The organism is Nibrella saemangeumensis (genome assembly GCF_039541915.1).
Lineage (GTDB): Bacteria > Bacteroidota > Bacteroidia > Cytophagales > Spirosomataceae > Nibrella > Nibrella saemangeumensis.
This window is the reverse complement of record NZ_BAABHD010000005.1, coordinates 173014-572331: the sequence shown is the minus strand read 5'-3', so window position 1 is coordinate 572331 and position 399318 is coordinate 173014. Positions and strand designations below refer to the sequence as shown.

At 51.7% G+C, this 399318-nt stretch carries 348 protein-coding genes and 3 tRNA genes (1 of these 351 only partly in view); 149 read left to right on the top strand and 202 right to left on the bottom strand.

Annotation, left to right across the window (positions count from 1 at the left end; genetic code table 11):
* The first annotated feature begins 25 nt into the window (after positions 1 to 25).
* On the top strand, positions 26 to 5305 hold the full coding sequence (locus ABD949_RS04350; protein ID WP_345240950.1) for a carbohydrate-binding protein: 5280 nt from the start codon (positions 26 to 28) through the stop codon (positions 5303 to 5305).
* 471 nt (positions 5306 to 5776) lie between these two features.
* Positions 5777 to 11041: a carbohydrate-binding protein gene (locus ABD949_RS04345; protein WP_345240948.1), complete on the top strand. Its 5265-nt coding sequence runs from the start codon at positions 5777 to 5779 to the stop codon at positions 11039 to 11041.
* 88 nt (positions 11042 to 11129) lie between these two features.
* On the opposite strand, the gene ABD949_RS04340 is transcribed toward ABD949_RS04345, so the two are convergent.
* The 9 genes from ABD949_RS04340 to ABD949_RS04300 all read right to left on the bottom strand — a co-directional run bounded on the left by ABD949_RS04340 (position 11130) and on the right by ABD949_RS04300 (position 20845).
* Positions 11130 to 11912: a glycosyltransferase family A protein gene (locus tag ABD949_RS04340; RefSeq protein WP_345240946.1), complete on the bottom strand. Its 783-nt coding sequence runs from the start codon at positions 11910 to 11912 to the stop codon at positions 11130 to 11132.
* 38 nt (positions 11913 to 11950) lie between these two features.
* The gene (locus tag ABD949_RS04335) at positions 11951 to 12808 is read right to left on the bottom strand and encodes a glycosyltransferase family 2 protein (protein ID WP_345240943.1); all 858 of its coding nucleotides are present in this window, start codon (positions 12806 to 12808) and stop codon (positions 11951 to 11953) included.
* A gap of 6 nt (positions 12809 to 12814) precedes the next feature.
* On the bottom strand, positions 12815 to 13549 hold the full coding sequence (locus ABD949_RS04330; RefSeq protein ID WP_345240941.1) for a class I SAM-dependent methyltransferase: 735 nt from the start codon (positions 13547 to 13549) through the stop codon (positions 12815 to 12817).
* A gap of 75 nt (positions 13550 to 13624) precedes the next feature.
* Positions 13625 to 15061, bottom strand: a complete 1437-nt coding sequence (locus ABD949_RS04325; protein WP_345240939.1) for an MOP flippase family protein — start codon at positions 15059 to 15061, stop codon at positions 13625 to 13627.
* 46 nt (positions 15062 to 15107) lie between these two features.
* Positions 15108 to 16034 (bottom strand): hypothetical protein, encoded by a 927-nt coding sequence (locus tag ABD949_RS04320; protein ID WP_345240938.1) that lies wholly within the window; start codon positions 16032 to 16034, stop codon positions 15108 to 15110.
* Between the two features lie 87 nt (positions 16035 to 16121).
* Entirely contained in the window at positions 16122 to 16910 is a 789-nt protein-coding gene (locus ABD949_RS04315) for a glycosyltransferase family 2 protein (protein ID WP_345240936.1), read from the bottom strand.
* 55 nt (positions 16911 to 16965) lie between these two features.
* Positions 16966 to 17751, bottom strand: coding sequence for an FkbM family methyltransferase (locus ABD949_RS04310; RefSeq protein WP_345240934.1), 786 nt, complete (start codon positions 17749 to 17751; stop codon positions 16966 to 16968).
* An 83-nt stretch (positions 17752 to 17834) separates the two neighbouring features.
* Positions 17835 to 20030: a GumC family protein gene (locus tag ABD949_RS04305; protein WP_345240932.1), complete on the bottom strand. Its 2196-nt coding sequence runs from the start codon at positions 20028 to 20030 to the stop codon at positions 17835 to 17837.
* Between the two features lie 8 nt (positions 20031 to 20038).
* Complete coding sequence (locus tag ABD949_RS04300) at positions 20039 to 20845, bottom strand: TolC family protein (protein WP_345240930.1); 807 nt, start codon at positions 20843 to 20845, stop codon at positions 20039 to 20041.
* Positions 20846 to 21065: 220 nt separating this feature from the next.
* Between ABD949_RS04300 and ABD949_RS04295 the strand changes: the two genes are divergently transcribed.
* On the top strand, positions 21066 to 21740 hold the full coding sequence (locus ABD949_RS04295; RefSeq protein WP_345240928.1) for an acyltransferase: 675 nt from the start codon (positions 21066 to 21068) through the stop codon (positions 21738 to 21740).
* Here the strand turns inward: ABD949_RS04295 and ABD949_RS04290 are convergent.
* The 8 genes from ABD949_RS04290 to ABD949_RS04255 all read right to left on the bottom strand — a co-directional run bounded on the left by ABD949_RS04290 (position 21694) and on the right by ABD949_RS04255 (position 32780).
* Positions 21694 to 22905: a glycosyltransferase gene (locus ABD949_RS04290; RefSeq protein ID WP_345240926.1), complete on the bottom strand. Its 1212-nt coding sequence runs from the start codon at positions 22903 to 22905 to the stop codon at positions 21694 to 21696. The two genes, ABD949_RS04295 and ABD949_RS04290, sit on opposite strands and share 47 nt — an antisense overlap.
* Positions 22892 to 24391 carry an O-antigen ligase family protein gene (locus ABD949_RS04285; RefSeq protein ID WP_345240924.1) on the bottom strand — a complete coding sequence of 500 codons (1500 nt, stop codon included), beginning with the start codon at positions 24389 to 24391 and terminating at the stop codon, positions 22892 to 22894. Before ABD949_RS04285 ends, ABD949_RS04290 begins: the two co-directional genes overlap by 14 nt.
* 53 nt (positions 24392 to 24444) lie before the next feature.
* On the bottom strand, positions 24445 to 25677 hold the full coding sequence (locus ABD949_RS04280; protein WP_345240922.1) for a glycosyltransferase family 2 protein: 1233 nt from the start codon (positions 25675 to 25677) through the stop codon (positions 24445 to 24447).
* A 26-nt stretch (positions 25678 to 25703) separates the two neighbouring features.
* The gene (locus ABD949_RS04275; protein ID WP_345240920.1) at positions 25704 to 26627 is read right to left on the bottom strand and encodes a glycosyltransferase family 2 protein; all 924 of its coding nucleotides are present in this window, start codon (positions 26625 to 26627) and stop codon (positions 25704 to 25706) included.
* The gene (locus ABD949_RS04270) at positions 26606 to 27808 is read right to left on the bottom strand and encodes a sugar transferase (protein ID WP_345240918.1); all 1203 of its coding nucleotides are present in this window, start codon (positions 27806 to 27808) and stop codon (positions 26606 to 26608) included. The genes ABD949_RS04275 and ABD949_RS04270 overlap by 22 nt, the downstream gene beginning before the upstream one ends.
* 111 nt (positions 27809 to 27919) lie before the next feature.
* The gene (locus tag ABD949_RS04265; RefSeq protein WP_345240916.1) at positions 27920 to 28426 is read right to left on the bottom strand and encodes a response regulator transcription factor; all 507 of its coding nucleotides are present in this window, start codon (positions 28424 to 28426) and stop codon (positions 27920 to 27922) included.
* 474 nt (positions 28427 to 28900) lie between these two features.
* Positions 28901 to 30217 (bottom strand): T9SS type B sorting domain-containing protein, encoded by a 1317-nt coding sequence (locus ABD949_RS04260; RefSeq protein WP_345240914.1) that lies wholly within the window; start codon positions 30215 to 30217, stop codon positions 28901 to 28903.
* 265 nt (positions 30218 to 30482) lie between these two features.
* Entirely contained in the window at positions 30483 to 32780 is a 2298-nt protein-coding gene (locus tag ABD949_RS04255; RefSeq protein WP_345240913.1) for a T9SS type A sorting domain-containing protein, read from the bottom strand.
* A gap of 206 nt (positions 32781 to 32986) precedes the next feature.
* On the opposite strand from ABD949_RS04255, the gene ABD949_RS04250 reads away from it, so the two are divergent.
* Positions 32987 to 34189 (top strand): glycosyltransferase family 2 protein, encoded by a 1203-nt coding sequence (locus ABD949_RS04250; protein ID WP_345240911.1) that lies wholly within the window; start codon positions 32987 to 32989, stop codon positions 34187 to 34189.
* A gap of 69 nt (positions 34190 to 34258) precedes the next feature.
* Positions 34259 to 34489, top strand: coding sequence for a hypothetical protein (locus tag ABD949_RS04245; protein ID WP_345240909.1), 231 nt, complete (start codon positions 34259 to 34261; stop codon positions 34487 to 34489).
* A gap of 93 nt (positions 34490 to 34582) precedes the next feature.
* On the opposite strand, the gene ABD949_RS04240 is transcribed toward ABD949_RS04245, so the two are convergent.
* Positions 34583 to 36376, bottom strand: coding sequence for a S9 family peptidase (locus ABD949_RS04240; protein ID WP_345240907.1), 1794 nt, complete (start codon positions 36374 to 36376; stop codon positions 34583 to 34585).
* Between the two features lie 412 nt (positions 36377 to 36788).
* Here ABD949_RS04240 and typA point away from each other — a divergent pair, with 412 nt between their 5' ends.
* Positions 36789 to 38603, top strand: coding sequence for a translational GTPase TypA (gene typA, locus ABD949_RS04235; RefSeq protein ID WP_345240905.1), 1815 nt, complete (start codon positions 36789 to 36791; stop codon positions 38601 to 38603).
* 76 nt (positions 38604 to 38679) lie between these two features.
* Here typA and ABD949_RS04230 read toward each other — a convergent pair whose 3' ends face one another.
* The 7 genes from ABD949_RS04230 to ABD949_RS04200 form a co-directional block, all read right to left on the bottom strand.
* Complete coding sequence (locus tag ABD949_RS04230; RefSeq protein ID WP_345240903.1) at positions 38680 to 39264, bottom strand: hypothetical protein; 585 nt, start codon at positions 39262 to 39264, stop codon at positions 38680 to 38682.
* A 4-nt stretch (positions 39265 to 39268) separates the two neighbouring features.
* Positions 39269 to 40564 (bottom strand): LVIVD repeat-containing protein, encoded by a 1296-nt coding sequence (locus ABD949_RS04225; protein ID WP_345240901.1) that lies wholly within the window; start codon positions 40562 to 40564, stop codon positions 39269 to 39271.
* 239 nt (positions 40565 to 40803) lie between these two features.
* Positions 40804 to 41583, bottom strand: a complete 780-nt coding sequence (locus ABD949_RS04220; protein ID WP_345240899.1) for an META domain-containing protein — start codon at positions 41581 to 41583, stop codon at positions 40804 to 40806.
* A gap of 12 nt (positions 41584 to 41595) precedes the next feature.
* Positions 41596 to 42831 (bottom strand): serpin family protein, encoded by a 1236-nt coding sequence (locus ABD949_RS04215; RefSeq protein WP_345240897.1) that lies wholly within the window; start codon positions 42829 to 42831, stop codon positions 41596 to 41598.
* A 48-nt stretch (positions 42832 to 42879) separates the two neighbouring features.
* The gene (locus ABD949_RS04210; protein ID WP_345240895.1) at positions 42880 to 44121 is read right to left on the bottom strand and encodes a serpin family protein; all 1242 of its coding nucleotides are present in this window, start codon (positions 44119 to 44121) and stop codon (positions 42880 to 42882) included.
* 24 nt (positions 44122 to 44145) lie between these two features.
* Positions 44146 to 45726: a hypothetical protein gene (locus tag ABD949_RS04205; RefSeq protein WP_345240893.1), complete on the bottom strand. Its 1581-nt coding sequence runs from the start codon at positions 45724 to 45726 to the stop codon at positions 44146 to 44148.
* Complete coding sequence (locus ABD949_RS04200) at positions 45713 to 46264, bottom strand: RNA polymerase sigma factor (protein ID WP_345240891.1); 552 nt, start codon at positions 46262 to 46264, stop codon at positions 45713 to 45715. Before ABD949_RS04200 ends, ABD949_RS04205 begins: the two co-directional genes overlap by 14 nt.
* A gap of 185 nt (positions 46265 to 46449) precedes the next feature.
* Between ABD949_RS04200 and ABD949_RS04195 the strand changes: the two genes are divergently transcribed.
* Both ABD949_RS04195 and ABD949_RS04190 read left to right on the top strand, forming a co-directional pair.
* A complete protein-coding gene (locus ABD949_RS04195; RefSeq protein ID WP_345240889.1) occupies positions 46450 to 47379 on the top strand; it encodes a sugar phosphate isomerase/epimerase family protein in 930 nt (309 codons plus the stop codon).
* 62 nt (positions 47380 to 47441) lie between these two features.
* Complete coding sequence (locus tag ABD949_RS04190) at positions 47442 to 50390, top strand: PVC-type heme-binding CxxCH protein (RefSeq protein WP_345240887.1); 2949 nt, start codon at positions 47442 to 47444, stop codon at positions 50388 to 50390.
* Between the two features lie 44 nt (positions 50391 to 50434).
* Here the strand turns inward: ABD949_RS04190 and ABD949_RS04185 are convergent, their stop codons facing one another.
* The 8 genes from ABD949_RS04185 to ABD949_RS04150 form a co-directional block, all read right to left on the bottom strand.
* Positions 50435 to 51211: a hypothetical protein gene (locus ABD949_RS04185; protein WP_345240884.1), complete on the bottom strand. Its 777-nt coding sequence runs from the start codon at positions 51209 to 51211 to the stop codon at positions 50435 to 50437.
* A gap of 291 nt (positions 51212 to 51502) precedes the next feature.
* A complete protein-coding gene (locus ABD949_RS04180; RefSeq protein WP_345240882.1) occupies positions 51503 to 51835 on the bottom strand; it encodes a phage holin family protein in 333 nt (110 codons plus the stop codon).
* Positions 51836 to 51919: 84 nt separating this feature from the next.
* Positions 51920 to 52525: a bifunctional phosphoribosyl-AMP cyclohydrolase/phosphoribosyl-ATP diphosphatase HisIE gene (hisIE, locus tag ABD949_RS04175; protein ID WP_345240880.1), complete on the bottom strand. Its 606-nt coding sequence runs from the start codon at positions 52523 to 52525 to the stop codon at positions 51920 to 51922.
* 8 nt (positions 52526 to 52533) lie between these two features.
* Entirely contained in the window at positions 52534 to 53295 is a 762-nt protein-coding gene (gene hisF / locus ABD949_RS04170) for an imidazole glycerol phosphate synthase subunit HisF (protein ID WP_345240878.1), read from the bottom strand.
* 14 nt (positions 53296 to 53309) lie between these two features.
* Entirely contained in the window at positions 53310 to 53975 is a 666-nt protein-coding gene (locus tag ABD949_RS04165; RefSeq protein WP_345240876.1) for a hypothetical protein, read from the bottom strand.
* 1 nt (position 53976) lies between these two features.
* A complete protein-coding gene (gene hisA, locus ABD949_RS04160) occupies positions 53977 to 54696 on the bottom strand; it encodes a 1-(5-phosphoribosyl)-5-[(5-phosphoribosylamino)methylideneamino]imidazole-4-carboxamide isomerase (RefSeq protein ID WP_345240874.1) in 720 nt (239 codons plus the stop codon).
* A gap of 10 nt (positions 54697 to 54706) precedes the next feature.
* Entirely contained in the window at positions 54707 to 55294 is a 588-nt protein-coding gene (gene hisH, locus ABD949_RS04155) for an imidazole glycerol phosphate synthase subunit HisH (RefSeq protein ID WP_345240872.1), read from the bottom strand.
* Between the two features lie 186 nt (positions 55295 to 55480).
* Positions 55481 to 56392 carry a DUF72 domain-containing protein gene (locus ABD949_RS04150; protein ID WP_345240871.1) on the bottom strand — a complete coding sequence of 304 codons (912 nt, stop codon included), beginning with the start codon at positions 56390 to 56392 and terminating at the stop codon, positions 55481 to 55483.
* A 112-nt stretch (positions 56393 to 56504) separates the two neighbouring features.
* Between ABD949_RS04150 and ABD949_RS04145 the strand changes: the two genes are divergently transcribed.
* Together ABD949_RS04145 and ABD949_RS04140 are read left to right on the top strand one after the other, a co-directional pair.
* Positions 56505 to 59144 carry a valine--tRNA ligase gene (locus tag ABD949_RS04145; protein WP_345240869.1) on the top strand — a complete coding sequence of 880 codons (2640 nt, stop codon included), beginning with the start codon at positions 56505 to 56507 and terminating at the stop codon, positions 59142 to 59144.
* 172 nt (positions 59145 to 59316) lie between these two features.
* Complete coding sequence (locus ABD949_RS04140) at positions 59317 to 59835, top strand: D-glycero-alpha-D-manno-heptose-1,7-bisphosphate 7-phosphatase (RefSeq protein ID WP_345240867.1); 519 nt, start codon at positions 59317 to 59319, stop codon at positions 59833 to 59835.
* Between the two features lie 176 nt (positions 59836 to 60011).
* Here the strand turns inward: ABD949_RS04140 and ABD949_RS04135 are convergent, their stop codons facing one another.
* Entirely contained in the window at positions 60012 to 61532 is a 1521-nt protein-coding gene (locus tag ABD949_RS04135) for a type III PLP-dependent enzyme domain-containing protein (protein ID WP_345240864.1), read from the bottom strand.
* A gap of 235 nt (positions 61533 to 61767) precedes the next feature.
* On the opposite strand from ABD949_RS04135, the gene ABD949_RS04130 reads away from it, so the two are divergent.
* The 3 genes from ABD949_RS04130 (at position 61768) to ABD949_RS04120 (ending at position 65350) form a co-directional block, all read left to right on the top strand.
* Entirely contained in the window at positions 61768 to 63135 is a 1368-nt protein-coding gene (locus tag ABD949_RS04130) for a UDP-N-acetylmuramate--L-alanine ligase (protein WP_345240862.1), read from the top strand.
* Between the two features lie 19 nt (positions 63136 to 63154).
* Positions 63155 to 63709, top strand: coding sequence for an LOG family protein (locus tag ABD949_RS04125; protein ID WP_345240860.1), 555 nt, complete (start codon positions 63155 to 63157; stop codon positions 63707 to 63709).
* 66 nt (positions 63710 to 63775) lie between these two features.
* The gene (locus tag ABD949_RS04120; RefSeq protein ID WP_345240858.1) at positions 63776 to 65350 is read left to right on the top strand and encodes an OmpA family protein; all 1575 of its coding nucleotides are present in this window, start codon (positions 63776 to 63778) and stop codon (positions 65348 to 65350) included.
* 146 nt (positions 65351 to 65496) lie between these two features.
* On the opposite strand, the gene ABD949_RS04115 is transcribed toward ABD949_RS04120, so the two are convergent.
* Positions 65497 to 66258, bottom strand: a complete 762-nt coding sequence (locus tag ABD949_RS04115) for a hypothetical protein (protein WP_345240856.1) — start codon at positions 66256 to 66258, stop codon at positions 65497 to 65499.
* 203 nt (positions 66259 to 66461) lie between these two features.
* Between ABD949_RS04115 and ABD949_RS04110 the strand changes: the two genes are divergently transcribed.
* The 3 genes from ABD949_RS04110 (at position 66462) to ABD949_RS04100 (ending at position 71358) form a co-directional block, all read left to right on the top strand.
* On the top strand, positions 66462 to 69500 hold the full coding sequence (locus tag ABD949_RS04110; RefSeq protein ID WP_345240854.1) for a WD40/YVTN/BNR-like repeat-containing protein: 3039 nt from the start codon (positions 66462 to 66464) through the stop codon (positions 69498 to 69500).
* A gap of 112 nt (positions 69501 to 69612) precedes the next feature.
* On the top strand, positions 69613 to 70836 hold the full coding sequence (locus ABD949_RS04105; RefSeq protein ID WP_345240852.1) for a serine hydrolase domain-containing protein: 1224 nt from the start codon (positions 69613 to 69615) through the stop codon (positions 70834 to 70836).
* Between the two features lie 81 nt (positions 70837 to 70917).
* Complete coding sequence (locus tag ABD949_RS04100) at positions 70918 to 71358, top strand: hypothetical protein (protein WP_345240851.1); 441 nt, start codon at positions 70918 to 70920, stop codon at positions 71356 to 71358.
* 57 nt (positions 71359 to 71415) lie between these two features.
* Here ABD949_RS04100 and ABD949_RS04095 read toward each other — a convergent pair whose 3' ends face one another.
* On the bottom strand, positions 71416 to 72351 hold the full coding sequence (locus ABD949_RS04095; protein ID WP_345240849.1) for a hypothetical protein: 936 nt from the start codon (positions 72349 to 72351) through the stop codon (positions 71416 to 71418).
* Between the two features lie 298 nt (positions 72352 to 72649).
* Between ABD949_RS04095 and ABD949_RS04090 the strand changes: the two genes are divergently transcribed.
* On the top strand, positions 72650 to 73462 hold the full coding sequence (locus ABD949_RS04090; RefSeq protein ID WP_345240847.1) for an Fpg/Nei family DNA glycosylase: 813 nt from the start codon (positions 72650 to 72652) through the stop codon (positions 73460 to 73462).
* A 146-nt stretch (positions 73463 to 73608) separates the two neighbouring features.
* Positions 73609 to 74736, top strand: a complete 1128-nt coding sequence (locus ABD949_RS04085) for a DmpA family aminopeptidase (RefSeq protein ID WP_345240844.1) — start codon at positions 73609 to 73611, stop codon at positions 74734 to 74736.
* Positions 74737 to 74746: 10 nt separating this feature from the next.
* On the opposite strand, the gene ABD949_RS04080 is transcribed toward ABD949_RS04085, so the two are convergent.
* The 3 genes from ABD949_RS04080 to ABD949_RS04070 all read right to left on the bottom strand — a co-directional run bounded on the left by ABD949_RS04080 (position 74747) and on the right by ABD949_RS04070 (position 78009).
* Positions 74747 to 76147 carry an Nramp family divalent metal transporter gene (locus ABD949_RS04080; RefSeq protein WP_345240842.1) on the bottom strand — a complete coding sequence of 467 codons (1401 nt, stop codon included), beginning with the start codon at positions 76145 to 76147 and terminating at the stop codon, positions 74747 to 74749.
* A gap of 99 nt (positions 76148 to 76246) precedes the next feature.
* Positions 76247 to 77161 (bottom strand): tRNA (adenosine(37)-N6)-dimethylallyltransferase MiaA, encoded by a 915-nt coding sequence (miaA, locus tag ABD949_RS04075; protein ID WP_345240840.1) that lies wholly within the window; start codon positions 77159 to 77161, stop codon positions 76247 to 76249.
* Positions 77158 to 78009 carry a PDDEXK family nuclease gene (locus ABD949_RS04070; RefSeq protein WP_345240838.1) on the bottom strand — a complete coding sequence of 284 codons (852 nt, stop codon included), beginning with the start codon at positions 78007 to 78009 and terminating at the stop codon, positions 77158 to 77160. The genes miaA and ABD949_RS04070 overlap by 4 nt, the downstream gene beginning before the upstream one ends.
* A gap of 143 nt (positions 78010 to 78152) precedes the next feature.
* Between ABD949_RS04070 and ABD949_RS04065 the strand changes: the two genes are divergently transcribed.
* On the top strand, positions 78153 to 78998 hold the full coding sequence (locus tag ABD949_RS04065) for an ion transporter (RefSeq protein ID WP_345240836.1): 846 nt from the start codon (positions 78153 to 78155) through the stop codon (positions 78996 to 78998).
* A gap of 8 nt (positions 78999 to 79006) precedes the next feature.
* Here ABD949_RS04065 and ABD949_RS04060 read toward each other — a convergent pair whose 3' ends face one another.
* A complete protein-coding gene (locus ABD949_RS04060; RefSeq protein WP_345240834.1) occupies positions 79007 to 79441 on the bottom strand; it encodes a nucleoside deaminase in 435 nt (144 codons plus the stop codon).
* Positions 79442 to 79578: 137 nt separating this feature from the next.
* Here ABD949_RS04060 and ABD949_RS04055 point away from each other — a divergent pair, with 137 nt between their 5' ends.
* Positions 79579 to 82812 (top strand): PQQ-dependent sugar dehydrogenase, encoded by a 3234-nt coding sequence (locus ABD949_RS04055; RefSeq protein ID WP_345240832.1) that lies wholly within the window; start codon positions 79579 to 79581, stop codon positions 82810 to 82812.
* On the opposite strand, the gene ABD949_RS04050 is transcribed toward ABD949_RS04055, so the two are convergent.
* From ABD949_RS04050 to lipB, 8 genes are all read right to left on the bottom strand, one after another.
* Entirely contained in the window at positions 82775 to 83707 is a 933-nt protein-coding gene (locus tag ABD949_RS04050) for an SDR family oxidoreductase (RefSeq protein ID WP_345240830.1), read from the bottom strand. The two genes, ABD949_RS04055 and ABD949_RS04050, sit on opposite strands and share 38 nt — an antisense overlap.
* A gap of 109 nt (positions 83708 to 83816) precedes the next feature.
* Positions 83817 to 84878, bottom strand: a complete 1062-nt coding sequence (locus ABD949_RS04045) for an MlaD family protein (RefSeq protein WP_345240828.1) — start codon at positions 84876 to 84878, stop codon at positions 83817 to 83819.
* A gap of 2 nt (positions 84879 to 84880) precedes the next feature.
* Positions 84881 to 85660, bottom strand: a complete 780-nt coding sequence (locus ABD949_RS04040) for an ABC transporter ATP-binding protein (protein ID WP_345240826.1) — start codon at positions 85658 to 85660, stop codon at positions 84881 to 84883.
* A 2-nt stretch (positions 85661 to 85662) separates the two neighbouring features.
* On the bottom strand, positions 85663 to 86400 hold the full coding sequence (locus ABD949_RS04035) for an MlaE family ABC transporter permease (protein ID WP_425576725.1): 738 nt from the start codon (positions 86398 to 86400) through the stop codon (positions 85663 to 85665).
* Between the two features lie 294 nt (positions 86401 to 86694).
* The gene (gene rnr / locus ABD949_RS04030) at positions 86695 to 89073 is read right to left on the bottom strand and encodes a ribonuclease R (RefSeq protein ID WP_345240822.1); all 2379 of its coding nucleotides are present in this window, start codon (positions 89071 to 89073) and stop codon (positions 86695 to 86697) included.
* A 27-nt stretch (positions 89074 to 89100) separates the two neighbouring features.
* Positions 89101 to 89838 carry a 3'-5' exonuclease gene (locus ABD949_RS04025; protein ID WP_345240820.1) on the bottom strand — a complete coding sequence of 246 codons (738 nt, stop codon included), beginning with the start codon at positions 89836 to 89838 and terminating at the stop codon, positions 89101 to 89103.
* Between the two features lie 24 nt (positions 89839 to 89862).
* Positions 89863 to 90267, bottom strand: coding sequence for a hypothetical protein (locus ABD949_RS04020; protein ID WP_345240818.1), 405 nt, complete (start codon positions 90265 to 90267; stop codon positions 89863 to 89865).
* 76 nt (positions 90268 to 90343) lie between these two features.
* Complete coding sequence (gene lipB, locus ABD949_RS04015; RefSeq protein ID WP_345240817.1) at positions 90344 to 91084, bottom strand: lipoyl(octanoyl) transferase LipB; 741 nt, start codon at positions 91082 to 91084, stop codon at positions 90344 to 90346.
* 149 nt (positions 91085 to 91233) lie between these two features.
* On the opposite strand from lipB, the gene ABD949_RS04010 reads away from it, so the two are divergent.
* Positions 91234 to 91587 (top strand): YraN family protein, encoded by a 354-nt coding sequence (locus tag ABD949_RS04010; RefSeq protein WP_345240815.1) that lies wholly within the window; start codon positions 91234 to 91236, stop codon positions 91585 to 91587.
* Here the strand turns inward: ABD949_RS04010 and ABD949_RS04005 are convergent.
* Positions 91559 to 92038: a hypothetical protein gene (locus tag ABD949_RS04005; RefSeq protein WP_345240813.1), complete on the bottom strand. Its 480-nt coding sequence runs from the start codon at positions 92036 to 92038 to the stop codon at positions 91559 to 91561. The genes ABD949_RS04010 and ABD949_RS04005 overlap by 29 nt on opposite strands.
* A gap of 192 nt (positions 92039 to 92230) precedes the next feature.
* On the opposite strand from ABD949_RS04005, the gene ABD949_RS04000 reads away from it, so the two are divergent.
* Positions 92231 to 93790 (top strand): S41 family peptidase, encoded by a 1560-nt coding sequence (locus tag ABD949_RS04000; protein WP_345240811.1) that lies wholly within the window; start codon positions 92231 to 92233, stop codon positions 93788 to 93790.
* 28 nt (positions 93791 to 93818) lie between these two features.
* Here the strand turns inward: ABD949_RS04000 and ABD949_RS03995 are convergent, their stop codons facing one another.
* The 11 genes from ABD949_RS03995 to ilvD all read right to left on the bottom strand — a co-directional run bounded on the left by ABD949_RS03995 (position 93819) and on the right by ilvD (position 104121).
* Positions 93819 to 94958 carry a 2-isopropylmalate synthase gene (locus ABD949_RS03995; RefSeq protein ID WP_345240809.1) on the bottom strand — a complete coding sequence of 380 codons (1140 nt, stop codon included), beginning with the start codon at positions 94956 to 94958 and terminating at the stop codon, positions 93819 to 93821.
* Positions 94959 to 94968: 10 nt separating this feature from the next.
* The gene (locus ABD949_RS03990) at positions 94969 to 95250 is read right to left on the bottom strand and encodes a HepT-like ribonuclease domain-containing protein (RefSeq protein WP_345240806.1); all 282 of its coding nucleotides are present in this window, start codon (positions 95248 to 95250) and stop codon (positions 94969 to 94971) included.
* A 128-nt stretch (positions 95251 to 95378) separates the two neighbouring features.
* The gene (locus ABD949_RS03985) at positions 95379 to 95681 is read right to left on the bottom strand and encodes a nucleotidyltransferase family protein (RefSeq protein ID WP_345240804.1); all 303 of its coding nucleotides are present in this window, start codon (positions 95679 to 95681) and stop codon (positions 95379 to 95381) included.
* 9 nt (positions 95682 to 95690) lie between these two features.
* Entirely contained in the window at positions 95691 to 96761 is a 1071-nt protein-coding gene (gene leuB / locus ABD949_RS03980) for a 3-isopropylmalate dehydrogenase (RefSeq protein ID WP_345240802.1), read from the bottom strand.
* Between the two features lie 172 nt (positions 96762 to 96933).
* A complete protein-coding gene (locus tag ABD949_RS03975) occupies positions 96934 to 97320 on the bottom strand; it encodes a DUF5615 family PIN-like protein (RefSeq protein WP_345240800.1) in 387 nt (128 codons plus the stop codon).
* On the bottom strand, positions 97320 to 97553 hold the full coding sequence (locus ABD949_RS03970; RefSeq protein WP_345240799.1) for a DUF433 domain-containing protein: 234 nt from the start codon (positions 97551 to 97553) through the stop codon (positions 97320 to 97322). The genes ABD949_RS03975 and ABD949_RS03970 overlap by 1 nt, the downstream gene beginning before the upstream one ends.
* An 11-nt stretch (positions 97554 to 97564) precedes the next feature.
* A complete protein-coding gene (gene ilvA, locus ABD949_RS03965; RefSeq protein ID WP_345240798.1) occupies positions 97565 to 98860 on the bottom strand; it encodes a threonine ammonia-lyase in 1296 nt (431 codons plus the stop codon).
* Between the two features lie 128 nt (positions 98861 to 98988).
* Entirely contained in the window at positions 98989 to 100032 is a 1044-nt protein-coding gene (gene ilvC, locus ABD949_RS03960; protein ID WP_345240796.1) for a ketol-acid reductoisomerase, read from the bottom strand.
* Between the two features lie 41 nt (positions 100033 to 100073).
* Entirely contained in the window at positions 100074 to 100607 is a 534-nt protein-coding gene (gene ilvN, locus ABD949_RS03955; RefSeq protein WP_345240795.1) for an acetolactate synthase small subunit, read from the bottom strand.
* Positions 100607 to 102352, bottom strand: coding sequence for a biosynthetic-type acetolactate synthase large subunit (ilvB, locus tag ABD949_RS03950; RefSeq protein ID WP_345240794.1), 1746 nt, complete (start codon positions 102350 to 102352; stop codon positions 100607 to 100609). The genes ilvN and ilvB overlap by 1 nt, the downstream gene beginning before the upstream one ends.
* A gap of 65 nt (positions 102353 to 102417) precedes the next feature.
* Complete coding sequence (gene ilvD / locus ABD949_RS03945) at positions 102418 to 104121, bottom strand: dihydroxy-acid dehydratase (protein ID WP_345240792.1); 1704 nt, start codon at positions 104119 to 104121, stop codon at positions 102418 to 102420.
* A 158-nt stretch (positions 104122 to 104279) separates the two neighbouring features.
* Here ilvD and murQ point away from each other — a divergent pair, with 158 nt between their 5' ends.
* Positions 104280 to 105098 carry an N-acetylmuramic acid 6-phosphate etherase gene (gene murQ, locus ABD949_RS03940; protein ID WP_345240791.1) on the top strand — a complete coding sequence of 273 codons (819 nt, stop codon included), beginning with the start codon at positions 104280 to 104282 and terminating at the stop codon, positions 105096 to 105098.
* Between the two features lie 18 nt (positions 105099 to 105116).
* Positions 105117 to 106130 carry a zinc-binding dehydrogenase gene (locus tag ABD949_RS03935; RefSeq protein WP_345240788.1) on the top strand — a complete coding sequence of 338 codons (1014 nt, stop codon included), beginning with the start codon at positions 105117 to 105119 and terminating at the stop codon, positions 106128 to 106130.
* Between the two features lie 18 nt (positions 106131 to 106148).
* On the opposite strand, the gene ABD949_RS03930 is transcribed toward ABD949_RS03935, so the two are convergent.
* Complete coding sequence (locus ABD949_RS03930; protein ID WP_345240786.1) at positions 106149 to 106976, bottom strand: sensor histidine kinase; 828 nt, start codon at positions 106974 to 106976, stop codon at positions 106149 to 106151.
* A 324-nt stretch (positions 106977 to 107300) separates the two neighbouring features.
* Between ABD949_RS03930 and ABD949_RS03925 the strand changes: the two genes are divergently transcribed.
* Genes ABD949_RS03925 through bioA form a run of 3 tightly spaced genes read left to right on the top strand, consistent with a single transcriptional unit; the run spans position 107301 to position 110366 of the window.
* Complete coding sequence (locus ABD949_RS03925) at positions 107301 to 108479, top strand: aminotransferase class I/II-fold pyridoxal phosphate-dependent enzyme (protein ID WP_345240784.1); 1179 nt, start codon at positions 107301 to 107303, stop codon at positions 108477 to 108479.
* Positions 108476 to 109117 carry a dethiobiotin synthase gene (gene bioD / locus ABD949_RS03920; protein WP_345240782.1) on the top strand — a complete coding sequence of 214 codons (642 nt, stop codon included), beginning with the start codon at positions 108476 to 108478 and terminating at the stop codon, positions 109115 to 109117. Before ABD949_RS03925 ends, bioD begins: the two co-directional genes overlap by 4 nt.
* Positions 109074 to 110366, top strand: coding sequence for an adenosylmethionine--8-amino-7-oxononanoate transaminase (gene bioA / locus ABD949_RS03915; protein ID WP_425576722.1), 1293 nt, complete (start codon positions 109074 to 109076; stop codon positions 110364 to 110366). Before bioD ends, bioA begins: the two co-directional genes overlap by 44 nt.
* Before the next feature lie 52 nt (positions 110367 to 110418).
* On the opposite strand, the gene ABD949_RS03910 is transcribed toward bioA, so the two are convergent.
* Entirely contained in the window at positions 110419 to 111072 is a 654-nt protein-coding gene (locus tag ABD949_RS03910) for an AlbA family DNA-binding domain-containing protein (protein WP_345240780.1), read from the bottom strand.
* Between the two features lie 197 nt (positions 111073 to 111269).
* On the opposite strand from ABD949_RS03910, the gene ABD949_RS03905 reads away from it, so the two are divergent.
* The gene (locus ABD949_RS03905) at positions 111270 to 111752 is read left to right on the top strand and encodes a sterol desaturase family protein (RefSeq protein ID WP_345240778.1); all 483 of its coding nucleotides are present in this window, start codon (positions 111270 to 111272) and stop codon (positions 111750 to 111752) included.
* Positions 111749 to 113428, top strand: coding sequence for a glycerol-3-phosphate dehydrogenase/oxidase (locus tag ABD949_RS03900; RefSeq protein ID WP_345240776.1), 1680 nt, complete (start codon positions 111749 to 111751; stop codon positions 113426 to 113428). The genes ABD949_RS03905 and ABD949_RS03900 overlap by 4 nt, the downstream gene beginning before the upstream one ends.
* 38 nt (positions 113429 to 113466) lie before the next feature.
* Here the strand turns inward: ABD949_RS03900 and ABD949_RS03895 are convergent, their stop codons facing one another.
* Complete coding sequence (locus ABD949_RS03895) at positions 113467 to 113688, bottom strand: DUF2795 domain-containing protein (RefSeq protein ID WP_009284883.1); 222 nt, start codon at positions 113686 to 113688, stop codon at positions 113467 to 113469.
* A 184-nt stretch (positions 113689 to 113872) separates the two neighbouring features.
* Here ABD949_RS03895 and ABD949_RS03890 point away from each other — a divergent pair, with 184 nt between their 5' ends.
* Positions 113873 to 114619, top strand: a complete 747-nt coding sequence (locus ABD949_RS03890) for a copper homeostasis protein CutC (protein ID WP_345240745.1) — start codon at positions 113873 to 113875, stop codon at positions 114617 to 114619.
* A 39-nt stretch (positions 114620 to 114658) separates the two neighbouring features.
* On the opposite strand, the gene ABD949_RS03885 is transcribed toward ABD949_RS03890, so the two are convergent.
* Both ABD949_RS03885 and purU read right to left on the bottom strand, forming a co-directional pair.
* Positions 114659 to 116254: a sodium/sugar symporter gene (locus ABD949_RS03885; protein WP_345240743.1), complete on the bottom strand. Its 1596-nt coding sequence runs from the start codon at positions 116252 to 116254 to the stop codon at positions 114659 to 114661.
* Between the two features lie 214 nt (positions 116255 to 116468).
* Positions 116469 to 117308, bottom strand: a complete 840-nt coding sequence (gene purU, locus ABD949_RS03880) for a formyltetrahydrofolate deformylase (RefSeq protein ID WP_345240741.1) — start codon at positions 117306 to 117308, stop codon at positions 116469 to 116471.
* Between the two features lie 88 nt (positions 117309 to 117396).
* On the opposite strand from purU, the gene ABD949_RS03875 reads away from it, so the two are divergent.
* The 6 genes from ABD949_RS03875 to ABD949_RS03850 all read left to right on the top strand — a co-directional run bounded on the left by ABD949_RS03875 (position 117397) and on the right by ABD949_RS03850 (position 123031).
* Positions 117397 to 118365, top strand: a complete 969-nt coding sequence (locus tag ABD949_RS03875) for an isoaspartyl peptidase/L-asparaginase family protein (RefSeq protein ID WP_345240739.1) — start codon at positions 117397 to 117399, stop codon at positions 118363 to 118365.
* A 56-nt stretch (positions 118366 to 118421) separates the two neighbouring features.
* A complete protein-coding gene (locus ABD949_RS03870) occupies positions 118422 to 120236 on the top strand; it encodes a glycosyltransferase (RefSeq protein WP_345240737.1) in 1815 nt (604 codons plus the stop codon).
* A gap of 156 nt (positions 120237 to 120392) precedes the next feature.
* Positions 120393 to 120893, top strand: a complete 501-nt coding sequence (locus ABD949_RS03865; protein ID WP_345240735.1) for a Panacea domain-containing protein — start codon at positions 120393 to 120395, stop codon at positions 120891 to 120893.
* Positions 120880 to 121242, top strand: a complete 363-nt coding sequence (locus tag ABD949_RS03860) for a hypothetical protein (protein WP_345240733.1) — start codon at positions 120880 to 120882, stop codon at positions 121240 to 121242. The genes ABD949_RS03865 and ABD949_RS03860 overlap by 14 nt, the downstream gene beginning before the upstream one ends.
* 52 nt (positions 121243 to 121294) lie before the next feature.
* Positions 121295 to 122413 (top strand): M48 family metallopeptidase, encoded by a 1119-nt coding sequence (locus ABD949_RS03855; protein ID WP_345240731.1) that lies wholly within the window; start codon positions 121295 to 121297, stop codon positions 122411 to 122413.
* A 48-nt stretch (positions 122414 to 122461) separates the two neighbouring features.
* Positions 122462 to 123031 (top strand): hypothetical protein, encoded by a 570-nt coding sequence (locus tag ABD949_RS03850; protein ID WP_345240730.1) that lies wholly within the window; start codon positions 122462 to 122464, stop codon positions 123029 to 123031.
* Positions 123032 to 123034: 3 nt separating this feature from the next.
* Here the strand turns inward: ABD949_RS03850 and ABD949_RS03845 are convergent, their stop codons facing one another.
* Positions 123035 to 125194, bottom strand: a complete 2160-nt coding sequence (locus ABD949_RS03845) for a TonB-dependent receptor (protein ID WP_345240729.1) — start codon at positions 125192 to 125194, stop codon at positions 123035 to 123037.
* An 88-nt stretch (positions 125195 to 125282) separates the two neighbouring features.
* The gene (locus ABD949_RS03840; protein ID WP_345240728.1) at positions 125283 to 125663 is read right to left on the bottom strand and encodes a MerC domain-containing protein; all 381 of its coding nucleotides are present in this window, start codon (positions 125661 to 125663) and stop codon (positions 125283 to 125285) included.
* Between the two features lie 219 nt (positions 125664 to 125882).
* Between ABD949_RS03840 and ABD949_RS03835 the strand changes: the two genes are divergently transcribed.
* On the top strand, positions 125883 to 126455 hold the full coding sequence (locus ABD949_RS03835; protein WP_345240726.1) for a hypothetical protein: 573 nt from the start codon (positions 125883 to 125885) through the stop codon (positions 126453 to 126455).
* 66 nt (positions 126456 to 126521) lie between these two features.
* Here ABD949_RS03835 and ABD949_RS03830 read toward each other — a convergent pair whose 3' ends face one another.
* Complete coding sequence (locus ABD949_RS03830; RefSeq protein ID WP_345240724.1) at positions 126522 to 127412, bottom strand: geranylgeranylglycerol-phosphate geranylgeranyltransferase; 891 nt, start codon at positions 127410 to 127412, stop codon at positions 126522 to 126524.
* A gap of 155 nt (positions 127413 to 127567) precedes the next feature.
* Here ABD949_RS03830 and bshA point away from each other — a divergent pair, with 155 nt between their 5' ends.
* The 6 genes from bshA to ABD949_RS03800 all read left to right on the top strand — a co-directional run bounded on the left by bshA (position 127568) and on the right by ABD949_RS03800 (position 133362).
* Positions 127568 to 128722: an N-acetyl-alpha-D-glucosaminyl L-malate synthase BshA gene (gene bshA / locus ABD949_RS03825; protein ID WP_345240722.1), complete on the top strand. Its 1155-nt coding sequence runs from the start codon at positions 127568 to 127570 to the stop codon at positions 128720 to 128722.
* Between the two features lie 56 nt (positions 128723 to 128778).
* The gene (locus ABD949_RS03820) at positions 128779 to 130116 is read left to right on the top strand and encodes an NAD(P)/FAD-dependent oxidoreductase (RefSeq protein ID WP_345240720.1); all 1338 of its coding nucleotides are present in this window, start codon (positions 128779 to 128781) and stop codon (positions 130114 to 130116) included.
* A gap of 137 nt (positions 130117 to 130253) precedes the next feature.
* Positions 130254 to 130904 (top strand): sterol desaturase family protein, encoded by a 651-nt coding sequence (locus ABD949_RS03815; RefSeq protein ID WP_345240718.1) that lies wholly within the window; start codon positions 130254 to 130256, stop codon positions 130902 to 130904.
* A 239-nt stretch (positions 130905 to 131143) separates the two neighbouring features.
* Complete coding sequence (locus tag ABD949_RS03810; protein WP_345240717.1) at positions 131144 to 131635, top strand: hypothetical protein; 492 nt, start codon at positions 131144 to 131146, stop codon at positions 131633 to 131635.
* A gap of 40 nt (positions 131636 to 131675) precedes the next feature.
* Positions 131676 to 132662, top strand: coding sequence for a c-type cytochrome (locus ABD949_RS03805; RefSeq protein ID WP_345240716.1), 987 nt, complete (start codon positions 131676 to 131678; stop codon positions 132660 to 132662).
* Positions 132663 to 132669: 7 nt separating this feature from the next.
* Positions 132670 to 133362, top strand: coding sequence for a VOC family protein (locus ABD949_RS03800; protein ID WP_345240714.1), 693 nt, complete (start codon positions 132670 to 132672; stop codon positions 133360 to 133362).
* Between the two features lie 100 nt (positions 133363 to 133462).
* Here the strand turns inward: ABD949_RS03800 and ABD949_RS03795 are convergent, their stop codons facing one another.
* From ABD949_RS03795 to hemA, 8 genes are all read right to left on the bottom strand, one after another.
* Positions 133463 to 135121, bottom strand: coding sequence for a hypothetical protein (locus tag ABD949_RS03795; RefSeq protein WP_345240711.1), 1659 nt, complete (start codon positions 135119 to 135121; stop codon positions 133463 to 133465).
* 73 nt (positions 135122 to 135194) lie between these two features.
* Positions 135195 to 135728, bottom strand: coding sequence for an NADH-quinone oxidoreductase subunit C (locus ABD949_RS03790; protein ID WP_345240709.1), 534 nt, complete (start codon positions 135726 to 135728; stop codon positions 135195 to 135197).
* A complete protein-coding gene (locus tag ABD949_RS03785; protein WP_345240707.1) occupies positions 135694 to 136275 on the bottom strand; it encodes an NADH-quinone oxidoreductase subunit B in 582 nt (193 codons plus the stop codon). The genes ABD949_RS03790 and ABD949_RS03785 overlap by 35 nt, the downstream gene beginning before the upstream one ends.
* 96 nt (positions 136276 to 136371) lie before the next feature.
* Entirely contained in the window at positions 136372 to 136836 is a 465-nt protein-coding gene (locus ABD949_RS03780; protein ID WP_345240705.1) for an NADH-quinone oxidoreductase subunit A, read from the bottom strand.
* Between the two features lie 5 nt (positions 136837 to 136841).
* Complete coding sequence (locus ABD949_RS03775; RefSeq protein ID WP_345240703.1) at positions 136842 to 137450, bottom strand: porin family protein; 609 nt, start codon at positions 137448 to 137450, stop codon at positions 136842 to 136844.
* A gap of 128 nt (positions 137451 to 137578) precedes the next feature.
* Entirely contained in the window at positions 137579 to 138133 is a 555-nt protein-coding gene (locus ABD949_RS03770) for a YqgE/AlgH family protein (RefSeq protein ID WP_345240701.1), read from the bottom strand.
* A gap of 89 nt (positions 138134 to 138222) precedes the next feature.
* Entirely contained in the window at positions 138223 to 138843 is a 621-nt protein-coding gene (locus ABD949_RS03765) for a DUF4230 domain-containing protein (RefSeq protein WP_345240699.1), read from the bottom strand.
* A 114-nt stretch (positions 138844 to 138957) separates the two neighbouring features.
* Positions 138958 to 140241, bottom strand: a complete 1284-nt coding sequence (gene hemA, locus ABD949_RS03760; RefSeq protein WP_345240697.1) for a glutamyl-tRNA reductase — start codon at positions 140239 to 140241, stop codon at positions 138958 to 138960.
* Positions 140242 to 140449: 208 nt separating this feature from the next.
* On the opposite strand from hemA, the gene ABD949_RS03755 reads away from it, so the two are divergent.
* Positions 140450 to 141637 carry a sensor histidine kinase gene (locus ABD949_RS03755; RefSeq protein WP_345240695.1) on the top strand — a complete coding sequence of 396 codons (1188 nt, stop codon included), beginning with the start codon at positions 140450 to 140452 and terminating at the stop codon, positions 141635 to 141637.
* A 50-nt stretch (positions 141638 to 141687) separates the two neighbouring features.
* On the opposite strand, the gene ABD949_RS03750 is transcribed toward ABD949_RS03755, so the two are convergent.
* Positions 141688 to 142230: a hypothetical protein gene (locus ABD949_RS03750; protein ID WP_345240693.1), complete on the bottom strand. Its 543-nt coding sequence runs from the start codon at positions 142228 to 142230 to the stop codon at positions 141688 to 141690.
* A 43-nt stretch (positions 142231 to 142273) separates the two neighbouring features.
* Here ABD949_RS03750 and ABD949_RS03745 point away from each other — a divergent pair, with 43 nt between their 5' ends.
* Positions 142274 to 143374: a LuxE/PaaK family acyltransferase gene (locus ABD949_RS03745; protein ID WP_345240691.1), complete on the top strand. Its 1101-nt coding sequence runs from the start codon at positions 142274 to 142276 to the stop codon at positions 143372 to 143374.
* On the opposite strand, the gene ABD949_RS03740 is transcribed toward ABD949_RS03745, so the two are convergent.
* Positions 143371 to 144534 (bottom strand): sigma-54-dependent transcriptional regulator, encoded by a 1164-nt coding sequence (locus ABD949_RS03740; protein ID WP_345240688.1) that lies wholly within the window; start codon positions 144532 to 144534, stop codon positions 143371 to 143373. The genes ABD949_RS03745 and ABD949_RS03740 overlap by 4 nt on opposite strands.
* Before the next feature lie 360 nt (positions 144535 to 144894).
* Here ABD949_RS03740 and ABD949_RS03735 point away from each other — a divergent pair, with 360 nt between their 5' ends.
* Together ABD949_RS03735 and ABD949_RS03730 are read left to right on the top strand one after the other, a co-directional pair.
* The gene (locus ABD949_RS03735) at positions 144895 to 148074 is read left to right on the top strand and encodes a SusC/RagA family TonB-linked outer membrane protein (RefSeq protein ID WP_345240686.1); all 3180 of its coding nucleotides are present in this window, start codon (positions 144895 to 144897) and stop codon (positions 148072 to 148074) included.
* A gap of 23 nt (positions 148075 to 148097) precedes the next feature.
* Complete coding sequence (locus tag ABD949_RS03730) at positions 148098 to 149633, top strand: SusD/RagB family nutrient-binding outer membrane lipoprotein (RefSeq protein ID WP_345240684.1); 1536 nt, start codon at positions 148098 to 148100, stop codon at positions 149631 to 149633.
* A 71-nt stretch (positions 149634 to 149704) separates the two neighbouring features.
* Here ABD949_RS03730 and ABD949_RS03725 read toward each other — a convergent pair whose 3' ends face one another.
* Entirely contained in the window at positions 149705 to 150094 is a 390-nt protein-coding gene (locus tag ABD949_RS03725; RefSeq protein WP_345240682.1) for a hypothetical protein, read from the bottom strand.
* A gap of 28 nt (positions 150095 to 150122) precedes the next feature.
* Positions 150123 to 150725, bottom strand: a complete 603-nt coding sequence (locus ABD949_RS03720) for an RNA polymerase sigma factor (RefSeq protein ID WP_345240679.1) — start codon at positions 150723 to 150725, stop codon at positions 150123 to 150125.
* Between the two features lie 243 nt (positions 150726 to 150968).
* Here ABD949_RS03720 and ABD949_RS03715 point away from each other — a divergent pair, with 243 nt between their 5' ends.
* Positions 150969 to 152360: a vanadium-dependent haloperoxidase gene (locus ABD949_RS03715; protein WP_345240677.1), complete on the top strand. Its 1392-nt coding sequence runs from the start codon at positions 150969 to 150971 to the stop codon at positions 152358 to 152360.
* A 3-nt stretch (positions 152361 to 152363) separates the two neighbouring features.
* On the opposite strand, the gene egtD is transcribed toward ABD949_RS03715, so the two are convergent.
* The 5 genes from egtD to ABD949_RS03690 all read right to left on the bottom strand — a co-directional run bounded on the left by egtD (position 152364) and on the right by ABD949_RS03690 (position 158020).
* Positions 152364 to 153437, bottom strand: coding sequence for an L-histidine N(alpha)-methyltransferase (gene egtD, locus ABD949_RS03710; protein ID WP_345240675.1), 1074 nt, complete (start codon positions 153435 to 153437; stop codon positions 152364 to 152366).
* Positions 153401 to 154603: an ergothioneine biosynthesis protein EgtB gene (gene egtB, locus ABD949_RS03705; RefSeq protein WP_345240673.1), complete on the bottom strand. Its 1203-nt coding sequence runs from the start codon at positions 154601 to 154603 to the stop codon at positions 153401 to 153403. The genes egtD and egtB overlap by 37 nt, the downstream gene beginning before the upstream one ends.
* 5 nt (positions 154604 to 154608) lie before the next feature.
* Complete coding sequence (locus ABD949_RS03700) at positions 154609 to 154881, bottom strand: UBP-type zinc finger domain-containing protein (protein WP_345240671.1); 273 nt, start codon at positions 154879 to 154881, stop codon at positions 154609 to 154611.
* An 18-nt stretch (positions 154882 to 154899) separates the two neighbouring features.
* Positions 154900 to 156561 (bottom strand): FAD-dependent oxidoreductase, encoded by a 1662-nt coding sequence (locus ABD949_RS03695; RefSeq protein WP_345240669.1) that lies wholly within the window; start codon positions 156559 to 156561, stop codon positions 154900 to 154902.
* A 79-nt stretch (positions 156562 to 156640) separates the two neighbouring features.
* Positions 156641 to 158020, bottom strand: coding sequence for an ATP-binding protein (locus ABD949_RS03690; RefSeq protein WP_345240667.1), 1380 nt, complete (start codon positions 158018 to 158020; stop codon positions 156641 to 156643).
* 252 nt (positions 158021 to 158272) lie between these two features.
* Between ABD949_RS03690 and ABD949_RS03685 the strand changes: the two genes are divergently transcribed.
* From ABD949_RS03685 to ABD949_RS03670, 4 genes are all read left to right on the top strand, one after another.
* Positions 158273 to 158863, top strand: coding sequence for a gluconate 2-dehydrogenase subunit 3 family protein (locus ABD949_RS03685; protein WP_345240665.1), 591 nt, complete (start codon positions 158273 to 158275; stop codon positions 158861 to 158863).
* Positions 158864 to 158961: 98 nt separating this feature from the next.
* A complete protein-coding gene (locus ABD949_RS03680; RefSeq protein WP_345240663.1) occupies positions 158962 to 160680 on the top strand; it encodes an FAD-dependent oxidoreductase in 1719 nt (572 codons plus the stop codon).
* A gap of 194 nt (positions 160681 to 160874) precedes the next feature.
* Positions 160875 to 161678, top strand: coding sequence for a hypothetical protein (locus tag ABD949_RS03675; RefSeq protein ID WP_345240661.1), 804 nt, complete (start codon positions 160875 to 160877; stop codon positions 161676 to 161678).
* A 168-nt stretch (positions 161679 to 161846) separates the two neighbouring features.
* Positions 161847 to 165068 (top strand): cyclic nucleotide-binding domain-containing protein, encoded by a 3222-nt coding sequence (locus tag ABD949_RS03670; RefSeq protein ID WP_345240659.1) that lies wholly within the window; start codon positions 161847 to 161849, stop codon positions 165066 to 165068.
* Here the strand turns inward: ABD949_RS03670 and ABD949_RS03665 are convergent.
* The 6 genes from ABD949_RS03665 to ABD949_RS03640 all read right to left on the bottom strand — a co-directional run bounded on the left by ABD949_RS03665 (position 165049) and on the right by ABD949_RS03640 (position 170112).
* The gene (locus ABD949_RS03665; protein ID WP_345240657.1) at positions 165049 to 165642 is read right to left on the bottom strand and encodes an HD domain-containing protein; all 594 of its coding nucleotides are present in this window, start codon (positions 165640 to 165642) and stop codon (positions 165049 to 165051) included. The two genes, ABD949_RS03670 and ABD949_RS03665, sit on opposite strands and share 20 nt — an antisense overlap.
* A 603-nt stretch (positions 165643 to 166245) precedes the next feature.
* A complete protein-coding gene (locus ABD949_RS03660) occupies positions 166246 to 166674 on the bottom strand; it encodes a group I truncated hemoglobin (RefSeq protein ID WP_345240654.1) in 429 nt (142 codons plus the stop codon).
* A 144-nt stretch (positions 166675 to 166818) separates the two neighbouring features.
* Positions 166819 to 168039, bottom strand: a complete 1221-nt coding sequence (locus ABD949_RS03655) for a DUF748 domain-containing protein (protein WP_345240652.1) — start codon at positions 168037 to 168039, stop codon at positions 166819 to 166821.
* A gap of 132 nt (positions 168040 to 168171) precedes the next feature.
* Entirely contained in the window at positions 168172 to 168519 is a 348-nt protein-coding gene (locus ABD949_RS03650; protein WP_345240650.1) for a hypothetical protein, read from the bottom strand.
* 18 nt (positions 168520 to 168537) lie between these two features.
* Positions 168538 to 169329, bottom strand: coding sequence for a PD-(D/E)XK nuclease-like domain-containing protein (locus ABD949_RS03645; protein ID WP_345240648.1), 792 nt, complete (start codon positions 169327 to 169329; stop codon positions 168538 to 168540).
* A 141-nt stretch (positions 169330 to 169470) separates the two neighbouring features.
* Positions 169471 to 170112 (bottom strand): hypothetical protein, encoded by a 642-nt coding sequence (locus tag ABD949_RS03640; protein WP_345240647.1) that lies wholly within the window; start codon positions 170110 to 170112, stop codon positions 169471 to 169473.
* 175 nt (positions 170113 to 170287) lie between these two features.
* On the opposite strand from ABD949_RS03640, the gene ABD949_RS03635 reads away from it, so the two are divergent.
* The 7 genes from ABD949_RS03635 to ABD949_RS03605 all read left to right on the top strand — a co-directional run bounded on the left by ABD949_RS03635 (position 170288) and on the right by ABD949_RS03605 (position 176031).
* A complete protein-coding gene (locus ABD949_RS03635) occupies positions 170288 to 170674 on the top strand; it encodes a helix-turn-helix domain-containing protein (RefSeq protein ID WP_345240646.1) in 387 nt (128 codons plus the stop codon).
* An 84-nt stretch (positions 170675 to 170758) separates the two neighbouring features.
* Complete coding sequence (locus ABD949_RS03630; protein WP_345240644.1) at positions 170759 to 171241, top strand: hypothetical protein; 483 nt, start codon at positions 170759 to 170761, stop codon at positions 171239 to 171241.
* 123 nt (positions 171242 to 171364) lie between these two features.
* The gene (locus ABD949_RS03625) at positions 171365 to 172360 is read left to right on the top strand and encodes a mevalonate kinase family protein (protein ID WP_345240642.1); all 996 of its coding nucleotides are present in this window, start codon (positions 171365 to 171367) and stop codon (positions 172358 to 172360) included.
* 107 nt (positions 172361 to 172467) lie between these two features.
* The gene (gene galU / locus ABD949_RS03620) at positions 172468 to 173337 is read left to right on the top strand and encodes a UTP--glucose-1-phosphate uridylyltransferase GalU (protein WP_345240640.1); all 870 of its coding nucleotides are present in this window, start codon (positions 172468 to 172470) and stop codon (positions 173335 to 173337) included.
* Positions 173338 to 173397: 60 nt separating this feature from the next.
* Positions 173398 to 174120, top strand: a complete 723-nt coding sequence (locus ABD949_RS03615; protein ID WP_345240638.1) for a 3-keto-disaccharide hydrolase — start codon at positions 173398 to 173400, stop codon at positions 174118 to 174120.
* Positions 174121 to 174199: 79 nt separating this feature from the next.
* Positions 174200 to 175060: a hydroxypyruvate isomerase family protein gene (locus ABD949_RS03610; RefSeq protein ID WP_345240636.1), complete on the top strand. Its 861-nt coding sequence runs from the start codon at positions 174200 to 174202 to the stop codon at positions 175058 to 175060.
* Between the two features lie 86 nt (positions 175061 to 175146).
* Positions 175147 to 176031, top strand: coding sequence for a hydroxypyruvate isomerase family protein (locus ABD949_RS03605; RefSeq protein WP_345240634.1), 885 nt, complete (start codon positions 175147 to 175149; stop codon positions 176029 to 176031).
* Between the two features lie 73 nt (positions 176032 to 176104).
* Here ABD949_RS03605 and ABD949_RS03600 read toward each other — a convergent pair whose 3' ends face one another.
* Positions 176105 to 177829 carry a GMC oxidoreductase gene (locus tag ABD949_RS03600; protein WP_345240632.1) on the bottom strand — a complete coding sequence of 575 codons (1725 nt, stop codon included), beginning with the start codon at positions 177827 to 177829 and terminating at the stop codon, positions 176105 to 176107.
* Between the two features lie 143 nt (positions 177830 to 177972).
* Positions 177973 to 178854, bottom strand: a complete 882-nt coding sequence (locus ABD949_RS03595; RefSeq protein WP_345240630.1) for a hypothetical protein — start codon at positions 178852 to 178854, stop codon at positions 177973 to 177975.
* 164 nt (positions 178855 to 179018) lie between these two features.
* Here ABD949_RS03595 and ABD949_RS03590 point away from each other — a divergent pair, with 164 nt between their 5' ends.
* The gene (locus ABD949_RS03590) at positions 179019 to 180368 is read left to right on the top strand and encodes an APC family permease (RefSeq protein WP_345240628.1); all 1350 of its coding nucleotides are present in this window, start codon (positions 179019 to 179021) and stop codon (positions 180366 to 180368) included.
* Positions 180369 to 180380: 12 nt separating this feature from the next.
* Positions 180381 to 182222, top strand: a complete 1842-nt coding sequence (locus tag ABD949_RS03585) for a hypothetical protein (RefSeq protein WP_345240626.1) — start codon at positions 180381 to 180383, stop codon at positions 182220 to 182222.
* Here ABD949_RS03585 and ABD949_RS03580 read toward each other — a convergent pair.
* The 3 genes from ABD949_RS03580 to ABD949_RS03570 all read right to left on the bottom strand — a co-directional run bounded on the left by ABD949_RS03580 (position 182207) and on the right by ABD949_RS03570 (position 188339).
* Positions 182207 to 182971, bottom strand: a complete 765-nt coding sequence (locus ABD949_RS03580) for a class I SAM-dependent methyltransferase (protein ID WP_345240624.1) — start codon at positions 182969 to 182971, stop codon at positions 182207 to 182209. The genes ABD949_RS03585 and ABD949_RS03580 overlap by 16 nt on opposite strands.
* Positions 182972 to 183099: 128 nt before the next feature.
* Positions 183100 to 187155, bottom strand: coding sequence for an AAA domain-containing protein (locus ABD949_RS03575; protein ID WP_345240621.1), 4056 nt, complete (start codon positions 187153 to 187155; stop codon positions 183100 to 183102).
* Positions 187156 to 187256: 101 nt separating this feature from the next.
* Positions 187257 to 188339 (bottom strand): TerC/Alx family metal homeostasis membrane protein, encoded by a 1083-nt coding sequence (locus ABD949_RS03570; protein WP_345240619.1) that lies wholly within the window; start codon positions 188337 to 188339, stop codon positions 187257 to 187259.
* Positions 188340 to 188485: 146 nt separating this feature from the next.
* Between ABD949_RS03570 and ABD949_RS03565 the strand changes: the two genes are divergently transcribed.
* Positions 188486 to 189226, top strand: a complete 741-nt coding sequence (locus ABD949_RS03565) for a glycosyltransferase family 2 protein (protein WP_345240617.1) — start codon at positions 188486 to 188488, stop codon at positions 189224 to 189226.
* Here ABD949_RS03565 and ABD949_RS03560 read toward each other — a convergent pair.
* A complete protein-coding gene (locus ABD949_RS03560) occupies positions 189186 to 190367 on the bottom strand; it encodes a type III polyketide synthase (protein ID WP_345240615.1) in 1182 nt (393 codons plus the stop codon). The genes ABD949_RS03565 and ABD949_RS03560 overlap by 41 nt on opposite strands.
* Before the next feature lie 92 nt (positions 190368 to 190459).
* On the opposite strand from ABD949_RS03560, the gene ABD949_RS03555 reads away from it, so the two are divergent.
* The 6 genes from ABD949_RS03555 (at position 190460) to ABD949_RS03535 (ending at position 195302) form a co-directional block, all read left to right on the top strand.
* Positions 190460 to 191323 (top strand): UbiA family prenyltransferase, encoded by an 864-nt coding sequence (locus ABD949_RS03555; RefSeq protein WP_345240613.1) that lies wholly within the window; start codon positions 190460 to 190462, stop codon positions 191321 to 191323.
* Positions 191324 to 191422: 99 nt separating this feature from the next.
* Positions 191423 to 191498 (top strand) — tRNA-Gly (locus ABD949_RS03550).
* Positions 191499 to 191554: 56 nt separating this feature from the next.
* Positions 191555 to 191641, top strand: a tRNA-Leu gene (locus ABD949_RS03545).
* A 179-nt stretch (positions 191642 to 191820) separates the two neighbouring features.
* The gene (locus tag ABD949_RS30765) at positions 191821 to 192000 is read left to right on the top strand and encodes a tyrosine-type recombinase/integrase (RefSeq protein WP_425576721.1); all 180 of its coding nucleotides are present in this window, start codon (positions 191821 to 191823) and stop codon (positions 191998 to 192000) included.
* A 473-nt stretch (positions 192001 to 192473) separates the two neighbouring features.
* Positions 192474 to 193991 carry a DNA primase family protein gene (locus ABD949_RS03540; protein ID WP_345240611.1) on the top strand — a complete coding sequence of 506 codons (1518 nt, stop codon included), beginning with the start codon at positions 192474 to 192476 and terminating at the stop codon, positions 193989 to 193991.
* Between the two features lie 150 nt (positions 193992 to 194141).
* The gene (locus tag ABD949_RS03535; protein ID WP_345240610.1) at positions 194142 to 195302 is read left to right on the top strand and encodes a DUF6371 domain-containing protein; all 1161 of its coding nucleotides are present in this window, start codon (positions 194142 to 194144) and stop codon (positions 195300 to 195302) included.
* Between the two features lie 576 nt (positions 195303 to 195878).
* On the opposite strand, the gene ABD949_RS03530 is transcribed toward ABD949_RS03535, so the two are convergent.
* From ABD949_RS03530 to ABD949_RS03500, 7 genes are all read right to left on the bottom strand, one after another.
* Entirely contained in the window at positions 195879 to 197747 is a 1869-nt protein-coding gene (locus ABD949_RS03530) for an NERD domain-containing protein (RefSeq protein WP_345240609.1), read from the bottom strand.
* A gap of 304 nt (positions 197748 to 198051) precedes the next feature.
* Positions 198052 to 198765 carry an FRG domain-containing protein gene (locus tag ABD949_RS03525; RefSeq protein WP_345240607.1) on the bottom strand — a complete coding sequence of 238 codons (714 nt, stop codon included), beginning with the start codon at positions 198763 to 198765 and terminating at the stop codon, positions 198052 to 198054.
* 161 nt (positions 198766 to 198926) lie between these two features.
* The gene (locus tag ABD949_RS03520; RefSeq protein WP_345240605.1) at positions 198927 to 199451 is read right to left on the bottom strand and encodes a hypothetical protein; all 525 of its coding nucleotides are present in this window, start codon (positions 199449 to 199451) and stop codon (positions 198927 to 198929) included.
* 658 nt (positions 199452 to 200109) lie between these two features.
* Positions 200110 to 200778: a hypothetical protein gene (locus tag ABD949_RS03515; protein WP_345240603.1), complete on the bottom strand. Its 669-nt coding sequence runs from the start codon at positions 200776 to 200778 to the stop codon at positions 200110 to 200112.
* Positions 200779 to 200816: 38 nt separating this feature from the next.
* Positions 200817 to 201503, bottom strand: a complete 687-nt coding sequence (locus tag ABD949_RS03510) for an endonuclease/exonuclease/phosphatase family protein (RefSeq protein ID WP_345240601.1) — start codon at positions 201501 to 201503, stop codon at positions 200817 to 200819.
* 434 nt (positions 201504 to 201937) lie between these two features.
* Complete coding sequence (locus ABD949_RS03505) at positions 201938 to 202852, bottom strand: hypothetical protein (protein WP_345240599.1); 915 nt, start codon at positions 202850 to 202852, stop codon at positions 201938 to 201940.
* Positions 202853 to 202901: 49 nt separating this feature from the next.
* Positions 202902 to 203609 carry a hypothetical protein gene (locus tag ABD949_RS03500; protein WP_345240597.1) on the bottom strand — a complete coding sequence of 236 codons (708 nt, stop codon included), beginning with the start codon at positions 203607 to 203609 and terminating at the stop codon, positions 202902 to 202904.
* 274 nt (positions 203610 to 203883) lie between these two features.
* On the opposite strand from ABD949_RS03500, the gene ABD949_RS03495 reads away from it, so the two are divergent.
* The 5 genes from ABD949_RS03495 (at position 203884) to ABD949_RS03475 (ending at position 206181) form a co-directional block, all read left to right on the top strand.
* Positions 203884 to 204042: a hypothetical protein gene (locus ABD949_RS03495; protein WP_345240595.1), complete on the top strand. Its 159-nt coding sequence runs from the start codon at positions 203884 to 203886 to the stop codon at positions 204040 to 204042.
* A 65-nt stretch (positions 204043 to 204107) separates the two neighbouring features.
* A complete protein-coding gene (locus ABD949_RS03490) occupies positions 204108 to 204392 on the top strand; it encodes a hypothetical protein (protein WP_345240594.1) in 285 nt (94 codons plus the stop codon).
* A 359-nt stretch (positions 204393 to 204751) separates the two neighbouring features.
* Positions 204752 to 205075 (top strand): hypothetical protein, encoded by a 324-nt coding sequence (locus ABD949_RS03485; protein ID WP_345240593.1) that lies wholly within the window; start codon positions 204752 to 204754, stop codon positions 205073 to 205075.
* Between the two features lie 106 nt (positions 205076 to 205181).
* Positions 205182 to 205691, top strand: coding sequence for a hypothetical protein (locus tag ABD949_RS03480; protein ID WP_345240592.1), 510 nt, complete (start codon positions 205182 to 205184; stop codon positions 205689 to 205691).
* Between the two features lie 37 nt (positions 205692 to 205728).
* Positions 205729 to 206181 carry a very short patch repair endonuclease gene (locus ABD949_RS03475; RefSeq protein ID WP_345240590.1) on the top strand — a complete coding sequence of 151 codons (453 nt, stop codon included), beginning with the start codon at positions 205729 to 205731 and terminating at the stop codon, positions 206179 to 206181.
* A gap of 14 nt (positions 206182 to 206195) precedes the next feature.
* On the opposite strand, the gene ABD949_RS03470 is transcribed toward ABD949_RS03475, so the two are convergent.
* From ABD949_RS03470 to dcm, 3 genes are all read right to left on the bottom strand, one after another.
* On the bottom strand, positions 206196 to 207509 hold the full coding sequence (locus tag ABD949_RS03470) for an MvaI/BcnI family restriction endonuclease (RefSeq protein ID WP_345240587.1): 1314 nt from the start codon (positions 207507 to 207509) through the stop codon (positions 206196 to 206198).
* Between the two features lie 48 nt (positions 207510 to 207557).
* Positions 207558 to 208016, bottom strand: coding sequence for a hypothetical protein (locus tag ABD949_RS03465; protein WP_345240585.1), 459 nt, complete (start codon positions 208014 to 208016; stop codon positions 207558 to 207560).
* Positions 208017 to 208598: 582 nt separating this feature from the next.
* Complete coding sequence (dcm, locus tag ABD949_RS03460; protein WP_345240583.1) at positions 208599 to 209798, bottom strand: DNA (cytosine-5-)-methyltransferase; 1200 nt, start codon at positions 209796 to 209798, stop codon at positions 208599 to 208601.
* Positions 209799 to 210190: 392 nt separating this feature from the next.
* Here dcm and ABD949_RS03455 point away from each other — a divergent pair, with 392 nt between their 5' ends.
* On the top strand, positions 210191 to 211114 hold the full coding sequence (locus tag ABD949_RS03455) for a hypothetical protein (protein WP_345240580.1): 924 nt from the start codon (positions 210191 to 210193) through the stop codon (positions 211112 to 211114).
* 420 nt (positions 211115 to 211534) lie between these two features.
* On the opposite strand, the gene ABD949_RS03450 is transcribed toward ABD949_RS03455, so the two are convergent.
* The 4 genes from ABD949_RS03450 to ABD949_RS03435 form a co-directional block, all read right to left on the bottom strand.
* Positions 211535 to 212215: a hypothetical protein gene (locus ABD949_RS03450; RefSeq protein ID WP_345240578.1), complete on the bottom strand. Its 681-nt coding sequence runs from the start codon at positions 212213 to 212215 to the stop codon at positions 211535 to 211537.
* Complete coding sequence (locus ABD949_RS03445; RefSeq protein WP_345240576.1) at positions 212209 to 213114, bottom strand: hypothetical protein; 906 nt, start codon at positions 213112 to 213114, stop codon at positions 212209 to 212211. The genes ABD949_RS03450 and ABD949_RS03445 overlap by 7 nt, the downstream gene beginning before the upstream one ends.
* Before the next feature lie 262 nt (positions 213115 to 213376).
* Entirely contained in the window at positions 213377 to 214726 is a 1350-nt protein-coding gene (locus ABD949_RS03440) for a protein NO VEIN domain-containing protein (protein WP_345240574.1), read from the bottom strand.
* A gap of 560 nt (positions 214727 to 215286) precedes the next feature.
* On the bottom strand, positions 215287 to 215442 hold the full coding sequence (locus ABD949_RS03435; RefSeq protein ID WP_345240572.1) for a hypothetical protein: 156 nt from the start codon (positions 215440 to 215442) through the stop codon (positions 215287 to 215289).
* A 359-nt stretch (positions 215443 to 215801) separates the two neighbouring features.
* On the opposite strand from ABD949_RS03435, the gene ABD949_RS03430 reads away from it, so the two are divergent.
* The 3 genes from ABD949_RS03430 (at position 215802) to ABD949_RS03420 (ending at position 220491) form a co-directional block, all read left to right on the top strand.
* Positions 215802 to 216251 carry a hypothetical protein gene (locus ABD949_RS03430; RefSeq protein WP_345240570.1) on the top strand — a complete coding sequence of 150 codons (450 nt, stop codon included), beginning with the start codon at positions 215802 to 215804 and terminating at the stop codon, positions 216249 to 216251.
* A 606-nt stretch (positions 216252 to 216857) separates the two neighbouring features.
* Positions 216858 to 219167, top strand: a complete 2310-nt coding sequence (locus ABD949_RS03425; RefSeq protein WP_345240568.1) for an McrB family protein — start codon at positions 216858 to 216860, stop codon at positions 219165 to 219167.
* Complete coding sequence (locus ABD949_RS03420; protein ID WP_345240566.1) at positions 219154 to 220491, top strand: McrC family protein; 1338 nt, start codon at positions 219154 to 219156, stop codon at positions 220489 to 220491. The genes ABD949_RS03425 and ABD949_RS03420 overlap by 14 nt, the downstream gene beginning before the upstream one ends.
* A gap of 768 nt (positions 220492 to 221259) precedes the next feature.
* Here ABD949_RS03420 and ABD949_RS03415 read toward each other — a convergent pair.
* The 5 genes from ABD949_RS03415 to ABD949_RS03395 form a co-directional block, all read right to left on the bottom strand.
* Positions 221260 to 221919, bottom strand: a complete 660-nt coding sequence (locus ABD949_RS03415; protein ID WP_345240564.1) for a DUF4145 domain-containing protein — start codon at positions 221917 to 221919, stop codon at positions 221260 to 221262.
* A gap of 75 nt (positions 221920 to 221994) precedes the next feature.
* A complete protein-coding gene (locus tag ABD949_RS03410; protein ID WP_345240562.1) occupies positions 221995 to 222645 on the bottom strand; it encodes a hypothetical protein in 651 nt (216 codons plus the stop codon).
* Between the two features lie 151 nt (positions 222646 to 222796).
* Positions 222797 to 223834: a hypothetical protein gene (locus ABD949_RS03405; protein WP_345240560.1), complete on the bottom strand. Its 1038-nt coding sequence runs from the start codon at positions 223832 to 223834 to the stop codon at positions 222797 to 222799.
* A gap of 734 nt (positions 223835 to 224568) precedes the next feature.
* Complete coding sequence (locus ABD949_RS03400; RefSeq protein ID WP_345240559.1) at positions 224569 to 225123, bottom strand: toll/interleukin-1 receptor domain-containing protein; 555 nt, start codon at positions 225121 to 225123, stop codon at positions 224569 to 224571.
* A gap of 321 nt (positions 225124 to 225444) precedes the next feature.
* Positions 225445 to 226701 carry a tyrosine-type recombinase/integrase gene (locus ABD949_RS03395; RefSeq protein ID WP_345240556.1) on the bottom strand — a complete coding sequence of 419 codons (1257 nt, stop codon included), beginning with the start codon at positions 226699 to 226701 and terminating at the stop codon, positions 225445 to 225447.
* A gap of 180 nt (positions 226702 to 226881) precedes the next feature.
* On the opposite strand from ABD949_RS03395, the gene ABD949_RS03390 reads away from it, so the two are divergent.
* Positions 226882 to 226968, top strand: a tRNA-Leu gene (locus tag ABD949_RS03390).
* Between the two features lie 82 nt (positions 226969 to 227050).
* On the opposite strand, the gene ABD949_RS03385 is transcribed toward ABD949_RS03390, so the two are convergent.
* Both ABD949_RS03385 and ABD949_RS03380 read right to left on the bottom strand, forming a co-directional pair.
* Positions 227051 to 227398 carry a hypothetical protein gene (locus ABD949_RS03385; protein ID WP_345240554.1) on the bottom strand — a complete coding sequence of 116 codons (348 nt, stop codon included), beginning with the start codon at positions 227396 to 227398 and terminating at the stop codon, positions 227051 to 227053.
* 1 nt (position 227399) lies between these two features.
* A complete protein-coding gene (locus ABD949_RS03380) occupies positions 227400 to 228353 on the bottom strand; it encodes a hypothetical protein (RefSeq protein ID WP_345240551.1) in 954 nt (317 codons plus the stop codon).
* Positions 228354 to 228561: 208 nt separating this feature from the next.
* On the opposite strand from ABD949_RS03380, the gene ABD949_RS03375 reads away from it, so the two are divergent.
* Entirely contained in the window at positions 228562 to 228771 is a 210-nt protein-coding gene (locus ABD949_RS03375; protein WP_345240549.1) for a hypothetical protein, read from the top strand.
* Positions 228772 to 228788: 17 nt separating this feature from the next.
* The gene (locus ABD949_RS03370) at positions 228789 to 229601 is read left to right on the top strand and encodes a hypothetical protein (protein ID WP_345240547.1); all 813 of its coding nucleotides are present in this window, start codon (positions 228789 to 228791) and stop codon (positions 229599 to 229601) included.
* Between the two features lie 27 nt (positions 229602 to 229628).
* Here the strand turns inward: ABD949_RS03370 and ABD949_RS03365 are convergent, their stop codons facing one another.
* A complete protein-coding gene (locus ABD949_RS03365) occupies positions 229629 to 230465 on the bottom strand; it encodes a polysaccharide deacetylase family protein (RefSeq protein WP_345240545.1) in 837 nt (278 codons plus the stop codon).
* Positions 230466 to 230653: 188 nt separating this feature from the next.
* Here ABD949_RS03365 and ABD949_RS03360 point away from each other — a divergent pair, with 188 nt between their 5' ends.
* The 4 genes from ABD949_RS03360 (at position 230654) to ABD949_RS03345 (ending at position 234153) form a co-directional block, all read left to right on the top strand.
* Positions 230654 to 230908 carry a hypothetical protein gene (locus tag ABD949_RS03360; RefSeq protein WP_345240543.1) on the top strand — a complete coding sequence of 85 codons (255 nt, stop codon included), beginning with the start codon at positions 230654 to 230656 and terminating at the stop codon, positions 230906 to 230908.
* A 186-nt stretch (positions 230909 to 231094) separates the two neighbouring features.
* Positions 231095 to 231721 (top strand): sensor histidine kinase, encoded by a 627-nt coding sequence (locus ABD949_RS03355; RefSeq protein ID WP_345240541.1) that lies wholly within the window; start codon positions 231095 to 231097, stop codon positions 231719 to 231721.
* 101 nt (positions 231722 to 231822) lie between these two features.
* On the top strand, positions 231823 to 233394 hold the full coding sequence (locus ABD949_RS03350; protein ID WP_345240539.1) for a sensor histidine kinase: 1572 nt from the start codon (positions 231823 to 231825) through the stop codon (positions 233392 to 233394).
* A 3-nt stretch (positions 233395 to 233397) separates the two neighbouring features.
* Positions 233398 to 234153 (top strand): LytR/AlgR family response regulator transcription factor, encoded by a 756-nt coding sequence (locus tag ABD949_RS03345; protein ID WP_345240537.1) that lies wholly within the window; start codon positions 233398 to 233400, stop codon positions 234151 to 234153.
* A 150-nt stretch (positions 234154 to 234303) separates the two neighbouring features.
* Here ABD949_RS03345 and ABD949_RS03340 read toward each other — a convergent pair whose 3' ends face one another.
* On the bottom strand, positions 234304 to 234840 hold the full coding sequence (locus tag ABD949_RS03340) for a T9SS type A sorting domain-containing protein (RefSeq protein ID WP_345240536.1): 537 nt from the start codon (positions 234838 to 234840) through the stop codon (positions 234304 to 234306).
* Between the two features lie 771 nt (positions 234841 to 235611).
* Between ABD949_RS03340 and ABD949_RS03335 the strand changes: the two genes are divergently transcribed.
* On the top strand, positions 235612 to 236097 hold the full coding sequence (locus ABD949_RS03335) for a GAF domain-containing protein (protein ID WP_345240534.1): 486 nt from the start codon (positions 235612 to 235614) through the stop codon (positions 236095 to 236097).
* A gap of 95 nt (positions 236098 to 236192) precedes the next feature.
* On the opposite strand, the gene mnmC2 is transcribed toward ABD949_RS03335, so the two are convergent.
* Positions 236193 to 236870: a tRNA (5-methylaminomethyl-2-thiouridine)(34)-methyltransferase MnmC2 gene (gene mnmC2, locus ABD949_RS03330; protein WP_345240533.1), complete on the bottom strand. Its 678-nt coding sequence runs from the start codon at positions 236868 to 236870 to the stop codon at positions 236193 to 236195.
* A 44-nt stretch (positions 236871 to 236914) separates the two neighbouring features.
* Here mnmC2 and ABD949_RS03325 point away from each other — a divergent pair, with 44 nt between their 5' ends.
* Positions 236915 to 237388, top strand: coding sequence for a DUF4293 domain-containing protein (locus ABD949_RS03325; RefSeq protein ID WP_345240532.1), 474 nt, complete (start codon positions 236915 to 236917; stop codon positions 237386 to 237388).
* An 86-nt stretch (positions 237389 to 237474) separates the two neighbouring features.
* On the opposite strand, the gene ABD949_RS03320 is transcribed toward ABD949_RS03325, so the two are convergent.
* Positions 237475 to 238446 (bottom strand): KpsF/GutQ family sugar-phosphate isomerase, encoded by a 972-nt coding sequence (locus tag ABD949_RS03320; RefSeq protein ID WP_345240529.1) that lies wholly within the window; start codon positions 238444 to 238446, stop codon positions 237475 to 237477.
* 105 nt (positions 238447 to 238551) lie between these two features.
* On the opposite strand from ABD949_RS03320, the gene recQ reads away from it, so the two are divergent.
* The 5 genes from recQ (at position 238552) to nagB (ending at position 245981) form a co-directional block, all read left to right on the top strand.
* Positions 238552 to 240759 (top strand): DNA helicase RecQ, encoded by a 2208-nt coding sequence (gene recQ / locus ABD949_RS03315; RefSeq protein WP_345240527.1) that lies wholly within the window; start codon positions 238552 to 238554, stop codon positions 240757 to 240759.
* The gene (gene purD / locus ABD949_RS03310; protein WP_345240525.1) at positions 240759 to 242048 is read left to right on the top strand and encodes a phosphoribosylamine--glycine ligase; all 1290 of its coding nucleotides are present in this window, start codon (positions 240759 to 240761) and stop codon (positions 242046 to 242048) included. The genes recQ and purD overlap by 1 nt, the downstream gene beginning before the upstream one ends.
* A gap of 215 nt (positions 242049 to 242263) precedes the next feature.
* Positions 242264 to 243349: a PSP1 domain-containing protein gene (locus tag ABD949_RS03305; RefSeq protein WP_345240523.1), complete on the top strand. Its 1086-nt coding sequence runs from the start codon at positions 242264 to 242266 to the stop codon at positions 243347 to 243349.
* A 77-nt stretch (positions 243350 to 243426) separates the two neighbouring features.
* Positions 243427 to 243906 (top strand): gliding motility lipoprotein GldH, encoded by a 480-nt coding sequence (locus ABD949_RS03300; RefSeq protein ID WP_345240521.1) that lies wholly within the window; start codon positions 243427 to 243429, stop codon positions 243904 to 243906.
* 101 nt (positions 243907 to 244007) lie between these two features.
* A complete protein-coding gene (gene nagB / locus ABD949_RS03295) occupies positions 244008 to 245981 on the top strand; it encodes a glucosamine-6-phosphate deaminase (RefSeq protein WP_345240519.1) in 1974 nt (657 codons plus the stop codon).
* A gap of 50 nt (positions 245982 to 246031) precedes the next feature.
* On the opposite strand, the gene ABD949_RS03290 is transcribed toward nagB, so the two are convergent.
* Positions 246032 to 247096 carry a nucleoside hydrolase gene (locus ABD949_RS03290; RefSeq protein WP_345240517.1) on the bottom strand — a complete coding sequence of 355 codons (1065 nt, stop codon included), beginning with the start codon at positions 247094 to 247096 and terminating at the stop codon, positions 246032 to 246034.
* Between the two features lie 90 nt (positions 247097 to 247186).
* On the opposite strand from ABD949_RS03290, the gene ABD949_RS03285 reads away from it, so the two are divergent.
* The 3 genes from ABD949_RS03285 (at position 247187) to ABD949_RS03275 (ending at position 252657) form a co-directional block, all read left to right on the top strand.
* Complete coding sequence (locus ABD949_RS03285; RefSeq protein ID WP_425576720.1) at positions 247187 to 248374, top strand: acyltransferase family protein; 1188 nt, start codon at positions 247187 to 247189, stop codon at positions 248372 to 248374.
* 97 nt (positions 248375 to 248471) lie between these two features.
* A complete protein-coding gene (locus ABD949_RS03280; RefSeq protein ID WP_345240516.1) occupies positions 248472 to 251333 on the top strand; it encodes a M16 family metallopeptidase in 2862 nt (953 codons plus the stop codon).
* Positions 251334 to 251664: 331 nt separating this feature from the next.
* Entirely contained in the window at positions 251665 to 252657 is a 993-nt protein-coding gene (locus ABD949_RS03275) for a c-type cytochrome (RefSeq protein ID WP_345240514.1), read from the top strand.
* Positions 252658 to 252687: 30 nt separating this feature from the next.
* Here the strand turns inward: ABD949_RS03275 and ABD949_RS03270 are convergent, their stop codons facing one another.
* Positions 252688 to 254442 carry a hypothetical protein gene (locus tag ABD949_RS03270; RefSeq protein WP_345240513.1) on the bottom strand — a complete coding sequence of 585 codons (1755 nt, stop codon included), beginning with the start codon at positions 254440 to 254442 and terminating at the stop codon, positions 252688 to 252690.
* Between the two features lie 141 nt (positions 254443 to 254583).
* Here ABD949_RS03270 and ABD949_RS03265 point away from each other — a divergent pair, with 141 nt between their 5' ends.
* A complete protein-coding gene (locus ABD949_RS03265) occupies positions 254584 to 255633 on the top strand; it encodes a 2Fe-2S iron-sulfur cluster-binding protein (RefSeq protein ID WP_345240511.1) in 1050 nt (349 codons plus the stop codon).
* Here ABD949_RS03265 and ABD949_RS03260 read toward each other — a convergent pair.
* The gene (locus ABD949_RS03260) at positions 255597 to 258812 is read right to left on the bottom strand and encodes a sensor histidine kinase (RefSeq protein ID WP_345240509.1); all 3216 of its coding nucleotides are present in this window, start codon (positions 258810 to 258812) and stop codon (positions 255597 to 255599) included. The genes ABD949_RS03265 and ABD949_RS03260 overlap by 37 nt on opposite strands.
* A 181-nt stretch (positions 258813 to 258993) precedes the next feature.
* Here ABD949_RS03260 and ABD949_RS03255 point away from each other — a divergent pair, with 181 nt between their 5' ends.
* Positions 258994 to 261099 carry a prolyl oligopeptidase family serine peptidase gene (locus tag ABD949_RS03255; RefSeq protein ID WP_425576724.1) on the top strand — a complete coding sequence of 702 codons (2106 nt, stop codon included), beginning with the start codon at positions 258994 to 258996 and terminating at the stop codon, positions 261097 to 261099.
* An 88-nt stretch (positions 261100 to 261187) separates the two neighbouring features.
* On the opposite strand, the gene ABD949_RS03250 is transcribed toward ABD949_RS03255, so the two are convergent.
* Positions 261188 to 261703, bottom strand: a complete 516-nt coding sequence (locus ABD949_RS03250; RefSeq protein ID WP_345240505.1) for a hypothetical protein — start codon at positions 261701 to 261703, stop codon at positions 261188 to 261190.
* Between the two features lie 401 nt (positions 261704 to 262104).
* Here ABD949_RS03250 and ABD949_RS03245 point away from each other — a divergent pair, with 401 nt between their 5' ends.
* Complete coding sequence (locus ABD949_RS03245; RefSeq protein WP_345240503.1) at positions 262105 to 262365, top strand: hypothetical protein; 261 nt, start codon at positions 262105 to 262107, stop codon at positions 262363 to 262365.
* A gap of 146 nt (positions 262366 to 262511) precedes the next feature.
* Here the strand turns inward: ABD949_RS03245 and msrA are convergent, their stop codons facing one another.
* The gene (gene msrA / locus ABD949_RS03240) at positions 262512 to 263111 is read right to left on the bottom strand and encodes a peptide-methionine (S)-S-oxide reductase MsrA (RefSeq protein WP_345240501.1); all 600 of its coding nucleotides are present in this window, start codon (positions 263109 to 263111) and stop codon (positions 262512 to 262514) included.
* Between the two features lie 192 nt (positions 263112 to 263303).
* Between msrA and ABD949_RS03235 the strand changes: the two genes are divergently transcribed.
* The gene (locus tag ABD949_RS03235) at positions 263304 to 264224 is read left to right on the top strand and encodes a PPK2 family polyphosphate kinase (RefSeq protein WP_345240499.1); all 921 of its coding nucleotides are present in this window, start codon (positions 263304 to 263306) and stop codon (positions 264222 to 264224) included.
* A 96-nt stretch (positions 264225 to 264320) separates the two neighbouring features.
* On the top strand, positions 264321 to 265214 hold the full coding sequence (locus ABD949_RS03230; RefSeq protein ID WP_345240497.1) for a PPK2 family polyphosphate kinase: 894 nt from the start codon (positions 264321 to 264323) through the stop codon (positions 265212 to 265214).
* 37 nt (positions 265215 to 265251) lie between these two features.
* On the opposite strand, the gene ABD949_RS03225 is transcribed toward ABD949_RS03230, so the two are convergent.
* From ABD949_RS03225 to ABD949_RS03215, 3 genes are all read right to left on the bottom strand, one after another.
* Positions 265252 to 266454 carry an amine oxidase gene (locus ABD949_RS03225; RefSeq protein ID WP_345240494.1) on the bottom strand — a complete coding sequence of 401 codons (1203 nt, stop codon included), beginning with the start codon at positions 266452 to 266454 and terminating at the stop codon, positions 265252 to 265254.
* Positions 266455 to 266679: 225 nt separating this feature from the next.
* Entirely contained in the window at positions 266680 to 267543 is an 864-nt protein-coding gene (locus ABD949_RS03220) for a TraB/GumN family protein (protein WP_345240492.1), read from the bottom strand.
* A complete protein-coding gene (locus ABD949_RS03215; protein ID WP_345240490.1) occupies positions 267540 to 267962 on the bottom strand; it encodes an ABA4-like family protein in 423 nt (140 codons plus the stop codon). The genes ABD949_RS03220 and ABD949_RS03215 overlap by 4 nt, the downstream gene beginning before the upstream one ends.
* A gap of 105 nt (positions 267963 to 268067) precedes the next feature.
* Between ABD949_RS03215 and ABD949_RS03210 the strand changes: the two genes are divergently transcribed.
* Positions 268068 to 269741: a GMC family oxidoreductase gene (locus ABD949_RS03210; RefSeq protein WP_345240488.1), complete on the top strand. Its 1674-nt coding sequence runs from the start codon at positions 268068 to 268070 to the stop codon at positions 269739 to 269741.
* On the opposite strand, the gene ABD949_RS03205 is transcribed toward ABD949_RS03210, so the two are convergent.
* The 4 genes from ABD949_RS03205 to ABD949_RS03190 form a co-directional block, all read right to left on the bottom strand.
* On the bottom strand, positions 269695 to 270810 hold the full coding sequence (locus tag ABD949_RS03205; protein ID WP_345240486.1) for an alginate O-acetyltransferase AlgX-related protein: 1116 nt from the start codon (positions 270808 to 270810) through the stop codon (positions 269695 to 269697). The genes ABD949_RS03210 and ABD949_RS03205 overlap by 47 nt on opposite strands.
* A gap of 30 nt (positions 270811 to 270840) precedes the next feature.
* Positions 270841 to 272283 carry an MBOAT family O-acyltransferase gene (locus tag ABD949_RS03200; protein ID WP_345240484.1) on the bottom strand — a complete coding sequence of 481 codons (1443 nt, stop codon included), beginning with the start codon at positions 272281 to 272283 and terminating at the stop codon, positions 270841 to 270843.
* Positions 272284 to 272424: 141 nt separating this feature from the next.
* Positions 272425 to 273066, bottom strand: a complete 642-nt coding sequence (locus ABD949_RS03195; RefSeq protein ID WP_345240482.1) for a hypothetical protein — start codon at positions 273064 to 273066, stop codon at positions 272425 to 272427.
* A gap of 126 nt (positions 273067 to 273192) precedes the next feature.
* Positions 273193 to 273822: an MgtC/SapB family protein gene (locus tag ABD949_RS03190; protein WP_345240480.1), complete on the bottom strand. Its 630-nt coding sequence runs from the start codon at positions 273820 to 273822 to the stop codon at positions 273193 to 273195.
* A 131-nt stretch (positions 273823 to 273953) separates the two neighbouring features.
* On the opposite strand from ABD949_RS03190, the gene uvrA reads away from it, so the two are divergent.
* The 5 genes from uvrA to ABD949_RS03165 all read left to right on the top strand — a co-directional run bounded on the left by uvrA (position 273954) and on the right by ABD949_RS03165 (position 280549).
* Entirely contained in the window at positions 273954 to 276848 is a 2895-nt protein-coding gene (gene uvrA / locus ABD949_RS03185; protein WP_345240478.1) for an excinuclease ABC subunit UvrA, read from the top strand.
* An 88-nt stretch (positions 276849 to 276936) separates the two neighbouring features.
* Positions 276937 to 277506, top strand: coding sequence for a Uma2 family endonuclease (locus tag ABD949_RS03180; protein WP_345240476.1), 570 nt, complete (start codon positions 276937 to 276939; stop codon positions 277504 to 277506).
* 102 nt (positions 277507 to 277608) lie between these two features.
* Positions 277609 to 278625 carry a bifunctional heptose 7-phosphate kinase/heptose 1-phosphate adenyltransferase gene (locus ABD949_RS03175; RefSeq protein ID WP_345240474.1) on the top strand — a complete coding sequence of 339 codons (1017 nt, stop codon included), beginning with the start codon at positions 277609 to 277611 and terminating at the stop codon, positions 278623 to 278625.
* The gene (locus ABD949_RS03170) at positions 278625 to 280067 is read left to right on the top strand and encodes a glycoside hydrolase 5 family protein (RefSeq protein ID WP_345240472.1); all 1443 of its coding nucleotides are present in this window, start codon (positions 278625 to 278627) and stop codon (positions 280065 to 280067) included. Before ABD949_RS03175 ends, ABD949_RS03170 begins: the two co-directional genes overlap by 1 nt.
* Positions 280068 to 280099: 32 nt before the next feature.
* On the top strand, positions 280100 to 280549 hold the full coding sequence (locus ABD949_RS03165) for a GNAT family N-acetyltransferase (protein WP_345240470.1): 450 nt from the start codon (positions 280100 to 280102) through the stop codon (positions 280547 to 280549).
* 3 nt (positions 280550 to 280552) lie between these two features.
* Here ABD949_RS03165 and hemE read toward each other — a convergent pair whose 3' ends face one another.
* Positions 280553 to 281578, bottom strand: coding sequence for a uroporphyrinogen decarboxylase (hemE, locus tag ABD949_RS03160; RefSeq protein WP_345240469.1), 1026 nt, complete (start codon positions 281576 to 281578; stop codon positions 280553 to 280555).
* An 87-nt stretch (positions 281579 to 281665) separates the two neighbouring features.
* Here hemE and ABD949_RS03155 point away from each other — a divergent pair, with 87 nt between their 5' ends.
* Together ABD949_RS03155 and ABD949_RS03150 are read left to right on the top strand one after the other, a co-directional pair.
* A complete protein-coding gene (locus ABD949_RS03155; RefSeq protein WP_345240467.1) occupies positions 281666 to 282748 on the top strand; it encodes a glycosyltransferase family 4 protein in 1083 nt (360 codons plus the stop codon).
* Positions 282749 to 282802: 54 nt separating this feature from the next.
* Positions 282803 to 284644, top strand: a complete 1842-nt coding sequence (locus tag ABD949_RS03150) for an ABC transporter ATP-binding protein (RefSeq protein ID WP_345240465.1) — start codon at positions 282803 to 282805, stop codon at positions 284642 to 284644.
* A 45-nt stretch (positions 284645 to 284689) separates the two neighbouring features.
* On the opposite strand, the gene ABD949_RS03145 is transcribed toward ABD949_RS03150, so the two are convergent.
* Positions 284690 to 285364: a DUF4369 domain-containing protein gene (locus ABD949_RS03145; RefSeq protein WP_345240463.1), complete on the bottom strand. Its 675-nt coding sequence runs from the start codon at positions 285362 to 285364 to the stop codon at positions 284690 to 284692.
* Positions 285365 to 285899: 535 nt separating this feature from the next.
* On the opposite strand from ABD949_RS03145, the gene ABD949_RS03140 reads away from it, so the two are divergent.
* The 3 genes from ABD949_RS03140 to carB all read left to right on the top strand — a co-directional run bounded on the left by ABD949_RS03140 (position 285900) and on the right by carB (position 290490).
* Positions 285900 to 286622, top strand: coding sequence for a ferritin-like domain-containing protein (locus ABD949_RS03140; RefSeq protein WP_345240461.1), 723 nt, complete (start codon positions 285900 to 285902; stop codon positions 286620 to 286622).
* Between the two features lie 12 nt (positions 286623 to 286634).
* On the top strand, positions 286635 to 287393 hold the full coding sequence (locus ABD949_RS03135) for a ferritin-like domain-containing protein (RefSeq protein WP_345240459.1): 759 nt from the start codon (positions 286635 to 286637) through the stop codon (positions 287391 to 287393).
* Positions 287394 to 287628: 235 nt separating this feature from the next.
* Positions 287629 to 290490: a carbamoyl-phosphate synthase large subunit gene (gene carB / locus ABD949_RS03130; protein ID WP_345240457.1), complete on the top strand. Its 2862-nt coding sequence runs from the start codon at positions 287629 to 287631 to the stop codon at positions 290488 to 290490.
* A 36-nt stretch (positions 290491 to 290526) separates the two neighbouring features.
* On the opposite strand, the gene ABD949_RS03125 is transcribed toward carB, so the two are convergent.
* The 3 genes from ABD949_RS03125 to ABD949_RS03115 all read right to left on the bottom strand — a co-directional run bounded on the left by ABD949_RS03125 (position 290527) and on the right by ABD949_RS03115 (position 294798).
* Entirely contained in the window at positions 290527 to 292041 is a 1515-nt protein-coding gene (locus tag ABD949_RS03125; RefSeq protein ID WP_345240455.1) for an amidase, read from the bottom strand.
* 47 nt (positions 292042 to 292088) lie between these two features.
* On the bottom strand, positions 292089 to 293237 hold the full coding sequence (locus ABD949_RS03120) for a glycoside hydrolase family 130 protein (protein WP_345240454.1): 1149 nt from the start codon (positions 293235 to 293237) through the stop codon (positions 292089 to 292091).
* Positions 293238 to 293331: 94 nt separating this feature from the next.
* On the bottom strand, positions 293332 to 294798 hold the full coding sequence (locus ABD949_RS03115) for a M61 family metallopeptidase (protein WP_345240966.1): 1467 nt from the start codon (positions 294796 to 294798) through the stop codon (positions 293332 to 293334).
* 208 nt (positions 294799 to 295006) lie between these two features.
* Between ABD949_RS03115 and rpmH the strand changes: the two genes are divergently transcribed.
* From rpmH to tsaB, 4 genes are all read left to right on the top strand, one after another.
* On the top strand, positions 295007 to 295174 hold the full coding sequence (rpmH, locus tag ABD949_RS03110) for a 50S ribosomal protein L34 (protein ID WP_345240453.1): 168 nt from the start codon (positions 295007 to 295009) through the stop codon (positions 295172 to 295174).
* 103 nt (positions 295175 to 295277) lie between these two features.
* Positions 295278 to 295667, top strand: a complete 390-nt coding sequence (gene rnpA, locus ABD949_RS03105) for a ribonuclease P protein component (RefSeq protein WP_345240449.1) — start codon at positions 295278 to 295280, stop codon at positions 295665 to 295667.
* A gap of 59 nt (positions 295668 to 295726) precedes the next feature.
* Positions 295727 to 297385, top strand: coding sequence for a S41 family peptidase (locus ABD949_RS03100; protein WP_345240447.1), 1659 nt, complete (start codon positions 295727 to 295729; stop codon positions 297383 to 297385).
* A gap of 74 nt (positions 297386 to 297459) precedes the next feature.
* Complete coding sequence (gene tsaB / locus ABD949_RS03095) at positions 297460 to 298152, top strand: tRNA (adenosine(37)-N6)-threonylcarbamoyltransferase complex dimerization subunit type 1 TsaB (RefSeq protein WP_345240445.1); 693 nt, start codon at positions 297460 to 297462, stop codon at positions 298150 to 298152.
* An 11-nt stretch (positions 298153 to 298163) separates the two neighbouring features.
* On the opposite strand, the gene ABD949_RS03090 is transcribed toward tsaB, so the two are convergent.
* On the bottom strand, positions 298164 to 299453 hold the full coding sequence (locus tag ABD949_RS03090; RefSeq protein ID WP_345240444.1) for a DUF1593 domain-containing protein: 1290 nt from the start codon (positions 299451 to 299453) through the stop codon (positions 298164 to 298166).
* A 169-nt stretch (positions 299454 to 299622) separates the two neighbouring features.
* Here ABD949_RS03090 and ABD949_RS03085 point away from each other — a divergent pair, with 169 nt between their 5' ends.
* On the top strand, positions 299623 to 300135 hold the full coding sequence (locus tag ABD949_RS03085; RefSeq protein WP_345240442.1) for a DUF2480 family protein: 513 nt from the start codon (positions 299623 to 299625) through the stop codon (positions 300133 to 300135).
* Here the strand turns inward: ABD949_RS03085 and ABD949_RS03080 are convergent, their stop codons facing one another.
* From ABD949_RS03080 to ABD949_RS03065, 4 genes are read right to left on the bottom strand one after another with little or no spacing between them, the layout of a single operon-like run.
* Complete coding sequence (locus ABD949_RS03080) at positions 300136 to 300711, bottom strand: ribonuclease HII (protein ID WP_345240441.1); 576 nt, start codon at positions 300709 to 300711, stop codon at positions 300136 to 300138. It abuts the gene before it with no gap.
* 4 nt (positions 300712 to 300715) lie between these two features.
* Entirely contained in the window at positions 300716 to 301735 is a 1020-nt protein-coding gene (locus ABD949_RS03075) for a VWA domain-containing protein (protein WP_345240439.1), read from the bottom strand.
* Between the two features lie 3 nt (positions 301736 to 301738).
* Complete coding sequence (locus ABD949_RS03070) at positions 301739 to 302749, bottom strand: hypothetical protein (protein WP_345240437.1); 1011 nt, start codon at positions 302747 to 302749, stop codon at positions 301739 to 301741.
* A 49-nt stretch (positions 302750 to 302798) separates the two neighbouring features.
* Positions 302799 to 303665 (bottom strand): DUF58 domain-containing protein, encoded by an 867-nt coding sequence (locus tag ABD949_RS03065; protein WP_345240435.1) that lies wholly within the window; start codon positions 303663 to 303665, stop codon positions 302799 to 302801.
* A gap of 72 nt (positions 303666 to 303737) precedes the next feature.
* On the opposite strand from ABD949_RS03065, the gene ABD949_RS03060 reads away from it, so the two are divergent.
* Together ABD949_RS03060 and ABD949_RS03055 are read left to right on the top strand one after the other, a co-directional pair.
* Positions 303738 to 304109: a DUF4296 domain-containing protein gene (locus ABD949_RS03060; RefSeq protein WP_345240434.1), complete on the top strand. Its 372-nt coding sequence runs from the start codon at positions 303738 to 303740 to the stop codon at positions 304107 to 304109.
* A gap of 130 nt (positions 304110 to 304239) precedes the next feature.
* Positions 304240 to 305013, top strand: coding sequence for a polyprenol monophosphomannose synthase (locus tag ABD949_RS03055; protein WP_345240432.1), 774 nt, complete (start codon positions 304240 to 304242; stop codon positions 305011 to 305013).
* A gap of 23 nt (positions 305014 to 305036) precedes the next feature.
* Here ABD949_RS03055 and ABD949_RS03050 read toward each other — a convergent pair whose 3' ends face one another.
* From ABD949_RS03050 to ABD949_RS03040, 3 genes are read right to left on the bottom strand one after another with little or no spacing between them, the layout of a single operon-like run.
* On the bottom strand, positions 305037 to 305945 hold the full coding sequence (locus tag ABD949_RS03050; RefSeq protein ID WP_345240431.1) for an SDR family oxidoreductase: 909 nt from the start codon (positions 305943 to 305945) through the stop codon (positions 305037 to 305039).
* Between the two features lie 37 nt (positions 305946 to 305982).
* Complete coding sequence (locus ABD949_RS03045) at positions 305983 to 306669, bottom strand: peptidylprolyl isomerase (protein ID WP_345240430.1); 687 nt, start codon at positions 306667 to 306669, stop codon at positions 305983 to 305985.
* Between the two features lie 27 nt (positions 306670 to 306696).
* On the bottom strand, positions 306697 to 307323 hold the full coding sequence (locus ABD949_RS03040; protein ID WP_345240428.1) for an ABC transporter ATP-binding protein: 627 nt from the start codon (positions 307321 to 307323) through the stop codon (positions 306697 to 306699).
* 105 nt (positions 307324 to 307428) lie between these two features.
* Here ABD949_RS03040 and purN point away from each other — a divergent pair, with 105 nt between their 5' ends.
* Both purN and ABD949_RS03030 read left to right on the top strand, forming a co-directional pair.
* The gene (purN, locus tag ABD949_RS03035; protein ID WP_345240426.1) at positions 307429 to 308022 is read left to right on the top strand and encodes a phosphoribosylglycinamide formyltransferase; all 594 of its coding nucleotides are present in this window, start codon (positions 307429 to 307431) and stop codon (positions 308020 to 308022) included.
* Between the two features lie 23 nt (positions 308023 to 308045).
* Entirely contained in the window at positions 308046 to 308414 is a 369-nt protein-coding gene (locus tag ABD949_RS03030; RefSeq protein ID WP_345240424.1) for a hypothetical protein, read from the top strand.
* A gap of 54 nt (positions 308415 to 308468) precedes the next feature.
* Here the strand turns inward: ABD949_RS03030 and ABD949_RS03025 are convergent, their stop codons facing one another.
* The 14 genes from ABD949_RS03025 to ABD949_RS02960 form a co-directional block, all read right to left on the bottom strand.
* On the bottom strand, positions 308469 to 308702 hold the full coding sequence (locus ABD949_RS03025; RefSeq protein WP_345240422.1) for a DUF4834 domain-containing protein: 234 nt from the start codon (positions 308700 to 308702) through the stop codon (positions 308469 to 308471).
* Between the two features lie 87 nt (positions 308703 to 308789).
* Complete coding sequence (locus ABD949_RS03020) at positions 308790 to 310307, bottom strand: M28 family peptidase (protein WP_345240420.1); 1518 nt, start codon at positions 310305 to 310307, stop codon at positions 308790 to 308792.
* 50 nt (positions 310308 to 310357) lie between these two features.
* A complete protein-coding gene (locus tag ABD949_RS03015; protein ID WP_345240418.1) occupies positions 310358 to 311092 on the bottom strand; it encodes a DUF6503 family protein in 735 nt (244 codons plus the stop codon).
* A 6-nt stretch (positions 311093 to 311098) separates the two neighbouring features.
* Positions 311099 to 312583 carry a sulfatase family protein gene (locus ABD949_RS03010; RefSeq protein ID WP_345240416.1) on the bottom strand — a complete coding sequence of 495 codons (1485 nt, stop codon included), beginning with the start codon at positions 312581 to 312583 and terminating at the stop codon, positions 311099 to 311101.
* 94 nt (positions 312584 to 312677) lie between these two features.
* On the bottom strand, positions 312678 to 314849 hold the full coding sequence (locus ABD949_RS03005) for a 3-hydroxyacyl-CoA dehydrogenase NAD-binding domain-containing protein (RefSeq protein ID WP_345240414.1): 2172 nt from the start codon (positions 314847 to 314849) through the stop codon (positions 312678 to 312680).
* Positions 314850 to 314853: 4 nt separating this feature from the next.
* Positions 314854 to 316062, bottom strand: coding sequence for an acetyl-CoA C-acetyltransferase (locus ABD949_RS03000; protein WP_345240412.1), 1209 nt, complete (start codon positions 316060 to 316062; stop codon positions 314854 to 314856).
* Positions 316063 to 316172: 110 nt separating this feature from the next.
* A complete protein-coding gene (locus ABD949_RS02995; RefSeq protein ID WP_345240410.1) occupies positions 316173 to 318113 on the bottom strand; it encodes a polysaccharide biosynthesis protein in 1941 nt (646 codons plus the stop codon).
* A gap of 150 nt (positions 318114 to 318263) precedes the next feature.
* Positions 318264 to 319172 carry a TIGR01777 family oxidoreductase gene (locus tag ABD949_RS02990; RefSeq protein WP_345240408.1) on the bottom strand — a complete coding sequence of 303 codons (909 nt, stop codon included), beginning with the start codon at positions 319170 to 319172 and terminating at the stop codon, positions 318264 to 318266.
* A 54-nt stretch (positions 319173 to 319226) separates the two neighbouring features.
* Positions 319227 to 319781, bottom strand: coding sequence for a hypothetical protein (locus ABD949_RS02985; RefSeq protein WP_345240406.1), 555 nt, complete (start codon positions 319779 to 319781; stop codon positions 319227 to 319229).
* Positions 319782 to 319891: 110 nt separating this feature from the next.
* Positions 319892 to 320794: a 30S ribosomal protein S6--L-glutamate ligase gene (rimK, locus tag ABD949_RS02980; RefSeq protein WP_345240404.1), complete on the bottom strand. Its 903-nt coding sequence runs from the start codon at positions 320792 to 320794 to the stop codon at positions 319892 to 319894.
* Between the two features lie 28 nt (positions 320795 to 320822).
* Positions 320823 to 321362: an ATP-dependent zinc protease family protein gene (locus ABD949_RS02975; RefSeq protein WP_345240402.1), complete on the bottom strand. Its 540-nt coding sequence runs from the start codon at positions 321360 to 321362 to the stop codon at positions 320823 to 320825.
* The gene (holB, locus tag ABD949_RS02970) at positions 321359 to 322477 is read right to left on the bottom strand and encodes a DNA polymerase III subunit delta' (protein WP_345240399.1); all 1119 of its coding nucleotides are present in this window, start codon (positions 322475 to 322477) and stop codon (positions 321359 to 321361) included. Before holB ends, ABD949_RS02975 begins: the two co-directional genes overlap by 4 nt.
* A 33-nt stretch (positions 322478 to 322510) precedes the next feature.
* Positions 322511 to 323725 carry a putative sugar nucleotidyl transferase gene (locus ABD949_RS02965; protein ID WP_345240397.1) on the bottom strand — a complete coding sequence of 405 codons (1215 nt, stop codon included), beginning with the start codon at positions 323723 to 323725 and terminating at the stop codon, positions 322511 to 322513.
* A gap of 169 nt (positions 323726 to 323894) precedes the next feature.
* Complete coding sequence (locus ABD949_RS02960; protein ID WP_345240395.1) at positions 323895 to 324134, bottom strand: type B 50S ribosomal protein L31; 240 nt, start codon at positions 324132 to 324134, stop codon at positions 323895 to 323897.
* A gap of 482 nt (positions 324135 to 324616) precedes the next feature.
* Here ABD949_RS02960 and ABD949_RS02955 point away from each other — a divergent pair, with 482 nt between their 5' ends.
* The 5 genes from ABD949_RS02955 (at position 324617) to ABD949_RS02935 (ending at position 329357) form a co-directional block, all read left to right on the top strand.
* Complete coding sequence (locus ABD949_RS02955; RefSeq protein WP_345240393.1) at positions 324617 to 327094, top strand: ribonucleoside-diphosphate reductase subunit alpha; 2478 nt, start codon at positions 324617 to 324619, stop codon at positions 327092 to 327094.
* A gap of 92 nt (positions 327095 to 327186) precedes the next feature.
* Positions 327187 to 327714, top strand: coding sequence for a hypothetical protein (locus ABD949_RS02950; RefSeq protein ID WP_345240391.1), 528 nt, complete (start codon positions 327187 to 327189; stop codon positions 327712 to 327714).
* A gap of 22 nt (positions 327715 to 327736) precedes the next feature.
* Positions 327737 to 328732, top strand: coding sequence for a hypothetical protein (locus tag ABD949_RS02945; RefSeq protein WP_345240389.1), 996 nt, complete (start codon positions 327737 to 327739; stop codon positions 328730 to 328732).
* Between the two features lie 37 nt (positions 328733 to 328769).
* Positions 328770 to 329123 carry a UPF0175 family protein gene (locus tag ABD949_RS02940; RefSeq protein WP_345240388.1) on the top strand — a complete coding sequence of 118 codons (354 nt, stop codon included), beginning with the start codon at positions 328770 to 328772 and terminating at the stop codon, positions 329121 to 329123.
* Between the two features lie 18 nt (positions 329124 to 329141).
* On the top strand, positions 329142 to 329357 hold the full coding sequence (locus ABD949_RS02935; protein WP_345240387.1) for a DUF433 domain-containing protein: 216 nt from the start codon (positions 329142 to 329144) through the stop codon (positions 329355 to 329357).
* A 7-nt stretch (positions 329358 to 329364) separates the two neighbouring features.
* On the opposite strand, the gene ABD949_RS30760 is transcribed toward ABD949_RS02935, so the two are convergent.
* The 8 genes from ABD949_RS30760 to ABD949_RS02900 form a co-directional block, all read right to left on the bottom strand.
* On the bottom strand, positions 329365 to 329637 hold the full coding sequence (locus ABD949_RS30760; protein ID WP_425576719.1) for a ParE family toxin-like protein: 273 nt from the start codon (positions 329635 to 329637) through the stop codon (positions 329365 to 329367).
* A complete protein-coding gene (locus ABD949_RS02930) occupies positions 329637 to 329834 on the bottom strand; it encodes a hypothetical protein (protein ID WP_345240386.1) in 198 nt (65 codons plus the stop codon). Before ABD949_RS02930 ends, ABD949_RS30760 begins: the two co-directional genes overlap by 1 nt.
* 42 nt (positions 329835 to 329876) lie before the next feature.
* Positions 329877 to 331040, bottom strand: a complete 1164-nt coding sequence (locus ABD949_RS02925) for an amidohydrolase family protein (RefSeq protein ID WP_345240384.1) — start codon at positions 331038 to 331040, stop codon at positions 329877 to 329879.
* Positions 331041 to 331142: 102 nt separating this feature from the next.
* Positions 331143 to 333143: a sialate O-acetylesterase gene (locus ABD949_RS02920; protein ID WP_345240383.1), complete on the bottom strand. Its 2001-nt coding sequence runs from the start codon at positions 333141 to 333143 to the stop codon at positions 331143 to 331145.
* 125 nt (positions 333144 to 333268) lie between these two features.
* Positions 333269 to 335362 (bottom strand): BatA domain-containing protein, encoded by a 2094-nt coding sequence (locus ABD949_RS02915; RefSeq protein WP_345240382.1) that lies wholly within the window; start codon positions 335360 to 335362, stop codon positions 333269 to 333271.
* A 204-nt stretch (positions 335363 to 335566) separates the two neighbouring features.
* Entirely contained in the window at positions 335567 to 339043 is a 3477-nt protein-coding gene (gene infB, locus ABD949_RS02910) for a translation initiation factor IF-2 (RefSeq protein WP_345240380.1), read from the bottom strand.
* A 94-nt stretch (positions 339044 to 339137) separates the two neighbouring features.
* Positions 339138 to 340382, bottom strand: a complete 1245-nt coding sequence (gene nusA / locus ABD949_RS02905) for a transcription termination factor NusA (protein ID WP_345240378.1) — start codon at positions 340380 to 340382, stop codon at positions 339138 to 339140.
* A 95-nt stretch (positions 340383 to 340477) separates the two neighbouring features.
* Positions 340478 to 340972: a ribosome maturation factor RimP gene (locus tag ABD949_RS02900; RefSeq protein WP_345240376.1), complete on the bottom strand. Its 495-nt coding sequence runs from the start codon at positions 340970 to 340972 to the stop codon at positions 340478 to 340480.
* Positions 340973 to 341164: 192 nt separating this feature from the next.
* Here ABD949_RS02900 and ABD949_RS02895 point away from each other — a divergent pair, with 192 nt between their 5' ends.
* Positions 341165 to 342283: an endonuclease/exonuclease/phosphatase family protein gene (locus ABD949_RS02895; RefSeq protein ID WP_345240374.1), complete on the top strand. Its 1119-nt coding sequence runs from the start codon at positions 341165 to 341167 to the stop codon at positions 342281 to 342283.
* A gap of 32 nt (positions 342284 to 342315) precedes the next feature.
* Here the strand turns inward: ABD949_RS02895 and ABD949_RS02890 are convergent, their stop codons facing one another.
* Genes ABD949_RS02890 through ABD949_RS02880 form a run of 3 tightly spaced genes read right to left on the bottom strand, consistent with a single transcriptional unit; the run spans position 342316 to position 344998 of the window.
* The gene (locus tag ABD949_RS02890) at positions 342316 to 343149 is read right to left on the bottom strand and encodes a phosphogluconate dehydrogenase C-terminal domain-containing protein (protein WP_345240372.1); all 834 of its coding nucleotides are present in this window, start codon (positions 343147 to 343149) and stop codon (positions 342316 to 342318) included.
* Positions 343146 to 343988, bottom strand: a complete 843-nt coding sequence (locus ABD949_RS02885; RefSeq protein ID WP_345240370.1) for a sugar phosphate isomerase/epimerase family protein — start codon at positions 343986 to 343988, stop codon at positions 343146 to 343148. The genes ABD949_RS02890 and ABD949_RS02885 overlap by 4 nt, the downstream gene beginning before the upstream one ends.
* On the bottom strand, positions 343985 to 344998 hold the full coding sequence (locus ABD949_RS02880) for a GntR family transcriptional regulator (protein ID WP_345240368.1): 1014 nt from the start codon (positions 344996 to 344998) through the stop codon (positions 343985 to 343987). Before ABD949_RS02880 ends, ABD949_RS02885 begins: the two co-directional genes overlap by 4 nt.
* Before the next feature lie 151 nt (positions 344999 to 345149).
* Between ABD949_RS02880 and ABD949_RS02875 the strand changes: the two genes are divergently transcribed.
* From ABD949_RS02875 to ABD949_RS02855, 5 genes are read left to right on the top strand one after another with little or no spacing between them, the layout of a single operon-like run.
* A complete protein-coding gene (locus ABD949_RS02875) occupies positions 345150 to 346190 on the top strand; it encodes a Gfo/Idh/MocA family protein (protein ID WP_345240366.1) in 1041 nt (346 codons plus the stop codon).
* Positions 346187 to 347668 carry a sugar ABC transporter ATP-binding protein gene (locus ABD949_RS02870; RefSeq protein WP_345240364.1) on the top strand — a complete coding sequence of 494 codons (1482 nt, stop codon included), beginning with the start codon at positions 346187 to 346189 and terminating at the stop codon, positions 347666 to 347668. Before ABD949_RS02875 ends, ABD949_RS02870 begins: the two co-directional genes overlap by 4 nt.
* 20 nt (positions 347669 to 347688) lie before the next feature.
* A complete protein-coding gene (locus tag ABD949_RS02865; protein WP_345240362.1) occupies positions 347689 to 348696 on the top strand; it encodes an ABC transporter permease in 1008 nt (335 codons plus the stop codon).
* A 15-nt stretch (positions 348697 to 348711) separates the two neighbouring features.
* The gene (locus ABD949_RS02860; RefSeq protein WP_345240360.1) at positions 348712 to 349734 is read left to right on the top strand and encodes a substrate-binding domain-containing protein; all 1023 of its coding nucleotides are present in this window, start codon (positions 348712 to 348714) and stop codon (positions 349732 to 349734) included.
* 40 nt (positions 349735 to 349774) lie between these two features.
* The gene (locus ABD949_RS02855; RefSeq protein WP_345240358.1) at positions 349775 to 351610 is read left to right on the top strand and encodes a D-apionate lactonase family protein; all 1836 of its coding nucleotides are present in this window, start codon (positions 349775 to 349777) and stop codon (positions 351608 to 351610) included.
* Here the strand turns inward: ABD949_RS02855 and ABD949_RS02850 are convergent.
* Complete coding sequence (locus ABD949_RS02850; protein ID WP_345240356.1) at positions 351594 to 352004, bottom strand: molybdenum cofactor biosynthesis protein MoaE; 411 nt, start codon at positions 352002 to 352004, stop codon at positions 351594 to 351596. The two genes, ABD949_RS02855 and ABD949_RS02850, sit on opposite strands and share 17 nt — an antisense overlap.
* A gap of 7 nt (positions 352005 to 352011) precedes the next feature.
* The gene (gene moaD / locus ABD949_RS02845; protein WP_345240354.1) at positions 352012 to 352260 is read right to left on the bottom strand and encodes a molybdopterin converting factor subunit 1; all 249 of its coding nucleotides are present in this window, start codon (positions 352258 to 352260) and stop codon (positions 352012 to 352014) included.
* A gap of 211 nt (positions 352261 to 352471) precedes the next feature.
* Here moaD and ABD949_RS02840 point away from each other — a divergent pair, with 211 nt between their 5' ends.
* The gene (locus ABD949_RS02840; RefSeq protein WP_345240352.1) at positions 352472 to 352651 is read left to right on the top strand and encodes a hypothetical protein; all 180 of its coding nucleotides are present in this window, start codon (positions 352472 to 352474) and stop codon (positions 352649 to 352651) included.
* Positions 352652 to 352712: 61 nt separating this feature from the next.
* Here ABD949_RS02840 and ABD949_RS02835 read toward each other — a convergent pair whose 3' ends face one another.
* The 4 genes from ABD949_RS02835 to ABD949_RS02820 form a co-directional block, all read right to left on the bottom strand.
* Positions 352713 to 352901: a hypothetical protein gene (locus tag ABD949_RS02835; protein ID WP_345240350.1), complete on the bottom strand. Its 189-nt coding sequence runs from the start codon at positions 352899 to 352901 to the stop codon at positions 352713 to 352715.
* A 97-nt stretch (positions 352902 to 352998) separates the two neighbouring features.
* The gene (locus tag ABD949_RS02830; RefSeq protein WP_345240348.1) at positions 352999 to 355455 is read right to left on the bottom strand and encodes a S9 family peptidase; all 2457 of its coding nucleotides are present in this window, start codon (positions 355453 to 355455) and stop codon (positions 352999 to 353001) included.
* A 149-nt stretch (positions 355456 to 355604) separates the two neighbouring features.
* Positions 355605 to 357194: a hypothetical protein gene (locus ABD949_RS02825; protein ID WP_345240346.1), complete on the bottom strand. Its 1590-nt coding sequence runs from the start codon at positions 357192 to 357194 to the stop codon at positions 355605 to 355607.
* Entirely contained in the window at positions 357181 to 357792 is a 612-nt protein-coding gene (locus tag ABD949_RS02820) for an RNA polymerase sigma factor (protein WP_345240344.1), read from the bottom strand. The genes ABD949_RS02825 and ABD949_RS02820 overlap by 14 nt, the downstream gene beginning before the upstream one ends.
* A 214-nt stretch (positions 357793 to 358006) precedes the next feature.
* Here ABD949_RS02820 and ABD949_RS02815 point away from each other — a divergent pair, with 214 nt between their 5' ends.
* The 3 genes from ABD949_RS02815 to ABD949_RS02805 all read left to right on the top strand — a co-directional run bounded on the left by ABD949_RS02815 (position 358007) and on the right by ABD949_RS02805 (position 360266).
* On the top strand, positions 358007 to 358798 hold the full coding sequence (locus ABD949_RS02815; protein WP_345240342.1) for an SGNH/GDSL hydrolase family protein: 792 nt from the start codon (positions 358007 to 358009) through the stop codon (positions 358796 to 358798).
* Positions 358799 to 358841: 43 nt separating this feature from the next.
* Positions 358842 to 359669 (top strand): PepSY-like domain-containing protein, encoded by an 828-nt coding sequence (locus tag ABD949_RS02810; RefSeq protein ID WP_345240340.1) that lies wholly within the window; start codon positions 358842 to 358844, stop codon positions 359667 to 359669.
* A 180-nt stretch (positions 359670 to 359849) separates the two neighbouring features.
* The gene (locus ABD949_RS02805; RefSeq protein WP_345240338.1) at positions 359850 to 360266 is read left to right on the top strand and encodes a Rieske 2Fe-2S domain-containing protein; all 417 of its coding nucleotides are present in this window, start codon (positions 359850 to 359852) and stop codon (positions 360264 to 360266) included.
* A gap of 65 nt (positions 360267 to 360331) precedes the next feature.
* On the opposite strand, the gene ABD949_RS02800 is transcribed toward ABD949_RS02805, so the two are convergent.
* From ABD949_RS02800 to ABD949_RS02790, 3 genes are all read right to left on the bottom strand, one after another.
* Complete coding sequence (locus ABD949_RS02800; RefSeq protein ID WP_345240335.1) at positions 360332 to 360802, bottom strand: heme-binding domain-containing protein; 471 nt, start codon at positions 360800 to 360802, stop codon at positions 360332 to 360334.
* 107 nt (positions 360803 to 360909) lie between these two features.
* Complete coding sequence (locus ABD949_RS02795) at positions 360910 to 361656, bottom strand: LytR/AlgR family response regulator transcription factor (protein ID WP_345240333.1); 747 nt, start codon at positions 361654 to 361656, stop codon at positions 360910 to 360912.
* Complete coding sequence (locus tag ABD949_RS02790; protein WP_345240331.1) at positions 361653 to 362720, bottom strand: sensor histidine kinase; 1068 nt, start codon at positions 362718 to 362720, stop codon at positions 361653 to 361655. The genes ABD949_RS02795 and ABD949_RS02790 overlap by 4 nt, the downstream gene beginning before the upstream one ends.
* Before the next feature lie 703 nt (positions 362721 to 363423).
* On the opposite strand from ABD949_RS02790, the gene ABD949_RS02785 reads away from it, so the two are divergent.
* Together ABD949_RS02785 and ABD949_RS02780 are read left to right on the top strand one after the other, a co-directional pair.
* Positions 363424 to 366102, top strand: a complete 2679-nt coding sequence (locus ABD949_RS02785; RefSeq protein WP_345240329.1) for a TonB-dependent receptor — start codon at positions 363424 to 363426, stop codon at positions 366100 to 366102.
* Positions 366103 to 366159: 57 nt separating this feature from the next.
* A complete protein-coding gene (locus ABD949_RS02780; RefSeq protein WP_345240327.1) occupies positions 366160 to 366849 on the top strand; it encodes a YceI family protein in 690 nt (229 codons plus the stop codon).
* Between the two features lie 58 nt (positions 366850 to 366907).
* On the opposite strand, the gene ABD949_RS02775 is transcribed toward ABD949_RS02780, so the two are convergent.
* Complete coding sequence (locus ABD949_RS02775; protein ID WP_345240325.1) at positions 366908 to 367720, bottom strand: lysophospholipid acyltransferase family protein; 813 nt, start codon at positions 367718 to 367720, stop codon at positions 366908 to 366910.
* A 341-nt stretch (positions 367721 to 368061) separates the two neighbouring features.
* On the opposite strand from ABD949_RS02775, the gene ABD949_RS02770 reads away from it, so the two are divergent.
* Positions 368062 to 368754 carry a porin family protein gene (locus tag ABD949_RS02770; protein WP_345240323.1) on the top strand — a complete coding sequence of 231 codons (693 nt, stop codon included), beginning with the start codon at positions 368062 to 368064 and terminating at the stop codon, positions 368752 to 368754.
* Positions 368755 to 368955: 201 nt separating this feature from the next.
* On the opposite strand, the gene ABD949_RS02765 is transcribed toward ABD949_RS02770, so the two are convergent.
* A complete protein-coding gene (locus tag ABD949_RS02765) occupies positions 368956 to 371136 on the bottom strand; it encodes a protein-disulfide reductase DsbD family protein (RefSeq protein WP_345240321.1) in 2181 nt (726 codons plus the stop codon).
* A gap of 158 nt (positions 371137 to 371294) precedes the next feature.
* Entirely contained in the window at positions 371295 to 372128 is an 834-nt protein-coding gene (locus ABD949_RS02760; protein ID WP_345240319.1) for a phytanoyl-CoA dioxygenase family protein, read from the bottom strand.
* 159 nt (positions 372129 to 372287) lie between these two features.
* Here ABD949_RS02760 and ABD949_RS02755 point away from each other — a divergent pair, with 159 nt between their 5' ends.
* From ABD949_RS02755 to ABD949_RS02740, 4 genes are all read left to right on the top strand, one after another.
* Entirely contained in the window at positions 372288 to 373142 is an 855-nt protein-coding gene (locus ABD949_RS02755) for an AraC family transcriptional regulator (RefSeq protein WP_345240317.1), read from the top strand.
* Positions 373143 to 373233: 91 nt separating this feature from the next.
* On the top strand, positions 373234 to 374526 hold the full coding sequence (locus ABD949_RS02750) for a serine hydroxymethyltransferase (RefSeq protein ID WP_345240315.1): 1293 nt from the start codon (positions 373234 to 373236) through the stop codon (positions 374524 to 374526).
* Between the two features lie 113 nt (positions 374527 to 374639).
* The gene (gene tatC, locus ABD949_RS02745; RefSeq protein WP_345240313.1) at positions 374640 to 375509 is read left to right on the top strand and encodes a twin-arginine translocase subunit TatC; all 870 of its coding nucleotides are present in this window, start codon (positions 374640 to 374642) and stop codon (positions 375507 to 375509) included.
* A 2-nt stretch (positions 375510 to 375511) separates the two neighbouring features.
* On the top strand, positions 375512 to 375730 hold the full coding sequence (locus tag ABD949_RS02740; RefSeq protein ID WP_345240311.1) for a hypothetical protein: 219 nt from the start codon (positions 375512 to 375514) through the stop codon (positions 375728 to 375730).
* Between the two features lie 85 nt (positions 375731 to 375815).
* Here the strand turns inward: ABD949_RS02740 and ABD949_RS02735 are convergent, their stop codons facing one another.
* Positions 375816 to 377273 (bottom strand): M20 family peptidase, encoded by a 1458-nt coding sequence (locus ABD949_RS02735; RefSeq protein WP_345240309.1) that lies wholly within the window; start codon positions 377271 to 377273, stop codon positions 375816 to 375818.
* Between the two features lie 24 nt (positions 377274 to 377297).
* Positions 377298 to 378644, bottom strand: coding sequence for a DUF58 domain-containing protein (locus ABD949_RS02730; RefSeq protein WP_345240307.1), 1347 nt, complete (start codon positions 378642 to 378644; stop codon positions 377298 to 377300).
* Positions 378645 to 378868: 224 nt separating this feature from the next.
* On the opposite strand from ABD949_RS02730, the gene ABD949_RS02725 reads away from it, so the two are divergent.
* Entirely contained in the window at positions 378869 to 380431 is a 1563-nt protein-coding gene (locus ABD949_RS02725; RefSeq protein WP_345240305.1) for an MBOAT family O-acyltransferase, read from the top strand.
* 6 nt (positions 380432 to 380437) lie between these two features.
* Here the strand turns inward: ABD949_RS02725 and ABD949_RS02720 are convergent, their stop codons facing one another.
* The 9 genes from ABD949_RS02720 to prmC form a co-directional block, all read right to left on the bottom strand.
* Positions 380438 to 380887 (bottom strand): pyridoxamine 5'-phosphate oxidase family protein, encoded by a 450-nt coding sequence (locus ABD949_RS02720; RefSeq protein WP_345240303.1) that lies wholly within the window; start codon positions 380885 to 380887, stop codon positions 380438 to 380440.
* Positions 380888 to 380909: 22 nt separating this feature from the next.
* Entirely contained in the window at positions 380910 to 381233 is a 324-nt protein-coding gene (locus tag ABD949_RS02715; RefSeq protein ID WP_345240301.1) for a thioredoxin family protein, read from the bottom strand.
* A gap of 73 nt (positions 381234 to 381306) precedes the next feature.
* The gene (locus ABD949_RS02710) at positions 381307 to 383811 is read right to left on the bottom strand and encodes a cation-translocating P-type ATPase (protein WP_345240299.1); all 2505 of its coding nucleotides are present in this window, start codon (positions 383809 to 383811) and stop codon (positions 381307 to 381309) included.
* 1 nt (position 383812) lies between these two features.
* On the bottom strand, positions 383813 to 384802 hold the full coding sequence (locus ABD949_RS02705; protein ID WP_345240297.1) for an MlaD family protein: 990 nt from the start codon (positions 384800 to 384802) through the stop codon (positions 383813 to 383815).
* Between the two features lie 18 nt (positions 384803 to 384820).
* Complete coding sequence (locus ABD949_RS02700; RefSeq protein ID WP_345240295.1) at positions 384821 to 385606, bottom strand: ABC transporter ATP-binding protein; 786 nt, start codon at positions 385604 to 385606, stop codon at positions 384821 to 384823.
* The gene (locus ABD949_RS02695) at positions 385606 to 386376 is read right to left on the bottom strand and encodes an MlaE family ABC transporter permease (RefSeq protein WP_345240293.1); all 771 of its coding nucleotides are present in this window, start codon (positions 386374 to 386376) and stop codon (positions 385606 to 385608) included. Before ABD949_RS02695 ends, ABD949_RS02700 begins: the two co-directional genes overlap by 1 nt.
* Before the next feature lies 1 nt (position 386377).
* Positions 386378 to 386872 (bottom strand): DUF1003 domain-containing protein, encoded by a 495-nt coding sequence (locus ABD949_RS02690; protein ID WP_345240291.1) that lies wholly within the window; start codon positions 386870 to 386872, stop codon positions 386378 to 386380.
* Positions 386873 to 386994: 122 nt separating this feature from the next.
* On the bottom strand, positions 386995 to 387969 hold the full coding sequence (locus tag ABD949_RS02685; RefSeq protein ID WP_345240289.1) for an AAA family ATPase: 975 nt from the start codon (positions 387967 to 387969) through the stop codon (positions 386995 to 386997).
* A gap of 60 nt (positions 387970 to 388029) precedes the next feature.
* The gene (gene prmC / locus ABD949_RS02680; RefSeq protein ID WP_345240287.1) at positions 388030 to 388878 is read right to left on the bottom strand and encodes a peptide chain release factor N(5)-glutamine methyltransferase; all 849 of its coding nucleotides are present in this window, start codon (positions 388876 to 388878) and stop codon (positions 388030 to 388032) included.
* 129 nt (positions 388879 to 389007) lie between these two features.
* Between prmC and ribD the strand changes: the two genes are divergently transcribed.
* Positions 389008 to 390054, top strand: coding sequence for a bifunctional diaminohydroxyphosphoribosylaminopyrimidine deaminase/5-amino-6-(5-phosphoribosylamino)uracil reductase RibD (gene ribD, locus ABD949_RS02675; protein WP_345240285.1), 1047 nt, complete (start codon positions 389008 to 389010; stop codon positions 390052 to 390054).
* A gap of 15 nt (positions 390055 to 390069) precedes the next feature.
* On the opposite strand, the gene ABD949_RS02670 is transcribed toward ribD, so the two are convergent.
* Positions 390070 to 391053, bottom strand: coding sequence for an alcohol dehydrogenase catalytic domain-containing protein (locus ABD949_RS02670; protein WP_345240283.1), 984 nt, complete (start codon positions 391051 to 391053; stop codon positions 390070 to 390072).
* A 114-nt stretch (positions 391054 to 391167) separates the two neighbouring features.
* Here ABD949_RS02670 and ABD949_RS02665 point away from each other — a divergent pair, with 114 nt between their 5' ends.
* Complete coding sequence (locus tag ABD949_RS02665) at positions 391168 to 391674, top strand: GNAT family N-acetyltransferase (RefSeq protein ID WP_345240281.1); 507 nt, start codon at positions 391168 to 391170, stop codon at positions 391672 to 391674.
* Positions 391675 to 391801: 127 nt separating this feature from the next.
* Here the strand turns inward: ABD949_RS02665 and nagA are convergent, their stop codons facing one another.
* From nagA to ABD949_RS02645, 4 genes are all read right to left on the bottom strand, one after another.
* The gene (gene nagA / locus ABD949_RS02660) at positions 391802 to 392929 is read right to left on the bottom strand and encodes an N-acetylglucosamine-6-phosphate deacetylase (RefSeq protein WP_345240279.1); all 1128 of its coding nucleotides are present in this window, start codon (positions 392927 to 392929) and stop codon (positions 391802 to 391804) included.
* A 5-nt stretch (positions 392930 to 392934) separates the two neighbouring features.
* Entirely contained in the window at positions 392935 to 393678 is a 744-nt protein-coding gene (locus ABD949_RS02655; RefSeq protein WP_345240278.1) for a shikimate dehydrogenase family protein, read from the bottom strand.
* A 91-nt stretch (positions 393679 to 393769) separates the two neighbouring features.
* Entirely contained in the window at positions 393770 to 394423 is a 654-nt protein-coding gene (locus ABD949_RS02650) for a DedA family protein (RefSeq protein WP_345240276.1), read from the bottom strand.
* A gap of 81 nt (positions 394424 to 394504) precedes the next feature.
* Positions 394505 to 395272: a phosphosulfolactate synthase gene (locus ABD949_RS02645; protein WP_345240274.1), complete on the bottom strand. Its 768-nt coding sequence runs from the start codon at positions 395270 to 395272 to the stop codon at positions 394505 to 394507.
* A 132-nt stretch (positions 395273 to 395404) separates the two neighbouring features.
* Here ABD949_RS02645 and ABD949_RS02640 point away from each other — a divergent pair, with 132 nt between their 5' ends.
* Entirely contained in the window at positions 395405 to 395860 is a 456-nt protein-coding gene (locus ABD949_RS02640) for a PaaI family thioesterase (RefSeq protein ID WP_345240272.1), read from the top strand.
* Positions 395861 to 395887: 27 nt separating this feature from the next.
* Here the strand turns inward: ABD949_RS02640 and ABD949_RS02635 are convergent, their stop codons facing one another.
* The gene (locus ABD949_RS02635) at positions 395888 to 396214 is read right to left on the bottom strand and encodes an integrase core domain-containing protein (RefSeq protein ID WP_345240270.1); all 327 of its coding nucleotides are present in this window, start codon (positions 396212 to 396214) and stop codon (positions 395888 to 395890) included.
* Complete coding sequence (locus ABD949_RS02630) at positions 396211 to 396810, bottom strand: hypothetical protein (protein WP_345240268.1); 600 nt, start codon at positions 396808 to 396810, stop codon at positions 396211 to 396213. The genes ABD949_RS02635 and ABD949_RS02630 overlap by 4 nt, the downstream gene beginning before the upstream one ends.
* A 239-nt stretch (positions 396811 to 397049) precedes the next feature.
* Here ABD949_RS02630 and rplU point away from each other — a divergent pair, with 239 nt between their 5' ends.
* From rplU to ABD949_RS02610, 4 genes are all read left to right on the top strand, one after another.
* Positions 397050 to 397361 carry a 50S ribosomal protein L21 gene (gene rplU, locus ABD949_RS02625; protein ID WP_345240266.1) on the top strand — a complete coding sequence of 104 codons (312 nt, stop codon included), beginning with the start codon at positions 397050 to 397052 and terminating at the stop codon, positions 397359 to 397361.
* An 85-nt stretch (positions 397362 to 397446) separates the two neighbouring features.
* On the top strand, positions 397447 to 397746 hold the full coding sequence (gene rpmA, locus ABD949_RS02620; protein ID WP_345240264.1) for a 50S ribosomal protein L27: 300 nt from the start codon (positions 397447 to 397449) through the stop codon (positions 397744 to 397746).
* Between the two features lie 199 nt (positions 397747 to 397945).
* Positions 397946 to 398548, top strand: a complete 603-nt coding sequence (locus tag ABD949_RS02615; RefSeq protein ID WP_345240263.1) for a NifU family protein — start codon at positions 397946 to 397948, stop codon at positions 398546 to 398548.
* A 105-nt stretch (positions 398549 to 398653) separates the two neighbouring features.
* Positions 398654 to 399318: the beginning of a DUF5723 family protein gene (locus ABD949_RS02610; protein WP_345240261.1), read on the top strand. The gene runs 748 nt beyond the window's last position; the window shows 665 of its 1413 coding nt (coding positions 1–665); its start codon is at positions 398654 to 398656; its stop codon lies beyond the right edge, outside the window.

Sequence of the window (399318 nt, the reverse complement as noted above, 5' to 3'; positions counted from 1 at the left end):
CAGCTCTAACCCGGCTGTGGTCAGTGTGAGCAACAGCACGGGCAAGTGGCTGGCCACTATTGTATCGGCCGGTACGGCCAACATCACCGCTTCACAGGCGGCCAGCCCCAGCTACCGGGCAGCTACCGATGTAGTGCAGGCTCAGGTGGTGAAGGCGGCACCTATAAATGGATACAAGCCCCTTCCCGGTAAGATAGAGGCAGAGAGTTATGATGCCATACAGGGCGTTGCCCTGGACGGTTCAACGGACACAGGGGGTGGACAATATGTAGGCTGGCTGGACCCAAATGACTGGATGGATTATAATGTTACTGTAGCCTCTACCGGTACATATACGTTCCGGGTGCGTGTAGCTGGACAAGGTGGGCGCATGGAATTGCGAACAGCTACAGGTCAGGTAATAAAGGCTGTTGATATTCCGGCTACAGGGGGCTGGCAAACCTGGCTCACAACCAGTATACCAATATCGTTATCAGGAGGAAGTCAGACAATACGTATTCATATAGTTCAGGGAGGCTGGAATCTCAACTGGTTTGAAGTAGCGACTCCTGATAGCTACCCTGAGCCGATCCAATCTGTCATTACCTTCGGTGCTTTAGCCGATAAGACCGTAGGCGATGCGGCCTTTGAACTGGTAGCCACCAGTAACAACACTGATACACCGATTACCTTTAGTTCATCCAATTCGGGCGTAGTATCGGTGAGCAACAGCACCGGCAAGTGGATGGCCACGGTGGTGGCCGCGGGTACCGCCAATATCACGGCTTCGCAGGCAGGCAGCACCAACTACAAGCCGGCGGCTGATGTGGTGCGGGTTCAAACGGTTAACCCCGCTACGGCGTATAGGCCTCTACCCGGAAAAATCGAAGCTGAAAGCTTTGATGCGATGCAGGGTATAGCCGCCGAGAGCACTGCTGATGAAGGCGGTGGCCAGAATGTAGGTTGGACCGATGCCGGTGACTGGCTGGATTACCATGTTAATGTAGCGTCGACAAATAACTATATTCTCCGGTTGAGGGTAGCGGGTTTTGGCGGACAAATTCAGTTCCGGACGGCTAATGGCGTTGTCATTAAAACGGTTGATTTGCCGACAACGGGAGGCTGGCAAGCCTGGACGACAATAAACACAGGAATTTCGCTGTCGGCGGGGAACCAGACCCTGCGAATCCATATCAGTCAGAGTGGATTCAACCTGAACTGGTTTGAGGTGGTTAATGAGGGTAGTGTGCAATCGGTCATTCAATTTGGAGCCCTGGCGGAGAGAACCGCTGGAGAGCCACCATTTACCTTAGTAGCTACCAGTAATAATACGGAGACGCCCATTACGTTTAGTTCTTCCAATCAGGCGGTGGTTTCTGTTGCCAATTCGAATGGTCAGTGGCGGGCAACACCGCTGGCGGCCGGAACCGCCACTATCACCGCTTCACAAGCCGGTAACGCAACCTTCAAGGCGGCTACCGATGTGGTACAGACCCAGGTGGTGAAGCCGGCTCCTGAGCTTATTCAGTCTGTCATTACTTTTAATGCCCTACCGGAGAAGGCCGCAGGGGATCCTCCCTACGCCCTGGTAGCAAGCAGCAATAATCCGGAAACACCGATTACGTTTTCCTCTTCGAATCCGGGTGTTGTCTCTGTATCCAACGCCAGCGGCAGTTGGATAGCAACACCCGTAGCCATGGGTACCGCTACCATTACTGCTTCACAAGCTGGTAACGGCAAGTACAGAGCAGCTGCGGACGTGATGCAAACTCAGGTGGTGAAGGCTGGTCAGGCTAAACCCATACCGGGCCGGATTGAAGCTGAACGTTACGATGCGATGCAGGGTATTCTGACGGAAAATACTGGAGATGTTGCCGGCGGAGGGCAGAATGTGGGCTGGACCGATGCCAATGACTGGCTGGATTACAATGTCAACGTGGCGGCAACGGGCACCTACACACTTAATATCCGGGCGGCTGGCTACGGGGGACGAATTGAATTCAGGACGGCTACCGGAGAAGTGTTGAAGGCTATTGACATGCCCATCACCGAAAACTGGCAAACCTACACGACGCTGACGACCACTATTTCCCTGAATGCCGGTACCCAGATTGTCCGCATTTTCTCGGTTGCCGGACTTTGGAATCTTAACTGGTTTGAAATCTACAATCCGGCCAATACGCCGGGGGCAACGCAGGCGGTGATCAGTTTCAATGCGCTTCCTGCAAAAAATGCTGGTGAAGCAGCTTATGAACTAACAGCTACCAGTACTAATCTGGAAATGCCTATCACCTACACCTCTTCGAATCCGGCGGTAGTTTCCCTGTCGTACTCAGGCGTGACCTGGAAAGCTACCCCCCTTACGGCCGGTACGGCTGTTATTACAGCTTCACAGGCTGGCAATACAAAGTACACCGCGGCTGCCAGCATAGCCCAAACTCAGGTAGTAAATCCCAACCCTACATCGTTCAAACCGATTCCCGGCCGGGTCGAGGCCGAACGTTATGATGCAATGCAGGGTATTACGCTGTCACCCACAACGGATGCCGGCGGGGGACTTCTCGTCGGATGGATTGACCCAAATGACTGGATTGATTATAACATTGAGGTAGCTTCAGCAGCTACATACACATTCCGGATGCGGGTAGCGGGTTTTGGCGGACAAATTCAGCTGCGCAAGGTTAGCGGTGAGGTTATAAATACAATCGATATACCTGCTACTGGTGGCTGGGAGACCTGGACGACATTCGGTACGCCGGTGTCTCTGCCCGCTGGTCGGCAGATCCTACGCATTCATGCCGTAAGTGGTCAGTGGAACTTCAACTGGTTCGAAGCCGTAACCGAAGGCACTCCCTCGGCTAACCTGGAATCAGTTATTACGTTCAATCCGCTGCCGGTTAAAACAATAGGGGACGTGCCTTTTGATCTGACGGCTACCAGCACCAATCCTGAAACTCCAATTACCTATTTTTCGTCGAATGAAGGAGTAATATCGGTGTCAAACAGTAGCGGCAATTGGATGGCCACCGTGGTCGGTGTGGGTACTGCTCAGATTACTGCTTCGCAGGCTGGAAACATCCGCTACAAGCCGGCTGCCGATGTGATGCAGACTCAGGTCGTGAACAATCCGGCCCCTCCGGCAGGGCAAAAGATTCCGGTGAGTGCCCACCGCTGGTATCAGCTTAACAGTACGACCAATACGTTAGCCGGATTTTTTGACGGCAATACCGATGTGGGCGTGCAGGTGCAGGGGACTAAGGTAGTAGATAATTACGAGGCCTATTATCCGCTGCTCGATGGGGAGGAGATCACCCTGTCGGCCATTAAGTTCTTCGACGGTTACGGCTATGATCCGGGTAAACCTGTAACGCTGTCCATCATCGATGCACAATGGAACCGCATACCGGTGGCTACGTTTACTGGTGTAACTTATGGCTGGACCGGACCGGACCCCAATAAACTGACAGTTTTTGACCTGAACACGCCCATCAGTGGTGCCCGGTATCTGGTGCTGAACATGTGGAACCTGTACCCGACGGAGATTGAGTTCTACGGCATCTACAAAGCGCCCACCAATCCGCCCACACCAGCTCCGGCCAAGCCTGTGCGGCTCAAGGATATGTTTGGTGTCAACGTCTACGAGTGGAACTTTCAGGATGGGAATACACCCTGGCAGATCAACGAAGCCAAAATGGGTGTGATCAAAAATTTCACCGGCATTCGCCATTACATGGACTGGGAACGCATAGAGACCAATGAAGGCTTTTACACCTTTAACCCGACGCAGAGCGGAGGTTGGCACTACGACGCCATCTACGAGCGCTGCAAAGCCGAAGGCATTGAAGTGCTGGCTGACCTGAAGACCCTGCCCGGCTGGTTGCTCGATACCTATCCGGATGGACAACGAAATCCGACTGGGGTACCAGTGCGTTACGGCAAAGACTATGCTGATCCCCGCTCTTATATTGAGCAGGCCAAAGTGGGCTTTCAGTACATCGCCCGCTATGGCAGCAATCCCAACGTAGATCCTAGCCTGTTGAAATTAGCCAATGGTAATACGCTCAAAATAGGCATGGGCGTGGTCAAGTACATTGAGTGCGACAATGAGCGGGACAAGTGGTGGGAAGGCCGGCCTGCCTACCAGACCGCCCGCGAATATGCCGCCAACCTGTCGGCCTTCTACGATGGTCACAAAAACAGCATGGGACCAGCCGTGGGTGTTAAAAATGCTGACCCCTCCGTGCAGGTGGTCATCGCCGGTATCTGCACCAGCAAAGATTACGTGAAGGGCATGATCGACTGGTGCAAAGAGCACCGGGGCTACCGGGCTGACGGCAGCGTGAATGTCTGCTGGGATGTGATCAACTACCACTACTATACCTTTAGCAGCGTTGACAGTCGGGGCTCTGCTCCGGAACTTTCCCCGGCGGGACAAGATGCCAAAGGCTATGTGCAGGTGGCTCATGAGCAGCTCAGAGGCATGCCGGTGTGGATTACCGAAGCCGGCTACGATGTTCATCAGGGTAGCCCGCTCAAGGCGATTCCCATCGGCAGCAAATCAGCTCTGGAGACGCAGGCCGACTGGATCCTGCGCACGGCCCTGCTCTACGCCCGCAATGGCATCGACAAGCTGTTCTTCTACCAACTCTACGATGACAACAGCAACTCGGCCAGTCAGTATGCCTCGTCAGGCCTGGCCAATGAGGGTAGCTTCAGTCGTCGTCCGGCGGCTGATTACCTCTATCAGGTCAACAAGCTGTTTGGGGAGTACCGCTACCAGCAGACCTTGTCGAGTGATCCTTTAGTGGACCGCTACAGCTACAATGGGCAGTCGCTGTACGTGTTGATGATCCCTGATGAGAAAGGCCGTACCGGAGAGTACACGCTGGATCTGGGTAATGCAGCAAGTGCGACCATCTACAAGCCCAAGGTAGGCAGTGATGCCATGGAGGTGCAGCAGGTACAGACCCAGGGGGGAAAGCTGAAGGTAGCCGTCACCGAAACACCTGTGTTTGTCATGTCGGGCCTTCCGCCCGCCCGGGTGGGTGTGGCGCAGGAAACAAGTGCTTTAAGTACTCTGCAGGTGTACCCCAACCCAACGGTAGGGCAGGTAAATATCAGTTTCCAGAATGATCAGCAGACACCAGTGCAGATACGGGTGCTGGATGCGGCTTTGGGTCGGGTCTATAGGCAGGTTAGCGCAGAAAAGCTTACTCCTGGCTTTAATACCAGTATTGATGTATCTGCTTTACCAACCGGGCTCTACATTGTGGAAGTAAGCCAGGGAGTGCATAAAGTATTCCGGAAAATTGTTAAAGTGCAGTAGTATTTTTGAATCTTTAAGAATTGAGAAGGCTGTGGTAGATCCGTGGCCTTCTCTGTTTTTATGCTACTGTTGTAACCGTTGAAGACTTGGTTATAAATAATTAAAACAAGCTTAAAGCAGGTACATATGTCTTTTTATGTGTTGTGAGCTTGGATGTGAACCCATACATTTGCCAAATTTTGTTATTTAACGGTAAAAAAATAGCCAATGTATTCACAGTGGCTAACTGTTTTATAGCCTATTCGTTTTGCCCCTTTTTACAACAGATCATATTACCTGCACGTAGCTTATTAATTCATGTTCTTTATGATGAGACCTTTATTAACCAGTCTTCTGGTTTTAGGTACTTTTTTCTTCTTTATCCAACAGGAAGCATACAGCACACCGAGCGATAACAAACGGAATGCTGCAACGGGATCGAAATTTTCATCTTCAATTAAAATTGGGCGAGCTCCCTTTACAGGCGCTTTGTTGAATAGACCCTTACCGGGCCGTATCGAAGCCGAAGCCTATGACATGATGCACGGCATCGGCACCGAAGGGACGGCAGATACCGGCGGAGGGCAGAATGTGGGCTGGACCGACGCCGGAGATTGGGTGGACTATAAGGTTGATGTTGTAGCGGGGGTATATACGCTGAATCTACGGGTAGCCGGCTCTGGCGGACAGGTGCAGTTGCAAACAGCCTCCGGCAACGTACTGACCACCGTTAAATTGCCAACAACGGGTGGCTGGCAAACCTGGACCACCGTCAGCACTACAGTATCATTGCCGGCCGGTAGCCAGACCCTGCGGCTTTACATCGTCAACGGCGGCTGGAACCTCAACTGGTTTGAGGTAGTGGCCGGATCAAATCCGCCAGCTGTTTCAGGCAGGTCGCTGCCGGGTCGCATCGAGGCCGAAAATTATGAGGCTATGCAGGGAGTCGGCAATGAAGGGACCTCTGATTCGGGTGGTGGACAGAATGTAGGCTGGACCGACACCGGCGACTGGATGGACTATGCCGTTGATGTGGCAGCGGCTGGTAGCTACACGTTAAACCTAAGGGTAGCGGGTTTTGGCGGACAGGTGCAACTGCGTACGGCTTCCGGTCAGATGCTGGCTACCGTAGACATGCCTACGACCGGCGGCTGGCAAACCTGGGCAACTATTAGCAAAGAGATATCTCTATCGGCTGGTAGTCAGACGCTGCGGCTTTATATCGTCAACGGTGGCTGGAATATTAACTGGTTTGAAGTAGTGAGCGGGGGCAATCCTGCTGCCTCGCTTGAATCGGTCATCACGTTCGTTCCGCTTTCCGAGAGAAAAACCGGCGATGCTGCTTTTGAATTGACAGCCAGCAGTACCAATACGGAAATGCCGATTACCTTCCGGTCGTCTAACGACGGCATTGTTGCCGTTTCCAACGCTAGCGGGAAGTGGATGGCTACGGTAGTCGGGGCCGGTACGGCCACCATCACTGCATCGCAGGCGGGCAATACCCGGTATAAGCCGGCTGCCGATGCTATACAGACGCAGGTGATCAGGGGCCCGGCTCCTAAAGCACTGCCGGGACGCATCGAAGCTGAACACTACAGCGCCATGCAGGGGATTGGCGTGCAGGGAACAGAAGATACCGGCGGGGGGCAGAATGTGGGTTGGACCGATGCCGGCGACTGGATGGATTATTATGTGGATGTCGCTGCCGCCGTAAATTATACCCTGAATGTACGGGTGGCAGGTTTTGGCGGACAGATACAGCTACGCACCGCTACCGGTGAGGTGCTGAAAACTATTTCCCTGCCTAACACGGGCGGCTGGCAAACCTGGACCACCATTAGCACTCCGGTTGCGCTGAAGGCAGGTAGCCAGACCCTGCGCCTTGAGGTGGTCAGTGGGAACTGGAACATCAACTGGTTTGAGGTGACCGGGGGTGGGAGCCCGTCGGCTTCGCAGGAATCGGTGATCAGCTTTGGGGCTCTGCCGGGCCGAACTGTCGGCGGTGCCGCTTTTGAGCTGGTGGCTTCCAGTACTAATCCTGAAATACCCATAAGGTTTTCTTCGTCTAATCCGGGTATCGTATCGGTCTCTAACGTCAGTGGTACCTGGAAGGCAACGCCCTTAGCAGTTGGTACGGCGAGTATTATTGCTTCTCAGGCTGGTAATAACACGTATAAGCCAGCGGTTGATGTCGCGCAGGCGCAGGTAGTCGGTCAAACGGCGGCCAAACCCCTGCCGGGCCGGATTGAAGCGGAGCATTATGATGCCATGCAGGGCATCTTAACCGAGAATACCGGGGATGCCGGTGGAGGGCAGAACGTGGGTTGGGTAGATTCGAATGACTGGATGGAGTACCGGGTCAATGTGGCAGCTGCGGGTACCTATACCTTCAGCGTGCGGGGGTCCGGGTATGGCGGACGCATTCAGTTGCAGACCGGAGCGGGTGAGATACTGAAAATTATCGACATGCCCGACACTGGCGGCTGGCAAACCTGGACCACACTTAGCACAACCCTAACGTTGAAGGCAGGAGAACAAACCCTTCGAATCTTCTGCGTTAATCCTAACTGGAACCTTAACTGGTTTGAAGTGGTCAATCCGCAGGCACCGTCGGCTACCCTGGAATCGATTATCTCCTTTGTCCCACTGGCGGATAAGACTGTAGGTGAGGCTTCTTTTATCTTGACGGCTACAAGTAGCAATACCGAGATGCCCATTACCTATACCTCCTCCAACCCAGCGGTGGTATCGGTTGCCTTTTCCAGCGGAAGTTGGCGGGCAACTCCCCTGACTGCCGGAACGGCCAACATTACGGCTTCGCAGGAGGGAAACAGCCGGTACAAACCCGCAACTAGTGTCGTACGGGTCCAGACGGTAAAACCCGCACCAGGTTCGTTTAAGCCGCTGCCGGGACGCATTGAAGCCGAAAGTTTTGATGCCATGCAGGGCATTGCTACCGAAAATACGGGAGATGCGGGGGGCGGTCAGAACATCGGCTGGATTGATACAGGAGACTGGTTCGACTATAATGTTAACGTTGCTGCTGCCGGCACATATACTTTTAACATGCGGGTAGCCGGGTTTGGCGGACAGGCCCAGCTCAGAACGGTTTCGGGTGAGGTATTAAAAACCATTGATCTGCCTGTTACCGGCGGCTGGCAAACCTGGACTACTACCAGTACCACCGTCAATCTGCCGGCGGGTAACCAGACGCTGCGGTTGTATGTAACGGCCAGTATGTGGAATTTTAACTGGTTTGAGGCTGCCAACGAAGGAACGGGTCCGGCCTGGCAGGAGTCGGTGATTACCTTCGCGCCTTTGCCAAATAAAGCCATTGGGGATGTACCGTTTGCCCTGGGAGCCACCAGCACCAATAGAGAAACCCCTATTACCTACGTTTCTTCCAATCCGGGAGTGATCTCCGTCTCTAACAGCAGCGGCAAATGGATAGCCACGGTCGTTGGCATAGGAACGGCTACCATTACGGCTTCGCAGGCCGGCAATATTCACTTTAAACCGGCTGCCGCTGTAACGCAGACCCAGGTGGTAAGCAATCCGGCTGCACCAAGTAACGGCCAAAAAATACCGATTGACGCTCAGCGCTGGTACCAGCTTAACACAAACACCAATACGCTGGCCGGGTTCTTCGATGGTAACGCGGATGTAGGCGTTCAGATCCAGGGTAGTAAAGTGGTGGATAATTACGAAGCGTACTACCCGCTGCTCGATGGGGAGGAGATCACCCTGTCGGCCATTAAGTTCTTCGACGGCTACGGCTATGATCCGGGTAAGCCTATGACCCTGTCCATCATCGACGCGCAATGGAACCGTATTCCGGTAGCTACGTTTACCGGTGTGACCTACGGCTGGACGGGACCTGATCCCAACCAGGTGACTACGTTCGATTTGAAGACTCCTATTCATAATGCCCGGTATCTGGTGCTGAACATGTGGAACCTGTACCCGACGGAGATTGAGTTCTACGGCACCTACAAAGCGCCCACCAATCCGCCTACGCCGGCTCCGGCCAAACCCGTGCGGCTCAAGGATATGTTTGGTGTCAACGTCTACGAGTGGAACTTTCAGGATGGGAATACACCCTGGCAGCTTAGTGAGCCGAAACTAAATGTGATCAAGAATTTCACCGGCGTTCGCCACTACATGGACTGGGATCGGATCGAGCCGTCAGAGGGAGTCTACACCTTTAACCCGACGCAAAGTGGCGGCTGGAACTTCGATGCCATCTACGAGCGCTGCAAAGCCGAAGGCATTGAGGTGCTGGCTGACCTGAAGACTCTGCCCGGCTGGCTGGTAAATACCTACCCGGATGGGCAGAAAAATCCTTTGGGTGTACCGGTACGCTACGGCAAAGACTATGCTGATCCCCGCTCTTATATTGAGCAGGCCAAAGTGGGCTTTCAGTACATCGCCCGCTATGGCAGCAATCCCAACGTAGACCGCAGCTTGCTGAAGGTTGCAGGGAGTAATACCCTGAAAGTGGGTATGGGCGTGGTCAAGTACATTGAGTGCGACAATGAGCGGGACAAGTGGTGGGAAGGCCGGCCTGCCTACCAGACCGCCCGCGAATATGCCGCCAACCTGTCGGCCTTCTACGACGGCCACAAAAACAGCATGGGACCAGCCGTGGGTGTTAAAAATGCTGATCCCTCCGTGCAGGTGGTCATCGCCGGTATCTGCACCAGCAAAGATTACGTGAAGGGTATGATCGACTGGTGCAAAGAGCACCGGGGCTACCGGGCTGACGGCAGCGTGAATGTCTGCTGGGATGTGATCAACTACCACTACTATACCTTTAGCAGCGTTGACAGTCGGGGCTCTGCTCCGGAACTTTCCCCGGCGGGACAAGATGCCAAAGGCTATGTGCAGGTGGCTCATGAGCAGCTCAGAGGCATGCCGGTGTGGATTACCGAAGCCGGCTACGATGTTCATCAGAGCAGCCCGCTTAAAGCGATTCCTATCGGCAGCAAATCAGCTCTGGAGACGCAGGCTGACTGGATCCTGCGCACGGCCCTGCTCTACGCCCGCAATGGCATCGACAAGCTGTTCTTCTACCAACTCTACGATGACAACAGCAACTCGGCCAGTCAGTATGCCTCGTCAGGCCTGGCCAATGAGGGTAGCTTCAGTCGTCGTCCGGCGGCTGATTACCTCTATCAGGTCAACAAGCTGTTTGGGGAGTACCGCTACCAGCAGACCTTGTCGAGTGATCCTTTAGTGGACCGCTACAGCTACAATGGGCAGTCGCTGTACGTGTTGATGATCCCTGATGAGAAAGGCCGTACCGGAGAGTACACGCTGGATCTGGGTAATGCAGCGAGTGGGACTATCTACAAGCCAAAGGCGGGCAGTGATGCCATGGAGGTGCAGCAGGTACAGACCCAAGGGGGTAAGGTGAAGGTAGCTGTCACGGAGACACCGGTATTTGTCATGTCGGGCCTTCCGCCCGCTCGGGTGGGGGCCACGCAGGAATCGAGTGGTTTAAGCGCTGTACAGGTGTACCCCAACCCAACAGCAGCCCAGGTCAATATCAGTTTCCAGAATGAGCAGCAGACTGAGGTGCAGATACGGGTGCTGGATGCGGCTTTGGGCCGTATTTCCCAGCAAGTTAGCGTTGCCAAGACCGCAACGGCTTTCAGTACGAGCCTGAATATCGCTTCGCTGCCGGCTGGCCTCTACCTTGTGGAGGTAAAACAGGGGGCTGAGCGGGTTACCCGCAAAGTACTAAAGGTGAACTAAGGCTGTCTTTAAAAGCTTGAAAAGCCCGGCAGGCTGGTAATTTCTCCAGCCTGCCGGGCTTTTTGCCTGATGGGAATTCGGGTAAAAGCTAGCGCAGCCGCATAAAGTGGATATCGTAGTTGTAACGGATCTGGCGGTATATGTCCCGCACCAGCGAAATAGCCGGGTGATTGCTCTGCGTCCATTTGCTGCGGGTCATGGTACTGGGCTCGGCCTCGTTGTTGCGCTGGAAGAACAGGTTCTGGTAATCGTTGTAAAACAAGCCCTTCCCTTTATTCTGAATAAACGAGATGCACATTTGGTACTCGGTCCGGTCTCCTTTGAGTCCTTCGGCATACCGGCCGAATTTTTGGAAAAAGGTACTCCGTCTGAGGTGCGGATGGTCGCTGTAAAAGTAAATCTTCTTGTAATTGGCCGACCAGGGGGAAATCTGCATCTCAGAAAACCCCTTACCTACGGGTTTCAGGTATGGGTAAGGGAAGTAAGCGTAAAACCGGACAATATCCAGCTCCGGATTGGTCTGCATGAACTCCAGCGCGGTCTGGAAATGGACCGCAAAGTTGGCCGCCGGCTCAAAGTCCTCCTGCACGTATAGGGTGTATGGCGTCCGGACGGCGTCCTGTCCTTTATTCAAATTGTTGCCCAAACCCTTGTTCTTAGGGGTTGTAACCAGCCGGAAGGGAATTACGGTTTGCAGTTGCTTTACCCGGTTCAGGTGTTCGGGCCGGCTGCCGTCATCCGAAACCACAATGTCTTCAAACGAGCAGTTCAGTTTCTGGTAGCTCCTCAGCAGGTGTTCGAGCGAGCCGCTCCGGTTATAGTGGGTGACCAGCAGGGTAACACCGGCAAAATGATTCAACTGCGTATTCATGAGGTGCGTACAGTTTTTCCATTGAGTTATGTCTATGCTTACAGCGATGTCGGGCGGAGGCTCAGACGCAATTGACGAAGCTCCTTCTGCACCCGTTTGCTGAAGGCTCTCAGCACGCCACCGTCTTTCACCAGCAGCCGGTCGCTCGACCATACCCTGGCGTTGTGCGTTACCCGCTTCAGTTTTCCTTTGGCCTGCAGGGTCATGGCCATCCAGCCGTCTTCGCTGGCTTCGTCGTTGTTATCGTTGGTAAAGCCGCGCTTAAAGTTGGTGTTGAAGCCGCCAACCTCCAGCGCATCCTGCCGCCGGAACGCAAAGTTGAAGCCCATGACATTCACGCATTCCCACCCTTTCCAGCGTCGCCATGCAAACACTACACTGGCGGCCGTTTCGTGCAGCAGCAGCGCCCAGCGCGGGTTTACGGCACTCGGTAGAAAAGAATACGTGCCATATGTACAGACAATAGCCGGGTTGGCCAGTGGCTTCACCAGCGCATCGAGCCAGCCAGGTGGATACATACAGTCGCAGTCGGCGTTTACCACATAGCGGCCTTTGGCAGCCTCCAGACCCGCCTGCCGCGCAAAGCCGATCCCCTGCTGCGTAACCAGCACCGAGCGTACCCCACAGGCATCCAGCAGGGCTTGGGTCTGGTCCCTGGAGTTGTTGTTGGCGATAATGAGTTCCGTACGGTAGCGGGTTTGCTGACCGGCCAGTGACGAGAGCAGATTCAGAATCTTCTTTTCTTCGTTATACGCCGGCACTACAATCGATACCTCCGGGTCATCTACCCTAAACTGCGCTAACCGGGTACGCAGGTCATCAGTCAGCGCGGGGTCGGGTTGCTCCGGCGAGTAACTGAAGCGATGCCGGGCAAGCCACGCAGGTACTAGTTCCATAGGCGTTCAGGCTCGCTTGAGGACCTTCGACCGGAAGACATTCTTAGAAATATCCCAGCAGGCGCTGGCCGTGTCGCGGACTTCCTGCCACATGGTTTTCTTCGGAAAGAACTCATCCGCCCATTGCAGCTTCCACTGGCCGCTAAAGTACTTCAGGATTTCCGGGTCGGTCGGGTTCACCACAAATTCAAAATCGTCCTGCCACTCAATCCGGATCGTCATCAGATTGGGGTGAGTGCGTTCCACAATTTTGAAGCCGATGGAGTGCTTCGGCAGGTAATCCTGCACCAGCTCCATCATATTGTAGGTCACGGAAAAATTGACCTTTGTTTTATCGACTAGGTACAGCACGTTCTGGTGCTCATGCAGCAGCCATTTATGCGATTCTTTGGCAAACAGGTATTCGCCCAGCAGCGAAGGCGTTTCAATCAAGCCGCGCCTGGCTACGCGGAACTGCTCTTTCAAAAAACGGACAGGGTCCTCTACGTGCTCCAGTACCTGGCAGCAGATAACGTAGTCGAATTCCTTGTCTTTAAACGGCAGGTTTTCGCCGTCGGCTTCCATAAACTGCTGTCCCCGCAGCACCTTTATATCCCCGTTTCGGTGGTAATTGGAGTCAATAAACTTATCAACCACAACATTAGAGCGGGGGTGCGGATTATGCCCTCCGCCTACTTCAAGTACCCGATCCCGAGAGCCAATAGCCAGATCGAACCGGCTTTTAGGATTCCTGAGTTTCATAACGATATTATCAAAGAGTAAAAATCAAAAATGATGAAAAAGTCCTTTATTGTCTATTTATTGCGGGAATCCTTATCAAAAGGAACCGCGCAGATTCTTCAGCTCCGCCAGTGAGTATTTATAGCGCAGCGTTAGCAGTGAATACACCATGCCGCCAATGGCAATCTGGGTAATGGTGTTGAACAGACCGTCGTACCCGACCGTGTTTTTATAGATGGCAATGGCCAGCACCATCAGCAGGCAGAATGTAACGGTTTTCAGTGAGTTCTCATAGAATTGTTTGAAGAAGTTGCCGATCAGCGAATACGCTACCGTCAGGTTCAGCGAGAACGTAATGAAGGTCGCGATCAGATACGCCAGGGCAATGTAAGTCACGTGTCCCTGCTGTCCCAGGAAATACACCAGCGGGGTTTTGATAAGCAGCACGACTACGTTGATGTAAAAGAGCAGATTGGGCTTGCCTTTTGAATACACCAGCAGAAAAATAGGGTGGCTCAAACAGTTGAAAATACTGACAAAGACAAAGATCTTGATCAGCGGAAAGGTTTCTTCCCAACCGGGTCCGTAGATCAGCGGAATAACGCTCTCGGCCGTGATGAATAAACCGGCCAGCAGGGGCAGGTTAAAGTAGCATAACACATCCAGGATTTTGATGTAGGCCCTGCGCAGATCCGAATCGCTGTCTTTCATTTTGGCCACAATGGGCGAAGCCACCTGAAGAATGATGGGATTCAGTTTGTTGATGGGGAAAACGGCCAGTTGGTACGCAACCGTATAAAAGCCAAGGGCCTTCACGCCCAGCAGATTCCCGATCAACAGATTATCCAGGTTGCTCTGTACATAATAGACCACCCCTTCCCCGATATTGAAGATACCAAACCGCAGGTGCTCCCGGATGATAGAGAACTTGAAATAGAGCCTGGGAAAAAACAGCTTCCGGCCGAAAAATACCTGCAGCGATGTCCGTAGGACCTGGGTCGTTAGGCCACCAAATACCAGGGAATATTCCTCGAAACCCCTATAGGCCAGGGTAATGGTTAGGGCTGTTCCCGTAACGCTGCTTGCTATTTCGGTGATCGTGATCTCCTTAAACTTCAGTTCTTTTTGCAGAAGAGACGAGTAAATCTGCCCGAAATACATGATCAGGAAGACCGAAGAGGAAATTTTTATAACGTGGTCGAGCCGGGGTTCATGGTAAAACTGTACAACCAGCGGGGCGCTGAAGAAAATAATAAAGAAGAAAAGGACGCCCAGCAAAATATTGACCAAATATAACGTAGACAGTACCTGCTTGTCGTTCTCCTGTTTATAAATAATGGAGGTGGTGAAACCCAGGTTGGCAAATAAGGCAAAGAAATTAATAATCAGCGTACTTACGCTGATTAGTCCGAATACCGCCGGATCTAAAAGCCGGGCAAGCACGGCAATTTGCAGGAACTGAAGTCCCGTTGCAATCCCGGTCGAGATTGTGGTCCACTTCGTGCCGATAATTGCCTTTTTGGTGTTACTCATTCTCACTAAGCTGGTATACAAGCCGGGGATATAACCCGGCTAAGCGTTAAAATTCTTCCGACAAATAGCTAAAGACATCGTCGGGTGTCTTTGCGTGCAAAATCAGGGCGTTCGACAGTCTCGGAAAGTAGTTGGTATATTCATCGAAAACGCTCTCCAGTCCTCCGTTCGACAAAATGATGTTCTTACCACCGAAATAGCTGGCTAGGGCTGCCGTGCCCCCGTGTACCGATACAAATCGGTCGCAGTTGGCGTACACCATCAATTGGAGGTGATTGAAGCTGTTAACTTTCGATTTAAACTTTGTAAACAGATCGTTCAGCAGGATAACCTCCGGATGTGCTCTTTGCAGCCAGGGGTACTCGTTAAGGTCAAGAATCTCGCTATTGTCCTGAACAATGTGGTTGGGCAGCGGCCGGTTATAAATAATCTGGTATTTATGTTTGTTCAGGTTGATAATCCGGTCCAGCGTCGGAATGTCCAGAAAATTTGTTGGTTCCTGGTTCCACTCAATATTGTATTTGTTGGCAATGATCAGAATGGGTTTATCAAAAACAAATAAAGTATTTTTATACTGCTCCTTCAGGGGCGGTGCAATCCACTTTTTGAACGTCTTCTTGATGCTGTGGTTTATGTTCGGAAAGTTGTAGTTGTTATACGTAAAATCCCACCGTCTTTCGGCGTACCGTTCTTCATGGTCAGGGCTGAAAAAATACAGCTCGTTGGTGCCTTTGCAGGAAATGGTTTTTTCTAACGTTCCGTTCAGGTAATGCCAGTAGGCAAATGGCAGCACATGGGTAATTTCGTTCTGAAACTCCCCCTGGTAATCGATTACTTTATAATGCTTTTTGATAAAGTAATCGCGCAGCAAATACCGGACCTGATATAGCCTGTTGAAGTAGTTGTCCCGGAGAAAATACCGATACTCCCGTTTTACCTGCCGGTAATTCAGGGCAACGTAAACAGACAACATTTTTAACACTATACCTTTCATTCAACTACTACTTAATATGTTTTTCGGGTTGAGTCTTGTCACTTTAAAGCCATTATGAAATTGTGGTTATTCCATAAAGATTAGCTGAGAGCTGTTTTTGACGAACCGGTATTTGAGGTAAAACCACCTCAGGAACAACACTACCGGTTGTTTACTTTGCCGCCAGTTGGGCCGGTAACTAGCCGTACTTGGCTCTACGCTTGAGTTGCTATGGTCAAACAGCGTGGTGTATTCATCAAAGAATAAACCCTGTCCTTTCTTCCGCAGGAACCTCAGGCTCATTTGCAATTCCGTGACATCTACATTTTTCCCTTCGACATAGCGCCCAAATTTTTTCAGGAAGTTACTCCGTCTGAGGTGCGGATGGTCGCTGTAACAGTAAAATTTGAGATGGTTGGCGTAAAATGGATTCTGCTTAAAGGTCATTTTAGAAAATCCTTTGCCATACGGTTTCAGGTAGGGGTATTTCAGGTACCCGTAAAACCGGATGATATCAAGGCTGTCATCCTCCCTTATAAACTGCAATGCGTTCTGAAAGTGTTGCGGAAAATCATCCTTCGGGACAAAATCCTCCTGTACATATAGGGTATACGCTGTTTTGACGGCGTCCTGCCCCTTGTTGATGTTATTACCCAGGCCCCGGTTTTCAGGAGCGGTAATCAACCGAAAGGCGTAGCGTTGCTGAAGCTCCTTTAGGGCATTCAGGTGTTCGGGTTTACTGCAGTCGTCAGAGACAACGATGTCTTCAAACCGGCAGTGCTGTTGAGCAAATCGTTCCAGAAGTCGTTCCAGAGAGCCGCTCCGGTTGTAATGGGTAATCAATAAAGTTACGTCTTCAAAGAAGTAGCTTTTCATACTCGTATCTGGCGGGAATGGTTATGGGATAGTTTTGTACTGTACTCAGTATCAATTACAATAATTGGGTATTCAATAATTCATCGTTCAGAATGATGGTGTTTTCTCCTTTCTGTAAAAACGTGTATGTTTTAAAAGCTTCATGGATTGCGTTAAAGAATGTCTGGCCACATCCAGGCAGCATAAAGTCGTGTAGTTCAATAACGATCATTTTGGTTCTGGGCAGCCAATTCATATAGTTCTCGCTAAATAGCTGTTTCTCTGCTGTTTCAATATCAAGTTTCAGCAAATCGATGGTGTTAAGCTGAAACTCAGTTACAATACTGTCAATCGTTACGGTTTCGGTTACGTCAGCCCGTTGCCGGTTATCCGTATCGGTAAGTTCTTCAATTACAATGCCCCATTTGCCCCGGTTGTATTTATCGACGGCTCTGGTAAATACCTGTCTGGGCCACAGACCAGCATGCTTGACAAATACATTTTGGTACCGGCTGGTATTGGCCGTCAGTAACCTGAAGTTGTCGCTATCCGGTTCAATACTGACTACGGTGGCATCTGGAAACCGATTCTTGAAATAAATGGTTGCCAGACCAATATTGGCTCCTCCATCGATGATAAACGTCGGTGTAAACCGAAAGTCTAAATTGTATTCATCAAATAAGAAGATCTGTTCAAACGTTGGTACGTCCGAGGTATCCGGTCGTAACGCAATCGGGTGTTTAACCGTCGGAATACTCACGTTGAAACACCTGCCCGTTTTTACTTTGTATGCTGCGGTCATGCCGCTCACCAGACCAAATTCCCGAGTATATCGGCTTATGGTTCGTAAGGTACCTGCCATTGAAGTTTTCCTTAAATGACTTCTGCTGCCTGTCTACTTACGTACATAATTCAGCCGTTCCCTACTAAGGACGGGCTGTCCGTTTACCCCTGTTCCGGCGACAGGAATTTGCGCCGGAAGTTGAGGAGCCGCCTGGTTTGATTCAGGCTTATCACTGCATCTTCCTGATTTGGATCTTCGATATAATCATCTTCTACCTTGTTCAATACGGTCAGTATCGGGTGCGATGCAATTTTCTTATACATTTCCAGCAGTTGCCGTTCCGTGCGAGCCCAAACCAGGTTAGCATCCACAACGAGCAACGATACGTAGCTCTTGTTAAGCAGGTTTACCGGGATAGGACTGCTGGTTAAGGAAGGCAGCTCCAGAATAATCAGATCATACGAGGCTGCATCAAAGTTTTCCTGTTCGTCGATCAGGTACCTCAGATCATTGATATTCATAAAGTTCGGGCGCAGCATATAGGGAAGAAACGTCACCCCGTTTTGCTCGGCTACTTTCTGCGGACTGGTATAATCCGGGTAGCAGTAGGCTACGCGCTGACCGGCTTCACCGTACAGGCGGGCCAGCCCACTGGCGATCCAGGTTTTGCCTTGCCGGGAACGTACGCTGAACAAGGTAATCACCGGCGGGTGAGGTTTTGCTGTGGCCTGCACAATCTCGATGTTAATCGCACTACAGAGCTGCTCAAACATGCTGATGACGGCCCGGTTTGCCTTGGCGTCGGGAGCGCCCATCTTGATCAGGGGGAACAGGGCGGTTACCGGCCGGCCAATAATCATTTCGGCCTGCTCCGGCGAGCTGATGCGCCGGTCGAGCAGGAAACGAATGGCCGTAATGAGCAGGGCCAGGAAAAGGCCGATACCAATTGCCAGCGCCAGAAACAGCCAGCGCTTCGAGCCTTTGGCCGTTGGGAAGTCAGGCGCGTCAAGTACGGTTAGGGCTCCGTCGATGGAGATGTCTTTGCGGTGAGTCAGGGCCTGATTCAGACTTTGCGTGGCCGTGAGGTATTCCTTTTCGGCTACACTCAGGTCCCGGTTGAGCTGGCGGAGCTGAGAGGCAAGCGGGCTATACTCCTCCGTTTTAGCCTCGTATTCGCCCAGACGCTTTTTGTAAAGTTCCAGTCGGGCCGCCGATTCTTCGAACGCAAGTACCTTGGTCAACCATTCATTGAGGATAGTTTCCTGCGGAATGGCGTCCTGCGAGTCACCGGCCATGTAATACTTGCGGGCGGTTGACTTCAGTTCTTCAGATGCCCGGTCTACGTTAGCCTGTAAGTTGGCCACTACGCCTTCGGTGCTGCCGTACGCCTTGGCATTGATGAGTTTATTTTCGGCTTCGGTTAATTCCGTCTGCTTTTTCTTGAGTTCATCACTGGCGGCCAGCAGGTCACCGCGCTGCCCCATACGGCGGTTAAGCGCATCCATGGCTGCCTTAGCCGCTTTGTTGCGCATGAGTTCCTGGTTGTACTCGCTGGTCAGCGTTTCGCGGGATTGCGTTACATTTTTCGCGTCTTCGTCAAAGTTCAGCACTTTGTGCTTCACGCTGAACGACTGGAGACTCTGTTCGGCTTCTGCCAGCCGCTGTTTGGCCTTCTGGGTCTCCCCTTCGTAGTAATCCACTACCGACGTAGCCTCAGTGGTTTTTAAGGCCGTATAACGGGTATTTAAAATTTTGATGGCCAGATTAAGTGTTTGCTGCGCTACGGCCGGATCGTCGGCTTCATACTCCATAATCAGCATATCGCTTAGTTTTTTACGCGTACCTTTCAGCTTCCCGCTGAGCCGGTCAATGGAGTAATATGACGTGGATTTATTCAGCAGGCTTTTGATCGGGTTGTCCACTTCAGCCCTCGACAGGCTGTCGACTTTGTGGTAGGTATAGTCGGCGCTACCCCCGGCCAGCAGCGAGAAGTACAACTCAGATGGAATGGCTTTCTGGAGCTTCTGAAAGCCTGGGGCCGCCAGCACCATGCTGTCTGGTTGCTGCAGCTGCAGGTGCTGGGTAAGCAGACTAACGGCAATCTGATGCAGCGTCTCTTTGGAGTTCAGCGTCGTCAGCAGGTTATCAAACGCATTGTCGACGTTCGTGTATGTATTTTTCTGATCCGAAAGCAAGGTGTATCCTGAGGCCAGACCGGTATACAGCGTAGCCTGCGATTGATATACTTTCGGTTCGTTACGGGTAAAGAAAAACACAGTAATCAGCGTAACACCCGGTAGTATCAGAAACCAAAGGGCATTTTGCTTGAGAATACGTAAAAAAAGATGTGGTGTCATGCCAGAAATTAATTTCGTTTTAGCTGGTAAAGAGGTACCCCTACCAACGCTTCCAGTTGATACGCGAATTTCAGAAACTCGCCTTTCGCCATCTCTACGGCGGCTTTAATCTCGGTATGACGATTGCTGTTAACGGCCATGGCTTCCGGGGTGATCCGGCCCAGCTGAAGCTCTGCCTCGGCAATGCGGTAAGCCGTCAGCGACGTCTGTTCGTCGGCGATCCGGAGTTTCAATACCCGTTGGGCCGTCAGCAGGTCCTGGTACAGGTTGATCAGTTCGCGTTTCAGTTGCAACTCAACGGATTCCCGCTGGTGAATGGCCGCCTTGTAATTCGATTGCGCTTGGTTGATCAGTTGCCGGCGGCCTAGTACGTCATACAGGTTTACGTTCAGACCAACACCGGCCCGGTAGCCATTGGCAATCTGCCCGATCTGATCACCACCATAAGCCGTCGTGGAGAATATAGCCTGGTTCCCAACCGAGTAGTTGACAAAACCGGTGGCATTTTCCAGGATCTTCAGTTTCGATAACCGGTATACCTGATCCAGGGAGTTGACCTGCTCGTTGCCTATCTTCACCATCGGAGAATAGGTAATGGCCAGCGTATATAAATCCTCGAACGGCATTAACTGGGTAGCTATGTCTTCCTGCAGCAGCAGCGTATCATTGGGAATAATGCTCATCTTGCCGGACGGGGCTGTTCGGTGGATACCCGGCCTTTGTCCGTAACCCCCATAAGCCAGCAGCAGTCCAACGCAAATAAGCATCAGACGGGAGCAGACCGGACGTAAAAAAATAGTAATGTTGTGTGTCATTGTTAAAACGCAACTAAAAGGTGGTTGTCGTTCGGTATAGCTTTCGGGGATTTTTTCCAGTCAGGCCGGCATTACCCGAAAACTATATGAACATACTCGATACATCCTGTTTTTGTTATAGGCACATACGTTCAAGTATAACAACCGGTCTATATCAAATTTAAACATTAACTTGGTTCTTATACTTTTACAGTGGCAAAGAACTTAGCAAATACCCGTTATGTTATTTTCCGGCTCCATTAAACGCTACCTTTCCGACAATCCATCCCTAAAACAGGTTGTCCACCGGCTGCTGATTCCCCGGCATGAAGCCCGTCCGCGCCGTTGGGTAAGCTGGTTTGTCAACCCGTTTATTCATCGCCGGCACCGGACTTCCACCATTCGGTCGAGCTGCCGGCTCGACGTATTGCCCTTTAACCCCTTCGCCCTGGGTGCTTATAGCGTTATCGAAGACTTCACGGTCGTCAATAACGGCGTTGGGGCGGTAACGATTGGCGATAACTGCACCGTTGGTATTGGCTCAGTCGTGATTGGCCCGGTTACCATCGGCTCCGACGTGATCATCGCCCAGCACGTTGTTCTGTCGGGCCTGAACCACTCCTACGAAGACATCCAAACGCCCATTCACCGGCAGCCGGTTACTACCCGGCCTATTGTCATCGAAGACGAATGCTGGCTCGGGGCGAATGCCGTTATTACAGCCGGAGTGACCATTGGTCGGCATTCAGTGGTGGCCGGCGGCAGTGTGGTTACCCGCGATGTGCCCCCATACTCGGTGGTGGGGGGCAACCCTGCCCGTGTGCTCAAGCAGTACGACGAAGCCACCAAACAGTGGATGAAGCCCGGTGCTACACCGGCTGCTCCTGTGCCCACGCGGCTGGAAGCTGCCGAATAACCGCTTCAAATTCCCTGGCCCGCTCCTCCCACGAATTAGCGCGGGCCATGTCGACCCGCTGCTGCACCCGCTGCGTACTGGTGTCGGCCAGCGCCCTTTGCAGTGCCTGCGCGAATCGTTCCGGCGTATCGGCCAGTTCTACGACCCCTTCGAAGTCATCCAGTAGCGAGAACGGGGTAGAGACTACAGGTAGCCCGGCCGCCAAGTATTCATTTATCTTCAACGGATATATCGTATACGTATGTTCGTTACACACGTACGGAATCATGGCGGCATTCAATTTCGCCAGTAGGGGCGGCAACTCAGCCGGGCGATGGGGCGGAGTAAACTGCACGTTCAGATACCCCGACAGCCGCTCCCGCACCTGTGCTTCAACGACCTCGCCGATGAACTGAAAATCAGTTTCCGGCATCGTTCGCACGCAGAACTCAACCAGGTCAATATTGATCCGGCTGTCTGACATACCTAAATAACCAACAACCGGACGTCCGGCTGGCTGCAGCGGAATCAGCTGCTGTGCCTGGTTGAATAAGGCAAAATTTACCCCGTTTTTGACGCAGAACGCATTCGGCTGCAGTGCCGATTTTGCCCGGCGTAATGTTTCCGAGGTGGTGACGACCGCATCGACCTTACGCAGATACTGTTGCTCATAGCGCGATCCATGCCGGTTCATCCAGGCTTCGGCGGTAATTTCGTCGAAGCAGTAGTAGAGCGTTGCGCATTCATTGAGCTGGCCGATCATGGGCAGGCCCAGCACCGGATGAAATGCGTTGACCACGAGGGGCCGCTGCATATTCAGCCGGCGCATAACCTGCCGGATGCCGCTGACCAGCCGATTAATGTTCCACTGAATAAACCAATCGTGTGCATCGGCCGACATCCAGTTGATCGGCAGGATAGCCGGCGGTACCCAGATGTATGCTTCTCCGCCGTTGTCCAGCGTTTTGCGGGTGAGCGGATCGCGCAGATTGACCATCTCCCGAAGTGGGACGTTCGGCTGCCGGCCCAGCACGCCCATCACACCGTCTTTGAGCGTATACGGATAGTCGACGTATAATACTCGATGACGGGTAGACAACTCGGTCATGAGTTGCACAATAGCCTTCTGAAAGTTTCCCTGCCAGGGGGTCTGGCTAATGCATATGATACTGTCAAACTGCTTCATAGTGCGGACGGCGCGTTACGGCAACTTCATTGGTTCCTTCTTTCTGACGAGGCTTTTCCCATCGGTCGCAGGTAGTAAACAGCATGGTATAGGTAAACAACAGCGAACAGGTAGGCAATTGGCCCATGGTGTGCCCGGAATATCCCATGAGGGCGATACCCGCAAACACCGCGATGAACGAACTCATGGTCTTAATCAGCCATGGGTCTTTCAGCCGCCAGATCTTATAGGTGCCTATCAGGCCAATCAGTAAAATCATCAGGATGTAAAAGGAGACACCTACAACACCGGTTTCAATCCAGAGTTCTACATACCAGCTGTCGGGCGGAATCTGGGCGGCAAAGTGATCCGGCGAGTATCGCGTACCGGCATCCCCCGAGGTGCCGATTCCAGCCCCGAAAGGAAGATCTTTGAGGTAGTTGGCCAGCTTCTTCTGGTTTTCGAGCCGGAGCAGGAATGACGGGTCCTCCATCGGCTTCAGCGCCGTCCGGATGCGGTAGATTTCGTAGTTGGCGTTGCCGACGTAGGTAAACATCAGCAGAAACAGCAGCGGGGCGGCTATGCAAATTCCGACGGCTATTTTTATGAAGTCGCGTCGCATGATCAGGTAAACCGGAAAGCCCGCCAGCAGCACAAAGAGCGCCCCGCGTGTACCCGACAGGGCAAACCCCCAGAAGAACACCAGCGCCAGAAACAGAAAAAACAGCTTTCGCCAGAGCTTCTTCTGCTCGATAACCTGAATGAGACACACCAGCGTAACACTTGTCATTTCGGCTCCGAACAGGGCGGCATCGGAGTAAAACGAAAAACAACGCAAACGGCCAAACAGCAGGTGCGTATGGTAGCCGACGCTATAGAGCCATGCGCTCTCCGTCTCGGTTAAGCCCAGATACTGCTGCTTATACGCCCACATGGCCGCAAAAAAGGACCAGGTCAGCCAGGTACCCAGCAGGATTTTGATGTCGAGCCGGGTGATGGGTAGCACCAGTATCGCAAAGGCTACGAACAGCCAGTAAAGCGAAAAGGCCCGTACGTGTACGTACCAGGCTACCCGGTTAGGTGCTTCGGGGTTGAATAGTTCCAGAAAATTATAGCCGAACCAGAGCAGGAGCACGTAAAACACCGGATGGCGCAGGCGGCTCCAGTTCATCCGTTTTCCATTCAGCAGGATACCCACAACCGTCAGTATCAGAATGCCATCGAGTGAAGTGCCTACCGGCGCATCAATGGTGAAGAAACGGGTAAGGCAGGGTACCAGAAAGCTTAGTTGAACGAACAGGTAAAGCCCAATTTTCGGCTCCAGCAGCACGCCTATTAGAAGTAAAGCAGCCACCGGAACCAGCACCACCAATACAGAACCCACCACCCCACGGGTAGCAATGAGGTATCCAGCCACCAGGGCAGCCAGGGTGCCTACCAGGTAATACAACCAGGGTCGCTTCTGCTGATAAAAAGATTCCGGTAATAAGCTTATATGATCAAACATGCTTTAAACCAGGGCCAAACAGACGTTCAGAAACCCTTTTATAATCCATTCGTTTACTGCGCCCGCTGGGCTTTTTCCCAAACACCCGAGATGTTCCCCTGGCAATAGCGGGCAAATCCCAGGAGCACACACCAGTTCATAAACACAAAGTAGAAAGGCACAAACGCAACTTTCCAGCGGGTTTGCCGGCTTTCCAGGATGTAGCCGGTATAGGCCATCAGGTAAAAACTGGTCTGCAACAGGAGGATCGCCCACCAGAAGGAAACGGTGGCCGGATCAGTCCCAAACGTGTACTGCTGAATGAGGATGACTACGTTCAGCAGCAGCAGCAGAGGCAGGCAGAACGGTGTAACCGCCCAGCGCAACACCCGGTGCGACACGTACTGAAAGCTCAGCCAGCCATACTTGAAAAAGTTGAGCAGGTATGCCAGCCGATATATTGACTGGAACCCACCGGTAGCAATCCGGACCTTGCGCTTCATTTCTTCCCGGACTGAGTGCGACGGCCGCTCCAGCGCGTAGGCATTAGGTTCATACTCAACCCGGTACCCCCGGCCCGCTATTCGCAGCGAAATCATGAAATCGTCGAGCAGGGTATCCGACTCCACGGGTTCGTACAGGTCGGTGCGGATGGCGAACAATTCGCCGGCTGCGCCGACAATAGTGTGCAGTTCAGCATCCAGCCGTTTCAGGAAGGACTCGTAGCGCCAGTACAGCCCTTCGCCACTGCCGGCTGCCGATTCGCTGGCGTGAGTACTGATCCTCTTTTCGCCAGTTACGGCCCCAACGTTTTCGACCTCAAACCGCTTCATCAGCCGGCTTACCGCCTGGGTATTGAGTTGCGTATTGGCGTCGGTGAAGATGGTGATGGGCGTTTTTACCTGCTTCATCACATTGTTCATGGCCTCAATCTTACCCAGCCGGCGGCTGCCGGATATAATGGTCAGGTTGGGAATCGTGGCTTGCATCCGCTCCAGGTATTCGGCAGATCCATCGGTTGAGCCTTCAATCACGAATAGCAGATGCAGATGCTCGGCCGGATAGTCCTGGTCGAGGCAGTTCTGTAGTTTGGCCGGTAAGTACGCGAGTTCGTTGTATGCTGGTACGACTACGGTCACATCTAACGGGGTACCCGGCTGTATTACCGGACGCTGAGGCACCATATTAAGCCGACGGCGGGTTTTGACCAGTATCCAGGCTACCAGCCCATATCCCAAATAGGTATAGAAAACCAGCAGGGTCAGAAAGAAGAAGAGAAAACAGGTGAACGCGTATAAACTATTCATGGTGTTGTACGGTGTCAGTTAACAGGCTAAACCGCCGATACACTCGACGAGGTCAGATTCCACCAAACACCTTTAGCAAATGCTTTGGCGTGGGCAAACCGTCCGGTCGACAGGTAGGTTAGCATATGTTTGGGCAGGACGCACCCGGTAAAAAACAGATAAAAGACCGTGCGCTGCAGAGCCGAACAATGCCGGCGCATGTACAGGATACGGTTACGGGTCAGGTAGTAGGTCTTCAGCGGATTTTGCCGCCCCACCGAGACAGACTCTTTATGCAGAATCAGCGCCGAGGCCTGGTAGTAGATCAGATAACCGGCATTCTTAATCCGTTGCGACCAGTCCAGCTCCTCGTAATACAGGAAGAAGCGTTCGGCAAACCGTCCCACTTGCTCCACCACCGACCGGCGCACCATCATGGCGCAACCGTGGGCAAAGTGCGTCAGGGACGGCTGGTCGAAGCGTCCGTTATCCGGTTGCCGTTCCCCAACGGGTGTTGCGGTGCCGGTATACATATTCATGGGGCTGTAGCCGGCGTACTGCACCAGATCCGGCTGATCGAAGAACCGGATCTTGGGACAGGTAACACCGATTTTCGGATCTTCTGCAAATGGCTGAAGCAGGTCTTCCAGCAGGGTTGGCGTCAGTTCCGTATCGTTGTTGACGATAAAGAAATAGTCGCCGTTAGCCTCCTGCATACCGAGGTTGTTTCCGCCGGTGAACCCCAGGTTGCGTTCGCTCCGGATAATGCGGAGATTAGGATAGTCCGGCTCACTGATTACGGTCGTCAGCACCTGCTGAGACGCATTATCGACGACCAGAATCTCATAGTTTGGATACGTCAGATGCCGGGCCGATTCCAGAAACTGCCGCGTTGTCTCGGCCTGATTGTAATTGATCGTAATGATCGACACGAGGGGAACTGTCGCCTTTACACGTTCTCTTTCTGCCATAAGCTAAAAAAGGTCTTGTAAATGATCGACATATCGGTCCAGAAGGAGAACGTCTCGGCGTACCGGATGTCCAGCCTGATCCGCTCTTCCTCCGACATCGGGCCCTGGCCTTTAGCCCGTTTGGTTACCTGCCACAGCCCGGTGAGGCCGGCTGGTCCCGAAAACCGCTTAACGTATTCATCGGTCGTCAGCTTTTCCGCTTCATACAGCGGCAGGGGGCGGTTACCCACCAGCGACATATCGCCGACGAGAATATTGTAAAGCTGCGGTAGTTCGTCAATACTGCTATTGCGCAGAAACCGGCCGAGCCGCGTTACCCGCGGGTCGTTGTTGAACTTCAGGAATGTAGCAGACTCCTTCTGCCGGTGCAGGTACTCGTACTCACAGACCATGCGGTCCTGGTCGAAGAGTATCCGCTGGCAGGTGGTGCCAACCAACCGGCAACTGTCGCACAAATGCTGAATCCGTCCGCTGCCTGTTTGTCTAGTCTCAGGGTTTCTCTTGCCGTTGCTGTAAATATTCTGATCGGCCAGGCTCCTGATCAGCTTATCGGCTTTGGGTTGCATGGTACGAAACTTAAACATGTTGAACACATGAAAGTTGGTACCTACCCGCCGGGAACTGTACAGGACGGGGCCCCTTGAGTCCAGCCGGATTAGCAGCGCCACCAGCAGCAGGACCGGTGACAGGAGCAGCAGCGCTACCAGCGAAACGGTAATATCGATCAGACGCTTCCACCAGGGGAGCTTAAACAGAACAGAGCCCGATAAGAAGTGGTGGTTGGCCAGGAAAGGTGGTAACTGCAACGACAAAAAATACATGATTTTTTCCCTGATGGCTTCGTCGTTGTCGTTGACCAGCAACACATCGGTAGCCCCCGAGCGGATAGCGTTCTGTAATAAACCGGAGCTCAGATAATTACTGGTAATTAGAAAAGGCGTATGCGAAAACGCTGCCTGGTTGCGGATGTTGGCAATCAGGTCAAATGCACCGTTTTTTTCGCCGGCAATGATCATGTCTACCTTATGCCCTTCACGCAGCCATTGGGTGGCCTCGTGTGCCTGCCGGAAATGAACCACTGAACAGGCTGAATTGACCAGTCTGGCTATCTGAAAAAATACCCCATCGTCGTCTTCCACCACTAGAATATAGGGTGTAGGATCACGATCTACGGTATTCATAGGTTGATACAGGGTAAAGTTATCCATACGGAGACGTTACAAAACCAATAGCGCTGTTTCTGTTACCAGGCGGTTACTGCCTGAACGCAGAAAACACCTGGTAGCTTAAGGTTATGCTCCTACCGTAGTAGAGTAGCCACGAAGGATAGACGACAAACGGGAGCGGAGTACGTTAAGTTTTCCAAACTCCTTATCAAAATGCTCAGGTACAGTTGGAGTTTCAGCCTGGAATACCTGCGTTTTGGTCCGCCGTAACATGGCGTGCAGTTTGGCTTTTACTTCGAGTGGGTTGAAGGGCTTGGTGATGCAGCCGTCGGCTCCCTCTTCCAGGCAGGTAATGCGGGTATCGCTCTCGGTAGAACCGGACAGAATCAGGATGGGGATATGGCGTAGCAGCATACTGGTTCGGATCAGTTTGACCAGCTTCAGGCCGCTAAAATGGGTCAATTCTAATTCGCTGATGATGAAATCAAACTGGTTGCCTCCCACCAGAAGGCGCACCGCTTCATTTCCGGTTGCAGCTACAGTTATGTTAAAATCTGTTTTGAGAGTCTGCTCCAGAACGCTGGCCAGGTGCAAATTCTCTTCAACTAAAAGTAAATTAAATTTCGATTTCATAACGAGGTTGAGTTGGAAAATATTAAGCCATGAGAAACGCTGCACGGCGTATACGTACGGAGTGCCGGTCTCCAGAGGAGATCGTATAACGGAGCAGCATTGATGAACGTAACAGCATTGTAGAAAGCTTTGTTTGGCGAAACTTGTTAAATGCTATTTTCTCTATTCAGCATACAACGACTAACTTAAGTCGGTTATCAGTACCGGCTATTGGTTTCTGGCGGCCGGCACACGATCTGTTCTGCCTGATAGAGAACTGTAACGTTAATAATATACGTAGCTCATAGGGTATTGCTGGTCGGGTGGTTAACCACCTGGCCGGCAATAGGACCACTATGCCTGCAAAACATATGTAAAGGGTCCAATACTACCACAAACAAAAGTTTTATACAATATCAAATTAATAAACTGAGGTAGCGGTTTTAAATCCGGACCTCCTGCTCAGCGTTTCTAAATGTCTGGGTATTAGCTCTCCTAGCGTAGTAGCAGAATATGGCCCTGCTGGGTTACTTTACGCAATGGACATTCGGCTGCGGCCCTTGAACGGCCCTGTAGGTTTTTAAAATCAGTTATTTCGTAATTAACCTCCCACGTATAATCTCCCGGCGGACAAGGCCGGTCCAGGTAATTACCGTCCCATTTCTGATCCATGGTCGCGGTTGCAAAAACTACGCTTCCCCACCGGTTGTAAATCTTCAGGTCGACGGGTACGCTTTGGCTGACATAGATATCAAATGTATCGTTTACCCGGTCATCATTGGGCGTAAAGACCGTGGGCACGTACATATCGAGGTACGTGGTTAAGACGCAGGCACAGGTGGTAACAGTCAGGGCTGTGGAGACGGCCCGGCACTGCGAATTCCGGATGTTCTCGGCTTCGGCACTGACCAGACGGTAATACTTTTTCTGGGGAATAGTAGTGTTGACGGTATATACGGGCGTATTGGCTCCGGCAATATCGGTCCAGGCCTTGCCGTCTTTGCTTTCCTGCCACTGGAAAGAAGGATTGGAGTAGCCGGATCCGAGCGAAGAGTTGATCACCAGTTCACTATTGCTGCACAGCACCGTATCGGCAGCCGACCCTACACCAAAGCTGGCCTGAAGCAGGGGGCCGCAGGGTCTGAACTGAATGTCATCCAGCGCCAGGTCGTTGCCGCAGCCACCGATTTCATTGTTGACCAGTCGCAGCACCACACTCGATGTACCGGAGGGCAAGGTAAACAGCGCGGCAAACCGCTTCCAGGCCGCTGATCCGGTGCGTTCGATAGTGCCGGTATCGATCGCTTTGATGAGGGTGCCATCTGTCGTCTCAATGCGCATGGTGATATTTGGATCGACCTGCCTTAATACACAGGGGACCGACGGGGTCCGGAGGCTCATCAGGTTGACAATCCAGACCGAGAACTCAAAGGTGGTTCCTCCGCAAAGCCCCGTGACCTGCTGCTTATAAAATTCGCCGGCTCCGTGTGAGGCATTTACGACAAGCATATTGCCGTCTTTGTCGCCAGGAGTGTGGTCTTCGGTAAGCCGGTGCCAGGTTCCGTAAAAACAAGCCGGGTTTACCGCACTGGCCAGTGTGTATTCACCATCGTTGGCGCAGTTGGTAGAGACATATTTATACGTGGTTTGCTCGGCCGTTAGCGCCCCAAGCCGACCGGCACCAAAGGTTTGATTAACAATGGGGTCGCCGAGGGAGCCATTGCAGGATTGCGCATGGCTGTCAATCGGGTACCCCAGGAGTATACAGCATACGAAAACAAAAGTCTTCCATAAAACTTTACCGTCATTCATAGTATGGATGCGTTGAGAAGTTGAGTAGGCCTGACGTCAGACGAGCCGTGCCTTCCTACTGGAAACTATTGGCTGTACGTACTGGATACATATACACTTGGGCGGCCATTTGTTTAAACCAGAAGTCTTCACCGGGGCAAGATAGTAAAAGTCCTAATTGACAAACAGGCGTATAGGCCGAACCGGGGCCATAATCTGTTGCAATCTTATCTACTGGTCGGCCCGGTTTTCTCACTAGGCGTCTGACCCGGCATCGAAGAAGTTGCTAAGGCTGCTTTACTATTTTTTGTACTATCTTTTCCGACCCCTGGGTAATCTCCAGTAAATAAACCCCGGCCGGCAGCGTCGACATATCAAGAGTGCCCGACAGAACAGGAGATGTTTTTGGAAAACTCGCCTGTCGGTGCAGCCGGCCCAGACTGGAGTCGTAGATATGAACCTTAACGGGCTCGCGGCTGGCATTATTCAGCACCAGCGACAACGCGTGCGTAACTGGATTTGGAAAGACCTGGAGCGATTTGAGCGTCAGGTCGGCCTTGTCTTCCGGTACGGGTACCACAAAAACGGGGGTTTCGGTGACTGTAATCTTTAGTTTTCCCTGTTGCGTACGAACCTCCTGCTCTTCCAGGGCGTCGCTGCCTGCTTTGGGCCTGTAGATCCGGGCACGGCCGGCGTTTCCCAGATTCAGCAGGTATGGCTCGGTATGGCCTTTTTCCTCCGGGACCACCAGCATGTACATCGACTGGCCGCTGTGTTCGTACCGATCTACAAGAGGTGTATTCCAGATTGTCTGCTGATACCGATACTCCCCAAATTGTCGGTCGACCTGGTACAGGTAATCGGCAGCAGGCCGCCGACGCAGCGTCGCTTCGTCGGCCAATCCCGATGTGGCGTATTGTCCACCTGATTGATTGTCGTCATAAAGCTGGTAGAAGAAAAGCTTATCGATGCCGGAGCGGGCATATAGCAGGGCCGTGCGCAGAATCCAGTCGGCATGGGATACCAGTGCCGGTTTGCCGCCGATGGGAATGGCCTTGAGCGGGCTGCTCTGGTGAACATCATAGCCGGCTTCGGTAATCCACACCGGCATACCCTTAAGTTGTTCGTGGGCCAGTTGCACATACCCTCTGGCATCGGCGGCTGCCCGTGATACTTCCGGAGCCGAGCCGCGTTTTGCCTGCTCGTTGAAGATGTAATAATGGTAGTTAACCACATCCCAGCAGACATTCACGCTGCCGTCAGGTCGGTAACCCCGGTGCTCTTTGCACCAGTCGATCATCCCCCGCACATAATCCTTACTGGTGCAGATACCCGCGATGACCACCTGCACCGAAGGGTCGGCGTTTTTGACGCCTACACCCGGTCCCATGGTATTTTGGTGGCCATCATAAAAAGCCGACAGGTTAGCGGCATATTCGCGGGCCGTCTGATAGGCCCGGCGGCCTTCCCACCACTTATCCCGCTCATTATCGCACTCAATGTACCTGACTACGCCCATGCCCACTTTAACTTCATTGTTGTTACCCAGCGTCAGCAGGCTGGGGTTTACGTTGGGATTGCTGCCGTAGCGGGCGATATACTGGAAGCCCACTTTAGCCTGCTCGATGTAAGAGCGGGGATCGGCAAAGTCTTTGCCGTAGCGCACTGGCACATTATCAGCATCGCGCTGGTCGGGGGGGTAAGTATTCATCAGCCATTGTGGTATCGTTTTCAGACAGGCCAGCACGGTGACGCCTTCCGCTTTGCAGCGCTCGTAGATGGCATCGTAATGCCAGCCACCGCTCTGGGTCGGACTAAAGGCGTACCGGCCTTCAATGGTTTCAATGCGGTCCCAATCCATGTAATGCCGGATACCCGTAAAATTTCTCACTACCTGCACTTTGGCTTCGTTGAGTTGCCAGGGTGTATCCCCATTCTGGAAATTCCACTCGTAGACGTTCACGCCGAACATATCCCCCAGCTTCACCGGTTTAACCGGAGCGGGTGTAGGCTGGTTAGCGGGTGCCTTATACGTACCGTATAGTTCGATTTCGGTCGGGTACGTGTCCCACAGGTTCAGCACCAGGTAACGGGCACCACTGATGGGTGTTTTCAGGTCAATGGTATTCGGTTGTTCGGGGTTAGAACCAACCCAGCCGTAGGCGCTCCCTGTGAACGAAGCGACGGGGATACGCTGCCATTGCGCATCGATGATCGACAGCGTCAGAGGCTTTTTAGGATCACTGCTCCCTTCGCCCGATACATTGTTGCTGAAAAATTTAACGGCGGTGAGGGTAATCTCCTCACCATCCTGAAGCGGATAATAGGCCTCGTAATTTTCCAGTATGCGGGTTCCTCTAATTTCAAGGCCCGAATCAGTGCGCCCATCGAAGAAAGCCTCCAGACTGTTGGTATTGGTGTTAAGCTGATACCAGCGTCTGAAATCAACCGGGATCTTGTTCGTCGCCGTCTGCGTTGCGGTGGGGGAATACCACCCTGCTATGTTGGTATATGCCACAAAGGAAGCTGCCAGGAGCAGCAGACCCGGCACGACTTTCCCTAGAGCGAGGTATAGATTAGCCATAGCATCTCGTTTGCATTCGGCAGAATCAGGTGACCGCAAAATAGAATTGGACGCAATTCGCTGGCAAGTTCGGCCAGATTGCTTCGATCATCAATATCTTTGATAAGTTATCCCGGCAACCGGCCATAATCTTATTAACCAACACCCTTCCCAAAAGGAAGAGGTAGTTTATGGCCCGGAATGCCTTCAATTGACCTTGCTCGCTAATGATCAATAGTTTACTGGCCTATTTCATTCTGCTGCCCATCGGCAGCTATCTGCTGTTCAATGTTCTTTACCTGCTTAGTCTGGCAGTGGCCGGTCGCCTGAAAACCAGAACCGATATTCCGGCTGGTCGGCAGCCGGTCCGTTTCCGGCGCATCGCCGTGCTGATTCCGGCCTATAAGGAAGATACCGTTATTATTGACTCCGTTCAGGCTAATCTCCGGCAGCAGTATCCGTCGGACGCTTATGACATCTACGTTATTGCTGATTCCTTCAAACCGGAAACGCTGGAAACGCTGAGGCACTACCCGGTACAGGTGCTGGAGGTGCAGTTTGAACAATCTACCGTTCAGAAATCACTGACGCAGGCGCTGAATCTGCTACCTGAAAACCGGTATGAGGTGGTGGTGGTATCAGATGCCGACAATCACATGGCTCCCGACTTTTTGCAGCAGGTAAATCTGGCGTTCGATAGCGGCTGGCGGGCGGTGCAGGGGCATCGGGTAGCCAAGAATACCAATACTGGGGTTGCCGTGTTCGATGCCATGAATGAGGAGGTGAATAATCATTTGTTTCGGGCGGGGCAGCGGGCGCTGGGGTTATCGGCTTCGCTGATTGGCTCCGGTATGGCGTTTGAACCCGAAAGGATGAAGCGGGCCATGACCCGGTTGCGGACGGTTGGGGGCTATGACAAAGAACTGGAAATGCTGCTCATGCTGGAAGGAATCAAAATTGCTTATCTGCCTAAGGCTTATATATACGATGAGAAGGTGCAGAACCTGGAGGTTTTTGAGCGGCAGCGCACCCGCTGGATTGCGGCCCAGATTCAGTTCCTGAAGTTCTATTACCCGACCGGTATCCGGCAACTGCTGCAAGGTCGCTGGGATGCCGCCAATGGTTTCATTAAAGCGCTGATACTACCCCGGACACTGCTGCTGGCTACGCTATGCTTTGGGGTGCTGGTAGGGCTGGTCACCGGATTTCAGGCTGTTCTGCTTGGTATGGGTAGTCTGTTAGGAATTCTGGCCGTAACGCTGCTGATCTCCATACCGGGCTATCTGTGGGAAAAACTCTCCTTCCGCGATGTGTTTACGTTTCCCCGGCTGGTTTTCCGCATGATCTGTTCGCTGCTGAAATTCAAAACGGCCGAAAAGAAATTTATTCATACCCCACACGGAGAGACGGTTATCAGTAAAAATGGGTAAATTGTTGGCGGGTTGCTGGTACCAATTCTCCAGAAAAATCGTTTAGAGTCTATACAGCATAGGACGGTTATGAAAAAGAAAGCTATAGGGTTACTGGTTGTCGCATTACTGGTGCAATTGGAGGCACCAGTACAAGCGGCAGCATCGGCTGCCGCAGCGTCGATCGCTACTGAAAAGAAAGTCGAGCAGGCTTCTGGCATATTTAAAAAGAAACGTAAAGGCTACCGGGCCAAAAAAGGCGGCTTATTTGGTACCGGTCTGTTCCGGAAGAAAAGCCCCTGCGGCTGCCCGAATCATTAAATATTGTTTCTAGTTCCAAGTTTCAGGTATCATGTCAACTCATGAAGGCTAACATGGAACCTGAAACTTGGAACTTTAGATCTGAAACAGACCTTATCTCGACGCTGTCTGCGCGCCGATCAGGTATTTATCCAGGAAGTCTTTGATGGCTTTATTCGCGGTAATCTCGTTGTCCTTGTTGACGAAACCGTGGCCTTCGTTCGGGAAGACGATATACTCCACCGGAACCCCATTTTTCTTTACGCCCGCTACAATCTCGTCTGATTCTACTTTAAGTACCCGTGGGTCATTGGCTCCCTGAATCACCAGCAACGGCTTTTTGATTTTGTGGGTGAAAAACAGCGGTGATTTATTGTACAAGGCAGTTGAGTCAGTGGCCGGATTCCCAAGTTCCTTAAACATAGCTTCTCGTTGCGGTCCCCACCAGGCCGGCATACTATTGAGGGTACGCAGCCAGTTGGCCACGCCAAAAATATCAACGCCTACGGCAAATTCATCCGGCGTAAACGCCAGACCCGCCAGCGTCATGTAACCGCCGTAGCTCCCGCCCATGATGCCGATCTTAGCGGGATCGACATAACCCGTTGCCGTCAGGAACTTCTTGGATTCTACGCAGTCGCGCAGGTCTGCATCGCCGTGCTTCCGGTCGTCGGCGGCATAAAACGTCTTGCCGTATCCTGAGCTGCCCCGGTTGTTGACGGCCAGAATGACGTAGCCATGATTGACCAAATACTGGACCAAAGGTGAATAATTCAGCCGGGTTTGTCCACCGGGGCCACCGTGAATAAGCAACATAGCCGCCCTTTTTTCGCCCGTAGAAATATCCTTTGGCTTATACAACAGGGCAGGGATCTCCAGGCCGTCAAACGATTTGTACCGAATCACTTCACCCGATACGAGGTCCTCCTGGTTAATTTCCGGATTCAGCGTTTTAATCAACGATGTCATCTTCCCGGTCTTAAAGTCGTAGGAATACAGCGCGGTGGGCTCTTTGGAACTGTTTACGTAAAACAGCATTCGGGTTTCGCTATCGGCAATGTTTACGCCCGTAAGATCACCGCCGGGGAGAGCCGGTAATTTTACCGAACCACCCGTTTGCGTGTCTATTAGTTTTAAATCGGTGCGGGCATCTTTGTTAATGTAGACTACGCGGTATTTACCGGACCGGGATAATCCGACTCCGTTTATATCCCAGTCGGCCTTGTCTACTATATCAGCCTTGCCCGTTGCCAGGTCGTATGCCTTGGTGTAACTGAATTCGCTGCCTTCGTCGGTTGATATAAGCAGTTTCCGGCTGTCCTTGGTAAACTCACCTGGATGGTTGGCAATTTCGCCCTGGTGCTCTGTGAGTAGTTTCGTTTGCTTTGTTTTCGTGTCGTAGAGGTAAACGTCGCTGTTCGTGGTGGTGCTGGGCTTCGCCAACGCGATGTACCGGCGGTCGGGCGAGACATCACCGGGGAAAAACCCGCCGGGGTTCTCAAAAATCATATTGGGTGTAAGAGTTGCAAGCGGCATTTCATAAACATCAAAAGCCGCTTTGTTTCGTTCGTTGCTGTTATAAAAGAAGCTCTTTTTATCGTGGCTCAGACCGGCAAACTGATACTTGGCTTTTGCGTTAGGAGTCAGGTCTTTGGTCGTCCCGTCGGTGTTGCGGATAAAGATGTGGGTTAATTCGTTACCGCCCTGGTCGCTGGAATACAGGATCCGGCCATCCGGCAGGTAGCCGAGCGAGAAAATGGCATTGTCTTTTGAGAAGGTAAGCTGTTTAGGAGTGCCGCCCGAAAATGGCAATTCGTATAGGTTAAACACGCCACTTTGGTTGCTATGAAAAACCACCGTTTGCTCATTAGGCGAGAAATCGGCTCCACCAATCCGAATGGTTTTCATGAACTGTTCAATGGTGTACTTTTTGGGAGGATTCTGAGGTGGGTTTCCGTGTGTGTACAGTACGGTGCAGGCTAGCAGTATGAATAGTAATAACCTGAGAACAAATGAGATAGCTTTCATGGTTTTTAGGATTTGTGAGGAAAGAAAGGTACGGTTTTTTGCAGAGGAAAAGCAAAATCAGTTTGTAAACGGTGCCTTTGTATACTGGTATTCAATATTTAAATTGTACTATGTAGAGAGTAGATGGCTTTAACTATAATTTAACACAGCTATAACTTGTAAAAATCTGTGTTTCAGCGTAAAATTTCGTACCTTTGCACCCTGATTGTCTGATTTAGACTTTAGTGAGTCAACCTTATTTCAAAAAATCCTGTTAATCAGATAGTATCAGAATAATCAAGGTTAAGACTATATGCAATCAATCCGCAACATAGCCATTATTGCGCACGTTGACCACGGCAAAACTACGCTGGTCGATAAAATTATCCATGCCTCAAAAATCTTTCGGGAAAATCAGGAATTTGGTGACCTGATTCTCGACAATAACGATTTGGAGCGGGAGCGGGGTATTACCATTGTTTCGAAAAACGTGTCCGTCCGTTACAAGGATGTGAAAATTAATATCATCGATACACCGGGCCACTCCGATTTCGGCGGTGAGGTAGAACGTGTATTGAAAATGGCCGATGGCGTATTGCTGCTCGTCGATGCCTTTGAAGGCCCCATGCCGCAGACCCGCTTTGTACTGAGCAAGGCCCTGCAATTGGGCCTGAAGCCGGTGTTGGTGGTAAACAAGGTAGACAAAGAAAACTGCCGTCCCGACGAGGTACATGAGCAGGTCTTTGATCTGATGTTCAACCTCGGCGCTACCGAAGACCAGCTTGACTTCGTAACCGTATTTGGTTCCTCGAAGCAGGGCTGGATGGGTCCTGACTGGAAAAATCCAACCGATAACATCACGTTCCTGCTCGACACGATTGTCGATCATATTCCACCTGCGCCGGTTAATGAAGGTGAGCCGCAGATGCAGATTACCTCGCTTGACTTTTCGTCCTTCGTCGGCCGGATTGCCATTGGTCGGGTGCATCGCGGTACCCTGCGCGAAGGGGGTAATATGGCACTGGTAAAAAGCGACGGTTCCATCAAAAAAGTCCGTATTAAAGAACTGCAGGTATTCGAAGGCCTCGGTAAAGTTAAAGTGGCTGAGGTAAACTCGGGCGACATTTGTGCCGTAACCGGTCTGGAAGATTTTGAAATTGGCGACACGCTGACCGATATAGACAATCCGGAAGCGCTGACCCGTATTTCGGTGGATGAGCCGACGATGAACATGTTGTTTACCATTAACAACTCACCGTTCTTCGGCAAGGAAGGTAAATTCGTTACCTCGCGTCACCTGCGCGACCGGTTGTACAAAGAAATTGAAAAGAACCTGGCCCTGCGCGTCGAGAATACCGATAGCGAAGACCGCTTCCTGGTCTATGGCCGGGGTATTCTGCACTTGTCTATTCTGATCGAGACCATGCGTCGCGAAGGCTACGAACTACAGGTTGGTCAGCCGCAGGTGTTGTTCAAAGAGGATGAAGATGGCCAGAAGCTGGAGCCGATTGAAACGCTGGTGGTAGACGTACCAGAAGAAACAGCCGGTAAGGTAATTGAACTGGCTACGCAGAAGAAAGGCGAACTGCTGATTATGGAGCCGAAGGGAGACCTGCAGCACCTGGAGTTTGAGATTCCGTCGCGGGGTCTGATTGGCTTGCGTTCCAACGTACTGACGGCTACCTTCGGGGAGGCCATCATGAGCCACCGGTTCAAAAAGTACGATTACTACCGCGGTACGATTGCCGAGCGTATCAATGGATCCCTGATTTCAATGGGTAACGGACCGACCACGGCCTACGCCATCGATAAACTACAGGACCGTGGTGTATTCTTTGTCGATCCGGGCGAAGAGGTGTACACCGGTCAGGTGATTGGTGAGCACAGCCGGCAAAATGATATTGTCGTGAATGTTCAGACCGCCAAGAAACTGACCAATATGCGGGCATCCGGTTCTGACGATAACGTCCGGATTGCGCCGAAGATCAGTTTCTCACTGGAAGAAGCTATGGAGTACATTCAGAAAGACGAATACCTGGAGGTTACGCCGAAATCAATTCGGATGCGGAAGATTTACCTCGATGAGAACGAGCGTAAGCGGATGCAGAACAAGTTTGAAATGGCGTAAATGTGCCATGAACAGATATAGAAAAGTCCCGGCGCAAACCGGGACTTTTTCGTTTTCAGGTTGTATGGTGTGGAAATTAAAAACTAACGCCTACCCGGAACGCAATCCGATTATAAACGCGGTGTTCCTCCCGGCGGATGTCGTTAAAACCAATAGGCTTCTGCACATCAGCCTCCTGCCGCTTATAGCTCAATGACATTATAAAAGCTGTGTTACCCGGCCGGCCCATTTTGAGGCCAATGCCCGGACTAATCATCAAGCCGCCTTTGGTTTCGTAGCCGGTAGAGCCCTTATGCAGCCAGGCAAACCCGTAGCCCGCATCGGCACTGGTAAATACCCGCACGTTTTTGCGGGGATGCCGGGCGAGGTCGTAGCGAATACCGGCGCTGACGGGCATCAGGAGCGCGGCCGTGTACCAGTCGATGCCAACGGTGCTGCCCACCGCTAGTTGATGGGTTAACTGAACGCCGTTGAAGGTCTGCGCCGTAAAGTTGAGCCGATTTGCAACTACCTCAGCCGTACTGGGACCAAACGCAACCCGGCCAAATAATCCGCCTATTTCGGTATAATTAACGAAGGGCCGCTTGATTACCGGCTTCTGTGCCCATGCACTACTTCCCAGCAGCAATAGCATCAGCGAAAAATAGATCTGCTTTTTCATAAGCCTAGCCAATAGAAGGACGCCGTACCGGAATCTTGCTCAATAAGCGCAAGCTACGCGGATTGCTGTAGTCGAACTGGTAAAAACCCTCTTTGCCAATCAGCAGCAGCGATTTACTCAGTGGAATTACATCGTAAGCGTCCAGATCCTTGATGTACTGCAGTAGGTTCTTGTCGATGTTCAGCGGATCGCTGACGTTGAAACTCTTCAGCCCATACGCCCCTTCGCAGATAAACAGATTCGGAAAGTCGACGCCCAGCCCGTGCGGGTTCTTCATGGGGTAGCTCTTAATCAGACGCGGGTTCATCAGATTCGACACGTCAACTACATCGAGCTGGTTCGTAAAACCGGCGCACGTATTCCCGGAGCGCAGCGTCACGTAGGCGGTATTCTCATGAACCACCACCGGATCACACACGCGGGCGTGCTGGAACACCGACAGGCGCTCGGGCTTCTCCGGATTGCTGTTGTCATAGATATGCATACCGGTATTGGAGCCGATAAACAGCTTGTCCTTGTAGGGAAAGATGGTTTCAATACCCCAGCCCATGTTGATCTTCCGGCCGATCTTCGGCTCAGCCGGATTCTTGATATCGAACAACTGCATGTCTGACTGGCTGACGGTATACAGGTAGTTGTCGTACAAGGCGAAGCGGGCCATTGACCCGGCCGTACCGTTGGTTGCCTGACCGGGGTTAGCGGATGGTGACGCACTCTGGAAGTTGGCGCGTGTGTCCATCATGGCCAAACCCCACCAGGGGTTCACGTTGCCACCCTCTTCGCAGTTGGTTTTAACCCGCTCCGTGACGTAGTCAACCTTCTGGTCATTGATGAGATTCTGAGCGGCATTGTAATACCACCAGCCCCCTTCAAACTGTCCACTCGGGAAGACACCCTCTACCCGGTTGACGGGCTTGATATTCTTCGGGTCACTAATGTCGAACGCCACCAGATCCAGATAGCTGTCGGCGTACAGAATGTTGTTGCGGATAGCAATGTCGCCGTTGCCCGGTATGCGGATAAACGACACCATTTTAGGGTCCGACGGATTGCTGTTGTCAATGACATGAATACCCTCTTTAATCTCGTTGATGTAGAGGTACTGATCTTTCGTATAAATCTTGCCGGGATTGACCAGTGTTCGGGGAGCCTCGGCAATGACGCCCTGACGAACCTGCGCTAAGGTAAACGAGATAGGTGTATACCGGCGGAAGGTGCGGGTTTCCTCGCAATTATCGGTGCAGCCGGTTGTTAGCCACAGCAGCGGGAGCAGGGCAAAAAAGTAAAGCTGTCGTTTCATGGGTCTGGATTGTGTGTTTGCTTTAAAGACCCCGATGCTGGCGAAACCGTTGGAACAATCCACAAAAAAATTGCCCGGCAGCAGGGCCACCGGGCAATTGGTCTTACACAAAAAGTCAGCAATTACCACCTTACTTTGGTTGACTGGTTTATTGGTTAATTCGTTGACAGGTATGAGGACAACTGTGTATCAAAAAACTGCCGACAACCAGTAAACCAGTTAACCAATGAACCACTCAACTATTTAACTTTCTCATATTCGTAAATACCGCCGTCGGCAATGGTGGCTTCGGCAGGTCCACGTTCGTACAGGAACAAACGGCCGTCTTTGATCTCGTAAGGCTGAGCCTCCTGCGTAGCCGGGAACAGAATAGCGTTCTTGTATGCCGTTTGGGTCGGATTATTTCCGCTGTAAACCAGTCGGGTCTCTATCTCTTTGTCATTACGGAAGCGTTTGTAGGTGCCATCGGCGTAAAACTCCAGCGTTTCGGTATAGCCGGCTTTCTCTGGGGTAGACGTAGTCTGCGTAAACCCGTAAGTCACTTTTACCCACTTCCAGCGTCCTATCAGTTGCGGGTCACTGGCCTGGCGCTCATAAACGAGTCGCTCGGATCCTGCGTAAAGTGTCAGCCGGTTACCCGATAATTGATACCGGTTAACTGCTTTTAGTTTATTGAAATAGCTTTGCTCAAACTGCATGGCCTCGGCGGAGCCGCCCCGCTTGGTTGCTCCAATTGTCTCCAGGGCAACAGCATCGCTGCCGCTCACCGTCAGCGAAGAGAAATAGTAGTTTACAGAAGACAGACCATTGATCCGGTAGCGATTGTTGCCGCCCTGGCTGGAGTCAGGTGTGATGTCCATGGTAACGGTATAGCTGGAAGCAGGTTCGATTAACCGCCAATGGCCTATCAATTGATTCACTCCTGACGTTTTAAATTCACTCTCCGGCTCAACAACGGGGTCGCAGGCGGTAAAGGTCATGGCCAATAGGGCCAGCATTGTCATCATTACGGTTTTCATTGTTGTTATTCTTTACATGTGTGGATTGGAAATTTTGCCCATAAAAAGCACTGTGCCGGATGTCTTCTCGTGGATAATTACCACAAATGGCCGGTTGCAGATCGCACTCGGTGGAAGGCTCTCAACCATCCCAACCGTTGTAACAGCGGCAGCCTCGGTACCTTTCTCGTCAACAGCTACAAAGGTGTTCTGCTTCACAAAGTCTATAAACAGCCCTCCGTTGCGGTTCATTTTCGTGAAGGTAGCCGCACCGGTGAAGGCTGTTGGCATACCCATACTCTTAAGTATATCGTTGAGCTTACTCTCGTATTCCAGGGTAAATTTTGGCAGACCTATAGCTATCGGTCCCGCGGTCATATCCTTTTGTAACTGACTCCATTCGCTGGCTGAGACGGATTTTAAGACAGCATCAGCGGTGATGTTCTCCTGCGGCAGCAAAACAGTCATGGCAAACTGCCCATTGCCGTATGGCAATTCAAATGCTGTATAAGCAGGGTGGAATGTCCGCCGGAATTCTGCAGTCGTCCGCATCATTTTCACCATTTTCTGGCCACTCTCCGGCAGGAGGAACGGCATATCTACCGTTTTGCCGGGGTCAAACGGAATCTTCCAGTCCCCTTTAAAATACAGCGCATTCATCAGAAACATGACGCTGTTTGGCGGAACCTGGTCCAGAACCTTTTTAATACGGCCATTAGTCTGCTGGTCGGCCCAGCCGTTGATCCGGTCCTTAGCTGTAGCGCTGCCGAAATCGAGTCCGGCTATTTCGGCTTTAAAGGTCTCGCGCAGCACATCCTGGAACGTCTGCTCGACCGAATACCCCTGTCGATACCAGACTGAGTTGGCCAGCCCCAGCGTGACCCTGGAGTCTGCTTTGGGCAGGTTTTCCAACAGGTAGGTATAGGTCTGGTTGGCTTCGGCCAGTGTTTGGGCATCCAGTTTCAGGGTCTTTTGAATCTCCTGGGCGGTTGCTCCGTCGGCACCATTCAGGACCATACCTAACGCCATGTGCAGGCTCAACGGAGATATAAAGACATTTTTCGCCGGACCTTCCGCTTCATTAACGCGTTTAAAAACCTCAAAAGCGAAGTCAGTGGTTTGGCCGGCGAACGTAGCTGGTACCTGCATAACCCGGTTAGGAACAGGCTCGGTCATCAGGTTCCGTTGACAGCTTAAACCGACCAAGGCCGCAATGCCCAGAAATAGGCCGATAAGAATGCCGGTTCGTGAAAAGGTCGAAGCCTTCATAAGGTTATTTTACCCCCAACCCTTTGGACGGGTTGGGGGAAGGCAGTATTACAAATTCGTCTGCGGATTCACAATCTTACCCATAAACAGCACTGTGTTGGACGTCTTCTCATGAATGACGAACACAAACGGACGGTCACAGATGTACGAGGGTGGCATGGAGGTCACCGAGATACCTCCGGTGGTGACGGCGGCAGCTTCGGTGCCCTTTTCGTCGACAGCCACAAACGTGTTCTGCTTTACAAAACTTAGGTACAAATCGCCGTTGCGGTTAATTTTGGTGAAATCAGCTGCGTCGGTGAAGGCGGTAGGCATTCCTAATGCCGTCAGGGTATTCTTTAGCTGAATTTCGTAGCTCAACGTAAATTTGGGCAGACCAATGTCGATTTTGCCTTCAGCCATGTCTTTCTGCAACTGCGTCCACTCTCCGGCGTTGATGCTGTTCAGCACGGCGTCGGCGGAGGTGTTCTGGCTGGGCAGAAGTACCGTCATCGCAAACTGGCCGTTACCATACGGCAGTTCAAACGCGGCATAAGTCGGTTTGAACGCCCGACGAAGTTCCGTGTTCAGGCGCATCATCTTCACGGTCTTCTCCTGACCTGATGGCAGCCGGAACGGCATATCGACTGTATTCTTCTGGTCGAACTGGGTCTTCCAATCCCCTTTGAAGTACAGCGCGTTCATCAGGAACATCACATGATCCCGGCGGATTTCGTCGATCACCTTCGGGATGCGGCCGTTGGTCTGCTGGCTGGCCCAGTTGTTGATGCGGTCTTTGGCAGCATCGTTATCGAAGTCCAGTCCGGTAACTTCGGCCTTAAAGCTTTCCTTCAGCACATCCTGAAACGATTTCTCTACCTGGAAACCGTTGCGGTACCAGACCGAGTTGGCCAGCCCCAACGTGACCCTGGAGTCTGCTTTGGGCAGGTTTTCCAGTAGGTAGGTATAGGTCTGGTTGGCTTCGGCCAGTGTTTGGGCATCCAGTTTCAGGGTCTTTTGAATCTCCTGGGCCGTCTGTCCATTGGCACCGTTCATAATCATGCCCAGCGCCATGTGCAGGCTAAGCGGTGATACAAATACGTTTTTGTCTGCGCCTTCTTCCTGATTCACCCGCTTAAAGAAGCCGAAAGCAAAATCAGTGGTCTGACTGGCAAATGGAGCCGACACCCGCAGCGTCTTGCCAGGCTCGGGTTGCGGATTATTATTCGCCGAATCCTTACAGCTCACAGCCATACTGAGCATGGCGGCTGCGGTGAGAACACCGGTTGTTGAGATTAACTGCTTATTCATGGTATGGAAAGACATTGGTTAAATTTAAAAATGATAATTCACGCCAAAACTCATCCCCATTGTTTGCGGCCGGGTTTGCAACTCAATTGAGGGCTGCGTACCCGACTGGAGCGCCCGCTGATAGACGCCCGCCATACTCGCCGACCAGCGCCGGGTAGGTCGGTAGCGGAGCCGCATACCAGCTACACCGGATAGGGTCACCGGCTTATAGAACCCATCATTGGCCTTGACCGACAGATTATCGCCCACGTCGTTTCGCACAAACCAGTTGGCCAGCATACCACCCAGCAGCGCGATTCCCAGTGGCTTGTTCGGCCGGAGTTGGTATCCCACCTGCACCGGCACCTGCACAAACCGATAATCGTTGCTGACGGATTGAAGCGTACCGGCATCGTACAGGTTCTGGTTCGACAAGTACGTGATGCCTCCCCGGTCGTTCTGCACATTAGCATTACCGGGAGCATTTTTTACAGCCTCGGCAAAGAAGTTGTTCGTAGATCGCATCATCGGGTTGCCGGATGCGGTGGCAACCGAAACCAGTACCGGGCTGGCTACCGTTGACCGACCTGCCAGATAGGCGACACCCGTTTCGACCGACCAGTGATCAGTGAGCTGCAAACCAGTGCCGGCCTGATAAGCCATTGACAAATCAGACCGACTCTGAACAGATGGTGTGGACTTGGTATTCTGGTTGGCAAGTCCCGGTGCCATGGCATAATTGGCCATGGGTACACTGGAACGGACCGATACAGCAGGATTGAAGGACGACGGCATCACACTCACTGACGCCCACATTTCCCGCTGATTCTTTTTTATTTCTGCTTCTGGTAAAGCATCAGCGTCCGGAGCCCGGAACCAGACCATCCGCTGCGTTTCGCGAAGCCCTGACTGTAAACCATGGCCTTGCATCTCCTGTACCGGATACCCCGAAAGTGGTCGCTCATTCGGCGGCATCTGGCTTGGTATTGGTAATGAAGCATTGCCCGGTACTAATGTATTAGTCGAAGGGATTAAGGCATTGCCAGGTACTGACATCGCAGCCGGACTGGCCGATAAAGCAATTTGCTCCGTTGCCATCAACTCGTCAGCGGTAGCGGGAATGGCGGTTTTGCTCTGCTGCCGGTTACGAATTCGCTCTTTGGCCAACGGGTCATACGTCCGGGCGTAGTGCGGGTGATTCCAGTCGTCGGGCGGTGAAACCTCCTGGCTGGATGAACCACGCTTGAGGTCTCCCGCCAACGACTGTTCGGCCCCCCCGGCCACTACAGATTCGGTCGTACTGGTTGTATTGTTTTCGGCAGCAGGTGTTTGCTGCTGAGCGGCTGCCTCCGGCCTACGTTCAGATTGCTGCCGGGCTACATCGGTGCCAGTCGGTGAGTCTGTGCGCATCAGCCACCAACCAACCAGCAGTAACGCCACGGCTGCGGCAACGCCCGACGCCCACGGCATATACTGCCGCCAGAGGGGCACGATGCCTGCGCGGTCATCGTCCTCGTCGAGCCGACGCTCGATGGCATCCCACACCCGCGGTGGGGGCGTTTCGGATGCCTCCTCGAAGGCTTTCCGCCAGCGGTCGTCTGGTGTATGTTGATTAGACGGATTCATCTCGTACTCGTTGTTCGTTTTGTAACTTTTGCTGCAACAGGAATCGGGCTCTGGAAAACTGGGATTTTGAGGTACCTTCTGAAATGTCGAGCATCTCAGCGATTTCCGGGTGGCTGTAGCCTTCGATGGCGTACAGGTTAAATACCGTCCGGCACCCCGGTGGTAGCTCCTGAATCAGTTGCAGTAAGTATTGGTAGTTCAGCGTGGGCAGACTGGTATCAGCCTGCGACAGCGTTGACGCTACCTCCTCCACATCGGTTGTGTGCTCCCAGGGCTTCTGCTTGCGGATATGCTTCAACGCAGTGTTGATCACAATCCGCTTCAGCCAGACCTCCAGCGGAGATTCGAACCGAAACGAGTCTATATGCCGGAAGATTTTGACGAATGCGTCCTGCAACACATCCTCGGCATCGTCGGCGTCTTTGGTATAGCGTTTACAGACGACAAAGAGCTTGCCGGCAAACCGCTCATAGAGCTGTCGCTGCATAGCACGGTTCTGCTTGCGGCACCCTTCGACTAATGCTCGTTCATCCAGCATATCAACGTTGACATCTAAAAGACCCTAACCCTTTGGCAACGGTTGGAATAGACATAAAAATTTTTAATTGTTTTTCTAGATATTTACCAATCAGGATGCCTTTTTACTATTCTGTCATAAAAAATGGACAATTATAGCTTTATTATCGTTCCTGACCTTTACTTCCTTTAGTAATCGGTAACACCATGAACCGACGAGACGCCCTGAAACAAACCCTGACCGGCTTGGTCACCTGCCTGGCAGGCACGACATATGCATCGGCTAATTTCCTGAAAAATAGCGGCTCTTTCAACCTGCCAGCTACTGGAGTGTCTTCCCGACTGACTGCCGTACCCCCGATGGCCGTACCCCGGTTTTACATTGGAGCGTGCGACTGGTCGATTGGCAAATCAAGCGATGTAGCCGCCTTTGACGTTGCAAAACAAATTGGCCTAGACGGATTACAAGTGAGTATGGGTTCAGCGGCCAATAATATGCATCTGCGGCAGAAGGAGGTGCAGGAGGCATACAGAGCGGCCGCCAAACGCACCGGCGTTCAGATTGGCGGACTGGCGCTGGGCGAACTCAACAACGTACCCTACAAATCAGACCCCAAAGCTGAAGAATGGGTGCAGGATAGCATCGATGTAGCCAAAGCATTAAGGGTAAAAAACATTCTCCTGGCATTCTTTAGTGCAGGGGACCTTCGCAACGACCCGCAGGGTACCAAAGTGGTTGTGGAGCGGTTGAAGGTGGTAGCGCCCAAAGCCGAGAAAGCGGGTGTGATTCTGGGTATTGAGTCGTGGCTGTCGGCACCCGAGCATATGGCTATTATTGATGCTGTCGGTTCGCCCGCTGTAAAGGTCTACTACGATGTCTGCAACTCGACCGACCGTGGGTACGACATCTTTTCCGAGATGCGCCAGTTGGGTAGTAAGCAGATTTGTGAGATTCACCTCAAGGAAAACGGCGCGTTGCTAGGCAAAGGCAATGTTGATATGCAGAAGGTCCGACATGTACTGGATGAAATTGGCTACCGCGGCTGGCTGCATATGGAAGGCGCTATTCCGAAGGGACAGCCCATGCTCGAAAGCTACCAGGAAAACAACCGCTACGTCCGTTCCATATTTAGTTAGTACAACGGACCGGGTCGCCGGCGCGATTGTAATCCGTTTTTTTATCAATCCTTCTGAATCCTATGCTCTCCCTAACCCGACTTCCCCTTCTGCAATATACCCGCCCCGGCATGGCGTTGCTACTGGGCGGTGGCCTATTCCTGTTGAACCAAACCGGTGGACTATCACCGCGTCCGGAGCCGCAGCAATCCGCTATCGGTATCACTGCACCGGAACAATCAAAAGCTGTATTCGCCGATGATCCCAACAAGCTATACCTGCCGGATGATCTGGAGGCTACCCTCTGGGCGGAAGGGCCAATGTTTTACAACCCCACCAACATCGACGTTGATGCTCGTGGCCGGGTGTGGGTAACGGAGGCTGTCAACTACCGCGATTTCAACAACAAGCCCAATACCCGACTGAACCACCCCGAAGGTGAGCGGGTGATGATTCTGGAAGACACCAACGGCGACGGCAAAGCCGATAAGTCGACAGTGTTTGTGCAGGACAAAGACATCGTTTCTCCGCTGGGTATTGCCGTTATCGGCAACAAAGTGATTGTTTCCTGCGCCCCGAATCTGGTGGTGTTCACCGACGAAAACGGCGACGATAAACCCGACAAAAAAGAAATCCTGCTGACGGGCTTCGGCGGACTGGACCACGACCATTCGCTGCACGCGCTGGTAGTCGGTCCAGATGGTAAGTGGTACTTCAACACCGGTAATGCCGGTCCGCACGTGGTGACCGATAAAAGCGGCTGGACCTTACGGTCGGGCAGTCTTTATACTGGTGGTACGCCCTATAACAAGATTAACAAGGGCAACATGGTCAGCGACGATGGCCGGATATGGATCGGCGGACTGGCGTTGCGCATCAACCCCGACGGTACCGGACTGAAGGTAATGGGCCACAATTTCCGGAACAACTACGAACTCGGCTTGGACTCCTTTGGCAATATGTGGCAGAACGACAACGACGACCAGGTGGTGGCGTGTCGGACAAGCTGGCTCATGGAAGGGGCGAATGCCGGGTATTTCAGCCTGGATGGGACCCGCTACTGGCAGGGCGACCAGCGGCCGGGGCAGACTATACCCATTGCCCACTGGCACCAGGAGGACCCTGGCGTCATGCCCTCCGGTGATATTACCGGAGCCGGCTCGCCGACAGGTGTTGTCTTCTACGAAGGCGATGAATTGGGACCGAAGTATCGGGGCATGCTGCTTAGCGCCGAAGCGGGTCGGAACGTAATCTTCAGCTACAAACCCGAGCCGCAGGGTGCCGGCTATCGGCTGCCCCGCGTTGATTTTATAAGCACCTTTCCGGCAGTCGATGAAAATTACAAATGGAATCAGGTTGATAACGACTCGCGCAAGTGGTTCCGCCCCAGTGACGTGGCCGTGGGCACCGACGGTTCCTTATACATTGCGGACTGGTATGACCCCATTGTGGGCGGCCACCAGATGCACGACTCAAAAGGTTACGGACGCATTTTCCGCATTACGCCGAAGGGCAAAAGCCTGAAAACGCCCAAAATCGACCTGCGAAGTACCAAAGGGCAAATAGCTGCCTTGCAAAATCCAGCCGTCAATGTACGGGCGTTGGGTTTTGAAGTACTGAAGGCACAAGGCGAAAAGGCCATTAAGCCCGTAAAGAACTTGCTGACCGCCGAAAATCCGTACCACCGGGCGCGGGCGGTCTACCTGCTGGCGAACCTGGGCAACAAAGGCATTGCCGAGGTGAAAACGCTGCTGCGCTCCGATGACGCGGATATTCGCATTGCAGCGCTGCGCGCGCTACGCCAGGTGGAACAGAATGTGATGCCGGAGTTGCAACAACTTGCCGGTGACCCTTCTCCGTCCGTTCGTCGGGAGGTGGCCATTGCCCTGCGCGATGTTCCGTTTGACCAATGCAAAGACCTGCTGCTGAACCTGGTCAGCGGCTACGATGGACAGGACCGCTGGTACCTGGATGCCCTCGGTCAGGCGGCCGATAATAAGGAGGAAGCGCTCTTTGTCGCCCTAAAGCCAACCCTACCCGCTGACCCGGTGCAATGGGACCAGCGTACCGCTAATCTGATTTGGGAACTGCATCCTGCTTCGGCAGTTGGGTTGTTTAAACAACGGGCTGCTGCTCCAACGCTCACCGCCGATGCGCGTAAGCAGTCTATTGTCGCGCTTGGCTTCATTAAGGATATTGCGGCCGCCCAGGCCATGGTCGACCTGACAAAGCTGGAGGATAAAACCATAGCCGACCAGGCCAACTATTGGGTGAACTTCCGGCGCGGCAACGATTGGGCGACGCTGCTCAACTGGGATGAGGTTCTACCCCCTAAATTATCAGCTAATGAGCAGAAGATGTTAACCCTGCGCCAGAAACTGCTGGATGAATACACTACGGAACAGGACAAAACCAAAGTAGCCCTCGACATGGCCCGCGACCCGGACGGCGGCAAAGTGCTGGTCGGCCTGGCCGCCGACAAAAAGCTGCCAGATTCGGTGAAGAAAGCGGTGGGGGAAGTGATTTTCCAGAACGCCGATCAGTCGGTGCGGACCATGGCCGGCGATTACTTCACCCGCCCCGGCGCAACGGCATCCCTTTCGCTAAACAAGGTAACGGCGCTAACCGGTAGCGCTACCGCCGGGCAAGCCATCTTCAAAAACACCTGCTCGACCTGCCATCGCCACGGGCAGCAGGGTAAAGACATAGGTCCGGAGCTGACCAAGATTCACCAGAAGTTTGATAAAAATGGTTTGCTGGATGCCATTGTGAATCCCAGTGCCGGCTTAGCCTTTGGCTACGAGCCCTGGCTGATTACCACCAAAACCGGGCAGACCTACTACGGTTTCTTGTTGAGCGATGGGCAGCAGGCGGTCGTTATGAAAGATGCCGCCGGGCAAAAGCTCACAATTCCAACGGCTTCTATTACCTCGCGCAAACAATACAGCACAAGCCTCATGCCCGATGCCGTGTCGCTGGGCCTGAACGAGCAGCAACTGGCCGATTTAACGGCCTATTTGTTGCAGCAGTAATGTACTCGTATGTACCTTGCATCAGAAGGGGGCAAGGTACATGCTTACTTCGTCAGCGTATTCCCAATCGCCCGCCAGTCAATCTTCTGTACAATCTCATTGGCTACCTCAATCGGCCCCTTAATCGTAATCACCAGATTCTCCACCAGATTACCCCCTTTAGTAAATGAGTAGTGATACATCTTGTTGCTGCGACTATCGGCGCTAAGGTTATTTTTCCAGTTACCCAGCAGAATGACTGTTTCCGGACGAGGTGTAATGCCGTTCTTATCTCGCTTTAGCTGTACCTGCAAGGCTAGCGGCACACCGTTAATGGTAATGGTTTTGTAGGAGCTAACGAACCGATTACTAACGGGTTCCTCCAGCCGGTAATTGCCGGCGTTCATCTCCACATCAATGTCAATCGTTGATTCGGCTAATTGCTGCGCCCGGCTGGGATCAGCCTCCCGGTAGACGGAGTCTGTGCTGAGGACAAGTGAACGGGGTTGCCGAGTAAGTGTGTCGGGCTGAGAGGCAGCGTTATTCAGGCGAGTCTGGCGGGCCTGGGCGGTGCCGGCGCGTTCAAGTGTCAGATTATAGCGGTCACCGCAAACGTGGAAGAGCCGACCGAACTCATTGCTTAGCTCCAGATTATCCAGCGAATGGCGCTCATCGAAAATACGCCAGTTACCGGGGGGCATATTATTTTTAAACTGCTGCTGCAGCGTGTTTACTACGTTCACGTAGGAGGCTTTCTGCTCCAGGGTAGCCGGATGGCACTGGGCAAAGCTGCCTGGTGAAGCAAAAAGTAAGGAAAAAGAGAAAAGAAGGATATGTTTCATGGTCGATCTGTGATGTGAATTATATGAATGAACAGGCCGACCTATAAAAAGTTACGGAAAGACAACTATTATCCCGTCTTCCGCTACTCGTTCGCCGGAGCGTATAGCGCCCTCGATGTAGCCGTTCCAGATGTCGGCCGTTTCGGTGCCGGCTCAGTGTATGGCCAATTGGCTCCTTCAATGATTGACAAACGCTGGGCTACATACCCGGAACCGGCACAGCGGCATAGCTACAAAAAAAGTCAGGCTCACCCAAGCCTGACTGCACGTGCAACACCCAATAGGTACTTATTAAACAATGGCATCAATAGCCCAGGTCACAATGGCGACCAGAATACTGAATAGAAGGGCAGAAATAAAACCGTTCACGGCAAAACCGCCGATTAAGGCATCCGTCAGGTAAACCATGAGTACGTTGATGACTAAATAGAAAAGTCCCAACGTCAATATGGTAATGGGAATCGTCAGGATAACCAGAATTGGTTTGACTATGGCATTGAGCAAGCCAAGAACAACGGCCACAATCAGTGCCGTTACAAAGCTATCAACCGACACCCCGGGAATGATATACGCAGCAATCAGCACCGCTACGGCACTGACCAACAGCCTAAGAATTAAGCCCATACTGGTTAGAGGTTTTTGTGTTCTGAAAGAAACGAAAGCTGCTTCATATTTCAAACCTCTATAACTGGTATTTGTTTGGCTACCTTATTTTACGTGCCGCTGTTGCAGGACGGCAATGATCTCATCAAGACTTATATTCTTATGCTCCAGCAAGACCAGGAAGTGAAACAGCAGGTCGGCGGCTTCGCCTTTAAACAGGTCATCGTTGGTATCTTTGGCTTCAATCACCAGTTCTACCGCTTCTTCACCTACCTTTTGGGCTATCTTGTTAACCCCCCGGCCAAATAGTTTTGAGGTGTAAGAGCTTTCCGACGGGTTCTGTTTCCGGTCGTGGATGATACTCTGCAGGTAGTTCAGAAACTGACCATGTCCCTGATTGACTTCGTCAAAGCAGGTATCGGCTCCGGTATGACAGGTGGGGCCGGCCGGATGGGCTTTAATCAGCAGTGTATCACCGTCGCAGTCGATGAGAATCTCACGGACGTGCAGGAAATTATTGGACGTTTCGCCCTTGGTCCAGAGCCGTTGCTTGCTGCGGCTATAGAAGGTGACGACCCCCTCGGCCTTTGTTTTCTCGTAAGCCTCCTGATTCATGTAGCCCAGCATCAGCACTTTGCCGGTTTGTGAATCCTGGATGACAGCTGGTATTAAGCCATCGGGTGATTTATGAAAGTCAATCGTTGTGTTCATAGCTGTTATTAATCCGTCATCCGCATTTCAATACCCCGGCTTTGCAGGTATCGCTTTAAGGCCGGAATTTCAATTTCTTTAAAGTGAAAGATACTGGCCGCCAGTCCGGCATCGGCCTTGCCGTCGGTGAACACATCGACAAAGTGCTCCATCGAACCGGCTCCGCCTGAGGCAATAACCGGGATATTGGCTGAACCGGAAATCTGCGCCGTTAGCTCGACGGCGAATCCGTTTTTGGTACCATCGGTATCCATCGAGGTCAGCAGGATTTCGCCCGCGCCCCGGTCTTCTACTTCTCTGGCCCAGGCGATGGTACGGAGTTCAGTAGGTTTGCGGCCGCCATGCGTGTGTACGATATGCTCTCCGTTGACATAGCGGGTATCAATCGCCACTACAATACACTGACTGCCAAACTCCAGCGCCAGTTCATCCACCAGCGCCGGATTCCGCACTGCCGATGAGTTTATCGAAATCTTATCGGCCCCCGCATTCAGCAGCGCCGACACATCCGCCTTAGACGAAATGCCACCGCCAACGGTGAACGGAATATTCACCGTATGCGCTACCTTCCGGACTAGTTCAATGAGCGTTTTGCGGTCTTCAACGGTGGCGGTGATGTCCAGAAATACCAGTTCGTCAGCACCCTGTTCTGCATAGATTGCGCCCAGCTCGACCGGGTCACCGGCATCCCGCAGGTTTATAAAATTAGTGCCTTTAACGGTTCGGCCGTCTTTGATGTCAAGGCAGGGAATAATTCGTTTGGTTAACATAAAGGTAGGTACAATTAATAGCGAAGTGGGTCATCGCCAAATACTCCTTTAATTTTAAACAGTATAACTGCTATTTTCTGCAGCTCATCAACCTCCGGTCTGGCTTTGGCATAAGACAAAGGGTTACTATATGAGTAAGTGTGGAAATAGTCTTTTCCCAGTACTTCAACTATGTAGCCTACTCCGTCTCCCATAATAAGATGAGAGCCTTGTGCCTTCTGGGCTGTCACAACTACAGTACTATCGCTGTTTACCTTTACACGACTGCTATAATCACGTGGTTTCTGCTTCGGGAATATCTTCTCACGAATCTGGTCTTTGTCAGGTAAGGTTAAGAGGTCGAGTTGCACCATCTCCTGCCAAAAAGGTTCGTCCGGCTGTTGTTTGGGCTTACTACGTGTGAAACCTTTGAAGATTTGCTTGTTCCAGGACATGGTATACTTCATCAGCTTAACATTTTTACGCTTCTTGTCAATCACGTAAAGCTTCTGCGCATCACCGTAAGCGAGGGCAACTTTCTCCCAAACCCGTACCTGATATTCACCCTGCTTCAGTTTTGACTGTCGAATGTTTAATTGCTGGGCCAGTCGGCTAAAGCGCTCTGTGTGAACAGAGTCAACAGCAGCCCAGACAGGCAGATTACACAACAGCAAAAGTAGGATGAGGATGCGCTTCACCATGTTAAGCAACGAAGGTACTCAATTCCTTCAGCGATACCCTGCCTTCGTAAATCGCTTTGCCGACGATGACGCCGAACAAGCCCATATCAGCCAATGTTTCTATATCCTGCATGTTGCTGACGCCACCGCTGGCGATAATGTTCAGTTTTGGAGAGCGTTCCTGCAGGTTGCGGTAGAGGTCGAAGGAAGGGCCTTGCAGTAGTCCATCTTTAGCGACATCGGTACTAATTACATACTTTACACCCTTCTCCACATACTTTTCCACAAAGTCGTACACCCACACCTCCGTGGCTTCCTGCCAGCCGCTAACGGCAATCTTCTCGTTGTGCGCGTCGGCCCCCAGAATAATGGCTTCCGAGCCGTAGTGGCTCAGCCAACTTTCAAACACATCGGGCTGCTTCACCGCAATGCTGCCGCCTGTTACCTGTTTGGCGCCACACTCGAATACCACTCGCAGGTCGTCGTCGGATTGTACACCGCCCCCGAAGTCGATGTGCAAGCTGGTTTTGCCGGCAATCAGTTCCAGTACCTTCCAATTGACTACTCGTTTTTCTTTCGCCCCGTCGAGGTCGACCAGGTGCAGGCGGGTCAGGCCGGCGTCTTCAAACTGCTGCGCTACTTCCAGCGGCCGGGCGTTGTATTCTTTCTTCTGGTTGTAGTCGCCCTGCGTCAGCCGGACGGCCTTGCCTTCAATAATGTCTATAGCGGGTATGATATACATTGTGTGTCGCTTACAACTTCAAAAAATTCTCCAGAATCCGCTGCCCCACATTGCCACTGATTTCGCAGTGAAACTGAGCCGCATAAAAGTTGTCTTTGTGCAGCATAGCGCTAAATGGGCGGATGTACTCGCACTCGGCGATAGTATAGTCGCAAACATCAGCCGCGTAGCTGTGGACAAAATACATATATGCCTGCTCCGGCAGCCCAGTCGTAAGCGGCCCACGTAGGTTACTGATGCTGTTCCAGCCCATGTGCGGCACCTTATAGCCCGGTGTGGCCGGGAAGCGCCGGACATCAATATCGAAGATACCCATGCAGGTGGTGTTATTCTCCTCGGAGTAGCGGCACATGAGCTGCATACCCACGCAGGTACCCAGTACCGGCTGCTTCAGCGATGGAATCAGCTTATTCAGTCCACGTTCGCGGAGGTACGCCATAGCGGTGCTGGCTTCGCCCACGCCGGGGAAAATAACCTTGTCCGCCGAACGGATTTCGGCTTCGTCGTCGGTGAGCAGGTAGCTGGCCCCCAGCCGGTCCAGCGCGTACATCACGGATTGGACGTTACCAGCGTTGTATTTGATGATGACTGTTTTCATAGCAAAAAAGCCCGGCTCATCGACAGAACCGGGCTTTGTGGGTATCGGAAAATAATTTCGTTCAATACGGATCACAAAAACAAAAGCACCGCTCTGTCCTTACTGGCAGACGTGATGATGGTGCTGATGAAATGTGGTTGCTAAAATCATGAAGCAAAGGTAGCGGATGCCATTGTTAGATGCAAACTAAAACAAACTCCCCTGCACCACCTTCGGCTGCAAGGTTGGCTCTTTGAGATTCAGACCGCAATGCTCGTTTAGCTGCCGGACCCAGTGGAGTACCAGTTCCGGGGTGGTATCATTTTCGGCTCCGCCGTGGATAAACAGGTAAGCCGTTTGCAGGCCACGGTCAAACCAGGTTTTCAGGCGCTGTACCCAGGCATCGGCGCGGGAGAAGTCGGTGGGGTGACCATCGTTGGCGATGAAGCGGAGTACCAGCACCGGGCTCGATACGCTCATGTGCAGGACGTCGCGCCGGCCGGCTACGTCGGTCATCACCACGTCCCGGCGCAGGGCGTGTAAACCTTCCAGCGTTCGTTGCCAGGTATCGGCTTTGCGAAACCAGTCGGGGTGGCGGAACTCGACGGCTACTTCCAGGTCATCAGGCAGGCTTCTCAGATACCGCTCCAGGACCGGCCATTTATCCGGGCCGAAGGCGGGGGGCAGTTGCAGAAAGGTGGTGCCTAAGAACTCTTCCAGCCCCAGTACGGCATCGATGAATTCTTCCGTTAACGCTTCGGAGCCGACCAGCATGCGCTCGTGGCTGATGACCTGCGGGAACTTCGGGCAGTAGACAAACCCCTCGACGGCATCGCGCTTCCACTTGTCAATCATGGCCGCCGTTGGAATCTGGTAATGCGTCAGGTTCAGCTCAATGGTGTTGAACTGACGGGTGTAGTGCTGCAGAAAATCCTTTTCCTTCGCCTGCGAGGGGTAAATCTTGCCGACGTAGTTTTTATTCGCCCAGATGGGGCCACCAATATATACTTCCGGGTGCGACGTCGGCTCAATTGTATCCCAAACCTTCAGGTTGAATGGATTTCCGGGAGGCAGCCTGAAATCGACCGTATCAAGGTTATTGACTTTTCCAAATTCCATGGGGGTGTAAGGGTGAAGTGTCTTGTTAAAACTACGAAAAAAGGCTTTCGTTTTCGTGCCCGTTCTGAATTAACTAATTTTGTGGCACTTTACTGAGTGAGGATAGCTGAGCATGATTTCGAAGACGTATAATCCGAAAGACATTGAAGAAAAGTGGTACCAGTATTGGCTGGATAAGCAGTTCTTCAAATCGACGCCCGATGAGCGTGAGCCGTATACCATTGTGATACCGCCACCAAACGTCACGGGTGTTCTTCATATGGGTCACATGCTGAACAACACGATTCAGGATGTGCTGATCCGGAAAGCCCGGATGGAAGGCAAAAACGCCTGCTGGGTACCCGGTACCGACCACGCGTCTATCGCGACCGAGGCTAAAGTGGTGGCTATGCTGAAAGAGCAGGGCATCAGCAAAAAAGACATCGGCCGGGAGAAGTTTATCGAACATGCCTGGGAATGGACGCATAAATACGGCGGCATTATCCTGCAGCAACTCCGCAAACTCGGCGCTTCCTGCGACTGGGACCGGACCCGCTTTACCATGGAGCCGGCCTTGTACGATGCCGTTATTGAGGTATTCGTTGACCTGTACAATAAGGGCCAGATTTACCGGGGTGTCCGGATGGTGAACTGGGACCCCCAGGGCCGTACCGCCGTTTCCGACGAAGAGGTAATTACCAAGGAAGTTCAGCAGAAGCTCAGCTATATCCATTACCCAATAAAGGGGCAGGAGGGGGAATTTGTGACCATCGCTACGGTTCGGCCTGAGACCATTATGGCCGATACCGCCATCTGCGTGAACCCCAACGACGAGCGGTACAAGCACCTGCACGGCAAAAAAGCGTTGATTCCACTGATAAACCGGGAGATACCCATCATCACCGATGAGTATGTAACCATGGATTTCGGAACGGGCTGTCTGAAAGTAACGCCCGCTCACGACCCGAATGACTATGAGCTCGGCGTGAAGCACAACCTGCCGGTTATCGATATCCTGAACGAAGATGGTACCCTTAATGAGCAGGCGCAAATCTTCGTGGGTATGGACCGCTTTGCCGCCCGCAAGGCAGTTTTGAAGGAGCTGGAAGAGAAAGGCTTCCTCGTTAAGACAGAAGAGTACAAGTCGAACGTGGGCTTCTCAGAGCGGACCAATGAGGTGATTGAGCCGAAGCTCTCGCTGCAGTGGTTCCTGAAGATGAAGGACCTCTCGAAGCCCGCGCTCGACAACGTCATGAACGACACCATTCAACTGCATCCAGCCAAGTTCAAGAATATGTACCGGTCGTGGATGGAGAACGTGCATGACTGGTGCATCAGCCGTCAGTTGTGGTGGGGGCACCGGATTCCGGCTTTCTACATGAAAGACGGCACCATCATCGTGGCCAAAAACAAACGGGAAGCTTTGCGGAAAGTTCAGCACGAGCGGCTGCTGTTTGCCATGACCGAGGCTGACCTGACGCAGGACGAAGACGTTCTGGATACCTGGTTCTCGTCGTGGTTGTGGCCCATGTCGGTATTCGACGGGTTCAAAGACCCGAACAACGCCGATATTAACTACTATTACCCGACAAATACGCTCATTACGGCACCCGAAATTCTGTTCTTCTGGGTGGCCCGGATGATTATAGCCGGTTACGAGTACAAAGGCCGGGAGCCGTTCCAGGATGTGTACCTGACGGGTATCGTTCGCGATAAACAGGGCCGGAAGATGTCAAAATCCCTCGGTAACTCTCCCGACCCGCTCGACCTGATTGAGCAGTACGGTGCCGACGGCGTGCGGACAGGTATGCTGTTCAGCTCCCCGGCGGGTAACGACCTGCTATTCGACGAAAAGCTGGTTGAGCAAGGCCGTAACTTCTGCAATAAAATCTGGAATGCATTTCGCTTGGTAAAAGGCTGGCAGGTAACCGACCAACCAGTAAACAGTGGTAACGAGTTAGCCATCCGCTGGTTCGAGGCAAAGCTGAGCCAGACGATAACCGACCTGCAGGACCACTTCAGCAAATTCCGGATGTCGGATGCGTTGCAGACGGTCTATAAACTTATCTGGGACGATTTCTGCTCACAGTACCTGGAGATGATTAAGCCGGGATTTGAGCAGCCTGACGCGGCCCGACCCATCGACCGGGCAACCTTCGATGCCACCATTGATTTCTTCGAGCGGCTGATGAAGCTGACGCATCCGTTTATGCCGTTCATTACCGAAGAAATCTGGCAGGACATTCGTCCCCGGCAGGAAGGCGAAAGTATCTGCGTCGCCGATTACCCCAAAGCAGGCTCGGTCGATACGCAGGTGCTGGCAGACTTTGAACTGTTGTTTGAGCTGGTATCGGGTATTCGGAACATCCGCAACAGCAAGCAGATTGCCCCGAAGACGGAACTGCCGCTAGCCATCCGGACCGAATCGCCGGACCGCTTCCGACCACTGGAAAGCCTGGTTCAGAAGCTGGCGAATGTGTCGGAGATTCGATACGTCAGCGACAAGGCAGACGGCATGTCATTTGTCATCAAAGGCGATGAGTTTTACATCAACATTGCCGGTGAGATTGACGTAGAGCAGGAGCGGGCTAACCTGGAAAAAGAACTGGAATACACCAAAGGCTTCCGCGACTCGGTTGTAAAAAAGCTCTCGAATGAAAAGTTTGTCTTCAATGCCAAGCCAGATGTGGTGGAACGGGAACGGCAGAAACTTGCCGATGCCGAAGCAAAAATCAAGACGCTGGAAGAGAGTTTGTTAGCGCTTTCGCGATAAGACAAAAGGTCTCGGTTACCTCAAAAAAGCCGGTATTGCTGCCGGCTTTTTTGTTAATAAATTATAAAATCTACGATCGTATGCTAATTTAATTTATAAAAATTAGCAGAAAAGTATTATTCTTGAGCAAAGTTTACAGAGGCTCACTCACACCGTTGAAAATTTTCCAAAGATGAAAAAGGCTATTTTCCTGGACCGGGATGGCGTTTTAAATGAAGACCGGGTGGATTACGTCTACCGAACCGAAGACATGGTAATTCCGGATGGCGTTGCCGAAGGGCTGCAACTGCTGAAGGAAGCCGGTTATTTACTGATTGTAGTTACTAACCAGGCGGGTATTGCCAAAGGGATATATACCCGCGACGATGTGATGCGCTGCCACCAGTACATCCAGACGAAGTGCGGCAACGTGCTGGACGATATCTACTACTGTCCGCACCACCCAGATTATACATCACGTTCGCTGGCTCGCAAGCCCGAGTCGCTGCTGCTGGAGAAGGCCATTGCCAAATACAATATCGATGTGAGTGGCTCCTGGATGTTCGGTGATGCCCTGCGCGACATTCAGGCGGGTCGGCGGGTTGGTGTCCGCACGGTACACATCACCCACAACATACCACAGCCACCGGTAGGCGACGGTCATGCCGCCAGCCTACTGGAGGCATCTCAGTTTGTATTAAGCGTTGTGTGATACAGCGCGTTCTGTTTGGTGGTAAGCGCTGTCGTAGGCAGGGCAGGCACCCCGGCGGGCGCATGAACTAAGCGATAGCAGGGAGATGACACCGCAAAAGATAAGTAGCTTCTTCATGTTCAAAATATAAAAATACCGTTAATAGACAGACTAACTGTCTATTAACGGTAAAGATACTAATTTTCTTCTTTCACTAATTCAACTTCCGGCTCACTTTCTTTTTCAGCGGTCAGTGCGGCTTCGGCATCAGCTGCCGCTTCGGCGTCAGCAGCATCCTTTTCGGTAGGTGCCGGCTCGTCAGATGGGTTGAAACCCAGGATACGCAGCATTACGTCGCTGTTCTGTTCCGGCGCAAACAGGCGGGTTTTGATGTTCCCGTTCTCGTCTTTCTCTACAATTACATGCTGCGGAGCCGGAATCAGGCAGTGCTGAATGCCACCGTAACCACCCAGCGATTCCTGATACGCGCCCGTATGGAACAGACCCACATACTGGTCCTCCATATCCATATCAAAAATGGGCAGATACAAGTCAGCGCTGTGCGCTTCTGTATTGTAGAAATCGTGCGAGTCGCAGGTCAGGCCGCCAAGGTTTACCTTTTGGTACGGGTTGTCCCAGTTATTAACCGCCAGCATAATATACTTCTGCCCTAAGCCCCACGAATCGGGAAGCTGCGTGATAAACGAGCCGTCGATCATGTACCAGAGCTCTTTGTCGTTCTGCAACTTCTGGTCGATTACCTTGTAGATTACCGCACCGCTTTCACCCACCGTGTAGCTGCCGAACTCCGTGAAGATATGCGGCACCGGCACGTTGTTCTTGTTGCAGATCCACTGGATACTCTCGACAATCTGGTCGATCATTGCCTGGTAATCGTACGCAAACTGGAACGAGGTCTGAATCGGCAGTCCACCGCCAATATCAATTGAGTCGAGGTCCGGGCAGAGCTTCCGCAGTTCGCAGTACTTATACATGAAGCGGCTCAGTTCACTCCAGTAATACGCGCTGTCTTTGATGCCCGTATTGATGAAGAAGTGCAGCATCTTCAGCTTAAACTTCTCATTGGTAGCAATCTTCGTCTTATACAGCTCATTGATGTCGCTGTAGCGGATACCTAAGCGGGAGGTATAAAAAGCGAAATTTGGTTCCTCATCCGTGGCAATGCGGATACCGAGGTTTACCGTTTCGGCTTCAATATTCTCATACGCGTCAATCTCACCCAGGTGGTCGAGCACCGGGATACAGTTGGTAAACCCGTCGTCAATCAACTCCCGGATGTATTGCGTATAAAGCGGGCGCTTATAGCCGTTGCAGATGATATAGGTGCTCTTGCTCACCTTACCCAGCTTGTACAACTCCCGGATAATGGGAATATCATACGCCGAGGAGCTCTCCAGGTGAATATTATTCTTCAGGGCTTCTTCCAGCACAAACCGGAAATGGGAGGACTTGGTACAATAACAGTACGTATACGTTCCCTTGTAGTTATACCGCTTTATCGCATTCTTGAAAAGCAGGTGGGCGTGTTCAATGTGCTCAGTGATCTTCGGCAGATACGTCAGTTTGAGCGGTGTACCGTACTGTTTGATAATGTCCATCAACGGAACATTGTTGAACAGCAATTCATTGTTTTCGACGTGAAACTCCAGTGTTGGAAATTCAAAGGTCTGTTCAATCAGGTCTGTGTAAGTCTTCATCCCTTCGTCCGGCGCATAAAACGTGTTTTGTTGGTCAAAAAAAAGTGTGCGAAGTTGGCACAAAATACAATGTCATGCAACTGAACATCATACCCAAGTTACACAACGCAAAACAGCGGGTTTTTGATTCTGAATACCCATAAATTTTACCGCTCCGGCGGATTATGGTCCGGGTTTCGGCAAACCGAAAAGATACTGTAATTTTGAATCCATTTCCGACCAGACAAATCAGCGAATGAAGCCAAAGGCTATTCATTTTATTTCAATTGGCGGCAGCGCCATGCATAATTTGGCGATTGCTCTTCACCAGCAGGGGTATCACATCACCGGTTCCGACGACGAAATTTACGAGCCCTCCCGCACCCGCTTGCAGCAGTATGGCCTGATGCCGGAGCAGGACGGGTGGTTTCCAGAAAAAATCCATAGCGAACTGAATACCGTCATCCTGGGGATGCACGCCCGTCGCGATAACCCCGAACTGGTTAGGGCGCAGGAATTGGGCCTGCCGGTATATTCCTATCCAGAATTTATTTTTGAGGAAAGTCAGCAGAAGCAGCGGGTAGTCATTGCGGGCAGTCACGGCAAGACGACCATTACGGCCATGATTCTGCACGTACTGAAGTACTTCAACCGCAACTTCGATTATCTGGTTGGCGCACAGATTGAAGGCTTTGACACCATGGTGCGGCTCACTGAAGACGCTCCGCTCATCGTAATCGAAGGGGATGAATATGCCTCTTCGCCCATCGACCCCCGGCCGAAGTTCATGCACTACCAGCCGCATATTGCGCTTATCAGCGGCATTGCCTGGGACCACGTTAATATTTATCCAACCTACGAAGAATACGTCGACCAGTTTGAATTGCTGGCCGAAGCAATGCCCAAAGCGGGTACGCTGATATTCGACGAGACCGACGATATGCTGGACGTTATCGGGCTAAAGGAGCGCCCGGATGTGCAGAGCGTACCGTATGTAGCGCACCCGCACCGCATTCTGCACGGGCAGACGGTCCTTATCAGCAAAACCGGGAAAGATATTCCGGTGCTGGTGTTCGGCGAGCATAATATGAAGAACATCAGTGGAGCGATGGAGGTCTGCGACCGGCTCGGCGTAACCAGCGAGATGTTCTACGAAGCCATCCAAAGCTTCAAAGGCGCTGCCCGCCGGCTGGAGAAAGTGGCCGAAAACAATGGTCGGGTACTCTACCGCGATTTTGCTCATGCTCCTTCCAAGGTAGAAGCTACCACGCAGGCGGTGAAAGAGCAGTATCCCGACCGCAAGCTGCTGGCCGCTGTGGAACTGCATACCTTTAGCAGCCTAAACAAAAACTTTCTGAGTCAGTACAAAAACCGGCTCGATGCGGCCGATGTCGCGGCTGTGTACTTCAATGAGCACACCTTACAGCAGAAGCGGCTGGAACCAATCTCCGCCGATGACGTCAAAGCCGCCTTTGACCGGCCGGACCTGAAGGTATTTACCGATACGGCCGCGCTAGAAGACTTCCTGCTGACCCAGCGGCAGGCGGCAAACGTATTTTTGCTAATGAGTTCCGGTACCTACGGCGGCCTGGATATTCAGAAAGTAGCAAAAGAGTTGGTGTAGTATTATTTGTTGTGTTCTTATGCAAAGTATAGTCGTTTACTGCGGTTCCAACCCCGGAACCAACATGAAATACAGAGAAGTCGCCGTTGAACTTGGGCAGAAGCTGGCGGCTCGCAAAATCCGCCTGATTTACGGGGGCGGCAATCTGGGCCTGATGGGCACCGTGGCCGATGCCGTATTGACGGCTGGTGGGCAGGTGACGGGCGTTATTCCCAATTTCCTGGCCCAGTTGGAGGTGGCCCACAATACCCTAACCGAATTGCATTTTGTTGAGACCATGCATGAGCGGAAGTTCAAAATGGTGCAGCTCTCCAAGGGCGTCATTGCGCTGCCCGGTGGCTACGGTACCCTCGATGAGCTGTTCGAAATTCTGGCGTGGCGGCAGCTAAAGCTGTACCAGGGTCCCATTGCCGTCCTGAACGTAAACGGTTTCTACGACCTGATGCTGAAGCAGCTCGACCGGATGGTGGAAGAAGGTTTTCTGAAGCCGGAAAATCGAGCGCTGCTTATTGTGGCCGATACCATTGATGAGATTCTGTCGGAGTTTGAAGCCTTTTGGGAGGAGGTTATATAAACGACTGAAAGTAGACTAACAATGTCGTATCTTCGTTTCTTGTAAAACCACCTGAGAGTTAAGCGAATGAAACGTAAAGGCGCTATTCTGATAGGTCTTTTCTTTACCGTAATCAGCAGTTCCATTGCCCAGCAGAACACCCCGGCCAAAGCCGAAAATCTGGGAGGGCAGGTCAATACAGAGTACAACGAAATCAACCCTGTTATTTCTCCCGATGGCCGCACCCTTTATTTTGCCCGCATCAGTCACCCGCAAAATACCCACGGTGCCAAAGGCAGTCAGGACATCTGGTACTCCGAAATTCAGCCCAATGGTCAGTGGGGAACCGCCCGGCGCATGGGTTTTCCGCTGAACAAAGATGAGTACAACAGTGCCTATAGCATCACCCCCGATGGCAATACTATGCTGATCAAAGGGGCCTACAATAACGGCAATTACGAAACCAGAGGCTTTTCTATCAGCAAACGTACCGCTAATGGCTGGTCAGTCCCACAGAAACTGGTGATTCCCGGTTACGAAAAAATGAGCCAGGGACAGTTCGACTGCGGTTTTATGTCGGCCGATGGCAAGGTGTTGATTATGGCCTTCAGCGAAAAGAAGAACAGCAAGGAGGATGATGTTTATGTGAGTTTCCGGCAGAAAGACGGCTCGTGGAGCAAGCCGATGAACCTGGGCCCGGAGGTCAATTCCAAATTCACCGAGACCACGCCTTTTCTGGCTTCCGACGGGGCCACGCTGTACTTCTCCAGCGACCGTGAAGGCGGCCTTGGCAGCAATGATATATACGTAACCAAGCGGGTTGATAAAACCTGGAAGCGGTGGTCGAAGCCGGTAAACCTCGGACCGGCCATCAACACCGAGGGCTACGACGCTTACTATTCCGTAGCCGCTTCCGGTGAATACGCTTACATGACCACGTTCAAAAACACGATGGGTAAGGGTGATGTGGTCCGGGTTAAACTGATGGATATGAACCAGCCGGATACGCAGGCACCCAAGGAGACCCTCCCTGACCCGGTGGTGCTGATTAGCGGTAAGGTCATCGACCAGAAAACCGGCAAACCTGTAGAAGCCCGGATCGTGTACGAAACCCTGCCCGACGGGGCCGAAGCCGGTGAAGCCATCTCCAACCCGCTTACCGGCGAATACAAAATTGTACTGCCCTACGGTAAGAAGTACAGCATGCGGGCCATCGCCAAAGACTTCATCGCCGAAGGTGACAACATTGACCTGACCGAAACCAAGGGCTACCAGGAAATTAAAGGCAAAGAGCTGAAATTAGTGCCTATTGAGGTGGGGCGCTCCGTTCGCCTGAACAACATCTTCTTTGACGTTAACAAGGCTGAACTACGGCCTGAATCCTTCCCCGAGCTCGACCGCGTCGTAGTCACCCTGAACGAGAACCCGAAGATGACCATTGAACTGGGCGGTCATACCGATAACACCGGCTCCGACGAGTCAAACCTGAAACTCTCGCAGGACCGCGCCGATTCTGTTCGTGAATACATCATCGGCAAAGGCATTGAGCCCGACCGCGTCGGCAGCAAAGGCTACGGCGAAAGCAAACCCGTTGCCACCAACGACTCCGACGAAGGCCGCCAGCAAAACCGGCGGGTGGAGTTTATTATTGTGAAGAAATAATCTTCATTTGACAGTATGCAGTTCTCAGTAGGCAGAAATGAAAAAAGCTCCTCTAGCAAGGGGAGCTTTTCTTGTATGCTTGTGTCCTAAATACTTGGCCTTGCCAATTAGCTACTACTGCTCACTGCCAACTGAAGACTGCTCACTCAATCCAAACCCGGCCGCTTAAACTCCCGTGCCTCCGGGAAAAGCGCTTCTACTTCCCGGCGTAGGGCGTAGAGAATAGCCAGCATATCCAGCACATCGTCGATTTTGTCGGGGTAGAAGGTGATAACCGTTTCCCAGGCAGTCATTGACTGGTCGATACTGACCAATACCAGCTTGGCTTTGCCGTTGTAATAATTCAGCAGGTGGCTGTCGGTGGTGGGTTCCGTCAGGATGCGTAAAGCCGATGTAGTTTTAACCGGTATCAGGGTCCGGTACCAGCGGATGACTTCGTAAGCGTCTTTCAGGCCGTTGAGCAGTATGACGGCCTCCTCATCAGACCGAATGGCTAATCTCACCTCCTGAAGCTGCTGTTGGCCGGCTTCTTCCAGCAGGCTTTTTTCATCTTTCAACCAATTGCCGGTCAGCACCAGGTAGCGATTCGCCAGGATCGATACCGGATGTTGCCGGGCTTGCTGCCGCCGGAAGGCAGCCTGGGCCTCAAGCGCCTGTTTCTCCGCTTCGGTGGATTCATGACCGCCTACAGCCTCTTTCTCCTGCTGAAGTTTGCCCAGGTACTGCTTTGTCAGGTTCAGGGCCTCCGTAAGCTGTTGCATCAGGGACGCGTTTGGGTCGGCGTTTTTTGTATCTTCGTCTGCTTTTTTCTGGAGGAAACTCTGGCAGCGCTGCGTGAACAGACAACGCTCACACCACGAGTTGCAGTAATTGTATATTCCGGGGATTACGTCAGTTTGCGCGTTCATAGGTGGTTACGGTAAATTGTGCAATAACGTTCTGTAAATATAACGAAGGTGCCCAGTCTATTCTGTTTAAAATGCAATTAAATTTGATTTTATTCGGTGCTTCGGTACTCAGAATAATCTCTGTTCTTGGACAAGATGAATACTTGTTCAACTATTTTTGTAAGTTCATTCATCCATTCTGAAAAGCAAGTTATTCGTTCTACATGAGACAATTAACCCTTGCAGTGGCCGCCCTGGCCCTGGTATTCATCGTATCTCCTGCTGTTGTTGCCCAGAAAAAAGTAAAGAAAAGCACGACCACACCGGCTCCCATTTCGGCCACTGGAACTCCGGAACGAATGGCCGGGGTACAGCAACGCCAAAGGCTGGCCGATGCTTCGCTGGTGAAGAATATACCGTTCCGGTCGGTGGGTCCTACGGTCATGAGCGGCCGGGTGGTCGACGTAGATGTCAACCCCGATAACCCAATGCAGTTTTATGTGGCTTATGCCAGTGGTGGTCTGTGGCGCACGGATAACAATGGCATCTCCTTTACGCCCCTGTTTGACAACGAAGCCGTGATGACCATCGGCGCTATTGCCGTCGACTGGAAAAACAACACCATCTGGGTTGGTACGGGCGAATCAAACGCCAGCCGGTCGTCGTACTCCGGCGTAGGTATCTACAAGAGTGCCGACGGCGGTAAGAGCTGGCAGCACCTGGGCCTGGCCGATAGCCACCACATTGGCCGCATTGTGCTGCATCCGAGCAATGCCAATACTGCCTGGGTGGCGGCTGTCGGTCATCTCTACACGCCGAATTCGGAGCGGGGTATTTACAAGACGACCGATGGCGGCAAGACCTGGGCCAAGACGCTGTACATCGACGATAAAACCGGCGCTATCGACGTAGACATAGACCCGGTCAACCCGCAGGTGCTGTACGCCAGCCTGTGGCATAAAGAGCGCCGGGCCTGGAATTTTGTGGAAGGAGGCAAAACGTCCGGTATCTACAAGAGTACCGATGGCGGTACTACCTGGAAGCTCATCACGGGCGGTAGCAGCGGCTTCCCGCAGGATGAGAACAGTGGTCGGATTGGTCTGAGCATCTTTCCCAAAAGTCCAAATACTATCTATGCCATTCTGGATAACCAGACACCTCGTCCTAAAAAAGAACAGAAGAACGACCCCCGTAAGCTAACCAAAGACCAGCTTCGGGTGATGTCGAAAGAAGATTTTCTGAAGGCGGAAGACGCCGTATTGACGGAGTACCTCGATGAGCAGAATTTCCCGGAAAAGTACACGGCCAAATCGCTGAAAGAGCTGGTACAGGTCGATAAAATCAAGCCGGTTGCCGTGCTGGAATACACTGACGATGCCAATTCACGGATTATCAACACCGATGTCATTGGGGCCGAAGTGTATCGTTCCGACGATGCCGGGCAATCCTGGCGCAAGGTCAATGCCGATTACCTCGACGGGCTGTATAACACCTATGGGTATTATTTCGGGAATGTCTGGATTGCGCCCGATAATGCCGATAAGATTGTCATTGCGGGAGTGCCGGTGATCCGGTCGGAAGATGGCGGAAAGACCTACAAGGGCATGGATAACGGCAACGTTCATGCCGACCACCATGCGCTGTGGATTAATCCAAAGAATAACAATCACATGATTCTGGGCAATGATGGGGGTGTAAACATTACCTACGACAACGGCAAAACCTGGTTCAAAGCCAATACGCCGGCGGTGGCCCAATATTATGCTATCACGGTGGATATGGCCAAGCCGTACAACGTCTACGGCGGCTTACAGGACAACGGCGTCTGGTTCGGGCCAAGCAACTACAAGGCGACGTACGACTGGTTCGATGGCGGGCAGTATCCGTATAAGCGCCTGCTCGGGGGCGACGGTATGCAGGTGCAGGTCGACTGGCGGGATAACAATACCGTTTACACCGGCTTTCAGTTCGGCAATTACTTCCGGATCAATAAGCAGACCGGTGAGATGAAGCGGCTGACGGTGCCGCAGGAGGTGGGAGAGGCTAAGCTGCGCTGGAACTGGCAGGCACCTATTCTGCTGTCGCGGCACAACCAGGATGTGGTGTACTTCGGCTCCAACCGTTTCCACCGCAGCATGAACCGGGGCGATGAGTTCAAGACCCTCTCGGGTGACCTGACCAAGGGGCTCAAAACCGGCGATGTGTCGTTTGGTACCCTTACCACTATTGATGAATCACCCCTGAAATTTGGCTTACTCTACACCGGCAGCGACGATGGCCTGGTGCATGTGTCAAAAGACGGCGGCTATACCTGGACCCGCATCTCCGACAAACTGCCGCAGGACCTGTGGGTAAGCCGCGTTACGGCCTCGGCCCATGACGAAGGTACCGTGTACGTTTCACTCAACGGCTACCGCGACGACCATTTCAACGCCTATGTCTTCCGCTCTACAGACTATGGCCAGACCTGGCAGCCCATTGGTACCGATTTGCCGATGGAGCCGGTCAACGTGGTGAAAGAAGACCCGAAAAATGCAAACATTCTGTACGTTGGCACCGACCATGGCGTATATGCCTCGCTGAACAAAGGGCAATCATTTATGCACTTGGCTAGCGGTATGCCCGCTGTTGCCGTACACGACCTGGTGGTACATCCCCGCGACAACGACCTGATTGTGGGTACCCACGGCCGGTCGCTGTACATCGGAAGCGTCGAGCAACTCCAGCAAATAACGGATACGCTTACAAACAAGCCGATTCATATTTTTGCCCTGAAGCCGGCCACCTATAGTCCGAATTGGGGCCGGATGTACAATAAATACGAAGAGGCCCCGGAGTATAAATTCGAGTTGCCGTTCTACGTAAAAACGGCCGGCAAAACAACCGTCCGCCTGACGACCGATAAAGGACTAACGCTGAAAACCCTCACCGACGATAGCGAAGCCGGCCTGAACTACCTGACCTACGACTATTCGGTAGACGCATCGGCGGCAGACGCCTATCAAAAGTACCTGAACGATACCCGCAAAAAGGATGAGAAAGAGGTAGAGCTGAAGCCGGCTGATGATAAAAAGGTGTACCTGCGTCCGGGAAAATACAAGTTTGTGTTTGAAACACCCTCGGGCACCAAAGCCGAGAAAGTGTGGGAACTGAAAGCGCCTGAACGTCGGAGTCGCCGGGCCATCACCTCACCTAACGCCTATGCTTCGCCCGGTGAATTTGAAGAGTGGATGGAGGAGTTGGGTGTAGAAGAGACGAAGTGACAAAAAGGGTACAGGATAAATTTTTGTTTTAACCCGGCCATTGTCGGGTTAAAACATTTAGAATTGGACCTTTATTTGCTTTAGGTCATATGAAAGTCCGGCTGCCTATGCCATGAGAAAAATTTTACCTCTTTATTTTCTGCTATTTGCTGTTTTCTGGAGCGCCCGGGCCGAGGTGATTCAGGTAAAACCCACAGTCAAAACGTTTCAGGAACTTAGTCAGACGCGGTGGCCGGGGCAGGGTGCGGACGTTACCATAGGCGGAGATACCCCGGAGAAATTTGCGCCCAGGAAAAGACTGCTGCCTACCTCTAACCAACTTCGATCGGTGCTGGACAAGCGGCTTGACGATGCCGTTACCCGATTTGTGCAGGAGCAGGGCAATGTTATTGGCCTTTGTATTGGAGTACTGCGCCACGACAGTGTTTTTGTGTATGGCTATGGCGAAACCGCAAAAGGCAACCAAAAGCTGCCAGACGGTAAAACAGTGTACGAGATTGGCTCCGTAAGTAAAACGTTTACCGCTGCGCTGCTGGCCGATGCGGTAAAGCAGCGTAAAATAAAACTGAATGCTCCGGTAAATCAGTACCTGCCTGATTCCATTCCGGTTTTACAGAAGGAAGGGGTACCTATAACACCGACGATGTTGTCGAACCATACATCAGGCCTACCCCGGCTACCGGGTAACCTGTTTAGCGGCTCCATCAATCTTATCAACCCTTATAAACATTATGGTCACCAGGATCTTTTTTCCTGGCTGAAAAAGGCACAGCTTTTGCGGCAGCCCGGCACTCAGTACGAATACTCAAACCTGGCGGTCGGCATGCTGGGCGTTATTCTGGAGCGGGTAAACGAAATGCCCTTCGAAAAACTGTTGAAAAGCCGGATTACACAGCCGCTGGGTATGCAGCACACGACGATAACCCTGGCTAATGCGGAGCGGCCATTGCTGGCTCTGGGGTATAACGACCGGGGTGAACCGGCGTCGGGCTGGGACTTTCTGGCACTGGCAGGAGCCGGCGGAATTCGTTCGACGGTGAACGACATGCTTATTTATCTGAACGCTCAGCTAGGCAAAGGACCTAAGCCGGTCACTAAAGCAATAGCGCTGACCCATAAGGCTACTTATAACCGCGAAGGCCGGGTAGTTGGGTTAGGCTGGCATATGGCCACCGGCGCAAGCCAGGGATGGCAGTGGCACAACGGCAAAACAGGTGGCTATTCCAGTTTCGCCGGGTTTCGTAAAGACCGGAAAACGGCTATAGTCATCCTGGCTAACTCCCTGACCGATCTGGATAAGCTGGGCATTGAGCTGGTAAACGTAGTGGGCCATTAGCCGGTAAATTTTTTGTACCTTACAACCCTGTAAACGAAAAAAGGGTCTTATTCCCAGGAGTTTACATTTAACGGCCTCATTATGAAAAACAGGCTTCTACTGTTCGCCTTCACCGGGCTGCTGGCTGCGTGCCGGCAGGAGATTGAGCCGGAATCCGTTACCCTGGCAGACCGGCTGTCGGGAACGTACCAGACCAACAGTTTTCTGGATGTTCTTTGCATTGCGCTGCCGCCGGACAAAATGCCCGTAGCGGATCTGAAAGTTGAATCGGATAGTGAAGTGACGCTGACGGTGCGCCGGTTCTTTCCCGTTGCCGACACGCAAACGCTGCGTAAGGTTAAACTACAACCTCTGGCCGACCATAGTGTCCGGCTCCTGTACCAGAGCGAGGAAATTGGTACCTACCAGACCGACAGGGTTTTTACCAACAGTGGCATGGAAACCCAGGGAAATGTGCTGCGGATTTCCCGAGCTGCCGGTGACCCACAAACGAGCCTATATTTTACCGGGTATCAGCGGTAAACAGGAACGGCGCAACACCTTTGGGTGCCGCGCCGTTCTTTATTAAAATCAGCCTGCTTATTTGATAGCAAATTCGCCGTTACCGATCTTGAAACCTTCAGAGTACAATTCAACCGTGTACTTGCCCGGCTTGTAAGGAATACCGCGGGTATACAGCAGTTCAACGCTCTGGTTGTTGTTGGTGTAATTCACGGTTTGCTTCGTCGTATAGACCGTTTCATTACCATTTACCGAGAAGGTGCCTGAGCCATTAGCCATATCGGAAACCACGGCACCATCAGGATCAAGAACCCGGACATATACCTCTTTCGGCTCCTCTCTGGTCAGCGGGTTGTCCAGCAGAGTGTACATGAACTTCAGCTTATCCACCCGACGGGCCTTAAAGCTTTCGCCTTCACGAACTTTACCACGGGGATTGACCGCATAAACACGAACGTTCTGGGCTTTCAGCGCCGAAGCACGGGTCACCTTTTCAGACAGTTCTTTGTTGACGGTAGAAATTGTGGCTACCGTATCACGCAGACTCTGCTTCTCTGTCTTCAGGGTTGTGTTTTCCTGGTTCAGGGTTTCGTTATTGGTAACCAGGGTTACGTTTTCACGCTGCAGACCGGCAATCATAGTATCTCTCTCGGCAAGGAATTTTTCGTATTCCTTGATCTTGGCTTCGTATTTAGCAATAGATACCCGCTGACCCCGCCGTATAGCGGCTTTATCAGCTTCCAGTTGCTCTTTTACTTTGAGCAGTTCGCTTACGTCACCACCCAGTTTTTGAACTTCAGCAATCTTGGCATCCAGCGCCGTAGAGATAGAATCCAACTTTACCCGCGTGGTCGATAATTCTTCAACACGTTGAGAGATCGTTACCTCCTGATTTTCGGCTACCTTCTTCTGGTCGAAGTACAGGTAGCTTGTAATACCGGCCAGACCCGTCATGATAATCAGAGCGGCCAGCAATGCGCCATTAGCTTTCGACTTTGGCTGATTGTTTTCCATAAAAATTTAAATTAACAGTTAAACATACACGAAAAGGGTTGTGTAAAGTTTGCTGCATTCAGAGAAGGGGGATTGGTTGGTTAAGAAATATTGAACGAATGATGGAAGAGGAACGTACTCGCAAAACATAAAGCTTTAACGGCCTCTTTACCATATTATTGTGTCTGCAACTGGTGCAGTAGGAAAATGTTTTTCATGCCATAAAAGTTTCTTTTTAGTCGAATTTAATGCTGATAAACAGATTCTTAGCCAAAGAAATGGTGGTGAAATCTGCCTTTAACGCCATTAAACCAAGATTATGCCGGAATTACCCGAAGTTGAAATTTACCGCCAGTACCTGGAAACTTCTGCGCTGCATCAGCCCATTGAATCGGTTGAGGTGGAGGACCACAAACTGCTCACCACCGATTTTACAACCCTGCACGAAGGGATCGTTGGCCGCTCGTTTACGGGTACACACCGGGTCGGCAAAAACCTGTTCGTGTTCACCGATGATCCCAGCGTCATTCTGCACATGCACTTCGGCATGACCGGTGATCTGGCCTATTATCACTCGTCGGTAGACCGCCCCCGTCACGCCCGAATCGTGTTCCATTTTCGCAATGGCTTTAACCTCGGCTTTATCTGTCCCCGCAAGTTTGAGCGTATCGGACTAATCGACAGCATAGATACGCACTTGAAACGAAAGAAGATCGGTCCGGATGGGTTGGCCATCACACTTTCTGAGCTAACGGCCCGAATTCGCCGTCGCAAGTCGCTCATCAAGCCCGTGCTGATGGATCAGAGTACCGTAGCCGGACTGGGCAACTGGATCGTTGATGAGGTCCTGTTTCAGGCATGCATCCACCCCGAGCGACCGACAGCCAGCTTATCTGACGACGAAATGGCACGGCTGCACGATTCCGTCCGGCTGGTACTGGAAACGGCCATCCGCCACGAAGCTACGTACCGGGACTTTCCTGTCGGTTTTCTGATTCATGTGCGCCAGTGGGATGATTCTCCTTACGATGATGTAGAGGCCCATAAATTCTGTCCCCGCTGCGGCACCCGCATTGACAAAAAAGAAGTCGGCGGGCGGACTACCTACTTCTGCCCGAAGGAGCAGATTTAGTACCTCGGGAGGTGATTTCGGGTGTCGCAGACAAAAACCGGAGTAAATACTACGCCGGACGATTGTATTCCGGTTTCAGGAAATGAGTATATTCATAAACGGTTACTTGCTAATCAAAAGCCGGAATGTAATTCCGGGGTACACACATGACCCGCTATCTGCTTTCTGGCCTGTTACTAATCACGTTTGCCCATACCGCCTTGGCCCAAACTATTAAACGCCCCCGCGACTACGGTATTAAAATTGGTGTGTTGCCAACCGGTAAGCTCAACGCCATTACCGATGTGCCGGGGGTAAAAGTTGGTCAGGTCACGCTTAGGCAGGGGGATAACGTTCGCACGGGTGTGACGGCTATTCTTCCGCACGACGGCAACCTGTTTCAGCAGAAATGCCCGGCCGCTATCTATATCGGCAATGGGTTCGGTAAACTGGCCGGCTACAGCCAGGTAGACGAATTAGGGACCCTGGAAACACCTATTGTGCTGACAAATACACTCAGCGTTCCTACGGCCGCCGACGCGCTGATCGACTACACCCTGCGGCAACCGGGCAATGAACAGGTGCGGTCGGTAAATGCCGTAGTGGGCGAAACAAACGATGGGTACCTTAACGATATTCGCGGCCGGCATGTAACCAGACTGCATGTGCTGGATGCGTTGCAGAAGGCTGCCACCGGACCCATCGAAGAGGGTAACACCGGTGCCGGTACAGGAACGGTCTGTTTTGGCTTCAAAGGGGGTATTGGTACAGCTTCACGAAAACTGCCGGCCACGTTAGGTGGGTATACGGTAGGCGTGCTGGTGCAAACCAACTTCGGTGGGGTCCTGCAGATTGACGGCGTGCCGGTAGGCGAGGAGTTAGGAAAGTATTCATTCAAGGAAACGCTCGACCGCTCCGGCGACGGTTCCTGCATGATGGTGGTGCTGACAGACGCCCCACTGGACGCCCGAAACCTGAACCGACTCGCTAAACGAGCCTTTCTGGGTATGGCGAAAACCGGCGGTATTGCCGCTAACGGTAGCGGAGATTACGTGATCGCCGTATCCACTGCCTACCGGATTCCGCACGAGTCGAAGAGCCCGATTGATGAGCTGAAGCTGCTTCGGAACGACAATATTTCCCCTTTATTTATGGCCGCTATTGAAGCAACCGAAGAAGCCATCATTAACTCCCTGTTTGCGGCTCAGACGCTGAAAGGGGATCAGGGACGTGTTGTGGAAGCGCTACCCGTTGATAAAGTGCTGGAAATTATGAAGCGTTATAGCCGAAAGTAACCAACAGGTTTTACAACACTTGCCAGATGCCGTAAGCCCCCACGCCCAGAATAGACAGTACGCTGATCCAGAAGCATACATCGTAGAAGCGCGTTGGCTTCAGGCTGGCCGGCAACTGGTGATACCGGAATTGCCAGGCTGCCCAGACCACCACAATCAGCAGCACCGACGTCGCAGCTCCACCCAACAGAATCATTAATACCGGCACCTGCAAAAACAGGAATGAAATACACCACAGCGCCGGGAACACCCAGGCCAGCACGGCAATAACGCGCTTCCGTTCGGGGGGTGTGCTAAAGCGTACCCAGCCAAACTGCCCGAAGGCATCGCCAAAAATACGCGCCCAACTGGCGTTGGCGGTAAAGAGTGTCGAGTAGAGCACAAAAAAAGCCCCAATCATAAAAATGACCTTGGCCTCTGGTCCTAACGTAGCCGTAAACAGTCGGGAGAGCGCTTCAATCATGCCATAGCCGTCGGGTACCTGGCCCTGCTCATGCAACAGCGAAGCGCCGAGCAGGTAGAAGGCAGCCGTTACGGTGGTATAGACAACCATGGAGCACAGCGCATCGAGGTACATCACCCGTATCCAGCCTTTGGCGCGTTCGGCCCAGGCGGGTGAGTTATCGTTGGGGCCAACATAGGCGGCATAGCCTTTCTCAATGCACCAGTAATTGTAGTACATGATTTCGTCGCCCCCTACGCCGGTAATGCCGAATGCGCCCAGGGCTACGCCCACGGCTGCGGGCGGCAGCGAAAAGCGTAAGCCTTCGGTCAACTGGGCCGATGTAATGGCGTAGTCAGTTTGCTGCAGCATGAGCAGCGACAGCAGAATAAGGGCGGTGAATACCATAATCATCAGCAGGGCACCTTTCTCCACCCATTTATAATAGCCCTTATAAATCAGCAGGGCCGCCGAGATCGCCGATAAAGCGGCCCAGATACCCGTAGGGAGCACCGGAAAACTCATGTGCAGCACAATGGCGACGCCCCCGACAATGCCGCCAACCTGGAGCACCTTCAGCCCCTGTAGTGATAGCCACAGCCAGAGGGTCCAGTGTGTACCCTTAATACGGAGGCCCGGTAGCCGGTTCAGTGCCTGCATGGTGGGTATACCGGTGTAGATAGCGTTTTTACCGAACTCCAGTTGCAGCGTTACTTTCATAAAGCAACTAATCAGAATAACCCAGAGTGTAACGAAGCCGGCTTTAGCCCCCAAAGCCGTTGTGGCTACCAACTCGCCTGAACCAACAATAGCCGCCGATAGAATAAACCCTGGCCCCAGGTGCCGCAACTGCCCGGCCAGGGTGGTGGGAGCTGATTTTATCAGCTCCAGCGATGGGCGGTAAGGGTCCGGCGCAGCGGTAGCAACTACCACTGGCGATTCCGGGTTAGGAGGGTTTAGGTTTTCCATGGGTTTAGGAACCTTCAATCAGGTAAATAGCTTACCTGTTAAAGCCAAAATAGACCCGTTGATACTCTCTTCACGTTTGGAAGAGAAGCATACAATGGGTTAAACAGTTGTCAGAATTTCCTCCGTCAGAGTTTCTGCTGGTGCTAATCCATCCAGCCAGTGAATCGGTATGCCATCGCGTTCCATTTTGCGGAAGAAGGTCATCTGGCGCTTGGCAAACTGGTGAATGGCAGTTTCCAGTCGCTTTACCATGGTGTCATAGTCAAGATGGCCCTCCAGGTAATTGGTAATGAATTTATACTCCAGGCCGTAGAAAACCAGCTTTTCGGTAGGTATGCCGCGTTCCAGCAATCGCTGCACCTCTTCAATCATACCATGCCGAAGCCGTTCGTGCAAGCGCCGGGTAATTCGCTGCCGGCGTAACTCGACCGGCAGGTCAATGCCGAATACCGTGTAATTGGGATGGGAGGGCATTGGTGTTATTTCGGTCAGGCTGTTCTCGTTCAGATACCGATTGATCTCTATCGCCCGGATTAGCCGCTTGCGGGTAGAGGTATCGGCCACGGTGGTGTAAGCCGAAGCCGTCTGCTCAAAGAGCTGTAGCAGCTCTCCATCTGACTTTTGGTCCAGTTCTGCCCTGAAACGAGGGTCAATTGGAATGGCTGTAAACTGGTGGCCTTTCAACACGGCTTCGATGTATAGCCCGGTACCTCCGCAGAGGATGGGTACCCGGCCACGGTCCAGAATTTGGGGCAGAACCTGGTAGAAATCCTGCTGGTACTGATATACATTATAGTCGCTGCCGGCGTCGGTTACATTGATGAGGTGGTAGGGGATTGTTTCGTCGCCAATCCGGTATTCGGCCAGGTCCTTGCCGGTACCGATGTCCATGTCGCGGTACACCTGCCGGGAGTCGGCGCTGATGATCTCACCACCCAGTCGGTGGGCTACCTGGGCGGCCAGCCGGGTTTTGCCGCTGGCGGTAGGACCAAGAATGACGATAAGCCTGTTCATATCAGCAGCTTCACAAACTTAATACTCCCCGAATTGTAAACCGGCAGTAGTCGGTGCGTCGACACTTCATGCGGTAACCGGTGCGGATAATAGCGCTCCATTTTCTCCGGATTTAGCCAGAATTGCTGCGGCTCGGTTAGTATCAGCCGGGTAAACCCGAGCTTTTCGTAACTCCTGCCGTCAGACCAGTCGCGGTCGGCATAGGTCATAATGTCGTCCGGCCGGTGTTCATTGATAAAGCCTTTCAGCAACTTATCCAGTCCACCCACTACGGTACAGTTCAGCCGGTTGGCAAATCGCACCAGTTCAACCGAGCGGTATAGTTTACCGTCCCGTTCAATACGGCGCGGCAGGCTGAACGTGGCCAGTGCCACCAGTAGTTCGGACTCATTGGCTGGTATTTGCTCCTGGAACTCCGGGGACAATACCCGGAAGTACCGCTGGGGCAGGTACAGCCCGTACCTGTATTTCGACAAAGTAACCGCCTGCAAGTGGCTCATTTCTAAAAACTGGGTTGCCAATGGGCGGTCCACGCGCCTGATTTGGGTGAGCCTTGCCGGTATACGTTCCGATAATCCGACCATTGCATTCAAACGGGAAAGCACGATAGCCGGTTTCTGCCGCCATATATCCTCCCAGATATGAATTACCTGCTTATTTTCTGTGGCTAGTGTTTCCGAAAACTGCTGAAAGAAAAAATGAGGGTTGTACTGCTGGCCGAACTGGTGATAAGTATTTAGCCCGATCAGATGAAGCAGCGTATTTCTATTAGCTATCTGCACAAGCGGGAAAGGAGTCGTCTTTCCAACCTCAACGGGTGAGGTCGTGATATGACGCTGGTGCAGCATAGAAAGTAGTTGGTCTGAAAACAACGTCTATTTTATTTAAACCAGAGGCAAAGCTAAAACAGCTTGTTTATATTCACGTTTCCCAGTATCCATCCGCTGATAGTTTAGCCAATCGACATTTTTACAAACGAGCCTGTTCGCCTATGAAATCGAAACAAAATCGTGAATTGCCCCCTGAACAAAAGGGCGATCGGGCCTGGCAACGATGGCTTCACGAGATTATTTATGAAAACGATACACCGGGGGGAAGGGCCTTTGACATTACCCTGATCTGGGCCATTCTGTTGAGCATTGGGGTAGTTATCATAGACAGCGTTGAGTCTTTTTCCCTGCGCTATGGTGAATGGCTATACAGGGCTGAGTGGTTGTTTACCATTCTGTTTACCCTGGAATATGTTCTCCGGCTCATCAGCATTCGCAAGCCGCTGGCTTATGTCTTTAGTTTCATGGGCATAGTAGACCTGTTTGCTATACTCCCGACATACTTCAGCCTTTTTCTATCAGGAGCGCCATATTTGCTGGTGGTTCGGGCGCTGCGGCTGCTGCGTATTTTTCGCATCCTGAAAATGTGGCATTTTATTGCCGAAGGCCGCGTTATCACACAGGCCCTCTACCGCAGCTACATCAAGATCAGTGTCTTTATGCTGGTTATCCTTATTCTGGTTACCATCATGGGGTCTGTTATGTACCTGATCGAGGGTGGCGAAAACGGATTTGACAACATCCCAACCAGTATTTATTGGGCCATTGTAACCCTCACTACGGTTGGTTATGGCGATATTTCGCCGGTAACGCCTTTGGGACGGCTGTTTGCGGCTTTTATCATGCTGTGCGGCTACGGTATCATTGCCGTTCCGACCGGTATTGTCACTACCGAATTTATGTCGGCTGTTCAGAAAGGAACCTCACCTGAAAGCTGTCCCAACTGCGGCCGCGAAGGCCACGATAACGACGCTACCTACTGTAAATATTGTGGTACACATCTATAAACAGCTTGTTATAATTCGCCAATATCCTCGTTCCAGACCTCCGGCTTCTGAGCTATAAACTGGTTCATCATCTCCACGCACTCCGGCAGGTCGAGATCGATTACTTCCACGCCATGCTGCTCCATAAATTCGCGGGCACCGGCAAACGTGCGCGATTCGGCCACAATCACTTTAGGGATTTTGAACTGCACAATGGTGCCGGCGCACATATAGCATGGCATCAGGGTGGAGTAGATAACGGTATTCCGAAAGGAGCCGACCCGCCCGGCATTGTTGAGGCAGTCCATTTCGCCGTGCAGAATGGGGTTGTCTTCCTGTACGCGTTTGTTGTGGCCGGAGGCAACCAGTTTACCGTCTTTTACCAGCGCCGAGCCGATCGGAATACCGCCTTCGTCGAGGCTCTTGCGGGCCTGCCGGATGGCCTCTTGCATAAATTCGTCCATAGAAGTAGCAGATGTCAGGGTGGCAATCTATAGAATAGCCGCTAACTGGTCAAACAAAAAGTAAAATTATGAGGATTATGCTTTTACAGAAGGCCACGCTATGTGGCAAAACCCAAACTGATAGAGGCTTTTTAGATATGTTTAAGATAGAGAACCGGGTATCTGCCCTCGCTACCTCAACCCTCAGCGGATTACTGTTGCTGGTGTTACTCGGGTGGAATAGCCGCAAAGAAGATAAATTGCTTGTGTTCTTCCGGAATACCGTCAATCAGTCTCCGGCTACGGCTGCGGCCCGGTCATTTATGGCGTTGGCGCAGAAAAATAATATTGATGTCGATACAACGTCGAATACAGCCTATATTTCGGAGGACTCGCTGAAGAACTATCGGGCAGTAGTATTGCTGGGTACCTCACCTGATGTGCTGGATACCTGGCAGCAGAACGACTTTGAACGATTTGTGCAAGCGGGTGGCGGTCTGGTGGTTATCAACGCCGGTGGCTTTACCAACTACCAATGGCCGTGGTTTAACCAAATGTTTGGGCCGGATAAGGCCAAGCAGACCGATGGCGGATGGACCAGCCAGTATGACGGTGGCCGCGTATACTACACCAGTGCGGGCGGAACCGCCGAAAGCTTTACCAACGACAGCTACGCTAGCCGCTTGTTGGAAGGCATCAAATTTGCCATGACCGGCCGTGAGTTAAACTATAAGAATGCCCGTACGTCGCGTACTCCCGAAGAAAACCGCTTTGCCATTTCAGTGCTGGACTCATTTATGGACGAGCCTATTGAAATGGAGGTAATGAATGATGGACGGGTAATGTACGTAGAGCGCAAAGGAGCTATTAAGCTGTATAGCCCGGCCACCAAAGCCACTAAGACCATTAACAAACTGCCGGTACATATCACCGGTAACTACGAGGATGGTCTGCTCGGGATGGAACTGGACCCGAAGTTTGAGGATAACCACTATGTGTACCTGTACTATTCGCCGGTGGGCGATAAGCCGGTGCAGAACCTGTCGCGGTTTGTCTTTAACGGCGACAGCCTGCTTCTCAAATCGGAGAAGATTGTGATGCAGGTGCCGGTGCAACGCGAAACCTGCTGCCACTCGGCGGGTAACGTATACTTCGGACCGGATGGTAATCTGTACCTCTCCACCGGCGACAATACCAGCTCTAAAGAGTCTGACGGCTTTACGCCTATCGACGAACGGCCGGGTCGTGGTCCGTTCGATGCACAGAAGTCATCGGGTAATACGCACGACCTGCGGGGCAAGATTCTGCGGATAAAAGTGCAGCCGGATGGTTCGTATACCATACCTGACGGTAATCTGTTCCCGAAAGATGGTTCGCAGGGGCGGCCTGAAATCTACGTAATGGGAGCCCGAAATCCGTACCGCATCTGGGTCGATAAGCGGGGCTTTCTGTACTGGGGTGATGTAGGCCCAGACGGTGGACAGGCCAACGAGCGCGGACCCAAGAGCCAGGATGAGTGGAACCAGGCACGCAGGCCCGGTAACTTCGGCTGGCCTTATTTTGTCGGCAATAACAAAGCTTACGCCGATTTCGATTTCGCCACCAATAAGGTTGGAACTGTATTCAATCCTGAGCGGCCTGTCAACGAATCACCGAACAATACTGGCTCCAAAGTGCTACCGCCCGCCCAGAAGGCCATGATCTGGTATCCATATGAAAAGTCGGAAGAGTTTCCGATGCTGGGAACCGGCTCTCGAAGCGCCATGGCCGGACCGTTCTACTACGCCGGCGACTATCCGGCCAAGTCTACGGTCAAATTCCCCAGGTACTACGACAACAAGATGTTTATCTACGAGTGGGCGCGGAACTGGATAAAAGTGCTGACGTTTACCGAGGGGGGTGACCTAAAACAAATCGAATCGTTCCTGCCGAACACGTTTGTTTCTAAGCCAATCGACATGAAGTTTGGACGCGATGGAGCTATGTACATTCTGGCTTACGGCGCTAACTACTTTGCCCGGAATCCGGATTCGCAACTGCTGCGGATTGAGTATTCCGAAGGGAACCGTCGCCCGGTGGCTAAAATTGTCGCTTCCAAAACGGTCGGAGCTTCCCCAATGACGGTGAAACTATCGGCCAAAGAGTCGTTTGACTACGACCGGGGCGATAAGCTGACCTACCAGTGGGGGTCGGGCAATGGGCAACAATCGGCTGCTTTGGAGCCTACGTTTACCTACAGCAAGCCGGGCGTGTATCGCATGAAGCTCACCGTGACTGATGCTGAAGGCCAGAAGGCGACTACTGAGCAGGAGATAAAAGTAGGCAACGAAACCCCCGAGGTAAACATTGCTGTCAAAGGAAACCGCACCTTTTACTTCGACAAAACACCACTGGCTTATACGGTAACGGTGAAGGACAAAGAAGATGGCAGCCTGAACAAAGGCATTCTGCCGAAGCAGGTAAAGTTTGCCGTAGACTATCTGGCCGAAGGAAAAGACCTGGCGCTGCTGGCGTCGAACAGCCAGGCTGCAGGCGATGTGTCGGCTAAATACCTGCAGGGTAGAGAGTTGGTCAACAACAGTGATTGCAAGGCCTGCCATTCGATGAACACCAAGTCCATAGGCCCAACCTGGATGGAGGTAGCCAAGCGCTACAAGGGCACCAACGAAAACGCAGTGGCCATGCTGTCCAAAAAGATTATTATGGGTGGCAATGGGAACTGGGGCAAAAACATGATGTCGGCGCACCCGCAGCATACCGAACAGGAAGCCAGCGATATGGTGCGGTATATTCTGTCACTGGCGGATGAAACCAGGAGCTTACCGTTACAGGGAACGTACACGTTTAAGGAGCATACCAACACCGATAAAGAGCCGGGCAATTATGTAGTAACGGCCAGTTATACCGATAAAGGCAACCCGGTTACCGGGCCACTCACCGGCCGTAAGATGTATGTGCTGCGTCACCCGAAGGTACAGGCCGAAAGTTATGAGTTCTCAAACAAAGTAGACATTAAACACCAGGACGGCAGCAGCCAGACCTGGGTGGGTGACATCAAAGATGGCTCCTACATCGGCTTCAAAAGCATCGATCTGAACGGCATCAGTCAATTAGCGTTCCAGGTAGCGGCACCGGCACGGGGTGGACAAATTGAGGTCAGGAGTAACTCACCCTCGGGTAAACTGCTCGGTACGGCTACGGTGACCCCTGCGGCCGGCGCTAACCGGCGGGAGTTGCAATGGCAGACCGTGTCGGCGGCCATTAGTAACCCCGGCGCGCCGGCAGATTTGTACGTTGTTTTCCGGAACGCCGAGGCCAAAACGGCTAACCTGATGGTCCTTGACTGGATTCTGTTCAGCCGCGAACCGGTGACGCAGTCGATGGGGAAGTAGCGGGCGACTTATGGTTTGCCACCTGCTCCTGAACAAACTCCTCAATGGTGGTTAGCTTCAGGGGGAAGTCTTTCAGGGTCTCGCTCATGTCCATGGTTGCATCGATTTCGTCCATGGCGGCACTCATCTCCATAATCCGGCCAATGCCGGGGTGGAAGGGTCTTATAACTCTGGACAGAACCCTCAGGGTACCTCGTGACATATGCCCGATTCTGGGGGTTACACCTGCCAGACGACCGTAGAGGTTAGCTACTTCGTTTTTGGTAGGGTTGGTCGGTCCGCCTATATCAATAATTCGATTATGCGCTTTGGGGTCATTTAACGAAATGGTAATCAAACGGGCAATGTCGCGGACAGAGACAAAGTTTGTGGGATTGTTGCCTTGCCCGAATATGGTGGTCTTACCTTTTACCAAAATATCTTTGCCCATTAGGGTATGGGCATGCAGTTCCATAAAGGCTGATGGACGCAGAATGGTGTAGGTCATCCCGCTATGAATGAGGTATTGTTCAATCTGGTATTTGATGCGATCAAAATCGAAGGGGTGATCGGGGCCTGCTCCTTGAATGGAGGTATAGATGAAATGGCGAACGCCGGCTTCTTTTGCCGCATCAATCAAGGTACGGTGCCCGGCATCATCCACGTTTTCTGAGCGGTATTTACCCCGGCCCATCAGGCTGTGAGCGGCTGCCAGGACAACCTCTGCACCCTGGCAGGCTTTGGCTACCGAGGCCGGGTCAGTTAGGTCACCCTGTACAATTTCGGCTCCCAACTGCTGCAGATCAGCGGCTTTTTCGGGGTTGCGCACCATGGCACGTACCGATCGGCCTGCTGCCAGTAGTTGCAGGGCGGCCTCGTGTCCGAGTACCCCGGTGGCTCCAACAATAAGTATCATAAAAATAGAGGTTTAGGGAATTATGCTAAGGTAAGCATAACCACCTAAACCTCTATTACCTTACGCTAAATCGCTGATGGCCTTAGTGTCGACCATGAACGGCAGCTGATTATTTCTGCACGCCCGTTGTATCCACGTTTTGCTGCACGGCCGTCTGGGTAGCGGGTCGGGTGCGGTTTTTCTCCTGTTCCTTAGCCTCCTCTTTCGCTCTTTTCTTAAAGAAACCTCTTAGCAGAAAGTTATGCTGGAGCGCTTCCATGTTTTCATCCAGCTTTTGCGTGCTGCTCTCCAGATTCCGCAGCGTACCTTTCAGGTTGCGTGCCGTCGCTTCGTCGCTGATGAGTACTCCCAGGGGGGAATTGGGATTGTCTATTTTCCGGCTGACCTTCTCACTGGTCTGCTCCAGGTTATTGGCCATGGAAACTGCCGTTGAGGAGGCCTGCTGAAGGCTATTGGCCGATGTTCGCAGGCGTGCCATAATAATAGTATCGGTTACCAGTTCATTAGCCAGACTGCCTTTATTATTTAATTTGGCGGCATACTGATTTAATGAGCCGGAGACCTGAGCTGCGTTGTTCGAAGTCCGCTGGAGGTTCGCTACGGTAGCCCGCACATTATCAGCCAGCACTGAATCCATTAATATTGCCCCTACAGTGCCTTTTCCCTGCTTAATACGATTCATCAGGGTCGTGAAGTCAGTTGTTACTTTCAACAGATTGACGTTGTTTTCCTGTAAGGTTTCCATGATCTGGTCGGCGCTGAGGGCAGCTTCTGTCTGAAGTTTGTCCCCATCTTCAACGGTTGGGAAACGGGTGGTGCCGCCCACCAGCATGACCAATTTATTGCCGATAAAGCCTTCCGAGCTAATGGTCGCTTTGGCGTCTTTCCGGATGAAATGGGCTGATTTTTCTTCGATGTTCATGCCCACTTCCACCTGCGAGTTACCGATAAACCGCAGGGTTCTGACTGTGCCGATTTTTACGCCGGAGAACCAGACGTTGTTACCTACCTTCAAACCCGCCACATCATCAAACGTGGCGGTGACCTGAATATTTTTGGTGAATCGCTTCTGTTGTCCACCCAGGACAAGTATGCCCACTACCAATATGGCGATGCCGAGAATGACAAAGATCCCGACTGTTACTGCTCGTTTATTATCTGATGCGCTCATCTCTATGTCACAAAGTTGTAATTGTAAAAAGCCTGTACCCGCTCGTCGTCGTTTGACTCAAATACTTCTTCAAAGGTACCCTGCCGCTCAAACCGGCCGTCGAGCAGCATAGCCACCCGGTTACCCACCATTTTGGCGCAGGTAAGGTCGTGGGTAATAACAATGGAGGTGCTATGGTGTTTTTCCTGCACCTCGTTTATCAGGTTGTTTATGTCAACGGAGGTAATGGGGTCGAGACCGGCCGTTGGTTCATCATACAGCATGATTTCAGGCTTCAGGATTAGCGTCCGGGCAATGCCAATCCGCTTCCGCTGGCCACCCGATAATTCAGACGGCATCTGGTTAATGGTCTGACTTAGTCCGACATCTTCCAGGGCTTCTTCAACGGCATGATTGATGTCCTGCCGGCTGAGATTCCGAACGTTGCGCACCAGCGGAAATTCCAGGTTCTCCCGGATGGTCATACTGTCGTACAGAGCGCTGTTCTGAAATGAGAATCCTACTTTCAGCCTGAGCTGGTCAAGTTCTTTTGTCGACAACCGGGCCACGTCCTGCCCCAGTACCGTTACCGTGCCCGCATCCGGCATCAGCAGACCGGCAATAATTTTAATCAATACCGACTTGCCTGTCCCCGAACGTCCCAGCACGACCAGGTTTTCGCCCCTGAATACATCCAGGTCAACCCCGCGCAGGACGTGCAGATCACCGAAAGATTTGGTTAACCCCCGGATGCTGATAACGGCTTCCTGTTTATTGATATGTGTGTTCGCCTTTTCTTCCATAATTACATGGACCGTATGGCGTTTACAATCTGAAGCGATAACAACTCCTCAATAAATACCAGGAACATCGATGTTACCACCGACGCGTTGGCTGCCTTACCCACACCTTCTGTTCCTTTTGACGAATTGTAGCCCTTGTAGCAGCCGACCATCCCGATGGTGAACCCGAACACAAAGGCTTTGATGATGGAAGCAAACACATCCAGAAAGGTAATTGCCCCAAAAACCTGTTCGACATACGAGGCAAAACTGGTTTGCTCATTCTGGTTTACATTAATATAAGCTCCCATCAAGGCGACGAACATGGTATACAGCGTCAGCGTAGGAATCATGAAGGTTGTAGCCAGTACCCGGCTAACGACCAGGAATTTGTATGGATTTGTGGCCGAAACCTCCATCGCATCAATCTGTTCCGTTACTTTCATCGACCCCAGCTCGGCCCCCATGTTGGAGCCTACCCGGCCGGCCGCAATCAGCGCTGTTACCAGCGGAGCCAGGGCCCGCACAATGGCAATAGCAATCAGCGCGGGCAGCCACGAAACGGCCCCGAACTCCGCCAGTGACGGACGAGACTGGTTGGTAAATACAATGCCGGTAATAAAACCCGTTAGCGAAATCAGCGGCAGCGATTGAACCCCTACCTCATAACATTGCTTAACAATTTCTTTGAACTCATAGGGGGGGACGAAGACCTCCCGGAAGAACCGGACGATGAACTGAAACACTTCGTTCATCTCCATAAACAGATTATCCAGCCGTCGGGATAAAACGTATTTCCGGGGTTCAGCCTCGTCGGTTTTTATATGGTTAGTATCCATTCAGATTGCTGTATTGTAGCTTTAGCGTGTCCTGACTCCTCTAGTACTCAGGTATTCCAGCTACCAGATTATATCAGTACATGACAGACAATCCTATTAACTCAAATTGTTATGACAGGGTTAATTTTATTAGGGAAACCTTACCAAAGAGTGAAAGAGCGAAAGAATGAAAGAGCGATTAGCTTCGCCAACTTTTCACTCTTCCGCTCTTTGATTTCAGGCTCGCTGCTGCTTGCGGCCTCCGCGCCGGTTCTCACCTTTGGCGGCTGTACCTTCTTTGCGCCGGCCGCTGCCGCTGCTGTCCCGCGAGCGCTTCGACTGGCCGTTGCTGTTGTCGCTGCCGCGACGGCTTTTACGGCCCCGTTCTGAGCCGGGCAGCAGGTGCTTGGCGTGGTCATCGACCAGCCAGAAGTCAATGCTCCGGCGGCCGAGATTGGTTTCTTTGACTTTTACCGTTATGGCATCGCCGAAGGTATAGAACTTCTTGGTGCGACGGCCTACCAGGCGGTAATTGTCTTTGTCGAACTCGTAGAAGTCGTCGGTCAGGTCGTTCATACGCACCAGGCCCTCGCAGCTATTCTCGGTAATTTCCACGAAAATGCCGAAGTCGGTGACGCCGGAGATGATCCCTTCAAACGTGCGGGTCGGGTCCATGCGGCTCATAAACTCCACCTGCTTGTACTTGATCGACGCCCGCTCGGCTTCGGTAGCCATCCGCTCACGCTCCGACGAGTGCTTCGATTTGGCTTCGTATTCCTCCCGGTCGGCCGACTTGCCCTTATCGAGGTAATGCTGCAGCAGCCGGTGCGCCATCATGTCCGGGTAGCGCCGGATGGGTGACGTAAAGTGCGAATACCGCTTGAACGCCAGACCAAAATGGCCGATGTCTTCGGTGCTGTACCGCGCCTTCGCCATTGTCCGTACCGCCAGTTGTTGCAGCATATTCTGCTCCGGTTTGCCCTCCAGGTTCTCAATCATGTTGTTGAGGGAACTCGACAGGTGCGCTTCATCAACTTTAATCTTGTAACCAAAGCGTTTGACAAACTCGGCAAATACCTGAAGCCTGGCTTCGTCGGGACCTTCGTGTACCCGGTACACCATGGTATTTGGTTCGGTGCCTTTGGAAAGGCCGTGGACAAATTCAGCCACCTGCTTATTGGCCAGCAGCATGAATTCTTCAATGAGCTTATGGGCGTCCTGCCGTATTTTCGGGTGTACCGACAGCGGCACGCCGTTTTCGTCCAGCTTAAACCGCACCTCCACCGTTTCAAAGTTGATGGCGCCCTTGCTGAAACGCTCGTCGCGTAATTTAAGCGCCAGGCTGTTCAGCAACTGTAACTCTTCCACATAGTCGCCAACACCCATATCCATAATTTCCTGCGCTTCTTCATAGGCGAACCGCCGGTCGGAGTGGATAATCGTGCGGCCAAACCATTCTTTAACAATTTTAGCCTCCGGCGTCAACTCAAACACAGCCGAAAAGGTTAGCTTATCTTCGTGCGGACGCAGTGAACACAGGTTGTTCGATAGCTTCTCGGGCAGCATCGGCACCACACGGTCTACCAGGTAGACGGAGGTGGCCCGCTTGTAGGCTTCCTCTTCCAGCAGAGTACCCGGCCGTACGTAGTGAGTTACGTCGGCGATGTGTACCCCAATTTCGTAGTTGCCGTTCTCCAGCATCTGCACCGACAGCGCATCGTCGAAGTCCTTGGCATCAACCGGGTCAATGGTAAACGTGGTTACCTCGCGGAAATCCCGGCGCCTGGCCAGGTCTTTCTTACTGATTTTGGTCGGAATGGCCTCGGCCTCCTTCTCAATTGCTTCGGGGAAGGTGATGGGCAGGCCAAACTCCGCCAGAATGGCGTGCATCTCGGTATTATTCTGACCAGCAGGGCCTAATACCGTAATAACCTCGCCCTCGAAGCGGTTCTTCCGCTCATCCGGAAATTTGGTGAGCCGTACAATGACCTTGTCGCCATCTTTAGCCCCACCCAGTTTCTCCTTCGCAATGTGAATATCTTCGTACAGCTTTTTGCTGTCGGGTACCACAAAGCCATAGGTTGCCCAAACCTGAATACGACCTACTACCTCGGTGCGACCCCGGTCGACAATCTCCGTTACGCGGCCTTCGACACGGCGGCCCCGGTTGCCCGAGTCGCTGAAGGTCATCACCCGCACGCGGTCACCGTCAATCGCGCCGGCCAATTCTTCGGTCGGTACATAGATGTCTGTCTCCCGGTCACCATCAGGGGTTATCACAAAGGCAAACTTCTGATTGACATGGTCAACGACGCCTTCAATGGTACCAGCTTCTTCGTTGGCCTGATAGCTGCCGTTTTCAAGGCGGGTGAGACGTCCCTCCTCCACCAGTTCGCCAATGAGGCCGTGGATGATGAGTTTCATCTTGCGGTCGCCTACGTCGAAATGCTCCAGCACGTCGGCCTGCGTGAATGAATCTTTGTTGTTAATCTCAAAAAATGCCGCTACATCGGCCTTCAGTTCGTCCAGAAACTTGTTTGCGGACTGCAACGAGGAGTTCTCGCGGTGGGATTTCGGACTATGTTTTTCTCTTGGTTTATTTCTATTGTTTCTCATGGTATATGCCTGACTTTTCAGGCTTCATCAATCTGTGTAAATGATGTGGTTTTCTTCTAATAAAGGCGCTCCGGTCATGCGCAGGTAAACCTGCGTCAGCATAACAATGGAGTCCTGCGTGTACTGGCGGATACGATTCATGTCGTTTTCACCGTAGTACACTAAATTGACTTGCTCTTCGGTCAGGTCGAGCGGTTTGGCCGGTACGTCCAGAATGGCCGCCAGCAGGTCGAGCGGCACAAAATGGCTCCGCTCACCAAAGCGCCAGTTTTCGAGGGTGTCCTGGTGCGGCACTTCCCACGGTTTGCGCCCCGACAGTTGCAGGGTCTGCGGCAGCTTAAAGCCGTGAACCATCATCCGGCGGCACAGGAACGGGTAGTCAAACTCTTTGCCGTTGTGGGCGCACAGCACCAAATCGTTCGGTGAGTACCGATTGATAATATGGATAAACTCTCGCAGCAGCGAAAGTTCATTATCATGGTCGAGGATTTTTACTTTAAGGTGAAGCTGCTCTTCGTCGTTCCAGTATAGTCCACCGATGCCGACGCAGACAATCCGGCCAAATTCGGCATAGTATGAGGCCCGGCGGTCGTACCATTCGGCCGGACTCATCCCTTCATCGTCGCGGTAATACCGGATCTTCTGCTCCCACTGCTGCTGCAGACGCGGGTGAACCTGATCGAAGGACGCTTCGGCGGCTACAGTCTTTACATCAATGAACAGCAGATTTTTAAACTTTTTCTTAACACTGGCGGAAGCTTGCATAGGGTTTAGGATAGAGTGACACGGTTACTCGTGCAAAATCCCCTCCAATCCTAACGCTGCGACCCGTACCAGGTTTTGCTCGGTGATGCTGTCCGGGACGAATATAAATTTTTTGTCGAAGATCTGGTTACCTATAAAGTAACTCACCCAATATTCATTATTCAGGTGGAACACATCGGGCATAATTGTCTCTATAATTTGATGCTCGCCGGGTTGCAACTCCGTAAAATAATGCCGCAGGGTAGAGGTCTTTTGCTGCTGGTCTTCCTGATAACCATAGCCTTTGGATGTGACAAAGACATTGGTAATTTTAACGTTGTTCTGATTAATCAGGAACACCCGCCAATCATATTCGTTGATATCGTTCAATTGCCGGGCTACGACTACCTGTACGCCCTCAACCGGCAAAAAATTGATGTCTTTCTTCATTCAATAGCATGTATGCTGAGGTATACTATTGTTCTAATTCAACGTCCCTCAGTTAAGTTTAGTCAACAGTAAACGCTTAAACGGCTTCGGCTTTTATGGCCTCTACCAAACTCATCTCAAACAAATCAGCCAGGTGCCGGCGGACCCGGCCCGCTACCTCCTGTAACGCTATTTCACGGCCGAGTTCCTGCGCCAGTGAGGTAACGGCTTTATCGCTGATGCCGCAGGGCACAATATGATCAAAATAGCTCAGGTCGGTATTTACGTTTAACGCAAAGCCGTGCATAGTTACCCAGCGACTGGCTTTTACACCCATCGCGCAGATTTTGCGCGGATTTTGCTGCTGGTCGTAATCCAGCCAGACACCCGTCAGGCCCGGAATGCGTCCGGCGTCAAGACCATAATCGGCTAAAGTCCGGATAATGGCCTCTTCCAGTAGACGCATATACCGGTGAATATCCGTGAAAAAGTTATCCAGATCCAGAATTGGGTAGCCCACCAGCTGCCCCGGCCCGTGGTAGGTAATATCACCACCTCGATTAATTTTATAATAGGTAGCGCCGATGGCCCGCAGAAAATTGTCATTGGCCAGCAGGTGACTTTCCTTACCGCTTTTGCCCAGCGTGTACACATGCGGGTGCTCACAGAACAGCAGGTAGTTGGGAGTTGGTTGCTGCTGGTTGTCCGCTACCCCCCGATTGTCCAGTTTCTTCGCCACTATCTCGGCAAACAACTGTTCCTGATAGTTCCAGGCAGTCTGGTAATCAATTCTGCCTAACTCCTGAACCTGAACTTGTTTATTACAGCAAACATTCATTTCTCTACGGCGAAACCATTAGCCGCTCATACCGGGAGCAACTGCTCTGATAACACAAAGAATAAGGGTATTCGTTCGGGTTTTGACATATGGCGGGAATTAAGATGCCTGTGCAGGTAACGGGAATTACCTACAAACGTCTAAACTACATGGCAGAACATAACGAAACCGGCAAGCAGGGCGAGGAGGAAGCCGCCCGCTACCTGCAACAGAAAGGCTATGAGGTGGTATACCGTAACTTCCGCTACCAGCACGCAGAAATTGACCTCATTGCCAGAAAAGGCAAGCTTATGGTTTTTGCGGAAGTAAAAACCCGCCGGAACCTGAGCTTTGGTAATCCTGAAGAGTTTGTCTCTTCAACCAAAGCCCGGTTGGTCATGCGGGTAGCTGAACATTATATCTTCACCAAAGATTGGCGTTACGATGTACGCTTTGACGTAATTGCCATCACGTTAAAAGACGATGAGGTGCTGGTCAAGCATATTGAGGATGCTTTTTGGTAGTATTTGTCGACAGGTCCGGCAATTCAATCGTCTCCAGCAGTTGCTCTTCCAGCATATCGGCCCAAGCTCTGAGGTACGTTACCACGTCGTTGCGCTGGTTGTGGCGCAGAAACCGCTTTTCGAGCGGGAAGCGGGCCAGCACCTGCTTATTTGATAACTTCTCCAGATTTTTGAGGTCCTCAAGCGACAGACCGGCGTTCACCATTTCGCTTATGACCAGGTCAATCGGCATCCGGCTGGTGGGGCAGTAGTCCTGTACCTGCTCATTCCAATCGCCGTAGCGCTGCATGGCATAGGCGTGAATCTGGTCTTTAGTCAACTTCGTCAACTCCTGGGCCAGGTTACCGCAGTTGCAGCCGCCCATATGGCCCCACTGGTAAGGGGCCCCTTCGCTGAGTTTGCGCGCCGTCCGACGCAGCGCGTCAATTAATTCAGGATTCGGTCGTGCCATAATTCATTAGTTTTAGGTATTCCGGCGTTATATAATCAGATTCTCATCCAGGTCATAACCGGTACCCTCATTTTATGGTTTGTACAAAGGATAATACGTTACCTACTCAACGGTTCGTCTATTGCTTTTGTTTCTCGTTGAAAAAGAGGTACTTTAGGGTATAGAAATATAGTTGTTTTTTAGCAGAAACGCATGCGGTTATTTACGTTGCTGATGGTCTTAGCTGTCTGCACGGCCTTTCGGTTTACCGTACAGCAAAGCGGTAGTGGCTATGACCCGTATCGGTTGTATACGGTCGAGCAACTTCGGCAGGATTTTGGTGTGCTGCGAAAAACCCTGGAAGACCGGCATCCAAGCATTTACCGGTACTCGTCCCGCGAGGAGATGAACCGGCATTTCGACGACGTATACCGCCAGCTGAACCGCCCCATGACTGAAACGGCGTTCGGCGATCTGCTCCGGCCGCTCATTGTACAAATCCGGTGCGGCCACACCGACCTACAGGAGTCCCTTTCCTATCGTCGCTGGCGCAGCAAGCCTAAGCCGGAGTGGCTGCCGTTTGAAATGGTTCTTGCCAACAACCGGCTGTACATCGGCCGCAACCGCAGTACCGATTCGACGCTGGTGCCGGGAACCGAGGTGGTGAAGCTTGGCAATTATCCGGTGTCGGAGGTGGTTACCTTTGCCAAAAACCGCTGGCCTTCGGACGGGTACAACGAGACGTTCAAAGACTACTTTCTGGAACTGTATTTTCTGGAAGAAATCTACTGGAAGCATTTCGACGGCCGGTCGCCCTGGACACTCACCGTGCGGGATACCACCGGCTGCGAGCGGATAACAACTATCCAGCGACGGCCTAGAATAAATGGTACTGACTTAAATCCGGTACCGTTTAACGCGAATGTATCAACCGAAAAAATTGATAGATTCACGAAAGCAATGCGGAAAATACGAAAGAGTGGACCGCAGAAACTAGACCATGATGAGGTTAAGTTACAATTGATGCGCTCGTTGCATTTTCCGGCCAGCGACTCCTCCGTGGCTATTCTGATCATCAACGGATTTAGCTACGAGAAGCACGAGTCGTTCCACCGCGATGTCTTTCGCACCTTAAAGCAAGCCCGCACCCGCAGCCTGATTATAGACCTGCGCCAGAACATGGGCGGTAACGCCGAAATCGGTGCCGACCTGATGGCCTACCTCGTCGACTCCACCTTCCGGCAGGTTGATCGTGCCGAGTGCCGGGTACGAAAGCCGAATGCCTGGGCCTATTTCGACCGGAAAGAAAAGCGACTCCTGCGGCAGAATTTTCGCTATCTGGGCAAGGGTAATGACCGGTACTTATTTGGAAAATCGAATGTAGGCTGGATGGAGCCTGTCAATGAATATACCTTTAAAGGGAACGTATACGTGCTGACCAGCGGCCGTACGTTCTCGGCAGCCTCTATTTTTGCGGCCAGCCTTAAAGCACAGCGGCCAGTTAAGCTAATCGGGCAGGAGACGGGCGGGGGAGAAGCCGGCTGCAACGGTGGTATCATCCAGACGCTAACCCTACCCAATACGAGGCTTAGGGTGCGTTTCCCGATTTTCTGGATTGCCACAGCCACACGCCAGCCGGACCGAGGGCGAGGAGTCATGCCCGATATTCCGGTCACCTACGGCGTCTGGGACCGAATTCGCCAGCGCGACCTGGAGGTAGAACGGGCGCTGAAGCTCGCCGTTGAAGACCAGGGCGCTACCGTACGAAAATAAAAAAGCCGGCTATTAACCGACTTTTCGCTTATCGAACCAATTCCATCAGATCTTTATCATTTACCTCTTTCCGCACATCGGCCAGGTCGAGAAAGCGTCTGTAAATACCGTCGAGCGTTGGCTTGTCGTATTTGTAGCCTAACAGTTCCAGCCGGTGTTTCAGAGCGTGGCGGCCGCTGCGGGCCGTCAGCACAATGGATGATTTGGGTACGCCAACCTCATGCGGGTTCATGATTTCGTAGGTGTCGGCATGCTTCAGGAAGCCGTCCTGGTGAATACCCGACGAGTGCGCAAACGCATTGCGGCCAACAATAGCTTTGTTCGCCTGCACCGGCATCCGCATCATCTGAGACACCAACTGGCTGACCGGGAACAGACGGGTGCTATCCACACCCGTTACAAACCCCAAGTCTTTATGCACTTTCATCGCCATGACTATTTCTTCCAGCGATGTATTACCAGCTCTTTCGCCAATGCCATTGATAGTCACCTCCACCTGCCGGGCACCATTCATGATACCAGCCAACGAGTTAGCGGTAGCCAGCCCGAGGTCATTATGGCAGTGAATCGAGATAATGGCTTTGTCGACATTCGGCACGTGGTCGTAAATGTATTTTATCCTTTCGCCATACTGTTGGGGCAGGCAGTAGCCGGTTGTATCCGGAATATTCACGACTGTGGCACCGGCGGCAATCACACTCTCTACCAACCGGGCCAGGAACTCCAGGTCGGCGCGGCCGGCATCTTCGGCGTAAAACTCCACGTCATCCACCAGGTTGCGGGCGTGTCTGACGGCATCAACGGCCTGTTCCAGAATCTTCTCGCGGGTACTGTTGAATTTATTCCGGATATGGATGTCCGAGGAGCCGATACCGGTATGAATACGACCACGTTTAGCTAGTTTCAGCGCGTCAGCGGCTGCGTCGATATCGGCCTTAACGGCACGGGATAGTGCACAGACCGTCGGTTCGGTTACGGCTTTGGAAATTTCGACCACCGACCGGAAGTCGCCCGGACTAGACACGGGAAAGCCGGCTTCAATGATATCAACCCCCAGGCGCTCCAGTTCCCTGGCCACTACAACCTTTTCTTCGGTAGTTAACTGGCAGCCTGGCACTTGTTCGCCATCGCGCAGGGTTGTGTCGAAAATATAAACTCGCTGGCTCATAATCGTAGCGTTAGTCGTTCAGTTTGTCTTTAAGATAAGTCAGGTGACGGTAGTGATAGGAATTCAGGGCTTCTTCCATTTGTATCCTATCAAATGACACCCGTTCAAGCATTCTGATTAGCGTTTCTTTTAAAGGAGTTAGTTGATTTTGGACCACATCAAATGTTCTTTCCGGGTCAACTCCCCGATAGTCGTGGGCCAAATAATTACGCATTGCAATTATTCGCTGCCAAGGCACATCTGGAAATTCTGCTCTAAGTGCATCATCCAGCTTTTTAGCCTCTTCGCCCATTACCTGCGAAGATGAATAGTTGCATTGTAGTTTATCTGGTCCTGATATTCTACGAATTGTAAATGGTCAGTTAAGCCGTCGGTATACACTCTGCATTTCTCAATCAGTTAATGTATGTCAGATTACGGCTATTGTACATAGATTAAATCCTTGCGCATCTCATACGCTATAAGAGGGTTAATCCACCTTGCATTTACTAAATCAATACGCTTAATTTTGAGAATACCCTTTAAATATTCTTCAAGGTCCATTACCTGAAATAACCCTAATAAAGTCCCTTCCTGCATCTCATAGAATAAGTCAAGGTCACTCTCTTCCGATTGCTCGTTGCGTGCGTAACTACCAAAAACTCCAAGTCGATCAATACCATATTTCGACTTGAGAAGGGGGAGCTGTGTATGCAAGGTTTTCAAAAGGTCTTCCTTACTCATGGTGTATTTTTAAAGGCAGGCTAGCAGCTGTTCACCCATGGCCTGCGTTCCCAGTACCTTGTCGGCTGGGGTGTTGGCATCGGCAATATCGCGGGTGCGGTAGCCGGCTTTCAACACCTGGTCAACGGCACTTACTACGGCTTCAGCTTCTTCTTTTAAACCAAAGGAGATGTCGAGCATTAAAGCCGCCGACAGTACCGAGGCCAGCGGATTAGCTACGCCCTTGCCGGTAATATCGTGGGCTGACCCGTGAATCGGCTCGTACAGACCCGTTGAATCCCCGACCGACGCCGACGCTAACATACCCATGGAACCGGCAATCTGCGAAGCCTCATCGGTCAGGATATCGCCGAACAGGTTACCCGTTACCACCACGTCGAACCGGCGTGGGTCTTTGATGAGCAGCATAGCTGCCGCGTCAATAAACTGGTGTTCCACTTCCACTTCCGGGTAGCGTTTAGCGACCTCCTGAACGACTTCGCGCCATAATCTGGACGACTCCAGTACGTTGGCTTTATCGACGGAGCAAACCTTCTTCCGACGCGTCATGGCGGCATCAAATGCTTTTACCGCAATGCGCTCAATCTCGTAGCGGCTGTAAATCATCGTGTCATAGGCGGTGCTTCCTTCATCTTTGCGACCTCTTTCGCCAAAATACACATCGCCTGTCAGTTCACGGAAAAACAGGATGTCGGCTCCCTGCAGAAATTCCGGTTTGATGCTTGATGCCTGAAGCAGCTCATCAAACAGTTTGATGGGACGCAGGTTCGCGTAAAGACCCAGAGCTTTCCGAATGCCCAGCAGCCCCTGCTCCGGACGAACCTTAGCCGACGGGTCATTGTCGTATTTTGGGTGGCCAACTGCGCCGAACAGGATAGCGTCCGAGGCTTTTGACTTCTCAATGGTTTCCTCCGGCAGCGGATTGCCCGTCGCTTCAATGGCTACGTGGCCAATTAAGGCTTCATCATACGTGAACTCGTGACCAAACTTTTCGGCAATGCGATTCAGGACCTGTTTGCCAACGGCTGTCACTTCCTGACCAATGCCGTCGCCGGCTATAACAACGATGTGTTTCTTCATTTTTCGATTGAGTGATTGAGTGAAGGAGTGATTGAGTGGAAATGTCCCCCAACTACTTATTCGCTCAATGCTATGCGTGGGTTAATTCTAATAGAATAATTTCTTCTTTCAAGCTGATGAAGTAGTTGACTGTCTGCTTTGCGTTAAACAGTATCACAAGTTTATCCATGACTCACTTTGCGTAGTTACGCATTCTGATTTGTATGGTATCCCCTGTTTTTTCGGCTACTATCACAAAAGGGGTATCGACCACTAATTCAGTATTACTTACTGCTTCTAAAGTTGGTAAATGTAGTCTCCCAAGCAGATGGCCCGGCCAAAGGCGAATTATACCAATGAACGGTTTCTTATGGACAAATGCCAGTTTACCAAAATCGCTGTCCTGAGTAAGAATTACTCTTAACTCCTGATAGGCCCATTCCAACACTTTCACGTCAGATGCGCCAGTCAAACCAGCTTGTTCAACACTTACAACATCACAACCTCTCTCAAGCAAGTAGTCAAGCAAAACAGGGCTAATATTCTCATCAGATAGCAGCCTTAAATCGTTTAATTGCATCAGGCTACAGACTTGACCTCAATCACTATTTCATCGCGAAGTACAGATACTGCATATAAAACAGCCTCCTGTACAGCCTCTGGTGATAACTTAGGAAACTCTTGCACAATGTCAGTTATAGAAGCACCATTGGCTATTGTTTCAAGTATTAGTTCAACACTTATGCGAGTGCCTTTAATGCAAGGTTTGCCTCCAAGAATTTCCGGGTCGGAATGAATATGTTTTAACTTCATAAGGCAAAAAACTATATCAAAAACTCAAACAAATCCGGCTTGTCGTTCAGGTACTCGAACTGAAGCTTTAGGCTACGCATCCGGTCCAGCAGCGGCTCAAAATCACTTTTGTGCTTTAGCTCAATGCCTACTAAGGCCGGTCCGCGCTCGCGGTTTGTTTTCTTCGAGTACTCAAACAATGTAATGTCATCCGTTGGACCAAGTACGTCGTTCAGGAACTCGCGGAAGGCACCGGCCCGCTGTGGGAAGCGAACAATGAAGTAGTGCTTCAATCCTTCGTACAGCAGCGAACGCTCCTTGATTTCTTCGGTCCGCGTAATGTCGTTATTACCACCACCAACCAGACACACGACGTTTTTGCCTTTGATCTCCTCTTTCAGGAAATCCAGTGCGGCAATCGTCAGAGCACCGGCTGGTTCGGCTACTATGGCCTCTTCGTTGTACAGTTGCAGGATAGTGGTACAGACTTTGCCTTCCGGAATCAGCACAACTTTTTCCAGATACCGGCGGCAAACCTCAAACGTTAGCTCACCAACCCGCTTGACGGCGGCACCATCCACAAACTTGTCAATCTCATCCAGCGTCACCACGTGGCCGGTCTCCAGCGCTACCTGCATAGACGGTGAGCCGAGCGGTTCTACACCAATCAGTTTGGTCTTCGGGCTTAACTGCCGGAAGATAGTTGAGACCCCCGACGCCAGACCGCCACCGCCGATGGCCATCAGCAGATAATCAATCTTAAAATCAGCATCTTTGAATATCTCCAGGCCTACCGTACCTTGTCCTTCTATCACCTGAAGGTCGTCGAAGGGGTGAACAAAGGTGCTGTCCTGGGTATTTACGTATTCAATGGCGGCATGGTAGGCGTCATCGTAGGTGTCGCCAATCAGCACCACCTCCACGTATTCCTTACCGAACATCCGTACCTGACGCACCTTCTGGGCGGGTGTTGTTGTCGGCATAAAGATGGTGCCTTTTACCCCCATTTTGCGGCAGGCATACGCCAAACCCTGCGCGTGGTTACCCGCACTGGCACAGACTACCCCCTTGTCCAGGGCTTCTTTCGGCAGGCTGCACATTTTGTTGTACGCCCCCCGGATTTTATACGATCGTACAACCTGTAAGTCCTCCCGCTTCAGAAAGACATTGGCACCATATTTTTCCGACAGATGCAGGTTTTCCTGCAATGGCGTATGCGTAGCGACACCACGCAACCGTTCGGCCGCCAGGTAGATATTGTCTACTTCCGGAAAAGGAATCTGCTTGTCTGTCTCTACCACCGTACCTGTGCTCATTTTGCTTTTCATTCACTACGTCGATGAAGGTTTGTTTCCGTAAAGTTACAAAATCTTCATCCCCCTTTTAAGAAGGGAACCTATCCGAAAACAGGTTGTGTGGGAAGGTATCAGGAGCTTACCTGATACCTTCCTTTATATTAGCTCCGCTCCGGACGCAGACTACGGACCGCGGTACCTGCCTTCCACATTTCCGATTCGCGAAGTTCTTTCAGTTCTTCTTCCAGCTTCTCCCGGTAATCAGACTGCGAATTGCGGGTAATAGAAATTTCCGCCTGCTCACCTGATTTTACCGAGTTGTATAGTCTCTCGAATACGGGCTTGGTCGCATCGCGGAAAGGCTTCCACCAGTCCAAAGCACCCCGCTGAGCAGTAGTGGAGCAGTTGGCGTACATCCAGTCCATACCGTTTTCGGCTACCAGGGGCATCAGCGACTGTGTTAACTCTTCAACCGTTTCGTTGAACGCTTCAGATGGTGAGTGGCCGTTGGCGCGTAGCACTTCGTACTGAGCGGCAAAGATGCCTTGAATCGCACCCATCAGCGTACCGCGCTCACCGGTCAGGTCTGAGGTAACTTCTTTGTAAAAATCAGTCTCGAACAGGTAGCCTGAGCCAACCCCGATACCCATAGCGATACACTTCTCACGAGCGTGGCCGGAAGCATCCTGATAAATAGCGAAGCTAGAGTTCAAGCCCTTCCCCTCTACAAACAAACGGCGGAGACTAGTCCCTGAACCTTTGGGCGCTACCAGGAATACGTCTACATCAGCCGGCGGTATAATGCCTGTCTTTTCTTTATAGGTTACACCGAAGCCGTGTGAGAAGTAGAGTGATTTACCGGGTTTCAGGTAGCTTTTAACAGTTGGCCACAATTCAATCTGGGCGGCATCTGATAGCAGGAAGCAAATAATGGTGCCCCGCTCCAGCGCTTCTTCAATTTCAAAAAGCGTTTCACCGGGTACCCAGCCGTCCTGAACGGCCTTATCGTATGTTTTGCCTTTACGCTGGCCTACAATGACGTTAAAGCCGTTGTCGCGCATGTTGAGCGACTGACCCGGACCCTGAACGCCGTAGCCGATCACGGCAATTACTTCGTCTTTGAGTACTTCTCTGGCTTTTTCAAGAGGGAATTCTTCGCGGGTCACTACGTTTTCTTCTACACCGCCGAAGTTGATTGTTGCCATGATTGACTGGATTTTGTGATTATTAAGGTGGTTACTATAATTTACAGGTAATATTCCCATTCCACGTCGGGCAGGTACTCGACCAGCCCTTTCTCTGTCTTCCCGACGGCTACGCGGCCCGAGCGCACAAACTCAAGGATGCCGTGCGGTTTGATGTAGTTGAAAAAGTCGAAAATCTCTTTTTCCGACCCCCCTTTCTCAATGACGACATAGTCGAGCCCCCAGTACTTCACCCAGGCTTTGTACTCTTTATTGATGGTCTCAATATCGAGCGGTTTGGCTCCCAGCGGAGTGGCTATTTTGTAGAGGGCAATTTCGTTGTAGACGATGTCCTCGTTCAGGTAGCCAAAAACGGCCAAAACTTCCACTATCTTCCGAATCTGCCGGACGAGTTTCTCGACAGCCTCCCGCGACTCATGCTTAATGACGATAGTAAACCGCGAAATGCCCTTCCGCTCCGTCTCGGACACGGTCAGGCTCTCGATGTTGATGCGCCGACGGGTAAAGATGATGGTAATCCGGTTGAGGAGACCGATGGTATTCTCGGTGAATATGCAAATGGTGTACGTGTTCATTACTCTAGTCGTATATCGGCTACGCTGGCACCGGCCGGCACCATGGGGAATACGTTTTCTTCTTTCTCCACAATGATTTCAAGCAGATAAGGCTTGTCGGACAACAGTAGGGTATCCAGCGATGCCGACAGTTCTTCGCGGTGGTTGCAGGTATGGCCGTCAACACCAAAGCCTTTGCCAATGGTAATGAAGTCCGGGTTCTGCAACTCCACAAACGAGTACCGGCGTTCGAAGAATAGCTGCTGCCACTGCCGCACCATGCCCAGGTAATTGTTGTTGAGAATGATAATTTTAACGGGCAGCTTATTCTGCGCAATCGTACCCAGTTCCTGAATGGTCATCTGAAAGCAGCCGTCACCAATAATGGCGATAACCTCGCGGCTCGGGTCACCTACCTTGGCACCAAAGGCTGCGGGCAGGGCGTAACCCATAGTTCCCAGGCCACCGGAGGTAATCATGCTGTGCGGCCGTTTGAACTCGTAAAAGTTGGAGGCCATCATCTGGTGCTGTCCCACATCGGCTACCAGCACCGCTTCGCCGTTGGTCTTTTTTGACAGCAGGTGAATGACCTCGGCCATTTTAATTTTTTCGGTAGATGGGGCCAGCGCTCGTTGATTTACTTTTTCGTCTTCAATCAGGTCGTACTTCCGGAATTCGTTGCGCCAGGCTGAGTGGTCGTTCTGATTAACCAGAGGCAGCAGGCGGATTAAGGCTTCTTTGGCATCACCGATAACCGGTGCGTCGGCTTTTTTGATTTTGTCAATCTCCGACGGGTCAATTTCGATGTGAACAATTTTCGCCTGTTTGGCAAAGCGGGATGCATCGCCCGTTACCCGGTCGTCGAAGCGCATACCGACGGCGATTATCAGGTCGCAGTGGTCGGTCATGACGTTGGAGCCGTAGCTGCCGTGCATGCCCAGCCAGCCGGTATGCAGCGGGTGGTCAGACGCGAACGAGGACTGCCCCAGCAGGGTGGTTGCTACCGGTATACCCGTCTTTTCGACAAAGGTTTTCAGTTCTTTCTCTGCTTTGGCAATCAGAACGCCGTGGCCGGCAAACAGGTACGGGCGCTTGGCTTTGTTAATCAGCTCGGCCGCTTTCTCTAACTGCTCCTGCTTCGGAACCAGTCGTGGACGGTAGCTGATAATACGCTGACAACGCTCATACCGGAACGGCTTCGTCATCAGTTCCTGCTGCGCATTTTTGGTAATATCAATTACCACTGGACCGGGACGGCCGCTTTGGGCTATATAAAATGCTTTTGAAACAATTTCCGGAATTTCATCGGCGCTGGTAATCTGATAATTCCACTTGGTAATGGGCATTGTCACGCCGATGACGTCCGTCTCCTGAAAGGCATCGGTGCCCAACAGTTTCTTACCCACCTGACCGATGAGACACACCATCGGCGTAGAGTCAATTAAGGCATCGGCGATACCGGTCACCAGGTTGGTAGCACCGGGGCCGGAGGTAACCAGACAAACGCCGGCCCGACCGGTGATGCGGGCAAAGCCTTCGGCCGCGTGGGCGGCTCCCTGCTCGTGACGCACCAGAATGTGGTTGATACGGTCCTGGTAGTCGTACAGCGCGTCGTAAACGGGCATGATAGCACCACCGGGGTAGCCGAATATGGTTTCAACGCCTTCTTCTACCAGCGCCTGCATCAGGGCTTCCGCGCCGGTAAAGGTCTTTAGTAGTTCCGAGGCTGGTTTATTGTCGAGTAATGCGCTGGCGGTTGGTTCCATGGCACAAAAGCGTTTACTTTCTTCAGGTTGTTAGTTTGTTGTTACTGTTAGTTTAGGGCTATCGATTACTCATCTGTCACACAGCCCTCGCTGGCCGACGATACCAGCTTGATGTACTTCCGCAAGACGCCCTTTTCAGCAGCCGGCGGTGGTGCTATCCAGCCCCGGCGACGCTCGGCCAGTTCTTCATCAGAAACGTGCAGGTGCAATACATTGTTGATGGCGTCGATAGTAATGCGGTCACCGTCGCGGACGAGCGCCAGGTTGCCGCCTTCGTGTGCTTCGGGCGTGATGTGGCCGACTACAAAGCCGTGGGTTCCGCCGGAAAAACGGCCGTCGGTAATCAGGGCTACCTTGTCGCCTAAGCCTGCTCCCATAATAGCGGAGGTAGGCTTCAGCATCTCGGGCATACCGGGACCACCTTTTGGGCCTTCGTAGCGGATGACGCAGACGTGGCCGGGTTTAATTTCACCCTTTTGCACAAATTCGATGAGTTGTTCCTCCTTCTCGCAAACTTTGGCTATGCCCTCAAACTTCTCGCCTTCTTTGCCGGTGATTTTGGCCACCCCACCCTGTTGGGCCAGATTTCCGTACAGAATCTGAATATGCCCGGTCTTCTTGATCGGGTTCGACACGGGGCGGATAATCGACTGCGTTTCGAAGTTGAGGTCTGGTGTGTCTGCCAGATTCTCCGCTACTGTTTTGCCGGTTACGGTCATGCAGTGACCATGAATGAGTCCCTGACCGTAGAGGTATTTCGTGACTGACGGCACCCCACCAATGGCCAGCATGTCTTCCATATAGTATTTGCCACTGGGCTTCAGGTCGGCCATATACGGAGTACGGTCACTAATGGCCTGAACATCTTCCAGCGTCAGCGAAACGCCCACCGATTTTGCAATAGCCAGGTAGTGCAGCACCGCGTTGGTTGAGCCCCCTAAAGCCATTACAATCGTCAGCGCGTTTTCAATAGCTTCCCTGGTCATGATGTCGCGGGGCAGCAGATTCAGCTTCAGCAGGTTCAGCATGGCCGCGCCAATTTTGCGGCATTCTTCCTGTTTGCCTTCGTGCGTAGCGGGGAACGTAGAGCTGAACGGCAGGCTCATGCCCATGGCTTCAATGGACGAGGCCATGGTGTTAGCGGTATACATACCACCGCAGGCACCCGCGCCCGGTATTGAGTTCTGAATGACTCCCTTATAATCTTCGTCGCTGATGGTACCGGCTACTTTGCGGCCGTACGCTTCAAACGCCGAAACAATATCTAATTTCTGGCCTTTGTAGCTGCCGGAACGAATGGTACCGCCGTACACCATAATAGCGGGGCGGTTCAACCGGCCGATGGCCATCATCGCACCCGGCATATTCTTGTCGCAACCTACTACGGCAATGACCCCATCGTACCACTGCGCACTTACTACCGTTTCAATGGAGTCGGCAATAAGGTCGCGGGAGGGTAAGGAGTATGACATACCGTCGTTACCATTTGTCATCCCATCAGAAACACCGATCGTATTGAATACAAGACCCACCAGCCCGGTATCGTTTATACCTTTTTTTACGTAAGCAGCTAACCCATTCAGGTGAATGTTACAGGGATTTCCGTCGTACCCGGCGCTGGCGATCCCAATTTGGGGTTTTGCCATATCATCTTCGTTCAGCCCGATGCCGTACAACATGGCCTGGGCGGCTGGATTACTGACCTCCTGCGTTAAGGTAGAACTATAACGGTTAAGTTTAACGGTGGAATCTGCTGTGGCCTGCGACATAAATACGGATTTTAATACTAACAGCGAAATTTCGCTAAAAGCGTAATTGCACTTCAAAGAAAAACCCTATCCAGCGGATATGCAAGAATTACCTGATTAATTATTGCTAAAAACTAAAGCCTGTTAACTTTGGCCTGCATTCATACTGGCGCTAGTTCATGATTACAGAAACATCTTCTTACTACAACGACCTGGAAAAAATGTCGGTCCAGGAGCTACTGACCAACATTAACAAGGAAGATAAAACGGTTCCGCTCGCTGTAGAGAAAGCAATTCCACAACTGGAAGCGCTTGTTCATCAGATAGTCCGGCGCATGAAGGAGGGCGGACGGCTCTTCTACATAGGAGCTGGTACCAGCGGGCGTTTAGGGATTGTCGATGCCTCGGAGTGCCCGCCTACCTACGGGGTTTCACCGGATATGGTCATTGGACTGATTGCTGGTGGGGATAAAGCCATTCGCAGTGCAGTAGAACATGCCGAAGATGACCCTGAGCAGGCCTGGAAAGATCTTCAGCAACATCATATCGACAAGTTGGACACCCTGATTGGCATTGCGGCATCGGGCCGGACTCCCTATGTCATCGGTGGTCTGCAGAAAGCCCGGGCCGAAGGCATCCTGACCGGCTGTGTCGTATGTAACCCCGATTCTCCTGTGGCCCGGGCGGCTGAATTTCCCGTCGAGGTAGTGGTTGGGCCCGAATTTGTTACCGGCAGCACCCGTATGAAATCCGGTACGGCGCAGAAACTGGTGCTGAACATGTTATCTACCTCCGTCATGATTCGGCTCGGTCGTGTAAAGGGCAACAAAATGGTAGATATGCAACTAACTAATAATAAGCTGAAACAGCGGGCCGTTCGTATGGTCGTCAGCGAGTTGGGGGTAAGCCAGGAAGAGGCCGCCGAGCTGCTGCAGCAATTCGGCACCGTGCGGGCAGCCATTGAACACGGACGTGGCCAGGGTTCTTCCGGTGAATAACGTAACTAGATTCTGCTTATGAACGCTATTGTGTTGCGCGATGTGCGCCAGCCGGTCGAACTAATCGAGATGCCCCATCGGAAGGCCGGGCCAGGCGAAGTCGTTGTTCAGCTAAAAGCCGCAGCGCTGAATCACCGGGATGTTTACGTACAGCAGGGTCTGTACCCTGGCATTAAGCTGCCAGTTATTTTAGGGTCTGACGGGGCGGGGGTAGTGACGGAGGTAGGCGAAGGGGTAAATTCACAATGGCTGGGGAAGGCGGTCGTAATCAATCCTGGTCTCAATTGGGGCAGTAACGCAAAATTTTACAGTCCTGACTTCCGAATCCTGGGAATGCCGGATGACGGTACGTTCGCCGAGTATATCCGCATCAACGCTCAATACATTTATCCAAAGCCGGACTATCTATCCTTCGAGGAGGCCTCCACTATACCTTTAGGGGGCGTTACAGCCTGGCGGGCACTGATGACCCGAGGTCGTTTGCAGGCAGGCGACCGGGTGTTGATAACCGGTATTGGCGGTGGGGTAGCGCTGCTGGCAATGCAAATTGCCGTAGCGGCTGGTGCAGAGGTTTGGGTAACTTCAGGTTCGGAGGAGAAACTACAGCGAGCCGTAACGCTGGGGGCTAAGGGCGGGGTTGATTATAAGGAACCTGACTGGGCCAAAACCCTACTGGCAAAAACGGGTGGAGGCAAGGCTGGCTATTTTGATGTAATTATTGACAGCGCCGGCGGGCCGGGTTTTGCCAAACTGCTGGAAGTAGCGGCTTCGGGTGGCCGGATCGTTATATATGGTGGTACAACTGGCAACCTGACCGATCTGCTTGCTCCGCGTATCTTTTTTAAGCACCTGGATATTTTGGGGTCCACCATGGGTACGGGCGAAGAGTTTGCTGCCATGCTTCAGTTTGTCGAAGCCCATCAGCTAAAGCCGGTCATCGACACGGTATATCCGCTGGCGGAAACAGAGGCTGCCTTACGGAAGATGGCATCCGGGGCGCAGTTTGGTAAACTTGTTCTGTCTATCCCCTAATCTGACAAGGAGGTCAAATTAGCTAGCCTGCAGGTCGAGCGGTAGTTCGATGATAAACTCAGTATACTTGTCTGGTTCAGACTCGACAGTTAGTTTGCCTTTATGCAGGGTAGTAATAATTGCACGACTCAGCGACAGCCCCAGACCCGTTCCTTCACCAGTTGGCTTAGTCGTAAAAAAAGGAGTAAATAACTGCTGTTTTACGCGATCGGGCATACCTATTCCGTTATCATGGACCCGGATCTCAACGCATGCGGGTATTCGTCGCGTACTTACGGTAATCTCTGGTATGTAATCGCTGAGGCTCTTCTTTTTCTCATTAACGGCATAGCAGGCATTATTGATCAGGTTCAGGATAACCCGGCTGAAGGCTTCAGGGGCGATTACTACAGACCCCACGCTGGGGTCGAGCTGAAAGCGTAAGGCAACATTAAACTCTTTGTCAATACCCCGCACACCCTGGTAGGCAAGTTTAGTGAATTCTTCTACTAACTGATTCAGCTCTGCTGGTGCCAGATGTGCTATATCGGAACGAGTCTGCGCCAGCATAGTCTGAATAATGCGTTCAGCTCTGCCACCGTTGTCGTGAATTCGGGTTATATTTTCCTGTAGTATGCCAATCAGATAATTCAGCTCCTCGACATCATCGGCTTTAGGCGAGGCCTCCAATTGACCAACAATGTCTTTCATTTCGTCCAGCAGTTCGATGGACAGCTTGGAGAAGTTTAAAATAAAGTTTAGCGGATTCTTAATTTCATGCATAATACCAGCCGTAAGCTGACCGATGCTGGCCAACTGCTCCAGGTGGATTACTTTCTGCTTTAGATCTTCTAACTCCTGGCTCATTCTTTAGGAATATCGGGAGATACAATGGTTAACGATCAGTTTGCTGGATGGCTGAATGAATCTATATGAAGCGAGGGTAAGACTCAACCGAGCCTAATACAGATCGCAGGTGCTGATTGACGCACAATATAGGAATGGAAGCGGCACTAGCTAGAGATTTTCTGGTATAAATTTTTCATTTTCAAAATAGTAAGAACTTTCTCGGAGCGATTTATGGCTAAATATAAACAAGGAGGGGGAGTTATCCACATTCGAATGTGGATAACTCCCCCTCCTTGTTTATCAGGCGTGTCTAGTACACCGAAATAGGATTACCATGTACCTTTGTCGCCGAAGCATCTGAAGGGACTGGTGAAAACAGTTATTACAAAGCTGGAACACAAAATAAACGAACGCCGGTCGGCTGGGCTATTGCGCACCCTGAAGCAGACGGACGATTTAACTGATTTCTGCTCCAACGATTATCTGGGCTTTGCCCGCTCTGCTGAGCTGAAGCAACTGATTCGGGAAGCGGAGGGTAACTGTCCCATTGGCTATACCGGCGCTACCGGCTCCCGGCTGCTGGCGGGCAATACCCGCCTGGCTGAGGAGGTCGAATCGCAGATTGCCGCGTTCCACCGGGCCGAATCCGCTTTACTTTTCAATTCAGGATATGACGCTAATCTGGGATTGATGGCCTGCATCGCTGGCCGGGAGGACACATTAATTACCGATGAACTCATTCATGCGAGCATGATTGACGGGGCCCGGCTCAGTTACGCTACCCGCTACCGCTTTCGGCATAACGATCTCGCCGATCTGGAAAGCATATTAACCAAAGTGCAGGGGCAAACCTACGTGGCTGTTGAGTCGGTGTATTCTATGGATGGCGATTTGGCTCCCCTAATTGAGTTGGCAGATTTATGTGACCGATACGGGGCTGCTCTGCTGGTTGACGATGCGCATGCAACTGGTATTTACGGACCCAACGGGGAAGGCCAGGTAGTGGCATTGGGCCTGGAGGATCGAATACTTGCCCGTATCCATACATACGGAAAGGCGCTGGGAGTACACGGAGCCGCTATTGTCGGTCCGGCAGTCCTGTCGGATTACCTCACCAACTTCGCCCGTTCGTTCATCTACACCACCGCTTTGCCTCCGCATAGCTACCTCGCCATCCGGGCAGCCTATGCCCACCTGCAATGTTGCCCGGAGACTCGTACTCAACTACACAACCGCGTCGCCTGCTTCCGGCAAAAAGCCGCTGAATATCTACCCGAGGCAAGCTGGACCGATAGCCGCAGCCCCATTCAATGCCTGATCGTACCGGGCAACGAAGCTGCCCGGCAGGTAGCCGATGCCGCTCAGCAGGCCGGTTTTGATGTGCGGGCGATTCTGTCGCCCACCGTTCCGGCCGGGCAGGAGCGATTACGTCTTTGTATCCATTCGTTTAATACCGCTGATGAAATAGACCGGCTGCTGGCGGTTCTCCAGAAATCATTAGCCGGTGTACCTACCCTATGAAACCGCAAAAGCAACACCTTATCGTCGCGGGAATCAGTACCGAGATTGGAAAAACCGTAGCGTCAGCCGTGCTTGTCGAGGCCTTGCAGGCCGACTACTGGAAGCCGGTGCAATCCGGCAGTCTGGACGATTCAGATACCCGAACCGTTCAGCAACTGATCAGTAACCCGGTATCGCAATTTCACCCGGAAGCGTACCGGCTCACGCAGCCGTTGTCGCCCCACGCAGCTGCAGCCATCGACGGCGTTGAGATTTCGTTGGAAAATATAACACTTCCTGAAACCGATAACCACCTGATTATCGAACTGGCCGGTGGGCTGATGGTACCCCTGAACAACCGGGATCTGAACATCGATCTGGTACAACGCTGGGGGCTGCCGGTCGTGCTGGTATCCCGCAACTACCTCGGCAGTATCAATCACACCTTATTGTCGGTAGAAGCCTGCCGGAGCCGGCAGATTCCGCTGCTGGGCCTTATCTTCAACGGCCCGGCTACTCCGGCTACAGAATCGTTTATCCTGAGTTACACGGGTCTTCCTTGCCTGGGCCGAATCGAGCAGGAGGAGACATTAACCAAAGCCATTATTTCCCACTATGCAAAACAGTTTACTCGCCTTGCCGACGCTGTCGGAGCGTGACCGGGCCGTCATCTGGCATCCGTTTACCCAGATGCAGACAGCTCCCTTACCAATATCGATTCTCCGGGGCGAAGGGGCGGTGTTGTACGACGAAACAGGTAATGAGTATATCGACGCCATCTCGTCGTGGTGGGTTAACCTGCACGGTCACGCGCATCCTTATATAGCAGAACGAGTAGCCCAGCAGCTTCGCACACTGGAACATGTCATCTTCGCCGGTTTTACCCATAAGCCAGCTGTTGAGCTGGCTGAGCGTCTGTTGCCTATCCTGCCTGGAAATCAGGCTAAAATCTTCTACTCCGATAATGGCTCAACAGCGGTGGAAGTAGCCCTTAAAATGGCTTTTCAGTACTGGCATAATATAGGCCAGCCACGCACCAGAGTCATTGCGCTGGAAGACGCCTATCATGGCGATACCTTTGGAGCTATGGCTGTTGGCGGCCGGAGTGCCTTTACGGCTCCGTTCGTACCGTTCCTATTCGATGTGGACTACATTCCGGCACCTGTGCCGGGTCGGGAAGATGAAGCACTGGCTAAACTGGAGGCACTGCTGGATGAGACTGTGGCGGCTTTTATCTTCGAACCGCTGGTACAGGGTGCAGGGGGCATGGTGATGTACCAGCCTGGGGTATTAGACAAACTGATGCAACTAGCCCGAAACGCCGGCGCTTTGCTGATTGCCGATGAAGTTATGACGGGTTTTGGGCGAACTGGCCGTCTGTTTGCCTCGCATTACCTTACGGAGCAGCCCGACCTGATGTGCCTGTCGAAAGGTCTAACCGGCGGTACTATGGCGCTCGGGGTAACTACCTGCACGAATGCTATCTACGAAGCTTTTTTGTCAGACGATAAGTTCAAAACCCTTTTCCACGGACATTCCTTCACGGCCAATCCCTTGGCTTGCACAGCCGCGCTCGCCAGTCTGGACTTAACGTTGTCCGAAGAAACACAGGCTAACATCCAGCGTATTGCCGACCGGCACGAGCGTTTTAGCCAGGTGCTTCAGGGTTATAGTACCGTGAAGGCTATTCGCCAGCACGGTACTATTCTGGCATTTGACCTGGACGCTGGCGGTCAAACCTCGTACTTCAACAACATCCGGGATGTAGTGTATAACTTCCTGCTGGATCGGGGGGTGCTGATGCGGCCTTTGGGTAATGTCCTTTATATGCTACCGCCCTACTGCATCACCGACGAGCAGTTGACGTACGTGTATGAGCAGGTGGAGGCACTGCTGAAAACGCTATAAACGTGAAGGCCAGCCGTTGAACGGCTGGCCTTCACGTTTATGATTTATCCGGTCAGCATTCAGCTCTGGAGGTGTACCGGTCCATCATCTCGTTGGGGTGAACCTGTAAGACATTGGCCAGTACCAGCAGCACAAGCGTTCGCGATGCAATTTTGCGGGAAATGCCGGCAACGGAGGCAAACAGATCAACGGTAATGCTGTTGTGTTCGCCCAAATGCTTCATCAGTTTCTGCTCTTTATCGCCGTAACTGAAGCGGATGTTCCGGGAGGCTTTTTCTCCTTTCAGAATTTCACGGACCTCTTTGCTGGCCTGAATCGATTTATCATCTACCCGCACGTAGGCTTTTTTGATTTCCTGATTGGTGGGATCTGGGATTACGTAGTGCGGACGGTTTTCGCTGCGGGGCACATGAATCACCAGCACATCGCGTTCGCAGGCCAGTGTTACACGGTCAATGGTGTAGTCAATAGCCGGATAGCAGTATTTCTCAATTGCCCGCGTCAGCAGATACTCGTCTTCGTCGGCGTACTTGAGGCCCTGAATCGTCTTGTCGTCGCCGATGCCAATCAGGAGCGTACCCCCATCTGTATTAGCGAAAGCGACCACCTCCCGTATGATTCGCTCGGGATGATTCGATTTTAATTTAAATTCGAGGTTGCTGCCCTCTCCCTGTCTCACCAGGTCTCTGAGCGCCCTATAGTCCATGTTTGACCTACCCACAGGTTGAGTATTGATCACGTTTAAATATACGGGTCTCCGGGTAATAAACAAGCGGGGGGCGGAGCTATTTTTTTAACAAATTGTAAATTGTTATTTTTAAGTCACCAACCCGCCAACCTTTCTTTTATCCAATCTGTTAATACACGGAAACTCTCGCCGTTTGTTACTTATATAACACAAAAATGCTGCTAAACGTTGCCTTAGTTCTCGGTACATTTCTCTTCATGGAAGGTGTGGCCTGGTTTACCCATAAGTATATCATGCATGGCTTTATGTGGCGTTGGCACCATTCGCACCACAACCACCATAAAGGTTTTCTGGAGGTAAACGATCTCTTCAGTGTGCTGTTCAGTTTTGTGGCGGCCGGGTTGGTAATCGTCGGCCAGCAGGTTCCATCGCTGTGGTTTCTGACCTGGATTGGCATTGGGGTGACGGTGTACGGTATCTGTTACTTTATTTTTCACGATATAATTGTCCACCGGCGAATTAAAATCAAATTCACCGCTCGTAATCCTTATTTGCAGCGGATCATCCGGGCGCATTACGTCCACCACCGGGTTCACGACCGGGAAGGGGCTGAAGCATTCGGCTTTTTATACGCAACCAAAAAATTCGACCACGCCGACAAACGGACCCCGGTCGATCATTCCTCTGCTACCTCATGAATCGCAATGCCAGCCTGCACCGGTTACGTTCCGAAGACTTTGATATTTGTATAATTGGCGGAGGAGCGACCGGCGCCGGCTGTGCCCTTGATGCGGCCACCCGCGGCTTTCGTACCGCCCTGATTGAGCAGGACGATTTCGCGGCTGCTACGTCGGGTACCTCTACCAAGCTGGTGCATGGTGGGGTGCGGTATCTGGAGCAGGCCTTCAAAAATTTTGATCACCGGCAACTGTCACTGGTTCGGAAGGCCCTGCACGAGCGTCGGACCCTGCTTCAGATTGCTCCGCACCTGGTACACCCGTTGGCGCTGCTAACCCCCTGCTTCGATCTGTTCGAGGGTCTTTATTATACCATTGGGTTAAAGCTGTACGATTTGCTGGCCGGAAGCCGCCGGATCAAGCCGAGCGAATGGCTTTCCAAAGAAGAAACGCTGAACCGCTTCCCGGCATTCGACGGCCATCGGCTGCATAGTGCGGTTCTGTATTACGATGGTCAGTTTGATGATGTCCGGCTGAATCTGGCGCTGGTTCAGACGGCGGCTGCCCACGGAGCAGCCGTTGCCAATCATCTGCGGGCCGAGCAGTTTGATGCCGCCCCAAACGGACAACTGAACGCGGTGACGGTAAGAGACCGGCTGACGGGTGAGGTATTTGTGATCCGGGCGAAGGTGTTCATCAACGCAACCGGTACCAATGCAGATACGTTGCGCAGGGTGGCTCAGGCAAACCAGCGCCCCCGGATGCAGGCCAGCAAAGGGGCCCACGTAGTGTTACCGGCCAACGCCATTGCGCAGGGGGAGGCTGCCCTGCTGGTGCCGAAAACGAAAGACGGCCGGGTGCTGTTTGCCATTCCCTGGCGTGGTCACTGGCTGATCGGTACCACGGATACGCCGGCCGATCCATACGAAACACCTTACCTCCAGCCCGATGAAGCCGATTACCTGCTGGAGCACGTCAATAAGTTCCTGAAAGAGCCCGTCACGCTGGGGCAGGTCACTGGTGGTTTTGCCGGACTGCGTCCGCTGCTCCAGCCTGACCAAAACGCCACCCTACAGAAAACGGAAACTCGCAACGTAGTACGAGACCATGAAGTAGAAGTAGATCCTCAGTCGAAACTGGTGAGTATAATGGGGGGGAAATGGACCACCTACCGGTTGATGGCGGAAGAGACCATTGACACCTGCGGGCAACTGCTTGGTCAAGCGTTACCCTGCCGGACCGAAACCATCCCCCTGATCGGAAGCGAAGCGTTTACAGAATCCTTTGGTAATACCTTCACCAGGAAAGAATCCAACCTGCCGGGCAAGGTAGCGGCTCATTTGGTAGATACCTATGGGGTACGGGCCGAAGCGCTGGCAACTTTATGTGCGGCTGAACCTGAACTGACCGAAGGGCTGGTTGATGCCCATCCGTTTATCAGGGCAGAGGTTGTGTATGCGGTGCGGGAGGAAATGGCCCAAACGATGCCTGATATGCTCCTGCGCCGGATTCGGCTGGGGCTGGTCGATTGGCTGGCTACCCTGGAGGTATTACCGGTGGTCGCAGACCTGATGGCTCGTGAACTGGGCTGGACAGCCGCAGAGAAGCAGCAGGAAGAGAGCCGCTTCCGCGCGCATATGGAGGAGGTAATCGGGCAGGCGGGGTTGTCGGCTCCCACCGAAATAAATAAAGCGTAGCCACAGGCTACGCTTCTTCGTATACTGCCTTTTACTGTTTAATACTCGTCTTCGTTGAAGAAGAAATCATCTTTGGTGGGGTAATCGGGCCAGATTTCTTCGATACTTTCATACGGTTGCCCGTCATCTTCCAGCTCCTGCAGGTTTTCTACAACCTCAAGGGGAGCGCCTGAGCGAATTGAGTAGTCAATTAATTCATCTTTAGTAGCTGGCCAGGGGGCGTCTTCCAGGTACGATGCAAGTTCAAGTGTCCAGTACATATTTTTGCTGTTTTTATAACTGATGCTGATTTAGAGGGTGCAAAAGTAAAAAAAAATGATTGCTGAAAGCTTTTTGCCTACATTCTTTTAAAGCGGATATAGGCTGAAGTTATTGCCAATAACCAAACGGCTGTTCATTTGTTTGATTTGCTAATAATAGATTTATTTTTTGAACGACGAAAGAATGGTTGTTGAAATTTGTGCGTATTCTCTGGAGTCGTGTCTGGTTGCTCAGCGTGCCGGAGCCGGCCGGGTTGAACTCTGTAGCAGCCTAAGTGAAGGGGGCCTCACGCCAAGCGCCGGACTGATTCAACTGGCTTGCCGGCAGCTGAGCATCGACCTGTACGTAATGATTCGGCCAAGAGGGGGCGACTTTCTGTATTCGGATACGGAATTTGCCGTTATGCAGGCGGACATTGACATGGCTAAATCGCTGGGAGCAGACGGTATAGTGCTGGGCTTATTAAAAGCCGATGGTACCGTTGATGAGGAACGCACCCGGCAATTGGTAGAACTGGCCCAACCTTTACCGGTCACATTTCACCGGGCCTTCGATATGACCCGCGACGCCGGTGAGGCACTGGAAGCGGTTATCCGGGCCGGAGCCGTTACTATTTTAACGTCTGGTCAGCAGCCATCCGCCGGGCAGGGTATAGAGCAGCTCCGTCAGTTGGTTCACCAGGGCAGTGGCCGCATCAATATCATGGCGGGTGCCGGCGTAAATCGCCAAAACGTAGGCTTGCTCATTGAAGCAGGAGTGCAGGCCGTGCATTTAAGCGGCAAAACCAGCCTGGAGAGTCCGATGACTTTTCGCCGGGCAGGGCTTAGTATGGCTTCTGCGGTGCTGGGCGAATATGAGCGTATCGAGTCGGATGAAGCGATTGTCAGGACCATTGTAGAGGCCACTAAACAACAAAGCCCCACCAGATAGATGGCAGGGCTTTGTGTAAGCAGTGGTCTGTTTACCGGATTACCAGAAGTAAGCGTACAGGAAGGTCAGGATAACTACGATCACCCCGGCACCGAAGGCAAAACTACCGGACGTGCGGAACATAGAGGCATCAATATCCAAGCCTTTCGTACTGGGCTGGGCCAGACTCACCGCGATCATAACGGCCACGCAAATCATAAACACAATTCCCATCCGATCCAGGAATGGAATGCCAGGTGCCAGGAAATGTAAGGCAACGGCTAGTAAAAAGCCACCAACAATAGCGATCAGGGCGGCCATTGAGTTGGTCTTTTTCCAGAAAAAACCCATAACGAAGGCGGCAAAAACCCCCGGCGATACCAGACCGGTCATTTCCTGAATAAACTGAAAGCCTCCCTTTTTGTCGATACCCAGGTACGGTGAGATAACAATAGCGAGAATCATGGAAACAATTACCGCCATACGGCCAATGCGTACCTGCTTGCGTTCACTTGCGTTTGGGTCGATGAATTTATTATAAATATCGAGGGTAAAGATTGTTGAAATACTGTTGGCTTTACCGGCCAGTGACGCTACCACTGCAGCGGTAAGGGCGGCAAACGAAAGTCCTTTCAAACCGGTCGGGAGCAGGTTCAGCAGAACCGGATAGGCATTGTCGGGGTTAAGTTCACCGGCCGACGTCATTTCCTGCTGAAAGAGGCCCTGCTGGTAGAGCGTATAAGCCGCGATACCCGGCAAAATCACAATAACCGGCATCAGCAGCTTCAGGAATGCGGCAAACAGAATACCTTCCCGGGCCGTTTTCAGGTCGGCACCCAAGGCACGCTGCGTAATGTACTGATTACAGCCCCAATAATTCAGGTTAACAATCCACATGCCGCCAATGAGTACAGACAAACCCGGTAAGGACATATAATAGGGCTGATCTTTCGTAAAAATCATGTCGAAATGGTCGGGTACCTTCTCCAGCATCAGACCAAAACCTCTGCCTACTCCCTGGGTACCGAATTGATTTGATACAAGTTCCAGGGCCAGGTACGTAGTGGCCAATCCACCAAGAATCAGGAAGAAGACCTGAATAACATCTGTATAGCCAATGACCTTCATACCGCCAATGGTGATAATGATGGCAAAGACGGCCAGGCCTATCATACAGAGCGTGAAATTCAAACCGGATATAGTGCTGATGGCCAGCGCACCCAGGTAGAGGATGGAAGTCAGGTTCACCACGATGTACAGAAACAGCCAGAATACCGCCATGATGGTACTCACGGTGTTATTATACCGCTTTGTGAGGAACTGTGGCATCGTGAAGATGTGATTCTTCAGATAAATAGGCATAAAAAAAACGCCGACGACAATCAGCGTTGCGGCTGCCATCCATTCGTAAGTGGCGATAGCCAGACCCATCGAAAAGCCGTTGCCCGAAGCACCAATAAATTGTTCGGCGGAGATATTTGAGGCTATTAGCGAAGACCCAATGGCCCACCAGGTGAGGGCACCTTCTGCCAGGAAGAAGTCAGTTGAGGTAGTTTCTCTGGTTTTTTTTCTCTGGTAAATCCAATAACCGTACGAGGCTACAATAATAAAATAAATAAAAAAGACTGCGTAATCGAGGGTTTGAAGCTTTTGCATGATGCCTGCAGCAGGAGTAAACTAGAGTTAATCGCAATTTTAAAGCGGAAATATACTATATTCCTTAGTAAAAGCCGGTCCTCCTGGGTTACAGAAAAACATAGTTTGGTTTTGGAGGGTGTTTGCAAAACCCGTTAAATAGTATAGTTCAGACAGTTGAGTAGGTTTGTTATTCTTAATCTATCTGGCAGGCAGCAGGAGCAGCCCCAGTAGCTTATAACACTATAGACCGGTTGCCGTGGATGAAAACGCGGTCGTTGAAGACCAGCTTCAGCGCTTGTGATAAGACCAGCTTCTCCACGTCTTTGCCTTCTGTCGCCATATCGGCTGCCGTGTGCCGATGGTCAACTTCCTTCACGTTTTGCGCAATAATTGGCCCTTCGTCGAGATCGTTGTTGACGAAGTGGGCCGTTGCGCCAATGATCTTAACGCCCCGCTCATACGCCTGCCGGTACGGGTTGGCTCCGATAAAAGCCGGTAAAAAGGAGTGATGAATGTTGACGATCCGGTTGGGATAGTGCTTTACAAACTCGGCCGTCAGTACGCGCATGTATTTGGCCAGAACCAGGTATTCCGGCTCATAAATTGCCAACGTGCGCAGCATGGCTTCTTCGTGTTCTTCGCGGGTCTTGTGCTCGTGGGAGATGTAATGGAATGGAATGCCAAATTTACTGACTAGCGGCTGCAACACATTGTAGTTGCTGATAACGGCCAGAATATCGGCATCCAGTTCGTTAAAGGCATAGCGGATCAGGAGTTCGGCCAGGCAGTGGTGCTCTTTGGTCACAAAGACCACGATGTTCTTTTTCTTCTTCGGGTTGATGCGCAACGTAATGCCCGGCGGCAGCGTTGTCTGTAACTCGTTTAGCAAAGCCTCATTGTCAAAGTTGCCCTCAAATTCCGTTCGCATGAAAAATTGCCGGGAGGGGCTTACATACTCGTCGTTGCGGATGATGTTCAGTCCGTGGCGGAACAGAACACCGGTTACGTGGTAAATTAAGCCTTTGTTGTCGGGTCCATCCATCAACAAAATATGCTTACTCGTATCAGCCATTGGTCAGAAGCGTGGGATGCAATAAATCGGGTAAAAGTAGTAAAAGCAATCGGTTAATTTCTTTTCTTTAGGCCGTAACCCAATCCCTATGCTGAATCGCCGACGCTTTATCTCATTAAGTGCGCTGGCCGGCTGGATGCCTTCTGCGCTTCAATCGGCCCCCGCATCTGTTAACAATCCTGAATCTGCTGCTGGTTACCCGCTCGTTATCTCTACCTGGAAGCAGATTAAGGCCAACGAAGCCGCTATCGCTGTACTGAAAAAAGGGGGCCGGGCGCTGGATGCCGTCGAAGCGGGTGTTCGCATTCCTGAAGCGGATACCAGTGATACCAGCGTCGGTTATGGCGGCTTACCCGACCGGGACGGCCGCGTTACGCTGGATGCCTGCATAATGGACGAAAAGGGTAATGCCGGTTCGGTCACTTTTCTGGAACACATTATGCACCCAATCTCGGTTGCCAGGGCGGTCATGGATAAGACCCCGCATGTGATGCTGAGCGGTGAGGGTGCCTTGCAATTTGCGCTGGCTCAAGGGTTCAAAAAACAGGACCTGCTAACACCCCACGCCCGGAAAGAGTGGCAGGAGTGGCTCAAGACGGCTCAGTACAAACCGATCATCAATATCGAACGTCATGATACAATCGGGATGCTGGCTATTGACAGCCAGGGCAATCTGTCCGGAGCGTGTACGACCAGCGGGTTGGCCTTTAAGATGCACGGCCGGGTGGGTGATTCGCCCATTATCGGCGCCGGTCTTTTTATCGATAATGAGATTGGCGGGGCGGTAGCAACAGGGTTAGGAGAGGCTGTGATGAAAACCTGCGGAGCCTTTCTGGTAGTCGAACTGATGCGACAGGGACGTACCCCACAGGAGGCATGTCTGGAGGCAGCCCGGCGCATTACCAGCAAACAGAACTATAAAGAATTTCAGGTTGGGTACCTCGCTATCAATAAAAAAGGCGAACATGGTGCGTATAGTATACAGCCCGACTTTAATTATACCTTATACCAGAACGGACGTAACCGAGTGATAGAATCAGCTTCTTTTGTAAAGTAGCCTTTGTATCTTAGCCGCTGATTACGTCCGGTTATCGTTTAAAAAGCCAAACAGTCTTGGAATCAGTATTCTCTACATCGAAGCGTAAACTATTGCTGGAGTTAGCCTGGGAGGTTTGTAACCAGGTGGGCGGTATCTATACCGTTATTCGTTCGAAGGTGCCGGCCATGGTCGAAAAATGGGGTGACGACTATGTTTGCCTTGGTCCCTATTTCCCCCAGCGGGCTGCTGCCGAATATGAACCCATTACTGAGCCGGACGAAACAGAAATCGGGCAAACGGTCCGGAAAATGCGGCAGATGGGTTACGCAGTAGAGTATGGTTACTGGCTGGTAACCGGCCGGCCCAAGATTGTGCTGTTCCATTTGGAAAGCTTTATTCCGCAACTTAACCAGATCAAACATGATCTCTGGGAGCGGCATCAGCTATCAACGTTGGGTGTCGAAGAACTGGTGAATCAGGTAATTGCTTTCGGCGAAGCGGCCCGCGTTTTTATTAAACTGCTGGCCGATGACCACGCCCGGCGGGTCGACCTGGTTGCGCACTTCCACGAATGGATGGCCAGCACAGGCCTGCCGGATCTGCGTCGGGAGAATGTTAAAGTAGCGACGGTCTTTACCACCCACGCCACCATGCTGGGGCGTTACCTGGCCCAGAACGAAGAGGGCTTTTACGGTAAGTTACCCTTTTTCGACTGGCAGCGCGAAGCCCGACACTATGGCATTGAAACGCAGGCGACCATCGAACGGCTGGCGGCTCAGCAAGCGCACGTGTTTACAACCGTCAGCGACGTAACCGCCCGTGAGTGTGAGGTCTTTCTCGGCCGCAACCCCGACCTGATTCTGCCGAATGGCCTTAACATTATGCGTTTCACGGCGGTGCACGAGTTTCAGAACCTGCACGTGAAGTATAAGGCCAAGATTCACGAGTTTGTGATGGGCCATTTCTTCCAGACCTACTCCTTTGACCTGGAAAAAACGCTTTATTTCTTTACCTCCGGCCGGTTTGAATTCAGCAACAAAGGCTACGACCTGACGCTCGAAGCCCTGGCCCGGTTGAACTGGCGTATGCGGGAGGCTAATATGGATACAACGGTCGTCATGTTTATGGTGACCAAGCAGCCCTATCACTCCATCAATCCCGATGTCCTCCATTCCCGCGCGCTGCTCGAAGAAATTCAGGAGACCTGTGAGGCTATTGAGCAGCAGGTGGGCGAGCGCCTGTTTGAGGCCGCAGCCTCCAGCTCCGACATCGCCATGCCGGATCTGAACAGCTTTGTTGACGAGTACTGGCGGCTCCGGCTCCGGCGGACCATACAGAGCTGGAAAACCAAACAACTGCCCCGGTTTGTCACCCACGACCTGGTGCAGGAAGACGCCATGACGCGTTTCATCCGGCAGGCTAAACTGGTGAACAATGAGTTTGACCGGGTCAAGATTGTTTATCACCCCGATTTTATCGCGTCTACCAATCCGCTGTTTGGTCTGGATTACGGCCAGTTTGTGCGGGGCTGCCACCTGGGTGTCTTTCCAAGCTATTACGAACCGTGGGGTTATACCCCGCTGGAGTGCGTGGTGCGTGGTATCCCGACCGTCACCAGCGATCAGTCCGGTTTCGGTGACTTTATCATGCAGATCATGCGGGATTACGAAAACCGGGGTATCTATGTGGTGAACCGCCGGACGCAGTCCTTCAACGAAGCGGCCGACCAACTGGCCAACATTCTGTTCCGGTTCGTCCGGATGTCGCAGCGCGACCGGATTGCCCAGCGCAACCGTGTCGAGAGCATTGCCGAAGTTTTTGACTGGACCAACCTCCGCTCTTACTACGATACCGCCCACGACCTCGCGTTGAAGCGCAGAAAGCCATAATGCGTCTGGAGCATTACGAAAAGGTGCCGGAATCATCTCCCGGCACCTTTTTTGGTGCCGTACGGGTCGGCTTAAACCGTGGTATCGAACCGTATATAATTGTATCTTTGATTATTGATTTTCAGTAAACAACAATACCGAAAGGTACCCCTGATCATGTATTCGGCTTTGGTTATCGCCAGTCAGTTCATCAATAAAGGCATTGCCGAAGGAAAGCCCGTGACCCCGATGAAGTTGCAGAAACTCATCTACTTGGCGCACGGACTGCACCTGGCCCGGCACGAAAAACCCCTCATCAAAGAGCCGGTGGAGGCCTGGACTTACGGGCCGGTTATTCCCGATATTTACTATCGATTTAAAAAATGGGGTAACAACCCAATTACAAAATCTGTAAAGATCGGCTTCTGGGAAGACGATCGTTTTGTTGATGAGGGCGACGTGCTCGACCGGCAGGCGCAGGATACCCTCAACATGGCGTGGGACATTACCAAAGACTTTAACGCCATTCAGCTCTCCAACTGGACCCATACCGAAGGCTCGCCCTGGTACCAGGCCGTCAGTAAAACCGAAAGCGGGGTTGCCGAGTACGAACCGATCGACAACGACCTGATTAAAGCATACTTCACCGAAATCATCAGAACCAATGTCGGAGAGTGAGGAGAAAGCCAAAGAAGTATTTAAGCGTCTCATCGAGTCCTCCTCCGCCGATCCCCGCAGTAGCAGCCTCTCGCAGGGTGAGTTTAACCAGTATGATCAGGAGGAACGGAAAGCCCGATTGGAGAGCTTTGTACAGGACATTCGCGAGCGGAAGAAGTTTGCCCAGTGGATTTTCTGGATGGTTGTGGGTTGGCTGGTGGTGATTCTGGGCATCATTATTGCCGAAGGACTCGGTTACCTGAACATACCCGAAGCCGTTACGCTGGGCCTGATTGGCTCTACAACCGTAAATGTGACGGCTTTTTTTGTTATTGTGACGAAATATCTCTTCCCCGGAAAGTCGCAGTAAGTCAGTTTGTCGTTATCCTGTAAATTCCGGTCTCAATGATTACCAACAAACCATGTCCGTAGTACAGGCTGCCTATTTCGACGGAACGTTACCGCAGGCCCATCCGGCGGAGGTTTATTTGGATACTGACGTGATCCGGATTACGTACCCGAACGCCGAAGGGTTTTCGCAGACCGATGCCTGGCTGGTTCAAAAGACCCGTTTGGCAGACTGGAGTCCCACCGGTAAGACCCGGCTGCAGTATGGTTCCTTTCCGCACCAGTACCTCGACTTTGAGACTGTCGATTACCAGTCGGTGGTGCAGCCCCGCTATGCCGGACAGCCGCCCACGCGGGTGGGTAAACGCTTATGGATTCAGGAAAAAGGATTCCAGGCGATACTGGTCATTGTATTGTTACTGATTGGACTCGGCTGGAGTGTATACCGGTATGGCTTATCGGCCCTGGCTTCCCAGGTTGTAGAACTGATACCTCCGGCTCAGGAGCAGGCGTTGGGTAATGCCTTATATAAGCAGGTGGTTACCGGTGAGCGGTTGCCGATTGATTCGGCCCGGACGCGACTCGTCAATGCGTATTGGCAGGCCGTAGCGGTGCCTGCCCGCTTTCCCATTACCATAACCGTAGTAAAGCACAAGGAGGTGAATGCCTTTGCTATCCCCGGCGGGCATATTGTTGTGTACGATAGTTTATTGAACCGGATGACCCGTCACGAGCAGCTGGCGGCTCTGCTGGCCCACGAAACAGGCCATATCGAATACCGTCATTCTCTGCAACAACTCACCCAAACAGTAGCTTCCTATGCTATGCTATCCCTACTGTTCGGGGACGTGACCGGCCTGATGGCGGTGTTGGTTGACAACGCCCACTACCTGACCTCGCTGTCTTACTCCCGCGACAAGGAAGACCAGGCCGACGCCTTTGCCGTTGAGGCCCTCGCCCGGCAGGGTATCAACCCGCAGGGCGTTGTCTGGATGCTGGAGGTATTACCTCAGGAGGGCGCATCGCTAACTTCCGCTTTGTCTACTCACCCCGAAACGGCCGGGCGTATTGCAGCCGCCAGAGAGCGGGTGCAAAAAGTTACGATAGAGGTAACCGGCGCAGAGGATACACGCCAATTGAACAGCTTATGGCAGCGGATCACGGATCAACGCAGAGCTTTATCATCTTATTAGCGGTGCGTATGCATGGGAGCTATTAAAAAACTTTTTCTGCTTTTGGGAATGCTGAGTATAGTTACCGACCTGCAAGCTCAGGAGAGGGGTACGGGTTGGAGCTATAAGGTAACGATTCCGCCCAGTCGGCGGGCAGCCGACTTGTACCGGGTAAAAATTACAACCCTGGCCGGACGGCGTGTCGTTGGCTATCTGTATGACCTGAATAATTCACAGGTACTTTATACCAGAGACAATCCCAACAAAGAGAACCTGATTAACGTAATGGTGCTGGATATAAGGCTGGCCCGGCGGGTCAGCTTGTACCCGCAATCAGGCTGGTTTGCCGGGCCATTGGAAGGAGCCGTTATCGGAGGTATCGGGTTAGGCTATCTGGCGTTTCAATCTATACAGAAGTCTCCTCCTCGTAGCCCGGTTGCCTATGGACTGAACCTGGTTCTGGCGGTTGGCGGTGGAGCCGGTCTGGGAGCGGTGGCAGGGTCAGGCATTCAGCAACTTACGGCGCGCCCGCTCTTCCGGTCGGTTGTCCAGGAGGGAAAAATAAATGAACTGATGGAACAACTACGGCCGTATTCATACCGGTATCAGACCGAGGTAATAGAGCGGATACCGGAGTAGAACTCACAGAAATAGCTTAATACCGCCGTTGATAATTCGTCCGTCAGTGGGAGCCCAGATTTCGCGGACAAACGTTGGCTGCAGGCGTGTACCGGTTACCAGCGTCTGGTACCGGGATAGCCGTACATCGGTGAAGTTCTCGAAGTTAATGTACAGGCTGAGGTGTTTCCACCGCTTCTCAGTCATAAAACCCATTACCCAGTATGGTTGGGTGGGCAGGCCATCTTCCAACTCCTGACGGCCTGTATAGTACAACTCATAACCAGCCCGGAAACTGCCCTCTACTTCGTACATCAGAACGAACCCGGCGCGGTGGCGGGCCGTCAGCGGGATGGGACGATCCAGGTTGTCATAGTGTCGTTTTGTATCGATCAGCGTGTAAAACGTGTACAGGCGAAAGTCGTTGTAGGTAAGTTTCAGATTGGTTTCAAATCCCCGACTGTCGACGTGGCCGTTGGCATTGCGGTAGGTGTACGTAACGCGATTGTCGCTCAGACGCAGCACCAGTGGACTGTTGATACGGGTGTAGAAAAACAGGTGGTTGAACGATAAGATAAGATCTTCCGCTAACTCGGTACTATAGTTTACATCCCAGTTCAGGCCCTGCGATGTTTCGGCACTGGTCTGGCGAGGATCAATCGGTCTTATGCTCTGATAAAGTCGCTGTTCGGCCTCCTCCGTAAATACGGTAGGCGATTTGTAGCCCAGGCCTCCGCCCAGGCGGGAGGTTAACCGCTCGTTCAGGCGTAGGAGTATGGAGAGCCGGGGCAGCAAAAACGTGCCGTAGGTGGCCTGGTGGTCAACGCGCAGGCCGGATTCGGCGGTCAGGTGTTCCGTAGCTTTCCAGGTATTCTGCACAAAAGCTCCCACGGTATTCAGCGTATAGGTACGGTTCAGGGGGCTGTTTGCAGGGGTATTTTCCCGAAATGTATCGGTCCAGAGGTTCAGGCCGGCCACCCACTCCATGCGATCGCCGTACCGGTTCAAACCCAGTTCGCTGAAACTCGCCCGCTGCCGCCCGCCAAACCGAAAATCGGGTGTGGTAACAACACGGTCGAAAAAGGTAATGCTGTTCTTCGCGTATACCGACAGGTTGTTCGTAAAGCGATGGGAAAACATTAACTGGGTTGTATACCGGTCGGAGCGGTTTCGTTCGGTATAGTAGCCATCGAGTTTTTGGCGAATAGCCGGAATATCTCCGCCCAGCCGGGTTTCGGTTGCAGCCGTGACACCCACACTGGCATTGGTACGCTCGCTCAGGTAGAAGAAAACCCGCGGGTTAATGTTCAGGCGTTCGGACTTCGGAATATCCGAAAAACCATCCCGGTTGGGGTCGTAGGCCCGTTGGGTATTGTGAGATAAGAACAGGGTAACGCCTACCTGCTTCCATTTTTCAGCGTAAAAGCTATTCAGGTCCAGACCACCAGCGCTGGTGCCGTTTACCATCAGCGAGGCCTCGCGTTCGTTGGTTGGCTCTTTTGTAATCAGGTTCACGATACCGGCAATAGCGCCACCACCGTACAGCGTGGAACTGCTGCCTTTGATGATTTCGGCCTGCTTCAGATCGAGCGGGGGAATTTGCATGACACTCAGGCCCGACGAGAAACCAGCGTACAGCGGCAGGCCATTTTGCAGCAGTTGGGTGTAGCGCCCGTCGAGGCCCTGAATCCGGAAGGTCATATTGGCGGAGGTAGCGGAGGTCTGCTGCACCTGGATGCCGGGTGTTTCTTTCAGCAGCATTGAAATATTCGACGCATTCATGTCCGATTTTTCGGTCAGCTCTTCAGCCGAGATCACCTCAATGCGAGTGGGTTCGTCGGCAATGCTGCGGCTGCTGCGCGTTGAGGTTACCACAACTTCCTCCAGCTCTTCGGTTTCAGGTTCCAACAGCACCACCAGCGTATCGGGTGCCGGTATCGTTACCGACCGGGAGACCTTCCGATAGCCCAACGCCGAAAATCGAACCGTGTAACGGCCTGCGGGAAGCGGTCCTAAAACAGCACGGCCCAATGAATCGGTAAGGGTACCTGCCGTGCCCAATTGCACAGCAGCACCGGTTAGAGGGCGGTTTCGTCCCGCATTACGGACGGATAGATGGAAAGTAGACTGGCTAAGAGCCGGTAAGGTAATGAGGATTACAAGAAACGTATACAGCGCCTGCATAGACCACAAAGCTACGGTCTGGCAGCATGCAACAGGTTATCAAAACCAACTATTCAGAGCAGAATGTGCAAAATACGTATAAATGGCACTAGTGGCTGTGAGCCGTGCGGTTGTAACGGATGTTGTATAGGTGGGAGAGAACCAGACCGGCAGAAGCTGCGTAGGCTACATATTCAAAAACAGGATTGACATCCTCCAGCAGCAGGGCAAGCGTAAATAAACCCAGGAAAAACCACAGGCTGGTTTTTATAAAGGAAGAGGTATTATGCCGCGTAGCATGATAAACAGCGGCTATATTGATGCCGATAAACAAATAGTCCAGACTCAGATAACCCGCCCTTACGCTCTCATTGGCTACCAGGGTAGAGGTCATCAGCAGGACCGGCGTTGCCAGACAGTGCAGAATGCACAGTACAGAACCGGTAATACCAACATAATCTGCTTTTCTGGAAAATAAGTCGATCTTCATAATTCGCGGGTTTCGGCACCGGCGATGAGCAGCCTATAATTCCCTCATCGGATAACCTTAGTACATAAACCTGATTCTGTCTGCAAAGATAAAACACTGCTTAGGAGACAAACCAACTTTTTTGCAATAATGTTGCATAATTTTTTGCAACGTTGTTGCAGTCGGGTAATTTTGTCCCGGTTTTACATCTAAAACTGTTCAACACTAACCTGTAAGCGCATGAGTAAGCTAAGAAATCGATGGATGGGCCTGTTACTGGCCGGAGGGCTGGGGCTATTTATAACGGGCTGTGATAGGGCGAATGAGCCGGAGCCGGCCGATGAGAATGAACTCATTACAACGGTCAGCCTGAAATTTACGCAGCAGGGCAGCGCCACCACGCAGACATTTACGTTCCGGGATACTGATGGTGACGGCGGTCAGGTGCCCAGCCGGTTCGACAACATCAGCCTGAAAGCGAACACGACCTATACGCTGACGATTGATCTGCTGGATGAAAGTAAGTCGCCGGCAACAAACCTGACCAGCGAAATTCAGGAAAAGAAAGACGAGCATTTGTTGGTGTACACCGCCAATCCGGCCTCTCTGCTGACGTATACGTATGGTGATGTTGATGGCCGTAATTTTCCGATTGGGCTTGCCGGAACCGCCCGCACAGGAGCCGCCGGTACCGGCAAGCTGACCGTGCGACTGCGGCATCAGCCACCCGTAAACGGAGTTGCGGTGAAAAACGGCACAGTGGCACCGGGCAGCGACGATATCAACATTGACTTTAACCTGACAGTGCAATAGCAGTAGGCAGATTACAGTAGGCAGTGGGCAATCTTCCTGTTTCTGCCTGCTGTAATCTGCCTACTGCTATTGCACCACCCACACCATACTAACGACCCCCATCAGCATAATCAGTTTGCAGAGACTGCTGAGGTAATTGAAATCGCGTTTGGTGTCGGCGAGGACCAGCCGGTACACCAGCCAGCCGATGGGAATAAGCAGAATCATAAAAATCCACGCCAGCCGAAGGTTATCGAGCGAATCGGCGATGAGAAAAAGCGTGGTGATAAACAGGGCGATGATACCGTACAGGAGGTATTTGGTCCGGCGGATACCCCAGACAATTGGCAGCGTCCGGCAGCCGTAGCGGGCGTCACCTTTTACGTCCTCCATATCCTTGATAATCTCCCGCACCAGCGAAATACAGAACGAGAACGCTGCGTAAATAAGAAGTAAATCGCTGTTCCGACGGTAATAGACGGCCAGCACGATTAGCGAAAGTGCCGTCAGAAACGCTACAATTAAATTACCGACAAACGGCTGCCGCTTAAAATAAGCCGAATAAAACCACAGCAGCGTAACCGACAGCACATCGACTACAAACACCCACCGGCTGAGGTACAAGCCGATCAGACAGCCGATGATATTGAGCACCTGATGCGCACCCATAGCCATCCGACGTTTCATGTAACGACCGATGATAACCCGCTCCGGCTTATTAACAATGTCGATCTTAACGTCGAAATAATCATTGATAACGTATCCGGCGGCTGCGATGCAGACGGTGGAAAGCGAGAGCAGAAATAAAGCGGGATCAAGCAGCAACCGGGGCCATTGCGTAGAGGGTGAACCGATTTCCGGACCAACCAGGCATACCCTTGCCAGGTACTGCGTACCGACAACGATCAGCAGGTTTTGCACCCGGATGAGCCGTAAGAATCCCAGAATAAAGGCTGATAGAGGAAGTTTTTGTACCATAGCTGCTGGTGCCGGAATGGTTGTACCAAAGATACAAGATTTTTAGGCGGACGGCGATTTTTACCGCGTAACAAATACTTTACGGTCCACCGGGAGAACTTTCATCTATTTTTTTGTTATGAGACCAGCCGCTATCGCTAAGGCGGCTTGTATCTATGAGAATCGGCATTGTTTGCTACCCGACTTTCGGGGGGAGTGGCGTGGTCGCCACCGAGTTAGGAAAGGCGTTGTCCAAGAATGGTCATCAAATTCATTTTATTACCTACCAACAGCCTCCAAGGCTCGATTTTTTCAACGAGAACGTTTTTTACCATGAAGTAAATATACCCTCATACCCCCTGTTTCAGTTTCCGCCCTATGAGTCGGCGCTGGCCAGTGAAATGGTGAATGTAGTGCTGAACGAGAACGTCGACCTGCTGCATGTACACTATGCGATTCCGCACGCATCGGCCGCTTACATGGCCAAAATGATTCTGCGGGCGCAGGGGCGTACGGTGCCGGTGGTCACTACGCTGCACGGAACGGACATTACACTGGTGGGTAAAGATGCCTCGTATGAGCCGGTTGTGACGTTCAGTATCAATGAGTCAGACGGGGTTACGGCTGTTTCTGAGGACCTTCGGCGCGATACCTTCCGACATTTTGCCATCAAGCGCGACATTGAGGTAATTCCCAATTTTATAGACCTGTCCCGGTTCCAGCGTCAGCAGAAGGAGCATTTCAAAAAAGCCATCTGCCCCAACGGAGAGAAATTGATCGTGCATACCTCCAACTTCCGGCGGGTCAAACGTATTGACGATGCCGTTATGACCTTCTATAAAGTTCAGAAGCAGATACCGGCCAAGATGCTGCTTGTGGGCGACGGTCCTGAGCGCGCCCGGATCGAGAAGCTCTGCCGAGATCTGGGAATCTACGAAGATGTCCGGTTTCTGGGTAAGCTCGATGCCGTTGAAGAAGTCTTGTCAGTGGCGGATTTGTTCCTGATGCCGTCGGAGAATGAGAGTTTTGGTCTGGCTGGTCTGGAGGCTCTGGCCTGCGAGGTTCCCCTGATTACCTCCGACGCAGGTGGTTTACCGGAACTGAATATACACGGCGTAACGGGTTTTCTGAGCCCCGTTGGCGATGTAAACGATATGGTCAAAAACGCGCTCTTTATCCTCGAAGACGAGAACCTGCCGACGTTCAAAAAGAACGCGCTGGAGCGGGCCAAAGAGTTTGAATTATCGAAAATATTACCGCTCTACGAGGCCTATTACGAACGCGTAGTGCAGGAAACGAAAGCGAAAGCCCAGGACGCGCTGGTTTCCTGAACTAAACAATCCGGGGTAAGTGGATTGTTTATCATGTGAATCAAAATGGAAACAACATGAATCCGAACATTCCTCGTACAGACCGTAAGCGCGTGGTGATTATCGGCGCGGGCTTCGGGGGGCTGCATCTGGCCCGGAGGCTGTCTCGCCGGAACGAGTTCCAGATTGTTCTGATCGATAAATATAACTTCCACCAGTTTCAGCCACTGTATTACCAGGTGGCCACGGCCGGACTGGATGCTTCGTCTATTCTTTTTCCGCTGCGAAAGGTTTTTCAGACTTGTAAGAACGTCCACATCCGTGTTACCGAAGCCACTCAGATTCATACCGATACCCAGGTGGTTGATACCGGCCTGGGGCCCATCGAATACGACTACCTGGTGCTGGCTACCGGAGCTGATACGAATTTTTTCGGCATGAAAAACATTCAGGAGCGGGCGTTGCCGATGAAGTCCGTTGCCGAAGCCATTGCGCTACGTAACCGGGTGCTGCAAAATCTGGAGGATGCGCTGAGCGTCACAACAGATGATGAAAAGCAGGGATTAATGAACATTGTGGTCGTAGGTGGAGGCCCTACAGGTGTGGAGCTGTGCGGCACCTTCGCCGAAATGAAAAAGACGGTACTCCCCCGCGACTATCCCGAGTTGAATTTTAACATTATGCAAATTTACCTGATCGAATCTGGTGCCGAGCTGCTGGGGCCAATGTCGGTTGAGTCACAGGTAAAATCGCAGGAATATCTGGAGGGGTTAGGCGTTAATGTTATGCTGAAGACCCGGGTTACCGATTTCGACGGTCAGCACGTATTCATGAACGACGGCTCGAAACTGCGAACCAACAACCTGGTCTGGGCCGCCGGCGTAAAAGCCAGTCCGCTCAACGGCCTGCCCGAAGCGGTAGTCGGCCGGGGCGGACGGGTCACCGTAAACCGCTTCAACCAGGTAGAAGGCCTCAGCAATGTCTATGCTATCGGCGACGTAGCCATGATGGCCGAAGAGGACTGGCCGAACGGGCACCCGCAGACCGCTACTCCTGCCATTCAACAGGGAAAGCACCTCGCTAAGAACCTCACCCATCTGGTGAAAGGAGAACCGCTGGAGGAGTTCCGGTTCCGTGACTTAGGTACCATGGCGACCATTGGCCGGGGATTGGCCGTGGTGGATCTGCCGAAGGCTAAGTTTCAGGGTTATTTTGCCTGGCTTACCTGGTTATTTGTTCATCTGGTCAATATTATTGGCGTAAAGAACCGCCTGCTGATCTTAATCAACTGGATGTGGGGGTATTTCAGTTATGACCAGTCACTGCGGCTGATTATTAAACCAAAACTGCCCAAAGCAAATTTTGAAGCCGCGAAGCAAAAAATAGAAGATCAACTGGTTGTCGAAAAAACGTAACAAGTTGGTTTGCTTCTCGTTTATTCATCTGAAAACTGGATCATTTCCTGGTTTCATAAAGTAAACACGCGTTTTAATCAATTGAACGTATTTTAAAATCCACTATTTTCGCACCAATCACCGAATGATTCAACTGTATGCAAGGAGAAGCTGAAAAAGTGAAGTCGGCCCAGGCCAGGCCTGGTCATGCAAGGCCAAAGAATAGCGGTACCCGCCCATTATTTGATAATCCGATTCTGGAAGCGCTTTCCCGTACGCACATTGCGGTACCTATATCAATGTGGATGGTATCGGCCGTTGTGCTGATGTGGTACGCGTTTACCTACACGGATTTGTCGGCTTACGTCATTGCCGCGCTGTTTACATCCGGGTGGTTTGTCTTTACGCTGTTTGAATATGTACTGCATCGTTACCTGTACCACCTGGAGCCTACCACACCCCGGCGGGCTAAGATTCAGTACACCTTTCATGGCGTGCATCATGAGTATCCGAAAGACAAGTCCCGGCTGGCCTTGCCGCCAGCCCTCGGTGTGGTGATATGGGTTGTATTTTTCGGACTGTTTACCACATTGATGGGTGAATCTGCCTACGCATTTTATCCAGGTTTTCTGGTAGGCTATTCGGGGTATTTGCTGGTGCATTACATTGTCCATGCTTATACGCCACCGAAGAATATGTTTAAGTGGCTTTGGATTAACCACAGTGTTCACCACTACAAAGACCCGCACAGCAACTATGGCGTGTCATCGCCGATCTGGGACCATGTCTTCGGTACATACATGAAGTAACTTCCGGCTATTGCCGTTTCATTACCCGCCGGCGCGGATACCTCCATCAGGAGCGTGTCCGCGCCGGTCGCTTTTCAGGCAGGTTGAACCGGTCGATTTGCCAGTTCAACCTGCCTTTTTACCACTTGACTTATCTGTTGATTGAGAAGCAACAATGAATAAGCCAACTTTGACTCAACAAACGGCGGCACAAAAGCTTATTCCGTTTCTATCCACACTACAACCACAACAAATACACCATGAAACGCTTCGCGTATTTGCTGGCACTGCCCCTCGGGCTGGGCCTGCTCCTCGGAATGGTAGCCTTCAGAACAGCTACATCTACAGTTGCTCCTTCTTTTGTCAGCAAAGCCTGGACGGTACAGTCGGTTAAACTCGACACACCGGTTGATTTTAACGGAGACGGCCAGCCCGATAGTGAGCTGCTGTCGTTCATGAGCGCCTGTGAAAAAGACGACGCGCTGATTTTTGAAGCCAACAGTAACCTGATTACTGACAAAGGGTCGCTGCGTTGCCGTCCTGATGAACCGCATAAAGAACTGACTGCCCATTGGATCTACGATCCGGAAACCCAGGTTATTAGTCTGGTGGATCTGAAGAACGACAGTGAGATGGAGCAATGGCAGGTGTTGGAAAGCACTGCCGGTACCCTGAAAATTCGGTTTGACATCCTGCCCTCAGACGGTCAGACATCATTAAAAGCCACCATGACCCTTCAGGCCGTCCGTTAAGGCATTATCCACCATTTACTATATCCACACTATTCTATTCATGAAACGTAAATTAATTCGCATCGGATTATTTGTTGTCGGCGGAGTCGCCGTTATCGCCCTGTGTGTTCTGGCGTTTATCCAACTGGGGTTACCCAACGTGGGGCCTGCTCCCGAATTAAAGGTAGAGGGAACAAAGGCCCAGATTGAGCGGGGGCGCTATCTGGCCAATAATGTAGCGGTTTGTATGGATTGCCATTCGACCCGTGACTGGAGCAAATTCTCCGGACCGCTTACACCCGGTACGCTGGGTAGAGGTGGCGATAAGTTTGGCCACGAGATCGGCTTACCCGGCGAAATATACGCCAAGAACATTACGCCGGCTGCCATTGGCAACTGGACCGACGGCGAGTTGTACCGGGCCATTACCACCGGTGTTGACCGGAACGGTGAGCCGCTCTTCCCCATTATGCCGTATCATTCCTTCGGGAAAATGGATACCGAGGACGTGAAATCCATTATCGCTTACCTCCGCACGATTCCGGCTGTTGAGGCTGCGCATCCGAAGCGCCAGCTTGATTTTCCGCTGAACGTTATTGTGCGTACCATGCCGGCAGCGGCTGAGCCTGTAACCCGGCCTGACACAACCGATCAGCTCGCCTACGGAAAGTACCTGGTGCTGGCAGCGAGTTGCCAGGATTGCCATACGGCCTCGGAAGATAAGGCTTTGGCTGGTGGTCGGGAGTTTAAGATACCTGCTGGTACACTCCAGACCGCGAACCTGACACCCGATAAGGAAACCGGTTTGGGTAACTGGACCGAAGAGCAGTTTTTGCAGCGCTTTAAAGCCTATAATGATCCACAGAATATTCCGGTCACGGGGATGAAGGACTATAACTCAATTATGCCGTGGACCATGTATGCCGGTATGAAGGATAGCGATCTGAAAGCGATCTATGCCTACCTGCGGTCCGTTAAGCCTATGCGTAACCAGGTAGTGAAGTTTAAGCCGGCGTCTGATTCCGGCGTGCAGGTAGCGCAAAAGTAACATGGCCATGAAGATCAAATCTGTATATCTCGAGACCAACGATATAGCCGGTACGGTAGCCTTTTACGGCGGCCGGTTGGGGTTACCCATCGTAGATCTGATGGCGAAATCGGTAACGTTTCAGGTGGGCTGGTCACAACTGCACTTCAGAGTCAATACCCAGACGCAACCGTTTTACCACTTGGCGTTCCTGATTCCATCCAACCAGATGCAGGAGGCCTTTGCCTGGCTCTCGAAGCGGACGGGTGTACTGCCCTTTACGGATGGCCGGAAGATTGCTCATTTTGAGAATTGGAACGCGCATGCGTTCTACTTCCTAGATAACCACGGTACAATCCTAGAGTTTATTGCCAGACATGAGCTCAACAATGTTTCGTATAAGTCATTCAACTCGTCATCCATTCTGAGCATCAACGAAGTAGGGGTACCTGTCGATTCGGTGAGTGAAGCAGGTGAGTTTCTGCTGGCCAATTACGCCATTCCCTACTTTGCCGAAGGCCCCCGGATGCCGGACTTTGTGGTGATGGGCGAGTCGGAAGGACTGCTGATCGTGCCCAGGGCGGGTCGTGGTTGGTGGCCTACGATGCGTCCCGCCGAGAAACACCCGATTCGTATTCAACTGGAACACCACGGAAAACCCATAGAATTACGTTTCCACGAAGAAATACAGGTGAAACGTCCACTAGCGGTTGCCTGGTGAAAAGGAAGGAAAAGAAGTAACACTACCTGAACAAAAGCCCCGCAGGAAAGCCTATTTCAACAGCAGGTCATTCGGGCGGGGCTTATTGATGCTCTATACCCTATAGCAGCTTTTGTAACTGCGTTACCAGCTTGTCGAACTCCTGCGGATCAATGGCGCTGCGCCGTTGCCGCTTTCCAGCCCGGTCAAAAACGGTAATATAGTCGGTACCAAGCTGGGAAATACCCTCGCTCCACTGTTCGGCGGAGAGGTACAGGTGGTCACCTTTGAGGTTGCGCTTGACAATGAATTCCTGCCAGAGTGTTGGATCAACGTCCGGTGCCGCTATGTACAGCAGCGATAATTCGCGGGGGCTGAACACATCCCGCAGCCGTTGGGCTGCCAGGGCTACCTGCTGACTACTCTCCACGGATGGCGACCAGATCAGCGCATAGACTACTTTACCGGCGTTGTTTTTCAACAGCTTACTAAATAACTGCGAGCCGGGTGTAGTCCGGTTTCGGGTGGCAAAAATACCCGGTGCAATTTCGTTCAGACCACTCAGCGAGTCGCCGGTAGCGAGCCGTCCGGCCGCTTCCCGGATCAGCAGACTATCTTTTGTTTCCCGGTAATAAACATCGCTTAGGGAAGGACCGAGGTAGGCATCTTTAATCTGAGGGCGTATGTGGCCGTAAAAAAGCTGGGCATCGGTCAGCGTCAGGGTAGGGAGGGCGCTGACCAGCGCGTAGCCCCGCAGGTAATCGACCGAGGGGGTGTCGAAGCGGTTCTGGCTTTGGCGGATCAGGGCTTCGTAGGTCATCAGGCGCTGAAACAGATCGGCGCTGCGCTCTACCAGTGAATTGACAAACCGAAGGTCCTGGGGTTTGATAGCACCGGCCGAGCCGATGTTCCGCAGGCGCTGCCGTTCCGATTCGGTCAGGTTTTTACCGTAACGTTCGACCAGCGAGGCCAGCGTTGGCACCGGTAAACTGCGCCCGGCCTGGTTGGAACCTGTGATTACTGAGCTGTTCAGGGTTTGAACCGCATATTGGCTGAAACGCTCCATGGCCGTAGCGCGGGCAACGGTGAGCAGCCGGTCGTCGGCGGGACGGAGTGAGTCATTCAACGCAGCAGGTAATTCGGTACCTTCGGCCATGGCCTGCTCGTACTGGAACGTAGCGGCATCGTAGCGGGCAACAGACGTAAGCCAGCGACTCAGCAGCGGAAGCACTCTCTGATTGGCCGCAAATGCCCGTAGCGGCTCGGTAAAGGTCTCAACCAGATAGCGGTGAACGCCGGCCGGGGTGCGCCCCTGCGCCTGACGTGTCAGCCTGGTCCAGTCCGGCTTTTTCCGATTCTGGGCTTCATACGCTCTGTAGCGGGCATACTGCTGATTGACCTGGGCATTTACCCCACCAAAGCGAAACGGCACCTCGGCTACATACAGCGAATCGGCGTTGAGATCAATACTAAGTGTGCCCGGTGCGGCCAGAAAGCCGGTGGTAATTGTATTGAAGTTAAAGGTTAATTCCTCCTGCGGATAAATGAGCGGTACCTTCACCCGAAACCGGCCTTCGGCATCCAGGGGAGCCGGATGAGCTATTTCCTGACTGGCCTGTAAAATGTTGGTGCGGGTAATCAGCACCTGGGGCGACCGGCGGTAGAGCTGAGGGGTCAGGTTCCGGATACGACCCGTTACCGTCACCGAATCCGTCTGGGCGACAATGGCAGGTGAAATAAACAGGAAAATATATAGTAAAGCGCAGTGAAGAAGGCGCATAGGCGTATAAGATTAAAAGCTTACTGGCGAATATAGACAGTAAACCGAAACTTCGCTGCTTTGGTTGACTTCGCTACTTAGGGAGTTCGTTGCCAATACCCGGCGGATCAATGGGTGGTTGGGTACGAATGCCGTGGTAGCGCTCCGGATCTGTGTAATCTCGGCGGAGTGGGTGTCCTTCCCAGTCAGTGGGCATCAGAATGCGCCGGAGGTCGGGATGACCGGTAAACCGGATACCGACCAAGTCGAACGCTTCGCGCTCGTGCCAGTCGGCGGTGCGCCAGACAGCGGTTACGCTCGGTACTGAAGGCAGGGGTTCCTGGTCGGTATTGCGCGGCACAACAACCTTCAGCATCAGATCATGGCCGTAGGGAATGGACGTAAGGTTATACACAACGTCCATAGTACCGACTGCTGGACCATTGTCAATGGCGGAAATACAGGCGAGCAGGTCAAAAAACAGCCGTTCGTCATGTTTCAGGAACTGGCATATGTCGGCAATACGCTCCGCCGGTACGACCAGATAAGGCTGTGGGTTCTGGGTAATGGCGGTTGCCAGTTCACCGAACCGTTCACTGATGCGTTGTTGTATTTCCTGAAATGGCATTGGTCGGAACAGGTATTTCTTTTGAAACGTTATCGGAATCTTTCTGCGCTTCCAGCGGAGTAGTACCCGTTAGGGGCTTTTCTTTCCGGATTTTCTCCTGAAGCTTGATTACGCCATCGATCAGCGCTTCCGGGCGGGGCGGACAGCCGGGCACATACACATCAACCGGAATAATTTTGTCAACGCCTTTCACCACATGATACCCGTGCTGCCAGTAAGGCCCACCGCAGTTGGCGCAGGAGCCCATTGAGATCACGTAACGGGGCTCCGGCATCTGCTCGTACAGGCGCCGGATCCGGTCGGCCATCTTGTAGGTAACCGTTCCCGATACAATCATGATGTCGGACTGTCGGGGCGATGGTCGCGGAAAAATACCAAATCGCTCGAGGTCGTAATTCGACGCGAACGTTTGCATCATCTCAATGGCGCAGCAAGCCAGACCGAAGCTCAGCGGCCAGAGCGACGACTCCCGCGACCAGTTCAGCAATTCTTCTGAACTGAGCAGAATAAAGCCTGCATCGCCGGTTTTAGTGTTGGGTGAATTCATGGTCGTTTGATCAGCACAATGCCGTCAACAGGCTAACGGGGATGGTGGAAAAATCGTTTCCGCAATGTTTCAGTCAGCAGAGGGCTGGCTTGAACATTACTTATACCGTTCATTCACGCTGTCATACAGACTTTTAGGGACAGGGCTCTCTATATGCGGAATTTGGGGTTCAGGCTTCACCCAGTCGAGATAGCCTTTTGCCCAGGCATAAGCCAGGCCCAGAGCCAGCAGAACAACAAACAGGACTGCTTCGGCCAGGGCGAACCAGCCCCACAGGCCGTTGGTCTCGTTGATCAGCGTGGCCTGCCCAAAGACGGTTGCCCACGGAAACAGGAAAACCAGTTCTACTTCAAACAGCACGAAGATAATGGCTACCACATAAAACCGGATGTTGAACTGCACATTCGCGTTGCCGACCGGCTCTTCGCCCGACTCGTAGGTACTCAGCTTTTCGACGTTCGGGCGGTTAGGTCGGAGCAACCGGCTGATAAACATAATCAGCACGAAGAACGCCAGCGCGGCTATGATGAACAGCAGGATAATGCCGAAGTCGGAGAGCATGGTCACTACTTTTTCTTCATCCGGTAGAAATTGTACACAATAGAGGCCTGTAGCGCCTGGTTGCGGAAGGTGGCCAGCGGATTGCCGGAGACATCATTAAGCCCGTGAATGTAGCGTACCTGAAGGCTGAATTTTTCCAGCATATCCAGAAAATCGTAGTGCGCACCAACCACAATACCCAGGTCATTCCGGCTGCCGGGACCATTGGTTCGGGGCGTATTCAAGGCGTAACTGAACTCCGGCCCGGCCTGCAGGATAATGCCGGGGGTAGGAATCCAGCCAATTAGTAGCGGAACGCTCACGTAGTTATAGTTGTTCCGAGTTGTTTCCCGGTTGGTACTGCCCAGCCGGATCACCTGAAACGTACCACCCTTAACGGCGTATAGCACTTCGGGCTGCAGCACAAAGCGGTTCAGCCGTAACTGATACATGGCTCCAAACTGGTAGTCAATCTTGTTTTTAGGAATGTTAGGGGTAATTCCCGATACCGATGTGCGCGTTAGCGCCGGACCTGCCTTGATGCCAAAATGGCCGGGCGCGTAATCACTTTGAGCCTGCGTCAGCAGGGGAACAGCAAACAGGAACCAAAACAGAACTATTGGATATCTACGCATACATAAGAAAAGAAGGCAGCGTCAACCACCTTCCTGCTATTCAATAACGAGTCAACTAGGTAAAGCGCCGGCTGGTGCTTGTGGCCGGGCCGTGACAAAATTGGCAAAAAGTGCAATGCTACCCAAATCTAATTCAGCCGGGGATCCACCGGGTAGTTGGAAATAGCCTTAAATTCTCCGCCCATCCGTTTCAGAAGGCCCCGCCAGAACTGGTCGGCTGGGGTGTCAAACAGAAAATCAGCGTCGGCCTGGGTAACAAACCAGGATTTTTCGGATAACTCACCGTCCAGCTGACCCCCACTCCAGCCCGAATAGCCTACAAAAAACCGGATGTCGCCTTCCGTGAGCGTTCCCAGGTTCACCGCCTGCTTTACCTGCTCAAAATCACCACTCCAGTACAGTCCATCCTGCACCCGAATGGCGTTGTCGATCAGATCCGGCCGACGGTGAATGTAATGCAGGGTGTTTTGCTGAACCGGCCCCCCCACATGAAGCGGTAACTCCGCATACACATCTTCCAGCACATCGCCTAGTGTCAGGTTGGTGATTTGGTTGAGAACCAGCCCGAAAGAACCTTCCTGGCTGTGTTCGCAGATAAGCACGACGCTGCGCTCAAAATTGGGGTCGCCCAGGTAAGGCTCGGCAATCAGGATACTTCCTTTCGTAATTGTCTGCGTATTCATATAGGCCCGGTTGAGATGGGTATCGTAGCCATATTACGAAAAACGTCCGGTACAGGTTTATTTTCCGGGCAAAAACTTACCCAAAGCGTCTACTGGAGCGTGCGGGCCGGGCCATCGGGCGGCTGGTACCGGATGACCACCTTTTTGCCGGCTACCTGTTCCAGCAGCGGGCGAAGCATCTTCTCGGCGTTTTGCTGCGTTTGGGCCAGAATGCCACTGTTCAGCGCCGATTGCCGGATCTGCCGTTCGGCCCGCTGGTAGGCCGCATTCACCAGTTGCGACTCGTCCAGAAAGGCAAAGCGGGTGGTATATACCCGTGAGCGCTCGTGGTTGATCCTCCAGGTGCATAGCTCCGGCTGGGGTAGCCAGACCACCAGACTGTCACCTTCCGGCTCAATGTCGGTAGCTTTTACCTGGGTCAGGTCGACACAGCCGACGGCTTCGCCTTCGATAATCAGGACTGCCTGGGCGTCCGGGAGCCAATCTTTCACCTGTTCGTGCTCCACAATATCTTTGAACGTGTACTTCACCAGTTCCAGTTTCCCCAGTGCCGTTACCTCTTTCAGCACGACGCTGTGCAGCGTCTTCTCCTCTTTTCTGAACCGGCTGAACCAATCGCGGTGCCGGACCTGCTCCCAGAGGGAAATCAGGCCAATTACCAGCAGAACAACCAGAAAAACGCGGACTATTGTGTTCGTGAAACGAATCATGCGGACGATAACCGTTTCAGGTATAACGAAAAGAAGCGGTCATTCCTCATAACCGGCTCAAAACAAAAATCCCGAACCGCTAGGGCTCGGGATTGGCGTAGTATTGATCATAGGCTAGTAAGTCCGGTTGGGGTCGTGGGCCGGCTGTTGCTCCAGATTAAACAAGTCGTTCAGCACATCAATCAGCGTTTCGGCCTCACCGCGCTTGCAGGCGGCTTTCAGTTGCAGAACGGGCAGCTTAATCACCTTCTGCATAATACCCCTGGTAATTTTATCGATCTTCTCGGTCTCATCGGCCGACAGATGCTTCATGTGCCGGGCAATTTCTTCCTTACGGATCTGTTCCAGCGCATTCTTTAACTTATTGATGGTTGGGGATACCACCATCTCCTTCGACCAGTCGCCGAACTCAACAACCGACTGCGAAATGATAGCTTCAACCTGCGGAATGGCGGCCATCCGCCGGTTCAGCGCTTCGTCGGCGCGGTTGCGGATATGGTCAATGTTGTACACCAGCACGCCCGGAATCTGCTCTACGGCGGTATCTACGCTGCGGGGTACCGACAGGTCAATAAAATATTTGTAGGTAAGTACGTTCAGATCGTGCAGCAGAGCGGGTGTAATCAGGGGCTCATCGCGCAGCACGGAACAGATAATGACATCGGCTTTACGAATCTCTTCGGTGAGATTGTCGAAGTCGGCAACGGCAAAACCGTGTTTGGTCGCCAGCGTTTCGGCCTTAGACCGGGTGCGGTTGATCAGCGTAATGCGGGTCAGGTCACGGTCGGCCAGGTTCTTGCAGACATCGGTACCAATTTCGCCCAGACCAACCACCAGCACCGCCGGGTTAGCGTTGTTGCCAACCAGTTCGTCGATGAGTTCAACGGCGGCATACGAGGATGATGCAGCTCCGTCGCGAAACGAGGTTTCCTGAGCGACGCGCTTGTTGGTAAAGAAAACCGTGTGCATCAGCCGATGCAAAAACGGTCCGGCCAGATCCAGATCGGCCGACCACTGGTAGGCCTGCTTTACCTGGTTTGGAATCTGCATATCGCCCACCACCTGCGAGTGCAGGCCCACGCACACCTCAAACAGGTGCCGGACGGCCTCGTGGTGAACGGCAAAAAACTGAAAATAGGGCAGGTAGCTGTCGGTATCGGTCAGGCCCTTCTCGATTAATAACAGCCGGGTAACCTCCGTATTGAGGTCCTGTCCGGAGGTATAATAGATCTCCGTTCGGTTACAGGTCGATATAATCAAAAGGTCCGTAAGGCCGAAAAAGTCGCGCAGCCGATGCATGAGCCTTTTGGCTTCTTCTTCGTTAAGTGCAATTAGCTCCCGAATATTCAGCGGTGCTGTTTTGTGGGAAAGGCTAATTGATTTAAAGCTGTCGAACATACCTACGAATCACAAGTAATCACAAAATTAGTGCACAAATTCCGGATGAAAAACAAGATGATGCAGTATACTACTATTTAGAATCTGTTTAAACAACAATTGAGTATCCGGCTTCCGTCCTATTTCCCTAAATGAACAATAATTTAGCGACAGACGTTCGATTAAAGGTTTTTCGTTACACGTTCATACCGGCACAGTTTCCGACTATATGCTGAAATCCTTTGATATATACAATCAGAATAACATTTTAAAGATAATTGTTGCGCTTAACCTGCTTTTGGTCGGTACGGGATCGTTGCTTTATACCAACCGCCTGATTGATAAACTGGAGGAGCGGGAGCAGCGCTATGTGCAGTTATACGCTAAAGGGCTGGCGCACGTCATTCAATCTAATAATACAGAGGATCTCACTTTTGTGATGCAGGAGATTCTTGACGTTAATAATACAATTCCGGCCATTTATATCGATCCTACTAACGAACCGGCTCAATACCGGAATATAGAAGTGCCAAAGGAACTGGTGGGTGAAGAGAAGCGTCAGTTCCTCCGGCAGAAAGTGGCTGAGATGCGCCTGGAACACTACCCGGTGTTGGTGGAACTGGGGAATGGTGAACGAGGCCTTATTTATTACAGCAACTCGCTCCTGCTGAAGCAACTCAAGTATTTTCCGTATGCGCTGCTACTCATTCTCACTGCCCTGGGCGTACTGGCGTACCTGGCGTTTAGTTCGTCGCGCCGGGCCGAGCAGAACCGGGTCTGGGTAGGACTGGCCAAAGAAACTGCCCACCAGTTGGGAACGCCTATTTCGTCGCTGATGGCCTGGGTTGAGTACATGCGCTCTGACCCGGACCAGTACGATGCCTCCATCACCGAGGAAATAGAGAAAGATATTCAGCGGCTGACAACCATCACCGGGCGTTTCTCAAGCATCGGATCGGTGCCGACGCTGAAGGAGGAGAACCTGACAGAGGTGATCTGCCAGTTTGCGGGTTATCTGGAGAAGCGAATATCTACTAAAGTTCGGATGAGCGTAGCCAGTCAGGTGCCGGCCAGTCAGATGGTACTCATCAACCGGTTGTTGTTTGAATGGGTTATCGAGAATATTTGTAAAAACGCTGTAGATGCCATGAGTGGGGTTGGTGAGCTACGGCTTAACGTTTTGCCCCTGCCGAACCAGGAAGTGGCCATTGATATCAGCGATACCGGGAAAGGCATTCCAAAGTCAAGCCAGCATAAGGTGTTTACTCCCGGGTATAGCACCAAAAAGCGGGGCTGGGGGCTAGGGCTTACGCTGGCCAAGCGAATTGTGGAAGAGTACCACAACGGCCGGTTGTTTGTCAAACACTCGGAGCCCGGCAAAGGGACCACCTTCCGGATTGTGCTGAATCAGGCGTAAAAAAGCCCTCCCGAAAAACCAGAAGGGCGCTTCAATAGGTAGTAGGCTGCTTACCGGCCGCTGAGCGGTACATGTATAGTATCTGATTCGGCAACGTTACTGACCCGCATGGCCCGGTCGCGAATCCGGATCTGAAACTTAACGGGTGTCATTCTGAAGTTACGCTGGTAGGCAAAAATCTGGCTGAAATCCAGCGTGCCTTCGATCGCTCCGCGCTGCCCTTCCCGGGTCAGGCGGGGGAAAAATAGTTTGTTAAGAACGGCAAGGTCCAACTCCTCGTATTTGCCTTCTACCAGTTGAAAAGTCTTGATCTCGTAATTACCCCAGGCTTCCCGGCCGAAAGTCCGGTTGATACGGGCGGTATCCCGGATATCTTCGCCCAGGTCACCGCTGCCGTCCTGAAACCCGATGGTCACGATAACCGAATCCCGACGGGGTTGACCGACGCCCCCACCGGCAGCCAGGGTAAATTTAGAGAGTTGTTTAAACGAGATTTCGGGCGTGTCGCTGTAATTGGGCTCATTGAAGCAGGCCGAGACCATTAGGGCCAGCCCCAGGAGAAATACACTATGTTGAATTAGTTGCCGTCGCATGGTGTTGTACGCGTAAAGTAAAGACAAATTAGCTGATTTTTGCTTGCAAACCTCATTTCACTATACATCTGAAGTGGCTGCGCTGCGCGAAACGCTGCGCCAGCGGATACTACACTTGCTGACGTCCGATTCGGCACCAGCTGATTTTGGGCCGCTGGCGCTGGACATCTTCCGCTATCAGGCTACCTATAATGCTGTTTATCGTACATTTATAAACTACCTGAACATTCGTCCGGATTCGGTACCGGACCTGCAGCACGTTCCGTTTCTGCCCATCAGTTTTTTCAAGAATCATACCGTCCGGACCGGCACTGCCCCCGCAACGCTGACCTTTGCCAGCAGCGGCACCACCGGAAGTCAGACCAGCCGGCACCTGGTTGCGGACCCCGACCTGTATGACCAGGTGAGCCGGCAGCTTTTTGAGCAGCAATATGGTCCGCTCAACCAGTTTCATATCTTGGCCCTGCTACCGTCTTACCTTGAACGAAATAACTCGTCACTTGTGTATATGGTTCAGCGATTTATGCAAGCTACCGGTTCAGACCAGTCGGGATTTTTCCTGAACGACCTCGATGCGCTTACCAGCCGGCTTCAATACCTGATTGAGCATCCGGATGGCCGCAACATCCTCCTGGTCGGCGTGACGTTCGGTCTGCTCGACTGGGCCGAGTCTGGCCGGGATCTGGCGTTCTTGGGGCGGCACCCCAACCTGGTTATTATGGAAACGGGTGGTATGAAAGGCCGGCGGCAGGAACTGCTGCGGGAAGAGGTGCATGAGATCTTAACGCAGCGGCTGGGAATGCCGGCGATCCATTCGGAATATGGCATGACCGAACTGCTATCGCAGGCGTATTCTACCGGCCAGGGAGTTTTCCGGACTTCTGCCACCTTGCGTATATTCCTGAGGGATATTAATGATCCGTTTCATTTGTACCGGGCCGGCCAGACCAGCGAGCGTCGCACCGGGGGCATCAATGTCGTGGACCTCGCCAATCTGGATTCGTGCGCGTTTATTGAGACGCAGGATCTGGGTCAGTACGCAGGGCCTGAAACCAAAGCGCCCGACAACCCCGAAGCGTACTTCAGGGTGATCGGGCGCTTCGACAATTCCGATATAAGAGGCTGTAATCTGATGGTCGTTTAGAGACCTAAGTTTGTGTAGAATTGTACGTCATCCAGGGTGATTTTATCGCCACACATAATCATTAACCGCTCCACTACATTACGCAATTCGCGCACATTGCCGCTCCACGAGAGCTTTTTCAGGTGATCCATGGCCGCTTTGTCCATCCGGCTGACGGGCGCTCCGTACTCAGTAGCCAGATCATTCAGAAACTTATTGATCAGCAGGGGTATATCATCCCGGCGTTCAGCCAGCGATGGTACCGCCAGCACAATCACGCTCAGTCGGTGGTAGAGGTCTTCGCGGAAGTTGCCGTTCTGAATCTCCTTACGCAGGTCTTTGTTGGTAGCGGCAATAACCCGTACGTTGATCTTAATGTCTTTGTCGCCACCAACGCGGATAATCTTACTTTCCTGCAGCGCCCGCAGCACTTTCGCCTGGGCGGATAAGCTCATATCGCCAATTTCGTCGAGGAATAGTGTTCCCCCGTTGGCTTGTTCAAACTTACCGATACGGCGGCCGGTTGCGCCGGTAAAAGCCCCTTTTTCGTGACCGAACAGTTCACTTTCAATGAGTTCGCCCGGAATTGCGGCACAGTTTACTTCGACTAACGGCATGGTGGCCCGGCTGCTGCGCTCGTGAATCTGCTTGGCGACCAGCTCTTTTCCGGAGCCGTTGGCACCGGTTATCAGGATCCGGGCTTCAGTGACTGCCACACGCGAGATCGCATCCCGTAGCCGGCATATCAGCGGAGACTGACCGACAATATCGCTGCTTTGGAGCGTCTGATTTTTTACCAGCCGGGTCTGCTGAACCGACTTTGACCGGTCGAGCGCGTTCCGAACAGCACCCAGAAGCCGGTTCAAATCGGGTGGTTTCGTTACAAAGTCAAACGCCCCACGTTTGGTTGCCTCAACGGCATTCTCTACGTTGCCAAATGCCGAAATCATCACAAACTGGGTTTCTTTACCGGCTTCGCCTGCTTTAAGCAGCACGTCAAGGCCATTCATTTTGGGCATTTTGATGTCACAAAGTGCCACATCATAACTGGATTTGATAATCATATCCAGTCCTTCTTCACCGTCTTTGGCTTCGTCTACCTCATAACCCTCATACTCCAGAATGTCACGCAGGGCACCCCGGATGCTCTTCTCGTCATCAACGATAATAAGTTTGGCCATACTGATTTGAAACTAATTTGGATGCTACGATGGGTAGCACAGGAGAAAATCGTTGGAAGTTAACAGATTCCTGTAAATTCCCGTATACTGCAACCTAACGTTTTTTCAGGATCAACAAAGGTTACCTGCTGATTATGCGAAATCAGACAGGCCAGGGCAGCTCCTGTAGCCGCCTTGTTTCCCTATTCTTATCATATGGTTCAATGTCAATGGTGTTAATGGGAGAATAACTTGAAAGGCTTGCTAAAAATAATCAAAACGAACCTTGATTAGTACCAAATAATAAGTAATATTGGTAACACAATAGGATTTGCCTATTGCGACTTATCAACTATCTGTTTCAAAATCTACAACCTACTTATGCGAAATTCTACCTGTGTTAGCTTTGTGCTAACGCTTCTGCTTGGCTTTACGCTCTTGGCAGGAGCTCAGGCGCAGGACCGGCGGATTACCGGCCGGATACTCTCCGGAAAAGATCAGACCCCTGTTGCCGGAGCTACTATTTTGATCAAAAACTCCACGTTGGGTACTACCTCCGATGCCAACGGCAATTTTACCCTGAATGTAGCGCCTAATGCTACCCTAGTCATTAGCTCTATCGGTTTTACCGGACGGGAGGTGCCCGTCGGCAATATGACCCAGTTCAACATCACGCTGGAAGAGGGCTCCCAAAGCATCGATGAAGTTGTTGTAACAGCGCTTGGTATTCGGAAAGAAGCGAAAAAGCTCGGGTATGCCACCGCCAATGTGAATCCGGAGCAGATTACTACCAACCGGACGGTTAACTTCGTAAATGCCCTGCAGGGAAAGATTGCCGGGGTAAATATTTCCAGCCTGGGTACGGGCGCGGCCGGTACCAGTAAGATCCGGATTCGCGGGCAATCCTCGTTCTCGGGCCAGAACAATCCGCTTATTGTGGTCAACGGGGTACCTATTGATAACACGAACTTCGGCCAGAACAACGGGAATGCCGGTAGTGATAACTCCGTTGGCAGCCGTGACCGCAATTACTCCGACGGGGGCGATGGTCTGTCGTCCATCAATCCCGATGATATTGAGGGGATGACCGTGCTGAAAGGAGGAACGGCTGCGGCCCTTTACGGCTCGCGGGCTAAAGACGGTGTAATCATGATCACGACCAAAACCAAAGGTACCGGTCAGGGAATTGGGGTTACGTATAACACCAACTTCACCGTCGATCAGCCGCTCGATTTCACAGACTTCCAATACGAATACGGCCAAGGTGAGTATGGGGCGCGGCCTACGGCGGCTAATCCGACTTCGGGCGTCTGGAGCTTTGGTGAGCGGTTCCAGCCGGGTATGACCCAGGTGCTGTTCGGCGGGGTAACGGTGCCCTATGAGCCGGTGCGCAACCGCATCAACAAATTCTACCGAACCGGGTCTACCTGGACCAATTCTGTTTCCGTATCGTCGGGCGGTGATAAGGGAGGCTTCAACTTGTCAGTTTCCAATACCGATAACAAAGGTATTGTCCGTAACAACAGCTACAATCGGAAAACGATCAACCTGGGTTTCAGCTACAATATCTCGCCGAAGCTGAATGTGTCGGGTACCATGAATTACTCCAACGAAGATAACCGGAACCCGCCCCAGATAGCCCAGCAGGACAACAGTACGCCGACCGTGATTTATACGCTGGCTAACTCCATGCCCCTGGAAGTGCTGGAAGCGAATCAGATCAACCCGGCCACCGGTAACGAATTTATCTGGTCGCGTTTCCAGAACCGGACCAATCCGTACTTCGTACTGAGCCGGAAGTTTGAGAATATCCGCCGGGATCGCCTGTTTGGTAACTTGACGGCCCGCTATAATTTCACCGACTGGCTCTATGTGCAGGGCCGGGTTGGGCAGGATTTCTGGTCGCGGGATCAGGACTATAATTTCCCGACAGGACAGGCGTCACTGGCAGCGGCTCCGGCCGGTTTTGTAAACGGGGCCTATGTGCAGGAGGCCCGCCGGTTCCGCGAGCTTAATACAGACTTCCTGATTGGAGCCAACCGCACGTTTGGGGTATTTGGCATTGATCTGACTCTGGGTGGTAACCAACTGTACCGCCGGAGTGATCTGAACAGTGTACAGGCCACCGATTTTATTGTGCGTGACCTGTATACCCCACAGAATGGCCGGGTAAAAGATCCTTTCTTTAGTCTTAGCGAACGGAAAGTTAACTCACTGTACGGAGCTGCCGAGTTCTCGTTTAACGATTACCTGTTCCTGGGCGTAACGGCGCGGAATGACTGGTTTTCGACGCTGTCGCCGGCTAACCGCAGCATCCTCTACCCGTCGGTGACCGGTAGCTTTGTATTCTCTCAGGCATTTGACGTCATGCCGGCCTGGCTGAATTTCGGAAAGCTACGGGCCGCTTATGCGGAAGTGGGAAGTGATGGTGACGTAGGACCTTACTCCAATAACCTGTTCTACAGCGTAGGGGCCAACCTGTTCCCCAACCCGGCCGGACAAGGTCAGCCGGTGGGTAATATTAACACAGGTACCGTACCGAGTGCGAACCTGAAACCCAGCCGGACGGCCGAGACCGAAGTAGGTCTGGAACTGCGGATGTTTAACCGGCGGGTAGGGCTCGACCTGGCCTTGTACAACAAGATTACCAGCGACCAGATTGTAGCCGCGCAGACGTCCGATGCATCGGGCTATACCAACACGCTGATCAACAGCGGACAGAGCCGGAACCGGGGTATTGAGCTATTGCTGAACCTGACTCCCATTCAGATGACCAACTTCCAGTGGGATGTTACGCTGAATGGTTCGTATAATGAAACGAAACTGCTGCGCCTGCTGACCGACACCCCCGGTGAGCAGATCAAAGTCGGTGATGGTATCTATGTCGGCGAACTGCGCCACGTGGTGGGTATGCCGCTGGCTCAGCTGTACACGTTCGGCTACGCACGGGATGCGCAGGGTCGTATTATTCACGACGGCAGTGGGATACCCAACCGGACAGCAGCGCCCATCTCGTTCGGCTCGGCACTACCAAAATACGTAGGCGGTATTACCAACTCCTTTACCTATCGGGGCATCAGCCTGTCGGTGCTGATCGATTTCAAATTAGGTGGCAAGATGATCTCGGGTACCAACCTGAACGTGTTCCGCCACGGTCTGCATAAAGAAAGCCTGGTCGGACGGGGTGAATCCGATAATAAAATGGTTGGCGTGGGTGTGAACGAACGCGGTGAGCCCAACGCGGTTCGGGCGTTTGTGCAGGACTACTACTCGGTGGGCCGCTCCAGAAGTCTGGGTGAGCAGGTAATCTATGATGCCGGCTACTGGAAGCTCCGTCAGATTACGCTCAGCTACGATTTCACCCGCTTCCTGCCCCGCAACTTCTTTATCAAGGGTGCCCGGTTAAGCGCAGTTTCCAACAACGTAGCCATTTTGAAAAAGTGGGTACCTAACCTCGATCCGGAGCAGTTCGGCTTCAGCTCGGATAACCTGGTAGGTCTGGAGTCGACGGGCCTGCCGACTACCCGCAGCACCGGTATCAACCTGAACATCCGATTCTAATATCAAAACGCATCAATCCTTTTATGAAAAAAATAACATTAACGCTCGGTCTGGTTGCGCTGCTCAGTTGCATGAGTAGTTGCGATAAAGGGTTCGACGAGTTGAATATCAACCCCACGGCTGCCACTTCACTCAATCCTGTTTTTCTTCTTAACAATGCCCTGCTCACTACAACCTTTCCGGGCTCTAACCTGGTTTTTGAAGGAGCTATTGTGCAGCAGATGTTTTCGCCTAACTCCGGGGTGTTGGCCGGTGGAAACTTCAACGTGGATAACCGGGGCCCCGCTGGACCAAATGCCGGTTTGTGGCAGCGTTACTACCGCAACGTGACCCGGTTGCTGGTGGATGTCATGGCGAAGACCAAAGACGATCAGACCCGGTCTAACCTGTATAATATGGCCCGCATCTGGAAAGCCTATGTGTATATGGTGCTCACCGACACCTACGGCGATATCCCTTACCGGGAGGCTGGCCTGGGCTACCTGAGCGGTAATGTTTCGCCCAAGTATGACTCGCAGCAGAGTATTTACGACGATCTGATCAAAGAACTCACCGAAGCCGGCACCGCCCTGGATGCTACCAAGCCTACCGAAGCGGGCGAGGTTTTATACGGAGGAAGTGTCGATAAATGGAAGCGTCTGGCCAACTCTTTGTTGTTGCGGGTCGGCATGCGGCTGGTAAAAGTTAATCCAGCCGTGGCTGAGGCTACGGTAAAAAAAGCGGCATCGGCACCTGGTGGCCTGATGCGAAACAACGCCGACAATGCAGTGATCCGGAGCAACGCCAACTATCAGAACCCGGTGGGGGTTACGCTGAACTCGACCGAGGCTGCCAACTTTTACCTGACGGCCAACTTTGTCGACTACCTGAAGTCGACCTCCGACCCGCGACTAGCTTCCATTGCGGCCCGCTACGTAGGTGCCAAGAGCGGGGCTGAGCAAACGGCTGCCCGGATCAACCGTGATCCGGCCGTGCAAATCGGTATGCCTCTCGGATTCGACAACGGTACTATCCCGGCCCGCGCTTTAGCCGACAATCTGGCGAGTTTCTATGATTACTCACAGTTAGACCGGACCCGGATGGGCCGGCTCGATGCTCCGGTGTATTTTGTGACGCATGCTCAGACGCAGCTCTTACTGGCCGAAGCGGCTCAGCGGGGATGGGTTACCGGTAACGCTGCCGATTATTACACGGAGGGTGTACGGGGGCATATGCAGCAGCTGAGTGAGTACGAAGGGGCAGCCGTACCGGCTGCGGCTATCACGGAGTACCTGCAAAAAAATCCGTATGATCCGGCGCGCGGTCTGGAGTTGATTAACACCCAATACTGGATTGCCTCGTTTCTGAACTTTCCGGAGGCTTTTGCTAATTTCCGGCGCAGCGGCTTTCCCCGGCTGACCCCGAACCCATACCCCGGCAGGGAGATAAAAGGCAGCTTTATTAACCGCCTGACCTATCCGGACTCTGAGATCGCGGTGAACCAGGCTAATCTGAACGAAGCCATTACCCGGCAGGGGCCTGATAATCTCGACAGCCGCGTGTGGTGGGATAAGCAGTAACCTACTTCAACTGTTTCAGGTTTCAGGTTCCAGGTTGTAGCCGCTCGGCTGGAACCTGGAACCTGAACCATTTATATCGCTGTCGTTCTCGGCTCTTCCTGCTGCGGATCAGTTTGTTGCCGACGGCCGTAATGTCCACGGCCGCAACGAGACTCCCACTGTTGGCGCATTTGTTGGCGCTGTTCGGGTGTCAGTTTCTCCCAGCGTTCGGCCATGCGCTGCCGCCAGTAACCATGCCGCATACGGCCGTAGCCTCCCCAACCTCCTCCCCGGAAGCCGCCGAAAAGAATACGCGACAGCACCAGCAGACCTAATGCCTGCCAGAAGGTGATGGCTGATACGTCTACGATGGTGGGTAACAAGGCGTTCCATAAGCTCATTATGACAAAGCCGGCCAGGGTAACAAAGAGCAGGGCAAAGGCGAAAAAGCGCAGTCCCCGCCGTATCCAGAATCGTTTCATTTTGTGCTGGTTAGTTCGTTTTAACTATTCAATCATTCAGTAATTCCTCATAGATGTCCCGCAGTCGCCCCCGAAGATGCAGCACCGCATAGTGTTTGCGCGACAGCAGCGTATTCACAGGTACGTTCAGATCGGCCGCGATGGTTTTAAAGGATTGTCCCTCCAGTTCATGACGGACAAAGATCTCCCGCTGATCGGCGGGGAGTTCAGCCAGCGCTTCGGCCAGGGCATCCAGAAAGGTGTCACGCCATAAGGCTTCTTCGGGGCCGCTTGCCGCTAAGACCAGCCAATCGGTCAGCAACTGACTGTCATCGGTCCCGTCTGTCTTAGCTGGGGACGTCTGGTTAAGGGACAGTGTTTTGGGACGTCGATACCAATCGTTGATCTTGTTCCGGGCTATGGTAAACAGCCACGAGGCTACCCGCTCAATCGGCTTAGTCAGTCGGTAGGCTTCCGTCAGTTCATAAAATACATCCTGTAGCACATCCTCGGCTGCATCAGGGTCTGGCATTCGCCGACGGATAAAGTCCCGCAGCCTGCTCCGCTCCCGACGCACGACAGCGCTGATCTGCTGATCCTGCTCTTCTGTTGTGTTGATTGAAACCGGTATGGTCGTTGCTGCGATTGTCATCTGGTTAATGGGCAGGAATAGCCTGCCTTTCAGAGGTATAGTCGCAGAGAGAAAGAAAATATTTTACGGAAAGTGCCGGAAATGGAGCAGAAAAGGATGAAGTGTAGAAAAAGGGAGATGGAGGGAAAGGCGGAGGGGGTGAAAGGCGAACGGAATAAACGGGGAAGGGAAGAAAAGCAGGGCTTGTGTGGACATTCAGGGGTAGAGTCACTAACTTGCTTTTGCCTTAAAAGGTATTAAATCATGACTATCCACACCCATAAAAAGGCCTTCCTTTTGGCAGGACTTATAGCAACCGGCTTGCTTGCTGGTTGTCGTCAGTCGCCGGAGCCGGAAATTGACCCGACAGCGTTTAAGCCCGAGGGAATTGCGCTGAACACATTACCTGCCGATGTTGCCATCCGGTGGGCCGATATGGCCCTGCGCATTACGACCCGGACGCCCGGCAATTCGCCTACTTATGCCTCGCGGGCCTTTGGTTATCTGGGGTTGACAATGTATGAAACAACCGTTTTTGGGAACCATGACGCCCGAACGTTGGTTGGGCAGCTCAACGGTCTGAAGCGGCTGCCTTATCCCCAATCCGGTAAAACCTACGATTGGGTACTCAGCCTGAATGCCGGTCAGGCTTATCTTCTGAAGCAGTTATACGAACACACATCCGTTTTCAACCAGCGCTCGGTTGACTCGCTGGAACAGGTAGTAAGGCGGGAGCGGATAGATGACGTAGATGCCGAAACGGTAACCCGGTCAGAGGAGTACGGTAGGTCTGTCGCGCGGGCAATCTATGAATGGTCGGCGAGCGACGGCGGGCATCAGGGCTATATCAATAGTTTTCCAATGGATTATAAATTGCCCGGCGTACCGGGCACCTGGCTGCCACCCTCCGACGGGCAAGTGGCCATACCACGGGCCCTTCATCCACACTGGGGTCGTAACCGCACCTTTGTGCCGGCCAATAGTCGGATGCCTATGGCCCGGCCGGTGGCTTATTCTACAAACCCACAATCGGCGTATTATGCCCTCTATAAAGCGGTGTATGATAAAAACAAGCAGCTGACGCAGGAGGAAAAAGAGATTGCACTCTGGTGGGCCGACGATCCGAGCGAAACCTTCACCCCACCCGGCCACTCTTTTAATCTGGCCAATATCACCGTCAAAACAGCTCAGCCGGGTTTAGCAAAAGCGGCAGAGACCTACGCTAGAGTGGGCATGTCTGTGGCCGATGCGTTTATTATCTGCTGGAAGTGCAAATTTACGTTTCATAACGAGCGGCCTTCTACGTTTGTGCGTGCCAACATTGATCCCAGGTGGTTTCCGTTCTGGCCGGAGCCGCCCTTTCCCGGCTTTTCGTCAGGGCACGCTACCCAGTCAGCCGCAACGGCCACGGTGCTGACAGACCTCTACGGCCTGCGGTTTGCCTTGACAGACAGTTCACATGTGGGGCGGCATGAGGATCTGGTCCGTAACGTTTCCTACAAGCCCCGGAGGTTTAACTCTTTCTGGGAAACGGCCGAAGAATCTGCATGGTCCCGGTTTCTGGGTGGAATTCACACACAACAGGATAACGAGGCCGGCTTGTCGGAAGGCCGGAAGATTGGCGCTAACATCAACCAGTTGGTCTGGAAGAAGTGACGCTTATTTTTCAAATAATACGTCGGCGAAGTAGCCTTTGCAATCGGTGAACCAGCCGGTTATCGAAAAGTTGGTAGCCCGCGCCAACTGCTCAATATCGGTGCGGGTAAATTTGCGGGAAATTTCGGTATGGATAATTTCTCCGTACCGGAACGGCACCACCATATCCAGCGCACCAATGGTTATGGTCTGGTCTTTCTGGCTGACCAGGTAGCTACGGGCTTCGCCATTCTCAGGGTTGTAAACCTCGTAATGGTCAAATGCCGACAAGTCAAAGTTGGCGTCGAGTTCGCGGTTGATGCGCCGGAGCAGGTTCAGGTTAAATGCTTTGGTCAGGCCCTGGCGGTCGTTGTAGGCTGCGTGAATAACGGCCGGGTGCTTCTGAAGGTCAAAGCCCGTCAGTACCAGATCGCCGGGGCGCAGCCGGCTATTGATCTGACTGTAAAAGTCGTTGGCCTCCTGGCGGGAGAAATTGCCAATGTTTGAGCCTAAAAACAGCACTACCAGTCGAGGTGGGCTTGCCTGCGCATCGGAGTCGGCCGATAACCGGCCGAGGGCGTTAAAATAATCATCATGCTGCGGATCAACCCGTAAATCAGGCCACTGCCGCCGAATGTCGGCCGTTAAGCCATCCAGTGCCGATTGGGAAATATCAATAGGGGCGTAGGTGAAGTCTGCTTTTTTTTCCTGGAAATAGCTCAGCAGAATCTTGGTTTTCAAGCCATCGCCGGCTCCGAGTTCTACCAGTTCAAACGGCCGGTTGCCGGCGGTAAACAATTGCAGCAGGTCATCTTTGTTGGTATCCAGGATTTCATACTCGGAGCGGGTCAGGTAGTATTCCGGCGAGTGCATAATTTCCTGAAACAACCGGCTTCCCTCGGCATCATAGAAGAAGCGCGATGACAGCCGCTTTGGTGTCTTCACTAATCCGGTACGTACTTCCTGGATTAAGTCCTCCAGTCCATCTGCCTGTTCCTGTTCACCTCCCTGAACCCTGTCAGCTGTCTTCTGAGAACTGCTTTCTGATGACTGACTACTCTCTATTGCAATACCAGCCGAATCCCTTTGAATTGCCATTGTTTATCAGGTTGGAAAAAGTTGCGGTAAGTTGGGCGGGAATGACCTGCAGGGGTAGCAATCGAAGCTCCGCGCAGCACCATCTGGCCACTCATAAACTTACCGTTGTATTCGCCCACGGCCCCTTCTGCCGTCGTAAAGCCAGGGTAAGGAAGGTACGCCGAATTGGTCCATTCCCAACGCACTCCCCACGGTAATGATCCGGTAACCGCAGCCGCTTCCCACTCAAATTCGGTGGGTAACCGCAGGCCCCGCCAGCGGGCGTAGGCATCGGCTTCGTAGTGGCTGATGTGGCAGACCGGCAGGGCTGGGTCAACGTTTTTAAGGCCATCAAAGGTGTACTGATGCCATTGACCGTCAATTTTATGCCAGTACAGGGGGGCTTGTTGCTGGTGGGCATTTACCCACGCCCAGCCGTCGGATAGCCAATATTTAAAATTTCGATAACCACCGGCTTCGATAAAGGCCAGGTACTCGCCGTTGGTAACCAGCTGCCCGGCCAGCGTTGTTTCGGTTAGGTATACTTTGTGAACGCCCAGTTCATTGTCGAAACAGAATGACTGCCTGTTGTGCCCGGCGTCCCGGAATCCGATGGTATAGATTCCTTCCGCTAGTGTAACGGGGCTGCCTAGCTGATAATCAGGCGTCAGTTCGTCGATCGGCATGTCAATAGCCGGGAACAGGGGGTTATGGCCCAGAATATATTTGATATCAGTAATCAGTAGCTCCTGATGCTGCTGCTCGTGATGAAGCCCCAGTTCAATAAGCGCGTGGTGCTCGGGTGTCAGGTCAGCCTGCTCAAAAAAGCGGTTCAGGTGGTTGTCGACATAAGCCCGGTAGCGGTATACCTCGGCTACCGTCGGGCGGGTCATATTGCCCCGGTCGGCCCTAAACACCCGTTTGCCAACGGTTTCGTAGTAGCTGTTAAAAACAAAGCTGAAGTCGTCGTGGAAAATCTGGTAATCCGGCAGGTGTGGTACCAACACAAACGTCTCCCAGAACCAGGTTGTATGGCCCAGGTGCCATTTGGGCGGACTTACGTCGATAACGGGCTGGACAACGTAGTCCTCGGTTTCCAGTCCGCGACAGATGGATTCCGAATGTGCCCGGATGCGTTGGTATTGTTCCGCCAATAAAGCAGCAACTGAATTCCTCTCTATTATCATATTTCTTAGTAGGCAACGATCTGCTCATCTACGTAGCACCAGACCCACCGTTCGTCCGGCTCGGCTGACGCGATAACCGGATGTCCTGTAGCTAAAAAATGCCGGGTAGCATGCGTATTAGGCGACGAATCGCAGCAGAGCGTGATGCCACAGGTCTGGCAGGTACGCAGGTGTACCCAGCGGTCTCCGGTCTTCGTACATTCTTCACAAACATAGGCGTCAGAAAGCCTGACTTCCGTCAGATCGCTCAAATGACTACATATATTTCGTTTTAACATACTGTATAGGGCTAAGGTTTAGGTCTCGGCCAGGTATTTGTGTACAAAGCTTACCGCCATAGCGCCCTCACCCACGGCGGAGGCTACGCGGTTCATGGCTCCGGCGCGTACATCGCCGGCCGCAAAAATACCGGGACTGCAGGTCTCCAGGGAAAAGGGATCCCGGTCGATTTTCCAGGCTCGTTTAAACGCATCATATCGGGTCAGGCCACGCCCGGTTTCAATAAACCCTTTATCGTCTTTGATGATGTTGAGCTGAATCCAGTCGGTAAGGGGTTTGGCACCGATGAAGATAAACAACGCAGCAGCCGGCACGGTGCGCTGTTCCTGGGTATTCATATCTTCCAGTACCAGGCATTCCAGTTTGGTGTCTCCTTTGGCTTCGGCCACTTCGGTGCAGGGCAGAATTTTAATATTGGGTGTCTGCTCAATCTGTTCGATCAGGTATTGAGACATCGTTTCCGAGAGGTCAGGCCGGCGAATTATGATAAACACTTCCGACGCGGTGCGCGACAGATACATGGCCCCCTGGCCGGCCGAGTTGCCCCCTCCAACCACAAAAACCGGCTGTCCTCTAAACGCGTACGCTTCAGTGGTAGCCGCTCCGTAGTATACCCCGGCCCCGGTAAACTTATCAAGCCCGGGCTTATCGAGCTTGTGGTAAGAAACACCAGTGCTGAGCACGATACTTTTGGCAACCACTTCGCTGTCGTCCGACATCCGGATGTGTTTGTACTGTCCGGCGGATTTGATCTCGACCACCTCCTGCGGGGCCAGAAACTCGACCCCGAAGCGTTGCGCCTGCGTAATCGCCCGGCGTGTCAGTTCGGCCCCGCTCAGCCCCGACGGAAACCCCAGGTAGTTCTCGATGCGGGAACTGGTACCCGCCTGCCCGCCCGGAGCCCGCTTGTCGATCAGGATCGTACGGAGACCCTCGGAGCCACCGTATACGGCGGCCGCCAGCCCGGCCGGACCCGCCCCAATAATAGCCAGGTCATAAATGCTTTCTGATGCTTTCGGTTTCAGACCCAGTTTTTCGCCTAAACCCTGAATTGTCGGGCGGGTCAATACGGTTCCGTCTTCCAGTAGTACAACCGGCAGATCTTTTCGGTCAATGTGGTGCAACTCAATCAACTCCTGTGCCTGGGGATTCCCTTCTATGTCAAGCCACTGGTACGGGAAGAGGTTAGCGGCCAGAAAATCCTTCAGGTCGTGCGATTGGGGAGAGTACTGGTAGCCAATGAGCCGCAGACCATCAAAACCAGGGCGGTGGTGAGCCTGCCAGTCATCGAGCAATTCATTAAGGACAGGAAAGAGCTTTTCTTCGGGTGGGTCCCAGGGTTTGCTGATGTAGTAATCGAGCTGCACTTCGTTGATAGCCCGTACGGCAGCTTCAATGTCTGAATAGGCCGTCAGCAGCGCCCGTTTGGCATTTGGATAAATTTGCCGGGCCTGGTTCAGAAAGTCAACGCCCGACATGGACGGCATTCGCTGATCGGAGAGGAACAGGGCTACTTCCTCGTTTTTTTTCTTCAGCTCAGCCAGCGATGTAAGCGCTTCCTGTGTAGACGTAGTCGCCAGAATCCGATACTGTTTGCGGTATTGTTGTCGCAGATCGCGCTGAATCGCCTGCAACACCTGCTGGTCATCGTCGATGGAAAATATTATGGGTAGTTTCATGGTAAGTATGAGGTTTGACGTCTGAGGTTCCAGGTTTCATTTGGGTCAGGCAACTTATCAACCTGAAACCTGGAACTTGCTATTGTATAGGTAAGCAAACAAAAAATTCGGTGCAGCCGGGATCAGAGTTCACCCGAATACTGCCATTGTGGTGGCGGATAATGCCCTGCACAATATCGAGCCCCAGACCGGTGCCCTGTCCTACGCCTTTTGTCGTAAAGAAAGGATCGAATATTTTATCCCTGATGTCGGCTGGGATGCCGGGACCGTTGTCGGCTACGCGGGTCAGCACAAATTCCCGGTCTTTTTCGCTGCTGATCTCCAGCCGGCCGCCATCGGCCATAGCGTCGATGGCGTTGTCAATCAGGTTAGTCCAGATCTGGTTCAGTTCACCGGACCAGCCATTAATTTCCGGCAGGTCATCCGGGATTTTTACGTCAACCTCTATGTGTTTCGATTTAAGCTTGTGATTCAGCAGGATTAAGGTGCTATGGATGCCTTCGGCCAGCCGGACAGGTTCTTTGCCTGATCCCCGGTCCATGTGTGAGTAGGACTTAATGGCACCCACCAGGCCTGAGATACGTTTCGAAGCGTCGGCAATATCAATAACCAGCTTCTCGGTAACCAAATTGCTGACTACCCAGCCGATAACGGCGGGCAGGCTTTCCTCGTTTATCCGCTCAGTCAGATCATCAAGGTCATTCGTGTCGAAGCCGAACTCGGCCAGCGGTTCAGCCAGTTCAAATGAGTCAGGTACATCGTGATCGTCAAGCCAGTCAACCAGTTCATCTTCCCGGCCGCTGCGTTCGAGCATCGACAGGGCCGCCGTTTTCTGGCCCAGGTGACGGAACATGATCTCATTGATGGCTTCGCTCTCGGTTTCGGTCAGGTGAACGGCCAGGACGGCCTTGAACCGTTCCGGTGTTGCATTCATGTGCTCCTGCAGGGCATCGGCACTGCGCACAACAGCCGCCACGGGGTTGTTAAGCTCATGGGCTAAGCCCGCCGACAGACGCCCCAGCGACGCCAGCTTTTCGTTCTGTTGGGTCTGGCGGGTAAAGTCCCGTACCCGCGTGGTCATCTGGTGAACCAGCGTTTCGGTCAGCTCGTAACATTCTCTAACCAGTGTGCGCAGCTGATTGCGGTGAACGGCCAGAAACCGCACATCACCCATGGCGCACCAGCGGCTAATAGCGCTTTTCAGGCGGGAAAAGGGGAGTACGCCGGTAACGGTATGGGCTTCAAATATGAGTTCATCACCGGCATTACCCATGGCGTTGTCGACCCGAACTCTGCCTTCCAGCAGAAAGATCAGATGATCGACAGGATCACCGGGCATCCGGATGACCGAGTTATCCGGGAAAGACTGTTCTTCGGAGTGGTCGATTACCCATTGGAGCTGTTCATCTGGTACAGCTTCCAGCGAAGGAAATTGGCGTAGTGAGGCTAAGAGGTCCATAGACAAGGACGGTGGATTGGCAATTGTGCAAAAGTGCTGAACAAGATAGTATATTATCGGCAATCCTGAGGGGGTAGCCGGCAGTCAACCCTTTTTTCTCTATTTAAAGGCAAAGGGAAGCGTGCTCCTTGTCGGCCCAATAGATTTGGCTTTCGTCATTCTTCACCCAAAAATCTTATTTCAAAAACTTTAGTTTATATATTTGTATTCTGCAATAGCGTTTATTATTAAACATATTACTAACCTATTCACATGAACAGACGAGACGCCCTCTTACGGGTGGCCACGCTGGTGGGAGCGACGGTATCGCTGCCGGCGCTGGCCGATACGCTCGAGGCTTCTGCCGCTGCCCGTGCCGTTAGTGGCAAGCCCCTGCTGTTTACGGCCGACCAGGATGCAATGGTTGCCGAAATGGCCGAGGTCATCATCCCAACGACCAGCACACCCGGTGCCAAGGCCGCCAAGGTGAACGAAGTAATCGACATCATACTGAAGGATTGTTACCGCGAACCCGAACAGAAGCGTTTTCTGGAGGGGCTGGTCACGACCAACAAAGTCAGCAGGGATGCGTACAACAAAACATTTGTGGAGTGCGACAACGCGCAACGGATTGACGTCATGAAAAAGCTGGAGACGCAGGCCAAGCAGGAGCGCCAGCAAATGATGCAGGGCCCGGCCGACAAGCGGTATACCCCGTTCTTTTTTATGCTGAAAGACCTGACCCTGATGGGCTACTTTACGTCCGAAATCGGGGCAACGCAGGCGCTGGCCTACGTACCCGTTCCCGGCCGTTTCGAAGGCTGCGTTCCCCTGAAACCCGGTCAAAAAGCGTGGGCTATCTAATACTCGTTTAACGTTTGAGGTTGAAGGTTTGACGCAGTTCTGCTGGAGCGGCTCTGAACCTTATCTCAGATTTTAAACGTCTCAAACTAACCTATCGAATGAATCTCAATATTAAAGCACAACAAGCGAATACCTACGATGCCATTGTTGTAGGTTCGGGTATATCGGGCGGCTGGGCAGCTAAAGAACTGACGCAGAAGGGCCTGAAGGTGTTACTGCTGGATCGTGGTGAAGACATCGAGCACGTGTCCGGCTACAAAACGGCTATGACCAATCCGTGGGAGTTTCCGCACCGCGGACGGCCTACCGTACAAACGGCCGAAGAACAGGCGGTTCAGGCCCGGACGGGATACACCATCTCGGAGTCAAGCGCGTACCTGTTCGTCAACGATAAAGATAATCCTTATCTGGAAGATAAGCGCTTTGACTGGATGCGGGGCTACCACAAGGGTGGCCGGTCACTGATGTGGGGCCGTCAGGTGTACCGCTGGAGTGACCTGGACTTTGAAGCCAACGCCAAAGAAGGCATCGCTATTGACTGGCCGATCCGGTATAAAGACGTACAGCCTTGGTATGATTATGTAGAGCGGTTTATCGGCGTAAGCGGTGCCAAAGAAAACCTGCCGCATTTGCCGGACAGCATCTTCCAGCCGGCGATGGACATGTACTGTCTTGAAAAGCACATCAAAGGCTCTGTCGAGAAAAAGTGGCCTGAGCGGAGGTGGACTATCGGGCGTGTAGCGCACCTGACCAAGCCGACCGCCGAGCAGACGGCCCTAGGCCGGGCTTCGTGCCAGTACCGGAACCTCTGTGTTCGGGGGTGTCCGTACGGTGCTTACTTCAGCTCGCAGGCGGCTACGCTGCCGGTAGCGCAGAAAACCGGCCGGCTTACGTTCCGCCCTTACTCTTTCGTTACCTCACTGATTTACGACGAAAAGAAACAGAAAGCGACCGGCGTTCGGGTTATCGACGAGAAGACCAGCCAGGAACTGACGTTTAACGCCCGGATCATCTTCCTGTGTGCGTCGTCAATGGCCTCTACCTACATTATGCTAAACTCAACCTCTAACCGTTTCCCGAATGGTTTGGGTAATGACAGTGGCGAACTGGGTCATAACATTATGGATCACCACTTCCGGGTAGGTGCCTCGGGCGAGTATCCCGGCTTTGAGGATCAGTATTACTACGGTCGCCGGGCCAATGGCGTCTATGTGCCGCGCTATCGGAACCTGCCCGGCCAGCAGAAGCGTGACTACCTGCGGGGCTTTGGCTACCAGGGCTCGGCCAGCCGCATGAACTGGGGCCGTGGCTATGGTATGGAGGGCTTCGGGGCCGATTTCAAAGAGCAACTGACCAAGCCGGGCCCGTGGACCATGGGTCTGACCGGCTTTGGTGAGTGTTTGCCTTACCATGAGAACAAAGTTGTTCTCGACAGTTCGAAGAAGGACAAGTGGGGCCAGCCGGTGCTGCGTTTTGATGCCGAGTATAAGGACAATGAAATGCGTATGCGGAAAGACATGGGTACTGATGCCGCTGAGATGCTGGAGGCTGCCGGTCTGAAGAACGTTCGTATTAATGATGCCGGCTCCTGGCCAGGCCTGGGTATTCACGAAATGGGTACTGCCCGTATGGGTAACGACCCGAAGACGTCGGTGCTGAACAAGTTCAACCAGGTGCACACTGTGAAGAACGTCTTTAATACCGACGGTGCCTGTATGACTTCGGCCAACTGCGTGAACCCGTCGCTGACTTATATGGCACTGACAGCCCGGGCTGCCAATTATGCCGTGCAGGAGATGAAGAAGCAGAACCTGTAGAAAATAACCGACAAATTTGTTCAGGAAAGCACCGCATATTGTGGTGCTTTCCTGTTTTTGAGGGACAAAACAGGTTTAAACCACTTAAATCATATCTGAATACGCTGGTCCCACTCCCTCACTAAGACAAACATATCCTGATCTTCATAGTCTTTCTTTTAGTATACTAATTTTATAGATCAACTGGTGAACTAATGAAGAAAATGGTTATGTGGGGAGTGATGCTGGCAGCCAGCTGGTCCCTGAGTGTTAAAGCGCAGACGACGAATACGACAAATTCGACCACGAATTCGTCAACTACGACTGGTACGTATCCGACTCAGCCTCAGAACAAGGCAAATACGAATACCAGTACAACAACGACAACTACGACAACCCAAAGCGGGACAAATCAGTCGGGAACTACTCAATCTGGTACAAACCAGTCGGGAACCGTGAACCAGACGGGTACTTATCCACCAACAGGAACCACCCAGTCGGGCACTACATCTGGTTCGCAAATGAATACCCAGGGAACGACGGGTACAGGTACGAACGCGGGCACTTACCAAGGTCAGCAGGGAACCAACCAGTCGGGTACATACTCAAATCAAACGGGTACCACAAACCAGACAGGTACGTATCCGACCCAGCAGGACACCAATCAAACTGGCAACAATACGGGTACCGGAACAACTTCCGGCACGTATCAGGGACAGCAGGGGACGAATCAGACCGGTACCAATACCTCCGGCACTACGTCTGGCAGTGGTACCTACTCAACTCAGCAGGATCAGAACACCAGCGGGGGCACCAGGCAGCGGAACCAGCGCAACCGCCGGAGTTCGACTGACCGGACTACCAGCGATATGGATGATGCCAATACCCGCCGGAGCGACGAAATGCGCAGCGACCGGGCGAAGGAGCGGTCACGTAATGTAGAGAATCGGGCCAACAAAAAACGCCCTGGCCGTTCTATGGACAAGAGCGGTACCATGCGCCGGGATTCCATCCGGTAACAGAGGATACAACTTAAAGGAAAAGCAGGTATGTCTTATCGGATATACCTGCTTTTTTGCTGGTAGCCAGCCGTTAACGCCATGTGAAATCGGTATAAGCTCGCTGATTGCTTTTTAATTTGGCCCAAAAAGTTGTAAACTTGACGATTGCAACCTAGTCTGAATCGCATGTTGGCCAAGAATTGGTATCGTTCCTTAGGCATACGTCCGCACGAAGTTCGCACGGTAGGGTTATTTTTTCTGCACCACTTTCTGCTGGGGATCGGTACAATACTAGTTTATGTATCAGCCAATGTTATTTTGTTGGAGCACCATCCCGAAACCAGTTTGCCGCTGGGGTATGGGGTAGCCGCCCTGTTTACCATCCTCGTTGGTAAGGTGTATAATTACTACGAGCATCATTGGTCGCTACAGCGGCTGGCCGTGCGGGTGCTGGCGGCAGTAGGCGTCCTGACGCTGCTGACTATTATTCTGGTTGAAGTGGGTAACTCCGTGGCATTGGCCATCGCCATCATGGTGGGTTACCGGGTTATTTACCTTCTTACCAACCTGGAATTCTGGGGTGTCTCAGCGGTTGTGTTCGATGTGCGGCAGGGTAAGCGGCTGTTCAGCGTGATCAGCTCCGGCGATATGCCCGCCAAGGCCATTGGTGCCGTACTGGCTGCGTTGGTACACAGCCATGCCGATCTTGAAGTGCTGCTGTCGGGTGCGCTGGTGGCTTACCTGATCGCCCTGTTTGTTTTATACCGGACGTTCCGGTCGCATTCGCTTTCTTCACACAAGCGGCAGTATTGGCGACGACGGGTCCAACCCTCGCTTATTCACCAGCTCTTCGGTGGCAACCAGCTCATTTATGCCATGTGCCTGAGCCTGGTGACAGTAGCGGTAGTGGCAACCGGTATCGAGTACGCGTTTTTCATCAACGTAAAACATAAATGGCATAACCAGGAGGAGCTCTTTAAAAATGTGGGTCTGGTGCTGTCGCTGACCTATCTGGTTGCCATGCTGGTAAAGTTACTGGCCTCTCGCCCGGCGCTGGAGCGACTTGGTATCCGGTGGTTGTTGCAATTGCTGCCGATAGTCTCGCTGGCTGCGCTTTTCTCCTATGTGTTTGTGGCCGGACAGGAACTGGGGGCTACCGGTCAGCTCGTTTACTTCTGTGGCTTATACCTGTTGTTTGAGGTGATTCGCCGGGCGTTGTTTGACCCGGTGTTTCTGGTGCTGTTCCAGCCGCTTACCCCCCGACAGCGCCTGCACGGCCATACCCTGGCTAAGAGTGTGTATGAGCCCCTGGGTACGGCCCTGGCGAGTGCCCTGCTGCTGGCCGGTAATGCCTGGACTTCCATTGGCGATTGGTTGCCGTTTATCTGGATGTCGCTGGTGGCTATCGGCGGAATTTTTCTGGTACGGCGGACTTACCGGCAATACCTGCACGAACTGAACGATGCGCTGGGGCATCGGTTTATGACGGATGAGCCGCTCGCTTTCCCGGCCGAAGCCTTGAGCATGGTCGTTAAAAACCTGCGGAGCAACCGCCCGGCTGAAGTTATAACGGCCATTAACTGGCTACAGCTATACCAGCCAGAAACGCTTGGCCGACGGTTGCCCGAACTGCTTGACCATACTGAACCACGCGTTCAGGAACGGGCGCTCGAAGCGGTGGTGGCCTTATCGGTGCCGGTGGATGCTGTTTTTCTGGCCGATCTGGCGGAGAGATCAACGGACCCACATACCCGCGAAACGGCCGCCCGCCTGGCCTGTCGCCAAAAGGATACACAGACCGATATCCGCAGCCGCCTGCTGGAGCATTCAGATCTTTCTATCCGCAAAGGTGCCCTGCTGGGTACTTTTGAATACAATCCGGCCGATACCCGGTTAGTAGACAACCTGGGACAGTTAGGAAAATCAGCGGATATTGGGGAGCGGCTCGTGGCGCTTGATTTAGCACCGGTTATAAAATGGCCCGATTCCACCGCTTTTGTGGAAGGCAGTTTACAGCACACAAATGCTCAGGTTGTAACCGCGGCCACACGGGCCGCGGGCAGACTGGGTGGTGAGGTATTGGTAAACCGGCTGATTACGATGCTGGCTGACAAAGCGCACGGAAAACAGGCGGCTATAGCGCTTGGAGACATTGGGCCGTCGGTCCTTCCCCTAATTACCCAACTACTGAGCGAAGGTACCGATACGGCGGTGCTGGTCCGGCTGGCGTCTGTCGGTGAACGGATGAATGTGCCGGAAAGCCGGCGCTTGCTGGTGAATCTGGCCCGGCAGCACAATCTGTTGGTGCGGTCGGCCGCGCTGCGCGCCCTGACCAAATTGCCGGCCGACCTGGCCGAGGCTGATGTGTTTGAACAGATTCTGGAAGATGAGTGGCAACTGGCCCAGCGGCTGCTGCATGGCAGCCAGCAGGAGCCGGGGCTGGCTACCTGCCTGCGGTATGAACTGCAGTGGCTTCAGCAGCGCGTTTTCGGGTTGCTAACGCAGTTGTACGATGCTGATACCATAAGCCGGGTTCGGACCGGTGTGACGCACGAAATCCGGGAGCGCCGGGCCAATGCGCTCGAAGTACTCGAAAATTCGGTACCCCGCCGGGTGTATCTGTGCCTGCAGGCCCTGGTTGACGAATTGCCGCTGACCGAGCGAATCCGGCTGATTGACGCGCAATTGGAACCCTACCCGGTTAAGGAGCCGATTCTGGAGTATATCATCCGGCAGGGCGAATATACCTTTACCGACTGGACCATCAGTGTAGCGTTGCGTCGCTGGGTGGCTGACTCTGCTTCGTCGGATTGGATTTATGGGTACCTCAACCACCCGGTTCAATTGCTGCGCGAGAGTGCTGAGTTACTCCTGCAACCGAATGCCCAGGCTTCTGTTACGGCGACGGGGAAATCCCTCAAACCCAATACGTACATGAAAACAACCGAAACGTCTACCAGTATTTCGCATATCGAGCGGGTAATTGTGTTAAAGAACACCCGCTTGTTTGCCGACACGCCCGAGAATGTGCTGAGCAGCATTGCACCCATTATGCGGGAAGTCACGTTTCTGGAAGGGCAGGAAATTTTTCAAAAGGGGCAATTAGGGACCTGCATGTATATCATCCACGATGGTGAGATCGGCATTTACGACGGTTATCAGGCGCTGGCCCATATGAGCAAGGGCGATTTTTTCGGCGAACTGGCTTTGCTTGATGCCGAGCCCCGTTCGGCTACGGCTGTGGCTACGACCGATGTAACGCTGCTGCGGGTTGATCAGGATGATTTTTATGATCTGATGGAGGAGCGGAGTGAGGTGTTACGAAACATTATGCGAATGCTGTGTCGCCGGATCAGGCATCTCAACGAACAGGTTCGCAGCGCTCCGGTTACCCCGGCTGGGCATTGACCAGGGTACGCAGCTTATCCAGATGAGCCTGTTTGCCGGCTTGCCGCCAGGCAATAGCCGTAGGGGTCCAGTACCGGTGCGAATTCAGGAACCGAACCTGAATCTGATTCCAGGTATCTTCATCTGCCACCATATTACGAGCCCGCAGTTCATCAAACAGGGAGCGGGCAATGGGCTCAAAATCATTGCGCCCCAGGTAATCCAGATCCGCATCGCAGATAATCTGTTCCAGGTGCGTTTGCGGACACTGAGGGACCCGGGTGGCCATAATCATCCCGCAGATCTGGTCGATCTGGCCAGTTGTATACCCGAACTCCGGCAGCAGTTGCCTGACCAGACGGCAGCCTTCTTCTTCGTGGCCCTGATACGTATCAAGAAAGCCTGCGTCATGGTATAGCGCGGCCGTACGCAACAGAGCCAGGGCTTCTTCATCGGTAACACCTTCTGCTTCCGCCAGTTTCATCGCAACATCTACAACATCACGTACGTGGTGAATGCCGTGGTAGTAGAGTGTGCCAGAGAGATTCTGCTCCAGCGTCTTCAGAATATAAGCCTCAGCGGTATCCGGATTCATAATTTTTCGGCTTTGGCTTAATGTTAAAAAATATATTTGATAAAGCCTAAAAATATGCCTGACAGTTACTTCCTTGGTTACCCAACTGATGCATATGCCAGGACTGGCTACTACCTTATAAGGCGCAGTACCAGAAGCATAAGAGAGAGCGGTGAAGAGAAAACGTTGCGATTGGCGTGGAGGTCGGTAGCCCTGATTGACCTCCACGCCTTTGCTTTTGTTTAGTTACGTATCGCGTACGGGTAGCAGTACTAATGAATGGGTTGGTAAGTAGGGTTACAAATAATTCGGCTGATTTTTATGTATGCCTATTTGAATGGATTATAAAATGAATAGTAGTTATTTACCTGAGCTACTAAAAACTAGAAATGAATAATTACAGGATTTTGCCACATAGCTTATACTTTGTATTGAAAAAGTAGGCAAAAGAAGAATATATGCTTAAAACTTTTGATTTAACGGTAAGTATTATTTTTATGTTACAGTAACTTAAATTGTACATAGTTGGGCAGAACACAGACAAATTTTAACCATAAGGCATAAAAAAAACAGGCTGATTGGAAATTTCCGTGATCAGCCTGTTTACTAGAGATATACCAAAAACTACGCGGCTTTTTGTTCTTCCACGGGGCCTTCCTGAAAAGGCTTTACCACAATAGATTCTTTGGTACTGTTCACAATAGCTTTCAGTTCGTCCTGCTCGGGCTGAGGCACTGAGAACTTGTCCAGCGTTTGCTGAAAATCGTCCATGAAACACGCCCATTCTTCTTCGGTAATCATCAGGTGGCGGTGGGAGTCACCCATTGATCGACCCGAGTACACCTGAGGGCCGCCCGTTGCCCAGCCTACCATTTCGGTTACCAGGTATTTGAATCCGGCCGGCGATACCCGGTGATGGGCATCATCTACGCGGGGGTTAGCGTTCAAGCGAGGGTCAACCATAATTCGATCAATAAAGTCATCTACTACGGTAGCGATGTTGTAGATACCGCCCAGACGGTCATACAACGAGGGTTTGTCGTTTGGTTGCATTGTGTTTAGAAATAGAGGGGCGAAAAGGTTTTACAAAACCAAAGTCGTAAAAATTTCTAAATCCTGCAACCCCAAGTCGCTGATTCAGTAACAACAGAAAACTTGTCCAGGAGGCTGTTTTGCTTTAGGGCCGCGCCCATGCTTTTATTTGAACAGTCCCAGGCCCTTACCTTCTTTCCGGCGCTTTTCCCGTTCTTTTTTACGCTCCTCCCGCTTCTGCTGGCGGGCCTCTTTTCGTTCTTCGCGTCGCTCTTTGCGTTCAGCTTTTCGCTCCTCGCGTTTTTCCTTACGCGCTTCCCTATACTTCTCGATGGTTTCTTTTACGGAAAGCGTATGGTCAAATTCTGCCCGGAACGCTTCCACGTACGCATTCTGCAAAACTCCGATCAGAATGGGCCACGTTTCAGTACCCGCGCTCTCGACCGTACCGCTGATCGGAACGCGGGTAGCGATCTGGTCTTTTTTCTGATTTTCCAGTATTTCTGAAGCACCTTCTGCCAAGAGCTCGGTGAAGAACCGGCCCACCGTACGCTTCTCACCTTCTTTCCATTTAAAGATCTTCATGTTTTTGGTGAGGGGCTTAAAGTAACCCTGCATCTTACCATCGGTCATGGCCATTTCGCTGACCACACTCACTGTGCCCGCTTCAAAATCCAGATTGGCGTAGGAGCGGACTACCTTATTGAGTTTTACCAGTTGAAGGTTGTCCAGCTTCAGGTTATAATTGAAGTCCGGAACCTGCTTCAGCAAGTTCATATCAGCGTTGAAATTCATGGTACCACCCCAACCGGGTACATCGGCGGAGGCTGTTACCGGCGAAGGTAGTTTGGCGTTCTTATCCTCCACATTGCGGATGTTTCGGATTTCCATATCCATGTTTTTCAGCGTCAGACCGGTATTGGTCGCACTAAAAAGATTGACCAGCTCAATATCGCCATTATAGGCCGCAAAGCGGTTGATTTCGATAGGCAACAGTTCCCGCACCACCTCGGTCCAGTCGACTTCCTTACCGGTCTGGCTGGCTTCTTCGTTTTCGCTGAAGGAGAAGTTGAGTTCAGGATCGTATGCTTCAATCTCACCGACTAATCGACCCTTAAACAGCGACTGCCATTCAACAGACAGATCCGTCTTGGGAATATACAGGAATGGCTCTTTCACCTTACCATTTACCTTCCGGATGTTCAGGTTATCAATCTGGTAGGCACCCCGGATCAGCCAGATATCCACATCGTCGATATGACCGGTATAGTCGCCCATATCGGCCAGCACTTTATTGACGTAACGCAACACAATGAAAGGGAGCAGCAGCCGGGCAATAATGATCAGCACGACTACACCGATAATAATTTTTACGGAACGCTTCACAGTTTTTCTTTAACAGTTGAGTAAAACCTATATAAAACCTAAAACTTAGTCTGTGGTTAGAAACCAGTAAAAAAGCCTCCTGAACGGGGAGGCTTTTTTACTGGTACTGTTTCAAATGCTGGCTGGATACGTTTAGTCCAGCCAGATTACTTTTTCGTAAGCGATCTCATAGTCGAGTTCCTGCAGCGGTACCAGTTCGGCAAAGCGTCCAGCTTCGTCTACCCGCACGGCATGCCAGAGGCCGGTAGCGTCGCGCATCAGCAGTCGGTATCCGTACAGCGGGTGGTAGGTATCGCCGTCGGTGCGGTGGTCCCAGCCGGTTTGCAGTTCAATGGCGAAGGCAATCCGGCTCAGGGCTTCGTCCATCTGGCACACCAGGCTGCTGTCGCTGCTCAGGTCTTCAATCCAGAGGACCAGCCCATCGGTGCCCCAGTCAAACTGGAGCGTAGTGGGTGTTAATGTCATCACAAAAGCATTCATAGGGTTGAGTTTACGTAATCAGGAAGCCAGTCCGCTGCTGACCGGCCACAAATCCGGCTGCACCGGCTGCTCTTCTTTCCATTTTCGCAGCCAGAACCGGTATTTCTTCCGGCCATAATCAACAAAATTCGGAATCGAAGTGGCATCAACGGCGAACAACCGGTGCGGCCGTTGCTTCTGCACACCAATAAAAATGAATCTGAACCGCCGGGTATCGATCCACTCCGGCAGATCGGCGTAGCGGAGGCTGTCCAGGTAAAATGCGGCCTGACGGTCGTAATCGTAATCGTAGCAGGTCTGCAGAAACTGCGCCTGAGTTCGGGCCGAGGTCGTTTTAAAGTCCAGAATCAGCGCGTTCCGGCGCTTTGGACTAGTATAAACCACGTCGAGTCGGGCTTTACAGGCTATTCCGCTCATCGGATCGGTAAAGAGCACCACCCGCTCACGCTCCGACTTGCGCAGGTACCGTTGGCAAAAGGCATCCTGCCGGATGGTGTGCATCAACTGCTGCAGTTTGGCTTTATCGTTGCCATTGAGCATTGGCTTACCGACCAGTCCCGATTCAGTCAGGTCGGGTAACAGTTGCTCCAGCACCGTGCCAATGGTTTCAGGCTCCAGCAGGTGGCTGTGAAAGGCTCTTCCGAATGCACGGGCCTTTTCCGGAAAAAAACGCGCCGATGGCACCGACCAGTACCCCAGATGCTCTTCTTTCAGCCGGGTGAGGTCGGAGTTGGATACGCGGGCAATTGACCGGTAGTCAGTCAGGCCGGTGGCCAGCTCCGGTTTATCAATGGTTAGTTGGCTAATCATAACGGTGAAAAAAAGTGTATACCGTTTGCGCAGTCCGCCAAAGCGGAGTTAAAGTAGTTTGACCAGGCCGGGAGGTTTGCCCGCGTCAGCTGACAAACGCCCCAGTCGGCAAACGCCCGCTTTGGCAGACCGCCTGAACGTTTACTCACCCGCCGTCAGCAATTCCGGCTCATCGGCTGCGTGGGCAAAGGGATTATAGTAATTAAGAGCGGTTTTGATGTTGGCGATGTCGGTCAGCGTCTCCTGGCGGAAGATCTTATGGTCCTGCGCAAACTGCTTCAGTTCGGCAGTGCGCTCGGTATCGCCGAGGGTATACGAGAACGTAGCGATGTAATACACGCCCTTTGGCTGGATCTTGGTATTTTCTTTTTTCTCGGCTACGGCCGTGATGACCACGTCGGCCAGCGTGAGGTCGTCGTAGTAAAGCGGCTCAATCAGCCGGAAAATATTATCAACCGAGTAGCCGTGGAACAACACCGCCGATACACAGTTTTTCTGGTCGAGGAAAAAGATCTCCGCCCAGTTTTTGGTACCCATGTTCAGGATGTTGTCCGTGAAGATCCGCCAGGCCAGCGGCTGGAAGGTAAGCGTCCGGCCGATCTTTTCGGTACCGTTGATGTTGAACACACCTTCCTTGGCATCGAAGCGGTACTGACGGGGGTGTCCTTCGAGGTATTTGTATTTATTAACCACCTCGCCCGTGACCTCGTGAATTTTTTGGTACGGTTTCAACATCAAACCGCTTTGATTTGTCTCGGTTGTGTTATTCTTTTGCATGTTCATTAGTATTTGTTGTTTACTGTTCGAGCAGGGGGCCCATATTGCGGTCCCTTTTGCCTTTTACAGGGGTTCGTTTAACAGGTAAATATACATAAAACCGTGTAAATTTTAAACGACTTTTTCCGAAAAATTCCCTTAAAACTTACACATATTTATGTAAAATTGACGCCTTTCACGCATGACCATCGAAAACCGCCTGCAACAGCTCATCGATGCCCTGGACATCAGCGTTCTGGAGTTTGCCCGTAAGCTGGGCGAGCGCCGGGGCGAAAAAATTTATCATATTCTGCACGGCCGGATGAAGCCTCGCTTTGATACGTTGCAAAAGATTCTGATAGTCTTTCCGCAGGTTAACGGCGATTGGCTGCTTCGGGGCGAAGGCCTGATGTTCCGCACGCTAAACCCTTCTCCTTCGGCCGCCATTACCACCGAAGAGCGGCTGCGGAACATGGAGTTTCTATTGTTTCAGCTTAACGAACGCATGGCGCTGCTGCAACAGACCAACGACCAGCTTCGGGAGGAGGTGGCGGAGTTGAAAGAGCAGGTGACTGCGAAAGCCGGTTAAGCTCTGTAACGGCCTGTTCCCAGAACCGCCGGCTGAAACAACGCCCGCTTGTTTCGGGTTATATTGAAAAATCCTTAATACGTTATGGGAAACAAGACATCAGCGTTCGACCCGGAAGAGGTTGATCCTAAATTTTATTCAAATGATCCCTATCAGCACGGTACGTCGGACTACGGCCGCGTGACTGAAGGGACTAATGTAGAGACGTTTAATTCGGTGTCCGGTATGGACCAGGATATAGAGAATACAGAGTTGATCGCTGGTCTGCGGGAACGGAATATGGGCGAAGGTCATCCGGCAACCCCCAAAGGTGAAAGCCTGAATACTGATCAGGAGTGGGAGGTGAATCCGGAGGCTGTTAATCAGGGCAGCCACGCAAATCCCCAAATGATGAGCGACGAAGCGAATCGTAAACTGGAACAGATACCCGATAATCCGTCGGATGAGGCTTTGTTCCATCGCCACGATGCCACGTATCTGGAGCAGAGCGATAATCCTAACACCGATTATGACCCGCATAATGTGGGGTATGACAACCAGCCAGGCAAACGGGATATAAAGGAATAAACCACTTCAGCGGCCGGAACCAGGAGTTCCGGCCGCTTCTTTTTGGGCTGACCGACCGGTATATAACTACCTAACCTATTTTCTTTGTAAACTTGCCGGCTCGTACACCAACCCTGTTGTCCCTTGATTATTGAATCCCGTGCCTACGCCAGGGCGGGCCTGATGGGCAATCCGTCCGACGGCTTCTTCGGCAAAACCATTTCCATCTCCGTTCGTAACTTCGGTGCGTCTGTAAAGCTTTATCCGTCGCCCGAGCTTCATATCGAACCGCAGCCGCAGGATACCAATGTGTTTCGCAGCATCTTCCACCTGCGTGATGCGGTCAGCACCCTGGGCTACCACGGTGGCGTACCGCTGCTGAAAGCCGCCATCAAGAAGTTTCTGGAGTATTGCGAACGCGAGCAGATCAAACTACCCAACAAGAACTTTTCAATCCGGTATGCCACCTCTATACCCCGGCAGGTCGGGCTGTCGGGCTCCAGCGCCATTATCGTTGCCGCTTTCCGGGCGCTGATGCGCTTTTACGACGTAGAGATTCCCCTACCCACCTTGCCAAACCTCGTTTTGGCGACGGAAACCGAGGAACTCGGTATTGCGGCCGGTTTGCAGGACCGGGTGATTCAGTGCTACGAGGGCTGCGTATATATGGATTTTGATCGGGCGCTGATGGAGCGTCAGGGCCACGGCTTCTACGAATCGCTCGATCCGCGATTACTGCCCAAGCTTTACATCGCCTACAAAACGGAATTGGGTAAGCAGTCGGGCAAGATACATAACGATGTTCGGTCGCGGTGGTTACAGGGCGAAGAGCTTGTCGTAAACACCCTGCACCATATTGCCGATGTCGCCTGTCAGGGCCGCGAAGCCCTGCTGCAGCAGGATCTGGAAGCCCTGAACAGTCTGGTCAACCGCAACTTTGATCTTCGCTGTCAGATTTACAATATTAGCGAGAGCAATATGGCGCTCATCCGGGCCGCCCGCGCCTGCGGAGCGTCGGCCTCGTTTACCGGCTCCGGCGGCTCTATCATCGGCATCTACCGCGACGACGCCATGCTGAACCGACTCTTCATCGAACTTAAAAAGTTGAACGCCCGCGTGATTAAGCCGTATGTAATTTAATGTTGAATGAGAGAATGATTGAGTGATAGAATAAATGGGTCATCAGGTTAATTTATTCGCTTTATCATTCAGCAATTCAATCATTCAACAACTCTATTATTTCTTATATGATCAAGAAAGCCGTTATTCCCGCTGCCGGATTAGGTACGCGGTTTTTGCCCGCCACGAAGGCGCAGCCCAAAGAAATGCTACCGATAATCGACATGCCGACCATTCAGTATGTAGTGCAGGAGGCCGTCGATTCGGGCATTGAAGACATTCTCATCATCTCCGGAAAAGGGAAGCGGGCCATCGAAGACCACTTCGATCGCAATCACGAACTGGAGGCCCGATTGGTAGAAAAAGAAGATCGATCGCTTTATGATGAAATGCGCCGGCTGTCGGATCTGGCCAATATTCATTTTGTGCGCCAGAAAGAGCTGAATGGGTTGGGAGACGCCATCAGTTACGCCCGTCATCATGTCGGCAATGAACCGTTTGCGGTTTTACTGGGGGATACCATTATGGATTCGGTAATTCCGGTAACGCAGCAGCTGATTGACACCTATGAGCAATACGGTGGGTCGGTGATTGCGGTGGAAGAAGTGCCGGCCGATAAAGTAAACCGGTACGGGATCATAGGCGGTAAATCGCTGAGCGATCGGATTCTGGAACTGGATACCCTGGTAGAGAAGCCGGCTATCAGCGAAGCGCCTTCTAACCTGGCTATTGCCGGGCGGTATGTACTGTCGCCGGAGATTTTCTCGGCCATTGAGCAGACCGGCATGGGCAAGAACAACGAGATTCAGCTGACTGATGCCCTGCGGCTGCTGCTGAAGCGAGAGTGCATCTATGCCCACCATATCGAAGGCAAGCGGCACGACATCGGCAACAAACTCGACTTTCTGAAAACGACCGTGGAGTTTGCGTTGAAGCGGCCCGAGTTTGCCGAGCCGTTCCGGAAGTTCCTGAAAGAGATATTACAGGACAAAAGTTAGACGTTTTATCGTTATTTTTGAGTAAATGTTTTTTGCAATAACCTTAATGACCTCATACCTATGCGTTTTTTTCGATTGACAGCCGCTGGGCTGCTTGCTTTATCCCTCACGCTTAACCTGTCTCCCGCCGATGCTACAGCCAACCCGGCTAAGCCCAAAAAAGGCAAGTGGGAGAAAATCTTTGATGGTAAAACCCTGAGCGGTTGGCACAATTACCTGAAGCCCGGGCAACCCGTGTCGGATAAGTGGAAGGTTGAAGACGGCACTCTTACCCTGACTGCGGGCAGAGCCGGTGATATCGTTACTGACAAAGAGTACGGTGATTTCGAACTGGAGATCGAGTGGAAGATTGCCGAAAAGGGCAACAGCGGTATTATGTATCACGTCAAGGAGGATCCCCAATATAAGACCTCCTACGCTACCGGCCCCGAAATGCAGGTGCTGGATAACGAACGCCACCCCGACGCTAAGATGGGACGTAACAACAACCGCACCGCTGGCTCGCTCTACGACATGCTACCACCGACCGATCCGTCGGCTTACAAACCAGCCGGTGAGTGGAACAAAGCCAGATTGGTTGTAAAAGACGGCAAAGCCGAGCACTACCTGAACGGTAAGAAAATTGTGGAATACCCCACCAGCGGCCCCGAGTGGGATAAAATGGTGAGCGAAAGCAAGTTCAAAGGCTGGGAAGGCTTCCACAAGTACAGCACCGGCCGCATTGCCCTGCAAGACCACGGCGATCGTGTCTGGTACCGCAACATCCGGATTCGCGAGTTATAATTCTGTTCCAGGTTCAACGTTTCAGGTTCGGAATTGCCCAACCTGAAGCGTGGAACCTGAAATACTAAACCCTTAAAAAATGTCTACCCGCCGATCCGCCCTAAAAACTCTGACCGGGACTGCCCTGACGCTGTCGCTAACCGAGACGCTGGCTGCTCAGGCCGCTGCTGCTCCGGCCCTGAAAGGTAACATCAACCACTCGGCCTGCCGGTGGTGTTACAGCAAAATTCCGCTCGAAGAGCTTTGTAAAGCCGCGAAGGAAATCGGCCTGAAAGCGCTTGACCTGACCGGCCCTGCGGAATGGCCCGTACTGAAAAAGTACGACCTGACCTGTTCCATGGCGCAGGGTGCCGGCAAAGGCATCGAGAACGGGTTCAATAACCCGGCCCTGCACGACGAGCTGATTGCCAGCTACGAAGCCATCTTCCCCAAGCTGAAAGAGGCCGGCCTGACCAACGTGATCTGCTTCTCGGGCAACCGCCGGGGTATGGCCGACGAGCAGGGACTGGAGAACTGTGCCAAAGGTCTGAAACGACTGATGAGCAGCGCCGAAAAGCATGGCGTGGTGATGATCATGGAGCTGCTCAACAGCAAGGTCAACCACAAAGACTATATGTGCGATCATACCGCCTGGGGTGCCGAACTCTGCCGGCGTGTGGGTTCGGAGAGCTTCAAGCTGCTGTACGATATCTACCATATGCAGATCATGGAGGGCGATATCATTCGCACGCTCAAAGAAAACAGCAAATACATCGGCCACTACCACACGGGCGGCAATCCCGGCCGTAACGAGATCGACGAAACGCAGGAAATCTACTATCCGGCCGTGATGAAAGCCATTCTGGACACCGGCTACAAAGGGTTTGTTGCCCAGGAATTCATCCCCAAGCGCGACCCCCTCACCTCGCTGAAGCAGGGGGTGTTGATTTGTGATGTTTAAATTGTTTCAGGTTCCAAGTTTCATGTGTGGGAAATTAACAAGCAGCATGAACAGACAACCTGAAACCTGAAACTTGAAACAGTAAAATGTCTTCCTCCCGCCGAACGGCACTTAAAAAACTAGCCGGTACTGCACTGACCGCAGCCGCCTTTGAATCCATCGCTATGGGCATGGACACGCCGATGAAACTTAAAGGCAATATCCGGCATTCGGTGAGCCGCTGGTGTTACTCAAGCATTCCCTTTGAGGAACTGGTGCAGATCAGCAAGAGCCTGGGTATTGAGTCGGTGGAACTGACCGGCCCCGAGGAGTGGAAGGTGCTGAACAAATACGGCATGACCTCGGCCATGGGCTGGACGGATTGGCCCAAAGGTACCGGCCTGACCAGCTTCTTCAACAATCCGAAGAACCACGATACGCTGGTCGACCTGTACACCAATCTGATTCCGCAGGCGGCCAATGCCGGGGTGCGTAACCTGATCTGCTTTTCGGGAAACCGCAACGGCCTGGGCGATTACCAGGGTCTGCTCAACAGCCAGAAGGTGCTGAAACGGATCATGCCTATTGCCGAGAAGAATAACGTGCTGCTGACGATGGAACTGCTCAGTTCCCGCGACAGTCACCCCGACTACCAGGCCGACAACGTGGAGTGGGGCGCGGTACTGTGCGAAATGGTAGGTTCACCCAACTTCAAGCTGCTTTACGACATCTTCCATATGCAGAGCATGTCGGGCGACCATATCCGCAACATCCGTCGCTACCACCAGTACATCAGCCATTACCATACCGGCGGGCATCCGGGCCGGCACGAGATCGACGAGACGCAGGAGATCTATTACCCGGCCATCGTGAAAGCCATTATAGCGACCGGCTACAAAGGCTTCATCGGTCAGGAGTTTGTGCCTACGGCTAAAGACAAAGCCGGTATGGTGGAGTCGCTGAAGAAGTCGGTGCTGATTTGTGATGTGTAGTCAATAGTGGTTAGTCGATAGTTGTTGGTCGCTAATTGCGGATTCTACTAACGGCTATTGACTAACCACTTACTTACAACTCTCCCTTCTTCAGCGTCTTCACCGCATAGTCTGCCGCCCGCGCGGTTAAGGCCATATACGTGAGGGAGGGGTTCTGGCAGGCGGAGGAGGTCATGCTGGCCCCATCGGTGACGAAGACGTTCTTTACCGCGTGCATCTGGTTCCACTGGTTCAGCACGGATGTTTTAGGGTCTCGGCCCATGCGGCAGGTGCCCATTTCGTGAATGGCCAGACCCGGCGGCTGGTGGTTGTCGACAGCGGCTGTTACCGTGATGCCTGCGGCTTCCATCATCGCTTTGCCTTGCTCAATGGCGTCTTTCGTCATCTTATCTTCGTTGTCGCCCCACTGGCAGTCGATATCGAGCGTAGGCATGCCCCACTGGTCTTTCTTGTCGTGGTTCAGCCGGACGTGGTTCTCGTAGCGCGGCAGCATTTCGCCCATAGCGGTCATGCCAAAGGTCCAGATTCCGGGCTTCGTAATCTCTTCTTTGAATTCAGCGCCGAAGCCGTCCATGCCAACACCCCGGCCCCAGGTCTGGCGGCTCCCTCCGCAGGCATAGGCATAGCCCCGGACAAAATCAGTTTGTTTGTCGTTGAGCACATTACGGAACCGGGGCACGTACGTACCCGTTGGTCGGCGGCCGTAATAATATATATCGTTGTACTCCTTCCCTTCGTAAATACCCGACAGGCGGCCCCGGTAGTTGTGATCCATCAGATAGTGGCCCAGAGCTCCGCTGTCGTTACCCAGCCCATTGGGGAAGCGGCTGGAGGTCGAATTGAGCAACAGCATGGTAGAGTTTAACGTGGCGGCATTCACGAAAATTACTTTGGCGAAGAACTCGGTGGCCTTTTTGGTATTGGTATCAATGACCCGTACGCCCGTTGCCCGTTGTCTTTTCTCATCGTAGATGATGGAGTGGACCACCGAGAAAGGCCGGATAGTCAGGCGACCGGTTTTGGCGGCAGCAGGCAAGGTGGCCGAATTACTGCTGAAGTAAGCGCCGTACAGGCACCCACGGGCGCACCAGTTGCGCGCCTGGCAGTCGGCACGGCCAAGTTCCTGATGAATTTTCTGCGCTTTGCTCAGATTGGCCGTGCGGCTGATGATCAGGTGCCGGTTGGGAAACTGCTTCTTCCAGGCATCGCGGACGTGTTTTTCAATGCAGTACATCTCGAAGGGGGGCAAAAACTCGCCGTCGGGCAGCGTGGACAGCCCATCTTTGTTGCCACTGATACCCGCAAACCGCTCAACATAGCTGTACCACGGAGCCAGGTCGTCGTACCGGATCGGCCAGTCGATGCCGATGCCGTCTTTCTGATTATCCTCAAAATTAAAAGGTGCCCAGCGCTGGGTCCAGCGTGCCCACAGCAGCGACTTGCCGCCTACCTGGTAGCCCCGAATCCAGTCGAACGGCTTCACCTGCGTGTACGGATGATCTTCGTCGCGGATAAAGAAGTGACCGGAGTATTCGTTGAAGGCGTAGTCAACTTTCCGTTGGGTGGGCGCTTTTTCAAGTTCGGTTACCGGATACCGGCCCCGGTGGTGCATCTCCCACGGGCTCGACATGGTCGTGGGGTAGTCGGTAACGTGTTCGATGGGGCGGCCCCGCTCCAGTACCAGGGTGCGCAGGCCTTTTTGCGTCAGTTCTTTGGCGGCCCAGCCTCCGCTGATACCTGAGCCAATGACAATGGCGTCGTAGGTATTTTGAGCAGTTGCTTTCAGGTTAAGGTTCATCGGGCAAGGTAAATTTTCACCAATTTACGCAAAACCAGGTAATCTGCCGCTGGATTCAGACAGGGTTTAGCCCACAAAAAACCTCTCACCGCTACATATAGAGCAATGAGAGGCTTTTCTGTGTATCAGGAAGAGTACCGCTGCTAATTACCGCTGGGTCCTTTCGCATTCCCGCTGCCGCTGGCAGGGCTGCCTTTGGCGGTTCCCTGACCCGTGTTGCTGATGCGCTGGTTGGTATTGCCGCCTGCGCGGGCATTTGTCTGCGTACCCCGATCGCCCGGCCGCTGGTTTACTTTGTTAACATCGGTAACCGAACCGGGCTGTTGTCCCTGTGGCTTTACATTGACCCGCGACGTGCTGGCTCCACCCGGGCCCGATTCGGATGTGGTCATGGTTTGGCTGCGTTGTCCGCCACCATTTCCGGTATTCGCCTGATCAGGACCAGTCAGGTTATCGGCCTCGCCGGCCTCGCTTCTAACGCCCTCAACGGAACCAGGGCGCTGGGAGCCGGTCTGACCCGAAGTCGATAACGTAGAGGTAGTGCGGTTAGGTTGCTGCCGTACCGTAATTTTAGTGTTGGTCCCCGGTGCTCCTCCCGGTGTAGGAACACTGGAACTGCCTTCCGACGAGCTACCCTGCGTCCGGACGCGTGGTCCCAGCGCCGGCAGTTGGTTGACCCAGCGGGGTTCGCGTTCAGTGCTGGCACTAGCTTCGGCCGACCGGGTTGGCATATTGTCGCTCGGCGCTACAATCACGTATTCGGAGCCAATGGCTGAAGTGGGTGCGGTAGGTGAGTAAAAGCTATTTCCGCTTCGACTGACCGTGTTACCTTCCATTTTTCCGTTTCCCCGCCGGGTATCTCCGCTGCCGGTCCGCTGCAGCCCTTCACTTGAACTGGTCTGGCTTTTTGGGTTAGCGGCTTTGGTGGTGACGCCGGAAGTTGTTTTCTGCGATTGTGTCTGCGCTATCGATTCGGCCGCCAGCACCATAGACAGGGCCAGTCCGCCGATCAGTATCTTTTTCATAACATGATGTATTTACAAAATCAGTCCAATGTTACCTAATCAACCTTAATCGATAGGCTTTGTTTGTAAAATTAGCCTGGAGAAAGGGGGGGCGGAGATGCGCTGCTGCCGGAACTTTTCATACATTGGCAGCATTTGCCAATAAACCAAAAGCTGCCGTACGCTTGGAAAACGCTACCGCTCCTGATTCACAGACGCTTCCCCACCGGCTCAACTTACTGCAAGGAACCGCCCTGAACATGATTGATATGGTCGGGATCGGACCGTTTGTGGTATTGCCGCTGGTCATCCAGACCATTGGCGGGCCGGAGTTCATCTATGCCTGGGTACTCGGTGCCCTGATCTCGTTTATCGATGCTTTTGTCTGGGCCGAACTGGGCGCGGCCTTTCCCCAAGCCGGCGGCAGCTACAACTTTCTGAAAATCGCTTATGGTGAAAAACGCTGGGGCCGATTGTTCTCCTTCCTGTTTGTCTGGCAAACACTGATTCAGGCTCCGCTGGTGGTCGCATCCGGGTCTATTGGCTTTGCGCAGTATGCTTCCTACCTCTTCCCGCTCGACGACTGGCAGCGTCGGTTGGTGTCCGGTGGGGTGGTCATTGTCATTGTCCTGCTGCTGTACCGGCGTATCGAAACCATTGGGCGCATTAGCCTGCTGCTCTGGGCCTGCGTGCTGACCACGATGGGCTGGATCATTGTCGGCGGCCTCAGCAACGCTACCCGACCGGTGCTGGAGGTGGTTCAGGCCGCCGGGCCGGTAACGACCGGGCTATTTGGGGCAGGGCTCGGAGCCGCTTCGGTCAAAACGATTTATTGTTACCTGGGCTATTACAACGTTTGCCATTTGGGCTCAGAGATTCAGAACCCAAAGCGCAACATCCCCATCAGTATGTTTATTTCCATCGTCGGGATTGCCGCGCTGTACCTGCTAATGAACGTGAGTGTAGTCAGTGTGATTCCCTGGCAGGAGGTGCAGCAGAGTAAATTTATTGTGAGTACGTTTGTGGAGCGGCTATACGGCCCCGAAGCGGCCCAGATGGCTACCTGGCTGGTACTGGTGGTCGCGTTTTCATCCCTGTTTGCCGTGCTGCTCGGGTATTCGCGGGTACCCTACGCGGCTGCCGCCGACGGTCAGTTCTTTTCTGTCTTCGCCCGTTTGCATCCTACCCGCCACTTTCCGCACCGCTCGCTGCTCTTCCTGGGGGCCCTGGCGTTTGTGTTCAGTCTGCTATTCCGGCTGTCAGACGTCATTACGGCCATTCTGGCGATGCGCATTGTGGTGCAGTTCATCGGTCAGGCCGTTGGGCTGCTGATTTTGCACCGGAACCGGCCCCGCTCCAGTTTTCCGTTTCGGATGCCGCTGTACCCGTTGCCGGTTGTGCTGGCAATTATCATCTGGGCGTTTATTTTTGTCTCCACCGGCTGGTCCTTTATGCTATCGGGGCTGACGGTTACGACTCTGGGCATCGTGGCCTTTTTGATTTTGGCGAGAGTCAAACGCCAGTGGCCGTTCTAAGCAAACCCCTCTATGCGGCTTTCTTTCTGGATTGTTATTTTCCTGTTGGCGACAGCCCTTTACGGCCTGTTGGTTATAAAAGATTTTCAGACCCCCATTACCGGCTGGGGCGACACTGATGTTTGGGAATATTACGGCTACTACGTTGCCAACAATCTGTCCTTTACACCCTTGCCAGTGCTCGATCTGGTCAATAACCAGCTGGCGTATCCGCACGGCACCAACCAGGCTTTGCAGGATTGGGCGGTGGAGCGGGAGCTGTTTTACGCGCTTTTTTACCTGCTAACGGGTACGACCGGGCCGTATCTGCAGGTTTATCTGTTACTCTCGGCATTGGTTACGGTTTTTGGCGTATTCTGGCTGCTGAAACCCGTAACGGGTGACTCAAAGGCGGGTCTGGCTGCGCTGGTGCTGGCGTTTTGTAATTTTTACGCCATTCACAAATACCCCGGCCATCTGGCGTTTACTGCCATGCACTGGACCACGCTCGGTTTAGTGACGGACTGGTTACTGGTACGTCGGGTGTGGCTGATGCAGCCGCTTACGCTGCGTTTTCTATTACTGAAAGCCTTGTTGCTGGCGCTGGTGCTGGGGCTGAACCTGGGCTATGTAGCCGGCTATGCGCTGTCGTCGTTTACCCTGGCTGCGTTGTTTTGCGTCGGAGTCTACATCAGCCGGATACGCCGGGTGTCGCTTCCAGAGTACTTCAGGCTTGATTTGTTTGTTCATCGATGGCAGCATATAGCCCTGCTTGGCGGTATACTTGGAGCGGCCTGCCTGTATCTGCCGCTGGTCCTGCAGATTGCTGCGGCCGCTAAAAGCCTGCAGTCGGCCGATTTGCCGATGGGTGCCTTCTGGGATAACCCATTCCGGCTACTACTGCCGCTATTGCCGGGAGTCAGTCCGTACCATATCGATTACCAACCTTGGCTGCGTGATCATACGGAGGGGTTGGGGCCAACCAGTCCGGGGCTATTTCTGGTCCTGCTCAGCCTCATCGGGTTTTTCCAGGCACGGAACAAAGCCGTCTACCTGCCGCTGCTGCTGCTGATGGCCATGTGCCTGTTGTTCCATACTACCCGTATACCGACGCTCCGGGTTTTTCCCTGGTTTCTGTTTACACGAGTATCGTCCCGCGCTACACTCATCTACCCGATTATTTTGACCCTGCTGGCTTTATCGGTAGACTGGAAACGGTTGCCGCTCCTGCTGCTCAGTCTGGTTGTAACGCTGGCCCTGGCAGAAACAATTACTTCTTACCAGTTTCATACGCTCTACTACCAACCCGTAAAGCTGGACCGGAATTTTTACGCCTATATGAATACAGTAAAGCAGACCCCTGGCGAGGCCGTACTCGACTGGCCATTCTGCACGCTGGGCGACAATGGTATAGGCGAAGATCTTTGCCCGTTCTTCTACCAGACGTCCGGCACGTTTGCCCTGCGCCGGTTTCACGACAAGAAGGTTATCGGCTTTTTTCTGGGTCGATTGCACCCCTCGCAGGTTGCGCCCTTTCAGCGTGCGAACTGGCCTTGTCTGTTTGTGCCAGATGATACGGATATGTTCAAATCGACCCGGCAGCGCCGGTGCCTTACCGAGGCCGAAATGCAGTTCTTCGCCGATTTTTTTACTTACAACGACTTCAGCGGTATCAACCTCTACCCGGATCTGCTGGCTCCTGGCTGTGAAGAGGCCTTTTACCGGCGGTTTGGCCGGCCGGTGGCTGAAACCAATATCGCTATGTCCAGCCGGATGGTGTTTATTCCCAAGCCCGATTCGCTGCGGGCACGACTGAATCCGGCACTGGGTAAACGCATCCGGTTTGCCTGTCCGGACGATCAGGCGGGCCGCTGATACACCACAAATACCGAACTGCCGAAGGGGGCTTTTGAGAAAACCTGTTCTTCGGCCCGCACCAGGCCGTACAGCAGTCCGTTGACACCATCGCCGGGATAGCCCACATCGGAGTGCAGGTTTTGCAGTTGCAGGATGTTTAGCCGCAAGGCCAGCAGTTGCGCTTTGCGGTACGACCAGATAAGCGGAGCCAGCAGAAAACTCCAGTAGGTGCCGTACCGAAGCGACATGTTTACCGCCTTACCGAAGCCTTTAAACTCGTCCAGTGTGAACCGTCGGGGTATTTTCAGGACAATCGAGTGAACGCCCTCAAAGGCCTTCAGGGCATTGTTATTGGTAATGAGCAGACCACCTGGTTTTAACCGGTTCCGGAACTCCGTCAGAATGTGCCGGATTTCGTCGTCGGAGAAATAGCAGAGTACGTCGTTACAGATAATCACATCGAATGGCTCAGGTGGCAGCGTACCTACATCGCGCAGATCCAGTTGGCCGACGTTTAGACCACGGGAGCGGGTGAAAGCAACAGCATCTTCCGACAGATCAAGGCCTCGCAGGTTCCGGTAGCCGTTATGCTGCAGGAACGATAGCATGCCGCCTGTTCCGCAGCCCGCATCCAGAATCCGGAGCTCCCGGCTGTCCCCAAACTGCCGCTGAATCTGCCGCATTACCTTCCCGTGCAGAATCCGGTACCACCACAGCCGGGACTCCACCCGGAACATTGCTTCGTATTCTTCGTGTAAACCAATCATGTTTCTAGTTTCAACCGGGCGGCCGTCGGACTGCCGAAGCGGTGCTGTTTCAGGTTCCAGGTTAGTTGATAGTCTATTAGGCTAAAACCGCCGGGCGGCCGCGTTGAAACCTGGAACTTGAAACAAATTTAGATCTTTCCCCGCCAGTACTCCCGACTATAAATCCGCCGGTGCGGCCAGTGTTTGGCGCGAAGGGCGAAGGGGGTGTAGGCGTGGGCATCTTTGGGACTTTGCTGGTAATACTGGTCGTCGTCGGTCAGCAGGAGCGATTTGTAGTTTTTTCCATCCTTAACAGTCAGGTCAGCAAACGGTAGCTCCGGCCGCCAGTCGGGGTGGCGGGTAGTAAGTTTATCTTTCAACAGCGCACCGGAGCGAAGCGTATCGGTGGGGCGGGGCTGCGGACGAAACTGCCCTTCGGCTACCTGGCGGGCGTAAGCCAGGTAAGCTTTCAGGAGTTTTGGCCCTTCGTTGGTGGTTTGTTCTACATTTAACTGCTCGGGCCAGAGGCTGGTCACAATATAAATGCGCTCTCGTGCCCGCGTGATGGCCACGTTCAGTCGGTTTTCGCCACCGACTGCGTTCAGGCTGCCAAACTGCATGGCCAGCCGTCCCGACTCATCCGGCGCATACCCCAGCGAGAAGACGATAATGTCCCGCTCGTCGCCCTGCACATTTTCGATGTTTTTTACGAAGGTTACCTCGCTGGTCAGCTCCTTGTCGAAGGTAGCCAGGGGAAGGTTCCTGAGTTCACCGGCGGCCATTGGGTTCTGGCGGTCCACTTCCGGATGGAAATAGCCATCCAGCCGCTCCTGAATCAACTGCTGCTGCGCGTAATTAAACGTAACGATGCCGACCGATTTACCCGGCTGCTCCACGGCGAGCTGTTCGAGTAACTGCAGTACCTTTTCGGCTTCAACAGGATTGGTATTCTGTTGCCAGGTTCCGTTTACCTTCAGGTAGTGGATGGCCGGTTCGTGCCGGTTTACGTCGTGGCAGTCGGGCAGCAGCGTCAGGCGATTGCGGTAAAAATACTGATTCGAGAAGGTGATGAGGTCCAGCGAGCGGCTGCGGTAATGGCCCGTCAGCGACACCTGCGGGAGGTACTGGGCTGCCAGATCGAGCAGGGATTCTACTTCCAGCACGACCGGGGTTTCGTCATTGGTTTCCTCTTCAAACCGGATGCGGTAAAGATCGCTGGGCCGGAGTTGCTGCTTATCGCCAGTCACCACTACCTGATTCCCCCGGAACATAGCCGGCAGGCCGCTTTCGGCAAAGCATTGCGAAGCCTCATCGAAAATAACCAGGTCGAACAGTCCTTCCTGAAGCGGAAACATCGCCGACACCGATTCGGGTGACGCCATCCAGCAAGGTACCAGTTTAAAGATTTCGTCGGCGTACTGCTCCATCAGCTTCCGCACGGGCCAGATGTTACGCCGTTTGGTGGTCTGGTGCAGCAATTCGCGGTAGGTGACCTGGTTGTTCAGCCGGTTAAAGGTCAGGTTTTTATGAGTCTGTTCTCGTAATTTAACAAGCAGCATATCCCGGCTGAGGGCCTGCTTTTTGCGCATACTATCCTGCAGGTCGTGTTCAATCTGCTCGTTTTTCAGCGACGACACTCCCCGCAGCATCGGGTACTTTGTTTCAATGTGTTCGATCCAGGCCAGGCGGAGGGCGTTCTGAAACAGCGTGGCTACCTGCTCCGGTGTTCCGGCTTCAGCCCCATTTTCAGCAGGAGCAGCAGGGGGTAGCGCATCATACAGCCGGTCAACGATGGTTTGCTCCTCATCGCTGAAGTTTTCCCAGGCTTTATCCGTATCGACAAGTAAATCAAAGTCGTCGTGGAGCGTATGCCGCAGCCGTTCGGCATAATCCCGATCACGCCAGGCTTTTTCGATCTGCCCGTCCGTTAGGTAGGTCTGCCAGTCGGCTTGTTGCTGAAGTACCTGAAATGCCAAGGGTGACAGCGCCCGTATGGTTTTGGTGAACGACTGAAAACTCTCCCAGACCGCCGGTGGCAAATAGCTAGTGGCAGACAGGTGCCGGAGCTGTTCGGCGGCTTCGCTGGCGCGGCAGAGCAACCGCAGGCTATCGGGCTCGTCGGGCAGGGCCGGCGAAAGCGTCAGCAGCGGCCTGGTCTGCTGACGGACCGATTCCAGTTGCATACGCTTCTCAACTTTATGGGTAAGTGTATCCAGATCGTCAGCCGAAACCGTTAGGGCATTGGCGGCTGTTACCTGCCGCAGTTGTTCTTTGCCATGCCCACGCAACTGCCACCAGTTCCACGAGACCCAGGAATTTCGGGCCTGTCGGGCTTCGTCGAGCAGGCTGCGGAAGGCTGGAAGTTCGTCCGGCGGCAGCGTCGTTTCCGGACCGGGAGTATCCAGCGCTTCGATCCAACTGCTGGCCAGCTTCTCCAACTGCTGTTTGGCAGTAGTCCGGGCCGGATGCGTCGGGTGATCGATAAAGAAACGAACGATACGCCAGATCCGCTCGGCCTCCGGTCCGTCGAGCAACGCAATCACCGCAGCCAGTTGGTCGGCCTGGCTGTGCCAATGCTGCCACTCGGTCAGCGTCAGCGTTCGGCCGATTAAGTGATTGGTTTGCTGATTACTGGTCTGGGCTGTTTCTGGTATAGCACGGATCACTTCTTCCGCTGCCGACAGGGCTGATGCCGGGAACTGGCTAAAGGATACCCGTTCGGCAAACAGGTGCTCGGCAGGGAGCCGCTGCCGATAGGTGGTATATTCCGTCAGCTTACGCAGAAAGTTGTTCAGCGTATCAAATCTGAACTGCGCATAATAATCTTTCAGCGGTATGGTGGGTGCGTTGGGGCTACTGGTCAGGTATAATTCCTTTACTGATAAACCACAGTCGCGGGTATCGAAAAGTGCCTCCTTAAAGGCCTGTAACTCGGCCGTTAACTGATCTATTTTTCGACTTTCAGCGTCAAAGTCGCGCTCCATCACCACGGCATCGAGGCTGTAGTTCTGTCGCTTGTAGGTATCTACCAGGTCAATCTGAGTGGCAATCTGGCTGTAGAGTGGTTTGCGGTCGTTCTGAAAGTCATGGATCAGGGCCACAAACGGCTCCATGCCTACCTGTCGCAGGCGGTTGTAGACCACATCCAGCGCGGCCCGTTTCTGGCAAACCAACAGCACCCGTCTGCCTTGGGCGGCACCGTCGGCCATCAGGTTGGCGATAAGCTGCGATTTACCCGTACCGGGAGGACCCTGCACCACCAGCGACTGCCCGGCTTTTACAGCCCGCACGGCGGCTTCCTGCGACCCGTCCATCGGCAGCGGAGTCCGCATATGTTCTTCACGGATCTGATTACGGGGTACCGATTTTGGCGCGGTAAACGGGATGCCGGCTCCGTTTCGCGTACCACTGTCAGGTCCCTGGCTTCGGCCGGCGCGGGCAATCAGTCGATCGTAATCCGGAGCCAGGAACGATCCCGCCTGTGGAAAGATGCCCAGCACAGCCTCCGGATACAGCTTCAATTCGCCCGTTCGCTCCTGCGCATCCAGGTTCTTTAGCGACTGCTTATCAAACGGCAGGAGTTTATTTTCAAAAAGCTCTTGGTTGAAGTTGATCTCCAGCGGACTGGCTTTCAGCCATTCGTACAGCTGAATCCGAAATGCCAGCGCGTCGTGGGGGAAATCGGTAAAATCTTTTTCGAGGTATTCGTCCGGAATAGAGACCTTGTTGAAATGGGCGTAGGCCAGAAAAATAGTGGAGTTGATAATGGCGATCTCGTCACCCCGGCGGGTAAGCTGCCATTGTTTGTCTTCCTGCTCCAGATGAACCGGAAAAAACAGCAGCGGGCCGTGTACCACTGTGCCATCCATCAGTTTCCCCCGGACAAACGGGTAGCCTACGTACAGATCCCAGGTGCCGCGTTCTTCCTCAATAAATTGCTCTGTCCGGGCAATCCGCCGAAGCTTCCGGCTGACCTCATTGACCCGCTGGTTTCGGCTGTCGAGTACATCGCAAATGGGAATCGCCGGCCGCTGGGCAATGAGTTGGGTAATCAGATCGAAAGAGGGACGGTTGAGCAGAAAGTCGGTTTCGTGCAGGTCCAGAAACTGCTCGGCGGGCAAACTGGTCAGCAGTAAGGATCGGTTCCGGCTGCTGAGGTTAGTCAGCCGTTTGCGGTAAACTTTCAGGATGTCGGGCGTGAACATGGCAGGGCAATATACCACCAAAAACAACACACGGATGCAGGAGGTTTACGTTAGTATGTAAATCTCTGCATCCGTGTATTCATGTTCTATCCAACGGCTCGTCAGACCCTGATTTCCTCGTCTTTCTCTACCATTTCCTTCTCCGGAATCAGCCAGGAAGCCAGAATACTTACCCCCAGAATCGTCAGGATAATGTACAGTGAGTAGACCGTTTCAAAGCCAATTTTGTCCAGATAGGAGTGAGCCAGCATCTTCAGACCGATAAACGTCAGCAGCGCGGCCAAACCTACCTTCAGAAAACGGAACTGGCTCATGATGCTCGACAGGAAGAAGAACATCGACCGCAGCCCCATAATGGCAAACACATTGGAGAAAAAGACGATGTACGGGTCTTTGGTGATCGAGAAGATCGCCGGGATCGAGTCGACTGCAAAGACCAGGTCGGTAAAGGCCACGACCACCACCACAATAAACAGGGGGGTGACAAATAGCTTCCCGTCGGTTTTGCGCCGGACAAAAAAGTGGTCGATCACGTTCCGGCGGTACACGTTCAGGTACTTGGCCGTAATCTTCACCACCGGGTGGTTTTTGGGCTCAATTTTCTCGTCCTCGTCTTTCTGGAAGAACAGGTTGACACCGGTATACACCAGAAACGCCCCGAAGATGTAGATGATCCAGTCGAAACGCTGCAGCAGGGCCGAGCCGACAAAAATAAATACAAACCGGAGGACGATGGCCCCCAGAATTCCCCAGACAAGAATCTTTTTGTAAAACCGCTCCCGGACGCCAAACGACGCGAAAATCATGATAAACACGAAGATGTTGTCGGCCGACAGCGAGTACTCGACCAGATAACCGGTGATGTATTCCAGCGCCATATTGTTCTGGAACCGCGCCAAACTGGCCTCAAAATTACCGGCGACCAGGTCAACCTGGGGGGCGTAGAGGTTTCGGATCTCTTCGAGCCGGGCCATTGTATCGATGCCGTGGATCAGGTATCCGTACTGTTTTATAAAAAAATAAAAAGCGATCGATAACGCTACCCAGATGGCGCTCCAGATCCCCGCTTCTTTAAAACTAACAATGTGGCTTTTTTGCCGGGTCAGCAGACCAAGGTCCAGTGCCATTACAAACAGCACAAAAGCGGCAAATGCCAGAAAAAATAAGGTTTCGCTATCCAGCATGTTTCTAATAAATTACTAATAAGAGAACGCCGGTTGATAAAAGAAAGTTGACGTTCAGGCGCAAAAAACGGCGCAATATCGGCAAAGGAATTTGTTCCTGCTCAGGAAATGTTGGCGTATTGCGTTTCGCTCCTTAGTTTCGCGCCATGTTTAATGGTAAAAAAGTGATTGTGGTGATGCCGGCTTACCGGGCAGCACTAACGCTGGAGCGTACCTACCGTGAAATTCCGCTTGATCTGGTTGATGATGTAATTCTGGTGGATGATGCCAGTCCCGATAATACCGTGGAGGTGGCCCGCCAACTGGGTATCCGGCATGTGATCCGCCACGACCGCAACAAAGGATATGGCGGTAATCAGAAAACCTGCTACCGCAAGGCGCTTGAATTAGGGGGCGATATTGTAGTGATGCTCCACCCCGACTATCAGTACACGCCGATGCTGCTGCCGGCCATGGTCTCGATCATCGGCAACGACTTGTATCCGGTGGTGTTCGCGTCGAGAATCCTGGGCAAGGGCGCGCTGAAGGGCGGAATGCCCATGTACAAATATATTGCCAATCGCTTTTTGACGTTCACGCAGAACCTGCTGATGAACCAGAAGCTGTCGGAATACCATACCGGCTACCGGGCCTTCTCCGGGGAGGTGCTCCGGAAGCTGGATTTCACCCACAACTCCGACGACTTCATCTTCGACAACGAGATGATTGCCCAGATCTTCTACAAGGGATTTGAGATTGGCGAAGTAACCTGCCCCACCAAGTATTTTGAAGAAGCCTCGTCTATCAACTTCCGACGGAGCAGCATCTACGGCCTGGGCGTGCTGAAAGTTTCGCTCTACTATATGCTTACGAAACTGGGACTGATGCGCTGGAAGCTGCTGCAGTGACCCGCTCCGGCTGCGTCATATTCATCTCCAGAATCATCGACTCCAGCGTGAGGCCGGGTCCGAAGGCACAGCTCAGAATGTTGGGCTGCGCGTCGGCCGTGCCCTGGGTCAGCACTTCACGCCAGATCGCCGTCAGCACAAACAACACCGTGGCCGATGACATATTACCGTATTGCCGCAACACTTCGTAGGCGTAGCGGTTCTGCTCCGGTTCGAGGCCCAGTTGCTGCTCAATCACCTCCAGAATTCGCCGGCCGCCCGGATGCAGGGCATAATACCCGATGTCGCCGATGGTGAGGCCGCTTTTTTCCAGCAACCGCGACATCAGCTTACCGATACCGTTGCGGATTACCGCGGGTACCTCCTGCGTCAGCGTCATTTCAAAGCCGTGGTCGTTGACGTGCCAGGCCATTTCGTCTTTTCCCTCCGGCAGCAAATCGCAGTAAAACGTTCGCATCCGCAGGGATCGTTCCGCTCTGGGTTGCGCTTCTACCAGCACGGCGGCTGCGCCATCGGCAAAGAGGGCGTTGGAGAGCAGATGGTCGGTTTCCGACCGTTTCTGAAAATGAAGCGTGCAGAGCTCAATGGATACCACCAGCACTTTGGCGTCTGGGTCGGCCCGTACAATGGCATCGGCGGTCTTCAGGCCGTTGAACGCTCCGTAGCAACCCATAAAGTTGATTGCCAGCCGTTGGGTGGTCGAGGGCAGATCAATTGCTTCCAGGATTTCGATATCCGGACCGGGATTGGCCAGGCCGGTACAACTTACCACAATCAGGTGGGTAATTTGCCGGAGTTCGAACTCCGGATAATCGGCCAGGCAGTTGCGAATGGCCTTGACCGCCAGGGGTGTGGCTTCCGTACGATAAATAGCCATGCGCTGACCCACCGTTGGGAAAGGTTCCAGGCCGGGCGTATTCGGATAAAATGTAAATTTACCTAAGCGCAGTCCATAGTCAGGTAGCACCGAGTGGCGCTGCTCAATGCGGGTCTGGCGGTAAATGGTTTGTAGGCGCCGTTGTTCGCGCTCATCAAACTGCAGCGCGTCGGCCATAAACTCGGCGATTTTAGACTGCGGTATGGCATAGGCCGGTACGGCAGTGCCCAATGCGTTGATATAACTGCTATGCTGATTTGGCATATCGGAACGTCGCTCAAAGGTATTGGGGGTATAACTATCAGTTGTATGATAATGTTGGTGGTCTTATGGTAACACAGGAAAAAAGCAGACGTATGACCGCCCGAGCGGTCTGGTTGCATCTGCGGGTACCGTTCTCGTTCTTTCTGCTGCCCGTCTTCTGGTTTGCCTTAAGCCAGTCCCCTCAGTCGGACACCGGCCGGGCCCTGGCGGTAGTGCTCATCATCCACCTGCTGCTTTACCCGGCCAGCAACGCCTACAACAGCTATTATGATAAAGACGAGGGCAGCATCGGTATTCTGGAAGCGCCCCCGCCCGTCGACCGGACGCTGTTTTACGTCGCCTGGGGACTCGACCTTATTGCGCTGGTGCTGGGCGCGTTCATCGGCTGGCCGTTTGTGCTGTACCTGCTCGTTTACGGGGCCATCTCTAAAGCCTACAGCAACGACCGCATCCGGCTCAAAAAGTATCCGGTTATCAGCTGGCTGGTGGTGGGCTTCTTTCAGGGCGGCTTTACCTACCTGATGACCTACCAGGCCATTAACGACCTGCCGCTGTGGGCCCTGACTGAACCCAGGCCGCTGCTGGCAGGCCTGCTCTGCACACTGAACCTGCTGGCGATTTATCCTATTACCCAGGTGTACCAGCACGACGAAGACAGCCGCCGGGGCGACCTGACCATGAGCCGGCTGCTGGGCATCCGGGGCACGTTTGTCTGCGCCATTGCGATGTTTGGCCTGTCGGTAACAGGCTATTACTTCTATTTCGAGGGTGGCTCACCATTTTATATGCTGCTGGGTTACCTGCTGCCGGCGGCCGGTTTCTTTCTGTTCTGGTACTGGCAGGTCTACCACGATACGGGCAAGGCCAACTTCCGCTCGGCCATGCGGATGACCCTGTTGGCGGGTTTGGGCCTGAACGCTTTTTTTCTGACATTGCTGCTGCTAAACCGTTCGTAGCCAGTGCGGAGCACATGTTCTGGCGTGGTTTTCTAAATTTTTTCGGCAAAACCACTTGACAAATGGCGGAGATGCCTTAATTTTGCATCACCAAACAACGCGAAAGTAGCTCAGCTGGTAGAGCGCGACCTTGCCAAGGTCGAGGTCGCGGGTTCGAACCCCGTCTTTCGCTCCAGAAAAAGGCACCGACCCCGGTGCTTTTTTTGTAGAGTGCGGATTTTACCAATCCGAGCCGGGATGGCGGAATAGGTAGACGCGCAGGACTTAAAATCCTGTGATCCGTAAAAGGTCGTGCGGGTTCGATTCCCGCTCCCGGTACTTTTAAAAGGCTGTAATTCGCTGTTTATCAGTGCGTTATGGCCTTTTTTGTTTGTGTTTAGTGAAACTATAGTGAAACAGGATTTTGCCTGTTGCTCAAGAAATTTACGTAGAAAAAAGCAAATTATCAACCGGCTCTTCTTACCTGTTTCTGCCACAGGGACAGGCATATTACGCCGGTGCAGATAGAGAACCGATTATGCAAGCTGAACCGGCAAATTAATAACGACCTGAAGGAGATTGGCCGAAAGAAAAAAATTAACCTGCCGTTAACGACCTATGTGGCTCGACACTCCTTCGCCACAACGCTAAAAAAGAGCGGTACGCCAATAGCAGTCATTAGCCAGTTGATGGCATGACAGGGAGCAGACTACCCGCATTTATCTGGACAGCTTTGAGAATGAAGTGTTGGATGATGCACTGAATGCTTTTCTGTAACGCTGTATGCCGTGTAGTGCCACATTTAATGTAAAACCCTCTTAATAACCCATTACAATTTTTCTATCCGCTTTGGGTCGCTAAAGAGGACCCTATCATACTTTAATATAGAGAGGCCGCCAACAAAGCGGCCTTTTTCAATATCCAAATTAGTTAAATGAATAATAGTTAAATGTATATTATTTATTTGGCTAATCTGTGATTTACTTAATTAAAATTTGGTTAAGGGCTTGTGTTTACCAAAAACGTGCTATACCTTTGAGCTGTTAAATCAAAAAAGAAGGTCAAAACTAATTATAGAATATATCAAAATTAGAATGTATAGTCCACGGAGAGACTGATAACTATTTAAGTAAGTATTTTAATAAATTAGTAACAAAAGGTAAGTTAAAGAATGACAGTAAAAAACAAAGTAGTTCATACTAATAATGAGGTTAACCAACCTCAGCAGCAACCAACAACCAATCTTTCAGATGCAGAAACATCCAACGCAACTGAAATTCCACCAAGCATAGAGGTGAAAACGGAAGAAACCACGGGGCTGGTGCTGAGGGATCCAGCCGAACTTCTGGATAGCATGCTGGAACAGGTTGGCCTCAAGGACTTTAAGCAAGCCCTGACCAAGGATAAAGAACAGCTCAAAGACAAGCATCAGCAGATTATTGTAGTGGAAACGATTATGGAGATTGCTGACCATAATAAATGGGGGCTTTGCAAGCAAAACGCCTTCCTATACATCTACAATGGAGCGTATTGGCAGGTAGTTGAGGAACATGTAATTCGGACTTTTTTAAAGAAAGCCGCCGAGAAAATGGGCGTTGATAAGTACGATGCCAGATATTTTGTTTTTGGTGACCAGCTTGTTAAGCAATTCAGTGACCAAGGCTACTTACCGGCTCCAAAAGGACGTACCGATTGTATTCTCATTAATCTGCTTAACGGAACCTTTGAGATTACCAGTGAGGGTCAGCGACTACGGTCGCATGACAGCGGCGACTTTCTGACCTATCAATTACCTTTTTCTTATGATCCCAGTGCAAAGGCACCCCAATGGCAGCAGTTTTTGGATAAAGTACTACCCGACAAAGAGTGCCAGAAAGTACTCGCTGAATTTATCGGGTATCTCTTTGTTAGCGCATCCCTGCTCAAACTGGAGAAGGCACTGCTTCTATTCGGTAGTGGAGCCAATGGTAAGTCCGTCTTTTTTGAGGTGATTATGGCACTACTCGGACCGGAGAACGTCAGTAATTATTCTTTGAACAGTTTAACCAACGACCCGGCTTATCACCGTGCCCACTTAGCTAATAAAATACTCAATTATGCAAGTGAGATCAACGGTAGACTGGAGGCCAGCATTTTCAAGCAGTTAGTTTCGGGTGAACCGGTAGAGGCAAGATTGCCTTATGGGCAGCCCTTTATCATGCACCGGTATGCCAAACTAATTTTCAACACCAATGAGCTACCTACCGATGTGGAGCATACGAATGCGTTCTTTCGCCGATTTTTGATTGTGCCGTTCTCAGTAACCATTCCGGAAGCGGAGCAGGATAAGGAATTAGCGACTAAAATCATTGAGTCGGAACTCTCCGGAGTATTTAATTGGGTACTGGATGGATTAAACCGCCTTCTCCAGCAGAAGAAGTTCACGGACTGCAAAGCCATTCTTCAGCAGCTGGAAAGCTACAAACGGGAGTCTGACAGTGTACATCTGTTTTTGAACGAGAACGAATACACACCTGACCCATGTGATTTGCGTCCCTTGAAAGACCTCTACCATGAATACAGGGGGTTCTGTGTGGATGAGGGATACAAACCGGTGAGTTCCAAAAACTTTAAAAAACGACTGGAGAACATCGGAATAACGATCGAGAAGAAGTCTATTGGACTAAGCGTTTATATCCGGAAATTTTAAAATCCCCTTCTGTTAAAAAACATCTTTTCTGAACGTCACTTTTGTCACTTTCGTCATGGTCTCTCCTGATTATCGGAGCTGCATTATGACGGAAGTGACGGAAATGACGCAACTAAAAACAATTTTTTAAACAATAATTATATAAAGAACATGAGCAACAAAAAGGATTACCGCTACCAGTTCGAGAAAAAAGGTAGCCAACATAACTGTCCCGAATGTGGCGAGAAAAAGGAATACACCCGGTATGTAGATACCTACACGGGCGAGTTACTGCCTGAAGAATACGGCCGTTGCAACCAAGAGGATAAATGCGGTTATTTCATAAGCCCCTACCATAAAGACTCGTCAGGTACAAGCTATTCCGATAGAGTGTGGGCAAAAAGCCAAATACCAAGTAGGTTCTTTGCAAAAGCTTACGGGTTAAAGGATGAAGGTTACAATTATGATGACACGCTCCATCTTTTAAAAAAGTATGATGAACTGAGTTTTTCCCAAGCTGTCGATGTTGTTGACTATGTATACAAAATCGGAAAGGGGTCACTGAAGGTATATGAAGAACCTTCAAGCCCATCGACTCAACTCACAATACCTGAAGAGGTATACCGGCAAACACTAAAATCCTACTTCCGGAACAATTTTGCCTTATTGTTGAACCATCTGTTTGGTGATGAAAAGAAGATGGAACTGATAGAACGCTTTCAAGTAGGTACCTTAGATGAATGGCCTAAGAGTGATGAGCGGGGTGGCACAATCTTCTGGATTATCGATGAACATGAAAATGTAAGAGGTGGGCAGTTGAAGTTGTTTAGTAGAGACGGGCATACTAAAGAAAATAGTTGGATACATACATCTTTAATTCATCAGTACACTAAACGATTGAAACTCATACCTAATTGGTTGTACGAGTATGCTCATGAAAACGACAACAAATGGCCTGTTCCTTTCGGTCTTCATCAGCTAGCTACCGAACCACATGACAAGCCAGTGGCTATAGTAGAAGCTTGCAAGACAGCAGTAATATGTACCGGCTATCTACCGGAGTACATCTGGATGGCAGTAGGTGGGTTAAGCTTTTTGAATGCCGAACGATTAACCCCTTTGAAGCACCGGGATATTACCCTCTTCCCGGATGCGAGCAAAGGCGGAAGTACCTTTCGCAAGTGGAGCCAGAAGGCAGAAGAGCTGAATAAATTAGGTTTCCGGGTAACGGTTGACAACCGCGTTGAGAAGCAGGCCACCTATGACCAGAAAGTACAAGGATGCGATCTGGCGGATTTGTTAATTGGGCCAAAACCGATAAAGTTGTGGTAAGCTGTTAAATAAAGAGAAAGCCGATCAAATTAGTGATCGGCTTTTTTGTTTTTAGGTGATAAAGTAGTAAAATCACTCTAGCAATTTGAATGTCAAGAGGATAAGGTTATGCGGCAGAGATGCAGCGATTAACGTGCTACGTAGACAAAGGGTATTTACTGTTTTTTCAGTGGGTAAAGCTAACTTCTTATTTGAGCAGAGACGAACTGGGTTGGTATCAAAAAAAGTACTTTACCTTCTTATTAAAAAGAAGCTTTATTTTGCGCAATATAATTTGGACAATTAGCTGAATTTTAGCTTTTCAAATACCCGTTTTTCGTGTTCGGCGCTAATCCGACCGCCTTCTGTAGCTCTTCCATCATGCTCTACCCGACATGCGTTTAATTGCTGGAAGTAGTCTCAAGGGAAGGTCCAAAGATTAAGTAAGGTAAAGCCGGTTGTCCAACGATCAATGGCTTTGCGTTAGGCGGGTTGCGGAGCACAAAACTGTTTGCCAGCACTGAACTTGAATAGAAGCACTTAGCTCCTAATTTACACGGTACAAGCGATTGCGGCTAACAGATGTTAGCGCGATATTTATTGTTCGTTCCATTTTTTAGGGAATCTGTCTCCAAATGTATCGTAACGCTTATTCGCGTTCAAAATAATTACATTTTCTCTTGTTCTCGTCAAAGCAGTGTAAACAATAGCATCTAATTTTTTATTGCTCTCTAGGGCTCGTTCAGGAATATACAGAACAATATTTAAGAGTTCCCATCCTTTAAAACTATGAATAGTTGACATCTTCAATCTACTGTCACCCATCCAAAATGCCTTTTTGTGAGGATGGAATCTTGCTTCTGTATCTTCTTCAAAAACATGATTGACCTCAATTTTTTTGTCTCGAAACATTTGAACCGCTTCTTTGCCTAATCTGTGACTTGGTAAAAGAATTACCATATCAGAAGGGCTGTAACCTTCTTTCTTAAGCCTTAAAAAGGCGTTAAGAATATAGTATTGCCATTCTTCTTCTGAAATATTTAGCCAAATAATATGGTGTGAATGAACTAATACAGGGTTATCTTCGAACTTTCCAACTTTTAGTTCCTGATTTAGTTCAAATATTTCACTGAATTCATTTGACATAACAGCGACTTTTTTTGGGAGTCTGAATGTTATGGTTAAATCAATATAAGGTTCACTAAATTTTTCAAGCCCCGCTCTTGTAACACGTTTGTCTAACCAGTCAAGTTCTCTATCAAATATGTTCTGTCTTTTGTCGCACACGATTAATGCTTCATCTCTATTGGAAAGAAAATATTTATCAAGCATTGAATACCATTCGTAGTGATAATCTTGTCCTTCATCAATTAGTATTGCGTCGTACTTTTGATACCTTTTCCCTCGGATTGCTTGAATTACAGCGTTTGGAACAGTAGCTTTAAAGAAATATTCTAAAGCTTTTTCAAATGCTTGTTGGTCTCTGTATTCCTTTCTTTCAGGTGATTTTGGCCATTTTTGCTCGAATTCATTTAGCTTATCCTTACAAAAACCGTGAAAATGTGTAAAAGTAAATTTATCCCATCTAAAAGCGAAAGGTGAACGAGCAACCATATCTTTCACATAATGCCAAAGTGTTATGTTGAATGATATAATTAAAACATTGTAGCCTTGGGACGCTAGTTTCCCTGCCCTGTAAGCAAGTGCTTGTGTCTTTCCACTGCCTGCAACGCCACGAACCCGGTAATGTCCACTTTTAGGCTCAGCAACCTTAAATTGATTGCCACGAAGTTTTAAAATAGTTCCTTGTTCTATACTATGGAAAGGTGGTATTAACCAAAACAAAATATCTTCATTCCAGTTTCTATTCCAATAATAACTACTACTCGTATTAACGTCTGGAACAATTTCATTTAAACGATTTTCTACAAGGCTGTCATAACCGAAAAATGGAAAATATTTGAAGTCTTTTATTTTTGATCCCAATTTTCCTCTGCATATATCTGTTTTGGCTTTGTGAAAATAAATACCTGTTTTTATAAGTCCATAATTTTTTTCATCTCGGTCAATAGCTTCACCTATGTTAGGTACTAATTGCCCTATTAATTTTTCTTTGTAATATTGAACTTGGTCAATTGGACTTTTTTTTTGGTATGAACCACATCCGTCATTAACAAAAAGTTCTCCTTTTTCATATTTATACATGTCTAAATTCCAGTCCTTGACTTCATAAATTACAATTCCAACTTGTGGATTAAAAATAACTATGTCCGGTCTTGTGCCATTTAAAAATGGTTGTGCAAATATTAGCCAACCTTGGTATTGCTTTAGTCCTTGTTCATTTTTCCAGTTTGGGTCTTTTGGTAAGAAGGCATCAAGGTATTTAATTAAGGCTTTTTCGCCAGCAGTCAACGGGTTGTTCTGCTCTTCTAATTGTTGCCAAGTTGGGTATAATCTATTTTCCATTGATAATGTGTCGCTATGAGACGGCTTCTATGTACATGGTTTCCTGTTGTAGTAGCAATTATTGTTGATAAGGTTGAAACTACAGCCGATAAGTAATTAGCAATAGAAGATAACAACCAAGCGCCAGTTTTGTGAATTTCGCCCCTAGAACCGCTGCTGTAAAAAGTTACTGATGTCGATGTTTACTATTGCTATTGATTTGCGTTCTATCTGCCGATTAGTGATTTACTGCTAAAAGCTTGCACTTTGCCCAATTATATGCGCTAATGCATGGTTGACTATAGCTTTTTGAAACAATTAGCCTCTATACCTTTATCTCATTTTTGTACTTCCAGTTGAGATGAAGGCATAACCCATTGATGTCAGGGTATACAGTTCGACTATTAACTCCCAACATCGAAAGGCGTTTTAAAATGTCTTCTTTTGTTGATGCTGGCACTTCTACTTCTAAAAGCAGGGACTTCATTCTCTTATGCGTCGATAAGGTTACAAATTTCTGAGATTTTTCCGAAAATCGATGGGCTGTAAACCAGCCTGATTGAGCTACAATTCTTTCATTATTAAGTGTCGGTCTATAAATTTTCGTTCTGTCGTTAGCAAATGGAGATTTATTTTTTGCTAAATCAACAAGCATACCATCGTTAGCAGATAACAAATAAACAAACGAACTTTGGTTCATAAAATATTCATTTGAGGTAGCAAACCACAGTGCCACCAAAGGATTGCTACTCCAATCAAGTAATCTAGTTTTTAAGCCAAAGTGTTGTGCTAAAACCAACCATTCCCAATCATTTCGTGGAATTCTTTTAATAAGAAGAGGAGAACGACGCTTTAGGTCTTCGAGCATTTTGATTTCAACTTCCGTAGTGTCAAATTGGGGATTTTGTCGCGCAATTGATGGAAGTAAGGAAGAGTTATTGCTTTGCCCTCTGAATAAATTTATGGTAAATCCCTTCTGAATGGTTTCTTCAACCTGCTGTAAGTAATCTTGGAAAGACTTTATTTGAATTTTCTGCATTGAGAGATGAAGTTGAAGGTTGTAGCTAACGCTAAAGTGTTTATGAAGTTGTGGCATTTGAAAAACGTCAGTTTCAATTAACCACAAAAGCAAAATAGCGATTTAAAGTTGAATGCTTAACGTCTAGCCAAAATTTTATAACACACGGTTAGCAGCCGTATTTATTGCTGGGTCATGTCAAACGTTAACGAAAATGCGCTTGCAATAGGTCCGCTTCTCCTATTAAAAACCTTATACAAGTTTATATCGTCATTATCTTTGACTATGTATCCTTCTTTACAAGTTATCAGTTGGTCGGCAATGTAGTCCTCAAGTCGCCATCCACCTTCATTTGCCACTTCATTAAATGGTGCATCTAAAGTATATTTCAACTCTCCAAAACTTGGACTATAACCTTTATTTTCACTGTCAAATTTCTTGAAGAGAGTGACAGTAAGCAATACTCTTGCCCCAACACTGAAAGAAGTATAATTAATGTCTGCTGTCAAGGGCATTTCAATCGATTGCGGCACTCTGCATGGGTTGTAGAATAAATAATGAATTGGGATTGTTGTTTCTTTTTCATACTCTTTAATTGCTTCCCATTGTTCATCCTTAACGCTTACTGCACTATATCTTGATGCGTCTGTAAAATTTACTGTTCTTGGCTTTAATATTTCTTTATACAGCTCATCATTTTCATACAATCTGCCAAACCCTTTAATATAATTCTTCTCACTATCCTCCTCTTCGGTTAAAAGTTCGTTCGCATAAAGTCTTTTAGATTGAAGGAGCGATATTTTAAACTTAACAGTCTTGCCATTTTCTCTGAAAATAATGAGTATTCCGATATCAGCAATCTCCCAGTTTGCTCAATGCCTCATCCCGCCTAAGTAATGTGTATCAAATCTTATTATCCAATTCTTTTCAACTTTTAGTGGTGCGGCATAGTTTGATAGATGTTCGATAAACGTAAAGTCCAATGAAGTTTCCCATGTCATTGGGTGTTTAGAAAGTTTTATATTTTCAAGTTATAATCTCTGAACACTTGTCTAACAAATTCTTTAATGCTTTCTGGTATTGTCATAATAATATGGCTGCTAACACTTTAATACATAAAAGCTTTGTCGTACTTCTTGTATTTATTTGCACTACTTATGTCTCACTAGGCCGTAACAAATATTGGGGTTCGTTATACTACTTGGAGTAACACCTCGACCAGCAGCATAGAAGCCAAATCGGCAGAACAGCTACTATCGCTCCACTAGCGGCAGACTCTCGACCCGCATGGAGTAGATTGGTTAAGATGAACCTGCAAATGAATGGAAAGGTAATTGTTCATTTTGACGAACTCAAGTTAATTCATCACTGCCCAAAAGAAAAAGCATTACCCTCGATTTCAGCAAACCAGAATGAGCCATATTGTAACCATTTTAGTGTATATTGTTTCTTAAGTTCAATTTCGACTGGCTTACCGCCAATAGGTGTCATCAGACGACCGGGATAAATAATTGTTCCATCAGATATATCATAGTCCCAACATTTACCTTTCTTACTTTTTGGATAAATCAGGCTTTCCATATCCGTCATTATTAATGAAATGCCAGCTTTAGTCTGATTACTTTCGATGTATCGTTCTAAAATGGCAAAGTCTTCATACACATCTTTTCTGAATATATCGGTTGCCCCACGTTTCCCACCAGTTGTAGAGTAAGTTTTATAACATTTAAGTTCGATTGCTATAGGGTACAATAGGTCGCTGTACTGACCTGTTACAAGAATGTCAATTTCACACAAAGAGCCATCAACCAAGCGACTTTCTTCCAATTCAAGCGTTACAGCCTCTTTCTCATCAAATACAATCAGTGACAGTATCTGCTGAAGGATATAGGCGTACTGGAGTTGCATGGAAGCTTCTTTGTTGATGCTGATTAAACGACCACCTACTTTCTTGGCAAATAGTGACCATGCGAGTGATACTGCGGACCTGATGCGGTCAGGCAGTCTTTCAGCTTCAATACTTAGATAATTCACGGGAGTGATGGAGTAGGCTACAAAAGGCTAATAGGCAATCAAAGGTAAATATCTATCTCTGCGAGCATAGGGGCATGGTCGGAGAAGTTTCTATCTAACTCCTCAAAAGAGTACCATACATTTTTGACACAAGAGGCTAGAGGTTGGGTCGTATATATGTGGTCAGGACGTGACCTGCCTTTTCCTTGTCTGAAAGACCATACCTCTTCTTTATTGTCACGTTTCCAAATATCAATCCAACCAGCTTTATACGCCTTTTGCATTCTCTTGGAACAGTATTGTGGGACTCTGCCTGTTGCACCGCAGTTGAAGTCTCCGGTTGCCAAAATTGAGTGGCTATCTGAGTCGTTAACGAGGTCAACAAGAAATTCAAAAAATAAATTAGATAAAGTTTTGGTAGCGCAGAATGTGCCTACAACAGTAACATCACCAATGCTAATTGCAGTAACATGCTGATGTAGGCCTTCCGGTATCTTAACTGAACTAACAACTTCTCCTTGGCGACTTGCTATAAGTACGCCATTATGGCTTTTCATAATGCTTCGGTTAAAACTTTGGTACGTCAAGCCTAAATTGCATAAATTTTGTAAAATATACTCTCCACTACTATTATATCTAAATTCGGTTATAACGGCTATATCGGGGTTGTGCTTTGAAATTGCACTACATATTGAAGTTAAATGCTTTCTACCTCCATGTCTGATGTTCCAATTTAAAAGCTTCATATATCAACTTGTTTGCTGTAACCAACAATTTATAAAATGCTGCGTTTTTTGTATTAAAGGCTAAACTTTTTATTAAAATTATTACAGATGGTTTAGTCAACCTTCCAGCAGTTTAAACTGTACCCTCATATTCACCAGAATGTTTCCTAATATTAGGTAATAAAACCAAAGTTCCACAATGATTTACCTGTCCGACACAGGCTTCAACAAAAATGTTTTTCCAAGCGTCATTTTCGGCACTTTCATCATTTTTCAATTAGGCTTTCTTGCGCTATTATTTAGATAAATGATGAAAAAGATGATTGGAAAAACTTTTTCTGTGAGTTTAAGAAGTTTGCTGTGATACTAGAAACTGCAAATGTAAAGGCTGAAACTCCAGCTTACACAGTTCATAGGCATTTCCTACCCTTCATGTGAAAGAAGAAGCTTTACATCTATTCTATATTTGTAGAGTCTACTCTGTTTAACTCACTGACAACCTGTGTAAGGTTTATTTTTCTTATATATCCTTCACTTTGCTTATTCTTTTTGTTGATAAAAACTATATATACAAAATTGTCTGACTCTGATATACTTGTAGCTACTTCACCTTTTACCATGTAGGCATTTCGTATACTTGCCTCATTTGGACGGTTATGAAAATACGCTCTATCGGCTACAACTTTCCAAGTCTTTTCCTCAGTTGTAATTACAGACTCGTCAATTGGATATGATTTTACGTCTGAGCTATCTTCATAAACAATGTTTGGGTTTTTTAACTCAAGAGGGTACTCACTTGAATTTTCATTAATGTCTTCTGTTTTATCCTGAATATTACTAGATGGTGTATAGGGGACATACTTTTCAACGACCTTTACTCCATCAGCAAAGTAAGAGAGAATAAGGCTGTCCTCAGTTAGTTCCTCGATATGGAGCCTGTCTTCTGCTGTATTGTCAAATTTAAAAATCAAGAATTCTTTATCTTCTGTAATTTGCCAATTACCTTGTGCTAAGGGAAGTTTATAAATAAGGTTAAATTTACCTGTCCCCCCTGTCCCGATAAAATCAAGAATTAGTAAGTCTGGTAGTCCAGACCGACTCTTATCCATTGCAGTAACTAATTGAGTAACAAGTAAACCTATATTTAAATCATAGTGGTCTTTAACCCGGTTTATTATAGTTTTAGAAGTCTCTTCTGTACTAATCCACTTTCTTGACAGCAGTTGATCGTAATTCTTTCCCTTATTGATAACATTAAGTATTCTGCTTTTAGCTTTGTATATTTTAGAGCTTTCAAACATAAACAAGTAACCAAAAAGTAAACCCAACAGTAAACAGATAGGGGCAAGCATGTTTTTAGCTATATCCATAAAAAATTAATTTTGGTTATTATTCATTAAATTTTTTATTGCTAAAGCTTTACTCTCCTGTTTGGGTTTTATTTAAAAAGGTTTTTCTGATAAAACCTGTTTGGCCGTTTTGTTCATTTTCATCAAGTTTAACTTCAATAAAATATTTTGTTTCACGTATGGAATTAAAACCTTTATCTTTTTCTGCTATCCTGATAACTTGAGAATTTATATTTGGCCGGGAGTATACTTCTGTTCTGTCAGTAACTTTCCATTCATAATTACTGACCTGCTTATTAATATTGTCGAAGTAACCCTTTTTAATTATTACCATAATTAGAATCCCTATTACAAACAACAATATTGGTGTAGTAACTGTAGTGTAGTTTGTTTTAGGTATAATGCTTTGTTCTCCGCTGGTTCCTGTTTTATAATTATTTTCATTGCTTTCAGATACAATATTATCAGCTAGATTTGAGGCTACACTCAAGGGGCCTGATTGAAGAGTTGCCAACATTAACATTTTAGCATTGTACTTTTTTACTCCACTTACTGCCCAAATTATGCAGACTATCCAATGAAGGATAAACCATGTTATAGTTAAAATGGGATTTGCTTTAAAAAACAATATAGGTCCTATAATGAGGGGAGAGAAGGTCATTAGAAATCCTCCAGTTATTGTGGCGTAAAATAATCCAATGGGACCGAACAGAAGTGTCAAAAGGATTGCTACACCAACACTTTTTGTTGAGGTAACTACGACTAAAGGTGAATTCATTAAAGCACAGGTTAAGGTGAAACTGATATTCTTAAGGCAATCAATTTACATTCGTTAGGCATATATGCTCAAAAGTTTTTATTTAACGGAAAGCTTTTCTTTTGCCTAAAAATAATTACAATTAATATTTCATAGTTTGTTTATTATTAGGCCTTTACTAACATCGATGCTGAGTTTTATGCAAAAAATTCAAATTTTATAAAAATTCTCTTCAATTATTTGTTACGTAACGTAACAATCTGTATATTTATCCTGTTAATCAAATATATCAAACATGAACGCAGGATTTATCAACAAGATCAACATGCAGGTAAAGCAGATCAAAGATTACTTGAGAATCAACGATGGTAAGCTCACGGAGGAGCAAATCAACGAAGCCCTCGAAGCCTTAAGCGAACTACTTGACATCCTTGAAATACTGGAAGCAAGCTAAAGAGAAGGGGAGAGGGGCCTTGTGCCCCTCTCTACGGTGTCTCATAATTTAAAATATAACGAGTCATGAATCAGGAGAATAACATAAACGAAGAACACCAGCGGCTGATGGCTGAGACCCGTCAGCTCATTGAGGAGGCCCGAAGCTACTTAGTGAGTCAGGGGAAAACAATTGACCTGACTAAGTGGGTAACCATTAAGGAGTATGTAAAGCGTCACAAGCTGGAATCAACCAATGTGGTGTCCAACTGGATAAAGCGGGGCATTATCCCGCCCGATGACATACGCGACATTCCGGAGCTGAACAACCTCCGGCTGATTCGGGACCGGGTGTATAAGGAGAATAAGTAGTACCTTTGCGCACATCACATCCTGCATGTGATTATTTGATTAACATGCAAAAGCCTGCTGTTGCTTGATGGCAGGCTTTTTTGTGCCGTTTACCTTTGCCGCAAAATATACCTTCGAACTGCTGAATCTTGATCTAGCCTTCTGGTTTTTAGACGGTCATATGCAGGTAAAGTTAGAAAAGGGGGTAGGGGTAAAAACTACATATGAATTTTTGGGTCCCCTTTTTGGTTTTGTCCTTTTTTGATTTTGCTGACTACAGCAGGTTAAAATTGATTTCAAGAACTTATGATAGGCATTTGTCCTTCGTAATTTTGGTTAGTCCCAGAAGAATTCTGTACGGCTCAGACGGATAAACCAAGTTGGTTGCCTTTGTTGGTCATTTTGGTTATCTTCAAATTGGATGCAGATTGGTGCAAACTGAGTCACCAAAAGATACAAAAGTAGACGGAGAACAGATGACTGGTCCACTTATAAAGACTTATAAAATAATAATTGTACGTGAAGCTGGGCCAGATCCGGTTACTGGTGAAGTGCTGGGGTACGCAGAGGAACACATAACTGTTGATGCTACCAGTCGGCAGGCGGCGTATGAGTTGGCTCAGATGCTTGACACTCTTAAGTTCAGAGGGCAGGTACGGCGCACAATTATAGATGGCGAAGAGCACTTTGATGAAAGGTACTAATGTGGCAGACTTACAATAATCAATACCATTGAGTACTCTATTGAGAGTTTTAAACATTAATTTGCCCTAGTAAAGACAGGCCCGAACTGCCAGACACATCACAGATATGGAAGATTCTCAGGAGGCACTTAAGAATTTAGATTTAAAAGGTATACCTACTTCACAAATTGCTGCCGAAGTAGGGAATCAGGTTAATGAACTGATTTTTGATTATTATGACAGGCGGAGTGATATTATACAAGCACTCCCCCCAACTATTAAATTAATTTATTATATCAGCGAATTAGAGTCTGCAATTGACAGGGATAGTTTATTAGCTATCTTCTACAATTACAATAGGGTAGAAGTTGATCGTTTTCAGGCTGCTATAGCAGAAACAGGTCATAACGAGTTTCTTTTCCTTTTCAAGTCAGCGCGTGCTTTTGCGGAAGTAAAATATACATTGGATAACAGTATTGCCTTGGTAACAAAGTATCCTGATGCTGATCTGGAGGAGCTGTACGGACCTGAAGTGGTTACTAAGCTAGAATCAATAGAAGAGGAAATAAGTACGTTAAGATATAAAGGAGTGTATTGGGAGAGGATATACGCTATTTATGAGAGGGATATTTTATAGCTCAAAAGTTTGAGCCATATTCCAACTTATTGACAATATGGCTGATGTACATACACCTGAGCAGCGCAGTTTTAATATGTCCCGCATCCGGGGGAAAGATACAAAGCCGGAAATGATTGTCCGGCAGTTCCTGCATAAAAACGGCTTCCGGTACAGGATTCATGTGAAAGATTTACCGGGCAAACCTGATATCGTAATGCCTAAATACCGGACTGTTATTTTCATACATGGATGTTTCTGGCATGGCCATGAAGGATGCCGCTATTTCATTATTCCGAAAACCCGTACTGAATGGTGGACTAACAAGATAATGACCAGCCGCCGTAAGGATCAGGAAAACACACAATCACTTCGGAATGCGGGATGGAATGTAGTTACCATATTTGAATGCGAGTTACGCCCTCTTCTCCGCGAAAAGAGTCTGAAAAACCTATTGCTTTACCTCAGGGCACCATCTGCTGACTCACTGGATTTTAACGATCATGAGTGAGCTATGGCCATTTGCTAAAGTGCGTTTAAGTCTGCAATTTCGTTTATCCGGTAAAGATTGACCAGATTACCTGACTTAATCCTGAACTGACTTCTCCGTTTGGTTGTGGGACGAGCAGAGGAAGCATTTTCCATTTTTATTCCCGGATCGTAGTAAATATTACCATTTGACATTTCTCTAAGGAATAGTTGAAAGTCTGTGCCAATGCCAAGAATAACGGAAGACCCATAACTGTATCGTCTGACAGGAGACGTCTCAGATAAAGCTGGTACATAACAGGCTTGATTATGCTTGCGGGTCCAGTGTTTCAGCATGGATGAGAATGACCATGTAGCAGCTTCATGACCTGAAGGATCAACCAGTGCAATGTATCCGTTTGTATTTCTGATCTTACCTGTTGAATTATCAAAGCCAATCAGTTCCATACGTAACTGTGTGGTGGCATGACGGATACCTGATACATGAATACCGCCAAAATTAATACGGTCTGGCCTGCCCATTTTGTCAGCGTATCCATATTGTCTGAGAAAATGTTCAAGGCCCTGACTTACGTAAACTCCCCCTGTTGGTTCGGGTGTCATTAGCGTAATGACCTCACTACGGAACCGATCCGGGTTCTTTACACCGAATTGCTTTATCTCCCATCCTAAGAAATCCGGTTCCGAGTATCCGTTCGGGGTTATTCCCAGTTCCGCTTCCAGAGTGTATCCACCGCAGTTGGATGATTCACAAGGGACAACTGTGCCTGTTGAGTCCAGCCTTCTTGAGCGGATCCAGCCAAGATCATGAATACGTTTCAGCTCACGCAGTAAGCGGTTACGATTATTATCAGCTGCCAGATGTATAACTCTGAAAACTCCGTAGGTGTCGGTAACTAATCGGGAGAATTCGGCGGCCAGAGCAGAAGCTGGGGAGGTTACGTAACCCAGAACTCTTCCATCAGTAGTTACCCCTAGAAACAGAAGCCTTCCTGCAATTCGTGCTGTCCCCTTCATCAGATCGGAAGGTGCTTGTGTGCACCCAAGAAGAAAGCCTGAGAATCTGACTTCTGGGTATTTCGGATACAGAATCAACTGGGCGTTTGGGGCAATGGCCAAAGTACCTGTTTCTGTAATCCATGCAAACCTGACTGTGGCTTTGAAGCGTTCACGGGTCCAATCTTCGGGAGACTCCGCCTGTATATCGGATGCAGGAAATACATTTAAGATTTCAAAACTTCCACCGAGGTAAACCTGATTTTTTGAATTGTCATTCTCCGCCAATACTTTAACATAAATCCTCTGACAGCCGTGAGCTGCGTATACCCTACTAAGATTTTCTAAGTTCACAGTTCGTACTTCGCTGGTTTAACATCTTTATATCTGATCTGCCAAATATCAAACTACAGCATTAAGGAATTGGGGAAGCAGGCTTTCTTTATCACCCAGCATCTTTAGAAAGTGAAACCTGTTTTCAGGAATTTCATAAAACGATAGTTCGTCTGATCCGCTGATACTGGTACGCGCTGGGGCCTTACTTTCGCTAAGTGTCAATATTTCGTTCTGGTACCGTGTTCCTATCCATTGGGACTTTTCCCGGTATTTCGGAAGTGTTATAAGGTCTATAGCTGGTATTTTGTAGTCATTGACTGGCTTCTTCAGAATGATATGAATTACTGGTATACCGGCCCTCTCCAGAGCTAAAAATAATTTTACCAGACCTGTGTTCAACCCGTAGGTGCCATTTTGAGTAGGATATTTCTGTTTTACCTCAAAAGCTACAAGCCTACCTTCAAAGGTTACAAAACAATCAATATCCCATAAGGAATTATTACCTGCCCAGCAGTTTACGAACATGCGTTCAATAGTTGATCTGTACAACATTCCCATGCTTTCCAGATAACTAGAGGCCTGCTCCAGCCTTTGCGGATTTCGTTCCGTAATTTTAGGGATACTGACTGAGGTTAATTTTCTAGGGTACTCTGTTCCTGAACGACTAAAATCGATCGACGTACCATCATATACGGAATAATAGTATTTGCGGACACTGTGGTTGAACCAGATAACAAAACACCTGAAACCAGCTCTAAGGAAGTTGCTCAGAACTGTATAGTCGAAGGACTGTATGTCACTCGGATCAGTAAGAAATTTGCTAACGGAGAAACCTGAAGCAGATCGGTTATCAATATGAAACCAATAGCCGGTTGTGTACTGTTCAAATCGCCCGTGTATGAACTCAGAATGGAACAGAGACTCAATTGCCAAGCCTTCTATACGGGCATGTTTGTCTCTGGACAGGATCCGTCTGAGGTGGTTTGGATCAGAAAGGTTATAACTGTCAATTATTCTACAGGGGTCAGCGGAAGTTTCCCGGAGCGCCAAAATTGTATAAAATTATATGGTAGTCTAATAACAGCTACCTGTTTTGCAAAATCAGATTCACACAAAGTATTCTATAATTTTAGTACCCACCGCCCGCATCAGTGGCATGACAACGGAATTACCGAACTGCTTATAGGCCTGAGTATCAGCTACAGGAATGACAAAATTTTCAGGGAGGCCTTGCAGGCGGGCACACTCGCGGGGAGTTAATCGACGGGGATTAGAACCCTCCTGAGGTATTAATATTTCGGACCCATCTTTATAGTAACGGGCGCTGAGGGTACGGGAAATACCATTTAGCGGAGTCATGCCGAACCCGAATCCATTTCCCTTCTGCCGGTGCTTGAGAGCATATTGCTGTAGATAATCCCACAGGCCATTCGTAAGGGTATACTTTGCCGGAGGATCTTCTTCAAGTATTTCACCAATCGCATGGGTAGGAGGGGGAAGAACCGGAAAGTCGAAGAAATCCATGAAACCAAAGTCTGCTTCCCGAAAGCCTACTATAATAATCCGCTCCCGGTGCTGAGGAACGAAGTGCTTCCCGTTCAGTACCTCAGCAAATACATTATAGCCCAACTCCCGAAGGGTACCTTGAATAACCCGGAATGTATTCCCTTTATCGTGAGACTTGAGGTTTTTCACGTTCTCCAGCATGAAAGCTTTTGGTTGCTTTGTCTCAATAATTCGGGCAACGTCGAAAAACAGAGTACCCTGTGTTTCATCTTTGAACCCATGTTCCCGGCCTAAGCTATTCTTTTTTGACACTCCGGCTATAGAGAAAGGCTGGCATGGGAACCCGGCTAGAAGAATATCGTGGTCTGGGATAGAAGCAGCGTCTATTTTTGTAATGTCCCCAAAGGGGAGCTCCCCAAAATTTGCTTCGTAGGTCCGCTGGGCTGAGGAGTTCCATTCCGACGTAAACACACATTTACCCCCAAGACTCTGGAATGCCATCCTTAGCCCGCCAATTCCGGCAAACAGATCAATAAAATTAAATCGGGGTACTTCTACCGGGGGAAACGGTATATCCCATTCAATAACTGTATCACCTGAAATGTATTCAGAATCAGGGAGGTTATCTCTGATGAACCGGAGCGCATCTTCTCTGTAGTAGTCAGCGGCAGGCGTGTTCAGGTTCTGAATATAGTGAGTAAAGCTGTCTATGCCAGCTTTCAATTTACTTTTTGGATTATCTAACCCCAGTACACTGCGTAGCTGGGAGTATTTAACAACGGTTGGTGCCTCAACGTTCATGTGAATGCGGGTATGCTGGCGAATATAAACCCTTACCCGAAGAATTCAAAAAAGGCGAACACCATAAGTAGTAGTTCTTTAAGGCAACAAATGAAGAACCATGAACGAACCTTATTGTAAGCTAATGCAGATTAGCCGGTTGCAGTAAAGTTAGATGGTTTCAGATATAGTATACTGATTGGCGTTATATTTACAATATGAACAAAGCTCCCGTATACCATATAATCAACCTTGAGGACCCGGTGTCATACGTCATTTGTGGAGGTCTTGAAGCGAACAGAATGTAAACGCCGTTGTAACCGGAATGACTGGGAAGTTGCTTACGTGACCCGGACTATTAAATAGACTAAATTTCTGATCTGACCAATATGCCAAGCCTCAGTTTGGGATGTATGAGAGCCTATCTCTCCTCAAGCATCAGTAGCATTAATGAAAATAAAATAAATGGTATGTTAGCAGAGATAGACCTTCGCCGGACTCTTCAAGGCTTAGGTTTCGGAGACAGAATCTCACAAGGAGGCTGGATACTTCGAAATGTAGGGGAAGGGGATTTTGGCCATTCGACAATAGTTCTGTTTCCTCAAACCATTACACCTATGGTGGATTTTCCTGTTGGCAGGGTGCTTGAAGAGCCATCAATATCGCTGCATACCATCTGCGCAACAATGCATCAGATTGGTGTCCATAGCTATTTCTGTGTTCCTTCTATTCATATTAATGAAGACCCATCAACTGTTATATGGCATGCAAAACAGTTAGGCATTCCCAATCCTATACCATATACCCCATTAACAGGCTTAATAAAAACATTTTCTCACAGAGGAAGACGCTATAACTTTCTACGCTATAAGACAAATGCAAACCTCATTCCTAATAGTAATGTACCTGAGGAGTTTACTAAAGAGCACTTAAGGGTTACATTTCAGAATCGCTTTATGAGTGAAATTTCAGACATAGACGGTATATTATGGGGTCAGCAGTACACTTATCCAATTGAGATAAAAGAAAAGACGGTGGCCGAAGACGATAAAATAGGAAAATATTTTGGTATAGATGTTGGCCCATTTGTGAAACTTGCCTTTTATGCTGCAAAAAAAGGTAATCTTCATTCTCTGTTTTTTGTTCGTGAAATAAATAATACCACACAGAGAAAGCTGGTAAGGTGGTGGTTTGTTACGTTTGAAAGGCTTGCCCAGTATGCCTCGTGGGTCCCCTCTGGTGGAGGGAAAAGTATGACAGGGGGCAGCAGCACCGTTGTTAAAGTGCCAAAAAGTGAGTTTACAGAGTTAAGTGCAATATCGCTCTCACATCTCTAACCCATTTCTCACAGCTAAGAAGCTGTTTGAGTTAGTGATAAACACGTTTCGTTTGATGTTTCGTCGGATGTGAGCAATCCAAATGAAAATCTGGATCGAACGGAGCGTTCGTTCATAGTCCTAGGCTAAGCGTCGGTTGTTGCCCCGCCAGCAGTTCTGGCTTTGGCAGAGCGCCTTAGCATGGGCGGCATAACGCTAAAGTCAAGATTAGAGTAAATTATATTCTAAAATTTAAAATGTAAGTCGTTGATTAGAGAGGAGTGAATTAGGCTGTAATTCTATAACTACTGTAACAATAGCCCTTTAACCGCTCAGTGGGTAGAGAATATTACAGAATAGCGCTCTCATCTATAATGTTTACTATTGCTGATGCTGCGTTGGGTTATCCGCCATAACGCCAACCATATGTAAGCGGCAATTCTATTTAATTTCAGTGTTTGTTCTACCCCAAATATTATACTCAGCTTTCGTAATTAATTCTTTCACTTTTTCAGGAGAAATCATAATTGGGTTACTCTCATAATAAAGTTCGTTTTTACTTGACCCTACTACGTTTGGTGAATGGTTTTCTTTATGATTAAATGTAAAAACAAAAGTTACAGTTAAATTGGACTCGTCGAATAGAACAGTATTAGAGTGGAATGTATCTTTCGGAATAATGTATTTTTCATTCTTTTTTATAATTCTTTCTTCTTTTTTTTTAACTAATAAAAAATTGTTAGTCCTTGCTAAGATTCGAATATTTTTATCTATACTGTAGGAAGTAGTAAACATACAATAATCACTTGTATCAGTTGTGGACTGTACTACGTATAAAAAGTCTTTAATTTCTCCGCAAAGCACCCAACTACATAAGTCATAAAAATGATCATGAATGTATAAGTCTTGTTTTACTGGGTAATTTGGCTCCCAAATATGTAGCCGTATTTGATGTTCATCATTATGATAAAGTCGGCAATAATAAAAACCCAATGGATGCAAAAAGAAATCGTTTATCCATTTATCATGATAAGTTATCAAGTCAAAAATATCCTTTACAACGTTCAAAACCTCTGTCATCGACTTATTTTGATTTACACGGTCTAGTAAGCTTCCTACCATGAAGCAAAAGGGTTTTCAGGTGTTTTGAATTTATTAAAAATATTATCTAATAAATCTGCGCATATTGTGTCTTGTGGAAACATTGAGCTTAGACATTTTTGAATTTCTTGTATAGTTGGCGCTTCGACACTTGAAAAAGTATAGTCAAGACTTTGACTTTGCCTACTTACTTGTTGAAATTCTTCGGAATAATGCTTGTACATAAAGGAATCTTTTTCCAAAATAATTGAAGGAATTGTAGGGTCTTCCCGTGTAATAACCGCCAATGAATTTGATATATCCATTCGTGACAAAGTGAAAAAGTCTTTAACCTTAATTGAAATATTTAGAAATTGGTTATGCTTTTTATAGTACAATGCCGTTATTATTGTTGCTAAAATTTCCGACTGCGCTTCCAATATAGTCCATTTGGCTCGCTTATTAGGCGATTCAACACTTAGTCTAAAATCTATATATTTATTAAGCAAAGATATGTTAAATGGATGAAGGACAATTATATTTATATATATAGTTTTTCGTTCTTTTAACGCGTGTTCAGATAACTTTGGAATTGTATCTGACTTAGTATATCTCCCTAAACCACCGTTAAATAACCAGCTATCTGTTGTTTTTCTGGAATTTGATAAATATTTTTCTATTTCAGATCTTGATTCAGTAAACTCTATTTGCTTTTTCTTTTCGTCAGCTATTATCCAAAATAAAAAATATCCAACGATTACGGCAGTAAATACTGAAGTAATAAATTTATCAATGAATGACTCAATATTTACGTTAGCTGCGTTAGAAATTGCCTCTATTGGAAGTACACCATATCGAATTACGAGCAATAATAAAATTAAAATTGAGATTGTAAATAGAAACCTTCTCCTACCCGGCTTTGATGAAAAAATTTTGTCCATTGCTTAAGCTTACTTGTCTTTTCTCTTTTAAAATAAGGCTGTTCGAACTACCGCTAACGGAGAGGGTATTGCTGAAGGCGGGGAGTTTTGGCAATACCACTCAATAGCATTGCCACTTTTGAATTACTTGCTTCAGCCATATAGCATTACGTCAGCCCCGCTTTCAGCAATACCTTGTTATCCGCTGCTACCCTGCTGCTTGTCGGAAGTTATTCAGATTCAGGTTCTCTGAAAAGACGTTTAAAGTAATGTAAATCTATTGCTAATTTGTCAAGGTTAAAAATACTCTACCTTCTTTCAGAACTTCTATTTTCAAAAGGTATGGAACAACTCGTTTGTTCAAAAGTGCAGCAAGTAAGTTGTCAATACAAACAGCGTTCATCTCTCCATCAACATCAAAAATTCTGTATAACTGATACAAATCCTTATGTTCTAAAAAGTGATTCCATTCGTTAGATGTTAGGTAAAAAGTAGGTTTGTCTTTCGCTGTGCCTTTACATTCTATCAATTGCACTAATTTTCCATTCTCGTCCCAAAGTTCAAAGTCATGATGACTAAAGCTTTCTCCTGCTTGATTTAACCATTTCACTTTACTTGCTCCATGTTTGTCGCAAAGCATTTTGTAAAGAAATGATTCGCTGCGTTGCCGTATGTTTTCACTGTATTCAGTGTCAATAGTCAGAGTAGTTGAGTTAATTCCAGTTTCAAGTAATGCGTCAACCCTCAAACGCTCCTTTAATAATGAAAATTCGGAAAGAAGGTTTTGGGTATTTAAAATCTGTTCTTTGATTTTATTTTCTAATTCATCAAGTTGTGAAACTGCCCCCTTCTTACTTTCTTGCTTTATGTTTTTGATTTTTTCTTCAACTGTTTCAACTACCTTTTGTGGTTGAATTTGTAACTGGAGTTTCTCCTTATTTTTCAGTTGTGGTTCCAGTTGAAAATTATTTTCAATTGTTTGAATGTTTTGAATAGTGTTTTGAAGAACTACTGTTTTTAACGGTGCTAAAACCTTTCTTACCTCACCATTTGTAAATGATTTTGACTTGATATTGTAATAACCTCCTGTCGCAATTTCTTTAGACTTTTTCTCTGATTCACCGTCTTGATCAATACCGACGATGAATATCTTACATGGAATGCCTTCCAATTCTAATGCTTGTTTTGCAGCTAATCTGTAATCACCAGTTCCGTTTTCTTCTCCGTCAGTCAGAAGTATTATTTTTCTATCACTATTCGGATAATTTATCAAATCAGAAATCGCTGCGTTTATTGCTGCGGTAATTGGAGTTCCGCCGAAAGGTGGGTCTTGAAGAGAAGATACTACAGATAAAATTTTTTGTTTGTCAAAATTACCTTGATAAATAATAGGAGTGAAAATTGCTTCAACTTTCTTTCCGTCAACTATTTTGCTGTTGTTTCTAAATGTCCGAATAATTATTTGAGTTGCGTAATCAATAGTCGGAATAATTTCATCAGCCATGACTTTTTTGATTAAAGTCATTCGTGTAAGTCCATCAACTAAGTATTTGTTTTCATGCTGTGGGTCGCCTTTCATGTAACCCATGCTTCCTGATTCGTCAATAAGTATTTCGATTATTGTGTCAGTCATTTCTTAAAGTTAGTTTATTGTTAGCACCAACGCCATGTGGTGGCGGATCACTCCTAAATAAATGAAAGATTTGTCGTATTTCTTCCATGTGTTTGTATAATACCGGCAAGGCATTGAACTTTTAGGTCGTATAACTTATACTTCGATAACCTAATTAGAAAACGCGGGGTTGTCAGGCAATGGCTTATCAAACAAAGAAGCGGTGGCGGCTGTCCTTTATCAAGCATTGCTGGCTGAACTTACAATGACTATTGCACTTAAAGACCGCTACCAGCCGAAAGGTACCACAGACCTGAAAGTAGGAAAAGGTAATTAAAAATAATCAATAGGCAACAATAGTTTCGAGCAAGCGGTAAGGGCAGGCTTGACCCGGCAGAACAAGGCAAAACAGACTTGCCCACATCCTAATACCCTTTTGGACTTTTAGAATTGGCTGTCTAGATGGTTAATCATTTGATTTTGAGGCGGTATGGGTTATGAAAAGATCAGCTATAAGGGAATTAGGGGCCCATCAGTGGTTTATTCCTTTTTTGATTTTGATTCCTACAGTAGATAGAAAGCTATTTCCGCAGCATGGGTTTGCCAAGGCTATTTTTTACCCTATGACCTCCGCAAAAAATCTTTTCCCCAAGCATCACTTTCGTCACTTTCATCATTCTTTCTGCTTTTCTACCTACATTTTCTGGAGAAGTGATAATGATGACGAAAGTGATCATTTTAAAAAACTTTTTCAGGTGGATGCTTGACTCCACTTTAGCTCCTCAAGAAGAAGGTTCTCACCAATGGTAATGAATACTTTCCTAAGTTTGGGCCTAGGGCAAACTTATTAAAAAGAGGGTAAGATGAAGGCAGGGAATATAGGTGAAAACATACATAATAATTTACGGGTCCCATATTTGGTTTATTCCTTTTTTGATTTTCAAATCCTACTTAGACTGTATCAGAGCCATAATGCTTACTTGCTTTACTGCTCTCCTATTTAATAATAAAATTTAACAAATTAAATAAGAAGCAGTCACTTTAACTTATTTAAGCTTTAACCGTTATACTTTTATACATTATAAAATACTTACATATGGACAAGGCTGAATGGTATAAACATTTGTTTAATAGAATTGATGTGGCTATTGAAAACCTATACTTTTTTGAGGCTGCATTCATCGCCTATGGAATTATTGAGGACAGGTTAACTTCCATGCTAAGACAACTAGAGTTGGACGAAAAGTATGGAGTAGGAAAGAAGATTAATGCTATAGTCAAAGAAAAGTCTACAGCTTTAGAGGCAGCTTTTGGGCTAAAAGGCTGGGACGGAGGAAAATATACTTCACTTGGCCTACTTGGAGAGGTTTTAAAGTGGGGAGAATTATATAGAAACCCTTTACAGCATATACTTGGAGATCCAAGGCATTACCATGCAACGTTTGGTGGATTTCACATCCAGAACACTAAAGATCTCGCTGTAGAAGGGAGGTTAGTAGCAAGAAACCTTAGTTCGGCTGTAATGAGATTTAAAAAAATGTCATAGAAAAATCATGGTAAATCAAGGTAAATGATATACTCTTAACGCTGTTTCTTCATTTGTAAAACTCATATGAACATATTAAACTTTGATGTTCATCCTAATCAAAGTTGCTTCGGCACCGCAATGTGCCGACTCTTAAACGGAGTTTTATGATACTAGCCAAGCGGAGTCATTCAATACGTTGGCTTTATTCAACTCACTCAGGTTTACACCATCAGGTAACCCCATGCTCATACTGCTTTTAGTGGTCAACTACTGAGCCATGACGAAAGTGACAAAAATGACTGTCAGAAAAACATTTTATTTCTGTACTACATGCTATAAGTTTTAATCAGTCCTACAATTCAAAATTAGGTTTCCATATTTGGTTTATTCCTGTTCTAATTTTGAAGCCCGTTCTGAGTGCTTGTAAATTTGGCCAACCCCCAGCATTGGCTGTACAGTAATCAGAAGCAGGGCAGGATACTCATTTTTAACCTTTTGCTGACACGGGAGTTAGGACACGTCAGTTAAGGCAGCAAAAAGCTCCGGGTAAGAATTACCGCTTAATCAACAATTTTCTTTAATCTAGCTTCTGTTTGTACTTTACTGCTTTTCCCTGATAGAAATATGCCTATTGCTGATTACCACCGTCAGATTTTCGATTTTCTGGAGAAATACCGACAAGCACACCCCGATGAAAACATAACTTATGCTCTCCGGGAAAAAGAGCACCGCGAGCGTCCCAGAACTGAATTCCTGTTCACGGGAGATTCGGATCGCTATATTTTCGTAGGAATGTATGCTCCTCACAACGGTAGAAAAAAGACCAGAAGCATTGGTATACAATTCGAGTATAATAAGCAACAAGACCAGATCAAACGTGTTTGCCTGTCGATTGCCTTTGATGACCCGGATTTAACTGCCTGCTGGCCGGTCTATGAAGAGATTATTCAGCAGCTGGGGTCACGTTTATTTACGGAGTCTAGACCAAAACGGTTCAAATATTATTATGATCTTCCGGATTGGCGGGAAAGCCTGCTGCACTTTCTTTCCAATGAAAAGCCGGTGATTGATGAGATTATTCGAAGGCATGGAGAGGAATATACCTTCTTTATTTCGGAAAATAGTCTTGAGCGTAATCTGGCATATATTACAGAAAATGGTACTGGTAAGATACAGGGTAGATCTACTCTGGAGATACCATATAAATCCAGATATTACTGGAAGTATGACTCGGAACTTCTGAATGAGTTTTTGCCAAAATCAGGAACAAAAACGATAATAGGTTTCCCCATTAGCCATACTTATCCGGGGTCCCTTAAACCGTTTAACTCACTGAAAGAACTGGAACTTCATCTGGGCGACTCCAAAAATAAATTCGCCAACCTTCGGAATTCCCTTTATTTCAGAGATGCTTTGAATGGTGATGTGGTGTTTGCAAGCAGAGGCCGTAACGAAATTACGGCTATTGGGGTATTTACGGATAATTACCAATTTCGGTCAAACGAACCGATCCCACATATCAGACCAGTGGAATGGTTAGCAGATCAAGCATGGACATATACATCCAATCTATTTCCGGACCAGCCTACGTTATTTGCACCAGACAAGTTCGCGTATACTAACGTTGGGCCTCAGATTCTTCAACAATACGTTGAAAAGTATCCACAATACCTCCCCCTCTTCAAGCAACGGGGTCTTGTGGAAGAAGGTGTTATAGACGAACTACAGACCGCTCCAATGACCCCCGCACCGATTTACCCCAAAAATATTATTCTTTACGGCCCACCGGGTACCGGCAAGACATACAGCACTGTTGATCTCGCTGTTCAGATTGTAGATGGCGTAAGAGGTAAAAGTCATCAGGATAGCAAAACCCGTTTCGATGTCCTACTCGGCGATCAGATCGAGTTCATCACTTTCCACCAGAACTATACGTATGAAGATTTCGTGGTGGGTATAAAACCCGATCTGGATGATACTGGTTCGGGGCTTCGGTTTAGTCGGCACGAGGGTATTTTTTATCGGATTGCCAAACGAGCTGGACAGAACTTTCAGGCCAGCGGGTCAAACAGCTCTATGTTGAATTTACGGCCTTTTGAAGAGGTGCTGGAAGAACTAATTCAACCGCTTGTCGATCATAATCAACCTGTACCTATTCCTATGCCATCAGGTATCTCCTATACGCTGATAAGGATTGAGGGTCAAAGGATTCGTATTAAGAAATCCGGAGGGGATGAAGGACATATGCTTACAATTCCTACTTTGAGAGACCTGTATGAGGGTACAGTAGAGATGCAGTCTGGTGGTATGCGAACTTACTATGGCCCAATCATAACTCTGTTACAAGAACGCGGAAAACTTGATGGTAGCCGGAGTACGGTATTACCTAAAAACTACGTACTGGTTATTGACGAAGTAAACCGCGCCAATATGTCACGCGTGTTTGGCGAACTGATCACGCTGCTGGAGGAAGACAAACGGTTAGGAGCTGAAAACGAGATTCGGTTAACACTGCCTTCCGGTGAACAGTTCGCAGTGCCGCCCAATCTCTATATCATAGGTACCATGAATACGGCCGATAAATCGTTGGCCTTGCTGGATATTGCCCTTCGCCGTCGGTTTGAGTTCATTGGCAAGTATCCCCAGTACGATATACCCGGTATGGATCAAGCTGTAGCAATTCTACTGCAAAAGCTGAATGAAGCTATCCATAAGCATAAACAGTCGGCGGATTTCCTGATTGGTCATGCTTACTTCATCGGCAAGCAGAATGGTCAGCTCAAATCAGTCTTTCAGAATCGGGTGATTCCCCTATTGATGGAGTACTTCAGCGGCAGGACAGATCTGGTGGCATCCTTATTAGCTGAATCAGGTATTCCTACCCGAAAGAACGAGTACACCTTCCAACTGGAAGTTACCCATGACGAGCTATAGATTGATTGAACATCAAACGGCTGGTCAGCCCCTGCCACCGGATTTCGATGTGGCGGGGCTACAACAGTATCTGAATGGAGTTTGGCAAAGTCGCTTTGTTTTTAATGAAGGACCAGAGGACCAAGCTAAGTCTTTGCACCAGCCGTTTGTGACATTTGAATATGCCGGAAAGGAATGTGGTCCCCGGTTGAAAGCTGGTAAATACATTGGCTTTATCCGGTACGAAGGGATCACCATTGAAATTCTGCCCAAGCTGTTTAACGTAGATCAGGCTGATGAGGCTTTTCGGCACCTGCTATGGTGGCTTCATTATTGCCGTAACATCCGGTTTCCCTTTACTGATCTCCTGAGTGATGCGGAGCGGGTAGATGACTTTCCGGAAGCGTTAATTGGCTACTTCGCTCGTGATGCCTATTCGCTGGTCACAACACAGCCTTACCATCAGTATGAGGAAACAACCGAAGTGCTTCCTTACCTGCGGGGTCGGCTAAACACACAGGAATACATTCGGGAAAGCCTAAGTCGGGGTTATTGGCAGCAGCTTGTTTGCGACCACGAACCGTTTTTGTACAACAACCGGTTAAACCAGATCATCAAATATGTTACCCGTCGGTTAAGCGGATTATGCCGGTTTCCTGATACCTACCGCTGGCTGGAGAAAATTCTGTTTGCCCTTGATGAAGTGGATGATGTACCGGTAAACGCCCGTGATTGTGACAGGATTCACCTGAGCCGTTTTTACGCTGAATATGAGATTTGTCTGGATATGTGCCGTTTTTTTCTGGCGGACAGTTACCTCAACCGACAAGAAGCACACCAACGGCATTTCTGTTTTCTTCTGCCAATGGAATACGTCTTTGAGGACTTTATAGCCGGAGTAAGCCAGATGCACTTCAGCGACAGGTTTATCGTCCAATCACAGGCCAAGGACTGGCTGACGGATCAACGGGTTTTCCAAATCAGAAACGACCTGCTGCTGACTCAACGGAATACCCGAAAACAAATGATTGTGGACACCAAATACAAACGAAGAGATCAAAGCTCAAACGATGCTAAACAAGGCATCAGCCAGACGGACCTGTACCAGATGGTCAGCTATTCGCTACGCCGAGCAACTGATCAGGTGTTACTGCTGTACCCCTGTGCCTATGGAAAGGTACCTTCTCCACCGGCCAGATTTACGGTAAGTTCAGATCTGCTAAACATAAAGGCTCTTAACTTGCGGGCAGTGGAAATAGATATTACCGGCAACAGCCGGGAGGAGATGATTCACCAAGTCAAGCAACAGTTGAATACAGCGTTTATGAGCCAAAACACCGATTAGCAGGCGAGCCGTAGATTGGGGCAGAAGACTTTTAAATACGTAGTTATAACTCTAGTCGGGGAGCTAAATACTGAATACATGTAGTAGTAGAATTACAAAAAAGTCAGATAGTCCGACACTGACTTCAACAAAAAAGTTTTTTACATGCATCATTTTCGTCACTTTTGTCATTTTTCACTTTCTGCTTCCCACGAGTCACTGTCTACATAAATGATGATAATGACGAAAGTGATCCTTCCAAAAAAATTTATATCTGTGCAGGTTAGAACTTACTGTTAGTATCTAAGGAGAGGTAGGGGGTATAGCGTAATGGTGAAATATGAAAATAAGGGTCCCATATTTGGTTATTTCCTTTTTTGAATCGAAAGCATGAAGGTTTAAAGGAAACTCACCTCAAAGTGATAAAGTTTAATTTATAGTAATTACGATTGCTGGCGCAGACTTTTTTTTTCACAACACATGAAGATAGTGAGGTAGAGTATTTGTCAGTGGTTCTATTTACAGGGTGGAAGGAGGCAGTTTTTACTTATTTATGAGATTAAGCGCAAAATAACTACTGTGATAATTCACTCAATAAGCTTCTTTGTTCGCTCTCACTTAACTATATACGAGAGTAATATAGCGAATAGAAAAATCACCTTTGCATTGACCTCTTAGCTAAAGTGAAAGCGGGTTCTACAGTGGGAGGGCACAAAACTCGCTTATTTGTTACATTAAGAATGTGGCAATCTCAAGAGGCAAGCTAAAAGCTCTTGCAACAGGAAAATGTCAATCAGGCATTTCGTCAGAGAATGACTCAGTTAACACTTCTGCTTCAATCCAATGAAGGGTTAAGTCGATAAGCTTCTTAAGGTCAGCTATATTCTTGCCTTCCCATTTTCTAATATAGTGCGTCTCATCATTTCCTAACCATACTGCGCGTTTAGCTACTGACTTTATCCTATCATCACTAACATAATCACCTATACATGGAGCAAGCAGCTTTTTTTCTATTTTATCTTTTTCGGTTGGATGCTTTTTTATCGCATAATCTTTTATCAAGAATTCTAAAGCCTTTCTATATCCTACACCACAAATCTCAGTAAGGCCCTGTTGTTCGGCAGCGTAGGCTTCATTATATATTTTTATAAAGCCTGAAGAAATTTTTGCAATTTCATCAGAAAAATCTCGCCCTCGAAGTTTACCTACAGTTGTTAGAAATTCATACTCTGTAAATTGGTTCCCTAGTGAGCGGTAGTAAGCAATAAATGATTCACGGCAGTCCTTGTCTGGACAATTCATCAAAACTGCCCATCTTTGGTTATAAAGAAATCCATATAAAGGCGTTGGCCTGATAGATTTATGGCAATAGGGACATCTATCTGGCAATTCTGTTAAATAAAATTGTACATTATGAGAATCATTGCTGCCCTGAACTGAAATTTTCATAATAGTATTTTAAAGTTAATCTATAATTCTAAATGACCGAATTAGCTAGCTGTCTTCTAAAGTATAAATTTTTGATTACCACCAGCCAAACACTTTAGCCAAACCAACAATTAAGGCACTTAATCCACCAACAATCACTGAAATGTACTTAATCTTATCCCAAGCACTGTGCTCTGACTTTTTGATCGACTTTTCGCTGTGTTGGGATTGTTGTGTAACTGTGTTTATTGGAGATGACTTACTTAAATTGTGTCCTTGAGTCACATCTGAGTTATTGTTGCCGATTACTACATTGCCTCCGATAATTATTGAATCGTAGCGCGACTGGCTACTATGATCCCAAATCTCTTTCCATCTATCAAAACCACCTAAGTCAAAAGCTTTTTGTCCTTCTTCCGTTACCTCAAAAGAGTCTTTACTAACGGCCTTGAGTAATCCATAACGCTTTGCTTTCTGAATAGCCTGTTGATAATCCTTTGGAGTAGACCTAGTAGGTGTTATCCATCGCTCTTGTCCGTCCTTTAAGATTTGATTTATTAGTTCAGACTCTCTGTCTATGGTGGGTTGGCTTTCACTATCATCTTCTTTAATATAGCACTTGGTACTATCCCTTTTAATCATGCGAATAGCATGGTCTCTATCGTATAGCCCTAATTCTTTGTGCTCACCTGTATCTTCTATCCAAATCAAAGTAACAGGGTCACCTTCATCGAGGACTTTCCACAATCTTCTCAAATTCTGATATTCAGGTGAGGTTTCCCAAGTATGTCTTGAAACATCTCTTAATTTCCTCTGTTTGCTTGTGCTGAATTTTCATCATAACATTCTACTACTTCATTATTGTTCAACGAGCTTCCCACGTCTACTGCCTAAATCTTCATGGCTTTGCCTTATAAAATTCATCTTCTGCTTCAACTAATGGCCTATACCATTCCCACATTTCATGTAAATGTCTAAAACTTTGTGGTACAGGGTTGCCCTCTTGAAATGCTTCACTAGGAGTAAGTGGCATTGCCCAATGGTGATAACTCTCGACACTTCTTCGGGGGTGGTTAGCAAGAGAGCTCTCAAAGAAATTATTTCCGTAGCCGTAATGATGCGAATGTATAAACGTTTTCCAAGATTTTCTGACTTCAGCTTGTGGACGAATATCTATTAATTCAAACTCCTCCATGTTTCTTCGCTCTGGTGTACCCCAAGCCTTTTGTAGAAGCTCTATTGCTTCAACATCAGTAATAGGAGCACTATAGCCAAAGATAGTTACACGTTCGGCTACATTGAGCCTATTTGCAAGCCCGTCCCATTGGCCTTTAATGTATGGATCAGAATTGTAGTCTTTATTATCAACCGGATAGAGAAGTTTAATCGGTAGAAATTCATTATAAGTGTTCTTTGAAAAATAGCCTACTGGCCCAGCTCTCCCTTCTTCTGCGTCATATCCTAATGCCACCGTTCCATGTAGAAAAAGAATTCCGGGGCTATCAACAAGCTCACTATTTCTAACATATGCTTGATATAGAAATGGATCCCAGTTAAAAGTGGCAATTACATCCTTTCCACGTCTAAGTGATAAGACCAAATAATCATATATAGTCGGTTCATCAGGTAATTCCAGTTCTTTAAAGTAATTGTAAATTCGCAATTCAATCTCCGTTGTAGCCCAAGAATACTTTCCTTGTTTACATAAACTACTGTAAAGCTTCTCAAAGTCTTCCTTAAAAGCTCTTATATCTTCCGGTAGCTCTTTGACAATATCTTGTAACCCTACTATATCGACAATATTTCTCATTAGAGGAAGTTTCTTGCCGTTCTTTTCAGGGTTCCTAAGAGTAGAGGCATAAGATGCTCCGGCTCCTAATATAACTACATGTGTTCCATTCCCATGAACCTTGATGATTTCTTCTTCCCTCGTCATCAGTTAGTTTGCTGTTTGTAATTATACTGCGATAAATGGTTTTGTTTTCTTAAGGGTTCTATATCTAGCTGGTAGATAGATCTTTAAGTCAAAATTAGTCGAACCCGCGTGTTAGTTTAAATTCGATTAATAGTATACATCGATACTCTGGTCGCGGAAGATTGCATGCAGCTCTTTATTGGACAAAAACTAAAATCGCAATTTAGTGAAAAAAGCTCCGGTGCTTTTTAACCGGAGCTTTTTTATTGAGTCAGTATCTAGTAGTATTAGTCGTTCTGCGCTTACTAACTGATAGTATCCTCAATGTCTTTATGATAACGTTCTGCCTTAATCGCCACAGGTGGGGCATGGTTGTCTTTTTCTCCTATGTCACTCGATACCGGGTTATCTGGACTCGGCTCTGGGACTATTACGGCGGTTGAGCGCGTTTTTTTGATTTCCTGCCATGGGCAGGTTGGACACGGCTTGGTTAGTGCCATATTCTCCTTCCGATTCTGAACAGCAAACGGGTTATTGTCGCATTGGTAGTTAGCGAGTGAATCCATCTCTGATGCGTGTACCATACCTACCGTATCCACCTGAGCCGACCAGTTCACCGCCTTCTGATTATTAACTACCTAAATCCAGCTCTACCAATAGAAGAATGTCTAAGCTGGAAGATGACGAAAGTGACAAAAATGACGCTTTAAAAACACTTTATTTCTTGAGGCAATTTAGTTGATGTTATTCAAACCTTAGATTTCAGTGCCATCCACAGGTGTCCGAGAAGATGGAGGTTTCTGTAGCAGTTCATCTACAAAAGCTCCTAATCTGATTTGGGCTAGTCCTATATCCTCCTGAAAGTCAACTGCTTTAAAGTAGTTCGAGCTGTTTAATGAGTAGTCAGCAAGTTGCCTATGTAGCAAAGCAGGGTCGGAGCTATCCATTAGACAGCAAATTATAGGTCTTTGGTGTACCATTACCCAATCAACCTCTGCATACACCCAAGGATTACCGATACTGTTCTTTGAGAGAACAAGAATGAATTTATTACAATAATGAAGGGCTGCTTGTACAAGCTGTATATATTCTTCTCTGCCACCAAATCCTTTGTTCTGAAAGAAAATGCCATCGTTAAAACGGTCACTAAGCACCTGTATGATGTTTCGTTGAATAAAAATACTATCAATGCCACTGTGGCTTATGAAAACTCCGCCAGTTAAGATACGGCGAGCATGAGGGAATCTCTGGTCTACTCTCTCAGGTGCAAAGCTCACATTTTGTAGGTAAAACAGCGGGTCTAACTGCATACAGCCAAAGGGAATCGGGATAGTACCGAGCCCTTAATTTAGACGTCTGTGCTTATACAGCAATAAGAAAATGACGAAAGTGACAAAAATGACTGTCAGAAAAACATTTTATTTTGTTGCAGTGGAGCGGTTGACACCTTTCCAATTCCACTACTTCTGCAATCACCAAAAATGTTTTGCAACCTCAATAAAAAAACCACTCAACATTGCTGCTAAGTGGCTGGTAATCAATGCGGACCTGTAGGGATTCGAACCAAAGACTTCCTGCTAATAAAACCTATGAGGCGTAAGGTAGGTGTTGGAGGTTTTAGATGCTGAGGTTTATTCATCCGGAAAGATGGTTACCATTGCTTTCGTCATGGCGTTCTCGTCCTTCTGAGCGAAGTACTGTTCTGTTATAGCGAGTCGGGTATGACCCAGAAGCTTCGAGATGTCATAAAGACTGGCCTTCTGGCGACCGATGTCGGCAAATGAGTGTCGGGCTGTATGGAAGGAAACTTTCTTATCTATCTGGGCTAATTCGCATATCTTTTTGAGGTATTTGTTAATGAGGGCGTTCTTACATGAAATCTCAATTTTCAGGGTGCGTTCGTCACTCAAGTCCCTACCAGTATTGAGGATGGGAAAAACGAAAGCACTTTGACCATTCTGTTTCGGATACCGATAATGGTTCAAAATCTCAATGGCACGCTTTGGCAACCGCACCGTATGGTATTTACCCGTCTTCTGCATGTCGTAACTGACGTAAATGCTTCCATCTGGTTTTTCAAGAATATTTTTCCAAGACATACAGGCTACATCGCTGAAACGGATACCCGCTGAGTAGAAGGCAAACATCCAATAGTTCCGAGTGTGCCATAGTAGTGAGTGAGTAGGAAGGTTAACCTTTGCAAACTGCTCTACTTCCTCTTCCGTCAGTCGTAGCTTATTAGGTTTACCCTCTTTTATTCGGTATATTCTGAAGGGGTTGATGTCGTAGCTTACAATCTGATGCCGTACTGCGTGATTGAAAATGGCTTTTAACTTAGACAGATTGATGTCAACTGTAGTATCGTTGTTCTTATACTCCCGACGGAGATGAACTTCAAATCGGCTGACAAAATCAAGGTTGAGATTAGAAAACAGTAGTTCTTCTTTTCCGGTAAACGCCTTAACCTTGTTCAGTATGCTAGTTGTGCTCTTTATCGTGTTAAACGGTTTTCCTTTCAGATAGCAGTTGTAGGCATAGTCAAAGAGTTCAGGTTCTTGGCGTGTGACTTTCTCCCCCCGGAGAGTTTTAATCAAATCCTCCGATGTCAGGTTAGGTATATCCTGTTGAAAGCGATTAACCTGAGATAGTATCTCCTGTAGTCTTGTGTTCTTCTGAATGTAGTTGCTGTCCTTTCTTTTAACCTCTTCGCGTTTGGCATCCCAGTGCTCAATTTTGACGGTGAGTCCAGTAAATATCCTTTTCAGGCGTCGATTTTCGGTTATCCGAAGCAGGATAGCGTAATCGCCGTTGCGCTTTGGTTGATTCCCTAACTCCAGTCGAAACGAGATGCCGGAGTGAATAGGAGAGAAGCTTACTAGTGCTTTCATGGCTCGTTATCAGCCACTTCGCAGCTCGGTAAACAGCAGATTTTAGTGAAACATTAGTGAAACAAAGGACTTTTTTCTGATTCTGACCCACCGCGCTGAGGTAACGAGTGAATAGAACGGAAATTAGCTTCTGTTTAAGAATGCGTCTAAATGTCTTATAGACAGCCTTTTATGGACTAAGCCGGGATGGCGGAATAGGTAGACGCGCAGGACTTAAAATCCTGTGATCCGTAAAAGGTCGTGCGGGTTCGATTCCCGCTCCCGGTATCTAATCAGAAGCTGTAACTCAGTAAGGGTTACAGCTTTTTTGTTCCAGGTAGCCAATCTTACAATAAACGGGCTTTCACCATCATACCAAACCCAGGGCGGCTGCCTGGCCGCCGACGCTCACCAAAAACTCAACAACCTTCGATACCTGTTCAAGCCGTTTGGCCAGACCTTCGAGACTGGCGGTGGTTTGTTGGATCTGGCTGGTTAGCTTTTTCAGTTCGTCGTTGTGCTGGTTGATGGTGGCGGCCATCTGGTTGATGTCGTCGACGACGATCTGGAAATTGAGCTGTGACAACTCCCGCTGAGTAGCCTGGATGGTCCGGAAGTTCGGGTCGTTGTTTGGCGTCGAGCCCAGCAGTACCGTTATGTCGATCAGCACGTCCGTAATCAGGTCGCGTGCCTTTAGCGCAAAGGGATTGTTGGTCATTTTAGTGGGTGGCTGGACGGGTGAGTTTCTCGTGTTGTGCCTCCAGCGCGGTCAGGTCTTCGTACAAATTCTGCACATCGGCAATTCGATCGTGCCAGGGACGCTTCTGCTGAATGTCCTTCAACACACTTTCGTGGGCTTTGTACACATTACCCATTGCCTGAGCGGTTTTGGTCAGCAGCTTGTCAAACGCAGCCGACCGTTCGATCAGCGTCCGCATATCTTTGTTGATCTGGTAGGTGTAGTAATTGCGGGCGGCCTGGCCACCTGCGTCTTCATGTACTTTTTGTAGCAGGGTGGTATGGGAGGCCGCCATTAACCGCTTTTGCTGCTGCCACCGGTTCTCCAGGTCTGTAAACGCCCGCTGACTGTCCTGGTTGAGTAGTTTGATCAGTTCCTCACCCTTCGCCATATAGTTGCGGAGTGCCGCAGCCTGTTTGTGGTTGATGTAGCGCCGGCCAGCCAGCGAGATGGCATCGGCGGCTAATTTCCCAAATCCGATGGGCAGCGCGGTAGTCGGCTGGTGGGTTTTGTTATAGAAGGTGACGGCATTATCAACGGATTTGCCAAAGAGTTCGGCGTTTTTACCGAAGACGCCAGGCAGGTCGGCCGACGACAAGGCCTCCAGGGCTTTGGCGTACTGCCGTAGTATATTGATGGCATCATCTACCCGCTGCGAGTTTTGGTTACCCTGCTCAAATGTAGCGAAGGTATTGACCAGGTCCGTATGGATATTGGTCACGACCGGCTGGTTCACCGGAATGAGCAGTGTAGCCACTTCATAATTAAGCGCAACATACGTTCTGGCAACTTCGCTGGGGTATTGGGTGTACGCCTGGGTGAGTTTAGCGTAGTTCGCCACGGATTTGCGCTGGGAGTCGGTTAAGGCCGCACAACCGGCTAATTCGATTAGCAGACACAGAAGCAGTGAATGGCCTGAAAGTTTTCTGCACATAGTGGTAACCCGGTATGTCGATGGTTGCCAAAGTTAACAAGTAATAGTATAATTTTTTTTGGGGCCGGTGTTGTTTACCCGGCGGGTGAATTATACGACTAAGGGTAAATAACCGGTGCCTAACAGTGTAACCGTTTGCTAATAAGCTATACCGTTTTTCGGCAGCCAGCGTTTCTTTTGTGTTATCCATACCTTTATTCTGAAGATTATGAAAAAGTTGCATAGAGAAGTACTGCGCTGGGTGCTGATCGGTATCTTCGCGGGTTGTTTGTTTATTATCCAGCACGTTACGTTTGCCCACCATATATTGCCCGATCAGTCAGTTGCCCCGGTAGTTTCCTCAATAACGGATCTGGGCAAGCTGTTGTCGGTGCTGGCGACGTTAAGCCTGCTGGGACTTTTCTCGATGAAAAGTTAGTGGCCGCTTGAATTCTAATGATTGATATCGCTTCCGGCATTGCGCTGACTAGTTTGTTAGCCGTAGCCTTGTATGCCCTGTATCAGTACTGGCACGGTCGGCAGCTCAGGTGTTTGTTTCTGTTGCTATTTAGTGGTCTGGGCGCCTGGCAGATCCTGATGCCGGTGCTGGTATACGGGCAGGGATGGGCACCCACCTACCGGCTCTATGTTCCGGATGCCGATCTGCTGGTCTATGTGGCCTATAGTCTGCTCGTTTTCCGGTTGTCTGTGAGTGTTGGCGGCACCAGCCGCGTAAGCTGGTGGTTTTACGGCGTTCTGCTGCTCTATGCCGGCTTTAATCTGGCGGTACTGCTAAGCCGGCAATTGGCACCGGCCCTCTACTTCGATTATGTCAGGCACCTGTTCGCTTACGTCATCGTCCCCTACCGCTTACCGGCAGCGGTATTCCTGGTTTTGCATTACCCGTTCTCGTTCATCGCGTCCACAACCCTGCTGCTACTGAGTTTGCTGGTGGTAGTCGGCCGGAGCCGAAACGTCCTGAGAGGGTATCTGCTGAAGCTGGTTACGGTCCTGCTGCTGGCCATTCATGGTCCGCTGCTCTATTCGGCCTGGACCACCGGGCTTCCGGCTGCGGACGCCATGCCGGAACCCTCGGCCGACCGGCCCACCAGTCGGGCGGGTCTGGATTACGTCTATCTGCAGATTGACGAGGATGTCGCGGCTGCCGTACTGCACCTCGTCTGGTCTTTGCAGGGTATAGGCTTCGGGCTGGTAGTACACAGGCAAAACCGTCAAAGCCGCCGAAAAGTCAGCGCGCCGGCGGCCTGACACCCAGCAACGGCTCCTTCCTTTTGTCTAACGTCTACTGTCCGGCGTTTTTTTCTGAATATAGGCGGCTACCGTGCCGATGGGGGCCAGCCAAACGCCGTTGGCCGGGTTATTCGCATACTCGCATAGCTGCTTCAGCATGGCAACACGGGTGGTTTGATTGCCGGACTCACCAATCTCGTGGCCGGCCAGCACTACCCAGTGGCCGGCTTCTCTGGCTTTCTCCAGAACGGCCAGGATCTGCCCAAAGTCTTTACCGTCCATCTCCATGCCATATAGCTGGGCCATGTCACAAAAGGCAGGGTCGTTCGGCCCTTCGTCGAGCCAGCCCCGGCCCGCCCGGAACAGGTCGGCTACAATGGGTACGTAGCTTTTGGTGTCGCGGCCCCGCCCAACAAAGGTTTGTCCGCACGGATAGGCATATACCTCCGGCTTCACGCCCAGCAAAGCCTGCACCTGCTTATTGGCGTCCAGGAGTTCGCTGCGCATCTGATCCAGGGTATAATGCTCCAGCGCCTTCTGCCGCGCCCAGGGAAAATTGCCGCTGCACGGGTGGGCGACAGAGTGATTGCCGATTTCGTGCCCGCTAGCCACGGCTTTTTTCCAGCCGTCGAGCCGCTGCTTTACGGCGTCCGGTACAACAAAGAAGGTGGCCTTAACTCCGTACTGGTCCAGCAGCGGAGTGCCTACATCGACATTACTCAGCCGGGCATCGTCAAAACTGAGGCTGACGGCTACCCGTTTGCCATCCGGCCAGGTATACGGTGCTGATGATTGGGCAAAGAGGGGCATTCCCCAGCTGGTAAAGCTTGCCAGGAGCAGGAGTCGGTAGCACAGAGCAGGAAGGACACAGGACGTTTTCATACACTTTTTGGTCGGGACATTGAGATGGGAGTCCCTAAGTAACAAAAAATAGCGTAACCTTCGGAATCAATTGAGCGGCTGGTTTACCCGTTTCCTCCCCCTTTTTTGCCAATTCATCGTTTTTTAGTTTCGTCCGGCTCCGGTTAGCTATACCTTTGACCTATAATCCACACGAACCAGTAAAGATTATGAAAACAATCATGGTAATCGCGCTGATGATCATCGGTAAACTGACGGGAGGACAAAGTCTGACAATGGGATTGTCAACCCAGATGGAGTCTGTCATTGCTCTGAAAAGTGCCGCTGCCTGCAAACCATCGTTGTTCAGTAACCGGGGCTTTATCCCGCATTCAAACCGCCACTCCTGCCAGCGGGCCGATGCCCATAAGCAAACCCTGGTAGGCAAAGGCATCCGGCTGGTGCTGGGCGATGTAAAAAGCTAACCATTGCATTACTACACTACTATCCACACATAAACCTTACAGAGACCGGGGCCAGCACCCCGGTTTTTTGTTTGTATACCTTGGTGGTTCGTCGCTCCTTTTCCCGGTTCTTCGGTTGAAAAGGCGGTTTCGGCAGACTTTATTTCGGTGGCGGAGTCATCCGGCGTAGCTTGCATAGGAAAACATGTGAAGCTCCGGTCGATGAACCCCATACCGTCCTTACCCAGTCATCACTATCAGGCGCAGTTTACGGCGCTGAAAGACCAGATAAGTCCCCATTTTCTGTTCAATAGCCTCAGCGTGCTGTCCGCGCTGGTGCGCAGAGACCCGGACCTGGCGGAGCAGTTCATTGACCAGCTGGCCAGGGTATACCGCTACCTGCTCGAACACCGGGACACTGAGCGCGTAACGCTGGAAGAGGAACTTGACTTTGCCCGCTCGTACGCCTTTCTGCTCGAAGTGCGCTTTGGGCGTAGGTTTAAAGTGAATATCCCGACGGCACCTGCCTGGCAGCATTACACGCTGCTGCCGTTTACGCTGCAATTACTCATCGAGAACGCGATCCGGCATAACCGCATGTCGGCTGCCGACCCGCTGGTGATCGATATCTGCCTCTGTGCGCTGGAACAGGGCTCCTGCCTGTCGGTGTGTAATAACCGCCAGATTCGCAGCCGGCCCGACGGTGGCAGGGGGCACGGCCTGGCCGGCATTCAGCACCGGTACGCGCAGCTGACCGGCCGGCTGGTACAGGTGCTGCCCGAAGCCGATTGTTTTACGGTGAACATTCCGTTGTCGGGCCAGGATACCCTCTGAAGTAAACAAACAGCCTGAAAACAGCACAACCAAGCAGGCAAATGAGGTATCTTTACTGGGTGAGAGAAGCGAACTCACCACCGTAACAGCGAATTACTTGTATGCCAGCCATATCTTATGATGTTTCCATGCCTTTAGACTCAGCGCTACAGTCGCAGCTCACCAACTTTCGGGCGCTCATTGAGCACAGTTCGGATGTAATTATCATCTCCGACAAAGACGGTATTGAGCGATACGTCAGTCCGTCGGTGGTGAGGGTGCTGGGTTATCAGCCCGAGGAGTTGTTGTCGCGCAGCCAATACCTGCTGCACCACCCCGACGACCGCGATCGGGTACGCAAAACGTTTTTTGATTTTGTTACTAGTTGCTGCGCCACGCCGATCGTGTTTTCGTTCCGGTTCCTGCACAAGAACGGTACCTGGCGCTGGATTGAGGCTACGGCTTCCAACCAGCTGGAGAACCCGCTTATTCAGGGTATTATCCTGAACTTCCGGGACATTTCGGATCGCAAAGAGCTGGAAGCCCAGATTGAGCGCAATGCCGAACGGTTCCGGGCTATGATTGCCAACATTGCGGATTTTATTCAGATTTTTGATAAAAACGGCAAGCTGCTGTTTACCAGCAAACCTACCATTTACCCGGTCGAGGTAATTAATCAATCCGATGAGTTACTCTGGTGGGTTCATCCCGAAGACAGACCCCGCGTTACCGAAGCCTTCCATAAAATTGTTTCCGGCGAAATTCCGGAAGTAAAGGCTGAATACCGGACCATTGATGAAAACGGCGTAATGCGTTACGTGGAGACATACGCGTCGAACCAGTTTGATAACGAGGCCGTTGGTGGGTTGTTAACTAATATCCGGGATATAACCGAGCGTAAGGAGTTTGAGGAGGTCCTGCGGCAGGCTAAAGAGAAAGCCGAAACCGATGCCCGTGAGATAGAGCGCAGCAACCTCGAAATCCGGTTGAAAAACCGCGAACTGAAAAAGCTGAACGACGAAAAGAACGAGCTGATGCAGATGGTGACGCATGATCTGAAGAATCCGCTCTACAACCTTCAGCACGAAGCCCGGTCGATTCTGGCCAATCCCGACGAAGCGGTACAGCACACGGCGCAGGTCTTGCGGTGTGCCGATAAAATGCTCAGCCTGATCACTAACTTCCTGAGTATTCACTCGATTGAATCGGGCAGGATTCTGATGCATTTTGAACCGGTGGACCTGCTGGAGCAAATCAACCGGGTGGTGCAGCTCTACGAAGAAGCCCTGCGGCAGAAGCGGCTATCGGTTACCATAAACTGGCCCGGAGGACCAACGGCTATCCGGACAGACGAAAACGCGGTATCGCAGGTACTGGATAATCTGGTCTCCAACGCTATCAAGTACTCGCCGGTTGGGGCGAGTGTCAGCATCGACGTAACGCGGGCTGAAGAGTCGCTGATTATCCGGGTGCAGGATGAAGGCACCGGTATACCGCTGGACGAGGCTGATAAGCTTTTTCGCAAATTTTCGCGCCTGTCGACCCGGCCCACGGCGGGCGAAAGTTCCAACGGGCTGGGGCTGGCGATTGCCAAAAAATTAGTGCATCTGTTACAAGGTGATATCTGGTATGAAAACCATGCCGGCAAGGGGGCCACGTTTGCCTTCGAACTGCCGGTCAATCCTTCTGCTTAAGTTATGAACGTTATCATCATTGAAGACGAAGACCTGACCGCCGACCGGCTCCGGGGTCTGCTGCGGAAATACGACCCCGAGATCAATGTGCTGGCGCAGTTACCGTCGGTGCAGGACACGGTGCAGTGGCTGAAAACCCATAAGGAGCCGGACCTGATTTTTATGGATATTCACCTGGAGGATGACCTGTGCTTCCGGATTTTCGAGCAAGTCTCCCTGTCGGTGCCGGTCATCTTTACCACGGCCTTTGACGAATACATGATCAAAGCCTTTCGGGTCAATAGTATTGACTACCTGCTGAAGCCGGTCAGCTTTGAGGGACTGTCGGCGGCCATGCAGAAGTACCAGTCCATGAAGCGGCAGTTTTCGCAGACCGACCTGGATGCGCTGCGGCAGGTAATTGGCCGGCCGCAGCAGGAGTACAAAAGCCGGTTCCTGATTACCGTCGGTACCCGGCTGCGTACCATTGAAACGTCGGAGGTAGCGTATTTCTACAGCGAGGAGAAGATTACGTTTCTGGTGACGAAAGACAACCAGCGGCTACCCATTGATTATAGCCTGGACAAACTGACGAGTATGCTGAATCCGGCTGACTTCTTCCGGGCCAACCGCCAGTTCCTGATCGCCATGTCGTGCATCAGAAACATTCATACGTACTCCAGCAGCAAGCTAAAGCTCGAACTCCAGCCCGACCCGCGCGAAGAGGTATTTATCAGTAAGGAAAAGGTAAGCACCTTCAAAGACTGGCTGGATGCGTAAGCCGGCCTGAGCTCCCGCTCGTCCGCGTTTGTAACGCGAGACGGGCGAGAAGTGCGTTTGTAACGCACGGCGTTGGACGTCAAAATCGCATTACAAATGCGAACCTCGCCCGACTCGCGTTACAAACGCGGACGAGCAGGCCCCGGCCGTTTACTGGGCGAAAAACTTCAGCCGCTTTAGGCCGGTTTCGGAATCAATGGAGATCAGGTAAACACCCGGCACCAGCGGAGACGCCGGCCGGATCACCCACTCGGTATCGGCGAGGTGAATGGCCTGGGCCGACACGGGCTGACCGGAGAGGTTGTGCAGCTTCATGCCTTTGGCGTCAATGGCGTTGAGCAGCACCCGAATATCACCATTCTCCGCTGACTGATAGGCCAGCATAGCTTCCTGATCGGCATTGACCACGACCGAGATAACTTTAGAAAGGTCGGTGGTACCGTCTTTGTCAATCTGCCGCAGGCGGTAGTAGTTGGCGCCGGGGAAAGGATGCTTATCAACAAAGGTGTACCGGTTACGGTTTTCGGTATCACCCACTGACTTTACAGGATCGCCCACCGGAATAAACTCTTTTAAATCCCGACTGCGCTCCACCACAAACCGGTCGGCATTACGTTCCCAGGCCGTTTCCCAGAAAAGCTGAACCGAGTTGCCAAAGGCTTTGCCACTGAAGTGGGTGAGTTCCACGGGAAGAACTACAGTAGAGCAGTCAGGCCGTCTAGCTGCTGTGTAAAAAGCATAACCATTAATTACATTGGAACCATTCCAAGGCGCACGATAAGTCTCATCACATATAGTTCCTGTTCCGATAATAAGTTCTGAATTAGCACTGCCACTAATTAATTCTCCACCTGGAGCAACTTCTACATATGAGTTATTATCTTTTAATATTAAGTCCGTATTTTGATTCCAAGCAAGTTTTGCACTTCCGTTTACTACTATTCTAACTTGTCCATTAATGGTTACATCTTTATCAATCTCAACCCAACCGGTGTTTATAATTATAGTTCCAACAAAATCCAAACCTGGAGGTGGGGCACTACCAAGTGAACCGCTGGGGCCTGAACAACTCCAAGCATCTCTATTAGACCATAGAACAGGGTTTTGTTTTTCAGTTCCACCAGTTTGAAGAATACAGGTTGCTTGACTATATCCTCTCATGCTACTACTCAAAAGCAGAGTAAATAGTATCAACTTGATATATAAAAAGTAATTATTTCTCATATTCAAAATTTCCGTTTGTACGCCTACCTGATCTATAAATATAATAGCCCGTCCTAATACTTTTTTAATAAAGCAAAATAAAACAATAAACGGATACCTTTCCTAATCCATCATAAGTTTTTTGTATCCGGTTCGGGTTGGGTCAATGGGCACAATTTAGCGGCTATTTTTGTTACCGGATGGTTAGCACAGCCCCGCGTTCACGGGCAGCATCACTTTAGTCTATTGTAACCTATGGCAGAAACGCTCATTCTCCCTCAAACTACCAACCGCAGAGAGATTTACGAAACCTTATTACCCCAGATTGCTGCTCTCATTGAAGGCGAAACCGACCTGACGGCCAATCTGGCCAACATTACGGCGGCTCTCAAGGAAGCGTTCGGGTTTTTCTGGGTAGGTTTTTACCTCAAAAAAGAAGGGCAACTGGTGCTGGGGCCGTTTCAGGGACCCATTGCCTGCACCCGTATCAACTTCGATAAGGGCGTTTGTGGCGCTGCCTACACCCGCAGGGAAACCATTCTGGTACCCGATGTCGAGCAGTTCCCCGGCCATATCGCCTGTAGTTCCCTGTCCAAATCAGAAGTGGTTGTACCCATCTTCGATCGCAACGGCGAGGTAGCGATGGTGCTGGACGTAGACAGCGACAAGCTCAACGACTTCAGCGAGGTTGATGTGGCTGGGCTGGAGCGGGTGGCGAGGCTGGTTACTGCTTTCCTGTAATCTGGTGAGATTTGCAAAATATCTGAATGATTGAATGTTAGAATGATTGAATAATCGGCACACTCAACAATTCTATTATTCAATCATTCAACAGGTCACTTAAGCACCGCCCGCAGCACCTCCCGCTTCCTCGCCGGGCCGGGGTGTTTCTCAACGGAAAATCCGGCTGCTTTCAGGTTGCGTTGCACATAGCCTTTCGAGCAGTAGGTGACCAGCAGGCCGCCGGGGCGTAGCAGGGCGGCTATTTGTTTGAAGATGTCCTCCGTCCACAATTCCGGCTGGGCTTCGGGCGCAAAGGCATCGTAATAGACCAGGTGAAAGCGACCGGGTAGGGTGTCGCCGGTGGCTATATCCTGCAGGAGGCCCTGCCGTTTGGTGAGCGTAAAGTAAGAGTGAATCTCCGTCAGCCCGTCCCAGGGTGCTTCGTGTAGTAGCGAGAGGTAATTAGTGCCCAGCAGGGTGTCAAAATTAAGTTGCTGCGCGTCGGCCATCGGCAGCGGGTAAGCCTCCACGGCGGTGTAGAATACGGGTCGCTGCCGGGTTCCGGCTTCGCGGGCGGTGAGCAGGGCGTTCAGGCCGGTGCCGAAGCCCATTTCAAAGACGAACAGATCGTCGTCGAACCGCCGGAACGCTTCCTCCAGCCCCAGTTCAATAAACACCCGCTGCGATTCCTGCCACGCGCCAAAAATGGAGTGGTAATGCTGCGCAAACACCGGATGGTACACCGAATGCGACCCATCGGCCGTGACCACGATTCGACTGTCTGTTTTCATATTCCTCGCTTTTGGGTTATCTTCGCACCCGAAAACAGCTTACCATGATTCAACGCATTCAAACCATATTTTTGTTTCTGATTGTGCTCGCAATGGGCGCATTTTTGTCGTTTCCCATCTGGGATAAGGTTGGCACCCGCTCCACCGAAACCGCGCAGTTAAGCGCTCTGCAGTACTCCTACCAGCAGGGTATCACCACCTACATTACCCCGATGTGGTACCTGGCCGGTTTGGCCGGGCTCGTTGCCGTCATTGCCCTGATTGCCATCTTCCGGTACCGCAACCGCCTGCAACAGATGGGGCTCTGCGCTGTCAACGCCCTCCTGATGACCGGTATGATGGCCATTGTGCTGTACACCACGCTCTACAAGGGCAAGACCTATGGCCTGACCGAGGACCAGGGCAATTACCACACCGGTTTCTACGCCCTCATTGCGGCCCTGATCTTCAATATGCTCGCCAACCGCTTCATCCGCCGGGATGAGAAGCTGGTAAGGGATTCCGATCGGTTCCGGTAGGAATGGTTGAATGATTGAGTGATTGAATTATAGAATGATTGAATGAGTTGCCGCGCTTATATTCAATCATTCAATCACTCATCAATTCAAACCAGCCCCTCCTTCAGCAAATCGTGCAGATGCACAAACCCCTTTATCCGTCGTTCATCGGCCACAATTAACTGGGTGATGTTACGCTCCTGCATGATCTGTAAGGCCGTGACGGCATAGTCGTCGGGACAGACGCAAACGGGGGAGGGCGTCATGATGTCGTGGGCGCAGAGGTGGGCGTACTGCTCGTGCTGGTTCAGCATCCGGCGCAGGTCGCCGTCGGTAATGATGCCCGCCAGTAAATTTTCCTCATCAACTACGGCGGTCGCGCCCAGCCGTTTGGAGGTCATTTCCAGGATAACTTCGTGTATAGTCGCCCGTGCAGGAACCTGTGGCACTTGGTTGTGCGGGTAAATATCGCTAACTTTCAGGTACAGCTTTTTGCCGAGGGAGCCACCGGGGTGGTATCGGGCAAAGTCCTGACGGGTAAACCCACGGGCTTCGAGCAGGCTTACGGCCAGGGCATCGCCCAGCGCCAGTGCTACGGTGGTGCTGGTGGTAGGAGCCAGGTTCAGCGGGTCGGCTTCACGTTCGCAGTAGCCATGCAGCACAAAGTCGGCGTGCCGGGCCAGGTAGGAGCTGGTATCGCTGACCAGCGCGATGAGCCGGACACCGGCGCGACGTAGTAGCGGTAATAACACCTTGATCTCTGCGGTATTACCACTCTTGGAAAGGCAGATGACCACATCGTCGGTCTGGATCATGCCGAGGTCGCCGTGGATAGCGTCGGCTGCGTGCATAAACAGGGCCGGGGTGCCGGTGGAGTTGAGCGTCGCCACGATTTTCTGGCCGATCAGCGCACTTTTGCCGACGCCGGTAACGACGACCCGGCCGGTCGTTTTCAGGATGGCTTCGACACAGGCGTCGAACTGTTCATCGATCAGGTCGACGGCGGCCCGGATGGCTTCCGCTTCGGCCATCATTACCTGGCGGGCAATTAACTGAGGATTTTTTTTTATTACTTTCAACGGAGAATTCGCTTTGGCGAAAGGTTTGCGTTGTAAATTCGCTAACTTTAATTTAGCAAAGATACAGTCAACAGAGATTTTAGTAACCTTCTGTACGAATATAGAATGATGCAGGTAGACCAAGTGGTACACGTTACCCTGAAGGAGCGGCTAAAAGAAATTTTTGGGTATAGTCAGTTCAGAGGAGATCAGGAAGCCATTATCAATAGTATTCTGGCCAGTCGGAACACCTTTGTTATTATGCCGACAGGGGCCGGTAAGTCCCTTTGTTATCAGTTGCCGGCGCTGGTAACCCACGGTACGGCCGTGGTGATTTCGCCCCTGATTGCCCTGATGAAAAATCAGGTAGATCAGCTCAATGCCTTTGGTATCAATGCCCAGTTCCTGAACTCGACATTGACCAAGGCCGAGATGAACAAGGTGAAAAAAGACACCCTGAACGGCACGCTGAAGCTGCTGTACATTGCGCCCGAATCGCTGACCAAAGAGGAAAACCTTGATTTTCTGAAGCGGGCGAACATTTCGTTCGTGGCCATCGACGAGGCCCACTGTATCTCGGAATGGGGGCACGACTTCCGGCCGGAGTACCGCAAAATCCGGGGTATTGTCGACAACATTGGTGACCTGCCCGTCATTGCGCTGACGGCCACGGCCACGCCGAAAGTACAGCAGGATATTCAGAAGAACCTGCAGATGGAGAACGCCGACATCTTCAAGACGTCGTTCAACCGGAAGAATCTGTACTATGAGGTAAAGCCGAAGATCGACGCCAAAAAGCAGCTCATTAAGTACATCAAGAACAACAAGGGCAAATCGGGGATTGTGTACTGCCTGAGCCGGAAGACGGTGGAGGAGATCGCCGAAGTGCTCAATGTCAACGATATTAAGGCTCTGCCGTACCATGCCGGTCTGGACCCCGCTACCCGGATGGCCAACCAGGATGCGTTCCTGAACGAAGAGGCCGACGTGATCGTGGCCACCATTGCTTTCGGGATGGGGATCGATAAGCCGGATGTGCGGTTTGTGATCCACTATGACGCGCCGAAGTCGCTGGAAGGCTACTATCAGGAAACCGGCCGGGCCGGCCGCGACGGACTGGAGGGCAACTGTATCATGTTCTACAGCTACGACGATATTGTCAAGTTGGAGAAATTCAACAAAGATAAGTCGGTTACGGAGCGGGATAACGCCAGACACCTGCTCACCGAAATGGTGTCGTACGCCAACCTGGGTACGTGCCGGCGCCGGCAGTTGCTGAGTTATTTCGGCGAGTACATGGAGAAGGACTGCGGGTTCTGCGACAACTGCCTTAAACCGACCGAACGGTTTAAGGTGCAGGATGAAGTGGTCCTGGCCTTGCGGGCGGTAGAGCAAACCGACGAACGCTTCGATGCCAGCCATATTGCCGATCTGCTGACCGCCACCGACAATCAGTACGTTACCAGCTATGAGCACAACAAACTGGATGTATACGGTAAAGGCCGCGAATACAACGAGAGCGTCGATTACTGGTGTTCGGTACTTCGCCAGTTAACGATACTGGGCTACATTGATAAGGATGTCGACAACTATGGGGTGTTGAAGGTTTCCGAAAAAGGCAAACGCTATATCGAAGACCCGTACCCGGTAACGCTGTCGAAAGACCACAATTACGACCAGCAGATTGCCGATGGTGAAGAAGAAGGCGATAAGGATATGGCCCCGACCACGGGCAGCGCCTACGACGAAGAACTGCTGGGTCTGCTGAAAGCGCTGCGGAAAAAGGTAGCTAAGGAAAAAGGACTGCCACCGTACGTTATTTTCCAGGACCCGTCGCTGGAAGAAATGGCGACCACCTACCCCTGCACCCGTGAAGAGATGGCTCAGATCAACGGGGTGGGCATGGGTAAGGTGCAGAAATTCGGCCGGCCGTTCATCGACCTGATCTCCAAATACGTTGAGGAAAACGATATCGAAACGGCGAAAGACGTCGTTGTTAAATCAACTGTTAATAAGTCGAAGGTCAAGATTTACATCATCCAGCAGATCGACCGGAAAGTCGATCTGGAGGAAATTGCCGAGTCGAAAGACCTGTCGATGGACGATCTGGTCGAAGAAATCGAGCATATCTGTTACTCCGGTACCCGCCTGAATCTGGATTATTACATCAATCAGATCATGGACGGCGACCGGCAGGATGAGATTTACGATTATTTCATGTCGGCCGAAACCGACAATATTGCCGTAGCCATGCGCGAGTTCGGCGGTGACGATTTCACCGAGCAGGAACTGCGCCTGATGCGGATCAAATTCTTATCGGAAGTAGCGAATTAATGAACATACTCGTATTGGGTTCGGGGGGCAGAGAACATGCCTTTGCGTGGAAACTGGCTCAGAGTCCGCTTTGTGATAGCTTGTTTGTGGCGCCGGGTAATGCCGGTACGGCGCAGGTCGCCACCAATCTGCCAATCGGCTACAATGATTTTGATGGCATAGCCGGTGCTATTCGCCGGTATCAGATTGATCTGCTGCTCGTTGGCCCGGAAGAACCGCTGGTCAAAGGGGTGGTGAATTACCTCCGTAGTCAGCCCGATCTGAGCGCCCTGCGCATTATTGGCCCCGATCAGCAGGGCGCGCAACTGGAGGGCAGCAAAGACTTCTCCAAGCAATTCATGGTCAGGTACGGTATCCCGACGGCCTCGTCGCAGACGTTCACGGCCGACACCCTGGCTAAAGGATTGGCGTACCTGGAGAGCCACTCACTGCCGGTTGTCCTGAAAGCAGATGGACTCGCGGCCGGCAAAGGGGTAATCATTGCCAACACCGTTCAGGAGGCCAGGGACACGCTGCGCGATATGCTGACGGCGCAGAAATTCGGCGAAGCCGGTAACAAGGTGGTTATCGAGCAGTTTTTACGAGGAATCGAGTTATCTGTTTTTGTGCTGACCGATGGCGTCAATTACAAAATCCTGCCCGAGGCTAAAGACTACAAGCGCATCGGCGAAGAGGATACGGGGCCTAATACCGGGGGGATGGGCGCGGTTTCGCCGGTAACGTTTGCTAACAGAAAATACCTGCAAAAAGTAGAAGACAAGGTCGTCAAGCCCACGCTGCTGGGCCTGCAGCAGGAAGGCATCCGGTATCAGGGCTTCATCTTTATTGGCCTGATGAACGTGAAAGACGAACCCGTCGTTATTGAGTATAATGCCCGGATGGGTGACCCCGAAACGGAAGTGGTGCTGCCGCGTATCCAGAATGATCTGGTGGAACTGCTGACCGCCACCGCCGATGGTGAACTCGACAGAGTAGAGCTACAGGTATCGCCCCAGACCGCCGTCACGACGGTGCTGGTGTCGGGTGGTTACCCGGACGCCTACGAGAAGGGCAAAGTGATTACGGAATTGGACAAGCTGGAGCAGGTAACCGCCTTCCATGCCGGTACAGCCCCCGGCCCCAATGGCCATGTGCTGACCAATGGCGGGCGCGTACTGGCCCTTACCGCTTTGACTAACTCCCTGGAAAACGCCGTTCGGAAGTCGCAGGAAGCGGCCCGGACGGTGCAATTTGATGGTAAGTATTACCGGAAAGATATCGGGCTTGACCTGATCCGGTATCAGGACTAGTTTGACGTTTGTAGTTTGAACAGGGCCGCCCGGCTGTCCGAGGTGAGCGTTTTTGCTTAAGAGCCTTTCAACTTCAAACCTCAAACTTTAAACTAAACAGAAACATGGCTTGCAAATCCTGTACGACTGGTGGATGCGGAACCCGGACAGCCAGTAACGGCACGGCAACAGCCGGCTGTGGCAGCGGGGGATGCGGGACCGGCGGATGCAACAAAATGAATACGTTCGACTGGCTGAGTCACATGGATGTTCCGGTGGCACAGCGGTTCGACGTGGTGGAAGTGAAATTTAAAGGTGGCCGGAAAGAATATTACCGGAACGTCCACCAACTGAACCTGACGACCGGCGACTTTGTGGTGGTCGAGATGCAGTCAGGGTACCATATGGGTTCAGTGTCCATGCAGGGCGAACTGGTGCGGTTGCAGCTTCGGAAGAAGAACCTCCAGGCCACCGACGACATGAAGGTAATTCACCGGATTGCGACGCCTAAAGACCTGGAAAAGCATGAGCAGACCATCGCCCGCGACCTGCCAACGATGTACCGGGCTAGGGAGATCGTCAGGGATCTGAACCTGAACATGAAACTGTCGGATGTGGAATACCAGTCTGACAACACGAAGGCGACGTTTTACTACTCGTCGGAAGAGCGCGTTGATTTCCGGGAACTGATCAAGCTGCTGGCGGCTGAGTTTAAGATCCGCGTGGAGATGCGGCAGATCAGTCTGCGGCAGGAGGCCGGTCGGCTCGGGGGTATCGGATCCTGCGGCCGCGAACTGTGCTGCTCGACCTGGCTGACGGATTTTAAGAACATTACAACGTCGGCAGCCCGGTACCAGAACCTGTCGCTGAATCCGGCCAAACTGTCGGGGCAGTGCGGTCGGTTGAAGTGCTGCCTGAACTACGAGCTGGAGACCTACATTGATGCGCTGCGGGATATACCGACGGTTGAAAAGCCGTTGCAGACGCAGAAAGGAAATGCCTATCTCCAGAAAACCGACATTTTCCGTAAGATTATGTGGTTTGGATACAGCACGGAAAGTACCTGGCACCCACTGCCGATTACGCGTGTGCTGGAAATTATCGAACTCAACAAGCGCGGAGTCGTTCCGGAGTCGTTCGAGGTGCTGACACCCGTTGCGGAAAAGAAAGAGCCGGTTGGACTGGCCGCCCTCAACAGCGACCTGGACCGTCTGGATAAGAAGTACGCGGCTGCCAAGCCGAAAAAGAAAAAGAAGAAGTCGAAAGGAAAAGCCGCCGGGCCAGCCAATGGAACGCCGGCCGCTCAACCGGCCAAAGGGTAATAACAGAAACCGCCATGTCTTTCGAAGGGATGGCGGTTTTTTGTAGAGTCCTTGTAATTTTGCAGAAAGATACGTGTATGAAAACGAAGGGACTCTGGCTGGTCGTGCTGCTGGCACTGACAGGGTGCGACAAGAATACAGTTTACAAAGAGTATGCTGACATTAAGGGTGGACAGTGGTATGTAAAAGAGACCCCCTCGTTTACCTTTACCATTACGGATACGGCCCAGGCCTACAATATCTACTACAATCTGCGCAACAGCATTTCGTACCCTTATTACAACCTGTATCTGACGCGTTACCTGACCGATGCCAGCGGTACGCTGATCGAGTCGCGGCTGGATGAACTGATTCTGATGGACCCAAAAACGGGCAAACCCCGGGGCGATGGCTTAGGCGATATCTTTGATCATAAAGTGTTGATCAAGCGAAACTACCGGTTTCCGCATTCGGGAGACTATACCATGCGTATCAGTCAGTATATGCGGCAGAACCCGTTGCCCGATGTGCTGAGCGTTGGTATTACGATTGAAAAAGCCACGGCGGCTCCGGAGTAGGTCCTTTTCATTGCCCTTACGCTGAGATTTCATATAAACGCTGCGGTAGGTTACCTGAAAATTCTCAACTTTACTATATACATCATTTTCCGCCTTATCTCATGACTACTGAACCTTCCCGGTTGGACAGCCCTGTTTCGGAGGGACTGACCAACCGCGTAGCTGGCGAACCGGTACAGGCCGCCATTACGTATGAAAAAATACCAACACACATCTACGCTGATGCCAAAGATGCGTCCCGCGCTGTAGCCCGTGAAATTGCCGATCTGATCCGGGAAAAGCAGGGGGCGGGTAAACCCTGTGTGCTGGGTCTGGCGACCGGCTCTTCACCGAAAACCGTATACGCCGAACTGGTACGGATGCACCGCGAAGAGGGCCTGAGTTTTCGCAACGTAGTTACCTTTAACCTGGACGAATACTACCCGATGGAACCGGACTCGCTGCAGAGCTATGTCCTGTTTATGAAGGAGCAGTTGTTCGACCATGTCGATATTCCGGAGGGAAATTACAATTTACCGGACGGCACCGTCCGGCCTGAAAAAGTGGCCGATTTCTGCCGTGCCTACGAATCCAAAATTGAGTCGTATGGCGGGCTGGATTTTCAGCTGCTGGGTATTGGGGGTAATGGTCATATCGGTTTCAACGAACCGGGTTCGCTGATCAATTCGCATACCCGCCTGATGATGCTTGACCACTCTACGCGGGCGGCCGCGTCGATGGATTTTGGCAGCCTCGCCCGTACACCCCGCAAGGCGATTACAATGGGGGTAGCCTCTATTCTGGCGGCCCGGCGCGTAGTGCTGCTGGCATGGGGTGAGCGCAAAGCACCAGTTATCCGGAGCGCTGTGGAAGGTACCGTAACCGAACATAATCCGGCATCGTACCTGCAAACCCACCCGAATGCGCTGTTTGTCATTGATGAAGCCGCAGCCTCGGAACTGACCCGGATGAAAACGCCGTGGCTGGTCGACCAGGTGGTGTGGGACAACAAGATGATCAAGAAGGCGGTAACCCACCTGTCGCTGACGCTGGGTAAACCGATCCTGAAACTAACCGACCGCGACTACAACGACAACGGGGTAAGTGACCTGCTGGCGCAGTATGGCCAGGCCTACGACATCAACATCGACGTCTTCAACCAGCTGCAGCACACCATCACCGGCTGGCCGGGCGGTAAGCCGAACGCCGACGATACCAACCGGCCGGAGCGGGCCTTGCCGGCGCAGAAGCGCTGCCTGATTTTCAGTCCGCACCCCGACGACGACATTATCTCAATGGGCGGGACCTTCCAGCGCGTGGTCGATCAGGGTCATGAGGTACACGTTGCCTATCAAACTTCTGGGAACATCGCCGTAGCCGACGATGAAGCGCTGCGCTTCGCCGATTATGTGGTCGATTTCAACGAGAAATTTGGGATTGACAGCCCCGAGGCCAACCGGATTTTCCGGGATGCAGCTGCGTTCCTGCGTACCAAAAAGGACAGTGAGATGGATACGGCCGATGTGCGGTACATCAAAGGACTGATTCGGAAGGGTGAGGCAAAATCGACCTGCCGTTTTGTAGGCATTCCGGTGGAGAACGCGCACTTCCTCAATATGCCGTTCTATGAGACCGGTAAGGTAGAGAAGAAGCCTCTGAGTGAGGACGACATTAAGGTGGTGATGAATCTGATTGAGGAGGTAAAACCGCACCAGATCTATGCCGCCGGTGACCTGGCCGATCCGCACGGTACCCATAAAGTCTGCCTGGACGCCATCATTGAAGCCGTTCGTCGTCTCAAACATAAGAACTTCATGAAAGACTGCTGGGTATGGCTGTACCGGGGCGCCTGGGCGGAGTGGGATATTCACGAGATCGAAATGGCCGTGCCGATGTCGCCTGACCAGGTGATGCGTAAGCGGCTGGGTATCTTCAAGCACCAGTCGCAGAAAGACGGTGTCGTGTACCAGGGTACCGATTCCCGCGAGTTCTGGCAACGGGCCGAAGAGCGCAACCGGGCTACCGCCGGCCTTTACAATCGCCTGGGTCTCGCTGAGTATGAAGCCATGGAGGCCTTTGTGCGGTGGAAATTCTAGGTAACCGTTTATACATGCTATGAGGAAAGGCCCGATACCAATCGGGCCTTTTACTTAACAGTAAGAACAGGAATTATAGCAGGCTGGAAATTACCTTTTAGCGATTGCAGCATGAGCTCTTTATAGGCGGGTTGTACGCCATAACAGTAGGTGACTTTTCGGATTGATGCATACTGGTAAGAAGCCTGCAGGAAAGGTTTCCGGTGGTGAATGAGCCGATGGAGTTTCCAATCATCAGGCAACTGCTCGATGCTAACCGGAATATCGTTGAAATAAAGAAGGTAGCCGGGGTCTGTCAGCCACGCGGCTGTTACCGCATCAAAAGGAATAAAGCCTTTACGGGAGCCCAGTGCTATTTTCCACAGCTTCTGCCATTGTCTTAACTGCTGGTACAGCCATCGATCTGTTTGATCTGAACTTTCCTGCAGAAAATGAATGTCCTGGTTATCTACGTAAATAGTTGAAGAAGCTTCATAACCAGCAAGAACAAGGGGTATTTGGGTATTTAAAATTAGTTGAAAAGCTTTTGGGTCGCGTTCGAAATTAATGTCGGGGAGATTGATTCTGCCCTTGGCCGGGTTAAGAAGCCGGCCCGGTTGCCGGCCTCCGCAGAACACTATTTCCTTAATTTGATACTGGAGCTCCGGATAGAGCATTAAGACAGTAGCTATATTGGTAGCCGACCCCAAAATAAGTATGGAAAGCTGCTCTTTTCGTAGCGCTTCGGCTAGTGCTTTTATGGCATCGGTTTCTTTTCCCAGCAATTTGCTGCTGGTTGCTCCTTTGTAGATGGGGATGGTTTTACCGCATCGTTGTAAAAGCTTTTCGGTGATCCGGTAGCCATGGTTAATATTCAGGACGAAGCTTATTCCCCTGATAGCCACCTTATCTGATCGTACGGCCTGGATAATAGCCAGCCCATCGTCGACATCACGGCCGAAACGCCCGAGGTGTATATCGGTATCGATCCAGATAGCTGCCGGCTGAGCAGTAGCTAGTCCAGGTAAGAGGAGCAGAGCCACCACCGCTGCTATCAAAAAAATTTTCATACGGTAAGCGGAAGGATGATAACAAGGTACGCGTAAACGCAATTGAGACAGATAACTTTTGAGCATTCGGTAAACGGGTAAGCACGTGAGGACATCAATAGCGGATGTCAGACTTTTTGCCAGAAAAGAGTAGCTTTGATTTTTCGCTGCAAAACTATGCCACAAACCGTTGGATATGGTTCGTCAGCCGCTGACGCGTCAGCGGCTTCGGTGGCCGATAAACGTCATGCCACCCGGCTGCTGTCGCTGGATGTTTTTCGGGGCATTACGGTGGCCGGGATGATTCTGGTGAACAACCCCGGTGACTGGGGCCATGTCTATGCTCCCCTGCTGCATGCCCCCTGGCATGGCTGGACGCCTACAGACCTCATCTTCCCCTTCTTTCTTTTTATCGTGGGCGTGTCCATTACGTATGCACTGGGCGGTCCGATAGGTCAGCAGAAAGGCGTTGCCGGCAAGATCCTCCGACGGAGCCTGGTGCTGTTTGGACTGGGGTTGTTTCTGAACCTGTTTCCAAAGTTCGACTTTGCTACTTTCCGTATACCGGGCGTATTGCAGCGGATCGCGCTGGTATACCTGGCCTGCTCTTTGATTTACCTGCGCACCAGTACCCGCGCCCAAAGCCGGCTGATAGTAATTCTGCTTATTGCCTACTGGCTGCTGCTAACTGTAGTTCCCGTGCCGGGCGTGGGCTATGCCAATATGGAGCCGACCACTAATCTGGGGGCCTGGCTTGACCGGACACTGCTGGAGGGCCACTTGTGGGCCAGTGCCAAAGTCTGGGACCCGGAAGGGCTGCTGAGTACCTTACCCGCTATTGCTACCGGGCTGTCGGGCGTATTGGTGGGTACGCTGCTGCGGTCAGATCGGCCCGAAGCCGATAAGGTAGCCTGGCTGTTTGCCGCCGGATGCCTGTCGGTGGTAAGTGGAGTCATCTGGGACAGCTTCTTTCCCATTAACAAGGCGCTGTGGACGAGTTCCTTTGTGCTGCTAACCGCCGGGCTGGCTATGCTGGGCCTGGCGCTCTGCTACTGGTTTATTGATGTGCAGGTCCGGACAAGCCCCGGCTATCGGCGGTGGACAACGCCTTTTGTGGCCTTTGGGGTAAATGCCATTACTGTCTTCTTTCTATCAGGACTGATCCCCCGCATCCTGAATATGATTCGGGTAACCCGGCCCGATGGTACGGAGGTGGGCGCCAGGGAGTGGATGTACCAAACCTTTTTTGTGCCGTATTTCACTAGTCCTTACAATGCGTCGCTGGCCGGGGCCGTTACCTTTATTCTGATCTGGGTGGTAATTCTGTGGTGGATGTACGCCAAAAAAATAATCATCAAGGTCTAGTTTTTAGTTGTGTATTGGTCAGGCGTCCGTGCCAACGCAGACCCCTCGCCCGGCGGTGCCTGAGCAGCAAATACATTCACTGTGCTTTGTTTCTCCTATGTATACACTTGTCAGAACCACACTCGCAGCTCTGTGGCTGACTACTACGCTGGTAGTAGCGCAGCCTACAACAAAAGCCAGGAAAGCGCCGACTAAAGCGGTTGCTTCGACCCGGTCACCGGCCGACCTGAAACGGCCCATACCCTTTGATCCGAATGTCAAGGTCGGCAAATTGCCCAACGGCCTGACGTACTATATCCGTAAAAATGAGGAGCCGAAGAACCGGGCCGAATTGCGGCTGGTGGTCAAGGCTGGTTCGGTGCTGGAAGAAAATAACCAGCAGGGCCTGGCGCACTTTATGGAGCATATGGCGTTCAACGGCACCAAAAACTTTCCTAAAAATGAGCTGGTCAGTTTTCTGCAATCGTCCGGTGTGCGCTTCGGTGCCGACCTGAACGCCTATACCAGCTTCGACGAAACGGTGTATCAACTGCCCGTGCCGACCGATAACCCCGAGTTGTTTGAGCGGGCGTTCCAGATTCTGGAAGACTGGGCGCATAATGCTACCCTCGATCCGGCTGAGATTGATAAGGAGCGGGGCGTTGTGCTGGAAGAATGGCGGTCGGGCCGGGGCGCAGCGCAGCGGATGCGGGAGAAGTATTTTCCCTATATCCTGAATAATTCCCGTTACGCCGACCGACTCCCCATTGGGAAAGAAGAGGTACTGCGTACCTTCAAAAAAGAGGATCTGGAGAGTTTTTATCAGACATGGTACCGGCCAGACCTGATGGGCGTGATGGCTGTGGGTGATTTTGACATAGCCAAAGTAGAGAGCCAGATCCGGGAGAAATTTGGCCGAATACCCAAGGCAACCAACCCGAAGCCCCGTCAGACCTTTACCATACCCGCCCACCCGGATACCAAAGTGGTGATTGTGACCGATGAGGAGCAGCCCAACACAGTTGTCCAATTGATTTATAAGCGGCCGGAGATCAAAGAAACCACCCTAAATGACCTGCGGGAGAGCATCAAACGGAGTTTGTTCAACATTATGCTGGGTAACCGCATTCAGGAACTGACGCAGCGGGCCGATCCGCCGTTTCTGGGTGGGTACAGCAACTACAGCAGTTTTATCGGTAATCTGGATGCGTTTACCTCCATTGCCGTAGCCAAAGGGGATAATGTCGAGCGGGCAATCCAGAGCCTGCTGGACGAAACCGCCCGCGTGCGTAAATTTGGCTATACGCCTACCGAGCTGGAGCGTGCCAAGCGTGACCTGGTATCGGGCGCTGAGCAGGCCTATAATGAGCGGAACAAAACCCGGTCGGCGGCCTATGTGAACCAGTACGTTCAGCATTTTCTGAAGAATGATCCGGTGACGGGCGTCGATTTCTATTACAACTTTCTGAAGAGTACCATCGACGGTGTTAAACTGGACGAGGTGAACCAGTTGGTGAACCAGTTTATTGCGCCCGAGAACCGGGCCGTAGTCATTATGGCCCCGGATAAGAACAAGAATAAACTGCCGACTGTTGATCAGGTACTCGGCTGGATCAACAACGCGGGGCAGAACATTACCGCTTACGTAGACCAGACGCTGGATAGTCCCTTACTACGCGTACAGCCGACGGCGAAGCCCATTGCCGGGGAGAAGAAAATTCCGGAAGTTGGGGTAACCGAGTGGCGGCTGCAGAACGGCGTCCGGGTGGTGCTGAAACCGACTACTTTCAAGAACGATCAGATCCTGTTTACCGGCACCAGCTTCGGGGGTACCTCCCTGTACGACCAGAAGGATTTTGAATCGGCCCGCTTTGCTTCCACGGTAACTACCCTCGGTGGCACGGGCGATTACAACCAGATTCAATTAGGTAAATACCTGTCGGGTAAATCGCTTTCGGTAAACCCATACATCGGTGAATTGCAGGAGGGCATCAGCGGCAGCGCGGCTCCCAAAGATCTGGAAACGGCCCTGCAGTTGATGTACAGTTATTTTACCCAACCCCGAAAGGATGCCGAGGTGGTGCAGGGTTTTCTGTCGAACCAGAAGAGTTTTCTGGAGAACCAGATTGCTACGCCGACGCCGGCCAAGGTATTTCAGGATACGGTACAGACTGTGCTGGGGGGAGGTCACCCGCGCCGGCTGCCGCTGCGGCCCGAACAACTCGACCGTGTTAACCTGGACCGGTCCATCGACATCTACCGCGAACGCTTTGCCGATGCCGGCGATTTTACCTTTGTTTTTGTCGGCAACTTTAAGGAACTCGACATTAAGCCGCTGATCGAAAAATACTTGGGCGGCTTACCCGCCAGTAACCGACAGGAGCGGTATCGTGATTTGGGCATCCGGATTCCGGCGGGTCAGATTTCCAAAACCGTTTACAAAGGGGTAGACCCGAAAAGTACAGTTCGGCTGGTGTTCAGCGGTGATTTTAACTGGACCCCGGAAACCACGACGCAGATTGACGCCTTGGCCGAAGTGCTGGAGATCAAACTGATCGAAAAACTTCGGGAAGAGGAAAGCAGCGTCTACGGGGTGGGGGTCAACGGGTCGTATGCCAAATATCCGGCCGAGCGGTACACCTTTCAGGTTGCGTTTGGCTGCGCTCCCGAGAATGTAGAGAAGCTGATTAGCAAGACCCTGGAAGAAATCAATAACCTGAAACAGCGCGGGGCCGATCCGAAAGACATTGACAAGTTCAAAGCCGAAACCCAGCGAGAGACGGAGGTACAGCTCAAAGACAATAACTTCTGGCTCAGCTACCTGTCGAGTCAGTACTACAACGGCGATGACCCCAAAGAGATCCTGTCTGAGGAGGAACGCCTGAAACAGGTAACGGTAGAAAGCACCAAAGCAGCTGCGAACCGGTATTTCGGGAAGAACTTTATCCGCCTGGTGCTGATGCCGGAGAAGAAAGAGTAGGCAGTGCTCCGTTGGCAGCAGTACAATTTTTAGCCGTTGGCAGAACCGAATGGGAGACGCCAGCGGCTTTTTGCTGCCGGGGTAGTTGCCTGATCAGACATACGCTAGGTATTTAGGCGACCCGTTGGAAATTTAATGGGGAGTGTCTTGCAAATTGTATTTAAACAAGTAAATTTAGTCTTGTCCCGGTAGTTGTGTTAGCCGCGTAATTTGTAGCGTAAATCAGTAAGCAGTGAGTAGTATGTAGTTAGTCCAGTTGGTACCAGTGTTTGGCAGTTGATGCGACTTCCCGGTCAGTTAGTCAGTATTTACTCGTAACCCGTGTGTCCATATGAGAAAACTCTACAAAATCCTGGGAATTGTTGTGCTGATTGTTGTTGTTGCGGCCGGTGGTGGACTGGCATACCTGCGATTTGTGTTGCCCAATGTTGATCCGGCTCCGGATCTGACCGTTAAGATTACCCCCGAACGGGTTGCCCGCGGCAAATACCTGGCCCATAATGTGATGAGTTGTATGGATTGTCACTCGGCCAAAGATGACAAAGCTTTTCTGCATCCGGTAAAAGGCCCCCTGGGCGCTGGTGCTAAAATGCACGAAGCGGCATTTCCTCCTAACTCGGCCTTCCCAAATATTACGCCAACCGGTGTGGGCGACTGGACCGATGGTGAACTGTTTCGGGCTATTACCTCCGGAGTGCGTAAAGACGGCTCGGCCTTGTTTCCCATGATGCCGTATGATGCCTATGGGCAGGCTGACCCCGAAGATATAAAGTCGGTCATTGCCTACCTGCGTACGCTGCCTCCGGCCGGTGAGGTGTATAAGAGACCTCAGTGGGAGTTTCCTATGAGCCTGCTGATTAATACCTTTCCCACACAGGCCAGGTTCACGAAAAAGCCGGACCCGTCAAATGAACTGGCCCATGGGCGCTACCTGATTACGGTGGCAGGCTGCACCCACTGCCATGTGCAGCGTGACGAAAAAGGTGCACCGGTAGCGGGTACGGAGTTTACCGGCGGAATGCCGTTCAAACAGGCAACTGGGGGCGTTGCTTTTTCCGCTAACATTACGCCCGACCCCGAAACGGGTATTGGCCGGTGGACCCGGCAGCAGTTTATCGATCGGTTCGCCCATGCGGTATACGATGCCGAGAAGAAAATGGCTGTTGCCGAGAATCAGTTTAACACCACAATGCCCTGGGCATTTTACAGCGGTATGACCGACGAAGACCTGGGGGCCATGTACACGTATCTGATGAGCCTGCGGCCGGTAGCCCATAAGGTGGATAAATTTGTGGTGGATGATCACCCCGTGGCGTTGAAGTAAACTAAAAGGTGGGCCTGAAACCCACCTTTTTTAATTGGTATCTACGGTGACCGTTGCTTTGCCCTGGGCAATGCCGCTCCCGCACGAACTGCTGAGGGTGGTAATCTGGTATTCGGTGGTACTGGTCGGGCTGACTGTCAGAATGTATGGGTTAATAAACGTTCCGCTAACTTTCGTGCCGTCTGACAGACTAAACGACCAGGGCGGCAGACCATTTTTGAACTGCACCCGGACCCTGGCTGTCTGGCCGGGCCGGATGGCTGCCTCGCCCATGACGAGTGCCTGTCCGGTATTGGGAGCCAGTACGGTTAGTGTCGTTTCGGTGCCATTGACGGCCGGGGTGGTCGAAATGACTCTGAGCCGGACGGTGCTGATGGTATCGCGCACAAAGGCCGGATTGATTATGGCTTTCAGTACCCCGTCTTTATACGTGGTCGCCAGGCTGACAAACCGGCCGGTGGAGTCGGCCGCCTGTACAATCCACTTATTGCTGGCGTAAAAACGGCCGGAGGAGGTGAAGGGTACGGTAATTTCGCTGCCGTAGCAAATCGTCCGGCTGCTCAGGTTGCCGGTGGTGATCGTCGACAGCGGCACATTGACCCGCACAAAGGCCTGACCGCTGTATTCGCCAACGCCACAGGTTCCACCCGCCGAGGTGATGCTGTAGGCGGTGGCGTTGGCGGGTGTTACCCGTACCTTATGGGGCGTTTTAGTGATCCCATTTTCGTACGTCCCATCCGACAGCAGCGCAAACCATGGACCGGTGCCTGTGAAGTCAATAGTCAGATCGGTGCTTTTACCGTCTTCGATCCGAATCGAATCGGGCCGCAGAACAGCGGTGGCAGGGGTAGATACCGTCACCGTGGCCGTACTGCTGGCCAGCGTAGGGTAAGTAGAGGCTACCCTGATCCGGTACGTTTTGCCGGGGGTAATCCCATACGGCAGTCGGGTGACGATGGGGCTGCCAAGTGCCTGGCCGGGCAGGTTAATCCAGCTTCCGTTTTCGCCTTCCAGCTGCGCCACAAACTCGTTGCCGGGGTGGTAGCGACCGGTGGCCGTAAACGCTAACTGGAACGGAGTACCCGTGCATGCTTTATAGCCCCCGGTTGGTGTCTTCAGAGCCAGTACTGGTGCTGGATCTTCGCTGACGTTGACAATAACTTCCCCGGTTGCCGTGCCCGCCGTACAGGTATTTTTTACGGCAAGGATTTTGTAGGCGGTAGGCGCGCTGGGGGTTACCGTCATCTCATAAGGCGTCTGCACGATGTTGGATACCTCCGTGCTGTCCGACAGCCGAAACGACCAGGGACCGGCTCCGCTTAGCACAACCTGGAGCGTGGTCGACTGGCCCGGCATAATGGTTGTCGACGTACCCCCGTCGGGCAGTTCGATACGGGCGGCCGGTGGCGGTAAAATCCGTAGGGGATGTAATGAGCCGTTGACGATTGGACTGGTGGCCGTAACCCGGATCTGATAGCGGTGACCAGGTGCTTTATCGGCAGGTATGGTTACAATGAGCGGATTGGCGCGGGCCGGTTCGTTCAGGTTGATAAAATTGTTGTCGGCATCGACCAGTTGAACCACAAATCCATTGTCTGCATTGAAGGTCCCGCTGGTGGTGTAGCCCACAGAAATCATGGTGCCGGGGCATACCGCCAGTTTAGAGAGCCCCGCCGTCTGAATGGCTGGTTGTACCGGACGGATGGTGTCCGGACGCGTGGTGTCCGGCTGGAACGGGTAACGGGATTTTGCGGCCCGATACGGGTCAGGAAAGGTTCCGGCCAAAAATAGGCACAGTATTCCGGCAACAAAGGCCAATGGCAGGAGGTTGGTAAACTGTCTCATGTAAACAATCAGGCCACACGTATCATCATTCAACCGCTTCGGCGTTCCGATAATGAGCTTCACGCAAAATTAAGAAACCTGATGAACCAAGATTTCTTACCCCTGCGGGTTATTGAAATAATTCCTGAAACACCTGACGCAAAAAGTTTTCGGCTGGAGCCTGTCGATGGGTCAACACCTCCCTACCGGGCCGGTCAGTTTCTTACCTTTATCCTGAACCGCGCCGGCCACGAGGTGCGCCGGTCGTATTCGCTTAGTTCGGCCCCTGGCGTTGATCCGTATTGGCAGGTGACCATCAAGCGGGTAGCCAACGGTGAAATCTCCCGCTATCTGCTCAATCATCTATACGTTGGCGATGTCCTGACCACACTTCCGCCGGCCGGACGCTTTACGATCGCTACCGATCCGGCTCTCCGGCGCGATATCATTCTGCTGGGAGCCGGCAGCGGTATTTCACCGTTATTTGGACTGCTCAAACAAGTGTTGCGTGAAGAGCCGCAAAGCTATATTACCCTGCTGTACAGTAATACCCGGGAGTCCAGCATCATTTTCAATCAAGAACTAAAAGAGCTGCAACAACAGTATCCGGAGCGTTTCCGGCTGTGGAACCTGCTCAGTCAGCCGTCAGACCACTGGACTGGTATGCGGGGACGGCTCAACAATACGCGACTGGAGCAGCTGCTGCCCGATCTGATTCAGATTGATCGCCACACATGCCTGTTTTACGTGTGCGGTCCTTTCGATTACATGCGGATGGTGCAGTTTACGTTCCTCTTCAGCGGCTTCCGGCCCGAGCAGATCCGACGCGAAAACTTCGTCATTGAACCGGTTACCCTGGCTCCTCCGCCAGCGCTGAGCCGCGACCACCAGATTCTGCTGCGGTACCGGGGACAGGAGTATGCTATTGATGTGCCGGCCTACAAGAATATTCTGCAGGCTGCGCTGAATCACGGCCTTACGCTGCCGTACAGCTGCCGGGGTGGGCGTTGCTCGTCGTGCGCGGCCCGCTGCCGGAGCGGGCGGGTGTACATGACCATCAACGATGTGCTGACGGAGCGCGACCTGGCTGATGGCTGGGTACTGACCTGCACCGGCTATCCCGAGAGCGAAGGGGTATTTATTGATGTGTGAGTAGGCTGATCGTGCTGGGGATTCCAGGGCAGTTCAATGGTAACGTGGGTGCCGGGAACCGGCCGACCCGCATCTGGCCGTCCGGGCTCAGGACGGACAGCTTCGTTGCTGGTGTGCCAGGTAATGCGTCCGCCGATAATCGCCACCCGGCTTTCGATGTTACCGATCCCGAGCCCTTGCCGGGCGTGCTGATAGTCGAAACCGACGCCGTTATCCTGGTAGTCTAAAACCAGCCGGTTATCAACCGCCGAGAAGAAGATGTCGATCCGGCTGGCGTTGGCGTGTTTAAGGGTATTGTTGATCAGTTCCTGCGTAATGCGGTACAACATCAGTTCAATCTCGGTTGGTAACCGGTCGGGCGCTTCGTTTAGCGTCAGGTGAGCCTGCACCTCTTCGGTCGAGTTAATTCGGCTAAGGAGTTCTTCCATAGCGGCCACGTAGCCGTATTGTTCGAGGGTCCGTGGATTAAGCTTCCGCAGCAGGTTTCGCACGTCGCTGATGGTATCATTGATCAGCGCAAACATGTTTTCCCGGATCGACCGGGTTTCGTCATTGTCGGTGATGTGCTGGCCCATCTGGGAAATATAGAGCTTCAGGGTAGCCAGGCGGGTGCCGATTTCATCGTGCAGGTCTCGGGCAATATCTTTTTTTACCTGCTCCTGAATGCTATAGGCGAGTCTGATGCGCTCCGCCTGCTGCTCCCGAATGGCCTTTTCCCGTCTGCGAATCAAGGCATAAACCCCTAAGCCGATTAAGAACGCCATGAGCAGCCAAAACGCAATAGAACGCCACCAGGGCTGCCGGATGGTAATAACCAGCTCTCGGACGTCATCACTCCACAAATTGTCTTTGTTAGCCGCTTTTACTTTGAACGTGTAGGTATCGGGCGGCAGGTTGGCGTAGCGCACGTAATTTTTTCCGTCGGCCTCAACCCAGCGTTTGTCGTAGCCTTCCAGTTGGTACATATATTGATTGCGGCCGTTGCTGATGTAGTCGATAGCCGCAAATTCCAGCGACAGGGTATTCTGGTCGTGGTCCAGGGTAATCGACGACATTTCGCCAACGTACGTCTCGTCATTCGTTTCCTGCCGGTACGGCCTCTCGTTTACTTTCAGGTCGTAAATATGGACCGAGGGTTTAAAGGTACTGCTGCGGTAGCGCTCCGGCCGGAAGCGGTTGAATCCGTTGACACCCCCGAAAAACAGCTCCCCGTCGGCCGTACGCATAAACGCATTGCCGTTGAATTCGTAGCCCTGTAGCCCGTCGGACAGATCGAAGTTCTTGAACGATTCAGTTTGGGGGTTAAACCGCGAGATGCCCCGGTTGGTGCTCACCCAGAGATTTTGTTTAGCGTCTGGCAGTATGCTGTAGAGGAACGTGTTGGCCAGGCGATCGGTATACAGGTTTATCTGGGGTCTCTGCTGCTTCTGCTCCTGGCTTATCTTGGCCAGTCCACGGTCGGTAGCCAGCCAGAGGGCCTGTCGGGCTGTGTCGTTGTACATATGCAGCACCGTATAGCCGGTTAGCTCATGGAGCAGCACCGGCCAGGGGGTAGCCGGAGTATCGCCCGGCGCTGGTAACCGAAACGAGTACACCCCCTGCAACTGCGTACCTACCCAAAGCCGGCTGGCTTCGGGAATAAACAGCAGGCTAAAAATATTGACCCCGCGCAGCGCCGGAAGGATCTGCCATGTCCGGGTTGGTATATCCAGTTGATACAAGCCCTCCTCGGTGGCCGTAATCAGCGTATTGGGATCAATGCTGACGATGTTCCGCACGTAATTAATGGACACCAGGCTTTCGTTTTTGTCGGGAAAGCTATACGTGTCAAATGTTTGGGTTGCCGGATTGAATCGCAGTACGCCATAGTTTGTGCCGACCCAGATGCGGCCCTGAGGGTCGCGATAGAGGCATTTGACAGGCTGGTCTTTCGGGAGCAATTTTGGTCCCTTTTCGTGCAGGTATCGCCGGATGATGCGGTTGGTCCGGCGGTCCAGTACATTAATACCTGTTTCAGTGCCGATCCAGACAAGCCCACCCGGTTCTTCTTCGACCATCCCTCTGACTGTATACCCGGCGAGTTGCTGCCCATCGGTCAGATCGTTGGAATAGGCTCTTTTGGCAATACCCCCCAGCATAAATGGCTCCGACACGATTTTGGCGATACCGTTCGGATCAATGTTCGCCCAGACAATGTCGCGGTCGTCAACGTATATCTTTTTGATGGAAAAATCAATCAGACGCGCAGCGCCGTCGGTCAGATTAACGACCTGACCAAACTGACGGGTATTTTTGGTAAAGTACAGGACCCCGTCTCTCTGGGTTCCGAGCCACAGCCGTCCCCGCTTGTCTTCGGCAATGCTCTGCACCGGGCTTAGCTGCCGACTCCCGTCGGATGCCCGGTCAAAAACCTGAACTTGCAGGCTGCGGTAATCAAACCGGATGAGGCCAATGTCGGTACCCAGCCAGACGATGTTCTGGGCGTCGATATGAAACGCAAATACGGCCCGTGCATTACCGGCCTGATTGTCGGGCTGGTCGCTGAAATACCGGTAAATTCTGTTTTCCCTGATGTTGTAACGGATCAGACCTTTGGGCGCGTGGAGCCAGACATCGCCCGCGGCCGTCCGCAGCGTCGAGCTTTGCATATCATACTCGTGCGGGGGTGTCAGCGACTGTTGCAGACGTTTCCTTTTTCCGGTCCGGACGTCAAACGAGACCAGTCCTTCGCGATCGCTCAGGTAGAGCAGTTCGCGCTGGCTGACGTAGAAGGGCAGGGTCCGGTTAGGCAGTGGTTTGCCGTCTTGTCTGAGGTAATGAAAGCTGGTGAAGTTGTCACTATGGCGATTGTACCGGTTCAGGCCTTCTTCGGTACCAATCCAAAGGCTTCCCGTCGAATCTTCGACAATCCCGAATACATTATTTCCCCAGATACTGCCGGCTACCTGCTGGTTAGGCCGGTATGTCCGAAAATGATGGCCGTCGTAGCGGTTGAGACCGTCCTGAGTGCCGAACCACAGGAACCCCCGGCTATCCTTCAGCATATAGTATACCGAACCCTGCGTCAGACCATGGTTTACCCCAATGTGATCTACCCGAAACGGCTGCGCCCCTACCTGATACATCCCCAGGTATAACGCCAACAGGCCAAAAAGAAGCCGGTAATGGAAAGACCGCATCGTGATGAGGGAGCAAAAGGTGTTCTGGACTGGAATAATACAAAATGTTTAGCCCTAATTGTGGTATCTGGTGAATTTTATTTGCCGATTTCAGTTTATTTAACTACCGTAAGTGTATTCTTTGGTTTTTATCTGATAACCTATACCTATGCGTTTACTAAACTTCATCTCTGTATCCGTAATGATTAGTGCTTCTGCCGCGCTGGCCCAGACCAACGGGCCACTTACTTATCCGCAAACCCGCAAAACCAGCCAGATTGACGACTACCACGGCACTAAAGTGGCCGATCCGTACCGCTGGCTCGAAGATGACCGCTCTGCCGAAACAGCGGAATGGGTAAAAGCTCAGAACCAGGTAACCTTCGGCTACCTGGAGCAGATCCCGTACCGAAAGCAGTTGCAGAACCGGCTGGAGCAGGTATTCAATTACCCGAAATATTCGGCACCGTTCCGCAAGGGCGACTGGTATTACTTCTCGAAAAACGACGGCCTGCAGAACCAGTCGGTGCTGTACCGGCAGAAGAGCCTGGAGGCTTCGGCTGCGCCGGAAGTCGTTATTGACCCCAACAAACTGTCGGCTGACGGAACAACCCGCCTTACGGCCTTTTCCCTGTCAAAAAATGGGCGGTATGCGGTGGTTGGCTTATCAAAGGCCGGGTCCGACTGGCAGGAGTACCAGGTGATGGATATGACCACCAAACAATACCTGCCCGACCGGCTGGAGTGGGTGAAAGTATCAGGAGCCGCCTGGCAGGGCGATGGCTTTTATTACAGCCGCTACCCCAAACCGGAAGGTAGTGAGCTGGCCGCCAAAAACGAAGATCATCAGGTGTATTTTCACAAACTGAATACCCCGCAGTCGGCCGACCGGCTGGTGTATCAGGATAAGGCCAATCCGCAGCGTTTTCACAACGTTAGTACAACCGAAGATGAGCGGTTTGCCGTCCTGTATGTCAGCGATCGGGGGAAGGGAATGGACGGAAACGCCCTGTACGTGCTGGATACCAAAAAAGGGAATGCGCAGTTTACGCCGGTCATCGAAGCCATTACCAATTTTAGCTACCGGGTGCTGGATAATATCGGCGATGATTTCCTGATCAAAACCAATGCCGATGCGCCCAACGAGAAAGTTGTCCGCTATAGCCCCGGTACCCGTTCATGGACTGTCGTGCTGCCCGAAAAGCCGGAGCCACTGACCGGGGTCGGCACGGCAGGAGGAAAGCTGTTTGTGGAGTATTCGAAGGATGTTACCTCGCGGGTATCTGTTTACGACCTGACCGGGAAGCTGGAAAATGAAGTGACGTTGCCGGGTGTTGGCTCCGCCAGCGGCTTTGACGGTGAAAAGGATGACCGGTTTGTTTTCTACACCTTTACGTCGTTCACCTTCCCGCCGACCATCTACCGGTACGATATTGCTACGCGTAAAACCACCGTATTCCGGGCACCCGAAGTGGCGTTCAAACCAACGGATTACGAAACAAAGCAGGTGTTTTACACCAGCAAAGACGGTACCCGCGTACCCATGTTTATTACCTATCGCAAAGGCATCAGCCTGAACGGCAGCAACCCGACCTTGCTGTACGGATACGGCGGCTTTAACGTTAGTCTGCCTCCGGCCTTTAGTGCGTTGCTGATTCCGTTTCTGGAGCAGGGGGGCGTTTATGCCCAGGCGAATCTCCGGGGCGGCAGTGAATACGGCGAAACATGGCACGAGCAGGGTATGAAGCTGAAGAAGCAGAACGTATTCGACGACTTTATTGCGGCCGCCGAATACCTGATCGCCCAGAAATATACCTCACCCGCCAAATTGGCAATCCGGGGCGGTTCTAACGGCGGGCTGCTGGTTGGCGCTGCCATGAACCAGCGGCCGGACCTGTTCCGGGTGGCAATTCCGCAGGTGGGTGTGATGGATATGCTGCGGTTCCACAAATTTACCATCGGCTGGAACTGGATTGCCGATTACGGCAGCAGCGATAAGCCGGACGAGTTTAAGGCCCTATATGCCTACTCGCCAATTCACAACATCAAAGAGGGTATCAGTTATCCGGCTACTCTGATCACCACGGCCGACCACGACGACCGGGTCGTACCGGCGCATTCGTTTAAGTATGCCGCTACGCTGCAGGAGAAGTACAAAGGCCCGAACCCGGCCCTGATCCGGATTGATACCAACTCGGGCCACGGTGCCAGCAACACCAAAAAGAACATTGAGTTGATGGCCGACATCTACTCGTTCATTCTTTGGAATATGGGGGTGAAAACATTGCCGAACGGGACCAGCAACTGATCCGGGGTGTATGCCCAAAACAGAGAAGCCCTGCCGACTGTCGGCAGGGCTTCTCTGTTTTGGTGTAATATATGTTTAGACCAGACCCTTAAAATTTGGCGGTTAGACCTAATTGAAGAGGAGAAACGCCAAAGCCAACTTCGGCAAAACCACCTAGTTTATCGCTGAAGAAATAACGGCCACCGATGTGTCCGCCGAAGCCTACACCACCGTATGAATTCCGGAAGCCAACGTAACTTTCGTTCCAGGTCCAGCCGCTGTAGATCAGGCCCAGACCACCATACAGGTCAACTTTATCGTTAGCCATATTAAGCAGCTCGTTAAAGTGGTAAGAACCACGGGCACCGATGCTGTAGTAAGAGCCATACCCGCTGTAAGGACGGTAACTGGCCACACCGCCGACCGTAATATTAGGCGCAACACCGGCTTCAAACGAAGCACCGAAAGCGATTGCTCCACCGCCATACACAATGCCGCCGTACCCGCCTAAGCCGATACCCACGTTCAGAAACTTGTCGCCTTTACCAACGGCTAACTGTGCGAACGATTGGTTCGCCAAAAGAAGGCATAATCCCAGTAGTGCTAGAGAGAAAAACTTTTTCATGGTAGTTTGTAAGGTTGCTATGTGAAACTTGAGTACAAAGTAAGCAGTAAATTAGGCCAAGGTACAAGCGTAAAAACCCTTCAGTTAGTAATCGGTAAACTACGCATTGTAGGGCGGGAACCGACAACGGACGATCTGGTCAGGAGCGGTTCAGCCTAACCAGAAGATAACAAGCGAATTAGCGTGCAAATAAGGGGCCGTCGGGATAAAAATCAATAAAGGATGAAATTTTAATTTATAGCGAGCAAACGGTAAATGCTGTTAAGTCAGGAGAGAAGTCCCAACTTTATAGGATTAAACTGGTTGGTCCATTAAGGACGTTTTTGATGGAAAGTCTGGTGCCTGAGCGCCGGGTTATTCAAGCACGAGTAGAGATCAATGTATCTAAATCAACTATATAAATGCAGGCAGCCTCTCTTTTGGAAAATCTGATAAGTGGAAATGGCCGCACCAAGAGCGGCTACTTTGTAGGTGGTACTGTTCATAGAGAAGGAACCAACCATCTGTCATTTACCCTGAGTCATGACAAAAAGCAGGATATAAGCGTCGACCTTGACCAAGGGCCGAACGAAGCCATTATCGTTACATTTCATTTTCCGGAGAGAAGGTCAAAACGCTATGCCGATGCCAGGCAAGCTGCCGATGCGGTATTAAATTTGTAAAGGCTGACAATCTGCCTCCATCTGATACCACAGTAGTAAATTCTGCGCAGCTTAACACCCATACCCCGGCACCGACCTGGTTTTCTGGTATATGTCTCCCTCTGGGCAAAAAAAAGAAGCCCCAAACTGAGGCTTCCATATTAGTGTCAATGTCCGGCTACCTGATTCGTTTTCAATTTATCCTTAAAAACCTTTTTGAATTTATCCAGCTTCGGGGCAATTACGAAGGCGCAGTAGGCTTGGTCGGGATTGTGAGCGAAGTAGTCCTGGTGGTAATCTTCGGCGACGTAGAACGTCGGGGCCGGGCTGATCTCGGTTACAATCGCCTTATCGTAGGCCTTGGCTTCGTTTAGATCTTTCTTGTATTTCTCGGCCAGTTGCTTCTGCTCGTCGTTGTGGTAGAAAATCACGGAGCGATACTGCGTGCCCACATCGGCACCCTGGCGGTTCAGGGAAGTCGGGTCGTGGCTGCGGAAGAAAGCTTCCAGCAGTTGGGCGTAAGTAATTTTAGCCGGGTCATAGGTTACCTCTACACACTCGGCATGGCCGGTCTCTCCAGTGCAAACTTCTTTGTAGGTTGGATTGGCGTTCTTACCGCCGGCATAACCCGAAACCGCAGCAGAAACCCCGTCGAGTTGTTCGAACATGGCTTCGGTACACCAGAAGCAGCCGGTGCCAAAGGTCGCTTTTTCAAGGCCAGCACCCGATGAGCCTTTGCCGGTATTGGCAACAGATGTTGTATTCATAGTAGTTGATTTTGCCTGTTTAGTCGCTTTATTGGGCTGTGCGCATGACAGCACCGAGAGAAAAGGGAGCAGGGCGAGCTGCAGGGTCGCCAGTTGCTTCCAAAATGTAGGGTAAACCATATCAGGGGGTCGGCGGTTGTTGTATACAATCGGATAACAAACCGTTTTTCCAATAAGTTTACCAACGCAACCGTGAGCAGCCCAACCGACCTTTCTACCCTGAATATTGATGACTTTCGCTATGATGGCCGCTCCGGCCGGAAGCTGTCCCTGAAGAAGGCAGTGACTAAACTGGACGATCTTTACAAAGACAGTGATGATTACGACAAACTCCTGCGCGAACTGACGGCCCAAATCGATGAGCTTCAGCAGATGATGTACGCCCACAACCGGTACGGGCTGGTGGTCATTTTTCAGGCGATGGACGCAGCTGGTAAAGACGGTACCATCCAGCACGTGTTTTCGGGCGTGAATCCGCTGGGTATGCGGGTCCACTCGTATAAACGTCCGAGTGATAAGGAACTGGATCACGACTTTATGTGGCGCAACCTGATCGACCTGCCCGAACGGGGTACCATCGGGGTGTTTAACCGGTCATACTACGAAGAGGTGCTGGTGGTGCGGGTTCACCCGGAAATTCTGACCGAAAAGCAGCACCTGCCTCAGGAACTGACGGCCGATCTGGATAAGGTCTGGAAGCACCGGTTTGACGATATCCGGAATCTGGAGGCCTACCTGTTCCGGAATGGCTTCCGGGTAATTAAGTTCTTCCTCAACATCTCGTTTCAGGAGCAGGGCGAGCGGTTATTGAAACGCATTGCAAACCCGGCGAAGAACTGGAAATTCGACGAGCAGGATGTGGTGGAGCGGGGTTTCTGGAAGCAATATATGGCGGCCTACGAGGAAGCCATTAACGAGACCGCCGACGATAATGCTCCCTGGTATGTAATACCCGCCGATGACAAAAAGAATATGCGGCTGATTGTGGCCAGGGTGCTGGCCAATGAACTGAAAAAACTGAAGCTATCCTTTCCGGAAGTTAACAAACGTCAGCACAAAACCCTTCAGCAGCTAAAAGAGGTAATTGAGGGACAGAACAAGAATAAGCAGTGAGTTTAAGATTGGTTAATCAATCTTGTATAAAGAAATTGGGCTAAAGTTCGTGGGTACGGGCTGAAGCCACAGTGACGGATCATCCGTGAGTACGTTATGAAAAAGAAATCATTCAGCAGCGCCGATCTTCGGTTCGATGGGTCGTCCAAAGGTGCTAAGAAATTCAGCAGTAAAAACTTTCCAACCATCATAGAACCGCTCTACGCGTCGGAGGAGGATTGGGACCGGCAGATGTTTGACCTGACAGCCCGCATGGACCAGCTGCAAAATACCATGCACGCTGACGAACATTACGGGCTGGTCGTACTCTTTCAAGCTATGGATGCGGCCGGTAAAGACAGCAGCATCCGGCATGTATTCAAAGGGCTTAACCCATCGCGGTTTAGAATCACAGCCTTTAAAAAGCCGGAGCAGACCGACCTGAAGCACGAGTTTCTGTGGCGATTCTGGCGGGAACTGCCCGAGCGGGGCACGATTGGCATCTTCAACCGGTCGTATTACGAAGAGACGCTGGTCTTACGTATACATCCGGAACGTTTAAAGGAGCAGATGATTCCCGAAAACCTGATTCCTGCCGAAGACCAGCTCTGGAAAGAGCGTTTCGCTGATATTGTCTGCTTCGAAGACTACCTGTACCGCAACGGCTTCCCGGTCATTAAATTCTATCTGCACGTTGCCAAAGAAGAGCAGGGTCAGCGATTGATCAACCGGCTCAGCGATCCGGAGAAGCAATGGAAACTCAGCGAAAGCGACCTGAAAGAGCGCGAACACTGGGACGAGTACATGACTGCCTACGAAGAGGTTATCAACCAGACCGCCACAAAAAACAACCCATGGTACCTTATCCCCAGCGATGACCGCAAGAATCAGCAACTCATCATTGCCCGGATCATGGTTGAAATTCTGGAGTCGCTGCCCATTGAATTTCCGCAACGGGACGAAAAAGAAGCGCAAAAGCTGATTAAAATTATTCAGAAGCAGGATAAGTAGGAATCAGCCCCCGGCTGGCCCAGCCGGGGGCTGACCTCTAAAGCAAGGCGGCTTCTTTCCCGGCAAGCAGCATCTGCGCTTCCAGTAACGCGTCAGCATACGGTTGATACAGAATCCGGCGGGGAGACTCCCCGGAACGGAGCTCGGCATCCCATAAACCGGATCGGTGCCAGGGGGTCATGTGATCCCAGTCGGGCCGGTCTATAATGGGGTAAAGGCAAATACCCCAAAGCGGTATACCCTGCCGGATAGCCGCCTGACATTCCTCGGCCACAAACCGAACCCAGTGGGGCCGGTCGATACCGGGGTGGCTGGTTTCAGAAATGACCAGGGGGCGCTTGTACCGGTTATAAGCTTCTAGGAGCAGATCACGCAACGGACGCCAGCGTGGGTCGGGCGGCAGGTTGGCCCAGGGTAAGGTAGCGTGGCTGCCTACTTCCCACTGGTTGTCGTAGTAGTAGTTGAAGCCCGGCATGTCAAGGTATTCCGGCCTGCCACCCAGTTCGGGGCATATACGGCCGGCGAGCATATCCATGGCCTGGTATTGGCTCTCGTGCTGGGCAACGGCCTCGGCAATCTGCATGGCGTTGGCGTTCAGACTGGGTACTACGCTGACGAGTGGCTCGGTGCTCAGGATGCGAATGCCCGGATCGGCTTCGCGCAGCGCGGCCACGCCTTCAATATATGCCCGCATCAGGCCGTATTTAACTTCCCAGCCCTGCCTCACGCAGTAGGGGGAGGTGCCCCGAACGTCGCCCCCAAGCCACGACATAAAACTAACTTCGTTGATGGGCGTAACAATCAGGGTGCCATCGGGGTCTTTAGACCGGTAGAAAGCCACAAAAGCCCGGCACAGAGCCGCAAACCGGCGGGCAAACATCGGGTGCAAGGGGGTCAGGTCATCGGGGTAGCCAAAGTGGCACAGGTCCCATACCTGCTGAATACCGGCGGCCCGACCGCTGTCGATCATGTCGGAGACAACGCTCCAGTCATACTGATACGCCCGCTTTTCAACCTGGCTCCAGCGGATACCCTCCCGGACGGTCCGGATGTTGAAACGATGGAGGTCGGCGTAGTCCTGGTCGATTTGGTCCAGGTGGCCGGTCAGCGTCAGAAAATCAACCCGGTTGCCAAAGGCATTCTGCTGGTCGGTGCATTCATAGCCCGCCATCCAGAACGAGCGGAAGGGATTTTGATCAGAGAAAGCTTGAAATAAATTCGTTTTTTGGGGATAAAGCATACGTGCTAAGCAGTTGGCCGGAAGGCTTGCAGAGGGCATGAATTGCCGTATGCTTCCCGCCAACTGATTGGTTCTCAGGCGAAGTAAAGAAACATACTGGCTGAAACGAACAGTTTCTGACCTAATGGCTCAATTATTTATCAGGCGGCAGCGTTTAGCCGGCTTCAGCGGGCAGAGCCAGGGTGCACCCATACTACTGCGCAAACCTGCCCACTGCGTGCTGTTTTACAGCGGCTCCACCGTAAATCCTGCCTTGCGTAGTAATTCAATCAGCCCGTTAGGGCCGGGCAGGTGAAGGGCACCAACGGCCACAAAGGTGGGCCGGATGGCCATAACGTTCGGCAGCTTTTTCATCCAGTTGTGATTGCGCTCATCAACCAGATAGCTCATATCGCCGTACTGCTCACCATATTGTTCGCTGAGTTTCCACATAGCGCTGAGGTCTTCTTTCAGATACAGGTCGGTGAGTGACTGCGACACGCGACGCATCGAGCCTTTCTCTTTCACCATCTGCACCAGTTGTCTGGCCTGTTTCTCAACGGGATCATGGTCATACAGCATCGTGATCTGCTCCTCCATCGTTTCCAGGGGGGTCACGGTCTTTCCCAGCTTTTTGCCTTCGGTGGCAAAATACATATCAAGGGGCTGACCCGTAAATCGTTTCAGGGTGTCGCTTTCTTTTTCGAGGTACGCCAGGCTGAGCATCGTGGAGGTAACTACCGGCTTCACCTGGTTAAACAGGCCCAGATCCATGCCGGTTGCTTTCTCAAATTCCTTGGCCACCAGGTTATAATCGGTTTCGCTGATCAGATCCGGCAGGCTGTTGGTGAGCATCAGCGCCCGCATCGCCATCTTCAGCATAGCCGACGAATCGACCACCATTTCGACAACCACACCCTCTGCGTTAGCATAGGCCGTTTTTACTTTTGTGTTCTGGTTGAGGTAGCTGTCTTTCAGAATGTGATACGTGCCGAACAAGTAAGAAGGCTTTTTCAGACCGTTTCCGGAAACCTGCCAAAGCAGCGACGACTGCGCAGTGGCTGTCTGGGCCAGTATGCCCAGTAATACTAAAATGTGGAGCTTTTTCATGCGTCCGGCTTTTTAACAAATCGAATGACTACGTACAGCAACAGCCCGACAGGCCCGAGCATGAAGCAAAATAATAAACAGGGAATAAGCAGAAAGTGATTAATGCTGCGCTGCTGACCATCCCGCAGCATCCAGCTTCCCGCCACCAGGTCAAAGGCAAGATAGTGAACCCAGCCCGCTAATACAGCTTCATCCTGCGTAAATAACGATTTTATACCCGATAAGGTGCTGAACGAGCTAAAATCTAAGTTTGCGGAACCAGAAAAAAGATAGTACAGGTAAATAACGGCCAGCAGGGCCGGAATCAGCAGCGTGCGGACCAGCCATTGGGTAACCGACCAGCGGGGGGCTGCGATCATCAGCAGCCACTGAGGGAGTACCAGCGTGTTCGCCAGCAGGAACATAGTATCCGGGGTCATCACGGTTTTTTTTACGGTAAGTAAAGAATTATTCGGGATGTTAGGGCTTTCATTTATCGTGTATATTTTTATACTTTTAGTGCAATCTTCCTAAGCCAGATAAGCATGAAGTTCGATTATATCGTCGTTGGTGCCGGGTCGGCCGGTTGTGTGGTGGCCAACCGTTTGTCGGCCGACCCATCGGTGTCGGTTCTGCTGCTTGAAGCCGGTGGTCCTGACAAGAAAATGGAAATACACATTCCCGGCGCGTATAGTAAACTCAACCGCACCGCCGTGGACTGGGGGTTCTGGACGGAGCCGCAGGCGGCTATCGGCGGACGAAAGCTTTACCTGCCGCGCGGCAAAACGCTGGGGGGTTGTAGCTCCACCAATGCTATGGCGTATATACGCGGTAACCGGGAAGATTACAACGACTGGGCAAGGCTGGGCAATGCCGGCTGGCAGTACGAGGAGGTACTGCCGTATTTCATCCGCTCGGAACATAACGAACAATTCAGCCAGCTGGACGCCCGCTACCACGGCCAGGGAGGGCCGCTGAACGTTACCTACGCTACGCGTTTTCGCACCCCGCTGGCAGAAGCCTTTGTGGAAGCCTGCAAGCAGACCGGCATTCCCGAAAACCACGATATGAATGGTGCCGGGCAGGAAGGGGCCGGTTTCTTTCAGTTTACCATCAAAGACGGACGGCGGCACAGTACCGCCAGCGCTTTTCTCAAACCGATCCTGAACCGGCCTAACCTGACCATACTTACCCACGCCCACACGCGCCAGGTGCTGATCGAGAACGACCGCGCCGTTGGCGTGGAGTACCTGACCGGAAAAAATACGACGGAAAAAGCATATGCCCACCGGGAGGTGATTCTCTCGGCCGGGTCGTTTCAGTCTCCGCAACTGCTAATGCTGTCGGGCGTCGGGCCGGCCGATACGCTGCGCCGGCAGGGGATTCCTGTGAAGCGGGAGCTGCCGGGCGTGGGAGAAAACCTGCAGGATCACCTCTTTATCGGGGTCAATAGTTTATGCACCCAACCTGTTGGCACCAACCATTACCTGAAACCGCTGGGGCAGGTCAAATCGCTCATGCAGTATTTTCTCTACCACCGCGGTCCCCTGACCGTGAGTCCGCTGGAAGCCAACGCTTTTCTGTGTACCGACGATTCTCCGGGCCGCGTTGACCTGCAGTTCCAGTTTGCCCCAATCCACAATGGCGACGATTATTCCGTCGATATCTACGACCTGAATACCTACCCCCGCACCGACGGTTATATTATTCTGCCGACATTGCTGCGGCCGAAGAGCGTGGGAAATGTCAGCATCCGTTCGGCGAACCCACTCGATGCGCCGGTGATCCAGCCAAACTTTCTGACGGCCGAAGCGGACCGCCGGTTGCTGATCAAAGGCGTTCGGCGGGCGCTGGAGGTCATGCAGGCGGGGGCTTTCCAGCCCTATTGCCGCCGGATACAGACCCCACCCGACCACAGTTCCGACGATGCCATCTGGCAACATATTGTCAGACAGGTGGAGACGGTTTACCACCCGGTTGGTACCTGTAAGATGGGTAACGACGAGATGGCCGTGGTGGATGACGAGCTACGGGTACACGGCATTGAGGGCCTTCGCATAGCCGATGCATCAATTATGCCCACGATTGTATCGGGCAATACTAATGCCCCGGTTATTATGATTGGCGAAAAGGCAGCGGACCTGGTGATGGGCCATCGGTTGGCACCGATAGCTAAAAGTGAGCCAGGTTACCCAGGTTACGCTCAACAATCTCAATAACAATTACATCGGGCTGCTCGGCCTGCACCAGACCGTAGTCGAGCCGGTTGTCGCGAACGAAATAAGACTCCCGGAAATAGCCGGGTATAAACTGGGTCATGCTGTGGCTGAACGAGTCGCCGATCAAGAGTAACTTCGGAAGGCGGTTGTCTGGCCCGGTAAACCGCATAGAGGGGAAGCCGCTTCGTTCGTTCGGGACGGTAGCGATCTGACGGGCTGCCCGGTGAGGAGCCGGTTTGATTTCGTAGTATATCGGGTCTTTAATCTCTTCCTGAAGCGTCAGCATGGCTACCAGATCCCCGCCGATCCCGCGCATTGACACAATGTGGTAGTCGGAGGGGCTGGCGGTAGGTAGGGCAGGAATTTCCTGACGCATACGCTGCAACAGAGCTCCACTACCTACCATGGCTCCGTAGTCGTTCCAGTGCGTATCAGTCTGGTAATACACTTGGTGGCTACGTTTGGCCTTCTGCAACGTATCCCGTACATCGATAAAGGGGATCGTTGTGTTCCGGGTTATGTGTTGCTTCAGTACATCGAGCCGGGAGATCTGAGCCGCTGATTGTAGAGGATCGGGTATATACTCCGGATAAATAGTATGCGAGTCGGGGGCAATAAACACAAATAACTTTATGCCTTTTTGGGCTAGTTCGCGCTGGTGGCGGGTCAGGTTGTCGGTTATAGCCTGGAGGCTATCAGTAGTAATCGGTACCAGACCCCGGTGCTGGTCGACCACGCGGTTGTAGCTGTTACCCAGGTAAAACCAGCCTTCTTTACCGACAATTACCTTCTCCGGTAACGGCGATTTACCCAGAATCCTGAATTTCCAGCGGCTGTAGACATAGAACAGGGCATTTCGCCACCCGAAGTTATCTTTGTAATACTGGTCAAAGCGCCGGATAAACGTATTGACGTGTGGAAATTGAAAAGCAGGGATATCTTTCAGTTGTCGGTTTTCGGTACTCTGAAACCGGTTACTGATGGAGAAGAACTGGTCGAGTGCCGGCATCACCAGCAACAGGCCAAAGCCATAAGCCATTATTTTAGAACGAAACAAGTGCGTCTTCATTCGTAAACGTTACGGTTCGATGCAGGACCACTAAAACCGGAAATAGATAAACGGGTTATAGGTATCGGCGGCTAAGTACATAATGGCGGCTAAAAACAAGCCAAATATCCCGACCGCATACATCAGCTCCAGACCCCGCTGCGCTGTTGACACCACCAGTCGGGACTGCACTCGCTGCCAACTGCGCTGAAATTTGTGGTAAACGGGTGTTGACAGGATAATCCCCAGCAGCAGCGATACAACAATTTCGGCATTCGTAAAATAAGATAGGGGGAACGCGGCTGACGGTTGGTCAGGTAGCAGACCCGTCATCTTTTGCAGATAGGCCACCGCCGACGGTAAATCGACGGCTCGGAAGAATACCCAGCCAACCAGCACCACCAGCAGCGTGTAGGCATGCGCTAACGGAGACCATATTCGATCCAGCACCCGGCTCAATCCAGCCCGCTCAATCATCAGAAATACGCCGTGGTATAGACCCCAAACTATAAAATTCCAGCTTGCCCCATGCCATAACCCTGTCACAAAGAACACGATAAGGAGATTGCGGTAAGTACGCACTTTGCTGCCCCGGTTACCGCCCAGAGGAATGTACACGTAATCGCGGAACCAGTTCGACAGCGAGATATGCCACCGACGCCAGAAATCCTGAATGGAGCGGGCAATATATGGATAGTTGAAGTTCTCCCTGAAATCAAAACCCACCATTTTGCCCAGACCAATAGCCATATCGGAGTACCCCGAAAAGTCAAAATAAATCTGGAGAGAATAAGCCACTATTCCTAGCCAGGCCGAGGCTGTGGTGATACTGTTTATAGGAGCATTGAACAGCGTATCAGCAATTGCCGCAAAGGTATTGGCCAGCAAAACTTTTTTGGACAAACCAATAATGAATCGCTCGGCGCCCAGCCCAAACTTTTCGACGGTAACATGACGATCGGCCAGTTCGGGGGCAATGTCGGCGTAGCGAACGATGGGTCCCGCGATCTGGTGCGGAAACATAGCTACGTACGTACCGAAGTTGATAAAGCTTGTATTGGCCTGGATACGTCCCCAGTATACGTCAAGCGTATACGATATACCTTGAAAGGTGTAAAAGCTGATACCAATGGGTAAGGCAATCCGGGCCACGCTTAAGGCGTCGGATGCCGGTATTTGCAAAGCTTCGGCAAAGCTCTGCACGGTATCGAACATAAAGTTGGTGTACTTAAAGTAGAACAGCAGGGCCAGACTGCCGGTCAGGGACAACCACAGACCGGTCCGACGCTGCCCCTGTTCAATCAGTTTGCCGGCCATGAAATTGATAAACGCCGACAGCAGCAGTATCAGCACGACTGCCCCCTCACCCCAGCCGTAGAAAAACAGGCTGGCTATAAACAGAAAACTATTTTTCCAGCGCCGGGATAGCAGGTAATAAATAAGCAGGAAAGTAGGCAGGTATAGGAACAGAAAGATAGCCGAACTAAAAAGCATATCGCCGGGGAGGTTACGAGGTCAAAAATACTATTTCAGCCGGGAAACCATAACAAGCTTTATTATAAGGGGTCTGAACAGGTAAAAAAGTAAAGCCGGAACAGGTTGAACGTTCCGGCTTTACAGGAGAAGCTTGCCGAATTAAAAGAAGGATACCCGTATGACGAAGGGACTACCGTAAACGTACCGGGAGTAGATATCCGCGTTGTAATTGACGTTATACAGGGCCGATAAGTTAATGCCGGCCAGCCGTCCGATCCGTTGCGAATAGGTCAGGCCCAGGAGCGGAGCGGTCACCCACCGACGTCGATACTCTTGGGCTATGTTATCGGCGTACCGGATGTTATTGCCTTCGTACTCTACATGGGCAAAGAGGTTGGGTACCAGGTTCGGCACCACCTCGTACATACCAAACCCACGCAGGCCAAACTGATTGAATTGGTCGGTCAGCGTTTGGTTAGGTAGTCTGAGCTTATACCGATAATAGGTGTAATTGACTCCCGTGCCAAGTATCAGCCGTTCGGAAGCCTGATACGCTACCACGGGCGAAATCCCAATGATGAGCGGGGTGCCAATCCGTGAATTACCAATTTGAAGACTGCTGATCCCTCCGCCAATCCGCAGGCGCTGGCCAAACGGCAACGGACGTCCTTCGGGGGTTTGCGTGCGCAATGGTTCCCGTCCTGCCTCCCGGCGGTCTTCGGGGTCTTCGGTAATCTGGGCAAACGCCAAACTGCTGCTCAGTAAAGCTGACAGCAGTATAAGTTTTCCTATATTTTTCATGGTTATGCTGTAAAAACTGGGTGCTCCCTTAGTAACGAAAAAAACAACAAAATAGCATTTGTCTTCTCTGAAGACCCTTTACTAACCAAAACCGTTGGCAGGGAGTAAGGTTTTTTTTCAACCTCGTCAGAATACAAACTCTTTTACCTCCGGATCGCTCAGCAGCCGCTTGATGCACTTTTCGTGGTTCTTCTCGGGACCGTCTACGCGCCAGTGGCCCTCAATTTCGTTACCGGTGCGTCGCTGGGTACCTCGCTGGGGCGTCAGACCACATTCTTCAAACATCTTTTCGTAATTCGTCAGCGTTTTGTTCCGGTACTGCGTAACGACCTTATAATCACGAGTCTGATTCAGCCGGGTGATCCGGTGCGACAGGCCCGATAACAGCAGCAGGGCCCCCAGAATCAGGCCAAAGCCGATGATGGCAATGTCATACTGGCCCCCACCGATGCACATACCCAGGGCCGAAACCGACCAGATCGTGGCCGCCGTAGTAAGCCCTTTTACCCGGTTTTCGGCTTTATAAATGATACCAGCCCCGAGAAAGCCGATACCGTTGACGATATTGGCGGCAATGCGGTCGCCACTGGTGCCGATTTTTTCGGAGGCTATCGTAAACAGAGCTGACCCTACACAGATCAGGATAGTCGTGCGGAAACCGGCCGATTTACTCCGGTACTCGCGCTCGGCCCCGATGAGGCCACCAATAAACATGGCCATTACTAATTTTAGTATATCTTCTTCTGAAAAGGTCATGCGCGTATCGTGTTTAGGGAAGTTTTCCCGGATTGATGTGTATCAGGTGGGCTGGATAAACCCTGTCGTATAGGAAACCATATCAAGCCAAAAACCGTTAGAGACTGGATAGGGTTTGCTAAATTTATAGAATGAATCAGACTGCCGGGACCGAAGTTTTGCCCTCCGTAGACCACCTAGACCCCAAGCACTTTATTATCATCAAAGGGGCCAAGGTTCATAATCTTAAAAACGTTGATGTTGCCATTCCACGCAATAAATTAGTTGTTCTGACGGGCCTGTCGGGTTCCGGCAAATCGTCGCTGGCGTTCGATACGCTTTTTGCCGAAGGGCAGCGCATGTACGTCGAAAGCCTGAGCAGCTACGCCCGCCAGTTTCTGGGCCGTATGGAAAAGCCCGATGTCGAGTACATCCGGGGAGTATCGCCAGCCATTGCCATTGAGCAGAAGGTGACCTCCCGCAATCCCCGCTCCACCGTAGGTACCTCTACCGAGATCTATGATTACCTCAAGCTGCTGTTTGCCCGCGTAGGCATTACCTATTCGCCGGTATCGGGCCGGGAGGTGCGCAAAGACACGGTGACCGATGTGGTCAACTACCTGTATTCGTTTGCCGAAGGGCAGCGGGCTATGATTATGGCCCCGCTCCACATCCGGCCCGGCCGGGCGCTGGCCGACGAACTGAAAGTACTGCTCCAGAAAGGGTATACCCGCATTGTTGCCGATGGGTCCGTGCTGTTTATTGAAGAATTGCTCGACGGCCCGGCCGAGCAATTGGCTGCCGCAGCGAAAAGCAAAGATCTGGAGATACTGATTGACCGCAGCGCCGTTCAGTTCGATGCTGACGGTAATCCGGACGAGGATAATCAATATCGTTTTTCAGATTCGATACAAACGGCTTTCTCCGAAGGGGAAGGCATCTGCCGGGTCGATGTGGTTGGTCAGGAAACCCGCACGTTCTCCGATAAGTTTGAACTGGACGGCATCGTATTTGAGGAGCCGACGGTCAACCTTTTCACCTTCAATAACCCGTATGGAGCCTGCCGGCGCTGCGACGGCTTCGGCAAGGTACTGGGAATCGACCCCGACCTGGTTTTTCCGGACAAGAACCTGTCGGTGTTCGAGGGGGCCATTGCACCCTGGCGGAGTGAAAAAATGAGTGAGGAGTTTCTGCGGCCATTGCTGAAGAACGGCATCCGCTTCGACTTCCCGATTCACCGCCCTTACAAAGACCTCACGCCCGAGCAGCAGAACCTGCTCTGGACGGGTAACCAGTACTTTCAGGGTATCAACGCTTTTTTTGATTTTGTCGAAAGCCAGACGTTCAAGGTACAATACCGGGTCATGCTGTCGCGCTACCGGGGCAAAACCACCTGTCCGGAGTGCCGGGGCTCGCGGCTGCGCAAAGATGCCGGTTACGTGAAAGTGGCCGGCAAATCCATTACGGACCTGGTGCTGATGCCGATTGCCAAAGTCACCGAGTTTTTCCGTACGCTCGAACTGCCGGCAAGCCAGCAACAGGTTGCCAACCGAATTTTGGTAGAGGTCCGCAACCGATTGGCGTACATGGAACGCGTCGGGCTGGGGTACCTGACCCTGAACCGGCTGACCAACTCCCTCTCCGGTGGCGAGTACCAACGCATCAAACTGGCAACCTCACTGGGGAGTGCGCTGGTGGGTTCTATGTATATCCTGGACGAACCCAGTATTGGTCTGCACCCCCGCGATACCCAGCGGCTGGTGAGCGTACTTGAATCGCTTCGTGATCTGGGCAACACCGTTATCGTGGTTGAGCACGAAGAAGAAGTGATGCGGGCCGCCGACCAGATCATCGACATTGGTCCCGAAGCCGGCGTTAACGGTGGTGAAGTGATGTTTCAGGGAACGTGGGAGGACATCCGAGAACAGTCGGCAGATAGCGGTCGGCAGGTGACTATGCCGCAGGGTAATCTGCATAGTTACACCATTGACTTCCTGACGGGTAAGGAGCAGGTGCCGGTGCCGAAGTTCCGGCGGAAGGCGACCAGCTTTATTGAGGTAAACGGAGCGCGGGAAAACAACCTGAAAGATATTACTGTCCGCTTTCCGCTCAACACGCTGACGGTCGTAACCGGTGTGAGCGGGTCGGGCAAGTCGACGCTCATCCGGAGGGTGCTGTACCCGGCCCTGGGCCGGCTGAAGGGTGAAACCGGCGAAGAAGCCGGAAAATACGAAAGCCTTGGCGGTAGTCTGGATCGTATCACGGCCGTGGAAATGATCGATCAGAACCCCATTGGGAAATCGAGCCGGTCCAACCCGGTTACTTACATCAAAGCCTACGATTACCTGCGGCAGGTGATGGCCGATCAGCCGGTGTCGAAAGCACGGGGCTATAAGCCGTCGCACTTCTCGTTCAACGTCGAGGGTGGCCGCTGTGAGGTTTGCCAGGGTGAGGGTGAGGTAAAGGTGGAGATGCAGTTCATGGCCGATATCTACCTCCGGTGCGAAGGCTGCAATGGCAAACGCTTCAAGCAGGAAGTGCTGGAGGTGATGCTTCACGAGAAGAACATTTCCGATATTCTGGACATGACGGTAGATGAGGCTATCGGATTCTTCAAACAGGCTGAGCCGAAGTTGGTGGAGAAATTGCTGCCCTTGCAGGAGGTAGGGCTGGGCTATATCGGCTTAGGCCAGTCGGCCAACACCTTATCGGGTGGAGAGGCTCAGCGGGTCAAGCTGGCGTCGTTCCTGAGCAAGGGTAATTCCAACAAAGGTACTACGCTGTTTATCTTCGACGAACCCACCACGGGTCTGCACTTCCACGACATTCGCAAATTGCTGAAAGCCATCAACGCCCTGGTCGATCAGGGGGATAGTGTCATTATCATCGAACACAACACCGAAATCATCAAATCCGCCGACTACATCATCGATCTCGGGCCGGAAGGGGGCGATGCCGGCGGTTACGTGACCTTTACCGGAACGCCCGAAGAGATGGTCACGCTGGAAAACAATTACACGGCTGCGTTTCTGAAGGAAAAGCTCTGATTGCCGTTGCATAAATGAAACGGGCAGGGGCAATCCTGCCCGTTTTTTGTTGTATAGAAAAGCGATAGCTTCGTATAAAGCATAAACTATGTCTGAACCCTTTACGCTAATATCACCGGACGCTTATCTGGAAATGGAGCGCCGGTCGTTGTTTAAACATGAGTACTACCGGGGCCAGCTTATTGTAACGACTGGTGCCGGCAACAACCACAACATCATTACTGGTAATCTGATCGGCGAATTACACCACTATCTGAAAGAGAAGCCCTGCACCCTCTATCATAGTGATATGCGGTTGTTTATTCCGGATGGAACAACCTACGCGTATCCGGACCTGATGATCGTATCCGGTCTGAAATACTTCACCGATGAAAAAAAAGATACGCTTGTAAATCCCCTGCTGATTATTGAAGTGCTGTCGCCAGGAACGGAGGCCTATGACCGGGGCGAGAAATTCAGGAAATACCGCACCATTCCAAGCCTACAGGAATACGTCATGGTCAGTTCGGAAAAGGTGAATATAGAAGTTTACCAGAAAATAGACGGGCACTGGCTGTTGTCGGACTCGCAAAACCCCGATGGCACAGTTCAGTTAGAGAGTATCGGATACAATTTGACACTGGCTGCTGTATACGCTCAGGTTGAGGATTTTGACTGACCCATCGGCATGGACCCCATCTGCCGTTAACTCACCGGGCTCTTCATCTTTCGCTAATCTAGACGGGTTTTTGTTTCTTTGCGGTACTAATGTATTACAAGTATGAGTCCGGTGCTGGAGAAAATGACCATTGACGAAGTCTTTGATGCCTTCAACCAACTGCGTGTTCTGATAATTGGCGATGTGATGCTGGACTCCTACGTCTGGGGAAAAGTCGAGCGGATCTCGCCCGAAGCCCCGGTTCCGGTTGTATCGGTACAGCGTCGCGAATTGCGGCTGGGCGGTGCCGGTAATGTGCTGCTCAACGTTCAGGCGCTGGGGGCCGAAGCCATCATCTGCTCCGTTATTGGTACCGATGGCCCCGGCGATATGCTGGTGGGGCAGCTCTGTGACCGTAACCTGAACTGCGACGGTCTGATCCGCAGTGACGCCCGCATCACCACCATTAAAGAACGCATCATTGCGGGCTCTCAGCAGGTAGTACGGGTAGATACCGAAACCGATAAATACATCACCGACGAAGAATGCCGGCAACTGATTGCCAAAGCCATAGAGCTTATTCCTACCTGTGATGTCATCATCTTTGAAGATTACGACAAAGGTGTGCTGAGCAAAGCGGCCATTGCCGAAATCACTCAGTTTGCCAACGAGCAGGGCGTACCTACGGTCGTTGACCCCAAGAAGCGAAACTTTCTCTCGTATCAAAACGCCAGCCTGTTCAAGCCTAATCTGAAGGAGTTGAAAGAAGGCCTTAAGCTGGATTTTGATATGGAGGCTGATGGGGAATTTGAAGCCGCTGTGGAGGAGCTAAAATCCCGGCTGAACCTGAAAGGCGCATTAATTACCCTGTCGGAGCGTGGCGTTTACATCGACTATAACGGACAGCAGCACCGGCTGCCGGCCCATGTCCGCCAGATTTCCGACGTATCCGGAGCCGGTGATACCGTAATCAGTATTGCTGCCTGCTGTGTGGCACTGAACATGCCGCCCCGGTTTATTGCCGGACTCTCTAATCTGGGTGGTGGACTGGTTTGCGAATCAGTGGGCGTGGTACCCATTGACAAACAGCGGCTGAAAGAAGAAGCCCTGAAAGAAATAGTTTCTTTTATCGGTAGTTAATGAAGGCTGCTTCCCTGCAAACCTATACGTCTCAACTGCCATTACCCTGGGTTGAGACAACGCCTGACTGTTCTTTCTTTTTTACCGCAGACGGTAAGCCGTGGACACCCATTGGGCAGAATGACGCCATCACCTGGCCTGAACTTGCTGGCCTCTTCCAGCGAAAAGATGTTCAGACGGCCGAAACTTACCTCGCGTATCTGGCGGAGCATGGCGTTACCTGCCTGCGGCTGATGCTGGAATACAGCCAGACCCGCCACCGGTACATAGAGCGGCCGGCGGGCCAGTTTCCACCCAACATGGTCCGGCTTTGGGATGATCTCTTTGCGCTCTGCGAGACGTACAGGCTGCGCATTCTGCTGACGCCCTTTGATACCTTTTGGATGCGGATTCACTGGAAGCATCACCCTTATAACCAGGCCAACGGTGGACCATGCAGTAACCGCTCCCGCTGGCTGCTATGTCCAGATACCCTCAACGCCATAAAAGGGCGGTTTACGTTTGCTATTCAACGCTGGGGCGGAAGCGGTGTCCTGTTTGCCTGGGATTTGTGGAACGAGCTGCACCCCGCCCACGCAAATTACAACATCGGGGTATTTGGCGATTTTATCAGCGAAATCAGCGATCATGTCCGTACGCTGGAAATAAGTTTGTATGGTCGGGCGCATCCGCAGACGGTTTCCGTATTTGGGCCGGAGCTCGACAAGCATCCGGCTATGGCCGATGTGATTTTCCGGCACCCGAAGCTGAATTTCGCCAGCACCCATTTCTACGATACCCGTACAATTAATAACCCAAAAGATACTATAAAATCAGCGATTCGGACGGGGGAACTTATGCGCGATGCTTTACGCCATATTACGGACAACCGGCCGTTTTTTGACAGCGAACACGGGCCGATCCACGCCTTTAAGGACCGGCACATCACCTATCCGGAGCCGTTTGACGACGAATATTTCCGTCACATCCAGTGGGCCCATTTTGCCTCCGGCGGTGCGGGGGGCGGCATGCGCTGGCCTTACCGGCACCCGCACTCCCTGACGCGGGGTATGCGCGCAGCCCAGCGTAGCCTGGCTAATTTTTTAGCGCTTGTTCAATGGCAGAATTTCCGGCGGATAAACCTGAACGAAGAAGTACAGATCTCTTCGCCATCATTCGCCGTATTTGCCTGCGGAGACCACCGGCAGGCGATTGTCTGGTTGCTGCGTAAAGACAGGAAAGACCGTTCTGGTCTGGTATCCAAAATGGCAAAATCGCTGCCGGTCAGCCTTTCGGTACCCAATTTGGCAATGGGCCATTATAGTGTAACACTTTGGGATACCGTAGCCGGAGCCGTCAGGGAGGTGCTGACCGTAGAGCATACCGGAGGAGCGCATTTATTGATTAATTTGCCGCCTGTTGCCAGCGATGTAGCCTTAGTTGTCCGGAACGTTTACGGGTAGGGGTGCGGCAGGCCAGATAAATGTTTCTTCAGATGAGTACGCTTTTAGAGAAGCAACAGGGAGAGTATCGTATTTCGACGGACCCAAATCTATTGCAGTTTGAGGTTATCTATGACTTTCTTTGTAATCATTCCTATTGGGCTAAAGGAATCAGCCGGGAATTTGTGCGGAAGCAACTGGACAGCTCTACCCTGCACTTCGGCCTATACCATGGCAATCAGCAGGTAGGCTACGCGCAGGTGCTCACTAATTATACGTCGTTTGCGTATCTGGGCAATGTATTTGTGCTGCCGGCGCACCGGGGTAAAGGTTTGTCGAAGTGGCTCATGGAAACAATCATGAGCCACTCCGATCTGCAGACTATCCGGCGCTGGCTGTTGGCGACCCGCGATGCACACGGCCTGTACCGACAGTTCGGCTTTACAGAATTGGCCAAGCCCGAGACCATCATGGAAAAGTTTGACCCGGATGCCTACATATAGCACCTACGCCGAATATTCTTTCACCGTCTCAATAAAGCATTTTACCTTCTCGGGGTCTGTATCCGGATACACGCCGTGGCCGAGATTGGCAATGTACCGCCCGGTACCGAATGCCTGAATCATTTTGCGGACTTCCGTGCGTATCTGGTCGAAGCTGGCGTAGAGCACACAGGGATCGAGATTACCCTGCAATGTTTTGTTCGGCACCAGGTGTCGGGATTCCGTTGGGTCCATGTTCCAGTCGAGGCCGACGACGGAGCAGTTGAGCTGGCCGATTTCCTGCCGGGCGAAAAAAGCTCCTTTGGCGAAGACGGTAACCGGCACGTCTGTAATAGCGTCGCAGATTTGCTTGATATAGGGCAGCGAATAGGTGCGGTATTGGTCGGGGGAGAGAATACCCGCCCAGGAGTCAAATATCTGCACAATGTTGGCACCGGCCTGCACCTGCGCTTTCAGGTAGCCGATGGTGCTGTCGGTTATTTTCTGGAGTAGCGTATGCGAAAACTCCGGATCGGTGTACAGCAGTTTCTTCGCCACCGAAAAGGTTTTGGAGCCTTTTCCTTCGGTCATGTAGCAGAAGATGGTGAACGGCGCCCCGGCGAAACCGATCAGGGGCACCCGGCCGTTCAATTCCCGTTTCACCAGGCGAATCGCTTCCAGCACGTATCCCAGATCGCTTTCGGCGTCGGCGATGTGCAGCCGGTCCAGATCGGCGGCAGAGCGTACCGTCTGCGGAAAAACCGGGCCCCGCTGTTCAATCATTTCGTAGGGGAGGCCCATGGCTTCGGGTACGACCAGAATATCGGAGAAGATAATGGCGGCATCGACACCCAGGATGTCCACCGGCTGAATAGTTACCTCCGCAGCCAGCTCGGGCGTGGTAGCCAGGGCAATAAAGCTGCCGGCTTTTTCGCGCACGGCGCGGTATTCCGGTAAGATGCGGCCGGCCTGCCGCATAAGCCAAACGGGTACCCGCTCGGTTTTTTCACCCCGCGCAGCCCGGAGCAACAAATCGTTTTGTAATGTCATGGTGCAAAGATACGTCTGAACCTTGATTTAAAGGAGTAGTAAGCAGTCTCCTGCTATTTCCTAATTTTGGCCAAATTTGAAAACAGCATGAAAAAAATCTTCGTCGATGCCGAACGTCTCCGCGATCTCAACAGTGGATTGGGCCAGTTTTGCCTGCACCTGGGTAAAGAACTGGTTGAAAAGCGCCCCGCCAATGCCGGCATGACGTTTCTGGTACCCGGCGAACACAGTGGTATCTTTGGCGAACAGGTTCAGTACCGGGAGGTAATGTGGTCGCATAAGTTTTACATGTCCGGTAATTACGACATCTGGCACTGCACCCACCAGGACTCCTCCTATCAGCCGGTATCGGGTCAGAACAAGCTGATCCTGACCATTCATGATCTGAATTTTATGGATCGTACCGACTATAGTCCCGATAAGAAGGCCCGTCGGCTGGCTTCTTTGCAGCGGAGCATCAACCGGTCGGCCGCTTTAACGGCAATTTCTGAGTACACCGCTTCGGTAGTACGGCAGCACCTGACTATACCGGAAGGCATACCATTCCGGGTCATCTATAATGGCAACTCGGCCGCCGACCAGGAGGGTACTTTCAGTGAGCGGGGGAGCAGCGTTACCCTTACCCGGCTCCGCAACGAGCCCTACTTTCTGTTTCTGGGGGTGATACATCCTAAAAAAAACGTGCATGTATTGCTGCCCTTGCTGGAGGCTTTTCCTGACTGGGCGCTGGTGCTGGCCGGCAACGATTCTCATCCCTACGCAAAGCACATTATGGCCGAAGCCGAGCGCCTTGGCATTGCCGACCGACTGATTATACCCGGTGCCGTTGACGAGGCCACCAAGCACTGGCTGTACGAAAACTGCGGGGCTTTTCTGTTCCCCTCCCTCTCCGAAGGATTTGGGTTGCCGGTTGTCGAAGCCATGACCTATGGCAAACCGGTATTTCTGTCGGACCGTACCAGCTTGCCGGAGATTGGCGGCCGGGAAGCTTACTACTGGGATAGTTTTGAGCCGGAAGCGATGGCCGAGGTGTTGTTTAACGGGCTGAGTGATTTCAAGCAGAACCCGTTTCGGGCGGAGCGGTTGCGGAAGCGGGCCGCGCAGTTTAGCTGGGAGCGCGCAGCCCAGGAATACTGGGCGTTGTACCAGGAGGTAATGAAAGGACTATAACGTTTTGCGGACTTTGGGAATTTCTTAACGACCTTTGCGTTTAAGAAATTACTGATGAAAACGTACTTCCGACTTCTTTCGTTTGCTAAACCGCTGGGGCGTTTTATTGCTTTGTTCCTGCCCACGTCTATTCTGGCCAGCGCGTTTGCGGTGCTTAATTTAACGCTGCTCATTCCGTTGCTCAACGTGCTGTTCAATCAGGTGAGTCCGCAGGAGATGCAGCAGGTACTCAGCCAGCCGGCTCCTTCCTTCTCCCTGAATACTGACCAGATTACCGGCCTCTTCCGTTACTACTTCATTCAGTATTTTCAGGCATATGGCCGCACGGGTGCTTTGCAGTTTGTCTGTATCGTAATCGTCATTTCGGTGCTGCTGAGCAATGTGTTCAAATACCTTTCCATTCGTCAGTTAGAGAATTTTAAGGCCAAAATGGTGGCGCAGCTGCGCGAGGCCGTGTTTCGGCAGGCCGTACGGCTGCACCTGGGTTTTTTTTCCAACGAGCGCAAAGGCAATCTGATTTCGCGCATCATGACCGATGTGCAGGAGGTTGAAAACTCCATTGCCAACACCATGTCGGCGGCTATGAAAGAGTTTTTTCTATTTGTCTTTTACCTCTATGCCCTGTTCTCTATCTCCGTTCAGCTTACGCTGTTTGCGTTTCTGGTCATTCCCATTTCGGGGATATTTATTGCTACGCTGGTAAAACGAATGAAGCGCGATGCCCAGGAGGGACAGCAGCGGCTCAGTGGGCTTATCAGTTTGCTGGACGAAACGTTCGGCGGCATGCGCGTGGTCAAAGGCTTTAATGCAGAAGATTACGTACTCACCAAATTTAACGAGGAAAACCAGGGCTACCGGCGGGCTATCCGGTCGCTGGCGAACCGGCGCGAACTGGCGTCGCCGTTCTCTGAATTTATGGGGGTAACGGTGGTGGCGGGTATACTGCTGTACGGCGGTTCGCTGGTGTTGTCCAATCAGTCAGAATTGTCGGCTTCGGAGTTTGTAACCTATATCGCCATCTTCTCGCAGGTAATGCGGCCGGCTAAAGAGATATCCAACGCGTTCAGCAGTACCCAGCGCGGACTGGCATCGGGTGAGCGGGTGTTGCAACTAGTGGATACCGCTCCGCTTATTGAGGATAAGCCCGGTGCGAAAGACCTGCGGGAATTTCGCCGGGAGATTGAGGTACGGAACGTCTCATTTGAGTATACGCAGGGGGTGCCGGTGCTGAAGAACATCAGCTTTACGCTCGAAAAAGGCAAAACCATTGCCCTGGTGGGCTCCTCCGGTGGTGGCAAATCCACCATCGCCGACCTGGTTCCCCGGTTCTATGACCCTACCAGCGGTCAGATCCTCATCGATGGCGTCGACCTGCGCGACTGCACCATGGAATCCTTGCGCGACCAGATGGGTATTGTTACGCAGGAGAGTATTTTGTTCAACGATACCATTTTTAACAACATCGCCTTCGGCAGTGAGGCTACCGAAGAAGACGTCGTACGGGCGGCTAGGATTGCTAATGCCCACGATTTTATCATGCTGCAGCCAGAGGGCTATCAGACACGGATCGGCGACCGCGGTAGCCGCCTGTCGGGTGGTCAGCGGCAGCGTATCAGCATCGCCCGCGCCGTGCTGAAGAACCCGCCGATTCTGATCCTCGACGAAGCCACTTCTGCCCTCGATACCGAGTCCGAGAAACTGGTGCAGGAGGCTCTCACCCGGCTGATGACCAGCCGCACTACGCTGGTGATCGCCCACCGGCTCAGCACCATCCAGCATGCCGACGAGATCCTGGTCATCCACAACGGCGAAATCGTTGAGCGTGGTACTCACCACGCCCTGGTATCGCTGGACGAAGGCTTCTATCGGAAGTTGAGTTCGATGCAGAGCGTGTAGCCCGGAATACAATCGCTCCGGCGATCTGGTCCAGGCTACACGCTCCTACCACAATTGCCGCTCCAGCCGCTTCGCTACAGAATGCGTTCTAAAAGTGGGATCAAGCTGGTCGTAAAGTGCCTTTGCGTCTGCTTTGGAAAAGGCTGTCCAGTGTGAGTTCAGTAAAAACAGGCTTAGCAGGGATGTGCGATTGGTGCGGATATACTGTTGTACTTTCTGCATCTGCTCCTGTTTCAGTCGCTTTTCTTCGTTTGCTACCCGCTCCGCTACCGCCGTATTGGCAGGGCTCTGCTGCCGTGCATTGTACAAGGTCATAAGCTGATCGCGGTAAGGGAGGTCTACCTCGGTCTGGAACTTCTTCCATTCGTCGGTGAGTGGGGAGCCGGCGACTTCGGCGGTGCGCAGATCCTTCGTATCACCGGTCAGCACCACATCATGATCCCAGATAAAACTTGTCTGGCCGGGCACGCCCTCAACAGAAACGGTGTAAAAGTCGATTTCCGGGATTGCCCGGCGGAACGAAAACGTGCCATTTTGGGCGCGGGTGGTATCGACTGTCAGCACACGGGCATTGTTGTTATCCTGCTTCCTGAGAAAGATTTTAGCCTGATTAAGCCCCTGAATAGTACTCCGTAGCTGGTAGGTGTGTTGAGCAGAAACGGCTGAGGTTAACAGGGCAAAGCCTGCGGTTAACAAGTAAGTTTGAAAATACCTTCTCATAAAAATCGAATAGTTACCATAGGCCGGTCTGCCGTTTATCCTATTTATCTGCAACAGCAGCCATGCATTAAAATGTTTAACAGTTGCAGTTTACCGGAGGTAACCGGCCGGCCGGCGGCTGCAAAGGTATCCGGGACTGATTATTTCACAAAGGCCTCTATTATGGCTTTGCGTATAAGCCACCGTTAATTTTAGCGTAGTCTGGTAACACAAGTATACTATACAGATTAGTAACAGTGGTTAGTGGTAACCTGTTGTGATTGAGTGACTAACGATGTGGTTTCTGTGCGGACAAAGCATATAGACGGTTTACGAGAGCAAAAATGTCGTATAGAGGATCGCAGAAATATGATAAAATTAATATGCTTTTTCATTTTACCGCTTCCTCAATTTTTCATTTATTTTAACTAATCAGAAAACTATATCGCTGCACAGACCGTATGTCTTTCTGTTACTCTACTTGCCCGCAACGTTTTTGAGAAGCTTTTTCCGACGGTGGGCTAAACGTCAAACCTAATTTTATTCTGGTCCTGTTATGAAGAAACCGACAAGTACTGCTCCGGGCGAAGCTTCCGGATTGGCAATTCCTACGCTGATGCCGGTAGGACGCCGACTATTTATGCGCTACGCTGGCTTTACGGCCTTATCAGCAACCGCCGTCATGGAGGCCTGCACAATGTCTGATCACAACGTTCCCGGCGGGATGGTTGTTGACCTGGGCTCCGGCGATTTTGGGGTATTAAACTATGCCTACGCGCTTGAACAACTGGAGGCTGCTTTTTACACGATGGTTATTGATATGCCATACGCCAATATGACGCCCGAGGAGCGCCGTATTCTGACCGAAGTTCGGGATCATGAGATTGCCCACCGTGAGTTTTTCAAAGCGGCTTTGGGTAGCAATGCCATTCGGATGCTGGAGGTGAATTTTAGTGCTATTAATTTTTCAAGCCGGGACAGTGTGTTGCAAACCGCCCGCGTTTTTGAGGACCTGGGTGTATCTGCTTACAACGGAGCTGGCCGGCTGCTTACCAACCCGGCCTTCCTGACGATTGCTGGTAAAATTGTGTCTGTAGAAGCGCGCCATGCGGCTGTAATCCGGGATTTGCTACAGCCCAAAACTACGTATTTCGCAGGTGATGATGTAGTTGATCCGGCAACGGGTCTCGATGTCGTAAGATCGCCAATGCAGGTATTGCCACTGGCGCAGCCGTTCATCAAAAACACCATTAGCGGAAACAATTTACCAACCATGTAATCGGGAAAGACTATGAATCTATTCAATATATTTACAGAGATTGAAAACATAGACGCGGATGCGGTAGAGCGCATCAACTATTATTCGCGTCGGCAGATGTTCCGGCTCGGGGCCAAAGCGGCTGCAGCCGCTGTTCCGGCAACTTTTGCGGCCATTGGAAGCGCTTATGGCCAGGGAGCGGTACCCACAGTTACGGAGGTCCTTAATTTTGCCTTAACGTTGGAATACCTGGAAGCGGAATTCTACCGGATGGGCCTGATGGCACCAAACCTGATTCCTGCTCAGGACCGTGCGGTATTCATGCAGATCAGCAAGCACGAAGATGCTCACGTAAAATTGCTGCAGGTTGCATTGGGTGCTGCGGCTGTAATGAAGCCCAACTTCAAGTTTCCGGGCGATGCTTTTACCAACTACCAGACGTTTATGTTTCTGGCGAAAGCCCTTGAGGACACTGGGGTACGGGCTTACAAAGGCCAGGCTCAGTTCCTGACGGTTAATAAAGATGTATTAACCGTGGCCTTACGTATCCACTCGGTAGAAGCGCGCCATGCAGCCGAAGTGCGCCGGCTGATGGGTATTAAGGAGTGGCCGTCTGATCCAAACGAGCAGCCAACAGCCGTGTATGCCGGCGAGGTCAACACTATCCACGGAGGGGTCAATGTGGCTCAGCTGGTGGCGAATATGATGCCGGTTGAGCGGGTACGGGAGGCTTTCGACGAGCCGCTGACCAAAGAGGCTGTATTGGCCATTGCGGGTCCGTTTATCGGGTAAAACAGCTAATTAGGGCTGATAAGGCGCAGGGGTAATCCCTGCGCCTTATTTTTTACATAAACTCCTTTCTATTTTCATCTCATCCCCTAATTTTGCGTAATTTTTGACCACCACGGAACGGATTGGCCTGATTGTCACCAGTCCGGTTTCTCTCGGGCGATCGGTTTCAGGAGGTCAGTGAATGATCCACTCTTCATTCCATAACTGACATTTTTCTTGTCCGACTATCGCTACAATGCCCAAAAATCCTCACATCCGCTCGATTCTGATTATCGGCTCTGGTCCCATTGTGATTGGCCAGGCTTGCGAATTTGACTACGCCGGCTCTCAGGCAGCGCGTTCGCTCCGCGATGAAGGCATCGAGGTGATCCTGATCAACTCGAACCCGGCTACGATCATGACCGACCCCATCAACGCCGATCATGTGTATCTGAAGCCGCTGGAGAAGAAGTCCATTATTGAGATTCTGGAAAAGCACCAGGTCGACGCTGTGCTGCCAACCATGGGGGGGCAGACCGCCTTGAACCTGGCCATCGACTGTGACAAGGCCGGTATCTGGCAGAAATACGGGGTTCAGATCATCGGAGTGGATATCAAAGCCATTGAAACGACCGAAGACCGGGAAAAATTCCGGCTGAAAATGCTGGAACTGGGTGTCGGCGTATGCAAAGGCCGCACCGCCCGTTCGTTTCTGGAGGGGAAGGAGATTGCCCAGGAGATTGGCTTTCCGCTGGTGATTCGTCCTTCGTTTACCCTGGGTGGTACCGGGGGTGGGTTTGTTGAAAAACCAGAGGATTTTGATAAAGCACTCAATAACGGCTTGCATGCCTCACCGGTTCACGAGGTGCTGGTCGAGCAGAGTGTGATGGGCTGGAAGGAGTACGAGCTGGAACTGCTGCGTGACGGTGCGGGTAACTTCATCATTATCTGCTCCATCGAAAACTTCGATCCGATGGGTATCCACACGGGCGATAGCATCACGGTGGCACCGGCCATGACCCTGCCGGATACGCTTTACCAGAAAATGCGGGATCTGGCGATCATGATGATGGATGGTATAGGCAAATTCGCCGGTGGTTGTAACGTGCAGTTCTCCGTAAACCCGGAAACCGACGATATTATTGCCATTGAAATTAACCCACGCGTAAGCCGGTCGTCGGCGCTGGCATCCAAGGCAACGGGCTATCCGATTGCCAAGATTGCCGCCAAGATGGCCATCGGCTATAACCTCGATGAGCTGATCAACCCCATCACGGGTTCAACCTCGGCATTCTTCGAGCCGGCCATTGACTACGTTATTGTGAAAGTACCGCGCTGGAACTTCGATAAGTTTCCGGGTGCCGACCGCAGCCTGGGCCTGCAGATGAAGTCGGTAGGCGAAGCGATGGGTATCGGCCGGAATTTTCAGGAAGCCTTGCAGAAAGCATGTCAGTCACTGGAGATTCGCCGGAATGGTTTGGGGGCCGACGGCAAGGAGCTGACCGACCAGAAAGCGCTGACCGAAAGCCTGGCGCATCCGAGCTGGAACCGGCTGTTCCACATCTACGACGCCTTCAAAGCGGGAATGTCGTTCCAGACCATTCAGAAGCTGACCCGGATTGACCCCTGGTTCCTGCACCAGATTGAAGAGTTGATCGAGCTGGAGCGCGAAATCCAGCAATACGACCTCGACGACGTACCCCCCGAGTTGATCCGCACAGCCAAGCAGAAAGGCTACGCCGATCGCCAGCTGGCCCACATCATGCAGGTGCGGGAGAGCAAGGTCTATGAGTACCGGCAGAAACACAACATCCGGCGTATTTATAAGTGCGTGGATACCTGCGCGGCTGAATTTGAAGCCAAAACGCCCTACTACTACTCGACTTTCAACAACGAGGTGCCGCAGATACTTGACCGCCCCGAGCCGGTTTCCGACCTACCCGGTAACGAGTCCATCGTGAGCGACCGCAAGAAGATTGTTGTGCTGGGCTCAGGTCCGAACCGCATTGGTCAGGGGATTGAGTTTGACTACTCGTGCGTACACGGCGTACTGGCGGCCAAAGAATGTGGCTATGAGACCATCATGATCAACTGTAATCCGGAGACCGTCTCGACCGATCCGGACATCGCGGACAAGCTGTACTTTGAGCCGGTATTCTGGGAGCACGTACACGCCATCATCCAGCACGAGCAGCCGGAAGGCGTCATTGTCCAGCTGGGTGGTCAGACGGCGTTGAAGATGGCGGAGAAACTGACCCGCTACGGCGTAAAAATCATCGGAACGAGCTGGGAAGCCCTCGATCTGGCCGAAGACCGGGGTCACTTCTCCAGCCTGCTGCGCGAGCTGGACATTCCGTATCCGAAGTTCGGCACGGTGCGCGATTCGCAGGCGGCCCTGGACCTGGCTAAAGACCTGGGCTTCCCGCTGCTGGTCCGGCCAAGCTACGTACTGGGTGGTCAGTCGATGAAGATCGTCATTAACGAAGCGGAACTGGAGCAGCACGTTATGAAGATCCTGAACGACATTCCGGACAACAACATCCTGCTCGACCACTTCCTCGAAAACGCCATAGAAGCCGAATCCGACGCTATCTGCGACGGCGAAGACGTATATATCATCGGTATTATGGAGCATATCGAGCCCGCAGGAATTCACTCCGGCGACTCATACGCCCTTTTGCCGCCCTTTGATCTGAGCGAGAATGTAATGCGGCAGATTGAAGAATACACAAAGCGGATTGCTGTTGCCCTGAAAACGGTCGGACTGATTAATATTCAGTTTGCGATTAAAGAGGAGAAGGTGTACGTGATCGAGGCCAACCCAAGGGCGTCACGGACGGTACCTTTTATCTGTAAGGCTTATCAGGAGCCGTATGTCAACTACGCAACTAAGGTGATGCTGGGCGAAAAGAAGGTCAAAGACTTCAACTTCAAGCCGCACAAAAATGGTTATGCGATCAAAATTCCGGTGTTCTCGTTCAGCAAATTTCCGAACGTGAACAAGGAGCTTGGCCCCGAGATGAAATCGACCGGCGAGGGTATCTACTTTATTGATGACCTGACCGACGATTTCTTCCAGAAGGTATACTCCGAGCGGAATCTGTATCTGAGCCGGTAGGCGCATGTGTAAAACGGATCGGCGAACCGATCCGTTTTACAGATTCGGCTGTTTAGCAAACCACGGTTTGGCCTGCTCCACCTGGGCGGCCAGCCGGTATAGCAGGGCTTCGTCGCCCAGCTTCCCCGTAAACATGGAGCCGATGGGCAGGCCGTCTGGTGTCCAGTGCAGGGGCACCGACATAGAAGGCTGCCCGGTCATATTGGCGATGGGCGTGTAAGGGATATAGCCGAATGACTTTTCGGCCAATTGGTCGATGACTTTACTATTGCGGAGAAAGCGTAATCCGTTCAGAGTATCAACCAGCTTGATGAGCTTTTCTTCCTGCGCCGTAGGTTGTAACTCGCCAATCCGGATGGGCGGGCGGGCTAGTGTAGGCGTCAGCATTACATCGTAGGTTTCATGTAAATGCCCCATCGTTCGGCTCAGATCATTCCATTTTCGCTTTTGGTAAGCAAAATCTCCGGCGGTATACGCTTCGCCAATGCGGGCCTGCGTCCAGGTTGCCAGTTCAACATCACTCCGTCGGGCCGGGCGATTCAGGTAAGCGCTTACCTCGCGGAGGGTAGCGGCTGTTTCACCAAATACCATTGTCAGAAAGGTGCGGCTCAGGATGTCGGGTGTATACGGCAGCGCAATCTCTTCGAGGGTGTGGCCCAGACTCTCTAAAAGTTTTACTGTTTCGTGAATAGCCTTCACGCATTCGGCATGGACTTTTTGGTTAGGAAACGGATGCTGCGTCGTAAAGGCGATCCGCAGGCGACCAGGCTCCCGATTCACTTCCTCGGCAAATGGCCGCTCCGGCGCAGGCAGGTAATACGGGTCTCCAATACTCGGCCCGGCAATGGCATCCAGCAAGGCTGCACTATCGCGCACACTGCGGGTAACGGCCAGACCGGCTACGGCTCCGCTCCAGGCTTCGCCAAAACGCGGGCCTAAGGTGACCCGCCCCCTTGAAGGTTTCATGCCAAATAACCCACAGCACGCGGCCGGAATCCGGATAGAACCCCCACCGTCGGTAGCCGTCGCTGCGGGCACAATACCGGCCGCTACGGCAGCCGCCGAGCCCCCGCTGGAGCCCCCGGTCGAATGGTTCAGATTCCAGGGGTTATGGGCTGGACCGTATAGTTTGGCTTCCGTAAAGGGGGTCAAGCCAAACTCAGGCGTGTTGGTCTTACCGAAAAACACCAGACCGGCCGCTTTGAATCGCTTGACCACTTCGCTGTCGCGGGTCGATACATGGTTGCGGTAAGCCACCGAGCCCGAACGCATGGGCGTACCTTCCCAATCCATTTCCAGGTCTTTCAGCAAAAAGGGAACACCCCGGAACGGTGCATCGGCCGGCAATTTATCCAGCAGTGCCCGACCGTGGTCGTATAACGGCTGTACAATGGCGTTGATCTTCGGGTTAACGACTTCGGCGCGGGTAACGGCAGTTTCCAGCAGTTCGGCCGGCGTTACTTCACCTTTCCGGACGAGTTCGGCCAGGCTCGTCGCGTCATGCTGTACGTATTCGGCAAAAGACAGGGTGCGGGTCGATGAAGTCTGCATAGGTGGCAGCGAAAAGGGTTCGGCTAAATGTAGGAAAAAAAAGCTTGTTATTGCGGTGCCGTTGCTACAGCAATTTTAGAGTCGGCGGTACCGTAATAAAGAAACCACTTGCCTTTGTAGGGGGCCAGCCCCTCCAGAAAACAAACGTTATTCACCTGACCGGTGATCTCGTATGGCTGATCCGGTTTGAAGAAATAATTCTCGGAGCGGTCGATCAGATTCACCGGGTCGTTAGCGTCAAACAGCAGTTGTCCGGCGGCATAAGTACCTTCCGGCAGGTTCGGATCGCCATTTCGGGGGGCGTTCATGCCGTTGTAGATCAGTAGAATGCCGCGAGGGGTAATCAGTGCCGGTGGTCCGGGCTCCATCAGCCGGGAGTCATGCTTGCCTTTCCGGCTTTCGGCAACGGCAAGGAGTTTACCGTTGGCCTTATGCAAGGGTGTCCAGTGGAGGAGATCGTCTGACGTAGCCACGTACAATTCCGCCTGATCGCCCCAGTACATCCAGTACTTATCGTTGATTTTCTGCGCTACCAACCGGTCACCAACGCGTTTACAAACGATTGAACCTGATTTTGACCACTCGTTCTGGTACTTGCCATTGTAGGCTTCACCGAAGGCCAGCCCCTGTTTCTGCCAGTTCTCCAGATCGCGGGATGTAGCTACACACAGCCGGGCTTTGTCGCCATCGTAAGAGGTATAGGTCATCACATAAACGCCGTTAGGGCTCTCCACCACCCGCGGATCCTCACAGCCACCTTCCCATTCGTAGGTTTTCATGGGGTCGTTGTTCGGGTAAAATACCGGTTTCGGCATGCGTTTGAAGTGAATACCGTCGGTGCTGACGGCCAGCCCCAGCCGGGACGTACCCGCGTGTTTTCCGACCACATCTTCAGCGCGGTAGATCATGTAAATCTTACCATTGCGCACGACCGTGGCTGGATTGAACACATCTTTTTCCTCCCAGCGTACCGTTTCCTTCCGTACAGGGCAGTCAAAGGTGGTGTTCGGATTCGCTTTCATAATAGGATTAGCCGCATTTACCTTTCGGAACGGCCCCAGCATCCACGGCTTTTCAGTACGTGAACTACTGGCGGTTGATGTTGGCCGACGGACGGTACCGGGCTGCGATTGACCAAATACAAGCTGACAGGTAGTTGCTGCCAGCAGAAGCAGGGTAGGTAGAGGGTTCATCATATGTACAGCGGAATGGAATTCCGCTTTTTCTGTATCCCGGAATTCTATTCCGGTTCGAAATTAACCGTTTAAGTAAGCTGTTTTAAAACCGGATTTATAATCCGGGGTATAGGGCCGGGGTACTGGCACACCAGTTCTCCCGCTGCATCTGCCCGGTTTCATCGTCCAGCTTATGCAGCACCACACCGCCGTTTTCGTCGTAATCCATGTACAGGCCAACAAAAATCAGATATTGATTCAGCAGATCTTCCAGCGGCTGGTTGCCGAATATACAGTGTTCGTAGTACCAGTCCAACGGTTCTCCGGCTACTTCTTCCGTTACGGAGCGGTAGTCGTCGAGGGTATAGCCGACAAACGGTTTGCCGAAGCGTTCCCACATCAGCCGCATGACATCGTCCAGTGAGCGGGCGTGGTTTGTTTGCTGGCGGATGTGCAGGTCCAGGATCATGGCGGCAATGGCCCCTTTCTGGTAAACCGACACCTTCCGGTCCGGTACGCCTTTTTCATACCCATCCAGCCAGAGGTCAAACGAGGAATCCACCAGCGACTGGAATGCCCGGCCGCTCACCTCAAAATGCCGTTTGAACAGCACCTGCAACTCTTTCAGGTACGCGGCCTCATCGAACACGCCCGACCGGCGCAGCATCAGATCGCCGTAATAGGTCGTTACGCCCTCGGCGACAAAGCAGGTGGGGAAATAGTTTTCGCGGGTAAAATCGTAGGGCAGCATCTCCTTCGGGCGGATGCGGATGATGTTCCAGGCATGGAATAACTCGTGCGACGATACACCCAGCAGATCCTGGTAGAGCCCTTCGCCCTCATCGTCGGGCCCCAGCACCAGCATGGTGGAGTTGCGGTGCTCGACACCGTGGTAAAAGGCAGTCGGGAGAACAATGGTCAGAAAATGATAGTCTTTTTCCGGGAACTCGCCAAACAGTTGAATCTGGGCCTTGGAGAATCGGCTGAAATCGGCAATAATCCGTTCCTGATCCGGTTTAATATTCCCCTGAATCCAGACGTGAAAATCGATGCCATCGACTTCATACGCTATGTCTTGTAGATCAGGTGAGGCAATGAGTGGACAGTCAACCAGCTCATAAAAGTCACTGGCCTGTAACTCCCCTGGCCCCACCTGCCGGAGCCCGCAGGCGATGGTCCAGTTGTCGGGAATATCAAGCTTCACCGTACAAGGTTCATCGATACGCCCCTCCGCATACAGGCACAGGTTAATGAAGTTTACATACAACATCTCCTCACTGACGTAACTGGTGCCGGCGTTGATGATGCTAGTGTAATAGTTGTACCGAATTACTATGTCGCTGGCACCGTTGGTTTGTACCCGCCAGCGGTCTTTGGTAAGCTTATGGAAGGGTAGCGGTTGCCCATTCCCGTCGAAGATCTCGAAGCGCTGAATGTTTTTAGCAAAATTCTGCAGTTCATACCGGCCGGGTCGCCAGGCGGGTAGCTGAAGTTCCAGTTCAGGCTGTGAAACGCCGGTAAGCCGGCATTCAATATCGATGTAATGAGCGTCAGGGTGGGCAGATGAAAGGGTGTAGTGCATAATCCGGGATAACAGGTACAGGTATGGACTTTGTACAGCTAACAAATATACCGGTTGGTTTGTCTAAACATCGCGGGCTTCAGCACCCGAATCGTATAAAAATCAGGAATTCTGCACCACAAAAACAAAAGCCGACTTGATTAACTGCCAACGTTTTTCTACCTTTGCAAGCTCATTTGGGAAACAGGGTTATTGAGCATATAATACAATGAAAAGAACTTACCAACCGTCGAACCGCAAGCGGAGAAACAAGCACGGCTTCCGTGAACGTATGGCTACGCATAACGGCCGTAAAGTGCTGGCCGCTCGTCGTCAGAAGGGTCGTCATAAGCTGACCGTATCAGACGAAAAGAAAGGCGATCGTTTTAAGGCATAACTTATAGTCGTTAGTCAATACGGGGCCGCCCGGCGGTCGCTAGTCTATAGTTTTACTGACGACTATCCACTAACGACCGCCGGGCGGCCCCGTATCGACTACGATGCGTTTAACATTTACGAAAGCCGAACGACTCTCCAGTCGGAAAATTATTGACCGATTATTTGAAAAAGGTAGCACGGATGTCAAGACGTTCTACCTTTTTCCGTTTCGGGTGCTCTGCCTCTATGAGCCCGAACCGTCCCCTCTCCCCGCTATCCTGATTACCGTCTCCAAACGGAACTTCAAAAAAGCCGTTGATCGCAACCTCATCCGACGCCGGATTCGGGAAGGGTATCGGCAAAATAAGGCCATTATGGTCGACACCGCGGGCCCGGATAAGCAACTTCCGGCCTATATCGCGTTTCTTTATACCGCACGCGATAAAATTTCGTTTGAAGAGATAGAAAAAAGCATGAAATTAGCTTTAAAGAGAGTAGGTCGTGGGCAGTAGGTAGTCATACTGTCAGACTACCGGTTTTATTGTGTACCTGTAAACTGCCAACTATTCATATGCTATCCCGTAAACGCCTTACACTAGCAGCCTCCGCCCTGCTGCTGACGGTCAGCATTACCTTTGTGTCGTTCCGCAACGACGACCGGTTTTTCGAGATTGCCCGCAACCTCGACATTTACGCTACGCTGTTCAAAGAACTGAACATGTACTACGTGGATGAGATCAACCCGAACCGGATGGTGAAAACGAGTATCGACGCCATGCTGAAGGCCCTCGACCCGTACACTAACTTCTACGCCGAAGACGAAATTGAAGATTACATGACGATGACTACCGGCCGTTACAACGGCATTGGTGCCCTGATCGGAACCCGCCAGGGAAAGAGCATTGTGATGATGGTGTATGAGGGTACTCCCGCCGAAAAGGCAGGCTTGCAGCTTGGCGACGAAATTCTAAAGGTTGACGGCGTTGACGTAAAGACCCGCCGTGAGATGGACCCCGGTAAACTGCTTCGTGGCCAAAATGGTACGGCAGTGAAGCTCACGGTGAACCGTTATGGGCAAAAAGCACCCTTGGAACTGTCGGTCATGCGCGATGTGGTGAAGATGACCAACGTGCCGTTTTACGGCATGATTACCGATGAAGTTGGCTATATCGATCTGAAAGATTTTACCAGCACGGCTTCCCGCGAAGTACGGAACGCCTTCACCGAACTAAAGGGCAAGGGCATGAAGAAGCTGATTCTGGATGTACGCGAGAATCCGGGCGGACTCCTCAATATGTCTATCGACATTGCCAACATCTTTATTCCAAAAGATTCGGAGGTGGTAACCACGAAAGGCAAGGTAACCGAGTGGAACAAGACCTACAATGCGCTGTATCCGGCCATGGATACCGAGATGCCGCTGGTAGTGCTGACCAACAGCCGGAGCGCATCGGCCGCCGAGATTGTGTCGGGCGTGATTCAGGACTACGACCGGGGGGTGCTTATTGGCCAGCGGACGTACGGCAAAGGACTGGTACAAACCACCCGCGAACTCTCGTTTAATACCAAGCTGAAGATCACCACGGCGAAATATTACATTCCGAGCGGCCGCTGTATCCAGGCCATCGACTACAGCCACCGCAACCCGGATGGCAGCGTTGGTAAAATACCTGATTCGCTAAAGACTGCATTCAAAACCCGCAATGGCCGTGTGGTATACGACGGCGGTGGGGTAACTCCAGACATTACGACCGAAGCGGCCACACCAACACCAATTGCCTTAAGCCTGAACAACAAAGGCCTGATCTTCGACTATGCCGTAAAGTACCACCACGAGCACCCGACCATTAAGCCGGCCCGCGAGTTCCGCCTGACTGATGCCGAGTACCAGGACTTTACCAAGTGGCTGAAGGACAAAGAATACGACTACACCACGCAGGTTGAAAAAGATCTGGGTGATCTGGAGGCTTCGGCTAAGAAAGAAAAGTACTTCGACCAGATTCAGGATCAGATCAAAGCGTTGAAGAACAAAGTCTCGCACAGCAAAGATGCTGACCTGAATACGTTCAAAGGCGAAATCAAGACCTTGCTGGAACAGGAAATCGCCGGCCACTATTACCTGCAGAAGGGGATGAAAGAAACTTCTTTCACGACCGATCCTGAGATCAAAGCCGCCCTGGACCTGTTCAAAGACATGAACCGCTACCAGACGCTGCTAAAAGGAAAATAAGAATTAAGCGTGCTGAGTTAAGCAGGCAGATGGGTTAATTCCGTCTGCCTGCTTAACTCTTAATTTTTTACAGGGTGCCATTAATACTATCAATTGATACATCTACGACGGTTTGCTCGGTAGCGTTGCACCAGAAGGAGACGCTACTAGGGAGCTACGAATTATTTACGGAGCGTACCTCATCGGCCATGCTGACGACGCTGATTAGTGACGTAGTGCGCCATACCGGCCATGAGTTGGCACAACTGGGTGCTATCGCCGTAGCCAAAGGCCCTGGCTCCTACACCGGGCTTCGGATCGGTGTATCCACGGCAAAAGGACTGTGTTTTGCCCTGGAAAAGCCCTTGCTGGCTGTCAATACCCTGGCGGCTATGGCGGAGCAAATCCGTGCCGTTTTCCCGGCAAATTATCTGCTCTGCCCCATGCTGGACGCCCGGCGCATGGAGGTCTACTGCGCTATTGCTGATACTACCGGTCGGGAGTTGCTGCCTACTACCGCCAAAATTGTCGACGAGCATTCCTTTGACGAATGGTTGGCAGAACACCCCGTGGTTTTCTTTGGCGACGGTGCCGCCAAGTGCCGGGCCCTGCTGAGCCAGCACGCCAACGCCATCTTTCCCGATCTGGACATCCGGCCGTCGGCTCGCACGGTCGGCCAGCTAGCTGCTCAGGCTTTCGCCGACAACCAGTTTGAAGATGTTGCCACCTTTGAGCCGTTCTACCTGAAAGACTTTATGGTGACGAAGCCGAAGAAGGCGGTTGTGTGATTTTGGCTATTTTATTTCACAATCAACTCCACCCTTCTATAACTCGTAAGTGCAGGTACACCGTTATCCGTAGCGGCTTCAATCAGCCAGTAGGTGCCGGGTTGTTGAGGAGCGCGGAGTGACGGCGTCTGACCTGTTTCAGCGGGGAGCTGTACAGCTGGGTTGGGTGGGTAGACTTCCCACCGGACCTCTACGGAATGACCGTCGGGGTCCCGCCAGCGGCTGGACTTTAGCTGAACCAAGTGCCCGGGCCGGGCCTGAATCTGCCGAATGGCAGGCTGATCAGTGCTGGGCCGGTGATTGGCGGACCCGGGAGGGAAGATGCACCAGTCAAGCCGGGCCTGAAAATCGGCCTGAAACGCGGGACGCCAGCGATAGACACTGCTCATGCGTGGGTCAGGGGCGTTGGGGTTTGTGGGCAGGTCGATGGCGTCCACGTAGCGATTGGACACGGAATCAGGTAAGCTGCGGCCGCCCCAGCCGCCAAGTTCCGGGCGGCTGGGGTCGTTAAGTCCCGTACTGGTAAGCATGGCCAGCAGGGAGGGCGTGTCGCCTTCTTTAATGCCGCTCACGCGCCCCAGCCGTCCCGACCAGATGTCTCCTCCTTTGTAATCCGGATAGCTTTCGCCCAATGCCCCATGTCCGTGAATGTGTCGGTGCACCCAGGCCGAGCGTACCAGGGATGTATCTCCACCCCGGTACATGCCCCGTATACCCAGGGTGCGGGTAGCGTACCACAACCCCTGAAAGTTATCTTTAATCCACGTAGCCGTCTGATCCTGGTTATTGATTGCGTGAATGCGGAGCCTACGACAGAAGGCGGTTACCTGCTCGGGTGTACGGTCCTGCCGAATGCGCCAGAGTGCCTGCGCCAGATCGGCGGTACCACCCCAGGCCAGAATGTACAGGGGGCGGTTATCGGACTCGTCGGCCCGGCGGATGATCCAGGCGGAGGCTTCGGTATCTTTCCCGTCGCCAACCGAGGCTTCGACGGGGAGATTCGGCGCTGCAATGGGCTGGCCGCTTTTTACCAGCGTGTGCAGGTGCTCCGCTGCCGGGTAGGCCGCATCGTGCTTCCGGAGCATAGGCAACACCTTTCCGTACGTATTGATCAACTCATGGATCAATTCGGGACGGATTTCCTGGCCGTGTCTTAGGTTGGAAGAAGCAACAAAACCCTCCAGATCGAGATCGTTGCTGTACAACAGGAGCCGGATCATTGACTGGGCATCGTCCGGCTCCCGTTCGCCAGCGCGGATACTGGTCATGTCGGTCAGCACCAGCACGCGGGGTTTAGGCATAGACCGGGCTGTGTGCCGGCTAGTGCGGCAGGCTGTCAGCAAACCGAGTAGCAACAGGAGATGAACAAGTCGCATGGAGAAGTAAGGCATAGCCAAATCTAAGGTCCTTCCGCTGTTTCACAAACTTTCCTGTCAGGCCTTACGTTGTCTGGACAGAAAGTCCGACAGTATGGAAACCGAACCTATTGTAAACCGCGTCGCCAAAAGCGGTCTCGTTACCCTCGATTTAGAAGATTATTACCACCCCGGCGAACGGGTTGTCTACGATCTGAAAGACAATCTGTATATGGGACTCATTCTGAAAGAAAAAGACTTCCGTGAGTTTCTGAAATCTCACGACTGGAGCCAGTATGCCGGCAAAAATGTAGCTGTAACCTGCACCGAAGATGCCATTATCCCAACCTGGGCCTATATGCTGCTAACGCTCCAGCTCCAGCCCTACGTCAATATGGTCGTGTTCGGCACCCTGAACGATCTGGAAGAAAAACTATATTTTGACGCCATTGCCCAAATTAAGCCCGAAGAGTACCGTGACGCCCGCATGGTGGTAAAGGGGTGCAGCAAAGTACCCGTACCTACAGCTGCTTATGTAGAAATTACCCGCCTACTAAAGCCGGTTGTCCAGACGCTGATGTTCGGTGAGCCATGCAGCACCGTGCCGCTTTATAAGCGGAAAGCGTGATTAGGCCAGCCGGAAGCTCATCCGGTGATAGTGACAGGGGCCGTGCTCCCGAATAGCCGCTTTGTGCAGGGGTGTAGGATAGCCGACATTCTGCTCCCAGCCGTAGTGGGGAAAATCCAGCGCCAGCTTTTCCATTAAATGATCGCGGTAGGTTTTTGCCAGTACGGAAGCCGCGGCAATCGACAGAAATTTGGCATCGCCTTTGATGATGCAGGTATGCGGAATCAGCGGGTAATTGACAAACCGGTTGCCATCCACCAGCAGATGCTCCGGTTGCACCGTAAGCTGGTCAACGGCCCGGTGCATGGCGAGGAAACTGGCCTTCAGGATATTGATGCGGTCAATCTCTTCGTTCGATACCTCCGCCACCGCCCAGGCCAGCGCATCCCGTTCAATATCGATTCGTAAGGCTTCCCGTTGCGTACGGCTTAGCTGTTTGGAGTCGTTCAGTACCGGATGGCCATAGTCCGGCGGCAGAATGACCGCTGCGGCCACCACCGGCCCAGCCAGACATCCTCTCCCTACCTCATCCAGCCCGGCCTCGCGGACATTTTCGTTGTAGTAAGCCCTAAGCATTAAGTTAGTCTTCCAAGATATTGCCAAAAATTGTGTTCTTCAGCAGCAGGGCGAAGAGGAGGAAGACCAGCGCCCAGTACAGGTAGACGCGGTAGTAGTCCTGAACATCCTGGTACACCTGCGTCCGCATGGGCGCTTTCTCCAGCCGGTTAATTTCGGCAAAAATGCGCTGGAGTTTGCGAACGTCGCCAGCCCGGTAGAAGCTACCCTCGCTGATGGAGGCTATTGTTTTCAAAATACCTTCATCCATCGTTTGTACGGCAACAGATGCGCTTTTGGGTGGCCGTCCGATAACAATCGTGTATACCTTAATGTCAAATGCCTTAGCCAGATGGGCGGCCGTAACCGGGTCCAGGCTACCGGCGGTATTATCGCCATCACTGAGCAGGATGACTACTTTACTCTTGGCACGAGATTCGCGCATCCGGTTAATGCAGCGGGCCAGCGCGTCGCCGATGGCTGTACCGGAGGTCCGGATAATGTGGTGATTGATTTGGTTCAGATACTGTTTCACCAGAGCGTTGTCGGTCGTGAGGGGGCATAGGGAGAACGCTTCGCCCGCGAAGATGACCAGACCGATGCGGTCGTTTTGGCGGTCGGCAATAAACGTCTGGGCTACCCGTTTGGCCGCCGTCAGCCGGTCGGGTTTCAGGTCTTTTTCGGTCATCGACGACGATACATCGATGGCCAGCATAATGTCGATACCCTCCGACTGGTTTTCTTTTTGCTCCCGGATAATCTGTGGCCGCGCCAGCGCCACCAGAATTAAACTTACGGCGATAAACGCACTCAGGGGCAGCAAATACCGCAGCCGGTTCAGAAGCGAATTCAGCAGATCCCGACGGGGTGAGGTGCGGGGTGAAAACGACAGACTAAGCCGCTGTCCGGCTCCCCGGTGCAGCAGGTATCGCAGGCCGAATAGCAAGAGTACCGTCGGAATAGCGTACAGAGCCAACGGATGATCAAAATGAAATTGCTGCCACTGGCTGGGTGTAAACCATCGTAATGAATACCAGGGGGTCATTCGCTATACCGGTTGAGTGGTGGCTGCCGGTTCTGGTACCGCAACAGGCGGGCTGGCAGGTGATGGAACCGGAGGAATTCTAGTGGGCGATAATGGTTTTATCTTCTCCCGGCGACGGTAGTACGCTTGCGTAGCTACGTCGCGCAACACCCGCAGAGCCGCCTGAGACTGGGGAGAGAACGTACCGCCGTACACCATGCGATCTACCTCTTTCAGGGCGTCGGCCAGCCGGTCATCGGCAATCTGTTCAACGATTTCCCGGGTTGTCAGCGACGTAAACGACTTGTTCTTGAGTTTCTGCAGGTAGATTTTCCACAACACGACCATTCGGTTGGCGGTGTCGGCGGCCGTATCCGGGTCCATGCCCCGAATAAGCCGGTTATACTCCTTCAGGAAGCGCATATGCCGCTGGTACAAAAGATACAGCGCCCAGTGGCGTTCAATGGATTTGCCGAAAATCGAGTAGATGATACCGGCTACCAGCGCGGTAATGAGCAGCGCCGTCAGCAGGTACGGGTAGTTTAGCTGCTGCTTCACAGGAGCTATGGTCGTTGTTGTAGCGAGCTGGAGCGTATCCAGGCGGCTGGTCTGTAGAGCCGAGCGAAGGAATACGGTATCCACCGAAGCCCACAAGGCCGTGCAGTCGGTAGCATTGACCAGATACACCGGCATTCGTAACAGATAGGCTGATGCGGTTCCAAACGAAATCAGGGTGTAAACCGCACTATCGAGGCTGCCGGTGGAATCCGTTCGGGTTGGGTAAACGTTCAATTCCCGAACGACAAACGGGGCAAACTGCCGGGCTGTATCCGGAAAGACAACCTCCTGGTGCGCCGGATGCCGCACACTCAGCGAGTACCGGAACGGACGCCCTACCTCAAATGAATCTGTGAGAAAGTAACCCACCGGCCGGGGAGTGGCAATAACCATACTGCTACCAGGCAGTTGCTGCGCGCAGAGCGATAGCGAAAGAAAACAGCCAAGAAGAGTAGTGAATACAAGTCTACGGTCCACAGGATAAAATTAGCAAAAAATCGGCTTACCGAGCCATTCCATCGGGCAACTATATATATTTCCGGATTCTGAACAACTCGACCAATTGCGGTACAAAGTCTTGTTGCGCATCCAGGGCGAGGTAATTGGCCTTGTATTGCTTACAGAGCCGGTCCAGCCGGGCGCGGTTTTGCTCAAAGGAGGTGCGCAGATTCTGACGCAGGCTGCGCGATGAGGTATTGATCCAGACAGTCCGGCGGCTTTCGGCATCGTAGACCGGAATGATGCCCAATGCCGGCAGATCCACCTCTCGTTTGTCATACATATGAATAACTACCAGGTCATGTTTGCGGGCCAGGGCCTTGAGGCTATGCTCGTACTGCTGGTCAATGAAATCGGAAATCAGAATGACCACGCTCCGGCGTTTCAGCACGTTAAGGGTAAACAGCAGCGCATCGTTGAGGTTGGTCCTGACCGACTCGGGTTTTAGCTTAAACAAGGTCATAATTAACTGGTATCCCTGCTTCAGTGTATTCGACGGTTTAATGTATTTCTCTTTCTGATCGGTAAAGCAGTACATGCCAACGTGGCTGGCTTCGCGAATGGCCGACATGGCCAGTACCCCGCAAACCTCCCGGGTCGTGTCCAGTTTAGAGCGACTCTGGCTGCCTACTTCCTGCGACGCACTGACATCGACCACAAAAAATACGGTCTGATCTTTCTCTTCCCGGAAAACTTTAACAAACGTACCATGGCCTTTAGAGGATACGTTCCAGTCAATGGCCCGTACATCGTCGCCGTACTGGTACGAACGCAGATCGCTAAACTCCAGGCCGGAGCCTTTGAAGACCGAACGAAAGCTACCCCGCATCTGTGAGTTAACAGCTTTACGGATGCGAATCTCAAAATTGCGGAGCCGGGCTAAAAATTCATCCATGCTGAGGAAGAAATACCGAACTTTGTCGGGATGCAGTTATACAAAACTAACGATGAAAACACCGGGATTGGCATGAACTGGATAAAAGTAATAAAGAGCCTGGTGTTGCCAGGCCTGCTGCTGGTCATCTGGAGTTGTCGGCCATCGACCGATAAAAAGCCGGCTAACCTGATACCCGAAGAAAAAATGGTCAACGTCCTGACAGATATTCACCTGGCCGAAGCGCAAGTCGGTAAGTTAGCGTTAGGCTCTCCCGATTCATCGGCGGTTGTTTACAAGCGTCTGGAGCGGGACATTTTCAAAAAGCACAAGATCGATACCACTACCTACAATCAGAGTTATACATACTACTCGTCCCGGCCGAAGCTGATGGAGCAAATCTATAAGCAGGTGGTGGAGAATTTACAGGATACAAAGGCAGACAGCACCGCCAAACCGATGTAGAAGTGGTTAAAAGATGTTAAAAAGGGTGTAAACTAAGCCGGAAAAAGTGCTATTTTGTGTCTGATAGGGTACTATCCCGGACCAAAAGTTGTTTTACTAATAGCGACACCATTAACGCGCTACCGTAATTGTGAAAGAGAGTTTAGTCGTCATTCCTACCTTCAATGAAATTGAGAACATTGAAGCCATTATCCGGAAGGTGCTGAGCCTGCCGGAACATTTTGATGTGCTGATTGTCGATGACGGGTCGCCCGACGGTACAGCGCAGTGCGTGCGTATGCTACAGGATGAGTTTGCGGGTCATCTGCACCTGCTGGAGCGCCGGGGCAAACTGGGTCTGGGCACGGCTTACATCGATGGCTTCAAATGGGGGTTGGCACGGGGATATCGCTACCTGTTTGAAATGGATGCTGACTTTTCGCACAACCCCGACGATCTGGTGCGGCTGTACAATACCTGCTCCCGGCAGGGTGCCGATGTGGCTATAGGCTCGCGCTACATTAAAGGCGTTAATGTGGTGAACTGGCCCATGGGGCGGGTGCTGATGTCTTACTTTGCCGGCGTATATGTGCGGTTTATAACCGGTATGCCTATAATGGACCCTACGGCCGGTTTTATCTGCTATCGGAGCGAAGTGCTGGAAACGCTCCTGCAAAATCCGATCCGCTTTGTTGGGTACGCCTTCCAGATCGAGATGAAGTTCTCCTGCTGGAAGTACGGTTTCACCCTCACCGAGGTGCCCATCATCTTTACCGACCGCACCAAAGGCGTGTCCAAAATGTCAACCCGAATCTTCAAAGAAGCGGTCATTGGCGTCATTCAGATGAAGATCCAGAGCTTTTTCCGGCACTACATTCCGCCAAAACGAACGGCGGAAGTGATTGCACCGGTAGAAGCAGCCTGAAACGTACCAGCGGTGGTTCGCCATTACGGCTTCAACTGCCCTGCCAACACCGCAATACCCTCCTCGAAACTGTGGGGCGCATAGCCGAGTACCGAGACTGCTTTGTCCAGAACAAAGCCCGTGCGGGGCGGCCGTCGGGCGGGTTGGGTAAAGGTAGAGGCATCGGCCTGGGCAATCAGGGATTTATCCAGACCGAAATAATCGGCGGTCATAATGGCCATTTCGTAGGGCGTCAGAAAATCTTTGCCGGAGATATTGAAGATACCTTCTGCCGCTTTATCGGCCATGAGCCAGCAGCCCATGGCGAGGTCTTCAGCCAATGTTGGAGAGCGCCACTGGTCTGTAACTACCTTAATATTTTTACCATCTTCCAGCGATTTTTTTACCCACAGAATGATGTTGCTGCGGCTCATGTCGTGGGCAATACCGTAGACCAGTACCGTGCGGGCGATCGCCCAACGGATGCCGGAGTGAATAACCACTTTCTCCGCAGCGTACTTGCTCCAGCCGTAGAAACTGATCGGATTGGCTTCGGCTTCTTCGCTGTACGGACCGGCTGCTCCATCGAAAATAAAATCGGTAGAGACGTGGACCAGGAAGGTATTATTGGCCCGGCAGGCTTCCACGAGGTATTCGACGGCTTGTACATTCTGTGCCCAGCAGTTGTCTTTCTCCGACTCGCACTGGTCAACGTTGGTCATGGCGGCCGTATGGATGATGACCTGCGGTTGGGTTTCGGCGATTACGTCCAGTACCTGCTGCCGGTCGGTAATGTCCATGGACCGGTAGGTATAGCCGTCGGTATAGGGCAGTCGATTGGTTCCTCGGGCGGTGGCGATCAGGTCCACGTTGGATTCCTGCGTGAGTAGGTCTACTAACTTCTGGCCCAGGAGTCCGTTGGAGCCGGTGATCAGTATGCGTCGTTTTTCCATCAGGTGTTGAGTGTTGCCTTGATACTTTATTTATAGTTTAATACTGGTAGCCGAACTGTTTGGTTATCTTTTTCTTCTTCACCCATTTACCTTCCATCGCCATACGAATATCCTGGTTGGGCCGGTCCATCGGACCTCGCGGTTGTTTGGCGATGCTGTCTATCACCGCGATGCCGTCAATTACCTGCCCGAATACGGTATAGTTTCCGTCGAGGTGGGGACTGCCGCCCAGGGTTTTGTAAGTTTGTTTCTGCTCGTCGGTAAAAGGTCGGCCGCTGCGGGCCATCTGCTTTTGCAGGTTTTCGTCATCCCACACCCGTCCCTGCACAATGTAGAACTGGCACCCGCTCGATGCTTTCTCCGGGTTGTTGTCACGGGCAGCGGCCACGGCTCCTTTTTTGTGGAACAGCTCCGGCATAAATTCAGCGGGTACTTTATAACCAATATCACCACTGCCCAGTGGCTGACCGGCTGCGGCCGAGCGGGAGTTAGGATCGCCCCCCTGAACCATAAAACCTTCAATGATGCGGTGAAATAACAGACCGTCGTAAAACTTCTGCTCCACCAGTTTGATAAAGTTCTCCTTATGCTTCGGCGTCTGGTTGTGCAGGATAAGGTGCATCATACCATAATCCGTTTTTAGCGTAACCAGATAATCTTTCTTCGACGGCTTCTGCGCAACGCTTAACAAGGGCAGCAGCAGGAGCAAAATGATTTTGGGCATACCGGTATAAGGACAGGAAAAAGGAGTTTACAATTGCACGCGGTTGGTAAAAATGTCTTTCAGGCGCTGGTCGTGCGTCACCACGATCAGGCTGGCACCAATTTGCTCGGACTGTTTTCGCAGTAATTCCACTACGCGGTTGCAGTTCTCGTCGTCGAGGTTGGACGTAGGTTCGTCGGCGAGAATAACGCCCGGATGATTCATAACGGCCCGTGCAATAGACACGCGCTGCTGTTCACCCTGGCTGATCTGCGTCGTTTTATTGCCAAGGTGATCGGCGAATCCCAGTTGCTGGGCCAGTTGTCTGGCCCGCTCCCGGTCCTGTGGCTTGTTGGCAAGGTAATTGGCCAGCAGCAGGTTATCCGTAACCGATAGGGAGCTGACAAAGTGTGGCTTCTGGTAGACAATGCCCACGTGGGCAGCCCGGAACGCGGCTGTTTCGGCGGGGTTGAGCCGGGTCAGGTCGGTATTGTTGATGATAACAGACCCACTCTCGGGCTTCAGCAGGAGTGCCAGCAGGTGGAGCAGGGTGGTTTTGCCCGTTCCCGACCGGCCCAGGATCAGTAACGCTTCGCGGTCGTTGCAGTGAATGTCCGGAAACGCAAATCGTTTGGTGGGTGTATACGAAAATGTCAGCTGTTGGGTGGTCAGCATAGAGGCAGAGTTAGCACATCGTCGGCGACGTTCCGGCAAAAATAAGTAAAAGTCGTAATTTCGCGGCAGCGGTCGAGTATCCGGCCCCAACCTAGCCGTTAAGTTGTGCGTAAACGTTCGATTGTCATTTTTGCCTCCGGCTCCGGCTCCAATGTCGAGAAAATAGCGGAGTACTTTGCCGACCGCTCCGATGTGGAGATCTCGTTGATTCTGTCGAATAACCCCAAAGCGGGCGTCATTGAGCGGGCCAGGCGGTATCATATACCGGTGCTGCTGTTTGACCGAACGGGTTTTTATCAAACCGATCAGGTCACCAGCCTGTTGCAGAAACAGGGAGTCGACCTGATTGTGCTGGCCGGCTTTATGTGGCTGATGCCGGTCCCGCTGGTGCAGGCGTTTCCGAACCGGATTGTCAATATTCACCCTGCGCTGCTGCCGAAGTTTGGTGGCAAGGGTATGTACGGGCATTTTGTACACGAAGCTGTAGTGGGGGCCGGGGAGACGGAGTCAGGTATCACCATTCATTTTGTGAATGAGCAGTACGATGAAGGCCAGGTAATTTTTCAGGCCACGTGTCCGGTCGAGCCGACGGATGATGCCGAGGCAGTAGCCCGGAAGGTGCAGGTGCTCGAACACCGGCATTACCCACGAGTGGTTGATGAGGTGCTGCAGCGGTTAGACTTACAATATGAACTATGAGAAGTAAACAGCTACTTGTCGTTATGGGTCTACTGATTGGATTGACCGGGTGTTTTCGGCCCGTTATTCCGATCTCTACGCACCCGCGTTATCCAATTGATATTTTTTACGAAAACGAGCGTCCCGACCGGCCTTTTACCGAAATCCAGGCGCTGGAGATGAAGGAGGAAACTCCGCTTAACCCTGTGCAGCGAACCAAAGACGGACGGATGGTGCAACGGGGTAAAAATATGCAGGAGAAGGAGTTGCTGCTGGCCCGTTTGTCGCTCCAGGCCAAGCGGCTGGGAGCCGATGCGCTGGTGAATGTTCGTTACAAATATTACACTTCTGCTACTACAAACGGCTACGTTCTGGAAGGCGTAGCTGTCAAATACCGACCGGAAACAGAATAACCCAAACGCAAAAGGGACAGCTTTCGGCCGTCCCTTTTGCTATATACCGTCTGGTTATTTCACTTCTTCGTAATCAACATACTCACCGCCCTGAATTTTGGAATCATTGGGGTTGGGGGGCACATTGTCCACACGAGTCTTTCCCTCCTGGCCTGGACGGGAGCGGGTCGTCTGCTTTTTCTGTTCCTTCACCAACTGGCGACCGACCAGCAGGTAAAACACAAACCGACGCACCGGCGGCACAAACACAATGATCAGGAAGGCGATGAATAAATACTTGATCAGCATGATATTATTCGTTTCTACTTTACAAACGTAACTAGTCTTAGAATAGTTTGCTTGTTTCAGGTTTGGACTCAGCCTGGAGCCTGAAACCTATAAACCATAAAGCACTTTAGCCGCTGGTTCATACTTATCACCGGCGGCCCATTTGGGACGGGTTGGCCGATCCGCAATCAGTCGGGCGGCATGGGTATAAGCCTGGCAGAATTTCAGCAGGTAATTAAAATCTATAGAATCCGGGTTATCGGCTACCCGGTGATAATACTTCATCAGCTCTTCGTTGAACGTCCGGAAGCCGGCCGAGAACGTCGGGGCCGGTACCCCTTTGATCGCAAAATTGACGTTATCCGACCGGTCGAATAATCCTTGCTCCGGAGCCGGATCACCTACTACGCTAAGGCCAAACGCTTTGGCCCCAGCTTCAATATCGGCTTTGGCACCGGTGCGGTCTAAGCCAATTACCGATACAATGGAGGTGTCGTTGTAGCCGGCATTGTCGATGTTCAGGTTAAAAATAGTTTGGTTCAGCGGTACCAGCGGGTGTTCGGCGTAGTAGCGGCTTCCTAATAAACCTACCTCCTCACCCGTCAGCGCCACAATAATGATCGAGCGTTTGGGTGGCTGTTCGCTAAAGGCTTTGGCCGCTGCGAGTAATCCGGCCACGCCCATGGCGTTGTCACGCGTACCGTTGAAAATGCTATCGGACTCACTGTAACCGGGGCTGCCTGGCTTTGCCACGCCAACGTGGTCGAAATGGGCCGACAGCATGACGTATTCATTTTTAAGTTTGGGATCAGTGCCTTCGATTATGCCGGCGACATTCACGGAATTAACAGGAGTCAAGGGCCGGCCCGACGTTTGCAGGCTCACTTTCTGCCCTGCTTCTTTTAAGGAACCCAGCTGGTTTTTGGCGTTATCGACCCAGATCGTAGGCAGGGATGATGTTTGGGTACCTCCTGCTGCCAGGGAGAGTTGCTCGCTGTTCAGCATCTGGGTCACATAGGCCCAGGGCATTGTACCGCTGGTGTATAGTTCGATCAAGGCTACCGCTCCTTTCTCGGCCGCGAGCCGGCGTTTCTGCTGCGAAGCGGTCAGCATACCACTGCCGGTTCCGCCATCGGATGAGCCAACCTGGGCTACCACAATTTTGCCTTTAACGTCGCGACCATTATACCCATCGGCTCCGTCGGTAAGGCCATAACCGATATAAGCCGTTTCTGTGTTCAGGTCTACCGGTGGGCCGGCTATAACCAGAAATTGCTTCCTGAATTCGAGGGGAGTACCGCCCAGCGTTAACGAGCCTGAACTGGCCGGCTTAACAACCTGTAAAGGTACGTTCTGGTAAAAATCGGTCTGGTTCGGCGCTGGTTTAAGGCCCAGCAACCGAAACTGTTCGGCAATGTAGCGGGCGGCCACCATGTTGCCCGGTTCTCCGGTCCGGCGCCCCCGAAGTTCATCGGAAGCCAGAAAACGAATATGCGCTTCTACGCTGGTGCGGGCTATGTTGGCTTCGGGTAATTTAGCGACTGATGATGTGGTTTTCGACTGGGCAAAAGCTCCGCTGGTGGTAGCCAGTATGGCCAGATAGAGGAGCGAGCGGTGTTTGTTCATGCGATGATTGAGAATGTCTTTGCGAAAGTAAGCTTTCTGCCTAACAAGTGCTATTCGACCCGGATGTTCTGCTGCTCAATGCGCGACAGCAGTTCGAGTTCGCCACGCTGGTATTTTTCATCGTAGCTGCCCACCGAGGTGGTATCATTTTTGTCTCCTTTGTAGTTGGCGTAGTCCTGAAACCGGATACCGCCAACCTCACTGGCTTTGATCGTCTTCCGAAACCTGGGACCTCCCTCACTGTAGGCGAGGTAATCCAGGGTGTTGTTTTTCTGATGTATCCAGTAGAAGAAAACATCTTCGTAATCTAGCCCTCCGCCTTCTTTCCTGAACGACACCTGGATCTTATGGTAAGGCTGACCGTCAACAATGCTTTCGCCGGCGTATTTCTTTATTACCGCCGGATCGTTCAGTTTATAAGGCAGCAGCACAAAATAGGCTACGGAGTTCACCGCTTCGTAATACCGCTTGTGCTGAACGGAGTCCAGGGTCTGCGGCTGTCCATTCACCAGGCGCTGCAGGCCTTCGTTTGAGAGCGTTTCCTGAACGCTCCGGCCGGCGGAGTCAGCATAGCTACGCTGGTACCGGAACCGGCCGTTTTGGTGCTCCAGCCGGATGTGGTATTGCCGGAAGTCGAAAGCTGCTTTAAAATCCTCGTAGCGCTTACCGCCGTGGGCATCAATAGCCTGATCAATTATTTTCTGAGGGTCAGGCTGAGTACTACAGGCTAGAAAGCCCAGCACTGAAACAGCAAAAGCAAAAAAGTTACGAGTGGTTTTTATCATATCAGGCTACTTGCTGCTAATATCAAGGGAACCGGCTTTGCGGACGTTCGCCCCATCACGCTTTGTCAGGGCATCGCCTAAATCCTGCCGGGCTGTTTCGGCCAGTTCGAGTAACTGTTTTACAATATCCGGGTGTTGTTCTTTTGTATCGTACGTTTCAGCCGGGTCACGGCGCAGGTCGTATAAGGCGAGGTGAACGGTGTCATTCGGCGTTGCACCCGGGAAGCCGTCATTGCCCGGCAGCGGCATATAGGTGCGGCCTTTGTGGGGTAGCATCAGTTTCCAGTGGTCTTTCCGTACAGCTTCCAGGTCATTTCGGTTGTAGTAGTAAAAGAAATGCGTACGTGGGTTAGCGCCCGGCTCGCCTTTCAGCAGAGGCAGTATATTGACACCGTCAATTTTACGGGTATTGGGTAACGCAGCACCAGTAATAGCGGCCAGGGTAGTGTAGATGTCAATCGTAGCAGCCATTTTGTGGCAGACGGTACCGCCTGGTACCACCCCCGGCCAACGAACAATACACGGGACCCGCTGACCACCCTCCCAACTGGAGCCTTTTCCCTGCCGCAGCCCACCCGACGAGCCGGCATGATTGCCAAAATTGAGCCAGGGGCCGTTGTCGCTGGTAAAGATAACAAGGGTGTTCTCGTCAAGCCTGTTTTTCTTCAGGGCATTAAGCACCTCGCCCACCGACCAGTCAATTTCCTCCATTACATCTCCATATAACCCGATCGGGCTTTTTCCCCGAAACCGTTTGGATGCGGCAATCGGTACGTGCGGCATACTGTGGGGCAGATACAGAAAAAACGGCTGGTTACGGTTCTTCTGGATAAACTGAACGGCTCGTTCGGTATAGCGGGCGGTTAGCAGGGCCTGAGCCTCCAGCGACGTTACTTCGTCTACTTTATCGTTTCCGTCGATCAGGGGCAGCACCGGATATTGGGCGCGGTTAGGGTGCCGGACCGGGTCGTGCGGTTTACCATCATAATAAACCGGCCACATATCGTTGGAGTAGGGGAGGCCGAAGTATTCATCAAAGCCGTGCTGCAGCGGCAGGAACTCGCGTTGGTGGCCCAAATGCCATTTTCCGAAAATCCCGGTGGTGTAGTTCTTCTGCCTGAGCAGTTCGGCTATGGTGGTCTCTTCCGAATGAAGGCCCGTTTTAGCCCAGGGCATCAAGGCACCGGCTATACCGACGCGGTTAGGATAACATCCCGTTAGCAACGCGGCCCGCGAGGCACTGCATACCGCCTGAGCCGCGTAGAAGTGCGTAAACCGCATACCCTCCATCGCCAGCCGGTCGAGGTTTGGCGTATTATAGCCATAGGCACCGTACGAGTTCAGGTCGCCGTAGCCCATATCGTCCATAAATATCAGGACAATGTTGGGCGGCCGTTTCGCGGCCGGTTTACGGATGGACAGAAACGCTCCGAGGGCCAACAGGGTAACAACCGCTAAGACAGAGAGAATGAAAAAGGAGATACGCTTCATACGGTTCAGGGACTAACCAGGAAATCAGGATATAAGGTATTCAGAAGAATAAGGCAATAGGAGACCTCTTTTACTGACGACCTTCTACAGAAACCTAGGCCCGCTTCATTTCGTGGAAGTTTTCTCCATGGTCAGCCAGTTGTCTTAGCCTATCCGTGGGCCGGAAGCGTTCGCCGTAGGTATCGGCCAGCCGGTCGCATTCCCTGACAAAATTGTCTGTACCTACAAACTCCACGAACGATAACGTGCCGCCGGTGTAAGGCGGGAATCCCCAGCCCAGAACAGAGCCTAAATCGGCATCAAGTTTAGTGCGGATAACGCCCTCCTCGAAACAGCGGACGGTTTCGATCGCCTGCCGGTACAACAGTCGTTTTTTGACTTCCTCAATGGCTGGCTGCTGCTCACTGACCGGGAACAGGTCGCTTAGGCCAAGCCACAGGTACTTTTTGCCGTCTTCGGGATACTCATAAAAACCCGCTTTGGCTTTCTTGCCCAGCCGCCCCAGGTCAACAAACGTTTTACCAATCCGGTAGCTGGTATCAGTCTCCTGAAGCACGCCATCGTGAACTGCCTGACCGGAGATTTTATACACCAGGTCGAGCGCTACCTCGTCCGTAACCGCCAGCGGCCCCACCGGCATCCCAGCATCTTTACCGGCGTTTTCGATCAGCACCGGATTGACGCCATCTTTCAGCAGTTCCATGCCTTCGGCGGTGTACGTGCCAAATACCCGGGAGGTATAGAAGCCCCGTGAATCGTTGACGACAATAGGCGTTTTCCGGATCTTCTTCACATAATCCATGCAAAGGGCCAGGGCGTAGTCGGAGGTCTGCCTGCCCATGATGATCTCCACCAGCTGCATCTTATCAACCGGAGAGAAGAAGTGCAGACCGATGAAGTTCTCGGGGTTGGCCGAGGCCTGGGCCAGTCCGGTAATTGGCAGGGTAGAGGTGTTGGAGGCAAAAACGCCGTTTTCGGCGAGCATCGGCTCGGCTCCTTTTGTCACCTGTGCTTTCAGGTCGCGGCTCTCAAACACGGCTTCAATGATGAGGTCGCAGCCCCGGAGGTCTTCTGCCCGATCGGTAGCATGGATCAGGTTCAGTATACCATCCACCTTCAGCGGGTCAACTTTACCGCGTTCAACACCTTTTTTGAGCAGGTTGCGGGAGTAGTCTTTACCCTTCTCGGCGGCAGCGGCAGATACATCCTTCAATACCACCTGAAGCCCGGCCAGCGCCGAGACATAGGCGATGCCGGAGCCCATCATACCAGCCCCCAGGATGCCCACTTTTTTTACCTCCGTCGGCGGTATGTTCTTGGGCCGACCAGCGCCCTTATTGGCCTCATTCATGCCCAGAAACATAGTCTGGATGAGGTTCTTCGCTACGTTTGAGGTAGCTACTTTTACAAAATACCGGCCCTCGATCGTCAGGGCCCGGTCAATATTTACCTGTAGCCCTTCGTACACGCACGACATAATGGCCAGCGGAGCGGGGTAGTTGCCACGGGTTTTGTCCATCAGCATCGCTGTACCGCCACTAAATACCCGCACCCCCATCGGGCTTTGCACGGCTCCACCGGGCACTTTAAAGTTGTCTTTGCCGACGATCTGCCCCGTTTTGCGATCGCGCTCATCCCACGGCTGCAAGGGCGACGGGTTGGCCGCTATCCAGGCTTTTGCTTTTTCCAGAAGCTCCTCCCGACTGGCGGCCAGGTCATTGACAAGGCCTGCCTGCAAAGCTTCTTTGGGGTTCAGCCGCTTGCCTTCTACCAACAGCGGCAGGGCCATCTCCATACCCAGCATGCGGGGTAGCCGCTGGGTTCCGCCCCCACCGGGCAGCAGCCCTATGGTGACTTCGGGCAGGCCGATCTGAGTTTTGGGGGTATCGAGGGCTATGCGGTAGTGGCAGGCCAGACAGATTTCGAAACCACCACCCAACGCGGTGCCGTTGATGGCCGCCACGGCGGGTTTACCGGAGGTTTCCATCGCGCGGAAGATGCGGTTCAGTTCCGCCGATACCTTCAGCATCTCCGCTGGGTCTTTGTCGTTGTTCCGCAGAATCATCTTCAGGTCGGCTCCGGCTACAAATTCGTTTTTGTCGGAGGTAACGATAATGCCCTTTACTTCCGAATCAGCATAAGCCCGTTTCAGCGCTGCTTCAAACTCGGGAATGGACTCGTCATTCAGCACATTCATCGGGGCGCTGGTCATATTCCAGCTTATAATGGCAACGCTTTGGTCAACGGCGTAGTTAATAGCAGCCATGGCGTTAGTTCATTCGTTCGAAAATAGTTGCAATACCCATACCTCCGCCGATGCAGAGGGTGGAGAGGCCAAGTTGTTTGTCAGAACGCTCCAGTTCATCGAGCAGGGTAGCGGAGATAATGGCCCCGGTAGCGCCCAGTGGGTGGCCCAGCGCAATGGCCCCGCCGTTGACGTTTACCTTGCCGTGGTCAACGCCAAACTTGTCCATAAACAGCAGCGGCACCACCGCGAAGGCTTCATTGACCTCAAACAGGTCGATATCGCTGATGCTCATGCCGGCTTTCTTCAAGACCTTTTCAGTAGCCGGCAGCGGCCCTGTCAGCATAATAGTAGGCTCCGAGCCGACAATGGCAAAGGCTTTAATGCTGGCGCGGGGCTTCAGCCCTGCCTTTTCCCCAAATTCACGGCTGCCGACGAGCAGGCCGGCGGCCCCATCGACGATCTGCGACGAGTTGCCGGCATGGTGAACATGATTGATCTTATCGTACTCGGCGTATTTCAGCAGGGCCAGGGCATCGAGGCCCATCTGTCCCATCATCTCAAATGAAGGCTTCAGCTTCGATAGACTTTCGACGGTGGTGCTGGGCCGAACGCCTTCGTCGCGGTCGAGGATGGTGATCCCTATCTCATCTTTGACCGGCACCAGCGTGCGGCTGAAGCGGTTGGCCTGCTGGGCGTCGGTCGCCCGGCGGTACGATTCGGCCGCAAAGGTATCGACATCGTTCCGGCTGTAGCCGTACTTGGTGGCAATCAGGTCGGCGGAAATCCCCTGGGGAACAATGTTGTGCCGGGCCACAATCTGCGGGTTCATGAACAAGGCACCCCCGTCGGAGCCCATCGGCACCCGCGACATCGATTCGACACCCCCGGCAATGATGGCATCGACCTGCCCCGACATCACGTAAGCAGCCGCCATATTAATGGCCTCAAGACCCGATGAGCAAAACCGGTTAAGCTGCACACCCGCCACTGACTCGGCGTAGCCGGCTTCGATTACGGCGGTGCGGGCAATATCGGCCCCCTGCTCGCCGATAGGCGTCACGCAGCCCATGATGACATCATCGACAAGGGAAGTGTCCAGTTCGTTGCGGTCACGCAACTCGCGCAGGACGCTGGTCAGGAGTTGAATGGGCTGTACGTCGTGGAGCGAGCCATCGCTTTTACCCCGGCCCCGGGGTGTGCGGACGGCATCGTAGATGAATGCTTCTGCCATATGATTCTCTGAATTAGTATGCAAGCATACGATTTCTGCAAAGTTATGGCAAAAGAAAATCGGCGCAAGTGAATTGCGTTAATGGAGGAGAGAATTTACTTTTTACTGGATTAGTTGGGGCTAACCGAGCCGGTTACGGAATCAAGCGCTGAGTAGATCGAGTTATTGCTGATAAACTCCGGAACCAGGGTTTTCAAGGTTGCAACCAATTCCATATCGTCACCCAATTGCATCTGCTCGCGCAGTACCTTCAGGGCATCCTCAATGAGGGAGTGGTTGGGCGCTACTACGCGGGCAATCATGATCTTTGGGTTATGCGTAGGCAGCGTAGCTTCGTTGCTGCAGAGCAGTTCTTCGTAGAGTTTCTCGCCGGGGCGCAATCCCGTAACCTTGATCTTAATGTCGTCATCTACCGCAAGGCCAGACAAACGGATCATTTGCCGGGCCAGGTCGGCAATGCGCACCGGCTGGCCCATATCAAAGACGAACACTTCGCCCCCAACGCCCATCACGGCCGCTTCGAGCACAAGCTGGCAGGCTTCGGGAATGGTCATGAAGTACCGGATAATTTCCGGATGGGTAATGGTAACGGGCCCACCGGCTTCAATCTGCTTTTTGAAAACCTGCACCACAGACCCATTGGACCCCAGCACATTACCAAACCGGGTAGCGATAAAGCTCGTGGGGTGCCCACCGGTAGAGCGGTTCAGGCTCTGCACATACATTTCGGCCAGGCGTTTGGTAGCCCCCATTACGTTTGTGGGGTTAACGGCCTTGTCGGTAGAGACCATTACGAACTTTTTCGCCCCGGACTCCAGCGCCAGATCCGCCATTACCTTCGTGCCGAATACATTGATCTTGATGGCTTCGTACGGATGAATTTCCATCAACGGAACATGCTTATACGCAGCTGCGTGGAAGACATAATCCGGCTTGAAGCTGCGGAAGATATGTTGCATCCGGACTTTGTCCGTTACATCGGCAATCTGCGAGATTAGTTCGGTCTCCTGGAGTGCGTAGCTCATACTCTGCCGTAATTCAAAAAGCAGATCATGCAGCGCCGATTCAGCTTGATCGATCAGCACCAGTGTATGTGGTTTATAGCGGATCAACTGCCTCACCAGTTCGCTGCCAATTGACCCCGCAGCGCCGGTGATAAATACGTTCTGCCCTTGTATGGAGGAGTAGAGGTTCTGGTTATTGAGTTGAATTACCGGGCGCCCCAACAGGTCTTCAATGCGTACATCCCGGATTTGCTGTGAACTCAACTGCCCCTGTATCCAGTCCTGCATGGAGGGCACGATTTTCACGGTTACCTGGTGGGGCAGAAACTGCTCTGTTATATCTTTCCGCCGGTCGGTTGATAACTCATTAATAGCCAGGATTAGCTGAACAGGTACTTTTGACGATATTTTCTTAACCAGGGATAAGGCTTCCCGGCGGTTGAAAACCCGGACGCCGTGGACAACGCGGTCGGTTTTGCGGGGGTTATCATCCACGAATCCCAAAATCTGGTATTTCCGGGTACGGTCCTGCTGAAGCGCTTCTTTGGTTTGGATACCGAGAGCACCGGCTCCATAAATCAGAACAGGCATCGCTTCTCCCACAAATCCGGTGAGCATATACCGATATACCCATTTAACCACTATCCGGCTGCCAATCAGCAAAACTGTACTGATAAAATATTCAATAAGCAGAATGGAGATGGGGATGTACAGCGTGGGATTATGCAGTACATTTTTTAAAGCTAACGACCCCATAATGGCCAGGGTGCTACTGACGGTAACGGCCTTGCTGATAAGAACCGTATCTTCCAGACTGGTATGCCGGATGATACCGGAGAAAGAGCGGAAATAAAGAAATACCAGTAACCGGCAGCCCAGCAGCAGGAGCAGGTGAGCGGTATGCCAGTTCAGTAAATCGATGTGGAAATTAAACCGAAGCAGCCAGGCGCTACAAAAAGCCACTATCGTAATGGTAAGGTCAACCAGTAAAACAAATAAGCGAGGAGCTAAACGGTTGTTAGCTTTCACTAATAAGGTATGCAGCATACAAGTACGGTAGTGGTTCCAGTAATAGGCAGCAGCGCTATTGGCTCAGATGGTTAAGTCGGCCTGAGTGGGCTTCAGCAAATATAGTGGAACATAGATGTCAGTCAATTTTTTAGTAAATAAAAATGCTATTTTTGTAGATTAATACATTCACATTAGTTGTTCTAAGGCCGCTGATAAATTGCCGTATTGGTACAGAAAGCCGGTCTCATCCCGAATCCGTTTGTTGAGAACCAGGCTGCTACCCAGGACTGTAATGGCCAGCTCACCAAACATCAGCTTAATGGTAAATGCCGGAATCTTCGGCAGAATCAGCGGTTTGCCTAACACCTTGGCTATTTGACGCGTCAGGGCTTCATTCGTCACCGGCTCCGGAGCCACGGCATTATACACACCTTCCCAGCGGCTGTCGGTCATGGCCTGGGTAAACATCCGGCAGAGGTCATCAATATGAATCCAGGAGATATATTGCTGCCCCGAGCCGATGGGGGCCCCAGCCCCGAGCCGGATCGGCTGCGCCAGTTTTGGCAATGCTCCGCCCGCCATAGTCAGCACCACCCCCGTTCGCAGCTTTACCGTCCGGATGCCGAGAGCCGCTACCTGGTCAACGGAGCGCTCCCAGGCCCGTACTACCTGCGCCATAAAATCGGTCCCGGCCGTGCTGGTCTCCGTCATGGGCTGGTCGCCGGTGTCGGCACCGTAGTAGCCAATGGCAGAAGTGGAAATAAAGGCTTTGACGTGGTGCTGAGTGGTCCGGAGGGCATCGGCGAGTAGTTGGGTCGATTGGGTCCGGCTTTCCAGTATTTCCTTTTTGCGGGCGTCGGTCCAGCGTTCATCGGCAATACCGGCTCCGGCCAGGTGGATGATGTAATCGGCGGTAAGGATAGCCTGCGGGTCCAGCGTGCCCTTTTTTACATCCCACTGATATACCTTGACATTCGCTATGGGTTTGGTGGAGCGGCTAAGGTAGGCGACCTGGTAGCCCTGTTCCTGCAAGAGTTGGGTTAAGCGTTGTCCGATGGTTCCGGTACCACCGGTGATTAATACGGTTTGACTCATGATGGGTAGTGTAGTTTCCAGAACAACCCGCCATGTACCGGATTTGTTAGCCAATCAGGCGCTCCAGCGCTGTGGTATAGTCAACTGCCGGGCGTAGTAGGCTGCACAGGAGTTATGGACGCGGGGCAATAGCCGGTTTACGTCACCCTCAAACTCAATAAAGTAATCCGGGTCCAGTTTTGTCAGTTTTTTCAGCATCTGCTCGGTCCGTTTGGCAATGTACTGGGCGGCCTTGTCGGTCCGGCTGCCGTAGTGGCGCAGAGTTTCCATATGGTGGTCGTAGAACGTGTTGAGCAGGTACAGGCTCAGTTCCACATCGCCGTATTTGTCCTTGGTCACTTTGACATGCCGGCTGATATAGCCGCTGGCGGTGCGCATATCCATCATCACCCAGCCCGCCGAATCCTGCTTTAATTTTGCGGTACGGTCAATAAACTGTTTGATAGCATCCCGCCGTTCGTTGGTTGTGGTGCTGCCCTCTATCAGTTCAAATTGCAGCCGTTCGGTCAGCAGCGGGTCTTTGGTGATGAGCCGGAGCAATAGTTTGTCTTTTTCGCCGGCCGGCATCCGGACAATGGCTTTCTTCAGTTCAGGGTCGAGTGAAGGCATTCTTTACGTATTAACGTTCCAAGTTTCGCGTTTCAAGTTAAACAGAACAGTTAACAAGTTCGCATCTCAATTGAAACCTGGAACCGCCGGTCGGGCCCGTTGAAACCTAATTAGACTCCAACGGTGTCCCCCTCATCAGCGCGAATTTTTTCTTCAATGTAACCGATGATCTGGCCGGCGACATCCAGGCCGGTAGCTTTCTCAATGCCTTCCAGACCCGGAGACGAGTTGACTTCAAGCACCAGCGGCCCCCGGTCGGAGCGGAGCATATCCACGCCGGCGACCTTTAGCCCCAGGGCTCTGGCCGCGTTAACCGCCGTCTGCTCTTCCTCGGCCGTCAGCAAAATGGCTTTGGCGTTGCCGCCCCGGTGCAGGTTGGAGCGAAATTCCCCTTCAACACCCTGCCGCTTCATAGCCCCCACTATATGACCGCCAACGACAAAGGCCCGGATGTCAGACCCTTTAGCCTCGGCAATGTACTCCTGAATCAAAACGTGTTTCTTCAAGCCGTAGAATGCCTCAATGGTTGACTTAGCTGCTTTAGCCGTTTCGGCCAGTACCACGCCAATTCCCTGGGTACCTTCCAGCAGTTTGATAACCACCGGCGGACCACCAACCAGCCGAATTAGCCGATCGATTTCTTCCGCATGATTGGCAAATACCGTTTTGGGTAAACCTACGCCGGCGCGTGACAAGACCTGAAGGCTGCGCAGTTTGTTGCGCGACCGCATAATAGCCTGTGACTTGGCGGTTGTGAAGACTTTCATCATCTCAAACTGCCGGACAATGGCGCAGCCGTAATCGGTTACGGAAGCACCGATACGTGGGACGATGGCATCAATCTGGTCGAGCACCTCGCCTTTATATAGAATGGACGGACTGTCGTTTTCAATAATAACCTGGCAATCCAGGTGGTCTACGACCAATGACTCGTGGCCGCGCTGTTGAACGGCCTCGACCAAACGTCTGGTTGAGTACAGACCCGAATTGGTCGATAATATGGCAATACGCATATACTATGCTGGGAAGTCGGTTGATTGGTTAATTAGTTGACGGTCCGCCGTAGCGGCTAGCTCCTGCCGTAGGGTTTACCTCACGAAGTTTAGAAAGGGGGATGTTGTTCTTTCCAGATTCGTGCGAAAGGTTTTTTTGTGAGACATCCACGATAAACCGGTTGCGGAGGAGTTTGCGGCCCAGCAGGACAGGGTACCGCATCCGCTCCCGGTCAGCGAGGGTAAATTCAGCCTTTATGATTCGTCCGAAAAGAACAATCCGGGTTTTAATGACGAACCGCTTTTCGGCTACACCAAAGGAGTTACGGATGATTCGTTGGGTAAAGGTATCACTGTAGAATCGTTTTTCTATAGCACCGGCCTGCCCCATTACACAAAAACTTAACCGGCTTTGCAAGCCAGCCCGTTCCAGCCGTACATCTTTGCAATGAAGCGCCGATGTAAATGCTCCAGTGTCAATTTTGGCCTCTACGTTGAATAGCTCCAGGTCAGGAAAATCGACAATATCGGTCATACCGATGACTTGCTTGGGCTTTGGCGTACGAGGTTTACGGATGCGTGATTTCATGCACCGGCGCGAATCAGACGACTGAATGTTAATGACAGGTCGAGCATGACCATCTTGGCGCGGGCGTTCCGTTCCAGATGATAGACGGCTTCGTTCAGGTCAGCAATAATATGCTCCAGGTGATTGGTGGTAAGTACTTTCGAAAAATTTTTCACAAACGTCAGTTCTTCGTCGGGCAGTCGAATCAGTTGCTCGGCACCTTCCTTCCACAAAAATAAGTCGCGGCACAGGCACAGGCTATAGTCGAGCAAACCTTTCTGCTTTTCCTTGCTAAAACCGTCGAAAGCCTCCGCCTGTTTCACCAGACTGACTAAATCCTGCTTGTAGCAGGTGCGCATCCACTCCGAAAACCAGCTGTGGCGGTCGTCGGTCTCCACGTTAATGAGCCGGAGGGCTTCGGCCAGGTTACCGTCGGCCAGGTAGGCTAGGCGCCGGGCTTTTGTTTCATCCAGGTTCTGATGCTCCCGCAGATGGGTAGCCACCTCGGTATCCGTAAATGCCCGCACGGCTACCCGCTGGGTCCGGGAGAGAATGGTAATCAGCAGCTTGTCGGGCTGGTTGGTCACCAATAGAAACAAGGTGCGCTCGGGGGGCTCCTCCAGTACCTTCAGCAGGGCGTTGGCCGAGGCTATATTAAGCAGTTCGGGCAGCCAGATGAGCATCACCTTATAGGTCCCTTCGTAGGCTTTCAGCGACAGCTTTTGCAGGATATTCCTTGACTCTTCGACCGAGATGTTTCCCTGCTTATTGTCAGCCCCGATATGATCGAGCCATTCGGGCAGGGTGCGGTACGGGTTTTCCAGCAGCCACTTCCGCCAGTCGACGAGGTAAGCTTCGCTGGTTTTTCCTTTGCTGGTGTTGGCCACCGGATACACCATGTGCAGGTCGGGATGGACCAGCTTCTGAATTTTAATGCAGGACGCACACCGCCCGCAGGCATCGTCAGCCTGTCGGTCTTCGCAATTAACATACGTAGCCAGGGCCAGCGCCAGGGCCAGGTTGGCACTGCCCGGCGGTCCGTCGAAGAGCTGCGCGTGGGCCAGGTGGTTGTTCTGCACCGCCCGCACCAGCGCCTGCTTCGTTTCTTGATGGCCTATGATTTCGCTGAAAAGCATCTGTACAACGGATTTGTAATCCGTTTAAAATGTCTAAGAATTCAATTGTCCCGTTGTACTCGGCTTTAACGGATAGCAAATCCGTTGTACCTCCCGCAGAATCGCTTCATCCTCCGCCGTAAACTCCACATCCCGGCGGCTGACGGTTTCGTACACAACCTGGAGGGCTTTTTCCAGGCGGTACTCAGTATAGCCTTCGGCGGCACCGCCCCAGGTAAACGAGGGGATGTGCTTGTCCTGAAAACCGGCACCGAATACATTGACCAGAACGCCTACTACGGTACCCGTATTGAACATGGTGCTGATGCCGGCTTTGGTATAGTCGCCCATCATCAGTCCGCAGAAAAGCAGCCCGGTGTCTTCCAGTTGCCCGGTGGCGTAACTGTGCAGCTTAACGTTGGTGAAATCGTTCTTGAGGTTCGAATTATTGGTGTTCGCGCCCAGATTGCACCATTCACCGATGACCGAGTTACCCAGAAAGCCATCGTGCGCCTTGTTGCTGTAACCGAACAGGACAGAGTTACCAAGTTCGCCACCAACTTTGCAGTAAGGGCCGACGGTGGTGTTGTTCCGCATTTTGCCGCCCCAGTTTACGGTCGCGTGGTCGCAGAGCGCAAATGGACCAATCATAACCGTGCCTTCGCTGATGGTAGCATCGCGGCCAATGTAGATGGGTCCCGCTTCGGCGTTCAGCACGGCCGCCCGGATTTTGGCGCCTTCTTCCACAAAGATATTCTCGATACCATAGCAACGCGTGTGCGGGTCGGTGATGGGTTGCGACTGACGGTCTTTGGTTATGAAGGCGAAGTCGGCCCGGATTTGCTCGCCGTTTTTCAGGTAGATGTCCGGCATCTGGCGGATAATCGTCAGCGGTGCTTCGTACGTCCCGGCTGTAAACTGGTCAGGCAATGGCGTTTGCTCTAGCGCTTGGTCGGTACGGACGGCCAGCAGCAGGCCATCGGGGGTGACCAGGCTTTCCTGGAGTTGCAGGTAGCTGATAGCCGTAACCAGGGCATCGGTTGGGCATACCGCTCCATTTATATATAGGTTATCATCGCCCGGCTGCTGGGGAAACTTGGCTTGCAAGTACGGCTCTGTCAGAAACGAGGCAGCCGTATTCAGCCTGGTGGCCCACTTCTCAGCGATGGTCTGGATGCCGATCCGGATGCCGGCTACCGGTCTGGTAAAGGTGAACGGCAGTAGGTTGGTACGGATGGTGGGGTCGTCGAATAAAATCAGGTTGTACATACGATTTGGAATCGGTCTGCAAATATCTGATTTGATTCGGAGTTTTTGGTTATTAATGAATTGTTAAGGCGGGGCACAGGATAAGTTACTCGACTATGCGCCCGTAGAAAAGCACGAAACCCATCAGATTGCTCCGATGGGTTTCGTTGAATGCCTTTTGCGACAATTCTTACTTGCCGTAACGCTTGCGGAACTTGTCGACGCGGCCCGTGGTGTCGAGCAGCATGTTCTTACCGGTGTAGAACGGGTGCGACTGCGAGCTTACTTCAATTTTAACGAGCGGATAGGTCTGGCCTTCAAACTCGATGGTATCTTTTGTCTGGATCGTAGAGCGCGTTACAAACTTGTAATCGCTTGACAGATCGTGGAAAACCACTTCGCGGTATTCCGGGTGAATGCCCTTTTTCATGGTATTGTTCTGATTGCTTTGCCGTTATTTCGGTTTCCGACCGAAAAGGATTGCAAAATTACGAGGTTTTTGGCTGGTATCCAAGCCTATGCATCAGGAAATTGTGCAATAGGATAGATACCTTACCGCTCCCTAAATTTCATTGAATTTCACTGGCTTCTTCTGGTAAAAATTCTATTTTGTTGATCAAACGCACTCATTTACAGCTTATTAAACGGAGCTTTTCTCACGCTTAATAAAATTGCTACGAAGTTTTTTAGTCTGATGTTTTAGTAGGGTAATGGTAAGTGGCTAACTACGAACTCGTAACAATTTCTTAACATGTAATCCGGGTTTCACTTTTCAAAGCTCCCGGCTTTCTGGCGAACCAACGCGGTTGCTTTTTCGTCCTATTCGGCAGTACCTTTAGCAGAACGACACGAGAACACTATTCTATTTTTTCATATAATTCTATAACACAAATATAAACCACCCGCACGCTCATGTATGTAATCAAACGCGACGGCCGCCGGGAGTCGGTTAAGTTCGACAAAATCACGGCGCGAATCGAGAAGCTGTGCTACGGCTTGGACCCCACCTATGTGCAACCCATTGAAGTGGCCATGCGGGTCGTTTCAGGAATCTACGACGGCGTTACCACCGCCGAACTGGATAATCTGGCGGCCGAAACGGCGGCTTCGATGACGACAAAGCACCCGGACTACGCCATTCTGGCCGCCCGGATCGCTATCTCGAACCTGCACAAAAACACCAACAAGTCGTTCTCCGGCACCATCAAACGGCTGTACACGTACATCGACCCGAAAACGGGCGAAAATGCCTCGCTGATCTCCAAAGAGGTATACGACGTGGTACGCAAGAATGCCGCCCTTCTCGACTCGACGATCATCTACGACCGCGATTACGGCTACGACTATTTCGGCTACAAAACACTCGAAAAGTCGTACCTGCTGAAAATCGACGGGAAGATTGCCGAGCGTCCGCAGCACATGCTCATGCGCGTAGCGGTGGGTATCCACCAGAAGGATATCAACGCGGCCATCGAGACGTACAACCTGCTCTCCGAGAAGTGGTTTACGCACGCGACACCAACGCTGTTCAACGCCGGTACGCCGAAGCCGCAGATGTCGAGCTGTTTCCTGCTGACGATGAAGGACGACTCCATCGAAGGTATCTACGATACGCTGAAGCAGACGGCCAAAATCTCGCAGTCGGCGGGTGGCATTGGTCTGAGCATCCACAATGTGCGGGCAACGGGTACGTATATCAAAGGCACCAACGGTACCTCCAACGGTATTGTGCCGATGCTGCGTGTGTTCAACGATACGGCCCGGTACGTAGACCAGGGTGGTGGCAAGCGCAAAGGCTCCTTTGCGATCTATCTGGAGCCGTGGCATGCCGACATTTTCGAGTTCATGGATCTGAAGAAGAACCACGGCAAAGAGGAACTCCGCGCCCGCGACCTGTTCTATGCCCTGTGGGTGCCCGATCTGTTCATGAAGCGCGTAGAGGATAACGATAGCTGGTCGCTGTTCTGCCCGCACGAGTGCCCCGGTCTGGCCGATACCTACGGGGATGACTTTGAAGCCTTGTACACCCGGTACGAGCGCGAAGGCCGCGCCCGCAAGACGGTGAAGGCGCAGGACCTGTGGTTTGAGATTCTGGAGTCGCAGACGGAGACCGGTACGCCGTACATGCTGTATAAGGATGCGGCCAACCGGAAGTCGAACCAGAAGAACCTCGGCACCATCAAGTCGTCGAACCTGTGTACGGAGATTATCGAGTACACTTCGCCCGACGAAATTGCCGTGTGTAACCTGGCGTCGATTGCCCTGCCGAAGTTTGTCAACAAAGGACAGGATGGCGTTTTGCGTTTCGATCACCAGAAGCTGTATGAGGTAACCATGACGGCTACCCGCAACCTGAACAAGATCATCGACGTCAACTACTACCCGGTTGAAGAGGCTCGTCGGAGCAACATGCGCCACCGGCCGATCGGTCTGGGTGTGCAGGGTCTGGCCGATGCCTTTATCATGCTCCGGATGCCGTTTGAATCCGACGAAGCGCGTCGCCTGAACGAGGACATCTTCGAAACCATTTACTACGGCTCGATGGTAGCGTCGATGGAACTGGCTAAGAAGCACGGTCCATACGAGACCTGGAAAGGCTCACCCATTTCGCAGGGGATCTTCCAGTTCGATATGTGGGAACAGGATGGCGTACCCGTAAAGCCGAAATCGGGCCGCTGGGATTGGGATAGCCTGCGTAAGGAGGTGGTAAAGTACGGTGTACGCAATTCGCTCATGCTGGCCCCAATGCCAACCGCATCGACCTCGCAGATTCTGGGCAACAACGAGTGCTTTGAGCCGTATACCTCCAATATCTACACCCGTCGCGTGCTGTCGGGCGAGTTTGTGGTGGTGAACAAGCACCTGCTGAAAGACCTGGTGAAGCTGAACCTCTGGAACGACAGCATGAAGAACATGCTGATTGCCGCCAACGGTTCGGTTCAGAACATCCCGAACATTCCGCAGCACATTAAAGACCTGTACAAGACGGTTTGGGAGATCAAGCAGAAGCACATCATCGACATGGCCGCCGATCGGGGTGCCTACATCTGCCAGTCGCAGTCGCTGAATATCCACCTTCAGGACCCGAACTTCGGCAAGCTGACATCGATGCACTTCTACGCCTGGAAAAAGGGCCTGAAGACCGGTATGTACTACCTACGCACCAAGGCCGCTGCCGATGCCGTGAAGTTTACGGTAGAGAAGCAGGCCGAGCCACAACTGGAGCCTGCTATGGCCGAAGTAGCACCGGTGGAAAAGCCGCTCAACTACGAGCAGTACGCCAAGGAGCACGCGCCCGCTACTGCTCCAGTCGTCAATGAAGATTTCAACTACTCCGCCATGCAATGCTCGCTGGATGACCCTGAGGGGTGCGAGATGTGTGGGAGTTAAGCAAGTTGGGGAAATTAGTATTCCGGAAGCGGTAGGACATCCTACCGCTTCCTTTATATCAGGGCATTTAGTCACGCTAAACAGAGGGAAAAATGAAATATTTTCTATTATGGGCAATACTGTTAATTGATTTATACTGTTGCTATGGACAATCGAAATATAAATTTCTTTTGCAGAGCCCTGAATTTTCTGTCGCAGATCCATTGACATATAATGATGAAAAAATAAAAATTGATTTCTACATAGATAGATCGGCGATTAATTTTATTGTTACGAATAAAACTAAAGTGCCCATTAAACTGATTTGGGATGAAGCTTCCATAGTAATTGATGGTAAAGCGGAGAAAGTCACACACAAAGGCATAAAGAATCTTGACAAAGGAGCATCTCAGCCAGCTTCGGTAATTCCACCAAAATCAGCACTAAGCGATTTGGCTATACCAAGCGAAAATGTTTACTGGTCAAGTACGTTTAAAGATTGGAACTACAGACCATTACTGCCAGATCATAATGGACGAGATTTAGAACAAAACAAAGGTAAGACAATAAGTATGTTCCTTCCTTTGAAAATAAATTCAAAGATGTGTATTACACCTTTGAATTTAAAGTATATGGCTTAGTTTACAATTGATGAGGATATTTATGGCAAAGCGAAAAAAATCTCCAATTTTAATCTGGCTGGAGGTAGCTAATAAAAGTCAACATCTAATTTTTACCATAACAGCTATAACGATAGTTTCTGCATTAATATCTGTAGCTGTTTGGATAACTAGTCAATATTATCAGTCGCAAATTGATAAGTATCAAAATCAGTTAAGTTCGATTGAAAGAAGACTTGGTGGTCCAGATCTCATGGATTTGAATAAGTTGATAATGAGGAATGGAGACCCAGCGCCCATAAACTCTGGTTACAATCAGGAGGGCGGTTTTTATGCTACTAATAGTAGCTTTTGGAAGTATAAGCTTTCAAACCCTGCTGAGATGATTTTAGTTAATAATGGACAACAAGTTCCCGAAGAGATAAAAGACTTGTCAGACATCCCAATATACGTTTGGTATGGAGAGCCGAAATACAATTTCTCAGATCCTTCTCTTGATAATAATGTAGTCGTTCGTATTGATACATTAGATAAGGATCTAAAGATAGGTAGCCATCCTGATAGCACAGTTACTATTTTAAGAAACATTCAACGTATTTACCAGCCGACTATTTCTATGAATTGGGTGAAGCGTAGCCGATACTCTATTCAAAAAATGCAGAAAGAGGACCACAAAGTAGTAGAGTCTGTCGGTTTTGATATAATAAGTGATGATGAACTTTTAGGTAGAACTTTATACTTCAATCTTAGTGTATTGCTTGACCATTGGCCTGAAGCAGATATTGACCGACAAATCATTTCTGTTCAAAAGAAAGAAAATATAATTTATGCGCGTGCTCTTGAAGTTATAAAGAATATCAAAATAAATGGTAAACATTATGAAAGATTTTATGTATGGAAGGAGAATCTCCTGATATGCACAAAGGATAACCTATATGATATAAAAATTGAAATTCCTTCTGATGAACCGTTACGTAAAGGCCAGTCTTTTGCTCAGGTTTCTGATTGGTTTGGGTCTTTCGCAGTTGTAGATAATTAATAGGTGATGACTCAAAGTTTTGTTATACGTGATCAAGATGGGAGAAGTAAAGGATAAGGTTGAATTAGCCGTCCTGCTATATCAAAAAGGTAAGCTGTCAATGGGGCAGGCAGCCCGGTTGGCTGGAATGGACCGAATTTGCTTTCAATTTCTGCTCGGTAGCCGTCAGATTCCCGTCAATTATGATGAGGCTGCTTTTGAAGAAGACCTGAAAACCCTTGACCAGATAAACGCCACCCGCATAACTGAATCGTCTTCAGAAGTAGCTGAGCAAGGTGGCTCAGAACTAACCGAGCTACAGCGGCTTCTGTTAAATGCTCCACCCATGACCGAAGAAGAACTAAAGGAAATCAGGGCGAAAAGAGACGCACTCAATAAAAGAGTACGTTAAATTATTGGTTCCTCTTGTATGGAACAGGCACTCTTAGACCGCATTACCTTCAATCCGAATATCGGTCATGGCAAACCGACCATTCGGAACAAGCGTTACTTAGTCGAGTCATTGTTAAAGTATATGGCTGCGAGGGATACGATGGACGAGTTGTTAGAGACTTTCCCCGATTTGGAGCGGGAAGATCTATTAGCCTGTCTGCAATTTGTTGAGAAATGCCCCCGCGGAGAATAATGTTCACCTACAATACCTTCAATAATCGGTCGTAATCAGCATGGGAGCCAACCCAGAACCAGATAATAGTGTTATCCTGCCGGATACCCAGCGCCCGAAATGCTAAACTTACCCGAGCAGAATAAATGGGACGAGTTGTGTGTACTTGCTTAAATTGGATGGCAGGATGAGAAGGATCTTCTTTCCATAAATAGTAAGCCTTACGGGTAGCCTCTTGAATATGCTCCGGCAATTTAGCATAACACTCTCTAAACCGTTGGGTTGTGACAGAGTGCGGCATTAGCAGTCTGCCGCTTTTGTTCGTCCGGCCTGGAACTCCCGTAAGGCTTCATCGGCAAGGTTTTCCAACTGCTGCTGTGAATTCTTTAAGCTTATCTCCCAGAGAAGTTCATCTTCAATCAAGCCGGCAATAGCGTTTTGTTCGCTTTCTGGTAATTGGTTCAGTTCTGAAATAGCTTTCTCTAGCTTAGTAGTCATATTCGTTTTTGCGGTATTACGTAAATATAACGAATTTTAGTTCTAACGAGATGCCGCCCCCTTGGTCAACGTAGTGATACCCAGTAGCCACTTCTGAGCATTTTTGCTGTATAGCTTGTCAACGACACTCCGGGGTAACCGCATGGCTTTGAAGGAGCCTTCGATGCTGGGCACGGTCATGACGTCGGCGCTGGTCAGAAAGCGCCAGTCGCGGAGCCAAGTGTCGTGGGCGCGTTTGCGGGTGTCGGCGGAGGTGGCGGTTTGGTCAACGGCAATGTCGGTGGCGTAGAGGATGCGGTCCTGGTATTTGATCAGGAAGTCATGCACCTTCTGCCAGTCGGTGATGGCCTGGTATTGGAGATGAGCCATGCGTGCCGACATATCGATGGCCATATTCGGAAACCGGTCGAGCCGTTTGGCGATCTCATCCACGCTCCATTCCAGGCTGGCCAGGTGTACGCCAATAAACCGCAGGTCCGGGTGTTTGGCCAGCATCCGGTCTCTGGCCTGAATGTGTGCTTCGTACGACGGGTACTCCGGGTGCAGGTACATGTGGTATTCCGGATGCTTCGTATAGTAATCCCGGTTCGATTTTACCGTCATCTGGTCTAGCGGTAACCAGCAGTTTTTGGGCTCACCCAGATGGCCGAGCAGCGGAATCTTGTTCTTCGCTAAATAATCAAAGAGGGGGTCAAAGCGCGGATTATCGACCATTACAAACTTGCCGGTATTGTCCCGGAGCGTCATGCCTACATTCTTCCAGACTTTCACACCAATGGCTCCCTGCGCAACCGAATTTTTGATGTAGCTGATGGCTTGTTTCGACCAGTCGTTGCTTGTCCAGTTCTCCACCGAAAATGTAGTGGCGTAAGCCAGCCGGTTCGGAAAAGCCTTCCGGTGCTGGTTTGCGAGCCGCTGCTGATCGTCAATAGCCGGGTAGGTCGGCGCATCGACATTGATGGTGAGCAGCCGGAATTTGTCTTCGGCGGCCTGTTCAATCAGCGCTGGATTGGTGGTGTTGAGGTGAACGTGCGTATCAAACTTTTCGACGGTTTTAAAATCATCCAGCGAGTAGTACGACTCCGGCTGAGTAGTTTTTGACGTCTGCGCGTGGCTGGATGTATAGCAACGGAGTAGTAGACTTGCGATAAAAAATAGACAGAGACAGCTAAAACGGTTAAGCTGCGTTATTGATCGTAGTAACATGGTTAAGGAGCTATAGTTTTAGGCAATATAGCATAGTGGCGGAGAGATAGTTTTAGATCGCACTTCGTAGAAGCTTCGTCGATTGACCTTAAGAAGTGTGCATTAGTGAATAACGATCTTCTGGTGTACCACCTGCCCATCGGCCATTTGAAGGTCTGCTACGTAAAGACCGGTTGCTACATTATCCACCGGAATGGCAATGCCGTTTCGCTTGCTTCCCGACCAGCTTTTAACCACCCGCCCCATCATGTCGCGGATCACTACATCGGTTAATTCCCCCTCATCTGCTTCAATATGTAAGTTCTGACCGGCCAGGAGAGGGATCGGGTATAGCCGCACAGAGGATCCCGTCGGTTTGAGCCCCAGCACTAATGCTCGGGCCGAGACAACGTTGCTATAGTCTGACTCGGATACAGCGCTGAAGGTACGTATGCGATAAAAATAGGTATCGATAGAATTTGCCAGGGTGTCAGTGTAAGTTTCTGTGTAATGATTTAGGGTCTTAATACGTTTAAAACTGGTATGATTTCCGTCAGCGCGCTCCAGAATCTGCGTGGTTGCGGTAGCTGGTGCATTCCAGTTCAACTGAATCTGATTCCCCGAAACAGGCCGGGCCACAAGTGTCGTTACAGCAGGAATAGCATCTGCTATCGGGAAATTGTCGAAAGAAAAGGCGCGCATACCGCGCGTATTACGGAGGGTCTGACCGTAGTAATACGTGGGTAAATTGTCGCTGAAATAGGTGGGCATATAACGCAGTTTTTTTGCTGCTGCCGGTTGCTTCAGACTAATAATAATGCGGTTACCTTTAGCTGCTCCACCTGTAATCTGCCCAGCCAGACCGTCCAAGAAAAAGTAGTCCTTCAACTCGCGCCGGACAATCAATGATCCATCCGAAAAACTATAAAAGGCCGTATCGTTCTTCCAGACCATCTGCATTTGGCCGTCAAAAACAAGGGTAATCGAGTCTTTTTGTGTGTTGTAGAATACTTTCTTAATATCGGGGGAACCAATCTGAACAGTATCCTTAGAGCCATAGAAATCTCTGGCAATTAATCTAAATTGCTCCAGCGCTAACTGTTGATTGGCTTCTGCTGAATAATGCACCCCATCTTCGCCGAGGGGCGTCCCTATGGTAGCAACACTTTCAATATTTTTAAAGTTATATCTGACTTGCCGTTGTACTTCACGGATGGCCGCTGCTTCTTCATTCCGATCTGGCAAAATATTGATCTGCCCCACGTAGATGCGAGCATCACCAAAGTCCTCCCGAAACTGGCTGAACAACCTGGTCAATGTTTCACTATACTGTCCGCCTGTGGTCATACTGGCACCAGCGTCGGCTTCGCCCTGCTTAAAAATTATGGCTTTTACCTGTTGGACAACATTTGCCCACTGTGCCCTATGTAAAAGCCTACCGTAAAATGTATTCGGATTGGCGTGGTATATAGGATCCCGTTCGGTAAGAAGCCCAATAGCTGCACCACCCTCCGCGCCATTTAGTATACAAGTGGGGATACCATATTTTTCCAGAATTAGCCGCTGGAGCGTCAGACCAATACCACCTACGCTACCATAAGGCTGCTTGGCTGTGTACCAGTTCATTTCTCCATACATAGTTGAAGAGATGAAGGAAAACGCAGCATTACGCAGGTATTTGTCGTCGAAGTTAAAAGAGTAATGCGTATCCATTCCTCCCCCTGCGGCTGCGTTGGACTGACCGTAGATAACGTATACATCACCACAAACGATCCGGTCACGTACTGCTAACAGCGTTGAGTCATTTTGTCTGTATAGAAATACCTTTACTGTGTACTCCGCTGGTTCTGCTTTAATTTGAGGTTTGAATTGGAATGCCGTGTTTGTGGTCGTTGGGTCGATACTTTGGCTAAGATGCTGGTCTACTCTGCCCTCCCGTAGGACCTGAACACTAATTTTGTTCCAACCTGGTGTAACCACCCGGCCACTAACAGGTATCACCGCCATGTTGGTTGCGTTACGCGGGTATAATTGCAAATCGCGGGGCAGTTGATCGAAATTGATTTGGCCAAAGGTGGAAAAATAACACAGTATCAACAAAATGCTACAGTAGAGTTTGGGCATATCCACAGTTATTTGCCCTTCAATATCGATACTTTAAACCCAATAATAAAAAAGGATTGATTAAGCGGTGACATCTGCCTTGATTATAGGTGCATTCGTTGTTCGATGTACCAATCAATATACGGTTACCCCTTCATAAACCGCGCCAGCAGAATTTCCATCAGCAGGAAGGCGAGGGCGGCAATCAGGAAGTATTGCCAAAGGCTCTTGCCGAGGTTCTCTTCTTCCAGCACCTTCACAAAATCGCCGTCGTTGATGCTGTCGAAGACTTCTACATTGGGCTGATTCGCGAAGGCCTGACGGAGTTCGGCAGCCGAGTAGAAGTCCATGGTTGATTCGCGGTTGCCGTGGTTGATGGCCAGCAGGCGTTCGGTAACGGCGGGCCCGTCGCTACCAGCGTTACCGTCTCGGCTGAGTTGTAATTCATAATAGCCGGATTCGATCTCCTGGCCGCTGGTGAGCTGATTACTCTTGGGCATCTCCATCAGCAACTGGTTATTCACCACCCGCTGAACCGGAATAAACTCCAGCTTGTCTTTTTTTAGTTTATACACGGCTTTCTCCGACGGGTTCCTGACCGGCACCGACACCAGGTTTTCGTCGAACGAGTAGGCCGTCCGCTGCGGGCGTACACTCAGAGCCGCAATCTTATACATCACGGGCACAAACAGCGCGTGCTGGGCAATATTACCGTACTGCGAGTCCAGTGGGTTACCAAGCATGTACAGGTAGCCCTGGCCGGCGCGGGACTGGGTCAGGAAAGGATTGCCGTCGCGCAGGGTCAGCAGGCGGTCGCCGGCGCTCCAGCGCCAGACCGGCACGGCGTTTGGCAGATTGAGCGGTTCACTCTGGTAGGTCTGCTGGAATACATCGCGGAAAAAAGGACTTCGGCGGTCAGGATCGCTCAGTGGCTGGGCCGTCGGTAGCGGCTGCGCCTGTGACTGTACACCACCCACACCGAGGGCGTTTAAGAAAGGCCCGTAGGTATTAACATCCGGATTACCGGGCGGAATAATGGCCAGGCTGCCGCCCTGCCGAACAAAGCGCTCCAGTTCACTGCGCAGTGTTCCGTTGATCTGCGACACACCTTCCAGTACCACCAGATCGGTTTCTTTCAACTGCCCCACGTCGAAATTCCGGGCGCTGTAGCTTCGGCGGATAAACAGGCTGTCGTTGGAGAAAACCGCGTCGACATAGTCGGTATTCCCTTTTTGCTCGTGCAGGTGTAATACCCGGATGGAAGGCGAGGCTTCAATGACGAAGAAAAACTCGTTATCAAACGTAATGGGGTAGTCTTCAAAAACAATGCGGCCCCGGTGATAGCCTTTGGACGTTACATTGAAATTAAGCGTAGCCATACCGGAGCCTTTCGGGTCCAGACTAACCGTAGCGGTCGAAGTTTGAATGTTATCAAGGTACAGGCGGATGGGCAGGTTACGAACGGCGTCGCGGCCGCTGTTGCTGAGCTTTACGTTCAGGCTGTTGTTCTGCATTTCCCGGATGAATGGGGTACTCAGCCACACCGAATCCACGTACACATTGCGGGTCGGTTTGGCATCAAGCGGCACCAGAAATACCCGGTCGGTGGTGTCAAATTGCAGACGGCCTAAATCACCGGCGGTACTTCTCTGGAAATCGGAGAACCAGAAAAGCTGATTGCGGCCCCCCGGGTTAGTGGTAGCCAATAAATTCTTCTGCCGGCGGTAAACGGCCTCCAGCGTGCGGGGGGTGTGCGCAAACCGAACGGCTGTTACCCGGTCACGAATGGCGTCGGCGCTGGCGAGCGTCTGTTCGTCGGCCGAAAAGTCGTTGGTCAGCAGTTGCAGCGACGACGCATTTCGGAACAGGCCCATTAGTTCGTCCAGCTTACCGATAGCCATGTCGAGGTAACGTTTCTCGTTCTGCTCATTCTGCATGCTGTACGAGTTATCCAGGTAGAGGCTGGTTGCACCCTGCCGCGTCAGGCCCAGTTTATTTTTGCTGGGGATAAAGGGTTGGGCAAACGCCAGCACCAGACAGGCGATAAACAGTACGCGGGCCGCCAGCAGCAACCAGTGCTTCAGCCGCCGGAACGACTTGGTTTCTGTCTGGACCGTCTTCAGCAGGGCGACATTGGTGAAATACACCCGACGGGTCCGTCGAAAGTTAAATAAGTGAATGGCGATGGGCACCGACACGGCCAGCAACCCAAGCAGGAACGAAGGATATAGGAAGCTCATGGAAATCGCTTGCTCAATAAGTAATTAACGACCCAAAAGAGGGTTTTGGTTTAGGGAACCTGAAATTAACAAATCAACCGGGTTCTGGAAGTACCCGTTCATAGTAATTCTCATACGCGAAGCCATGAGGAAGGGCATAAAAAACAAAAAGGCCTTCGCTGTATCAACAGGAAGGCCTTTTCTGATTAATCAGATCCGGTTGGGTTACAGCGTCCGCTTCACTTCTTTTAATTCGAAGCTTTCGATGGTATCACCCTCCAGAATATCGTTGAAGTTCTTGATGCTCAACCCACATTCGTAGCCGGAGCGAACCTCGTTTACGTCATCTTTAAACCGCTTCAGCGCGCTGATTTCGCCGGTATGCACCACAATGAAGTCCCGGATAACCCGGATCTTGTTGTTCCGCTTGATCAAACCGTCGGTTACGTAACAACCGGCCACGGTACCAATCTTGCTGATCTTGAAGACTTCGCGTACTTCGATATTGCCGACGATTACCTCTTCTACCGTCGGGGCAAGCATACCTTCCATGGCATCTTTCACCTCGTTGATAGCGTCGTAGATAATCGAGTACAGACGAATTTCGATCTGCTCCTGCTCGGCCAGACGCCGGGCACTGGCCGATGGCCGCACCTGGAAGCCGACGATGATCGCATCTGATGCCGACGCCAGCAGAATATCCGACTCGGAGATCTGACCAACGGCTTTATGGATGATATTCACCTGTACCTCTTCGGTCGAGAGCTGCAGCAGTGAATCCGACAAGGCTTCTACCGAACCGTCTACGTCACCTTTCACAATCACATTCAGCTCTTTAAAAGAACCGATGGCCTTCCGGCGACCAATCTCTTCCAGCGTAATGTGCTTGCGGGTCCGCATGGTCTGCTCGCGCACCAACTGCTCGCGCTTGTTGGCAATTTCGCGGGCTTCGCGTTCGGTCTCCATGACGTTGAACTTGTCACCCGCCTGCGGAGCACCCGGCAAACCAAGAATCTGCACCGGCGTTGACGGCCCCGCTTCTTTAATACGCTGGCCTACGTCGTCGGTCATGGCCCGGATACGGCCGTAGTGAGCCCCTACCAGAACGATATCTCCAACTTTAAGGGTACCGTTCTGTACCAGGATGGTCGATACGTAGCCGCGTCCTTTGTCGAGCGAAGCTTCAATAACGGTACCATTGGCCCGGCGGTTCGGATTGGACTTCAGATCAAGTAGTTCGGCTTCCAGCAGCACTTTCTCCAGCAGGTCATCGATACCCATACCCGACTTGGACGAAATCTCCTGAGCCTGATACTTACCACCCCAATCTTCGACGAGCAGGTTCATCTGAGCCAGCTCTTCGCGGATTTTCTCGGCGTTGGCACCCGGCTTATCAACTTTACTGAAGGCAAACACGATGGGTACACCAGCCACCTGGGCGTGGTTGATAGCCTCGCGGGTTTGCGGCATGACGCTGTCGTCGGCGGCAATCACGATAATAACTACGTCTGTTACCTTGGCACCGCGGGCACGCATGGCCGTAAAAGCTTCGTGACCCGGTGTATCCAGGAAGGTAATCATCCGGCCATCTTCCGTCGTTACGCCGTAGGCACCAATGTGCTGGGTAATACCCCCGGCTTCACCGGCGGCTACGCGGGTACGGCGGATGTAGTCGAGCAACGACGTTTTACCGTGGTCAACGTGACCCATGATGGTGACGATCGGCGCACGTGGCTCCAGGTCTTCCTCCGCATCATTCTGCCCGTCGTCAATACCGGCTTCTACCTCTTCTTCGGCCGAGACGAACTGTACGTCGTATCCAAATTCATCAGCAATCACTGTAATCGCTTCGGCATCGAGCCGCTGGTTGATCGAAACGAACATACCCAGGCTCATACAGACTGAGATAACTTCATTGACAGATACGTCCATCAGCGAAGCCAGGTCGTTGGCCGACACAAATTCGGTTACCTTCAGTACCTTGGCGTCCTCCTGCTCGGCCAGCAAACGCTGTTCTTCGCGTTCGGCGCGGTTTCGGCGACGATCTTCGCGGGCTTTGGCACCCCGGTTCGGTTTGTTCGACCCCAGCATCCGCGACTGTGTAGCCTTGATCGAATCCCGTACGTCACGGGCAGAGGGCTCCTCCCGGCGTTCGCGTTTCTTATCGCCCGGCCGGTCGGGGCGCTTGTTCGCATTATTGTTACCTCCACGGTTGGCATTGTTGCCGGTACCCGGTGCACCACCCGCATTAGGCGGGCGATTACCCGGTTGAGCCGGTCCACGGTCACCCGGCGGACGCGGAGTTTGTGGCCGGTCACCCTGTGGAGCACGATCGCCGGGACCACGTCCCTGCTGATTCCGGTCACCCTGCGGGCTGCGGTCATTCGGATTACGATCACCGGGACCCCGCTGAGCCGGGCCGCGCTCGGCCGGCCCACGGTCGGGACCACCTTCACGGTTCCGGAAGTTGTTTCCTCCCTGACCGCCGGGTTGACCAGGCTGGCCACCTCCGCCGGTGTTAGGACCAACGGCTACGCCTTCGCGGCTGCGAATACGTTTGCGTTTCTTCTTCTTATCACGATCCCGGTCGCCACCGCCAGACTGACGAGGATTATCGACGGGTAAGTCTATTTTACCTTTAATGGTCAATCCACGCAGCTGGTGACGACCTTCGGCCCGGATGGTCTCCGAAGGACCATCCGCTTCTGTTTCATCCGCCGGAACGGGCGGAGCTACCGGGGCGGATGGACCATTCTGCTCAACGGGCTGAGCCGGCCGTTCGGCATGTTGCTCAACGGGTTGCGACTGTTTAGCCTCAATAGGCTGAGCGGGTTCGGCTGCCGGACGCGGAGCGGCCTGCGGCTGAGCCGGAGCAGGCTTCGGTTGGCTGGCTTCAACGGGTGCCGGAGCGGGGGCCGCCGGTTGAGCCGGTTTTGGCGCTTCCGTCCGTTGTGGTTCGGGTGTTTCGGGCTGCTTAGCCACTACCGGCTGGGCTGGTTCGGCCGCCGGACGCGGAGCGGCCTGCGGCTGAGGCTGCGTTGGCGCGGGTTCTGGCTGTTTGGCTTCAACGGGTGCCGGGGCGGGGGCCGCCGGTTGAGCCGGTTTTGGCGCATCCGTCCGCTGTGGTTCGGGTGTCTCGGGCTGCCTGGCTACCACCGGCTGGGCTGGTTCGGCCGCCGGGCGCGGAGCCGGCTGTGCAGGCGCGGGCTGTGGCTGTTTAGCTTCGACCGGAGCGGGAGCCGCCGGTTTCGGCTGAGCCGGTGCCGGTTTGGCGCTAAGGTCAATTTTGCCCAATACTTTCAGGCCGGGTAACTGATTACCGGAAGCAGGTTCGGCCGCACGCTCCTCGGCCTTACGAACATCTTGAACAGGTGTAGCATGGCCGCGCTCAGCAGGAGCTGGCTCCGGCGTGGGCTGCGGTTTAGACGACGTTGGGCGTCCCTGGTCGTCGCGGAAATATTGTACTACGTTCCCTTCATCACGGCGTGGCGCTTCGGCCGCCGGAGCCGGACTATCCGGCCGGCGGGCACCCGCTCCATTGACGAGGTCCGTAGATTTAAAATCCTTAGCCAGTACCTCCAATTGCTCAGAGTACAACTTGGTGTTCGGATTACTTTCGACCTTAAACCCTTTGGCAGAGAGATGGCTCACCACCGTGGCGATACCCACGTTGAGAACTTTTGCCACTTGGCTTAGGCGCATTGATTTATCTTCTGCCATACGATCGGTCTATAATAGGCAAATTTAATGGTTGTTAGTATGGTAAGAACAATAGTTACAGTAATAAAAATCCCTCTTATTCAAACTCCTGACGCAGGATGTCCAGAATGTAATCGACTGTTTCTTCTTCGAGGTCTGTCCGGCGCAGCAATTCCTCTTTATTGAGCGCCAAAACACTCTTGGCGGTATCGAGGCCTACCCGGCGCAGTTCTTCAATGATCCACTCATCGATTTCATCGGTAAATTCTGACAGGTCAACGTCTTCATCATCTTCCTGTCCTTCCGTATCCCGAAATACGTCGATCTCCAAATCAACCAGCCGGCTGGCCAGTTTAATGTTCTGACCACCTTTACCAATAGCCAGTGAAACCTGATCCGGTTTGAGGAATACCGATACACGCTTGGCGTCTCGGTCAATCTGCATCGAACTGATTTTGGCCGGGCTCAGGGCACGGCTGATGAGCAGTTCGAGGTTTTCGGTATAGTTGATGACATCGATGTTCTCGTTGCCCAACTCGCGCACAATACTGTGAATCCGGGAACCCTTCATCCCTACGCAGGCTCCTACGGGGTCTATACGGTCGTCGTAGGACTCGACGGCTACTTTGGCCCGTTCGCCCGGCTCACGCACAATCTTCCGGATCGAAATCAATCCGTCGTAGATCTCCGGAATTTCCGTTTCGAACAGCCGCTCCAGAAAGACCGGTGATGTCCGCGACAGAATGATTTTCGGAGAGCCGTTGAGCATATCCACCCGGTGGATCACCGCCTTCACGCCTTCGCCCTTGCGGTAGCGGTCTTTCGGGATCTGTTCGCCTTTCGGCAGGCTCAGTTCGTTGTTTTCGCTGTCGACCAGAATGACTTCATTCTTGACCAGCTGGTACACCTCCGCATTAACAAGATCACCAACCTGGTCTTTGTATTTCTGGTATAACAGCTCTTTCTCTAAATCCTTGATCTTCTGGATGAGGGTCTGGCGGGCCGTTTGTACCACCCGGCGACCAAAGTCTTCCAGTTTTACCTCTTCGGCAACCTGCTCGCCTACTTCAAAGTCGGCCTGAATCCGACGGGCTTCCGCTAAGGGTATTTTATCGTAGTCCCAGATATCCTCCGAATCATCATCGACAATCTCACGGGTGCGCCACATTTCGAGGTCACCACTTTCGGCGTTGATGATCACGTCAAAGTTATCGTCGGTGCCAAATTTTTTACGAATCATCGTCCGGAACACGTCTTCCAGAATCTTAATCATCGTCGGCCGGTCAATATTTTTCGACCGGGCGAAGTCGGCGAACGAGTCTATAAGTACTCCGCTGTTCATCTTTTTAAACGTTTGAAGTTTCAGGCTTCAGCTTTCAGGTTCAAGTGGAAAACCAGGGGGAATACAACTTGAAACATGAAACATGGAACTTGAAACTATTTAAATGACACTTCTACGTTGGTTTTTTGTATATCGTCAAACCGGAGTGTCTGTAATCCGGTGGGTTCAGTTGCTTCAGTTGCCTTCTTTTTCGGCTTCTTAACGGGTGGAATATCCAGCACAATATGGTCATCGCCGACAGACTCCAGCTGTCCGCGCAGGATCTGACCATCGTTAAGCGTAACCGCTACCTGGCGGCCAACGTTCTTCAGATACTGCCGCCGGAACTGCAGTGGAAAATCGATACCGGGTGATGATACCTCAAGGGTAAACGGTGCTCCGTTGAATAAGTCAATCTCGTCTAGCTGCGCACCGAGTCGCCGGCTGATGGTGGCGCACTCGGCAATGGTAATGCCCTCGTCACTATCCAGCAGGATGGTAACCTTAATCCGGCCACCCTGGCGGCCGGCCACGTGAATATCAACAATAAAGAACTGATCGCCGTTCAGATGCGGCTGCAGCAGTTCGGTAATGCGAGCGTTGTCGTCCATGCAAATACCCTAACAAAAAAGGGAGTAAAACTCCCTTTTCCGAACATCCATTTGTTTGGTAAGCGGTGCAAAGATAATAGGAAAGTGGCTAAGGAGCAAGCCATTTGCTCAGGTAAAACTGGCGGTTTGGTAAACAAGCCGTATGTTTAGCGGTTAATAACCCGTACTTTACCATTACCCCCGATTTATTGTATGACTTCTCGGGTACGCGTTGGCGGACTGCTCGGTACTTTTTTTTCATCCCTGGTGTGGTCGCTGAATCTGCTGCTGTTTCTGTATACGTTGCTGTTGTATTATCTGTTGTACAAGCTGCCCATTGAGCATTGGTCAGCGGGGTTGCTGCTGATTACCATGCCGGTAGCCTGGATTTTTAACATTGGCTTTATCCTGTTCTGGTTAGTCGGCCGATCCTGGCGGGCGTTATTGTCGACCGTAGCGCTCCTGGCCGGGTTTATGTTTTGGCAGCGAACGCTGGTGTACAATGCACCCGAAACACCCGATCCTGGTCAGGCGGTACTTAAAGTACTAAGCTTCAACACAACCGGGTTTGACTCAAACGATTACTGGAAGCGCCGACGCCTGACATCAAAAGCCCGGCAGGTTATTACCTGGTCGGTAGAACAGGAAGCACCCATTAAATGCTTTCAGGAATTTTACAGCAATGATGACATACCCGGATACCGGGTCACCCAACGGCTGCGCAATGCCGGGTATTCATATTACGCCAGTTTACCGCCCAAAGACTCCTCCCGCAATGACCCAGTTACAGGAGTTGCTATTTTTTCCCGGTATCCAATCATTAAGCATGGGGGAGAATCGTTTCACCATCTCAATGGCATTTTGTGGGCTGACATTAAAGCAGGCAATGGTACAATCCGTATCATCAATGTCCATTTGCATTCCATGGGGATTCGCGTCCGGAAAGTATTAACGCAAAAAGAAATGGCGGGCGTAAAAGAGGAAACCAAAGATATTCTTAGTTCACTGAAAGAAGGCTTTGTCGAGCGTCGTAAGCAGGTACGAATCATCGAGAAATACATATCTCAAAGTCCTTACCCGGTGCTGGTGCTAGGGGATTTTAACGAGACGCCCTACAGTGTAGTATATGAGCGGCTCCGCCGGCGGCTGCGTAACGCCTATGAAGATGGCGGCCGGGGTTTTCAGTTTACCCTCAACCGCGCTCCCCGCTTTATCCGCATCGACAATCAGTTCTACAGCTCCGGCCTGAAAGTCCTGGATTTTATTACCTACCGGGACATTCCCTACTCCGATCACTTTCCAATTATGGCAACGTATAGGATACAGAAGTAAATGAAAAGAAGCGCATTTGCGCTTCTTTTCATTTACTTCGTGGTAATGTCCTTCACCTGCTCCCGGATATCATCCATCTCGAAGATCTGCTTCCAGTTATCGCGAAACAGGAGTGGCTTGGCGCGTTTGCTGATTTTGTAGGCGGCATCGGAGAAAGTGCCGTTGACTTCCTTAAACAGCACGGCAATCTGAATACGTAGGTGGCCCAGCACAAAATCGCGGGCGGCCGCTTCTGGTACGCCTAACTCGACAATACGGTCGTATCCTTCCTTCACCACTTCCATGCAGGTCTGGGCCAGCGTCTCTACCATGGCCGGCTCCAGCATGGCCATCTGCTCCAGCGTAATCCGGTAGGTATGTTTGATGGGTTGGTACATTTCCTGCGCCACTTTTTCACCAAGCTTGTAATGTTCTTCGGTACCGGCCATGAGTGCCACTACAATGGACTGTTTGGCTGAGATGCCGCCGTAGAAATCACGGAAGGCTTCCTCCGTCGGCTCCCAGTTGAAGACCGATGGGTGGCAGGGATGGGCAATGACATAACCCAGATCGTCGCGGTGGTGGATTACACCGTCGAGCGGGGCCGCCGGGTCCAGGGTGAGTACGACCGAGTCGGGTTTCATCAGTGGAATGATTTCGTCGGAGATGGCACCAATGGCGACATCGGGCACGGCCAGGATTACAACGTCGGATAGGGGAACGACTTCCGCCTGATTTTTGACGGTAACGCCCCGCTGTTGCAGGTTTTCAATGCCTTTGGGACTTACCTCCAGGCAGTGTACGTCGTAATGGGGGAGCTTCTGAAAATTGTCGACCAGGCGGCAGCCCATTTTGCCGCCCGCACCGACCAGGGTGATGGTTGTCATGAGTTGGTAAGGGTTACTGATGATTTAGTGTCAAACAACGGTTTTAGGTATTGAATACTCTCGTTGGCCCACTGCTCTTCTTTGCGCAGGGTGTCTGCCTGTTCTGTCTCCGGCACCACCCATTGTTCTAAAATGGCCGTGTGGCACTTACCCGATTTACTGATCTGCTCCAGCAGCCAGGGAATGTTCAGCATACCTTTACCGGCCGGCCGGCCATCAATCTGAAATCCCATTTTGTGGGAGAGCCGCTGAATGCTGAAGTCCTTGATGTGGAGGTTTACGGTATAAGGAGCCAGGGTTTCAACGATGGTTTCCAGCCCTTCGGCGGCACCCATGGAGTTGACGGAGTCGAGGCAGATACCTACGTGCTGGCTCCCCACTTTTTCGATAATCTCCCGAAACTGACGGGCCTTCAGCCGGTCGTGGTTTTCGAGGGCGAGTGTGACGCCCTGCCGCCTGAGCGACGACTCTGCTTCCTGAATAATGCTGACAATGTCGGGCACCGGAGGCTCGTAGCCGGGCTGGTCAATCACAAAGCGCAGCATTCGGGCCTTCAGGTACGCAGCGATGTCGATGTACCGGTGCAGGTAATCGGGCGTCAGGCCGCGGGCCCCGATCTCCAGGTCGATGTTCATGCTCTGGCTGAGTCGGTACAGGTAGTCCAGTCGCTCCTCGGCGAAGGTATGGAGAGGCAAATTATCGCCAATCTGCACCAGCGACAGATCAAACGATTTCGCTTTAGCCAGCAATTGGTGCTCCAGCATTTTACGCGGGTATTGCATCTCCGGCACGCCAATGGCCCATCCGTACGTATAGGTGCCAATTCCAAGTTTCATCATAGAGTAGCCCGAAAAATAATCCGGGACGGGTTTGGTATTTGTTCGGTGGCTTTGGTCAGCATACATTCGCCGGCGGTGCGGCCCATCTGCGCAAAATCTGTGGAGATCACGGTAATGCCATTCTCCAGGATTTCTTTCATCGGCGTGTCATCGTACGAAATCAGCCCTATATCAGCGCCCAATCGCCACCCTTTCGCCCGCACGGCTTTGATACAGGTAATCAAATCCCAGTCGGCAAACAGCAGGTAAGCCTCCCCCGGACGGATCTGCATCGTATCGAATTGCTCCGCAACAGCACAGGGAATAGCAGCCTGACGGGCGAAGTCGTAAAACCCATCTGTAATTTCGTCGGGTACAAACTGAAAATGGTCCTGCGACAACACCAGTGTCAGTTTTTTATACTGCTGCAACCTCGGTTCCGCAGCTTTCAGGCTTTGATAAATATCCTGTCGAAAATCCTGGTAGACGGATGCGTAATTGCCCCCCAGCGTTGGCACGGCTTTATCAATAATCAACAGTTTATCGGCAGGGATTAAACGCACTGTGGCCGACACATCTTCGTTGAAGTGCGGCATAATGATGTAGTAGTTATACAAGCCGAGGCTGTTCTGAATCAGCCGCTCGAACTGCTCTACATCATAATGGTGGAAGAACAGACTCAGCCGGGTATCGGCCGGCAGCGCTTCTTTCAGCGAGTGGTACAAGACTTCCTTATAAGCATTCAGGGTGTCGAACAGCACAAAGACGTTGAGCACCGAGCGGATGTCGGTGCGGGCTACGTAAAAGCCTTTGCCATGCTGCGACAGGATGGCTCCGCGCTGCCGGAGGGCTTCGTAGGCTTTGGCAACGGTAACTTTAGCAATACCCTGCCAGTCGGCTAATTCGCTGATGGACGGTAGTTGCTGACCCTGCTGAAGCGTACCTTTTTCAATGGATACCAAAACCTCGTCCACGATCTGCTGGTATTTGGGCCGGTTAGAGGCTGATGTTATCTGAATCAGGTTGCGCATGCACTGGTAGTACCTTGTAAAGAAAAATTTATAAATATCTTTGAAGTAAGACGCCGTTGCTTAGCTTTGTGCTAAAACAATGCAGTAGAGTACAGTAGAGTTTCTGGATGTGAAGGTAATGAAATTCTGTGCAGACTGTTCGTAAGTCTTTATGAAAAATTTGCGTTTTGCGGTGCTGGGTACCGGCTTCTGGTCAACCTACCAGATAGCCGGATGGCGGGAACTGGACGGCATCGAACTGGTGGCGCTTTATAACCGCACCCGTACCCGCGCCGAGCAGGTGGCCGGTCAGTTTAACATAGATCATGTGTACGACGATGCCGACGAACTGCTCCGCAACCATGCCGATGAGGTGGACTTTGTCGACATTATCACGGATGTGGATACCCATGCGCTCTTCACCGAAAAAGCGGCTGCTGCCGGGCTGAACGTTATCTGCCAGAAGCCAATGGGGCCAAACCTCCAAACGGCGCAGCGAATGGTAGATACCTGCCGGCAGGCTGGCGTTCAGTTTTATGTGCATGAGAACTTTCGCTGGCAATCGTCCATCCGGAAGCTGAAATCGATTATTGACTCCGGCGTAATTGGCGATGTCTTTAAGGCGCAGATTAGTTTCTGCTCCGGTTTCGCGGTGTTCGATAATCAGCCCTTCCTGGCCGAACTGGAGCAGTTTATTTTGACCGACATTGGCTCGCACATCCTGGATGTCTGCCGGTTTTTGTTCGGTGAAGTCAACACCCTGTATTGCCAGACGACCCGCGTAAATTCCCGCATTAAAGGCGAAGACGTAGCTAATGTGGCCATGACGATGCAAAATGGCATTATCTGCCAGGCAGAGATGTCGTATGCGTCTATTCTGGAAAAAGAAGCGTTTCCGCAGACGCTGGCGCTGGTGGAGGGGAGTCAGGGCTCGGTGCGGCTCACGCATGATTTTGTCCTGAACGTAACCACCCGCAGCGGCACCGACACGCAGACGGCGTCGCCGGTGATGTACCCCTGGCTGGACCCGGCTTACGCGGTCGTTCACGCGTCTATTGTCGATTGCAACCGGAATATTCTGTCGGCGCTGCAGGGGCAGGGAACCGCTGAAACTACGGGGAGCGATAATCTGGAAACCATCCGGCTCGTGTATGCCGCCTACGAATCGGCACGCACCAATTCATTAATCACCGTTACCTCCTTTGGTCGATGAACCCTATCCTGCAACTCCGTGGTATCAGCAAATACTTTCCGGGTGTAAAGGCACTGGAGCAGGTTGATTTTGACCTGCGGGCGGGGGAAGTGCATGCGCTTTGCGGAGAAAACGGAGCCGGCAAATCGACGCTGATGAACATCCTGACGGGTAATCTTCAGCCCGATGCCGGACAGATGCTGCTGGATGGCTCGGCGGTAGCGATCAGTGGTCCGGCCGAAGCCTCGCGGCTGGGTATCGCCATTGTGTACCAGCAGTTGAGCGTTATCAACACGCTGTCGGTTGCCGAAAATATCTTTGCTAACCGGCAGCCTCGTAGTAAACTGGGTTTTATCCGGTACGGTGAACTCTATGCGCAGACGCAGGCGCTGCTGGATAAACTCAGGTTAACGAACATTCGGCCGCAGAGCCTGGTAGGCGAGTTGTCGCCGGGGCAGCGGCAGATGGTGGAAATTGCCAAGGCGCTGGCGCAGGACCCGAGAATTCTGATTCTGGATGAACCGACGGCGTCGATTACCCAACAGGAATCGGATACGCTGTTTGCCCTAATTCGGCAGCTAAAAGCCGACGGCAAAGCGATCATCTATATTTCGCACCGCCTGAAAGAACTATTCACCATTGCCGACCGGGTAACGGTGCTCAAAGACGGCCGCTACCAGACTACCCGCCCCATTGCCGATGTTACGTCAAACGATCTGATCCGGCTGATGGTCGGGCGGGATGTTGAGTTCGCCCGAACGCCTGCGTCCGGTACGGGTGAACCGCTGCTGGAAGTAAAAAATCTGACCGGTAGCCGGTTTGAGCGTATCAGTTTTACGCTGCACCGGGGCGAAATACTCGGTCTGGCTGGACTGGTTGGCGCGGGCCGGACGGAAGTTGCCAGAGCCATCTTCGGCATTGATCCATTGATTGAAGGCAGGGTAATGGTACACAACAAACCCTGTATTATCCGGCACCCGGCCGATGCGGTAGCAGCTGGTATCGGGTATGTGCCGGAGGAGCGGAAAACGCAGGGGATATTCCTGAACATGTCGGTGATGGAAAACGTGCTGGCGGCTGATTTACCGGCTGCGCAGACCGGCCGCTGGTACGGCATTGGCAAGGCCCGGCAGATTGCCGAGCGTTTCCGGGAGCAGCTTCGCATGGCAACGCCTTCGGTCATGCAGCGGGCCGGACTGCTAAGCGGAGGCAATCAGCAGAAGGCCGTGCTGGCCCGCTGGCTGCTGGCGAATCCAGATGTCCTGATTGTAGACGAGCCGACGCACGGTATCGATGTTGGGGCTAAATCTGAAATTCATACCCTATTGAGCGGTTTGGCAGCCCAGGGTAAAGGCATTCTGCTCATCTCCAGCGAACTGCCTGAACTGCTGGCCCTGGCTGATCGGATACTGGTTATCCGGCAGGGTACCCTGGCCGGCGAACTGGCGGGCGATACTGCCACCGAAGAAGCCATAATGGCACTGGCCGCCCATGCATAAACTGACTATTCCTAAACCATATGCTTAACCAGATATTGCGGGATCGGGTGTATACACTGACGCTGACTACGTTGCTGCTCTGCATCGTCAGTGCCGCCGTGTTTCCGGCTACGTTTCCCACCTTCGAGAACTTCCGGCAACTCCTGCTCAATCTGTCGATTGATGCCATTGTCGCCGTCGGCATGATGCTCCTGCTGATTTCAGGTGTGTTTGATTTGTCGGTTGGGTCAGTGGTTGCTTTTGCGGGCGGCTTGTCGGCCCACCTGATGGTGTTCTACAATGTGCCGGTGCCGGTGGCTATTCTGGCGGGTCTGGGCAGCGCGGTGCTGATTGGCTGGATTAACGGCTACCTGATTGCCTATCAGGGTATCAACCCGCTGATTCAGACGCTGGCGATGATGGGCATCGTACGCGGGGGCGCGCTGATGGTAGCCGGAGCCGGTATCCAGAACCTGCCGTACTGGTACAACGCCATTGGGCAGTCGAAACTGCTGGGGGTGCAGATGCCGGTCTGGTATATGGGGCTGGTGGTGGCGGCTTTTACGTTCCTGGTCAATCGCACCGTGTTCTTCCGGCGCTATTATTACATTGGCGGGAATGAGCAGGCTGCCGAACTGTCGGGTATCCGGGTCCGTCGGATGAAGCTCTACGCCTTTATCCTGTCGGCTACGCTGGCGGGTGTGGCCGGTATGCTGCTGACCTCACGGTTGGGGGCGGCATTATCTACGTTGGGACGCGGAATGGAGTTGCGGGTCATCACAGCCGTAATTCTCGGTGGAGCCAGTCTGACCGGTGGCGTTGGCAAAATACCGGGAGCGTTGCTGGGCGCTTTGTTTATGGGACTGGTTTCCAACATCATGGTCATTGCGCGGGTATCCGGGTATTGGCAGGAAATCATTCTGGGTCTGATTCTGATTATCGCCGTCTGGATTGATCTGGCGCTACAGCGACGCAGTGCAGTTCGGCAGGGACTCCCCCGAAAGTCAGTAAATACCCCGTCGCCGGAGGGTGTCGGTATAGAAAAGTAAGCAGACATTATCGCTATGAAATTGATACGAAGCAGACTGTTTATCGGTGCTTTTATAGCTGCCCTGGCTGGTTGTGAATTGCCGCCCCGAGACCAGGCAGGCGTAACGCAGCAGGCGTTACAAACCAGTGACGATAGTGATGCAGCCCTGGCGAATGAAGAGTATGTGATGGTGACGACGGCCGTAAGCATGCCCATGTATGTCAACCACGACCAGGCGGCATTCAAGCGCTGGGGGGAGAAAATGGGTGTTAAAACCAGTATTCTTGGTCCGGCCGACTGGGATGTACCCGCCCAGATTAACACCATTGAGGAGGTGATCGGTACCCGCCCGACCGGTCTACTCATCAACGGCACCGACCCCGCCATTGCTCAGGCCATTGACAAAGCCGTTGCGGCCGGTATCCCAACCGTAGTGTATGATTCCGATATTCCCAGCTCCCGGCGACACGCCTTTTTGGGCACTAATTGGTACGAGATTGGCCGGATGCAGGGCGAAGAAATGGCACGGCTCATCGGTGGTAAAGGCAAAGTCGCCTACATGGGCATTTTGGGCCTGAATAACATGGAAGACGGTTTTCGGGGACTGCTGGACGTGTTCAAACGGTACCCGAATATCGAAGTAGTAGGTAAATTTGATGACAAAGCCAACGTGGAAACAGCCGCCCGCCTTACCGCCGACCTGCTGGCTGCCCACCCGGACATGGCCGGCATCTGCGGCTTCGATTCCAACTCAGGGCCGGGTATCGCATTGGCGGTGAAAGAAGCCGGTAAGGCCGGAACCGTAAAGATTACGACGGTGGATTGGGAGCCCGAACACCTTCGGCTGGTGAAAGAGGGTGTGATTCAGATGCTGGCCGGACAGAAGCGGGAACTGTTTACCTGGTACGGTGCCCAGTTTCTGTACGATATGGTACACCGCACCAATAAGCTGTCGGGCAACGATGCCCTGGCTGGTATCAACAGCGTCCCGAATACGGTCAATACCGGGCTGCTTCGGATTACAAAGGAGAATGTGAATCAGTTTCTTTTGCCTTAAAGACCCCCAACCTCCTGAAGGGGGCAACAAAACCCAACTCATGCCCAACAACCCCGCCTTCCTCTACGGCTCACCCGAACCTCTGCCAACTGCTTACATCCTGAACGCCGGGGCGGTGAACTGTCTGTATGAAAATGGCGTGCTGCGTTACCTTCGGGTAGGAGGGACAGAAATCGTGCGGATGATATACCCGGCAGTACGGGATACTAACTGGGGAACGGTGAAAGGAAGAATTCAGAACGAAACTGTTGAACAACATTCGGATAGGTTCTCCATCGGTTACGACTGGCTCATCAACGAGTTAGGCATTCAGATGGAATGCCGGATAACCATTACCGGTGATGCCGCAGGAACCATTCAGTTTGGCTTTCGGGGTACTGCGCTAAATACCTTTCTGCGCAATCGCGTCGGGTTATGCCTGCACCACCCGATCAGCGGCATCGCCGGGATGCCATGCACCATTACCCATCCCGACGGCTCGACGACTACAGCAGAGTTTCCCAATTCCATTGCGCCACACCAGCCATTTCTGGACATCCGCGCCTTGCAGTGGCGGATGGAAAAAGGGTACTCCGTTCGGGTAGATTTTGACGGGGATGTATTTGAGACCGAAGACCAGCGCAACTGGACCGATGGCTCCTTCAAAACCTACGGAACCCCGCTGCACCTGCCTTTTCCGGCAGAGGTACCCGCCAGAACCGTCATTGAGCAGCGGATAACGGTTAGCCTAATAGAAGTACCTAATGACGGCTCTGCTTCTGACGAAAGTATCAAAATAGTCCTTCGGGAAGAGAACTGGCCAATGCCACGTATTGGTACCTGCCTAACGTTAACGGCAGAAGAGCTTCAACTTGCTGACAAAATTCGGAAGCTTACATTCACCCATGGCCGGGCCGAGGTCTGGCTGAATACACCTGATTGGGCAGATACCCTCCGGCGGGCGAGCCACCATGCCGATGCGCTTGGGTTACCGCTAGCGCTTGGGTGCCACTTTGGCGAAAATCCGGAGCAGCAGGTGAGGGCGTTGCTGGAGGTATTGCATACCCTGCCGCATTCACCGAAAGCGCTGTTTCTCTTTCAGGAAAGTCAGCCGGTCACCACCGCGATACTTTTGCAGGAGGTACTACCGATGCTCAGACAGCACTTGCCAGCCTGCCGACTGGTGGCTGGCACCTTCACCAATTTTGCCGAGTTCAACCGAAATACGATGGACGTTTCGGCGGCCGATGCCGTGAGTTATGCCATACAGCCGCAGGAGCATGCGTTTGATTTGCGTTCGTTAACGGAAACACTATCCGCTCAGGCGGATACAGTAGCGACGGCCAATCAGTTATACCCCACCAAACCCGTCTGGGTATCGCCCGTTACGTTACGAAAACGCTATAATCCCTATGCCACCAATCCTGCAAGCCGCCTTATCGCTCCGGAGCAGCAGACCGACCCCCGACAACCCAGTTTATTCCTGGCCGGCTGGACCCTCGGCAGCCTGAGTGCTTTAGCCGCATCCGGCGCATCCGACATTACCTACTACGAAACCGTCGGTCTGCGAGGCTTACTGACAACCGACCGGCTGTTTTCGGTTTACCACTGGCTCCAAAAAATAGCCGACTTTGCGCCGGAACGTATTAAGCTGGTGCAAGTGAGCGATCCACTAGCGGTATCCGCCTTGCATCTGCTCAGGGGTAAGGACTATCTGCTGCTGCTGGCAAATCATACAAACAGGCCTCAGGAGGTACAGCTCTCCTCGCCAATGAACTCCAGGGTTACCCAAGTAGGCACAGAAGGATGGGAGATAGTAGCCGGTCCGAAGACCATAAAGAGTATTGCTTTGCCTGAATTTGGCGTAATCTCACTGTACGTCAAGGATGAGCATTGACCCAGACCTCGCCGTTTTCAAAGACTTCTTTTTTCCAGATGGGCACAGTTTGCTTGATGGTGTCGATGATATACCGGCAGGCGTCGAAGGCATCGGCGCGGTGGGGAGTGGCTACGCCGATGAGTACGGCAATTTCGCCGATGAGCAGGGTGCCTTTGCGGTGGATGATAACGTAATTGAGGACATTCCAGCGCTGGCAGGCTTCATCGGCAATTTTCTGCATTTCTTTGATCGCCATACGGTCGTAGGCTTCGTACTCCAGCCGGTCGACGGCCAGTTCGCTGGTCTTATTGCGGACAATGCCGAAGAAAAAATCAATGGCTCCGGCTTCATCGGTCTGCAGATACCGGTACGCTGAGCTATAGTCGATGGGGTCGGTTGTGATAGCAATCATAGTCGGATTAGCCTCCGCTGACGGGTGGGATCAGCGCTACTTCGTCTTTAGAACTCAATACAGTATCAGCCTCGGCATATTCGCTGTTGACGGCTACCAGCAGGGAGCGAATGTCGCCCAGGCGGGGGTACTGCTGCTTTAGCGTATCCAGCAAATCGCCCACGCGGCTACCCTGCGGTAAAGGACACGTCACCGAATCCTGGCCCACAATGTCGCGGGTAATGCCGAATAAGAGTACAGAAATCTTCTTGGCCATGGCTCAAAATAAGTACAAGTTCACTACAGTAGCAACGTATATAGGGGAAATCCCGATACGCAATTTACAGAAAAAGACGCGGATAACCGATTCCTAATGAAAACGGGTGGTCAGCCAGTAACGCAAATCGGCTCCGCACCGTTGCTTTTTCCGCACGGAGTTCGTTTACTTGCCGGTATGAATGCAGCGCAGTTTACGGAGTTTTTTCAGGATGTATTTATTGATTACCGTACACGCCAATATCCGCGATTTGGAGGAGAAGCAGGCTTTTGCCGACCCGGAGGAGCAGGATTACATTGCGGGCCGGCTGTTTAGTTACCAGGAGGTGCTGGCCATCTTCCGGGCCTCGGCGCGGGACACCGGTGTTAACCCGAAAGATGTTGGTCTATAAAAAACGATACCACCCGGTTGTCAGGTGGTATCGCGTGTATCAGTTGGATAAAGCGTACTAATTACAAACTATTTTGCAGTTCCGGTTCCCAGTCTTCGACTGTGTTCTTCGACTTCCGGCCGGCCTTACCAGCTTTGCCTGATTTCCGCTTTGGTTTCGCGAAATCATCTTTGTATGCTTCGTGTTCTTCCGCTGTGCCGTACACCCAGGCAATGACCATGGCCGACGCCAGCACCAGTAAATTTCTCATAACCGTTTGAGTTAATAACGTTGCTTTTTTAGCTTCTATAACTCGTTTTTCGGCAATTTGTTTGAAAAACAAACGGGCTCCGCGGGACCCGTTCTGCTTACAATCGTTCTTCGAATAGCTTCAGAATGCGTTTGTATTCATCCGTCCAGCTTGTTGGTTCCACAAAGCCGTGGTCTTCTACGGGATAGGCCGCCAGTTCCCAGTTATCCTTTTTCAGCTCGATCAGCCGTTGCGCCAGCCGGACCACATCCTGGTAGTGGACATTCACATCCACCATGCCGTGGCAAATGAGCAGGTGACCTTTCAGTCCATCGGCGAAGTAGATGGGTGAACTGCGCCGGTACGCCAGTGAATCTGCTTGTGGTTCGTTTAGAATGGCGGAGGTGTACGGGTGGTTATACGCAGCCCAATCTGTTACCGGACGCAAGGCAGCACCGGCGGCAAACACTCCCGGTTGAGTAAACATCGCCATCAGCGTAATGAAACCACCGTAAGAACCGCCGTAGATACCGATGCGTTTGGCATCAATGCCGTGGTTCTGCACCAGCCACTGGGCGGCATCTACATGGTCGGTGAGGTCTTTGCCGCCCATGTGCCGGTATATACCCGTCCGCCAGTCGCGGCCATAGCCGGCACTCGCCCGGTAGTCGATGTCCAGCACCGTGTAACCTTTGTCGGCGAGCAGGTTATGGAACATGTACTCGCGGAAGTACTGGCTCCACCATTTATGGGCATTTTGCAGATAGCCGGCCCCGTGGACAAAGACAACCGCCTTACCGTTGGGATTGGCCGGTTTATACAGCCGGCCGTACACATCGACTCCGTCGCGGGCTTTAATCGTCACCACGGCCGGCTCACGCCAGGGGTAAGCGTTGAATTCGTTGGTCAGTGAACTGGTCAGTTTGACCGGCTGGGTAGGCTGTATGTTGCCTTTCTTATCTGTTTTCAGCTCGGCATAGTACAGTTCCCACGGCTGGTTGCTGTACGAATGCCGGATAAGCAGCTTCGTTTCGTCGGGCGAGAGGGATACGTCATTGGCACCGGTCATCGTCGTGAGTTTAACCCGCTCCCCACCGGTGACCGCCATGCGGTAAAAGTGCTGCTCGCCGGGATGCACTTCGTTGGTGGTTAGGAAGAAGTACTTTTTATCTTTCGACAACTGCGCCTGCTGCACCTCAAACTTGCCCTTGGTCAACTGCTTCTTCTCGCCGGTCGCCACGTTCACCGTGTATACGTGGGCGTACCCGTCGGCTTCGGATTGGTAATACAGCGTCTGGTTATCGACCCAGCCGAGGGTACCCAGCGCCGAATACCAGGAGACACCGGGGCCGCCTACCCAGGCTTCGTCGCGCTGACGGTCGAGGAGTTTGAGTTTGCGTGTGGCCGGGTCGAGCAGCATCAGCCAGCGGTCTTTGTTGTCGACCGACCTGACCACCAACACACCATAGCGGCCATCTTCTGACCAGTTAGGTCCCACTATAATCACCTTCCGGTCGGCGGGTTTAGTAATCAGGCTGGCTGGTTTGGTGGTATCGGCCGGTCCGGGTTTGAGGTCTGTACTGGCCACCAGCCCTTTTGATGTTTTCAGGTAATCGGGCAGGTCTTTGATGCCCGGAATGTCTTTGGTACTGACGGCAATGGCGGTATCCTTTGCGACATCGTACACAAAGAACTCGTACGACGAGGCTGGCGCACCTACTTTGGTACGGGCCTGCAGGTCTTCGGTAAACCCTGTCTCGGTTACGTAACTTGGTACAATAGCGGTCTTGGCGTCTTTAGCCGTTTTAACCAAGTTAAAGGTAACAAACTTGCCGTCGGGGCTTAGCGTCTGGCTGGTAACGGTACGGCCGTCGGTATAGAGCGGCTTGGGCTGCTGCGGCTTTTCAGCTTTGGTAATTTTGTCGCCTTCGTCTTTCTTTTCTTTCCGTTCTTTCAGCACCTCAAACAGCGAGAGCTGGTCGCGCTTGAGCCAGGTTTCCTGCTCGCTGGGTTTGGCGTCCGGTTTCTTGCTGCCCGCGTCGAAGTTCGTGATCTGAGCTATCTCGCCAGACATCAGGTTCATCCGGTAGACATTGCTGGAGCGGACAAAAACAATACTCTGTTCGTCTCCGCTGAACGTTGGGTTGCTCTCGCGGTCTACGGTGTTGGTCAACTGGCGGACCTTGCCCGTGCGGGTATCCAGCCAGAACAGATCACCCTGTTTTTCGTATAACCGCTGCGTTTTGGCCCGGTTGTAGGTACCGGCGCTGGCCGGAGGTAAGGCTATGCGCTCCGGTCGCTGAACTTTAGCCGGCGTACGGTCGGCGGTCAGCGAGATTTTGTATAGAGAATCGCTTTTAGCCTTTGCGGGATTCCAGCTAAAATAGATGGTTTTGGCGTCTTCCGACCAGAAGGGATTGCTGGGCGCGGTGCCGATCCAGCTTTTGGGATCCTGCATGATTTTTTCGACCGTCAGGGTGGGTCGGGCGGTGGTCGGCTGTGGAGCAGTGGGGTTGGGTTGCGCCCAGGCCGGCAATGTCAGCAGGCTGCACAGCACGAAGAAAGATGGCTTCATTGAATCGTTGACGAACAGATCGGTTAGATTGGGGCTATGAATTTAACCAGAAAAACCGAAACGCCGGTGTTTTCGTGCCAAACTGCTCAAAAACAAACGACTCCGGAAACGCATCAGCCGTTTTCCGGAGTCGCTGTATACCAATTGACTTAGAACTGATACAGTATCCGCACCCGCAGACCGGTCGCTGAGCTGGTCAGGCCGAACGGCGTTGTGGTAAACGGTTTACTGTAGTATGGGCTGGCCTGGAACACCAGGTTCTTCCACTGCTTTTCGGCGGCAAAGCCAATGGTCCAGCTATTGAACCATTGGGCCGGTCGGTTGGCGTGCAGTTGCGTCTCGTTAAAATCGCCCGGTGCGCGACGGTAGGTAAAGGCAATCACTTCCTTGGCGTTCAGGCTGAAGTTCATACCTGCCGAGGGCGTAATGGCGATGTTGTCAATCAGCGGAATGCGGTAGCCGAGGCTAACCGGCACCTGCCAGGTGGTGCTGTGCTGGTTGATGTTCAGGATCTCGTGACGCGGGTCAATACCGTTGGCGTAATCCCGCCGGAAGTCCCGCTTCTTATCCCTGTTAAACTGGATATCGGTGAGAAACTTACCTCCCTCAACACTCAGCCGGTTGAGACCGATGCCCAGCGTCACGTGCTTTCCGAACAGGACCTCACTGTACAAACCGCCACTCCATTGTCCGGTGCCGAGTTCGGTGCTGCCACCTATTCGAAGTTTAATCGCTGAGTTTGGCTCCGCTGCCATGGCCTCCGCCTGTGTATACTGCGGAATGGGTAGAAGACTCCGAATCCGGCGCGACCGGCGGTCCAGCCGCTCCCGGTAATAAGCCGAGTCGACCCAAATACCCCGGTTGTTAAGTGGCTCTACGTTCAACCAGGTAAATTCGGCTAGCCGCTCTGAGCCGCCTGAAGGCTGGGATGCATTACCTGTCGCCGAATGGTCGGTAGTCGGTAACTGCCGGCCAGAGGAGGGCTGTCCGCTGACCTGGTCGTTGCGGTCGTTCCCGACTGAACCGCGGTTCCGGGTAGTTGACCGGCTATCTGTACGGCTATACCGGTCGGAGCGATCAGAAATCTCTTTTGGTCGGCCTGCTCCAGTACCGGTGGCACCAGTCGGCTCGACACCGGTACTGGGTGTAGTCTGCTCCATATTATCCGGTGCATTCGGATCGGAATTAGCCGGAAGAGTTGGCGTAACGTTTGATTTCGTTTGGGCTATATCGGTCTCGGGAGTCTGGTGGTTCTGTCGCGGGGTTGCCGGCAGGGTATTTCTGCCAATACCATCATCCTTAATCTGCTCCATGTTGATGCCCTGACCACCGGACTGGGCAATCAGATCTCGGCTGCTCGATCGGCGGGTGGTTGCATAACCCTCCGGTACACGCTCTGTGACCGGTGCCGTTACGTATTTCGTAATATATACCGTATCGACCCGGTTTTGCAGGCCGGCGTGCAGCTCCTGCATTTCCGTCAGGGATTTATTCAGGGAGCCGACCGACTGACGGAGTTCCTGGTTGGTGCGGTACTGCCAGATGGTTGTTACCAGCAGGGCAACGATAGCCGCAGCGGCTGCGCTGGGTATCAGCCAGCGGGCTGCACCCGGCAGGGCCGATGCAGGCGCATGCTGATGCATATAAGCCTGCATCTGGTCCCAGTCTTTCTCCCGAAAAGCAGGATCCATGCTTTCGAGCTTTCGGCGGATAGAATCGTCAAACTTATCGGTTTTCATGATAACGAACAGGGATCGGAGGATCGGTTGGAAAAAGATGTGGGTATGCGGTTTTTATCGCCTGCTGCAGGCGCTGTCGGGCACGTAAAAAATGTGACCGTACGGTTGCTTCGTTGTTTTGCAGGAGTTCAGCAATTTCGCGAAGGCTATAGCCGTCGACTACGTGCATGGAGAAGACGGTTCGATAGACCGGTGGTAGCTCCTGAACCAGCGCCAGAATCTCGTCGGCGGCAATCCGGTCTATGACGTTATCGTCAAAAGCAATATCCATGTCCGGATCGGGTGCGGGCCCGGTCTCCAGCTTATGGTATTTCCGGTAATAGCTGATCGCCGTATTGATCAGAATGGTCCGGAGCCACGCCTTAAACGGGTATGAGGCATCGTAAGTATCCAGGCGCTGAAATACCTTCAGAAAGCTTTCGTTCAGCACGTCCTCCGCTTCTTCGATGCTGGAGGAATAGCGCAGACAAATACTTTTGGCATACCCATAAAACTGCCTGAACAGCACCCGTTGCGCTAGGGCGTTGTTGGCGCGGCAGGCGTCGATGACACTCAGTAGGTCATTCTCAACGAAAGTGGGGCGCTTCTTAAACAACAAGGGCCTTGACAGTTAAAGAGATGATAGACGTATACCTTCCAGAGTACGCACCCGAACGAATTTTCGTTGCAAAAGTTGCTCAATTTTAACGCCATTTTTACTGGCGTGCTTTTTTATAAAAATTTTGGATGCCTTGCAACGCAGCCGGGGTAACCCGCGTAATGGCGATTGAAAGCAGAGGAAAGCGCTTTCAGGATTAGATGACAGGCTCCCTATGAACATAAATCTTTTGGTGATTGGCAGTTGTCAGACGTATGGCTACGGGCTTGCGGCCGGTCAAAGCTTTGTCGACCAGTTTATCCGGCGGCTGGAGCAGTGCGGTCAGCACGTTAAGGCAGAATATTACGCGCCCGTCAGTTTACAGGCCGTACGCTACCTGCTTCCTAAACTGCCTCTGAACCAGTACGACGTAATCTTGCTGCAGGCCGGTCATTTTGAGCTTCAGCAATCCCAGCCATTCACTACATTTCTTAAAAAGCAACGTTCGGTGAACGAACTCGTGATTGCGGTCCCAGCGGATATAGACGCATTGCGGGATCTGGCTCCGCTGGTTTTGGACAAGGCCGGTTCGCCGTCGGGCAACTGGCTGATGGCGAACCTTAAGTTAGCATTTCTACGCAGTTTGGCGGGGTTTCGTACGCTGACTCGGCTGAACGAGGTACATCGGAATCTGCGGATTATCCTGAAGGCCCTCCGCCCCCACCGCCACAAGGTGTTGCTGCTGACTCCGCTGCCGCACCGGGAGCCGGTAAGCCGCTGGCTTCGCAACCGGGGGCGGACCTTGTTTATAGAGGAAGCAGCCCATCAGGGATTCAGCGTTTTTGATACCCATACCCTGATTCAACCCAGGGAAGAATATTTTATCATCGATGATCCGGCCCACCTCAATGCCGTTGGTCATGAGCTGATCGGTAGCCGGCTCTTCGATTTCTACCGGGCAGAACCAGTGGTACTGCCTGATCAATTCAAATCACCTGATCGTTTCAACGGACATCGCATGCCATAACCTTTACTCTTCCATTACCTTAAACAATTACCATTTACAAACCATGAAAAAAGTGATCATGATTGGCCTGGTGGCCGCGGCCGGATTTGGCCTGTATGGATGTAATCAGAGTCAGCAGTCTGTTGACCCGGACTCGACAATCGTAGATGCCAGCACTGCCCGACTGGCTGCAACCCTGACGAACGGTGGTGGTCGGGTAAAGCTGACAAAAGTGGAGATTTCGGCGCTACCGCCCAATGCACTGGCCCATATCGCAAATGCCTATGCCGGGTCTGAAATCAAGCATGCCGGTAAAGATGTTAATGATAATCTGGTAGTGATGATTACAACGGTAGATGGTACACCGAAAGCGCTGTTGTTTAATGCTGCCGGGGAATACCAGCAGGAACTGACGTTTGAGCGCAAAGGTGAAGGGCACAAAGGCGGGTCGTTGACCAAAATAGACGTGGCCACTCTGCCGGCTGCCGTGACTACCTACGTGAGCCAGAACCATGCCGGGGCAGAGATCAAAGGCGCGGCCAAAGATGGGGCCGGCAACATTGTAGTCATGCTCGTTCAGGACAACGTTCCGAAAAGCGTACTGTTCGATGCCAACGGGGCTTTCCTACAGGTGATGGAGATGCGTGGCGGCCCGAAAGGTGGCGGCAAAGGCGGTAAGCGGGGCGACTGGACCGAAGTAGCCGCAGCCGACCTGCCACAGGCTACCAAAGATTATATTAGCGCCAACTATGCCAACGGCCAGATCAGGCGGGCGGCCAAGAGCAAAACCGACGGCAAATTCACCGTGCTGGTGCATACCAGCGACAACCAGCACGTAGCGCTGCTGTTCGCGGCCGACGGTACCTTCGAGAAAGCGCTTACCAAAAAGTAAGCATTAAGAAGATGGGTGGTCTTCACCTGCGCCGGTGCGTCTGCCGGCGCAGGTGTGGATAGTAGCAGAAAGACATCAGGGGATCACTGGTGTCTTTTTTCTTTATGCATAAATCCAGCCGATTGCTGCAACGCAGGAATAGCGACCTGCGTATTGGCTAAAAGAAAAGGTTAGTACATAATGAAGAGAGTGGAGTTTCTTAAGTCACTGGGGTTTAGCGGAAGCGCGCTCTGGGTTTTGCTCACAGCCTGTCAGCGGGATACCGAGGTGATACCGGGGCCGGTGACCAATGGGCCGGTAGACTTCACGTTGGATTTAGGTGATCCGGCCAATGCCGTCCTCCGGAAAGGCGGAGGGTATGTAATCAGTAATGGGGTGGTCGTGGCCCGAACCCCGCACGGCGGCTTTGTGGCGGCTACCCAGACGTGTAGTCACGAGAAAAATCAGGCCGTTGTTTTTCAGGGAAATGAGTTTGTCTGCACCGTACACGGTGCCAAATTTGATACCGCCGGCCGGGGCATGAACAACTTAGGCAGTCGTGGCCTGCGCGTCTTTAAAACCGAGCTGAAGAATCTGGCCTTACGCGTTTACTCCTGACCGATCATAAACCGCCCGCAGAGCACCGGGCGGTTTATGATCGGCGCACAGGCCGGTACAACGCTTTATTGGGGCTGTTCGCTGGCTACACCAAGTTTCTGCCGCTCTTCGGTTACCCACGCCACAATGCGCTTTACCTGCTGATCGCTCAATTTGGTGTCCGTGTGGATGAGGGTGTAGGATGGTAGCGGCATATGCCCTTCTTCGAGTTCCTCGGCGATTTCTTCCAGCTTGTGATCCTGCTTCTTTTTATCGTACTGCGCGAACGTCGAAAAGTTGAGCTCGTCTTTTCCTTCGTCAATATGGTTATTCAGCCATAATCCAATGGGATTTACGCTGGCATACCAGGGGTAGGTGGTATTGTTGGAATGGCAGTCGTAGCAGGAGGCTTTCAGAGTCAGCATTACATCGTCAGGTACCTGAACGGCGTGGGTGATGTCCTGCGGTGTAGCGGCCTCGCCCTGGTTCAGATCCGGCCGGATAAACTGGATAAGCACCAGCACAACAAGCAGCCCAATGGCTATTTTGGTCTTCATAGTAAAATAAGAGTGGGTTACGGATTGAGTAAAAAGCCGGTGTCCTTTCAATGGACACCGGCAGCAGGTGCAAGTTTAGGAATAGATCAGAATAAAGCCAACGCGTTTTACGTCCAGCGGCTCAGAAACTGGGTAAATGTATCTTTGTACTGATCACTGACGGGAATGGTGATCTGACCAATCTGAATGGAATTGCGCGTGATGGCATCAATCTTTTCCAGGGCCACAATGAACGACCGGTGAACCCGCATAAACCGCCGGGTAGGCAGTTTTTCTTCCAGCGATTTCAGGCTGGTAAGCGACAGCAGGGGTTTAGGGTCATGCTGCAGATGCACTTTTACATAATCCTTTAGCCCTTCAATGTAGAGAATGTCATCAAAGGCAACCCGCACCAGCTGGTATTCTACTTTCAGAAACAGGTAATCATCTTCGGGCTCCGCCACTACCGCCGGTACCTGAACCGGATTCGCCCGCTGTACCAGGTCATAGTAGGCTTTCGCTTTCGTAGCCGCCCGCAGAAACTCTTCGTAATTGAACGGCTTCAGCAGGTAATCCAGGGCGTCCACTTTATAGCCTTCCAGGGCAAAATGGTTGAAGGCCGTAGTGAAAATAATCCGGGGCGGACGCTGTCCTGAATTACTATCCAGCACTCTGGCGAGTTCGATACCAGTCAAATCCGGCATCTGAATATCCAGAAAGATGATATCTGCCTGCTGCTGGCTGAGACCATGCAGGGCTTCTACGGCGCTGGCGTATCGACCGGTCAGGTGAAGAAACGGCGTTTTTTCAATAAAGGCGCAAACGAGTCCAAGGGCCAGCGGTTCGTCGTCGACGGCAATGCAGTTCAGGGTCATGACAGGTGCAAAGATAAACGAACGGAGTATTCGTTTTCCGGGGTCATCTCGGTAACGGCCAGCTTGTAGTTATCCGGGTATAGCAGATCGAGCCGACGGCGGGTATTGGCCAGACCGATGCCGCTGCCCTGGTCGAGCGACAGCGTTTTCTCGGCAAACAGGGTATTCCGTACTTCCAGATCCAGCGTTCCGTTATACTGCCGCACACCCACATAGATCCGGCTTGGATGCAGCGCGCTAACGCCATGCTTAAACGCATTCTCCACAAAGGGCAGTAACAGCATCGGTGCAACGGGTACATCACGCAGCGGGCTCGGCTTATCAAACTCCACCTTTACTTTTTCGGTCAGGCGCAACTGCATCAGTTGAATGTAATCCTCCACAAAATCGAGCTCCTTGCTGAGCAGGGTGGTACCATTCTGAGTTTCGTATAGCACGTAACGCATCATCCGCGACAGCTTATGCAGGGCCTCACGGGCCATATCGGTGTCGATAAGCGTCAGGGCATAAATGTTGTTAAGGGTATTGAAGAAGAAGTGGGGGTTGATCTGTGCCTTCAGAAACGAGAGTTCAGTAGTGACCTTGGCCTGTTCGAGTTCCTGCCGGATTTGGGTGTCTTTCTGCCATTTCTGCACGGCCCGGATGCTGGTGCTGATTCCTAATACAACGGTGGTGGTCAGCAACATAAACCAGTCGATCCGGACTCCCCGGCGCTGGAACCGTGGTCCGCCATCCGGATGAAACGCTTTATGCATCAGCTCGGGCAGGTTCAGGTAGAGCTCAACCTGCCGGCTCAGTACCATCACGACCGCTATTACCGCCAGCATAACGCCGACGAACAGACTGGTACGGTTCTGAAAAAGCAGTTTGGGTACCCAGACTTCCGCATTCAGGTAAAACAAACCTACCAGCAGGGAGAAGAAGATAATCTGCTTCATCCAGAACTGATACGGCAGATCGACCTGCCACGTCAGCGGTTGAAACATAAACAATGAAAACCCCAGCAGAATCCAGCCAAGTATGTGAATGAACCGGGGTACATGTTGACGCAGAGAAAAGGACATTATGCTGCTTTTTAAATTTACCGGGTTAAGTCGGTAGGACTAAATTGGTAAAAATTTATAGAAATTCCTCGAAAACGTAGAACGATGCTAAGTTTAGCTAGTCCTTCGAGTTTAATCTCTAGTACAAGTTTACACAAGCCTATCGACTAAATCCGGTTTAATCGACCGGCAGCCGGATTGTCCCGACTGAATGCCGGTTTTGGCCTATAAACCATTTTTCTGCTGATACGAGCGGCCACCTTTCTGTTTAGGATTATTCTAACCCGGGAATAGGGCAAAAAAACAGCCTGACCTCATCGAAGCCAGGCTGTCCGCAATCCATCTTTTTCCTTTACTCTAATCTTCAAATCCATACGTTATAGAAGACAGGAACGTTGCACTACCCGGGAATTTTATTCCCGTCAGAGGAAGCTAATCCAGTAGCACGGGTTCCGCGCTGTATCGCTGGGATAAGAAAACAGTTACAATCATACAGCCATCCATCAACTTCTTCGCGTATAATCGACGGTTAGCCCGATTCCGCCGACAAGTTCCGTGTTTTTACCTATAAACTCCTTCCGTGTAAATACCTTCCAGTCAGTTTTGCATTTATCGGTGAAAAGTGCCCAATAGTCGACGTTCATGCGTTGTTGGTCTATTCTGTTTTTTAGAACGCGCGAAAGGCTGTTGCTTTGGGGCATTGAATGATAATCCGCAAACAATCATGAATAAATTCTTCGTTTCTGCTCTTTTACTTACCGGACTAATGGCACCGGCTTACAGCCAGTTTCCGATGGGCGGCCCCGGTGGCCCCGGAGGATTTGGCGGGCCGGGCGGTAACCGGCAGGATCGGCAGAGCACCAACATCCCGGGCACCGCAAACGATAATACTCCTCGTGGCAACGGTAAAATCAGCGGCTTGCTGATGGACGAGTCGACCAACAAACCGGTCGAGTACGCAACGGTTGCCCTCATCAATGTTCAAACCGGCAAACCTATCGATGGAACAACCAGCGACGACAAGGGTCGGTTCTCCATCACCAAAATTGCCCCAGGCAGCTACAAGCTACAAGTTTCCTTCATGGGGTATAAGAATAAGGATGTCGACGCCATCAAGATCGAAAGAGGAACCGACATCAATCTGGGCATCGTCAAAATGGAAGCTGATGTTCGGACCCTGAACGAAGTAACCGTTACCGGACAGGCTGCCATGGTCGAAGAAAAAGTAGACCGCCTGGTATACAATGCCGAAAAAGACATTACCAATAAAGGAGGTGACGCTACCGACGTAATGCGGAAAGTGCCGATGCTGTCGGTTGACCTCGATGGTAACCTCTCGCTGCGCGGTAGCTCGAATGTGCGGGTACTCATCAACAACAAACCCTCGACCATTGTCGCCAGCAGCGTAGCCGACGCGCTGAAGCAGATCCCGGCGGATATGATCAAGACCGTTGAGGTAATTACTTCACCCTCGGCAAAATTTGATGCAGAAGGTTCAGCGGGTATCATCAACATCGTTACCAAGAAGAATACCTTGCAGGGCGCTACCCTGAACCTGGATATGGGTACCGGTAACCGGAGTTCCAACCTGGCCCTGAACGGTAGCTACCGCAATGGCAAAATGGGCTTCAACCTCGGCGGTTTCGGCCGGGCCATGTATAACGTACGGGGTGCTTTTGAGAACACCCAGCAAACCGCTTCGCCGAACGGCCGGATTACCACCATCCAATCCTCAGATACCCGCAACCAGGGCATGTTTGGTAACTACCAGTTAGGCTGGGATTATGATATCAACCAAAATACCTCACTCACCGCCAGCGTGCGCTACGGTATCCGGAATATGATGAACAGCCAGAATAACCTGCTGACGCGGACGTTCCTGCCGGGTGCAGCTATTCCGATCGTCAACGGCCGCGATGTAGACACCAAAGATTTGTCGGGAACGGTCGACGCCAACATCGCCTACACCCGCACCTACAAGCCGCAGCAGGAATTTAGTGTACTGGGCCTGTTCAGCCGGAACAACCGGACCAACAACTTTGTGGCCGATCTGCTCAGCAGCACCGACTTGCACACCATTACGGCCCGTCAGCGCAACGAAAACCTGAGCTACAACCAGGAGTCGACGCTGCAGGTCGACTACCAGACGCCGATCAAGCGCAACCAGATGCTGGAGTTTGGGGGTAAGGGCATCTTCCGTCAGGTGAACAGCGATTTCCGGTACTTCTTCGCCGACGGTCCCAATGCCGTGTATCTACTGGACAACACGCGGCCGGCCAACACGCTGGATTATGACCAGAATGTAATGGCATCTTACTTCTCGTATACTTACACTAGCAAAAGCAAGTATACCTTAAAGGCTGGTGCCCGCTACGAATACACCATGATCGATGCGCGGTTCAGTAATACAGAAGGAGGCCAGCTCGACAAAATACCGGATTATGGTAACCTGGTGCCGAGCATCAACCTCTCTAAAGGTCTGAAAGGTGGAAAGTCGATTAAGATAGGCTATAACCGTCGTCTGCAGCGGCCGGGTATCCAGTTCCTGAACCCGAACCGGAATGCCGCCAACCCGACGAACATATCTGAAGGTAACCCGTATCTGGCTCCTGAATTAACGGATAACTTTGAACTGGGTCTGAGCGGTGCCATCAAGGCATTCTACATTAACGCTACGCTGTTTGCCCGCCAGACGAACAACTCCATCACCAGTGTTCGGGATACGCTTCGGCAAAGCATCGGTGATCCGCTCAATCCTGCCTTCCAGCAGGTAATCCGGACCACATTCCAGAATATTGGTAAGGAGAATGCTTACGGGATGAACCTGTTTGCCAATGCGACACTGTTCTCCCGCTGGCAGATTGGTGGTGGTGTTGACCTTTACCATACTTTCCTGACCAACAATAACAACAACCCGCTGTATGGTGCTTCCAACTCAGGCTGGGTTGTGGGCGGCCGGATGTTTACCAGTGTTGCCTTGAAAAATGGCTGGGGTATCCAGGGTTTTGGGGGCGCACGTGGCCGGCAGGTGCAGCTCCAGGGTTACCAGGGCTCATTTGCCTTCTATAACCTGGGCGTTAAGAAAGATTTCAAGAACAAGCGGGGTAGCGTCGGTCTGGCGGCTGAGAACTTCTTTAACCATCCGTTCAAGGTTCGGTCTGAGTTCACTACGCCAATCCTGTCTCAGTCGTCTGTCATGAGTATGTACAATGCCGGTGTCCGCGCAACGTTTAGTTATCGGCTGGGTAAGATGAGCTTCGATGGTCAGGGCTTTGGCCGTCGCCGGAAGTCAGTCAACAACGATGACGTAAAGCAGGGTGGTGACAACGACAGCGGTGGCGCTCAGCAGCAGCAACAGCCGCAAGGTGGTGGCGCGCCGGGTGGTGGCCGTGGCCCACGTTAGTAGATTTAATCATAATTCTCTTTACTAAGCAGTAACCCAAACGATCCTATTTTAAGTATGAAGACCAACCAACTGTTTGCCGGCCTGATGGCCGCCGTACTGATAAGCAGTACGCCCTTAATGGCTCATTTCAACGTAGCCAATGGTCCTGAGAAAAAAGCCGGCAAGCCGGCTGCCAAAGCCGTAACGTATACGGTAGATACGGAGCAGAGTGCGCTGACCTGGAACGCCAAGAAAGTAGGCGGTGAGCATACCGGCAATGTGAAACTGGCAAAAGGCCAACTGACCGTGGACGGCAATAAACTGACTGGCGGTAACTTTGTGATGGATATGACTACCATTGTGGATACCGACATCACCAACGCTGGTATGAACAAGCGACTGACCGACCACCTGAAGTCAGAAGATTTCTTCTCGGTAGAGAAAAACCCGACGTCTACGTTCAAGATCACCAAAGCAGCACCAATTGCTGGTGCCAAAGCCGGTGAGCCCAACTATACCGTAACGGGTGATTTGAGCATCAAAGGCACAACGAAATCGATTACGTTCCCGGCTACCGTTAACGTGTCGGCCAATACCGTAGAAGCTACCGGTAAAGCCGAGATCAACCGGATTGATTACGATATCAAATACCGCGCAGCCATTATTGGTACGGCCGCTGATAAAATCATTGACGATACCTTTACGCTCGACATCAAACTAGTGGCGAACAAGGGTGATAAGGCGATGGCCGAGAAAACCAAGTAAGTAGATAATCACAAAAAAAGGGTGCCGGCTAATGCCGGCACCCTTTTTTTGTGATTATCTACTTCATCCACGTCATCTTCTCCGGAATATCCTGCTCAATCGCCTGCCGCACCCGTTCGACCAGCGCTTCTACCGGCTCATCCAGGCTATAGGTCATCGGCGGTTTAAAGCGGACAGTCAGTAGCGTATTGCGCTTTTTAAACCGCAACCCTTTTTTATCGAAGGCCCGCCGGAAACCGTTGATTACCACCGGCACGACAATAGGCTCGTTGTGTTTGATAATGTGTGCCGTACCTTTCCGCACCGGCGCATAGGGGCTGGTAGTGCCCTGCGGAAAGCTGACTACCCAGCCGTGCTGCAGCGCAATGCCGATTTTCTCATTGGCTGAGGTGTCCACATCCCGTTTTACTTCCCGGCCTTCGGCCCGCCAGGAGCGCTCTACGGTAATGGCTCCACCCATGGCAAACATCTTCGGCACAAACCCTTTTTTCATGGTTTCGGAGGCTGCTACGTAGTAATTGCGGGCACGGGGCGCAAACAGGTACATGGGCGGCAGGATGGTATTTTTAAAACCCCATTTGACCGCGCAGAATATGTGGAAGAAAGCAATGACGTCGGCAAAGTACGTCTGGTGATTCGACAGGAACAGGACATTATTGATGGGCAGGTTCTCCAGATGCTCCGTTCCTTCTATTTCTATCCGGTTGACAACCGTGTAGCGGAAGTACGTAAACCAGCCAATAATGCAAATCAGAATCCGGCGCACCAGGAGCGAGTTGCCGAACGGGTCGCGCTCAAACAGACCCAGCACATCCAGTGCGGCAAAAGGTTTTGGTAAGTAACTATATTTTGTAGGCTTGATGTATTTCATCGTACCATCAGATGATGACGTAAAAGGTAAAGCTACAATTTGCCTGCAATGTTTTCAACAAATAATACAAAAGTTGTAGTGCGCTATTCCACCATTCCGCTTTCAGATTCTTTCCCATTGACTCCTATTACCGGACCGGTCGGCTTCACAAATTCTTGCGCCTGATAATCAGGTGCTGACAAATACTATGAAAAATATTTTTTAACTGCATTAATCCTTTATCGGGCAACTCTGTCAAAGAATCAGATTTCGATAAACAAGAAAAACGAATTACGCAACCGGTGCCTATGACAGATGGTATACTTAATTTTTAAACTTTTCACTCTGTAATTGCAACAACCATGAAACGTCTTTTTCTCACTGGCATCGCTACCCTTGGATTCTTTGCTGTTAGCACTGCAACCTTTGCCCAGGTTCAGGTAGGTCTCCGGGGGGGAGCCCACTGGGGTACCGTATCCAAGCCTGAAGTTTTTGAAAGTATGATCCCGACGTTCCGCCTGTCACCGGGTCCAACCGGAGCGCTGTTTCTCGAAGTGCCAGTGAGTGAGCGTGTGTCTATCCGGCCGGAGATTGCCTATGTGCAGAAGGGCTTTATGCTTCGGGAGAGTTATAATCTGAATTTAGGTGGTTTTAACCTGCCGTTGGGCGCCAGGGTTGCCTATCAGGCACAAAATATAGAAGTACCCCTGCTGGCGAAGGTAAACCTGAGCGATGGTCCGGTTAAGCCGTATCTGTTTGCGGGTCCGGCAGTGAGTTATATGGCCGATAGCCGGGTGCAGGCCCGTGGTACGGCGCTGTTTCGTACCAAGCCGATCAATCTGGATGCCGATTTCGGCGGCTGGATGAACAAATGGGATTTCAGCGGTATTGCCGGTGCTGGTGTGTCGGTCGATGCCGGAGCTGGTAAGTTCTTTGCAGAAGCCCGCTACGAGCATGGTTTTACGCGGCAGATTCAGGTGCCGGTTGTAAACCTGCCGGTCCGTAACCGCGGTGTCAATGTATCGCTAGGATATTCGTTCCCAATCGGGCAGTAAGATAATAGAGTAGTATCTGTAGGGTGAATACGTACCCACCGTTCAACCTTTCCACCGTAACTAGTTTTTTTACCGTAACGCTGTAGATACACAAAAGCCCGGTGCATATTGACACCGGGCTTTGTTATGTAGAACGGAACGGGTCGGCAGTTTTAGTTAATATCTGGAGGAGGAACGGCCAAAACGGAATACAATTCCGTTCTACAGAGCTGCAAACTTCGCTTTTCCCGCATCCAGATATTCTGCAAAGGAGTTGACATTCAGATCGTAATTTTTTGGTTTCACCAGCAGATTACCGTCGTGGTCGACGATGCAGTAATGCGGCTGGGCGTTATTGTTGTACTTCACAATTTGCAGGTCGGCATTCTGGGCACCAATGGTCTTCTTCTGCTTATTGTCGTATTTGGATACATACCATTGCGACTCGGGCAGTTCCGTTTTATCGTCTACATACAGCGCGACCACCACAAAATCATTGCGCAGGCGGTTCAGCACGGGGGCTTCTGACCAGACACGGGCTTCCATTTCCCGGCAGTTGACGCAGCCGTGCCCTGTGAAGTCGATAAAAACCGGTTTGTTTACCTTTTTGGCATAATCCAGCGCCTGCTGGTAATCAAAAAAGCCCTGGATACCGTGCGGCAGCCTGAACAGCTCGGCGTATTTCGGTCGCTCACTAAGAGCCGTTGTCTGGCCGTCGCTTCCAACCGATGCTGTGCGGCCCTGCAGACTGAAATCCTGCGACGTTTCCGGCGGCAGGTAACCGGCCAGCGCTTTCAGCGGAGCGCCCCACAGGCCCGGAACCATGTATACCACAAAGGCAAACGTAACAATGGCCATTAGCAGCCGGGGAATACTGATGTGGTTTACCTCACTATCGTGCGACAGGCGTATTTTGCCCAGAAAGTAAAAGCCGATCAGCGAGAAAATGACAATCCAGAACGACAGGAATACTTCACGGTCGAGCAGGCCCCAGTGGTATACTTGGTCGGCAATGCTCAGGAACTTCAGGGCCAGGGCTAGTTCCAGAAAACCCAGCACTACCTTGACGGAGTTCAGCCAGCCGCCCGATTTGGGCAGGCTCTTGAGCCACTGCGGAAAGGCGGCAAACAGCGAAAACGGGATGGCAAACGCCGACGAAAACGCAACCATGCCAATAATTGGCTTCATGACTTCACCACCCGCCGAGGCTACCAGCAAACTGCCCACAATGGGACCGGTGCAGGAGAACGAGACCAGCACCAGGGTAAAGGCCATAAAAACGATACCCAACACCCCACCCCGTTCGGCCTGTGCATCGGCGCTATTAACCAGCGAACTGGGCAGCACAATCTCAAACAGCCCTAAGAATGAAAGGCCAAAAATGAAGAAGATAGCGAAGAAAAGCAGATTAGGCAACCAGTGGGTGCTGACAAAATTAGCAAAGGCGGGACCGTTAATCCGCGATACCAGCGTACCAATCAACACGTAAATGGCGATAATCGATACCCCATACAGCAGCGCCTTCATAGCCCCGTGGTTCTGCTTGGTGAAATAACTTACCGTCATCGGGATAATCGGAAACACGCAGGGCGTCAGCAGCGCGACCAGGCCCGACAGGAAGGCCGCAATGATAAAACCAGTCAGCGATTCGTCCGGAGTATCGGTATTCTGTATGGCGTCTACCGTAGCACCTGCCGGGTTGGTTACTACCGTCTGACCAGCGGTGGCCGTGTTATTCGGACTCGCAGCCGCCGATGGCGCTACCGCCGAGGCTACAGCGGTGGTATCATTAATGGCTGGCGTGGTGGGGGGGGCTGGTGTCGTACCCGACGCGGGGAGATTACCGCCTACCGCTGTGGGAGCCGGAGTGGGTGTAAGATTCGTTGACGGGGTGGCTGGAGCGGCTACTCCGGAGGTTTTAATGGAAACGGTCAGTTCATTTTCGGCCGGCGGCAGGCATACAAGATCTATATTGGAGCAGGTCTGATATTCGACCGTACCTTCGACAACCGGATTGGGCTTTATAATTCTGACTTTCTGGATAAACGTAGCTTTGTTGGCAAAGTACCGGACTTTCCCCTGCCAGACCTCATCGAATTTCTCTTTAACCCCAACCGGAGTCAGATTACCTACCTTTTGGTATGTGTCAGAAGCTTTAAATTTTACGGCCGTGGGAATAGGGCCGAGGTCCGGATCTATATCTGAGGAATAAATATACCAACCCTCATCAATAGTGGCGGTAACCCGGATATCTACTACATCGTTGACCTTAGCATTGGCCCCGGCTGAACTCATTGTCCAGGTGACCGGAATCTTACGAATCTGCGCCTGTGCATACTGAACAAATAAGAAAACTGTCAGCAGGCAGGACAGGATTCGAACGGAAACGTTTATGGATCGCATAGTTTGGTCTGATCGGCAGTGAGTCTATCCTGCATAACAACCGATTTGCAAAAATATTTCCCTTATAACGTTAAACTCTCGATAGTCCCCAAAAAAACACCGTCCCGGACAAGTGTCGGGACGGTGTAATAACAACCAACCTATGATTGAAGTAAGATCTAATACGTAAAAAGGATAGGGTTTAGGGGACTTTCGGGTTTAGTGCCGACCGGGTAATCGGCCAGCCAGGTAGTCAGGTCATTTTGCTGATAGCTGTTGCGCGGCTTGATGATCGTCTGGTCTTTATCCATGTAGATCATCGTCATCACCTTCCGGGGTTTGTCGGACCGGTTCGGTCCGGCGCGGTGGAAGGTCCAGCCGGCATGGTAGCTTACTTCGCCGAGCTCAAAGGGCGTGTCATTCATCGAGAAATTAAGCTCCTTCAGCTTATCGGCCAGCAGTTGCTCACTTTCGTCACTGATCTCCACGTCGCGGCCGATCTCGACAGTCTGACTCTTTTCGGCAAAGGCCAGCGGACCCATCTCCATTGGGGTATGCTGGAAGGGAATCCAGACCGTAACGGTTTTGGGTGTAGCCAGCGGCCAGTAAAACTGATCGGCGTGCCAGGGGGTAATGCCGCCCGACGGCTCCTTGTACAACGCCTGGTCGTGGTAAAGGCGGACGCCCTCCACTTCCATCAGATCCGCGGCTATCTTCGCCAGCCTTCGCGAAAAGACAAACTCTTTGGCTTCGTCGTTTTCCCGCCAAAGATTCATGATTTGGAGAAAGGCACGCTCATACGTCGTGCGCTCCTCCATGGGTTTGGTTAGGGTATTGAGTTTAAAAACTAAGTCTGTGATCAGTGTACCGTAATAATCGAGAACGGCCGGGCTTAAAACGTCTTTTAATTTGACATAGCCGTACTCCTGGTAAAAGGCAATGGCTTCACGACTTACTGCATAGGGCTCATCCAGTTCTTGAAGAAGTAAGCTCTTGTCAAGTTGGACTTCCATGTAGCGTTCAGGTAAAAAGGTCTTGGGCTTAGGAACAATCAGATGTCACAAAATTAACATAGAAAGTATCTGAAAAATGCTAAATTTTTTTCAAATTTGTGTAGTATTTTGACTTTGCTTAATCCTTTAACAATAGAGTTGGTTAAAATTGGCAATATTTTGAAAGCATTATTTGAAAAGGTTACGATTGGGGAGCAAAATTCACTGCTAGTGAAGCGACTGCGGATGACGGCCTTTGACGCGCCCTGGCATTATCATCCCGAATATGAACTCACCTATATTATACGTAGTACCGGTAAACGGTTTGTCGGCGATCATATTGGGAGCTTCGATGTCGGCGATCTGATCCTGATTGGGCCTAACCTACCGCACTCCTACCGCAACGACGATGGGATTACCGTTCCGGCCGAAGCCGTGGTCGTTCAGTTTCCGGCGACGTTCGGCGAGACGTTGCTCAGTAACCTGCCCGAAGCCGAACGCATCCGGCAGATGATGAACCGCTCGCAATACGGTGTTCAGTTCAGTCCCAGCCTGAGCCAGACAATCGGCCGCCGGCTCGAACGGTTGGTTAACCGCACCGGCATGGACCGCGTTCTGGACATGCTGGGTATCCTCAATGACTTGTCAGCCGATTCAGAGGTAGTCTTGCTGGCGAGCGATGGGTATGAGTTTTCGGCCAGCGAGGCTGATACCGAACGGATGAAACGGGTGCTGGACTATACATTGAGCCACTTTCGGGAAGAAGTCCGGGTCGATGATGTGGCATCAGTAGCGGGTATGGCCACGGCGGCTTTCTGCCGGTACTTTCGCCGGCGCACCGGCAAATCGTTTATTGAATACCTGACCGAACTGCGCATCAGCCATGCCCGTAAATTACTGACGCAGGCGGATCTGAGCGTGGGGCAGGTCGGGCTGGAGTGTGGGTTCAACAACATCTCGCATTTTCACCGGCAATTCAGGCTTCAGACGGGTACTACGCCCCTGAAATACCAGGCCGCTTACCGGGCTGGATAGAAGCGTATCGCAGTCAAAAAACTTACCCGCTGTATCGGTTAAAGCTGTACCTTTGTGGCTTATTTAACCGGTAATCACGATTATTCGTTATATGTCAACCGCAACGACCACTATCGCCCGCGACACCCAGGTTTTTGACCTGATTGCCAAAGAAAAACATCGGCAGGAGTCGGGTATTGAACTCATCGCTTCCGAAAACTTTACGTCACCGCAGGTGATGGAAGCGGCCGGCAGTGTTCTGACCAATAAATACGCCGAAGGTTTGCCGGGGAAACGCTACTATGGCGGCTGCGAAGTGGTAGACGAAATCGAACAACTGGCCATCGACCGGATCAGGGAACTGTTTGGCGCGACCTGGGCCAACGTGCAGCCGCACTCCGGTGCCCAGGCCAACACGGCCGTGTTCCTGGCCTGCCTGCAACCGGGCGATACCATCCTGGGCTTCGACCTGTCGCATGGCGGTCACCTGACCCACGGTTCGCCGGTAAATATCTCCGGTAAGTACTTTCGCCCTACCTTCTACGGCGTTGAAAAAGAGTCGGGTGTTATCAATTACGATAAAGTAGAAGAGACGGCCATGCGCGAGCGCCCGAAGATGATGATCTGCGGGGCCTCGGCCTACAGCCGCGACTGGGACTATGTGCGCCTGCGGGCGATTGCCGACCAGATTGGTGCCCTGCTGCTGGCCGACATCTCACACCCGGCCGGTCTGATCGCCAAGGGTCTGCTGAATGATCCGCTGGAGCATTGCCATATCGTGACCACGACAACGCACAAAACGCTGCGTGGTCCACGCGGTGGTCTGATCATGATGCGGAACGATTTTGAAAACCCGTTCGGCATTAAAACGCCGAAGGGTGATATCCGGATGATGTCGTCGCTGCTTGATTCGGGCGTGTTTCCCGGCACACAGGGTGGCCCGCTGGAGCATATCATTGCCGCCAAAGCGGTTGCTTTCGGTGAAGCGTTATCCGATGATTTTGCCGACTACGCTACGCAGGTGAAGAAAAACGCCCAGGCCATGGCCAAGGCGCTGCTGGATCGCGGTTACCAGATTATCTCGGGCGGTACCGACAACCACCTGATGCTGATCGACCTCCGCTCAAAAGGATTGACCGGCAAATTGGCCGAAAATACGCTGATTAAAGCCGACATCACCATTAACAAAAACATGGTGCCGTTCGACGATAAGTCGCCAATGGTGACCTCCGGTATCCGCGTGGGTACGCCGGCCATGACCACCCGTGGCCTGAAAGAAGCCGACATGGAGCGCATCGTCGACTACATGGATACCGTACTAATGAATCACGACAATGACGCCAAACTTTCAGCCGTAAAAGACGACATCAACAGCTGGATGAAAGCGTTCCCGTTATACGCATAATGGAATTTTGATTGAGTGATTGAATGATTGAGTGATTGAATGGCAGCTACGACGCATACGCTTTATTTAATCACTCAATCACTCAATCATTCAATCACTCAATACAATCAGAGATGCCTTTAGATCAATCGTTTGAGGAAGAAGAGGAAGAGTTAATTGATGATAGCGGTAAGGAAATGACCTTCCTGGAGCACCTGGAAGAACTCCGCTGGCATATCATCCGGGCTGTGGGCTCTATTCTGGTATTTGCCATCACCGCGTTTATTTTTATCCGCGATATTTTTGAGCATGTGATTCTGGCACCAGGCCGTCCGAATTTCTGGACGTACCGGCAGATGTGTAAGCTGGCCGACGTGTCCGGTTATGCCGATCTGTGCGTTAAAAAGCTGGAATTTGAGCTACAGGCGCTGGGTGTAGCCGACCAGTTTACGATGTCTCTCACAACGTCCGTTATTATCGGTTTGTGTTTTGCCTTCCCGTATACGTTTTGGGAGATTTGGCGGTTTATCAAGCCCGGTCTCAAGAGCACGGAGAAGAAAGCAGCCAGGGGAGCTGTATTCTTTGTGTCTGCCCTGTTCCTAATGGGCTTGTTCTTTGGGTATTACATTGCCTCACCGTTGGCTATCAATTTTTTGGCCAATTATACGGTTTCCCCGCAGATCAAAAATCAGTTTGATATTACGTCCTACATCTCTATTCTGGCTACGCTTTCCCTGGGTTGTGCGCTGATGTTCCAGATGCCAATTGTCGCGTTTGTATTGTCAAAAGTTGGGGTGCTAACGCCGGCTTTCATGCGGGAGTATCGGAAGCATGCGTGGGTGGTTATTCTGGTGGTGGCTGGCATCATTACGCCGTCGCCGGACATTTACAGCCAGATTCTGGTTGCTTTCCCACTGGCCATGCTGTATGAGGTAAGTATCCTGGTGTCCGGCTCCATTCAGCGGCAGCGGCTGAAAGAGCAGCAGGAGTTGATGAATGACTAAGCATGCAATACGATTTCAGAACATACCATTACCGTTCCATCAATGCGGCTAATGAGCAGGAGCGGGCAGCTATCAATCAGGAGCTGAAAGACCTGTATGCCTCGCTGCCGGACGACGAGAAAGCCGAGTTCAACAAGCAGCTACAGACGTTTCTGGCCCGCGAAATGGGGCGGCTCAAATCCGACTACGAGTCCATTAACGGGGCTCAGGGAGACAATTGATTTGGGATTGGGGATGTCGGATTTGGGATTTAAACAAGCACTCGCCATTAAATCCCAAATCCGACATCCCCAATCCCCAATTCCTTTAGCTGTTCCGGATCAGCGTAGCGTAAAACTGAATGATCTTTTTGTAATCGCTGATGCTGATGCGCTCGTTGGTGCCGTGGATGCTCTTGATTTCCTCATCGTTCAAACGGGTGGGTAAAAAGCGGTAGACATTGGGCGATAGGCCGGTGAAGTAACGGGCGTCGGTGGCTCCTAACATCAAATATGGCGCCACGATAACCTCCGGAAAAACACTCCGGATGGTCTGGTGCAGGCGCTGGAAAGCAGGCGCATTGGGATCTGATAAGGGTGAAGGACTGCTGGAGAACTGGCCGAACTCAGTTACCGTGATCGCTTCGTTGTCAATTACTTCCCTAACCCGTTCGATAACGCTGGTCGGCGTCTCTCCCGGTAAAATGCGGAAATTGAGGATGGCTTTGGCGTCAATGGGTAGTACATTGTCTTTAACTCCAGCCTGAAAGATAGTGGGCGCCGTGGTCGTACGGATCATGGCGTTGCTTGAATTAGCTCCAGCAAGTATATTCTTGACAATAGGGCTAAATAACCAACGGTTGGCAAATACCAGCCGCTGCCCGAACGGCATTTCCGGACCAATATAACTAAACAGGTGATTGGCTCCGGCATCCAGCCGGGCCGGAAACGGGTGTTTCTCCAGCGTAGCCACCGCGTCAGCCACCAGCCCTATGCTGGTACGCGGAGGTGGCATAGACGAGTGCCCACCTTGGCCGACCGCACTCAACTCCAGACTGACATAGCCTTTCTCCGCAATACCCACCAGGGCCACCGGCCGGGTTAATCCCGGCATTCCATCGGTTTTTATGGTGCCGCCTTCGTCCAGCACGTAGTCAAACGTGATGTTCCGGCTCTTGAGGGCATTGGCAATGGTGCGGGCACCCCGATTACCGCTGGCTTCTTCATCCTGCCCAAATGCCAGATAAATAGTCCGCTCCGGCTGGAAACCGGATTGCAGCAGGAACTCGGTAGCCTCCAGAATACCCAGCACGGTCGTTTTGTCGTCGAGGGTACCCCGTCCGTAGATGTAGCCGTTTTCGATCAGGCCGGCAAACGGAGGGCGTTTCCACATGCGCTCCGTACCCTGAATAACGGGCACCACATCATAATGGCCCATCAGCAGCACGGGCTTCAGCGTCGGATTACGACCCGGCCATTGGTACAGCAGACCGTACTGGTTAAAGGTTTCTCGCTTAAGGCGACTATGAACGAGCGGATAGGAGCGCTCCAGAAACCGGACAAACTGGTCGAACTGGGTAGTATCGGTCAGGGAATAGTCGGCGTACGAAACGGTGCGTATCCGGAGCGCCTGCGCCAGCCGGGTTACGGCCGAGTCGCTGACCGCCACGGCCGGCGCCGGTGGTACATTGGTCAGCTGTCTGGAAGTGAAGAACAGTGTTCGGAGTATCAGGGTAACGATCAGCAGCAACAGGGCCGACAGCAACAGGCGAAGCAGGCGTTTCATCAATCTGGTTTGTTACGAGTAGGGTTAGATCATACCTCTGGCTTTCAGTTCCAGGTATTTGTTTACGGTGTTGGCCGTGAGGTTCCGGGGTGCGGTCAGGATAGTCTGAATGCCGTATTGCTGCAACTCTTTTACAATCTGCTTCTTTTCATGCGCAAATTTTTCGGCGATGGTCTTCTGGTATACCTCTTCGGTTTTAGTGGCCGGTTTATGAAGCAGCGCAGCCAGTTCGGTGTTCTCGAAGAAAATCACCAGCAGCAGGTGGTCTTTGGCCAGTCGGCGCAGGAACGGTAACTGCCGGTGCAGGGCATTCACTGTCTCAAAATTAGTAAAGAGCAGCAGCAGACTACGCTGACGGATGTGTGTCCGGACGGTGGCGTATAAGGCTTCATAATCCGATTCCAGAAAGCGGGTCTTCTGCCGGTACAGCAGTTCCAGGATCTTCAGCATATGCCCTGGCCGGCGCTCGGCGGGTAGTAGCTGACCGATGCGGTCGGAGAAGGTCAGGATACCGGCGCGGTCCTGTTTCAGCAGGGCAATGTTACTCAGCACCAGGGAGGCATTGATACCGTAGTCGAGCAGGGTCAGGCCCTCGAAAGGTGATTTCATCATCCGGCCCTTGTCGATGAGGCAGTACACCGCCTGCGACCGTTCATCCTGGTAGGCATTAACCATCAGGTCGGTGCCGCGGGCGTCGGAGCGCCGGGCGGTGGCTTTCCAATTCATGGTCCGGACATCGTCGCCCCGAGTATACGGCCGCACCTGTTCAAATTCCATGCTGTGACCCAGCCGCCGGACGCGCTTGATGCCTATTTCACTCAGGCGGTTGGTAGCGGCCAGCAGTTCATACTGGCGCATTTGCAGGTACGAGGGGTACACCGCCACCTGTTTATCCTGCGAAAACTGATACCGGCGCTTTACCAGTTGCAACGGACTCATTACGTATACGTTGACCGCGCCGAAGCTGTATTCGCCCCGGCGGGTGGGCCGCAGTTCATACCGGATCAGGTTAGTTTCATTCGGTTTCAGGCTGGCTCGGAACAGGACATCGCGCCGTTGGAACTGGAACGGTATTTCGTCGATGATCTCCAGATAGACAGGAAAGTTATAGCGGTTTTCGAGGTAAATGGTCACCGGATTATCATCACCGTTCGACAGACGGTCGGTTACGTCGCGCCGGGCAAAAAAGCCTTTCCGGGTTCGGAACAGCATATACCCTTCGATGAGGCATAAGACCAGAAAAACGAGGAGCGCCAGCTGAGCGGCCGGAAACAGAACCGGCAGGGCATAAGCGGCCACAAACAGCAGCACCAGCCCAATCAGAGCGAGCCAGAAGCGGATGGAGAAGTAAAGCGCTTTCAAGAAAAACAAGGCAGAGCGAAGACGGTAGCTAAAATAGCACAGAATGTTGAGGAACGGACAAATTCGGCAAAAGACTCCGCTCATTTAATCATTTCTGGTCTCCGCTTCGTCAAAGCGGTGTCAATTCCGGTTATCTTAGCGTTTTTTCCGACCAGTGGTCAGGAAGAAAGTCTGGTTCAGGTGGCGGCAATCACCTGCTGAAACGGGTAGCGTACTACCCCTGGCTGTACCCCATGCTGTTTAATTCGCTTCAGTTTCTTCTCTACTTCGTTGTCGTAACGCTGACGTATTTCAGCCTGCCCTGGCGGGGCCGATGGGTGTTGCTGCTAACGGCCAGTTGCTACTTCTACATGGTGTTTCAGCCCCCGTACCTGCTGATCCTGCTGCTTACCATTGTCATTGACTACATCGCCGGTATCTGGATTGAGAAAACTGAAGGAAAAACCCGAAAGTGGCTGCTCATTATATCGCTGATCTCCAACATCGGGATTTTAGCATTCTTTAAATACCTCGGCTTTTTCACGGAGAATATTTCGGGCGTGTTTAATGGGCTGGGCATGCCGGAACTGGCGCAGGAGATCACGTCGCTGGTTAACCGGATTTTCGTTAAAGTGCTGCATGTATTCGGGCAGAGCGGCATATCGTCCTTCAAGGATAATATGAGTATTCTGCCCATCGGTCTGTCGTTCCATACGTTCCAGGCCATGAGCTATACCATTGAGGTGTACCGGGGTCACCAGAAGGCCGAGCGGCATTTCGGCGTTTATGCGCTCTATGTGATGTTTTACCCGCAGTTGGTGGCGGGTCCCATTGAGCGCCCGCAGAACGTCCTGCATCAGTATCATACTTATTTTCCGTATAATTTCGAGAATGTGAAGGCCGGGCTGATGCAGATGGCGTTCGGGTTTTTCAAGAAAGTGGTGATTGCCGACCGTCTGGCGCTGGTGGTTAATCACGCCTATAACGACCCGGCCCAGCATAATGGCCTGACCTTACTGATTGCCACGTTCTTTTTCACGTTCCAGATTTACTGCGACTTTTCGGGCTACTCCGACATTGCCATCGGAGCCGCTCGTGTGATGGGCTTTACGCTGATGGAGAACTTCAAAGCTCCCTACTTTGCCCAGTCTATTTCGGAATTCTGGCGACGCTGGCATATCTCGCTGTCAACCTGGTTCCGTGACTATATGTATATTCCGCTGGGGGGAAACCGCGTGGGCGAAAGCCGGAAATACGTGAACCTGATGCTGGTGTTTCTGGCCAGTGGTCTGTGGCACGGAGCCAACTGGACGTATGTGATCTGGGGGGGACTGAACGGCTTTTACCAGATAGCCGCCACCCTACGCGATAAAGTGCTGAACCGGGGTAATCCGCCGGGCGGACCGGCTTCGGCCGAGGCAAAACCGAAAGTAGCCCGACTGGGCTTTGCCGCTACCCCCGGTGCTATGGCGACTCCGCCTTCCATTGTGCGGATAATCAGCAACACCCTGTTTACGTTCGTGCTGGTGATGCTGACGTGGGTGTTTTTCCGTGCTGCGAGTACGTCGGACGCCTTTCTGATTCTGCGCAAAATTGCCGGTCTATCACTCAGCAATTCGATCAGTACACCCCTGAACGTAACAGAAATGTGGTTCAGTGTCTTTCTGATTGCCGCGCTGATGGTGAAGGAATATTATTTCCTGTATATACCGACACGCAGCACTGTACGGTTTTACGGGCTGATAACGCTGATTGCGCTGCTTTGCTATTTCTTTGGGGTATTTACCTCGAACCAGTTTATCTACTTCCAGTTCTGAGGAATCTTATTCGTTGCGGGTGACACTGCGGCCGGTCTTGGTGGCAATGCGAATCCGGTACACAACGCGTTTAGGCGGGGCCGTATAAGCGGTAGTGTCCTTACCGTTGTTGTACTGCGGTGTTTCGTGTGGGTATAGGGGTGGCGTTCGTACACCCAGTCGCTGCTCGACGGCAAGCCGCTCGTCTCCTTCGAGTTCTTCATAGGTACCCTGTACGACTACACTGCGCCAGATGTCCGGCGCTACCATTTCGTCAACCTCAAAGCAAACGGCCGGGTTCTTGCGCAGCATCTGGATCTTGGTGCCTTCGCGGGTCTGGCCGTAGATATAGTAGCCGTCGAACAGGTAGGTAATCGGTTCGATCAGCACCTGTCCGTCGGCTGCGCAGGCAATACGACCAAAGTATTGCTGGCGGAGAATTGAATCGACTACGTCGGAGGTTAGCTCACGTAACATGGCGGTAGCGGGTTAAAACAAGTTATAAACTCTCGACCTTCTGCTGAACCAACTGATTCAGAATCTGCCCATCAATCGTGCCCTCATGCCGCCAGACCTCCAGTCCGTGATCAAACAGAATAAACGCCGGCAACTGCTGAACATTAAATGTCCGGGTGATTTCCGGCTGTGCGTCGGTATCTACCTTCGTAATCTGAACGTAACTGCCCATGGCTTTTTTCAACCCCTCCACCACTGGTGATGAAGCCGGTTTGCCGCCTGGGCTCTGTGGTTGCCTGAATGGAAAGACCAGCAATACCACAGGAAGGGGCTGGGGGCGTTGTATAGCCTTTCTTACCGATTCCATACGCTTTTTAATTGTAAACAGGGCCGTAGCTGGCCGCTGTAATTCTTTACCAAAAGTAGCGGGTTGGCGGAGGCTATCCCATGACTTTGGTCAGCGTACTACCTGATACTAACTTGACAAACTCAATGATCAGCACGCTTAGTCCCGCTACGGCCGCTGCCCACATAAGCTGCGTCATGTCCGGAGCTGATAAAGCAAAGATGTTCTGAATGGCGGGCACCCACCAAATAAGAGCCGACAGGGCCAGACTCAACAGCACCATCCCTGTAAGGACCGGATTATAGCGATGGCGTTGCCGGAAGATAGACCGGGCAGAGCGATTGGTGTACGTCAACCCTATGTTGGACAGCAGCAAGGTCAGGAAGAGGGTAGTCCGGGTAACCGTTTCGTCAGTGCCGGCCTTCTGACTCTGCCAGTATAAGCCCAGCAGACCGACCGTGACGACGGCTCCCTGCAAACAGCTCAGAACGAGCTCCCGCCAGCTAAAGAGGGTATCGGACTGGCGAAGGCGCTGCTGCATGATGTGGGGTTCGGCCGGTTCGCTTTCGTAGGCGATGGAGCAGGTTGGCCCCATAATCAGCTCAAAAAAGATGACATGGACCGGCAGAAAAAGCGTAGCCTCCGACCAGTGCAGCAACGACGGCAACAGCACGATGGCGATCAGGGGAATGTGAATGGAAATGATGTACTGAATGGCTTTCCGGATGTTTTCGTGGATGGTACGGCCGGTGGCGATGGCCTTGACCATCACCTGCAGGTCGTCGTCGAGGAGGACCAGTGAAGCGGCCTGGCGGGCAATTTCGGTTCCTCTGGTACCCATAGCCACGCCAATATGGGCGGCTTTGAGGGCCGGGCCGTCGTTGATACCGTCGCCGGTCATAGCTACGGTTTCGCCGGTTGCTTTCAGGGCGTTGATGATCCTGAGTTTGGCTTCCGGAAACATCCGGGCAAAAATGGAAGTCTTTTTTACCTGTTCCCGGAGCTCGGCATCCGACAAGTTAATGATTTCCTGCCCGGTCAGCACGGGCGTTTCATTTGTCAAACCGGTCTGCCGGGCAATCTCCCGGGCGGTCTGCGGGTTATCGCCCGTCACCATTTTAACGCCTATGCCGGCCTGGTAAAAGTCCTGGAACACGGCCGATATATGCGGCTTTGGTGGATCGTTCAGCGCCACAAGACCCAGTAACTGCCACTGAAAGTCCTGCTGTTCGGCCGGAAAGGGGGCATCCTTTGGCCAGCTGCCCTGCGCTACGCCCAATACCCGGTAACCAGCGTTGGTCAGTTGGTCGACCGCCAGCGCCCATTGGGCCTGCTGACCGGCCGGGAGGTTTTGCAGACTCAGTATCCTTTCCGGCGCCCCTTTGGCGGCAATAATACGCTCTCCCGACGGCTGTAGGTCAAACACATGGGTCATCATGGGCGGTTGTCCACCGAGTGGGTACTCGTGAATCTGCGTGGCTAACGTTCGCTGATCGTTGGGATGATACGTGGTGTAGGCTTTGTGAATAGCCTGCTCCAGCGAGTCGGTGGGTTCGGTTTCGCTGGACCACATGGCGTATTCCAGCACCCGTTTCTCTGCTTCATTGAGCGTATCCTGGAGTGACCGGGGGGCAGGATTGTTTACCGCGTAGACCTGCGCCACTTCCATCCGGTTTTGGGTAATCGTGCCGGTTTTGTCCAGGCAGATGACCGTAGCGGACCCCAGAGCTTCTACCGTTTGGGGCTGTTTGACCAGGATGCGCTGCCGGCTCATGCGCCAGGCACCCAGCGCCATAAAGCTGGCAAAGGCAACGGGGATTTCTTCCGGCAAAACCGACATGGCCACCGTGAGTCCCTGCAGCAGTCCGCCGAGTAAACTGCCGGTTCGCTGATAGTGAACCCCAATGGCCACCAGACAGACCAGCACCCCAATCAGCGCCATGGTGCGCACAAACCGGCTGACCTGCTTTTGCAGGGGTGTGGGGGTAGACGTGATTTCGGCGAGCGATAACCCCAATTGCCCCATTTGGGTCTCCGGACCCACCGCCGTTACCTTTACGTAGCCCCAGCCGCCGGTTACGCTGGTGCCCGAGTACACAGTGTTGCCGGGCGTTTTATCAACCGCTATTGATTCGCCCGTCAGCAGCGATTCATCAACGCTCAGGTCGTGGGCGGTAACCAGATTGCCGTCGGCGACGATCCGCTCGCCTTCACTAATCACCATCAGGTCATTCAGGACCACATCTTCGGCCGGAAGGGTCTGTTGCGCTCCGTCGCGGATAACGGTAACGGTGGGTGCCGACAAGTCGCGCAGGGCCTGCAGGGCTTTGTCGGAGCGTCGCTCCTGATACAGGGAAATACCCGCTACGGCCATCAGCGCCACCAGCAATACACCGGCATTGAACCAGTCACCAAGCAGGGCATACAATCCGATGGCGCCCACTAACAGTAAAAACATCGGCTCCGTTACTATTCCGGCGATGGTAGACAGCAACCCCCGGTTGGTGGTCGTTACCTGCCGGTTCCGGCCGGCAACGGTGCGCCAGTAGGTTACTTCTTCGCTGTTTAAACCGGTTACGGAAACGTTTTCGACTTGCATGTTACAAGTTGCTTACAACGGGACTGGGTGTTTGCCGGCGTTTCTGCTGTTTCTTAAAATAGCCTCTGAACAGAACGTTATGCTTGAGCGCTTCCATATTCTCGTCAAACTTAGCCGTTCCCTGCTGAACATTGCTCATGGTTCTGGTCAGGTTATGCTGAAAAGCGGTGTCGGCCAGCAGGGTACCGGCCGCGCCCTGCCCTTTTTGGATCTGCTGCGTCAGTGTTGTTAGCCCGGCTACCAGGGAATCGGCCCGCTGGCCGGTTCGGTTAATATGGCTCAGGACGGAGGTAAACTGCTGCTTCATGCTGGTATCGCGCAGCAGGTAACCGGCATTGCCTTTCCCGTTTTCAATATCGCCCACAATGGTGCGCAGGCCTGTGGCGGCCGTATGGACTTCGGCACCCGCTTTCCGGACACTCTGAGCGGTCTGGTCGATGTGATTCACCAGCGATTCATCCGTCAGCAACTTGTCCAGCACAGGGCTTTGGTTAAGCTTGCGGCCGAGGCCTTTTAGTTCTTCGGTAATAACCACCAGATTGTCGTTAGACTGCCCCAATGTGTTCAGTAGTTCACTAACGGCAACAGGCTGCACTGTACCAAGCCTATCCCCGTCATGGACCATGGAGGCATTACCTGAAACGGGGGTGATGGTGATAATGGTGTTGCCCATCAGACCGTCGGTGCCGATGGAGGCAATGGCGGATGTTTTGATAAAGGGTTGGGCGCTCTTCTCAATCATCATCACTACCTCAATGACCGTATCGCTTCGGATGGTGAGTTTATCGACGGTACCAATGGTAATGCCGCCAAAGCGAACGTTGTTGCCGACCATCAGACCCGATACGTTCCTGAAATGGGCACTGACCCGGACTACGGAGCTGAACAGGTTACGCTGACTTCCCAGCAGGTACAAGGTGATAATCAGCAATACAGACCCGGCCACCACAAAGGCACCGAGCTGAAGATTTTGGGAGGTGCGGCTTTTCATACGAACATCAGCTTGAGGTTATAAGAAGAAGGCGGTCACACGCGGGTCGTCTGACCGGCTGAGCGACTCAAACGTTCCGATGTGTTGGCACCGCCCGTCGATGAGCACAGCTATTCTATTGGCGGTATACTCGACACATTTCATATCGTGCGAAATAATAATGGCCGAAGTGTTATACTTTCGCTGCACATCCAGAATCAACTGGTTAATCTCGCGGGCGGTAATGGGGTCCAGCCCAGTCGTCGGCTCGTCGTACAGGATAATGTCCGGCTTCAGAATCAGGGTACGGGCCAGGCCGATGCGTTTCCGCATCCCGCCCGACAGCTCGGCCGGCATCATATCGACGGTATGCGCGAGCCCGACGTTCTCCAGCGCTTCCATCACCATTTCATCCACTTCAGCCCTGGTTTTATCAATCCAGTGCCGGCGCAGCGGAAACTCGAGGTTTTCGCGGACGGTCATGGAGTCGTACAGGGCATTACTCTGAAACAGAAAGCCTACCCGGGTCCGGATCTGGTCCAGCGCGTCATGTTCCAGGTCCGGGATGTTTTCGCCCAGCACGTAAATGGAGCCGGCATCGGGCTCCAGCAAGCCGATGATACACTTGATCAGGACCGACTTCCCCGACCCCGACTTCCCCAGCACCACCAGGTTTTCGCCCCGGTACAGCGAGAGGTTGAAGTCCTGCAGCACCTGATTGTCCCCGAACGATTTATATAGATGATCGATGGTAATAACCGCTTCAGAGCCCTCGGGTCGCCGGGTTGCGGTATCGGGTTGTTCGTTGACGATCAGGGTATCCATCAGTTGAAACCCAGCAGGTCGGTTATCTGTACGGCAATCAGGTCGATGATAAAGATGAGCAGCGAGGAAATAACCACGGCCGAATTGGCCGAGCGACCTACACCCTCAGTCCCTTTGTCGGAGTTGTAGCCTTTGAAGCAGCCGATGAGGCCAATGGCAAAGCCGAAGAAGAAGGTTTTAATTACCGCAGGAAGCACATCACTGAACGCCAGGTTATCGAAAACGTTGTTCATAAACAGCGCCAGGCTGGTCACTCCCTTCATGTTGACGCCGATATAGGAGGCATAAATGGCGATAGCGTCAGCCAGCACTGCCAGCAGGGGGAGGGTAAGGGTAGCGGCCAGTATGCGGGTGGCTACCAGGTATTTGAACGGATTGGTACCCGATACTTCCATGGCGTCAATTTGTTCCGTCACTTTCATGGACCCCAACTCAGCCCCGATGCTGGAGCCAATCTTGCCGGCGCAGATCAGCGCCGTGATGACCGGACCAATCTCCCGGATAATGGACAGCGCCACCATGGACGGTATCCACGACTCGGCCCCGAACCGGGCCATGGTAGGCCGGGATTGCAGCGTCATCACCAACCCCATAATAAAGGCCGTAATGCCGACCAGCGGCAGCGACTGGTAGCCGATGAGGTAACACTGGCGCAAAAACTCCTGCCACTCGTAACGGGGCTTTATGCCTTCGCGCCAGAACCGGCTGGTGAAGCGGGCAACCGCGCCGGTTTCGGTCAAAAGGTCGGTAACAGTCGTTGGCAAATGCATATCAGGATAAGAGGTTTTCCCGTTCGGTCAGGCGTTGAAGAAGAATACGCTGCTGCTCCTGAAGCACGGCCAGCTGGTCAACCAGGATGTCGACTTTCTGATGAAGGCTTTGAACCTCAATCTCGGCTTTCAGATTAATAAGGTAGTCGTTTTTGGCCCGTGTGCGGTCTTTGGTCTCCTGCCGGTTCTGGCTCATCATGATAATAGGCGCCTGAATGGCGGCCAGACAGGACAGCAGCAGGTTCAGCAGAATGTAGGGAAAGGGGTCAAAGGCTTCCTGCCGGAGCATGAGGGTGTTCAGCGCAATCCAGCTTAGCAGGACCAGACCAAAACTGATGATAAACGTCCAGCTTCCGCCGAATTCAGCTACCCGGTCGGCCATGCGCTCACCGAGCGTGAGGGTATCCGGATTTTCCTCGGCCATGGCCTGCGCGAGCAGATCGGAGTTGGCCGGAAGGCCCTGGTTATTGGTGATTGTTTCTTCTTGGGGTTTCATGACAGCTACTGCTCGTGGCTGTCACAAAAGTAAGCGATGTCGTTTGCGGCTTGAAGGCTGTTAATCAGGAGAGTTTATGATTTTGGTCAGGCCTGTACAACGGTTTGCAAAACCGTTGTACACTAGCGGCCAATGGCTACTTTCCGGAGGATGGAATCGATTACCTGAAGGGTGGTAACGCCATCGGCCTCCGCTTCGTAGTTGAGCATGATGCGGTGGTTGAATACGTCAGGTGCTACTTCCTTGATGTCTTCCGGCAAAACGTAATCACGCTGGTCGAAGTAGGCCAGGGCTTTGGCGGCCAGGTTCAGGTGAATGCTGGCGCGGGGCGACACGCCAAACTGGATGTACCGGGATTCGTCGCGCAGGTTGTATTCCAGCGGCCGGCGGGTAGCAAATACCAGTTCGATGATGTACTGTTCGAGTGTTTCGGAGATGTTGATCTTGTTGATCTCGTTGCGGATGTCGGTAATATCGACCTTATCCAGAATAGGCTGAACCTCGTAATCGAAATCCATGTTCGACATCCGGCGCATCACCTCCAGCTCGTCTTCCTTGCTCAGGTAATCCACAAATACCTTCATCATAAACCGGTCGACCTGCGCTTCAGGCAGCGGATAGGTACCTTCCTGTTCCACTGGGTTCTGGGTGGCCAGCACCAGAAAGGGCCGATCCAGCACAAAGGTTTCTTCGCCAATGGTTACCTGCTTCTCCTGCATAGCTTCCAGCAGGGCCGACTGCACCTTGGCCGGTGAGCGGTTCACCTCATCTGCCAGAATCAGGTTGGCAAAAATCGGCCCCTGCTTTACCTCAAACTCGGCGGTTTTCTGGTTAAAGATCATGGTGCCTATCAGGTCGGCGGGCAGCAGGTCGGGCGTAAACTGAATGCGCTGGAAGTCAAGCTGCAACGCTTTGGCCAGGGTATTAATAGTGAGCGTCTTAGCCAGACCGGGAACGCCTTCCAGCAGAATATGCCCGCCGGTGAAGAGACCGATGAGCAGCCGGTTCAGCAGCTTCTGCTGCCCCACCACCACTTTGCCCATCTCGTCAAAGACATCCCGGATTTTGGTGTTATAATTTATCGTTGTTGACTGCATATACGTACCGACGGGTTTCAGCCCGTGCTGTTTGTTGACGGGCTGAAGCCCGTCGGTACCTTAAAACGTCGCCCGAATGCTCCGGTCTTTGCCGTGGATGTCCTTGTACACCTGAATGTGGTGAAATCCACGTTCTTCAAACACCTGGCGGGTCGCTTCACCGAAGCGCTCGTTTATCTCAACGTAACAGGCCCCGTCTTTCGTTAAATGCTGCGTGCAGAAATTCGCGACAGCTTTGTAAAAGATCAGCGGGTCGTTGTCGTCCACAAACAACGCTACCTCGGGTTCATAATCCAGCACGTTGCGGTCCATACCGGCTGCTTCCGACCGGGTGACGTAGGGCGGGTTGCTAACGACGCAGGCGAACCGCCGAATCTCAGAGGCCGGTATGTTCAGAATATCCTGCTGCTCAAAGGCAACGTCGGCCTTAAGATTATCGGCGTTGCGCCGGGCCATGGATAAGGCCTCTTCCGACACATCCCAGGCGGTTACGTCGGATTGAGGCAGAAAACGGGCCAGCGTAACGGCCAGGCAGCCGCTGCCGGTACCGATGTCCAGTACCCGAACCACTTCTTCACGGTCGGCAAAGTCGTGCATAATCAGCCGTACCAGATCTTCCGTTTCGGGTCGGGGAATCAGCACGTCGGAGGATACTTCAAATTCAAGGCCGCAAAAAATGGTGGTACCAATCACGTGCTGAATCGGCTCCTGCCGGTTCAGGCGCTCAATGATCCGGAACCAGTCCGGTTCGGTGCGGTTGGGTGGCAGGGTTTTGTCGGCCAGTACATCGGCTTTTCGCAGGCCGAAGTAGTGTTCCAGCAGCATAAACGCCATCTCCCGGGCTTCTTCGGGCGGGTAGGCCGTAATGTTTTTCGATAGTTGTTGATATAGCGGTCTGGCAGTTGCCATCAGAGTTCTCGTAATTTTGCGTAAATCTGGCCTTTTAAAATAGAAGTTTCAAGTATAAAAAGTTTCAGGTTCCAAGTTTCATGTTTCAATTTGCATGAGTTAATGCCAGTAAGTCTGGCGAACATCAACATGAAACAGGAAACAAAATTCATGCAGCGGGCGCTGGAGCTGGCGACGCTTGGTCGGGGGGCAGTCAGTCCGAATCCACTGGTGGGGTGCGTGATTGTTCATGAAAATTTCACGACCGGTTCGCGCATTATCGGCGAAGGCTGGCACCAGCGCTATGGTGAACCCCATGCGGAAGTAAACGCCATGCGGTCGGTGGCTCCGTACGACGAAATTCTGCTGCCGGATTCTACCGTTTACGTCACGCTCGAACCCTGTGCCCATTTCGGCAAGACACCGCCCTGCGCCGATCTGCTGGTGGCAAAACAGGTAAAACGCGTTGTTGTTTGCAACGGTGATCCTTTCCCACTGGTGGCCGGCAAAGGGCTGGACAAATTACAGGCAGCCGGCATTGCCGTGGAAACGGGTATGCTGGCCGAACAGGGTCGCGAGTTGAACAAGCGATTCTTCACGTTCGTCGAAAAGCAACGGCCTTACATTATTCTGAAGTGGGCTGAAACGGCAGACGGCTACATTGCCGGACCGGATTACCAGCCGATAGCTATCAGCTGTCCTTTATCCCGTAGGCTGGTCCACCGCTGGCGGGCCGAAGAGGACGCTATTATGGTGGGTACCAATACCGCCCGTTATGATAACCCGAAACTGAACGTAAGGCTATGGCAGGGCCGCGACCCGGTGCGGGTCGTTATTGACAAGCAGCTTACGCTGCCCCCGTCGCTGCACTTGTTTGACAACTCGCAGGCCACGTTGGTGTATACGGTACAAAAGTCGGAGGTAAGGGATCAGACCACGTATGTTCAGCTGGGGGCCGAAGCTGAATTCCTGCCGCAGTTGGTGGCGAATTTGTATGGGCGCCGGGTCCAATCGGTGCTGGTTGAGGGTGGCACCGTATTGCTGCAGTCGTTTATGGATGCCGGCTTATGGGACGAAATACGGATGTTCCGCAGCCGCGACTCGCTGGGTGCGGGTATCAAAGCTCCGCCGGTGCTGGGTGTACTGGTCGGGCAGGAAACCGTCGGCACCGATGAACTTCGGTATTTTCGTCCGTAGGGCTCGCTGTGCTTTTCAGAGTGCCGTAACCACTTTGCCACGGCCAGTCTGGTTTCGCATAGCAACCAGTGACTGAGCGACTTCATCCATAGAAACGACCCTGGTGACCGGAACGGTAATGGTACCATCTTCGACAAGTCTGGAGAAGGTTTGGCCTACCTGCCGGAGCAAGGCTTCGCCGGCAGCACCGGCCTGATGGGCTGAACCCAGCGAGAACTGCTGGAAGCCCAGGCCGCGACCAAACGAATTTTTGTATTTCTCCGGCCGCGTCAGACCGACAAGCTCTACCATCTCCCCTTCGAAACTCAGGGCGTTGGCCACATCGATATCGTTATCGGGCCCTACCGCATCCAGGCCTTTAGTCACACCACGGTCTTGGGTAATGGCCAAAACCTGTTCGGCTATGCTTCCTTTGTGGTAGTCAATTACATGCGTAGCCCCCAGTTCCCGCACATATTTCTCATTCTCGGGTGAACAGGTGGTGATAATTGGGAACAGATCGAAGTGCCTGGCTATCTGAAGCGCAAAGCTGCCGACACCGCCGGCCCCACCGGCAATAAATATCGAATCGGCGCTGGTGATACGGAGTTTATCGACCACTGCCCGCCAAGCCGTCCAGCCGGCACAGGGCGTAGCGGCTGCGGTTACGGCCGATACGTTGGGATGGGGAATGAGCGTACTGGCTTTTTGCAGGGCGTATTCGGCAAAACCGCCGTGTGGTCGCTGCAAATTGCCGTGGTATAAAACGCGGTCGCCAGCCTTCCAGTCGGTTACATTGGGCCCCAGGGCTTCAATATACCCCGATACATCGAGCCCCATAATCCAGCCGGCTCCCTGATTAGGGAGCGACTTTTTACGCCGGTTTATTTTGGCGTCAACGGGGTTCAGTCCGCAGGCTTCAACTCGAATCAGCACATCCTGGGCGTCCGGTTGCGGAACGGGGACCTGTTGAACCATAAAGGTATCGGCAGCAGGATCAAATACAACGGCGTTCATCATGGGCTGGTCGGATAAGCGTAGCGTGGAAAGGTTGTTTTTTGCGAAGTATGTGGTGGTAAAAATAACCTTTTGTATTTTTAACGTTCACCTTTGGCGCAACACCGAGTTATAAAAATGCTGGAAACAGAGCGATTAGTCATTATTCCGCTGAACTACAATCAGATGTTGAAATACATTCAGGCGGATAATTCACTGGAACAGGAGTTGGGTATAAAGGCGTCTGCCAGAGAGATTGTACCCGAGCTTAAAGAAGCCCTTGAGCAGTCGATCTTACCCAGCGTAGCCGATCCGAGTAAAGATTATGTGTATTCTACACTCTGGTCAATCATTGACAGGAATAATCGCGAGCGGGTCGGTGATTTCTGTTTCAAGGGTGAACCAAATCCGGCAGGAGAAATCGAAATCGGTTACGGCATAGATACCGCTTTTCAGAACAGAGGGTACATAACTGAGGCCATCGGTGCCGCTGTAAAATGGGCAGCGGCCCAGCCTGCGGTACAATTTGTGACAGCTGAAACCGAGAAAGATAATCTGCCGTCGATGCGGGTGCTGGAAAAATGCGGCTTCAGCCGGTTTGAAGAAACCGATACCATGATTGGGTGGCGGCTGTCGGTACGATAGTGCAGCCTATGATAGGGCTGCTGCTGAGTCAGAACCTACAACCAGTTGCCCCCGTTGCGGTAATGGGTTTACTTTCCGGCCTGACCCTGGCAATGGCTGCCCCTCAACGCATGGCTCACTGACAATATCAGGCTGTAATAACCCGCTGCACCGAGAGCGCCTGATCAAGCACCACCAGATTGGCCACATAACCGGTCTGCACTCTCCCCAGGGTAGTTGCTGCCCCAATAATCTCCGCCGGCGTCGTCGATGCCATCCGTAACGCTTCGGTTAGCGGTAGTCCGGCCTTGTCTACGCATACTTTTACCGCATCGAGCAGGGTGATGGATGAACCCGCCAGCTTGCCTTCCTGATTGGTGTAGCGGTCGTTTTCGTAGCGGATAATGAAATCTTCGTACGCTAGTTCAGGCCGGGGCGGGTTGGCAAAGGTAGCGTCGGAGATTAGAAACAGCCGGTTTCCCAGTTGCCGATGCGCTATTCGGATCGCTACCGGGTCGCAGTGAAAACCGTCGGCAATCAGGCTCGCCCTTACGCTGGGGTGGTCGAAAATCGCGCCAATGGTAACCGGTTCCCGGCTTTCGAAGCCCCGCATGGCATTGTAGAGGTGGGTGGCTAACGGGATACCGCTGTTGAAGGCGTTGGTGGCCTGCTGATAAGTAGCGTTGCTGTGGCCGAGGGAAAGAAGGGTGCTGGTGCTGTTTGCCAGGTTGAACAGTTTGTCAAGTTGTTCTTCGGAGAAGATTTCCGGGGCGATGGTGAGCAGTTTAATGACATCAGCGCCCTGGTCGAAAAGCTCGCCCAGTTCGGAGTCGTTGGGCTGGCGCACATAATTTAGGCTGTGGGCTCCCCGTTTCTCCGGATTAATATACGGGCCCTCCACATGCAGCCCCAACACACCAAATGGATTCTCCCGCTGAACCGTTCGAACGGCCTCAATAGCCCGCAAGATCACCTGATGCGAGGTTGAATACAGCGTAGGCACGACCGACGTAGTGCCATTTTTTCGGTGCGTTTCGTAGATATGCCGGACTGTCTCTGCGGTTGGATGCTCATTGAGGTACTGCTGAGAGCCACCGTACAGTTGCAGGTCGACAAAGCCCGGTAGCAGGTAGTTGCCTTGTAAATCAACGATATGTTCACCATCCAGTACTCCATACGAAATTGCCAAAATACGTCCGTAGTTAATGTGAACAGACATGTTCGGCAACAACTCACTGCCGGTGAAGATGGTGGCGTTGTGGAAAGTGGCATTCATAGTTGTTAGCTATTCCAGATTTCCCATGATTTCTCTGCCTGGAGCACCAGCATTCGGTGGCCGTTGTGGGTAGCGGCTCCGCGCTCACGGCCTTTGCGCATAAACAGGGTTTCGGCAGGGTTGTAGATCAGGTCGTACAACAGATGCTGGTCGGTGAGTTGGTCGTAAGGAAGGCTGGGGCACTCATCCGTATGCGGGTAGGTACCGACGGGCGAGGTATTAATGATAAGACGGTATTCAGAAAGAACATCCGGTAGTTCGTCGTACGTAAGCATATCGGTTGATGCGGTGCGGGAGACCAGCCGGTAGGGAATATCCAGGTCGGTTAGCACCACCGTTACGGCTTTGGCGGCTCCGCCGGTGCCCAGCACCAGCGCTTTCAATCCATTCGTGTCTGTATCCAAACCCCTGAACCACTCCTCCAGCGACTGCCGGAAGCCGTAATAATCGGAGTTAAAACCGGTGCGGGTACCGTCTTCTTCCAATCGAATGACATTTACTGCTCCTACTTTTTGAGCAGAGCTGTCAAGCCGGTCGAGGTAGGGGAAGACGGCCTGTTTATGCGGAATGGTAACGTTCAGGCCTCGCAGGTCAGGTGTTTGCAGGACTTGCGGCAGGTCGGCAATGTCGGGTAGCTCGAACAGGTCGTAGCGGCAGTCGCTGATGCCTTCGCGTTCGAATTTATCGGCAAAGTATTTTTTGGAAAAGGAGTGGGTCAGCGGAAAGCCAATCAGGCCGAATTGTTTCATTGTACAGTAGCGGGTTTGTACGTCCGATACAAAAATAGCCCTGTCGCGGGTTTACCGAAACAGGGCTATCAATTATATGTAAAATCGGTTGTTAAACGGCAGCCCGACGCATCTTACGCTTTACGGCCTCGAAAACCATCGGTAGTACGGAAATACCCACAATGCCAAAGACAACGAACTCGAAGTTCCTTTGTACAACCGGAATGTTGCCCAGGAAGTAGCCCAGCATGGTGATACTGATTACCCACAACAGGGCTCCGATAATGCAAAACCGAATGTAGCGCCCATAGTCCATACTACCTGCTCCAGCCACAAACGGCGCAATGGTGCGAACAATTGGAATAAACCGGGCGATAATGACGGTCCGGCCACCATGCTTGGCGTAGAACTTCTCCGTTTCGGATATATACTCTCGTTTAAAAAACAGGATACGCTCCCGCATTTTGATTTTATTGCCCAGAAACTTACCGACGAAATAATTGACGTTGTCGCCCAGCAGGGCCGCAACGATCAGCAGCGGGATAATAACCCAGACGCTGAGGTCGTTGGTCGGCCGGGCCGCCAGGGCTCCGGCGGCAAACAGCAGCGAGTCACCCGGTAATAAGGGCATCACAATCAGCCCGGTTTCGGTAAAGACAATCAGAAACAGGATACCGTATACCAACACACCATATTCGTTCGCCCAGCTATCCAGGTAACGGTCGAGGTGCAACAGAAAGTCGAGAAGCGATTGTATGAGTTCCATAAGCGTTGATGTTTCAAGTTTAGCGTTTAAGGTTTTATGTTCTTACCAAACTTGAAACCTGAAACGCTAAACCTGAAACAGTTAATGTTTTCCGTTTAAAAAGTGAGTAAATGTATCACCACGCAGACCGAGCCGGATGGTTTCAAGCGGTATAACTTCGTGAGGAGCAATGTTACCCAGGTTAACATTGGCGCCCAGAAGCTTTACAAACCAAACCTGCTGTTCTTTTTGCGGAGCCTCCCAGATAATGCTTTCGGAAGGTACCTGCGTCAGAATCTCTTCAACCAGACCCTGACGTACTTCTCCGCTGGAGCGGAACAGGCCAACGGTACCACCCTCGCGGGCTTCACCAATCACCTTCCAGGCACCCGCTTCCAGTTCAGCTTTCATCAACTGAATCCACTTGTAGGGTGGAATGATTTTAGCTTCATCCTTCGAGCCCACTTCCGAAAGAACCGTTACCTGCTGAGCCAGTTGCCGGATGTAGTCGCACTTGGTGTCCTGATTCATTTCAATCGAACCGTCAGAGACTTCAGCGTAGGCTAAATCATACGTATCGATCAGTCGGCGGTAGTCGTCAAACTGGTCGCGGACAACAAAGGCTTCGAACAGGGTTCCTCCAAAGTAGACCGGCACGCCGGCTTCTTTATAGATCGCTAATTTTTCCTTCAGGTTAGGTGTCACGAAGGAAGTGGCCCAGCCCAGCTTGACTAAGTCGACGTAATCGGCGGATGTGGATAGAAAGTCCTCAACTTGACGGAGGCTTAAGCCTTTGTCCATCGCCATGGTAAGGCCATTCTGACGGGGTTTTACGGTACGGTCGGGTATCTGAGTAAGCGTATAATTCATTCGCTTGTAGTAGATAGGCTATTCTAAAAATCCCCCAAAACTAATACAACTCCCCAAAACCTCACAGGAAAGTCCATAAAATATAGCAGTCAGGCCATTATGGACTTAGTTAAATGCTATTTTTGCAGCCTTATGGAAGAAACCACACCAACAAATCCCCGTCTGGAATTTTTCCGCTCCCAGATTGGCCAGGATATGAGTAAGAGCCCGTCGCCACTCGGACGCTGGCTGAAAGGAAGAATACAGGCGGTCGACCTGAAGGAATTGGTAGTGGAGTACACGATCCATGAAGAAATGACCAACCCGATGGGTGTCCTCCACGGGGGGGCTGCTGCCGCTATCCTGGATGATATTGCCGGATCGCTGGTTTTTGCCCTCGGCCGGGACTATGGCTACACCTCTGTTAACCTGACGCTGGACTTTCTGCATAGCGCGCGGCTCGGCGAAACCATCACGGCAACGGCCACGATTATACGGGCCGGCAAGAACATCATTCATGTGGAGGGCATCATCCGGTCCGCCGGGGGCAAGATCATTGCCAAATGTGCCACCAACCTGATTCAGACTTCGGTGAAGTTGCCGTTTTAGTCTTAAGACAGTAGCTGTATTGGTTGATTAGGTTATTCCCATAGCTACGGCTTGAATAGGAAAATCTCTTCGGTACACATTGAGGGGAATCTGATTACCCAAACCCTGATGAGGTCGTCGACAATTATAGCTCATTTCCCACAGCCGCAATTGATACCGGCGATCTTCGGCGTCGATGAAACGAAACTGACTAAACAGCTCTTCGTTGTCGGTCCGATTACTGCGTTCGATAAAACCATTACACCAGGGAGAGCCTTTGGGAATCAAGGCATGAATGCGACCGCTGCCCTCCACCGTCTTGGTAAAGCAGGTCCGCCGGTCAGCGTGAGCGGTGTACTTCATGGTAAAGCTCATGGCATTGTCGGTGAAAGTGATAAAAAAGGGGGGAGTCGCTCCAAAGAGCGCTCATAAACAGCGGCCAAGGTAGCGCTTTGGTAATTGTCATGAATCTCAGAATACTTCATGCGGGTCGACAGATGAATGATGGAGATCTTGTATTCAAAGCCACTACTGCCCTTGATGGCTGGCAACTGCTGGACATCCATCTGCGTGCGATAGCGTCCCACCGGAATGCCGCTGGGCTTAGCTCGTTTAGCGGGGGCTGGCCGGGTCAGGCCGGCCTGGCGCAAAATCAGATAGACGGTGCTAGTGGCAAAGTGTCCATAGTCAGCCTCCAACTCGGCTGCGATACGGACCGGGCCGTGCCAGGGATGGGCCTGCCGATAGGCAATGACGGCTTGCCGAAAGGCGTCAGTTACAGAGCCAGCCGGCAGATGCGGGGCGCTGGAGCGATCCTGGTAGTGGGAGCGATCGACCCATTTACCAATGGTTTTGGTCGAGGTGGTAAACTGCTTGGCCAGTTGGGTTTTGGTGAATTGCCCCGTCTCAAAGAGTCGTTTAACCTCCTGGCGTTGTTTGACAGTCAGCGCAGCGTTTGCATGGATTTTCATCATGTTCATACCCAACAAAATCCAGGCCAGCAACAAGAACAACCTTATCAACCAGTACAAGTAGATTCTAGACGTTGGACATTCGATGTCAGATAGTAAATTCAACAGCTAAGTCCAATGTCTAACGTCCAACATCTAACGTCTCAAATATTCTTTCCACTATTGACTAACAGCCTATTGACTATCGGCTAAAGATTCCGTAATTTTGCCCCTCATTTCCAAATTATAGGTCAAAAATCATGTACGCAATCGTAGAGATCGCAGGTCAGCAATTTAAAGTAGAGAAGGGCCGTACCGTCTACACCCATCGGTTGGAAGGCGACGCGGACGCTGCACTTGTGTTCGACAAGGTACTCCTTGTTGATAACGACGGAAGCATAACCGTAGGGGCTCCGCTCGTTGAAGGTGCGTCGATCTCAGCCAAGATCGTCGAACACCTGAAAGGCGAAAAAGTAATCGTCTTCAAAAAGAAGCGTAGAAAAGGCTACAAGAAGAAAAATGGTCACCGTCAGTACCTGACCAAGGTGTTGATTGAAGACATCACCCTGTAAGTTTCAAGTTTAAGGTTTCAACGTTTCAAGTTCGCTTCTGTAACGTGGAACCTGAAGCCTGGAACCATAAACTCGTTTAAAGAAAATGGCACACAAGAAAGGTGTAGGTAGTTCCAAAAACGGCCGGGATTCGATCAGCAAACGTTTGGGCGTTAAGCTGTTTGGTGGCCAGAAAGCAATCGCCGGCAATATTATTATTCGCCAGCGTGGCACAAAGCATCACCCCGGCCAGAATGTAGGCCTGGGCAGAGACCATACGCTGTTTGCATTGGTCGACGGTACGGTTCAGTTCCGGAAAGGTCGCGACAATCGCTCGTACGTGAGCATTGTTCCGTTTGAGACGACCACTACGGCTGAAGCTTCTGCTCCCGTAGCAGCAGAATAAGCAAGTATAAGAACGTTGCGGTTTACTGAAGGTGGTTTTTGGATCGAACTGTAAATCGTAAGTAGGATAAACCTGTTCCGGCCTGTGCGGGAACAGGTTTTTTGTTTGCCGTAAACTAAAAGTTTTTTCCGTCTGTTAGCAAAGCACAGGCTTCCGTGAAGTCGGAAGCAAGAACAGACGACTTAACTAATCAGATAATATGAACTCACTACTGCGTCCCCCCGTCATGCTGTATACGGAGTCCAGCCCGAACCCGAACTCCATGAAGTTTGTGCTGAATTTTCCGCTGGTGCCCGAAGGCCTGTCCTTCGACTATGCTGAACCGGGTGATGCCCTGCTGGAAGGTAAGAACTCTCCGCTGGCAGTGGCGCTGTTTGGTTTCGACTTTGTCCGCCGGGTGTTTATCTCCAGCAATTTCATTACGGTTACCAAGGATGATGCGACCGATTGGAACGATGTGCTTTTCGAACTAAAGTTTTATATCAAGCAATACTTTGAAGAGCAGAAGCTGGTCTTCAGTCAGCGCACGATGGATGCCAACTCAACTAAAGTGGAGGCAGATAGTGAGACCGTACAGAAGATTAAAGCGGTACTTGATCAGTACGTTCGCCCGGCGGTTGAGTCAGATGGCGGAGCTATTAACTTCTATTCGTTTGACGAAAATTCCGGCACCGTTAAAGTGCTCCTGCAAGGCTCCTGCAGCGGCTGTCCGTCATCCACCCTCACGCTGAAAGCCGGTATTGAGAACCTGCTGACCCGTTTGGTTCCGGAGGTGAAGCAGGTAGAAGCTGAAGGTGTTTAAGGCTGCTGAGTACTGCCATTAACTAAAATAAACAAGCATTTGCCAACGCAAGGGGTAGTATAGCGTTTAGTATACGATATGACGCTTTTTTCAACTACACCTTGCATGAGGCATATAATTTTGTTAGTGCTGGCCGGGCTGCTGTCGGTGACGAGTCAGGCACAAAACCTGCTGGGGATAACGACCAGTCCTTATGGTGGTACCCATCGCATTTACCTCAATCCGGCGCTGGCGGCTGATTCTCCGCATTCCTACGATGCCAACCTGTTTACCGCCAATGTCCACGCCGATAACAACTACGTTCGATACAATGCACCGTATTCCCTGCTGACGCTGCTGGCCCAAAACGTGCCTAACCGGTTTCGCCGGCCTGATGGCTCTCTGGCGTTTCAGATGGACTACACCCGCGAAATCTTGGACGGCAAGTCTAAATATGGTACGCTTTGGGGAGAAGTACGCGGACCGGCCCTGCAGTTTAAGACTGGTCCACGGGGGGGCCTGGGCTTTACCTCCCGGCTCCGGGCGGCTGCTCAGGTCTCGGGCGCTTCTGAGCAATTGTTATCGGCGCTCCGGGCCAGCCTCCGCGATTCTGCCTTGTTTAGCATTCCCAGCCGGGACAATAAGTTTAGCATCAATACCAACACCTACGCCGAAGTGGCGCTTACCTTTGCCTATACGCTTCTGGAAGATGAGGGTCAAAAGCTGTTGGGCGGTATCACGGTTAAACGCCTGTTTGGCTATACATCCGGGCACCTGATCAACCGGGGCCT

Coding starts and splice junctions, on each gene's coding strand:
- ABD949_RS04340 (WP_345240946.1), bottom strand. CDS start 11,912: ATGAATACGCAGTTGAATCATTTTGCCGGTGTTACCCTGCTGGTCACC.
- ABD949_RS04335 (WP_345240943.1), bottom strand. CDS start 12,808: ATGGAACTAGTACCTGCGTGGCTTGCCCGGCATCGCTTCAGTTACTCG.
- ABD949_RS04330 (WP_345240941.1), bottom strand. CDS start 13,549: ATGAAACTCAGGAATCCTAAAAGCCGGTTCGATCTGGCTATTGGCTCT.
- ABD949_RS04325 (WP_345240939.1), bottom strand. CDS start 15,061: ATGAGTAACACCAAAAAGGCAATTATCGGCACGAAGTGGACCACAATC.
- ABD949_RS04320 (WP_345240938.1), bottom strand. CDS start 16,034: ATGTTGTCTGTTTACGTTGCCCTGAATTACCGGCAGGTAAAACGGGAG.
- ABD949_RS04315 (WP_345240936.1), bottom strand. CDS start 16,910: ATGAAAAGCTACTTCTTTGAAGACGTAACTTTATTGATTACCCATTAC.
- ABD949_RS04310 (WP_345240934.1), bottom strand. CDS start 17,751: ATGGCAGGTACCTTACGAACCATAAGCCGATATACTCGGGAATTTGGT.
- ABD949_RS04305 (WP_345240932.1), bottom strand. CDS start 20,030: ATGACACCACATCTTTTTTTACGTATTCTCAAGCAAAATGCCCTTTGG.
- ABD949_RS04300 (WP_345240930.1), bottom strand. CDS start 20,845: ATGACACACAACATTACTATTTTTTTACGTCCGGTCTGCTCCCGTCTG.
- ABD949_RS04295 (WP_345240928.1), top strand. CDS start 21,066: ATGTTATTTTCCGGCTCCATTAAACGCTACCTTTCCGACAATCCATCC.
- ABD949_RS04290 (WP_345240926.1), bottom strand. CDS start 22,905: ATGAAGCAGTTTGACAGTATCATATGCATTAGCCAGACCCCCTGGCAG.
- ABD949_RS04285 (WP_345240924.1), bottom strand. CDS start 24,391: ATGTTTGATCATATAAGCTTATTACCGGAATCTTTTTATCAGCAGAAG.
- ABD949_RS04280 (WP_345240922.1), bottom strand. CDS start 25,677: ATGAATAGTTTATACGCGTTCACCTGTTTTCTCTTCTTCTTTCTGACC.
- ABD949_RS04275 (WP_345240920.1), bottom strand. CDS start 26,627: ATGGCAGAAAGAGAACGTGTAAAGGCGACAGTTCCCCTCGTGTCGATC.
- ABD949_RS04270 (WP_345240918.1), bottom strand. CDS start 27,808: ATGAATACCGTAGATCGTGATCCTACACCCTATATTCTAGTGGTGGAA.
- ABD949_RS04265 (WP_345240916.1), bottom strand. CDS start 28,426: ATGAAATCGAAATTTAATTTACTTTTAGTTGAAGAGAATTTGCACCTG.
- ABD949_RS04260 (WP_345240914.1), bottom strand. CDS start 30,217: ATGAATGACGGTAAAGTTTTATGGAAGACTTTTGTTTTCGTATGCTGT.
- ABD949_RS04255 (WP_345240913.1), bottom strand. CDS start 32,780: ATGGCTAATCTATACCTCGCTCTAGGGAAAGTCGTGCCGGGTCTGCTG.
- ABD949_RS04250 (WP_345240911.1), top strand. CDS start 32,987: ATGATCAATAGTTTACTGGCCTATTTCATTCTGCTGCCCATCGGCAGC.
- ABD949_RS04245 (WP_345240909.1), top strand. CDS start 34,259: ATGAAAAAGAAAGCTATAGGGTTACTGGTTGTCGCATTACTGGTGCAA.
- ABD949_RS04240 (WP_345240907.1), bottom strand. CDS start 36,376: ATGAAAACCATTCGGATTGGTGGAGCCGATTTCTCGCCTAATGAGCAA.
- typA (WP_345240905.1), top strand. CDS start 36,789: ATGCAATCAATCCGCAACATAGCCATTATTGCGCACGTTGACCACGGC.
- ABD949_RS04230 (WP_345240903.1), bottom strand. CDS start 39,264: ATGAAAAAGCAGATCTATTTTTCGCTGATGCTATTGCTGCTGGGAAGT.
- ABD949_RS04225 (WP_345240901.1), bottom strand. CDS start 40,564: ATGAAACGACAGCTTTACTTTTTTGCCCTGCTCCCGCTGCTGTGGCTA.
- ABD949_RS04220 (WP_345240899.1), bottom strand. CDS start 41,583: ATGAAAACCGTAATGATGACAATGCTGGCCCTATTGGCCATGACCTTT.
- ABD949_RS04215 (WP_345240897.1), bottom strand. CDS start 42,831: ATGAAGGCTTCGACCTTTTCACGAACCGGCATTCTTATCGGCCTATTT.
- ABD949_RS04210 (WP_345240895.1), bottom strand. CDS start 44,121: ATGAATAAGCAGTTAATCTCAACAACCGGTGTTCTCACCGCAGCCGCC.
- ABD949_RS04205 (WP_345240893.1), bottom strand. CDS start 45,726: ATGAATCCGTCTAATCAACATACACCAGACGACCGCTGGCGGAAAGCC.
- ABD949_RS04200 (WP_345240891.1), bottom strand. CDS start 46,264: ATGCTGGATGAACGAGCATTAGTCGAAGGGTGCCGCAAGCAGAACCGT.
- ABD949_RS04195 (WP_345240889.1), top strand. CDS start 46,450: ATGAACCGACGAGACGCCCTGAAACAAACCCTGACCGGCTTGGTCACC.
- ABD949_RS04190 (WP_345240887.1), top strand. CDS start 47,442: ATGCTCTCCCTAACCCGACTTCCCCTTCTGCAATATACCCGCCCCGGC.
- ABD949_RS04185 (WP_345240884.1), bottom strand. CDS start 51,211: ATGAAACATATCCTTCTTTTCTCTTTTTCCTTACTTTTTGCTTCACCA.
- ABD949_RS04180 (WP_345240882.1), bottom strand. CDS start 51,835: ATGGGCTTAATTCTTAGGCTGTTGGTCAGTGCCGTAGCGGTGCTGATT.
- hisIE (WP_345240880.1), bottom strand. CDS start 52,525: ATGAACACAACGATTGACTTTCATAAATCACCCGATGGCTTAATACCA.
- hisF (WP_345240878.1), bottom strand. CDS start 53,295: ATGTTAACCAAACGAATTATTCCCTGCCTTGACATCAAAGACGGCCGA.
- ABD949_RS04165 (WP_345240876.1), bottom strand. CDS start 53,975: ATGGTGAAGCGCATCCTCATCCTACTTTTGCTGTTGTGTAATCTGCCT.
- hisA (WP_345240874.1), bottom strand. CDS start 54,696: ATGTATATCATACCCGCTATAGACATTATTGAAGGCAAGGCCGTCCGG.
- hisH (WP_345240872.1), bottom strand. CDS start 55,294: ATGAAAACAGTCATCATCAAATACAACGCTGGTAACGTCCAATCCGTG.
- ABD949_RS04150 (WP_345240871.1), bottom strand. CDS start 56,392: ATGGAATTTGGAAAAGTCAATAACCTTGATACGGTCGATTTCAGGCTG.
- ABD949_RS04145 (WP_345240869.1), top strand. CDS start 56,505: ATGATTTCGAAGACGTATAATCCGAAAGACATTGAAGAAAAGTGGTAC.
- ABD949_RS04140 (WP_345240867.1), top strand. CDS start 59,317: ATGAAAAAGGCTATTTTCCTGGACCGGGATGGCGTTTTAAATGAAGAC.
- ABD949_RS04135 (WP_345240864.1), bottom strand. CDS start 61,532: ATGAAGACTTACACAGACCTGATTGAACAGACCTTTGAATTTCCAACA.
- ABD949_RS04130 (WP_345240862.1), top strand. CDS start 61,768: ATGAAGCCAAAGGCTATTCATTTTATTTCAATTGGCGGCAGCGCCATG.
- ABD949_RS04125 (WP_345240860.1), top strand. CDS start 63,155: ATGCAAAGTATAGTCGTTTACTGCGGTTCCAACCCCGGAACCAACATG.
- ABD949_RS04120 (WP_345240858.1), top strand. CDS start 63,776: ATGAAACGTAAAGGCGCTATTCTGATAGGTCTTTTCTTTACCGTAATC.
- ABD949_RS04115 (WP_345240856.1), bottom strand. CDS start 66,258: ATGAACGCGCAAACTGACGTAATCCCCGGAATATACAATTACTGCAAC.
- ABD949_RS04110 (WP_345240854.1), top strand. CDS start 66,462: ATGAGACAATTAACCCTTGCAGTGGCCGCCCTGGCCCTGGTATTCATC.
- ABD949_RS04105 (WP_345240852.1), top strand. CDS start 69,613: ATGAGAAAAATTTTACCTCTTTATTTTCTGCTATTTGCTGTTTTCTGG.
- ABD949_RS04100 (WP_345240851.1), top strand. CDS start 70,918: ATGAAAAACAGGCTTCTACTGTTCGCCTTCACCGGGCTGCTGGCTGCG.
- ABD949_RS04095 (WP_345240849.1), bottom strand. CDS start 72,351: ATGGAAAACAATCAGCCAAAGTCGAAAGCTAATGGCGCATTGCTGGCC.
- ABD949_RS04090 (WP_345240847.1), top strand. CDS start 72,650: ATGCCGGAATTACCCGAAGTTGAAATTTACCGCCAGTACCTGGAAACT.
- ABD949_RS04085 (WP_345240844.1), top strand. CDS start 73,609: ATGACCCGCTATCTGCTTTCTGGCCTGTTACTAATCACGTTTGCCCAT.
- ABD949_RS04080 (WP_345240842.1), bottom strand. CDS start 76,147: ATGGAAAACCTAAACCCTCCTAACCCGGAATCGCCAGTGGTAGTTGCT.
- miaA (WP_345240840.1), bottom strand. CDS start 77,161: ATGAACAGGCTTATCGTCATTCTTGGTCCTACCGCCAGCGGCAAAACC.
- ABD949_RS04070 (WP_345240838.1), bottom strand. CDS start 78,009: ATGCTGCACCAGCGTCATATCACGACCTCACCCGTTGAGGTTGGAAAG.
- ABD949_RS04065 (WP_345240836.1), top strand. CDS start 78,153: ATGAAATCGAAACAAAATCGTGAATTGCCCCCTGAACAAAAGGGCGAT.
- ABD949_RS04060 (WP_345240834.1), bottom strand. CDS start 79,441: ATGGACGAATTTATGCAAGAGGCCATCCGGCAGGCCCGCAAGAGCCTC.
- ABD949_RS04055 (WP_345240832.1), top strand. CDS start 79,579: ATGTTTAAGATAGAGAACCGGGTATCTGCCCTCGCTACCTCAACCCTC.
- ABD949_RS04050 (WP_345240830.1), bottom strand. CDS start 83,707: ATGATACTTATTGTTGGAGCCACCGGGGTACTCGGACACGAGGCCGCC.
- ABD949_RS04045 (WP_345240828.1), bottom strand. CDS start 84,878: ATGAGCGCATCAGATAATAAACGAGCAGTAACAGTCGGGATCTTTGTC.
- ABD949_RS04040 (WP_345240826.1), bottom strand. CDS start 85,660: ATGGAAGAAAAGGCGAACACACATATCAATAAACAGGAAGCCGTTATC.
- ABD949_RS04035 (WP_425576725.1), bottom strand. CDS start 86,400: ATGGAGATGAACGAAGTGTTTCAGTTCATCGTCCGGTTCTTCCGGGAG.
- rnr (WP_345240822.1), bottom strand. CDS start 89,073: ATGAGAAACAATAGAAATAAACCAAGAGAAAAACATAGTCCGAAATCC.
- ABD949_RS04025 (WP_345240820.1), bottom strand. CDS start 89,838: ATGCAAGCTTCCGCCAGTGTTAAGAAAAAGTTTAAAAATCTGCTGTTC.
- ABD949_RS04020 (WP_345240818.1), bottom strand. CDS start 90,267: ATGAAGAAAGACATCAATTTTTTGCCGGTTGAGGGCGTACAGGTAGTC.
- lipB (WP_345240817.1), bottom strand. CDS start 91,084: ATGAATGTTTGCTGTAATAAACAAGTTCAGGTTCAGGAGTTAGGCAGA.
- ABD949_RS04010 (WP_345240815.1), top strand. CDS start 91,234: ATGGCAGAACATAACGAAACCGGCAAGCAGGGCGAGGAGGAAGCCGCC.
- ABD949_RS04005 (WP_345240813.1), bottom strand. CDS start 92,038: ATGGCACGACCGAATCCTGAATTAATTGACGCGCTGCGTCGGACGGCG.
- ABD949_RS04000 (WP_345240811.1), top strand. CDS start 92,231: ATGCGGTTATTTACGTTGCTGATGGTCTTAGCTGTCTGCACGGCCTTT.
- ABD949_RS03995 (WP_345240809.1), bottom strand. CDS start 94,958: ATGAGCCAGCGAGTTTATATTTTCGACACAACCCTGCGCGATGGCGAA.
- ABD949_RS03990 (WP_345240806.1), bottom strand. CDS start 95,250: ATGGGCGAAGAGGCTAAAAAGCTGGATGATGCACTTAGAGCAGAATTT.
- ABD949_RS03985 (WP_345240804.1), bottom strand. CDS start 95,681: ATGAGTAAGGAAGACCTTTTGAAAACCTTGCATACACAGCTCCCCCTT.
- leuB (WP_345240802.1), bottom strand. CDS start 96,761: ATGAAGAAACACATCGTTGTTATAGCCGGCGACGGCATTGGTCAGGAA.
- ABD949_RS03975 (WP_345240800.1), bottom strand. CDS start 97,320: ATGCAATTAAACGATTTAAGGCTGCTATCTGATGAGAATATTAGCCCT.
- ABD949_RS03970 (WP_345240799.1), bottom strand. CDS start 97,553: ATGAAGTTAAAACATATTCATTCCGACCCGGAAATTCTTGGAGGCAAA.
- ilvA (WP_345240798.1), bottom strand. CDS start 98,860: ATGAAAAGCAAAATGAGCACAGGTACGGTGGTAGAGACAGACAAGCAG.
- ilvC (WP_345240796.1), bottom strand. CDS start 100,032: ATGGCAACAATCAACTTCGGCGGTGTAGAAGAAAACGTAGTGACCCGC.
- ilvN (WP_345240795.1), bottom strand. CDS start 100,607: ATGAACACGTACACCATTTGCATATTCACCGAGAATACCATCGGTCTC.
- ilvB (WP_345240794.1), bottom strand. CDS start 102,352: ATGGAACCAACCGCCAGCGCATTACTCGACAATAAACCAGCCTCGGAA.
- ilvD (WP_345240792.1), bottom strand. CDS start 104,121: ATGTCGCAGGCCACAGCAGATTCCACCGTTAAACTTAACCGTTATAGT.
- murQ (WP_345240791.1), top strand. CDS start 104,280: ATGATTACAGAAACATCTTCTTACTACAACGACCTGGAAAAAATGTCG.
- ABD949_RS03935 (WP_345240788.1), top strand. CDS start 105,117: ATGAACGCTATTGTGTTGCGCGATGTGCGCCAGCCGGTCGAACTAATC.
- ABD949_RS03930 (WP_345240786.1), bottom strand. CDS start 106,976: ATGAGCCAGGAGTTAGAAGATCTAAAGCAGAAAGTAATCCACCTGGAG.
- bioD (WP_345240782.1), top strand. CDS start 108,476: ATGAAACCGCAAAAGCAACACCTTATCGTCGCGGGAATCAGTACCGAG.
- bioA (WP_425576722.1), top strand. CDS start 109,074: ATGCAAAACAGTTTACTCGCCTTGCCGACGCTGTCGGAGCGTGACCGG.
- ABD949_RS03910 (WP_345240780.1), bottom strand. CDS start 111,072: ATGGACTATAGGGCGCTCAGAGACCTGGTGAGACAGGGAGAGGGCAGC.
- ABD949_RS03905 (WP_345240778.1), top strand. CDS start 111,270: ATGCTGCTAAACGTTGCCTTAGTTCTCGGTACATTTCTCTTCATGGAA.
- ABD949_RS03900 (WP_345240776.1), top strand. CDS start 111,749: ATGAATCGCAATGCCAGCCTGCACCGGTTACGTTCCGAAGACTTTGAT.
- ABD949_RS03895 (WP_009284883.1), bottom strand. CDS start 113,688: ATGTACTGGACACTTGAACTTGCATCGTACCTGGAAGACGCCCCCTGG.
- ABD949_RS03890 (WP_345240745.1), top strand. CDS start 113,873: ATGGTTGTTGAAATTTGTGCGTATTCTCTGGAGTCGTGTCTGGTTGCT.
- ABD949_RS03885 (WP_345240743.1), bottom strand. CDS start 116,254: ATGCAAAAGCTTCAAACCCTCGATTACGCAGTCTTTTTTATTTATTTT.
- purU (WP_345240741.1), bottom strand. CDS start 117,308: ATGGCTGATACGAGTAAGCATATTTTGTTGATGGATGGACCCGACAAC.
- ABD949_RS03875 (WP_345240739.1), top strand. CDS start 117,397: ATGCTGAATCGCCGACGCTTTATCTCATTAAGTGCGCTGGCCGGCTGG.
- ABD949_RS03865 (WP_345240735.1), top strand. CDS start 120,393: ATGTATTCGGCTTTGGTTATCGCCAGTCAGTTCATCAATAAAGGCATT.
- ABD949_RS03860 (WP_345240733.1), top strand. CDS start 120,880: ATGTCGGAGAGTGAGGAGAAAGCCAAAGAAGTATTTAAGCGTCTCATC.
- ABD949_RS03855 (WP_345240731.1), top strand. CDS start 121,295: ATGTCCGTAGTACAGGCTGCCTATTTCGACGGAACGTTACCGCAGGCC.
- ABD949_RS03850 (WP_345240730.1), top strand. CDS start 122,462: ATGCTGAGTATAGTTACCGACCTGCAAGCTCAGGAGAGGGGTACGGGT.
- ABD949_RS03845 (WP_345240729.1), bottom strand. CDS start 125,194: ATGCAGGCGCTGTATACGTTTCTTGTAATCCTCATTACCTTACCGGCT.
- ABD949_RS03840 (WP_345240728.1), bottom strand. CDS start 125,663: ATGAAGATCGACTTATTTTCCAGAAAAGCAGATTATGTTGGTATTACC.
- ABD949_RS03835 (WP_345240726.1), top strand. CDS start 125,883: ATGAGTAAGCTAAGAAATCGATGGATGGGCCTGTTACTGGCCGGAGGG.
- ABD949_RS03830 (WP_345240724.1), bottom strand. CDS start 127,412: ATGGTACAAAAACTTCCTCTATCAGCCTTTATTCTGGGATTCTTACGG.
- bshA (WP_345240722.1), top strand. CDS start 127,568: ATGAGAATCGGCATTGTTTGCTACCCGACTTTCGGGGGGAGTGGCGTG.
- ABD949_RS03820 (WP_345240720.1), top strand. CDS start 128,779: ATGAATCCGAACATTCCTCGTACAGACCGTAAGCGCGTGGTGATTATC.
- ABD949_RS03815 (WP_345240718.1), top strand. CDS start 130,254: ATGCAAGGAGAAGCTGAAAAAGTGAAGTCGGCCCAGGCCAGGCCTGGT.
- ABD949_RS03810 (WP_345240717.1), top strand. CDS start 131,144: ATGAAACGCTTCGCGTATTTGCTGGCACTGCCCCTCGGGCTGGGCCTG.
- ABD949_RS03805 (WP_345240716.1), top strand. CDS start 131,676: ATGAAACGTAAATTAATTCGCATCGGATTATTTGTTGTCGGCGGAGTC.
- ABD949_RS03800 (WP_345240714.1), top strand. CDS start 132,670: ATGAAGATCAAATCTGTATATCTCGAGACCAACGATATAGCCGGTACG.
- ABD949_RS03795 (WP_345240711.1), bottom strand. CDS start 135,121: ATGCGCCTTCTTCACTGCGCTTTACTATATATTTTCCTGTTTATTTCA.
- ABD949_RS03790 (WP_345240709.1), bottom strand. CDS start 135,728: ATGCCATTTCAGGAAATACAACAACGCATCAGTGAACGGTTCGGTGAA.
- ABD949_RS03785 (WP_345240707.1), bottom strand. CDS start 136,275: ATGAATTCACCCAACACTAAAACCGGCGATGCAGGCTTTATTCTGCTC.
- ABD949_RS03780 (WP_345240705.1), bottom strand. CDS start 136,836: ATGCTCTCCGACTTCGGCATTATCCTGCTGTTCATCATAGCCGCGCTG.
- ABD949_RS03775 (WP_345240703.1), bottom strand. CDS start 137,450: ATGCGTAGATATCCAATAGTTCTGTTTTGGTTCCTGTTTGCTGTTCCC.
- ABD949_RS03770 (WP_345240701.1), bottom strand. CDS start 138,133: ATGAATACGCAGACAATTACGAAAGGAAGTATCCTGATTGCCGAGCCT.
- ABD949_RS03765 (WP_345240699.1), bottom strand. CDS start 138,843: ATGATTCGTTTCACGAACACAATAGTCCGCGTTTTTCTGGTTGTTCTG.
- hemA (WP_345240697.1), bottom strand. CDS start 140,241: ATGTTCGACAGCTTTAAATCAATTAGCCTTTCCCACAAAACAGCACCG.
- ABD949_RS03755 (WP_345240695.1), top strand. CDS start 140,450: ATGCTGAAATCCTTTGATATATACAATCAGAATAACATTTTAAAGATA.
- ABD949_RS03750 (WP_345240693.1), bottom strand. CDS start 142,230: ATGCGACGGCAACTAATTCAACATAGTGTATTTCTCCTGGGGCTGGCC.
- ABD949_RS03740 (WP_345240688.1), bottom strand. CDS start 144,534: ATGGCCAAACTTATTATCGTTGATGACGAGAAGAGCATCCGGGGTGCC.
- ABD949_RS03735 (WP_345240686.1), top strand. CDS start 144,895: ATGCGAAATTCTACCTGTGTTAGCTTTGTGCTAACGCTTCTGCTTGGC.
- ABD949_RS03730 (WP_345240684.1), top strand. CDS start 148,098: ATGAAAAAAATAACATTAACGCTCGGTCTGGTTGCGCTGCTCAGTTGC.
- ABD949_RS03725 (WP_345240682.1), bottom strand. CDS start 150,094: ATGAAACGATTCTGGATACGGCGGGGACTGCGCTTTTTCGCCTTTGCC.
- ABD949_RS03720 (WP_345240679.1), bottom strand. CDS start 150,725: ATGACAATCGCAGCAACGACCATACCGGTTTCAATCAACACAACAGAA.
- ABD949_RS03715 (WP_345240677.1), top strand. CDS start 150,969: ATGACTATCCACACCCATAAAAAGGCCTTCCTTTTGGCAGGACTTATA.
- egtD (WP_345240675.1), bottom strand. CDS start 153,437: ATGGCAATTCAAAGGGATTCGGCTGGTATTGCAATAGAGAGTAGTCAG.
- egtB (WP_345240673.1), bottom strand. CDS start 154,603: ATGATAATAGAGAGGAATTCAGTTGCTGCTTTATTGGCGGAACAATAC.
- ABD949_RS03700 (WP_345240671.1), bottom strand. CDS start 154,881: ATGTTAAAACGAAATATATGTAGTCATTTGAGCGATCTGACGGAAGTC.
- ABD949_RS03695 (WP_345240669.1), bottom strand. CDS start 156,561: ATGAAACTACCCATAATATTTTCCATCGACGATGACCAGCAGGTGTTG.
- ABD949_RS03690 (WP_345240667.1), bottom strand. CDS start 158,020: ATGGACCTCTTAGCCTCACTACGCCAATTTCCTTCGCTGGAAGCTGTA.
- ABD949_RS03685 (WP_345240665.1), top strand. CDS start 158,273: ATGAACAGACGAGACGCCCTCTTACGGGTGGCCACGCTGGTGGGAGCG.
- ABD949_RS03680 (WP_345240663.1), top strand. CDS start 158,962: ATGAATCTCAATATTAAAGCACAACAAGCGAATACCTACGATGCCATT.
- ABD949_RS03675 (WP_345240661.1), top strand. CDS start 160,875: ATGAAGAAAATGGTTATGTGGGGAGTGATGCTGGCAGCCAGCTGGTCC.
- ABD949_RS03670 (WP_345240659.1), top strand. CDS start 161,847: ATGTTGGCCAAGAATTGGTATCGTTCCTTAGGCATACGTCCGCACGAA.
- ABD949_RS03665 (WP_345240657.1), bottom strand. CDS start 165,642: ATGAATCCGGATACCGCTGAGGCTTATATTCTGAAGACGCTGGAGCAG.
- ABD949_RS03660 (WP_345240654.1), bottom strand. CDS start 166,674: ATGCAACCAAACGACAAACCCTCGTTGTATGACCGTCTGGGCGGTATC.
- ABD949_RS03650 (WP_345240650.1), bottom strand. CDS start 168,519: ATGAATGCTTTTGTGATGACATTAACACCCACTACGCTCCAGTTTGAC.
- ABD949_RS03645 (WP_345240648.1), bottom strand. CDS start 169,329: ATGATTAGCCAACTAACCATTGATAAACCGGAGCTGGCCACCGGCCTG.
- ABD949_RS03640 (WP_345240647.1), bottom strand. CDS start 170,112: ATGAACATGCAAAAGAATAACACAACCGAGACAAATCAAAGCGGTTTG.
- ABD949_RS03635 (WP_345240646.1), top strand. CDS start 170,288: ATGACCATCGAAAACCGCCTGCAACAGCTCATCGATGCCCTGGACATC.
- ABD949_RS03630 (WP_345240644.1), top strand. CDS start 170,759: ATGGGAAACAAGACATCAGCGTTCGACCCGGAAGAGGTTGATCCTAAA.
- galU (WP_345240640.1), top strand. CDS start 172,468: ATGATCAAGAAAGCCGTTATTCCCGCTGCCGGATTAGGTACGCGGTTT.
- ABD949_RS03615 (WP_345240638.1), top strand. CDS start 173,398: ATGCGTTTTTTTCGATTGACAGCCGCTGGGCTGCTTGCTTTATCCCTC.
- ABD949_RS03610 (WP_345240636.1), top strand. CDS start 174,200: ATGTCTACCCGCCGATCCGCCCTAAAAACTCTGACCGGGACTGCCCTG.
- ABD949_RS03605 (WP_345240634.1), top strand. CDS start 175,147: ATGTCTTCCTCCCGCCGAACGGCACTTAAAAAACTAGCCGGTACTGCA.
- ABD949_RS03600 (WP_345240632.1), bottom strand. CDS start 177,829: ATGAACCTTAACCTGAAAGCAACTGCTCAAAATACCTACGACGCCATT.
- ABD949_RS03595 (WP_345240630.1), bottom strand. CDS start 178,854: ATGAAAAAGATACTGATCGGCGGACTGGCCCTGTCTATGGTGCTGGCG.
- ABD949_RS03585 (WP_345240626.1), top strand. CDS start 180,381: ATGCGGCTTTCTTTCTGGATTGTTATTTTCCTGTTGGCGACAGCCCTT.
- ABD949_RS03580 (WP_345240624.1), bottom strand. CDS start 182,971: ATGATTGGTTTACACGAAGAATACGAAGCAATGTTCCGGGTGGAGTCC.
- ABD949_RS03575 (WP_345240621.1), bottom strand. CDS start 187,155: ATGTTCACGCCCGACATCCTGAAAGTTTACCGCAAACGGCTGACTAAC.
- ABD949_RS03570 (WP_345240619.1), bottom strand. CDS start 188,339: ATGCTGGATAGCGAAACCTTATTTTTTCTGGCATTTGCCGCTTTTGTG.
- ABD949_RS03565 (WP_345240617.1), top strand. CDS start 188,486: ATGTTTAATGGTAAAAAAGTGATTGTGGTGATGCCGGCTTACCGGGCA.
- ABD949_RS03560 (WP_345240615.1), bottom strand. CDS start 190,367: ATGCCAAATCAGCATAGCAGTTATATCAACGCATTGGGCACTGCCGTA.
- ABD949_RS03555 (WP_345240613.1), top strand. CDS start 190,460: ATGACCGCCCGAGCGGTCTGGTTGCATCTGCGGGTACCGTTCTCGTTC.
- ABD949_RS03540 (WP_345240611.1), top strand. CDS start 192,474: ATGACAGTAAAAAACAAAGTAGTTCATACTAATAATGAGGTTAACCAA.
- ABD949_RS03535 (WP_345240610.1), top strand. CDS start 194,142: ATGAGCAACAAAAAGGATTACCGCTACCAGTTCGAGAAAAAAGGTAGC.
- ABD949_RS03530 (WP_345240609.1), bottom strand. CDS start 197,747: ATGGAAAATAGATTATACCCAACTTGGCAACAATTAGAAGAGCAGAAC.
- ABD949_RS03525 (WP_345240607.1), bottom strand. CDS start 198,765: ATGCAGAAAATTCAAATAAAGTCTTTCCAAGATTACTTACAGCAGGTT.
- ABD949_RS03510 (WP_345240601.1), bottom strand. CDS start 201,503: ATGAAGCTTTTAAATTGGAACATCAGACATGGAGGTAGAAAGCATTTA.
- ABD949_RS03505 (WP_345240599.1), bottom strand. CDS start 202,852: ATGGATATAGCTAAAAACATGCTTGCCCCTATCTGTTTACTGTTGGGT.
- ABD949_RS03500 (WP_345240597.1), bottom strand. CDS start 203,609: ATGAATTCACCTTTAGTCGTAGTTACCTCAACAAAAAGTGTTGGTGTA.
- ABD949_RS03495 (WP_345240595.1), top strand. CDS start 203,884: ATGAACGCAGGATTTATCAACAAGATCAACATGCAGGTAAAGCAGATC.
- ABD949_RS03490 (WP_345240594.1), top strand. CDS start 204,108: ATGAATCAGGAGAATAACATAAACGAAGAACACCAGCGGCTGATGGCT.
- ABD949_RS03480 (WP_345240592.1), top strand. CDS start 205,182: ATGGAAGATTCTCAGGAGGCACTTAAGAATTTAGATTTAAAAGGTATA.
- ABD949_RS03475 (WP_345240590.1), top strand. CDS start 205,729: ATGGCTGATGTACATACACCTGAGCAGCGCAGTTTTAATATGTCCCGC.
- ABD949_RS03465 (WP_345240585.1), bottom strand. CDS start 208,016: ATGTTCGTAAACTGCTGGGCAGGTAATAATTCCTTATGGGATATTGAT.
- dcm (WP_345240583.1), bottom strand. CDS start 209,798: ATGAACGTTGAGGCACCAACCGTTGTTAAATACTCCCAGCTACGCAGT.
- ABD949_RS03455 (WP_345240580.1), top strand. CDS start 210,191: ATGAGAGCCTATCTCTCCTCAAGCATCAGTAGCATTAATGAAAATAAA.
- ABD949_RS03450 (WP_345240578.1), bottom strand. CDS start 212,215: ATGGTAGGAAGCTTACTAGACCGTGTAAATCAAAATAAGTCGATGACA.
- ABD949_RS03445 (WP_345240576.1), bottom strand. CDS start 213,114: ATGGACAAAATTTTTTCATCAAAGCCGGGTAGGAGAAGGTTTCTATTT.
- ABD949_RS03440 (WP_345240574.1), bottom strand. CDS start 214,726: ATGACTGACACAATAATCGAAATACTTATTGACGAATCAGGAAGCATG.
- ABD949_RS03435 (WP_345240572.1), bottom strand. CDS start 215,442: ATGATCACTTTCGTCATCATTATCACTTCTCCAGAAAATGTAGGTAGA.
- ABD949_RS03430 (WP_345240570.1), top strand. CDS start 215,802: ATGGACAAGGCTGAATGGTATAAACATTTGTTTAATAGAATTGATGTG.
- ABD949_RS03425 (WP_345240568.1), top strand. CDS start 216,858: ATGCCTATTGCTGATTACCACCGTCAGATTTTCGATTTTCTGGAGAAA.
- ABD949_RS03420 (WP_345240566.1), top strand. CDS start 219,154: ATGACGAGCTATAGATTGATTGAACATCAAACGGCTGGTCAGCCCCTG.
- ABD949_RS03415 (WP_345240564.1), bottom strand. CDS start 221,919: ATGAAAATTTCAGTTCAGGGCAGCAATGATTCTCATAATGTACAATTT.
- ABD949_RS03405 (WP_345240560.1), bottom strand. CDS start 223,834: ATGACGAGGGAAGAAGAAATCATCAAGGTTCATGGGAATGGAACACAT.
- ABD949_RS03400 (WP_345240559.1), bottom strand. CDS start 225,123: ATGCAGTTAGACCCGCTGTTTTACCTACAAAATGTGAGCTTTGCACCT.
- ABD949_RS03395 (WP_345240556.1), bottom strand. CDS start 226,701: ATGAAAGCACTAGTAAGCTTCTCTCCTATTCACTCCGGCATCTCGTTT.
- ABD949_RS03385 (WP_345240554.1), bottom strand. CDS start 227,398: ATGACCAACAATCCCTTTGCGCTAAAGGCACGCGACCTGATTACGGAC.
- ABD949_RS03380 (WP_345240551.1), bottom strand. CDS start 228,353: ATGTGCAGAAAACTTTCAGGCCATTCACTGCTTCTGTGTCTGCTAATC.
- ABD949_RS03375 (WP_345240549.1), top strand. CDS start 228,562: ATGAAAAAGTTGCATAGAGAAGTACTGCGCTGGGTGCTGATCGGTATC.
- ABD949_RS03370 (WP_345240547.1), top strand. CDS start 228,789: ATGATTGATATCGCTTCCGGCATTGCGCTGACTAGTTTGTTAGCCGTA.
- ABD949_RS03365 (WP_345240545.1), bottom strand. CDS start 230,465: ATGAAAACGTCCTGTGTCCTTCCTGCTCTGTGCTACCGACTCCTGCTC.
- ABD949_RS03360 (WP_345240543.1), top strand. CDS start 230,654: ATGAAAACAATCATGGTAATCGCGCTGATGATCATCGGTAAACTGACG.
- ABD949_RS03350 (WP_345240539.1), top strand. CDS start 231,823: ATGCCAGCCATATCTTATGATGTTTCCATGCCTTTAGACTCAGCGCTA.
- ABD949_RS03345 (WP_345240537.1), top strand. CDS start 233,398: ATGAACGTTATCATCATTGAAGACGAAGACCTGACCGCCGACCGGCTC.
- ABD949_RS03335 (WP_345240534.1), top strand. CDS start 235,612: ATGGCAGAAACGCTCATTCTCCCTCAAACTACCAACCGCAGAGAGATT.
- mnmC2 (WP_345240533.1), bottom strand. CDS start 236,870: ATGAAAACAGACAGTCGAATCGTGGTCACGGCCGATGGGTCGCATTCG.
- ABD949_RS03325 (WP_345240532.1), top strand. CDS start 236,915: ATGATTCAACGCATTCAAACCATATTTTTGTTTCTGATTGTGCTCGCA.
- recQ (WP_345240527.1), top strand. CDS start 238,552: ATGATGCAGGTAGACCAAGTGGTACACGTTACCCTGAAGGAGCGGCTA.
- purD (WP_345240525.1), top strand. CDS start 240,759: ATGAACATACTCGTATTGGGTTCGGGGGGCAGAGAACATGCCTTTGCG.
- ABD949_RS03305 (WP_345240523.1), top strand. CDS start 242,264: ATGAATACGTTCGACTGGCTGAGTCACATGGATGTTCCGGTGGCACAG.
- ABD949_RS03300 (WP_345240521.1), top strand. CDS start 243,427: ATGAAAACGAAGGGACTCTGGCTGGTCGTGCTGCTGGCACTGACAGGG.
- nagB (WP_345240519.1), top strand. CDS start 244,008: ATGACTACTGAACCTTCCCGGTTGGACAGCCCTGTTTCGGAGGGACTG.
- ABD949_RS03290 (WP_345240517.1), bottom strand. CDS start 247,096: ATGCTCAAAAGTTATCTGTCTCAATTGCGTTTACGCGTACCTTGTTAT.
- ABD949_RS03285 (WP_425576720.1), top strand. CDS start 247,187: ATGCCACAAACCGTTGGATATGGTTCGTCAGCCGCTGACGCGTCAGCG.
- ABD949_RS03280 (WP_345240516.1), top strand. CDS start 248,472: ATGTATACACTTGTCAGAACCACACTCGCAGCTCTGTGGCTGACTACT.
- ABD949_RS03275 (WP_345240514.1), top strand. CDS start 251,665: ATGAGAAAACTCTACAAAATCCTGGGAATTGTTGTGCTGATTGTTGTT.
- ABD949_RS03265 (WP_345240511.1), top strand. CDS start 254,584: ATGAACCAAGATTTCTTACCCCTGCGGGTTATTGAAATAATTCCTGAA.
- ABD949_RS03260 (WP_345240509.1), bottom strand. CDS start 258,812: ATGCGGTCTTTCCATTACCGGCTTCTTTTTGGCCTGTTGGCGTTATAC.
- ABD949_RS03255 (WP_425576724.1), top strand. CDS start 258,994: ATGATTAGTGCTTCTGCCGCGCTGGCCCAGACCAACGGGCCACTTACT.
- ABD949_RS03250 (WP_345240505.1), bottom strand. CDS start 261,703: ATGAAAAAGTTTTTCTCTCTAGCACTACTGGGATTATGCCTTCTTTTG.
- ABD949_RS03245 (WP_345240503.1), top strand. CDS start 262,105: ATGCAGGCAGCCTCTCTTTTGGAAAATCTGATAAGTGGAAATGGCCGC.
- msrA (WP_345240501.1), bottom strand. CDS start 263,111: ATGAATACAACATCTGTTGCCAATACCGGCAAAGGCTCATCGGGTGCT.
- ABD949_RS03230 (WP_345240497.1), top strand. CDS start 264,321: ATGAAAAAGAAATCATTCAGCAGCGCCGATCTTCGGTTCGATGGGTCG.
- ABD949_RS03225 (WP_345240494.1), bottom strand. CDS start 266,454: ATGCTTTATCCCCAAAAAACGAATTTATTTCAAGCTTTCTCTGATCAA.
- ABD949_RS03220 (WP_345240492.1), bottom strand. CDS start 267,543: ATGAAAAAGCTCCACATTTTAGTATTACTGGGCATACTGGCCCAGACA.
- ABD949_RS03215 (WP_345240490.1), bottom strand. CDS start 267,962: ATGACCCCGGATACTATGTTCCTGCTGGCGAACACGCTGGTACTCCCT.
- ABD949_RS03210 (WP_345240488.1), top strand. CDS start 268,068: ATGAAGTTCGATTATATCGTCGTTGGTGCCGGGTCGGCCGGTTGTGTG.
- ABD949_RS03205 (WP_345240486.1), bottom strand. CDS start 270,810: ATGAAGACGCACTTGTTTCGTTCTAAAATAATGGCTTATGGCTTTGGC.
- ABD949_RS03200 (WP_345240484.1), bottom strand. CDS start 272,283: ATGCTTTTTAGTTCGGCTATCTTTCTGTTCCTATACCTGCCTACTTTC.
- ABD949_RS03195 (WP_345240482.1), bottom strand. CDS start 273,066: ATGAAAAATATAGGAAAACTTATACTGCTGTCAGCTTTACTGAGCAGC.
- ABD949_RS03190 (WP_345240480.1), bottom strand. CDS start 273,822: ATGACCTTTTCAGAAGAAGATATACTAAAATTAGTAATGGCCATGTTT.
- uvrA (WP_345240478.1), top strand. CDS start 273,954: ATGAATCAGACTGCCGGGACCGAAGTTTTGCCCTCCGTAGACCACCTA.
- ABD949_RS03180 (WP_345240476.1), top strand. CDS start 276,937: ATGTCTGAACCCTTTACGCTAATATCACCGGACGCTTATCTGGAAATG.
- ABD949_RS03175 (WP_345240474.1), top strand. CDS start 277,609: ATGAGTCCGGTGCTGGAGAAAATGACCATTGACGAAGTCTTTGATGCC.
- ABD949_RS03170 (WP_345240472.1), top strand. CDS start 278,625: ATGAAGGCTGCTTCCCTGCAAACCTATACGTCTCAACTGCCATTACCC.
- ABD949_RS03165 (WP_345240470.1), top strand. CDS start 280,100: ATGAGTACGCTTTTAGAGAAGCAACAGGGAGAGTATCGTATTTCGACG.
- hemE (WP_345240469.1), bottom strand. CDS start 281,578: ATGACATTACAAAACGATTTGTTGCTCCGGGCTGCGCGGGGTGAAAAA.
- ABD949_RS03155 (WP_345240467.1), top strand. CDS start 281,666: ATGAAAAAAATCTTCGTCGATGCCGAACGTCTCCGCGATCTCAACAGT.
- ABD949_RS03150 (WP_345240465.1), top strand. CDS start 282,803: ATGAAAACGTACTTCCGACTTCTTTCGTTTGCTAAACCGCTGGGGCGT.
- ABD949_RS03145 (WP_345240463.1), bottom strand. CDS start 285,364: ATGAGAAGGTATTTTCAAACTTACTTGTTAACCGCAGGCTTTGCCCTG.
- ABD949_RS03140 (WP_345240461.1), top strand. CDS start 285,900: ATGAAGAAACCGACAAGTACTGCTCCGGGCGAAGCTTCCGGATTGGCA.
- ABD949_RS03135 (WP_345240459.1), top strand. CDS start 286,635: ATGAATCTATTCAATATATTTACAGAGATTGAAAACATAGACGCGGAT.
- carB (WP_345240457.1), top strand. CDS start 287,629: ATGCCCAAAAATCCTCACATCCGCTCGATTCTGATTATCGGCTCTGGT.
- ABD949_RS03125 (WP_345240455.1), bottom strand. CDS start 292,041: ATGCAGACTTCATCGACCCGCACCCTGTCTTTTGCCGAATACGTACAG.
- ABD949_RS03120 (WP_345240454.1), bottom strand. CDS start 293,237: ATGATGAACCCTCTACCTACCCTGCTTCTGCTGGCAGCAACTACCTGT.
- ABD949_RS03115 (WP_345240966.1), bottom strand. CDS start 294,798: ATGCACTACACCCTTTCATCTGCCCACCCTGACGCTCATTACATCGAT.
- rpmH (WP_345240453.1), top strand. CDS start 295,007: ATGAAAAGAACTTACCAACCGTCGAACCGCAAGCGGAGAAACAAGCAC.
- rnpA (WP_345240449.1), top strand. CDS start 295,278: ATGCGTTTAACATTTACGAAAGCCGAACGACTCTCCAGTCGGAAAATT.
- ABD949_RS03100 (WP_345240447.1), top strand. CDS start 295,727: ATGCTATCCCGTAAACGCCTTACACTAGCAGCCTCCGCCCTGCTGCTG.
- ABD949_RS03090 (WP_345240444.1), bottom strand. CDS start 299,453: ATGCCTAAACCCCGCGTGCTGGTGCTGACCGACATGACCAGTATCCGC.
- ABD949_RS03085 (WP_345240442.1), top strand. CDS start 299,623: ATGGAAACCGAACCTATTGTAAACCGCGTCGCCAAAAGCGGTCTCGTT.
- ABD949_RS03080 (WP_345240441.1), bottom strand. CDS start 300,711: ATGCTTAGGGCTTACTACAACGAAAATGTCCGCGAGGCCGGGCTGGAT.
- ABD949_RS03075 (WP_345240439.1), bottom strand. CDS start 301,735: ATGACCCCCTGGTATTCATTACGATGGTTTACACCCAGCCAGTGGCAG.
- ABD949_RS03065 (WP_345240435.1), bottom strand. CDS start 303,665: ATGGATGAATTTTTAGCCCGGCTCCGCAATTTTGAGATTCGCATCCGT.
- ABD949_RS03060 (WP_345240434.1), top strand. CDS start 303,738: ATGAACTGGATAAAAGTAATAAAGAGCCTGGTGTTGCCAGGCCTGCTG.
- ABD949_RS03050 (WP_345240431.1), bottom strand. CDS start 305,945: ATGGAAAAACGACGCATACTGATCACCGGCTCCAACGGACTCCTGGGC.
- ABD949_RS03045 (WP_345240430.1), bottom strand. CDS start 306,669: ATGCCCAAAATCATTTTGCTCCTGCTGCTGCCCTTGTTAAGCGTTGCG.
- ABD949_RS03040 (WP_345240428.1), bottom strand. CDS start 307,323: ATGCTGACCACCCAACAGCTGACATTTTCGTATACACCCACCAAACGA.
- ABD949_RS03030 (WP_345240424.1), top strand. CDS start 308,046: ATGGGTCTACTGATTGGATTGACCGGGTGTTTTCGGCCCGTTATTCCG.
- ABD949_RS03025 (WP_345240422.1), bottom strand. CDS start 308,702: ATGCTGATCAAGTATTTATTCATCGCCTTCCTGATCATTGTGTTTGTG.
- ABD949_RS03020 (WP_345240420.1), bottom strand. CDS start 310,307: ATGAACAAACACCGCTCGCTCCTCTATCTGGCCATACTGGCTACCACC.
- ABD949_RS03015 (WP_345240418.1), bottom strand. CDS start 311,092: ATGATAAAAACCACTCGTAACTTTTTTGCTTTTGCTGTTTCAGTGCTG.
- ABD949_RS03010 (WP_345240416.1), bottom strand. CDS start 312,583: ATGAAGCGTATCTCCTTTTTCATTCTCTCTGTCTTAGCGGTTGTTACC.
- ABD949_RS03005 (WP_345240414.1), bottom strand. CDS start 314,849: ATGGCTGCTATTAACTACGCCGTTGACCAAAGCGTTGCCATTATAAGC.
- ABD949_RS03000 (WP_345240412.1), bottom strand. CDS start 316,062: ATGGCAGAAGCATTCATCTACGATGCCGTCCGCACACCCCGGGGCCGG.
- ABD949_RS02995 (WP_345240410.1), bottom strand. CDS start 318,113: ATGCTGCATACCTTATTAGTGAAAGCTAACAACCGTTTAGCTCCTCGC.
- ABD949_RS02990 (WP_345240408.1), bottom strand. CDS start 319,172: ATGAGTCAAACCGTATTAATCACCGGTGGTACCGGAACCATCGGACAA.
- ABD949_RS02985 (WP_345240406.1), bottom strand. CDS start 319,781: ATGCCTTCACTCGACCCTGAACTGAAGAAAGCCATTGTCCGGATGCCG.
- rimK (WP_345240404.1), bottom strand. CDS start 320,794: ATGCGTATTGCCATATTATCGACCAATTCGGGTCTGTACTCAACCAGA.
- ABD949_RS02975 (WP_345240402.1), bottom strand. CDS start 321,362: ATGAAATCACGCATCCGTAAACCTCGTACGCCAAAGCCCAAGCAAGTC.
- holB (WP_345240399.1), bottom strand. CDS start 322,477: ATGCTTTTCAGCGAAATCATAGGCCATCAAGAAACGAAGCAGGCGCTG.
- ABD949_RS02965 (WP_345240397.1), bottom strand. CDS start 323,725: ATGTACAACCTGATTTTATTCGACGACCCCACCATCCGTACCAACCTA.
- ABD949_RS02960 (WP_345240395.1), bottom strand. CDS start 324,134: ATGAAAAAGGGCATTCACCCGGAATACCGCGAAGTGGTTTTCCACGAT.
- ABD949_RS02955 (WP_345240393.1), top strand. CDS start 324,617: ATGTATGTAATCAAACGCGACGGCCGCCGGGAGTCGGTTAAGTTCGAC.
- ABD949_RS02950 (WP_345240391.1), top strand. CDS start 327,187: ATGAAATATTTTCTATTATGGGCAATACTGTTAATTGATTTATACTGT.
- ABD949_RS02945 (WP_345240389.1), top strand. CDS start 327,737: ATGGCAAAGCGAAAAAAATCTCCAATTTTAATCTGGCTGGAGGTAGCT.
- ABD949_RS02940 (WP_345240388.1), top strand. CDS start 328,770: ATGGGAGAAGTAAAGGATAAGGTTGAATTAGCCGTCCTGCTATATCAA.
- ABD949_RS02935 (WP_345240387.1), top strand. CDS start 329,142: ATGGAACAGGCACTCTTAGACCGCATTACCTTCAATCCGAATATCGGT.
- ABD949_RS30760 (WP_425576719.1), bottom strand. CDS start 329,637: ATGCCGCACTCTGTCACAACCCAACGGTTTAGAGAGTGTTATGCTAAA.
- ABD949_RS02930 (WP_345240386.1), bottom strand. CDS start 329,834: ATGACTACTAAGCTAGAGAAAGCTATTTCAGAACTGAACCAATTACCA.
- ABD949_RS02925 (WP_345240384.1), bottom strand. CDS start 331,040: ATGTTACTACGATCAATAACGCAGCTTAACCGTTTTAGCTGTCTCTGT.
- ABD949_RS02920 (WP_345240383.1), bottom strand. CDS start 333,143: ATGCCCAAACTCTACTGTAGCATTTTGTTGATACTGTGTTATTTTTCC.
- ABD949_RS02915 (WP_345240382.1), bottom strand. CDS start 335,362: ATGAGCTTCCTATATCCTTCGTTCCTGCTTGGGTTGCTGGCCGTGTCG.
- infB (WP_345240380.1), bottom strand. CDS start 339,043: ATGCGCCTAAGCCAAGTGGCAAAAGTTCTCAACGTGGGTATCGCCACG.
- nusA (WP_345240378.1), bottom strand. CDS start 340,382: ATGAACAGCGGAGTACTTATAGACTCGTTCGCCGACTTCGCCCGGTCG.
- ABD949_RS02900 (WP_345240376.1), bottom strand. CDS start 340,972: ATGGACGACAACGCTCGCATTACCGAACTGCTGCAGCCGCATCTGAAC.
- ABD949_RS02895 (WP_345240374.1), top strand. CDS start 341,165: ATGACTTCTCGGGTACGCGTTGGCGGACTGCTCGGTACTTTTTTTTCA.
- ABD949_RS02890 (WP_345240372.1), bottom strand. CDS start 343,149: ATGACAACCATCACCCTGGTCGGTGCGGGCGGCAAAATGGGCTGCCGC.
- ABD949_RS02885 (WP_345240370.1), bottom strand. CDS start 343,988: ATGATGAAACTTGGAATTGGCACCTATACGTACGGATGGGCCATTGGC.
- ABD949_RS02880 (WP_345240368.1), bottom strand. CDS start 344,998: ATGCGCAACCTGATTCAGATAACATCAGCCTCTAACCGGCCCAAATAC.
- ABD949_RS02875 (WP_345240366.1), top strand. CDS start 345,150: ATGAAAAATTTGCGTTTTGCGGTGCTGGGTACCGGCTTCTGGTCAACC.
- ABD949_RS02870 (WP_345240364.1), top strand. CDS start 346,187: ATGAACCCTATCCTGCAACTCCGTGGTATCAGCAAATACTTTCCGGGT.
- ABD949_RS02865 (WP_345240362.1), top strand. CDS start 347,689: ATGCTTAACCAGATATTGCGGGATCGGGTGTATACACTGACGCTGACT.
- ABD949_RS02860 (WP_345240360.1), top strand. CDS start 348,712: ATGAAATTGATACGAAGCAGACTGTTTATCGGTGCTTTTATAGCTGCC.
- ABD949_RS02855 (WP_345240358.1), top strand. CDS start 349,775: ATGCCCAACAACCCCGCCTTCCTCTACGGCTCACCCGAACCTCTGCCA.
- ABD949_RS02850 (WP_345240356.1), bottom strand. CDS start 352,004: ATGATTGCTATCACAACCGACCCCATCGACTATAGCTCAGCGTACCGG.
- moaD (WP_345240354.1), bottom strand. CDS start 352,260: ATGGCCAAGAAGATTTCTGTACTCTTATTCGGCATTACCCGCGACATT.
- ABD949_RS02840 (WP_345240352.1), top strand. CDS start 352,472: ATGTATTTATTGATTACCGTACACGCCAATATCCGCGATTTGGAGGAG.
- ABD949_RS02835 (WP_345240350.1), bottom strand. CDS start 352,901: ATGAGAAATTTACTGGTGCTGGCGTCGGCCATGGTCATTGCCTGGGTG.
- ABD949_RS02830 (WP_345240348.1), bottom strand. CDS start 355,455: ATGAAGCCATCTTTCTTCGTGCTGTGCAGCCTGCTGACATTGCCGGCC.
- ABD949_RS02825 (WP_345240346.1), bottom strand. CDS start 357,194: ATGAAAACCGATAAGTTTGACGATTCTATCCGCCGAAAGCTCGAAAGC.
- ABD949_RS02815 (WP_345240342.1), top strand. CDS start 358,007: ATGAACATAAATCTTTTGGTGATTGGCAGTTGTCAGACGTATGGCTAC.
- ABD949_RS02810 (WP_345240340.1), top strand. CDS start 358,842: ATGAAAAAAGTGATCATGATTGGCCTGGTGGCCGCGGCCGGATTTGGC.
- ABD949_RS02805 (WP_345240338.1), top strand. CDS start 359,850: ATGAAGAGAGTGGAGTTTCTTAAGTCACTGGGGTTTAGCGGAAGCGCG.
- ABD949_RS02800 (WP_345240335.1), bottom strand. CDS start 360,802: ATGAAGACCAAAATAGCCATTGGGCTGCTTGTTGTGCTGGTGCTTATC.
- ABD949_RS02795 (WP_345240333.1), bottom strand. CDS start 361,656: ATGACCCTGAACTGCATTGCCGTCGACGACGAACCGCTGGCCCTTGGA.
- ABD949_RS02790 (WP_345240331.1), bottom strand. CDS start 362,720: ATGTCCTTTTCTCTGCGTCAACATGTACCCCGGTTCATTCACATACTT.
- ABD949_RS02785 (WP_345240329.1), top strand. CDS start 363,424: ATGAATAAATTCTTCGTTTCTGCTCTTTTACTTACCGGACTAATGGCA.
- ABD949_RS02780 (WP_345240327.1), top strand. CDS start 366,160: ATGAAGACCAACCAACTGTTTGCCGGCCTGATGGCCGCCGTACTGATA.
- ABD949_RS02775 (WP_345240325.1), bottom strand. CDS start 367,720: ATGAAATACATCAAGCCTACAAAATATAGTTACTTACCAAAACCTTTT.
- ABD949_RS02770 (WP_345240323.1), top strand. CDS start 368,062: ATGAAACGTCTTTTTCTCACTGGCATCGCTACCCTTGGATTCTTTGCT.
- ABD949_RS02765 (WP_345240321.1), bottom strand. CDS start 371,136: ATGCGATCCATAAACGTTTCCGTTCGAATCCTGTCCTGCCTGCTGACA.
- ABD949_RS02760 (WP_345240319.1), bottom strand. CDS start 372,128: ATGGAAGTCCAACTTGACAAGAGCTTACTTCTTCAAGAACTGGATGAG.
- ABD949_RS02750 (WP_345240315.1), top strand. CDS start 373,234: ATGTCAACCGCAACGACCACTATCGCCCGCGACACCCAGGTTTTTGAC.
- tatC (WP_345240313.1), top strand. CDS start 374,640: ATGCCTTTAGATCAATCGTTTGAGGAAGAAGAGGAAGAGTTAATTGAT.
- ABD949_RS02740 (WP_345240311.1), top strand. CDS start 375,512: ATGCAATACGATTTCAGAACATACCATTACCGTTCCATCAATGCGGCT.
- ABD949_RS02735 (WP_345240309.1), bottom strand. CDS start 377,273: ATGAAACGCCTGCTTCGCCTGTTGCTGTCGGCCCTGTTGCTGCTGATC.
- ABD949_RS02725 (WP_345240305.1), top strand. CDS start 378,869: ATGCTGTTTAATTCGCTTCAGTTTCTTCTCTACTTCGTTGTCGTAACG.
- ABD949_RS02720 (WP_345240303.1), bottom strand. CDS start 380,887: ATGTTACGTGAGCTAACCTCCGACGTAGTCGATTCAATTCTCCGCCAG.
- ABD949_RS02715 (WP_345240301.1), bottom strand. CDS start 381,233: ATGGAATCGGTAAGAAAGGCTATACAACGCCCCCAGCCCCTTCCTGTG.
- ABD949_RS02710 (WP_345240299.1), bottom strand. CDS start 383,811: ATGCAAGTCGAAAACGTTTCCGTAACCGGTTTAAACAGCGAAGAAGTA.
- ABD949_RS02705 (WP_345240297.1), bottom strand. CDS start 384,802: ATGAAAAGCCGCACCTCCCAAAATCTTCAGCTCGGTGCCTTTGTGGTG.
- ABD949_RS02700 (WP_345240295.1), bottom strand. CDS start 385,606: ATGGATACCCTGATCGTCAACGAACAACCCGATACCGCAACCCGGCGA.
- ABD949_RS02695 (WP_345240293.1), bottom strand. CDS start 386,376: ATGCATTTGCCAACGACTGTTACCGACCTTTTGACCGAAACCGGCGCG.
- ABD949_RS02690 (WP_345240291.1), bottom strand. CDS start 386,872: ATGAAACCCCAAGAAGAAACAATCACCAATAACCAGGGCCTTCCGGCC.
- ABD949_RS02685 (WP_345240289.1), bottom strand. CDS start 387,969: ATGCAGTCAACAACGATAAATTATAACACCAAAATCCGGGATGTCTTT.
- prmC (WP_345240287.1), bottom strand. CDS start 388,878: ATGGCAACTGCCAGACCGCTATATCAACAACTATCGAAAAACATTACG.
- ribD (WP_345240285.1), top strand. CDS start 389,008: ATGAAACAGGAAACAAAATTCATGCAGCGGGCGCTGGAGCTGGCGACG.
- ABD949_RS02670 (WP_345240283.1), bottom strand. CDS start 391,053: ATGATGAACGCCGTTGTATTTGATCCTGCTGCCGATACCTTTATGGTT.
- ABD949_RS02665 (WP_345240281.1), top strand. CDS start 391,168: ATGCTGGAAACAGAGCGATTAGTCATTATTCCGCTGAACTACAATCAG.
- nagA (WP_345240279.1), bottom strand. CDS start 392,929: ATGAATGCCACTTTCCACAACGCCACCATCTTCACCGGCAGTGAGTTG.
- ABD949_RS02655 (WP_345240278.1), bottom strand. CDS start 393,678: ATGAAACAATTCGGCCTGATTGGCTTTCCGCTGACCCACTCCTTTTCC.
- ABD949_RS02650 (WP_345240276.1), bottom strand. CDS start 394,423: ATGGAACTCATACAATCGCTTCTCGACTTTCTGTTGCACCTCGACCGT.
- ABD949_RS02645 (WP_345240274.1), bottom strand. CDS start 395,272: ATGAATTATACGCTTACTCAGATACCCGACCGTACCGTAAAACCCCGT.
- ABD949_RS02640 (WP_345240272.1), top strand. CDS start 395,405: ATGGAAGAAACCACACCAACAAATCCCCGTCTGGAATTTTTCCGCTCC.
- ABD949_RS02635 (WP_345240270.1), bottom strand. CDS start 396,214: ATGAGCTTTACCATGAAGTACACCGCTCACGCTGACCGGCGGACCTGC.
- ABD949_RS02630 (WP_345240268.1), bottom strand. CDS start 396,810: ATGAAAATCCATGCAAACGCTGCGCTGACTGTCAAACAACGCCAGGAG.
- rplU (WP_345240266.1), top strand. CDS start 397,050: ATGTACGCAATCGTAGAGATCGCAGGTCAGCAATTTAAAGTAGAGAAG.
- rpmA (WP_345240264.1), top strand. CDS start 397,447: ATGGCACACAAGAAAGGTGTAGGTAGTTCCAAAAACGGCCGGGATTCG.
- ABD949_RS02615 (WP_345240263.1), top strand. CDS start 397,946: ATGAACTCACTACTGCGTCCCCCCGTCATGCTGTATACGGAGTCCAGC.